General features: G+C 49.7%; 456 protein-coding genes, 6 tRNA genes, 3 pseudogenes, 1 riboswitch and 1 other annotated feature (2 of these 467 running past the window's edge). Of the genes and pseudogenes, 252 read left to right on the top strand and 213 right to left on the bottom strand.

Going from position 1 to position 453,794, the window contains the following annotated elements:
• Both AWQ23_RS06050 and AWQ23_RS06045 read right to left on the bottom strand, forming a co-directional pair.
• On the bottom strand, positions 1 to 142 hold the 5' end (the start) of the coding sequence (locus tag AWQ23_RS06050) for a type II toxin-antitoxin system PemK/MazF family toxin (protein ID WP_315862674.1). The gene continues 182 nt to the left of window position 1, outside the view; the window shows 142 of its 324 coding nt (coding positions 1-142); the start codon lies at positions 140 to 142; its stop codon lies beyond the left edge, outside the window.
• Complete coding sequence (locus tag AWQ23_RS06045; RefSeq protein ID WP_030006279.1) at positions 136 to 396, bottom strand: AbrB/MazE/SpoVT family DNA-binding domain-containing protein; 261 nt, start codon at positions 394 to 396, stop codon at positions 136 to 138. Before AWQ23_RS06045 ends, AWQ23_RS06050 begins: the two co-directional genes overlap by 7 nt.
• Before the next feature lie 139 nt (positions 397 to 535).
• Here AWQ23_RS06045 and AWQ23_RS06040 point away from each other — a divergent pair, with 139 nt between their 5' ends.
• Positions 536 to 1,726, top strand: coding sequence for a class I SAM-dependent rRNA methyltransferase (locus tag AWQ23_RS06040; protein ID WP_062433489.1), 1,191 nt, complete (start codon positions 536 to 538; stop codon positions 1,724 to 1,726).
• Positions 1,727 to 1,738: 12 nt separating this feature from the next.
• Here the strand turns inward: AWQ23_RS06040 and AWQ23_RS06035 are convergent, their stop codons facing one another.
• Positions 1,739 to 3,037, bottom strand: coding sequence for an FIST N-terminal domain-containing protein (locus AWQ23_RS06035; protein WP_012306805.1), 1,299 nt, complete (start codon positions 3,035 to 3,037; stop codon positions 1,739 to 1,741).
• Positions 3,038 to 3,285: 248 nt separating this feature from the next.
• Between AWQ23_RS06035 and AWQ23_RS06030 the strand changes: the two genes are divergently transcribed.
• The 4 genes from AWQ23_RS06030 (at position 3,286) to AWQ23_RS06015 (ending at position 6,609) form a co-directional block, all read left to right on the top strand.
• Positions 3,286 to 3,624 (top strand): hypothetical protein, encoded by a 339-nt coding sequence (locus AWQ23_RS06030; RefSeq protein WP_030006276.1) that lies wholly within the window; start codon positions 3,286 to 3,288, stop codon positions 3,622 to 3,624.
• Positions 3,625 to 3,727: 103 nt separating this feature from the next.
• The gene (locus tag AWQ23_RS06025) at positions 3,728 to 5,227 is read left to right on the top strand and encodes an AAA family ATPase (RefSeq protein WP_062433487.1); all 1,500 of its coding nucleotides are present in this window, start codon (positions 3,728 to 3,730) and stop codon (positions 5,225 to 5,227) included.
• 125 nt (positions 5,228 to 5,352) lie between these two features.
• Positions 5,353 to 5,706, top strand: coding sequence for a DUF1257 domain-containing protein (locus AWQ23_RS06020; protein WP_012306802.1), 354 nt, complete (start codon positions 5,353 to 5,355; stop codon positions 5,704 to 5,706).
• Positions 5,707 to 5,961: 255 nt separating this feature from the next.
• Complete coding sequence (locus tag AWQ23_RS06015; protein WP_062433484.1) at positions 5,962 to 6,609, top strand: hypothetical protein; 648 nt, start codon at positions 5,962 to 5,964, stop codon at positions 6,607 to 6,609.
• A 102-nt stretch (positions 6,610 to 6,711) separates the two neighbouring features.
• Here AWQ23_RS06015 and AWQ23_RS06010 read toward each other — a convergent pair whose 3' ends face one another.
• Together AWQ23_RS06010 and AWQ23_RS06005 are read right to left on the bottom strand one after the other, a co-directional pair.
• A complete protein-coding gene (locus AWQ23_RS06010; RefSeq protein ID WP_062433481.1) occupies positions 6,712 to 8,013 on the bottom strand; it encodes a DUF3747 domain-containing protein in 1,302 nt (433 codons plus the stop codon).
• Positions 8,014 to 8,096: 83 nt separating this feature from the next.
• Entirely contained in the window at positions 8,097 to 9,734 is a 1,638-nt protein-coding gene (locus AWQ23_RS06005) for a mechanosensitive ion channel family protein (RefSeq protein WP_062433478.1), read from the bottom strand.
• A gap of 557 nt (positions 9,735 to 10,291) precedes the next feature.
• Here AWQ23_RS06005 and ftsH point away from each other — a divergent pair.
• From ftsH to AWQ23_RS05975, 6 genes are all read left to right on the top strand, one after another.
• A complete protein-coding gene (gene ftsH / locus AWQ23_RS06000; protein ID WP_315862673.1) occupies positions 10,292 to 12,139 on the top strand; it encodes an ATP-dependent zinc metalloprotease FtsH in 1,848 nt (615 codons plus the stop codon).
• A gap of 5 nt (positions 12,140 to 12,144) precedes the next feature.
• Positions 12,145 to 12,387, top strand: coding sequence for a membrane protein insertion efficiency factor YidD (gene yidD / locus AWQ23_RS05995; RefSeq protein WP_062433472.1), 243 nt, complete (start codon positions 12,145 to 12,147; stop codon positions 12,385 to 12,387).
• Positions 12,388 to 12,426: 39 nt separating this feature from the next.
• On the top strand, positions 12,427 to 13,326 hold the full coding sequence (locus tag AWQ23_RS05990; RefSeq protein ID WP_062433470.1) for an alpha/beta fold hydrolase: 900 nt from the start codon (positions 12,427 to 12,429) through the stop codon (positions 13,324 to 13,326).
• 196 nt (positions 13,327 to 13,522) lie between these two features.
• Positions 13,523 to 21,688, top strand: a complete 8,166-nt coding sequence (gene ols / locus AWQ23_RS05985) for a fatty-acyl-[ACP] elongase/decarboxylase Ols (protein ID WP_062433466.1) — start codon at positions 13,523 to 13,525, stop codon at positions 21,686 to 21,688.
• Positions 21,689 to 21,875: 187 nt separating this feature from the next.
• Complete coding sequence (dxs, locus tag AWQ23_RS05980) at positions 21,876 to 23,792, top strand: 1-deoxy-D-xylulose-5-phosphate synthase (RefSeq protein ID WP_062433464.1); 1,917 nt, start codon at positions 21,876 to 21,878, stop codon at positions 23,790 to 23,792.
• 140 nt (positions 23,793 to 23,932) lie between these two features.
• Positions 23,933 to 25,264: a CmpA/NrtA family ABC transporter substrate-binding protein gene (locus AWQ23_RS05975; protein WP_198158698.1), complete on the top strand. Its 1,332-nt coding sequence runs from the start codon at positions 23,933 to 23,935 to the stop codon at positions 25,262 to 25,264.
• A gap of 2 nt (positions 25,265 to 25,266) precedes the next feature.
• Here the strand turns inward: AWQ23_RS05975 and mnmE are convergent, their stop codons facing one another.
• From mnmE to AWQ23_RS05955, 4 genes are all read right to left on the bottom strand, one after another.
• Entirely contained in the window at positions 25,267 to 26,649 is a 1,383-nt protein-coding gene (gene mnmE, locus AWQ23_RS05970; RefSeq protein ID WP_062433457.1) for a tRNA uridine-5-carboxymethylaminomethyl(34) synthesis GTPase MnmE, read from the bottom strand.
• A 3-nt stretch (positions 26,650 to 26,652) separates the two neighbouring features.
• Complete coding sequence (locus AWQ23_RS05965) at positions 26,653 to 27,117, bottom strand: single-stranded DNA-binding protein (RefSeq protein WP_062433455.1); 465 nt, start codon at positions 27,115 to 27,117, stop codon at positions 26,653 to 26,655.
• A 67-nt stretch (positions 27,118 to 27,184) separates the two neighbouring features.
• A complete protein-coding gene (locus tag AWQ23_RS05960; protein ID WP_062433452.1) occupies positions 27,185 to 27,718 on the bottom strand; it encodes a hypothetical protein in 534 nt (177 codons plus the stop codon).
• Between the two features lie 194 nt (positions 27,719 to 27,912).
• A complete protein-coding gene (locus tag AWQ23_RS05955; RefSeq protein ID WP_062433450.1) occupies positions 27,913 to 29,499 on the bottom strand; it encodes a hypothetical protein in 1,587 nt (528 codons plus the stop codon).
• Between the two features lie 191 nt (positions 29,500 to 29,690).
• On the opposite strand from AWQ23_RS05955, the gene ispF reads away from it, so the two are divergent.
• Genes ispF through AWQ23_RS16300 form a run of 3 tightly spaced genes read left to right on the top strand, consistent with a single transcriptional unit; the run spans position 29,691 to position 30,594 of the window.
• Positions 29,691 to 30,170, top strand: coding sequence for a 2-C-methyl-D-erythritol 2,4-cyclodiphosphate synthase (gene ispF / locus AWQ23_RS05950; protein WP_062433447.1), 480 nt, complete (start codon positions 29,691 to 29,693; stop codon positions 30,168 to 30,170).
• Positions 30,171 to 30,180: 10 nt separating this feature from the next.
• Positions 30,181 to 30,363 carry a type II toxin-antitoxin system HicA family toxin gene (locus AWQ23_RS16305; protein WP_232308975.1) on the top strand — a complete coding sequence of 61 codons (183 nt, stop codon included), beginning with the start codon at positions 30,181 to 30,183 and terminating at the stop codon, positions 30,361 to 30,363.
• Positions 30,364 to 30,378: 15 nt separating this feature from the next.
• On the top strand, positions 30,379 to 30,594 hold the full coding sequence (locus AWQ23_RS16300; protein WP_223209862.1) for a type II toxin-antitoxin system HicB family antitoxin: 216 nt from the start codon (positions 30,379 to 30,381) through the stop codon (positions 30,592 to 30,594).
• A gap of 77 nt (positions 30,595 to 30,671) precedes the next feature.
• On the opposite strand, the gene AWQ23_RS05940 is transcribed toward AWQ23_RS16300, so the two are convergent.
• From AWQ23_RS05940 to AWQ23_RS05930, 3 genes are all read right to left on the bottom strand, one after another.
• On the bottom strand, positions 30,672 to 31,271 hold the full coding sequence (locus tag AWQ23_RS05940) for a heme-copper oxidase subunit III (protein WP_012306786.1): 600 nt from the start codon (positions 31,269 to 31,271) through the stop codon (positions 30,672 to 30,674).
• A gap of 13 nt (positions 31,272 to 31,284) precedes the next feature.
• On the bottom strand, positions 31,285 to 32,931 hold the full coding sequence (gene ctaD / locus AWQ23_RS05935) for a cytochrome c oxidase subunit I (RefSeq protein ID WP_012306785.1): 1,647 nt from the start codon (positions 32,929 to 32,931) through the stop codon (positions 31,285 to 31,287).
• 94 nt (positions 32,932 to 33,025) lie between these two features.
• Positions 33,026 to 34,021: a cytochrome c oxidase subunit II gene (locus AWQ23_RS05930; RefSeq protein WP_062436555.1), complete on the bottom strand. Its 996-nt coding sequence runs from the start codon at positions 34,019 to 34,021 to the stop codon at positions 33,026 to 33,028.
• Between the two features lie 386 nt (positions 34,022 to 34,407).
• On the opposite strand from AWQ23_RS05930, the gene AWQ23_RS05925 reads away from it, so the two are divergent.
• Genes AWQ23_RS05925 through AWQ23_RS05915 form a run of 3 tightly spaced genes read left to right on the top strand, consistent with a single transcriptional unit; the run spans position 34,408 to position 37,779 of the window.
• On the top strand, positions 34,408 to 35,322 hold the full coding sequence (locus tag AWQ23_RS05925) for a heme A synthase (RefSeq protein ID WP_030006260.1): 915 nt from the start codon (positions 34,408 to 34,410) through the stop codon (positions 35,320 to 35,322).
• Positions 35,323 to 35,375: 53 nt separating this feature from the next.
• Positions 35,376 to 36,329: a heme o synthase gene (locus tag AWQ23_RS05920; protein ID WP_062433443.1), complete on the top strand. Its 954-nt coding sequence runs from the start codon at positions 35,376 to 35,378 to the stop codon at positions 36,327 to 36,329.
• 4 nt (positions 36,330 to 36,333) lie between these two features.
• On the top strand, positions 36,334 to 37,779 hold the full coding sequence (locus AWQ23_RS05915; RefSeq protein ID WP_062433440.1) for an aminotransferase class I/II-fold pyridoxal phosphate-dependent enzyme: 1,446 nt from the start codon (positions 36,334 to 36,336) through the stop codon (positions 37,777 to 37,779).
• A gap of 1 nt (position 37,780) precedes the next feature.
• On the opposite strand, the gene AWQ23_RS05910 is transcribed toward AWQ23_RS05915, so the two are convergent.
• On the bottom strand, positions 37,781 to 38,599 hold the full coding sequence (locus AWQ23_RS05910) for a Cof-type HAD-IIB family hydrolase (protein WP_062436553.1): 819 nt from the start codon (positions 38,597 to 38,599) through the stop codon (positions 37,781 to 37,783).
• 147 nt (positions 38,600 to 38,746) lie between these two features.
• On the opposite strand from AWQ23_RS05910, the gene AWQ23_RS05905 reads away from it, so the two are divergent.
• Positions 38,747 to 38,971 carry a hypothetical protein gene (locus AWQ23_RS05905; RefSeq protein WP_062433437.1) on the top strand — a complete coding sequence of 75 codons (225 nt, stop codon included), beginning with the start codon at positions 38,747 to 38,749 and terminating at the stop codon, positions 38,969 to 38,971.
• Between the two features lie 238 nt (positions 38,972 to 39,209).
• Here the strand turns inward: AWQ23_RS05905 and AWQ23_RS05900 are convergent.
• A tRNA-His gene (locus AWQ23_RS05900) sits at positions 39,210 to 39,282 on the bottom strand.
• Between the two features lie 54 nt (positions 39,283 to 39,336).
• On the opposite strand from AWQ23_RS05900, the gene AWQ23_RS05895 reads away from it, so the two are divergent.
• Entirely contained in the window at positions 39,337 to 39,741 is a 405-nt protein-coding gene (locus tag AWQ23_RS05895) for a DUF4359 domain-containing protein (protein WP_062433434.1), read from the top strand.
• Here the strand turns inward: AWQ23_RS05895 and AWQ23_RS05890 are convergent.
• The 3 genes from AWQ23_RS05890 to AWQ23_RS05880 form a co-directional block, all read right to left on the bottom strand.
• The gene (locus AWQ23_RS05890; protein WP_041443431.1) at positions 39,738 to 40,457 is read right to left on the bottom strand and encodes an LOG family protein; all 720 of its coding nucleotides are present in this window, start codon (positions 40,455 to 40,457) and stop codon (positions 39,738 to 39,740) included. The genes AWQ23_RS05895 and AWQ23_RS05890 overlap by 4 nt on opposite strands.
• Positions 40,458 to 40,537: 80 nt before the next feature.
• Positions 40,538 to 41,203, bottom strand: coding sequence for a histidine phosphatase family protein (locus AWQ23_RS05885; protein WP_062433432.1), 666 nt, complete (start codon positions 41,201 to 41,203; stop codon positions 40,538 to 40,540).
• Positions 41,204 to 41,205: 2 nt separating this feature from the next.
• A complete protein-coding gene (locus AWQ23_RS05880) occupies positions 41,206 to 41,553 on the bottom strand; it encodes a DUF86 domain-containing protein (RefSeq protein WP_012306775.1) in 348 nt (115 codons plus the stop codon).
• A 118-nt stretch (positions 41,554 to 41,671) separates the two neighbouring features.
• Here AWQ23_RS05880 and AWQ23_RS05875 point away from each other — a divergent pair, with 118 nt between their 5' ends.
• Together AWQ23_RS05875 and glmS are read left to right on the top strand one after the other, a co-directional pair.
• Positions 41,672 to 42,229 (top strand): DUF3172 domain-containing protein, encoded by a 558-nt coding sequence (locus AWQ23_RS05875; protein WP_012306774.1) that lies wholly within the window; start codon positions 41,672 to 41,674, stop codon positions 42,227 to 42,229.
• 77 nt (positions 42,230 to 42,306) lie between these two features.
• Positions 42,307 to 44,178, top strand: a complete 1,872-nt coding sequence (gene glmS, locus AWQ23_RS05870) for a glutamine--fructose-6-phosphate transaminase (isomerizing) (protein ID WP_062433429.1) — start codon at positions 42,307 to 42,309, stop codon at positions 44,176 to 44,178.
• A gap of 82 nt (positions 44,179 to 44,260) precedes the next feature.
• Here glmS and AWQ23_RS05865 read toward each other — a convergent pair whose 3' ends face one another.
• The gene (locus AWQ23_RS05865) at positions 44,261 to 44,551 is read right to left on the bottom strand and encodes a YiaA/YiaB family inner membrane protein (RefSeq protein ID WP_012306772.1); all 291 of its coding nucleotides are present in this window, start codon (positions 44,549 to 44,551) and stop codon (positions 44,261 to 44,263) included.
• 137 nt (positions 44,552 to 44,688) lie between these two features.
• Between AWQ23_RS05865 and AWQ23_RS05860 the strand changes: the two genes are divergently transcribed.
• Positions 44,689 to 45,711 (top strand): hypothetical protein, encoded by a 1,023-nt coding sequence (locus AWQ23_RS05860; RefSeq protein WP_083500695.1) that lies wholly within the window; start codon positions 44,689 to 44,691, stop codon positions 45,709 to 45,711.
• 75 nt (positions 45,712 to 45,786) lie between these two features.
• Positions 45,787 to 46,755, top strand: coding sequence for a glutathione synthase (gene gshB / locus AWQ23_RS05855; protein WP_062436549.1), 969 nt, complete (start codon positions 45,787 to 45,789; stop codon positions 46,753 to 46,755).
• A 4-nt stretch (positions 46,756 to 46,759) separates the two neighbouring features.
• Here gshB and aroB read toward each other — a convergent pair whose 3' ends face one another.
• Entirely contained in the window at positions 46,760 to 47,857 is a 1,098-nt protein-coding gene (aroB, locus tag AWQ23_RS05850; RefSeq protein WP_062433426.1) for a 3-dehydroquinate synthase, read from the bottom strand.
• Positions 47,858 to 47,959: 102 nt separating this feature from the next.
• Entirely contained in the window at positions 47,960 to 48,529 is a 570-nt protein-coding gene (locus AWQ23_RS05845) for a DUF4333 domain-containing protein (protein WP_062433423.1), read from the bottom strand.
• 301 nt (positions 48,530 to 48,830) lie between these two features.
• On the opposite strand from AWQ23_RS05845, the gene AWQ23_RS05840 reads away from it, so the two are divergent.
• A complete protein-coding gene (locus tag AWQ23_RS05840; protein WP_062433419.1) occupies positions 48,831 to 50,015 on the top strand; it encodes an MFS transporter in 1,185 nt (394 codons plus the stop codon).
• Here AWQ23_RS05840 and AWQ23_RS05835 read toward each other — a convergent pair whose 3' ends face one another.
• The 3 genes from AWQ23_RS05835 to AWQ23_RS05825 all read right to left on the bottom strand — a co-directional run bounded on the left by AWQ23_RS05835 (position 50,016) and on the right by AWQ23_RS05825 (position 53,181).
• Entirely contained in the window at positions 50,016 to 50,489 is a 474-nt protein-coding gene (locus AWQ23_RS05835; protein WP_012306766.1) for an NAD(P)H-quinone oxidoreductase subunit N, read from the bottom strand.
• A gap of 137 nt (positions 50,490 to 50,626) precedes the next feature.
• Entirely contained in the window at positions 50,627 to 52,168 is a 1,542-nt protein-coding gene (locus AWQ23_RS05830; protein ID WP_030006245.1) for a sodium:solute symporter, read from the bottom strand.
• Positions 52,169 to 52,281: 113 nt separating this feature from the next.
• The gene (locus AWQ23_RS05825) at positions 52,282 to 53,181 is read right to left on the bottom strand and encodes a bile acid:sodium symporter family protein (protein WP_062433416.1); all 900 of its coding nucleotides are present in this window, start codon (positions 53,179 to 53,181) and stop codon (positions 52,282 to 52,284) included.
• A 187-nt stretch (positions 53,182 to 53,368) separates the two neighbouring features.
• Here AWQ23_RS05825 and fni point away from each other — a divergent pair, with 187 nt between their 5' ends.
• Together fni and sppA are read left to right on the top strand one after the other, a co-directional pair.
• The gene (gene fni / locus AWQ23_RS05820) at positions 53,369 to 54,397 is read left to right on the top strand and encodes a type 2 isopentenyl-diphosphate Delta-isomerase (protein WP_062433413.1); all 1,029 of its coding nucleotides are present in this window, start codon (positions 53,369 to 53,371) and stop codon (positions 54,395 to 54,397) included.
• 37 nt (positions 54,398 to 54,434) lie between these two features.
• Entirely contained in the window at positions 54,435 to 56,219 is a 1,785-nt protein-coding gene (gene sppA, locus AWQ23_RS05815; RefSeq protein WP_062433411.1) for a signal peptide peptidase SppA, read from the top strand.
• On the opposite strand, the gene argJ is transcribed toward sppA, so the two are convergent.
• Entirely contained in the window at positions 56,216 to 57,460 is a 1,245-nt protein-coding gene (gene argJ / locus AWQ23_RS05810; RefSeq protein ID WP_062433409.1) for a bifunctional ornithine acetyltransferase/N-acetylglutamate synthase, read from the bottom strand. The genes sppA and argJ overlap by 4 nt on opposite strands.
• Before the next feature lie 112 nt (positions 57,461 to 57,572).
• Positions 57,573 to 58,739, bottom strand: a complete 1,167-nt coding sequence (locus tag AWQ23_RS05805) for a DUF58 domain-containing protein (RefSeq protein ID WP_062433406.1) — start codon at positions 58,737 to 58,739, stop codon at positions 57,573 to 57,575.
• A 24-nt stretch (positions 58,740 to 58,763) separates the two neighbouring features.
• Here AWQ23_RS05805 and AWQ23_RS05800 point away from each other — a divergent pair, with 24 nt between their 5' ends.
• Positions 58,764 to 59,372, top strand: coding sequence for a GIY-YIG nuclease family protein (locus AWQ23_RS05800; RefSeq protein WP_232308973.1), 609 nt, complete (start codon positions 58,764 to 58,766; stop codon positions 59,370 to 59,372).
• A 131-nt stretch (positions 59,373 to 59,503) separates the two neighbouring features.
• Here AWQ23_RS05800 and AWQ23_RS05795 read toward each other — a convergent pair whose 3' ends face one another.
• Complete coding sequence (locus tag AWQ23_RS05795) at positions 59,504 to 59,974, bottom strand: hypothetical protein (protein WP_062433402.1); 471 nt, start codon at positions 59,972 to 59,974, stop codon at positions 59,504 to 59,506.
• 166 nt (positions 59,975 to 60,140) lie between these two features.
• On the opposite strand from AWQ23_RS05795, the gene lpdA reads away from it, so the two are divergent.
• The 4 genes from lpdA to hslO all read left to right on the top strand — a co-directional run bounded on the left by lpdA (position 60,141) and on the right by hslO (position 64,344).
• On the top strand, positions 60,141 to 61,577 hold the full coding sequence (gene lpdA / locus AWQ23_RS05790; protein WP_030006237.1) for a dihydrolipoyl dehydrogenase: 1,437 nt from the start codon (positions 60,141 to 60,143) through the stop codon (positions 61,575 to 61,577).
• 134 nt (positions 61,578 to 61,711) lie between these two features.
• A complete protein-coding gene (locus AWQ23_RS05785; RefSeq protein WP_012306748.1) occupies positions 61,712 to 61,909 on the top strand; it encodes a hypothetical protein in 198 nt (65 codons plus the stop codon).
• 120 nt (positions 61,910 to 62,029) lie between these two features.
• Positions 62,030 to 63,346 carry a PrsW family glutamic-type intramembrane protease gene (locus AWQ23_RS05780; protein WP_012306747.1) on the top strand — a complete coding sequence of 439 codons (1,317 nt, stop codon included), beginning with the start codon at positions 62,030 to 62,032 and terminating at the stop codon, positions 63,344 to 63,346.
• Positions 63,347 to 63,447: 101 nt separating this feature from the next.
• Positions 63,448 to 64,344: an Hsp33 family molecular chaperone HslO gene (gene hslO / locus AWQ23_RS05775; protein ID WP_012306746.1), complete on the top strand. Its 897-nt coding sequence runs from the start codon at positions 63,448 to 63,450 to the stop codon at positions 64,342 to 64,344.
• Between the two features lie 49 nt (positions 64,345 to 64,393).
• On the opposite strand, the gene AWQ23_RS05770 is transcribed toward hslO, so the two are convergent.
• Positions 64,394 to 65,251 carry a Tab2/Atab2 family RNA-binding protein gene (locus AWQ23_RS05770; protein ID WP_030006234.1) on the bottom strand — a complete coding sequence of 286 codons (858 nt, stop codon included), beginning with the start codon at positions 65,249 to 65,251 and terminating at the stop codon, positions 64,394 to 64,396.
• A gap of 200 nt (positions 65,252 to 65,451) precedes the next feature.
• Between AWQ23_RS05770 and AWQ23_RS05765 the strand changes: the two genes are divergently transcribed.
• From AWQ23_RS05765 to AWQ23_RS05755, 3 genes are all read left to right on the top strand, one after another.
• Positions 65,452 to 65,889 carry a BLUF domain-containing protein gene (locus tag AWQ23_RS05765; RefSeq protein WP_012306744.1) on the top strand — a complete coding sequence of 146 codons (438 nt, stop codon included), beginning with the start codon at positions 65,452 to 65,454 and terminating at the stop codon, positions 65,887 to 65,889.
• A gap of 82 nt (positions 65,890 to 65,971) precedes the next feature.
• Positions 65,972 to 66,616, top strand: a complete 645-nt coding sequence (locus tag AWQ23_RS05760) for a class I SAM-dependent methyltransferase (RefSeq protein WP_062433400.1) — start codon at positions 65,972 to 65,974, stop codon at positions 66,614 to 66,616.
• Positions 66,617 to 66,647: 31 nt separating this feature from the next.
• On the top strand, positions 66,648 to 67,211 hold the full coding sequence (locus AWQ23_RS05755) for a YqeG family HAD IIIA-type phosphatase (protein ID WP_012306742.1): 564 nt from the start codon (positions 66,648 to 66,650) through the stop codon (positions 67,209 to 67,211).
• Between the two features lie 414 nt (positions 67,212 to 67,625).
• Here AWQ23_RS05755 and smc read toward each other — a convergent pair whose 3' ends face one another.
• Positions 67,626 to 71,255, bottom strand: coding sequence for a chromosome segregation protein SMC (gene smc, locus AWQ23_RS05750; RefSeq protein ID WP_062433397.1), 3,630 nt, complete (start codon positions 71,253 to 71,255; stop codon positions 67,626 to 67,628).
• 197 nt (positions 71,256 to 71,452) lie between these two features.
• Between smc and AWQ23_RS05745 the strand changes: the two genes are divergently transcribed.
• A complete protein-coding gene (locus AWQ23_RS05745) occupies positions 71,453 to 72,178 on the top strand; it encodes a WecB/TagA/CpsF family glycosyltransferase (RefSeq protein WP_062433395.1) in 726 nt (241 codons plus the stop codon).
• Positions 72,179 to 72,264: 86 nt separating this feature from the next.
• On the top strand, positions 72,265 to 72,825 hold the full coding sequence (locus tag AWQ23_RS05740) for a Uma2 family endonuclease (protein WP_062433393.1): 561 nt from the start codon (positions 72,265 to 72,267) through the stop codon (positions 72,823 to 72,825).
• A gap of 93 nt (positions 72,826 to 72,918) precedes the next feature.
• On the opposite strand, the gene AWQ23_RS05735 is transcribed toward AWQ23_RS05740, so the two are convergent.
• Positions 72,919 to 73,230 (bottom strand): DNA-binding transcriptional regulator, encoded by a 312-nt coding sequence (locus tag AWQ23_RS05735; protein ID WP_030006231.1) that lies wholly within the window; start codon positions 73,228 to 73,230, stop codon positions 72,919 to 72,921.
• Positions 73,217 to 73,597 (bottom strand): type II toxin-antitoxin system RelE/ParE family toxin, encoded by a 381-nt coding sequence (locus AWQ23_RS05730; RefSeq protein ID WP_030006230.1) that lies wholly within the window; start codon positions 73,595 to 73,597, stop codon positions 73,217 to 73,219. Before AWQ23_RS05730 ends, AWQ23_RS05735 begins: the two co-directional genes overlap by 14 nt.
• A 129-nt stretch (positions 73,598 to 73,726) precedes the next feature.
• Here AWQ23_RS05730 and AWQ23_RS05725 point away from each other — a divergent pair, with 129 nt between their 5' ends.
• Positions 73,727 to 75,232, top strand: a complete 1,506-nt coding sequence (locus AWQ23_RS05725; protein WP_062433390.1) for a UbiD family decarboxylase — start codon at positions 73,727 to 73,729, stop codon at positions 75,230 to 75,232.
• 138 nt (positions 75,233 to 75,370) lie between these two features.
• Positions 75,371 to 77,290 carry a tRNA uridine-5-carboxymethylaminomethyl(34) synthesis enzyme MnmG gene (gene mnmG, locus AWQ23_RS05720; RefSeq protein WP_062433388.1) on the top strand — a complete coding sequence of 640 codons (1,920 nt, stop codon included), beginning with the start codon at positions 75,371 to 75,373 and terminating at the stop codon, positions 77,288 to 77,290.
• On the opposite strand, the gene AWQ23_RS15745 is transcribed toward mnmG, so the two are convergent.
• Positions 77,287 to 77,646, bottom strand: coding sequence for a ferredoxin (locus AWQ23_RS15745; RefSeq protein ID WP_071884906.1), 360 nt, complete (start codon positions 77,644 to 77,646; stop codon positions 77,287 to 77,289). The genes mnmG and AWQ23_RS15745 overlap by 4 nt on opposite strands.
• An 89-nt stretch (positions 77,647 to 77,735) precedes the next feature.
• On the opposite strand from AWQ23_RS15745, the gene AWQ23_RS05715 reads away from it, so the two are divergent.
• The 4 genes from AWQ23_RS05715 (at position 77,736) to bcp (ending at position 82,601) form a co-directional block, all read left to right on the top strand.
• Complete coding sequence (locus AWQ23_RS05715; protein ID WP_062433386.1) at positions 77,736 to 80,333, top strand: ATP-binding protein; 2,598 nt, start codon at positions 77,736 to 77,738, stop codon at positions 80,331 to 80,333.
• A gap of 183 nt (positions 80,334 to 80,516) precedes the next feature.
• Positions 80,517 to 81,035, top strand: coding sequence for a response regulator (locus tag AWQ23_RS05710; protein ID WP_062433385.1), 519 nt, complete (start codon positions 80,517 to 80,519; stop codon positions 81,033 to 81,035).
• A gap of 59 nt (positions 81,036 to 81,094) precedes the next feature.
• Complete coding sequence (gene speB, locus AWQ23_RS05705) at positions 81,095 to 81,988, top strand: agmatinase (RefSeq protein WP_012306732.1); 894 nt, start codon at positions 81,095 to 81,097, stop codon at positions 81,986 to 81,988.
• Positions 81,989 to 82,121: 133 nt separating this feature from the next.
• A complete protein-coding gene (bcp, locus tag AWQ23_RS05700; RefSeq protein WP_062433383.1) occupies positions 82,122 to 82,601 on the top strand; it encodes a thioredoxin-dependent thiol peroxidase in 480 nt (159 codons plus the stop codon).
• Here the strand turns inward: bcp and AWQ23_RS05695 are convergent.
• Together AWQ23_RS05695 and AWQ23_RS05690 are read right to left on the bottom strand one after the other, a co-directional pair.
• Positions 82,598 to 83,386 (bottom strand): RNA methyltransferase, encoded by a 789-nt coding sequence (locus AWQ23_RS05695; protein ID WP_062433381.1) that lies wholly within the window; start codon positions 83,384 to 83,386, stop codon positions 82,598 to 82,600. The two genes, bcp and AWQ23_RS05695, sit on opposite strands and share 4 nt — an antisense overlap.
• A gap of 71 nt (positions 83,387 to 83,457) precedes the next feature.
• Positions 83,458 to 83,543 (bottom strand) — tRNA-Leu (locus tag AWQ23_RS05690).
• A gap of 217 nt (positions 83,544 to 83,760) precedes the next feature.
• On the opposite strand from AWQ23_RS05690, the gene murA reads away from it, so the two are divergent.
• On the top strand, positions 83,761 to 85,077 hold the full coding sequence (murA, locus tag AWQ23_RS05685) for a UDP-N-acetylglucosamine 1-carboxyvinyltransferase (RefSeq protein WP_062436545.1): 1,317 nt from the start codon (positions 83,761 to 83,763) through the stop codon (positions 85,075 to 85,077).
• Positions 85,078 to 85,270: 193 nt separating this feature from the next.
• On the opposite strand, the gene AWQ23_RS05680 is transcribed toward murA, so the two are convergent.
• The 5 genes from AWQ23_RS05680 to ubiE all read right to left on the bottom strand — a co-directional run bounded on the left by AWQ23_RS05680 (position 85,271) and on the right by ubiE (position 89,315).
• A complete protein-coding gene (locus AWQ23_RS05680) occupies positions 85,271 to 86,203 on the bottom strand; it encodes an Hpt domain-containing protein (protein ID WP_062433378.1) in 933 nt (310 codons plus the stop codon).
• A 142-nt stretch (positions 86,204 to 86,345) separates the two neighbouring features.
• A complete protein-coding gene (locus AWQ23_RS05675; protein WP_062433376.1) occupies positions 86,346 to 87,536 on the bottom strand; it encodes a 1-acyl-sn-glycerol-3-phosphate acyltransferase in 1,191 nt (396 codons plus the stop codon).
• A gap of 164 nt (positions 87,537 to 87,700) precedes the next feature.
• A tRNA-Ser gene (locus AWQ23_RS05670) sits at positions 87,701 to 87,787 on the bottom strand.
• 87 nt (positions 87,788 to 87,874) lie between these two features.
• Positions 87,875 to 88,594 carry a metallophosphoesterase gene (locus AWQ23_RS05665; protein WP_062433373.1) on the bottom strand — a complete coding sequence of 240 codons (720 nt, stop codon included), beginning with the start codon at positions 88,592 to 88,594 and terminating at the stop codon, positions 87,875 to 87,877.
• Positions 88,595 to 88,610: 16 nt separating this feature from the next.
• Entirely contained in the window at positions 88,611 to 89,315 is a 705-nt protein-coding gene (gene ubiE / locus AWQ23_RS05660; protein ID WP_062436543.1) for a bifunctional demethylmenaquinone methyltransferase/2-methoxy-6-polyprenyl-1,4-benzoquinol methylase UbiE, read from the bottom strand.
• A 128-nt stretch (positions 89,316 to 89,443) separates the two neighbouring features.
• Here ubiE and AWQ23_RS05655 point away from each other — a divergent pair, with 128 nt between their 5' ends.
• From AWQ23_RS05655 to AWQ23_RS05645, 3 genes are all read left to right on the top strand, one after another.
• Positions 89,444 to 89,917 carry a hypothetical protein gene (locus AWQ23_RS05655; protein ID WP_232308972.1) on the top strand — a complete coding sequence of 158 codons (474 nt, stop codon included), beginning with the start codon at positions 89,444 to 89,446 and terminating at the stop codon, positions 89,915 to 89,917.
• A 101-nt stretch (positions 89,918 to 90,018) separates the two neighbouring features.
• A complete protein-coding gene (locus tag AWQ23_RS05650) occupies positions 90,019 to 91,377 on the top strand; it encodes an anthranilate synthase component I (protein WP_062433370.1) in 1,359 nt (452 codons plus the stop codon).
• 137 nt (positions 91,378 to 91,514) lie between these two features.
• Complete coding sequence (locus tag AWQ23_RS05645; RefSeq protein ID WP_062433367.1) at positions 91,515 to 91,982, top strand: ubiquinol-cytochrome c reductase iron-sulfur subunit; 468 nt, start codon at positions 91,515 to 91,517, stop codon at positions 91,980 to 91,982.
• Here AWQ23_RS05645 and AWQ23_RS05640 read toward each other — a convergent pair.
• Positions 91,979 to 92,827: a carbonic anhydrase gene (locus AWQ23_RS05640; protein WP_198158696.1), complete on the bottom strand. Its 849-nt coding sequence runs from the start codon at positions 92,825 to 92,827 to the stop codon at positions 91,979 to 91,981. The genes AWQ23_RS05645 and AWQ23_RS05640 overlap by 4 nt on opposite strands.
• Before the next feature lie 241 nt (positions 92,828 to 93,068).
• A complete protein-coding gene (locus AWQ23_RS05635; protein ID WP_012306720.1) occupies positions 93,069 to 93,437 on the bottom strand; it encodes an AbrB family transcriptional regulator in 369 nt (122 codons plus the stop codon).
• A gap of 250 nt (positions 93,438 to 93,687) precedes the next feature.
• Between AWQ23_RS05635 and AWQ23_RS05630 the strand changes: the two genes are divergently transcribed.
• From AWQ23_RS05630 to AWQ23_RS05600, 7 genes are all read left to right on the top strand, one after another.
• Entirely contained in the window at positions 93,688 to 94,689 is a 1,002-nt protein-coding gene (locus tag AWQ23_RS05630) for a succinate dehydrogenase/fumarate reductase iron-sulfur subunit (protein WP_062433361.1), read from the top strand.
• Positions 94,690 to 94,728: 39 nt separating this feature from the next.
• The gene (locus AWQ23_RS05625) at positions 94,729 to 95,295 is read left to right on the top strand and encodes a photosystem I assembly protein Ycf4 (RefSeq protein WP_012306718.1); all 567 of its coding nucleotides are present in this window, start codon (positions 94,729 to 94,731) and stop codon (positions 95,293 to 95,295) included.
• Between the two features lie 106 nt (positions 95,296 to 95,401).
• Positions 95,402 to 96,172 carry a peptidylprolyl isomerase gene (locus AWQ23_RS05620; protein WP_062433358.1) on the top strand — a complete coding sequence of 257 codons (771 nt, stop codon included), beginning with the start codon at positions 95,402 to 95,404 and terminating at the stop codon, positions 96,170 to 96,172.
• A 181-nt stretch (positions 96,173 to 96,353) separates the two neighbouring features.
• Entirely contained in the window at positions 96,354 to 96,854 is a 501-nt protein-coding gene (locus AWQ23_RS05615; RefSeq protein ID WP_012306716.1) for a CGLD27 family protein, read from the top strand.
• A gap of 83 nt (positions 96,855 to 96,937) precedes the next feature.
• Positions 96,938 to 97,891, top strand: coding sequence for an asparaginase (locus AWQ23_RS05610; RefSeq protein ID WP_012306715.1), 954 nt, complete (start codon positions 96,938 to 96,940; stop codon positions 97,889 to 97,891).
• 70 nt (positions 97,892 to 97,961) lie between these two features.
• Positions 97,962 to 98,702: a cytochrome c biogenesis protein CcdA gene (locus AWQ23_RS05605; RefSeq protein ID WP_062433354.1), complete on the top strand. Its 741-nt coding sequence runs from the start codon at positions 97,962 to 97,964 to the stop codon at positions 98,700 to 98,702.
• Between the two features lie 62 nt (positions 98,703 to 98,764).
• Positions 98,765 to 100,153, top strand: coding sequence for a cytochrome c biogenesis protein (locus AWQ23_RS05600; protein WP_062433350.1), 1,389 nt, complete (start codon positions 98,765 to 98,767; stop codon positions 100,151 to 100,153).
• On the opposite strand, the gene AWQ23_RS05595 is transcribed toward AWQ23_RS05600, so the two are convergent.
• The gene (locus tag AWQ23_RS05595) at positions 100,139 to 101,359 is read right to left on the bottom strand and encodes a DUF445 domain-containing protein (protein ID WP_030006212.1); all 1,221 of its coding nucleotides are present in this window, start codon (positions 101,357 to 101,359) and stop codon (positions 100,139 to 100,141) included. The two genes, AWQ23_RS05600 and AWQ23_RS05595, sit on opposite strands and share 15 nt — an antisense overlap.
• 88 nt (positions 101,360 to 101,447) lie before the next feature.
• Positions 101,448 to 103,181, bottom strand: coding sequence for a TrkA family potassium uptake protein (locus AWQ23_RS05590; protein WP_062433348.1), 1,734 nt, complete (start codon positions 103,179 to 103,181; stop codon positions 101,448 to 101,450).
• A 231-nt stretch (positions 103,182 to 103,412) separates the two neighbouring features.
• On the opposite strand from AWQ23_RS05590, the gene crtE reads away from it, so the two are divergent.
• From crtE to AWQ23_RS16170, 3 genes are read left to right on the top strand one after another with little or no spacing between them, the layout of a single operon-like run.
• Positions 103,413 to 104,321: a geranylgeranyl pyrophosphate/diphosphate synthase/geranyltranstransferaseCrtE gene (gene crtE / locus AWQ23_RS05585; protein WP_062433345.1), complete on the top strand. Its 909-nt coding sequence runs from the start codon at positions 103,413 to 103,415 to the stop codon at positions 104,319 to 104,321.
• 21 nt (positions 104,322 to 104,342) lie between these two features.
• Positions 104,343 to 104,798: a divergent PAP2 family protein gene (locus tag AWQ23_RS05580; RefSeq protein WP_030006209.1), complete on the top strand. Its 456-nt coding sequence runs from the start codon at positions 104,343 to 104,345 to the stop codon at positions 104,796 to 104,798.
• A gap of 53 nt (positions 104,799 to 104,851) precedes the next feature.
• Positions 104,852 to 105,652, top strand: coding sequence for an LCCL domain-containing protein (locus tag AWQ23_RS16170; protein WP_083500693.1), 801 nt, complete (start codon positions 104,852 to 104,854; stop codon positions 105,650 to 105,652).
• Positions 105,653 to 105,671: 19 nt separating this feature from the next.
• On the opposite strand, the gene AWQ23_RS05570 is transcribed toward AWQ23_RS16170, so the two are convergent.
• Positions 105,672 to 106,730 (bottom strand): folate-binding protein YgfZ, encoded by a 1,059-nt coding sequence (locus AWQ23_RS05570; protein WP_083500692.1) that lies wholly within the window; start codon positions 106,728 to 106,730, stop codon positions 105,672 to 105,674.
• A gap of 91 nt (positions 106,731 to 106,821) precedes the next feature.
• Here AWQ23_RS05570 and AWQ23_RS16440 point away from each other — a divergent pair, with 91 nt between their 5' ends.
• The 3 genes from AWQ23_RS16440 to AWQ23_RS05560 are packed head-to-tail and all read left to right on the top strand — an operon-like array spanning position 106,822 to position 108,091.
• Positions 106,822 to 106,956, top strand: coding sequence for a hypothetical protein (locus AWQ23_RS16440; RefSeq protein WP_254903385.1), 135 nt, complete (start codon positions 106,822 to 106,824; stop codon positions 106,954 to 106,956).
• A 39-nt stretch (positions 106,957 to 106,995) separates the two neighbouring features.
• Positions 106,996 to 107,412, top strand: coding sequence for a GNAT family N-acetyltransferase (locus tag AWQ23_RS05565; RefSeq protein WP_232308971.1), 417 nt, complete (start codon positions 106,996 to 106,998; stop codon positions 107,410 to 107,412).
• A gap of 7 nt (positions 107,413 to 107,419) precedes the next feature.
• Positions 107,420 to 108,091, top strand: a complete 672-nt coding sequence (locus AWQ23_RS05560; protein ID WP_062433336.1) for a serine/threonine protein kinase — start codon at positions 107,420 to 107,422, stop codon at positions 108,089 to 108,091.
• 4 nt (positions 108,092 to 108,095) lie between these two features.
• Here AWQ23_RS05560 and AWQ23_RS05555 read toward each other — a convergent pair whose 3' ends face one another.
• A complete protein-coding gene (locus AWQ23_RS05555; protein WP_062433333.1) occupies positions 108,096 to 108,638 on the bottom strand; it encodes an NYN domain-containing protein in 543 nt (180 codons plus the stop codon).
• Positions 108,639 to 108,891: 253 nt separating this feature from the next.
• On the opposite strand from AWQ23_RS05555, the gene AWQ23_RS05550 reads away from it, so the two are divergent.
• Entirely contained in the window at positions 108,892 to 110,574 is a 1,683-nt protein-coding gene (locus AWQ23_RS05550; RefSeq protein ID WP_062433331.1) for a glycosyltransferase family 39 protein, read from the top strand.
• Positions 110,575 to 110,668: 94 nt separating this feature from the next.
• On the opposite strand, the gene AWQ23_RS05545 is transcribed toward AWQ23_RS05550, so the two are convergent.
• From AWQ23_RS05545 to AWQ23_RS16435, 8 genes are all read right to left on the bottom strand, one after another.
• A complete protein-coding gene (locus AWQ23_RS05545; RefSeq protein WP_062433327.1) occupies positions 110,669 to 111,043 on the bottom strand; it encodes a Crp/Fnr family transcriptional regulator in 375 nt (124 codons plus the stop codon).
• A 147-nt stretch (positions 111,044 to 111,190) separates the two neighbouring features.
• Positions 111,191 to 112,480: a DUF4335 domain-containing protein gene (locus AWQ23_RS05540; protein WP_062433325.1), complete on the bottom strand. Its 1,290-nt coding sequence runs from the start codon at positions 112,478 to 112,480 to the stop codon at positions 111,191 to 111,193.
• An 84-nt stretch (positions 112,481 to 112,564) separates the two neighbouring features.
• The gene (locus AWQ23_RS05535) at positions 112,565 to 113,155 is read right to left on the bottom strand and encodes a DUF3038 domain-containing protein (protein WP_012306700.1); all 591 of its coding nucleotides are present in this window, start codon (positions 113,153 to 113,155) and stop codon (positions 112,565 to 112,567) included.
• Between the two features lie 488 nt (positions 113,156 to 113,643).
• Positions 113,644 to 113,793 (bottom strand): hypothetical protein, encoded by a 150-nt coding sequence (locus AWQ23_RS15985; protein WP_232308970.1) that lies wholly within the window; start codon positions 113,791 to 113,793, stop codon positions 113,644 to 113,646.
• A gap of 49 nt (positions 113,794 to 113,842) precedes the next feature.
• On the bottom strand, positions 113,843 to 114,265 hold the full coding sequence (locus tag AWQ23_RS05530; protein ID WP_062433322.1) for a type II toxin-antitoxin system VapC family toxin: 423 nt from the start codon (positions 114,263 to 114,265) through the stop codon (positions 113,843 to 113,845).
• On the bottom strand, positions 114,265 to 114,510 hold the full coding sequence (locus tag AWQ23_RS05525) for a hypothetical protein (RefSeq protein WP_062433319.1): 246 nt from the start codon (positions 114,508 to 114,510) through the stop codon (positions 114,265 to 114,267). The genes AWQ23_RS05530 and AWQ23_RS05525 overlap by 1 nt, the downstream gene beginning before the upstream one ends.
• 19 nt (positions 114,511 to 114,529) lie before the next feature.
• Positions 114,530 to 115,639 (bottom strand): DUF29 family protein, encoded by a 1,110-nt coding sequence (locus tag AWQ23_RS05520; protein ID WP_062433316.1) that lies wholly within the window; start codon positions 115,637 to 115,639, stop codon positions 114,530 to 114,532.
• An 81-nt stretch (positions 115,640 to 115,720) separates the two neighbouring features.
• Complete coding sequence (locus AWQ23_RS16435; RefSeq protein ID WP_255356002.1) at positions 115,721 to 115,849, bottom strand: hypothetical protein; 129 nt, start codon at positions 115,847 to 115,849, stop codon at positions 115,721 to 115,723.
• 56 nt (positions 115,850 to 115,905) lie between these two features.
• Here AWQ23_RS16435 and AWQ23_RS05515 point away from each other — a divergent pair, with 56 nt between their 5' ends.
• The 4 genes and pseudogenes from AWQ23_RS05515 to AWQ23_RS05505 all read left to right on the top strand — a co-directional run bounded on the left by AWQ23_RS05515 (position 115,906) and on the right by AWQ23_RS05505 (position 117,899).
• Positions 115,906 to 116,295, top strand: a complete 390-nt coding sequence (locus tag AWQ23_RS05515; protein WP_062433314.1) for a hypothetical protein — start codon at positions 115,906 to 115,908, stop codon at positions 116,293 to 116,295.
• 170 nt (positions 116,296 to 116,465) lie between these two features.
• Entirely contained in the window at positions 116,466 to 117,566 is a 1,101-nt protein-coding gene (locus tag AWQ23_RS05510; RefSeq protein ID WP_062433311.1) for an IS4 family transposase, read from the top strand.
• 9 nt (positions 117,567 to 117,575) lie between these two features.
• Positions 117,576 to 117,671 (top strand): annotated as a pseudogene (locus AWQ23_RS16485) (HNH endonuclease); the annotation flags it as partial.
• Positions 117,672 to 117,674: 3 nt separating this feature from the next.
• Positions 117,675 to 117,899 (top strand): hypothetical protein, encoded by a 225-nt coding sequence (locus AWQ23_RS05505; protein WP_232308969.1) that lies wholly within the window; start codon positions 117,675 to 117,677, stop codon positions 117,897 to 117,899.
• A 32-nt stretch (positions 117,900 to 117,931) separates the two neighbouring features.
• Here AWQ23_RS05505 and pruA read toward each other — a convergent pair whose 3' ends face one another.
• The 6 genes from pruA to AWQ23_RS05475 form a co-directional block, all read right to left on the bottom strand.
• Complete coding sequence (gene pruA / locus AWQ23_RS05500; RefSeq protein ID WP_071884949.1) at positions 117,932 to 120,952, bottom strand: L-glutamate gamma-semialdehyde dehydrogenase; 3,021 nt, start codon at positions 120,950 to 120,952, stop codon at positions 117,932 to 117,934.
• Between the two features lie 105 nt (positions 120,953 to 121,057).
• Positions 121,058 to 122,788: an ammonium transporter gene (locus AWQ23_RS05495; RefSeq protein ID WP_062433302.1), complete on the bottom strand. Its 1,731-nt coding sequence runs from the start codon at positions 122,786 to 122,788 to the stop codon at positions 121,058 to 121,060.
• A gap of 68 nt (positions 122,789 to 122,856) precedes the next feature.
• On the bottom strand, positions 122,857 to 123,921 hold the full coding sequence (locus tag AWQ23_RS05490) for a TrkA family potassium uptake protein (protein ID WP_062433299.1): 1,065 nt from the start codon (positions 123,919 to 123,921) through the stop codon (positions 122,857 to 122,859).
• Positions 123,922 to 124,352: 431 nt separating this feature from the next.
• Positions 124,353 to 126,152 (bottom strand): hypothetical protein, encoded by a 1,800-nt coding sequence (locus AWQ23_RS05485; protein ID WP_232308968.1) that lies wholly within the window; start codon positions 126,150 to 126,152, stop codon positions 124,353 to 124,355.
• Positions 126,142 to 126,456, bottom strand: coding sequence for a potassium channel family protein (locus AWQ23_RS05480; RefSeq protein ID WP_062433296.1), 315 nt, complete (start codon positions 126,454 to 126,456; stop codon positions 126,142 to 126,144). The genes AWQ23_RS05485 and AWQ23_RS05480 overlap by 11 nt, the downstream gene beginning before the upstream one ends.
• Before the next feature lie 285 nt (positions 126,457 to 126,741).
• Entirely contained in the window at positions 126,742 to 128,886 is a 2,145-nt protein-coding gene (locus AWQ23_RS05475) for a polyribonucleotide nucleotidyltransferase (protein ID WP_062433293.1), read from the bottom strand.
• A gap of 592 nt (positions 128,887 to 129,478) precedes the next feature.
• Between AWQ23_RS05475 and rplC the strand changes: the two genes are divergently transcribed.
• From rplC to prfA, 31 genes are all read left to right on the top strand, one after another.
• A complete protein-coding gene (gene rplC / locus AWQ23_RS05470) occupies positions 129,479 to 130,120 on the top strand; it encodes a 50S ribosomal protein L3 (protein WP_012306690.1) in 642 nt (213 codons plus the stop codon).
• A 100-nt stretch (positions 130,121 to 130,220) separates the two neighbouring features.
• Positions 130,221 to 130,853 carry a 50S ribosomal protein L4 gene (gene rplD / locus AWQ23_RS05465; RefSeq protein WP_062433288.1) on the top strand — a complete coding sequence of 211 codons (633 nt, stop codon included), beginning with the start codon at positions 130,221 to 130,223 and terminating at the stop codon, positions 130,851 to 130,853.
• A gap of 4 nt (positions 130,854 to 130,857) precedes the next feature.
• Positions 130,858 to 131,169: a 50S ribosomal protein L23 gene (locus tag AWQ23_RS05460; RefSeq protein WP_030006191.1), complete on the top strand. Its 312-nt coding sequence runs from the start codon at positions 130,858 to 130,860 to the stop codon at positions 131,167 to 131,169.
• Positions 131,170 to 131,191: 22 nt separating this feature from the next.
• Positions 131,192 to 132,019, top strand: a complete 828-nt coding sequence (rplB, locus tag AWQ23_RS05455; protein WP_030006190.1) for a 50S ribosomal protein L2 — start codon at positions 131,192 to 131,194, stop codon at positions 132,017 to 132,019.
• A gap of 36 nt (positions 132,020 to 132,055) precedes the next feature.
• Positions 132,056 to 132,334: a 30S ribosomal protein S19 gene (gene rpsS / locus AWQ23_RS05450; protein ID WP_012306686.1), complete on the top strand. Its 279-nt coding sequence runs from the start codon at positions 132,056 to 132,058 to the stop codon at positions 132,332 to 132,334.
• A 15-nt stretch (positions 132,335 to 132,349) separates the two neighbouring features.
• The gene (rplV, locus tag AWQ23_RS05445; RefSeq protein ID WP_030006189.1) at positions 132,350 to 132,709 is read left to right on the top strand and encodes a 50S ribosomal protein L22; all 360 of its coding nucleotides are present in this window, start codon (positions 132,350 to 132,352) and stop codon (positions 132,707 to 132,709) included.
• 45 nt (positions 132,710 to 132,754) lie between these two features.
• Positions 132,755 to 133,477 (top strand): 30S ribosomal protein S3, encoded by a 723-nt coding sequence (gene rpsC, locus AWQ23_RS05440; RefSeq protein ID WP_012306684.1) that lies wholly within the window; start codon positions 132,755 to 132,757, stop codon positions 133,475 to 133,477.
• 58 nt (positions 133,478 to 133,535) lie between these two features.
• Positions 133,536 to 133,955, top strand: a complete 420-nt coding sequence (rplP, locus tag AWQ23_RS05435; protein ID WP_012306683.1) for a 50S ribosomal protein L16 — start codon at positions 133,536 to 133,538, stop codon at positions 133,953 to 133,955.
• A gap of 3 nt (positions 133,956 to 133,958) precedes the next feature.
• The gene (rpmC, locus tag AWQ23_RS05430) at positions 133,959 to 134,165 is read left to right on the top strand and encodes a 50S ribosomal protein L29 (protein ID WP_062433285.1); all 207 of its coding nucleotides are present in this window, start codon (positions 133,959 to 133,961) and stop codon (positions 134,163 to 134,165) included.
• 21 nt (positions 134,166 to 134,186) lie between these two features.
• On the top strand, positions 134,187 to 134,426 hold the full coding sequence (gene rpsQ / locus AWQ23_RS05425; protein ID WP_012306681.1) for a 30S ribosomal protein S17: 240 nt from the start codon (positions 134,187 to 134,189) through the stop codon (positions 134,424 to 134,426).
• Positions 134,427 to 134,478: 52 nt separating this feature from the next.
• Positions 134,479 to 134,847, top strand: coding sequence for a 50S ribosomal protein L14 (gene rplN / locus AWQ23_RS05420; RefSeq protein WP_012306680.1), 369 nt, complete (start codon positions 134,479 to 134,481; stop codon positions 134,845 to 134,847).
• Between the two features lie 2 nt (positions 134,848 to 134,849).
• Entirely contained in the window at positions 134,850 to 135,200 is a 351-nt protein-coding gene (gene rplX, locus AWQ23_RS05415) for a 50S ribosomal protein L24 (protein ID WP_012306679.1), read from the top strand.
• A 74-nt stretch (positions 135,201 to 135,274) separates the two neighbouring features.
• A complete protein-coding gene (gene rplE / locus AWQ23_RS05410) occupies positions 135,275 to 135,820 on the top strand; it encodes a 50S ribosomal protein L5 (protein ID WP_030006187.1) in 546 nt (181 codons plus the stop codon).
• 25 nt (positions 135,821 to 135,845) lie between these two features.
• Positions 135,846 to 136,247, top strand: coding sequence for a 30S ribosomal protein S8 (rpsH, locus tag AWQ23_RS05405; protein ID WP_030006186.1), 402 nt, complete (start codon positions 135,846 to 135,848; stop codon positions 136,245 to 136,247).
• 33 nt (positions 136,248 to 136,280) lie between these two features.
• Entirely contained in the window at positions 136,281 to 136,823 is a 543-nt protein-coding gene (gene rplF / locus AWQ23_RS05400) for a 50S ribosomal protein L6 (RefSeq protein WP_030006185.1), read from the top strand.
• Positions 136,824 to 136,825: 2 nt separating this feature from the next.
• Positions 136,826 to 137,188 (top strand): 50S ribosomal protein L18, encoded by a 363-nt coding sequence (gene rplR / locus AWQ23_RS05395; RefSeq protein ID WP_062433282.1) that lies wholly within the window; start codon positions 136,826 to 136,828, stop codon positions 137,186 to 137,188.
• A gap of 30 nt (positions 137,189 to 137,218) precedes the next feature.
• Positions 137,219 to 137,740 (top strand): 30S ribosomal protein S5, encoded by a 522-nt coding sequence (gene rpsE, locus AWQ23_RS05390; RefSeq protein WP_012306674.1) that lies wholly within the window; start codon positions 137,219 to 137,221, stop codon positions 137,738 to 137,740.
• Between the two features lie 51 nt (positions 137,741 to 137,791).
• Positions 137,792 to 138,232, top strand: coding sequence for a 50S ribosomal protein L15 (rplO, locus tag AWQ23_RS05385; RefSeq protein ID WP_030006184.1), 441 nt, complete (start codon positions 137,792 to 137,794; stop codon positions 138,230 to 138,232).
• Between the two features lie 97 nt (positions 138,233 to 138,329).
• A complete protein-coding gene (gene secY / locus AWQ23_RS05380; protein WP_012306672.1) occupies positions 138,330 to 139,649 on the top strand; it encodes a preprotein translocase subunit SecY in 1,320 nt (439 codons plus the stop codon).
• Between the two features lie 85 nt (positions 139,650 to 139,734).
• Positions 139,735 to 140,298: an adenylate kinase gene (locus tag AWQ23_RS05375; RefSeq protein WP_062433279.1), complete on the top strand. Its 564-nt coding sequence runs from the start codon at positions 139,735 to 139,737 to the stop codon at positions 140,296 to 140,298.
• Positions 140,299 to 140,353: 55 nt separating this feature from the next.
• Complete coding sequence (gene infA / locus AWQ23_RS05370) at positions 140,354 to 140,578, top strand: translation initiation factor IF-1 (RefSeq protein WP_006276978.1); 225 nt, start codon at positions 140,354 to 140,356, stop codon at positions 140,576 to 140,578.
• A 138-nt stretch (positions 140,579 to 140,716) separates the two neighbouring features.
• On the top strand, positions 140,717 to 140,830 hold the full coding sequence (gene rpmJ, locus AWQ23_RS15740) for a 50S ribosomal protein L36 (RefSeq protein ID WP_071819462.1): 114 nt from the start codon (positions 140,717 to 140,719) through the stop codon (positions 140,828 to 140,830).
• Between the two features lie 74 nt (positions 140,831 to 140,904).
• Positions 140,905 to 141,282 carry a 30S ribosomal protein S13 gene (rpsM, locus tag AWQ23_RS05365; protein WP_012306670.1) on the top strand — a complete coding sequence of 126 codons (378 nt, stop codon included), beginning with the start codon at positions 140,905 to 140,907 and terminating at the stop codon, positions 141,280 to 141,282.
• A gap of 59 nt (positions 141,283 to 141,341) precedes the next feature.
• Positions 141,342 to 141,731: a 30S ribosomal protein S11 gene (gene rpsK / locus AWQ23_RS05360; RefSeq protein ID WP_012306669.1), complete on the top strand. Its 390-nt coding sequence runs from the start codon at positions 141,342 to 141,344 to the stop codon at positions 141,729 to 141,731.
• A gap of 113 nt (positions 141,732 to 141,844) precedes the next feature.
• Positions 141,845 to 142,786, top strand: a complete 942-nt coding sequence (locus AWQ23_RS05355) for a DNA-directed RNA polymerase subunit alpha (RefSeq protein ID WP_012306668.1) — start codon at positions 141,845 to 141,847, stop codon at positions 142,784 to 142,786.
• Between the two features lie 59 nt (positions 142,787 to 142,845).
• Positions 142,846 to 143,196, top strand: a complete 351-nt coding sequence (rplQ, locus tag AWQ23_RS05350; protein WP_012306667.1) for a 50S ribosomal protein L17 — start codon at positions 142,846 to 142,848, stop codon at positions 143,194 to 143,196.
• A 24-nt stretch (positions 143,197 to 143,220) separates the two neighbouring features.
• Positions 143,221 to 144,045 carry a tRNA pseudouridine(38-40) synthase TruA gene (gene truA / locus AWQ23_RS05345; RefSeq protein ID WP_062433276.1) on the top strand — a complete coding sequence of 275 codons (825 nt, stop codon included), beginning with the start codon at positions 143,221 to 143,223 and terminating at the stop codon, positions 144,043 to 144,045.
• 36 nt (positions 144,046 to 144,081) lie between these two features.
• Complete coding sequence (gene rplM, locus AWQ23_RS05340; protein ID WP_012306665.1) at positions 144,082 to 144,537, top strand: 50S ribosomal protein L13; 456 nt, start codon at positions 144,082 to 144,084, stop codon at positions 144,535 to 144,537.
• Entirely contained in the window at positions 144,537 to 144,950 is a 414-nt protein-coding gene (gene rpsI / locus AWQ23_RS05335) for a 30S ribosomal protein S9 (protein ID WP_012306664.1), read from the top strand. The genes rplM and rpsI overlap by 1 nt, the downstream gene beginning before the upstream one ends.
• Positions 144,951 to 145,036: 86 nt before the next feature.
• Positions 145,037 to 145,267 carry a 50S ribosomal protein L31 gene (gene rpmE, locus AWQ23_RS05330; protein ID WP_062433273.1) on the top strand — a complete coding sequence of 77 codons (231 nt, stop codon included), beginning with the start codon at positions 145,037 to 145,039 and terminating at the stop codon, positions 145,265 to 145,267.
• Positions 145,268 to 145,367: 100 nt separating this feature from the next.
• On the top strand, positions 145,368 to 146,459 hold the full coding sequence (prfA, locus tag AWQ23_RS05325) for a peptide chain release factor 1 (RefSeq protein ID WP_062433271.1): 1,092 nt from the start codon (positions 145,368 to 145,370) through the stop codon (positions 146,457 to 146,459).
• A gap of 86 nt (positions 146,460 to 146,545) precedes the next feature.
• Here prfA and AWQ23_RS05320 read toward each other — a convergent pair whose 3' ends face one another.
• Entirely contained in the window at positions 146,546 to 146,869 is a 324-nt protein-coding gene (locus AWQ23_RS05320) for a hypothetical protein (RefSeq protein WP_030006180.1), read from the bottom strand.
• Between the two features lie 377 nt (positions 146,870 to 147,246).
• Here AWQ23_RS05320 and AWQ23_RS05315 point away from each other — a divergent pair, with 377 nt between their 5' ends.
• The 9 genes from AWQ23_RS05315 (at position 147,247) to rplL (ending at position 152,947) form a co-directional block, all read left to right on the top strand.
• Entirely contained in the window at positions 147,247 to 148,881 is a 1,635-nt protein-coding gene (locus AWQ23_RS05315; protein ID WP_232308967.1) for an iron uptake porin, read from the top strand.
• Between the two features lie 173 nt (positions 148,882 to 149,054).
• Positions 149,055 to 149,417, top strand: coding sequence for a 50S ribosomal protein L19 (rplS, locus tag AWQ23_RS05310; RefSeq protein WP_012306659.1), 363 nt, complete (start codon positions 149,055 to 149,057; stop codon positions 149,415 to 149,417).
• Between the two features lie 95 nt (positions 149,418 to 149,512).
• Positions 149,513 to 149,585, top strand: a tRNA-Trp gene (locus AWQ23_RS05305).
• A 61-nt stretch (positions 149,586 to 149,646) separates the two neighbouring features.
• Complete coding sequence (gene secE, locus AWQ23_RS05300) at positions 149,647 to 149,874, top strand: preprotein translocase subunit SecE (RefSeq protein WP_012306658.1); 228 nt, start codon at positions 149,647 to 149,649, stop codon at positions 149,872 to 149,874.
• 18 nt (positions 149,875 to 149,892) lie between these two features.
• A complete protein-coding gene (nusG, locus tag AWQ23_RS05295) occupies positions 149,893 to 150,495 on the top strand; it encodes a transcription termination/antitermination protein NusG (RefSeq protein WP_012306657.1) in 603 nt (200 codons plus the stop codon).
• Between the two features lie 2 nt (positions 150,496 to 150,497).
• Entirely contained in the window at positions 150,498 to 150,923 is a 426-nt protein-coding gene (gene rplK / locus AWQ23_RS05290; RefSeq protein WP_012306656.1) for a 50S ribosomal protein L11, read from the top strand.
• A 91-nt stretch (positions 150,924 to 151,014) separates the two neighbouring features.
• On the top strand, positions 151,015 to 151,731 hold the full coding sequence (gene rplA / locus AWQ23_RS05285; RefSeq protein WP_030007219.1) for a 50S ribosomal protein L1: 717 nt from the start codon (positions 151,015 to 151,017) through the stop codon (positions 151,729 to 151,731).
• Between the two features lie 22 nt (positions 151,732 to 151,753).
• Positions 151,754 to 151,906 (top strand) — a sequence feature (ribosomal protein L10 leader region).
• A 39-nt stretch (positions 151,907 to 151,945) separates the two neighbouring features.
• Complete coding sequence (gene rplJ, locus AWQ23_RS05280) at positions 151,946 to 152,473, top strand: 50S ribosomal protein L10 (RefSeq protein ID WP_012306654.1); 528 nt, start codon at positions 151,946 to 151,948, stop codon at positions 152,471 to 152,473.
• An 87-nt stretch (positions 152,474 to 152,560) separates the two neighbouring features.
• Positions 152,561 to 152,947: a 50S ribosomal protein L7/L12 gene (gene rplL / locus AWQ23_RS05275; protein ID WP_030007220.1), complete on the top strand. Its 387-nt coding sequence runs from the start codon at positions 152,561 to 152,563 to the stop codon at positions 152,945 to 152,947.
• Between the two features lie 195 nt (positions 152,948 to 153,142).
• On the opposite strand, the gene gatA is transcribed toward rplL, so the two are convergent.
• Positions 153,143 to 154,600: an Asp-tRNA(Asn)/Glu-tRNA(Gln) amidotransferase subunit GatA gene (gene gatA / locus AWQ23_RS05270; RefSeq protein WP_062433264.1), complete on the bottom strand. Its 1,458-nt coding sequence runs from the start codon at positions 154,598 to 154,600 to the stop codon at positions 153,143 to 153,145.
• Positions 154,601 to 154,848: 248 nt separating this feature from the next.
• On the opposite strand from gatA, the gene acpP reads away from it, so the two are divergent.
• From acpP to tkt, 3 genes are all read left to right on the top strand, one after another.
• Entirely contained in the window at positions 154,849 to 155,094 is a 246-nt protein-coding gene (acpP, locus tag AWQ23_RS05265) for an acyl carrier protein (RefSeq protein ID WP_012306651.1), read from the top strand.
• Between the two features lie 149 nt (positions 155,095 to 155,243).
• A complete protein-coding gene (gene fabF / locus AWQ23_RS05260) occupies positions 155,244 to 156,500 on the top strand; it encodes a beta-ketoacyl-ACP synthase II (protein WP_062433261.1) in 1,257 nt (418 codons plus the stop codon).
• Positions 156,501 to 156,667: 167 nt separating this feature from the next.
• Positions 156,668 to 158,674 (top strand): transketolase, encoded by a 2,007-nt coding sequence (tkt, locus tag AWQ23_RS05255; protein ID WP_062433258.1) that lies wholly within the window; start codon positions 156,668 to 156,670, stop codon positions 158,672 to 158,674.
• A 93-nt stretch (positions 158,675 to 158,767) separates the two neighbouring features.
• Here the strand turns inward: tkt and AWQ23_RS05250 are convergent, their stop codons facing one another.
• The gene (locus tag AWQ23_RS05250) at positions 158,768 to 159,859 is read right to left on the bottom strand and encodes an LptF/LptG family permease (protein WP_232308966.1); all 1,092 of its coding nucleotides are present in this window, start codon (positions 159,857 to 159,859) and stop codon (positions 158,768 to 158,770) included.
• A 256-nt stretch (positions 159,860 to 160,115) separates the two neighbouring features.
• Between AWQ23_RS05250 and AWQ23_RS05245 the strand changes: the two genes are divergently transcribed.
• On the top strand, positions 160,116 to 161,591 hold the full coding sequence (locus AWQ23_RS05245) for a DUF3370 domain-containing protein (RefSeq protein WP_062433252.1): 1,476 nt from the start codon (positions 160,116 to 160,118) through the stop codon (positions 161,589 to 161,591).
• Between the two features lie 38 nt (positions 161,592 to 161,629).
• On the opposite strand, the gene AWQ23_RS05240 is transcribed toward AWQ23_RS05245, so the two are convergent.
• Positions 161,630 to 162,214: a low-complexity tail membrane protein gene (locus tag AWQ23_RS05240; protein ID WP_012306646.1), complete on the bottom strand. Its 585-nt coding sequence runs from the start codon at positions 162,212 to 162,214 to the stop codon at positions 161,630 to 161,632.
• Positions 162,215 to 162,572: 358 nt separating this feature from the next.
• On the opposite strand from AWQ23_RS05240, the gene AWQ23_RS05235 reads away from it, so the two are divergent.
• From AWQ23_RS05235 to AWQ23_RS05225, 4 genes are all read left to right on the top strand, one after another.
• Positions 162,573 to 166,565, top strand: coding sequence for a magnesium chelatase subunit H (locus tag AWQ23_RS05235; protein WP_062433249.1), 3,993 nt, complete (start codon positions 162,573 to 162,575; stop codon positions 166,563 to 166,565).
• Between the two features lie 128 nt (positions 166,566 to 166,693).
• Positions 166,694 to 167,089, top strand: coding sequence for a hypothetical protein (locus AWQ23_RS15975; RefSeq protein WP_198158695.1), 396 nt, complete (start codon positions 166,694 to 166,696; stop codon positions 167,087 to 167,089).
• Positions 167,090 to 167,099: 10 nt separating this feature from the next.
• Positions 167,100 to 168,332 (top strand): DUF6575 domain-containing protein, encoded by a 1,233-nt coding sequence (locus tag AWQ23_RS05230; protein ID WP_062433246.1) that lies wholly within the window; start codon positions 167,100 to 167,102, stop codon positions 168,330 to 168,332.
• Positions 168,333 to 168,528: 196 nt separating this feature from the next.
• On the top strand, positions 168,529 to 169,827 hold the full coding sequence (locus AWQ23_RS05225) for an FHA domain-containing protein (protein ID WP_062433242.1): 1,299 nt from the start codon (positions 168,529 to 168,531) through the stop codon (positions 169,825 to 169,827).
• Between the two features lie 12 nt (positions 169,828 to 169,839).
• On the opposite strand, the gene AWQ23_RS05220 is transcribed toward AWQ23_RS05225, so the two are convergent.
• Both AWQ23_RS05220 and AWQ23_RS05215 read right to left on the bottom strand, forming a co-directional pair.
• A complete protein-coding gene (locus AWQ23_RS05220; RefSeq protein WP_062433239.1) occupies positions 169,840 to 170,475 on the bottom strand; it encodes a GerMN domain-containing protein in 636 nt (211 codons plus the stop codon).
• A gap of 22 nt (positions 170,476 to 170,497) precedes the next feature.
• On the bottom strand, positions 170,498 to 173,638 hold the full coding sequence (locus AWQ23_RS05215) for an efflux RND transporter permease subunit (protein WP_030007232.1): 3,141 nt from the start codon (positions 173,636 to 173,638) through the stop codon (positions 170,498 to 170,500).
• A gap of 181 nt (positions 173,639 to 173,819) precedes the next feature.
• Between AWQ23_RS05215 and AWQ23_RS05210 the strand changes: the two genes are divergently transcribed.
• From AWQ23_RS05210 to plsY, 3 genes are all read left to right on the top strand, one after another.
• Entirely contained in the window at positions 173,820 to 174,224 is a 405-nt protein-coding gene (locus AWQ23_RS05210; protein ID WP_030007233.1) for a DUF3119 family protein, read from the top strand.
• Positions 174,225 to 174,286: 62 nt separating this feature from the next.
• A complete protein-coding gene (locus tag AWQ23_RS05205) occupies positions 174,287 to 175,411 on the top strand; it encodes a DUF3086 domain-containing protein (protein ID WP_030007234.1) in 1,125 nt (374 codons plus the stop codon).
• Positions 175,412 to 175,448: 37 nt separating this feature from the next.
• Positions 175,449 to 176,096, top strand: a complete 648-nt coding sequence (gene plsY, locus AWQ23_RS05200) for a glycerol-3-phosphate 1-O-acyltransferase PlsY (RefSeq protein WP_012306637.1) — start codon at positions 175,449 to 175,451, stop codon at positions 176,094 to 176,096.
• Between the two features lie 360 nt (positions 176,097 to 176,456).
• Here the strand turns inward: plsY and psaJ are convergent, their stop codons facing one another.
• Together psaJ and AWQ23_RS05195 are read right to left on the bottom strand one after the other, a co-directional pair.
• The gene (gene psaJ, locus AWQ23_RS15735; RefSeq protein WP_012306636.1) at positions 176,457 to 176,570 is read right to left on the bottom strand and encodes a photosystem I reaction center subunit IX; all 114 of its coding nucleotides are present in this window, start codon (positions 176,568 to 176,570) and stop codon (positions 176,457 to 176,459) included.
• A 43-nt stretch (positions 176,571 to 176,613) separates the two neighbouring features.
• Positions 176,614 to 177,123: a photosystem I reaction center subunit III gene (locus tag AWQ23_RS05195; protein ID WP_030007236.1), complete on the bottom strand. Its 510-nt coding sequence runs from the start codon at positions 177,121 to 177,123 to the stop codon at positions 176,614 to 176,616.
• Between the two features lie 155 nt (positions 177,124 to 177,278).
• Between AWQ23_RS05195 and tsaD the strand changes: the two genes are divergently transcribed.
• Complete coding sequence (gene tsaD, locus AWQ23_RS05190) at positions 177,279 to 178,346, top strand: tRNA (adenosine(37)-N6)-threonylcarbamoyltransferase complex transferase subunit TsaD (RefSeq protein ID WP_062433236.1); 1,068 nt, start codon at positions 177,279 to 177,281, stop codon at positions 178,344 to 178,346.
• Between the two features lie 68 nt (positions 178,347 to 178,414).
• Here the strand turns inward: tsaD and purU are convergent, their stop codons facing one another.
• Positions 178,415 to 179,263: a formyltetrahydrofolate deformylase gene (gene purU, locus AWQ23_RS05185; RefSeq protein ID WP_062433232.1), complete on the bottom strand. Its 849-nt coding sequence runs from the start codon at positions 179,261 to 179,263 to the stop codon at positions 178,415 to 178,417.
• Between the two features lie 92 nt (positions 179,264 to 179,355).
• On the opposite strand from purU, the gene AWQ23_RS05180 reads away from it, so the two are divergent.
• Positions 179,356 to 180,801: an ATP-dependent DNA helicase RecQ gene (locus AWQ23_RS05180; RefSeq protein WP_062433228.1), complete on the top strand. Its 1,446-nt coding sequence runs from the start codon at positions 179,356 to 179,358 to the stop codon at positions 180,799 to 180,801.
• A gap of 49 nt (positions 180,802 to 180,850) precedes the next feature.
• Positions 180,851 to 181,531 carry a TrkA family potassium uptake protein gene (locus AWQ23_RS05175; RefSeq protein ID WP_062433224.1) on the top strand — a complete coding sequence of 227 codons (681 nt, stop codon included), beginning with the start codon at positions 180,851 to 180,853 and terminating at the stop codon, positions 181,529 to 181,531.
• Here the strand turns inward: AWQ23_RS05175 and AWQ23_RS05170 are convergent.
• Entirely contained in the window at positions 181,528 to 183,150 is a 1,623-nt protein-coding gene (locus tag AWQ23_RS05170) for a sodium:proton antiporter (protein WP_012306630.1), read from the bottom strand. The two genes, AWQ23_RS05175 and AWQ23_RS05170, sit on opposite strands and share 4 nt — an antisense overlap.
• A gap of 117 nt (positions 183,151 to 183,267) precedes the next feature.
• On the opposite strand from AWQ23_RS05170, the gene AWQ23_RS05165 reads away from it, so the two are divergent.
• The gene (locus tag AWQ23_RS05165; protein WP_062436523.1) at positions 183,268 to 184,401 is read left to right on the top strand and encodes a beta-ketoacyl-ACP synthase; all 1,134 of its coding nucleotides are present in this window, start codon (positions 183,268 to 183,270) and stop codon (positions 184,399 to 184,401) included.
• Between the two features lie 73 nt (positions 184,402 to 184,474).
• Here the strand turns inward: AWQ23_RS05165 and AWQ23_RS05160 are convergent, their stop codons facing one another.
• The 16 genes from AWQ23_RS05160 to AWQ23_RS05090 all read right to left on the bottom strand — a co-directional run bounded on the left by AWQ23_RS05160 (position 184,475) and on the right by AWQ23_RS05090 (position 203,461).
• The gene (locus AWQ23_RS05160; protein WP_062433222.1) at positions 184,475 to 185,440 is read right to left on the bottom strand and encodes a hypothetical protein; all 966 of its coding nucleotides are present in this window, start codon (positions 185,438 to 185,440) and stop codon (positions 184,475 to 184,477) included.
• Between the two features lie 249 nt (positions 185,441 to 185,689).
• Positions 185,690 to 189,406 carry a magnesium chelatase subunit H gene (gene bchH, locus AWQ23_RS05155; RefSeq protein ID WP_062433219.1) on the bottom strand — a complete coding sequence of 1,239 codons (3,717 nt, stop codon included), beginning with the start codon at positions 189,404 to 189,406 and terminating at the stop codon, positions 185,690 to 185,692.
• A gap of 59 nt (positions 189,407 to 189,465) precedes the next feature.
• Positions 189,466 to 190,905, bottom strand: coding sequence for an isochorismate synthase MenF (locus tag AWQ23_RS05150; RefSeq protein WP_232308965.1), 1,440 nt, complete (start codon positions 190,903 to 190,905; stop codon positions 189,466 to 189,468).
• Positions 190,906 to 191,139: 234 nt separating this feature from the next.
• The gene (locus tag AWQ23_RS16430) at positions 191,140 to 191,274 is read right to left on the bottom strand and encodes a hypothetical protein (protein WP_255356001.1); all 135 of its coding nucleotides are present in this window, start codon (positions 191,272 to 191,274) and stop codon (positions 191,140 to 191,142) included.
• A 19-nt stretch (positions 191,275 to 191,293) separates the two neighbouring features.
• Positions 191,294 to 192,385 (bottom strand): ArsA family ATPase, encoded by a 1,092-nt coding sequence (locus AWQ23_RS05145; RefSeq protein WP_062433216.1) that lies wholly within the window; start codon positions 192,383 to 192,385, stop codon positions 191,294 to 191,296.
• A 96-nt stretch (positions 192,386 to 192,481) separates the two neighbouring features.
• Positions 192,482 to 192,847, bottom strand: a complete 366-nt coding sequence (locus AWQ23_RS05140) for an Hpt domain-containing protein (RefSeq protein WP_062433212.1) — start codon at positions 192,845 to 192,847, stop codon at positions 192,482 to 192,484.
• 5 nt (positions 192,848 to 192,852) lie between these two features.
• Positions 192,853 to 196,695: a response regulator gene (locus tag AWQ23_RS05135; protein ID WP_062433210.1), complete on the bottom strand. Its 3,843-nt coding sequence runs from the start codon at positions 196,693 to 196,695 to the stop codon at positions 192,853 to 192,855.
• Positions 196,696 to 196,918: 223 nt separating this feature from the next.
• On the bottom strand, positions 196,919 to 197,422 hold the full coding sequence (locus tag AWQ23_RS05130) for an SH3 domain-containing protein (protein WP_062433207.1): 504 nt from the start codon (positions 197,420 to 197,422) through the stop codon (positions 196,919 to 196,921).
• Positions 197,423 to 197,504: 82 nt separating this feature from the next.
• Entirely contained in the window at positions 197,505 to 199,001 is a 1,497-nt protein-coding gene (locus AWQ23_RS05125; protein WP_062433204.1) for an AAA family ATPase, read from the bottom strand.
• Positions 199,002 to 199,103: 102 nt separating this feature from the next.
• On the bottom strand, positions 199,104 to 199,604 hold the full coding sequence (locus AWQ23_RS05120) for a DUF177 domain-containing protein (protein WP_062433202.1): 501 nt from the start codon (positions 199,602 to 199,604) through the stop codon (positions 199,104 to 199,106).
• A gap of 112 nt (positions 199,605 to 199,716) precedes the next feature.
• A complete protein-coding gene (locus AWQ23_RS05115; protein WP_062433199.1) occupies positions 199,717 to 200,208 on the bottom strand; it encodes a R3H domain-containing nucleic acid-binding protein in 492 nt (163 codons plus the stop codon).
• Positions 200,209 to 200,214: 6 nt separating this feature from the next.
• A complete protein-coding gene (gene yidC / locus AWQ23_RS05110) occupies positions 200,215 to 201,381 on the bottom strand; it encodes a membrane protein insertase YidC (protein ID WP_062433195.1) in 1,167 nt (388 codons plus the stop codon).
• 179 nt (positions 201,382 to 201,560) lie between these two features.
• The gene (locus AWQ23_RS05105; RefSeq protein ID WP_030007254.1) at positions 201,561 to 201,953 is read right to left on the bottom strand and encodes a PH domain-containing protein; all 393 of its coding nucleotides are present in this window, start codon (positions 201,951 to 201,953) and stop codon (positions 201,561 to 201,563) included.
• Entirely contained in the window at positions 201,943 to 202,293 is a 351-nt protein-coding gene (gene rnpA / locus AWQ23_RS05100; RefSeq protein WP_012306616.1) for a ribonuclease P protein component, read from the bottom strand. The genes AWQ23_RS05105 and rnpA overlap by 11 nt, the downstream gene beginning before the upstream one ends.
• A 63-nt stretch (positions 202,294 to 202,356) precedes the next feature.
• Positions 202,357 to 202,494 (bottom strand): 50S ribosomal protein L34, encoded by a 138-nt coding sequence (rpmH, locus tag AWQ23_RS15730; protein WP_012306615.1) that lies wholly within the window; start codon positions 202,492 to 202,494, stop codon positions 202,357 to 202,359.
• Between the two features lie 184 nt (positions 202,495 to 202,678).
• Positions 202,679 to 203,461 (bottom strand): DUF2808 domain-containing protein, encoded by a 783-nt coding sequence (locus AWQ23_RS05090; RefSeq protein WP_062433188.1) that lies wholly within the window; start codon positions 203,459 to 203,461, stop codon positions 202,679 to 202,681.
• 290 nt (positions 203,462 to 203,751) lie between these two features.
• On the opposite strand from AWQ23_RS05090, the gene AWQ23_RS05085 reads away from it, so the two are divergent.
• The 4 genes from AWQ23_RS05085 to AWQ23_RS16165 all read left to right on the top strand — a co-directional run bounded on the left by AWQ23_RS05085 (position 203,752) and on the right by AWQ23_RS16165 (position 207,142).
• On the top strand, positions 203,752 to 204,897 hold the full coding sequence (locus tag AWQ23_RS05085; RefSeq protein WP_062433186.1) for a Re/Si-specific NAD(P)(+) transhydrogenase subunit alpha: 1,146 nt from the start codon (positions 203,752 to 203,754) through the stop codon (positions 204,895 to 204,897).
• Positions 204,898 to 204,969: 72 nt separating this feature from the next.
• The gene (locus AWQ23_RS05080; protein ID WP_012306612.1) at positions 204,970 to 205,260 is read left to right on the top strand and encodes an NAD(P) transhydrogenase subunit alpha; all 291 of its coding nucleotides are present in this window, start codon (positions 204,970 to 204,972) and stop codon (positions 205,258 to 205,260) included.
• A gap of 3 nt (positions 205,261 to 205,263) precedes the next feature.
• A complete protein-coding gene (locus tag AWQ23_RS05075; protein WP_062433184.1) occupies positions 205,264 to 206,664 on the top strand; it encodes an NAD(P)(+) transhydrogenase (Re/Si-specific) subunit beta in 1,401 nt (466 codons plus the stop codon).
• Between the two features lie 337 nt (positions 206,665 to 207,001).
• Positions 207,002 to 207,142, top strand: a complete 141-nt coding sequence (locus AWQ23_RS16165) for a hypothetical protein (protein WP_168191139.1) — start codon at positions 207,002 to 207,004, stop codon at positions 207,140 to 207,142.
• Between the two features lie 172 nt (positions 207,143 to 207,314).
• Here the strand turns inward: AWQ23_RS16165 and AWQ23_RS05070 are convergent, their stop codons facing one another.
• Positions 207,315 to 207,674 (bottom strand): YkgJ family cysteine cluster protein, encoded by a 360-nt coding sequence (locus AWQ23_RS05070; RefSeq protein WP_062433181.1) that lies wholly within the window; start codon positions 207,672 to 207,674, stop codon positions 207,315 to 207,317.
• A gap of 150 nt (positions 207,675 to 207,824) precedes the next feature.
• Here AWQ23_RS05070 and psb30 point away from each other — a divergent pair, with 150 nt between their 5' ends.
• A complete protein-coding gene (psb30, locus tag AWQ23_RS05065; RefSeq protein ID WP_012306608.1) occupies positions 207,825 to 207,956 on the top strand; it encodes a photosystem II reaction center protein Ycf12/Psb30 in 132 nt (43 codons plus the stop codon).
• A gap of 70 nt (positions 207,957 to 208,026) precedes the next feature.
• Here the strand turns inward: psb30 and recJ are convergent, their stop codons facing one another.
• Together recJ and rpaB are read right to left on the bottom strand one after the other, a co-directional pair.
• Entirely contained in the window at positions 208,027 to 210,027 is a 2,001-nt protein-coding gene (gene recJ, locus AWQ23_RS05060) for a single-stranded-DNA-specific exonuclease RecJ (RefSeq protein WP_062433177.1), read from the bottom strand.
• A gap of 163 nt (positions 210,028 to 210,190) precedes the next feature.
• Positions 210,191 to 210,919 (bottom strand): response regulator transcription factor RpaB, encoded by a 729-nt coding sequence (gene rpaB / locus AWQ23_RS05055; RefSeq protein WP_012306606.1) that lies wholly within the window; start codon positions 210,917 to 210,919, stop codon positions 210,191 to 210,193.
• Between the two features lie 221 nt (positions 210,920 to 211,140).
• Between rpaB and radA the strand changes: the two genes are divergently transcribed.
• A complete protein-coding gene (radA, locus tag AWQ23_RS05050) occupies positions 211,141 to 212,562 on the top strand; it encodes a DNA repair protein RadA (protein ID WP_062433174.1) in 1,422 nt (473 codons plus the stop codon).
• Between the two features lie 190 nt (positions 212,563 to 212,752).
• On the opposite strand, the gene AWQ23_RS05045 is transcribed toward radA, so the two are convergent.
• The gene (locus AWQ23_RS05045) at positions 212,753 to 213,730 is read right to left on the bottom strand and encodes a cysteine synthase A (RefSeq protein WP_062433171.1); all 978 of its coding nucleotides are present in this window, start codon (positions 213,728 to 213,730) and stop codon (positions 212,753 to 212,755) included.
• A gap of 237 nt (positions 213,731 to 213,967) precedes the next feature.
• Between AWQ23_RS05045 and btpA the strand changes: the two genes are divergently transcribed.
• Complete coding sequence (gene btpA / locus AWQ23_RS05040; protein WP_012306602.1) at positions 213,968 to 214,801, top strand: photosystem I biogenesis protein BtpA; 834 nt, start codon at positions 213,968 to 213,970, stop codon at positions 214,799 to 214,801.
• Positions 214,802 to 214,919: 118 nt separating this feature from the next.
• Here btpA and AWQ23_RS05035 read toward each other — a convergent pair whose 3' ends face one another.
• Together AWQ23_RS05035 and AWQ23_RS05030 are read right to left on the bottom strand one after the other, a co-directional pair.
• Positions 214,920 to 215,882, bottom strand: a complete 963-nt coding sequence (locus tag AWQ23_RS05035) for a CAP domain-containing protein (RefSeq protein WP_083500688.1) — start codon at positions 215,880 to 215,882, stop codon at positions 214,920 to 214,922.
• 32 nt (positions 215,883 to 215,914) lie between these two features.
• Positions 215,915 to 216,388 carry a low molecular weight protein-tyrosine-phosphatase gene (locus tag AWQ23_RS05030; protein ID WP_062433167.1) on the bottom strand — a complete coding sequence of 158 codons (474 nt, stop codon included), beginning with the start codon at positions 216,386 to 216,388 and terminating at the stop codon, positions 215,915 to 215,917.
• A 142-nt stretch (positions 216,389 to 216,530) separates the two neighbouring features.
• Here AWQ23_RS05030 and AWQ23_RS05025 point away from each other — a divergent pair, with 142 nt between their 5' ends.
• Positions 216,531 to 217,904, top strand: a complete 1,374-nt coding sequence (locus AWQ23_RS05025; RefSeq protein ID WP_062433164.1) for a GDSL-type esterase/lipase family protein — start codon at positions 216,531 to 216,533, stop codon at positions 217,902 to 217,904.
• Here AWQ23_RS05025 and AWQ23_RS05020 read toward each other — a convergent pair.
• A complete protein-coding gene (locus tag AWQ23_RS05020) occupies positions 217,901 to 218,890 on the bottom strand; it encodes an NAD(P)-dependent oxidoreductase (protein ID WP_062433160.1) in 990 nt (329 codons plus the stop codon). The genes AWQ23_RS05025 and AWQ23_RS05020 overlap by 4 nt on opposite strands.
• Before the next feature lie 141 nt (positions 218,891 to 219,031).
• Between AWQ23_RS05020 and AWQ23_RS05015 the strand changes: the two genes are divergently transcribed.
• A complete protein-coding gene (locus AWQ23_RS05015; protein WP_062433158.1) occupies positions 219,032 to 219,496 on the top strand; it encodes a glutathione peroxidase in 465 nt (154 codons plus the stop codon).
• 145 nt (positions 219,497 to 219,641) lie between these two features.
• On the top strand, positions 219,642 to 220,694 hold the full coding sequence (locus AWQ23_RS05010) for a M42 family metallopeptidase (protein WP_062436516.1): 1,053 nt from the start codon (positions 219,642 to 219,644) through the stop codon (positions 220,692 to 220,694).
• A gap of 11 nt (positions 220,695 to 220,705) precedes the next feature.
• On the opposite strand, the gene AWQ23_RS05005 is transcribed toward AWQ23_RS05010, so the two are convergent.
• The 4 genes and pseudogenes from AWQ23_RS05005 to AWQ23_RS04995 all read right to left on the bottom strand — a co-directional run bounded on the left by AWQ23_RS05005 (position 220,706) and on the right by AWQ23_RS04995 (position 222,467).
• A complete protein-coding gene (locus tag AWQ23_RS05005; protein ID WP_062433155.1) occupies positions 220,706 to 221,266 on the bottom strand; it encodes a hypothetical protein in 561 nt (186 codons plus the stop codon).
• 87 nt (positions 221,267 to 221,353) lie between these two features.
• Complete coding sequence (locus AWQ23_RS16480) at positions 221,354 to 221,707, bottom strand: Uma2 family endonuclease (RefSeq protein WP_315862672.1); 354 nt, start codon at positions 221,705 to 221,707, stop codon at positions 221,354 to 221,356.
• 19 nt (positions 221,708 to 221,726) lie between these two features.
• Complete coding sequence (locus AWQ23_RS16475) at positions 221,727 to 222,008, bottom strand: hypothetical protein (protein ID WP_315862671.1); 282 nt, start codon at positions 222,006 to 222,008, stop codon at positions 221,727 to 221,729.
• Between the two features lie 3 nt (positions 222,009 to 222,011).
• Positions 222,012 to 222,467, bottom strand: a pseudogene (locus tag AWQ23_RS04995) (DUF29 domain-containing protein).
• A 117-nt stretch (positions 222,468 to 222,584) separates the two neighbouring features.
• On the opposite strand from AWQ23_RS04995, the gene AWQ23_RS15840 reads away from it, so the two are divergent.
• Both AWQ23_RS15840 and AWQ23_RS04980 read left to right on the top strand, forming a co-directional pair.
• A protein-coding gene (locus AWQ23_RS15840) for an IS5 family transposase (RefSeq protein WP_157072193.1) occupies positions 222,585 to 223,378 on the top strand; the annotation gives its coding sequence in 2 pieces (ribosomal slippage) (positions 222,585 to 222,921 and positions 222,921 to 223,378; 795 coding nt in all).
• Between the two features lie 211 nt (positions 223,379 to 223,589).
• Entirely contained in the window at positions 223,590 to 224,141 is a 552-nt protein-coding gene (locus tag AWQ23_RS04980) for a DUF4334 domain-containing protein (RefSeq protein ID WP_062433148.1), read from the top strand.
• 23 nt (positions 224,142 to 224,164) lie between these two features.
• Here the strand turns inward: AWQ23_RS04980 and AWQ23_RS04975 are convergent, their stop codons facing one another.
• Positions 224,165 to 225,751, bottom strand: a complete 1,587-nt coding sequence (locus AWQ23_RS04975; RefSeq protein ID WP_062433146.1) for a glucose-6-phosphate isomerase — start codon at positions 225,749 to 225,751, stop codon at positions 224,165 to 224,167.
• A 119-nt stretch (positions 225,752 to 225,870) separates the two neighbouring features.
• Between AWQ23_RS04975 and AWQ23_RS04970 the strand changes: the two genes are divergently transcribed.
• A complete protein-coding gene (locus tag AWQ23_RS04970) occupies positions 225,871 to 227,484 on the top strand; it encodes a S8 family serine peptidase (RefSeq protein ID WP_062433144.1) in 1,614 nt (537 codons plus the stop codon).
• Between the two features lie 88 nt (positions 227,485 to 227,572).
• Here the strand turns inward: AWQ23_RS04970 and AWQ23_RS04965 are convergent, their stop codons facing one another.
• The 3 genes from AWQ23_RS04965 to AWQ23_RS15720 all read right to left on the bottom strand — a co-directional run bounded on the left by AWQ23_RS04965 (position 227,573) and on the right by AWQ23_RS15720 (position 228,644).
• Complete coding sequence (locus AWQ23_RS04965) at positions 227,573 to 227,869, bottom strand: type II toxin-antitoxin system RelE/ParE family toxin (protein WP_062433141.1); 297 nt, start codon at positions 227,867 to 227,869, stop codon at positions 227,573 to 227,575.
• Positions 227,856 to 228,074 carry a TA system antitoxin ParD family protein gene (locus tag AWQ23_RS04960; RefSeq protein ID WP_062433137.1) on the bottom strand — a complete coding sequence of 73 codons (219 nt, stop codon included), beginning with the start codon at positions 228,072 to 228,074 and terminating at the stop codon, positions 227,856 to 227,858. Before AWQ23_RS04960 ends, AWQ23_RS04965 begins: the two co-directional genes overlap by 14 nt.
• A 168-nt stretch (positions 228,075 to 228,242) precedes the next feature.
• Positions 228,243 to 228,644, bottom strand: coding sequence for a GFA family protein (locus AWQ23_RS15720; protein WP_071884904.1), 402 nt, complete (start codon positions 228,642 to 228,644; stop codon positions 228,243 to 228,245).
• Between the two features lie 250 nt (positions 228,645 to 228,894).
• On the opposite strand from AWQ23_RS15720, the gene AWQ23_RS04955 reads away from it, so the two are divergent.
• Positions 228,895 to 230,307, top strand: a complete 1,413-nt coding sequence (locus AWQ23_RS04955) for a hypothetical protein (protein WP_062433135.1) — start codon at positions 228,895 to 228,897, stop codon at positions 230,305 to 230,307.
• Here AWQ23_RS04955 and AWQ23_RS04950 read toward each other — a convergent pair.
• Entirely contained in the window at positions 230,304 to 231,227 is a 924-nt protein-coding gene (locus AWQ23_RS04950; RefSeq protein ID WP_062433133.1) for an RluA family pseudouridine synthase, read from the bottom strand. The two genes, AWQ23_RS04955 and AWQ23_RS04950, sit on opposite strands and share 4 nt — an antisense overlap.
• Before the next feature lie 192 nt (positions 231,228 to 231,419).
• Between AWQ23_RS04950 and AWQ23_RS04945 the strand changes: the two genes are divergently transcribed.
• The 3 genes from AWQ23_RS04945 to AWQ23_RS04935 all read left to right on the top strand — a co-directional run bounded on the left by AWQ23_RS04945 (position 231,420) and on the right by AWQ23_RS04935 (position 233,657).
• Positions 231,420 to 231,515, top strand: a complete 96-nt coding sequence (locus AWQ23_RS04945) for a photosystem II reaction center protein T (RefSeq protein ID WP_012306584.1) — start codon at positions 231,420 to 231,422, stop codon at positions 231,513 to 231,515.
• A gap of 182 nt (positions 231,516 to 231,697) precedes the next feature.
• Positions 231,698 to 232,243, top strand: coding sequence for a transcriptional regulator NrdR (nrdR, locus tag AWQ23_RS04940; RefSeq protein WP_012306583.1), 546 nt, complete (start codon positions 231,698 to 231,700; stop codon positions 232,241 to 232,243).
• A 433-nt stretch (positions 232,244 to 232,676) separates the two neighbouring features.
• Positions 232,677 to 233,657, top strand: a complete 981-nt coding sequence (locus AWQ23_RS04935; RefSeq protein ID WP_012306582.1) for a 30S ribosomal protein S1 — start codon at positions 232,677 to 232,679, stop codon at positions 233,655 to 233,657.
• 141 nt (positions 233,658 to 233,798) lie between these two features.
• Here the strand turns inward: AWQ23_RS04935 and pgeF are convergent, their stop codons facing one another.
• Complete coding sequence (gene pgeF, locus AWQ23_RS04930; RefSeq protein WP_062433131.1) at positions 233,799 to 234,587, bottom strand: peptidoglycan editing factor PgeF; 789 nt, start codon at positions 234,585 to 234,587, stop codon at positions 233,799 to 233,801.
• Positions 234,588 to 234,760: 173 nt separating this feature from the next.
• On the opposite strand from pgeF, the gene pyrH reads away from it, so the two are divergent.
• From pyrH to AWQ23_RS04915, 3 genes are all read left to right on the top strand, one after another.
• Positions 234,761 to 235,483: a UMP kinase gene (gene pyrH / locus AWQ23_RS04925; protein WP_012306580.1), complete on the top strand. Its 723-nt coding sequence runs from the start codon at positions 234,761 to 234,763 to the stop codon at positions 235,481 to 235,483.
• On the top strand, positions 235,470 to 236,018 hold the full coding sequence (gene frr / locus AWQ23_RS04920; RefSeq protein WP_012306579.1) for a ribosome recycling factor: 549 nt from the start codon (positions 235,470 to 235,472) through the stop codon (positions 236,016 to 236,018). Before pyrH ends, frr begins: the two co-directional genes overlap by 14 nt.
• Positions 236,019 to 236,083: 65 nt before the next feature.
• Positions 236,084 to 236,359 (top strand): DUF6439 family protein, encoded by a 276-nt coding sequence (locus AWQ23_RS04915; protein ID WP_062433129.1) that lies wholly within the window; start codon positions 236,084 to 236,086, stop codon positions 236,357 to 236,359.
• Here the strand turns inward: AWQ23_RS04915 and AWQ23_RS04910 are convergent.
• Complete coding sequence (locus AWQ23_RS04910) at positions 236,356 to 238,884, bottom strand: mannose-1-phosphate guanyltransferase (protein ID WP_012306577.1); 2,529 nt, start codon at positions 238,882 to 238,884, stop codon at positions 236,356 to 236,358. The genes AWQ23_RS04915 and AWQ23_RS04910 overlap by 4 nt on opposite strands.
• A 253-nt stretch (positions 238,885 to 239,137) precedes the next feature.
• A tRNA-Met gene (locus tag AWQ23_RS04905) sits at positions 239,138 to 239,214 on the bottom strand.
• A gap of 200 nt (positions 239,215 to 239,414) precedes the next feature.
• On the opposite strand from AWQ23_RS04905, the gene AWQ23_RS04900 reads away from it, so the two are divergent.
• The 3 genes from AWQ23_RS04900 to ruvX all read left to right on the top strand — a co-directional run bounded on the left by AWQ23_RS04900 (position 239,415) and on the right by ruvX (position 241,991).
• A complete protein-coding gene (locus tag AWQ23_RS04900; RefSeq protein ID WP_062433126.1) occupies positions 239,415 to 240,275 on the top strand; it encodes a hypothetical protein in 861 nt (286 codons plus the stop codon).
• Positions 240,276 to 240,370: 95 nt separating this feature from the next.
• Complete coding sequence (locus AWQ23_RS04895) at positions 240,371 to 241,546, top strand: GNAT family N-acetyltransferase (protein WP_232308963.1); 1,176 nt, start codon at positions 240,371 to 240,373, stop codon at positions 241,544 to 241,546.
• A gap of 10 nt (positions 241,547 to 241,556) precedes the next feature.
• On the top strand, positions 241,557 to 241,991 hold the full coding sequence (ruvX, locus tag AWQ23_RS04890; protein WP_062433120.1) for a Holliday junction resolvase RuvX: 435 nt from the start codon (positions 241,557 to 241,559) through the stop codon (positions 241,989 to 241,991).
• Here the strand turns inward: ruvX and AWQ23_RS04885 are convergent.
• From AWQ23_RS04885 to AWQ23_RS04870, 4 genes are all read right to left on the bottom strand, one after another.
• Positions 241,988 to 242,428: a hypothetical protein gene (locus tag AWQ23_RS04885; protein WP_012306573.1), complete on the bottom strand. Its 441-nt coding sequence runs from the start codon at positions 242,426 to 242,428 to the stop codon at positions 241,988 to 241,990. The genes ruvX and AWQ23_RS04885 overlap by 4 nt on opposite strands.
• A gap of 119 nt (positions 242,429 to 242,547) precedes the next feature.
• Positions 242,548 to 244,236 carry a GTPase HflX gene (gene hflX / locus AWQ23_RS04880; RefSeq protein WP_315862682.1) on the bottom strand — a complete coding sequence of 563 codons (1,689 nt, stop codon included), beginning with the start codon at positions 244,234 to 244,236 and terminating at the stop codon, positions 242,548 to 242,550.
• Between the two features lie 57 nt (positions 244,237 to 244,293).
• Positions 244,294 to 244,839, bottom strand: coding sequence for a surface-adhesin E family protein (locus AWQ23_RS04875; protein ID WP_062433114.1), 546 nt, complete (start codon positions 244,837 to 244,839; stop codon positions 244,294 to 244,296).
• A gap of 53 nt (positions 244,840 to 244,892) precedes the next feature.
• Complete coding sequence (locus AWQ23_RS04870) at positions 244,893 to 245,468, bottom strand: TerD family protein (RefSeq protein WP_062433111.1); 576 nt, start codon at positions 245,466 to 245,468, stop codon at positions 244,893 to 244,895.
• Positions 245,469 to 245,487: 19 nt separating this feature from the next.
• On the opposite strand from AWQ23_RS04870, the gene lpxD reads away from it, so the two are divergent.
• Positions 245,488 to 246,513, top strand: a complete 1,026-nt coding sequence (lpxD, locus tag AWQ23_RS04865) for a UDP-3-O-(3-hydroxymyristoyl)glucosamine N-acyltransferase (RefSeq protein WP_062433108.1) — start codon at positions 245,488 to 245,490, stop codon at positions 246,511 to 246,513.
• Here lpxD and dusB read toward each other — a convergent pair.
• From dusB to AWQ23_RS04845, 4 genes are all read right to left on the bottom strand, one after another.
• A complete protein-coding gene (gene dusB / locus AWQ23_RS04860) occupies positions 246,510 to 247,610 on the bottom strand; it encodes a tRNA dihydrouridine synthase DusB (RefSeq protein ID WP_232308962.1) in 1,101 nt (366 codons plus the stop codon). The two genes, lpxD and dusB, sit on opposite strands and share 4 nt — an antisense overlap.
• Positions 247,594 to 249,348, bottom strand: a complete 1,755-nt coding sequence (locus AWQ23_RS04855; protein WP_062433106.1) for an EAL domain-containing protein — start codon at positions 249,346 to 249,348, stop codon at positions 247,594 to 247,596. Before AWQ23_RS04855 ends, dusB begins: the two co-directional genes overlap by 17 nt.
• Before the next feature lie 33 nt (positions 249,349 to 249,381).
• On the bottom strand, positions 249,382 to 250,389 hold the full coding sequence (locus tag AWQ23_RS04850) for a PhoH family protein (protein ID WP_012306566.1): 1,008 nt from the start codon (positions 250,387 to 250,389) through the stop codon (positions 249,382 to 249,384).
• A 131-nt stretch (positions 250,390 to 250,520) separates the two neighbouring features.
• A complete protein-coding gene (locus AWQ23_RS04845; RefSeq protein ID WP_030007285.1) occupies positions 250,521 to 251,240 on the bottom strand; it encodes a response regulator transcription factor in 720 nt (239 codons plus the stop codon).
• Between the two features lie 747 nt (positions 251,241 to 251,987).
• Here AWQ23_RS04845 and AWQ23_RS04840 point away from each other — a divergent pair.
• The gene (locus AWQ23_RS04840) at positions 251,988 to 252,380 is read left to right on the top strand and encodes a hypothetical protein (RefSeq protein WP_062433103.1); all 393 of its coding nucleotides are present in this window, start codon (positions 251,988 to 251,990) and stop codon (positions 252,378 to 252,380) included.
• Between the two features lie 351 nt (positions 252,381 to 252,731).
• Here AWQ23_RS04840 and AWQ23_RS04835 read toward each other — a convergent pair whose 3' ends face one another.
• The 3 genes from AWQ23_RS04835 to AWQ23_RS04825 form a co-directional block, all read right to left on the bottom strand.
• Positions 252,732 to 253,268 carry a hypothetical protein gene (locus tag AWQ23_RS04835; RefSeq protein ID WP_143589360.1) on the bottom strand — a complete coding sequence of 179 codons (537 nt, stop codon included), beginning with the start codon at positions 253,266 to 253,268 and terminating at the stop codon, positions 252,732 to 252,734.
• Between the two features lie 92 nt (positions 253,269 to 253,360).
• Complete coding sequence (locus AWQ23_RS04830; protein WP_143596760.1) at positions 253,361 to 253,816, bottom strand: hypothetical protein; 456 nt, start codon at positions 253,814 to 253,816, stop codon at positions 253,361 to 253,363.
• 53 nt (positions 253,817 to 253,869) lie between these two features.
• The gene (locus tag AWQ23_RS04825) at positions 253,870 to 254,280 is read right to left on the bottom strand and encodes a hypothetical protein (protein ID WP_030007845.1); all 411 of its coding nucleotides are present in this window, start codon (positions 254,278 to 254,280) and stop codon (positions 253,870 to 253,872) included.
• Between the two features lie 1,026 nt (positions 254,281 to 255,306).
• Here AWQ23_RS04825 and AWQ23_RS04820 point away from each other — a divergent pair.
• Positions 255,307 to 255,927, top strand: a complete 621-nt coding sequence (locus AWQ23_RS04820) for a CPP1-like family protein (RefSeq protein WP_062433099.1) — start codon at positions 255,307 to 255,309, stop codon at positions 255,925 to 255,927.
• Between the two features lie 24 nt (positions 255,928 to 255,951).
• Here AWQ23_RS04820 and nusB read toward each other — a convergent pair whose 3' ends face one another.
• From nusB to AWQ23_RS04805, 3 genes are all read right to left on the bottom strand, one after another.
• Positions 255,952 to 256,593 carry a transcription antitermination factor NusB gene (gene nusB / locus AWQ23_RS04815; RefSeq protein ID WP_012306559.1) on the bottom strand — a complete coding sequence of 214 codons (642 nt, stop codon included), beginning with the start codon at positions 256,591 to 256,593 and terminating at the stop codon, positions 255,952 to 255,954.
• Between the two features lie 57 nt (positions 256,594 to 256,650).
• A complete protein-coding gene (locus tag AWQ23_RS04810; RefSeq protein WP_012306558.1) occupies positions 256,651 to 257,415 on the bottom strand; it encodes a DUF502 domain-containing protein in 765 nt (254 codons plus the stop codon).
• Between the two features lie 258 nt (positions 257,416 to 257,673).
• The gene (locus AWQ23_RS04805; protein WP_062433096.1) at positions 257,674 to 258,513 is read right to left on the bottom strand and encodes an HpsJ family protein; all 840 of its coding nucleotides are present in this window, start codon (positions 258,511 to 258,513) and stop codon (positions 257,674 to 257,676) included.
• 95 nt (positions 258,514 to 258,608) lie between these two features.
• On the opposite strand from AWQ23_RS04805, the gene pgl reads away from it, so the two are divergent.
• The 10 genes from pgl to AWQ23_RS04755 all read left to right on the top strand — a co-directional run bounded on the left by pgl (position 258,609) and on the right by AWQ23_RS04755 (position 267,528).
• A complete protein-coding gene (pgl, locus tag AWQ23_RS04800; protein ID WP_030007841.1) occupies positions 258,609 to 259,367 on the top strand; it encodes a 6-phosphogluconolactonase in 759 nt (252 codons plus the stop codon).
• Positions 259,368 to 259,404: 37 nt separating this feature from the next.
• On the top strand, positions 259,405 to 260,214 hold the full coding sequence (locus tag AWQ23_RS04795; protein ID WP_062433092.1) for an FHA domain-containing protein: 810 nt from the start codon (positions 259,405 to 259,407) through the stop codon (positions 260,212 to 260,214).
• 210 nt (positions 260,215 to 260,424) lie between these two features.
• The gene (gene nuoH, locus AWQ23_RS04790) at positions 260,425 to 261,543 is read left to right on the top strand and encodes an NADH-quinone oxidoreductase subunit NuoH (protein WP_030007840.1); all 1,119 of its coding nucleotides are present in this window, start codon (positions 260,425 to 260,427) and stop codon (positions 261,541 to 261,543) included.
• Between the two features lie 51 nt (positions 261,544 to 261,594).
• Positions 261,595 to 262,206 carry an NAD(P)H-quinone oxidoreductase subunit I gene (gene ndhI / locus AWQ23_RS04785; RefSeq protein WP_062433090.1) on the top strand — a complete coding sequence of 204 codons (612 nt, stop codon included), beginning with the start codon at positions 261,595 to 261,597 and terminating at the stop codon, positions 262,204 to 262,206.
• A gap of 63 nt (positions 262,207 to 262,269) precedes the next feature.
• Positions 262,270 to 262,887 (top strand): NADH-quinone oxidoreductase subunit J, encoded by a 618-nt coding sequence (locus AWQ23_RS04780; protein WP_062433086.1) that lies wholly within the window; start codon positions 262,270 to 262,272, stop codon positions 262,885 to 262,887.
• Positions 262,888 to 262,909: 22 nt separating this feature from the next.
• Positions 262,910 to 263,215: an NADH-quinone oxidoreductase subunit NuoK gene (gene nuoK, locus AWQ23_RS04775; RefSeq protein WP_198158715.1), complete on the top strand. Its 306-nt coding sequence runs from the start codon at positions 262,910 to 262,912 to the stop codon at positions 263,213 to 263,215.
• A 250-nt stretch (positions 263,216 to 263,465) separates the two neighbouring features.
• A complete protein-coding gene (locus AWQ23_RS04770; protein ID WP_062433083.1) occupies positions 263,466 to 264,932 on the top strand; it encodes a hypothetical protein in 1,467 nt (488 codons plus the stop codon).
• A gap of 166 nt (positions 264,933 to 265,098) precedes the next feature.
• Positions 265,099 to 266,262 carry a cysteine desulfurase family protein gene (locus AWQ23_RS04765; RefSeq protein ID WP_062433081.1) on the top strand — a complete coding sequence of 388 codons (1,164 nt, stop codon included), beginning with the start codon at positions 265,099 to 265,101 and terminating at the stop codon, positions 266,260 to 266,262.
• Between the two features lie 14 nt (positions 266,263 to 266,276).
• On the top strand, positions 266,277 to 266,615 hold the full coding sequence (locus AWQ23_RS04760; protein ID WP_012306548.1) for a circadian clock KaiB family protein: 339 nt from the start codon (positions 266,277 to 266,279) through the stop codon (positions 266,613 to 266,615).
• Between the two features lie 52 nt (positions 266,616 to 266,667).
• Positions 266,668 to 267,528 (top strand): ABC transporter permease, encoded by an 861-nt coding sequence (locus AWQ23_RS04755; RefSeq protein WP_062433079.1) that lies wholly within the window; start codon positions 266,668 to 266,670, stop codon positions 267,526 to 267,528.
• Here AWQ23_RS04755 and AWQ23_RS04750 read toward each other — a convergent pair.
• Complete coding sequence (locus tag AWQ23_RS04750; protein ID WP_062433077.1) at positions 267,525 to 268,400, bottom strand: lysophospholipid acyltransferase family protein; 876 nt, start codon at positions 268,398 to 268,400, stop codon at positions 267,525 to 267,527. The genes AWQ23_RS04755 and AWQ23_RS04750 overlap by 4 nt on opposite strands.
• 69 nt (positions 268,401 to 268,469) lie before the next feature.
• On the opposite strand from AWQ23_RS04750, the gene AWQ23_RS04745 reads away from it, so the two are divergent.
• The 4 genes from AWQ23_RS04745 (at position 268,470) to AWQ23_RS04730 (ending at position 272,464) form a co-directional block, all read left to right on the top strand.
• Positions 268,470 to 269,297 (top strand): SDR family oxidoreductase, encoded by an 828-nt coding sequence (locus tag AWQ23_RS04745; protein ID WP_062433074.1) that lies wholly within the window; start codon positions 268,470 to 268,472, stop codon positions 269,295 to 269,297.
• A 48-nt stretch (positions 269,298 to 269,345) separates the two neighbouring features.
• On the top strand, positions 269,346 to 270,152 hold the full coding sequence (locus AWQ23_RS04740; RefSeq protein ID WP_062433071.1) for an EI24 domain-containing protein: 807 nt from the start codon (positions 269,346 to 269,348) through the stop codon (positions 270,150 to 270,152).
• 348 nt (positions 270,153 to 270,500) lie between these two features.
• Complete coding sequence (gene crtR / locus AWQ23_RS04735; protein WP_012306543.1) at positions 270,501 to 271,388, top strand: beta-carotene hydroxylase; 888 nt, start codon at positions 270,501 to 270,503, stop codon at positions 271,386 to 271,388.
• Between the two features lie 14 nt (positions 271,389 to 271,402).
• Positions 271,403 to 272,464, top strand: a complete 1,062-nt coding sequence (locus tag AWQ23_RS04730) for an Mrp/NBP35 family ATP-binding protein (RefSeq protein ID WP_062433068.1) — start codon at positions 271,403 to 271,405, stop codon at positions 272,462 to 272,464.
• A 112-nt stretch (positions 272,465 to 272,576) separates the two neighbouring features.
• Here the strand turns inward: AWQ23_RS04730 and AWQ23_RS04725 are convergent, their stop codons facing one another.
• The 4 genes from AWQ23_RS04725 to AWQ23_RS04710 all read right to left on the bottom strand — a co-directional run bounded on the left by AWQ23_RS04725 (position 272,577) and on the right by AWQ23_RS04710 (position 275,594).
• Complete coding sequence (locus AWQ23_RS04725) at positions 272,577 to 272,942, bottom strand: hypothetical protein (RefSeq protein WP_012306541.1); 366 nt, start codon at positions 272,940 to 272,942, stop codon at positions 272,577 to 272,579.
• Between the two features lie 67 nt (positions 272,943 to 273,009).
• On the bottom strand, positions 273,010 to 273,453 hold the full coding sequence (locus AWQ23_RS04720) for a SufE family protein (protein WP_012306540.1): 444 nt from the start codon (positions 273,451 to 273,453) through the stop codon (positions 273,010 to 273,012).
• A gap of 133 nt (positions 273,454 to 273,586) precedes the next feature.
• Positions 273,587 to 274,642: a hypothetical protein gene (locus AWQ23_RS04715; RefSeq protein WP_062433065.1), complete on the bottom strand. Its 1,056-nt coding sequence runs from the start codon at positions 274,640 to 274,642 to the stop codon at positions 273,587 to 273,589.
• A gap of 238 nt (positions 274,643 to 274,880) precedes the next feature.
• On the bottom strand, positions 274,881 to 275,594 hold the full coding sequence (locus AWQ23_RS04710; protein ID WP_062433062.1) for an ABC transporter ATP-binding protein: 714 nt from the start codon (positions 275,592 to 275,594) through the stop codon (positions 274,881 to 274,883).
• Between the two features lie 82 nt (positions 275,595 to 275,676).
• Between AWQ23_RS04710 and AWQ23_RS04705 the strand changes: the two genes are divergently transcribed.
• Positions 275,677 to 276,162, top strand: a complete 486-nt coding sequence (locus AWQ23_RS04705; RefSeq protein ID WP_012306537.1) for a CYTH domain-containing protein — start codon at positions 275,677 to 275,679, stop codon at positions 276,160 to 276,162.
• A 70-nt stretch (positions 276,163 to 276,232) separates the two neighbouring features.
• Positions 276,233 to 276,928, top strand: coding sequence for a magnesium protoporphyrin IX methyltransferase (gene bchM / locus AWQ23_RS04700; protein ID WP_012306536.1), 696 nt, complete (start codon positions 276,233 to 276,235; stop codon positions 276,926 to 276,928).
• A 20-nt stretch (positions 276,929 to 276,948) separates the two neighbouring features.
• Here the strand turns inward: bchM and AWQ23_RS04695 are convergent, their stop codons facing one another.
• Positions 276,949 to 277,797 (bottom strand): sulfurtransferase, encoded by an 849-nt coding sequence (locus AWQ23_RS04695; protein ID WP_062436512.1) that lies wholly within the window; start codon positions 277,795 to 277,797, stop codon positions 276,949 to 276,951.
• A gap of 42 nt (positions 277,798 to 277,839) precedes the next feature.
• Positions 277,840 to 278,226 (bottom strand): annotated as a pseudogene (locus AWQ23_RS16470) (ATP-binding protein); the annotation flags it as partial.
• Positions 278,227 to 278,275: 49 nt separating this feature from the next.
• On the opposite strand from AWQ23_RS16470, the gene AWQ23_RS04690 reads away from it, so the two are divergent.
• The gene (locus tag AWQ23_RS04690) at positions 278,276 to 279,406 is read left to right on the top strand and encodes a PP2C family protein-serine/threonine phosphatase (RefSeq protein ID WP_012306534.1); all 1,131 of its coding nucleotides are present in this window, start codon (positions 278,276 to 278,278) and stop codon (positions 279,404 to 279,406) included.
• Here AWQ23_RS04690 and larB read toward each other — a convergent pair.
• Together larB and AWQ23_RS04680 are read right to left on the bottom strand one after the other, a co-directional pair.
• On the bottom strand, positions 279,403 to 280,173 hold the full coding sequence (gene larB, locus AWQ23_RS04685) for a nickel pincer cofactor biosynthesis protein LarB (RefSeq protein WP_030007825.1): 771 nt from the start codon (positions 280,171 to 280,173) through the stop codon (positions 279,403 to 279,405). The two genes, AWQ23_RS04690 and larB, sit on opposite strands and share 4 nt — an antisense overlap.
• A 33-nt stretch (positions 280,174 to 280,206) precedes the next feature.
• Complete coding sequence (locus AWQ23_RS04680; RefSeq protein ID WP_030007824.1) at positions 280,207 to 280,644, bottom strand: DUF2996 domain-containing protein; 438 nt, start codon at positions 280,642 to 280,644, stop codon at positions 280,207 to 280,209.
• 141 nt (positions 280,645 to 280,785) lie between these two features.
• Between AWQ23_RS04680 and trmB the strand changes: the two genes are divergently transcribed.
• Complete coding sequence (gene trmB, locus AWQ23_RS04675; RefSeq protein WP_062433059.1) at positions 280,786 to 281,436, top strand: tRNA (guanosine(46)-N7)-methyltransferase TrmB; 651 nt, start codon at positions 280,786 to 280,788, stop codon at positions 281,434 to 281,436.
• A 175-nt stretch (positions 281,437 to 281,611) separates the two neighbouring features.
• Positions 281,612 to 283,489: an ATP-dependent zinc metalloprotease FtsH4 gene (ftsH4, locus tag AWQ23_RS04670; RefSeq protein ID WP_062433056.1), complete on the top strand. Its 1,878-nt coding sequence runs from the start codon at positions 281,612 to 281,614 to the stop codon at positions 283,487 to 283,489.
• A gap of 86 nt (positions 283,490 to 283,575) precedes the next feature.
• On the opposite strand, the gene AWQ23_RS04665 is transcribed toward ftsH4, so the two are convergent.
• Entirely contained in the window at positions 283,576 to 284,283 is a 708-nt protein-coding gene (locus AWQ23_RS04665; RefSeq protein WP_062433054.1) for a hypothetical protein, read from the bottom strand.
• A 263-nt stretch (positions 284,284 to 284,546) separates the two neighbouring features.
• On the opposite strand from AWQ23_RS04665, the gene AWQ23_RS04660 reads away from it, so the two are divergent.
• From AWQ23_RS04660 to rsmA, 4 genes are all read left to right on the top strand, one after another.
• Positions 284,547 to 286,829, top strand: a complete 2,283-nt coding sequence (locus AWQ23_RS04660) for an ATP-binding protein (protein WP_062433052.1) — start codon at positions 284,547 to 284,549, stop codon at positions 286,827 to 286,829.
• 72 nt (positions 286,830 to 286,901) lie between these two features.
• Complete coding sequence (pip, locus tag AWQ23_RS04655; RefSeq protein ID WP_062433049.1) at positions 286,902 to 287,849, top strand: prolyl aminopeptidase; 948 nt, start codon at positions 286,902 to 286,904, stop codon at positions 287,847 to 287,849.
• 22 nt (positions 287,850 to 287,871) lie between these two features.
• Positions 287,872 to 288,462, top strand: a complete 591-nt coding sequence (cbiT, locus tag AWQ23_RS04650; RefSeq protein WP_012306526.1) for a precorrin-6Y C5,15-methyltransferase subunit CbiT — start codon at positions 287,872 to 287,874, stop codon at positions 288,460 to 288,462.
• A gap of 56 nt (positions 288,463 to 288,518) precedes the next feature.
• A complete protein-coding gene (gene rsmA / locus AWQ23_RS04645; RefSeq protein ID WP_083500743.1) occupies positions 288,519 to 289,340 on the top strand; it encodes a 16S rRNA (adenine(1518)-N(6)/adenine(1519)-N(6))-dimethyltransferase RsmA in 822 nt (273 codons plus the stop codon).
• Here the strand turns inward: rsmA and AWQ23_RS04640 are convergent.
• The 3 genes from AWQ23_RS04640 to AWQ23_RS04630 all read right to left on the bottom strand — a co-directional run bounded on the left by AWQ23_RS04640 (position 289,325) and on the right by AWQ23_RS04630 (position 292,109).
• The gene (locus AWQ23_RS04640; protein ID WP_062433043.1) at positions 289,325 to 289,615 is read right to left on the bottom strand and encodes a cupin domain-containing protein; all 291 of its coding nucleotides are present in this window, start codon (positions 289,613 to 289,615) and stop codon (positions 289,325 to 289,327) included. The two genes, rsmA and AWQ23_RS04640, sit on opposite strands and share 16 nt — an antisense overlap.
• A 63-nt stretch (positions 289,616 to 289,678) precedes the next feature.
• A complete protein-coding gene (locus tag AWQ23_RS04635; protein WP_157072192.1) occupies positions 289,679 to 290,410 on the bottom strand; it encodes an SPOR domain-containing protein in 732 nt (243 codons plus the stop codon).
• 130 nt (positions 290,411 to 290,540) lie between these two features.
• Positions 290,541 to 292,109, bottom strand: coding sequence for a photosystem II high light acclimation radical SAM protein (locus tag AWQ23_RS04630; RefSeq protein ID WP_062433029.1), 1,569 nt, complete (start codon positions 292,107 to 292,109; stop codon positions 290,541 to 290,543).
• A gap of 528 nt (positions 292,110 to 292,637) precedes the next feature.
• Here AWQ23_RS04630 and AWQ23_RS04625 point away from each other — a divergent pair.
• The 9 genes from AWQ23_RS04625 to AWQ23_RS04585 all read left to right on the top strand — a co-directional run bounded on the left by AWQ23_RS04625 (position 292,638) and on the right by AWQ23_RS04585 (position 304,858).
• Positions 292,638 to 294,473, top strand: coding sequence for a PhoX family phosphatase (locus AWQ23_RS04625; protein ID WP_062433026.1), 1,836 nt, complete (start codon positions 292,638 to 292,640; stop codon positions 294,471 to 294,473).
• 133 nt (positions 294,474 to 294,606) lie between these two features.
• Complete coding sequence (locus tag AWQ23_RS04620; RefSeq protein ID WP_062433023.1) at positions 294,607 to 295,233, top strand: hypothetical protein; 627 nt, start codon at positions 294,607 to 294,609, stop codon at positions 295,231 to 295,233.
• A gap of 285 nt (positions 295,234 to 295,518) precedes the next feature.
• Positions 295,519 to 296,685: an ATP-grasp domain-containing protein gene (locus AWQ23_RS04615; protein ID WP_062433020.1), complete on the top strand. Its 1,167-nt coding sequence runs from the start codon at positions 295,519 to 295,521 to the stop codon at positions 296,683 to 296,685.
• A 46-nt stretch (positions 296,686 to 296,731) separates the two neighbouring features.
• Entirely contained in the window at positions 296,732 to 297,667 is a 936-nt protein-coding gene (locus AWQ23_RS04610) for a succinyl-CoA synthetase subunit alpha (RefSeq protein ID WP_062433018.1), read from the top strand.
• Positions 297,668 to 297,748: 81 nt separating this feature from the next.
• On the top strand, positions 297,749 to 298,615 hold the full coding sequence (gene folD / locus AWQ23_RS04605; RefSeq protein WP_012306517.1) for a bifunctional methylenetetrahydrofolate dehydrogenase/methenyltetrahydrofolate cyclohydrolase FolD: 867 nt from the start codon (positions 297,749 to 297,751) through the stop codon (positions 298,613 to 298,615).
• 271 nt (positions 298,616 to 298,886) lie between these two features.
• Positions 298,887 to 301,046: an HAD family hydrolase gene (locus tag AWQ23_RS04600; protein WP_062436510.1), complete on the top strand. Its 2,160-nt coding sequence runs from the start codon at positions 298,887 to 298,889 to the stop codon at positions 301,044 to 301,046.
• Positions 301,039 to 301,872 (top strand): HAD-IIB family hydrolase, encoded by an 834-nt coding sequence (locus tag AWQ23_RS04595; RefSeq protein WP_062433015.1) that lies wholly within the window; start codon positions 301,039 to 301,041, stop codon positions 301,870 to 301,872. The genes AWQ23_RS04600 and AWQ23_RS04595 overlap by 8 nt, the downstream gene beginning before the upstream one ends.
• A 14-nt stretch (positions 301,873 to 301,886) precedes the next feature.
• Positions 301,887 to 302,762: a carbohydrate kinase gene (locus tag AWQ23_RS04590; protein WP_062433012.1), complete on the top strand. Its 876-nt coding sequence runs from the start codon at positions 301,887 to 301,889 to the stop codon at positions 302,760 to 302,762.
• Positions 302,763 to 303,064: 302 nt separating this feature from the next.
• Entirely contained in the window at positions 303,065 to 304,858 is a 1,794-nt protein-coding gene (locus AWQ23_RS04585) for an alpha-amylase family glycosyl hydrolase (RefSeq protein WP_232308961.1), read from the top strand.
• Between the two features lie 16 nt (positions 304,859 to 304,874).
• Here AWQ23_RS04585 and AWQ23_RS04580 read toward each other — a convergent pair whose 3' ends face one another.
• The 3 genes from AWQ23_RS04580 to AWQ23_RS04570 form a co-directional block, all read right to left on the bottom strand.
• On the bottom strand, positions 304,875 to 305,885 hold the full coding sequence (locus AWQ23_RS04580; RefSeq protein ID WP_041443396.1) for an aspartate carbamoyltransferase catalytic subunit: 1,011 nt from the start codon (positions 305,883 to 305,885) through the stop codon (positions 304,875 to 304,877).
• Between the two features lie 87 nt (positions 305,886 to 305,972).
• Positions 305,973 to 306,266: a 50S ribosomal protein L25 gene (gene rplY / locus AWQ23_RS04575; RefSeq protein ID WP_012306511.1), complete on the bottom strand. Its 294-nt coding sequence runs from the start codon at positions 306,264 to 306,266 to the stop codon at positions 305,973 to 305,975.
• A gap of 55 nt (positions 306,267 to 306,321) precedes the next feature.
• Positions 306,322 to 307,653 carry an adenylosuccinate synthase gene (locus AWQ23_RS04570; RefSeq protein WP_012306510.1) on the bottom strand — a complete coding sequence of 444 codons (1,332 nt, stop codon included), beginning with the start codon at positions 307,651 to 307,653 and terminating at the stop codon, positions 306,322 to 306,324.
• A gap of 92 nt (positions 307,654 to 307,745) precedes the next feature.
• Between AWQ23_RS04570 and dapB the strand changes: the two genes are divergently transcribed.
• The 3 genes from dapB to AWQ23_RS04555 are packed head-to-tail and all read left to right on the top strand — an operon-like array spanning position 307,746 to position 310,126.
• On the top strand, positions 307,746 to 308,573 hold the full coding sequence (gene dapB / locus AWQ23_RS04565) for a 4-hydroxy-tetrahydrodipicolinate reductase (protein ID WP_030007534.1): 828 nt from the start codon (positions 307,746 to 307,748) through the stop codon (positions 308,571 to 308,573).
• A 14-nt stretch (positions 308,574 to 308,587) separates the two neighbouring features.
• The gene (locus AWQ23_RS04560) at positions 308,588 to 309,406 is read left to right on the top strand and encodes a hypothetical protein (protein WP_062433007.1); all 819 of its coding nucleotides are present in this window, start codon (positions 308,588 to 308,590) and stop codon (positions 309,404 to 309,406) included.
• 3 nt (positions 309,407 to 309,409) lie between these two features.
• The gene (locus AWQ23_RS04555; protein WP_012306507.1) at positions 309,410 to 310,126 is read left to right on the top strand and encodes a hypothetical protein; all 717 of its coding nucleotides are present in this window, start codon (positions 309,410 to 309,412) and stop codon (positions 310,124 to 310,126) included.
• 5 nt (positions 310,127 to 310,131) lie between these two features.
• Here the strand turns inward: AWQ23_RS04555 and AWQ23_RS04550 are convergent, their stop codons facing one another.
• On the bottom strand, positions 310,132 to 310,701 hold the full coding sequence (locus tag AWQ23_RS04550) for a nicotinate-nucleotide adenylyltransferase (RefSeq protein ID WP_062436508.1): 570 nt from the start codon (positions 310,699 to 310,701) through the stop codon (positions 310,132 to 310,134).
• Between the two features lie 55 nt (positions 310,702 to 310,756).
• Between AWQ23_RS04550 and pgsA the strand changes: the two genes are divergently transcribed.
• Positions 310,757 to 311,281: a CDP-diacylglycerol--glycerol-3-phosphate 3-phosphatidyltransferase gene (pgsA, locus tag AWQ23_RS04545; RefSeq protein ID WP_062433004.1), complete on the top strand. Its 525-nt coding sequence runs from the start codon at positions 310,757 to 310,759 to the stop codon at positions 311,279 to 311,281.
• On the opposite strand, the gene AWQ23_RS04540 is transcribed toward pgsA, so the two are convergent.
• The 5 genes from AWQ23_RS04540 to rsfS form a co-directional block, all read right to left on the bottom strand.
• Entirely contained in the window at positions 311,198 to 312,493 is a 1,296-nt protein-coding gene (locus AWQ23_RS04540; RefSeq protein ID WP_232308960.1) for an O-antigen ligase, read from the bottom strand. The genes pgsA and AWQ23_RS04540 overlap by 84 nt on opposite strands.
• Positions 312,494 to 312,564: 71 nt before the next feature.
• Positions 312,565 to 313,065, bottom strand: a complete 501-nt coding sequence (locus AWQ23_RS04535; RefSeq protein ID WP_062433001.1) for a hypothetical protein — start codon at positions 313,063 to 313,065, stop codon at positions 312,565 to 312,567.
• 45 nt (positions 313,066 to 313,110) lie between these two features.
• Entirely contained in the window at positions 313,111 to 314,436 is a 1,326-nt protein-coding gene (locus AWQ23_RS04530; RefSeq protein WP_062432998.1) for a Mur ligase family protein, read from the bottom strand.
• A 90-nt stretch (positions 314,437 to 314,526) separates the two neighbouring features.
• Positions 314,527 to 315,369, bottom strand: coding sequence for a pentapeptide repeat-containing protein (locus tag AWQ23_RS04525; RefSeq protein WP_232308959.1), 843 nt, complete (start codon positions 315,367 to 315,369; stop codon positions 314,527 to 314,529).
• A gap of 525 nt (positions 315,370 to 315,894) precedes the next feature.
• Positions 315,895 to 316,278 (bottom strand): ribosome silencing factor, encoded by a 384-nt coding sequence (gene rsfS, locus AWQ23_RS04520; protein WP_062432992.1) that lies wholly within the window; start codon positions 316,276 to 316,278, stop codon positions 315,895 to 315,897.
• Between the two features lie 251 nt (positions 316,279 to 316,529).
• On the opposite strand from rsfS, the gene AWQ23_RS04515 reads away from it, so the two are divergent.
• Entirely contained in the window at positions 316,530 to 317,594 is a 1,065-nt protein-coding gene (locus AWQ23_RS04515) for an ABC transporter ATP-binding protein (RefSeq protein WP_012306499.1), read from the top strand.
• Positions 317,595 to 317,603: 9 nt separating this feature from the next.
• On the opposite strand, the gene AWQ23_RS04510 is transcribed toward AWQ23_RS04515, so the two are convergent.
• The 4 genes from AWQ23_RS04510 to AWQ23_RS04495 form a co-directional block, all read right to left on the bottom strand.
• Positions 317,604 to 319,016 (bottom strand): serine/threonine-protein kinase, encoded by a 1,413-nt coding sequence (locus AWQ23_RS04510; RefSeq protein ID WP_062432990.1) that lies wholly within the window; start codon positions 319,014 to 319,016, stop codon positions 317,604 to 317,606.
• 68 nt (positions 319,017 to 319,084) lie between these two features.
• Entirely contained in the window at positions 319,085 to 319,930 is an 846-nt protein-coding gene (gene fghA, locus AWQ23_RS04505; protein WP_062436505.1) for an S-formylglutathione hydrolase, read from the bottom strand.
• A gap of 59 nt (positions 319,931 to 319,989) precedes the next feature.
• The gene (locus AWQ23_RS04500; protein ID WP_062432985.1) at positions 319,990 to 321,099 is read right to left on the bottom strand and encodes an S-(hydroxymethyl)glutathione dehydrogenase/class III alcohol dehydrogenase; all 1,110 of its coding nucleotides are present in this window, start codon (positions 321,097 to 321,099) and stop codon (positions 319,990 to 319,992) included.
• Between the two features lie 99 nt (positions 321,100 to 321,198).
• A complete protein-coding gene (locus AWQ23_RS04495) occupies positions 321,199 to 323,493 on the bottom strand; it encodes an MASE1 domain-containing protein (protein ID WP_062432981.1) in 2,295 nt (764 codons plus the stop codon).
• Positions 323,494 to 323,764: 271 nt separating this feature from the next.
• Here AWQ23_RS04495 and AWQ23_RS04490 point away from each other — a divergent pair, with 271 nt between their 5' ends.
• On the top strand, positions 323,765 to 324,676 hold the full coding sequence (locus AWQ23_RS04490) for an alpha/beta fold hydrolase (RefSeq protein ID WP_012306494.1): 912 nt from the start codon (positions 323,765 to 323,767) through the stop codon (positions 324,674 to 324,676).
• 73 nt (positions 324,677 to 324,749) lie between these two features.
• Here AWQ23_RS04490 and AWQ23_RS04485 read toward each other — a convergent pair whose 3' ends face one another.
• The 7 genes from AWQ23_RS04485 to AWQ23_RS04455 form a co-directional block, all read right to left on the bottom strand.
• Positions 324,750 to 325,967, bottom strand: coding sequence for a HAMP domain-containing sensor histidine kinase (locus AWQ23_RS04485; protein WP_062432978.1), 1,218 nt, complete (start codon positions 325,965 to 325,967; stop codon positions 324,750 to 324,752).
• A gap of 152 nt (positions 325,968 to 326,119) precedes the next feature.
• Positions 326,120 to 326,596 (bottom strand): nuclear transport factor 2 family protein, encoded by a 477-nt coding sequence (locus tag AWQ23_RS04480; RefSeq protein ID WP_062432975.1) that lies wholly within the window; start codon positions 326,594 to 326,596, stop codon positions 326,120 to 326,122.
• A 104-nt stretch (positions 326,597 to 326,700) separates the two neighbouring features.
• Positions 326,701 to 327,144: a cyanase gene (gene cynS / locus AWQ23_RS04475; RefSeq protein WP_062432972.1), complete on the bottom strand. Its 444-nt coding sequence runs from the start codon at positions 327,142 to 327,144 to the stop codon at positions 326,701 to 326,703.
• A gap of 57 nt (positions 327,145 to 327,201) precedes the next feature.
• On the bottom strand, positions 327,202 to 328,095 hold the full coding sequence (locus AWQ23_RS04470) for an ABC transporter ATP-binding protein (RefSeq protein ID WP_062432969.1): 894 nt from the start codon (positions 328,093 to 328,095) through the stop codon (positions 327,202 to 327,204).
• Positions 328,095 to 328,931 (bottom strand): nitrate ABC transporter permease, encoded by an 837-nt coding sequence (ntrB, locus tag AWQ23_RS04465; protein ID WP_012306489.1) that lies wholly within the window; start codon positions 328,929 to 328,931, stop codon positions 328,095 to 328,097. Before ntrB ends, AWQ23_RS04470 begins: the two co-directional genes overlap by 1 nt.
• Before the next feature lie 20 nt (positions 328,932 to 328,951).
• The gene (locus AWQ23_RS04460; protein ID WP_062432966.1) at positions 328,952 to 330,589 is read right to left on the bottom strand and encodes an ABC transporter substrate-binding protein; all 1,638 of its coding nucleotides are present in this window, start codon (positions 330,587 to 330,589) and stop codon (positions 328,952 to 328,954) included.
• Positions 330,590 to 330,886: 297 nt separating this feature from the next.
• Positions 330,887 to 331,687 carry a response regulator gene (locus tag AWQ23_RS04455; protein WP_012306487.1) on the bottom strand — a complete coding sequence of 267 codons (801 nt, stop codon included), beginning with the start codon at positions 331,685 to 331,687 and terminating at the stop codon, positions 330,887 to 330,889.
• 515 nt (positions 331,688 to 332,202) lie between these two features.
• On the opposite strand from AWQ23_RS04455, the gene AWQ23_RS16160 reads away from it, so the two are divergent.
• The 3 genes from AWQ23_RS16160 to AWQ23_RS04445 all read left to right on the top strand — a co-directional run bounded on the left by AWQ23_RS16160 (position 332,203) and on the right by AWQ23_RS04445 (position 334,578).
• Positions 332,203 to 332,373: a hypothetical protein gene (locus AWQ23_RS16160; protein ID WP_012306486.1), complete on the top strand. Its 171-nt coding sequence runs from the start codon at positions 332,203 to 332,205 to the stop codon at positions 332,371 to 332,373.
• Between the two features lie 130 nt (positions 332,374 to 332,503).
• The gene (locus AWQ23_RS04450) at positions 332,504 to 334,111 is read left to right on the top strand and encodes an NAD(P)/FAD-dependent oxidoreductase (RefSeq protein ID WP_062432963.1); all 1,608 of its coding nucleotides are present in this window, start codon (positions 332,504 to 332,506) and stop codon (positions 334,109 to 334,111) included.
• Between the two features lie 131 nt (positions 334,112 to 334,242).
• A complete protein-coding gene (locus tag AWQ23_RS04445; RefSeq protein ID WP_030007557.1) occupies positions 334,243 to 334,578 on the top strand; it encodes a hypothetical protein in 336 nt (111 codons plus the stop codon).
• Between the two features lie 2 nt (positions 334,579 to 334,580).
• Here AWQ23_RS04445 and sipA read toward each other — a convergent pair whose 3' ends face one another.
• From sipA to AWQ23_RS16425, 3 genes are all read right to left on the bottom strand, one after another.
• Positions 334,581 to 334,805, bottom strand: a complete 225-nt coding sequence (gene sipA / locus AWQ23_RS04440) for a regulatory protein SipA (RefSeq protein WP_062432960.1) — start codon at positions 334,803 to 334,805, stop codon at positions 334,581 to 334,583.
• A 118-nt stretch (positions 334,806 to 334,923) separates the two neighbouring features.
• A complete protein-coding gene (locus tag AWQ23_RS04435; protein WP_062432957.1) occupies positions 334,924 to 336,918 on the bottom strand; it encodes an NAD(P)H-quinone oxidoreductase subunit 5 in 1,995 nt (664 codons plus the stop codon).
• A 30-nt stretch (positions 336,919 to 336,948) separates the two neighbouring features.
• A complete protein-coding gene (locus tag AWQ23_RS16425) occupies positions 336,949 to 337,080 on the bottom strand; it encodes a hypothetical protein (protein WP_254903390.1) in 132 nt (43 codons plus the stop codon).
• Between the two features lie 518 nt (positions 337,081 to 337,598).
• On the opposite strand from AWQ23_RS16425, the gene petH reads away from it, so the two are divergent.
• The 7 genes from petH to AWQ23_RS04400 all read left to right on the top strand — a co-directional run bounded on the left by petH (position 337,599) and on the right by AWQ23_RS04400 (position 346,383).
• Positions 337,599 to 338,807 carry a ferredoxin--NADP reductase gene (gene petH / locus AWQ23_RS04430; protein ID WP_012306481.1) on the top strand — a complete coding sequence of 403 codons (1,209 nt, stop codon included), beginning with the start codon at positions 337,599 to 337,601 and terminating at the stop codon, positions 338,805 to 338,807.
• A 223-nt stretch (positions 338,808 to 339,030) separates the two neighbouring features.
• Positions 339,031 to 339,519 carry a GAF domain-containing protein gene (locus AWQ23_RS04425; protein ID WP_062432954.1) on the top strand — a complete coding sequence of 163 codons (489 nt, stop codon included), beginning with the start codon at positions 339,031 to 339,033 and terminating at the stop codon, positions 339,517 to 339,519.
• 114 nt (positions 339,520 to 339,633) lie between these two features.
• A complete protein-coding gene (locus AWQ23_RS04420; protein WP_012306479.1) occupies positions 339,634 to 340,389 on the top strand; it encodes a response regulator transcription factor in 756 nt (251 codons plus the stop codon).
• A gap of 57 nt (positions 340,390 to 340,446) precedes the next feature.
• The gene (murD, locus tag AWQ23_RS04415) at positions 340,447 to 341,793 is read left to right on the top strand and encodes a UDP-N-acetylmuramoyl-L-alanine--D-glutamate ligase (protein WP_062432951.1); all 1,347 of its coding nucleotides are present in this window, start codon (positions 340,447 to 340,449) and stop codon (positions 341,791 to 341,793) included.
• A 54-nt stretch (positions 341,794 to 341,847) separates the two neighbouring features.
• Entirely contained in the window at positions 341,848 to 343,089 is a 1,242-nt protein-coding gene (locus AWQ23_RS04410; protein WP_062432948.1) for a DNA cytosine methyltransferase, read from the top strand.
• 181 nt (positions 343,090 to 343,270) lie between these two features.
• The gene (locus AWQ23_RS04405; RefSeq protein ID WP_062432945.1) at positions 343,271 to 344,821 is read left to right on the top strand and encodes a diguanylate cyclase domain-containing protein; all 1,551 of its coding nucleotides are present in this window, start codon (positions 343,271 to 343,273) and stop codon (positions 344,819 to 344,821) included.
• 359 nt (positions 344,822 to 345,180) lie between these two features.
• A complete protein-coding gene (locus AWQ23_RS04400) occupies positions 345,181 to 346,383 on the top strand; it encodes an NAD-dependent epimerase/dehydratase family protein (protein ID WP_062432942.1) in 1,203 nt (400 codons plus the stop codon).
• A gap of 194 nt (positions 346,384 to 346,577) precedes the next feature.
• Here AWQ23_RS04400 and rpmB read toward each other — a convergent pair whose 3' ends face one another.
• Entirely contained in the window at positions 346,578 to 346,814 is a 237-nt protein-coding gene (gene rpmB, locus AWQ23_RS04395) for a 50S ribosomal protein L28 (RefSeq protein ID WP_012306474.1), read from the bottom strand.
• 79 nt (positions 346,815 to 346,893) lie between these two features.
• On the opposite strand from rpmB, the gene AWQ23_RS04390 reads away from it, so the two are divergent.
• Positions 346,894 to 347,082 (top strand): hypothetical protein, encoded by a 189-nt coding sequence (locus AWQ23_RS04390; protein ID WP_062432939.1) that lies wholly within the window; start codon positions 346,894 to 346,896, stop codon positions 347,080 to 347,082.
• A gap of 130 nt (positions 347,083 to 347,212) precedes the next feature.
• Positions 347,213 to 348,655, top strand: coding sequence for an MFS transporter (locus AWQ23_RS04385; protein WP_062432935.1), 1,443 nt, complete (start codon positions 347,213 to 347,215; stop codon positions 348,653 to 348,655).
• On the opposite strand, the gene ctpA is transcribed toward AWQ23_RS04385, so the two are convergent.
• A complete protein-coding gene (ctpA, locus tag AWQ23_RS04380) occupies positions 348,652 to 349,896 on the bottom strand; it encodes a carboxyl-terminal processing protease CtpA (protein WP_198158693.1) in 1,245 nt (414 codons plus the stop codon). The two genes, AWQ23_RS04385 and ctpA, sit on opposite strands and share 4 nt — an antisense overlap.
• Positions 349,897 to 350,126: 230 nt before the next feature.
• On the opposite strand from ctpA, the gene petB reads away from it, so the two are divergent.
• The 8 genes from petB to AWQ23_RS04345 all read left to right on the top strand — a co-directional run bounded on the left by petB (position 350,127) and on the right by AWQ23_RS04345 (position 355,765).
• On the top strand, positions 350,127 to 350,795 hold the full coding sequence (petB, locus tag AWQ23_RS04375; protein ID WP_012306470.1) for a cytochrome b6: 669 nt from the start codon (positions 350,127 to 350,129) through the stop codon (positions 350,793 to 350,795).
• Positions 350,796 to 350,851: 56 nt separating this feature from the next.
• Positions 350,852 to 351,334, top strand: a complete 483-nt coding sequence (gene petD, locus AWQ23_RS04370) for a cytochrome b6-f complex subunit IV (RefSeq protein ID WP_012306469.1) — start codon at positions 350,852 to 350,854, stop codon at positions 351,332 to 351,334.
• Positions 351,335 to 351,554: 220 nt separating this feature from the next.
• Entirely contained in the window at positions 351,555 to 351,962 is a 408-nt protein-coding gene (locus AWQ23_RS04365) for a RusA family crossover junction endodeoxyribonuclease (RefSeq protein ID WP_012306468.1), read from the top strand.
• A complete protein-coding gene (locus tag AWQ23_RS04360; RefSeq protein WP_012306467.1) occupies positions 351,959 to 352,651 on the top strand; it encodes a hypothetical protein in 693 nt (230 codons plus the stop codon). Before AWQ23_RS04365 ends, AWQ23_RS04360 begins: the two co-directional genes overlap by 4 nt.
• 10 nt (positions 352,652 to 352,661) lie before the next feature.
• Positions 352,662 to 352,841, top strand: a complete 180-nt coding sequence (locus AWQ23_RS16155; RefSeq protein WP_198158692.1) for a hypothetical protein — start codon at positions 352,662 to 352,664, stop codon at positions 352,839 to 352,841.
• A gap of 59 nt (positions 352,842 to 352,900) precedes the next feature.
• The gene (locus tag AWQ23_RS04355; protein ID WP_062432933.1) at positions 352,901 to 355,138 is read left to right on the top strand and encodes an NADP-dependent isocitrate dehydrogenase; all 2,238 of its coding nucleotides are present in this window, start codon (positions 352,901 to 352,903) and stop codon (positions 355,136 to 355,138) included.
• Between the two features lie 124 nt (positions 355,139 to 355,262).
• A complete protein-coding gene (locus AWQ23_RS04350; RefSeq protein WP_062432929.1) occupies positions 355,263 to 355,511 on the top strand; it encodes a type II toxin-antitoxin system Phd/YefM family antitoxin in 249 nt (82 codons plus the stop codon).
• On the top strand, positions 355,508 to 355,765 hold the full coding sequence (locus tag AWQ23_RS04345) for a Txe/YoeB family addiction module toxin (protein ID WP_062432926.1): 258 nt from the start codon (positions 355,508 to 355,510) through the stop codon (positions 355,763 to 355,765). The genes AWQ23_RS04350 and AWQ23_RS04345 overlap by 4 nt, the downstream gene beginning before the upstream one ends.
• Positions 355,766 to 355,780: 15 nt before the next feature.
• Here AWQ23_RS04345 and AWQ23_RS04340 read toward each other — a convergent pair whose 3' ends face one another.
• Positions 355,781 to 356,674, bottom strand: a complete 894-nt coding sequence (locus AWQ23_RS04340) for a CoB--CoM heterodisulfide reductase iron-sulfur subunit B family protein (protein WP_062436502.1) — start codon at positions 356,672 to 356,674, stop codon at positions 355,781 to 355,783.
• Between the two features lie 86 nt (positions 356,675 to 356,760).
• Here AWQ23_RS04340 and AWQ23_RS04335 point away from each other — a divergent pair, with 86 nt between their 5' ends.
• A complete protein-coding gene (locus AWQ23_RS04335; RefSeq protein ID WP_062432923.1) occupies positions 356,761 to 357,519 on the top strand; it encodes a sensor histidine kinase KdpD in 759 nt (252 codons plus the stop codon).
• Here AWQ23_RS04335 and AWQ23_RS04330 read toward each other — a convergent pair.
• On the bottom strand, positions 357,479 to 357,952 hold the full coding sequence (locus AWQ23_RS04330; RefSeq protein WP_315862041.1) for a GNAT family N-acetyltransferase: 474 nt from the start codon (positions 357,950 to 357,952) through the stop codon (positions 357,479 to 357,481). The genes AWQ23_RS04335 and AWQ23_RS04330 overlap by 41 nt on opposite strands.
• 362 nt (positions 357,953 to 358,314) lie before the next feature.
• Positions 358,315 to 358,414, top strand: a riboswitch (TPP riboswitch).
• 9 nt (positions 358,415 to 358,423) lie between these two features.
• Here AWQ23_RS04330 and thiC point away from each other — a divergent pair.
• The 7 genes from thiC to gyrA all read left to right on the top strand — a co-directional run bounded on the left by thiC (position 358,424) and on the right by gyrA (position 367,444).
• Positions 358,424 to 359,809 (top strand): phosphomethylpyrimidine synthase, encoded by a 1,386-nt coding sequence (gene thiC, locus AWQ23_RS04320; protein WP_012306459.1) that lies wholly within the window; start codon positions 358,424 to 358,426, stop codon positions 359,807 to 359,809.
• Positions 359,810 to 360,100: 291 nt separating this feature from the next.
• The gene (locus AWQ23_RS04310; RefSeq protein WP_030007574.1) at positions 360,101 to 360,316 is read left to right on the top strand and encodes a DUF2283 domain-containing protein; all 216 of its coding nucleotides are present in this window, start codon (positions 360,101 to 360,103) and stop codon (positions 360,314 to 360,316) included.
• A 195-nt stretch (positions 360,317 to 360,511) separates the two neighbouring features.
• On the top strand, positions 360,512 to 361,444 hold the full coding sequence (locus AWQ23_RS04305; protein WP_062432917.1) for a helix-turn-helix domain-containing protein: 933 nt from the start codon (positions 360,512 to 360,514) through the stop codon (positions 361,442 to 361,444).
• A gap of 253 nt (positions 361,445 to 361,697) precedes the next feature.
• Positions 361,698 to 361,901, top strand: coding sequence for a hypothetical protein (locus AWQ23_RS04300; protein WP_062432914.1), 204 nt, complete (start codon positions 361,698 to 361,700; stop codon positions 361,899 to 361,901).
• Positions 361,901 to 362,167, top strand: a complete 267-nt coding sequence (locus AWQ23_RS04295; protein WP_062432911.1) for a type II toxin-antitoxin system RelE/ParE family toxin — start codon at positions 361,901 to 361,903, stop codon at positions 362,165 to 362,167. Before AWQ23_RS04300 ends, AWQ23_RS04295 begins: the two co-directional genes overlap by 1 nt.
• A 348-nt stretch (positions 362,168 to 362,515) precedes the next feature.
• Positions 362,516 to 364,711, top strand: coding sequence for a ComEC/Rec2 family competence protein (locus AWQ23_RS04290; protein WP_062432908.1), 2,196 nt, complete (start codon positions 362,516 to 362,518; stop codon positions 364,709 to 364,711).
• Positions 364,712 to 364,870: 159 nt separating this feature from the next.
• Positions 364,871 to 367,444: a DNA gyrase subunit A gene (gene gyrA / locus AWQ23_RS04285; RefSeq protein WP_062432905.1), complete on the top strand. Its 2,574-nt coding sequence runs from the start codon at positions 364,871 to 364,873 to the stop codon at positions 367,442 to 367,444.
• Positions 367,445 to 367,609: 165 nt separating this feature from the next.
• Here the strand turns inward: gyrA and AWQ23_RS04280 are convergent, their stop codons facing one another.
• From AWQ23_RS04280 to hemE, 3 genes are all read right to left on the bottom strand, one after another.
• The gene (locus AWQ23_RS04280) at positions 367,610 to 368,563 is read right to left on the bottom strand and encodes an ABC transporter permease (RefSeq protein ID WP_062436500.1); all 954 of its coding nucleotides are present in this window, start codon (positions 368,561 to 368,563) and stop codon (positions 367,610 to 367,612) included.
• Between the two features lie 19 nt (positions 368,564 to 368,582).
• Positions 368,583 to 369,515 carry an isoaspartyl peptidase/L-asparaginase gene (locus AWQ23_RS04275; protein WP_062432902.1) on the bottom strand — a complete coding sequence of 311 codons (933 nt, stop codon included), beginning with the start codon at positions 369,513 to 369,515 and terminating at the stop codon, positions 368,583 to 368,585.
• Between the two features lie 162 nt (positions 369,516 to 369,677).
• Entirely contained in the window at positions 369,678 to 370,730 is a 1,053-nt protein-coding gene (gene hemE, locus AWQ23_RS04270; RefSeq protein WP_012306451.1) for a uroporphyrinogen decarboxylase, read from the bottom strand.
• A 103-nt stretch (positions 370,731 to 370,833) separates the two neighbouring features.
• On the opposite strand from hemE, the gene AWQ23_RS04265 reads away from it, so the two are divergent.
• The 4 genes from AWQ23_RS04265 (at position 370,834) to AWQ23_RS16525 (ending at position 373,617) form a co-directional block, all read left to right on the top strand.
• Complete coding sequence (locus tag AWQ23_RS04265; protein WP_062432899.1) at positions 370,834 to 371,265, top strand: FYDLN acid domain-containing protein; 432 nt, start codon at positions 370,834 to 370,836, stop codon at positions 371,263 to 371,265.
• Between the two features lie 48 nt (positions 371,266 to 371,313).
• Positions 371,314 to 373,083 (top strand): ABC transporter ATP-binding protein, encoded by a 1,770-nt coding sequence (locus tag AWQ23_RS04260; protein WP_062432896.1) that lies wholly within the window; start codon positions 371,314 to 371,316, stop codon positions 373,081 to 373,083.
• Between the two features lie 74 nt (positions 373,084 to 373,157).
• Positions 373,158 to 373,379 carry a hypothetical protein gene (locus AWQ23_RS04255; protein WP_062436498.1) on the top strand — a complete coding sequence of 74 codons (222 nt, stop codon included), beginning with the start codon at positions 373,158 to 373,160 and terminating at the stop codon, positions 373,377 to 373,379.
• The gene (locus AWQ23_RS16525) at positions 373,357 to 373,617 is read left to right on the top strand and encodes a hypothetical protein (protein ID WP_030007586.1); all 261 of its coding nucleotides are present in this window, start codon (positions 373,357 to 373,359) and stop codon (positions 373,615 to 373,617) included. Before AWQ23_RS04255 ends, AWQ23_RS16525 begins: the two co-directional genes overlap by 23 nt.
• Positions 373,618 to 373,627: 10 nt before the next feature.
• Here the strand turns inward: AWQ23_RS16525 and dxr are convergent, their stop codons facing one another.
• Both dxr and AWQ23_RS04240 read right to left on the bottom strand, forming a co-directional pair.
• Positions 373,628 to 374,806: a 1-deoxy-D-xylulose-5-phosphate reductoisomerase gene (gene dxr, locus AWQ23_RS04245; protein ID WP_012306446.1), complete on the bottom strand. Its 1,179-nt coding sequence runs from the start codon at positions 374,804 to 374,806 to the stop codon at positions 373,628 to 373,630.
• Positions 374,807 to 374,874: 68 nt separating this feature from the next.
• Positions 374,875 to 375,513 (bottom strand): class I SAM-dependent methyltransferase, encoded by a 639-nt coding sequence (locus AWQ23_RS04240; RefSeq protein WP_062432893.1) that lies wholly within the window; start codon positions 375,511 to 375,513, stop codon positions 374,875 to 374,877.
• A 111-nt stretch (positions 375,514 to 375,624) separates the two neighbouring features.
• On the opposite strand from AWQ23_RS04240, the gene dacB reads away from it, so the two are divergent.
• Both dacB and AWQ23_RS04230 read left to right on the top strand, forming a co-directional pair.
• Positions 375,625 to 377,097, top strand: a complete 1,473-nt coding sequence (dacB, locus tag AWQ23_RS04235; RefSeq protein WP_062432890.1) for a D-alanyl-D-alanine carboxypeptidase/D-alanyl-D-alanine-endopeptidase — start codon at positions 375,625 to 375,627, stop codon at positions 377,095 to 377,097.
• A gap of 59 nt (positions 377,098 to 377,156) precedes the next feature.
• A complete protein-coding gene (locus tag AWQ23_RS04230; protein ID WP_062432887.1) occupies positions 377,157 to 377,729 on the top strand; it encodes a hypothetical protein in 573 nt (190 codons plus the stop codon).
• An 84-nt stretch (positions 377,730 to 377,813) separates the two neighbouring features.
• Here AWQ23_RS04230 and ndk read toward each other — a convergent pair whose 3' ends face one another.
• From ndk to AWQ23_RS04215, 3 genes are all read right to left on the bottom strand, one after another.
• Entirely contained in the window at positions 377,814 to 378,263 is a 450-nt protein-coding gene (gene ndk / locus AWQ23_RS04225) for a nucleoside-diphosphate kinase (RefSeq protein WP_030007591.1), read from the bottom strand.
• 99 nt (positions 378,264 to 378,362) lie between these two features.
• Positions 378,363 to 378,971, bottom strand: a complete 609-nt coding sequence (locus AWQ23_RS04220; protein ID WP_062432884.1) for a PspA/IM30 family protein — start codon at positions 378,969 to 378,971, stop codon at positions 378,363 to 378,365.
• A gap of 67 nt (positions 378,972 to 379,038) precedes the next feature.
• The gene (locus AWQ23_RS04215; protein WP_062432882.1) at positions 379,039 to 380,040 is read right to left on the bottom strand and encodes a hypothetical protein; all 1,002 of its coding nucleotides are present in this window, start codon (positions 380,038 to 380,040) and stop codon (positions 379,039 to 379,041) included.
• Positions 380,041 to 380,439: 399 nt separating this feature from the next.
• Between AWQ23_RS04215 and AWQ23_RS04210 the strand changes: the two genes are divergently transcribed.
• Complete coding sequence (locus tag AWQ23_RS04210; protein ID WP_030007594.1) at positions 380,440 to 381,186, top strand: phycobilisome rod-core linker polypeptide; 747 nt, start codon at positions 380,440 to 380,442, stop codon at positions 381,184 to 381,186.
• 260 nt (positions 381,187 to 381,446) lie between these two features.
• Positions 381,447 to 382,190, top strand: a complete 744-nt coding sequence (locus tag AWQ23_RS04205; RefSeq protein WP_062432879.1) for a TIGR01548 family HAD-type hydrolase — start codon at positions 381,447 to 381,449, stop codon at positions 382,188 to 382,190.
• A 216-nt stretch (positions 382,191 to 382,406) separates the two neighbouring features.
• Here the strand turns inward: AWQ23_RS04205 and psbN are convergent, their stop codons facing one another.
• Positions 382,407 to 382,538, bottom strand: a complete 132-nt coding sequence (psbN, locus tag AWQ23_RS04200) for a photosystem II reaction center protein PsbN (protein WP_012306437.1) — start codon at positions 382,536 to 382,538, stop codon at positions 382,407 to 382,409.
• Positions 382,539 to 382,618: 80 nt separating this feature from the next.
• Between psbN and psbH the strand changes: the two genes are divergently transcribed.
• Positions 382,619 to 382,822: a photosystem II reaction center phosphoprotein PsbH gene (gene psbH / locus AWQ23_RS04195; protein ID WP_012306436.1), complete on the top strand. Its 204-nt coding sequence runs from the start codon at positions 382,619 to 382,621 to the stop codon at positions 382,820 to 382,822.
• 76 nt (positions 382,823 to 382,898) lie between these two features.
• Here psbH and AWQ23_RS04190 read toward each other — a convergent pair whose 3' ends face one another.
• The 4 genes from AWQ23_RS04190 to AWQ23_RS04180 form a co-directional block, all read right to left on the bottom strand.
• Positions 382,899 to 385,139, bottom strand: a complete 2,241-nt coding sequence (locus AWQ23_RS04190; RefSeq protein ID WP_232308956.1) for a serine/threonine-protein kinase — start codon at positions 385,137 to 385,139, stop codon at positions 382,899 to 382,901.
• Positions 385,140 to 385,262: 123 nt separating this feature from the next.
• A complete protein-coding gene (locus AWQ23_RS04185; protein WP_062432875.1) occupies positions 385,263 to 386,939 on the bottom strand; it encodes a DUF3352 domain-containing protein in 1,677 nt (558 codons plus the stop codon).
• A 75-nt stretch (positions 386,940 to 387,014) separates the two neighbouring features.
• The gene (locus tag AWQ23_RS15715; protein ID WP_065716088.1) at positions 387,015 to 387,194 is read right to left on the bottom strand and encodes a hypothetical protein; all 180 of its coding nucleotides are present in this window, start codon (positions 387,192 to 387,194) and stop codon (positions 387,015 to 387,017) included.
• A gap of 44 nt (positions 387,195 to 387,238) precedes the next feature.
• Entirely contained in the window at positions 387,239 to 387,907 is a 669-nt protein-coding gene (locus tag AWQ23_RS04180; RefSeq protein WP_062432872.1) for a class I SAM-dependent methyltransferase, read from the bottom strand.
• Positions 387,908 to 388,003: 96 nt separating this feature from the next.
• On the opposite strand from AWQ23_RS04180, the gene AWQ23_RS04175 reads away from it, so the two are divergent.
• On the top strand, positions 388,004 to 388,498 hold the full coding sequence (locus AWQ23_RS04175; protein WP_062432869.1) for a hypothetical protein: 495 nt from the start codon (positions 388,004 to 388,006) through the stop codon (positions 388,496 to 388,498).
• 21 nt (positions 388,499 to 388,519) lie between these two features.
• On the opposite strand, the gene AWQ23_RS04170 is transcribed toward AWQ23_RS04175, so the two are convergent.
• The 9 genes from AWQ23_RS04170 to AWQ23_RS04130 all read right to left on the bottom strand — a co-directional run bounded on the left by AWQ23_RS04170 (position 388,520) and on the right by AWQ23_RS04130 (position 394,995).
• Entirely contained in the window at positions 388,520 to 388,945 is a 426-nt protein-coding gene (locus tag AWQ23_RS04170; RefSeq protein WP_012306431.1) for a ferredoxin, read from the bottom strand.
• A 3-nt stretch (positions 388,946 to 388,948) separates the two neighbouring features.
• Positions 388,949 to 389,332, bottom strand: a complete 384-nt coding sequence (locus AWQ23_RS04165; protein ID WP_012306430.1) for a DUF1257 domain-containing protein — start codon at positions 389,330 to 389,332, stop codon at positions 388,949 to 388,951.
• Between the two features lie 39 nt (positions 389,333 to 389,371).
• A complete protein-coding gene (locus AWQ23_RS04160; protein WP_012306429.1) occupies positions 389,372 to 389,584 on the bottom strand; it encodes a DUF2997 domain-containing protein in 213 nt (70 codons plus the stop codon).
• A gap of 233 nt (positions 389,585 to 389,817) precedes the next feature.
• Complete coding sequence (locus tag AWQ23_RS04155) at positions 389,818 to 390,612, bottom strand: Crp/Fnr family transcriptional regulator (protein WP_062432867.1); 795 nt, start codon at positions 390,610 to 390,612, stop codon at positions 389,818 to 389,820.
• Between the two features lie 136 nt (positions 390,613 to 390,748).
• Positions 390,749 to 391,795 (bottom strand): sulfate/molybdate ABC transporter ATP-binding protein, encoded by a 1,047-nt coding sequence (locus AWQ23_RS04150; protein WP_062432864.1) that lies wholly within the window; start codon positions 391,793 to 391,795, stop codon positions 390,749 to 390,751.
• Between the two features lie 67 nt (positions 391,796 to 391,862).
• Positions 391,863 to 392,687: a sulfate ABC transporter permease subunit CysW gene (gene cysW, locus AWQ23_RS04145; RefSeq protein ID WP_062432861.1), complete on the bottom strand. Its 825-nt coding sequence runs from the start codon at positions 392,685 to 392,687 to the stop codon at positions 391,863 to 391,865.
• The gene (gene cysT, locus AWQ23_RS04140; RefSeq protein WP_062432858.1) at positions 392,677 to 393,534 is read right to left on the bottom strand and encodes a sulfate ABC transporter permease subunit CysT; all 858 of its coding nucleotides are present in this window, start codon (positions 393,532 to 393,534) and stop codon (positions 392,677 to 392,679) included. The genes cysW and cysT overlap by 11 nt, the downstream gene beginning before the upstream one ends.
• Positions 393,535 to 393,588: 54 nt before the next feature.
• The gene (locus AWQ23_RS04135) at positions 393,589 to 393,882 is read right to left on the bottom strand and encodes an NIL domain-containing protein (protein ID WP_062432855.1); all 294 of its coding nucleotides are present in this window, start codon (positions 393,880 to 393,882) and stop codon (positions 393,589 to 393,591) included.
• Positions 393,883 to 393,930: 48 nt separating this feature from the next.
• Positions 393,931 to 394,995: a sulfate ABC transporter substrate-binding protein gene (locus tag AWQ23_RS04130; RefSeq protein WP_062432853.1), complete on the bottom strand. Its 1,065-nt coding sequence runs from the start codon at positions 394,993 to 394,995 to the stop codon at positions 393,931 to 393,933.
• Positions 394,996 to 395,319: 324 nt separating this feature from the next.
• On the opposite strand from AWQ23_RS04130, the gene AWQ23_RS04125 reads away from it, so the two are divergent.
• The 4 genes from AWQ23_RS04125 to AWQ23_RS04110 all read left to right on the top strand — a co-directional run bounded on the left by AWQ23_RS04125 (position 395,320) and on the right by AWQ23_RS04110 (position 400,080).
• Positions 395,320 to 397,146, top strand: coding sequence for an SLC13 family permease (locus AWQ23_RS04125; protein ID WP_012306422.1), 1,827 nt, complete (start codon positions 395,320 to 395,322; stop codon positions 397,144 to 397,146).
• Positions 397,147 to 397,248: 102 nt separating this feature from the next.
• A complete protein-coding gene (locus tag AWQ23_RS04120; RefSeq protein WP_012306421.1) occupies positions 397,249 to 397,812 on the top strand; it encodes a peroxiredoxin in 564 nt (187 codons plus the stop codon).
• A gap of 117 nt (positions 397,813 to 397,929) precedes the next feature.
• Positions 397,930 to 398,943, top strand: coding sequence for an NAD(P)/FAD-dependent oxidoreductase (locus AWQ23_RS04115; RefSeq protein WP_062432850.1), 1,014 nt, complete (start codon positions 397,930 to 397,932; stop codon positions 398,941 to 398,943).
• 159 nt (positions 398,944 to 399,102) lie between these two features.
• Entirely contained in the window at positions 399,103 to 400,080 is a 978-nt protein-coding gene (locus AWQ23_RS04110; protein ID WP_062432848.1) for a GntR family transcriptional regulator, read from the top strand.
• A gap of 185 nt (positions 400,081 to 400,265) precedes the next feature.
• Here AWQ23_RS04110 and AWQ23_RS04105 read toward each other — a convergent pair whose 3' ends face one another.
• The 6 genes from AWQ23_RS04105 to lipA form a co-directional block, all read right to left on the bottom strand.
• On the bottom strand, positions 400,266 to 401,213 hold the full coding sequence (locus tag AWQ23_RS04105) for a hypothetical protein (protein ID WP_062432845.1): 948 nt from the start codon (positions 401,211 to 401,213) through the stop codon (positions 400,266 to 400,268).
• Positions 401,214 to 401,311: 98 nt separating this feature from the next.
• Positions 401,312 to 402,148, bottom strand: a complete 837-nt coding sequence (gene mazG, locus AWQ23_RS04100; RefSeq protein WP_062432843.1) for a nucleoside triphosphate pyrophosphohydrolase — start codon at positions 402,146 to 402,148, stop codon at positions 401,312 to 401,314.
• A 102-nt stretch (positions 402,149 to 402,250) separates the two neighbouring features.
• Positions 402,251 to 404,332 (bottom strand): Rne/Rng family ribonuclease, encoded by a 2,082-nt coding sequence (locus tag AWQ23_RS04095; protein ID WP_062432840.1) that lies wholly within the window; start codon positions 404,330 to 404,332, stop codon positions 402,251 to 402,253.
• Positions 404,333 to 404,688: 356 nt separating this feature from the next.
• Entirely contained in the window at positions 404,689 to 405,852 is a 1,164-nt protein-coding gene (locus AWQ23_RS04090; RefSeq protein WP_062432838.1) for a cysteine desulfurase family protein, read from the bottom strand.
• A 9-nt stretch (positions 405,853 to 405,861) separates the two neighbouring features.
• Positions 405,862 to 406,182: a hypothetical protein gene (locus tag AWQ23_RS04085; RefSeq protein ID WP_157072191.1), complete on the bottom strand. Its 321-nt coding sequence runs from the start codon at positions 406,180 to 406,182 to the stop codon at positions 405,862 to 405,864.
• Positions 406,183 to 406,480: 298 nt separating this feature from the next.
• Entirely contained in the window at positions 406,481 to 407,377 is an 897-nt protein-coding gene (lipA, locus tag AWQ23_RS04080; RefSeq protein ID WP_062432831.1) for a lipoyl synthase, read from the bottom strand.
• 93 nt (positions 407,378 to 407,470) lie between these two features.
• On the opposite strand from lipA, the gene AWQ23_RS04075 reads away from it, so the two are divergent.
• Positions 407,471 to 407,544, top strand: a tRNA-Pro gene (locus AWQ23_RS04075).
• A gap of 57 nt (positions 407,545 to 407,601) precedes the next feature.
• Here the strand turns inward: AWQ23_RS04075 and AWQ23_RS04070 are convergent.
• On the bottom strand, positions 407,602 to 408,111 hold the full coding sequence (locus AWQ23_RS04070) for a pentapeptide repeat-containing protein (RefSeq protein WP_062432827.1): 510 nt from the start codon (positions 408,109 to 408,111) through the stop codon (positions 407,602 to 407,604).
• Between the two features lie 246 nt (positions 408,112 to 408,357).
• On the opposite strand from AWQ23_RS04070, the gene AWQ23_RS04065 reads away from it, so the two are divergent.
• Positions 408,358 to 409,968: an iron uptake porin gene (locus AWQ23_RS04065; protein WP_062432824.1), complete on the top strand. Its 1,611-nt coding sequence runs from the start codon at positions 408,358 to 408,360 to the stop codon at positions 409,966 to 409,968.
• An 83-nt stretch (positions 409,969 to 410,051) separates the two neighbouring features.
• Here the strand turns inward: AWQ23_RS04065 and AWQ23_RS04060 are convergent, their stop codons facing one another.
• A complete protein-coding gene (locus tag AWQ23_RS04060) occupies positions 410,052 to 410,369 on the bottom strand; it encodes a DUF3082 domain-containing protein (protein ID WP_012306410.1) in 318 nt (105 codons plus the stop codon).
• 216 nt (positions 410,370 to 410,585) lie between these two features.
• On the opposite strand from AWQ23_RS04060, the gene AWQ23_RS04055 reads away from it, so the two are divergent.
• Complete coding sequence (locus AWQ23_RS04055; protein ID WP_062432821.1) at positions 410,586 to 410,828, top strand: hypothetical protein; 243 nt, start codon at positions 410,586 to 410,588, stop codon at positions 410,826 to 410,828.
• Here AWQ23_RS04055 and AWQ23_RS04050 read toward each other — a convergent pair.
• From AWQ23_RS04050 to AWQ23_RS15710, 4 genes are all read right to left on the bottom strand, one after another.
• A complete protein-coding gene (locus tag AWQ23_RS04050) occupies positions 410,825 to 411,208 on the bottom strand; it encodes a VOC family protein (RefSeq protein WP_083500684.1) in 384 nt (127 codons plus the stop codon). The two genes, AWQ23_RS04055 and AWQ23_RS04050, sit on opposite strands and share 4 nt — an antisense overlap.
• Before the next feature lie 3 nt (positions 411,209 to 411,211).
• The gene (locus AWQ23_RS04045; RefSeq protein WP_062432815.1) at positions 411,212 to 412,327 is read right to left on the bottom strand and encodes a DUF3747 domain-containing protein; all 1,116 of its coding nucleotides are present in this window, start codon (positions 412,325 to 412,327) and stop codon (positions 411,212 to 411,214) included.
• A gap of 153 nt (positions 412,328 to 412,480) precedes the next feature.
• On the bottom strand, positions 412,481 to 412,771 hold the full coding sequence (locus AWQ23_RS04040; protein WP_062432813.1) for a hypothetical protein: 291 nt from the start codon (positions 412,769 to 412,771) through the stop codon (positions 412,481 to 412,483).
• Positions 412,772 to 412,933: 162 nt separating this feature from the next.
• Positions 412,934 to 413,050, bottom strand: a complete 117-nt coding sequence (locus tag AWQ23_RS15710; RefSeq protein ID WP_015132356.1) for a photosystem II reaction center protein I — start codon at positions 413,048 to 413,050, stop codon at positions 412,934 to 412,936.
• 158 nt (positions 413,051 to 413,208) lie between these two features.
• Between AWQ23_RS15710 and AWQ23_RS04035 the strand changes: the two genes are divergently transcribed.
• Positions 413,209 to 414,171 carry a DUF6282 family protein gene (locus AWQ23_RS04035; RefSeq protein WP_157072190.1) on the top strand — a complete coding sequence of 321 codons (963 nt, stop codon included), beginning with the start codon at positions 413,209 to 413,211 and terminating at the stop codon, positions 414,169 to 414,171.
• Positions 414,172 to 414,204: 33 nt separating this feature from the next.
• Positions 414,205 to 414,990 (top strand): DUF1350 family protein, encoded by a 786-nt coding sequence (locus AWQ23_RS04030; protein ID WP_062432810.1) that lies wholly within the window; start codon positions 414,205 to 414,207, stop codon positions 414,988 to 414,990.
• 17 nt (positions 414,991 to 415,007) lie between these two features.
• Here AWQ23_RS04030 and AWQ23_RS04025 read toward each other — a convergent pair whose 3' ends face one another.
• Positions 415,008 to 416,303 carry a Glu/Leu/Phe/Val dehydrogenase gene (locus tag AWQ23_RS04025; protein ID WP_062432807.1) on the bottom strand — a complete coding sequence of 432 codons (1,296 nt, stop codon included), beginning with the start codon at positions 416,301 to 416,303 and terminating at the stop codon, positions 415,008 to 415,010.
• A gap of 208 nt (positions 416,304 to 416,511) precedes the next feature.
• On the opposite strand from AWQ23_RS04025, the gene AWQ23_RS04020 reads away from it, so the two are divergent.
• From AWQ23_RS04020 to AWQ23_RS03990, 7 genes are all read left to right on the top strand, one after another.
• Positions 416,512 to 417,093 (top strand): DUF4126 domain-containing protein, encoded by a 582-nt coding sequence (locus AWQ23_RS04020; protein WP_062432805.1) that lies wholly within the window; start codon positions 416,512 to 416,514, stop codon positions 417,091 to 417,093.
• A 52-nt stretch (positions 417,094 to 417,145) separates the two neighbouring features.
• Positions 417,146 to 418,357 carry a gephyrin-like molybdotransferase Glp gene (gene glp / locus AWQ23_RS04015; RefSeq protein ID WP_062432803.1) on the top strand — a complete coding sequence of 404 codons (1,212 nt, stop codon included), beginning with the start codon at positions 417,146 to 417,148 and terminating at the stop codon, positions 418,355 to 418,357.
• Positions 418,358 to 418,492: 135 nt separating this feature from the next.
• Positions 418,493 to 418,960: an LptA/OstA family protein gene (locus AWQ23_RS04010; RefSeq protein ID WP_012306399.1), complete on the top strand. Its 468-nt coding sequence runs from the start codon at positions 418,493 to 418,495 to the stop codon at positions 418,958 to 418,960.
• 3 nt (positions 418,961 to 418,963) lie between these two features.
• Positions 418,964 to 419,707 (top strand): LPS export ABC transporter ATP-binding protein, encoded by a 744-nt coding sequence (gene lptB, locus AWQ23_RS04005; protein WP_012306398.1) that lies wholly within the window; start codon positions 418,964 to 418,966, stop codon positions 419,705 to 419,707.
• A gap of 128 nt (positions 419,708 to 419,835) precedes the next feature.
• Complete coding sequence (locus tag AWQ23_RS04000; RefSeq protein ID WP_062432801.1) at positions 419,836 to 420,225, top strand: hypothetical protein; 390 nt, start codon at positions 419,836 to 419,838, stop codon at positions 420,223 to 420,225.
• A 29-nt stretch (positions 420,226 to 420,254) separates the two neighbouring features.
• Entirely contained in the window at positions 420,255 to 420,827 is a 573-nt protein-coding gene (lepB, locus tag AWQ23_RS03995) for a signal peptidase I (RefSeq protein ID WP_062432799.1), read from the top strand.
• Positions 420,828 to 420,861: 34 nt separating this feature from the next.
• A complete protein-coding gene (locus AWQ23_RS03990; RefSeq protein ID WP_062432796.1) occupies positions 420,862 to 421,803 on the top strand; it encodes a glycosyltransferase family 2 protein in 942 nt (313 codons plus the stop codon).
• 11 nt (positions 421,804 to 421,814) lie between these two features.
• On the opposite strand, the gene AWQ23_RS03985 is transcribed toward AWQ23_RS03990, so the two are convergent.
• On the bottom strand, positions 421,815 to 422,477 hold the full coding sequence (locus AWQ23_RS03985) for a class I SAM-dependent methyltransferase (RefSeq protein WP_062432793.1): 663 nt from the start codon (positions 422,475 to 422,477) through the stop codon (positions 421,815 to 421,817).
• 73 nt (positions 422,478 to 422,550) lie between these two features.
• Here AWQ23_RS03985 and AWQ23_RS03980 point away from each other — a divergent pair, with 73 nt between their 5' ends.
• A complete protein-coding gene (locus AWQ23_RS03980) occupies positions 422,551 to 424,251 on the top strand; it encodes an ABC-F family ATP-binding cassette domain-containing protein (protein WP_030005989.1) in 1,701 nt (566 codons plus the stop codon).
• Between the two features lie 17 nt (positions 424,252 to 424,268).
• The gene (locus AWQ23_RS03975; protein ID WP_062432790.1) at positions 424,269 to 425,351 is read left to right on the top strand and encodes a YheT family hydrolase; all 1,083 of its coding nucleotides are present in this window, start codon (positions 424,269 to 424,271) and stop codon (positions 425,349 to 425,351) included.
• Between the two features lie 28 nt (positions 425,352 to 425,379).
• Here the strand turns inward: AWQ23_RS03975 and AWQ23_RS03970 are convergent, their stop codons facing one another.
• From AWQ23_RS03970 to psbX, 5 genes are all read right to left on the bottom strand, one after another.
• Positions 425,380 to 425,595, bottom strand: coding sequence for a hypothetical protein (locus AWQ23_RS03970; protein WP_012306391.1), 216 nt, complete (start codon positions 425,593 to 425,595; stop codon positions 425,380 to 425,382).
• Positions 425,588 to 425,722, bottom strand: coding sequence for a hypothetical protein (locus AWQ23_RS16420; RefSeq protein ID WP_254903392.1), 135 nt, complete (start codon positions 425,720 to 425,722; stop codon positions 425,588 to 425,590). The genes AWQ23_RS03970 and AWQ23_RS16420 overlap by 8 nt, the downstream gene beginning before the upstream one ends.
• Before the next feature lie 130 nt (positions 425,723 to 425,852).
• Positions 425,853 to 426,389, bottom strand: coding sequence for a TolB family protein (locus AWQ23_RS03965; protein WP_062432787.1), 537 nt, complete (start codon positions 426,387 to 426,389; stop codon positions 425,853 to 425,855).
• Positions 426,390 to 426,418: 29 nt separating this feature from the next.
• Positions 426,419 to 427,288 (bottom strand): Ycf66 family protein, encoded by an 870-nt coding sequence (locus AWQ23_RS03960; RefSeq protein WP_062432784.1) that lies wholly within the window; start codon positions 427,286 to 427,288, stop codon positions 426,419 to 426,421.
• A 134-nt stretch (positions 427,289 to 427,422) separates the two neighbouring features.
• On the bottom strand, positions 427,423 to 427,539 hold the full coding sequence (psbX, locus tag AWQ23_RS03955; RefSeq protein WP_030005983.1) for a photosystem II reaction center X protein: 117 nt from the start codon (positions 427,537 to 427,539) through the stop codon (positions 427,423 to 427,425).
• A 76-nt stretch (positions 427,540 to 427,615) separates the two neighbouring features.
• On the opposite strand from psbX, the gene AWQ23_RS03950 reads away from it, so the two are divergent.
• Entirely contained in the window at positions 427,616 to 429,241 is a 1,626-nt protein-coding gene (locus AWQ23_RS03950; RefSeq protein WP_062432781.1) for an ABC transporter permease, read from the top strand.
• 100 nt (positions 429,242 to 429,341) lie between these two features.
• Positions 429,342 to 430,460 carry a hypothetical protein gene (locus AWQ23_RS03945; RefSeq protein WP_062432778.1) on the top strand — a complete coding sequence of 373 codons (1,119 nt, stop codon included), beginning with the start codon at positions 429,342 to 429,344 and terminating at the stop codon, positions 430,458 to 430,460.
• Positions 430,461 to 430,470: 10 nt separating this feature from the next.
• Here AWQ23_RS03945 and recO read toward each other — a convergent pair whose 3' ends face one another.
• The 7 genes from recO to rimP form a co-directional block, all read right to left on the bottom strand.
• Positions 430,471 to 431,283 carry a DNA repair protein RecO gene (gene recO, locus AWQ23_RS03940; protein ID WP_062432775.1) on the bottom strand — a complete coding sequence of 271 codons (813 nt, stop codon included), beginning with the start codon at positions 431,281 to 431,283 and terminating at the stop codon, positions 430,471 to 430,473.
• Positions 431,284 to 431,290: 7 nt separating this feature from the next.
• On the bottom strand, positions 431,291 to 431,977 hold the full coding sequence (deoC, locus tag AWQ23_RS03935) for a deoxyribose-phosphate aldolase (protein ID WP_062432772.1): 687 nt from the start codon (positions 431,975 to 431,977) through the stop codon (positions 431,291 to 431,293).
• A 315-nt stretch (positions 431,978 to 432,292) separates the two neighbouring features.
• Positions 432,293 to 432,382, bottom strand: a complete 90-nt coding sequence (petN, locus tag AWQ23_RS15705; protein ID WP_071819460.1) for a cytochrome b6-f complex subunit PetN — start codon at positions 432,380 to 432,382, stop codon at positions 432,293 to 432,295.
• A 193-nt stretch (positions 432,383 to 432,575) separates the two neighbouring features.
• Positions 432,576 to 435,515: a translation initiation factor IF-2 gene (gene infB, locus AWQ23_RS03930; protein ID WP_062432769.1), complete on the bottom strand. Its 2,940-nt coding sequence runs from the start codon at positions 435,513 to 435,515 to the stop codon at positions 432,576 to 432,578.
• Between the two features lie 237 nt (positions 435,516 to 435,752).
• Entirely contained in the window at positions 435,753 to 436,007 is a 255-nt protein-coding gene (locus tag AWQ23_RS03925) for a YlxR family protein (RefSeq protein WP_012306383.1), read from the bottom strand.
• 51 nt (positions 436,008 to 436,058) lie between these two features.
• Positions 436,059 to 437,321: a transcription termination factor NusA gene (gene nusA / locus AWQ23_RS03920; protein WP_062432766.1), complete on the bottom strand. Its 1,263-nt coding sequence runs from the start codon at positions 437,319 to 437,321 to the stop codon at positions 436,059 to 436,061.
• Between the two features lie 59 nt (positions 437,322 to 437,380).
• Entirely contained in the window at positions 437,381 to 437,842 is a 462-nt protein-coding gene (rimP, locus tag AWQ23_RS03915; RefSeq protein WP_062436492.1) for a ribosome maturation factor RimP, read from the bottom strand.
• A 290-nt stretch (positions 437,843 to 438,132) separates the two neighbouring features.
• Here rimP and AWQ23_RS03910 point away from each other — a divergent pair, with 290 nt between their 5' ends.
• On the top strand, positions 438,133 to 438,435 hold the full coding sequence (locus AWQ23_RS03910; protein WP_012306380.1) for a 30S ribosomal protein PSRP-3: 303 nt from the start codon (positions 438,133 to 438,135) through the stop codon (positions 438,433 to 438,435).
• Positions 438,436 to 438,586: 151 nt separating this feature from the next.
• On the opposite strand, the gene atpC is transcribed toward AWQ23_RS03910, so the two are convergent.
• The 5 genes from atpC to dusA all read right to left on the bottom strand — a co-directional run bounded on the left by atpC (position 438,587) and on the right by dusA (position 443,831).
• Positions 438,587 to 438,991, bottom strand: a complete 405-nt coding sequence (gene atpC / locus AWQ23_RS03905) for an ATP synthase F1 subunit epsilon (protein WP_012306379.1) — start codon at positions 438,989 to 438,991, stop codon at positions 438,587 to 438,589.
• Positions 438,992 to 439,091: 100 nt separating this feature from the next.
• Positions 439,092 to 440,543 carry a F0F1 ATP synthase subunit beta gene (gene atpD, locus AWQ23_RS03900; RefSeq protein WP_012306378.1) on the bottom strand — a complete coding sequence of 484 codons (1,452 nt, stop codon included), beginning with the start codon at positions 440,541 to 440,543 and terminating at the stop codon, positions 439,092 to 439,094.
• 156 nt (positions 440,544 to 440,699) lie between these two features.
• Positions 440,700 to 441,449, bottom strand: a complete 750-nt coding sequence (gene rsmG / locus AWQ23_RS03895) for a 16S rRNA (guanine(527)-N(7))-methyltransferase RsmG (RefSeq protein ID WP_062432763.1) — start codon at positions 441,447 to 441,449, stop codon at positions 440,700 to 440,702.
• Between the two features lie 32 nt (positions 441,450 to 441,481).
• Positions 441,482 to 442,795: a four-carbon acid sugar kinase family protein gene (locus AWQ23_RS03890; protein WP_062432761.1), complete on the bottom strand. Its 1,314-nt coding sequence runs from the start codon at positions 442,793 to 442,795 to the stop codon at positions 441,482 to 441,484.
• Between the two features lie 13 nt (positions 442,796 to 442,808).
• Positions 442,809 to 443,831, bottom strand: a complete 1,023-nt coding sequence (dusA, locus tag AWQ23_RS03885; protein WP_062432758.1) for a tRNA dihydrouridine(20/20a) synthase DusA — start codon at positions 443,829 to 443,831, stop codon at positions 442,809 to 442,811.
• A gap of 127 nt (positions 443,832 to 443,958) precedes the next feature.
• On the opposite strand from dusA, the gene ebsA reads away from it, so the two are divergent.
• From ebsA to ispG, 3 genes are all read left to right on the top strand, one after another.
• A complete protein-coding gene (gene ebsA / locus AWQ23_RS03880) occupies positions 443,959 to 444,339 on the top strand; it encodes a type IV pilus biogenesis protein EbsA (protein WP_012306374.1) in 381 nt (126 codons plus the stop codon).
• A 76-nt stretch (positions 444,340 to 444,415) separates the two neighbouring features.
• Complete coding sequence (locus AWQ23_RS03875) at positions 444,416 to 445,504, top strand: phosphotransacetylase family protein (protein ID WP_012306373.1); 1,089 nt, start codon at positions 444,416 to 444,418, stop codon at positions 445,502 to 445,504.
• A gap of 71 nt (positions 445,505 to 445,575) precedes the next feature.
• Positions 445,576 to 446,796, top strand: coding sequence for a (E)-4-hydroxy-3-methylbut-2-enyl-diphosphate synthase (gene ispG / locus AWQ23_RS03870; protein ID WP_062432755.1), 1,221 nt, complete (start codon positions 445,576 to 445,578; stop codon positions 446,794 to 446,796).
• A gap of 162 nt (positions 446,797 to 446,958) precedes the next feature.
• On the opposite strand, the gene AWQ23_RS03865 is transcribed toward ispG, so the two are convergent.
• The 3 genes from AWQ23_RS03865 to AWQ23_RS03855 all read right to left on the bottom strand — a co-directional run bounded on the left by AWQ23_RS03865 (position 446,959) and on the right by AWQ23_RS03855 (position 448,642).
• Entirely contained in the window at positions 446,959 to 447,225 is a 267-nt protein-coding gene (locus AWQ23_RS03865) for a hypothetical protein (protein ID WP_232308955.1), read from the bottom strand.
• A gap of 70 nt (positions 447,226 to 447,295) precedes the next feature.
• Positions 447,296 to 447,652, bottom strand: a complete 357-nt coding sequence (locus AWQ23_RS03860; protein ID WP_041443370.1) for a hypothetical protein — start codon at positions 447,650 to 447,652, stop codon at positions 447,296 to 447,298.
• 15 nt (positions 447,653 to 447,667) lie between these two features.
• Positions 447,668 to 448,642, bottom strand: coding sequence for an aldo/keto reductase (locus AWQ23_RS03855; protein ID WP_012306370.1), 975 nt, complete (start codon positions 448,640 to 448,642; stop codon positions 447,668 to 447,670).
• 499 nt (positions 448,643 to 449,141) lie between these two features.
• Here AWQ23_RS03855 and AWQ23_RS03850 point away from each other — a divergent pair, with 499 nt between their 5' ends.
• The 7 genes from AWQ23_RS03850 to atpA form a co-directional block, all read left to right on the top strand.
• Complete coding sequence (locus AWQ23_RS03850) at positions 449,142 to 449,501, top strand: ATP synthase subunit I (RefSeq protein ID WP_030005970.1); 360 nt, start codon at positions 449,142 to 449,144, stop codon at positions 449,499 to 449,501.
• A gap of 60 nt (positions 449,502 to 449,561) precedes the next feature.
• Positions 449,562 to 450,296 (top strand): F0F1 ATP synthase subunit A, encoded by a 735-nt coding sequence (gene atpB / locus AWQ23_RS03845; RefSeq protein ID WP_012306368.1) that lies wholly within the window; start codon positions 449,562 to 449,564, stop codon positions 450,294 to 450,296.
• A gap of 161 nt (positions 450,297 to 450,457) precedes the next feature.
• Positions 450,458 to 450,703 carry an ATP synthase F0 subunit C gene (gene atpE, locus AWQ23_RS03840; protein WP_012306367.1) on the top strand — a complete coding sequence of 82 codons (246 nt, stop codon included), beginning with the start codon at positions 450,458 to 450,460 and terminating at the stop codon, positions 450,701 to 450,703.
• 150 nt (positions 450,704 to 450,853) lie between these two features.
• Positions 450,854 to 451,339 carry a F0F1 ATP synthase subunit B' gene (locus AWQ23_RS03835; protein WP_062432751.1) on the top strand — a complete coding sequence of 162 codons (486 nt, stop codon included), beginning with the start codon at positions 450,854 to 450,856 and terminating at the stop codon, positions 451,337 to 451,339.
• 129 nt (positions 451,340 to 451,468) lie between these two features.
• A complete protein-coding gene (locus tag AWQ23_RS03830; RefSeq protein ID WP_012306365.1) occupies positions 451,469 to 451,996 on the top strand; it encodes a F0F1 ATP synthase subunit B in 528 nt (175 codons plus the stop codon).
• Positions 451,993 to 452,550 (top strand): ATP synthase F1 subunit delta, encoded by a 558-nt coding sequence (gene atpH / locus AWQ23_RS03825; RefSeq protein ID WP_062432749.1) that lies wholly within the window; start codon positions 451,993 to 451,995, stop codon positions 452,548 to 452,550. Before AWQ23_RS03830 ends, atpH begins: the two co-directional genes overlap by 4 nt.
• A gap of 101 nt (positions 452,551 to 452,651) precedes the next feature.
• A protein-coding gene (gene atpA / locus AWQ23_RS03820; protein WP_030005968.1) for a F0F1 ATP synthase subunit alpha crosses the window boundary here: on the top strand, positions 452,652 to 453,794 show its 5' portion. It continues 375 nt past the right edge of the window; 1,143 of the gene's 1,518 nt are visible here — the first part of the coding sequence; its start codon is at positions 452,652 to 452,654; the stop codon falls past the right edge of the window.

The following is a 453,794-nucleotide window of genomic DNA, read 5'->3' as shown; positions in this document are numbered from 1 at the left end:
TCATTGGCGCAACAATTACCGTCGCGATATGGCAGTTCATCTCATCTGGCGAAATGATCACACAGGGTCGTGTCTTTTGGATTTCACTACCGACGGTGGGATCGAGATTCACCAAAAAAACATCAAAACGTTTGGCTACCATTCCCATTCTGTTTGATCCCAATCGGTAGCATTAACTTCGTCCAACAAAATATCATCCTGTCGCTGAGCCATTGCCGAAAAAGCTTCATCCCAGCCTCGGCGTGAGCGGGGGGCCGTGCGAATGGTTAGATGGTCGCCTTGCACTTCAATTTCAACTTCTGTGTCAATGCCACTTTGTTCTAAAAGTAGCTTGGGAATACGAATGCCTTGGGAATTCCCAATTTTTACGATGCGGGTTCGAATGACTGCGCCCATGACTGACTGATTTTAGCGACAAAACGTAATTACATTGTAGCCACAAAACTATCTAATGAATTTTAAGGCAGTTAATCAGTGGTAGGCGATCGCCGACGGGAACGATCAATAATAGAAGGCTGCCCATTCTACGATTCCCATGGCAAAACTCCGCGAAATCACCATTTCCCCTCAACTGAAAAAGCATCTCGTGCAAGGCCATCCTTGGATCTATTGCGATAAATTGCCGAAGAGTCTCCGCTTTGAAACGGGGGAATGGTTGCGGGTTAAATGTGGCAACTGGACGGGATTCGGCCTTTGGGATAACAAAAGTCCCATTGCTGTCCGAATTTTTTCCCAACGGCATCTGCCTGATCGTCGCTGGTTACAACAGCAGGTACAAACGGCCTGGGATTTACGGGAACCCCTACGCCAAGGCAATTGCACCGCCTACCGTTGGCTCTTTGGGGAAGGCGATCGCCTGCCGGGAATTACGGTGGATCTCTATGGGGAATACGCCGTCGTGCAAACTTATATGGAAGCGGCCAATGTACTGCTCGATTGGCTCGTGCGATCGCTGCGGGAAGTCGCCCCACTACAGGGAATTTTATGGCGCACCAAACATTTAGAAAATTTAGAAGATCGCGATACAGACAGTAAAACCCAAGTGCTCTGGGGCAAGGAACCCAAGGGCGATATTACCGTGACCGAACATGGTCTGGTCTTTCAGGTAAACTTGCAAACGGGCCAAAAAACAGGCCTATTCCTTGATCATCGGGAAAATCGTAAATTTATTGGCGAAATTAGCCGCGATAAAACCGTTCTCAACTGTTTTTCTTACACTGGAGCTTTTTCTCTCTATGCCCTGCGCGGTGGTGCCAGCCAAGTGACCAATGTCGATGTGGGCAAGCAATTAGCGGAAGTCGCCAACACCAACGTGCGCCTCAATCATTTTGACCCAGGCAAACACACCTTTGTCACCGCTGACTGCTTTGATGTTCTCAACCGCTACGCCCAAGCAAAACAAACCTTCGATCTTGTAATCCTCGATCCACCCAGTTTCGCTAAAAGCAAAAAAAATCGGTTTGCCGCCATCCGTGCCTATACCAAACTCAATGCCCTCGCCCTCCAATGCGTCGCCCCTAATGGATTATTGGTTTCTGCCAGTTGCACCAGCCAAGTCAGCCCCGAAGCCTTCCGAGAAATGCTTGCCAGTGCCGCTGCCGCCGCCAATTATTACCTGCAAATTATCCATGAGGCCGGACAACCCTGCGATCATCCGGTGCCAGCCGCTTTTCCAGAGGGACGCTACTTAAAATTTGTTGTTGCGAAGGTCAGTCCCATTATTTAGCGATTATTTAACTCATGCCTTCGGGTGCAAAATCCCAAACACGGAGGTGTAGCCATGCAAAAAGGTGCGATCGCCGACGGGGCCAATTTCCCCATTGCAGAAAAATCCCCCTAAATTGGGTGTTGGCAAAGCCGTAGAAAAGAGGGTCGAATCAAAATTTGGCTCCCCATAGAGTCCCTTCCCGCGACCGAGACAGGCAAACATCAAGGCTCCAAAAGGAGGTTCCAGTGGATCATTTGCTTGGAACTGTTGTAACAGCACCGAGAGATCTTCCGCTGAAGTCTCTGCATCCCGCAGGTGAAACTGTACCCTTTGGCCCGCCCGAATGCGATCGCCCACGGCGATCGCCCCAGCCCTGGGATCCACCCCAAGTAAGTTGCGAATGAGAAAGTCCCCGTGGATAAGCTTTTGTTTAAAGGCATCCATCGCAATGCCAATAAAGAGAGAATCCTGGGCGAGGGCTTGATCTTCTTCATCCAACTCGGCGATCAACTCCTGCAAAAATCGTAGGGGAGAGCCATGGCGGAGCTGTTCACCCTCGGCCACCGATAATTCCGTGATGATATTGCGATCACATTGGGTAATTTGATACACCTCACCGATGGGCCGACATCCCTGGGCGACAACAGTCTCCATCTGGATATTTCCAGCCAAAGCCACCCCCACTGTGCCAGACCGCAACAGGGTTGGTTCTTGGTCTGCTTCGTAGTAAAACAAACCGCTGGCTGTTCTGCCGCCGGAGCTTGTTAGTCCCCCTACCTTTGCCGCATTTGGATAGGCAAAATCAAGGCCCGCCAACAGATCCGTAATACTCGACGAAAAGGGATCCGCCAGCAAAATAAAATTCGGTTCCGCCTCGGGACTAACCCCAAAAATGTCGATCCAAGGGTCTGGGGCGCTATCTAAATCGGGTAAATCTTTCTCGGTGACATGGAAAGGCACGACTTCCACATCCGGCAAATGGGCCACCGTTAAACTAAGGGCGGGTTGTCCTTCACATTCTTGGGTTTCTCCGGTTGCGTCGGTGCCAATAATACTCACGCCACCACAACCAATCACCACTTTGCAAGCTAATTTTTCAGTCAATAGCGGCAAGATCCGGGCATATTCGCTGGCAAACGCGGCTGAAATGAAGAGAATGGCCAGATCTGCACTACCAGAGAGATTTTCTTGGATTTGGGCAACGGCTTCATCAATGGCTCCTTCTAGGGACGCTTGGGTCGAGAGGGCATTTAGCCACTGAAAAGGATGGGTATCGACTGCGGGTTGTGCCCCAGTGATTCCTAATTTTTTCCACAATGCCTTAAGCATACTGACACATCTTGAATCGGTTGCGGTTTTTGAGATTCTCCCAAAGTCTTTAGCTTACAGGGAAAAGGCCAGAGAAAACCAGGGTCTACCCCCAGACAGATGGCAATTTCCTCACAGTGGCGATCGCCTGCATTATGTAACGGAATATTACAAAAAAGACGGCATAACGCTATGGCAGCTTGACGGTCTCCGGTGGGCTGGGTACAGTAGGGCGGTATACCCCATCGGGTAAAGCTTCCATTAGTTGTATGCAAGATAAGCAAAAAGTCACCCTCTATCTGCCTGCGGCGATCCATCGTCAGCTCAAAATCAAGGCAGCCCTCGATGCAGATTCCATGTCTGCTTTAGTGGAAAAAGCCGTGGCCTTCTATCTACAACACCCTGAAGTGGTAGAAGAAGTACAAGAAACCTATGGCCAGACCCACCGTGTCCACATTTGTCCTGATTGCGAAGGGGCGGTGGTACTCCGGGATGGACAACTGGTTTCCCTCAAGAGGCAGCCAACGGTACTCCTTGATGAAGAGATTGCACAGGATCTGCAAAGTGCAAAGGGTGCTGCGGATGGGGCAGAACTAGTCACTTGCTAGCTGTCCGATTGGCGATCGCCGTTTATTTTTCTCCCGATTTACCTCCACTCTGGTCGATGTGGTGCCGCCTAATTCCCCCTTTTAGAACGTCAGGACTAAACCCATGAAAGAAGAGCTCAATACCCTCATTCAAGCTCAATACCCCCTGATCTACCTCATCACCCCCGAGGAGGAACGGGCCGAGGCGGCGATCGCCCACATTGCGCAACTGTGCGAATACCAAAATGTTTTCGTCTGGACGATGACCCATGGCTTGGTGGAATACGGTTCCGACCGAAAGCCCCAAACTCGCACCCTCTCAGCAGAGGCAGCCATTCGTGAAGTCATTCACCACAACGACTCTGGCATTTTTATCTTTAAAGATCTGCATCCATTTTTAGACGATCCCAGCACCGTCCGTTGGTTACGGGATGCGATCGCCAGTTTCAAAGGCCAGCAGAAGCACATCATTTTAATGTCCCCCTACCAAAAGGTGCCCCTCGAACTCGAAAAAGACATTGTTGTCCTCGATTTTCCTTTCCCGACCCTTGACGAACTCGATCAAGTGCTCGCCCAGTACCTCAATCCCCGGCACCCCATCTCCCCCGTCGTGCGAGAAAAACTCCTCAAGGCAGCCCTGGGGTTGACCAAGGACGAAGCCGAGAAAGTCTATCGCAAGGCCCAGGTTAAGGCGAAGAAACTGACCGCCTCGGAAGTAGAAATTGTCCTCTCCGAGAAAAAACAACTGATTCGCCGTAACGGTATTCTCGAATTTATCGAAGAAGACGAAACCATTGACGCCATCGGCGGCTTAGAGGAACTCAAGCGCTGGCTTAAACAACGCTCCAATGCCTTTACCGAGGCCGCGCGGAAATATGGACTACCCCAACCCAAGGGAATGTTGATTCTTGGTGTACCGGGTTGTGGTAAATCACTCCTGGCTAAAACCACTTCTCGGTTATGGGGTCTTCCCCTCCTGCGTCTCGATATGGGGCGAGTATATGATGGCTCCACCGTAGGCAAATCCGAAGCAAACCTCCGCAGTGCCCTTAAAACCGCCGAGTCCATTTCTCCAGCGATTCTCTTTATCGACGAATTAGACAAAGCCTTTGCCGGTTCCTCTGGATCTGCGGATTCCGATGGAGGTACCTCCAGCCGCATCTTTGGCTCGTTTCTCACCTGGATGCAAGAAAAAGAATCCCCCGTCTTCGTGATGGCCACCGCGAACCGAGTGGATCGACTACCAGGGGAATTTCTTCGGAAAGGACGATTCGACGAAATCTTTTTCGTGGATCTCCCCAACCCCAGCGAACGGGAAGCGATCTTTAATATCCATCTCCACAAACGTCGGCCAGTCGGCGATCGCTTCGATACAGAACAACTGGCAAAGATTTCAGAAGGTTTTTCCGGTGCGGAAATCGAACAGGCGATCATTGCCGCCATGTACGAGGCCTTTGCCCAAGATCGCGAGTTTACCCAACTCGACATTATCGCCGCGATCAAGGCAACCTTGCCCCTTTCCCGCACCATGACTGAACAGGTCAATAGTCTCCGCGATTGGGCCAGACAGCGCGCCCGACCTGCTTCAGCCTCCGTCGCCGAATACCAGCGATTGGAGTTCTAACAGGCTTAATCTGTCCCGGATTAAGGTCAACAAGATTCCCAGCTTGTTGGCATTTAAAAAACCACTTTATTAGTGGTCTTTACACAAAAAAACTCAAATGTTGTTGTTTTTGGAGAATTATTCCAATGTCCCATTTTAGCACTCTCCGCACTAAAATCACCGATGCCGCAGTTCTCAAGACTTCCCTGCAAGACCTCGGAATTTCTGTGAATACCGATGCTGCAGTTCGTGGCTACAACGGCCAACAGATTCAAGCAGACATCGTGGCTACTCTCGAAGGCGATTATGACCTCGGCTGGACTCGCAATGCCGACGGCAGCTTTGACCTCATCGCCGACCTATGGGGTGTCGCGAAGAAGCATAACCAAACTGAACTGATCAATTCCATCAACCAGAAGTACGCCATCAACAAGACCCTCGCTGAAGTTAAGCAACGTGGTCTCAACAATGCGAACGTCAAACTGGTATTGCAAAAGTAACGACTAAATGCGTTCCCACGAAGAGCTAGGGTTGATCTCATCGCAGAGATCAGCCCTTTTTCATTGGGTCTTGTGCTAGGGTCTGAGGGTAGATCAATATTTCAGCAGCGAGACTCAATTAAGTAACATTAAAAGAAGTGCATCTCCTTAGTCTAAATGTTTAGGATTGCAGAAAGCGGCCCATCGTTTTGTGCCTCATTATTTTTGGCATGGAGAAGGTCACGGGCTCAATTTAAAATGTTGGTCTAAAATTTTATGAAATCTAAATTTTTACTTTTTTTGAGTGTAGCAACGCTTCAGACAGCACTTTTTGGTTGTGGCCTAATTAGTGTAAATGTCCCAGGAGGGGAAGACGCCACGAGTGGTGGAGAGACAACAACAAACACTGACACTTCAACAGGACAAGCACCTGCCGAAAATTTGACGGCGGATTGGGTTGATTTCCAAACGGAAAATGGCAAACTCGCAGTTAAATTTCCAGGTACGCCTCAAACGGAAAGTCAAACAACTCCCTCTGATCTGGGTGAACTACAGTTCACGATGACTTCCTACGCGGACGACGCCAACACGCAATTTTTTATGGTGAGTAGTGTTACGTATCCGGTTTCTCCTGATCAATATGATGCGGCCCAGGGACTTGAAGCGGCCAAGGAAGGGGCGGCCAGCAACTCAGGTTCAACGATTGTTTCCGATGAGCCGAGTGATAAGTTTGGGATTCCGGGGAAAAAACTGGTGATGAACGCCGCCCAGGATAATGGCGAAGTTTATACCACCCGCGCTGAAATCTACATCGATCCCAACGGTCCCACCCTCCACCAGATTTTGATGGTGACGGAAGGCGATCGCGTGGATAGTCCAGAAGCCAACGCATTTTTTGATTCTGTCAATATTACGCCTATCTAAACTTTTCGGTTGGTAAAAGCCTGATATAGCAATAGCCCCGATGGATAAACACCAGGGCTATTTTTTTATGGTCTTTTTATGGCCAAGATTTAAAGGGAAAATTTATCGCACGCTACATTGGAGTGTCCGGAGGGTGGCAGCGGCGGCATAGTTCCGTTGGGAGGCAGTATCGGGGAAAAAGCGATCGCCACTTTCATTCAAAGGAGAAGCGACGCGACAGTAAGTAGACATCTGGGCAGCCAAATCATTGGCCCAGTGACCCGCCGTATCACTAAAAGCAATGGGGCCATTGGTAGCCACGAGGGTCATTGGTTGACCTTGGGCGGCCTTGGCATATTCTGCGGTGCGACGGAGAACAGCTAACAGTTCGGCCCGGGTGACGGGTTGAGTGGGTTGGAAAGTCCCATCGGGATAGCCACTGACAATATTGTTCGCTTGGGCCCAGGTAATTTTCGCCGCACTCCAACGGTCGGCAGCCACATCAGGATAGGGGGCATTCGCAACTTGGGTGGGCACAGCCAGGGAAGCATTGGGAAGAGCTTGGAGACCTTCAATGGCCATGGAAACCAACTGTTCGCGGGTCAGGACATCGGTGGGGCGGAAGGTATTGTCGTTAAAACCAGCGATAAAACCGACATTCACCGCTTGGGCAATTTCGTTACGGTAAATATCACCACTAATATCAGTAAATTGGGCCACTGTACTGCCGGGATCAGGCGTTTCAGAGGGATTTGTAATTTCTGGTGGGGAGATTGCCAGACCGGGGAGACTATCGACCGTCACAATTGAACTCTGCGTGATGCCCGCAACTAAGTCATCAATGGTGGGTTTTTTAAGGATGGCGAACTGGCGGCCCTCGTTAGAAAAGTAAAAGTGGCCCAGGGGTCGCTCTTCAAAGGTACGGCGGGTAAATTCCCAACCGGGGAGGAGGTTGAACTTAAGGAAGCCTTCGGTGAGGCCATTACTGCGGCCAATGACAATTTCTTCTTGATCGTTATCTTTGGGAGTGGCGACCAACAAAATTTCATTTTCGAAGGGAGTGATGCGCAATAGGTGGCTCTGACCAAAATCTTGCCCATTGATCCGCATGGAGTAGCCATTACTATCGGTGCTGCGGCGACAATAGCCAGTAAAGTCAAAGTTCAGCAGCAGGGGATCAATGCTGGTCGGATTCGCGCCGCTTTCGGCCCAACATTCTTTGCGGTCTTCCCGTTCGAGCTGTTCGACCACGAGGAGGTTGTAGCCACCGTTACTGAGGGGGACGGCGATCGCCGCCATGGATTCGGGGTTGATCTCTGCTTCTCCAAAAACAGTTTGGGCTTGGGCGCGTCCCAAGGGTACAACACTACTGAGGGTTGCAAGGGCGATCGCCAACATTTTTCCGGATAAGGCAGCTTTAGACATGACAAATAATCTTGGATTTTAGACAACTACTGCTCCCATTAGACTGAATTTCGCCTATTTTGAGCCCAGCTATTACAAAAGTCTTACATATTTTCCGAATCTCGAAGTGAATCGAGGCCAGGGGCTTCATTCTTGAAGATGAGTACACGGCGGGCAAAGGGAATTTCAATTTGTTCGCGGTCGAAGGCTTCTTTAATTAACTTCCGCAGGAGACGCTGCACCGGTAGATGTTTTCCTGGTTTCACCTTGGTAACCGTGCGGATGGTGAGTTCAGATTCGGCAAAGTTATCGAGGCCATCAATGCGGGTCGGTTCGAGCACATCAGGGTGTAAGCCTTGAATTTGGTGGCCCACATCCCCTAGAACCTGATACACATGGTCTAAATCTGAGTCGTAAGCGACCCCAACATAAACCACCGAATACACATAATCTTTGGAGTAATTCACAATGGTCTTGATGTCGCCATTGCGGATGATATGTAGCCGTCCCCCTGTATCGCGGATGCGTGTGACCCGCAGATCCATTTCTTCGACAAGGCCTGTGGCATTATCCGTTTCGACAAAATCACCGACAAGGTAGTAATTTTGCAACAAAATGGAAAAGCCATTGACGAGGTCATTGATTAAATTTTGCGCCCCAAGCCCCACCGCCAAACCCAAGATCCCGGCCCCGGCGAGGATCGGTGTCGGGTCAATGTCAAAGACATAGAGAATTGAAACGCCACTCACAAAATAAATGCAGTAGCGTACGGTGTTTTGCACCAGGGGAATAAAGGTTAAACGACGGCGTTGTTGGACAGGACTAAGGTTTGGCGATCGCAGTAATAATTTTTCGACAATGATATTGCTTAGTTCGATCACCAGGGCCGCAATAAAAATAATCAGGATAATTTGATTCGCCGGGATCGCATAGGGGGCAATGTGATCGAGGAGGGGAAATTGGGCACAAATCACTCCGGCGATCGCCAGATAAATGCCCGTTTCTAAACAACGTTTTGTGAGGCCCAATAAATAACGAAACCGGGGGTAAAATCGCAGGGGAGACCGGGGATGTTTGGCAATAAATTCCGTTGATAAACCATCTAAAGTATCCAGCAAAGAAAACGATGCCCGCACAGCAATGATCCCAAAGCAAAGCAAAAAATAAACTTTGATCGCGAGATAAAAATATTGGGTAATGCTCGGAGGGACAAACAAAAAATTGAGGCACACCACCAGGGCCAAAATCCAAAGACCATTGGCGATCGCCAAATCAATGGCCTTAAAGAGCGTATCTAAGCTGTGGTTATTGCCTTCGATATTTTTCCAAGCTTTGAGGCGATCGCCAGCCCGTTTCAAGCGTGGCCGCAGAGAAGCGATCATTAAACTCACGAGCAACAGAAGTAAAACACTTTTTAATAAACCGAGGGCGAGCCTTTGCCACTGTTCCGGAGAGATGCCGTTAATTAAATCAAGGAGATAAAGGTAAGGGGATTTTTGTTGAAGGAATAAATAACCATTTAAGGCAGCAATGATTATGGCCCCGGTGATCTTAATGACGAAGAGGGATTTATTAAGGATTTTTTGGGTTAAATTTAGGGGATTTTGTCCTTGTTTTTCTGGCACCCATTGGGCTAGACGTTTCAGGGTCAAAATAATTAAAAATTGTCCCACAGTGATCGCGATTAAAAAGAGAATAATCTCGGCGATCACCACACCAAGATCGAGGAGGATCCCATTCATGTTTTCTGTCTTTGCACCGTTTTTGACTGAAATTCGAGATTGCGGTTAGTTCTTTTTTTTAACAATCTCGGCTTCAACTTAGCAAAAACACCATCCCATACCGCAGCCCAAAAATAAATTACAAAAAAAATTAACCTACTGTATTTACCAACGGGCAGCAACCATCATTTTTTTCCTTAACGCTCCAAAGATCAAGCTAAACCATCGCCTGGGATCGCAATGCGAGTCACGATCTAAACTTTTTTGGGGTGGTGAAAGTTCAGCCAAAAAATCACTGTGGATAGAGTCGGAGTTGTTTTCTGTGATCAAGATTCAATTTACTCCTTGCCATGGTGATTAAGCGGCTATTAGTAACGGCTTTTGGGTGAGGAAATTTGCGGGAAACAGAGGGAGATTTTGGCGTAAAACCAAGGGAAGCACCCCGATTAGGAAAGGAAAACTCTAGAATAAGAACAGTTTCTCTGTCGTTGTCCCTCCGAAATATGAAGCACTATCGTCACCTCCTTCCGAGCAAGCAGAAGCATCAGGCCAAACCTCGTTTTAAGTGGCGAGCTGGGATGGCTAATTTTCTTTTGAGCCAAGCCTTACTGTGGGGAGGGGGAACGGCGACGATCGCCCAGACAGAATCGACAGCACCAACGGAGTCAACAGAGACCTTAAACTACGGAGAGCTGCTCCAGGATATCCGGCAAGACCAGGTGGATCGCTTCGTCCTCGATCCAGAAACCAATACGGCCCAGGTCACGCTCCGGGGGCAAACTGAGGAAGAAGCTCAGACCATCCAGCTCCTCAACAATAACCAAGAACTCCTCGCCGCTCTCCGGGAAAATAACGTTGACTTTGAGGTGGTGCCTTCCCAGGATCATTCGGTGGCGATCGCCATTTTTACCAATCTCCTGCTTTTTGGGATTCTGATCGGGGGACTAGTACTGATTATTCGCCGCTCGGCCAGTATGCAGAATAACGCCATGAACTTTGGTCGCTCTAAGGCGCGTTTTCAGATGGAAGCGGAAACGGGGATCATGTTTAAGGATGTGGCTGGGGTCGAGGAAGCCAAGGAAGAACTCGCCGAAGTGGTCACTTTCTTAAAAGAACCGAATAAATTTACGGCAATTGGTGCGAAGATCCCCAGAGGAATGCTCCTCATTGGCCCACCGGGGACGGGTAAAACGCTCTTAGCAAAGGCGATCGCCGGGGAAGCTGGGGTGCCATTTTTTAGTATTTCCGGCTCTGAATTTGTGGAAATGTTCGTGGGGGTTGGCGCGTCACGGGTGCGAGATCTCTTCCGCAAGGCCCAGGAAAACGCTCCCTGTCTTGTTTTTATCGATGAAATTGATGCGGTCGGTCGCCAACGGGGCGCAGGCATTGGTGGGGGAAACGATGAGCGGGAGCAGACCCTAAACCAATTGCTCACAGAAATGGATGGTTTTGAAGGAAATTCCGGAATTATTGTGATCGCCGCCACCAACCGCCCTGATGTCTTAGATCAAGCCCTCCTGCGTCCCGGCCGCTTTGATCGCCAGGTGACTGTGGATTATCCAGACCGTTTGGGGCGTTTAGCGATCCTCGAAGTCCATGCCCAAGATAAAAAAGTCGCTGAGGATGTTGATCTAGAGGCGATCGCCCGGCGCACCCCTGGTTTTTCGGGGGCAGATCTAGCGAATTTACTTAACGAAGCCGCCATTTTCACCGCCCGCCGTCGCAAGGAAGCAATTACCACTAGCGAAATCAATGACGCCATTGATCGGGTCGTAGCAGGGATGGAGGGAACAGCCCTCACCGATGGCAAAAGTAAACGTCTCATTGCCTACCACGAAGTGGGCCATGCCATTGTTGGCACCATCCTCAAAGACCACGATCCCCTCCAGAAAGTCACCATTATTCCCCGGGGCCGCGCCCAAGGTTTAACCTGGTTTACCCCCAACGAAGAACAGGGTCTGACCACCAAAGCCCAATTCCGCGCCCAAATCGCTGTGGCCCTGGGGGGACGCGCCGCCGAGGATATTGTCTTTGGCTACGATGAAATCACCTCTGGAGCCTCCCAGGATATCCAAATGCTCACGAACATTGCCCGTCAAATGGTGACAAAGTTTGGGATGTCAGAACTGGGTCACTTTGCCCTAGAAACCAATCGGGGTGAAGTTTTCCTCAGAAATGATTGGTTTGGGGAGCGGCCTGAATATTCCGAGGCGATCGCCCAGCGCATTGACCTCAAGGTGCGCGAAATTATCAACGAGTGCTACGAAACTGCCAAGCAAATTATTCGGGACAATCGTCAACTTGTCGATCGTCTGGTGGATCGTCTCATCGAAGAAGAAACCATCGAAGGCGAAGACTTTAGTCGTCTCGTTAACGAAGCCCTTGGTCAAACCATCGACCTCCAAAAAACCGCTTCCGTTGCCTAAATGCCATGAAAAGCTTAATCCTCTGGAGCATCAAAGGCTACCGTCGCTGGATTTCCCCCCTATTCCCCCCTAGTTGTCGCTTTCAGCCCACCTGTTCCCAATATGCCCTCGAAGCCGTGGAACGCTTTGGTGTACTCCGGGGCAGTTGGCTCGCCCTGAAGCGCCTTGGCCGCTGTCACCCGTTTCACCCTGGGGGTTATGATCCGGTGCCCCATCTTTGCCATCACGATTTAGACAACATGCCCTAGGACATTTGTTCTCCATTTCGGTTTTATCCATCGCTCACTATGACCATTACTTCCCCCGCTCATCCCCATACCGATTACAGCTGGCAATGGCACGGCTTCAATATTAACTATCGTCAGTGGGGCACCCAGGGGCCGCCCGTTCTTTTCGTCCATGGCTTTGGGGCCTCGGCCGGTCATTGGCGCAAAAATCTTCCGGTTTTAGGGGAACATTACCGCTGCTATGCCATCGACTTACTGGGCTTTGGGAAATCGGCAAAACCCCAACCGGAAGTTGAAGCGGACTACACTTTTGAAACTTGGGCCACCCAGATTAAGGCGTTCTGTGCTGAAATCATTGGTGAACCGGCTTTTCTAGTTGGTAATTCCATTGGTTGTGTCGTTGTTATGCAAACGGCAGTGTCCTATCCCCACTGGGTGCGGGGGGTTGTGGCACTCAATTTTTCCCTACGGCTGTTCCATGAGCGCAATCTCTTAAAAGCACCTTTTTATCAACGCTGGGGTGTTCCCCTCTTCCAAAAACTCTTGACCCAAACCCCCCTCGGTTCCTTGTTCTTTAAGCAATTGGCCCAGCCGAAAACAATCCGCAAAATTTTAGCCCAGGCCTACCGGGATAAAACGGCGATTACCGACGAGTTGGTGAACCTGATCCTGACCCCCGCCCAAGACCCAGGAGCGGCAGCGGTTTTCCTGGCCTTTACAAGTTATTCCCAGGGGCCACTCCCGGACGACCTGCTGCCCCAGTTGCATTGTCCCACGGCAGTTTTATGGGGGACAGCCGATCCATGGGAACCAGTTGATCTGGGCCGTGCCCTTGTCGCCCAATATCCTCAGATTGAGTTTATTCCCCTCGATAATGTCGGCCATTGTCCCCAGGATGAAGCTCCGGCATTAGTCAACGGCTATTTACTCGATTGGTTAGGGCGACAACAGTCAGCGTAGCCTAGGGCTTTTACACTCAAATCAGTTGAAACCAGGCCCTCCATAACCGAAGGAACGGCGGATTTTGGGAGGATTTACCGTGGGGAGGGAACTCACGGTTTAATATGGTTAACTAGGCTATGGCCCGTGGGTATTCGTAAAAATTGCTAGGATACGGAGTCCAGAATTTCCATTCACAGGAGTTGCTAAGGCATACATGGTTGGTCAATTTGCAAATTTCGTCGATCTGCTCCAGTACAGAGCTAAACTTCAGGCACGGAAAACCGTGTTTAGTTTTCTGGCTGATGGCGAAACGGAATCTGCGGCCCTGACCTACGGAGAATTAGACCAAAAAGCCCAGGCGATCGCCGCTTTTTTGCAAGCTAACCAGGCCCAAGGGCAACGGGCATTATTACTTTATCCACCGGGTTTAGAGTTTATCGGTGCCTTTTTGGGATGTTTGTATGCTGGTGTTGTTGCGGTGCCAGCTTACCCACCACGGCCGAATAAATCCTTTGACCGCCTCCATAGCATTATCCAAGATGCCCAGGCAAAATTTGCCCTTACCACAACAGAACTTAAAGATAAAATTGCCGATCGCCTCGAAGCTTTAGAAGGTACGGATTTTCATTGTTTGGCTACAGATCAAGTTGAATTAATTTCAGGAAAAAATTGGCAAAAACCGAACATTTCCGGCACAGATCTCGCTTTTTTGCAATACACCAGTGGCTCCACGGGCGATCCTAAAGGAGTGATGGTTTCCCACCACAATTTGATCCACAACTCCGGCTTGATTAACCAAGGATTCCAGGATACAGAGGCGAGTATGGGCGTTTCCTGGTTGCCGCCCTACCATGATATGGGCTTGATCGGTGGGATTTTACAGCCCATCTATGTGGGAGCAACGCAAATTTTAATGCCTCCCGTGGCCTTTTTGCAGCGACCTTTTCGGTGGCTAAAGGCGATCAACGATTATCGGGTTTCCACCAGCGGTGCGCCGAATTTTGCCTATGATCTCTGTGCCAGCCAAATTACCCCGGAACAAATCAGAGAACTCGATTTGAGCTGTTGGCGACTGGCTTTTTCCGGGGCCGAACCGATCCGCGCTGTGACCCTCGAAAATTTTGCGAAAACCTTCGCTACAGCAGGCTTTCAAAAATCAGCATTTTATCCCTGTTATGGTATGGCTGAAACCACCCTGATCGTTTCCGGTGGTAATGGTCGTGCCCAGCTTCCCCAGGAAATTATCGTCAGCAAACAGGGCATCGAAGCAAACCAAGTTCGCCCTGCCCAAGGGACAGAAACAACGGTGACCTTGGTCGGCAGTGGTGAAGTGATTGGCGACCAAATTGTCAAAATTGTTGACCCCCAGGCTTTAACAGAATGTACCGTCGGTGAAATTGGCGAAGTATGGGTTAAGGGCGAAAGTGTTGCCCAGGGCTATTGGCAAAAGCCAGACCTCACCCAGCAACAATTCCAGGGAAACGTCGGTGCAGAAACGGGCTTTTTACGCACGGGCGATCTGGGTTTTTTGCAAGGTGGCGAACTGTATATTACGGGCCGTTTAAAGGATCTCCTGATTATCCGGGGGCGCAACCACTATCCCCAGGACATTGAATTAACCGTCGAAGTGGCCCATCCCGCTTTACGACAGGGGGCCGGAGCCGCTGTATCAGTAGACGTTAACGGGGAAGAACAGTTAGTCATTGTCCAGGAAGTTGAGCGTAAATATGCCCGCAAATTAAATGTCGCGGCAGTAGCCCAAGCTATTCGTGGGGCGATCGCCGCCGAACATCAACTGCAACCCCAGGCCATTTGTTTTATTAAACCCGGTAGCATTCCCAAGACATCGAGCGGGAAGATCCGTCGCCATGCCTGCAAAGCTGGTTTTCTAGACGGAAGCTTGGCTGTGGTTGGGGAGTGGCAACCCAGCCACCAAAAAGAAAGAGATGGAATTGGGACGCAAGCTGTTACCTCTTCTACGACAACATCAACGAATTTTCCCCTGCCCGACCAGCACCAACAGCAAATTGAAGCCTGGCTTAAGGATAATATTGCCCATCGCCTCGGCATTACGCCCCAACAATTAGACGAAACGGAACCCTTTGCAAGTTATGGGCTGGATTCAGTACAAGCAGTACAGGTCACAGCCGACTTAGAGGATTGGCTAGGTCGAAAATTAGACCCCACTCTAGCCTACGATTATCCGACCATTCGCACCCTGGCTCAGTTTTTGGTCCAGGGTAATCAAGCGCTAGAGAAAATACCACAGGTGCCGAAAATTCAGGGCAAAGAAATTGCCGTGGTGGGTCTCAGTTGTCGTTTTCCCCAAGCCGACAACCCCGAAGCTTTTTGGGAATTATTACGCCAGGGGAAAGATGGGGTTCGTCCCCTCAAAACCCGTTGGGCCACGGGAGAATGGGGTGGTTTTTTAGAACATATTGATCAGTTTGATCCACAATTTTTTGGCATTTCCCCCCGGGAAGCAGAACAAATGGATCCCCAGCAACGCTTACTTTTAGAAGTGACCTGGGAAGCCTTGGAACGGGCAAATATTCCAGCCGCAAGTTTACGCCATTCCCAAACGGGGGTTTTTGTCGGCATTAGTAACAGTGATTATGCTCAATTGCAGGTGCGGGAAAACAATCCCATTAACCCCTACATGGGCACGGGGAACGCCCACAGTATTGCCGCGAATCGTCTGTCTTACTTCCTTGATCTGCGGGGGGTTTCCCTCAGCATCGATACGGCCTGTTCCTCTTCTCTGGTGGCGGTACATCTGGCCTGTCAAAGTTTAATCAACGGCGAATCGGAGTTGGCGATCGCCGCTGGGGTGAATTTGATTTTGACTCCCGATGTGACCCAGACCTTTACCCAGGCGGGCATGATGAGTGAAACGGGCCGCTGCCAGACCTTTGATGCCGGGGCTGATGGCTATGTGCGGGGCGAAGGTTGTGGGGTCGTCCTCCTCAAACCCCTGGCCCAGGCAGAACGGGACGGAGATAATATTCTCGCGGTGATCCACGGTTCGGCGGTGAATCAAGATGGACGCAGTAACGGTTTGACGGCTCCCAACGGGCGATCGCAACAGGCCGTTATTCGCCAAGCCCTGGCCCAAGCCGGTATTACCGCCGCCGATTTAGCTTACCTAGAGGCCCACGGCACCGGCACGCCCCTGGGTGATCCCATTGAAATTAATTCTCTGAAGGCGGTTTTACAAACGGCGCAGCGGGAACAGCCCTGTGTGGTGGGTTCCGTGAAAACAAACATTGGTCACCTCGAGGCAGCGGCGGGCATCGCGGGCTTAATCAAGGTGATTTTGTCCCTAGAGCATGGGATGATTCCCCAACATTTGCATTTTAAGCAGCTTAATCCCCGCATTGATCTAGACGGTTTAGTGACCATTGCAAGCAAAGATCAGCCTTGGTCAGGCGGGTCACAAAAACGGTTTGCTGGGGTAAGTTCCTTTGGGTTTGGTGGCACCAATGCCCACGTGATTGTGGGGGACTATCCTCAACAAAAATCTCCCCTTGCTCCTCCGGCTACCCAAGACCGCCCTTGGCATCTGCTGACCCTGTCTGCAAAAAATTCCCAGGCCTTAAATGCCCTGCAAAAAAGCTATGGAGACTATCTGGCCCAACATCCCAGCGTTGACCCACGCGATCTCTGTTTGTCTGCCAATACCGGGCGATCGCCCCTCAAAGAACGTCGTTTTTTTGTCTTTAAACAAGTCGCCGATTTACAACAAACTCTCAATCAAGATTTTCTGGCCCAACCACGCCTCAGTTCCCCCGCAAAAATTGCCTTTTTGTTTACGGGGCAAGGTTCCCAATACTACGGCATGGGGCAACAACTGTACCAAACCAGTCCACGCTTTCGGCAAGTGCTGGATGAGTGCGATCGCCTCTGGCAGACCTATTCCCCCGAAGCCCCTGCCCTCACCGACCTGTTATACGGTGACCATAGTCCTGACCTCGTCCACGAAACCGTCTATACCCAGCCTCTCCTTTTTGCTGTTGAATATGCGATCGCCCAACTATGGTTAAGCTGGGGCGTGACGCCAGACTTTTGCATGGGCCATAGCGTCGGCGAATATGTCGCGGCCTGTCTGGCGGGGGTATTTTCCCTGGCAGACGGCATGAAATTAATTACGGCCCGGGGCAAACTGATGCACGCCCTCCCCAGCAATGGCAGTATGGCGGCGGTCTTTGCCGATAAAACCGTCATTAAACCCTACCTATCGGAGCATTTAACCGTCGGAGCCGAAAACGGTTCCCATTTGGTGCTATCAGGAAAGACCCCCTGCCTCGAAGCCAGTATTCACAAACTCCAAAGCCAAGGAATCAAAACCAAACCCCTTAAGGTGTCCCATGCTTTCCACTCCCCTTTGATGGCCCCCATGCTGGCAGAGTTTCGGGAAATTGCTGAACAAATTACCTTCCACCCGCCGCGTATCCCGCTCATTTCCAATGTCACGGGCGGCCAGATTGAAGCGGAAATTGCCCAGGCCGACTATTGGGTTAAGCACGTTTCGCAACCCGTCAAATTTGTCCAGAGCATCCAAACCCTGGCCCAAGCGGGTGTCAATGTTTATCTCGAAATCGGCGTAAAACCAGTGCTCCTGAGTATGGGACGCCATTGCTTAGCTGAACAAGAAGCGGTTTGGTTGCCCAGTTTACGTCCCCATAGTGAGCCTTGGCCGGAAATTTTGACCAGTCTCGGCAAACTGTATGAGCAAGGGCTAAACATTGACTGGCAGACCGTGGAAGCTGGCGATCGCCGCCGGAAACTGATTCTGCCCACCTATCCCTTCCAACGGCAACGATATTGGTTTAATCAAGGCTCTTGGCAAACTGTTGAGACCGAATCTGTGAACCCAGCCCCTGACGATCTCAATGATTGGTTGTATCAGGTGGCGTGGACGCCCCTGGACACTTTGCCCCCGGCCCCTGAACCGTCGGCTAAGCTGTGGTTAATCTTGGGCGATCGCCATCATTTTCACCAGCCCATTGAAGGCCAATTTAAAAACGCCCAGCGGGTGTATCTCGGCCAAAGCAATCATTTTCCGACGGCTGCTCCCTGGGAAGTATCTGCCGCTGCCTTGGATAATTTATTTACCCATGTCGGCTCCCAAAATTTAGCAGGCATCCTTTACCTGTGTCCCCCAGGGGAAGACCCAGAAAACCTAGATGAAATTCAAAAGCAAACCAGTGGCTTCGCCCTCCAACTGATCCAAACCCTGTATCAACAAAAGATTGCGGTTCCCTGCTGGTTCGTGACCCACCAGAGCCAACGGGTGCTTGAAACCGATGCGGTCGCCGGATTTGCCCAAGGGGGATTATGGGGACTCGCCCAGGCGATCTCCCTCGAACATCCCGAATTGTGGGGGGGAATTATTGACGTCGATGAAACTCTGCCAAATTTTGCCCAGATTTGCCAACAAAGACAGGTGCAGCAGTTGGCCGTGCGGCAGCAAAAACTCTACGGGGCACAACTCAAAAAGCAACCGCCACTGCCCCAGAAAAATCTCCAGATTCAACCCCAACAGACCTATCTAGTGACTGGGGGACTGGGGGCCATTGGCCGCAAAATTGCCCAATGGTTAGCCGCTGCGGGAGCAGAAAAAGTGATTCTCGTCGGTCGGCGCGCTCCGGCAGCGGATCAGCGGACGTTACCTGCTAATACGATGGTTTATCCTTGCGATTTGGCTGATGAAGCCCAGGTGGCAAAGCTGTTTCAAACTTACCCTCGCATCAAAGGCATTTTCCATGCGGCCGGGACTTTAGCCGATGGTTTGCTGCAACAACAAACTTGGCAAAAATTTCAGACCGTCGCCGCCGCCAAAATGAAAGGGACATGGCATCTGCACCGCCATAGTCAAAAGCTCGATCTGGATTTTTTTGTGCTGTTTTCCTCTGTGGCAGGGGTGCTCGGCTCACCCGGACAGGGAAATTATGCCGCCGCGAACCGGGGCATGACAGCGATCGCCCAATATCGACAAGCCCAAGGTTTGCCCGCTCTGGTGATCCATTGGGGGCCTTGGGCCGAAGGAGGGATGGCCAACTCCCTCAGCAACCAAAATTTAGCGTGGCTGCCGCCATCCCAGGGATTAACAATCCTCGAAAAAGTCTTAGGCGCCCAGGGTGAAATGGGTGTCTTTAAACCGGACTGGCAAAACCTGGCCAAGCAGTTTCCCGAATTTGCCAAAACCCATTATTTTGCAGCCGTTATTCCCTCTGCTGAGACTGCGCTCCCAAGGACCTCGATCTTTGACAAATTGATCAACCTAGAAGCTTCCCAACGGGCTGACTATCTGCTGGATTATCTGCGGCGGTCTGTGGCACAAATCCTCAAGTTAGAAATTGACCAAATTCAAAGCCACGATAGCCTGTTGGATCTGGGCATGGATTCGCTGATGATCATGGAGACGATCGCCAGCCTCAAGCAGGATTTACAACTGATGTTGTACCCCAGGGAAATCTATGAACGGCCCAGACTTGATGTGTTGACGGCCTATCTAGCGGCGGAATTCACCAAGGCCCACGATCCCGAAGCAGCAACGGCGGCAGCAGCGATTCCCTCCCAAAGCCTTTCGGTCAAAACGAAAAAACAGTGGCAAAAACCTGACCACAAAAACCCGAATCCCATTGCCTTTATCCTCTCTAGCCCCCGGTCGGGTTCGACGTTACTGCGGGTGATGTTGGCCGGACATCCGGGGCTATATTCGCCGCCAGAGCTGCATTTGCTCCCCTTTGAAACCATGGGCGATCGCCACCAGGAATTGGGTCTATCCCACCTTGGGGAAGGGTTACAACGGGCCTTAATGGATCTAGAAAACCTCACCCCAGAGGCAAGCCAGGCGAAGGTCAACCAGTGGGTCGAAGCGGATACACCCATTGCCGAAATCTATGCCTATCTCCAACGGCAAGCGGGACAGCGTGTGCTCATTGACAAATCTCCCAGCTACGGCAGCGATCGCCATATTCTAGACCACAGCGAAATCCTCTTTGACCAGGCCAAATATATCCATCTGGTACGCCATCCCTACGCGGTGATTGAATCCTTTACCCGATTGCGGATGGATAAACTGCTGGGGGCCGAGCAGCAAAATCCCTACGCCCTCGCGGAGTCCATTTGGCGCACCAGTAACCGCAATATTCTAGACCTGGGTCACATGGTCGCTGCGGATCGATATCTCCAGGTGATTTACGAAGATCTCGTTCGTGACCCCCGCAAAGTTTTGACAAATATTTGTGATTTCCTGGGGGTTGATTTTGACGAAGCGCTCCTTAATCCCTACAGCGGCGATCGCCTCACCGATGGCCTCCACCAACAATCCATGGGCGTCGGGGATCCCAATTTCCTCCAGCACAAAACCATTGATCCGGCCCTTGCCGACAAGTGGCGCTCAATTACCCTGCCCGCTGCTCTCCAGCCGGATACGATCCAGTTGGCCGAAACGTTTGTTTACGATCTCCCCCAGGAACCCCAGCTAACGACCCAGACCCAATCCCTGCCCCCCATGGCTGAGCGGTTCGTGACAGTGCGCGGTTTAGAAACCTGTCTCTGTGAGTGGGGCGATCGCCACCAACCATTAGTGCTACTTCTCCACGGCATCCTCGAACAGGGGGCCTCCTGGCAACTCATCGCCCCCCAGTTGGCGGCCCAGGGCTATTGGGTTGTGGCCCCAGACCTGCGTGGTCACGGCAAATCCGCCCATGCCCAGTCCTACAGCATGCTCGATTTTTTGGCTGACGTAGATGCCCTTGCCAAACAATTAGGCGATCGCCCCTTTACCTTGGTGGGCCACTCCATGGGTTCCATCATCGGTGCCATGTATGCAGGCATTCGCCAAACCCAGGTAGAAAAGTTGATCCTCGTTGAAACCATTGTTCCCAACGACATTGACGACGCTGAAACCGGTAATCACCTGACGACCCATCTCGATTACCTCGCCGCGCCCCCCCAGCACCCGACCTTCCCCAGCTTAGAAGTGGCCGCCCGCCGCCTCCGCCAAGCCACGCCCCAACTCCCCAAAGACCTCTCGGCGTTCCTCACCCAGCGCAGCACCAAACCCGTCGAAAAAGGGGTGCAATGGCGTTGGGATGCCTTCCTCCGTACCCGGGCGGGCATCGAATTTAATGGCATTAGCCGGCGACGTTATCTCGCCCTACTCAAAGATATCCAAGCGCCGATCACCCTCATCTATGGCGATCAGAGTGAATTTAACCGCCCCGCTGATCTCCAGGCGATCCAAGCGGCTCTCCCCCAGGCCCAACGCTTGACGGTTGCCGGCGGCCATAATCTCCATTTTGAGAATCCCCAGGCGATCACCCAAATTGTTTATCAACAACTCCAGACTCCTATACCCAAAACACAATAAAAAATATTGCAAAGTGCAGTCCGAAAACCCGTAAATATTAGATCCTAAACATCTGTGGAACCTTGACCGAGATTCCCACACAACCCCACGGGATCATCCGGACTAACCGGGATCTTCTGATTAAAATTGTTAGACCTGATATCCTGAGAACTAGACCCCTTTATAAGATCGCTCTCTAGAAACACCCATGCACCTGAGTGAAATTACCCATCCGAACCAACTCCACGGCTTGACCGTCCGTCAGTTGGAAGAGATTGCCCGGCAAATTCGCGAAAAACACCTCCAGACGATTGCCGCAAGTGGTGGCCACCTCGGCCCTGGTTTAGGGGTGGTTGAACTAACCCTCGCCCTCTACCAAACCCTTGATCTCGATCGCGACAAGGTGGTGTGGGATGTCGGTCATCAAGCTTATCCCCATAAGTTGATCACCGGACGCTACAACGAATTCCACACCCTCCGGCAAAAGGATGGGGTAGCTGGCTACCTTAAGCGCAGTGAAAACGTGTTTGATCATTTTGGTGCTGGCCATGCCTCGACCAGTATTTCCGCAGCGCTAGGGATGGCATTGGCACGGGATGCCAAGGGAGAAGATTTTAAATGTGTGGCAGTCATTGGTGATGGTGCCTTGACCGGCGGCATGGCCCTCGAAGCCATCAACCATGCAGGTCATTTACCCGATACGAATTTAATGGTGGTTCTCAATGACAATGAAATGTCTATTTCCCCGAATGTGGGAGCCATCTCACGATACCTCAATAAAGTTCGCCTCAGTGATCCCGTTCAGTTTTTAACCGATAACCTCGAAGAACAGGTTAAGCATCTCCCGTTCCTTGGGGACTCCCTCACCCCAGAGATGGAACGGCTCAAGGACAGCATGAAACGCTTGGCTGTCTCAAAAGTTGGCGCCGTCATCGAAGAATTAGGCTTTAAATATTTTGGCCCCGTGGATGGCCACAACCTCGAAGAGCTGATCCGCACCTTTAAACAGGCCCACAAGGCTAAAGGCCCGACCCTCGTCCACGTCGCCACAGTTAAAGGCAAAGGTTATGCGATCGCCGAAAAAGATCAAGTGGGCTACCATGCCCAGAAACCCTTTGACTTGGCCACAGGCAAGGCTTTCCCCTCGAAGAAACCAACCCCACCGAGCTATTCCAAGGTCTTTGCCCATGCTCTGACCACCCTCGCGGAAAACAACCCCAAAATTGTCGGGATTACAGCGGCAATGGCCACTGGTACCGGGTTAGATAAGCTCCAACAGAAATTACCAAAACAGTACATCGACGTCGGTATCGCCGAACAACACGCCGTTACCCTAGCAGCGGGCCTCGCCTGTGAAGGAATGCGGCCAGTGGTGGCGATTTATTCGACCTTCCTGCAGCGGGCCTACGACCAAATCATCCATGATGTTTGTATTCAAAAATTACCGGTCTTTTTCTGCCTTGACCGGGCGGGTATCGTCGGTGCCGACGGGCCGACCCACCAGGGGATGTATGACATTGCCTATCTCCGCCTGATTCCCAATATTGTGGTGATGGCACCCAAGGATGAAGCTGAACTGCAACGGATGCTCGTCACGGGGATTGAATACACAGACGGGGCGATCGCCATGCGTTATCCCAGGGGGAGTGGCATTGGCGCACCGTTAATGGAAGACGGCTGGGAACCCCTGCCCATCGGTAAAGGAGAAATCCTGCGCAATGGTGACGACATTCTCCTGATCGGCTATGGTGCCATGGTGCACTCGACCCTCCAGGTGGCCGAAATTCTCAGTGAACACGGCATTAGCGCCACGGTGATCAACGCCCGTTTTGTGAAACCCCTGGACTCTGAACTCATTGCGCCCCTCGCCAAGCAAATTGGTAAAGTGGCCACCTTTGAAGAGGGTTGCTTAATGGGTGGTTTTGGGTCTGCGGTCTGTGAAGCGCTCCAGGATCATGATGTGCTTGTTCCCGTAAAACGCTTTGGCATTGGGGATGTGCTTGTGGATCATGCAACTCCAGCGGAATCAAAAGCGGCCCATGGGTTGACCCCAGCCCAGATGGCCGAATCCATTCGGGCGGCATTTTTCCAGAAAGACGCCGCCAAGACAACCACCACCGTTTAAGCAAAATTGACTGTGCTTTGACTTTGATCCCCAGTGTGCCCTCGCTGCCCTGGGGATTTTTTGATGGTGGAACCGTCACAGAAAATTGCGATCGCCAAACCGAACCCGTAAAATTTGGGAGCCTCCCTGTATTTTTGCCTATGAAACGCCGCCACCTGCTCAAATACGGAACCTTTGCTGCCTGGGGTTATGGTCTCACTGCTTGCAATCGACTTCCAGATACCGTTCGTCTGCCAGGAAGATCTGCGAAGCAAGCTAACTTAGAATCAACTCCGCCGGTATTAGATCTGAGTGCCCCGGAAAAACAAACCCTCACCCTGGGTTATGTGCCGGACTTGGCGATCGCCCCCTGGCTGATGGCCCTCACCCAAGGCTTTTTTGAGCAGTATGGCCTGGAAGTTGAGCTGTATCCCCAGGTGGATCAACAGGCCGTGGAGCAGGGGCTACTAGAATCGCGTTTTGATGCGGCGATTACCTCTTTTTCGACACCACTGATTTATCAGCTCAAAAGTCCTAGGGTTGATCTGGTCGCGTTGATGCAGATCCATCGCCACGGCGGTGTTTTTTGTGGCCGCCAACAGACCTGGGCTGATAATATTCGTTCTGGCATCGACTATGCGAATTTTGCAGAATTTGCGGCGGCCTACCGGGACTATGTGCGGGCTTTACCGGAAAAAACCTTTGGGGTAGACCACGACTACAGCACAACGGCCTATCTTTACCGCTATTGGTGGGCGGCCCTGGGTTTCCATCCAGATCGAGATTTAGAATTAGTCACCTTTGCGCCCACGGAGCTGCGTCATAAATTGCAGGCAGGGTTGATCCAAGGCTACTGCAGCCAAGAACCTTGGGGACAAGAGGCGATCGCCAACGATTCTGGTTTTATCCAATATCTCTCAGGGGATATTTGGCAGGGCCACCCGGGGCCGGTGATGACCACCAGTGCGGGCTGGCTAGAAGAAAACCCAAATACAGCTAAGGCTCTCATTGCCGCCACCCTCCAGGGTTGCCAATATTGCCAAGATCCCACCAACGCGGCCACCATTGGCCCGCTCTTGGCCAGTAACCTTGACCTTGATCCCGCTGCCCTCACCGCCCTCTTTGGTGGCCAATATTTTTACGGGGGAGACGGCGATCGCCCCATTGCCCGACGGGATAGTCCCATTTGGTTTGACCAAGGGCGACGGATTACGGCCCCCGACCAGGCTAATTATTGCTGGCAATCCCATGGCCTGTGGCTTCTCACCCAGATGGTCCGCTGGCGGCATTTTGGGCTGCGGCAATATCCCCAAAATGCCCGTGAATTGGTGGCAGCAGCTTATCCCCCGGAACCCTACGGGGCGATCGCCCAGGGATTTGGGTTGCGTTTACCGCCTGAGCCTTTTAAGTCAGAGATTCACTTCATTGACCAACGGGCTTTTTTACCGAACCAAGGGGCCAGTTATCTTAACCAGTTTAAAATCCGCACCTGATGCTATTTCCCGATACAAAAACGGCTAAAGATCCGATCCAAAACCGATTCAGTCACCCCTTCGCCGGTAATTTCCCCTAGGGCCTGGATCGCACTGCGTAGATCGATTGTCCAAAAGTCCAGGGGCAATCCTTGGGCAATGGTGCTTTGCACTTGAATAAGGGCCTGTTGCGCCTGGGTTAAGGCTGCGGCTTGCCGTTGATTAATCGCAAAATCGAGATCGGCGGCTCCCACTTTTCCCGCTTGCACCAAATTGGCGATCGCCGTTTCCAATTCATCCACACCCTGGTGCTGGGCTGCCGCTGTTTTGACGACCCCTTGCACTTGGGGCGGAATTTCAATAGCCTCCGGTTGGCCGATGTCAATTTTATTAAGGATCAAAATTAAGGGTTGATTGGCTTTTGCCGCCACAATTCGCTGAAAAATTTCTTGATCTGCTGCTGTCCATCCCACCGCCGCATCGATGGTAAACAAAATCAAATCCGCCTGTTGGGAAGCGGCGAGAGAACGGGCAACACCAATTTTTTCCACGGCATCCTCTGTATCCCGGATGCCCGCCGTATCCAATACCTGTACCGGGATACCCTGCACCACAAGCTGGGACTCTACCACATCCCGCGTTGTCCCTGGTAAATCCGTGACGATGGCGCGATCGCTGCGACTCCAGGCATTTAACAGGCTCGATTTCCCCACATTGGGACGGCCCACAATCGCTACCTTTAACCCCGTGCGCAATAGTTCACCCCGGTCAGAAGTCTGGAGAATTTGTTCAACTTTTTCGAGCACCAGGGTGAGATCCTGTTGAATTTGCGGCTCATCCAGGGGAGGTAAATCGTCTTCAAAATCAATGCGGGCTTCCACTTCCGCCAAAATATCTAAACATTGACCCCGAAGCTGCTGGATTGGCTGGGCCAGCTTCCCCTGGATCCCTGCTAGGGCCACCTGGGCCGATTGGGGTGATTTTGCCCCCACCAGTTCCGCCACACTTTCAGCCTGGGTAAGATCGATGCGACCATTCAAAAAGGCACGGAGGGTAAATTCTCCTGGTGTCGCCAACCGCGCCCCAGCCCCTAAACAAAGCTGTAGCACCTGTTGCACGGGAATTATGCCCCCATGGCAGTGAAACTCCACCACATCTTCGGCAGTGAAGGAACGGGGGGCCAACATCAGCAGGAGCAGGGCTTCATCGACAATCGTTTGGGTTTGGGGATGACGTACATAGCCATACAGAATGCGATGACTCTCCCAGGTCTGCTGGCCAGGGGCTTGAAAGAGTTGACGGGCAATGGGAAGGGCCGCTGCACCGGATAGACGGACAATGCCAATGCTGCCTTGATTTGGGACGACGGCACTGGCGATCGCCACAATGGTATCGCCTAGGTTCACAGTCTAAAACGGGATGTCATCGAGGTTCGGTTCCGGTTCGCTGGGAGCCGGGGCAGGATTAGGAGCGGGAGCCATGGGGTTAATGGGCACCACATTACTGGGGGTGACGGGTGAAGTCGGCACAGAAGGGGCCATGGTCGTTCCAGGAGAGGTGGGGCCTAGACCAGCACCAATAGCTTGGATTTGCGAAATCACTAACTCTGCCTTCTTTTCCTTAAAGCCTTCGGGGCGTTCGATGGTGTTCATCGTCAGTCGTCCCGTCAAGATCACTTGATCACCGTCGTGGTAATTTTGCTGGATGTCTTGGCTGAGGTTATCGCCCCAACCCACGGCCTTGAGTCGGCAGGCGGGGTCTCCCTCCCGGAGCGCCGGAAATTCGATGGTGATCTGAGCCAGGGGGGTATTGTCGGGGGTATAGCGCAGTTCTGGTTCCCCTAGGATGCGCGCCATTAATACACAACTATTCATTTCGTCTCGGTTGGCGATCGCCTAACATACGGTTCAATTGTACTTTTTTAAAGCCACGGGTTGCCGTTTAGAAGCGGAGACCTAACCCTCCTTGGAGCGCAACGGCCTTTTCATTTTTACCTTCATAGGCATCAAAGGCAAATACCGCATTGGTAAAGAGCACCGTGTTGCCATTGGGCAGTGCATAATCAAGTCCCGGTTGAATCACCAAGGTGTTTCGATCGCCGACGGGGGAAGGGTTGTTTCCGGTTGCGAAGGAATAGCCAGCGCCCACATAGGCATCGAGTTGCCAGGTTAGGGGCACATCATAGGAAATGGTCGGCACAATGGCGGTACTGCCAGAACCGATAAAGGCTTGGGTCCGGAGGGAAATAGGTAATTTCAGAAACTTATAACGGGCAGCAAGCACGGCACTCAATTGCTGTCCCTCACCGTTCCAGTCGGAGGAAACGCCAACGCTCGCCCCAGCACCCACATAGCTACCATAGGCGGCCTGGGCCTGGGCTGTGGATTGGTAAATCGCGCCAGTGAGTCCTGTTAGTAAAGTCGTGGCGATCGCCACGTGACTTAAATGCTGTCGGCCGATGCAAGCAAGGCTCATGTTTATACTCCTCAAAACCATGGAACGGAAATTGTCCAGAATTGCTGCTATTTTAAGGTAAATTTTAGCTTTCTACCACAGAGTTTCGGGGGTGCAAAGGACTTATTTTTGAAGTTTTAGGGGCCGTTACTAGAACAATATTTTATTCTTTAAGTTGAGTAAATATTATTTGTCCAATTGATTTCGTCCAAAACTTAGGCTAGAGATTCAACGTTTTCTAAAACAACAATGCCCGGTTGAACCAATTCCCAAAGATTATCTTGATCTATGGCCGCAATGCGAGCGGGTTTGAGTAATTTAATTGTCTGTAAATCTGGCTTTTGGTTACCGTAGCAGATAAAAGTTTGCTGAAAAAAAGTGTAGTTATCGGGGGTGATTTTAAGCTGGGCGCGGGGCACAAGGTAATACTGATTTTGCACTTCGATGGCCCAATAGTCCCCTTGGTCATCGGTTTGGAATAATAACCCGCTCAGGAAATTTTCAGTTTCTCCGTCAGTTTCGGGGTCTTGGGTCACAGGCGGTTGGACAGCCAAGGCGATCGCCTCTGAGGCCAGGCCCATGGCATCGGCATTATAGGTTTCCACCAAGGCATCGTAGACATTGAGAAATTGCACCGGAAAATCAGCGTCTGTGTCTGTATCAATTTCTGTTTCTACGGGGTTCGGATCTGGGTGATCGAGCGTTTGTGAAGCTGGATTGAATGCCTCTGGGTCGTCTAGGGTGTTCGCGGCTAGGGGCTGTGAAGGCGGTGTTTCGCTGAAGGGAATAGTGGTGGGTTGGGTTGTTACTGGCGGCGGGGCGATCGCCGCAAAATTTTCCTTGGGCGAAAGATCGTAGGTGTTTTGGAGTCGCTTGATAAGCTTTGCTTCTAGCCGATCAAGATCAAAGGAATCCGGTTCCGCATCCGGGAAATAGCGATTTACAGGCGAAGCTGTTGGGGTCGGTTTCCGTAGATAAAACAGGGCGAGGGTCGCGGTGCCTAACAGAAGGAGCAGTCCCAGGAGAAAATTGGTGGTACGCAGGCGTTGTCGCAGGCGCTGATTATCCCGCTGGAGGGTTTGGATCATTGCCGAAAAAGTCGTGCCATCATCCACAACGGTATTTTCCAGACTTAGGCTCGTGTAGAGATAATCAATCGAGGTGACCAGATCCGGGGCAATCGCCCCTTGGGTTGCGGTTTCATTCAGGGTTTTGAGGGTTTCGCTGAGGTCACTTAACTGTTGTGCAAGATATTCTTCGAGTTCCGTTTGGGTAACGCTACCGTAGAAACCATAGTCTGCTTCACTGAGGTTGCGCCGTTCAAAAAAATCTAAAAATTCCTGGAGCCGCCGGATCGTTTCCGGATTAAAGCCATCTACAAAGGGTTCAAGCAGGTTGGTGAGATTATTGAGCTGCTGATCAAGGTTGGCGATCGCCGTTGCTAAAGCTTCCCGTTGGGCCGGGTCTTGAATCGTTGCCAGTTGCCCTTCCAGCAACCGGATCTGTTCTTGGAGTTGTTGCAGGCCAGCCCGATCATTCCGAAAAATTTCTGCATCGAAGGCCGCTGTTCCAGTGTTGAGCGCCGCCAAATTGTCAGGGAACTCTTCTAGTTCAGGCCGGAGACCAACAAAACCTTGGTTTAATAACCACAACTCCGCAAGGAATGAACGCCCTTGGGTAGTGGAGGTGGCTTCTTGGGCAAAGGTTGGAGGTATTAGGACAGGTGAGAGCAGTGCCGATCCGCCTGTGCCCAGCAGTAAACTCCCCAGGATTAAACTGTGCCAGCCTTGCCTCATTGCCATACTCTTTTCCTGCGATAGGATTCTTGAACAAAAAAAATTGTGCTCAGAATGTGTGAACTTACTTAAGGTGATTCTAAGGCAGCTTTCCCCCAGAAATTAGCTTAGCCCCAGAAATTTATCGCCGTCATACCCAGAAAATAAAAAGAGATATGCTACCCTAACCAGTGACTTTATGCCCGCCCCTAACTCCTATGAAAATCCGCATTGGTAACGGTTACGATGTCCACCGTCTCGTGCCTGGTCGTCCCCTCATTTTGGGAGGCATTCAGCTAGAACACCACCTCGGCTTAGATGGCCATAGCGACGCAGATGTTTTGACCCATGCGATTATGGATGCGATGTTGGGTGCTCTCAGTTTGGGGGATATTGGCCATTATTTTCCGCCTACAGATCCCCAGTGGAAAGGGGCCGATAGTATTGAATTGCTCAAGCAGGTACATCAACTTATCCAAGAACGGGGCTGGCAAATTGGCAATATTGACTCTGTAATTGTCGCTGAACGCCCAAAACTGAAACCGCACATCCAAGCCATGACTCAATGTCTTGCTGAAGCCCTGGGAGTTGATCCGGATCAGGTGGGTGTTAAGGCCACAACCAATGAAAAACTAGATGCCATGGGTGAGGAAAAGGGAATTTGTGTCCATGCTGTCGCCCTGTTAGTGCAAGTATGAGTCATGGATAATGAAAGTTAAAGAAATTATCAAACTCATAGAACAAGATGGTTGGATTCTCACTAGAACTCGCGGAAGTCACCGTCAGTACAGGCATCCAACTAAACTAGGATTAGTAACAGTTGCAGGAAAATTCAGTGACGAATTAGCTCCTGGAACCCAAAATAGTATTCTCAAACAAGCTGGTTTTTAAAGTAACAAAGTAGAAATGATGCGCTATCTAATCGTCATCGAAAAAACCGATACGGGTTATTCAGCTTATTCTCCAGATTTATCTGGTTGTGTCGCAACAGGGGCAACAGAAGTTGAAGTGACGCAAAATATGCAAGAGGCGATCGCCTTTCACCTTGAAGGATTGCAATTAGAAGGCTTAGAAATTCCACAGCCTTCTGTTTCTTCTGCCTATGTTGAAATTGCAGCGTGAAAAATAAATGCAGCAACAAAAAAGAGGAGACATTATTGGCCTCCTCTTTTTAAGGATTGATTTAAGAAATGAAGCTATTACAGCAGATAGACAAGGCCGAACAGGATAATCCAGACCACATCCACAAAGTGCCAGTAGAGTTCCGCTGCTTCGACACCAAAATGGGCCTGGCCACTGTAATGACCGGCTTCGCGCGATCGCCACAACACTGCCAAGGTAAATAACAGCCCTGCCGTCACGTGGAGACCGTGGAACCCCGTCAGCACATAGAAACAACTGCCAAACAGATGCTCCGTGAGGCCAAACTCCATGTGGGCATATTCATAGACCTGGCCACCAAGGAAGACTGCCCCCATCAGTGCCGTAATCCCGAACCATAGCTGGAGACCTTTGACGTCGTCGTTTTTGATCGCGCTTTGGCCCTTGTGCATCACAAAGCTACTGCTGACCAGGATGATCGTATTCACCGTGGGCACGAGCAATTCTAATTCCTTTGTGAAACCAGGCATCGTCGCCTTATAAATCAAAAAAGCGGCGAACAGCCCCAGGAAAATCATACTTTCTGCGACCAGAAACATCACGAGGCCAAACATCCGGTAGTCAGGATGGCCATGGTGTTCCGTCGGGGGCGTTTGATAATCGGTGGCGATCGCCGTATTGGTGGTTGAACTTTGCATTTTTGCGACTCCTCTAACTCATTTCTGCCACTTCAGCGAGCATCTCTTCAATGGAATCCTCATCTCTGGGTTCTCCATCAATGCCATACTCATAGGGGCCAGCCCAAAGGACGGGTGGCTCATCAAAGTTTTCGATACTCGGCGGTGAGGTCGTTTGCCATTCCAGGGTGAGAGCACGCCACGGATTCCGTCCGGCTGCTTTCCCATTGACTAACCCCAAGACGATTGAGACCAAAAACGGCAACGTTGATAACGCCAAAATGTAAGACCCTAAGGTACAAACTTGGTTTAGGGGCTGGAACTGGGGATCATAAAGGGCAATGCGGCGGTTCATCCCCTGGAGACCCAGATAGTGCATCGGCAAAAAGGTCATGTTAAAGCCGATAAAGGTCATCGCAAAGTGAATTTTGCCCCAGGTTTCGTTGTACATTTTGCCCGTCATTTTCGGGAACCAATGGTACACCGCCCCAAAGAGGGCAAAGACAGAGCCACCGAAGAGGACATAGTGGAAGTGACCCACGACGAAATAGGTGTCATGGACATGGATATCAAAGGGAGCTGCTGCCAACATCACCCCTGTTAAACCGCCAATCAGGAAGGACGAAAGAAATCCAATGGCGAAGAGTAACGCGGAATTGAGTTGTAACTTGCCACCCCAGAGGGTCGCACACCAGCTAAAGATCTTGATCCCCGTCGGTACTGCCACGAGCATGGTGGTTGCCATAAAGAACATCCGCAGCCAGCCAGGGGTGCCACTGGTAAACATGTGGTGCGCCCAGACGATTAAACCGAGAAAGCTAATTGCTAAACCGGAGTAGGCGATCGCCCGATAACCAAAGATTGGTTTGCGGGAGTGAACCGGGAGAATTTCCGAAATCACCCCAAAGAAGGGGAGCACCATGATGTACACCGCTGGGTGGGAATAAAACCAAAAGAGGTGCTGATAAACAATCGGATCGCCACCGCCCGTGGGGTTAAAAAAAGCTGTGCCTGCCATCAGGTCAAAGGACAGCAAGATCAAAGCTGCGGCCAAGACCGGAGTCGAGAGCAAAATTAACGCCGAAGTCGCCAACATCGCCCAACAAAACAGCGGCATACTGTGGATGTCCATATCCGGGGCACGCATTTTAAAAATCGTGGTGACAAAATTAATCGCCCCCAAAATCGAAGCCGTCCCCAAAATCAGCAGACATAAAATCCAGAGTTCTTCGCCCCACTTCCCAGAGATCAAACTCAAGGGCGGATAGGACGTCCAACCCGCCTGGGGGGCGCCCACAAAGAAACTCAGAATCAGAAGAATACCGCCGACAGGCTGCATCCAAAAGGCCACCGCATTTAACCGAGGGAAAGCCATATCATCCGCACCGATCATCAGCGGGATCAAGTAATTGGCAAAGGCGGCTCCGGCGGGCACAATCCACAAGAAGATCATGATCGTGCCGTGCATCGTAAACATTTGGTTATAGACTTCGGGGGAAACAAAGTCTGGGTCTGGGGTCGCAAGTTCTGTGCGGACAATCTCTGCTAATGCACCACCAATGAAGTAAAACAAGAAAGCCGTAACGAGATATTGAATCCCGATTACTTTGTGGTCAGTACAAAAGGTGAAGTAGTCCGTCCATTTGCGATCGCCCGCATGGTGTATTGTCGCGTCACTCATGGTTGATCGTTAATTAGTTATCGTGCGTTTACTAAAAAATTAGTTACAGGTTTAATTGGTTTTAGTTGGTTTAATTGTTTGAAAAAGCCTGACCTTACTGGGCCATCGACATCATTCCCAAAGGATTATGGGGAATCTGCTCTAGGGTATTTTCAATAATCCCCATCTCCTCGGCGTAGGCTTGGAGAAACTCTGCATCGGTTAAGGCCGTAGAATCGACGGGTAACGGTTGACCCTCGCCATCTTGCAGCGCCACTGTGCGCGACTGCACCCATTGGTCATAACCCTCTGCCGTTTCAACGGTCATCGTAGTTTTCATGCCGCCATGGTAAGAGCCGCACAATTCTGCACAAATCACCGGGTAGGTGCCTTCTCGGTTGGCCACAAAGCTCAGTTGTGAAACCTGGCCGGGCATCACATCTTGTTTAATGCGAAATTCTGGGAGCCAGAAAGCATGGATCACGTCTGCTGCTTTCATGTTGAGTTGAATTGGGCGATCCACAGGCACATGGAGATCCCCGGAGACAATGCCCGTATCGGGGTAGGTGAAAATCCAGGCATATTGCAGGCCATTCACGTCAACCACTAAAGGATCTTCATCGTTGGCCGACATGGATTTACCAATGCCAATGGCAATTTTAGAATCTGGTTCCATTGCCACCATGTTGTCCATGGTATTGGGGTTGTGTTGATGATGGTGGGCCATGGTCATACCGCCCCCAGAAACCATCGGGTCGAGGCCGCCCATTTTGTTATAGATTTCAAAGCTATAGATCGCCAAAATAAAGACGATGACGGTGGGGATCGCTGTCCAGACAATCTCTAGGGGAACATTGCCTTCGATCGCCGGGCCGTCGGTCAAATCCCCCTGTTTGCGGCGAAATCGAATTAGACAAATCACCAAAACCCCTTCAATCAAGATAAAAAGACCAGTGGCAATGGTCATCATCAGATTAAACAATTCATCGACATCATTGGCGTCGGCGGAGGCGGCAACGGGTAGTAAACCATGGTTTTGACCGTACCAGAGACTGATGAGGGTAATGGCAATTCCAGCGATCAAGGTCGTGATGCTATTGGGAATATTCACGGGAAATTTTGGAGCTTTTTTGGAATAACTGCTGGTTACCACGTTAAAACAAACTGTTTGGAAATGCCTTTGGTTTGTCACAATCTTCATGGTTGACTGATGACAAATCTTGATGATTTTGTATCAAGGTTATTTAAAACTCAATTATGTAATCTATCTGGCCAAAAACTTAAGATTATATTTAGATTTCCTCGGTTATTCGTTGCTTAAATGTAAAGAATTTGTACAGGATAGGTCGCTGAACAGCAGCGTCTAAATGGGTTCACTACAGTGTTAATTAATGAGATTTAGCTATTTTTCTTAGCCTAAAATCTAATTTGTGTAGCTATTTACATCTGTGGCAGTTCTGACTCCGTAGATTGTTAAGCGTTTTGTGAGGAGGCTTCATGGCTCATTCCATTTCATCTCCAAATTCTTTTTCGCCAGCGAGTGATCAGGTGAAAACATGGGTTCGTCGTTTGGTTTGGAAAATGGCGATCGCCACCTTGTTGTTAATGGCGATTGGCAGTGCAACACGGGTGATGAATGCGGGACTGGCTTGTCCGGATTGGCCCCTGTGCTACGGGCAACTGGTGCCGACCCAACAGATGAATTTACAGGTTTTCTTGGAGTGGTTCCACCGTTTAGACGCGATGTTGATCGGTCTCTCGGCGATCGCCTTGGTGGGACTCACTCTCTGGTTCCGGACGGCACTACCCCGTTGGCTGCCATGGGCTGCGAGCTTTGCCCTGTTTTTGATTGTGTTTCAAGGGATCCTAGGGGGATTAACCGTCACCGAACTGCTACGCTTTGATATCGTCACAGCCCACCTGGGGACGGCTCTCTTTTTCTTTGTTACCCTGCTCACCATTGGCAGTTGTTTGAGTGACTATCGCGGCAACGGCACCGCCGGAAAATTACCTTGGTTTGGTTTGACGGCAGCCATTTTTATTTATCTCCAAAGCCTGTCCGGAGGTTTAGTCGCCTCCCAGTGGGCCTTGCACCAGTGCTTTTTCCAAGGGGATATGTGTGTGGTAATGGACAGTCACATCGTCGGTGTTGTCCCTGCTACCCTCGCAACGCTCGTCACTGTGATCATGGCTTGGCGGACGCCAGCGCTCCACCCTACTCTCCGCAGCCTGGCCAATGTCGCCATGTTACTGGTGTGCTTACAAATTTTGATTGGGGTGGCCACCTTTAAACTGCATCTGCAAGTGGAACCCCTCACCGTGACCCACCAGGCCGTTGGGGCGAGCCTCCTTGGGACTTTGGCGATGTTTTCTGTCTTTGCGTTCCGCGATCGCCAGCCCCACACCAGTTAAGTCAAACCCTATCTCTCCATTCCTCTGCGTCTTTATTAAATTCAGGTATTTTTATGCTCGGCACCAGCCTTTCTCCGCACCATGAAAACTTTTGGGCGGTTATCAAAAGCTATTACCAACTCACCAAACCCCGCATTATTCCCCTACTGCTGATTACCACCGCTGCTTCGATGTGGATTGCCTCCCATGGTCACATTGACCCGGTAAAGTTACTGATTACGTTGCTGGGGGGGACCCTCGCCGCCGCCTCTGCCCAAACCCTCAACTGCATCTATGACCAGGACATCGATTTTTCGATGCAGCGCACCCGTAAGCGGCCCATTCCTTCTGGTCGCGTCCAGCCACGCCATGCCTTGATTTTTGCGCTGATTTTGGGGAGTTTGTCTTTTTCCCTGTTAACGGTATTTGTGAACCTGCTTAGCGCCTGTTTAGCGTTATCGGGCATTGTGTTTTATATGCTGGTCTATACCCACTGGCTGAAACGGCACCACGTACAAAATATTGTGATCGGTGGGGCCGCAGGCTCGATTCCGCCCCTGGTGGGTTGGGCGGCGGTTACGGGTCAGTTGGATTGGTCAGCCTGGATTTTGTTTGCGCTGATTTTCCTCTGGACGCCGCCCCATTTCTGGGCCTTGGCCTTGATGATCAAAGAGGATTATGCAGAAGTTGAGGTGCCGATGCTGCCCGTGGTCAAGGGAGAAAAAATAACCGTCGATCAAATTTGGATTTATACATTAATCGTTGTGCCCTTTAGTCTGTTGCTGGTGTTCCCGTTCCAAGCGTCTGGGCTGTTTTATGCGATCGCCGCCTTAGTGCTGGGAGCCATTTTTATCCAAAAAGCCTGGGAATTGAAGCAAAATCCCTTTGATCAGCCCCTAGCGAAGTCAATGTTTAAATATTCGATTCTTTATATGATGTTGCTTTGTACGGCGATGGTGGTGGATAGTTTACCTGCGGTGCATGATGTCACTGCCCTGGTGACCACAACCTTAGCTTCCCTGACTTAAATTAATGACGCCCTTGTTTTCGCGCCTGCTCGCCCTCGCCCACAACAACCATGCAGCCTTCTATGCCCCCGGTCACAAAGGTGGTCAGGGGATTTTTTCTGGGTTGGCACAAGCCTGGGGTAAGGAAATTTTTCGGGCAGATTTACCGGAGCTCCCCGATCTCGATAATCTATTTGCGCCAGAAGGGGTGATTTTAGAGGCTCAAACCCTAGCTGCCGAAACCTTTGGAGCTGATCAAACCTGGTTTTTGATCAATGGTTCCACCTGTGGGATTATCGCTGTCATTTTAGCGATGGTAGGGGAAGGGGAAAAAATTCTCTTACCCCGCAATGTCCATCAATCGGCAATTTCTGGCTTGATTTTGTCTGGGGCGATACCAGTTTTTGTGAATTCGCCCTACGATCCCCAATGGGATTTGAGTTATGGTTTAACGCCAGAATCTGTTGAGCAAGCCTTGCAAATTCATCCCGATATTAAAGCGGTTTTTGTTCTTTCTCCCACCTATCAAGGGGTTTGTCCAGATTTAAAGGCGATCGCCGCCATTACTCAGCGCCACAATATTCCCCTCATCGTTGACGAAGCCCACGGGAGCCACTTTAAATTTCATCCTAATTTCCCGCCCCCGGCCCTCGAACTCGGTGCCGATCTGGTGATCCAATCAACCCACAAAACCCTAGGGGCGATGACCCAAGCCTCGATGCTCCATCTGCGAGGAACCAGGGTTGATCCCCAGAAAATTAACCGCGCTTTACAACTCGTCGAATCCACCAGTCCCAGCTATTTACTTTTGGCTTCCCTGGATGCGGCCCGTGCCCAAATGGCAACACGGGGCGAAACCCTTTGGTCAGAAACACTCACTTTGGCGCAACGAGCACGGCAGGCTTTGATCCCGATTCCAGGATTAAAAATTTTTGATCCCCAACCCCAGGCGGGCATCGAATATTTTGATCCCACCCGCCTCACAGTTGATGTTTCTGGCTTGGGGTTAACGGGTTATGCCGCAGATGAAATCTTAACGGAAACTCTGGGGGTGATTGCAGAACTCCCCCTAGGGCGATCGCTCACTTTTATTCTCACCTTTGGCAATACAAACCAGGATATTCAGCGGCTAATCGATGCGTTTCAAACCCTCAGCGAAAACAATCAAGCACAACAGCCTTTAAACAAGCCAAACATTTCAACCCATCAGCCTGAAACCTGCTATGGACTGCCACAACTCTCGCCACGCCAAGCTTTCTTTGCCACCAGTAGAACCGTTGCCCTTGAAGCCAGTCTCAATCAAATTTGCGCGGAGTTGATCTGTCCTTATCCCCCTGGGATTCCGGCGATTATGCCCGGTGAAAAAATTACGGCAGCCACCCTCGCCAGCTTGCGCCAGACGTTACAACTGGGAGGGGTGATCACAGGGGCCAATGATCCGAGTCTAAAAACGATTCGTGTGATTGATTAACCTAAAGCAAAAATTTGGCGATCGCCTCGGCGACCCCATCCTCTTCGACAGAAGTTGTCACAGCGTCCGCAACGGTTTTGAGGGCAACAGGAGCATCCCCCATGGCTACGCCAAGCCCCGCATATTCGAGCATTTCCCGGTCGTTAAAATTGTCGCCAATGGCCATTACATTAGTAGCCTGCAACCCTAGAATTTCTTCGGTGAGGAATTTCACCGCTTGGCCTTTCGTCGCCGTCGGTGAGGTGAATTCTACATACACAGCCGTGGACTGGGTACAGTAAATTTGCTGCTGGGTGTAGCGTTTTTGCACGAGGGGCAAGAGGGTTTTCGGTACCGTTTCCGTGTGGCAAACCGCAAGAATTTTTGTGGGAGCCTGGGTAACAATATCCCGCAAATCGGTGAGCAAATTTGCCTTGCAACCCGTTCTCTCTTGGTAGGCTGCAGTCCGCTCATTAAAGTCATCGACATATAACTCGTCGTTGTGATAGACGTGCAAATGGAGCTGCGATCGCCAAGCCTGGGTACTGAGAAAATCCAGAATATCAAGGGCAATGTCTGCTGGCACCGAAAGCTGTTGGTGGGGAAGCGTCTGCAAGGGATCTTGAATCCAAGCGCCGTTATAGGCAATCAAAGGAACATCGGAGGCAATGGCTTCGTAAAATCGCTTGGCCGAACAAAACATACGCCCGGTGGCGATCGCCACTTTGATCCCTTTCCGTTGGGCCGCTTGGATCGCCTCTAAAACCTGGGGACTCACTTGGTTTATTTTCCCGGAAATCGTGCCGTCAATATCCAACACCAGTAGGCGAATGTCCTGCATTGTTTCGGTCAAAATGGTTGCCCCTAAAGCATAGAAGAGTTCCCCTATCCCAGCAACGACCCAAACCCCAAGGCCGGATTGCCACTTTGTATAATAAAAAACACAAGTACAAATTATTGCTGCATTCAAGTTTTAGAGAATTTCACCATGACCACCGAGCGGGAATTTGCCGAATGGCCCGAAAAAATTAGACGGGTTCGTGGCCAAGCGCCCCAACGCAAAACCCAGCGTTCAACCCAAGCGCCCCGTTGGTTACCGATTCTGCTGTTCTTTTCGAGTTTGGCGATCGCCCTTTGGTTCAACCAACAACTCCAGCAACGTCCGGTACAGTCCGGTGGGGAATCGTCCGCAGTAAGACAATATCGACTCTAGGGAATCAATTTTCTGGTCGTTTTCCCTGGATTTAATGCAGGTGCAAGCTTGTTGCTAAGGTTTTTTACGCCAAGGCTCTCAACGAAGGTTTACTTTTTGCAAGCTTAAGTCACTACCTGAATGACCCTGTGCTTGGTCTACGAGAGGATAAAAATCCGGTATTGACTGAAAAAATATCCCCTGGGACAGGCTGTGAGGGAACCCTGACTTCGGTTATAAAATTGTTTAGATTTGAGAGGGCGAACGAGGGGACTCGAACCCCCGAATGGCGGAACCACAATCCGCTGCCTTAACCACTTGGCTACGCTCGCCATAATCACGATTAATAATGTTATCGAATTGATTTTATTTTGTCCAGGTTTTTTATGAAATTTTCTCAAATTAGCGGTGTGGTCAGCGGCTTCGGCGTTGTTGCCCTTGGGGCGATCGCCTACTTAACCAATCCTCCCCTAAGCCAGTATCGCAATTATGCGGGTGAACAGATTGCCATCTATCTCAAGGATAATGTCTGTCAAAATTCGGGCGAGGATCTGCCCCTCGGTTTAGGCAATCTCCAAAGCGATTTGCTGCGCAACTACTGCAAAACCCTGGTGGATGCGAGCCAGGCCCAATTGGGCGAAATCGTCAGTCGGCAAACCAGCGTCAATAATTATTTTTTCTTTAGCATCTACCAAACGGATATTGTTTTACCGGAGCCCTTTCCACGGTATTCCTTTGAGACGGTGGGGATTTTTCAGCAGTTCTACACCTACCGGGCGGAAAAAAGCTAGGGGGAGCATTGCGCCCAGGCCTGATGGGAGAGTTTCAAACGGGCGATCGCCTCATCCACCGACCCAACACACACAGGAATTTCAAAATCCACCGCATCGGCCATCTGGGGCACCATGGTTTGTTCGGCCCACTGAACCAATTCTGTCCACATGTCGCCCACCAAAATAAACGGCATATTATGGATCGAACGCACTTGGAGCAACTGCCAAATCATCAACGCTTCGAGGGTTGTCCCGATCCCCCCCGGCATCACCACAAACGCATCGGAGACCAAAACGAAATGGTGCAGGCGTGAGAAAAAAGTCTGGTGCTGAAACACCTCCTCGACAAAGGGATTAACCTCCTGTTCAAACCCCAAATCCACGCGAATACCAATGGATTTTGTCCGGTCATGGGGATCTGCTAAAACACTGCCTTCGTTCGCTGCTTCCATCAAACCAGGGCCACCCCCCGTCACAATGTCACAGCCGAGGGTCGTCAACTCACTGGCTAAGCGGCGCACGTCTTGGTAGAGGGGCGAGTCACGGGTAATCCGGGCTGAACCAAAAATTGTCACGCGATAGCGATCGCGGCGGGGCGGCTGAATACTACTCAGGCCATTGACCACTTGCCAGAGAGATAACACGGCTTCTTGCACAATGTCATAGCTCATGGTCTGTTCGCTGAGGCTGACAGGAAAGCAAGGGGAAGGTTGGCCGTTCGCTTCGTTTTTCATGGTGATTTTTGCCCGGTAATGGGAGCAATCTTACAATATTTCCGGGAATTTCCTCGATGGCGACTGGGCGGATTGGTGGTTTAGGGGGCCACCTTGATGCCTGGGTCTGTCAAGAAATCGGTCTCATTTTGCCGTTGCCAGAGCCAGCGATCGCCAAGGTTAACCAGTTGATTGATGGCACACACATCGGGGCTAATGGTTTGATCTGTTCCCAGTAGATAATTCAGACAAATGCCCAGAGGAATTTTGTGGCCAATCAAAAGCAAGTTGCCGGAATAAGATTTTAGTAACTGCTTGAGGGTCTTAATCGTCCGTCGCTGCACCTGGGCGGCATTTTCGGGGTAGTCGGGGAAACATTTTTCCTGGTAGCGCCAGTCGATATGGATAAAGTTTTGGCGTAAAAAAGCTTTGGGGTGGGTCAGCGACGGGCGAGTCATCCAATGGGGATTTTGCCATTCCCCCAGGCCCGGTTCTGGCTTCAGAGGGAGGTTTAAACGTTGGGCGCAATAGTGACCCGTTTGGATCGTGCGCAGGAAAGGAGAAGTGAAAATATGGTGAATCGTTTCTGGGGCGAGGCGATCGCCCAACTCCTGGGCTTGGCGGTGGCCAGCGGGACAAAGGGGCGGATCATAGGGATAGAGGGCCGTGGTAAACCAAGCCGGTTGCACAAAATCCAAGCGATTTCCGTGGCGCACAAACCACAACTGTCGGCCCCAGGCGCTATGGGAAACGGGCTTAAACAGCATCTCTAGACGTGGAGATTTTCCGGCAAGATCACTTCCAAAGCCTCTGCCCAAACCGGGAGATCATTACGCACCAGATCCCAGACAAAGGCAATATTGACCGCCTCGTAATCTTCACTCATGGTTTTGGCGATCGCCTCTAGTTCAAACCAAGGCACTTGGGGGAGTTCTGGGTGCATCACCTTGGGAATATTTCGCGCCGCCAGACCCATAATTTCGATCCGCCGAATCACCGCATCCTGAACCACAATATTGCCGAGGAATTCCGTCCAACTCAGATCCGCTAGATAATTAATCGCGAGCCGCGCCGAAATGAGAATATCCAATAAAACTAATGTGTGCCGATCCGCCATGGAAAACCTCGAGATAAGCTCCGGGTGGAGTAGTAAATCGCTATAGTGGATAGAATGATCACTTAACAAAGTATCGTATCGACTTGATGGAGCCGCTGTTCCCCATAGATATCCGCTGATGAAACGTCAAACTCGTTCACGTTACGATCGCCCTCCCTACGACCGTCCGAGGTATCCCGAACGGGAACCCAAAAAGTCCCTCTTTAACTTCAACTATGCAACTCTGGCACTGTTTGGGGGAATTTTTGTCCTAGGGGTGACGGTGGGCATCGGCTTTAGCTCCAGTACCAATCTTAACCCGACAAGCATTGATTCTCGCCTGGAAATTGACCGTCAAGCTCCGGATGCTGAACTTTGCCAACAATTTGGTGCGAGTGCCATTGTGACGGACATGAAAATCTTTGTGACCCTCAACCCCTTCAACGTTTTTGTCACTCAGCCGCAGATGGAACCAGGCTGTGTGATTCGGCAAAATAACTGGGCAATCCTCGAACGGCAGAACCTGGTCACCTCAGAACAAGTCAACGACTGCAAACGGCGCATGAATACCTTTGGCTATACCGGTAGTCTGCAAGGGTCACCGAGTATTAACTGTATCTATCAAAATGATGCGGCAGGGAATCTCTTCCTCAATCAACCTGGAACGACCTCAGTCCCAGAATCTGACCGCTTCTAGGGAACAAAAACAAAAATTCAAGGTTAAAGACTATAGGATAGTAACGGCTCATTTTTCGTGTAGGGAGACCTGATTTTATGTGTGGCATTGTGGGATATTTAGGCACGCAAGCGGCAACAGATATTCTGGTCTCAGGCTTAGAACGGCTAGAGTACCGGGGTTATGATTCGGCGGGCATTGCGACGATCTGGCAAGAAAAACTCCACTCGGTACGGGCCAAGGGCAAACTATATCGTCTCCGAGAAAAATTAGAAGGAAACAGTACCCCCGCCACCATTGGCATTGGTCACACCCGCTGGGCAACCCATGGGAAACCAGAGGAACACAATGCCCATCCCCATTTGGACATGGCGCAACGGGTGGCCGTGGTTCAAAATGGCATCGTGGAAAATTACCGGGAGTTGCGGGAAGAACTCCAGGGCAAAGGCTATACTTTCCTGTCGGAAACGGATACGGAAGTCATCCCCCATCTGATTGCGGATCTGCTCCAAACGACGAAATCTGAACCGGAACCCCTCCTCGCTGCGGTACAAAAGGCTGTGCAACGGTTAGAAGGAGCTTTTGCGATCGCCGTTATTTGTGTGGACTATCCCGATGAATTGATCGTTGCCCGGCAGCAAGCGCCCTTGACCCTGGGGTTTGGCCAGGGGGAATTTTTCTGTGCCTCGGATATTACGGCATTAATTCCCCACACCCGGGCAGTTCTAACCCTCGAAAATGGCGAAATGGCCCGAATGACGCCCCTGGGGATGGAAATTTATAATTTTGCGGGCGATCGCCTCAAAAAAGCCCCCCGCACCCTCGACTGGAACCCCGGTCAAGTGGAAAAACAAGGCTTCCGGCACTACATGCTCAAGGAAATCTATGAGCAGCCGGCGGTGGTGCGCACCAACCTCGAAGTCTATCTCAATCCAGAAGCAGCCCAGCCGATCAACCTCGGTATTAATGACCCCACATTTCTCGACAACATCGACCATATCCAAATCGTGGCCTGCGGTACCAGTTGGCACGCCAGCCTCGTGGGGAAATATTTACTCGAACAACTCGCCGGCATTCCCACCTTTGTGCACTATGCCTCGGAGTTTCGCTATTCTCCTTCACCGATCATGCCCAATACCCTGACCATTGGCGTGACCCAGTCCGGTGAGACCGCCGATACGATCGCCGCCCTAGAAATGGAAAAAGAGCGTCGCCTCCACCACAACGACCACCTCAAGGCCCGCCTTCTAGGTATTACCAATCGTTCAGAAAGCACGATCACCCACATCGTTGACCAAGTGCTCTATACCCATGCCGGCATTGAAATCGGTGTTGCGGCCACCAAAACCTTTACGGCGCAACTGATGAGCTTTTATTGCCTGGCCCTGGAGTTGGCGGCCCGACGTCAAACCCTCGCCCCTGAAAAACTCCAGCACATTGTCACCGGATTACAGCAGATTCCGACCCAAATTGAGTCGATCCTGGCGGATCAAGAAAAGAGCATCGAAGAATTGGCCCACAATTTCACTGATACCCAGGACTTTATCTTTATTGGTCGGGGGATTAATTTTCCCATTGCCCTAGAAGGTGCCCTCAAACTCAAGGAAATCAGCTACATCCACGCCGAGGGTTATCCTGCCGGGGAGATGAAACATGGCCCCATTGCCCTCCTGGATGCGAAGGTGCCCGTGGTGGCGATCGCCATGCCAGGGGACATTTACGAAAAAGTCATTTCCAATGCCCAGGAAGCGAAGGCGCGGGATGCCCTTTTGATCGGTGTGACGGCCTTAGATGATACGGAAGCGACCCAAACCTTTGATGAAGTGTTACCTGTAGCGGCGGTGGACGAAATTTTGTCACCCCTATTGGCGGTGATTCCCCTCCAGCTCCTTTCCTATCACATCGCTGCACGACGGGGCTTAGATGTGGATCAACCACGCAACCTCGCCAAATCTGTCACGGTGGAATAAAGGAAAAAATAAAGGCGATCGCCCCATATCTTCAGTCCGGGGAGAGCAATAATGTTCTCCCCAATTTTTTGGGAACCAAGGCCTATTTATTAAACGGATCATATTCTGCCAATAGTTTTTCGAGTTTGGCCTCGTCAACCCGATTGAAGATTCGTTTTGATTCTTCTAAGTCCCTAGTCGTCTTCGCCAGGCTAATGGTAGAGCTAATCGAAAACACAAACCCCATGCCCAGGTAGCTTTTCATCCAACCGTTGAGGGGCAACAGATAAATGCCGATCCCCATGGCACTGAGGGACAGAATAAACGCTAACCAGGTTTGAAAAATCCAAGCATTGGTGTGGGTGGCTGGGGCATCAAATTTAGGAGTGGCCATGATCTGGAACCTCAATGAAGACTTGTCGTTGCTTACTTTCATTGTCGGGAAAGATTTTCTGTAGTCGCAATGAGTAAACCCAAGTCCGCAGAATTAAGGTGAAGTAGGATGAAGTAATTAGACTTCCAGAGAAAGCCATGATCACTCTCCAGGAGCTTGAGCACTGGTTCCCTGCTACCCAAAAAAAAGCCTTGCTGACCCAGTTAAAGCAGGTGGTGGGCCTCACGCGGGTGCGGGCTGAATATTTTTTGCGTCTTTGGATCTATCTCCTGGTGAAGGCGAAACTAACGCAACAGCCTCAACTACGGCCCCCCTTAACGGAATTGCAAACTCAATTTGGGGCGATTATTTGTACCCACCGGGAGGCGGCAGAATTGTTCTATGGCGATCAAGAAAAAGGGGGCGATCGCGCCGCAGGAATGATGTTAGATAAGCTGGCAGCCTTGGGGTTAATTCGCAAATATTTCGACGGCAACACCACCTGCATTGAAATTTTGCCGTTACCGCAACAGGTTTTGAGTGCTGAAACCGACGAGGTTGTTTCCCTGACCTTGGGGGAGTTTAATCCCCGTTGTGATGCGATTCCCGTAGCGAATTTGCTCGCGGTAAATTACAACTGGATGAACAAAAATAACGATGCCGTGCCCCACCGGATTGCTAGACTGTTGCGCCAGTGGGGACAACAATATCCCAGGGGAATGCGCGTGTTAAGGCGTGTGGATAATCAAAATCCAGTGGGCTTTTATCTGCTCTATCCGACCGCCGCCCGCTCCGATGTGAATTTTTTTCGGCCTGCAAAAAAGGCATTGCACCTCAGTACGATGGCCGCCGTCGATCCGTTTACCCTGGCCACTGTGGGTGACGAAACCTGTGTGTCGGTGTTTATTCGTAGTTGGGTGATTGATCCAACATATTTAACGGCCTATCGACTCACTTTCCTGGTAGATGCCCAGCAAACCTTACGGAAAATGCAAGGGGATTTTCCCAATCTGTGTGATCTGCATACTCTAATCATCCATCCGAGCTATGCTCAACTCGCGGCAACCCTGGGTTTTCAGCCGACCCAGCAAGGAGATTTAGGTTCGATCCACTGGATGTATCAAGCCCTGGATCGGTTTTTAGCTTTGGATATTGCCACGGCGATCGCCTCCCTTGGGTAAAACTAATCTTTTGCCTTTTCAATTGGCGATTGATTATGATCAGTGGGTTCCATTGTGTTTAGGAAGCAACCCCCTGTGAAACTGGCTTTTATCCTCGATCCCATTGCCAACCTTGACCCCTGCCATGATACGACGGTGGCTTTTATGGAAGCGGCCCAACTCCTCGGCCATGAGGTTTGGATTACGACCATGGAGCAGTTGAGTGTGGTTGACCACCAGGCCTGGGCAACGCTGCAGGCAGTGCAATTAGAGCCAGTGCGTTTGGAAAATGGTCTCTGGGTTGCTGAGGAACATTGGTTTCGCCTCGGAGAACGGAAATTGTTGCCCCTCACGGAGATGAATGCGGTCTTTATGCGCACCGATCCGCCTGTGACTTCGGCCTATCTCTATGCCACGTACATTTTGGATTTGCTCACCCCCACCAGAACCCTGGTGTTGAATAATCCCCAGGGGATCCGCGCCGCCAACGAAAAACTCTACGCCCTCCGGTTTCCCACGGTGATTCCCGCCAGCATTATCACCACGGAAAAGGCAGTAGCGCGACAATTTATCGAAGCCAAAGGAAAAGCCGTTTTAAAGCCCCTCGGTGGGAAAGCAGGGGAAGGAATTTTGTTAATCGAAAAAGGCGATCGCAATTTTAATTCCCTCGTAGAAATCAGCACCAAACAGGGGAAAGAGCCGGTGATGGTGCAGGAATTTTTGCCCGCTGCCCAGGCAGGCGATAAGCGTTTAATCGTCCTAGATGGAGACCCCATTGGGGCCGTAAACCGGATTCCGACGGGGGACGATTTTCGGGGGAATATGGCCGTTGGTGGTCGCATCGCCCAGGTGGATATTACGGAGCGCGACCGAGAAATTGCCGCAACCTTAGCTCCCCAACTCAGGGCCAATGGGTTATATTTTGTCGGCCTCGATATTATCGGTGGCTATGTGACGGAGGTGAATGTCACCAGTCCCACAGGCGTCCGGGAAGCCGATCGCCTCGATGGGGTCTCCATCGGTAAACAGGTGATCGAATGGGTGGCAGAGCAGACATCCCCCTAAATTTCTAGCAAAGGGCGGGTGCTAAAACGTCGGTGATCAGGTCGGCGCTGACTTGATCGGTGATTAAGACCTCCCCAATTTTGGTCGGGAGGACAAACCGGACTTTCCCCGACTTCACCTTTTTATCGCTCTGGAGGGTCTCCAGAATCGCTTCAATCGCTAAATGATTGGGGCATTCGGTGGGAAGACCTGCTTTTTTAATCAAGGCATCTTGGCGTTGGGTCTCAGCCGTCGTCCAGAGGTTCATCCGGGTGGCGATCGCCCCCGCTAGGGCCATCCCAATGGCGACCCCTTCCCCATGGACAAAGGTTTCGTAGTGGGTCAAACTTTCGACGGCGTGACCGAGGGTGTGGCCGTAGTTTAAGATTGCCCGCAAACCCGATTCCCGTTCATCTTGGCTCACGACTTCCGCCTTTGCTCGACAGGAACGTTCGAGGATGAGATCCAGCAAATCGGAATCAATGGTTTCGTAGCTATCAATCTGCTCAGCGGTTTCGAGTTTCGTAAATAAATCAGCATCCCAAATCACACCATATTTAATCACCTCGGCCATGCCCGCCCGGAATTCCCGCACCGGCAAAGTCTTGAGTACCGTCGGGTCGATGAGGACAAATTTCGGCTGGTAGAATGCCCCGATTAAATTCTTGCCTTGGGGATGATTCACCCCTGTTTTACCGCCGACGGACGCATCGACCATTGCAAGCAGAGTCGTGGGCACCTGCACAAAGTTAATGCCCCGGAGCCAGGTGGCCGCCGCAAACCCAGTCATGTCACCGATCACACCACCCCCAAGGGCAAGCAGCGTCGAGGAGCGTTCAAGGCGATTTTTAAAGGCTGTGTCGTAAATTTTTTCGATGGAGGCCAGATTTTTAGACTGTTCTCCAGCAGGGATTAGGTGGGTATCAACGCTAAAGCCAGCGGCCTGGAGAGAATTCACCACCGTTTCGCCGTAGTGACCGTAGATTTCCGGGTTGGAGATGATTAAGACCTTCTGACCCAAGTCGAGGGGACGGAGAAACGTCCCGATTTGTTGGAGGCTTCCTTTGGCGATCGCAATATCGTAGCTATTTTCTCCCAGTTCTACCCGCGTTGTTGCGTCCATAATGCTTTGAGGTGCTTGCTGCTAAAAAACTCAATGGTTAAGTGGGTATTTTACAAGGTGGCGATCGCCTTTTGGGGCACTCCGGGAATCCCGAAGCCCAATTTATTGCAGTCGCCACACCACATTGCCCGCATCATCCTCAGCGGTTACTGCCACAGAAGCCGAATTACCAGAATTATCCGTCGCCGTGCAGTTAAAACTTTCGCCGGTGAGCAAGATCCGATAGGGAGCACCGCAATCGATGGTCGCTTCGACGTTCAGTTGTTCAGCGATACCTTGGGCGATTTGTGTTTCTAAAGTCTCACTGGAGATTAATCCCCGGAGATTTGCGAGGCCCTCATCGGCACTCCAGTTAACATTGCCCTCGTCATCATTTTGGGTGACTTGAATGGCGAGGGTCTGACCTCCTTCCAAAGCGGCCTCACAGCTAAACACATTGCCCGCTTCGATGGCTTGATCTTCAGGGCAAGTCACTGCTGTCGTCGCCAATCCCGTTTGGGTGGTAAGTCCTTGGGAGATTTCTGTTTCGAGTTTTTCAGCATCGAGGGTTCTGTTGCCGAAACCAAAGGATAAGCCCTCGACGGAAAAAGAACAGCCAGCGAGGGTCAGCACCGTGAGGGGAGCAACGGCCCGTAGCATCGGTTGTAAAAAAGAATTTGTGAAACGAACCATGATCAATCAGTTAAAAAATCGACAATAAAGAAGGGCGAAGCTTAAAGCAACCTCAAATAAACTGCCTTTTTTGGGGCGGTCTCAACCGATCGAAAAACGTTTGCTTAGGGTAAGATTTGAATTTTTTGAGGTCTTTTGCAGCACCTTGAAATATTTGTCATTGTAGTGACGATTTATGCTTGACAGTCGTTGCTTATTGTTTCTTAATCGCCAGTGGATACAAGGGCTGGGCGATTCAGGCGAGCAATGAAAATCAGAGTTTCGCAACACCCGGTAAAACCAGTGGTGTATTTGACAAAACATGGCGTATTTAAGACCAGCAGAACTAACCGCTAAAAATTTAACAACCCTCTGGCTGCTTAAGGGCCTTGAATCTGCCTGGTTTCCCATTCCGGTAATTGTGCTGTTTTACGAATCCCAGGGATTGTCCATTGCCCAGGCGATACTCCTCAAGGCGATTTTGTCGGCGGCGATCTTTGTGGGGGAAATTCCTTCGGGTTATTTTGCCGATCAATTTGGCCGCAAAAATAGTTTGGTACTGGGGGCGAGTTTGTGGTTGGTGGGTTGGCTGATTTATTGTACCCAGGGTAGTTTTAGCTGGTTTGCCTGGGCTGAAATTTTAGCGGGGCTTGGTGGCAGTTTAATCTCTGGGGCCGATAGTGCGATCGCCTACGATAGTTTGCTGTCCCTCGGTCGCACCGAAAAATATGCCGCCTGGGAAGGAAAAGGGGTAGCAATCATGGGCATCACAGAAGCGATCTGTGGTCTCGGTGGTGCTTGGGTCGCCCAGTGGGATCTGCGCTATCCATTTTATTTACAAACCCTCTGCATTGGCGCTTATCTAGCCTTGGCATTGACACTCCGAGAACCGCCCCAACAGCACTCTGAGAAAACACCGGGCTGGCGTACTTTGTTGCCGCAGATTCGGGCAATTTTTCAGGAAAGGCGATCGCTCCGGTGGCTCCTGCTCTTTTCGGCGTCCTTGAGTTGTGGTTCTTTTTTGGTGGTGTGGGTTTCCCAAGAATATCTCGTAGAACGGGGTCTGGATGTGACCCAACTGGGCTGGGCTTGGCTACTGTTTCACGGGGCAATGGCCCTTATTTCTTGGCGCATTCACACCCTTGTCCGCTGGTTTTCCTATCGACGTCTATTTGCGCTCCTGCCGGGATGTATGGCGATCGCCTACATTGCGATGGGCCTGATTGAAAACCTCTGGGGGATTTTATTAATTGTCGTTATTTATCTTGTGCGGGGCTGTAACACTCCGTTGGTCTTGAGCTATCTCAATGAACGAATTCCCTCGAACCTACGGGCGACCCTGATTTCCCTGAATAGCTTTGCGTTTCGGTTGCTGTTTATCGGGCTGGCGGCGATCGCCAATGGCGCAACGTGGCTGTGGGGTCTTAATGGTAGCTTGATCGTCGTCGGCATTGTGGTGGGCGTAACTTCTTTGTACGGTTACTTAAAATTACGCCCGGCTCTCTAATTAAACCAAGAGGTCAGCCAGGGGCTTAAAGGAAAATTGGCGATCGCCACCCATTTCCACAACCACTTTAATCTGAGGATTGTCTTGGGTCAGGCTCACAAGGTATTCCTGTTCCTGGCGAGAAAGCACAAACCCTTCAATGATCCAGAGAATAATCCCTTTGCTCTTTTGGGGGAGATTTTCCAATTGGTAGCTCGCAATTCCCGGCACATAATACCGGAGACCCACCGCCGCGCCACTGCCAGCAATATCTTTTTTACCCAGGTGGGGGGGGCGAATCCCGTGGTATTGCGTTAAATAGGCCGCCACATCTCCCAAACCCCGCGCCGTCAAATTGACCACTGAATAACCAGAGCAACGTAAACGACGCACATAGCGGCCTTCAAAACCACCCTCAAGGGGAGCATAGACTGCAACTGCGCCAGACTTTTCTACGGTGCGAATGAAGCTTTTGCCGGTGGTCAGAAGTGCCATGGTTTTACGATCTTGAGATGGATTGAACTTGCCAAAAAATTATATCGGATTCCCCTGGCCCCTGTCGTTAAACTTTTAAGCGGAGCCGTGGTGCAACGCGCCATTTGACCCTACTCTCAGCCTATCGATACAAATGCCTAATAATCCTCATAGCGAGAAACATCTTCCTCTAAACCCGGTCTTCCTAGGGGTTTAGTCCCTTGGGTTTGGCTCCAGAGGGTGAGCCCCTGTAGCGATCGCCGGGGCGGAATTTGACCCAACAGGGAGATCCCGTAGCCCAATAAAATCCCCAGGGGAGCCGTGATCGCCGACCGCCAAATACCAGGAAAAGTCAGCCACCCCGCATTTGAGCCAATAATCACCAAAATGACTGCGGCCACCGTCCCATAAAAAGCGCCCGTACCGTTGACCCGAGGACACAAAACCCCCATCAAGAAAATACCGAGCAATGGCCCCAAAAACATGGTGGTATAGCTCACCAGAAATTCCAGTAAATCTTTCCCCGTTGAGGCCACATAAAACGCTGCCCCAATGCCCACTAAGCCCCAAATCACGATCAGAATTTGCGCAATGCGTAGAGATTGTTTTTCGCTGGCTTTAGGTTGACGGTAGCGGTCATAGAAATCCACGGTAATGCAAGTCGCGAGGGAATGGAGGGCCGAGTCAATGGAAGACATCGCTGCTGCAAAAATCGCGGCTACCAAAAAGCCAGAAGCCCCTGGGGGGACTTGATTGATAATGAAGTGGGACAAAATACCGTCGGCGGGCACCTCAGCGGGCAAACCCCCATTAATGCTGTAAAACCCAAATAGCAGCACCCCTAGTAAAAGCGTCGCCGCTACCCCCACAAGCCCCGAAAACCAACCGAGTAAGATTGCTTTGCGGGCTGAAGTTTCGTCGGCGCAGGAAACATAGCGCTGTACGGATTGCTGATTAGTGCCAGCTACGGCAAAAGCAAGGATCCCGTAGGCAAAGAGGGCTGTCGGTAAAGACCGGATCGAGCCTGGATCCCAGGAAAAATTAAAAACTGCAAGCTTATCATTGGCTGCCGCCACTTGCCATAGTTCCCCAAAGCCGCCAGGAACCCCGGTCACAGCCGTCCAGATTCCCGCACCAATCCCGACAAAAATCATTGCAAACTGCAACACATCTGTCCAAACGACGGCGGTAATTCCCCCAGCGACGGTGTAGGCAATTGAGATGAGTCCCACCAAGAGAATGGCGATGCCGGTGGGCATACCTGTCACCGTGGCGACCACGAGGGAAGCGGCATAGAGCAATCCCCCTAGCCGGGCAATGACAAACAGCAAGAAGCAGAGGGAGCCGAGGGAACGGGTTTTAGCATCGAAGCGTTTTTCGAGATACTCGTAAGCGGTAGTGAGGTTCAGCCGCACAAAAAATGGGAGGAGCAGGGCGATCACGAGGCCATAGCCAAGGAGATCGCCCAGTTGGAGCTGGAGGTATAGAAAGCCATTGGTATATCCTTCCCCTGGCCCCCCCAAGAGTGAGGCAGCAGAAAAGGAGGTGGCGATGATCGAAAAGGCGATCGCCCACCAGGGGATTTGCCGAGCGCCCCGAAAATATTCGTCCGTATTGGTTTGTTTGCGGCTGGCGATGACGCCGATGGCAATGACAATCAAGCCATAGATCGCCACAATCGCCCAGTCAATTACACCCATTATTGTTACACCTCACAATTCGTTAGTCAGCCCCATGACGAGGGAGCCAAGCAGACTTGAACCATTGTATTGATTGGTTGCCTTGGCTCTATGTTCTTGTAACAAAATATTTTTTAGGGACGAGAATCTCCCCCCGTTGGCCTTGGCGACCGGGTTTGGGAATGCATAAACCAACCAAAGGCCGCACTGGTAATAAACATCAGCAAAGAATAAATCGCGGCCGGGATCGCCATCGTTGGCGCATTTAAAAGGGTCGGGGTACTGGCAATGGCGATCGCCAAGGTGCCGTTTTGAATCCCCACTTCTACACTAATAGACTTCGCACTGGGGCCATCCAGCTTCGTGCCGAGGGCGATCGCATAACCCAGAAACATCATGGTCACATTGAGCGCCAACATTACCCAGCCCACCTGGAGGAAGAAACTCACCACATTGGCCCGTTCTGCCAACAGCAAACCCGCAACGACCAAACCCAAGAAAAAGAGCGATAACCATTTCACATAGCCCTCGACCGTGGCCGCAAATTTCGGGGCGTAACGATGGAGCGTCATGCCAATCCCAATGGGAATCAGGGTAATCACCGCAATTTGGATCACCGTTTTGAGGAATGGCAATTGGAGGGTGGCGCTGGCCCCCAGAAAATATTGCATTGCCCCATTAATCACCAGGGGAATGGTAAAAACTGTGATCAAGCTGCTGACCGCCGTGAGGGTAATCGAAAGGGCCACATTCCCCCGCACGAGATAGGTAATTAGATTAGACGTTGATCCTCCAGGACAGGCCGCTAGTACCATTACCCCCACGGCCAATTCCGGGGTGAGGGGAAACAAATTTGCGAGGCCAAAGCCCACCAAGGGCAGCAGTAGCAATTGGGCGATCGCCCCGACAATCACCCCCCTAGGTTCAACTAAGACCCGTTTAAAATCAGTGGGGGTCAAACCTAGGCCCATGCCCAGCATAATCACGAAAAGAGCCAGGGGAAGTAGCACCGCAGTCAGAAAATTGGCATTCATCAGGAATAATCGTTGGTCTCTGGCGAAGGAATACGCGAAAGTTTAGGCTGATTTTACCTTTGTTTTTAGATATAAATGAGCCGGACACAACCGCTCTGGAGGCTTAAAATATTGCAATCCATTGCCTAACGCCGAGAACCCAGAGGGGATTCTGTACAATTTGGGGAGCTTAAACCTTGCCTAACCCATGACTGACAGTACCCAAGTTCGTAAAGCCGACCATATCCGCATTTGTCTCGAAGAAGATGTCCAATTTCACCACAATCGCGCCGGTTTTGAACGGTACCGTTTTGAGCACTGCTGTCTGCCTGAATTGGACTGCGCCGATATTGATTTGAGTACCTCCTTTTTAGGGAAAATCCTTGGTGCACCGATTCTGATTTCTTCGATGACCGGAGGGACAGCCCAGGCCCAGCAGATTAACTTTCGCTTGGCAGAAGTTGCCCAAACCCATCGCCTCGCCATGGGGGTTGGTTCTCAACGGGTCGCCCTCGAAAAACCAGAGGTGGCGGCTACTTTTGCAGTCCGTCAAAAAGCCCCCGATGCTCTCCTGTTTGCAAATATTGGCGCAGTGCAGCTCAATTATGGCTATGGCGTAGAAGAATGCCGCAGAATTGTTGATTTGCTCAAAGCCGATGCGTTAATTCTCCATCTCAACCCCCTCCAGGAATGCATCCAACCCCAGGGGGACACAAATTTTAAGGGGCTATTGGGCAAAATTGAACAGGTCTGTCACCAACTGCCCGTACCTGTAATCGCGAAGGAGGTGGGCAATGGCATTTCCGTCAAAATGGTGCAACGCCTCCGGGAAGTAGGCGTGCAGGTCATTGATGTGGCTGGGGCGGGCGGCACCTCCTGGGCGAAGGTAGAAGCGGCGCGATCGCCAAACCAACTCTTGCGCAATCTGGGGCAGACCTTCGGGGATTGGGGAATTCCCACGGCGGACTGTCTCGCGGCGATCGCCCATTACGATCCTGAAATTCCCCTCATTGCTTCTGGGGGTCTGCGGAACGGTTTAGATGGGGCCAAGGCGATCGCCCTGGGGGCTGATCTTGTTGGCTATGCCCAACCCTTTCTCAAGGCGGCGAGTGAATCCCCAGAGGCTTTGGCCGAGTGGGTCGAACTGCTGCTACTGGAATTGCGGACGGTGCTGTTTTGTACGGGCAATGCTAATTTTCAGCAACTGCAACGGGCGAATTGCCTGCACAAGTTCTAAGGTAAAAACTAAGACCTCTCTCCCGAATGCTCCAACCATGAAAGATTTTTTTAAACAGGTTTTTAGCAGTTGCCTCGGTACCCTGATTGCCCTCAGCCTTTTATCGACCCTCTCTTTATCGGCGTTTATTGCCCTGATTGCCCTCTTTTCTGCCCAAGAAGGTGGCGGCAGGCCCAAGGAAAACAGTATTTTGATCTTCAACATGGGCACGATCATCCAAGACCGGGATCCCTCTAGTTCCATTGGGAATGTCATTGCCGGAGATTTTCCCGAAACCCTCAGTTTGCGGGATGTCACTGAAAGTATCCGCGCCGCTGCTGAAGATGACAAGATTACGGGCCTCTTCCTCGATGGTCGCCAAAATAGCTTGAATGGTTATGCCACACTGCGGGAAGTGCGCCAAGCTCTCCAGGACTTTAAAGCTGCTGGCAAAAAAATCTATGCCTACGATGTGGAAATGACGGAGCGGGAATATTACCTGAGTTCCTTGGCCGATGAAATTTGGCTCAATCCCCTGGGGGTTGTGGAAATGAACGGTTTGGGTAGTGAGCAGCTTTTCTTTAAGGGAGCCCTGGATCAATATGGGATCGGGGTGCAGGTGGTGCGGGTCGGTGATTATAAAAGTGCGGTAGAACCCTTTACCCAAGAAGAATTCAGTCCAGAAAATCGTCAACAAACCGAGGCCCTGCTCAGTGATCTCTGGACAGATTTTAAAGATATGGTGGCTGGCGATCGCCCCTTTGCTGCAACCCTACCCCAGAGCCTGGCTGACACCCAAGGGATTCTTTTGCCAGAGGTGGCCCAACGGGAGCAATTGGTGACGCGCCTGGCCTATTTCGATGAAATTCTGGCGGAACTTAAAACCTTTACGGGCACAGAACTCGATGAAGATTTACCCCAGGTGGATCTGGCCGATTACAGCCTGGAACAGGATTTAGCCCAGATCGGGGTCACCTCGGAAAATGCCGTGGCGGTGGTCTATGCCGAGGGCAATATCGTCGGCGGGGAAGGGACGCCGGACACCATTGGCGGGGATTCCCTCTCACGACAACTGCGGGAGTTGCGCCAGGATCCTGAGGTCAAAGCCGTTGTGCTGCGCATCAATAGTCCTGGGGGTAGTGCGATCGCCTCAGAAATTATCCTGCGGGAGTTGAAACTGATCCGTGAGGCGGACAAGCCCGTGATTGTCTCCATGGGAGATCTGGCGGCCTCCGGGGGCTATTGGATTGCCACCGAAAGCGATCGCATTTTTGCCCAGCCCAATACCATTACTGGCTCGATTGGGGTGTTTGGCATTTTGCCCAATATCCAAACCATTGGTAATAATAATGGCCTCACCTGGGATAGCGTCCAAACGGGGGAATTGGCGAATTTAGGCACGGCGTCTCGCCCGAAAACCGAAGCAGAAATGGCGATTTTTCAGAACTTTGTCAATGATATTTACGGCAAATTTTTAGACCGGGTCAGTATGGCGCGGGGTCTTACGGAAGCTGAGGTGCGCCAAATTGCCCAGGGACGGGTCTGGTCTGGGGAAGATGCCCAGGCGATTCGGCTCGTGGATGAGTTGGGGGGGCTATCGGCGGCGATCGCCTATGCTGTGGACACCGCAGAATTAGGGGAAGATTTTACCGTTAAGGAATATCCCCGGCCCCAAACCTGGGAAGAGGAAATTTTTAGTAATCTATTTGGGGCTGAGATCGAAGCAACTGATCCCCTTTCCCAAGAATGGCTCCGGCTCCAGGCCAGCATCAAACTGTGGCGATCGCTCAATGATCCCAAACAAGTCTATGCCCTCATGCCCTGGCAACCCCAGATCGATTAGGTCGTATATTCGGCGTTAATGCGCACATAGTCATAACTGAGGTCACAGCCCCAGGCCGTACCTTTACCTGAGCCATTGCCCACACAAACAGCAATCAACACCGTATCGTCTGTGAGATAGGCCCCGGCAGCACGATCCGCGAGGTATTGACTGGCTGCTGCCCGATCAAAAGAAAGAGGTTGCCCCTGGTCCATAAGCTGAAAATCCCCCAGGGAAATTTGCAGATCTTCCTGGTTAAAGGTCACCCCAGCCCGGCCAGCGGCGGCGGCGATGCGGCCCCAGTTAGGATCTCGCCCAAAAATCGCTGATTTCACCAAAGACGATCCGGCAATGGTGCGAGCAATTTTCCGGGCCGCTTGATCATCTACGGTGCCAGACACTTGAATTTCCATTAAACAGGTGGCCCCTTCCCCATCCCTGGCGATGCACTTGGCGAGATACTGGCACACTTCCGTGAGCATGGCTTCTAGTTGTTGGGCACTTTTGGACTGGGGATCGGTGATCGCCGTGGTGCGGGACTGACCGTTGGCCAGGGCAATGACGCAATCGTTGGTGCTGGTGTCGCCATCGACGGTGATTTGATTAAAACTTTTGGCCACAGCCCGGCTCAACATCCCTTGCCACAGTGGTGTCGAAACCGCCGCATCACAGGTGATAAAGCCCAGCATTGTTGCCATGTCGGGGTGGATCATCCCGGAGCCTTTACAAATGCCGCCGATCCGCACAGGCCGCCCTTCAATTTCTGTTTCTAGGGCGATCGCCTTTGACACAAGATCCGTGGTCATAATCGCCTGGGCCGCTGCATCGCCTCCCTCTGGGGAAAGGGCAAATACCACCTGGGGGATTCCCGTTTCTAGGGCAGCCATTTTGATCCGTTGGCCGATCACCCCTGTGGAGGCCAGCAAAATACTTTCTGGAGGGACATTGAGGGCTTTGCCTAACCACTGGGCCGACTGGAGCGCATCTTGCCAACCGGCTTCTCCAGTGGCGGCATTGGCTTGACCAGAGTTACACAAAATCGCCCGACTGCTGGGTTTTTCCTGGAGGCGTTGACGGCAATAATCGACACAGGCGGCGCGCACTTCTGACTGGGTAAACACCCCGGCGGTAATCGCTTCGGTGTCAGAAACAATCAGCGCCAGGTCTGGTGCCCCCGAAGGTTTGAGTCCGGCGGTGATCCCTGCGGCCCGGAAGCCCTTGGGAGCCGTCACACTGCCAGAAATTTTGTGCCAATTTGCCATGGTTTTCGTCAACGCTAGATGGGTTGCAAGCCATTATACAGGGGGGCTTGGGGATTTTTTTGCGGTAATTGTGGAGAATTGCTCACGCTGCCCTGGTTTGCTTGGGATTACCCTAGGATAAAAGGCGATCGCTTTGCCGTTGTAACTGTTGGGGTAGGGGATCGATGGGATTAATGATGAGACCCGGACAATGGCCCCCGGTCACCGTTTGTTCAGGCGCTCCTTGGAAAAAGAGCCAGCGGTTGCCGGGGTTTAGCTCCAGGAGCGTTTGGGGGTTTTGGGTTAACCATAACAATGAACCTTCCGGGCGGGATAGAGACGTATTTTCTCCTAATGGCTCAGGATTAATCCGGGCCAGGGCTTCGAGGATCGTCGCGCGGCTGTTGAGCAGACCACTCTGGGCTGTCCAAAATTTCACATTCAGTTGCGATCGCCGGGCATAAAAATAAAGAGACGCCGCCGCACTGGCCGCCTGTTCAAAACTATCGGCCTCCCAAGCAAAATGATGATCCAAACAAATAATCAGTTCTTCGCCGCCCGTGGTGATTTCTAGCTCCCGTACCTTAAATTCCCCAAAGCGGGCACTACTGCGCCAGTGGATCAACCGCATTGGGTCGCCCATCCGGTAGTTCCGAATCGCCTTCGTCATCCCTTCGGTGGCGTTTTGATAGAGATTTTCACTCTGAAATTTGGTGCTGTCTTCGCTGCCGATGTGGTCAATGATCGGGCAACTACTGAGGGGGAAAATTTGCGGATAAACGACGACACGGCCCGGCACAGGACGCTGCCGCCGACACCAAAACAAGCCCAAAGGATTTGCGGTGCGCAACTCGACCCCTTCCCACTGAAATACACCACGTTTTTGGGCATCTAGCTCGTAGACCCAATCTAAACTTTCCTGGGGCAAGAGAGTTTCTAGCACTGTCCGCCGGGGTGCCCCCAAGCCAGACGAAATTTGATCTGTGACAGCAATGAGGGTTTTGGCGTTTTTACTGTCATTGGTCAAGGTTAGATGGAGGCTTAAAACTTCCCCAACGCTAACCGGGGCCGTGGGCGATCGCCAGATCTCAAGTTGCCTCAAGGCTCGCACTGGCAGGATTGCCCCTAAACATAAAATGGCGAGGATCGTACCGCTGAGGACATATAACCAGCCCGCCATCGTATTTGTGGCGGCCCCAAAAAAACAGAGGGCAATGACAAATAAAATGCCACCCCCATAGGCGGGAGCGACCCAACGTCGTTCGAGGCTGAGGTGAAAATTATGCTGCGGTTGTGCCATAGGTTGAAGAGAAAACCATTAAGGATGTTTACGATCGCCGCTCTCCAGGGGACGGCCTTACCTAGGATCAATAGTAATGCCCCTTTCCATTGTTCCCAATTGTCTATGTCTTTGCCCAAACTCGCTGAGTTAGACTTTTTGCCCTATATCGATGCTGATGGGGCGATCGCCCCGACCCTGGGGGGCAAAATTGGCCTCTATGGAATCTTCGATGGAAGTCAGACCCTCTGCTATGTCGGTTATTCCCGTGATGTGTCCAAAAGCTTGCAGCAGCACCTTATTCGTTGTCCGGAACAATGCCATTGGGTGAAAATTTTTCAATGCGATCGCCCCAGCCGGACTCTCCTAGAGGAAATGCGGGCTGCTTGGTTAACAGAAAATGGCACTGTCCCCCCCGGCAACGGCGAGGCAGAATCCCTCTGGACGCAACCCATCGACATTAAAGAAGATTTGCCCCCAGCAGCACGGGAAGCCCTCCAGCAGAGCACCGAATTAGAAATGGTCAAACACCTGAAAAACTATGCTCGCCAGCGGGAAGCAACTATCAAAGAATACCTAATCGGGCGGGGCCTCAAAATTGACCTCCGCTTTCAGCCCAAGCTCAAGGAACAGGGGCTCCTAGACCTGAAATAATGACGGCTACAACTGCGGAAGAATATAGCGATCAAGAATTGTGGGTAGTGCTGTTGAAGTATTCAATGTATTCAATATTGACATCACACCGGAAGCAATAGATCCCACAAGTTAAATACTCACTTTTGGATTTATTGCGTCAAGGGACAACCCTGATCACGGGTGAGAGAAACAACACTATGGCGAGAATAGGGTTCTTCCCCAGAACTTTTGGCAATGTCTAACTTGACTTTCAGGGCACTCATCTGAGGATGGTCTGCAAAAATAGATTCGGCTAAATTCCGGTTCATAATTTCCCAGTAATCTGTTTCGTTGGGGTATTCCCGTAGAAAACGTTCGATTTCAGCGGCAAGGGGCACAAAATTAATGTAGTTTGACCGCTGGGCCGTGGGTTGGTCAACGTAGCGAAAATCGACAGCAATATTGAGAATTGCCCAATCTTGGTGCTCAATGGCATAGTCATCGATGGTGAAGCCAAAACTTTCTTCCCGCAGCAGGCAAGGATCAAGGGGTGTGGCGATCGCCGCTGACATCGGTGAAGTAAACAGCAGTAGGGCCACGCTGAGGGCCAGTAACTTCTGGGGTGTGAAATGCAACATCATGGTTCAACCTGATTGACCGAATAACCCCACTGCTTTTTTCCCTTAGAGATCGACAAATACAACAGGCGATCGCCCATTGCGGTTTTGCGGGGGAGATGACTGTGGGGGACGGCAATTAGGATAAGCTAACAAAAGGAAATTGGCTGAGTGAGAGCATTAAAACTTCATGAGTGAAACACAGTTTGATTATGATTTGGTGATTATCGGCGCGGGGGTCGGTGGCCACGGTGCCGCGCTCCATGCCGTGAAATGTGGTCTAAAAACGGCCATCGTTGAAGCCGCAGACATGGGCGGGACTTGCGTCAATCGTGGTTGCATTCCGTCTAAAGCGCTGTTGGCTGCCTCCGGAAAAGTCCGGGAAATGCGCGACCAGAAGCACCTCAGCGAGATGGGCATTAATGTTGGTGCGGTTGATTTTAGTCGTGAGGCGATCGCCGCCCATGCTACCGATTTGGTAAACAAAATCCAAAGCGATCTCACCAATAGCCTCAAGCGTTTGAATGTCGATATTATTCGCGGTTGGGGAAAAATTGACGGCGTCCAGAAAGTCTGTGTCATAGGCGAAGATGGTGTGAAAAACATCACCGCCAAAGAAATTATGATTTGCACTGGCTCGAAACCCTTTGTCCCCCCCGGCATCCAAGTCGATGGCAAAACCGTTTTCACTAGCGACGATGCAGTCCGTTTAGAAACCCTGCCCCAGTGGGTCGCAATTATTGGAAGCGGTTATATCGGCCTCGAATTTTCCGATGTTTACACCGCTCTCGGTTGCGAAATTACGATGATCGAAGCCCTCGATGATCTGATGCCTGGCTTTGACCCAGAGATTGCGAAACTAGCAAAACGCGCTTTAATTGATAGCCGCGACATCGAAACCTATACTGGCGTCTTTGCCACGAAAGTTATTCCTGGCTCTCCGGTCAAGATCGAACTCACCGACGCAAAAACTAAAGAAGTCGTCGAAAATCTTGAAGTAGATGCTTGTCTGGTCGCCACCGGGCGCGTCCCCGCCACAAAAAACCTCGGTTTAGATGCCGTTGGTGTAGAAACAGACCGCCGGGGTTTCATTGAAGTCAATGACAAAATGCAGGTGATCAAAGACGGTCAACCTGTACCCCACCTCTGGGCTGTGGGCGATGCCACCGGAAAAATGATGCTGGCCCATGCTGCCTCTGGCCAGGGGGTTGTGGCCGTCGAAAATATGATCGGCAATGCCATGACCGTTGACTATGCCGCGATTCCGGCAGCAGCGTTTACCCACCCAGAAATTAGCTATGTGGGGATGAGCGAACCCCAAGCGAAGGAAGCCGCCGCTGCTGGTGGTTTTGAAATTGCCACGGCTAAAACCTATTTCAAGGGAAATTCTAAAGCCCTCGCTGAAAAAGAAACCGACGGCATCGCCAAGATTATCTACCGTAAGGACACCGGAGAATTGTTGGGCGTTCACATTATGGGGATCCATGCTTCGGATCTGATCCAAGAGGCTGCCAATGCGATCGCCGAGAAAAAACCCGTCCAAGAATTGGCGTTTAACGTCCACGCCCACCCGACCCTCTCGGAAGTTCTCGACGAAGCCTACAAGCGAGCGAAAGTCACCGCGTAAATTACGTTAGAATTTGGCATCAAAACAGGGGTTGTTCGCTGAATAGATTCAAAGGAAACCTCTGTTTTGCCCTTATCTCACTCTTTTTTATAATCCCCTAAACCAAATCTTTGAGGCATAAAACTATGGTTTCGATGACCCCCAAAAGTGGTGTTTTATTATTACTATGCTGCGTCTTTGCAATCGCCGCTGTGGGTTGCGTGTTTGAACTCAGTTCCGGCGAACCCGATCTCGGTGCGACCAATACCACCATTATCCTGGCCCTCAGTATTCCCCTGACCATTGCTTCTTTTTTGTGGGCCGTCCAAGACACCCGTGCCAACCAAGACTAGGCGTTCAACAGCCCGTATCAATTTACAAAAATATCTTTAAGATCCGGCAATCTATCGTTATAACTAAAGTTGAGGCGGGGCGCTCCTCCGTCTTTTGCGTTTTAGAAAAAAATTATTACGATGCAAGCTTCTGGTATTTTGCGCCAAATTTCCACTGGCGGTGTTCAAGCCCCACTGCTGCCCGATTTTTCCCTTGATCATCGTCAAGAAATTCTCATTGGCCGCGAACCCAGTTGCCAGATTGCCCTCAACCCCAATCTTTACACCGTTGTCTCCCGTCGCCACGTTCTGATTCGTCCCCAGGGTCAAGGTTGGGAAGCCGTTGATCTCGGCAGTGCGAATGGCACCTTTATCAATGGTCAACGGTTACAAGGTTCACGAATCCTGCAAGCAGGCGATCGCCTCACCCTCGGAGACAATGGCCCCAGCTTTAGTTTTGAGCTCCAGAGCCAAGGCCACAATCCCCAGGCTCCCCTCGATCCCGGTTCCCACATCCCTGTCCCCGGCCCCATTGTCAGTCCCAACTCCAACCTCACCCTGACCCAACTTTTTCCCATCGCCGCCACCGGGAAAGACCTCTCCAGCAAAGCCTATCTCGTGCCGGGGATCCTCACCGTTATTTTTGTCGTCCTCATGTTCGCCACCATTGGCGCACCTGGACTCTTTAATTTTTTACTGGGAACCTATATTGCTGGGGCCGCTTTCTACTACATTTACCAACTCTGTGGTAAGCGTAAAGCTTGGATCGTTATACTTGGTTCCGGCTTCCTTACAGCCCTCATGTTAGTTACCCCGGTTGTTGACTTATTCATTTTTGTATTTCGAGTCATTCTGCCGGGCAATATCAGTGACGCTGATGGCGTGGGTCGGCTCTTCGTCGGCATGTTTTTTGGTGCTGGCCTGATGGAAGAAATTTTGAAGGCAATTCCTATTTTTGTCGCCATGGGCATTGGCAACCTATTTGGCCCGAAACGTCGCGAAAAAATTGGCGTCACCGAACCCCTCGATGGTATTTTGCTTGGAGCGGCCTCCGCCGTCGGTTTTACCCTGATTGAAACCCTCGGTCAGTACGTCCCCAACATCATTAACGAAGTTTCCCTTCAAGTCGATCCCGGCACAGGGGAATTACTCGGTTTACAACTGCTCATTCCCAGAATCCTCGGCTCCGTAGCTGGGCACATGGCCTATAGCGGTTATTTTGGTTATTTCATCGGCCTCAGTGTCCTCAAGCCCTCAAAGTCTGTGCAGATCCTGATTATTGGTTGCCTTACCTCCTCGTTACTCCATGCCCTTTGGAATACTGTCGGCTCCTTCAGTAGTATCCTGTTGGCGGTGGTGGGGGTTTTCTCCTATGCTTTTCTTGCTGCGGCAATCCTCAAGGCCCGCGCCCTTTCCCCTACCCGCGCAGAAAATTTTGCCACCCGCATTGCGAAATAATCTGGCCTAAATCTAAAACGAGAATCTCCGACCCCCACCACGATTTTGTGACGGAGAAGTTGCCATAATAGAATTTACAAAAATTCACTTTTCCTAGACCTATGGCAGATCAACTCATTCGCGGTACCGCAGCAGACAATGGCATTCGGGTAGTGGGCGTTATTTCCACGAACCTCACTGAGGAAGCCCGACAACGCCATAAATTATCCTATGTGGCGACGGCTGCCCTAGGTCGCACCATGGCTTCGGCCCTGTTGATTTCTTCAAGTATGAAAAAACAGGAAGCGCGCCTCAATCTGCGCATCAAAGGCGATGGCCCCCTGGGGGGATTATTGGTGGATGCTGGCCCAGATGGCACCGTGCGGGGCTATGTGCAAAATCCAGGCGTGGAGTTACCCCCAAATGCAAAGGGAAAGTTAGACGTGGGCGGCGCTGTGGGCAAAGGATTTCTTTATGCGGTAAAAGATTTTGGCCGGGGCTACCCTTACTCCAGTACGGTAGAGCTGGTTTCTGGGGAGATTGGCGATGATGTTACCCATTATTTAGCAACCTCGGAACAAACCCCTTCGGCGTTGTTAGTGGGGGTCTTTGTTGGCGCAGAAGGAGTCACTGCCGCTGGGGGAATTTTGCTGCAGATCTTACCGAAAGCAGCCCGTGATGAAAGCTTAGTGGCCAAACTAGAAAGTCGGCTGGGGCAATTATCGGGCTTTACGCCGTTATTGCAGCAGGGCAAGTCTCTCCATGATATTTTCCAGGATCTCCTCGGTGATGAAGACCTCAACATTTTTCCAGAGACACAAATGGTGCGCTTTGACTGCGGCTGTACCTTTGAGCGGATGATGGGTGCCCTGAAGATGTTGGGCCAGGATGAGTTGCTGGATATGATCGAAAAAGATGGCGGGGCAGAGGCCACCTGCAATTTCTGCAACGAGGTGTACCATGCGGATGTGGATCACCTGAGTCGCTTGGTTGAGGAATTAAAGGCTGATGCCCATTAGAGAGCGCTTTCTAGGTAAAGTTTGTTTTTCTAAGGAAGAATTTTAAGGATTATGCCTGGAGCATCCAAAACCCGGCAAATTGTTCTTCGTCGGGGCTTTTTTGGATAGCAAGGAAATGAATTCCTGCTGCGGCTTTTTTGGCGGCTTCAAATGATTCTGCTTCTTTGAGGGTTTGGGCGTTGGGTAGGTCGGCGACGATCCAACTGTCGCTCACCCCTGTTTCGAGGACGAGGCTACTGCGGGGGTTTTTTTGGAGATGGAGAAATCCGAGTTCGAGGCCAGACATCCAACCAGCGAGGGGGACAGCCCTGGGGGAAAAAATCAAAAGACCGGGGATCTTTGTCGTGGGGTCGAGGTGGGTCAGGGGAAAGGGTTCGCCAAAGGCAATGTCCCATTCGTCAAAATCACTGAAGGCACTAGCTTCGAGGGAAACGATCGCCCATTTGTCTCCTTTATCCCCTCGGACGGCATCGGGGAGGGCGATCGCATTAAGGGCGGGATATTGGACGGAGCTAGATTTGGCGGATTTCTCGTCGTAGTTGGCTTCCTGGGGATAGACTTCCTGTTCCCGCTGGGTGATCCAGGTCATGAGGGTATAGGTGCGACGGGAGGGGGCGGCGGGAATGCCTGCATCTTCGCAACCTTTGGTGATCATGTTATTCATCTGGCGGCGAAAGAAGCGGATCTTGGTGGGGCTTTGGCCGGAGGTGGCGATCGCCTTTTCGATGGCCGTCTTGAGGGTGATCGAATTTACATCGGTGTTGCTGCAAAATTCACTGTAACGGAAAAGGGTCGTCGGATCCTGCTGGATGCGGGTGGGGGTTTCGCAGATGAGGATTTCCCACAGTTTTTTGTCGTTGTCATCCAAAAGCGGGCGCGAATAAAAATCAAGTTCCCAAATAGTCACGGTAAATCTCAACTACACAACTAAACCATTACTGATTTTGCCCCATTGACCTTGCTTTATTCAATTCCAGGGGTTGCAATTTCCCCAAGAGCCGTCCTTGAGCCTGAAGGCACTAAGGCGATCGCCTTCTTGATCACCGCCGGAGATGAATTTTTTTTGGTAGTCTTATACACGTTATTTCGGGGTGGAAACACAAAACCATGGCGCTTTATCGACTTATCTACGTTAGCCAGGCGATCGCCGAGCTAGAGTACCGCGATCTCATCGAAATTTTGCAAAAATCGGAGTTTAACAATCGTCGAGCTGGAATTACGGGGATGCTAGCCTTTGGCGATTTGATGTTTTTACAAATTTTGGAAGGGAGTCGGCGGGCCATTAGTGAAACTTACAATCGCATTTTGCTAGATTCGCGCCACACCAACGCCGAATTAATCGAGTTTTCAGAAATTGACCAGCGCGACTTTGGGATCTGGTCGATGAAGGTTTTGCAACTGAATAATCAGGACGAAGTGCGGCAGATTATCCTGAAATATTCCCATTCAGAGACCTTTTCGCCCGTTTCGATGACCGGCCCCCAGAGCCTTAATTTTTTGCGAGAAATCACAGCCCTCTATCACCAGGGAGGCATCCAGCAATAGCGCGGCAGCGGCGGGGATTCTTTGTTAGCTTATGTTCTGGACTCTGTGCATTTTTTGACGATATTTTTCCGAGGCGATCGCCATGGCTACCTTTCTCCGGACTCTCAGCTACCGTTATCAATGGCTTTACGACACCATTTCCCGCCTCGCGGCCCTAACCGTCGGTGGTGAGACCCGTTTTCGGAACCTTGCTCTCCAGGGCTTAACCGGAGACAAAACCCTAAAAATCCTCGATTTATGTTGCGGTGCTGGCCAAACCACCCAATTTCTCACCCAATATAGCGACGACGTCACCGGGCTTGATATTTCCCCCCTCGCCATTGAACGGGCGAAAAAAAACGTCCCCCAGGCGAATTATGTCGTTGCCCCTGCCGAAAAAATGCCCCTGCCGGATCAGCAGTTTGACTTAGTCCATACCAGTGCTGCCCTCCATGAAATGACCCCGACGCAACTGAGCCAAATTTTCCAAGAAGTGTACCGTGTCCTTAAGCCTGGCGGTATCTTTACCTTTATCGATTTGCACCAGCCGACCAATCCTTTTTTCGTTCCCAGTCTCTATACGTTCATGTTTCTCTTTGAGACCGAGACCGCCTGGCAGCTGATCAAAACTGATTTAGCCGAAAAACTCACCACCACAGGCTTTGAAATCCATAAACAGGAACAGTATGCAGGCGGAAGTTTGCAGATGATCCAGAGCCGAAAACCGGGAAGTGAGCCGCTAAAATAAAAGCTTGGAAATCAACAGCAACTGAGGTGTTATGGCGCTATTTAATTCCAATCTACTGGAGCCAAACTTAATTTTAGGGAAAACCATTTTGCATCTCAGTCCAGAGATTATCCGTCATCATCGTTTAAAGGGTTTGATCCTCGATGTGGATGACACGTTGGTCTCGATGCGCCAGAGCTATGCCTCAGATGATGTGCTGGAGTGGGTGACCCAAGTCAGACGGGTGGCGGATATTTGGCTCGTGAGTAATAACCTCAGCCAAAAACGCATTGGGCGGATTGCTGAATCCCTGGAGTTACCTTATTTGTTCGGGGCGAAAAAACCATCTCGGAAAAAGCTCCGTAAAGCGATGGATGCCATGGATCTGCGTCCCCAAGAAGTGGCGATGGTTGGCGATCGCCTTTTTACAGATGTCCTCGCTGGCAATCGCTTGGGTTTATTTACGATTTTGGTGGAGCCGATGATTGACCCCCTCGTGGCGACACGCCAAAACCCAGTGCGGAATATCGAAGTCTGGATTTCAAAATTCCTTGGGGCCTCCTTTGATGACATGAAACAAACCTTTACAAAAGGCCACAAAAGTAAACCTCGATAAATATAAAAAAAATGTTACGAATCTGTTGAGATTGGCAATCATCAGGCATAATCTTTTACAGAAAATATAACAAGGGATCACCTGATATATATAGATCCCAACATAATAAACTACTAAAATTCTTTTCAACTTGTTTCGTTCGGGTCGATTCCTCAGGGGATCGATTTTTTGTCTGTTTTGGGTAAAATAACAGCGTTTCTTCTGGTTTTCAGCGAAAATTGTTACAGACCGAAACCAAAGAAAACATTTATCAATATTCCAAAAAGCGCAACTAGCTAAAGATAGACTTATTTTGTCAGCTAAGTTTAAATACCTATTCCGCAATCCAGATTTCTTAATTTTTACCTTCTAGTGATAGGTGATTGTCTATTAAATGGGCACTAAAAATAGCTCTGACAAAGTTCTCAAAAAGCATCACAATTGAATCCCTAAAACCTGGGTATAGGCACCCCGGGCCTGGGTGACACCAATGGTGCGCTGGGAAGCTTCGATCATCGGCCGCCGTAGACTGACCACCAAAAATTGCGCCTGGGCCGCCTGCTGCTTAATCATTTTAGAAAGACGCTCCACATTCGCCCCGTCTAAAAACATATCCACCTCATCGAAGGCATAGAAGGGGGAGGGACGATAACGCTGGAGCGAAAAAATAAATGACAGGGCCGTGAGGGATTTTTCCCCCCCGGACATGGAACTGAGCCGCTGTACCGGTTTGCCTTTGGGGTGAGCCACCAAATTCAAGCCCCCCGCAAAGGGATCCGTTGGGTCATCCAATTGGAGATAGCCATCACCGTCAGAGAGGGTAGCAAAGATTTTTTGGAAATTTTCGTTGACGGCATCAAAAGCTTTTTTAAATTCCTGGAAGCGGCGCGTGGTAAAGCGTTCAATGCGGGCCAAGACTTCGAGGCGTTCCTGTTCGAGGGTGGATAATTTTTCAGATAGCTCCCCAAGGCGAATTTGAGTTTGTTCATATTCCTTGAGGGCGAGCATATTCACGGGTTCGAGATCTTCGATTTTCTTTTGGGTGCGACGGCTGGCCCGCTGCAGTTTCTCAATCTGTTCTGTGATCTCCTGGAGGGCTTGGTCGAGTTTTTCGGGTACTACTTCCAGGATCAGATGGGCGGGATCAAGATCCGGCGGCAGTTCGGCCTCTTGGGCTTGGAGGTGCTGTTGCAGTTTTTCGAGCTGTTGCGCCCGTTCCTGTCGCTGGGTTTGGAGTTTTTCCAGACGCCATTGACTGTCTTGGTGCTGTTTTTGGAGATTTTTGAGCTGAATTTCCGCCTGATCCCGTTGTTTTTTTACATCGCCCATCTGGGCAGAGAGTTCCGCCAGCAGGGTTTCAGTGGTTTGGATTTCCGTATCAATTTGATCGAGTTGGGTTTGGATAACAGCGATTTGGCCTTGGAGATCTTCTAGTTGGGTTTGGGTTTCCTGGAGTCGTTGTTCGTCGTTGGTTAATTTTTCACTGAGACGAATTAGCTGGGCGTCGCGGTCTTGGATCGTTCGTTGGGTGCTGTTGAGGGTCTGGGCAGCCGCTTGGAGGGTGACTTCCTGGGCTTTGATTTCCTGTTGAATTTCTTGCCACTCCCGGTGAGTTTGCTGGGCTTCGAGCTGGGCTAGATGTTGTTGTTGGATTACTAATTGTTGTTCGAGTTGCGGAATTGTCTGGGTGAGATCTTCGAGGTGGGTTTCGGCGATCGCCAATTCGTTTTGAGACTGCTGTTGCTGTTGTTGGGTTTGGGCAAGTTGGGGGCGCAATTTTTCGAGGGATTTCGTGAGTTGCGCCTGGTGCAGTTGGGCTTCCCGTTCCCGTTGGCGGGCTTGGGTCAGTTGTTGACTGAGATCCTGGAGGCGATCGCCTTTGTCGAGGAGAGCATTTTCGGTGTAGCGCAGCAGGTGCTCAATTTCTTCGAGTCGTTCCCGCAGAGCAATAATTTCCGCCGAATCCCCCGTGGCCATGCTGCCAAAATGGAGGGTCAATTTTTGGGAGAGGCTGCCCCCGGTCATCGCCCCCGTAGTTTCGAGGAGTTCGCCATCGAGGGTGACAATGCGGGTTTGCCCCATAAAATTCCGGGCGAGATCGAGGCTTTCAAAGACAGCAGTGCTGCCGAAGACATAGCGAAAAATATCCAGATAACGGCGATCGCATTGAATCAGGTTAACGGCAAAATCAACAAAGCCCTGGGCGTAGCGGGGAATGGTGTTCGTGGGCAATTTCGGGGCGCGAATTTTATTCAAGGGCAAGAAAGTCGCCCGGCCTGCCCGTTGATTTTTCAGAAGTTTGATCCCCGTCGCCGCCGTTTCGTCATCTTCAACGACGAGATAACCGAGCCGACCCCCAGCGGCAATTTCTAAGGCCCGTTGGTAATTTTTTTCCACTTGGCCCAATTGAGCCACTAAACCATGGACACCGGGTAAATTGGCGTTCAAAATCACCTTCGTCGCGTAGGTGCCCTGGGCTTCCTGTTGAGCCTGGGAACGGGCTTCGAGTTGATCGAGTTGCCGTTGTTTGTCCCGCTGTTCCCGTTGGAGGCGATCGCCGGTTGCTTGGTCGAGTTTGTGACTTTCTTCCAGTTGGGCGAATTGTGTCGCAAGGGTTTGGATGGTTTCCTGCTGACGGGTAATCTCCGTTTGGGTCGTGGCTAATTCCGTTTCCTGTTGGCTGATATCGGCGCTGAGTTGGGTAATTTGCTCAGTTTGGCTGGTGATATTGTGCTGGAGCTGGCTAAGGCGTTCCTGGAGGAGGGCTTGTTCGGTGCGTTGGGGATTGAGTTGATCTTGGATGCCTTGAATTTCTTTGGCGATCGCGGCTTGTTCTTGTACCCAAGCTTCCGAAGAACTGGCTAACTCATCGGCCCGGTGGCGACTGTCTTGGAGGATCTTTGCGGCGGCGGCTTGGGCGGCCTGGTGCTGGGGGAGGGTTTCTTCCTGGAGGGTGAGTTTTTCTTCTTCGAGGCGTAGGAGTTGTTGTTGGTTGACCTGCACCGTTGCTAAAAGTTGGCGGTGGAGCTGGAGCGATCGCCGTTGGTCTTCCTCTAATTCCGTTTGCCGTTGGCCCCATTGGTGCCGTTTTGCCTTTTGGGTGGCGAGTTTGGACGCAACCGAAAGTTGTTCATCTTCCCCAAGGGCTTTTACTTTCGCGTTTAAACTTTCTAGGGTTTGGCCAGTCTGAAAAATTTCCCCATCCAAAGCGTTCAAATTTTGAGTTAACTGGGTGCGTTCCTGGGCGCTGCTGGCGAGATCCCGTTGCAGTTTTTCCTCCTGGAGTTGGAGCGATCGCCACGTTAAAAGAACTTCTTCCTGCTGCTGGCGGGCCAGGTCAATTTTAAGCCGTTGGTATTGTTCGGCCTTGAGGCGATCGTCGGCCAGCTTTTCTAAATTGCGTTCTAGCTCCTGGCGAATGATGTGGCACTTTTCTTCCCGTTCTTTGACTGCATTGAGGGTTTCCCGGGTCTGGGTAATTTTGCGGTCAAATTCTGCCACGCCCGCCAGTTCATCGATGATTTCCCGCCGCTCCCGCCCGTTCATCGTAATGATCCGGGTCACGTCCCCCTGGAGCACGACGTTATAGCCTTCGGGGTAAATGCGTAGGCGATTCAGTTGTTCGTGGAGTTCCGTAGCAGTGCAGGGCTGGTCATTAATGTAATAGGTCGAGGCATAACTGCCGCTTTTGGTAACCCGGAGTTTGCGCGTCACCGTCCAATCGTGGCTCTGGAATTGCGCTAAAAATTCTTTTAATTCCGAGGCTTCTGTGGCTTCCGTTTGATATTGCTGGGCGAGATCACTGAGATCAAAGGTGACCGACACCACCGTTTCGGCAGCACCTTTCCCTTGGCTGTGTTTGTGATTGATTAAGTCTGGTAATCGTTCGGCTCGCATCCCCTTGGAACTGGCGAGGCCCAAGCAAAACAAAATGCCGTCGAGGATATTCGATTTTCCCGAACCATTTGGCCCAGAAACCACCGTAAAACCAGGACGTAGGGGCACGGCGACGGTACCACCGAAGGATTTGAAGTGGGAAAGCTCGATTTGCTTGATGTGTACCATCAGCGCCGGACGGGGGACAAAACAGAGGTTGAGTTAGAATTTTAGCGTCTAACTGCCCAGGCAAAGTGTTTTATCAGTGGCGATCGCCAAATCTTCCTGAGAACTTTAGACAAGCGCGATCAATAGCCTGCTAGAGTGGATGCTATATCTTGACGCCTAACTTTTTGTCTATTTCACTAAGGTGTTGACGTTCGTCTATGTTGACTGCTGAATCTTTTCTGCCGAGTGTCCCTGTATTTCAGGTGTTGGTACATCTACACCCCAACTATTGCCAATGGCTGACTGAGCGGATCCAGCACCATCAGGGAACGCACGTGGTCACCCTCAACGCCGAAATTGCGATGATGACTGAAAAAAGCAAGGCGATCGCCAAGGTGATCAAGCAGGCAGATTTGATTATTCCCGACGGCGCAGGGATTGTCCTCTACCTCAAGCTCAAGGGCAAAAAACAGCACCGGGTACCCGGCATCGAACTCGCAGAACAACTGTTGGCCCAGGCCGCGGCCCATGATTGGCGGGTGGTCTTTTTCGGCGGCTCCCCTGGGATTGCTGACCAAGCAAAAGAAAATTGGCTCAAACGTTATCCTGATTTAGATATCACGACCCAGCACGGCTATCTCACCCCAGAAATGGCAGCGGACTGGCAAGGTCAACTTAAACAGTTACAACCCCAACTCATTTTCACTTGCCTTGGTGTCCCGAAACAGGAATTTTGGATCGAGGAACATCGCCATCTTTGCCCCCACAGCACTTGGATTGGTCTAGGGGGAAGTTTTGATGTGTGGGCTGGGGTAAAACAGCGGGCACCAAAACTTTGGCAAAAACTCCATTTAGAGTGGCTTTATCGTCTTTATCAGGAACCTTGGCGCTGGCGACGGATGTTAGCGTTACCGCAATTTGTTTGGCGTGCTTTGTGGTCTTAGTCAATTCAAATGCTTGAAGTCAAAAGCAACATCTGCAGAATTGAGTAGGATTAAAGAAACATCATCAACGAATCAAGGTGCTTGGTATGGTAGACACCCTCGCCCAAAGACTAACCCTCCAAGCTTTTTTACAGCAACCAGAAACAACACCTGCCAGCGAATATATTGATGGAGAAGTCATTCAGAAGCCGATGCCAAAAGGAAGGCATAGCCGTTTACAAGGAAAGCTTTGTGCTGTGATTAATCAGGTTGCAGAAGACCAAAAAATTGCCTATGCTTTTCCTGAATTAAGATGTAGCTTTGGTACACGCTCCATCGTGCCTGATATTGCAGTTTTTCGGTGGGATCGAATTCCCTTTACCGCAACTGGCAGCGTTCCCGATAATTTTGATCTCGCACCAGATTGGACGATCGAAATTCTTTCCCCAGACCAAAGAGCGAATAAGGTTCTTGGTAATATTCTCTATTGCCTGGAACATGGCAGTCGTTTGGGATGGTTTATTGACCCAGATGATCTTAGTATTTTGTTTTTAGAACCCCAGCAACAACCCATCTTATTCCAAGGGGATCAAGAGGTTCCTGTCTTACCAGAGTTAGATATCAAGCTCAGTGTCGATCAGATTTTTCATTGGCTAAAAATGATCTAATTTAGAATCCTCTTTTTAGAGGCGATCGCCCCTAGTTTCTAAAGGTACTATCTGTACAAAATAGACTGAGGAATTGTCTTCAAAAAACCCACATCAAAATAGAACAACTTCCAAGCCATTCTTCTTGACCAAATGGAGTAGCTTTAATGCCATTCCACTCGGTTTTTTTTTGCCAATTTCCCACTTTTGTACAGTAGAAACACTAATATTTAGCAGCGCAGCGAATACAGCTTGACTGACTTGACAAGTTTCTCGGATTTCTTTGATTTCTTCGGGATTTAATGACGGCACTGGAGGCAAACAAAGCTGTTCAAATTCTCGTAACGTCATTTGATCCATCACTCCTGCTTGATGCAAACCATCAACGGTTTCATGGATCGCTTCAAGAAGTTTAGATTGTTTCATTACAAATTACCTCAACTAATTCACCTGCATCCTGGGCTATTTTTAAATCTTGTTTAGGCAGTGATAGATAGAACCGAGCCAATTTTTTTAAAGCTTCTTTCTCTCGCTCATCGATATTACTCCGTTCACTTTTAGAAAAACCATAGATAAAGAAACAGCGATCGCCTTGATTAATGGCCAGCAATGTGCGAAAACCACCGCGTTTGCCCTGGCCTGGACGAGCCACCCTTTTCTTGATTAAGCCACTGCCTAAATCTCCATCATGCAGACCCGATAAAATTTCTTGTACCGCCCGACAAAGATTTTGATCCGCGATATTTTGCTTTTTTGCCCAACGCCAAAATGTACGTGTTTGATAAATAATCATAGCGTTCCTCTTGGCTAAGTATAGCACCAAGTACTAGCTTTTATAGAGGCTTTAATCGTTGATGTCTGATTCCTGTTTCCCGAATAAACCCGTTAAGCTATATTACGTACTCATTTTCAGACGGCAGACATGGCACGGGATTTACGCGCATTTATCAAATTGGTAGAAGAACGGGGGCAACTGCGCCGCATTAAGGCTCTGGTGGATTCGGATCTAGAGATTGCCGAGATTGCAAACCGGATGCTCCAGGTGGGTGGCCCGGCGTTGTTATTTGAGAATGTGCGGGGGACTTCCGTTCCGGTGGTGGTGAATCTTTTGGGCACAGTGGAGCGCATCTGTTGGGCGATGAAAATGGAAAAGCCCGAAGAATTAGAAGATTTAGGCCGAAAATTGGCGATGCTCCAGCAGCCGAAGCCCCCGAAAAAGATTTCCCAGGCGATTGATTTTGGTAAGGTGCTGTTTGATGTCCTGAAGGCGAAACCCGGTGGGAGTTTTTTCCCTCCTTGTCAACAGGTGGTGATTGAGCAGGAAGAACTAGATCTGGGTTTGATCCCGATGTTGCGTCCCTACCCGAAGGACGCGGGGAAAAATATTACCCTCGGCTTAGTGATTACGAAAGATTGTGAAACGGGGGTGCCCAATGTGGGGGTTTATCGCCTGCAATTGCAATCGAAAAATACGATGACGGTGCATTGGCTCTCGGTGCGGGGTGGGGCACGTCACCTGCGGAAGGCAGCAGAAAATGGCAAAAAATTAGAGGTGGCGATCGCCATTGGTATCGATCCGATCCTGATCATGGCGGCGGCAACACCGATCCCCGTGGACTTGTCAGAGTGGCTGTTTGCAGGGCTATATGGCGGTTCTGGGGTGGCATTGACCAAATGTAAAACCGTCGATCTCGAAGTCCCTGCTGATGCCGAATTTATCCTCGAAGGGACAATTACCCCCGGCGAAATGCTCCCCGATGGGCCATTTGGCGATCACATGGGCTACTACGGCGGTGTGGAGGATTCCCCCTTAGTGCGCTTCCATTGTCTGACCCACCGCAAAGATCCGATTTATCTGGCCACCTTTAGCGGTCGCCCTCCCAAGGAAGAAGCGATGATGGCGATCGCCTTGAATCGGATTTATACGCCGATCCTGCGGCAACAGGTTTCCGAGATTGTCGATTTTTTCCTGCCGATGGAGGCCCTCAGTTACAAGGCCGCGATTATTTCCATCGATAAAGCCTATCCTGGCCAAGCTCGTCGCGCTGCCCTTGCCTTTTGGAGTGCCCTGCCCCAATTTACCTATACGAAATTTGTGATTGTGGTGGATAAAGATGTGAATATCCGCGATCCACGCCAGGTGGTTTGGGCGATCAGTTCTAAAGTTGATCCCGTGCGGGATGTGTTTATTTTGCCGGATACCCCCTTTGATACCCTCGATTTTGCCAGCGAAAAAATTGGCATGGGCGGCCGCATGGGCATTGACGCAACGACAAAAATTCCCCCCGAAACTGACCACGAGTGGGGTGAAGTCCTTGAGTCCGATCCTAAGATTGCCGAAAGATGCGATCGCCGTTGGGCAGAATATGGCCTCGCTGATATTGATTTAACCGCCGTTGATCCCAACAAATTTGGCTACGAAATGTAGAAAACAATCCCGATCAAACCCAAAAATATCCTCAAAATTGCAGGAGCTAAACTCACATTTTGCCCAGCGAACAATCTGCCTCGCCTTGATAGAATATTGAATCCCTAGTCCTAACCCATCATTCCCCAAAACAAAACAATGCTGCGAACCCCCGTTGATTTTCAAGATGAGTTTGATGTCATTGTCATTGGTGCTGGCCATTCCGGTTGTGAAGCGGCCTTGGCCTCGGCTCGTTTAGGTTGCCGCACGCTGATGTTGACCCTCAACCTCGACAAAATTGCCTGGCAACCTTGTAACCCGGCTGTCGGTGGCCCCGCAAAATCCCAGTTAACCCACGAAGTGGATGCCCTAGGAGGGGAAATCGGTAAGATGGCAGACCGCACCTATCTCCAAAAGCGGGTGCTCAATGCGTCCCGGGGGCCAGCCGTCTGGGCCTTACGCGCCCAAACCGACAAACGCGAGTATGCCGCGGTAATGAAAAATATCGTTGAAAACCAAGATAATCTTGTGATTCGCGAGGGGATGGCGACGGATCTTGTGCTAGGCGACAACGATGAAATTTGTGGGATTCAAACCTATTTTGGGACTTGTTTTGGGGCCAAGGCTGTTGTCCTAACAACGGGGACTTTCCTTGGGGGCACGATCTGGATTGGGAACAAATCGATGCCTGCGGGCCGGGCCGGAGAATTTGCCGCAGTGGGCATGACGGAAACCTTGAACGAGTTAGGGTTTGAGACGGGGCGCTTAAAAACAGGCACCCCCGCCCGGGTGGATCGCCGTTCGGTCGATTACAGCAAAATGGAAATTCAACCGGCGGACGAAGAGGTACGGTGGTTCAGCTTTGATCCTGAAGCCTGGGTAGAGCGTGAACAAATGCCCTGTTACCTGACTCGAACAACCCCAAAGACCCATCAATTGATTAAAGATAATCTGCACCTGTCTCCCATCTATGGTGGCTTTATTGATTCCAAAGGCCCCCGTTATTGTCCGAGCATTGAAGACAAAATTGTCCGGTTTGCCGATAAAGACTCCCACCAAATTTTTATTGAACCGGAAGGGCGCACGATTCCAGAGCTTTATATCCAAGGTTTTTCGACGGGACTGCCCGAAAGTCTCCAGTTACAAATGCTCCAAAGTCTGCCGGGGATGGAAGATTGTGTGATGCTCCGCCCAGCCTATGCGGTGGAATATGACTACTTACCCGCAACCCAGTGTTACCCCACCCTGATGACCAAGCGGGTCGAAGGTTTATTTTCAGCGGGACAAATCAATGGCACCACGGGCTACGAAGAAGCAGCAGCCCAAGGAATCGTGGCAGGCATCAACGCGGCGAAATTTGCCCAGGGTCAGGACATGGTTGTTTTCCCCCGGGAACAAAGCTATCTAGGCACTTTGATTGATGATCTGTGTACAAAGGATTTGCGGGAACCCTACCGGATGTTGACTTCCCGTTCGGAATATCGCTTGATTCTCCGTTCTGATAATGCCGATCAGCGGTTAACACCCCTGGGCCGGGAAATTGGTTTAATTGGCGATCGCCGTTGGGCCTTGTACCAAACGAAGCAGGAAAATATTGCGGCCGAAAAAGAACGACTCCACACGGAGCGGGTTAAAGAATTGGATCCCTTGGGTCAGAAAATTGCGGCGGATACGGGCCAAAAAATCAAAAGTTCTGTGACCTTAGCGGATTTATTGCGGCGACCCAAGTTCCACTATGCCGATCTCGCCAGTTATGGCTTGGGGAATGAGGCGCTCACCCAGGCAGAGCAAGCAGGGGCAGAAATTGATATTAAATATTCTGGTTATATCAAGCGGCAACAAAACCAAATTGACCAAATTAGCCGCCATGCGAATCGGAAATTGCCGGAAGGTTTGGATTACTTGACGGTGGAAACCCTGTCGATGGAAGCCCGGGAAAAATTAAATAAGGTGCGCCCCCTCACCATTGGTCAGGCCACACGCATTGGCGGCGTCAACCCGGCAGATATTAATGCCTTGCTGGTTTATTTGGAGGTGCAACATCGTCAAAAAAACGCCCAGGAAGCCGTTACCTCCTAAATCAACGACCCTGGGGGATGAATTCTGGGGTTAAGTTTTGCTCGCACGGAGTTAGCGATGTCTCGATGCCCTAGGGGATCGCCTTGGTGGAGTGCGGCACAAATATGGGGCACATCGGCAGGAGTTACCTGGCAGTACCATACCTCTGTGGGTACCAGGCGCACGGTCACACCCAAGTGGCATTGGCCTTGGCAGGGACTGGCGATCGCCAAGACCCGTGGCGGTAGGGATGCCCGCTGAAAAGCCTGAAGAATTAACGCACTTCCCCGCTCACGACAGCTCCGGTGCTGGCAAACCAAAAGATGGCGATCGCCGGGCTGACCGGGCGGAATAATGCTCAAACTTGTTTGGGACATGGCGAAACAGGGCACAGCAGGGGGCAGCGGGCAATTTTTAAATTAGGCGCGACAATGGGGATGAGCACTGATCTATCGCAACCGGGCCAATGACCTATCTTCCGCTGGCACAAGCATCAACCCTGACAAAGTCATTACTCCATATTTTGATTGTAGGGGAAGATTTAGGGCGATCGCCCCTGGAGGATTGCCTAGAGCAAATTTCTCGGTGGGATCTGAGTTGGCGATCGCAACCCTTTGTGACCCCCCTAGAACCCGCCGATTTGATCATTCTCTTTTGTCCTGAGGCACTAACCGAAATATGGCTTGATCAAAGCTTGGCCCTGGCACTCCCGGTGGTGGTGATTACTGCCGCCCCGCTCCCCAAGCAACCTGGCTTGATCGCAATTCCCCCCGGAGAGCTATCGCCGTTGACCCTAGAACTCGGTTTTCGGGCTGTGCTCCAGGAAAAAGCCTCCGACTTGGTGCGTCAGCCAGCGCCCCGTCCCCTAGAAACCCATCTCCAGCTCACCACCATTCTGGTCAAATTTTCCCAGGCCCTTTTCCGTCCTGAAGCCACCCTAGATAAGGCCTTGGGAATTCTGGGACGCCACCTCCAGATGGAGCGGATCACTATTTTTCAATGGCATTGGGATGGGGCAGGTCAGATTAATTCGCCCCCCAACATTGTTGAACAATGGTCCTATGACGGTTCTCCCCCTTGCCAAAAAAAGGTCGCAGAATTTCCCCTCCACTGGTGGCAACAACTCCTAGAGCTTGGTGATGTCGTGGCGATCGCCCACCAGCACCAAGACCCAAAATTAGTTCCCCTGTTGGAGTTCTTAGATGTCAAGGCATTTTTGGGACTACCGATTTTTGACCACCAAGGCCACCACTGGGGTCATTTAATTTTTACCAGCGAAGTAGCCCGCGCCCATTCCTGGTCAGCCCTAGAGATTCAAGCCCTAAAGATGGCGGCGGAACTGCTCCACCACAACTTGATCCGCACCGCTACCCAACGGGAACTAGAAGCCTCCGAAGCACTCTACGCCGGGATTGTGACCCATTCTGCGGAGGCTATTTTTTTGATCCGTGTCCACCGGGCGATCGCCATTACTGCTGCGGCTCCCGTTGACCTGACCGAGTTGGTGACTGAGTTTACCTTTGAAATGGTCAACCCCACCTACTGCGAAAAAATGGGGGTTTATCCCCGGCAAATCATTGGGAAATCGCCCCAAGCCGTCTTTCCCGAAAAGCTGGCGCAACAACTGTGTGATTCTTTCCAGGGTTGCCTCGAAATTGGTGAAACGCTGTTGTTTGAAGAAGTGATCGAACTTCCCGACTGCACCCAAATTTGGCGGACTTGTCTGATCCCGATCCGCGATCGCCAGGGCACCATCCAACAGATCCAAGGCAGCGCCCGGGACGTCACCGAAGAGCGTCAACTGGAACTGACCAAAATGCGCTACAGTCGCCATCAACATATGTTGGCTTCCTTGACGGTTAAAATTTTGCGCTCCTGGGATATGGACAAAATGTTAACTACGACGGTGCAGGAACTCCGCAAAACCCTCCAAGCCGACCGGGTGATTTTTTGGGAGATCTTGAATGAAACTGAAGGTAAAGTGACGGCGGAGGCGACTCACCCCAATGTCCGCTCGATGCTCCACCATCGGTTTCCCCTGGCGGCTTTTAACCGGGGTGATTTTGATCTATTTCGCCAGGGGGAACTCCAGACCTGCATCGACGTAGAAGCCGCGAAGTTTCCCCCGGCCCACGATGCTATGCTCCGGGAATATGGCGTTGTCGCCTACGCTGTTTTACCTGTCCTCGTGAGTGCTATGGATGATCCCGAAGGAGAACCGCGGCTAAAGGGTTTGATTTGTGTCCAGCAGTGCCATTTTCCTCAAATTTGGAATGCCGATGAATTGCATCTCCTGCGCCAGCTCATCAATCAAATTTGCATTGCCCTCAACCAGGCGGAACTACTGCAACGCCAACGCCATTACACCAATGAACTGGCCCGTTCTAACCAAGAACTCGAACAGTTTGCCTATGTGGCGTCCCATGACCTCCAGGAACCGCTGCAACTGGTGGCTAATTATGCCCAACTGCTAGCCCGTCGCAACGGCGATCGCCTGGATGAGCGTTCTCAACGTTATCTCCAGCACATCACTGCGGGCACCCGCACGATGCAAACGCAAATTCAAGACTTGCTGCGTTATTCCCGCCTGAATACCCGTCAAAGTAAACCGGAACTGGTGTCTATGGAGGATTGTCTCCAACGGGCGATCACCAACCTCAAGCTCAAACTCAAGCGGACCCACACCCAACTCCACTGCCCCAAAATCCTCCCAGAAGTCCTGGGTGATGGGAGTCAACTCCAGAGCCTCTGGCAAAATCTCCTCAGCAATGCGATTAAATACCGGGGCGATCGCCAACCCAAAATCACGATCAACGTCACCGAGACCGAACACCACTGGCAGTTTATGGTCGCAGATAACGGCATTGGGATCGATCCCAAACATCAGCAGCGCATTTTTCAAATTTTTCAGCGGCTCCACACCCAAGAAGAATATCCTGGCACTGGAATTGGTCTCGCCATTTGTCACCGCATTGTCAAAATCCATGGGGGCGATATTTGGGTCACCTCCCAACCCCAGGCAGGGGCAACTTTTTACTTCACGCTGCCCATTTATCACCATTGAGTAATAAACCAATGGCAAGTTGAGGGGCGATCGCCTTTAGCCGCAAAATAACAGAAAAATTTAAGGCATCCGCAGGGTCATGCCCCTAGGTAGGTTCGATACCATTGAGATCGGTAGTATATTTTGAAAAATTTAGAGTCATCGTAGCCTAGACCCTTTCTTTGGCTTCTAACCCCAACGCCCTTGACCCAAACGCCCAACGCCCCCATTTATTCTGCTTGTTCCTTGACCGCCATCCAACGCTCCATTCTGATGGTGGATGATCAACCTGGCTATCTGGAGTTGATGGCAGAAGTCGTCGAAGAATACTTTCCAGCATTGCACCTCCAAACAGCCCCCAATGGTGAACAGGCCTGGCAGTTTCTCAATCAAGGACAAGCCCTCGCGCCGTCGGCAGCCGAGAGCCAGAGCCATTGGATTTATCCCTCCCTAATCATTTCAGACTTAAATTTACCCAAAATATCCGGCGTGGATCTCCTCCATCGCATCAAACAAGATCCCTATCTCCAGGCGATCCCGGTGATTATTTTTAGCACCTCCCAGGCCGAACAAGATATCCTCCGTTGCTACCAGGCCCAGGCCAATTGCTTTATCACCAAACCTAGTAATGTGGATGATTTTTTTACCGTGGTGCAGCAAATCATTGCTTTTTGGTTGAATTTGGTGACTTTACCCCATTTTCCCCCGCAAGAGATCCCTTGAGACCGTTTTGACGTATAGTTTTAGGTCTATTTTTCGGTTATCGCGGTTAGGGAATATCTATGTCTCAATTTGTCTTACAAGATTTCATTGGTTCTGAAGTGGAACGGAGCTATGCAGAATCTCCGGTAGTGATTTTGCCCATTCCCTACGAAGCGACAACCACCTATCGCAAAGGTTGTGAATGGGGGCCGGATGCACTCTTAGAAGCGTCCCACCAGCTGGAATGTTATGACGATGAGTTGCGCCGGGAAACTTGTTTTGATGTGGGGATTTTTACCCATGGGGCGATCGCCGATACGCGCCAGAATCCTGGACTGTCCGCCGAGGAAATGCTAGCGGTCACCAGCGAAACTACCCAAAATCTCTTGCAAGATGGCAAATTTGTGATTGCCCTGGGGGGAGAACACGCCATTACTACAGGGGTCGTGAAAGGTCATCTGGAGTTTTACCAAGAACCCTTTACGGTGGTACAAATTGATGCCCATGCGGATCTGCGCCAGAGCTACGAAGGTTCTGAACATAACCATGCTTGCATTATGCGACGGGTAATGGATTTGGGGTTGCCGAGTTTGCCTGTGGCGATCCGGAGCCTCTGTCGGGAAGAAGCGGATTTATTGGCAGCGAAGGAAATTCCGGTGATTTGGGCGTGGGAGATGCAAAATGACCCCAACTGGATCGAAACGGCGATCGCTAATATTAAAACAGAAAAAGTTTTCCTCACCATTGATCTAGACGGCATTGACCCGACCCTGATCGCTGGCGTCGGCACCCCTGAACCCGGTGGCATGGACTGGTACAGCACCCTGCGCTTTTTGCGTCGCCTGTTCCGGGAAAAACAAGTGATCGGCTGCGACATTATGGAACTGGCCCCCTTAGATGACTCTGTGGTTTCTGAGTACACCGCCGCCAAGCTGGTGTATAAACTCATCGGCTACTGGTACGAAAATCGCTAGACTTTTCCCAAGGATTGGGTCGTCTGGAAAAATCTTGGGGCAATGTAGGGCTTCGCTCAAAGCTCACTCTAGAGATCTGCTTTGGCCTAAGGAATAATTACAGTTATAAATTTCCAAGTGAACGCCTAATTCCATGACGACCCTGACGATTGGCCAAGCAGCCCCTGATTTTGCCCTCACCAACGCCCAAGGTGAAGCCCGTACCCTGGCGGACTACGGCGGCAAATGGCTTGTTTTTTATTTTTACCCCAAGGACAATACCCCCGGTTGCACCACCGAAGCCCTAGACTTTACGGCCCTTGTCCCCGAATTTACCGCCTTAGATGCCGTGATCGTGGGCGTGAGTCCCGATTCGGAAAAATCCCATGGCCGCTTCATTGAAAAAAAAGAGTTAGCCATCGAACTGTTGAGCGATCCCGACCATCAAACCGCCGAGGCCTATGGGGTCTGGCAACTAAAAAAATTTATGGGCAAAGAATATATGGGGATTGTTCGGAGCACGTTTTTAATTGATCCCCAGGGTCAAGTGGCGGCAATTTGGTCAAAGGTGAAGGTTAAAGGCCACGCTCAATCGGTTCTGGAGACGCTCAAAGCGCAACTGTCGGGAAATTAGGGAAGAGTTTGGTGATCTCGCTGGCGACGGGCTTCGTAAAGCATTAAGGCACAGGCGATCGCCACATTGAGAGATTCTACCCCCGGCCCCATGGGAATCTGTACCGTTTCGTTGGCGAGGCTGGCGATCGCTGGGGACAAACCAGCCCCTTCATTGCCTAATAAAATCAAACTCGGTTGCCGCCAATCCACATCCCAGTAGGTTTTAGTTGCCTGGGGGAGCGTTGCCACAATCTGTACTCCCTGGGCGCGGTACCGTTGTAGTTGTTCAGCAAAGGTGGGGATAACCACAGGCGTCGTCTGGAACCAAGCCCCCACCGAGGCCCGCAGCACCTTCGGGTTACTGGGATTGACGCTGTCATGACTCAACAACAGACCATCGACCCCTGTCGCCGTTGCCGTGCGAATAATGGTTCCCAGGTTGCCCGGATCTTGGAGTCGTTCCACGGCTACCCCCAATTGGAGGGTTTGGGGTGGGGTCTGGGAAATGAGCGCCTGGTCGAGGGTGGCCACAATGCCATCAGGATTCACCGTGGTTGCCACCTTTTGCAGCACCTCTTCTGAAACTAAGGTTTGGCGATCGCCTTTGAGTTGATTAGCCAGTGCCGGATATTTTGTCTGCCAAGCTGCCGTAAACAGTATCGTCTGAAAAGAAAATCCCTTGGCGATCGCCGCCTCGATTAGATTGGTTCCCTCCAATAACAAACGACCCTGTTTCTGCCGCTCCCGCCCTTGGTGCAGCTTGCGAATCTCCTTGACCAGTGGATTTTGTAAACTTGTGAGCATCTTTGCCCCCATCGACCTTACCGTTGTCGTCAAAAGGCTTCAGGCAAGGCAAATAATTTTTGCCGGGTAGATGCGGAACGCGAGACTTGAACTCGCAAGGGATAAAACTCCCACTAGAACCTGAATCTAGCGCGTCTACCAATTCCGCCAGTTCCGCAGGTAAATATGTAATTACACAATCAACAATTATTACTTGAAGAACGAAAAGCGTCAAGCCAATTGCCAAAAGATTATCTATTACCAAGAAACCTATTCTAAACCGTGAACAAAAAAGTGTAATTCTGAGCAACATAGGCCAAGACTTTCCGGTAGAATCAAGACGAAAATTTGACAAAATTTCCCCCATCTTCTTTCCATTTGTGGAGGATCGACCCATTAAAACTTCTGCCCCCCTCACCCCCACCCGTGCGACCGCTGAAACCATCCTCAAAATTGAAGGGCGACATCCCCTCAGTGGCGAAGTTAAAATCAGTGGCGCGAAAAATTCTGCCCTGGCGATCATGGCGGGAACCCTACTCTGTAGCGATCAATGCCGTCTGACAAATATCCCGGATTTAGCGGACATTAAACGGATGGCCGAAGTCATTGCCGCCCTTGGGGTGCAAATCGTTGCTACCCCTGGCAGCCTTGATTTCGATGCTCGCCACCTTAGGACAGCAGAAGCGCCCTACGAATTGGTTTCCAAGCTGCGGGCGAGCTTTTTTGTCATTGGCCCACTCCTGGCCCGCCTTGGGGAAGCAAAAGTGCCGATGCCGGGGGGCTGTGCCATTGGTGCTAGGCCCGTAGATCTCCATGTGCGAGGTCTCCAGGCGATGGGGGCCGAGGTAATTATTGAACATGGGGTTGTCCAAGCGACAGTCAAGGGAAATCGACGACGGCTCCAGGGGGCCAAAATCTACTTAGATTATCCGAGCGTTGGGGCGACCGAAACCCTGATGATGGCGGCAACCCTCGCTGAAGGGGAAACAATTATTGAAAATGCCGCCCAGGAACCAGAAATCGTTGATCTGGCGAACTTCTGTCGGTCTATGGGGGCACACATTAGCGGAGATGGCAGCAACAAAATTGTGATTCAAGGGTGCGATCGCCTCCACGCTACCGACTACCCGATTATTCCCGACCGCATTGAAGCCGGGACTTTTCTCGTGGCCGGGGCCATTACCCAGTCAGAATTTAGCGTCTTTCCCGTCGTCCCAGACCATCTTTTACCGGTGATTGCCAAACTCGAAGCAACGGGGACAAAGGTGATTGCCGAAGGGCCGAACCGTCTGCGGATCAAACCTCAAGGGATTCTCCGGGCGACGGATATCGAAACTCTGCCCTATCCTGGTTTCCCCACGGATATGCAAGCCCAGTTCATGGCGTTGCTCACCCTCTGTGAAGGGAGCAGTGTCGTCACGGAAACGGTTTTTGAAAACCGGATGCACCACGTCGCAGAATTTAAGCGCATGGGGGCAGATGTCAAAGTTAAGGGCAATAACGCCATTATCAAAGGAGTACCTTTCTTATCTGGGGCTCCCGTAATGGCGACCGATCTCCGGGCTTCGGCAGCTTTGGTTCTGGTTGGTTTGGCGGCTGAGGGCACAACGATCATGCGCGAGGTACACCACATGGATCGGGGCTATGATGACCTTGAAGGGAAGTTTAAGGCTCTAGGGGCAAGGATTGAGCGTCTGACCGCGCCCCTCTAACCAATCTTTCAATTTCACTCAGTTTAGAAAAAGCAAGGAGGTTCAGCCCCAGGGTTGGGCCTCTTTTGTTGTGATTATCTCAAACATTGATACAGGCATTTCAAGCATTAAGAGACTGACCATTCACTACCCAGGGGGCGATCGCCATAGTGATTTTCGTGATTCGGGTGCAGTTCGGAAACTTTGCAGAATACTAAGCGCGATGTTTCAGGGCCTGGACTAATTGGGCCAGTTGGGCTTCGCTAAAGGCACTGTTCAAGATTTGGGCGGCCTCCTTGGGTTCTGTGGGAATCAGAATGTAGGGGAGTTGGGCGATCGCCAAATTTTTTAAATCCGTTGGCAGGCTAATGCGCTCTGGTTCGTTACGTTCTAAATGGTCGGCGGCTTCTTTAATGCTTTTAAGCACAATGGGGGCAAGGGTCGAAAAGCGATGGGCGGGATTGGCGATCGCCTTGTGACTTGCCTTGAGCAACTGCTGCCAAGATTTCACCTTTTTATTGAGTTTGGCCAGCTCAATACAGAGCTTTTGGAGTTGCTGGCGACATTCTGGGGTGGCGTCCTGGCGGAATAGTCCTAGCATTTGCTGCAACAACTCACGAACTTGCTGTCCAAAGGGAAGACCCATCGCCGCGGGTGATCTTGAAGGAGCCGGCGTTGCCGGAGGCGGTGAAACCTCTGGAGAAACGACAGGATCACGATTATCGCTGACGGCTAGACGATCCAAATACTTTTGTAATTCGCTGAATTGGGGATCCGCTTCCCCCATGATTTTCTCAATTTCTTCTTCCTGGAGGCCAAAGGGACTTTGGAGCTTTTCGAGGAGCTCTTGGAGCACATCGTAGGCATTGAGAAAAAGAGACTTTAGGGTTTCATCGACGGTAATCGTATTGTCCTTAAAGACCTTGAACGCATCTTCGAGGCGGTGGGCCGTTTTTTGGATGCTCGTGTAGCCCAACATCGCTGCCCCCCCTTTTACTGAGTGGGCGGCCCGGAAAAGTTCATTAACCCGTTCGGTATCATCCACCACCTCCGACAGCTCCAGGATGCCCTGTTCTAAGGTTTCAAGGTGTTCTTTGGCTTCTTCAATGAAATAGCCGAGAATTTTTTGTTGACTGGCGGCATCCACAGTAGATTCTCCTCACACTTTAGGGCTGGGGTAGAAGGGATTGAGAGGCGTCTTAATCACCCTGTTTTAACGTTATCAAGGAACGGTGATTTCAGCTTAGATCGATGGTTGGTTTGGGGGAATTTTTATTTTTGCCAATATTCTAAGGATGATAAATCATATCGAGGAGGTTGTTCTGCACTTCGTACTGCATTGCATCTGTGAGTTGCTGAAGAGTGCCCTGGCGATCGCCTTTATATTGGGCCACATAATCCTGGAGATTAATCGGTGTGCCTACCCGGAGCCAGCCCTCGTGGAGTCCCTTGGGCGCGGGAATTTCCACCCGAAACACCTCCCGTTCTAGGCGAGTGAGGGTATCGATAAACCGTTCAGGGCTTGGATGATCCCCCACATAGCCATCGTAGATCGCATCGAAGTTCAGTAAGCGCACCGTTGTTTGGTAGAGGCTTTCGTAGGTGTCGAGGTCGAGGGCCATCTCTCCATCGGCTTTTTCAATGAGGAGCGCCTGCATTTTATAAACCCGTTCCCGGAGCGGGAAATCCTCTGGAAAATTTAGGCCCAATTCCGTTTCACAGAGGCTGAGGGCCCGGTTCCGAATGCGCTCAATTCGGTCATTCCAGTCATCATCGGCCGCCGGAGTGAGGTTATATTCTGCTTCTAGTTGCTGCATCACCACCTGGGCGACCCCCCGCAGACGGCCATAGGGTTCCGGGTCCCTAGGAGTAATCTCTAGTTTCTGCTCTAGGGTTTTGAGGCTTTGCTGAATGATCAGTTCAGGGGCTTTGAGGTAGCGATATTTAATGCTAATGGGCACCAGATAACAGGGGGGAAATTGACTCTCTTGTTTGGCGATCGCCAACATCGCTTGCATGGGCAACTGAATCGCCCCCGTGCGAAAGGGCATGATTGCATCATTCTGAAAGGAACAGCCCCCCTCCGGAAAAATCACCATCCGGGAGCGCTCCTGTTTCAGCAGATCTAATGTGTGGGCAATACTACGGCGATCGCCAAGGCCCCGACGAATGGAATAACAGCCCATCTTTTGCAAAAACCCGGCGAGTTGCGCCGTAAAATTTTCGTAGGCCACCAGGTAATGGAAGATTTCTCCCAACTGGGCCGAGAGCAAAAACAGCACCAAGCCATCGTCAAAGGTGGGGTGATTGGGCATAAAGATCACGCGCGCATCTCCCAAATCCCGAATTTTACCGAGATCTGCCTCGCTCACCCGCAATTTCAGTTGATATTTAAAACGCCCCACCCAATAGGCAATACTTTGCACTAAACGCACGAGCATCGGCTCAGTTTGGGTCGGGAAAAAATCAGGTTTAGACATGGAGACAGAATTATTTTCAGGCAAGCGCTTCCCATTATTTTGCCTAAATCCATCGCCCCGGCGCAGGAAAATATCCCAAAAATTTTATTTATTCACAAATGGGGGAACTGAAAATTGGGCCGACGACAGTTCGTTATTTGAAAAAATGAATTAAAAAATCTGTACGGAGAGGGGGGGATTCGAACCCCCGTCCGAGTTGCCCCGAAACCTGATTTCAAGTCAGGCGCATTCAACCGCTCTGCCACCTCTCCAAAAGTGATGAGCAGGAATATCATAGCGTGAATCTCGACTGCTGATCGGAAAAATTCTAAGAAAACCTGTGCGGCCAAGACTGGCGACTAGAACGATAAAAAGGGTGTAACGGCGATCGCATCTAGGGGGAGTTGGCGTTTTTCGGCGGTGTGGCTATTCACTTGATAAATTTGGCGCTGGTCAATATCAAAGGCCGTTAACCAGCCGCTTTTAGTGTGGTAGACCCCGGTGTCAATGTCCAACCAGCCCGGCCCCTGCACCACCTGTCCCGGTTGTACCCCCGGAAAGGTGAAGGTGATCGTATGGCCGACAATAATCAGCTTATTGGCAAAGTAGGGCTGGGTCATGGAATGGAACTCACTGCGCACCCAACAGAATTGTTCCGCCCCCTGTTGCTCGATGGGTAGGTGGGGGGAAAGGCCCGCATGGACTAACCAAACATCCCCTAGATCGAGGTGGGTGGGCCGCTGGCGCAACCATTGTAAATGTTCGGCCGGGATGCGGTGGTTATAGCTTTGGAGGGTATTCGCACCGCCGCTATGGTACCAGGCGATAAAGGTTTCTTGCTGGACGCTGCCATCGTTGGCGATCGCCTCTAGCATCATCATTTCATGGTTGCCGAGGAGAGACTGATAGGAACTACGGCGCACAAACTCAATAATGTCCGCACTTTTGGGGCCTCGGTCAATCAAATCACCGAGAAAGTAAACCGCATCTCCTGTTCCGGGCGCAACCAGCTCCAGCAGGGCCATCAACGTATCGTAATGACCATGCACATCTCCTATACAGATTCGTCGCTGACCCATGTGTCCCCTATCCCCGTCACTTGGTAGCCACTAGTACACCCATCATATCGCCGACGATGCCGTAGTGAATTGCGTTCCGAAAGCCCGCTTCTTTAGCCAGTTTTTCTTGGGTTTTTCCGGTGGGAAACCGTTCGATACTGGGTTGAATGTAGGCGTATTCGGGGGTGAGCTGAAATCGTTCTGCGAGGGGCACCACAAAGCGATCCAGATACCATTGTTGAAACACTTGTTTCCCAGGATTATCCGGACGGTGAAAATCTAAAATAGCCACTTTTTTGCCTGGTTTTAACACCCGCTGTAATTCCCGGAGTGCCTGGGGAATATCGGTAACGTTTCGCAGCCCGTAGCCCATAGTCGCCCCATCAAAATGATTGTCAGGGTAGGGTAAAGCCAGAGCATCTCCTTCCTGCCAATGGATATCGAGGTGAGGACAAAAACGGTTTTGTTTTTGGGCGGCGATCGCCAATTGTTGGCTCGCAAAATCAATGCCAACGGTTTTGCCGTAAACGCCGACGGTTTTCGCTAGCAGTAAAGTTAAATCGCCACTGCCGCAACACACATCCAGGGCAAGATCGCCTCCGGTAACGCCACTCCATTTCACCGCCATTTTTTTCCAAATGCGATGCTGACCGAGGCTAATCCATTCATTGAGCGCGTCATACTGGGGCGCAATGCGATTAAAAATTCCTCGGATTTCAGTGGCAGCGTTCGGTTTGGACATGGTTTGGGGGGCGATGGCTCTCCCTGGGAGCAACAATGGGGGATGTTCAGGGGATTCAGTTGAAAATTTTTAAGCTAATGTAGCAGGCGTTAAAGACATTCAGCCATTGTAAAGAAAGACGGGTAGAGATGTCTTGTTCTAGCGCTGGGATTTGCGAAAAAAATGAGGCGATCGCCTTAAACTGGGGAACTAGATTATCAATTTTTCCCACCCTGATTATTCAATCATTGAACTTGCCCCTGGAACTACCAATGTCCCAAACCACGACAGAACCCTTTAAACCCCAGCAGATTGTTTGCTTAGTCGCCGGCGATCGCCGCTTATATGGTGCTGTTATTCAATTTATTGAAGCCCAGGCTAGCTATTGGCTACGGCCGCTGTGTTTGTTGAGTGCAACCGCCGAGGCCCCGACCCCCCTCCACCGCAGCGCCGATATCATTATTGCCGCCCCAAAAATTCGTGCCGCCTTGGATACTGAAATTCTCGATTGCTGGTCAGTGCTCTATGATGACTCCGGGGACTATGGCGACAATGTGGCTGGTCGCAAACTGGTGCAAGATTTTCTGCGTAGTCTGGATTGGGGGACGGCCACCCAAGGATAGCTGGCTCAAAAAATTAATCCGCTTTTGCAGTGTTGACGACAGTACCATCGCACCAAAAAAGTATGTCAAAATCCTAGGGAGTTTTCCTTGGGGTTGAATGTATGTGGCATTGGCGATCGCAACCATTAGCACAACGCACTGGTGCAGAAATTTTCACGCGACTATACGGCCAAGCCAAGATTGCCACCCTCCTCGAAAGCCCCTACCCAACCCCCAAGGATTATCCCCAGCTTTCCCGTTACTCCATCTGTGCCGGGGCACCGAGGGCCAAACAGCTATTTACGCCCGCCCTAGGGGAAATTACTGCTTGTTTAAAGCAGCTCCTCGCCACAAAAATAGATCCCCCGGCGGCGATCGCTCATTTGCCCTTTACGGGGGGATATCTAGGCTGGCTCGGCTATGACTTTGCCTGGGAGATTGAAACGCTCCCCTACGAAAATTCAGATCCCCTGCCTTTTCCTGTGGCCTATTGGTACCAGCCCGATTCCTTTGCGGTGCTTGACCACCACCAACAGGTGCTTTGGCTGGCGGCGGCCACCGTTGCGGATCTTGATCGTTTAACAACTCAACTCAGTCAACCGTGTGCATCCTCCGACCTTGATCAATCCCAAGTCAGCTCTGAAGCTCCTTCCCTTGAATTCCTCAGCGATCGCCAAGCCTACACCGACGCTGTACGCCAGGCGAAACAGTACATCCAAGCGGGCGATATTTTTCAGACTAATCTTTCCCTGCGCTTCCGTACCCAAACGTCCCATAGCAGTTGGGCCATTTATCAGCACCTCCAGCAGATCAATCCGTCCCCCTTTGCCAGCTATTGGCGATCGCCCTGGGGGGAGATGATCAGTTGCTCACCAGAACGTCTGATCCAAAAACAGGGACGCTTTGCCCAGACCCGTCCCATCGGTGGCACCAGACCCAGGGGACAAACCCCCAGCGAAGACCAAGCCCTCGGCGAAGAACTGTTGCGGAACACCAAGGAACGGGCCGAACACACCATGTTGGTGGACTTAGAGCGGAATGATCTTGGTCGGGCCTGTACCTGGGGTAGTGTGGCGGTGGATGAGCAATTTGTCCTAGAACGCTATAGCCATGTTATTCACCTCGTTAGTAATGTGGTGGGGGAACTGGCCGCCGATAAGGATGCAGTGGATCTAATTCGGGGAATGTTTCCGGGGGGGACGATCACTGGTTGCCCGAAGGTTCGTTGTATGGAAATTATCGAAGCCCTAGAACCGGTGCGGCGCAGTTTATTTTATGGTTCCTGTGGTTACCTAGATCAACGGGGAAATTTAGATCTCAATATTTTGATTCGCACCTTACTTTATGTGCCGAATGCCCAGGGGCCAGCCACCGTCTACGGGCAGGTGGGGGCCGGCATTGTTGCAGACAGTGATCCAGAGCAAGAATGGGCCGAGTCGTTACAGAAAGCGAAAGCCCAACGCCAAGCCCTCAATTGCTAAGGGGTTTTTCCGGGGCGATCGCCAACCGAAATTCCACTCTCCGCCATTTTCACGAAATCTCCATTAATCCGAAAAACGCCTTTCAAATTCGTTATAACAGTCAAGACATCATTTTCGACATCCCTTGAGAAACAATTATGGAACGCCGTCAATTTGTAGGTTTATTCGGTTTAGGTTTACTTGCGAGTTCTTTCCCGACGATTTTAGCCGCCTGTTCTGGTGGCTCGGAGTCAACGGCAGTCAACGAGGCAGAAGAAGCTGCGGCCAATGATGGGGCGATCGCCGAAGCAGAAGATGCCGCGAGCCTTGTGGCTGATTTCACCGCCGTGGGGAGTCTCGATGCCAATGGTGAACTTTCCACAGAGGTCAATGGACAGAAAGTCTATGTTTTCCGTAATCCTAATGACCAGAGCCTTGTGGCCGTTGACCCCACCTGTAACCATCGGGGCTGTCCCGTAAAACTCGCCGATGCTGACCTGGTTTGCGATTGCCATGGTTCGCGGTTTGCCTTAGATGGAGAACTGCTCCAGGGGCCAGCCACCGCCGGGTTACCCCGCTACGAAGTCCGCGAAGAAGGCGAGAATATTTTCGTGAAAGTGGCCTAAATTTCCATTTTCTGACCCGGCACATAATACTGCACTTGATGGGTTGTCATTGTTTGGAGGGGGCGGGCGTTCGGTGCATACAAGTTCTGGTAATGTTCGATTTGCGCTGCCCCCAGGAAAATAGGTTGGGCCACAACCAACCAAGCAATCCCTTCCGTGCAAGGGGGAGTCGTCAAGGAGCCAACATAGCGAAAATAAGGGCGATCGCCTTGGGGGAGTAACGCTGCCGGGTCGAAATGAATCACCTGACTAGGATGGGCTTGGGTTGGCCACCGTTGCAAAATGTGGGTGAACGTTGGATTAATTGTTCCGGATTCAACCAGCACCGCCAAAACCGCGACTTCTTGGGGGGCGCGCCGATGGACAAAGTGAACTTCCATGGCATATTGTTTTCCCTGGACATGGTGCTCACTGGGATAATGAAAATGAATTTGCTCAAGCTTGTAGCGGTCAGCGCCGAGCTGTAGGGTATTATTCCCCGTCACTTGGATTTGTAGAGTGGTACGGGTCGCCTGGATAAGCCCGAGACTTGGTTGATACTGCCAAGACACTGACGCCCCCGAAACTGGAGTAGACGATTCAGGAAAAAGCGCCAAGGGTGATTGGGTTTCGCCAACGGCACAGGTCTGAAACTCTGGTTGCAACTCGCCCCACCGCTGGGGGCCAAGATCTGCGTAGTTCCAAGGGGTTGCGATGGTTTTAGCGGTTGTCAAAAACTGCGATTGAGGCGCCGCCCAAACAACCCATAGGCCCCACCATAAAGCAATGGCGATCGCCAAAATCACTCGCCCTAACATGATTCCAAATCCTTTCCCTGAAACCTCTAAACAATAAAAAAGAGCCATGGTGACCACAGCTCCCATTAAAATTAGCCGAAAATAGCTTTAAAAAATAAGCAACAGATCACTCGGACTCTCTATCCTTAACTTGATGCCTCACCCATAGAATTTTGTCGGAAGGAATCCATTAAGGCAGTTGATTTTTTCTAAATATCAACCCATAAATTTAGCAACCCCCAGGGACAAAATCAGGGGGGTCAAGGGGTTGCGCTAAAAATTGCCAAAAAACTTGACTATTGTTGCCTTTTTAGCCTTCGTTGATCTGTTTTAGGTGAATGTGCTTGTAGCCAATCTTAATTTCAAATTCATCCCCTGGTTTCAGGTTCATTTGATTCGTGTAAGTTGAACCAATGACAATTTGGCCATTTTTGTGAACACTCACCCGATAGGTCGGTTCTCTACCACGGCCATCTTGACTGCCACCGGGGTCTAGGGGAAGTCCTTTTGCTTCAAGGACAGCATCATAAAAACCCGTCAAATTGACACGAGTCGAGCCATTTTTCGTACTGCTATATCCACAAAGCTTTGCTGTTTCTCGCCGGGGCAAATGGGATAATTCCTTTACTTTACTCAGCAGAGCCTTTCCTTTCAAAGGAGTTGTCGGGATGTCACTCATATTTCTAAAATGCTTGTTTTTTGAGTCTAAATTTTTGTCGGCAATAAACTTACCACATTTGTAAATATAACTGCAAAAATTCTGTTTTGTGCAGTTTTTTTAAAAAGTTTTTTAAAAGAGGCCCTGGGATTTTTAAAAGTTTTCGGAGTGGCGCTGATTATTTGTTAACTTTATCGACAATGGTTTTAACTGCCGAATTCATCCCGATAGACTAGGAATGGAAGAAATTTGTGGCAAAAAGAGGTTGGCCATGGACATCGCCTTCAATATTTTGCGCCAACGGCAACGAAACGTCGCACCAGAATTTTTCACTTATCAGCTTTCTGTGCCAGAAAGTACAACAATTTTAGATTGTCTAAATCAGATCAAATGGCAGCAGGATGGCAGTTTAGCTTTTCGCAAAAATTGTCGCAATACCATCTGTGGGAGTTGTGCCATGGGGATTAATGGCCGGGCGGCCTTGGCCTGTAAAGAAAATGTGCGCCAAGAAATTACCCGTCTACAAGGCACCGATTCTGATCCTGGAGCCATTCCCAAAATTACGATTACTCCCCTGAATAATTTTCCGGTGATTAAGGATTTGGTGGTGGATATGACTGCCTTTTGGCAACAGCTAGAAGCGGTAGTTCCCTATGTCCAAAGGCGATCGCCCCAGGTTCCCGAAAAAGAATTTCGTCAGTCTCCCCAGGAGCGAGAAGCCCTAAACCAAGCCGGCAACTGCATCCTGTGTGGCGCTTGCTACGCCGAATGTAATGCCGTCACTGTCAACCCCAAATTTTTAGGCCCCCACGCCCTCGCTAAAGGGGAACGACTGCTCAAGGATTCCCGGGATGATACAACCACCACTAGGCTGGATCATTACCACCAACCCGAAGCCGGTGCCTGGGCCTGTACCCGCTGTTATCAATGCAACTATGTCTGTCCCCAAGAGGTTGACCCCCTCGACCGCATTACCCAAATTAAAAGTACGCTCCTCCAGCAAAAAGACCCCGCTAAAAGTCGCGCGGTACGCCACCGGAAAACCCTCCTTCACCTGGTGCAAGCTGGGGGGTGGATCGATGAACGGCGTTTTGCTTTGATGGTGATCGGCCTCCAGAGCGTTGGTGAGATTTTTCCGTTGGGTTGGCGGATGCTGTGGCATGGCAAATTTCCCGTGACCTTCGAAGCTTCAGAAGGCACCGCCGCCGTGGCAGATCTGATGGCCCAGGTAATGGCTTCCAAGCAGGGAAGTCAAGATTATCCAGTAAAATGAGGGGGCTTAAATTAAATAAATTTTCTACAAGAAACGTTTATGGCAGCACAGGTGACAACTTCAACGGATAAAGTTTTACGGCAGCCGATCCTCGGCTCCCGTCGTTTTAGTAATATGCTTTGGGCCAGTGTTTCTGCCATTGGTGGCATTGGTTTTCTGTTAGCTGGTCTTTCGAGTTATTTTCACAAAAATCTGCTGGGGGTGAGTGACCCCAGTAATATCCAATTCATTCCCCAAGGGGCTGCCTTAACGTTCTATGGCGTTGCCGGAACGCTATTGTCTGCCTATCTCTGGTTTGTATTTTTCCTTGATGTGGGCGGTGGTTACAACGAATTTAATAAAGAAACGGGCAAGGTGACTATTTTCCGGAATGGCTTTGTGGGCAAAAACCGGATTATTAATTTCCAGTATCCCCTCAAGGATATTTTGTCGATTCGAGCAGAGATCAAAGAGGGTCTAAACCCCCGGCGAGTGCTTTATCTCCGGGTAAAAAATCGGGGTGATATTCCCCTCAACCGAGTCGGAGAGCCGATTCCCCTCGCGGAACTGGAGAATCAAGGGGCTGAGTTGGCCCGCTTTTTAACCATTCCCCTGGAAGGTCTCTAGATCTTTCTAAGCACCTGAGACGAAAAAAAGACAGTGGGCGATCGCCTTCGCTGCTTCCTATAATTTTTCCAGGTTTTATCTAAAACAAAAGTACGACTAAATTTCTATGGAACGACCTTGGCAGCTATTATGTCTCGCACTCTTGGTGGGCAGCCTCAGTTTGAGTGGCTGTGCGCCGACAACGGAAACATCTTCCAATAATCCAACGGCCACCCCACCCAGTGCCGAAAATTATAAGCCCCGTTTAAATTGCCCGGATCCAGCTTCTACCGAGACCACCCCAGAAGATAGCTGTACAGCGGTGGTCGAAATGGTACTCCAGAGCCAATCTGAAGCAGTGGATGGCCAAACGATCCGCATTGAACTCAATGGTGCAGATGCGCCAGTGACGGCGGGAAATTTTGTGGATTTAGTCAGCCGTGGCGTCTATGATGGCACCGCTTTCCACCGGGTAATTCGGACGCCGGAACCCTTTGTTGTCCAAGGGGGAGATCCCCTCAGTAAGGACAGCCAAGTGCCCCTCAATGCCCTCGGTCGGGGGGGATTTGTCGATCCAGAGACCGGGATTCGTCGGGATGTCCCCCTAGAAATTAAGCTCCAGGGTGAAGAGCAGCCCGTGTATGGCAAGGCAGAACTTGATCCGAATCAGGTGGTGCTTAAGCATGACAAAGGGGCGATCGCCATGGCCCGTTCCCAACTGCCGAACTCCGCCTCGTCTCAATTTTATTTTTCTTTGGGGCCGAATGATTTCCTCAATGGGAACTATGCAGTGTTTGGCCAAATTACCGAGGGTCTTGCGGTGATCGACAAAATTGAAATGGGCGATCGCATTCAATCGGCGCGGGTTGTCGAAGGAGAAGATCTCCTCGTGAAATAAAAAGGGACTAGGTCGCGTTTGAGCATTACCACGTCCCGTAACAGTTCAAAACATTGCCAGTGATCCAAATCTATCTGGGTCACTTTTTTGTTGGCAAATACAAAGGCGATCGCCCCCTGCGCCCCCCCAGAAAAAAACGATACACTGTTGGGCATAGGTTTTCTCTGTCCCGTCGCCATCCATGAACAATTCTCCCACTACCTTTTGTCCCGTCCCGGAAGAGCAACAGCCCCTCAACGAATATGACCAACTCAAGGAATCCTGGTTTTTTAGTTGGGGCAACATGGAAATGGTCTGCTACATCCGCAAGGTAGCCTGGGTCTGGTTTTGGGCGACCCTCATCTTTACCCCTATTGCTTGGGCGAGTTTTCCCTTCGACCGCTATCCGATTAAATTGGTCTTGAGTGCCAATCTCGGCGGGATGTTTTTATTGAGTTTGGTTTTACTGCGCCTTTACTTGGGGTGGCGCTACATCCGCGATCGCCTCCAAACCGAGAAACTCACCTACGAAGAATCTGGCTGGTACGATGGCCAAATTTGGCGTAAACCCGAAGCCGTCCTCCAACGCGATCGCCTGATTGTGTCCTACCAAATTGCGCCGATCCTCGCCCGTATCCAACAAACCAGCTTGATTGTTGTGGCGATCGCCATCGGTTTGATCAGCGGTCTGTGGCTGCTATAAACCCTTAAATCTTCACAATCATTCCCGCCACCCCCGTACTTTTCCCCTATCCTTTTACTGCTGAACTTTTACCCCCAATCGTTATGTCCAGAGGCAAACGCGTCCAAGCTCCCCCCCTTGAAATTAACCTCCTCCGGGAAGGTCTCAAAGAATCCACCCACATTGCCGAAGCCGTGGTGTGTGACACCAAAGGCCGTGTCCTGTCCATGGCTGGGGATGCCGAAAGCTCTGCCTTTATCCGGTCAGCCCTTAAACCCTTCCAAGCCCTTGCCGTGATTGGCACCGGGGCCTTAGATCATTACAAACTTTCCGATAAAGATTTAGCCGTCATTTGTAGTTCCCACCAAGGCACTAAGGAACACGCCCGTCAGGTGTTTCGCATCCTCTGGCAGGCAGATCTAGAATCTGACGTTTTGCAATGTCCGATTCCCCACGGCAAAGACAGCGCCCTCGAGCACAATTGTTCCGGAAAACACGCAGGGATGCTGTTGACCTGTAAGCATTGCAACTGGGGCCTCGGTAGCTATATGGAAAAGTCCCACCCCGTCCAGGCTCTGATCCTCAATAAAATTGCCGAATTACTCCAGATGCCCGCCCAGGAATTTATCGGCGCGCGGGATGATTGCGGTGTCCCCACCTATTTGATGCAGCTTAGCCAAATGGCTACCCTTTATGCCCACCTCGCGTCTGGCGATCGCCTAGATGTTGAGCGAGTTGTGCGGGCGATGACCTACCACCCCACCATGGTGTCTGGCCGGGGCGGCTTCGACACAGAATTAATGCGCCTCTCCGAGGGAGAAATTGTCAGTAAATCGGGTGCCGAGGGAATTCAATGCATTGGTCGCGTCGGTGAAGGGCTAGGTTTGGCAATCAAGGTCAAAGACGGCGCGAAACGGGCTAAATATGCCGTCGCCCTCTATCTTTTGACCCGTTTGGGCTGGATCACCCCGGCGGTCTCCGATACTTTGGCAGAACAATTTTTATCCCTCAGTCCCTATAAGCGTTTAGATGTGGTAGGCGAATTGTCACTGGTCTAAGCTGGAGATGCCTTTGCCGTTGCCCCCAGGAAACCCGATACAATAGCAAACAGTCTTTGGGCACGGCACCATGTGGGAAAATTTCAGTCTGCAACTGTATCACCTCCAGCAATTTAGTGACAGCCTAGTCAATGAGCAGCTGAGCCATTGGAGTTTGTTGAGTATCTTTTTGGTGTTTGGGGCGGGCCTCCTCACCAGCTTGACCCCCTGCACCCTCTCCATGTTGCCCATCACCATTGGTTACATCGGCGGCACCCAGGATAACGATCGCCTCCAAGCCTTTTTCCAATCCCTGTGGTTTTGTTTGGGGCTCGCGACGACCCTGGCGGGCCTGGGAATCGTGGCGGCGGGCTTTGGCCAGATCTACGGCCAGGTTGGTATTGGCTTACCAATCATCGTCAGTGCGATCGCCATTTTAATGGGTTTAAATTTGCTCGAAATTGTCCCCCTGCGTTTTCCTTCCCTGGGGGCGACCGACTGGATCAAGCCGGATTTCCCAAAAGCTGTGCGGGCTTATCTCGTGGGTTTAACCTTTGGTTTGGTGGCTTCCCCCTGTAGTACCCCGGTGCTGGCGACCCTTTTAGCCTGGGTTAGTACCACCCAAAACCTCGCGTTGGGGGCGGTATTGCTCCTTGCTTATACCCTTGGTTATGTGGTGCCTGTCTTGATTGCCGGAATTTTTACCGCTTCCCTCAAACGCTTGCTGTCCCTGCGGCAGTGGTCGGGCTGGATTAACCCCGTGAGTGGTGCTTTGCTCCTGGGATTTGGGCTGTTTTCGCTCCTCATTCGCCTGCCCATTGGCCTCGCCTAGATTTTCCCTAACCCTGAACGGGCTTTTTTCTTGTTAATTTGTCTTTTCTCATCCCTTAAACCATGACAGTTTCTGATTCTTCTCCTAATTCTCCGTGGCACAGTTTTCCCCGCAAGGTCTGGCGCACGGGTTTAAAGTGGATTGCGGATCTCCGGGTGGCGATCGCCCTGCTGTTGCTCATTGCGGTATTTAGCATTTTAGGAACCGTCATCGAACAGGGCAGTACCATCCAGTTTTACCAAGAGAACTACCCTGAAGATCCGGCATTGTTGGGTTTTTTGTCTTGGAAAGTTCTATTAGGGTTGGGACTGGATCATGTTTATACAACTTGGTGGTACTTAGTTTTACTCCTCGCCTTTGGGGTGAGTTTGATCGCCTGTACCTTTCGGCGGCAACTGCCTGCCCTGAAAACAGCCCGAAATTGGAATTACTACAGCCAAGCCCGGCAATTTAATAAATTAGCCCTGAGTACGGAATTGGATCATGGTTCGCTCCAGAGCCTAAAACCCCAACTCGAAAAAAAGCGCTACAAAATTTTCCAGGACGGCGAAAAGCTCTATGCCCGGAAAGGAATTGTGGGGCGCATTGGGCCGATTATTGTCCACATCGGCATGATCGTCACCTTGGTGGGTTCTATTTGGGGAGCCTTTGGGGGGTTCATGGCCCAGGAGATGATTCCTAGCGGCGTGAATTTTAAGGTCAATAATGTGTTTAAGGCGGGGATTTTTTCCGAGAGCGATCGCCCTTGGTCGGTAAATGTGAATCGTTTTTGGATCGACTACACCCCCACGGGTGACATTGATCAATTCTATTCAGATCTATCGGTGGTCGATGACCAGGGTCAGGAGCTTGAGCGCAAAACGATCTCGGTAAATCACCCCCTCCGCTACGATGGCATCACCTTTTATCAAACCAGTTGGTCCATTGGTGGTGTCCAAGTTCAACTGAATAATAGCCCGATTTTTCAATTACCCGCCGCCCAAATCCCCACGGAGAATGGGGCGAAACTCTGGGGCAGTTGGGTACCCATTAAGCCAGATATGAGTGCTGGGGTCTCGATTTTGATGCAGGATCTCCAGGGCAGTGCCATTGTCTATAACGAGCAGGGAGAATTGGTCGGAGCGGTACGGGTTGGCGATCGCCTAGATGTGGGGGACATTAGCTTGAAACTAGTTGATCTCGTTGGTAGCACTGGCCTCCAGATTAAGGCGGATCCCGGTGTTCCCGTGGTATACACAGGCTTTTTGTTGGTGATGGTTGGGGTGGTGATGAGCTACGTTTCCTATTCCCAAGTGTGGGCCCTCGCCGCTGGCGATCGCTTTTATCTGGGAGGGAAAACCAATCGCGCCCAGGTGGCCTTTGAGCGGGAACTTCTGGAGATTATCAATACCCTTGAAACATCGTCTGCCCAAGCAACCCCAGAAAACACCTTGACATCAATTGAGCAATAAAATAACCGATTGGGCTACACCAACGAGGAAGCCCAGTACTCCCCCCAAATTAACGATGGCTTGGAGTTCATTTTTGACAATGCCCTGGATGGCGCGTTCTAGTTCCCTGGGGCTGGTATTGTTCACCCGCTCAATGATTACTTGATCAATGGCGAGGATTGGGATCACCTGACTGATAATTTTTTCGAGGTCTTTTTCTAAATAGCGATCCAAAAGCAAAGATAATTCTTGGCTAACGACACCCAGGGAACTATCTAAGACTTGAGACGCTTGGAGTCGCCGTAAAATCACCACCGACAAATTATCCCAATCCACCGACTCACCAATATATTCCATCAAGCCCGCCCCTTTATCCTGGAAATACTGGCGGATTGTTTGGTGAAAACTTTTACGGAGTTGCCGCACCGTAGACACAGGCAAATTTTGGAGGGACAAACCCTGGAGCCAGAGGCGCAATTTAAGGCGAATTTCGAGGGTGAGGATTAACTCCTGGAGACGGGCATTGGCAATTTCTCGCTCCTCTAAACAGAAGGCCCGGAGGCGGGTCAGGCTATTTTTAACGCCAAATAGGTTCGCAACGACCCAATAGGTACCGCTGGTTTTTTCCCGGAGGCTGGTGTCGATAATTTCAATATTTTTGTCGGTAAGAAAATCAATGGTTGCCTGACGGAGAATATCGGGGGTTAGAACGGTACGCAACAGCCAATCGGTAAGCTGGCGGGCTTGGGCCTCCGTAAGTTTAAAGTCCAGCAGCAGTTGATCAAACAGTTGGTAAACCTGGGCTTCTAAGAAGGTATCTTCCCGAGACCAAACTTTAATGAGGCGGGGCAAAGATTCGCTGGCTAAGTCTCGTAGAATTGCCGCCAGAATCCCAGCGGTTTTTTGTTCTTGTTCCCCTTGGATTTGTGCAAAGGCCAATTGCAGTAGCCACCGGATCGCGGCTTCGATGCGTTCGGTTTGGAGCAGTTTTTGGGCGAGCTTTTGGATTTCTTCGGGGGTGAGCAGCGACCCCATAATAATCCGGGAAATGTTGCGGGCGAGGCGGTCTTGATTAGCGGGGATCAGGCCTGGGGTGAAGGGTAAACGGCGATCGCCAAGGTAGATGGCCTTGTAGGGACGAAACAGCATATTGATCGCAATGTCATTGGTGAAATACCCAATCACAGTGCCAGCAACAGGGGGTAACAGTAACGTCCAAAAATTCAAAGCTGTGGGTCATTTTGTACTCAACATCTCTGATTTTAGGGCTTTTAGTTGGGCGATCACCTGGATTGAGATGTAACTTTATTGATTGCTAGGGCACAAAGGCTTCGCTTCCTTGGACTGACGGAAAGGGGTTAAAGGTCACTTCTGAATTGCTGGGTTCCTTACGCCATAGCTTTTGGAGACCATTAGCGGCGATGGTGATATACAGGACATCCTGGGGTTGCAGTTGCCGTTGCAGGAGGGGCCAACCGTGCACAGCTTCCCCCTGGGATTCGAGGTAGAGGGGGACAAAATTTTGGGCGATCGCCGCATCTTGAACCCGCTGTCCACAGAAAGGATGGTTTGGGGTAATCAAGGTTGCCAGGGCAATCCACAGCAGATCGTCAGTCATGCCGTTGCCAAGAATGCGTCCCCCTAGGGCGGCGGCAGCAAAAGAATGGGTTGCGAGTTCCGTCGGGGAAAGCACCAGATCAAAGGAAAAGACTTCCTGGGCCGACTGGGCAAAATTCGTATCTTGGATGCGGACAATCACATTGACCTTGGGGGCGATCGCCTTGGCACTCAGGGCAATTTCGACGTTGGTCATGTCCTGGCTGGTGGCGGCAATCAGGGCCGTTGCTTTGGCAATCCGTGCATCCCGTAAACTGCTGGTCACGCTGGCATCGGCAAGAATGACCGGAATCCCCAAGGTTCTGGCGGTGCGTAAAAAGCGGTTGTTGTGGTCGGTTTCAAGAACAACAACGTCATAGCCCTGGTGGTGCAGCTGGCGGGCGATCGCCATGCCCATCCCTCCCAAGCCACAGATCACGTAATGGTTTTGGTGGGGAATTTTTGTCGCATCCCAAAACTGGCGAATTCGACTTCCCAAAATGAAATCATTGATCAACGCATAGCAGATCCCCACGACCCCTGCGCCGACCACCATCATCACCGCCGTGAAAACCTTGACCCAATCGGGGGCGAGTTCCGCGACTTCTTCTTTTCCTCCGGCCCCAGTGATCATCCCCACTGAAAAATAAAGGGCATCCACCAAGGACAAATTAAAATTCACACAAACATAGGTAAAGGTGGCAATGCAGATGGTCACCAACAACGCCACCGTCACCAGGGTCATCGGCCGCACGTGGTGTTGGTACTGCCGTAGATTGGCGATCGCCTTCCGAAATTTTTGCCAGAGGGAATAACGTTGACTTTTAACCTGGGGCGGCGTTCCCAAGATTAAATGATCCCCCACCTGGAGGGTTTGGTCGGCCACCACCGCCGACACCAAATCCATTTCCCCTTGGGCTGGTAGGTAGTGGATAAACATCCGCTCCGGATTTTCCCAAAGCTCACTGAGGGGTTGGCCTAACCAGGGATGATCCGTGGTGATCACTTCCTCATAGATCGGCCAGGTTTTTTCGTAGAGACGCAGTTGGCCGATGGCTTTATTACCCAGGGCGGCAAAGGCAAAAATGGGGGCGGCCAGGGCCGAAACACTCATGGTCACATGATCCGGCAGGGTTTGATCGAGGCGATCGCCCAGGGCTTGGTTATAGATACGATTGACAATGCGAATATTCGGATTTAGCACCCGCGCTTGGGTCAGCACCGCAAGATTGAGAGCATCATCATTACTAGCGAGGACGAGGGTTTGGGCAGAGTGTATTCCCGCCCGCACGAGGAGTTGTCCCTGCCTGGGGTCGCCCACAATAATGCCCGCTGCCCGCTGATGACTGGGGCGATCGCTAATGCCGATCACCTCAGCCCCTTGATTTTGTAGTAGACGAAAAATTTTATATCCCGTTCGTCCTAAACCACAGACAATAATTTTTGGTTGCATGGAAACTGGGCCTGGGTTGATCAGGACTTATTTCAACAGATCAATTACCCTTCCTGTTTTAAACCCAAACGTTCCCGGCGAGTGTAATGAACCACACAGAGCAAAACAACTTCACATTTAGAGGCCAGAATTAGCACCCCTCTGCAAGCAACCCAGGATGATTCCCCCAGACTTGCCCCCAAAGCCCTGTAGAATATTCTTGAAAAAATCAACAGTTTTCCAAACGTAGCTATGGTAGTTGCAGACGCTCACACCCAGGGCTTTTCCCTCGCGCAATATCTCCAAGAACAAAAGACCATCGTCGAAACCGCCCTTGACCAATCCTTAGTTATCACTGAGCCTGTCACCATCTACGAAGCCATGCGCTATTCCCTCCTGGCTGGGGGGAAACGGCTACGCCCGATTCTTTGTCTTGCCGCCTGTGAAATGTTGGGGGGCACCGCCGCCATGGCGATGAATACCGCCTGCGCCCTGGAGATGATCCACACCATGTCTTTAATCCATGATGATCTGCCCGCCATGGACAATGACGATCTCCGTCGAGGCAAACCCACGAACCATAAAGTTTATGGGGAAGATATTGCCATTTTGGCAGGGGATGCCCTGCTCTCCTACGCCTTTGAATATGTGGCCCGCACCCCGGATGTTCCGGCAGAACGTCTGTTGCAAGTGATCGTACGCCTCGGTCAAGCAGTGGGGGCTGAAGGCCTCGTCGGTGGCCAAGTGGTGGATCTCGAATCAGAAGGGAAAACCGATGTTGCCGTAGAAACTTTGAACTTTATCCATACCCATAAAACAGGGGCATTGCTGGAAGTTTGCGTTACGGCGGGGGCAATTTTAGCCGGAGCGAAATCCGAAGAGGTGCAATTACTCTCCCGTTATGCCCAAAATATTGGTCTGGCTTTTCAGATTGTCGATGATATTCTCGATATCACTGCCACCGCGGAGGAACTAGGTAAAACGGCAGGCAAAGACCTCGAAGCCCAGAAGGTCACTTATCCGAGCCTATGGGGTATTGAAAAATCCCAGGCTGAGGCCCGCAAGCTGGTGGCAGAGGCGATCGCCTCCCTCGAACCCTATGGTGAAAGGGCCAATCCCCTTAAAGCCCTGGCGGAATACATCGTTAACCGTAAAAACTAACCCGCGTCACGGCCAAGCACCATGGATAATTTCAGCGCAGTTTTCCAAAATCACATCCTGATTGTGGCATTAGTGGCCTGCATTACGGCACAGTTGCTCAAAATTCCCATTGATTTGATTCGTTATCAAAAAACCAGCCTCCGTTCCCTCTTTAGTGCTGGGGGGATGCCCAGTGCTCACTCTGCTCTAGTGGGGGCCTTGGCCACGGGGGTTGGTCAGGCGAAAGGGTGGGATAGCTCCGAGTTTGCGATCGCCTGTTTGTTTGCGGTGATTGTGATGTACGATGCGGCCGGAGTGCGCCAAGCTGCGGGTAAGCAAGCGCGTATTCTCAACCAGATCATTGATGATATGTTCCAGGAAAAAGAATTTAGCGAAGAACGGCTCAAGGAATTACTCGGTCACACACCAGTACAGGTATTTGTGGGGCTTTCCTTGGGCATTGCGATCGCCTTTTTTGCCAATAGCCAACTGGCCTAGACCCAGATCCTGACCTTCATCCCTAAACGAATTTCTTCTTATTTCTAAGCTTCATGATGCAATCTACGACTTATTTTTTCGGGGCGATCGCCCTGGCTTTTTCCCTGGGCGCCTGTACCCAAAACAGCACCACCCCAGAATCTAACGCCACTGGGGGCGGAACTGTTGCGACCCCAGAAGCAGCACCAGAAACCCCAGCGTCGCCCCCAACCCTCCAATTCACCGCCCTGGAATGGGAAGCAAGCCCCGTTAGCCTCGAAATCCAAGACCAGGTGGGACAGACCTTCGAGTTTTCCTGTCCGCCGGGGGATCCCAGCCAAAGGATTTGGGGCACGGGTGTTTACACCAGCGATTCGTCCATTTGTGCCGCCGCCGTCCATGCAGGTCTATTCGCCGCAGAGACCGGGGGGAATTTAACTTTAGAAATCCTCGCGGGCCAAGACCTCTACACCGGTAGTCAACAAAATGCAGTGACCAGTCGTGATTACGGCGCTTGGGGTGGGAGCTTCCGTTTTCCGGAGGCCAGTGGTAACGCTGCAACAACGCCGAATATCCAGTGGGATTCGACCCCAGGCTCCTTCGGGATTGCCGAAAATGTTGGCGATCGCTACAGTTTCAATTGCCCACCCAACGGTGAACTAGGAGCCTCGGTCTGGGGGACGGATATTTACACTAACGATTCCGCAATCTGTGTGGCGGCAGTCCATGCCGGAGAAATTGACCTAGCTACGGGCGGCCCGATCACCATCGAAATTGCCCCCGGTCAGGACAGCTACACCGGCGGCGATCGCAATGGCGTAGTTACTGCCGACTATGGCTCTTGGGGCGGTAGCTTCATTTTTTTAGACGAATAAAGCAACCAAAGACAGTTCCCTAGGGTTCGGGGTAAGCATGGGTTACATAGGGAACCGCGACAACTTTTCCAGTCACTTCTCCTGCTGTCACTTCTAACCCTTCTCCACCCACTTTCGTACGGATATAACCAAGGGCAAAGGTGTTATCCGGGTCAATACTGGTGATGACGCCAGCCCGTTCTTCACCCACAAAAATTTTGCAAGGGACTGCTACGGGGGCAGAAAGTTGAATTCCAAAAAGCCGCTGTTTAACGCCTTTGTAGGTATTGAGGCGGGCAATGGTTTCCTGGCCAATGTAGCAGCCTTTATCAAAGGAAATGCAATCCCAAAGCCCTGCTTCCAGGGGATTATAATCTTCGGTAAGTTCTTGGTCGGGGGCGGGTCTGCCTTGGTGAATGCGCAGTTTCTCCCAGGCTGCTTCGCCACAGGGGATCGTTCCTAAATTCATCAGAGCTTGCCAAATTTCGACACCAGCCTCGGCGGGAATATACAGGGTATAGCCCGGTAATTTCAAACTGTTCCCCGTCGCACAGAGAATGTTTTGTCCCTGGATTTCTAGAAATTGATGACCACCAGCCGGAAAGTCAGCTAAGGTTACGCCAGTGAGTTTTTCGAGAATTTCTTTGGCCTGAACACCCATCAAAGACAGGATATTGAACTGCCCAGAAAGATCACTAATTTCTACTTTGTCCATCGGAAAGAGAAACCGATCAAACCACTCCAGGAGAAAGGTCTTTTTCTGGGGTGAGACCTGCACCCAGAGGGCATCATCCAGAATATGCACCGTGGCGAGATCGATGGTGCGGGCCGTGGAATTAACGAGGACAGTGTCACAGCTTTGGCCCGGTTGAAGCTGCTGGATTTGATTAGTGCTTTGGTTGTGGAGGTAGCGTTGACGGTCAGCGCCCGTAAAGTTGAGGAGACCCCAATGGCTTTGGTCGTAGAGCAGACAGCCATTGCTGAAATCTTGGGAAATGTCGGCGTCGTTCCCAAAGGTTACAACGGCCTCACCGGAAGCTGTTAAAGGAAAGCCTTGGTGCTGGTGGTATTGCAAAAGGGGGGTCATGGCAATGGTCATGGATACTCAATTTGGCACAGATTCCATTATGCCAAGGGGAGAGGTTACACTGACAGAGATATTTTCTATGTGTTGTTTGGGATCGCCACCTATGGACTTATTTCGTCAACAGATTCTGCCGTTTTTAATTTTGCTGGTCTTCCTCTTGGCTTTAGGGATTGTCAGCGCCCGGATTTTTCTCCCCACCGATATGCTCGCCCCAGCACCCATTGGTTTTTTGGGCTAGGTCATGCTACCAGCGGGCTTTTCTCTGAGACGGGGTGCGATGATCGACCGACCGTTATTGTTAAAGTTTTTGCACCGCAGTTACCAGGAACTTTATCCGGAAACGGGCTTCGATCACCTTCGTACAACCTTGAACCATTACTTCACAGTGGATACGCCCCTCTGGTGGGTACGGACAGAAACGGAGCAAGTGGTGGGTTGTCTCTGGCTGGGCAATAGTGTTGATCAAATTAGCGGCGATCGCCACAGTCATATTTTTCTGTTGTATGTGATGCCGGAGTATCGCCGTCAGGGGCTGGGTTCGGCGCTTATGGCCACAGCGGAACGGTACGCGAAAACCAAAGGCGATCGCCAAATTACCCTCCAAGTTTTCACAAATAATCAGACGGCCCAGAGCTTTTACCAAAGCCTCACCTACCAGCCCCATGCAATCTTGATGCGAAAAATCCTCCCCTAAAGGATCTATGGCTCAATCTCGACTCCAAGTTTTTTGCGATCGCCTCGAACAGGATCTCCGACCCCACCTCGATCTCACCAGCGAGCATCCCCACCATCCTGTGATCGTGCGCCATTGTCCCAGCCCTTGGTATTGCGTGGGCACCGGGAACTATGCTGCGGTTGTCGCCCACCCTGATTTTCCGGCGTGGGTAGTAAAGGTCTATGCCCCCCACCGGGAGGGATTTGCCGCAGAAGTGGAAGTTTATCGTCGCCTAGGGACCCACGCTGCGTTTTCGGAATGTTACTACGCCAAGGATGGCATTTTAGTGCTGCGGCGTTTGCATGGCACGACCCTCTACGACTGTGCCCACCGGGGGATTCCGATTCCGAGAAAAGTTATTGAAGATATTGATCAAGCCTTGGATTATGTCTATGCCCAGGGCCTTAATCCCCATGATGTCCACGGGAAAAATGTGATGCTGGGGGTCGATGGTCGGGGACTTGTGGTGGATATTTCCGACTTCCTCAAACCAGAGCCCTGTTATGCCTGGAAAGATCTTAAACGGGCTTATTATTGCCTTTATCGACCCCTGATTGCTGGTCTCAAATTAAAAATACCCTATGCTTTTTTAGACCAAGTACGCACGGTCTATCGCGTTTATCGTCGGCTTGGCGATCGCCTTTTTTTGAAACCTTGAAACCCTAGAGGCCGTGGCGTAACTGACGTAAAATCTGTTGGGTTTTCGGATCAAGACTATTTAAGAGTTGCCCCCGTCGCTGCTGGCGTTGACGTTTGCGATGATCCCGAGAACGTCGATTGGCGGCGGCCACATCCGATTGCAACTTTAAAGAAGACATCCATTCCGCCCCATAACCCACCACCGTATGCCGTTGGGCCTGATCGGAGGTCACCACAATTACCCGTCGGGGCGTATTATAGTCGTGCCGAAAAGCGGCGCAGGCTTTTTCGATGTAAGTATCGGCAGTTTCCGAGAAAGCGGTGTAGTAAGCGGAAACAAATTGCGTATGTTCTTCTTCTTGGCTAGGGGTCTGCTGGTAATGGGCGTCAAAAACGACTTTTGTCCGGTAGCAGTTGTGGGAGGCGTAGTTAATTAAAACTTCGATCAATTCGTCCCGTGCCATCTCAAGGCCGTGGCGATCGCGGGTTGCCTTAAGCTCCTGCCAAGCACCAATGACGTTATAACCATCCACTAATAGTAACGCTTCGGGGGATTGGGACTTCATGACTCACTCGTAACCTCCATGGTAAAAAAACAAAAGGATTTTAATGGATAAAAACCACATCCTAACAAGTTTTGTCACGCTTCTGCCATCGTCGAAATTATCGCTGCGGTCTGTTAATATCGTTCACCATTGCGAGAAGACAAAGACTTCCCTGGGGTTGCATCCCCTTGCCGTTCATTTTAGTTAAGGCTTTATTTTTAAGTTGCAATTCTTTTTAAATACCTCCCCAAAAAATATTATTTCAAGCAAAACATTGCCCGTTTTTTTATTATGGTTTTGGGTAATTTTAGGCGGGATTATTCGCCTGACAAACCTTGGTGCAAAACCCCCTTGGACCGATGAATTTGCGACCCTCCTCTACAGTCGCGCCGAAAATTATAATCAACTGCCCTACGACGAAATTCTCACGGGGAAAGAGCTTTTAGCGCCACTACTCGGCTACCCAGACCAAGGCATCACTGAAGCGGCCCATTTTTTGATCCATTACGATAACCACCCGCCGTTGTATTTCATGGTGGTTAACCTCTGGCAGCGCCTATTTCCCCTAGAGATGGGGGGTTACATTTCCATTGATGGGGTGCGTCTCCTCTCGGTGCTGCTTAGTTTGTTAGGCATTGGAGCGCTTTATGGTTTGGCAAAGTGGCTCTTTCAGTCAGAAAAAATTGCCCAACTTACGGCGGCTTTGATGGCTTTTTCGCCCTTTGATATTTACCTGGCCCAGGAAGCTCGTCACTATACATTAATTGGTCTGTTTGTGATCGCTTCCTTGGGATCTGGTTTCCTAGTGCTGCGCCAAATTAAGACCCGGCAGGCGTTGTCCTGGGGGCAAGTTTTTGTGGGGATTGTCCTCTGTGGGGCGGGGCTGTTAGTGCATTACTTTTTTGTTCTGACGCTTCTGGCCGAGGCGATCGCCCTGGGGTGGTGGATGGTGACCTACCGCAAATATCCGATTCCGAAGCAATGGTGGCGTTTAGGAACGATCATCCTGACAGTGGGGCTTTTGGGGCTGATCTGGAAAACCCAGGTACTCCCCGACAGCTATGGCACCAGTATGACTAGCTGGATTCGCCTTGATCGCAGTGATTGGTTAGCATGGCTCAGTCCGGTCTTTCAGTTGTTGGCTACCGTTGTCACGATGGTGATGCTTTTGCCCATTGAGGTGGATTTTTTGCCGACGGTGATTGTCTGTGGTGCGGTGATGATCGTGGTGGGTATTCGTTTTTTAACCCTGTGGCGACAAGGCATCAAGGTCCAGAGCACAGTGCCTCAGTTTCAGGATGAGTTATTTTTTCTCTGCCGTTTTGTGGGGGCTGCCTGGGGACTTTTTGGGGGGCTCAGTTTTGGCCTCGGCATCGATATTACCCGTGGTGCCCGTTACAGTTTTGTGTATTTTCCGGCGGTAATTCTCTTGGGGACCGTTGGCCTGAGCTATTTTTGGCAGCGGGAGAATATTCGCTGTCTAGGGATTGAAACGATGGGGACTCGGTTTCCCCAGGTGAAATCTGGGACAAAGGCGATCGCCTTTATGGTGCTGATTAGTTTTTGTAGTGCCTTAACTGTCGTCCATGATTGGGGCTACCAAAAGTACTACCACCCCGACAAAATCGTTGACCGACTCGCGACAGCAACCCAACCTGTACTGATGGTGCTCCCCAGGGAAAGCACCGTGCAAATTGGCGAAATGATGGGGATCGCCTGGGAACAGCAACGACGTGCCCTAGAACGTCCTGTATTTTTTGCTTTTATACCGAAACAAGATGCGCCAGCAGCTTACACTGACGATCTAGACAGAATCAGCGCTCAATTTCCCCAAACGCCCTTTGAATTATGGTCGATCAACCTCTTTGAACCGATTCCTCTGTCAAACTGCCGCGCTTCTGAACAAGTTTGGGTTTCTGGCTACTACAGCGATGTTTACCAATGTGGTGCCCCCTGATCTGCCATTTCCCAGGGGATAAATTTAAGCGGCTTTTCTCAGTGAATCTTCTCAGCGGGATTCAACCGCAAGGCACTGTTGTTAACGACCGTCCCTAACCCTGGGCCTCTAGCTTTTGGTTCGTGCGACTTAAACGCTCGGCTAAGGTTTTCATGATTTCGATGGCAAAGTAGGGATTTTGCTGGATGAGAAACGTAAATCGCTTTTGGTCAATCACCACGAGGCGACAATCCGTTTTGGCGATCGCCGTCGCACTGCGGGGGGAACCCGGCTCAATGACGGCCATTTCTCCTAGAGCTTCCCCTTCACCGAGGATACTCAAGGGTTGCCCTTGAAACTGAATTTCCACTTCCCCGGTTTGGATAATGTAGAGCAGATCGCCCGGGGTGCCTGCGCTAAAAATTACAGTGCCCACCGCGAAATCCTGGGTGTCGTGGTCATGTCTAAATAAGTCAAAATGCGCCATCATGATTTAGTTCCTTCTGAACTCTCGAAATAAATTTCTAAAAACGAGCCAATGCCCGCCTATTCACGATCATAGTGGAGCTAAGGCCGCTTTTTTGCGTATTTCTTTGGGCTTATCGCGAATTTAACTTCCCCTTTACCAAGGCTGTTTTTAGCGGGGCGCTTCGGTAAAAGCTTGGACACGACCATCGGGATTTAACACTAGGCGAAATGTCCGACTTTCAGCAGGAAAAGAAGCGCCAACATTGCGACCCACAGAGAGAAAAGAAAGTTGGGGTTGATACAGTTCGGCGGCTTTACCAATGGGAAAGACCGTTTCAATGGCCCCTTGTTCACTGAGCTTTAAACGATATTCCAACACTTCACCGAGGTCGGCGGGACTCTGCCACTGGGTTTGAAAATGACGTTCAACTCGCTGTTCGGGGTTTAGCCTTGGGGCATTGGCGGGAGACAGGGCGATCGCCTCTTGCTGGGGCGCATCGGCAAATTGTTCTGCTTGATCGGCAGCGGTGGTTCTGGCCATTTGTCCCCCAAAGCTGGGAGCGACGCTCAGACTGGTATTCTCCCTGGGGGCAGTAGCCGTGATCGGGGCCGGATCATTACTAGGGGGACTGGGGGGGGATGCGGTTGGGGGAGCCGGATTCGCAGTCGTGGTTTCCCCTGGCGTCGGTTGAGTCAGATCAACGGTTTGGGGGGCAACCCGTGGGTCATCTAGGGGCGCATCGGCTGCGGATGGTACTGGCGAGAAGGTATAGGAAGCGTGGGGATCCGGAGGGATAAGCTCTACTTGGTTGCCCGCTTCATCCGTAGCTTCAAGGTTTAGGGCACTACTGGTTTCCGGGATTTGTTGCTGTTGCCAAACGGCGTTACTAATCCCCACCACGAGGAGAAAAGACGCGGCGATCGCCCCCCAGCGAGTGACAGTCCGGCGTTGTTGGCTAGCAGTGAGGCTGGGTAAAGCCACCATGTCCGTCTGGTAGGTTTCGAGGGCCTCCGCCAGGTCATGGAGTTGGGTGGCGTTGAGTTGGAGGGTCGGGCCAGATTCCTTGGTTGCTAGACGACCCAGGTGGAGGGTATGGGACAAAAGCCCCTGGGTGACAAGCTGAGGCTGGGTCAGGGTGGCGACAGTCTGACCAGGGGTGTTGTGGTAGCCATAGACAGAGGTAGCTTGGGGCAGCCATTCTAAGTCGGGACTGAGGTCTTGGAGAAACCCTTGGACATAGTCATTGACGGCGGTGGCGAGGGCATCCAATTGGGGGCGATCGCCTTTGATGACGATGCGCTGGTCGGGGCCAAGGCGCGGATCATCAAAACTCAACTCAAAATTCAATTCTTTAATCAGCGGCTTCCCTGTCCACTGGGAGAGGGCCGAGGTTTTCGCTGCCACTTCCAGGCTACAGGTGGGGGGAGTATAGCGACGGGTGAGGGTGGGAGAGAGCATAGGAACCATCTAAGAACGAAAACAAACTACGGGGGAATTGAGTAAAAAAGAAAGGAAATCAAGGGTGGAGTTTAGGTCAAGTCTCTAGGTTTTGCCTTGATCGATTAATGCTAACCAGAGGCGTCGATGTCCATTTTTGGCCCCATAGAACAGCAAATCAATCAGTAATTTCAGGGCGAGTCCCACTAAAGAGGCCGAGGCGATCGCCTCCCCTTCCTCCATGCGTTCTTGGTAGGTATTGCTAAAGTTATCGAGGTAATCCCCTAAAAGGGCGGCTCGGTGGGGTTCCTGGCCTTGTTCGGTCATCTGTTCCAGGAGAGCGCAGGCGCGGCGAATGTCATCCTGCTGTTGGCGGGCTAAATGGCAGATGATCAACACCAAAGAGCGGGCTTCTTCGACGTCTAATTTTTTGCGGCCCCCACTACTTTTCCGGAGGGGGTTGGACTGTCGCAGTCGCCATAAGGTAACGCGATCGCCGATGACTGCCTCTAAATTTAGCTCTTTGGCCGCCTGTAACATCGCCTCTGAACTCAGGCCCGCTAAGGACTCCAACGCCAATAAGACCAAGTCCAGATGACTTTTAATATTCTCTAGCTGCTGACCATCGGGGGGCTGGGCCAGGGGCAAATCCGCAAAAGACGCAGGGGTAGGAACGGCTTGGAGACTAGGGCGCATAGTTACAGCTTAGGTGAGAAAAATAGAGACCAGCGTTGGGTTACAGATTTTGCAACTCCCTTGTGGCAACCCCGTGATGGGCAACATATCCCCAATATTATGCCCCACCCCTAGGACACGACTCGGTCGTGCTCAAGATGTAATGGTGAGAAAGTGGAGTTTTTGGGTCGCCAAACCCCATGCCTGTCGGTCTTAACGGCGCATTTTCCCACATGGTCAAAAATGGTCATATTCACAAGGGAAAACAACGCTCAAATGTTGCCGATATGGATGACCTTCCATTGAACACTCCAGTAAAAAGTTGACATACTTTCCCGCCGTAAACAGTCGAAGATTTCTTGATACTTAGCTGGGTTGCGACACAATTGGCCTTGCCATCTCTCCATGTCCGTTTAGGGTCTCCCGATGCTCTTTATCAGAAAGCTGTCCTAGAAGGTGACTGAACTTACTGAAGTTAAGACGGGGTTTTAGCTCCATTCTTCCGGTCATTAATCAACGCCTTCAATGGGAGCAAAGCCTTGACGCTGAACATTTTCCGTCACATGATGCGGCTCTAGGAATTGCAAGAGATAGTCAGGGCCTCCCGCCTTCAAACCTACACCGGACATCTTAAAGCCCCCAAACGGTTGACAGGCCACGATCATCCCCTTCTCTTTCTTCACAACTGAACGGCGATCGCCAAACCCACTATTTATCTTCTGGAGTGATCAAATCAATTATTTGATTTCTGTTTTTTCGGTAAATTCTAAAATCGCTATCGAGGGTGAAAACGGAACTGTTGGGATTCTGTTCTGCCATCCGGACTAAGCAGGCATCCGCCAACGAAACAGGCACAGATTTGTAGCGAGTCAATAAATCTTTGATAGACTCGATTTCGCTTTCTAAGTCAAAGGCAATGGTGATGACTCCTTTCTCAAGTAAGCGAATAACTGCGGTGTCGCCTCCATAAATATTTCGCAGCAGGAAAAAGCTTTCTGTGATGACGGATTCACAGGTGAGCAAAGGAGGTTTAATTTGTGACCATTGCTGTTTTGTCCACTCATGGGTGTTGTCTTTTTTGTTGATTAGGGCGACGAGTGGACTGGTATCGAGAATGACATCTCTGCGCATTATTCCCCAAAACCCTGAAAGTAATCTTTGTTTGTTGCTAAGTCTTCGGGACCTTCAACATATCCGACAATATCCCCCGCAAGATCAAGGGCACTAATTTCTTCATCTTTACTAGATACAGTGTTAGATTCCAAAGTCGATTTTTGCAGCAAATAAGACAAAAAATCATTTACAAACTGAAGACTTTCTAATGGAAGCTGATCTATATACTGTTTCGCTTGATCTCTGATTTGAGTTGGATTCATCGTCTAACCCTCCTTGGATTTAAGTATGTTTTGATGATAGCCATTCTTTTCGAAGAATATCTTCTAAGCTATATGGCATTACTTCTGGCAGCTCATCTACAATATGATGTTCGTAAATTAATGCAGGGATTGTGCGCAAATAAAATTCTTGAGCCATCGCTTTTAAATATTCTTTTGATTTTTCGGTGTCAAGATAACTGGTGAGTTTTTCTCGTACACTTCTTATCTTGGTGAATATCTCATTATGATTAGAGTTAGGGCTGAATTGATAAAGTATTAAGCTTGTAATTAGATCTTTAAAGTAGTATTCAATAGCACTTTCATATTCAGGATATGGATCAATATTTTTCTCCCGTGATTTTTCCTCAAAACCTTTAATGCATTGATTGAAAGTAGACAGCATAAACTGAGGAGAAAATCCTAAACTTAAGGAAGAAGAATAGATATTGCTGCAATATGTAGGTCGCTGTTCATATCCAGACATTTCATATCCATGACTTCGATTCCCTGACTTTCCGTAATGAATATATGCTGAACGCATTTCTTTGTATGCAATATAGCCATATCTGGAGTTTCTAAGCCAATATTTAATCCTAAGCTCATTCTCTTTAAGATCGGGAAAATTATTCAATAGTTGAACTAATAAGTCTCCAAGATTAATATCATCAGTAGTTTGGCGATTAAATCGCTGCCACGGAAACTCTAAGTCTTTTAGCTTGGCATAATCTAGTTCAGGTCTAGCAAAATACTTTAAAAATTCACATACTTCTAGTGGAAGTTTAATCTCTGGTCTGTTGCATTTTTTTTCTTGAATTGCGGTCGCTCCTATTTCCACTCTATACCAAACATCAGGCAGAGAGATTAATTGAAAGGTATCCCCTCCATAATTGGCAAGAAAAGCGTCAAAATATACTCTTCCCCCTAAGCTTTTATTACCCAACTCTCTTTTTCCAAGTTCACTTTCTGCCCATAAGTTAGAAAGTGCATCAAGTGCAGCCCAAATCAAAACTTCTACTTCATGCCGATTTTCTCTAGGATTTTGTTCTATCAACTGTTGTATGAATTGAGCACGCTTTCTCCAGTAGTCGAAAAAAGAACTTATTTGATCTTCAATATATTTATCTAACATTATTTTCGATATGTGTATTGATATTTTTAGTGATCGCCCTCCCGTATTTTTACAGAAAGGCGATCGCCACTACTTCATCGATTAATCAACGCCTTCGATGGGTGCAAACCCTTGACGCTGGACATTCTCAGTTACATGGCGCGGCTCTAGGAATTGCAGGAGATAATCAGGGCCACCCGCCTTAGACTCGACACCAGACAGCTTGAACACTAAAACCTCACGATATAATTTTAGCCAGAGTTCAACTCATTAAGTAGTCAGAATTTATGAGCACTCGCATTACGATTGAGTTACCAGATGACGTTTACCAGAGAGTTGAGCAATTTGCCCATCTCGCCAATCGTGACTTGTCCAGTGTTGTGGCGGAGAGTATTCAGCTTCTCATTCCTGCTTCCCATCCCAATAGCACAGCAACTCCTGCGATTACAGCTTTAGATGATGAAGAGATTTTAGGTCTAACCGAGCTACAGATGGAGCCAGAACAAGATGCCCGCCTTAGCCAGCTACTGGATTTACAACAAGCAGGGCAACTGTCCAATCCCGACTCCTCCGAACTTCAGACCTTGATGCAAATTTATCAAGAGGGACTTCTGCGTAAAGCGACAGCATTAAACGAAGCCGTCAAACGTGGATTAATTCAGCCCCTCAGCGAATGAGCTACATCCCAGAAGAGCTGCGCCAACGGGTGAGAGAAGCCGCCAACAATCAGTGCGGTTACTGTAAAAGTCTTCAGAAATATGTTTTAGGCCTCAGTACAGGACAAAAACTTGAAAAGGATAGAGGGAGAGGGTTTGATAGGAATTAGAAGATAACCAAGCAAACCCTCATGAGTCAGATTAGCGAAATTCGCGACCAATTGCGACCCCATATTGGATGGCATGGAGCCAGACTCTCCTTCGTTGCGATGTTCCTGATAGCATTATTCCGGGCGAAAACCGTCAATCTCGCCGAACTCGCCACAGTCTGGGGAGGTGACGCCACTGAGGAGTCCAATTACAAGCGCATGCAGCGATTCTTCAAGTCCTTTGAGGTCAACCTGGATAAAATCGCCCAGATGGTGATGAATATCGCGGCTATCCCGCAACCTTGGGTCCTGAGTATTGACCGCACCAACTGGTCATTCGGAACAACGGATTTCAATATCTTGATGCTGGGTGTTGTCCATGAAGGCATCGGTTATCCACTGATGTGGACAATGCTGGAGAAGAAGAAGGGCAACAGCAACAGTACAGAGCGCATGGATTTGTTCGAGCGTTTTGAAATCTTATTCCCCGATGCGGAAATTGCCTATCTTACAGGGGACCGAGAGTTTATTGGTAAGCCCTGGCTGTCATACCTGATGCTGGATAAGCCCATTCCCTTTCGTCTGCGCATCCGTCAGACCGACAAGATTAGCAAAGGTAAAGGACAACCAGCGATTGCGGGAGCTCACTTATTTCGGTCATTGGCCATGGGTGAGACAAGAATCCTGCCGGGAAAACGGTGGGTCTGGGGTCGTCTGGTCTATGTCATCGCTACTCGTCTTGACTCGAAACAAAAATCGAAGCAAACGGATGATGATTTTCTGATTATCATCACGGCCCATGAGCCTCAAAATGCTTTAACAGATTACCGTCGGCGTTGGGGGATTGAGACTCTGTTTGGAGCCCTCAAAACCCGTGGCTTTTGCTTGGAATCGACTCATTTTATCGATAAGAGACGTTTGTCGAAGCTGCTGGCTCTGTTGGCCATTGCGTTTGTCTGGGCGATGAAAGCGGGTTTATGGCGACATAGTCAGAGGCCGATTCGCATTATCAAGGCCCATGGCCGTCGAGCGCGGAGTTTGTTTCGCTATGGTTTTGACTTATTACGTCGCTTTTTTACCGTTTCTACCCAACCTCTACTTGGGTCAGGGTTTCACCCCATACAATTTTTGTCCTGTACTTAGGTTTTAGGCATCTTAGAAATCGATCACATTATCCCAAAAGCAGCAGGCGGTTCGGACGAAGAAAATAATTTATGGCTAGCTTGCCGTCTCTGTAATTCCTACAAAGGCATGAAAACCCACGGCATCGATCCAGTGACGAATACCACCGTTACTTTGTTTAATCCCCGTACTCAAAAGTGGTCAGAGCATTTCATCTGGGAAAGAGAAGGTGCTTTGATTCGTGGTTTAACTGCTTGTGGTCGTGCGACTGTCCTTGCCCTTCAACTGAATAATCCCTATGCAGTCATGGTACGACAAGCTTGGATTTCGGCAGGATGGCATCCACCCGATTAAAGTAATTGAGACGATCGCCATTATTTCATCAATTAATCAACACCTTCGATGGGAGCAAACCCTTGACGCTGGACATTTTCAGTCACATGACGTGGCTCTAGGAATTGCAGAAGATAGTCAGGGCCTCCCGCCTTAGAACCTACACCGGACATCTTAAAGCCCCCAAACGGTTGACGGGCCACGATCGCCCCCGTAATCCCCCGGTTGATATAGAGATTGCCCACTTCAAATTCCTCCGTTGCTCGCTCGATGTGTTGCGGTGTCCGGGAATAAAGGCCCCCGGTTAATGCGTAGTCCGTACCGTTGGCAACTGCTAAGGCTTCATCGAAAGAACTGACTTTAATCACCGCTAATACTGGCCCAAAAATCTCCTCCTGGGCGATCGCCTGATCCGCTTGCACATCAGTGAAAATAGTTGGGGACACATAAAAACCATTGTTGGGAACTGCCGTTTCAAAGGCGACTTTTGATTGTTCCTTGCCCTTCAAGATGTAGTCCTTGATCTTCGCTTGGGCTGCCCCGTCAATCACCGGCCCCATCTTGACGCTCGGATTATCCGTTTCGCCGACCTGGATTGATTTCACCGCCTCCACCAAACGTTCCACAAAAATATCGTGGATCGATTCCATCACAATCGCGCGCGAACAAGCCGAACATTTCTGACCGCTATAGCCAAAGGCCGAATGAAGCACACCCGCCACCGCTTGGTCGAGGTCGGCACTGTCATCGACGATAATCGCATTCTTGCCGCCCATCTCGGCAATGACCCGCTTCAAGTGCTTTTGACCGGGTTGGACGATCGCCGCATTGGCATAAATATTACAACCCACTTCCCGGGAACCCGTAAAGGCAATCAGATGCACATCGGGGTGTTTAACCATCGCTGCGCCTACGGTGGATCCACGTCCTGGTACAAACTGAAAGACACCTTTAGGAATCCCGGCTTCAATGAGGATTTCCGCGATTTTTGCACCGATCACGCTGGAGGTTTCAGCGGGTTTTAGGAGGGTACAGTTGCCCGTCACCAAGGCCGCAACAGTCATCCCCGTGGCGATCGCAAAGGGGAAATTCCACGGAGAAATCACCACCGCAAGGCCGCGCGGTTGGTAATGGTAGCGGTTAGTTTCGCCACAAACATCGTATTTTTTGAAGCCCTGTACCTGGGATAAATCATCGGGTTTAACGGTATAACCCTGGTGCAAACGCTCCATTTCGTCGGCGTAGTAGCGACAAAAATCAATGGCTTCGGAGACTTCTGGATCTGCTTCCTTGAGGATTTTGCCCGTTTCTAGACAAATCAACGCATTCAACTCGTGGCGACGGGCTTCCATGATGTCGGCAGCTTTACGGAGAATGTTGGCCCGTTCCGAGACGGGGGTTTTCTTCCAGGCGGGAAAAGCGGCTTTGGCGGCGGCGATCGCCTCCGTTGCTTGTTCTAGGGAAATTTGACCAACTTTACCAATGAGTTCTGTGGAACGGGAGGGATTCACCGAGTCCACAAAATTTTCGGTTTGTACATATTCACCGTTGATGTAGGGCAGATAACGTTTGCCAAGCTGTTTTTTTACCTCGGCGATCGCAAATTGGGACTTATCCCGCAGTTCTGGCTCGGCATAATCAACGTTGGCGGCCCCGGCAAATTGCAGATGACTACTATCAAGATCATGAATGGTTGCGTTGAGATCCCCCGTCGGTGGCGCGATTAATTCTTCAACGGGACGCTCTTCTAGGTTCTGGCGGAGGAAAGAACTATTAGCGGTATTCTCCAACAAGCGCCGGATTAGGTAGGCCATGCCCGGCAAAATTTTGCCATAGGGACAATACACCCGCACCCGATAACCTTCTTTTCCCAACGCCTTCGCAATTTGATCCCCCATGCCGTACAGCACTTGACATTCAAAATTACGCCGGGGAATATTGAGTTCTTTTGCGATCGCACAGGCAACCGCCTGGGAACGCACATTATGGCTGGCGATCGCCCCGTAGAGATACTGATGGTTTTCCAGCAGCAGCCGGGTCATGCGTTCGTAATTAATATCCGTCGCGCCCTTTTCGTTGAAAACCGGCTGTTCCCAGTGGCTTTGCAGCGCCGTAATCGTTTCTTGATCCCAGTAAGCGCCTTTCACTAAACGGACAGTGACAGGGGTACCCCGTTCCTTGGCCCACTCAATTAAGCTCTCTAAATCGGCGTAAGAATCCCGCAAATAGCCCTGTAAAGTCACGCCAATATCACTACGGTGCCGAAACTCCTCTTCCAGCAACACGTCTTTCAAAATCTGGAGGGTGAGGGTTTTATATTCGTAATGCTCCATGTCAAAGTGCACCGCAACCCCCAATTCCTGGGCATGGCGCAACAATAGGCGCACCCGTTCCGCAACATTTTCTTTGCTGCCCGCCGGATCGAGGGGGTCAAATTGGGAATAAAACGCTGTCAATTTTACAGATACTTGCACCTTGGCGAGATCTTCCCTGTCCGCCGCATCAATGGCATCGACCTTAGGCCAATGTTTTGCCGCTGTCGCCAAATCCGCCATTAAATCGAGGTAAGTTTGCTGATATTTCTGGGCTTCTGATTCGGTGATCACTGCCTCGCCCAAGAGATCAATGGTGAACGCCATTTTGTCTCGACGCAGACGTTCAACGGTTTTTAGCACCTGTTTGACGTTTTCCCCCGAAATATATTTAAACGCGAGGGTTTCCACTGATTTACTAATGGTTGCGGCCGCAATCTGTGCCGGAGGAGAATGGGGTTCAGTAAAATTGAGGATTTTTTTTAAGGCTCCAGGCAACTCCACCGACTCATCCCCTAGATACTGTTGGAGATGCTGGGCGATCGCCGTATTATCCTTGAGGGCTGGCAACACATCAATGAAGCGAAACAGTTGCACCCGCAAATGGGGATTTTCCATGGCCCAGCCTAGCAATTTATCATCTAGGCGCATCTGGTCTTGGATTTTCGAGAAAAATGACCGTTTTTCCCTGGTGGCAGCGATTAACTCCCTAGCAATTTGTTGGGTACGCGCTTCGTAACGATCCTGAGCATCGATGACCACAGCTAACAATTCTCCGAAAAGACCTATGGTTTAATTTTCCCGGAAAAAGGCAGGCCCAGGGGTAGAGGCTTTGTCAGTGTTTCAGGACTTGGTGAATTTATATTGTCAATCACTCCAATCTGCGGCAACTGGCTGATTTTCATTGGGGGCAATGTTGGTAGCCTGCACTTGTGTTAAAAATTGCCCAAAGCTGGTGGTGGCGATCGCCATGTGGGTAATTTCGGCCATGGTCAGCGCCGGGGGCAAATCGGGTAATTGTCCTTGATAGGTGAGACTCGGCTCCCCAAACCGCTGCTGAAAAATTTCTCCGAGCACAGCCTTTAGGGTCGTTTGTTGTTGCTGCTGTAGTTGTTCGAGGGCCGCTGTTTGCTGGTTAATGGTCTGGAGTAACTGTTGAAGGGAGCGGCCTAAAATGCCCAATTCATCGGGGCGATCGCCAAAACTGGCAAACAAATCTGGGTCAAAATTTTGGTGCTCAATGGCGGCCACGGCCATTGCGGTGATTGTATAAAGTTCCTCTAGGGATTCGGCATTTTCCCGGTGATTTTGTTCGAGGGCGTCGATCACTTGGTTGTAACGGGTGGCAATGTGGCCAATTTCCGTAAAGGGTTCTACGGGTACCCGCAGGGTCAAGTCTTGGGTCGCGGCCTGGTGATCCATCACCTGAAACAGTTCGTAGGCATCGGTTTTGGCTCCATGTTCAGAAATATTCAAACCCAGGGCTTCGGCTTCCGGGGAAACCCGCAAGGGATACCACCGCTGCAACAGTTGCAAAATTAGCCAAGTCAGCCCCGTCCCCCAGGCAAGGGCGATCGCCACCCCCAAAAGTTGTACCAACAGTTGACTATGGCGCGCTTCGACATTGCCAAATAACCCGACACAGAGGGTTCCCCACAGTCCCGCACCTCCATGGACGGCGATCGCATCCACTGCATCATCAATTTTGTAACGCTTTAAAAGACTCGACACCCATCGGGCTACCCCCGCCGCCGTTATCCCCACCACCACCGCTAAGGGACTCGACACCAGATCGCAACAAGCCGTAATCGCCACCAGTCCCGCCAGGGAACCATTGATAATTTCCTCGACCTCTGAGCGCTTGAGATACCATTGGCTAAGGAGCATCGCCGTCACCATCCCCGCAGTTCCTGCCAGCACTGTATTGGTAATAATTTGGGGCACCTGGTCATTAAAAACGAAGGTACTTCCCCCGTTAAATCCCAGCCAGCCCACCCACAACAGCAACGCCCCCAAAACGGCAAAGGGCAAGTTCGATCCTTGGATTTTTTGGGTTCCTGTGGGGGTAAATCGCCCTTCCCTGGCCCCGACTAAAAGCAAGGTGCCCAGGCTCACCCAAGCCCCCATGCTATGCACCACCGTACTGCCCGCAAAATCCAGAAACCCCAGTTGTCGCAACCAACCTGCTTCGTTCCAGGCCCAATGTCCAAAAACCGGATAGATAAACCCCGACACCAGGATCACAATGATGATGTAGGCTTCAAACTTGAGGCGTTCGGCGATCGCCCCCGAAATAATCGTTGTGGCCGTACCGCAAAACATCGCCTGGAACAAGAAAAAAGCCGCTTCTTCGGGGTTCCCAGTCGTGCCCAAAAAGAAATTGCTCCCACCGATCCCCCCCCACTGAGATAACCCAAACATCAGACCATAGCCAATTCCCCAGAACAGCATCACCGACAGACCAAAATCGGAGAGATTTTTAACGGCCACATTAATGTTATTTTTTGTGCGGGTCAGGCCAGATTCGAGGCACATAAAGCCAGCTTGCATCAACAGTACCAAACCAGCACAAATTAGCAACCACAATTGATCAATCATAAAGTAATGGGTTTCCTTAGGAACGGATAATTCATCGGGATTAAATTAATTTTGCTGAGGAAAAAAGCTTATTTAGGTTGAAATAATTGATAAAACCGGGCAAATTTAGGAATGTCTTCTTCGTGACCCAAAACCACTAAAATATCCCCAGAAGTCAACATTAAAGTTGGACTTGGATGGGTGATAAAATCGCCTTGAAATCGTCGTAAAGCCACCACAATAAAAGCCCCTTTGCCGCGAATTTCTAGTTCCCGGACTGTTTTCCCCACGAGGGATGATTGGGGGGCGATCGCCAACTCGATCATCTGCACATTAATTTGTTGCAAAAGATCATTCAGTTGTTCCTGTTGAGAAGACTGACTAAAAAAATCCGTCGCGGGAGGTGTCGTAATCAAATTAGCCATCCGCGCCCCGCTGACACTGGCAGGTAAAATGACGTGGTTTGCCCCTGCTAACCGGAGCTTTTTTTCGGTACTGGGCACTTCCCCCCGCGCCAAAATCATTAAGTCTGGGTTCAATTCCCGGGCAGTCAAAGTAATAAACACATTGCTGGCATCGCTATCAAGCACCGTCGCTAAAGCCTTGGCCCGCCGAATGCCTAACCCCTGCAGAATCAGCTCATCTGCCGGATCTCCCTCCTTGGTTAGATAACCCCGCTGTTCAGCGATCGCCAATTGTTCTGGATCAATGCTGAGCACCACAAAAGCTTGTCCCGAATCTTCGAGTTTTTGGGCTAAAATTTGGCCAATATAGCCAAAGCCACAAATAACAATGTGATTTTCTAAATTGGAAATGCTTTTACGTTGTCTTTCTGCCTCAAACGCCCGATTAATCTCTCCCTCCGTCACCATTTGCACAAATCCTCCTACCCCGTAGATGGCTGCTGATGTCCCCGCTAAGATGACAAAAATCGTAAACAGTTTTTCCGGCGTCGTCTCCAGGGGTTTGACTTCTCCATATCCCACCCCAAACACCGTGATCACGACCATATAAAACGATTCTAGGGCCGTCCAACCAAACAGCATGTAGCCGCAGATCGCAATCACAATAGTGATTAAAAAAAAGATCGACCCAGTTGTTACCCGTTGAAAAGGGGTTTGGGAAAATTGAGGTGCAGCGTGGGGACGATCCATACTCTGAATAACTTTAAAGCGATCGCGATGGTTACCCTAGAGTATGACAGTTTCCCTCAATGTAGCTTGTATCTAATTTAGCTTCCCTGAAAATCGTAGTTTTCTGGAATTTAGCCTTAACCTTTTGCTTAAAATTTCTTACTCCGGAGAAAATTGATTAATTTATTCTTCTGGTGATTTTACAGGGATAGATAATGGTATTAAATAAAAAAAGTCCCCAGGCCGCTTGAGGATTTTATGTTAAGTAAAAACCCTGAAAAATAACGATGTTACTCCTAAATTCTGAAGCTAAACTGAGGGGATAAAATGTAGAAAATTAGCATTAATCTTGATGGTGAGTAGACGAGGCTGCCAGAAACAATTCCTTTAACTCAAAATGAATGACATCAGTCATTTTTTTAGAAGTATAGAGACGATTTCATCAGACCTGTTTAATCACTTCTACCACCACCTAATAACCACATTAAATTAAAACCAACGCTCACATCATCATCAGATTGACGAATTAGGCTACCAATATTTCCTTTGCCTGAGGTGTTGGTACCATAAACTCCTAAACCAAAATTGGATTTGGGGAATAAATAACGCGCACCAGCTGCCCAAACAAAGGGATCATCACTAAGCATAGGAGTTACTTCCCCAATTAACTGTAGTCCGGGAGACAGCTGTAAATTAACACCTAAACCTGCACCAACAATGCTCTCGTCAGAAAATAACGCTACTTTCGGATTTAACGTAAAACTAATCGTATCATTGGGAGAATAAGCAAAAGATAAATCTCCTAAAAAGGAATCGGTACCATCTTGAAATACAAGTGCAATTCTCGAACCTAAGGAAAAGGGATCACCTTGGGCCTGATTCAAAAAATTAAGTTTAGTCGCAACACCAGCTTTAAAATTATTTTGTAATGGTTGATCATTATCTGCTAATTGCGAAGCTAGAAATTCTATTTGAGCAGTATCACTGAGACCAAAACTAAGCTGTGCGCTACCACTGTCTCCATCAGTAGTAATTCCACCATCCAAAAGAATCATTCCTTTACGAACAGTGGTGGGACTACTAAGGAGAATGCCATCAAATAGTAATTGCTTCTCTCGATACGTCATAGGAGGAAAAGGGTTATCTCCAAAATTCCCCCGATAGGTTTGAGCAAGATCAGGTGTATATCTAAGCTTAAATAAAGCTCCTACTTCATCACCATTGGGCAGAAAAGTTAGTAACTTAGTTGCTGGCGTAGTGCCTAGCCGGTTGGTCACTGAAAAATCCAAGGCGAGGTTCGGACTATGCAAATAACTAAAACCAGCATTCCAAACCACTTTTTCGCTAATACTACCGTCTGTATTGACGCTATTGCCGCCAGAAGAGCCAATCGGAAAATTAATGTCCGCTAGCAAACCAAATCTTTCGCTTAGTTGAAGAGTTATCCCTGTACCAACATTAAAGAAAGTACCGTAGAAATCTCCCCCATTAACGGTCTCAGGGAAAATCGTCGCTCCAGCCACTGCATGCCACTGAGCATTTTCGGAGATATTATATGTCACTGGTAATTGAATAGTACCAGCCAGAACATTATCTTTTTGGCGGGCAGAAGTACCTTGTTCACTGAATAAACCATTTTCGGAACGGACTTGTATCCATTCAAGTGAACCAACAATTCCAAGACTATAGGAAGGTTCTTCGATCAGTTTGTATTTAACATTTGGTGCTACAGATGAAAAAGTTAGATTAGTTCTTTCTCCATTAAATCTATCACCTAAAACATCATCAAAAAATGAGACATCCGCACCTATTTGTAATCTGTCCGTAACACCATATTCAATAGAACCATAATATACTTGTAACCCCACACCAGTGGATTCTGAATTAGTAGGATAGACAATAAATCCAGAACTAAGATCAAGAACGCCTGAAGGCAATGTAGTTGCTGATTCTATAGTTGCAGACTCTAAAAAATTAGCCTCGAAAGGACTAGTCGAATATTCAATGACTCGATTCCCTGTGACTATTGCTTCTTGAGTATCGGCATCTTCCTGCTCAACAATATCTGAAATCAGCATCTGAGCACTATTTTCTAAATCGAAAGCATTGGTATCTGCAGAATTTCCTATCAGAGATTCGTTGACTTCATCTGCTGCAGCCACAGCAAAAAAACTAGTCACTAAATTGATAGAGAAAAGATATAGGCTTAGTTTTTTTACATTCATGGCAACAGCTAATTGATTAATCCACACAATGATAACGCCTTAAATCATATCCAGATCTTTTTTTGAAGTCAATGATGGCCGCTGATGTCCCCGCTAAGATGACAAAAATCGTAAATAGTTTTTCCGGTGTCGTCTCCAGGTGTTTTACTTCTCCATATCCCACTCCAAACACCGTGATCACGACCATATAAAACGATTCTAGGGCCGTCCAACCAAACAACATATAGCCACAGATCGCAATCACAATGGTGATTAAAAAAAAGATCGACCCAGTTGTCACTCGTTGAAAAGGGGTTTGAGAAAATTGAGGTGCAGCGTGGGGACGATCCATACCCTGAATAACTTTAAAGCGATCGCGATGGTTACCCTAGAGTATGGCAGTTTCTAGCAAACCAGCTTGTATCTAATTTAGCTTCCCTGAAAATTACACTTTCTTAAAGTCTAATCTTAACCTTTTGTTGAAAATTTCTTACCTTGAAACAATTTGATTGGTTAGTCTATTCTTCCGACCATTTGACAACGATAAATTCTGGTGCCAAACAAAAAAAATCCCCCAAGTCACTTGAGGGAAATTACATTAAATTACAACACCGAAAAATAGTGATGTTTTATATTTTTATTGAGCAGCAACCCGAGCGGCGGCCGCTTCATCAGGATGGATCCCTAGGCGGGTGAGATTAATGCGTCCTTTGTTATCAATTTCGCGCACTTTAACCACCACTTCATCACCGACAGCAACTTCATCTTCGACTTTGCCCACGCGACCTTCTGCCAGTTGCGAAATGTGGATCATGCCCTCTTTCCCCGGCATAATTTCCACAAAGGCACCAATTTGAATAATGCGGGTGACTTTACCGAAATACACATCCCCTTCGTTGAGCTTGCGAGTCATGTTTACGATTAGGCGCTTGGCTTTCTCGGCATTTTCCGATTCAGAGGAGGCGATCGTTACGGTACCGTCATCGGCAATATCCACCTTAGCGCGGGTTTGCTCGGTAATCCCTTTAATGGTTTTGCCACCAGGGCCAATGACCATCCCAATTAAATCGGGATCAATCTTGATGGTGAGTAGACGGGGAGCGGCTGGGGACAATTCCTTCGGCTCGGCAATGACATCGGTCATTTTTTCAAGGATATGGAGACGAGCGGGCAAAGCTTGCTTAATGGCTTCTGCGACCACTTCAACAGCTAAGCCAGTGATCTTCATGTCCATCTGGAGGGCCGTAATCCCGTCCGCTGTCCCGGCAACCTTAAAGTCCATGTCGCCGAGGAAGTCTTCAATCCCTTGGATATCGGTGAGGATACGGACTTCTTTTCCTTCTTTGATCAGCCCCATCGCGGCACCACTCACGGGCTTTGCAATGGGCACCCCAGCATCCATCAATGCGAGGGTAGAGCCACAAACAGAACCCATGGAGGTGGATCCGTTGGAAGATAAGACTTCAGAAACGACCCGAATGACATAGGGAAATTCATCCTTCGGCGGCAATACGGGTAAAAGGGCGCGTTCGGCCAAGGCCCCGTGACCAATCTCTCGACGGCCCGGCGATCGCATTGGGCGAGTTTCACCCACGGAGTAGGGGGGGAAATTGTAATGGTGCAAGTAGCGCTTTTCGTCGGAGGGATGTAAATCGTCCATCTCTTGGGCATCACCGGGCGTTCCAAGGGTAGCAATGGATAAAACTTGGGTCAGACCTCGGTTAAATAAACCGCTACCATGGACGGCTCTCGGTAATACAGCAGTGCGACAGGAAATGGGGCGCACTTGATCCAATTTACGACCATCAACCCGAACCCCATCTTCGACGATTTGGCTCCGCATCAGCTTTTTCGTCAGCGCCTTGAAGGTGTTATCAATGAGCTTGGGTTCTTCTGTGGTTTTCAGCCGCAGTGGTGCATCTTCCGGCAGAGCTTCGATGGCCTCAATGATTTCTGTTGCTTTGATTTCATCGAGGGCGGCATCGCGACCATTTTTATCGAGGTCAAATTGACTCAGGACTTTTTTGATCTTGTCCGTGGCGCGATCGCCAATGAATTTTTCGAGCTCCTCATCCTTAGCGGGTGGCTCAGCGCTGACCATCTCAACGCCAAGTTCCTTCATCAACGCGCGTTGGGCTTCGATCAACTCTTGGATCGCCTCGTAGGCGAAATCAATCGCCTCGATCATGTCCGCTTCTGGCAACTGATTGGCTCCGGCCTCAACCATGATCACACCGTCGGGGGTGCCAGCAACTACGAGGTCTAAATCCCCATTCATCATTTCTCGGTAGGTGGGATTGAGGATAAAATCATCCCCCACCAGACCAACTCGGACGGCGGCCATCGGCCCGTAGAAAGGTAAACCCGCGAGCAATGTGGCCACAGAAGCCCCCGTCACAGCGAGGACATCCGGCGGCACCTCTTCATCGAGGGAGAGCGTTGTGGCGACAATCTGAATATCGTCCCGCAACCACTGGGGAAATAGCGGGCGCATCGGTCGGTCAATGAGGCGCGAAATGAGCGTTGCCCGTTCTGGGGGGCGGCCTTCTCTTCTTAGATAACCACCGGGAATTCGTCCTGCTGCGTATAACCGTTCTTCGTAATCTACCAACAAAGGTAGAAAGTCAATTCCTTGTCTGCCAGGGGCTGTCGTTGCACTGACTAAAACCGCTGTATCTCCTGATTCAATTAAAACTGACCCGCCGGCCTGAGGCGCAAACAAACCTGTTTTTAGTCGAATTTCTCGCCCATCGAAAGAAATCGACTGAATATGTTCTTGCATTATTGCGTGTTGTCCTTTTGTTTATGATCACTTTTCTTCGTTCTGTGGCAATCGTAACACTTTATGCTGGCCCCGATCCTAGACAGCATTGGCGATCGCCCCTGGTTCCTTGAACTCCCAAAAATCTCCTTCAAAGCGTCAATCTCTGTCTCAAGAATTAAGAACTGTCATGTTTTTCTGATACGCCCCTTGCCAAGGCTCACTTTCTCCGCTTATAATGCTCGCTTGTGGCTAAATGTAACCAGTTATACGAAGTTTCCTGACGAAGCATAGAACCCCTGCCCCCTTGTTCGTCGCATCGGTTCAACCCAGAAACAGGCTTCCCTCAGGCTGCATTTTCCGGTCACAATTTTTAGGCGATCGCCCCAAGCGACAGCCCCCCTCCTGCAGTTACAGCAAGATACTGAAGCAAGCGCTTTAAGTCTTGGGTAAAACGTAGTACACCTACCTGTAGGCAAAAACCTTTCAGAGCCATAAAACACTCTGAATATCCAAGAGTAGAAGACAAGAACCACAACTCCTTCGGGAGCGGTTCATATTATTTCTACTCACCTTTTAATGTTGTCTATTAGTAGATAGAGGTCTCTGTTCCGTGTCACTCGGTATCCTCGGTACTAAACTCGGTATGACCCAAATCTTTGATAACGAAACTGGAACTGCGATTCCTGTTACCGTTGTCCAAGCAGGGCCCTGTACCGTCACCCAAATCAAAACCTCCGAAACAGATGGCTACACCTCCGTGCAAATCGGCTACGGAGACGTTAAGGAAAAGAACTTAACGAAGCCTCAACTGGGGCATCTCAAAAAAGCAGATGCTGCCCCCCTCCGCCACCTCAAGGAATATCGCCTCGATGACGTTTCTGGCTATGAACTTGGCCAAGCGATCACCGCAAATATTTTTGAGGCCGGCCAAGTTGTCGATGTTTCTGGAAATACCATTGGTCGTGGTTTCGCTGGTTATCAAAAACGCCATAACTTTAAGCGAGGCAACATGACCCACGGTTCTAAGAACCACCGTCTCCCCGGTTCTACCGGTGCAGGGACGACTCCCGGTCGTGTTTATCCCGGTAAGCGCATGGCGGGTCGTTATGGTGGAACCAAGATCACCGTCCGTAAACTCGAAGTGGTTCGCGTTGACGAAGAAAAGAATTTATTGCTGATCAAAGGTGCAATTCCTGGCAAAGCCGGCAATTTATTAAGTATTGCTCCGAGCAATATTGTGGGCCAAAAGTAATTAGGTTTGCGTGGCGATCGCCATTTGCAACCCCTTTACGAAAAACCACAGCTTTATTTATTTCATTAGCTGATAACCGATAATCCGATACTTCATCACTATGGTTAACTGCGCAGTAAAAAATTGGCAAGGAGAAGAAGTTGGCCAGGCCAACCTCGACTTCAAAGTTGCCAAAGAAGAAAATGCCGCACATATTGTCCACCGCGCCCTTGTACGTCAGCTAAATAACGCACGTCAGGGAACTTCTTCCACGAAAACCCGTGCAGAAGTCCGTGGGGGTGGACGCAAACCTTGGCGTCAAAAAGGAACTGGCCGGGCAAGAGCTGGTTCAATCCGTTCCCCATTATGGAAAGGTGGCGGTGTCATCTTTGGCCCCAAACCCAAAGAGTACAACCTTAAAATGAACCGCAAAGAGCGTCGTTTAGCACTTCGTACCGCTTTCCACAGCCGGAACGGAGATCTCATCGTCGTTGAAAACTTTGCCGAGCAATTTGCCGCTCCCAAAACTAAAGAGTTGGTCAATGCCATGACCCGCTGGGGCGTCGCATCCGGAGAAAAAGTACTCCTTGTACTTGCTGAGATGACTGACAACGTATATCTCTCTGCCCGCAACATTGCTTCTGTGAAAATGGTTCCTGCCGATGGTTTGAATATTTTTGATATTCTTAACGCTGGCAAAATCGTAGTCACCTCCGAAGCACTGGCTAAAATCCAGGAGGTTTACAATGACTAGTAGAATGCCTACCGCGAGCCGGGTGCCAACCCGTGACCTCGCTGATCTAATTCTCAAGCCCATTGTTAGTGAAAAGGCGACAATTCTGCTTGAAGACAACAAATATGTGTTTGATGTTGCCCTCAAAGCAACAAAAACCGACATCAAAGCAGCCATTGAAACTCTGTTTGAAGTCAAAGTTGTTAAGGTCAACACCAGTCGGCCACCCCGCAAGAAAAAGCGCGTCGGTCGCTTTATGGGCTTCAAACCCCAGTACAAGCGGGCAGTCATCACCTTGGCAGAAGGGGATACAATCACATTGTTCCCAGAAGTATAGTCGTCATTCACTTGAATAAATCATGGGTATTCGTTCATTTAGACCATATACTCCGGGAACTCGTCAGGCTACGGTCTCTGACTTTTCGGAGATTACCAAATCCAAACCGGAAAAATCTCTTACCAAATACAAACACCGCAAAAAAGGCCGTAACAACCGTGGTGTGATCACTTGTCGTCACCGGGGTGGTGGCCACAAGCGCCTTTATCGTCTGATCGATTTTCGCCGCGACAAGCGGGATATGACCGCCCAGGTGATTGCGATTGAGTACGATCCAAACCGGAATGCTCGCATCGCCCTGGTGCAGTACGAAGATGGCGAAAAACGCTATATCCTGCAACCAGCTGGCCTTGGCGTCGGTGACACGATTATCGCTGGGGAAGAAGCGCCCTACGAAATCGGCAATGCTTTACCGCTCTACAAAATCCCCCTTGGTACTGAAATCCACAATATCGAGCTTTATGCTGGTCGTGGTGGCCAGATGGTTCGTTCTGCGGGTGCTTTTGCCCAATTGGTCGCTAAAGAAGGTGATTATGTCACCATCAAGCTGCCTTCCAAGGAAGTCCGGATGGTTCGCAAAGAGTGCTACGCCACCATTGGCAAAGTGGGCAACGCTGAAGCTCGGAACTTAAAGCTTGGGAAAGCGGGGAGAACCCGTCACCTGGGACGTCGGCCCCAAGTCCGCGGTAGTGTTATGAACCCGGTAGATCACCCCCATGGTGGTGGTGAGGGTAGAGCACCCATTGGTCGCAGTGGTCCTGTGACGCCTTGGGGTAAACCTGCCCTCGGTAAGAAGACTCGCAAGAAGAAGAAGCAAAGTAGCTCTTTGATTGTGCGCCGTCGCCGTTAATTATCTATTTTTGTTCATTACACGCTGTAAGAAACTATGGGTCGTTCACTGAAAAAGGGTCCGTTCATCGCGGACAGCCTCCTAAAAAAAATTGAGAAGCTCAATGCTTCCGGTGATAAACAAGTGATTAAAACTTGGTCACGGGCATCGACAATTTTGCCTCAGATGGTGGGTCACACGATCGCCGTTCATAACGGTCGTCAACATGTGCCTGTTTTTGTGTCTGAGCAAATGGTAGGTCACAAGCTGGGAGAATTTGCCCCCACACGGACCTTCAAGGGCCATGCCAAGAGTGATAAGAAAGCACGTCGATAAGGGTTAAAGAAAACAATGACTATCGATACTCAAACTGAAGTCAAGGCGATCGCCCGCTATATTCGGATGTCTCCGATCAAGGTCAGACGAGTCCTCGATCAGATTCGTGGCCGTAGCTACCGCGAAGCCTTGATCATTCTCGAATTTATGCCCTATCGCGCTTGTGAACCTGTACTGAAGGTTTTACGATCTGCCGTTGCTAATGCGGAACATAACGAAGGGTTAGACCCCGCCGATCTCGTTGTTAGTGCAGCCTTTGCTGATGCTGGCCCCGTGTTGAAGCGGTTCCGCCCCCGGGCCCAAGGACGTGCTTATCAAATTCGTAAGCCCACCTGTCACATCACCGTTGCTGTGGCCCCTGGTGCTGCCGAATAGTACTCCTAACCTGTCGTAGATCGTAAACATCAAAAGGAACAAACCGTGGGACAGAAAATTCATCCAGTTGGTTTCCGTTTGGGGATTACAAAAGAGCACCTCTCCCGTTGGTACGCCGACCCCAAACAATACCCTGCCCTCGTGCAGGAAGACTACAAAATCCGCCAGCACATTGATGCAAACCTCAATAACGCTGGTATCTCCAAAGTTTTGATCGAGCGTAAAGCCGATCAAGTTGACCTAGAGATTCACACTGCCCGGCCCGGTGTTGTCGTTGGCCGTGGTGGTTCTGGCATCGAAGCCCTCAGAACGGGGCTCCAGGATGTCCTTGGCGATCAGCGCCAAATCCGCATCAACGTTGTCGAAGTTAACCGCGTTGACGCCGATGCTGCCCTCATCGCTGAATATATTGTTCAGCAACTTGAGCGACGGGTATCCTTCCGTCGGGTTGTTCGCCAAGCCGTTCAACGGGCCCAAAGAGCGGAAGTTCAAGGGATCAAAATCCAAGTAAGTGGTCGCTTAAACGGTGCAGAAATTGCCCGGACAGAGTGGGTACGTGAAGGACGTGTTCCCCTACACACACTCCGCGCTGACATCGACTACTCTTACAAAACTGCCCAAACCATTTACGGAATTCTTGGGATTAAAGTTTGGATCTTCAAAGGCGAAATTATTCCGGGTCAAGAAGAAACTTCTGCCGCTAATGCTGCCCCTCTGCCCCGTCGCAAATCTCGACGTCAGCAGTTTGAAGACCGTAGCGAACAATAAATTGCCCAACTACTGGCAATTTAATTTTCTACCCTCACTGTTTACCCTTTAGGAAACAATGCTAAGTCCAAAACGTACAAAATTCCGGAAGCAGCATCGCGGTCGCATGCGGGGAATGGCGTATCGCGGCAACAACATTCAATTTGGTGACTACGCGCTCCAAGCCGTTGAACCCAGTTGGATTACCGCCCGTCAAATTGAAGCCGCCCGTCGTGCGATGACCCGTTACATCAAGCGGGGTGGTAAGATTTGGATCCGAATTTTCCCCGATAAGCCCATCACCATGCGTCCGGCGGAAACCCGTATGGGTTCTGGTAAAGGTAACCCTGAATTCTGGGTTGCTGTGGTTAAGCCCGGCCGGATCATGTTTGAGATGAATGGTGTCGCTGAGCCGATCGCCCGTGAAGCCATGCGCCTTGCGGCCCAAAAGCTGCCGATTAAAACCAAGTTCATCACCCGCAACGAGGAGTATATCTAGATCATGCCTTTACCCAAGATTGAAGATGCTCGCAAACTCAATGACCAAGAGCTTGCTGACGAAATCGTTGCCGTCAAGAAACAATTGTTTGACCTCCGTCTCCAAAAAGGTACTGGTCGCCTGGAGAAAACCCATGAGATCAAGCATGCTCGTCACCGTCTCGCCCAGTTGATGACGGTTGAGCGCCAAAGACAACTCCAAGCTCAGTAAAAGTAGGAGACAGAATCTCGTATGGCTACGAAAGAAAGAGTGGGAATGGTCGTCAGCGACAAGATGGATAAAACCGTAATTGTGGCTGTGGAAAACCGCTCTCCCCACCCGAAATACAAAAAAATCGTGGTTAAGACCAAGCGTTTTAAAGCCCACGACGAGGAAAATAAGTGCAAAGTTGGTGATCGCGTTCGTATTCGCGAAACCCCTCCCACCAGCAAAACCAAGCGCTGGACTATTGCCGAAATCCTCAACCAATAGTTTTTACTAACTGTTGACCCTAATCTATTTTCTTTACCCTTACCGTAAAGCCGTGATTCAACAACAAACCTATCTTAATGTTGCCGATAATAGCGGTGCTCGTAAACTGATGTGCTTACGGGTTCTGAGTACAGGGAATTGTCGTTATGGTGGCATCGGCGATCAGATTATCGCTGTTGTTAAAGAAGCAATTCCCAACATGGGTGTCAAAAAGTCTGATGTCGTTCGAGCCGTTATCGTGCGGACGCGTCAACCACTCCGCCGTGCTAGCGGTATGAGTATTCGTTTCGATGACAATGCCGCTGTCATTATCAATGCAGAAGGCAATCCGAAAGGCACCCGTGTTTTTGGTCCCGTCGCCCGTGAGTTACGGGATAAAAACTTCACCAAAATTGTTTCCCTTGCACCGGAGGTCATCTAACCATGGCAGGACGCAAAAGTTCCACCCCCACACGTCACAAAATGCATGTGAAAACGGGTGATACGGTTCAAGTCATTTCTGGTCGCGACAAAGGCAAAGTAGGCGAAGTCATTAAGACTCTGCCCAAATCCAGCAAAGTCGTAGTCAAGGATGTCAATATCCGCACCAAGCATGTCAAGCCTCAACAGGAAGGTGAGTCGGGTCAGATTCAAACCTTTGAAGCACCGATCCACAGCTCCAATGTGATGCACTATTCCGAAAAGGAAAAAGTTGCTAGTCGCATTGGCTACCAGCTGACTGAAGATGGCCGTAAAGTGCGTGTATTAAAGAAAACCGGTGAAGTGATCGACTAATCGGCTTTTCTTGAAATTTTTATCTACATTTAGTTTTTCCCTGACCAAGCCCAGGGAGGTTAAACGTAAAATCTATGTCTCAAAGACTCAAAACCCTTTATCAAGACAATATTGTTCCTAAATTAACGGAGCAGTTTGGGTACAGCAATGTCCATGAAGTGCCCAAGCTTGTCAAAATTTCAGTGAACCGGGGTCTCGGGGAAGCTTCTTCTAATGCCAAGGCAATGGAGTCTTCCATTAAGGAACTGTCAACCATCACTGGTCAACGCCCCGTAATCACCCGTGCGAAAAAGGCGATCGCCGGCTTCAAGATTCGGGAAGGGATGCCCGTCGGCGTGATGGTGACGCTGCGCTCCGAAAAAATGTATTCCTTTTTGGATCGTCTCATCAGCTTAGCCCTGCCCCGCATCCGCGACTTCCGTGGCATCAGCCCTAAAAGTTTCGATGGACGTGGCAACTACAGCTTAGGGATTCGTGAGCAACTGATTTTCCCTGAAATTGACTACGATTCCATTGATCAAATCCGAGGAATGGACATTTCCATCATCACCACCGCGAGAACCGATGAAGAAGGTCGTGCGCTGCTGAGAGAAATGGGTATGCCCTTCCGTGAAAGCTAAATCTTAGGAGAGATTAAAGGTAATAATGGCGGCTAACGATACCATTTCCGATATGCTCACCCGCATCCGTAATGCGTGCATGGTGCAGCATGACAACACAAAAGTCCCGATGACTCGCATGACCCGGAGCATTGCTGAAGTGCTGAAGGACGAAGGTTTCATTGACAACTACACCGAAGCAGGTGAAGGGATTGAAAAACACCTTGTTATTTCCCTGAAGTACAAAGGTCGTAATCGTCAACCGATTATCCAAAAACTTCAACGGGTAAGTAAGCCGGGGCTTCGGGTATACAGTAACCACAAAGACTTGCCTCGCGTGCTCGGTGGGATTGGAATTGCGATTATTTCAACTTCCAAAGGCGTGATGACAGATCGCCAAGCCCGTAAAGAAGGTATTGGTGGTGAAATTCTTTGCTACGTCTGGTAATCGTGGCTGAAGTTGATATCAGGAGAAAAACGAATGTCTCGTATTGGTAAAAAACCAATTCCCATCCCCGACAAAGTGACCGTTACCCTCAATGGTGCCAATGTTGCGGTTAAGGGCCCGAAAGGTTCCCTTGAACGGACATTACCCGAAAAAGTAACTGTCACCCAAGAAGACAACACCGTTGTTGTCTCCCCCGTGGATAACTCTCGGACGGCCCGTGAACGTCATGGCTTGTGCCGCACCCTTGTGGCTAACATGATTGAAGGCGTTTCCCAGGGTTACTCAAAACAACTCGAAATTATCGGTGTTGGTTATCGGGCCCAGGTACAGGGAAATAAGCTCACCCTTAATGTGGGCTACAGTAAGCCTGTAGAAATGCAAATGCCTGAAGGCGTGACTGCGGCTATGGGTGAAAAAAATACTCAAGTGATCATCTCTGGTATTGATAAAGAGGTTGTGGGTAACACGGCTGCTAAAGTTCGTGCTGTCAGACCTCCTGAACCCTACAAAGGTAAAGGGATCCGTTACCAAGGTGAATACATCAGACGTAAAGCTGGTAAGGCAGGTAAGAAGTAGAGATGAAAGCAACTCGCAAACAACTCACGCAGCGTCGTCATTTCCGTATTCGCCGTCGTGTCGAAGGGACTGGCGATCGCCCCCGTTTAGCAGTATTCCGCTCCCACAAGCATATCTATGCCCAGGTGATTGACGATGAGAAGCAACATACCCTAGCGGCTGCTTCTACCCTAGACAAAGATCTCAAGGGCGAACTCGCATCCGGTGGTAACATCTCAGCTTCCACTGCAGTCGGTAATCTCATTGCCAAGCGCGCCCTCGAAAAAGGCATTACCAAAGTCGTCTTTGATCGCGGCGGTAACCTTTATCATGGTCGTGTCAAAGCCTTAGCAGATGCCGCTAGAGAAGCCGGTCTGGACTTTTAAGCTGTTGATGAAATCATTAGGAAAATAATTATGGCAAAGCGTCGTAAATCATCAAAGAACAAAGAAAAAGAAACAAACTGGCAAGAGCGTGTGATCCAAATCCGTCGCGTCAGCAAAGTTGTCAAGGGTGGTAAGAAACTCAGTTTTCGCGCCATTGTTGTCATTGGCAATGAGACCGGAAAGGTCGGCGTTGGCGTCGGTAAAGCAGGAGATGTCATTGGTGCTGTTCGCAAAGGTGTCTCCGATGCGAAAAAACACGTTGTCGATGTTCCTTTAACAAAAACCAACACCATTACCCACCGGATCAATGGCGTTGCTGGTGGCGCAAAAGTAATGATGCGTCCCGCTGCTCCCGGTACCGGTGTAATTGCTGGTGGTGCTGTGCGGACTGTACTCGAACTCGCTGGTGTGAAAAATATTCTCGCCAAACAATTGGGTTCTAGTAGCCCCCTGAACAATGCTCGGGCGACCGTTGATGCATTGGGTAACCTCCGGAGTTTCTCTTCCGTTGCCCAAGAGCGTGGCGTTTCTATCGAACGGATCTATGCCTAACCCTAATTTGGCGGGCTAAGGACATTAGTAAAACGTTTACTCAAAAAAACCATGAAGTTATCCAATCTATCCCCTAAAGCGGGGTCAAAGAAGCGTCGTCGCCGTGTCGGCCGTGGCATTGCTGCTGGTCAAGGCGCAAGCTGTGGCTTCGGCATGCGGGGTCAAAAATCCCGTTCTGGTACTGGTACAAAGGCTGGATTTGAAGGGGGACAAATGCCCCTTTACCGTCGTGTACCGAAGCTAAAGCACTTCACCATCGTGAATCCCAAAAACTTCACCATTGTGAATGTTGGCCAATTAGCTGACCTGCCAGCCAACACAGAAGTTACCCTTGAAAGCTTAATGGCAGCAGGCATTGTCACCACCAACGATGGCCCCCTAAAGGTTCTTGGTGATGGTGAACTGTCCGTTGCTCTCAAAGTAACTGCAGCGGCGTTTTCTAACGGCGCTAAAGCAAAAATCGAGGCGGCTGGCGGCAGTTGTGAAGCCTAGAAAAATTCGGGAACAAAGCACTAAGTTAGAATTTATCAAGGTTGCTTAATACTTCTTAGAACTGTTCATTACGTAAACTCCCGAAGAGAACATCACTATGGTTGTCAGTCGCGAAAAAACACCAACCGCCCAAGAAACCTTTATGCAAATGGCACAAGCCGCTGGCCTTCGGGGTCGTCTGCTTGTTACCCTTGGTCTTTTGGTTCTTGTTCGGTTTGGCGTTTTTATTCCAATCCCCGGCATTGACCGGGTCGCCCTAAGTGAGGGGATCCAAAATTCTCCTCTCTTGGGCTTTCTAGATGTATTTGCCGGTGGTGGTCTTTCCGCTGTCGGCATTTTTGCCCTAGGGATCCTTCCCTACATCAATGCCTCAATTATTATGCAGCTCATGACGGCAGCAATTCCTGCCCTTGAGGATATGCAAAAGAATGATGGTGAGGCTGGGCGTCGTAAAATTTCCCAGATTATCCGTTATGTGACGGTGGGCTGGGCGGCTTTACAAAGTTTTGGGATCACGCTGCAAATTCTGCGCCCCTATGCTTTAGATCCTGGTTTTACTTTCGTGTTGGAAACCACATTAGCACTGACGGCAGGTTCTGTCTTTGTGATGTGGATTTCTGAGTTGATTACCGAAAAAGGTTTAGGCAATGGGGCTTCTCTGTTGATTTTCGTCAACATTGTGGCCGTATTACCAAGAACTTTAGGCAATACTATTGAATTTGCCCAGACTGGTGGTCGAGCAGTGATTGCTAAAGTCATTTTGCTGCTGGTCGTTTTTCTGATCATGATTGTCGGGATTGTGTTTGTACAGGAAGGAACACGCCGGATTCCGATTGTTTCTGCCCGTCGTCAGGTGGGTCGTAAGCTCTATCGGGAACGCACAAGCTACTTGCCCCTACGACTGAATCAGGGTGGGGTAATGCCGATTATTTTCGCCTCGGCTGTTCTGGTGCTGCCTTCTTCTTTGGCGGGTCTGGCTGGCTCAGGGGAAGGGTTCTTTGGTCAAGCGATCGCCACAATTTCGACACTGCTACAACCGGGCAGAATTCCCTATGTGTTGGTCTATCTCGCTTTGATTCTCTTTTTCAGCTATTTCTACGCGTCTTTGATCGTGAATCCGGTAGATATGGCCCAGAACTTGAAGAAGATGGGGTCTAGTATTCCTGGCATTCGTCCTGGTCGGGCCACGAGTGAATACCTCGAAAAAGTGATCAATCGTTTGACCCTATTGGGGGCAATTTTCCTTGGCTTAGTCGCAACGGTTCCTACTTTTGTAGAAGGGGCGACAGGGGTCACGACTCTACGGGGTTTTGGGGCCACTTCCCTACTCATCTTGGTGGGGGTTGCGATTGACACAGCCAAGCAAATTCAAACCTATGTTATTTCCCAGCGTTATGAAGGCATGGTTAAACAATAGTGTTTTTAGCAGGGTTTAGATATTAGCTGGAATATCTAAACTCTTTGTTGATTTAGTAAGCAATTTGGATGGGAATAGAGGCGTTATGGCTCAGGGAGTAAGGTTGATTTTTTTGGGGCCCCCAGGGGCTGGAAAGGGCACTCAAGCTCAGGTTTTGGCAGAATCTTGTGGAATCCCCCACATTTCTACTGGCGAAATTCTCCGGGCGGCGATCGCCAACCAAACAGAACTTGGCCAACAGGCCCAGGGGTTTGTGGATCGTGGTGAATTAGTGCCCGATAGTCTGATTCTGAATTTAATTCGCGAAAGACTACAGGAGCAAGATGCCCAGCAAGGCTGGATTTTGGATGGTTTTCCGCGCAATGTGAACCAAGCCGAGTTCCTCAACACCTTACTCACTGAGCTGAAGCAGCAATGTGATGTTGCCCTTAACTTGGAAGTTCCCGATGCCACATTGGTAGAACGCTTACTAAGTCGTGGCAGAAAAGATGACAACCAGGAGACCATTCGGCGTCGTTTAGAAGTTTACCGGGAGCAAACAGCCCCAGTTATTGACTTCTACCAAAAACAGGGTTCTCTGAAATCCGTCGATGGCGATCGCTCCCTCGAAGAAGTTACCGCCGCCCTGGAGCAGGCGATCGCTTCATAACTCCTGGTTAGAATTCGATGCCGATTGATGAAATTTATTAGGAGATCTATTTGTTTTGTCTAAACAAGATCTAATTGAAATGGAAGGTACCGTCACCGAGTCCCTTCCCAACGCTATGTTCCGGGTTGACTTGGACAATGGCTTTAATGTGCTTGCCCACATCTCTGGCAAAATTCGCCGGAATTACATCAAAATTTTACCGGGCGATCGCGTCAAAGTAGAACTGACCCCCTACGACTTAACCAAAGGGCGGATCACCTACCGACTCCGAAAAAAATAAGCCAATCCTATCCGTTTCTTATATTCAATAGCAAAAAAACTTGCTATGATGATAAGCTTGCGGAGTTTTGTGCTAATCGCCAATCGGTTCATAGCAGAATCAATATATAGAAAATTGCTAAATCTAACCTGAAAACCTATGAAAGTTCGAGCATCCGTCAAAAAAATGTGTGATAAATGTCGTGTGATACGCCGTCGCGGTCGTGTCATGGTGATCTGCGCCAATCCCAAGCACAAGCAACGTCAAGGGTAAACCGTAGAAGTCGCTGAGGCATTTATTCCGTAACTTATAAATTATTGAAATTGTTCATTTAGGGAGAAAAAATCGTGGCACGAATTGCAGGTGTTGATCTTCCCCGCGATAAACGCATTGAAATTGCCCTGACCTATGTGTATGGCATTGGTTTATCAAGAGCCCAGGAGATCATCGCAAACACTGGGGTAAACCCCGACACCAGAGTAAGGGATCTATCTGACGAAGATGCTCTTAAGCTCCGGTCTTACGTTACCGACAACTACCAAGTTGAAGGGGATCTCAGACGTCTAGAGTCCATGAACATCAAGCGTCTGGTGGACATCGGCACCTACCGGGGCCGTCGTCATCGCCAAGGTTTGCCCGTACGTGGTCAAAGAACCCGGACCAATGCCCGCACCCGCCGTGGTCGTCGCGTCACTGTTGCCGGTAAGAAGAAAGCACCGCGTTAATCCCTTGAGTTTTACCTCACAAAGCTACGCATTTATCCTATCTTCTACAGATTAAAATTATGGCACGACAAAAGAAAGGCAGCCCTAAGAAGGTTAAAAAGAATATCCCCAACGGTGTTGCCCACATTCAATCCACCTTTAACAACACAATCGTCACCATCTCCGATACCAAAGGCGATGCCGTGTCTTGGTCTTCTGCCGGTGCAAGTGGTTTTAAAGGGGCAAAAAAAGGGACTCCCTTTGCTGCCCAAACTGCCGCTGATAACGCAGCTCGCCGCGCAATGGAACAAGGAATGCGCCAAATCGAAGTGATGGTGAGTGGCCCCGGTGCGGGTCGTGAAACTGCGATTCGTGCTCTACAAGCCGCTGGTTTGGAGATTACCTTGATTCGCGATGTTACCCCCATTCCCCACAATGGTTGTCGTCCGCCCAAGCGTAGACGGGTATAAATCCTCTGCGACTGAATTCTTGACAACAAGAAAATCAGTCTAAGTAAATATCCATCTTGTCTGAAGGCTTGGTGCCTGGCTCAGATCGCGAAAAACGGGAGATCAGAAAAAGCGTGACACAGTTTCAAATCGAGTGTGTAGAAAGCAAAACACACAAAAATCAAAGTCAATATAGCAAGTTTGTCTTTGAACCCCTAGAGCGGGGTCAAGGAACAACCCTCGGCAATTCCCTCAGACGAATTCTACTGTCTAACTTAGAAGGAACCGCCGTAACAGCGCTGCGGATTGGTGGCGTGAACCATGAGTTCGCGACAATCCCTGGTGTGCGGGAAGATGCCCTTGAGATTATCCTCAATATGAAGGAAATTATTCTCAAGAGCTACACCCATCAGCCCCAGATTGGCCGCTTAACAGCCACTGGCCCTGGTCAGGTGACGGCGGCTCAGTTTGATCTGCCTTCTGAGGTGGAGGTCGTAGATCCGACCCAGTATATTGCGACCCTCGCTGATGGTGCAAAGCTGGAAATGGAGTTTCGGATCGAGAAGGGGAAAAGCTATCGCGCCGTTCAGCGGAATCGGGACGAGGCCACTGCTTTAGATTTTCTACAGATTGATGCGGTGTTCATGCCAGTCACTAAGGTGAACTATAGCGTCGATAGTATCCATAGTGAGGGAGACGCGGTTCGCGATCGCCTAACTCTCGAAATCTGGACAAACGGCAGTATTAAGCCAGAGGAAGCATTATCCCAGGCAGCGGCGATCGCCGTTGAACTGTTTAATCCCCTCAAGGATCTCACCCTCGAAGCCATCCAAGATGAGTTGCAAGAGGACGAAGACCCAACTAGCCAAATTCCCATCGAAGAATTACAGCTATCGGTACGGGCTTACAACTGTCTCAAGCGGGCGCAAATCAACTCTGTTGCTGATCTTTTAGACTATAGCCAAGAAGATTTGCTAGAAATCAAAAACTTTGGTCAAAAATCAGCCGAAGAAGTGATCGACGCCCTCAAAACCCGTTTAGGTATTACTTTACCGGAAGAAAAAACGGCGAAGTAAGTTTAAATTTATTTGATTTTTCATTGACTGTACTGTTTACATCCTAGGGAGGAAAAAAAATGCGTCACGGTTGTCGCGTTCCCGAATTGGGGAGACCAGCGGATCAACGGAAGGCCCTCTTACGTGCCCTCACCACTCAACTGATTCGCCATGGCCAAGTAAAAACCACCAAAGCGCGGGCTAAAGCGGTTCGTTCTGAAGTGGATCGCATGATCACCTTGGCAAAAGATGGTTCCTTGGCTGCCCGTCGTCGGGCTTTGGGCTATATGTATGACAAAGATCTTGTCCATGCCCTGTTCGCCCAAGCAAAAGATCGCTATGGCGATCGCCAAGGGGGTTATAGCCGCGTTGTGCGCACCGTTCGTCGTCGCGGTGACAACGCAGAAATGGCAATTATCGAATTAGTCTAACCCAGACTAATCTGCCAACTGTCCATGCCCATGTCCCAAGCCAACCCCAGAAAGCGCATCGCGTTGGTCATCCAATATATCGGCACTCACTTTTGTGGTTGGCAACGGCAAACAGCAGAAAGAACAGTGCAAGCCGTCATTGAAGAGACGATCTCCACCGTTGTTGGCCAAAAAATCACAATTCACGGTGCCGGTCGAACCGATAGCGGTGTCCATGCCGCCGGACAATTCGCCCACTTTGAATGTGAAAGCCTAATCCCTGGTTATAAATGGGCTAAAATCCTCAACGATCGCCTCCCACCCGATATCAATATCCGTGGTGCTTGCGAAGTTCCCCAGGATTGGCACGCACAGTTTTCTGCCCAATGGCGACGGTATCGATACACCATCTATACCCACCCAACCCCAAACCTGTTCATTCAGCCCTATGCTTGGCATTATTACCAAGCCCCCCTCGATGAGACTCTCATCCAAGCAGCCCTGACGCCCCTATTGGGTGAACATCACCTCGCTGCTTTTCAACGGACTGGTTCCAAGCGATCCCATGCATGGGTCAATGTACAGGCAGCAGAATGTTCCCGTCGAGGCTCCTTTATTCATATAGAAATTCAAGCCAATGGGTTTTTGTATGGGATGGTTCGCCTACTGGTCGGGATGCTAGTGGACATTGGACAAGGTAAACTTTCTTTAGCGCAATTCCAAGATATTTGGAAAAATGAGAAGCGACACCTTGTAAAATATTCAGCCCCAGCAAAAGGCTTATGTTTACTTAGGGTTGGTTATCCTGAGCCTTTGTTTCCACCCCATATTTGGTTTGATACCCAGCCAACTTTTCTACTAACTCATTAGTTGAATTCCTTATGCGTCATCTAGCGCAAAAATTTTATGATTAAGACACCTTTACCGAAACAAGAAACCCTCGACCAGAAATGGTACGTGGTCGATGCTGCTGACCAACGCTTGGGTCGTTTAGCCAGCGAAGTTGCCAAAGTACTCCGGGGCAAGAACAAAGCGGAATACACTCCCCACATGGATACTGGGGATTTTGTGATTGTCGTGAATGCCGAAAAAGTGGTTGTGACGGGTCGCAAACCTGAGCAAAAGCTTTACCGTCGTCACTCCGGTCGTCCTGGTGGGATGAAAGTTGAAACCTTTAATCAGCTGCAAGACCGGATTCCTGAGCGCATTATCGAAAAAGCAGTGAAAGGAATGCTGCCGAAAAATGCCCTCGGTCGTCGTTTGTTCACCAAGCTAAAGGTCTATGCTGGGACTGAACATCCCCATGCCGCCCAACAACCCGAAGTTCTGACCATCAATACTATTCCCGGAGGAGATAACTAATGAACGCAACCGCTACTCAAGATCGCCCTATTTACTGGGGAACAGGTCGCCGTAAGGCATCCATTGCCCGGGTACGCCTTGTACCTGGTTCTGGCAAAGTTGTTGTTAACAACCGCTCCGGGGAAGATTATTTCAACCGGATTCCTGGTTACCTTGCGGTGCTGAAGTCTCCCCTGGAAACCCTGGGCCTAGAAAGCGAGTATGACATTCTTGTGAATGCCCATGGTGGTGGCTTGACTGGTCAAGCAGATGCCGTGAAGCTAGGTGTTGCTCGTGCGCTGTGTGAATTGGATCCAGACAACCGCCAGCCTTTAAAAATTGAAGGCTATTTGACCCGTGACCCCCGCTGTAAGGAACGGAAAAAGTACGGTTTACACAAGGCCCGCAAAGCGCCTCAGTTCTCCAAACGTTAATTTATTTGGTCTGGCGTTCGTTATGGCTATTGTGGCGATCGCCTTTATGCATTTTATTAAACTAAATTGATTAGAGAATAATTCCCATGCCCAAAGCTGATATTCATCCCGAATGGTACCCAGAGGCCAAAGTCATCTGTAACGGTGAAGTTGTGATGACGATTGGTTCTACCCAACCTGAAATCAACGTTGAAATTTGGTCTGGTAACCACCCCTTCTACACCGGAACTCAGAAGATTATCGATACCGAAGGTCGTGTAGACCGTTTCCTCCGGAAGTACGGTATGCTCAGCAACAATTCCGACGACCAGAAATAGGTATTTCCTTGAGTTTTCCCAACCCGGCAGCCCCCTGCTGGGTTCCTTTGTTTTTTAGGGATCTCTTTCCTTCCCCTAGCGTAAAAACGTTCTGTGCATTATGGCTGAAGCATACTTACTCGATAAACTAAAGTCCGTCGAACAAACCTTCCAGGAAATGACCCGACGCCTGGCCGATCCCGACATCGCGACGAACCCCGATGAGCTACAACGGGTGGCAAAAATTCGCTCCTCCCTCGAAGAAACAGTAAATACCTTCAATCAGTGGAAAGAAGCACAAGAAGAACTCCGGGGTGCCAAAGAAATTCTCAAAGAATCCGCCGGAGATCCCGAAATGAAGGAAATGGCGGCTTTAGAAGTCGAGGAACTCGAAAATACCATTGATGTCCTCGAAAATCGCCTGAAGATTCTGCTGTTACCCAAGGATCCTAACGACGAAAAGAACATCATGTTAGAAATTCGCGCCGGAACAGGGGGCGACGAAGCGAGCATTTGGGCTGGCGATCTGCTCCGCATGTATTCTCGCTATGCCGAAGGCCAAAACTGGCGGGTGAAACTCCTGAGTGAATCGGCCGCCGACATGGGGGGCTTCAAGGCCGTCATCCTGGAAATTCAAGGGGAACAGGTTTACAGCAAATTAAAGTATGAAGCTGGCGTCCACCGAGTCCAGCGGGTACCTGTTACCGAAGCTGGGGGGCGGGTTCACACCTCCACAGCAACCATTGCCGTGATGCCAGAAGTTGATGATGTTGAAGTCGAAATTGATCCCAAAGATATTGAAATGACCACCGCCCGTTCTGGTGGGGCCGGGGGACAAAACGTCAACAAAGTAGAAACAGCGGTTGATCTGTTTCACAAACCGACGGGAATCCGCGTCTTTTGTACAGAAGAGCGATCGCAATTACAGAACCGAGAGCGGGCAATGCAAATTCTCCGGGCAAAGCTCTATGAAATGGAACTCCAGCGACAGCAAGAGGAAGTCAGTTCCATGCGTAAATCCCAGGTGGGTACCGGCGCTCGTTCCGAAAAAATTCGCACCTACAATTACAAAGATAATCGCGTCACAGATCACCGCCTAGGCCAAAACTTTTCCTTAGCCCCGGCCCTAGAAGGAGATATTGAGGATATGCTCCAGGCTTGCATTTCCCAAGACCAACAGGCTCAACTCGAACAACTCGCCGCCGAAAGCTAATACATCCTTCCCTGGGGAAGGTGGCCGCAGGCCGGAAGGGGTTCTTCCCTGGGAAAGGCGATCGCCGCTCGGCAGAAGTTCCTTTCCTATGGTTGAACCTCACTGCAAACCTGGTAAAAATCTGTTTCTGGCGGTTCTGCAAAGAGAGGATTCATTTCCGCCATAATTTTTTGACTGAGCTCCGTCTGATTTTTATCCATATCTTCAATATTGTCCCAAAGGATCATCGCAATGCCTTGATCACTGTTTGGCCCCATTTTTTGTAGCAAAAAAGCCCCTTGGAATCCCTCTGAATAGCTGGACACAATTTTTTCATAAAGGGTTTGGGCCTGGGCAAACCGTCCAGGTTTAAATTCACCGATCGCCACATACGCAACCTTATGGCGGAGACAGTCGTTAAGTCCTTGCATAGTTGAATTTTCCATTGTCTAAAATTACATGGCCTGGGGCGATCGCCTGTCGCCTCTGCCAATAATTTCACTGTAGCGAGAGAATCCCCCTAGAAAGCCTCTTTACGCATTTTCTTAACCGCTTTCGTGTTTATGTCAACTTTTTTGTCACATTTCCAACACATCACCGTCCGTCTATTTTTGAATCTTTAACCTGCCATTAATCCAACATCAAGGCGATATTAATCCTCCTTTGGTTCACTAGAGGTGCATCAAACCATAAACTAGCCCGTATCCAACTTTACAGATATTGAAAGTTGTGAATTTCTGGTGCTATACTGCTAAGCGGCGTTTTGAAAATGATTTGCAGTAATAAAACATGCTTATCAATAACATAAATGCCCAAGCTCAAAGTCAAAAAATATCTCAGGTGTGAGGTTCAATCGAATATGTCTAAAACAGTGAGAAATTTTCTCAGTGGTGCTTCCGTTGCCTTAGGCGCAACCGTAGCTTTTTCTGGTACTGCCCAAGCCAACACTGAACTTCTCGATCAAATCAACAGCTATAGCCAAGACGACATCGCTCAGGTTAATAGCGTTTTCCAACTCAGCGATGTTTCTCCCTCTGACTGGGCCTTTGACGCACTGCGCAACCTAGTCGAAAACTACAACTGTATCGTTGGTTATCCCGATGGCACTTTCCGTGGTAGCCGTCCCCTCAGCCGTTATGAATTTGCTGCTGGTCTAAACGCTTGTTTACAGCAGATCGAGCGGATGATTCAAAGTGGTACTTCTGAAGTAACCCCCGAAGATCTCGCTGCACTCCGTCGTCTCGTGAACGAATTTGAGGCCGAACTTGCGACCCTCGGCGCTCGTGTTGATGACCTTGAAGGCCGCGTTGAATTCCTCGAAGACAACCAATTCTCCACTACCACCAAACTCGGCGGGGAAGTGCTCTTTAACCTTGTTGGTGCCTTCGGTGAAGAGAAAGCTGACAGTGATGGCGAAGACATTGATGATCAAATTACTTTCAGCAACCGTGTTCGTCTAAATCTCGACACTAGCTTTACTGGCAGAGACCGCCTCCGTACTCGTTTGGAAGCTGGCAATGTTGCTGAGTTAGATGATGCGACTGGAACTCGTACTGCTCGTCTTGGTTTTGACGGTGATAACGGGAATGATGTCGAAATTTCTAAGTTGTATTATCGGTTCCCTGTCGGTTCCAGAGCCCGTGGTTACGTAGGTGCCATTGGCATGGGTATCGATGATGTCTTTACTGCGACTAACCCTTATTTTGAAAGCAGTGGTGATGGTGCTTTGTCTCGTTTTGGCCGCCGTAACCCGCTCACTTTACGTGGTTCTGACGGTGCTGGTGTCGGTTTCAACTACAATCTCAGTGATAGATTTACTCTCTCCGGTATTTATTTGACTGACGATGGCGACGTCAATAATCCAGAAGAAAAGAATGGTCTCTTTAATGGTAGCTATGTCACTGGGGCTCAGCTAGCATTCTCTCCCACCGACAAGATTGATCTGGCGTTTACCTATACCAACACATACCAGAAATCTGATGCGGTTAACCTCAGCGCTAGTACTATCGATGGCCTGCCCAGACGTCCTTTTGGGAATTTAGCGACGACTGCTAACAATTTCGGCATTGAAGGTAGTTGGATGGTTGGTTCTCGTTTTAATCTTGCTGGTTGGGTTGGCTACACCAAAGCCGACTTTGAATTAGGAGATGGCGAGGCAGACATCTGGAACTGGGCTGTTAATGCGGCTCTCCTCGATGTCGGTGGCGATGGCAACGTTCTTGGCTTCATCTTCGGTCAACCGCCTAAGGTAACTAGCGCTAGTGGCGTTGATGCACTTGGTGAAAATGATGACACTTCTTACCTCGCCGAGCTCCAGTATCGTTATAAGTTGAACGACAATATTACTATTACTCCTGGTGCTTATGTCATTTTCAACCCCAACAATAACGATAATAATGACACCATTGTGGTGGGTGCAATTCGGACTAGATTTAGTTTCTAAATTGAGATTTCCGAGAATTGTTGTTCTTCACAACTAAGAGTATTTAGAGTGGGTCGATTTCGGCTCACTTTTTTTTGAAGTTATTAAGCTTTTAAATTTAGGGAACTGAGTTTTATTTTGACTTTAAGTTGTATTGTACATATACTGATAAATTGTGAGTTTTTTGAAAAACCATGAACGCTGAAGCAATCATTCGCTCCATCGAAGCGGAACAGCTCAAGGATGATCTCCCGACCATCCACGTGGGCGACACCGTTCGAGTCGGAGTCAAAATCAAGGAAGGTACCAAAGAACGGGTTCAGCCCTACGAAGGTACCGTTATTGCCATGCGCAATGGTGGGATTAACGAAACCATCACTGTGCGTAAAATCTTCCAAGGGATTGGTGTTGAACGGGTCTTCCTGTTGCACTCTCCCCTCGTTGATAACATCAAAGTTATCCGTCGTGGTAAAGTCCGCCGGGCTAAACTGTATTACTTGCGCGATCGCGTTGGTAAGGCAACTCGGATCAAGCAACGTTTCGATCGCCCGATCTAGGCTTTTTGTAATCCATTTGATTCGCTCAAAATGTTTTGCACAAAGCCTGCCACCTGTGCTAAGATTGCCAAGGCTTGTTAAGAGCAAGTACCCAAGCGTCCTTAGTTCAGTTGGTAGAACGCAGGTCTCCAAAACCTGATGTCGGGGGTTCGAGTCCTCCAGGGCGCGTTTCAATTTACATTAAACTTTAGTTGAAGTATTGCAGTGGCTCTGGGAGGAGTTTCTGATTGTGGCCAAAACAAAGAAGACCGTCGAGACTGAAGCCAATAAGCCCGAAGGTTTCGATGTTACGAAATACGCCAATGAAACAAAAGAAGAACTAGCTAAGGTTGTTTGGCCCTCTCGCCAGCAGCTCATTAGTGAATCTGCCGCTGTCATTTTGATGGTGATTCTTGTTGCGACTGTTATCTACGTCGTAGACAATCTCTTCATTTTCGTTTCAGGTGCTGTATTTTAAAAGACTCTTTAACTTTCTATGGAACATTCAGAAGAATACACAGGAACGCAAGCTGGACCCAAACCGCGTTGGTATGCCGTCCAAGTTGCATCTGGGTGCGAACAAAGAGTCAAAGCAAACCTTGAACAACGGATTCATACTCTCGATGTGGCGGATCGGATCTTTCAGGTTCAGATTCCCCAAACCCCAACCGTCAAAATCCGTAAGGATGGCAGTCGGCAACATGGAGAAGAAAAGGTTTTTCCTGGTTATGTCTTGATTCAGATGACCCTAGATGATGAAGCTTGGCAGGTTATCAAAAATACGCCCCATGTGATTAATTTTGTTGGGGCCGAACAGAAGCGTAGCTACGGTCGGGGACGGGGCCATGTTAAACCCGTGCCTCTCAGTAAGTCTGAAGTAGAGCGCATCTTTAAACAAGCTCAGGTTGTTGAACCGACTGTCAAAGTCGATATGGCCATTGGCGACAAAATTCTTGTGCTTTCTGGTCCTTTTAAGGATTTTGAAGGCGAGATCATTGAAGTCAGCCCTGAGCGCAGCAAACTGAAAGCTCTATTGTCGATCTTTGGTCGAGATACGCCAGTAGAACTTGAATTTACTCAAGTGGAAAAACAGAGCTAGCGATGGCAAAAAAAGTTGTTACGGTAATTAAATTAGCCTTGCCTGCGGGTAAGGCCAACCCTGCACCTCCTGTTGGGCCAGCCCTGGGTCAGCATGGGGTCAACATCATGGCCTTCTGTAAGGAGTACAACGCAAAGACTTCTGACCAGGCAGGCATGATTATTCCTGTAGAAATTTCGGTATATGAAGACCGGAGTTTCACCTTTATCCTGAAAACGCCCCCCGCTTCTGTCTTGATTCGTAAGGCAGCCGGGGTTGAGAAAGGTTCTGCCCAGCCTAATAAGCAGAAGGCGGGTTCTATCTCCCGGGCACAACTCCAGGAAATCGCCCAAACTAAAATGCCTGATTTGAATGCGAACGATATCGAAGCAGCAATGAACATTGTTGCCGGTACAGCGCGGAATATGGGCATTACAGTTACGGATTAGTAACTGCTTGGAAACTGGATACAACAGTTAAGTTTTTAATCTTTATGTTTGGGGAGAGGCGTGTGTCTCGTTATGTACCCAAGGAGTAAGTATGGCAAAAAAATTATCTCGTCGGCTTCGTGAGGCGCTTGAAAAGGTTGAAGATAGAGCCTATGAGCCTCTGGAAGCTTTGACCCTTTTGAAAGAAACTGCCACAGCTAAGTTTGATGAAACGGCTGAGGCCCACATCCGTTTAGGGATTGATCCGAAGTACACGGATCAGCAGTTGAGAACGACTGTTGCTTTTCCGAAAGGTACTGGCCAGTCTGTACGGGTCGCCGTCATTACTAGCGGTGAACAGGTAAAGGTTGCAGAGGAGTCCGGTGCAGACCTCGTTGGTTCTGAGGAACTCATCGAAGATATCCAGAAGGGCATGATGGACTTTGAAGTCTTGATCGCAACGCCGGATATGATGCCGAAGGTGGCTCGTTTGGGTCGTCAGCTTGGCCCCCGTGGTTTGATGCCTTCGCCCAAAGGTGGCACTGTGACTACGGATGTCGCTACAGCGATCGCCGCTTTTAAAGCAGGGAAACAAGAGTTCCGGGCTGACCGTGCAGGGATTGTCCACGTGCTTTTTGGTAAATCCTCTTTCGCTGCGGAAGATCTTCTGGTAAACTTAAAGGCTCTTCAGGAAACCATCGACCGGAATCGTCCTTCTGGGGCCAAAGGTCGTTACTGGCGGAGCATTTATGTCTCTGCTTCCATGGGACCTTCGATCCAGGTGGATATCAACGCCCTCCGGGATCTTTCCATTGAAGAAAAAGCCTAGGCCCTCTTAGGTAAAACAATTAAATAGATTTGTATTCATGCCAGAGACAGCAGGGGCGATCGCTTAATATCCTGCCGAGGTGAAACGCTACAAGACTAAACAAGTTTTTTTCCAAGTTTGCTTGGAAGAAGAGCGTGACCCTGGCATTGTCGCTGGGGTCTATTTTTTTGTCCCTACTTTAATAACCTTTCCCCAAAAAGGAGGTGAGAACAGAATGGGAAAATCGCTAGCAGATAAGCAAGAATTGGTTGCTGAGATCAAGGATCTGCTCAAGGATGCACAACTTACTTTTGTGATTGATTACAAAGGTTTAACCGTTGCGGAAATCACTGATTTACGTAACCGCCTTCGTCCTGCCGGGGCATATTGCAAAATTGCGAAAAACACGCTGATGCATATTGCCGTTGATGGTGACGAAACGTGGCAACCCGTGCAATCTCTTTTAAAAGATTCCTCCGCATTTTTAATTGCTGGAGAAGATGTTGCTTCCGCCGTTAAAGCTTACAAAGAATTCCGCAAAGCAACGAAGAAAACCGAACTTCGTGGCGGCGTTATGGAAGGTCAAGCTTTAACCAGTGACCAAATCGAAGCCCTCGGTGATCTGCCCACCAAAGACCAACTTTACGGTCAGATTGCAGGTGCGATCAATGCAGTTACTGCAAAAATCGCCATCGGCATCAACGAAGTACCGGGTTCTTTGGCCAGAGCCATCAAAGCTGTTTCCGAAAAAGAAGCAGCCTAACTCTCAACGTCGCGTGATCTATGTCATGGCGGCTTAATTTTCTCGTTGTTCTAAACGTAATTTTTATTCACTAAGGAGATAGATTAAATGTCTGCTACTACCGATGAAATTTTGGAGAAGTTGCAATCTCTAACCCTGCTTGAAGCAGCTGAATTAGTTAAGCAAATCGAAGAAACCTTTGGCGTTAGCGCTGCTGCTCCCGTTGGTGGCATGGTAATGGCTGCCCCTGGTGCTGCTGCTGCTGAGGAAGTTGAAGAGAAGACTGAATTTGACGTTATTCTCGACGAAGTTCCCGCTGACAAGAAAATCGCTGTTCTTAAGGTTGTTCGTGGCATCACTGGCCTCGGTCTTAAGGAAGCCAAAGAAATGGTTGAATCTGCGCCCAAGCCCATCAAAGAAGGTACTGGCAAAGAAGATGCTGAAGCCATCAAGAAGCAGCTTGAAGATGCCGGTGCAAAAGCAAGCGTTAAGTAATTTATATCAACTTGCCTATTGCTAGATAGGTATAGCTTCAACTGATATTTGATTAATTGATTAGCGAACAGGTCATCTGTTCGCTTTTTTTCGATCTGGATGATTAGGTCTTTGCTATGTCACTTACGGCATAAAAAAATCCCCCTGCAGTGATTGAGGGGGAATTATAAGTTGAATTTGTCTTGCAAGAGTTTTTTAGAGTTGGGGTTCTTTCTGGTGCCAAGCCGTTGCCTGTTCATAGACATGGGCTACTTGAAGTAAGAGATCCTCTCGGAGAACATTGCTGATCAGTTGCATCCCGATGGGGAGTCCTTGGGCATCAAAACCACAGGGCAGACTCAGGGCGGGCAGACCGGCCAAATTGACGGGAATGGTCATCAAGTCAGAAAGATACATGCTGAGGGGATCGTCGGTTTTTTCGCCAGCTTTGAAAGCGGTGCTGGGAGAAGTGGGACAAATGAGCACGTCCACTTTGGCAAAGGCTTGATCGAAGTCTTCTTTGATTAAAGTGCGTACTTTCTGGGCTTTGAGGTAGTAGGCATCATAGTAACCAGCGGAGAGGGTATAGGTGCCGAGCATAATCCGGCGCTTTACCTCGGGGCCAAAACCAGCGGCCCGGGTTTGGGTGTACATATCAACAAGGTTATCGGCTGCAGCATTACGGGTGCCATATTTGACGGCATCGTAACGGGCCAAATTTGCAGAGGCTTCGGACGGGGCAATGATGTAGTAGGCGGGTAAGCCGTAACGGAAGCGGGGACAGGAAATGGTTTCGACTTCGGCACCAAGCTCTTGGAGTTGGGCGATCGCCTTTTGAACCGCTTCAGCCACTTCTGGATCGAGCCCTTCCCCAAAAGTTTCTTGGATGATGCCAATCTTGAGGGGCTTATCCTTGGGGAGTTCCGGCTGGAGTAACTGACTATATTGGGGAATATCCACATCTAAACTGGTGGAATCTTTGGGATCGTGGCCGGCGATCGCCTCTAAAAGAATTGCTGTATCTTCCACCGTCCGCGCAAAGGGGCCAATTTGATCCAGAGAAGACGCATAGGCCACCAAGCCAAAACGAGACACCAGGCCGTAGGTCGGTTTAAGGCCCACAACCCCGCATAGAGACGCCGGTTGTCGAATTGAGCCACCAGTATCTGAACCCAGGGCGATCGGCGCTTCTCCCGCTGCCACTGCCGCCGCTGACCCCCCGGAGGATCCCCCCGGTACCCGCGTCACATCCCAAGGGTTGCCCGTCACTTGATAGCCAGAATTTTCCGTCGAACTCCCCATGGCAAACTCATCCAAATTGGTTTTGCCCACCATGATCGCTCCAGCTTCCTGCAACTTCTGGGTGACTGTAGATTCGTAGGTCGGCACAAAGCCTTCGAGGATGCGCGAAGCACAGGTCGTCTGAATACCTTTCGTACAGAGATTGTCCTTAATCGCAATGGGAATGCCTTCTAGGAGGCCAATGGTTTCCCCCGCTGCAATTTTTGCATCCACTTGTGTCGCCTGGGCCAAGGCCTGCTCCTTAGTCAGGGTCAAAAACGCTTTAACCTTGGGTTCCACCGCTTCGATATGGGCAAACGTTTCCGTCAAAATTTCGACAGCAGAACGTTCCTTTGAAATGAGTTGTTGGTGTAGCGTGCGGATGGCTGACATGCTTTATATATTCTCTGAAATACCCCAATCAGTTTATCCACTTGCCTTCCTCCCTGACAATCATCTCTAAAAAATTATTTTTGCGGCGATCGCCTCGGAAGGGAACCAGCATCCGATACAATAAACTCCAGCTTATGTTAATTTAATAAGTCTATTTTTAGTCAGCACAACAAAATGCTAAATTTATGAGCGCTCATATTCTTTAACAAAGTATGGGAACCGCTCAGGTAGATTTTTAGGAATCATCAATGAACCAGGAAATTTTTGACAAAATTAAAAATATTATCGTTGATCAGCTGGATGTCGATGCTGACTCCGTAAGCCCCGAATCAAACTTCATCAGTGACCTTGATGCAGACTCCCTCGACACAGTCGAGCTGGTCATGGCCTTCGAAGAAGAATTTGATATCGATATTCCCGACGATGTTGCTGAAAAAATCACTACGGTGGGAGAAGCAGTTAACATCATCGCTGAAAAAACTGGCGCCAACTAAGCCATTTAGTCTAGTCAGTTTAACCTCAACTTCCAGAGCTGCGAACTTCCAAAAGTTATCGCGGCTTTCTCGCTAGTTTTTATGATTGATTGTCGCTTCCTTTGGATGCACAAGCCTTTTTTCCCACTGCAAAACCACTCAAATCAGCCATGGCACACTCATCTCCGTATCGCGTTGTAATCACCGGTTTAGGTGCGATCACCCCGATTGGTAATACCCTAGAGGAGTATTGGGAAGGACTCATGACCGGTCGCAATGGCATTGACCTCGTGACCGCATTTGACGCTTCCCAACATGCCTGTCGCATTGCAGGTGAAGTAAAAGGCTTTGATCCCCTCGCATTCATCCCGAAAAAAGAAGCGAAACGCATGGATCGGTTCTCCCAGTTCGCCGTGGCTGCCAGTAAACAAGCCCTCGCCGATGCTGGCCTAGAGATCAATGCTGACAATGCCCCTGATATCGGCGTAATGATCGGCACTGGCGTCGGCGGGATTAAGGTGATGGAAGACCAGCAGGAAATTTACCTGGAGAAAGGCCCCAGCCGCTGTAGCCCTTTCATGATTCCGATGATGATTGCTAATATGGCGGCGGGATTGACGGCGATCCATACCGGTGCCCAAGGCCCCAATAGCTGTACTGTGACGGCCTGTGCCGCAGGTTCCAATGCGGTTGGGGAAGCTTTCCGACTCGTTCAACAGGGTTACGCGAAAGCGATGATTTCTGGGGGCACCGAGGCAGCTGTAACCCCCCTCAGTTTTGCGGGATTTGCCTCGGCCCGGGCGTTATCGACCCGTAATGATGATCCGAAACACGCTTGTCGTCCCTTTGATCAAGATCGTGATGGCTTTGTGATGGGTGAAGGGGCTGGCATTTTAATCCTGGAAGAGCTAGAGCATGCCCTGGCACGGGGGGCAAAAATCTACGGGGAAATCGTTGGTTATGGCATGACCTGCGATGCTTACCACATGACGGCACCGACCCCCGACGGCGCTGGGGCAACCCGGGCGATTGAATTGGCGCTCAAGGATGGCGGCTTGGCTCCGAACCAAGTGAACTACGTGAATGCCCACGGCACCAGCACTCCAGCCAATGACATCACAGAAACGAAAGCCATTAAAAAAGCCCTCGGTGACCAGGCTTACAAAATTTTAGTGAGTTCGACAAAATCTATGACCGGTCACCTTTTGGGTGGCTCTGGGGGCATTGAGGCGGTGGCCACAGTGATGGCGATCGCCAATGATCGCGTTCCGCCGACGATCAACCTCGAAAATCCCCAGGAAGGCTGTGATTTGGACTACGTTCCTAACGAAAGCCGCGAACATCTAGTTGAAGTTGCCCTTTCTAACTCCTTCGGCTTTGGTGGCCATAACGTCACCCTTGCGTTTAAGAAATATCGCCCGGAATAAATTTAGTCCGAGTAAATGTTAGCGATTTGACAGAATCATTCTTGCCCAGTGATCCTAACAGTGGGATGATGGGGGGGATTTTGAGGAGGGCAATTTGCGCTTCTTGATGGTCTAACAACTCCCTATAGTTTTTCTTTATTTGTCGTTTACTGTCAGAAATTTTCACTATGACCGTTGCAACCCAATCTATAGATCAGCTTTGTATTAATGCAATTCGCTTTTTAGCAATTGATGGCGTCGAGAAGGCAAAATCTGGTCACCCCGGTTTACCGATGGGCGCCGCTCCCATGGCCTACACCCTCTGGGACAAATTTATGCGGTTCAACCCCAAAAATCCGAAATGGGTTAACCGCGATCGCTTTGTTTTGTCAGCGGGTCACGGTTCGATGCTGCAGTATGCCTTGATGTACTTGGCTGGCTATGACAGTGTTTCCCTCGAAGACATCAAGCAATTTCGTCAATGGAAATCGAAGACCCCTGGTCACCCTGAAAACTTCGAGACCCCTGGTGTAGAAGTTACGACTGGCCCCCTCGGCCAAGGGATCGCCAATGCCGTCGGCCTCGCCCTCGCGGAAGCACACCTCGCAGCCCGCTACAACAAGCCCGATGCCAAAATTTTTGACCATTACACCTATGTGATTATGGGTGATGGTTGCAACATGGAAGGAATCTCCGGGGAAGCGGCATCCATTGCGGGTCACTGGGGTCTGGGCAAATTAATTGCCCTCTACGACGATAACCATATTTCCATCGACGGCTCCACGGACATTGCTTTCACTGAAGATGTGTGTAAGCGCTATGAGTCCTACGGTTGGCACGTGCTCCATGTCGAAGATGGCAACAATGACATTGAGGCGATCGCCAAAGCCATTGAAGCGGCTAAGGCAGTGACTGACAAGCCCTCTTTGATCAAAATCACAACGACCATTGGTTACGGTTCCCCCAACAAAGCAGATACCGCTGGGGTACACGGGGCAGCCCTTGGTGCCGACGAAATTGAACTGACCCGTAAATCCCTCGAATGGAACTATGGGCCTTTTGAAGTGCCTGAAGATGCCCTCAACCATTTCCGGAAAGCCGTTGAACGGGGTGCCAGCGCCGAAGCAGAGTGGGACCAAGTATGGGCCACCTACAAAACAAAATATGCCGAGGAGGCTGCAGAATTAGAGCGGATTCTTTCTGGGAAGCCCCCCGCAAACTGGGCTGACGCTTTACCCACCGCAACGCCCGCCGATAAAGGTCTTGCGACCCGTAAGCACTCCGAAGCAACCCTGAATGCGATCGCCCCGGTATTACCAGAATTGATCGGTGGTTCCGCGGACTTGACTCACTCTAACCTGACAGAAATCCACGTTTCTGGCGATTTCCAAAAAGGTGCCTACGAAAACCGCAACGTCCACTTCGGCGTCCGGGAACACGCCATGGGCGCGATCTGTAATGGCATCGCCCTCCACGGTACAGGTTTAATCCCCTACGGAGCCACCTTCCTTGTGTTCTCCGACTACATGCGGAATTCCATCCGTTTATCGGCCCTGTCCGAAGCACGGGTCATTTGGGTAATGACCCACGACTCCATTGCCCTTGGAGAAGACGGCCCCACCCACCAACCGATCGAGCATGTTGCTTCGCTGCGGGCGATGCCGAACCTCTATGTTTATCGTCCGGCAGATACCAACGAAACCTCCGGTGCCTATAAAGTTGCTGTGGAAAGTGCGACAACGCCGACCCTCTTAGCCCTCACCCGCCAAGGCCTCCCCAACCTCGAAGGCAGTTCCATCGAAAATGCGGAAAAAGGTGGCTACATCCTTTCCGATAGCGAAGGCACCCCTGATCTGATTTTGATTGGTACAGGGAGTGAAGTGCAGCTTTGTGTCGAAGCAGCAAAAGCACTCCGGGCAAACGGCAAAAATGTCCGTGTTGTTTCCATGCCCTGTGTGGAACGCTTTGAAGAGCAAGATGCCGCCTACCAAGAGTCCGTCCTGCCGAAAGCTGTAACCAAACGGGTTGCCGTGGAGGCTGGTGCCACCATAAGCTGGTACAAGTACGTTGGCTTTGAAGGCGCTGTCATCGGTATTGACACCTACGGTGCTTCCGCCCCTGGTGGTGTGGTCATGGAGAAATTTGGTTTCACCGTGGACAACGTTGTTAAAACCGCTGAGACAGTACTAGGTTAAAACCCTGGGTCTGGTCATAGACTGATTCTTTTCAGTAAAACGTTTTGGAGGTAGGTTTATCCCCTACCTCTTTTTTGTTTGTGACAATATTGCCTAGCCTGTCCGCCAGAGAATTGTCCCTGCAGCCACTAACCCCAGGAGATTGGGAAACCACGTCCCCATAAACGGCGTAATCGTTCCCCAGACTCCCATGGAGCTGGAAATCACAGAAATGAGATAGTAGGCAAAAACGATGGCCACCGATAGGCCAACACTGGTCGCTCGGCTTGAGTTTTGCGGGCGCAGGCCAATGGCCGAGCCGACCATCGCAAAAACAATACAGACGAAGGGGACGGAAAATTTTTCTTGTTTTCTCACCTGGAGCGTCCGGATCCGCCTTTCATTGCGACTTAACTTGAGGCTTTCTAAACAAACATCAATCACCTGGAGGGTCATTTCACTGGGACGTTGACAGCGGGTGGCGAGGATCAAAGGGGCATCAGACAGATTTAAAAAGTTGGTTTCAAACTGCTCGATGTCACTGAAGGAACCATTGGCCCCAATTTGATAAATACTGCCATCCTGCACCAGCCAACCCTGTTCATTGGCATTCCACTGGGCAGCGGCAGCCGTGATAATTCTTTGGGTATCGACGGCGGCTCGATCGAGGATGGTGAGATTGTTCATTTGGGTGCCATCGAAGGTCTCGGCATAAAAGAGGGTTTTGAGGATTTCGCGGCTACCAGTGGCCGTTTTTACCCGTTGATATTCGGGGTAGATAATATTTTTTTCTTGGTAGTCAATGGTTGCTTCGCCCTGAGCAATGTTAGCGATGCTGCTGGCCTGTTTCGTGGTCTGGGGGACAATCCAATCGTTGAGGCCAAAGGTGATGCCCGTAATCAGTAACCCCAAAAGCAGACCGGGCAACATCAGCCGCAAGGGGGGCAAACCAACACTCCGTAAGGCGATAATTTCACTAAAGGAAGATAGGCTGCTGTAGGCGGTGAGGGTGCCCAGTAGGGTTGCCATAGGGAGGCCGAGGACGAGAAATTCTGGGAGACGGAGAGCGAGAATTTGGAAGGCGATCGCCCAGGTGATTTCATTGGCGACCACGTTGCGCATTACCTCAAAGAGAACGCCGATGGTGAGGCCCAAACTCGTGAAAATTCCTAACCCAAACAGGAAAGGTCCCACAAGTTGCGCCATAATGTAGCGATCTAATAGTGAAAATACCCTTAAAATTCTCAACATTGTGGTCTAGTCTGATTAGAGTGGAGAGTTTTAGCAACTGTTTAGCAATTAAAATTCCTAGCCCATCATGCCAAAGAAGTTACGGTTTTGTCTGAAATTGTGCCCCTTGACCACTGATTGATCACCGCGCATCGGGAACTTAGAGCCGCGATAATGATTCAGTGCCACTGCACTTTGGTTTATTCTAAATTTACTTTTTTTGATAGAGTCCATGTTTGACCTGTTTGCTTCTTTGCTCATTGCCCAGGAATCTGCCCCCTTATTGGTGGCCCAAGAGAACAGGTCGAAGGAAGAGTTACTCCCCCACCAAGTACCACAACCAGGGGAGGATCAGGGGTCTTCTGTGGGGCGATCGCCGGCGGCCATCGTGACGGAAACCCAAGAGGTGCGCCCTTTGCCGGGGAGTCTCAATGAAATTCCGGTCTTTAACAGCAACAGCCCTGAAGTCATTGCCCAGGAAGGCATTTTATTATCGACCTTCCCAAAAGCAGGAAAAAGCCAGGCGAACGCCCACCTCGAAACCCCCCTCGAAGGACGCTTTGATATTTTTACCCACCACATTTCCCGTCCCGCCACGGAGCAGCGCACCCTGTACCAAGGCTTGTTGGTTAACAATCCGACCGGAAGCCCCCGCACCCTCAAAATTCTCCAAGGCATTAGTTACCTCAATAGTAAAGATGCCCCCTTCCGCGAACTATTGCCCTTCGTTGAAGATCCCCAGGGTCATGTCTATTCCGGCCCAGGCTCCCGACTGGTGAGCGATACCCTCCGGGGCAAAAGCCAAACGCAATTCCCAGAGATTCTACGCATTCCCCCCTACAGCACCGTGGTTTTGGCGAATCTCCCGATCCCGGTTAGCGGTGCTCGCTCTACCTACTTACAAGTAGAAACGGATGGTAGTGTTTACTTGGCAAATTTAGCGAAATATGAAGTCCGTGAAGAAATTACCACCAGCAGTATTAGCAATAATGGCAGTATTGTCGAAGGGAAAGCTGTCCGCTCTCGTCCCCCCAGCCTTAATGAATGGCGATCGCTCCTCACCCAAGGTCAGCTTGTAGAACCCCGGGATTTGCCCCCAGTTCCCAGTAAAGATCCCGGTCGCATCATTTATGGCCGGGTTGCAGGTATTTCCGTCGGTAGTCAGTGGGAAGCCACCGTCACCGATCCAGACGCAGAGAGTTTAGCAATCCCCGCCCCCGGCGAAGCAATTTCTTTCCCCATTAGCACCACCAGCACTGGCACCTTTGGCACCGACCAAGTCCAAAGCGCCCCCATGCTCACCCGTTACCCTGATACCGCACTCCAGGGCCATGGCAACTATTTGGTGCATTACAAGCTAACTTTTCCCCTCGAAAATCTCACCGATGAATACCAGTGGACATCCTTAACTTTCCAGACGCCGATTAAGGATGATCTCCATAGCGATCGCCTTTCCTTTTTTGAATCGCCCCCCAACCGTGTTTTCTATCGAGGCACTGTCCGCATCAACTATCCCAACGAATACCGACGCCAGATTACCCGCTATGTCCACCTAGTACAACATCGGGGCCAACGCTCAGAACCCCTTGCCACCCTGGAAATTCCCCCTGGCACAAGTCGCACCGCCGAAATTGACTTTTTTTATCCCCCCGACGCAACGCCTCCCCAGGTGATTACCGTGAGAACCCTCGCCCCAGAGGAGCGTTAAATATTGTTGAATATTCTCAAAAAAATGTAGAGATCGCCCTAGGCACGTTTCGGGGGAAACAGTTGCCCCAACGGTAAGCCCCAACAGGCAAAATCGCGCCGGATACTCACGGTGGGGTGGGGATCAATGGCCTGGGCCGTTGTTTCAGAAATAAAGAGTGTCGGCAAAAGGGTCAAGGGAATTTGTAACAGAATATTCCCCAAGAAGAACAGCAGGATTGCGGCGAATAAGCCCAGAATATGCCATTGGGGGAGACCCGCCGTCAGTCCCACCGCAAGGGGCGCATAGTGGGCCACCTGCCATAACAAAATCACCATGGCGATCGCCCCCAGGACATTTAAAATCGGCTGCCGAGTTCCCTGCACGAGTCGTAAAATTTGTCGTTGCCGTTCATCGAGGCGTTCTGGCGGAATTTGAAACACAAAGAGACTGAAGGGTTGCCAAGGCCGGAGGATTTGCAGGAGCCACACCGGGACTCCCCCCAGAAGCACAATTAAGCCCAATTCAATATTGGCCACGGGAAACGGGATGCCAATCGCCAAGGCGATCGCCAACAAAGACCAGATCAAAGGCAGCAAAGCCAAGCCCGCAACATGCAACCAAAAATAAGGCTCAAACAACATTTTTCCGTCGCTCCAAGACTTAAACGAACAACAGCATAATGCCCTGAATATCCCACGGTGCCCCCTGAAAGTAAAGTGGCCCGAAGCGTCAGGTAGACGACAAATCAGCTTTCCTCCAATGGCCACTACAAATGTCAAGGAATATGACAAAAAATTAAGTTTGGTTTATCAAATTGTGTCAGAATGGCCAGCCTTTCCTAGGCCAACCAGCATTTTTTGCTAAAACTCTTTAAGTGCCTTCAGCTTGCTCACTATCAGAACAGCAGCTTCTGCTCTATATAATGTGATGATGAGCAGGGGAATAGTTATAAATTTTTAATATCCATCTACTTGTCCAAGTAAAGGAGACTCACCATTTATGTTCACTAACGTCAAGTCCGCCATTCGCCACATCAAACCAGATGACATCAATAATCGCACGTTAGTGAAGGTGGTCTATGTCGTGTTGGAGTCCCAGTACCAGAGTGCCCTCTCTGCTGCGGTAAAAGCGATTAACGCGAACCACCCAAAGATTGCGGTTGAAATTAGTGGTTATCTGATTGAAGAACTGCGTGACCCCGATAACTACGAAGAGTTCAAACGGGAAGTCGCCCAAGCCAACTTATTTATTGCCTCCTTGATCTTCATTGAAGACCTCGCCCAAAAGGTGGTCGAAGCTGTGACGCCCCACCGGGATAACCTTGATGCGGCGATTGTTTTCCCTTCCATGCCGGAAGTGATGCGCCTCAACAAAATGGGCACCTTTTCCATGGCACAGTTGGGACAATCCAAGAGTGCTATTGGCGAATTTATGAAAAAGCGGAAGGAAAAATCCGGTGCTTCCTTCCAAGATGCCATGCTCAAGCTGCTCCGGACATTGCCGAAGGTTTTAAAATATTTGCCCGTTGAAAAAGCCCAGGATGCCCGCAACTTCATGCTGTCTTTCCAATACTGGTTGGGTGGTTCCCCCGATAACTTGGAAAACTTCCTGTTGATGATGACCGACAAGTACATCCTCAAGGGGGCTGAGAAGCTCGATAAAGCCGATTATGCCGAGCCGGTAGTCTACCCAGACATGGGTATTTGGCATCCCCTCGCCCCGAAAATGTTTGAAGACACTAAAGAATATCTCCAGTGGTACAACAGCCGCGATGATATTAGTGACGAACTGAAAGATCCCCTCGCCCCTTGTATTGGCCTCGTGCTGCAACGGACACACCTCGTAACCGGAGATGATGCCCACTATGTCGCCATGCTCCAGGAGTTGGAATATCGCGGCGCAAAGGTGATCCCCATCTTTGCCGGGGGCCTTGATTTCTCGAAGCCTGTGGATGAATTTTTCTGGGATAACACGGTCGCCGGGGTCGAAAAATTACCTCTGGTGGATACGGTGGTTTCCCTAACTGGTTTTGCCCTCGTCGGTGGCCCGGCGCGTCAGGATCACCCCAAAGCCATTGATTCCCTCAAGCGGTTGAACCGTCCCTACATGGTGGCGCTGCCGTTGGTCTTCCAAACCACAGAGGAGTGGGAAGAAAGTGATCTCGGTCTGCACCCAATCCAAGTGGCGCTCCAAATTGCGATTCCAGAACTGGATGGGGCAATTGAACCAATTATTCTTTCTGGTCGTGACGGGGCTACAGGTCGGGCGATTACGTTGCAGGATCGGGTTGAGGCGATCGCCACCCGTGCTTTGAAATGGACGAATCTCCGGAAGAAGCCCAAGCTAGAGAAAAAACTCGCCATTACAATTTTTAGCTTCCCCCCCGACAAAGGCAATATCGGCACCGCCGCTTACCTCGATGTCTTTGGCTCGATCCATGAAGTAATGAAGGGTCTACGGGACAACGGCTACGACATTCAAGATATTCCTGAAACTCCCAAAGAGCTGTTAGAGCTAATCATCCATGATGCCCAGGCGCAATACGCTTCCCCTGAGTTAAACATCGCCTATCGCATGGGTGTGCCGGAATATGAAGAACTGACCCCCTATTCCAAACGCCTGGAAGAAAATTGGGGTACGCCTCCCGGTGAACTCAACAGCGACGGTCAAAACCTGCTGATCTATGGGAAGCATTTCGGCAATCTGTTTATTGGTGTACAGCCCACCTTTGGCTATGAAGGCGACCCGATGCGCTTGCTGTTCTCCCGTTCCGCTAGTCCTCACCATGGCTTTGCTGCCTACTACACTTACCTTGAGCGGGTTTGGGGCGCGGATGCGGTGCTGCACTTCGGTACCCACGGTTCGCTGGAATTTATGCCGGGTAAACAAATGGGGATGTCTGGCGATTGCTATCCCGACAATTTGATCGGTAATATTCCCAACATCTACTACTACGCCGCCAATAACCCTTCGGAAGCAACGATCGCCAAACGGCGGAGTTATGCGAATACAATTTCCTATCTGACTCCCCCGGCAGAAAATGCGGGTCTGTACAAGGGCTTGAAAGAACTTAGCGAATTGATCGGCTCCTACCAAACCCTGAAGGATGGGGCGCGGGGTGTACAGATCGTGAATACGATCATGGATCAAGCCCGGATCTGCAACCTCGATAAGGATATCGAGATTCCCGAAACAGATGCGGCCCAAATGTCTCAGGATGAGCGAGACAACATGGTGGGCATTGTCTACCGAAAGTTGATGGAGATTGAATCCCGTCTGTTACCCTGTGGTCTCCATGTCATCGGTAAACCTCCTACGGCTGAAGAGGCGATCGCCACCCTGGTGAACATTGCCAGCCTCGACCGCGAAGAAGAAGGTATTTGGAGCCTCCCCACGATCATCGCCAAGAGCATCGGGCGCAACATGGAAGAAATCTACCGCAACAGTGATCAGGGCATCCTTGAAGATGTGAACTTGCTTCAAGACATCACCGAAGCGACCCGTGCTGCCGTTCGTGCGCTGGTGATGGAGCAAGTGAACGCCGAAGGTCGTGTGTCTCTAGTTTCCAAGCTCAACTTCTTCAACATGGGCAAAAAAGCCCCTTGGGTGGAAGCTCTCCACGAAGCAGGTTACAAAAACGTTGATCAGGAACTCCTAAAACCCCTCTTCGATTACCTTGAATTCTGTCTCGAACAGGTTTGTGCCGACAAAGAACTTGGCGGTTTACTCAAAGCCCTCGAAGGTGAGTATGTCCTTCCCGGCCCCGGTGGCGACCCGATCCGCAACCCCAATGTCCTCCCCACGGGCAAAAATATTCACGCCCTCGATCCCCAATCAATCCCGACCCTTGCGGCAGTCCAATCCGCAAAAGTTGTGGTGGATCGCCTGATTGAGCGACAAAAGCTCGATAATGGCGGCGAATATCCCGAAACGATCGCCTGCGTCCTCTGGGGAACCGACAACATCAAAACCTACGGTGAATCCTTGGCGCAAATCATGTGGATGGTCGGTGCGAGACCCGTCCCCGATGCCCTTGGTCGTGTTAACAAGTTGGAATTAATTCCCCTCGAAGAACTCGGTCGTCCCCGCATCGATGTCGTGGTCAACTGTTCCGGCGTCTTCCGTGACCTGTTCATCAACCAAATGAACCTCTTGGATCAAGCCGTGAAAATGGCCGCCGAAGCCAATGAACCCCTCGAAATGAACTACGTGCGCAAACACGCCCTAGAACAAGCCGAGGAAATGGGCATTAACATTCGCCAAGCCGCGACCCGGATTTTCTCCAACGCATCTGGTTCCTATTCTTCTAACGTGAACCTCGCCGTTGAAAATAGCTCTTGGGAAGAGGAAAAAGAGCTCCAGGATATGTACCTGAACCGGAAATCCTTCGCCTTCAACTCCGATAATCCGGGGGTAATGGACGAAAACCGTAAGGTGTTTGAATCTTCCCTGAAGAAAGCGGATGTCACTTTCCAAAACCTGGATTCTTCGGAAATCAGTTTGACGGACGTTTCCCACTATTTCGACTCTGATCCGACCAAGGTTGTTGCTTCTCTGCGGGATGATGGCAAGAAACCCTCTGCTTACATTGCCGATACCACCACTGCCAACGCTCAGGTACGGACTCTCTCTGAAACGGTGCGTCTCGATGCGCGGACAAAACTGCTTAATCCCAAGTGGTACGAGGGCATGCTCTCCCACGGTTATGAAGGGGTGCGGGAACTGTCTAAGCGCCTGGTGAATACAATGGGTTGGTCGGCAACGGCGGATGCGGTAGATAACTGGGTCTATGAAGATACCAATGAAACTTTCATTAAAGACGAGGAAATGTGTAAGCGTCTGATGGATTTGAACCCCAATTCCTTCCGCCGGATGGTCAGCACGTTACTGGAAGTGAATGGACGTGGGTACTGGGAGACCAGCGATGAAAACCTTGAGCGTCTCCAACAGCTTTATCAAGAGGTTGAAGATCGTATCGAAGGGATTGATTAAGTTTTTCGACATGTCAACCGCCAATAGATAAACGATAAGATAGAGAGGCAAGTTTGAAATTTGCCTCTCTATAGTCTATTAAGAAAGCCATTATAAACAAAGTTACAAAATCAAAATTTATTTTGCCTATGCAATTTCATGATCATCTTCCAGAAAAAAATTGTCCACCAGTGGAAGCTGATATTCCCAAAAAGATGAAAGTTTATTGTTTAATCAAAAATGACACACCTTCTCTGGAAGACTTTAAATCACTAAAAGAAAGGAGGCCAGAAAGATTTTTCGATGATCCAGATAAAGATTGTCAATCATGTGGATTGTCTGTATTTACTGATCTAGAAGGAATTGAGTTAGCAAAACAAATATCGAGAAGTTTACGAAAAAGAAAAACAGCAGAAGGTTTACTTACAGAAAATACAGGAGAAATTCAAAACACTCCGTCAAATAGAACAGGCAATACCCATCACACTTGGTGGCCACTCAAAAATATTAATCCTTGCGAAATTTTCAATGTAGTAAATCCTTAAATTCACTTATATGAGTTTTCTTCCAACTACAACACAATTAGGAGAACTTGAAATACTTGAGGTCTATGTTGATTATAATGGACCTAGACTTTTGTCGTGTCAAAATCAAGCTCATAAGCTGTTTTTAGGATTATGGGTTGATGAAGAAGATGATTATGATTTTTGGTTGTTCATGCCAGTTTCCGTTGCGAGACTGAGAGAAATTCACACGGGAGAAATACTTTTACGAGAATCCTTTTTAAATGCTGAAACATTGCATATATATGGACTCACTTATGTAAGTGAAGATGATGAATGGGAATGTAAAACAATAAAAACTCATGAGTTAGATACTGAGTGCTTACCTTTAGAGGATGCAAAGCTAAATTTTTCTGATACCTCATTTTCTATTATCCTACCCAAGATAAAAACTTCCAAAAATTCTATAGAAGCTCTTAAACATCAACGAGAGTTCTTAACTCTAACTTTCAATCAGATAAGTTCTAGATTTACTCATGAATTTCCCATGAAAGACTTGGGCGATATTCTCAGTAATTTCCAAATTCTTTTAGAAGAGTTGGGGGTTTTGCAAAATACTGATCCAAGATTTACAAATCAAGATATTCGCAGAAGAACTAAATTAAATACTAGAATTTTTTCACCTGGTTCTTTTCAAGTAGAAGTAGCATCAACAACATCAGAATTAGATCTACTTGGAAATTCGACGGCGGGCAATTCCATAGATTCTTTTTTGTGTTTAGCATCTTATTTGGACAATAAAGAAAAATTACTTAATAGTGATTATGCAACCAAAAAAGTAATTTTAAAATACAAAAAATTTCTCAGCTCTCTTCGTGATGCTGAGACGGGTATTGAAATTGATTGGTGTTCTCCAACCTTAAATCGTGGGAGAAAGCACCAGATGAGTTTTGAGATGGCATCGAGAATTATAGAATCTATCCAAGATGTTGAAATTTTAGATGAGAAAGAATATGTTATCGTCGGTCAGCTATTTAAGATTGACACGGAACATTGGAAGTTTGGAATACGAAATATCGAAACAAATCAGGATATCAAGGGTAAAATCATGCAGTCTGCTTACTCAGATGCTTCTTCTGCGACAATCAGTGAATACTACACAGCAACAATTTTAGAACTTCCAAAGCTTAATGCTTCTACAAATGAAATCAAGAAGTACTATCAACTATTAGAATTAGAATTATATTCTTCACCTAGTGAGCAATTGAACCTTATAGAATCCTGAATCCCGTGAATTCGGAAGATATTTGAATTTTAATTGAGTAGAGTCGTCAGTTTATTGCGATCGCCGAAAAATTATTACTGGAATGAGAGATAGGCGATCGCCTTAATAATCTTTTATTCACCACTGTGAACCGTCGCCAAATAGGGTGCTACGATGGGCAACAAAACCCTCTGCCATCCTGGAGAAGCTGAGCGTCATGGCCAAATCCATTGTCACCCTTGTTGATAATCTGCCGGAAAACAACATCACCACAAAAGTTTTGACGGCTCTCGATACCCTATTTCCAGGGGAATGGATAAATTTTCGGGGATTTGACGATGCAATCCGCCAAATTACCCAAGAGACCAATCCAGAGGTGTTGCAACGAATTCGAGACACGGCGATCGCCCTCTATGATGACCCCAAAAACGGTTACCAGAGTGCGATTTTTCTATACCAAACCGTCGATCGAGCTGACACGGCCCTGGGGACTGCCGCCCTCGCCGACAAAATTGGCGAAAAAATTGGTCTTTTGGGCTTTCTCAGTAAATTGACCCCCAAGGCCGACACCAGCCAAACCATCGATCTCGTGCTGAAAATTTCCGTCGAGGCGATCGCCTACTGCAAACTAAACGGTCTCCCCCAGGCAAACCCCCAGGTTCTCGCCCAGGCCCTCCAAGAAAACTATCGGGGTGCCGCCCTGGTGCGCATGGGAACCCTCGTTTGTGTTGATGGCCTTTTACCCCTGGGGCCGGATTTCCTCGAAAAAGTCCACAGCATCATTGGCCAGGTCGATCAAACCGAAGTGCAAAATAATAGCGGTTATACGGTACTTGGTTCGGCTCTGCCAGGGGAAGATACCGCTTCCAAGCTGGGCTTTTTAAGCGAAAATTTCGAGGCTGTGCGGGGCTGGATGCAAAACTGGATCGCGAAAACCGGTGTGTCCCGTAGCTCTGTATTTAGTCAGTTGGGGCGATTTATTGAATTTGCCGACGACAATCTCGATTTAGTGGCTGCTTTTTTGGATCAAACCACCAATTACTTTACCCATACCGGCATTCAAACGGTGGCGACCCATCTCATTAAACGGGCTTACCAGGACGTACAAACAGAAATGGGTTTACTCCCTGGGACGGTCGCACCACCAGAGCCAGTCCCTACCGACGCCGGGGCGACGACCCTACAGCTACCCCAACCCCAATTTCGCCATGTGCAAACGGATACGGTGCTGGCGATCCCGAAGGTTTCCATTGTCCACATTGGTAAACCGAATCCCCAATATCCGCCGGAAGTTGATTTATCGCCGTTGCCCAATAGCGATGTTGTCTCCCGACTCCACGCAAATTTGTGGAGTGATAATGGTTTTGAGTATTACATCCTGGATGTGGGGAGTTCCAACGGCACTTACCTCAATGGCGTTTTGTTGGAACCCAAGGAAAAACATCTGCTGCAAAACGGCGATCGCCTCGATTTTGGCCGGGGCGAAAAGGTCAGCCTCATCTTTGAAATGGGCTAATTGAGAGGCTAATTAAAGATCAAAGTCCGTTGTGAAACTGTCGCGGGTCATGGGCTGGGCAATTTCTAGCCCCTCGCCCCCCAGCACTTCCAAAGGTTCCCCTTCGATTTGGAACCACACCCCGGCGGTGGGATCAAGGCTGGTGGCCGTGTAGAGCACCTGGGCAACGCGACCAATCATCGAGGCACTGCCGCCGCCAAACTGAAACTCTTCGGACAGATTCACCACGATACCATCCCCTTGGATAATCAGGCTCAACAGTTCGGTACCGGGGGGAATTGTGCTACTGAGGCCATCCTCTGGGGTTTCTGTGAGCAATTGGGTAAACAGATTTTCCAGTTGGCCTGTGGGGGTTTCTGCGGTGGGGGTCACTTCGACGGGAGCCAAAGCCAGGCGATCGCCTTCATCTTTAAGCCAATAAACCGTCGGCTGGGGCGTCGTTTCCCCAGGATTTGAATCTGGATTATTGTCGGTGGGATCTTCGCCGTCTGGGGGCTGATTATTCTCAGTGGGAGGCTGTTCATTCACCACCGGGGGCTGATTATCTCCATTGGGAACCTCGGTGCAAGCGGTCGTGAAGGCGATCGCCAAGGCCACTGTACCCAACCCTTGCCAAACGCGTCGTGTCCAGATCATTTGTTTTACCATTGCAAACTTACAGAGCAAAATCCTATACCTCATCCTTTGACAGTCGGTGACCCAATAAAGATTCACTCAGGTAAGTCACCAAAATATACAAAATCGGCACCACAAACAAACTCAACAAAGTCGCCACTAGCATTCCCCCAAAGACCGTCGTCCCCAAAGACTGACGACTGGCGGCCCCGGCCCCCGTTGCCAATGTTAAGGGAAAGATCCCCGATAAGGTCGAGATCGCTGTCATCAAAATTGGTCGGAGTCGTTCCCGCGCGGCCTCAATGGCGGCTTTGGTAATCGATAACCCTTCGCCACGCAAATGGTTTGCAAATTCCACAATTAAGATCGCATTTTTACTGGCCAAACCAATCAACATCACCAGCCCCACCTGGCAATACACATCATTAGGGAAGCCCCTAAGCACCAATGCCGTCAAAGCACCACAGATCGCTAACGGTACTGAAAGTAAAATAATCGCCGGATCCAAGAAATTTTCGTATTGCGCGGCTAGAACCAAAAAGACAAAGACCAGCCCCAAACCAAAGATAATCGGTGCTTGGCCACCAGACTCAATTTCCTCTAAGGCTGTACCCGCCCACTCATAACCAAAACTGCGGGGTAACGTTTGCTGGGCGATGCGTTCCATCGTTTGTAAAGCTTCACCAGAACTGACCCCCGGAGCCGCAGAACCATTAATTTCAATGGAACGCAACAGATTGTAGTGGTTAATGGTTTGCGCCCCAGAGCCGGGTGTGACGGTGAATAACTGCCCTAGGGAAACCATTTCGCCTGTGTCGGAGCGGGTATAAACCTGACCAATATCCGCTGGATTATCCCGAAACAGGCCATCCATCTGAACATAGACCCGATAATTATCCTGACCCAAATCAAAGTCATTGACATAGGTAGACCCAAAGGCCGTTTGTAAGGTGCCATAGACCTGGGCAATATTGATATTTTTCGCCTTTGCAAAATCCCGTTTAATCTCAAGGTCATACTTGGGATTATTGGCGGCATAGGTACTAAATACTCCTTGGAGGGCAGGATCTTGGTTCGCAGCACCTAGCAGTTGTCCCATGGCTCCCACCAAATCCTGGATGGCAGCACGTCCACTGCGGTCTTGGAGTTGGAACTGGAAACCACCAAAGTTACTGAGGCCCTGAATCGGCGGCGGATTCACAGGAAAGACGCGGGCTTCAGTAATTTGCGCAAAGGTCGGAAATAGGCGACCGATGATCCCTTGGGCTGTTTGTTCGGGTCGAGTCCGCTCTGACCAGGGTTTCAGGGGACAAAAAATAACACCAGAATTGGCTTGACTACCGCCCCCAAAACTAAAGCCGCTAATGGCAAAGGTGCCATCAATTTCGGGGATTTTGAGGAGTTCTGCTTCGACCTGCGCCATCACAGCATCGGTGAACTGCATTGAAACCCCCTGGGGGGCCTGGACAAGGGTGATGATGTAGCCCTGGTCTTCTTCGGGCACAAAGGCGCCGGGGACAATTTGGTAAAGCCAGGCGGTTATCACCAGCAGGACAGTAAAAAGACTCACCACGGCATATTTCATGCGGGTCAGTTGGAAAAGAATTTTTTGGTAGCGGCGACGGAGCCAATTTTGAAAGCGATTGAATTGGTTAAAGACTTTTCCCAAAGCATTGGTGGGTTCGGGGCGATCGCGCAACAAAACCCCAGCAAGGGAAGGCGTTAGGCTCAGGGCAATAAAGGTCGAAATCGCGATAGAGAAGGCAATGGTGAGGGCAAACTGCTGATACAAAGCCCCCGTCGTCCCTGGGAAAAAAGCTACCGGAATAAACACAGCCATCAACACCAAGGAGGTAGCAATGACGGCTCCGGTCAACTCTTGCATCGCGGCGATCGCCGCCTGTTTTGGGGCCATGCCTTTCTCGTGGATGAGCCGGGCAATGTCTTCGACGACCACAATCGCATCATCGACCACTAGACCCGTCGCGAGGGTCAAACCAAAGAGGGTCAGACTGTTAATCGAAAAATTGAAGAGTTTAATGAAAATAAACGTCCCAATCAAGGCAATGGGAATCGTCAAGGTCGGCACGAGGGTTGTGCGCCAATCTTGGAGAAAAAGGAAAATCACAAAAATCACTAAGGCGATCGCCGTGATGAGGGTGATCACCACTTCCCGCATCGATGCCGCCACATAATCGGTCGTATTAAAAGCAATCCGATAATCCAACCCAGGCGGAAACTGTTCCGAAAGGACTTCCATCTCCGCAATGACGCGATTTGCCACATCCAGGGCATTACTCCCCGGCCGCTGGAAGATCCCAATCCCGACGGCCTGGTTGCCCCGGTAGCGGACAGTGGTGTTGTAGCTCTCCGCTCCCAGCTCAACGCGGCCCACATCCCGCAGTTTAATAATCTGACCCTGCTCATCAACCTTGAGAACCAGTTCTTCAAACTCTGGTACTGTTCCCAGGCGTCCCCCTTGAATTTCTAAGTCAAACTGATACTGTTGTCCGGCGGGGGCAGGGGATTGGCCCAACTGTCCAGCCCCCACCAGGCGATTTTGTTCTTGGATTGCGGCGACTACGTCCTGGGGGATGAGGCGACGGGCCGCCAGACGATTGGGATCAAGCCAGACCCGCATCGCATAGCGACGTTCCCCAAAAATTTGGACATTACCGACCCCCTCTAATTTGCGGAGGGCATCGAGTAGATAATTATCGGCATAGTTACTGAGAAAGACATCGTCATATTCGCCCGCCTCGGAGTACAAACCGACCCCAAGGACAATGTTATTGCTGCTTTTCGCCACCCTGACTCCGTTTCGCTGGACTTCTGCGGGCAGTTGTGAGGTGACGGCGGCAAGTCGGTTTTGGATATCAACGGCGGCCAGGTCTTCATTACGGCTCGCATCAAAGGTGGCCACAATGGTGCTCAGACCGTCGTTACTACTGGTGGAGGAAAGATATCTGAGACCTTCGATCCCGTTGAGTTCTGCTTCAAGGATATTGGTAACGGTTTGCTCTACCACTTCAGCACTGGCCCCGGTGTAGCTAGCGGTGATGCTGATTTGGGTGGGACTAATTTGGGGAAACTGGGCAACTGGGAGGCTGGGAATCGTAATGAGACCGACCAGTAAAATGATCACACCACAAACCAGGGCAAAAATAGGCTTCTTGATGAAGAGCTTAGAAAACATTGGGAGAATCTGAGAAAAGCATCTCCCTATCGTAAGAGTTTTTTTCCAGAAAGGCCGGTAATTTTCTGGGTTTCGCGTCAAATTCTTTGTTTTTGTGCTTCAAATCAGAAAATCTTTAATGGGGAAAGGCTTGGCGTTAAAATTGGAATTCCCCCCTGCTCACCCTAAAGCCCCCACAGCAATGACTTCTGCTTCTCCGTCACCTCAGCTCAGCGATCAACTGCCGCCAACGGTGGAATTACGGCCTAGCTATAACATTCCCCTGGTGCTGATTATTAGTGGGATTCCCCTGGCCCTCTGGCAAATTTGGGTGGGGGCGATCGCCTCTTTATTTGGTCTATTTTTACTTTTTCAAGCAGTAACCCTGCGACTAGAATTCACCGCCACGGATTTAGATGTTTATCGCAGCGGCGATCGCATTCGGCGTTTCCCCTATCGCGAATGGCAAAATTGGCGCATCTTTTGGACAAGGGTTCCCATCCTGTTTTACTTTAAAGAAATCAATAGCATTCATTTTTTACCGATTATTTTTGACCCCCGCACTCTCCAGCAGGTTCTCGAAGCGCGCTGCCCCCGCCAAGACTAACACCCTTCATTAATGACGCTTTCCCCTGCGTTGTCACCCGTTGCCCCTAAGGACAAACTTTTATGAGTTCAGACCCCCAACAAGACCGACCCAAATTAGATCTGCAACCCACTCCCAAAGAACCATTAAATTTGCCCTCTGAAGCGAGTGGTACCGAGACTGATGCCAGTGCTTCAACTCCTGCGCCAGACCAGACCCCAGAGACCACGACAGACAACACCGACTTAGAAAAATTACAGGCAGAAAAAGAGACTCTTCTGGCAGAGATTGCCGCACTGAAGGCAGAAAAAGCGGCCCTCTTACAAACGGAAACGGGAGATCTCCAAGCTCAACTAGAACGGTTGATGGCCACAGGACTCCAAACCCTCGAAGACAGACAGGCAAGTCTGCAAAAATCTGTTGCCCAATTGGAACGACGCCGGGACAAAATCCGTGAGGAAATGCGCACCACCTTTGCGGGTACGTCCCAAGAAATTGCCGTGCGGGTACAAGGGTTTAAGGACTATCTCATCGGGAGCTTGCAGGATTTGGCGATCGCCGCCGAGCAGTTAGATTTACCCAGCTTTGATCAAGATTGGTCTGCGGCACCGTCACCAGTACCGACCCCGGAGCCTCCTCCTCAAAAATTAACCCCGCCCCAGTTTTCGGAGCAAAGTTTTGCCGCCAAGGCGCGTCGAATCCAGGAAATGCTGGATCAATACCAGATGTCGCCGGACTACTATGGCCCCCCTTGGCAACTGCGCCGCACCTTCGAGCCGATCCATAGCGAACGGGTAAAGAAATGGTTCTTTGACCAAGGTGGACGGGGCGCGATCCGGAGTATGGGTAGCCGTCTGCAAAATATTCTTGTGGCTTCGGCCAGTTTATCGGTGCTCTACAGTCTCTATGGCGATCGCCTCCGGGCCTTGATTTTGGCTAATACCCCAGAACGACTCGGCGAATGGCGGCGGGGCTTACAGGACTGTTTAGGCATCTCCCGCAGTGACTTTGGGCCAAACTCTGGGGTCATTTTATTTGAAAGTCCCGATGCCCTCGTCCAAAAGGCGGATCGACTCGTAGAAGATGATAGACTACCGCTAATCATTATTGATGAGGCTGAGGACAATATTAATCTGTCGTTGCTGCAATACCCGTTGTGGCTTGCATTTGCGCCAGAACCCCAGTCCGATTCTTCTTACTTTTTCTAAGTTTTCGCACGTGTTTTCTGCATCGGAGTAATGGGTTATGAATCTTTCGTTGGCGATCGCCCCCTTTTGCATCGGAGTGGCCTATTTATTGGGCGCTATTCCCACGGGCTACCTAGCTGGCAAGTGGCTCAAGGGAATTGATATCCGCGATTATGGTTCCCGTTCCACAGGGGCGACCAACGTCCTCAGAACCCTCGGTAAAAAAGCGGGGATCACGGTGTTGCTTTTCGATGCGCTCAAGGGCGTTGCGGCGATCTTATTTTTTAAGCTGCTTTATACCCACCCCGAATGGATTGCCTTTCCTGCCAACTATGACCAATATTGGCTCACCATGGCCGTGGCGATCGCCGCTGTCTTGGGCCACAGCAAATCTATTTTCATTGGCTTTAACGGCGGCAAATCCGTTGCCACCAGCATCGGTGTTCTGTTGATTATGGCTCCTTGGGTGGCCCTGGGCACTATCGTCACCTTTGCAGCGGCAATTACTTTAACCCAAATCGTTTCCCTGAGTTCGATCAGTGGGGCGATCGCCGTGATGCTTTTGATGATTGTTTTACAGCAGCCCCTCCCCTACATCCTCTTTGGGGCGATCGCTGGTATTTATGTCATTGTGCGCCATCGCAGTAATATCCAAAGAATCATCGCTGGTACCGAACCTAAAATCGGGGCTAAAGCGACAAACTAAATTTTGAAATTAATGCCCAAAAAATCAAACTCTGTTTGCGGAGATCGGGAAAAGGTTGTCTGCGTTTTTGATTAACTTTTTCGGTCTAATTTGTGAAGGTGTTGCTTTATTGAAAAGGCAAAATATTTGATGATTTCAAGGTTTTGTAGTCTTTGTTTATGGGCATGATCTTTTCACAAAAGAGTCAAAATGACGGCTTTCTTCTAATTCGATTCGGGTCAATTTCCTTGATTGCCTTTCTGCCGCTACAAAGTCAAAAAAAATCAAGTCGAACCAATTAAAAAAGCACTGAGACTATTCCCAGTGCTGTTGTTTTATTAGATTATTAAAACCAAAATCCCAGTGATGTTTTATTTAAACCTACGGGTGGAATAAAAGATCAGGGAAGAAACGGTTGAACTCAATTAGTAGTCCGGCCGTAAAAACCATCATTGCGGTCAACAACACCGGCGCAGAAGATAAGAACTTATCCATTTATTTACTCCAAAAAGAATGATAAATACTTAAAAATGAAAACCTAGCGAGGAGAGATGGGGACATCCGCATCCTTCACGACTAGCTCACCGGAAGTAAATTCTTTCAGAGCAGCCAAAGGCCAAGCAAAACCAGCCAACATCAAGCTAAACGCCCGGGGGACATTGATGATGACTTCTTGCATTGCCGCATCTTTTTCATCACGGACTGCGATCAGATAAGCGCGACCAGCCCAGCCGATCCAACCAGCAATGTAGAGAAAGAGAATACTTGGAATTAAAAATTCACCGGCATGATCAAGACGGCCGTCCACGATGAGGTGGGGCAAACCTTCGGGGCCACAGAGGGCTTCAGAGTAAGCAGCGGCACGGTTTTGACCGGAGTTCGGGTCTGCGGTGGTGTTGCGGAAGTTCTTTGCTCTTTGTTTATAAGCGGCGGACTCACTACAGGGGGTTAAGTGAGACAAAGAATCTGCTTTCACGGGGGAAGCAAAACCCAGCCACAAAGTTAAAGAGAGAGCAAAGGCGCAAACAACAGCTACGAAACGTTGCATAAGTTTGTTTCCTTTTGTTACAAAATAATTAAGTTTTTTGTACAAAAGATACGCCAATCCATTTGTACTTTGGAAGCAATATTACTGTGACCAGCGTATCGAGTAAAGGCAAAAAAGGTTAAAGTTGTTAACTTAAATCTAAGTTATACCGATATATGAGCATTGTTTTAGCAATCGAAACAAGTTGTGATGAAACTGCCGTTGCAATTGTTAATAATCGTAAAGTTCTTGGCAATGTGGTTGCTTCACAAATCGACATTCATCGGGAATTTGGCGGCGTTGTGCCAGAAGTAGCATCACGGCACCATTTAGAAAGTATCAATGCTTGTATTGACACGGCCTTTGAGCAGTCGGGGTTGAGCTGGTCTGAAATTGAGGCGATCGCCACGACCTGTGCGCCGGGCTTAGTGGGGGCTTTGTTGGTGGGAGCGGCCGCCGGAAAAACGTTAGCAATGGTGCATAACAAGCCTTTTATTGGCGTTCATCACCTAGAGGGACACATTTATGCCAGCTACCTCAGTCAACCGGAGTTAAAACCGCCTTTTCTCTGTCTCTTGGTTTCTGGGGGGCACACGAGCTTCATTGAGGTGCGCGGTTGTGGGGAATATGAACTGTTGGGGGAAACCCGCGATGATGCGGCTGGAGAAGCCTTTGATAAGGTGGCACGGTTGCTGAAGGTGGGTTATCCGGGGGGGCCAGTGATTGATCGTCTGGCCAAAACAGGAGATCCCCAAGCCTTTAAGTTGCCAGAGGGGAGAATTTCCTTACCGGGCGGGGGTTACCATCCCTACGATTGCAGTTTTAGTGGTCTAAAAACGGCGGTGCTGCGTTTGGTGCAGCAGTTTGAAGCGGCGGGTAAGGACATCCCAGTAGAAGATATTGCCGCAAGTTTCCAGTACACTGTCGCCCAAGCTCTGACAAAACGGGCGGTGCGGTGTGCAGGCGATCGCCAACTGCAAACCATTGTGGTCGGTGGTGGTGTGGCAGCAAACAGTGGTTTACGAGAAATTTTGACGGCAGCGGCAGCGGAAGCAGGAATTCAGGTTTATTTCCCGCCCCTCAAGTTCTGTACGGATAATGCGGCGATGATCGCCTGTGCAGCGGCAGAACATTTTCAAAAAGGCGATCGCTCCCCGCTAGATTTGCCTGTGGCCTCCCGTTTGCCGATTACCCAGGTGCAAACCCTATACACCCCTTTAGTTCCCCTAAAGGGGAAATCTTAAGCTGCGCCACCTCCCTTAAGGGACACACACCCTCCGGCCTATCGGCCACCTCCCTCAAGGGAGGATTTTTAGGCGAAGACGGCGGTGCGGTTGCCGTAAACTAAAACGCGATTTTGCAGATGGAGGCGGACGGCTCGAGATAAAACAATACGTTCTAAATCTTTGCCTTTGCGAATTAGATCTTTCACGTCATCCCGGTGGCTGACCCGCACCACATCCTGTTCGATAATCGGCCCTTCGTCGAGATCCTGGGTGACGTAGTGGGCCGTGGCACCAATGATTTTTACACCTCGGTCGTAGGCGCGGTGGTAGGGTTTCGCCCCCGCAAAGGCTGGTAAAAAGGAATGGTGGATATTGATCACCTGGTTAAACTTGCCGAGAAAATCAGGACTAAGCACCTGCATATATTTGGCGAGGATCACCAGATCGATGTTGTATTCCTGCAACAGGGCCAATTGTTTCGCTTCTTGCTCCGCCTTGGTAGCTTTGGTGATCGGGATATGGTGAAAATCAATCTTAAATTGTTGGGCGATCGCCTCTAGTTCCTGGTGATTGCTAATAATGAGGGGAATTTCTGCCTTGAGTTCTTTAGCTTGTTGTCGCCAGAGGAGATCCAGCAAACAGTGATCCTGTTTTGTGACCCAAATGGCCAGCCGGGGAACCTGGTCAGAAAGATGTAAGCTGTAGGTCGCCCCCAACGGTTTGGCGATCGCCCCGAAAGCAGGTTCAATGACCTCCCGTGGCAGGTTGAATCCGTCTAGCTCCCACTCGATGCGCGTCAGAAATAAACCAACGCTAAGATCCGTATGTTGATCGGCGTGGATAATATTGCCGCCGTTGGCGTAGATAAAGTTGGCAATTTTCGCAACCAGACCTTGTTGATCCGGACAAGACACTAGCAAAGTAGCAGTGGGCATTGCTTTTTTAGATTCTTAAAGGTTCGCAAAACTCCATTATTGTACGGGTTTCGCCTTGAAAATGAACGGTGTAGCGAGAAACTCACGAAAAAATGACACAGACTTGGGCGCAGGTACAGCACACCTTCCAACAAATTTGGGGCTACGATGACTTTCGGCCACCCCAGGATCAGATTATCCACAGTTTACTCGCCGGACAGGATGCTTTGATTATCATGCCCACCGGTGGCGGCAAATCCATTTGTTTTCAACTGCCAGCTATTTTACAAACGGGTCTGACCCTGGTGGTTTCTCCCTTGGTCGCTCTCATGGAAAATCAAGTGCAAACTCTCCAGGCAAAACGCCTCCCGGCCCGACTCCTCCACAGTCAGTTGTCAAAATTAGAGCGGTGGCAAACCCTGCAGGCAGTAGCCAAAAACCAGTTGCGCTTGCTGTATCTATCGCCAGAAACCCTTTTAAGTCCCCCGGTTTGGGAAATACTGATTCAACCCCAGCTCAAGGTGAATGGTTTAATCCTCGATGAAGCCCATTGTTTGGTGCAGTGGGGGGATACCTTTCGTCCGGCCTACCGACGCTTAGGGGCTGTGCGTCCCGCCTTACTACGCCACAAACCCAAGGGCACAAAAATGGCGATCGCCGCTTTTACGGCCACCGCTGATCCCCAAGCTCGAAAGAGTATCAGCCAAACCCTCCAGCTCAAGAGTCCAAAAAAATTTGTCGAGAGTCCCTATCGCCCCAATTTACAGTTAGCGAGCCGCACCGTTTGGAGTCCCAAGGGCAAACGAGACCAGTTGCACCGATTGCTACAAACCAATGCCAAGGCGTCGGGGTTGATTTATGTCCGGTCGCGGCGGGAGGCGGAAGCCCTAGCCATGACCCTGGGGCAACAAAATTATCAGACAGCGGCCTACCATGCGGGTCTTAGTCCAGGCGATCGCCGCCAACAGGAAAAAGATTGGCAAACGGGGCGCTTACAATTTGTCGTTTGTACTAATGCCTTTGGGATGGGCATTGATAAAGCTGATGTGCGCTGGATTCTTCACTACCATCCCCCTAGTCTGCTGGCGGAGTATCTCCAGGAAATTGGTCGCGCCGGCCGCGATGGAAAAAAAAGCACAGCCCTAAGTTTGGTCAGTGAACCCACAGGCCTTTTAAACCCGGAGGATAAAAATCGCACGCGCTTTTTCCAACAAAATCTCCAAAAGCAGATCCGCCACGCCGCAAAATTGGCCCAGACCCTTCCTCTCCAGGGCAGCATTTTAGAACTCGATCACCAGGCAGAATTAAGCCTAGGGATTTTACACAGCACCGGACAACTCCGCTGGCGGGATCCGTTTACCTACGAACGTCAGCCAACCTTAGACCCGAAAGCCTTCACACTTCTGAAACAGCAACAAATCCACGCTGTTCGCCAGCTACAAACCTTTTGGCGACAAAAAACCTGCCGCTGGCAATTTTTAATCGACAGTTTTGGTTTCCATGACCAGGCCAAAGACTTCCGCTGTGGCCATTGCGATCGCTGTCAGAACTCTTCATGATCAAGGCAAAAGGCGATCGCCTTTTTTCCAGTTACCAAGGAGAAACCCCATGTACGTTTTAATCGGTGGTGCCGGGATGATGGGACGAGATCTCGCCAAAACCCTCCAACGAATGAACCACACCGTTGCGATCATTGATACCGATCCGGCCGCTTGTCAGGATGCCCGCGAAAAAATTGGTGTCATGGCCTTTGAAGGAAGTGCCGTTAAAACCAGTGTCCTCATCGAAGCTGGCATCCGCAAAGCCAACGCCGTCATTGCCACGCTCCGGGACGATGCCCTCAATCTCGCTTTGGTGACTCTCTGCAAACACTATGGTGTCCCGCAAATCATTGTTCGGATGCGCGATCGCGACTTTATCGAGCCCTACAAACTCGCGGGGGCAACCCACATTATCAGCACCACAGAACTGGCCCTCAATCGCGTGGTCAATGCCATCGAATATCCCGAAGTCGATGCGATGATGCATTTTGAACAGGGACAAATCGAAGTTTTAAAGCTCTCGATTCCTGAAAATTGCGCCATTGTTGGCCGGAGCGTCGCAGAACTGGCCCAGGATCATCGGTTTCCTGCCGGGACATTAGTAATCGGCTACCAAGCGCACCCCCACGAAGAATTACAAATCCCCAATGGCAGCACCCTCCTAGAGAGCGGTTCGACAATCCTCGCTGTCACCAAACCAGAACTGGTACACCAGTTGGTGGACTTTATGGGGTTGTGTGTCGTTTAGGGATCCCGCAAGGCGAGAATTTTTTGGTTCAACTCCTGTAAATAGGGCCGGGCCGTCTCATCACTGATTAAACCCTTGAGAATCGCTTCGTTGATGGCACTTTTTTCCGCGAGAAAGAGGCGATGGCGCAACCCTTCTAAATAAGCTTGGTTTTCAAACTGGCTCAGTTTTTGGGTGAGGCGCTGATTATAAAGTCCCCGCAGCTCTTCCTCGGCGTTGGCAATGCGGGCCTGGTAGCTGGCAAAGAGTTCTTCGTAGAGGAATTTTGGCAAACTGCCACTCTGCAACAGTTCCTTCAGTTCCTCCTGGGCAGATTTGGCGGCGATTAGATTAAGTTGCAAATTTTCGAGATGTTGGCGGACGGGGGAAGGCTTGGCGAGTTGGAGCTTTTTCACGAACCAAGGCAAGCTCAAACCTTGACCAATCAGGGAAACTAGGACGGTACTAAACACGAGGGTAATCACCTGCGATCGCCCTTGGAGGGTTAAAGGCAAACCGAGGGCGAGGGCCATGGACAAAGAGCCTTTCACATTACCGAAAATGAGTACGTGCTGCCAGCGGAGGGGCAAGGGGCGGTCAAAAAATTTCAGCACCGATAGCAGAGGATAAATCGAACAAATTCGCCCCACTTGATAGGCCACCACCGCCAGTAAAGCTGCCGGAATTGTCTGTAACAACGATAAAGGTGCGACCTCAATCCCCACAAACAAAAAAATGAAGGTATTCACCCCAAATCCCGCATATTCCCAGAAATTCAGGAGCGTAATTGTTACGGAGCCGGAGCATTCTCGCAGCGCCACGTTGCCGATCAAAAGTCCCGCGATCAACACGGCGATCGCACTAGAAACCCCCAAGGCTTGACCAATTTGAAAGGTGCCCAGAGAAACCGCCACCGTCAACAAAATATTACTGAGGGGGTCATCCAACTGCCGGAACAAGCCAATGCACAAATAACCCAGACCCAGGCCCAGCAAGCCACCCCCCACAAAGGCAATTAAAATTTGTTCAACCCCTTCCCCGACGCTAAACGAACCTTGCAGATGAATGGTGGTCACGATATTTAGCAGAACAAGGGCAATCCCATCGTTAAACAAACTTTCTCCTTCCACAATGGTCGCCAGTCGCCCTGGTACTGGCACCGTCCGAAACGCCGCAATCACCGACACCGTATCTGTAATCGTGAGAATAACGCCCACCGCACAGGCCGTTAGCCAAGCTAAATCTAAGCTGACCTTCAGGAAAAAAGCGGTGATTGTCGCCGCCAAAAGCACCCCAGGCCCCGCTAAAAGGGCAATCGGTTTAATGGTGCTCCGCAAACGACTGATATCGGTATTGATCGCCGCCTCAAAAATTAGAATCGGCAAGAATAAATTGAGAATAACCTCAGGATTCAAGCCAATGGCATCGGAGAGAATTTGTTTGGGGATCAACAACCCTGCCAGCACCAGACCAATCACGTAGGGAATCCTCAGCCAGCGGGTCACCAGTGCCACGACCGTCGCCACCAACAGCAACAAAATTAAAGTATTCACCAATCCGGTAAAGGCATTGGCCGGCAAAGAAACCGCTTGTCCGAACAGGAAGATGTGGCGCACAATGATCAGGGGAGGATTGGGCACGGTGGTAAGTTTCCTTGGTGAGAATAATCGGTTGCAACATCCTACGGTAACGGCGATCGCCAGAAATCGACAGGCTGACGCAAAATTTTTGATGCTTAGTGACGGGATATTGATATGGTGCGGGTAATGATAACGGGCCTGGGTTTACGCTGTGCCCTGGGCGATCGCCACCAGGCTTGGCAAAAATTACAACGGGGAGAAAGCGCGATCCAATTGCGGCAACCGTTTCGGGATTTATCTGTTATTCCGGTGGCGATGTTGGGAAAAGCGCCTGTAGATTTAGAAATTTTGCGGCGATCGCTCGTTGAGGCGACCCTCGTAGATGCTGGCCTAGAACCGCCTTTAGAACATTGCGGGATTGTGATCGGCTCCAGTCGGGGCTTTCAGGGGCAGTGGGAAAAGCTGCGGTACGACGACCAACAAGGACATCAGAGGGGATTAGAGAATTGGTTAACTTATTTACCCAACCAATTGGCGATCGCCACGGCCCAGCAAGTTGGCTCCCAAGGGCCAGTTTTAGCACCGATGGGGGCTTGTACCACCGGATTATGGGCGATCGCCCAGGGCTTTGAACTTTTGCAACGGGGCGATCGCCCACAGGTGTTAGCCGGAGCAGTGGAATCTCCCGTCACACCTTTAAGCATTACGGGGTTCCAGAAAATGGGGGCTTTGGCGACGACGGGCTGTTTTCCCTTTGACCAGCGGCGGGAAGGCTTGGTTTTAGGGGAAGGGGGGGCGATCTTTCTGCTCGAAACCCTAGAATCAGCCCAGCAACGAAACGCCAAAATTTACGGGGAAATCCTCGGCTGGAGTTTTACCTGTGATGCCCACCACATGAGCGCGCCCCAAGGTAATTATCAGGTCGCAATGAAGGCGATCGCCCAATGTTTAGAGCGGGCTGGCCTGGAACCCGAAAATATAGATCACATTCATCCCCACGGCACCAGTACCCGTTTAAATGATCAAGCCGAAGCAACGATGATCGAAACGTTGTTTCCCCAGCGTCCCTTTGTCAGTGGCAGTAAAGGGGCAACGGGGCATACTCTCGGCGCATCGGGGGCTTTGGGGGTTGCGTTCTCGCTCTTGATGCTGCGGGAACAACGGCTATTTCCCTGTGTGGGCCTAGAACAGCCGGAATTTGATCTCAATTTCGTCCCAAAAGCCCAGCACCATCTCCTCCGCAATGCCCTTTGTTTCAGCTTTGGGTTTGGTGGTCAAAATGGGGCGATCGCTATCCGAAACTATCCATAGAAATCAATCATTTATTTTAACTTTATTGCTGAAATATTTAGACGGCTTGCCAGAAATCCACACTAATGATTTTTTACCATAATGCTGCAATTTCTTCATGAACTTTTTTGCTGTCCCAATAAAGATTATGAACAGTAGAAATATGATCTCCTATATCTACATATATATCTTTAATGGCACTAGATTCTTGCATCAAACCCTCGACTGGCCAAGCAATAATATCGTCCTTATCCCAAAAATTAATCCATCGTGCTCCATTCAAAGATTGGCCAAATACTTCCGGATTGTCTGCCAAACCATAATCATGGAAATTTAACGCATTTCCTTGAGCAAGAATATCTAGAAAGGCATTACTGCGAAAAGCCAGCATTGAAATAGGAGAACCAAAAGTAAATAAGCGACGCACTCGGAGTCTTTTATTGTCTGCTAATTTTCGTAGCTTTTCAAAATCTTGCAGGATATGATTGACTTCTGAACTATCCTCATTGCCAACCTCGATAAAATCATGGTCTTTATTACTCAGAATAGACTGGGACGCAAAAAGATAAAAAAGGAAATCAAAGGCAATTACTGAACCAGCACTATGTCCTAAAAAAGTTAACGATATAGGCTCTTTTTTTTCTAAAGGCTCTTGAATACATTGAATAATCTGAGATGAAACACTTCTCCGAATACTTCTTTTCCCATCTTGGGAAACATAATAAAACATATCTGAAAAGCCCCGAATCATCAGTTCTCTCAATGTGGAGAGAAGTAACCGAGCAGGATTGATTGTCCAGTCCGAAGTCTGTTGTATGTGACCGAGTAACTTCTTTGCTAATTCATCCTGCGCCTTTGCCAACAAATGGTCGCCTTCTAGAACAGGATTTTGCTCTGATCCCCATTTTATGTCACAACGTTTTGCTTTTTCCCAGTCTGAACGATTGGGGAAATTTGTGCTGACTTTCCCAACACCTTTATGGAGCTGATCGTAAGTTTCAGTTTGATCTGGATTATTTTCTGGTGAAACGCCGTGGATATAAATTAAATATTCATGCATAGATCTTACCCATACAATAATGAGCTGCCATCAAGTCACCGAAGATGTTAATTATTAATGGTAGTAGCGAAAATTGTCTTATGATGAAAATCTTTTGTTTTTTTTATAAAAGACTCAGCTAAAAGTGCAATCATGGCATATCTATGCTTATCTGGTATGGTCATATATTTTTTAACAAATTAAAAATACCGAAGGGTGTGTTTTTTTTTGAAATTAGTGCCTTGCCGATATTTGGTGAAGGGAAATAATTTAGACTGTAATTCCCTCCAAAACATCGTCTGTAAGGTCATAAAGATCACTTAGTTTTTGTAATTTTTCGTCGGAAGCTTCCCAGAAACCGCGCCCATGGGCTTCCAGCATCCGCCCGACAATGTTACGAAAGGCTTCGGGGTTGGCCTCTCGCAATTTTTGCGCCATCGTTGTATCGAGGGCATAGGTCTCTGCGGCTTGGTCATAGACCCATTGATCCTGGAAATCGACTGTACCGCCCCAACCGATTAAAGCTGTCATTCGCTGGGAAATTTCATAGGCTCCCCCAGACCCCTGATCAGCCATCGCCTCAGCCCACTTGGGGTTGAGCAGTTTAGATCGGTATTCCATGCGCAGCACCGATTCTAATTTTCGGGGCGTTGTGTCCTTCGAGAAACTTTCCACAAAGCTAGCTGTAACGGTTTTACCGCTGGCATTTTCCGCCGCTTTTTTTAGGCCACCAGTATTGGCGTAGTATTCCTGGATATCTGTGAGGCCATATTCCACGGAGTCAATTTCTTGCACGAGGCGATCGCCTGTTTGGAGTAATTTTTTCAAGACCTCTGGGCGTGCCTGACCCTTATCATTGCGACCATAACTGTATTGATTGCGGCCTTCCCAGGTTTTCGCCAGTTCGTCGCTGTTGTCCCAGTTGCCTTCGACGATTTGATCATTAACTAGAGAGCCAAAATCCCCAGCAGGATTGGAGAAGAGGCGGGCGGTGGTATTTTCGACTCCTTCGGCCTGGAGTTCGAGACTGTGCTTGCGGATAAAATTTTGCGCAGGATCTTCGTCTACGGTGGCGGCCCGGTGGAATAGATCGTCCAGTAGTTCAATGATGTTGACAAAGCTATCCCGGAAAATGCCCGACAGATTCGCCAAAATATCGATGCGGGGATGGCCGACGACTGCCAGGGGCAATAATTCATAGCGGACGATGCGCCCCGTCCCTTCCTTGATGGGTTTTGCCCCCACCAATTCCAGCAGAATCCCCAAGGATTCTCCCTTTGTTTTAATGGCATCCAAACCCCAGAGCATCACCGCCACCGTTTCTGGATAATTGCCCGTTTCCTCAAGGTGTTGCTGGATAATTTTTTTGCCAATTTCCCGACCGCGAGCATAGGCCGCCGGGGAAGGCATCCGGTAGGGATCGAGGGCATGGATATTGCGTCCGGTGGGCAAAACTCCCAGGCCATCCCGCAGCAGATCGCCCCCAGGGGCCGGGGGAAGATATTCGCCGTTTAAACCCTTGAGCAAGTTCGTGATTTCGTCGTCCGTTTGTAAAAGGCGATCGCCAATTTCCCGTGCTTCTGCCAGGAGTTCCGGTTGATCGCAGGTAATTTCAGGCTCTCCCTGGGCCACCTTGGTAAGAATATTTGCCGAAAGGCGATCGCCAAAATAGGCTGCGAGGTAACTTTGGATAATTGCGGGGCTAGGTTTTTCCCCCAGGACATGGAGACCAGAGGAAAAGAGACGTTGCTCTAGGGTTTGTAGGTATTCATAAATTTGGACGAAATAATTTTGGAGGGCGGTTTTGCTGAATAAGGGGGCATTTGCAACAGTAAATGCGATCCCCTGCTCCTGGCCTACTGTAAATGGGCAATCTTCCGGCAGGCCCAGATCAATAATTTTTTGAATAATGTCCGGGCGAAGGGCGTCATTTTTCTCTGGATCTTCGCGGTATTCCCCAATCAAATCCCGCAGCACCAACAGTTCTTTGTATAAACCGGCCCGACCATAGGGAGGTACATTGTGGGAAATCAGGGTGCCGTAGCCGCGTCGTTTCGCCAAAATTGATTCTGAAGGATTATTCGCCGCGTAAATATATAAATTCGGCAAATTTCCCAACAAAATATCCGACCACGAATAGCTGGTATTTCCCAGGGGCGAACCAGGTAACCATTCCACCGTCCCATGCATCCCAAAGTGAATCAGGGCATCGGCGCGGAACTCATTTTGGAGCCATTTATAAAAAGCAGCATATTGGGGATGGGGCGTTAAATCTTTCTCGAACATCAACCGCATCGGGTCACCAGAAATGCCTAGGGGCGGCTGCACGCCGATCCACACCTTCCCAAACTGGACACCGCCCACCTGACATTTGCCCCCAAAGGTTTTCAGACCCGTATTCGTTAAACTTTGCCATTGTTTTTCAATTTTCTGGGTCAGAAGATAACCCAACCAACGATCCATGGTTTTGAGATCGATATTTTCCAGGGTCTGCTGGGGCACCAAGGCGGGATCAAGGCGGTAGGCTTCGTCGGCAGCTTTCACCAAACGAATAATTTCCTCCCCATCCTCCGGAAAATCTCCCACATCGTAACCCTGAGCCTGGAGCGTTTTGAGAAGATTGACCAAACTTTTAGGGACATTTAACAACGCTGCCGTTCCCGTTGCCCCATAGCCCGGTGGAAACCCATAGAGCAAAATGGCTAATTGGCGATCGCCTGGGGCGGTATTTTTCAGGCGAATCCAATTTTTTAGTCGTCCTGTGAGCCGTTTCACCCGTTCGGGGATCAAGTAAATATCTTCCCCGACGAGACCACCGAGAGGAATCGTATCAATCGCCCCATCCAGTTCCGGCAGGGCATAGAGCACCACACTTTGGAGGCCGCCAATCCCTTGCCTTGTCCAAGAATGGAGGTCTTGGATTAACAAGGGAGCTGCAACGAGATAGGGAATATTTTTCGCGCTGAGGATACTTTTGGCCACCTCCACCTGCCGCCCCGCTTCCATAGAACCGGCCGGGCCACCTACCAGGGGAAAACCAATCGTCGAAACAATACCCTCAACCTTGACTGCATCGGCTTTTAGAGATTTAATCTCCACCTGGCCATGGAGCCTTTGGTGCTGTTCGTAGTCGGTAGTGAGCCAATCCCGGACGATTACATGGGCTTCGACACCATTGATAAAAATCGGCAGGGGCACCAACCCATCGGCTTCAAATTTGCGGATCAGTTGGGGAATGTAGGGCTGCTTGGTGACAACGTGTTTGCGGTAGAGGAGGACGGCAACGATGGGGTTTAATTTTTGCTCCGGAAAGGTGTGGCGATGCCAGTCGAGATAAGCCTGGGGACTGAGGAAATAGCCATCATGGTCGGGATGGAGCAGGCCCAAATTCGGTGTTTCCACCACAGCGGGCAATTCCCCAATATTTAAACCCAAGTAATTTTCGGCGATCGCCCAACACATGGCCGCCACATTGTCCGTTCCGCCCGCATTCCAATAGCCATAGATAATCAGCCAATTGCGCAGATCCTGAACTTTTTTCGCGGGAATATATTTCAGCAGCTTCGGCCCGGTCTTGAGGAAACTTAGGTAGCCAGCGAGCTTATCTTCTTCTTTGCTGTTGGTGAATTTGCTGAGGATAAATTTAATCGGCTTCGGCATCCCCTTGGGTTGCTCGCCGATGACAAACTTGCCTAATCGGGTCAAGGCCATGAGTTCCAGGGCCGACTCAAACACAAGGCGCACCGGAATATTTTCGACCCGTTCCCGCAGCCAAATCACCTGGTCATAGTCAAAAATCAGACTGGCGAAAAAAACATCGGCCCCCTGTAAAGCTTGGGCCACGGCCTCTGGTTGGCTAGCCAAATCCCGGTCATTAAAGGTCAAGACTTCTAGGTTAGGACAACGGGCGATCGCCTTTTGGGCAGCATTCCGATACAAGCTGGCATTAAACGCTTCAAACCCGGTGATGATCACAATGCGCTTCATGGGAGCGGCCTTTACTTTCCGTTACACTGCGATCTTAGCAACTTTTTCTGGGGGAAAGTTCAGGTCAGGGCTTCCAAAAGGGAGGTCAATTTTAACTGGACTTCGGCATATTCCCGTTCCGGCTGGGAACCGGCGACAATCCCCGCCCCACCGTAGAGTCGCGCATGGTTACCCCGAATCAAGGCCGACCGAATCGCCACGATAAATTCACTATTGCCCTGATTATCCAGCCAACCGATAGGAGCGGCATAAAGGGTACGGTCAAAGGTTTCTGCTTGGCGAATTTCCGCACAGGCGATCGCCCTGGGGACGCCGGCCACCGCTGGTGTTGGATGTAAGTGGGCCACTACCTCTAGGGGATGAATTTGCGGCGGTAGGATTGCATGAATCGGTGTCCAGAGGTGCTGAATATTAGAAAGTTTAAGGAGCTTACGGGGAGCCGCCTGGGGATCGAGACCAAGGCTCTGGAGTTGTCCTAATAGAAAATCTGCCACGGCCTGGTGTTCTCGTTGTTCTTTTTCACTGTGGAGTAGGCTTTTGGCGAGACGCTGATCTGTGAGCAAAGATTCCCCCCGGGGCGCAGATCCGGCGAGGGCATCGGTCACCAATTGTCCCTGTTGTACTGCTAGCAACCGTTCTGGACTTGCGCCGATAAATGTGTCACCCCGCTGATTTCGCAGCGAAAAAACACAACAGTCCGGGTGGCGATCGCGCAGATTATCCAGGGCATGCACCACATCAAAAGCTTGATTAGCCGTGACATCCAGAGCATGGGCCAGGACAATTTTACTGAGTTTGCCTTGGTCAATGAGCCGGAGGGCTCGCCGGACAGCCTGGGTAAATCCCGTTGAGGCGGTGCAAACGGTTCCCCGAATCCCTAGGGAAGGGACGAGTTCCTGGGGCAAAGTCGCGAGGAACTGTCGAAATTGCTGGGCCAGTTGACGTAAAAGAGTACGTTGTTGGCGATCGCCATTGAGCACTAAAAAATAATCCCGTTGGTGTTGCACCAGTTGCAGTCTAGGAATGGTGACTAAGCCAGCCGGAAAAGGCGCTTCGGGGGTTTGGGCACTAAAAAAAGTGAACCCACAGGAAAAGTAGGGAATCGGAACGTTGATATTGCGCTGAATTCTCGGTTGCCAATGGGTGATAAATTGCCGGGCTTGGCGAAAACGATCCTCTCCTTGGGGCACTAATTCGCTTAGGGTGCCAAAGTTGAGGATCGCCCGTTGCTGTTGGTGATTTTCCCAATAGAAGTGATTGAGGGGACTGGGCAGAATTTGTTCAATGGCCCGGAGCACCACCAGGTTATCTACCGCTGGAATTTTAGTGATTTCGCTGACAATCTCCCCAGATGGTGCGGGGGTTCTTTGGGTGAGCCATTGTTGCCAGGTTGATGGGGACAGTTGACGCCGTTGGCAGGAAGTTCCCATTCCCTCCCCCAATGCCGAACCGTGACTTTGATCCGGCTCTAGGCGATCGCGCCAAAGCGTTTTTCCCACAATTCAGATCCCTCTAGGACGATGGACAACGAAAAACAAAGATGTGCAATCAGTCGATGGTGCAGTCACTCAGGCCAGCAATGATGTCTTCCCAGTGACCATTCGGCTGTAGCGGGCTACCACTCCAGAATTTTACAATCAAGACCTCAAGCTTATTTTATGTATGGTAACGAAACGCAGACTAACTTCATAGGTTCCGGGCTTGATTTGGCCGTGCTTTCCGGAAAAAGTCCCCTATTTTAGACATTTTTTACTTTTTCTTAAGTTTTTTCTTGATTTATTGGGCATTCTTTCATTTTGTGCTTTCCAAAAGATTGCTCCAGTATGGTTTCTGGAGCGGTTGTTTTCGCCATCAGCAATTTCTTGCAAGGGACTCTCTCCCAAGCAGTTACAGAGAAATAATTAGATATTGATTTTGGAATTTTGCCCCTTTTACAGGAGCACCTTTGAGGGGAGGCGGCAGCAGAATATTACGCCGTTGATCCCCTGCTTCGATGGTGATTTCGGGGCCATATTGGGTGAGCTTAACCTGTTTTTTGTCAAAGGTGGGGAGGAATACTTTCACCTGACGGGCAGCGGTATCGATGATCAGGGGCCGAGGAGCCTGGGCCGCTTGGCTAAAGTCAGGCAGATGGGAAATGAGGTCGTCCCAATGATCAGCCTCTACTGTGGGTAGGGCGGTATTCATCAGGGGTTCAAATTCAGGGCCGATGTCTGCATCGCTACGATTGACGATGACACCACCAACGGTCACATTCACCTGCTGGGCACTGCCCCAGAGATATTTCGCTTTGGCGATCGCCCCAGCACTGGCATCGGTGACGAGGTATGCGGCGAAACGGTTGGGGTCAGCCATCGCTTTTTTGCCTTCATCGAGGACTTGGTTTGCCTCTTGGGTGGGTTCAGCGGCAAAGTTATCAAACGTCCAGGACACATTTAAAATGGCGCTGGTCACGGGCTGAATAAAGGGGGAAATGGCACGACCCAGGTCAGAGGCTTGGAACACTTCCCGGAAGCGGCGGATGTACCAGCTTAAAATTTCGGGAGTGCCTAACAGTCGTAGGGTATTGAGGTCGCCATCACCGTCAAAGATAATCACATCGTACTGGCCGCTTTTGTCGTAGTCCCAAATTTCCTTGAGGATTACAGCGCTATCCATCCCCGGCAAAATCCCTAATTCCTGGCCATAGACGTTCTTTAGGGTGGGCGATCGCAAATATTTTGCTTCTAATGCTTTGGCCTGCTCCCAACTGGATTCGAGGGCAGCAGTGGCCATGATCTGCACGGCATCGAGGTTATTTTCAAGGTTAACGGGACTAAAACTCGGTGACATCCCCAGGGCGATCCCCCAAGCGGGGCTTGGATCTTGGCCGATGAGTAAAACCCGCTTACCTGCTTGGGCATATTTTTTTGCGGCGGCGATCGCCACAGTGGAACGACCGACCCCACCTTTACCAAGGAATGTCAAAATAAAAGCCATAGTTCTCCATTGCACAAAACGATGATCTAACAGAAATTGTAGCGATTCTGCTGGATTATCTTGCGAGGCTATTTTGAATTAGTGCTAGGACTCCACCTAAGCCATTAATTGGGTGAGTTTAAGGGTTAGGGCAGCGGCGATCGCCTGATAATCTTGCCCTAGCTGCTGTAAGAGAGTTGCCACGAGAGGCCAATCTTGGGCATGGGCTGCCCCCTCTAGGGCCTGGCATTGGCGAGCAAATTGCTCCATTTGAAATAGCCGACTGCTGGATTTGAGGGTGTGGGCATTGCGCACAAGCTCCGCCTGATTGTGTTGTTCGTAACCCGTCTGCATCGCCGCAATCAGTAGGGGCGTATCTCCTAAAAAAGTTTCAACGAGGTCTTGTAATGTTGCTAAATCATAGCTGACCATCTCAGCTAATTGTTCTAAATTGACTTCGTCGGCAGCGGATGAAGAGGCCATAGACTTTAATCAGAAGAAGACTGGGTAGTGGAGAGGGACTGGTGGTAATGGTAGGCGACCTTTAGGGCATGGAGGAGCTTTTTTACTTGAATCGGTTTACTCAGGTAATCGTCCATCCCCGCATCTAGACAAACTTGGCGATCGCCTTGCATCGCATTGGCGGTCATGGCAATAATCCAGGGACGCTTCCCCTGGGACTGGGGCGACCGGGCATCACGCTGGCGAATTTGTCTGGTGGCTTCGAGGCCATCCATCGCAGGCATTTGTACATCCATCAAAATGACATCATAGTTATCGCTTTGTAAACGGCTCAGGACTTCGAGGCCATTGGTCGCCACCTCTACACCATAGCCGAGGCGGGCCAAAATATTGAGGGCAACTTTTTGGTTCACAATATTATCTTCCGCCAACAGAATCCTGAGGGGGTAGGCTTGCCCCAAGGTCGCATCAAAGGGAGAGGCAGGCTCCCTGGCCGTTGTGGGTAGGGCCTCGGCGATCGCCAAGGATAGACAATGGTAAAGGGCTTCCTGCTTGATGGGCTGACGTAATTGGAGCTGCTGGGAGATGGCTGGATAATGAGTCGATTCGGCAGTACTGAGGGGCGGGGCGATCGCCACAATTGCCAGGTCAGGATTTTGACTAGATTGCTTAATTTGTCGGAAAAAATCTGCGGAAACAAGATCCGTTTTCATCTCCATCATCAACAGATCAATGGGACGTTGATGCAAGATATCCAAAGCACCGGAGGCCATGGTTGTATGGGAAACCGCTGCTCCAGTTGCTGTCAATAAATGGGAAATGCTGCGGGCAAATAAAGGACTTGGATGCAGGATCAGGAAGTTTTTCTCCTGGAGTTGAGGCGGGAGTTCATGAAGGGTGATTTCTTTTGCGGAAATCGGGGCAATGGTAAAGGGAATTTGCGCATAAAATACCGTTTGCCGCGCCACGGATTGGAAGATTTTCGGCGGATCGGGGGACATTTCCTGGGGAAATTGACCAGCCATGATTCCGCCACTTTCGACCCAAAGTTGCCCCCCCATCAACTCCACCAGTCGTTTGCTAATCACGAGACCCAACCCCGTCCCACCATAGCGGCGCGAAGTGGAAGCATCCCCCTGGCTAAAGGGTTGGAACAACCGGGTCATCTGCTGTGCCGGAATGCCGATGCCTGTATCTAGGATCGCAAATCGCAGGCAGACTTGATCCCCGGCACCCGTCGCTGTGGGGACTTTTTGTACCCAGAGGGAAACATCACCGCGATTGGTAAATTTGACGGCATTGCCCAAGAGATTGAGCATGATTTGTTGAAAGCGCGTCACATCTCCCATTAAGTAGTGGGGCACATCGGGATCAAGGATATAGCTCAGGTAAATGGGCTTGGCGATCGCCCGGGTCGACATCAAATCTAAACAGTTTTCTAAACAGGTTTGCAGGTTAAAGGGCTGCAACTCTAACTCAAATTTTCCCGATTCAATTTTCGAAAAATCCAGAATATCGTTAATGATCGCGAGGAGGTTACTGCCACTATTACGAATAATGTCGATAAATTCCTGTTGTTGGGCTGTGAGGTCTGTATCCCTGAGAAGTTCCGCCATCCCAATCACGGCATTCATCGGCGTCCGGATCTCGTGGCTCATGGTCGCCAGAAACTCGCTTTTGGCACGGTTGGCTTGTTCTGCGTCTTCCTTGGCAAGCTTCAGTTGGATTTCGGCTTCCACTTTGTCTGTAATGTCGGTGATTGTGCCGACAATGCGGTAAGGGTTGCCCTGTTCATCTTTGAGGCACTTCGCTTTACTCAAAATCCACCGGTATTGGCCATCACAATGGCGTAGACGATGGACGTTTTGATAACTTGCGGTCAATCCCTGGAGATGGTTTGTCATGGCGGCCTGGGCTTGAGCTAGATCATCGGGATGAACGAGATCGGCCCACATTTGGCGACCTGTAATCCGAGGCCGTAGGTTGGATTCTTTGTAGCCCAGAAGACGAAACCAAGACCGGGAGCGATAAACCTGATCTGAACGGAGATCCCAATCCCAGATACCGTCATTGGTGGCGGCGATCGCCAACTCGTAGCGTTCTTCACTCTGCCGTAATTGCTGTTCAATCAGTTCTCGCTGTCGTACTTCTTCTGAGAGGGCTTTGGTTCTTGTTTCTACCTGTTCTTCGAGGTTGAGGGTTGTCGCCTGGATCGCCTGGAATTGTTGTCGTAGGGTATTGAGCATCACCTCAAAGTTTTGGCTCAGACGATTAAATTCACTGATATAGCTCTTGAGAGGAAGAATCGGTTCCTGCTGCTGCAGCTCCTCTTGAATATCGGCGGTCATCGCACTCAGTTGATTCAGCGGTGCTGTCAGCCAACGACTCATTTTTTCCGCCGTCACCACTGCCAACAACAGCAAAATCAGGACGATCATCAGACTGCGAATGTAGTAACTTTCCAGGGCATCCATATCCTCCGCCAGTCCCATGGTCAGCCATAACTGAGCCGGAAATACAGTGCCTTCTAGGGGTTGAACAATAACTCCAAAGGCTTCTTGCCAGCGGGCGATCGCCGATTTACCGATGACAGTCTCCGGTAAGGAAATAAACGTTTGACTAAGTAAGGGTTGGTTGTCCCGTGCGTCATACCAAGTCCAGGGCTCCCCCGCAGCGATCTGTTTGGCAGAATCTGCAATCACGAAATCATTTGTCTGGGTTGTGGCGATCGCCCGGAGCGGATATTGTCGTACCGCTTGTAGTTTTCGTTGCAAAAAATCCGCTAAAAAATCAACGTTTACATCAAGATAAAACGAACCTAAATTATCCGGAATTTCTAAAAGATAATCGATATGTAAGTGATCTTTTTGTTGATTTATGGCAACAACAATCCCATCTTGTAAAAACGGCTTACTTTGTCGATAATTTTGCAGTGCTTGATTTGTCTCTTCTGTTGCTATATGTTGGATAGAGTCAGCTTGATTATCCAAGGCAATAATTGGATTTCCCGTTGCATCAAATACTTCTATATAAGCGAGTTCTGGATAAACTCTTTGCAGCCCTCTGAGAACATTATCAAGCCTGCCCAACGGAAAATCATCCTGGGCAATACTATTAATAGCGTATTGGCTTGCCTCTAAATAAGCAGCTTCCCAAAGTTTTAATTCTGTCGTCAAAGACTGGTTAGATGTGACTAAAACATCATGAATATCCCGTTCAATTGTTTCGAATCTTTCCTGGGCAGTTAAAATCATCAACGTCAAAATAGGAAAAATCACAAAGGCCAGGAGGACGTCAAAGGCAATCTTTTGGAGTGAATTTTCTCGCCGATAACGCCGGGGGAAGACTCGCAGTAGAAAAGGAAAATAATTAATAATTAAACTAGCAATTTCGGCATTGAAGATCCCATTTACAAATTGTTTTAAAGCAATAGTTATTACGGCTTGGGCATCCATTTTTAAAATCAAAAAATAAATGCCGAAAATCAGAACAGCACCAACTGTCAACCAATAAATCGCGTCATAAAAAGGAATATTGATATTGCGGCGTTTTTTTTGCCAAAAGAAGCTCACAAAAAGAACTTCTCCAATAAAAATAACCATGGCATAGGGATGGTGCCAGATAAAAAATGTATGCACACTGGCGATCGCCCCAGCGATGATCGCCCAAAAAGGCCCATAGAAAAATAAAATTATCCAAACTGCAATAGAACCAAATAAAAAGTCAATACCAAAAAATAAGCTTAATTTAAAGTAATTACCCAGGTAGCTAACGACGATCAAAGTTAACAATAACCAAGGGTACTCCACCTGTAAATTAAGGAGCTTGGATACAACTTTATTGAGTGTTTTTTGGAACTGAAACAGCATCACACTCAGGAAATTTTGTTAAAAACTCTATACTCATTAATCGTAATAACACTTGCCATCTAATATCAATCAAACGATATGATTCTTGACTAAGACAACGAAGGCATCCGGATTCTTTTTTACTTTTTGACTAATTTGTCCGGCGATCGCCCTATCTACCTTAAAGGCCGTTTCTCCTAAACTGGCGACTAAGGGAGGCTTGTCAGATATCCTGTTTGCCTAATTAATTAACCTTTTGGAGATTGCCCGCTTTTACCCAAGCTTCTGTACCGTTCGCTAGACGAATTTGCTGCCACACTTGATCGTCGCTCATGCCGAGCACCGTTACCTCGGCGTTATAATCAACACCCCCCAAGCGAGCGGAGTCTTGGGAAGGCTCTGCCCGTAAACTTAAGCCACTCGACCAAGTGACCGTCGCTTTATAGCTATCCGTCGATGTTTCAGAAGCCTCTGGTTCTGGGGCTTCCTCTTCCTCTGCTTCGGCCTCAGTTGCCTCTGGAGCATTATTGGCAGCGGTGGCAGTGGGTTCAGGCTCGGTCTCCTGGGATTGAGGCGATGTCGGGGTGGTTTCTGGGGGATCAGCGACGTTCTCAGAAAACACCGGTTTAGGCGGGGCAGCGGCCATGCGGTTAAAGAAATAATAAGCGGCCCCAACACTGCCTACCGCCAACAGAAATACCCCAAGGATAAAACCAAGAATAAATTGAAAAAGATTAGAAATATTCATAAAATCTGCTCTCTGACCGGGACACCAACAACATCAAAGGAACGGCCCATAGAAAGCATTATAGTTGACCGCTCCCTGGGTCTTAGGGGTTCAAAAAATTTTGTTGTCGTGAGGCGAGGCGGGCCTTTCCAGAGGTCGCCCAATGTTGCAAAAACTCGATTTGTTCTTTCGCGGTACGCGCCAGGGGAATGATTTGGCTCGCGGCTTCTAAAATGTCGTCAGTGGTGAAGTCTCGATTTTGGCTAAAGCCCAGGTGCATGGCCTCGATCAAGGTTTGTTCAATTTCAGCCCCAGAAAAATCAGGCGTCTCGTAGGCCAAACGCTTTACATCGTAGTTTTTGAGGTTATGGGGTCGCAGGCGGGAAAGATGGACATTGAAAATTGCTTCCCGTTCGGCCTGGCTGGGTAAGCCTACAAAAAAGATTTCATCAAAACGGCCCTTCCGGAGCATTTCGGGGGGCAGGGTGTGAATTTTATTGGCCGTAGCGACCACAAAAACAGGGCTTTGTTTTTCCGCCAACCAGGTGATGAAAGTGCCAAAGACGCGACTGGTTGTCCCCCCATCGCCTCCCCCATCAGCCCCAGCAAAAGCCTTGTCAATTTCATCAATCCACAGAATGCAAGGGGCAAGGGCTTCTGCGAGCTGGATCATTTGCCGGGTGCGGGATTCGGATTCACCAACCAATCCGGCAAAGAGACGTCCTACATCAAGGCGCAGCAGGGGTAAATGCCAGTGGTGGGCGATCGCCTTAGCGGTGAGGGATTTACCTGTGCCTTGAATGCCGACGAGCAACAGTCCCCGTGGGTGGGGCAGACCATATTCCCGTGCTTTTTCACTGAAAGCTCCCCCCCGACGCAGGAGCCATTCTTTTAATCGGTCGAGGCCGCCAATGTCAGAAATTTGCTCCGTGGCCGGATAGAAGTCCAAAATTTGGGTTTGGCGAATAGACTGGCGCTTTTCAGCGAGGATAAGTTCTACGTCTTCTGCTTGGATTTGGCCATGGTTCGCCAGGCTCAGGGTAAGCACACGGCGAATCCGTTCTAGGGAAAGTCCCTGGGCGGCCCGGACTAATTCATTCAGTAGTTGGGCTTCGGGGGTTTGGCCGACGCCCTGGAGGAGGCGTTCAATTTCGGTGCGGATTTCATTCGCGGTGGGCAGAGGAAATTTCACGATGGTGAGTACCTCCGCTAGATCTGCCGGAATTTTTACCTCTGGGGCGACAATCACAATATTTTTCGGTTCTGCTTTGAGACGACGGGCAAGGTTGCGTAATTTCCGGGCGATCGCAATGTCTTCGAGGAATCGCTGAAAATCTCGCAGGATAAAAATGCCACCGATATTGGGGGGGAGTTTTTCGATAAATTCGAGGGCTTGGAGTGGATTCCGTTTCCCAAAGCCGGTGTTATTGGGGTTGTCCTGGTAGCCATCGACAAAATCCCAGGTGTAGACCGTCCGCTGTCCTAGGGTCGCGGCACATTGGGCGATCGCCCCTTCGACCCGCTCTTCTTCGAGGGTGGGGATATAGAGCAGCGGATAACAGGCACGGAGAAGGAGGCTAAATTCTTCGCGGAAGGTCATAAGTAAAGCGCTTTCAGCACAGGGCAATTCATTAATATTTAAGCTTAGGGGGAAATTTCTTAAATACCAAGGGTGATCAACCTTACGCGACGTCTTCCGTGCCTAGGAAGAGAGCTGCTGCTTGAGGTCAGCCAACTTAGCCCAACGGGCATCAATTTGGGGAGCAGCGTCGTCTTGGCTGGTTTCTGCCCCAGGACAACGTTGGGGATCGCAGACCTTCCGCAGGGGCATTTCTAAACAGAATTGTTCATAAAGCCAGGTTTCGGGTTCAAAGTAGCTGTGGGGATCTAAGGATTCATCCAAATCTTCGAGGCTGACTTCCCGTTCTGCGGGGAGATCTTCGCCAGGGTTGTTCTGGAGCCAAATCAGTTCGGTGCGGTCGATGGTGAGGCGAGTATTGTAATGCTGGAGGCAGCGATCGCAGGTGAGGGTCACAATCGTTTCGGCCTGGGCCGTGACTTCGAGGTAAGTTTGACGGTGGGCGATCGCCATTTCACCCCGCACCGGGGTCAAGGTCTCCAAATCCGCGAGGGTTTCCGCAAAAGCAAATTGCTCCTGTTGCTGGGGGGCCTTTAATAGTCGGGGAATAAAAATCCGATCCATCACCTCAAACCTCCGATGACGCGGCATTTATCAGCCCCATCCTACCGTAAAACTCCCACAAAAAAGACGGGACAAAGCCCGCCTCTTGGGAAATATTCAGGGTGAAGCCCCGTTATTGAGCCAATTGCACAATGAGTTGGCGGTGGGGTTCTTGACCTTGGCTTTCGGTTTTTAGGAGCGGAAATTCCTTAAAAAAGCCGTGCATTTGCCGCCGTTCCGCCGAGGATAAATCGCCAATCGCTTCTGCCTCCCCAGTGGCTTGCACCCGGAGGGCAATTTCAGTGGCGATCGCCTTGAGTTCATTGAGGCGGTTTTCGCGGTAGCCCCCTAGATCAACTGTGAGGGGATATTGCTCCTCCTTCGGCAGATCATGGTTTAGGGTGATGTTGGCTAAATATTGCATCGCATCGATTAAGTGACCGCGATCGCCAATTAATTTTTCCCGCTGGGCCTCAGATAGTGCTTGGTGATCAATGGTCAACCAGAGAGAATCTTCCCCATCAAGGCCTTGTTTCACCGCCGCAGTGACCGGAGCCGGAAGCGCCATCAACTCAAGCAGTGTCGCCAGCCAGGTTTCACCCCGTTGGATTTTGGTCTCGTTCATCTGCTCTTAACCTGAAGTTTTCTCTTTTTTCTTGCTACCTTTGCGCTCAAAGGGAAGCTTGTCGCGCCCTTTCTCCGACTTCTCCTGTTCATCCACCAGTTTCTGGAGATTTTCCGGTAAAGGTTCCTTCGTAAGGATGAATGTCTGTACCGTCTGGAACGCGTTGGCGATCGTCATATACATCAACACCCCAGCCGGTAACGGGAAAAACAAAAACATCCCTGAAAAAATCAACGGCGTAATTTTGTTCACCGTCTGTTGGGCCTGCTGCTGTTGATCGCCACCGCTGTTGTTATTGCTGCTAGGAGCGCCCCCAGAAATAGTCTGGTTAATGTAAAGGCTCACCCCAAAGAACAGCACCATGCCGAGAATATCCCAGTGGATACCATCGTCACCATTAACCCCAATGCGGCCTAGGGCTTCAATGAAGAGAAATCCTTTATCAGCGGCGATCCCCGGCACAGTTACCTGGATGCTGACATCCCCAGGCGCAAGGGCCACGAGGGAACCATCGGGTTGCATCTCTACCCGTTCTTGACCTTTGGTAACTTCAAAGCTGGGCTTGATGTTACTGTCTGGATATTCGGCAGCCAGGGCCGCAAAGTCCTTCCCGGAGTCACTCTGGAGAACAAATTGGGTAGTTTCTCCAACACCGACTTTATTCCCAGCGGGTAAAGACAAGGTGATCGGGTAATGGATGCCACTATCAAAATAAACATTTTGGGTTTTAACATCGACCGCCTGGGGCTGTACCTGCTCCATTTTCTCGCTGGGGAGAATTTGCAGATTAGCGGTGTAGTTGATGTTGGCAAATGGCGATCCCCGCAGGGTGGCAAAGAGGGCAAAGAGGATGGGCATCTGCAACAGAATCGGTAAACAACCGGCGAGGGGATTCCCAAATTCTTTGTAAACCTCTGACATCGCGGCTTGTTGCTTTGCCGGGTCATTTTTGTAGCGCTCTTGGATTTCCTTGACCCGTTTTTGCATTAGGGGCTGGGTAATCTTCGTGCGTCTCATGCTGCGGATCGATTTGGCGCTTAGGGGATAAACGGCAAATCGAATCACAAGGGTCAGGGCGATGATTGCAAAACCGTAGCTCGGCACAATGCCATAGAAAAAATCTAGGATTGGCAACATCACGTTGTTTGATAAAAATCCGATCCCAAAATCCATGCGTCTGAAGTTCGTCTAGCTATGAGTTGTTTAAGGGTTAGTTTATCGGGTTTAGTTCTTATTTTTAATGGTTTCTTTTAAAAAAGCGATGGGAGAAATGGGATTAGGGGTCGCGTTTCTCCCGACTAACCACTGGGATTTCACCCAGAAAATAATCGATAAATAATTTTTATTGGCGCTTAGGCGGCGATCGCCTCTAGGGGAACCCCGGTGCGGTCGGCTGCCTTTTCGGCAATGTGACTGTAGATCTCACGGAAGTTGGGCATGGAGCGCAACTCTAGACGGCTACCATCCTGGAGGGTCACAACCAGATCCCCCCAAAGGCCAAATCCCCGGGGAATCTTGACGATTTTTCTAACTTCGCTGTAAATAATATCGGTGCGATCGCGCCCCTGCCAGCCCCCAGTAATCGAGATACGCCGACTGGTAATACGATAGCGGAGCCACAACGCTCGGACAATCGCCCCGACGGTCAGCGGCAGACAGATCACCGTGAACCCCAGCAAGATATTGAGGATCAGATCCCCAATGTGGGGGCCGCCCTCATAAATCACGTCTTCTTTAATGCCCATGGAATACCTCGGCTTGTATGAGTAATCTTTTTAATTCTTGCAAAAAATGCTCATATTCGCATTCTCTGGCGTTGTACCGCACAGCAATGACGATGTGCCAACCGGGTTGAATCTGGGGCAGTAGCGTGCGACAGGCGTGGCGAATACGGCGTTTGATTAAGTTCCGAACCACTGCTTTTTTACTGACTTTGCGGCTGATGCTGATGCCAATTTTGGTTGGGGCCGCTGGCTGAGGTAAGAGAATGATTGCTAGGGCATCTCCCCGGAAGCGTTTCCCTTGACTGTAGATCGTTTTAAAATCGCGCCAGTGTTTTAGACGGTGTTCTTTTGGCAGTCCCACAAAGAAAATGAGAGTGAGGTAGACGGCAAGTCCCCTCACCAAAATAATGGTTTGCGCGCTGGGTTAGACAGTAAGGCGATGACGGCCTTTTTTTCTGCGGGCGCGGATAACATTCTGGCCGGTGTGGCTGCGCATACGAGCCCGAAAACCAGAAGTGCGTTTTTGCTTGCGGACGGTGCCGCCTAGGGTCCGTTTAGTCATGGAAGTCCTCCTTATATTCCTTTGAAAATAGGTGCTCTCTCCGGAGGCGATCGCCGCCTTGCCGAAAAAATTAGAAAATGACAGTCTCTAATTATACCGTGTCCGTCAAGTTAACCAAGGACTCCGGCGAAATTGATCGCATTTACCCCGGTCAGTACCCAGGAAGTAAAGAAACTGGCAATCCCTAAAAATCCACATCCAATAACCAAGAGCCCAAACGGCTGGGGAGAGGCGCCCCTTGGCTACGGGCAAAGGCCGTTATCAAGTACATGCCCCCACGGGAAGGATTGTTGACACTATCGAGGATAATCTCGACGTCGCTTTCGGGACTGAGGGGTTCAGCAAGGGTAATCACCAGGGAACGACTACGGGGGCCTTCATCTTCTGGCTCTTCGGCAATCTCTGGTTCCGGAGCAGGATTATTATTGTTGTTGGTGTTGTTACTTTGGCTGGCCTGTTGGGCGGCGAGGGTTTCTGAATCGAGGAACACCAATTCGCCGTTGACCAGGACTAATTCACCCCCACGATCCGGTGTGGTTGTACTGGCGGCAATGTTACCGAGGATGGTTTGGCTCTGTTGGGCTGGATCGGTGGGTAAGCTATCGGGATCCCAGGCGGTAGCGGCTTCGTTGAGGGCAACTTCTCGGCCATTGACTCGGACCCGAATTTTTGCGTCATCGACCCGACCGTCAAAGTCTTCCGGGAAGCTCAGTTCAAAGGTCTGGAAGCGGTCAACAATTTTACTTTTTTTGATTTCTAAGTAGTAGCGATCACGGCGGCGGGCACCGGAATTATATTCAACGGCACACTTGAGAATGTCCCCTTGGGGAATCGTTCCCCCCCAGTTGATCGTAAAAGACCCACAGGGTTGGCGGGCTTCAGCCATTTGGGGCATGAAAGTCAGGCTACTGCTTAACAGGGTGGTGGCGATCGCCAAACGGGAAAGGGGAGAACGGAAGAGTTGCATATTCACAGGCGCCTTCAAAGTCTGTAACCGATTGTGACTAAAGTTTGCGTTTTCAGCAACTCCCCTGACGAAATCCTGACGAAGAAGTGCCAACGCAACAGAGATTTACAAAAACTGATAAGACACATTACAGAGGGTGTCCGCCAAGGAAAAGATAGCACTACACTGCGAAAAGACGCCGTAACAGCCTTATGGGGATGGCCGACGGCCCTGGGTTCTCAAGGTTTTGCCACTGAATTGCTCTACATCTACCGTTCAGTCTGTTGCTATTGTTTCGTTAAGGAGTTTCTATGAAAATTGCTGTTGCTCGGGAAACCGTTGCCGGAGAACGTCGGGTAGCCCTGACACCGGATCAGGTTTCTCGTCTTGTTAAAAAAGGCTGGGAAATCCATGTGGAGGCCGGGGCTGGTGAGGCATCTCTCCTTCCCGATGCTGCCTACGAGGAAGCTGGGGCAAAAGTCATTGGCGATCGCCAATCCCTCTGGCAAGAGGCTGATCTCCTCGTCAAGGTGGCTGTACCCACAGAAGAAGAGGTTGCTCTCCTGCCGGAAGGGTCAATGGTGGCGAGTTTGCTCAATCCCCTGGGACAACCAGAGATCATCCAAAAATTAGCAGATAAAAAGATCACCGCCTTGGGCATGGAGTTGATCCCCCGCACCAGTCGCGCCCAAAGTATGGATGTGTTGTCTTCCCAGGCTGGGGTGGCTGGCTACAAAGCGGTTTTACTTGCCGCCGCTGCCTTACCCAAGTTTTTCCCAATGTTAACCACAGCCGCTGGCACCATTCGTCCAGCTAAGGTGTTTGTAATTGGGGCTGGGGTAGCGGGTCTCCAGGCGATCGCCACAGCCAGAAGACTCGGCGCGGTGGTTGAGGCCTTTGACATCCGGCCCGCCGTCAAAGAAGAAGTCCAAAGCCTTGGGGCTAAATTTGTCGAAGTGCAACTAGAAGAAGAAACTGCCACGGCCGGTGGGTATGCCAAGGAAGTTTCCGAAGACTCGAAAAAGAAAAGCCAAGCCCTCATTTCAGACCATGTGGCCACCGCCGATGTGGTGATCACCACCGCCCAAGTTCCTGGTCGCCGTGCGCCCGTGCTTGTAACCGATGACATGATTGCCCGGATGCAAACCGGATCGGTTTTGATCGATCTCGCTGGCGAACAAGGGGGTAACTGTGAAGGCTGTGAGGCAGGCCGCGAAGTCCAAGTCCACGGGGCCACGATCATTGCTCCCATTAATCTTCCTTCCACGGTGCCTGTCCATGCGAGCCAAATGTTTGCCAAGAATATGGCGACCTTGCTACAACTGCTCATTCCCGAAGGCACAATTAATCTCGATTTTGCCGACGACATCCTGGATTCTGTTTGTGTGACCCACCAAGGGGAAATTCGCAATCAACGGGTCAAAGACGCCCTGCAACAAATGGCTGTCACTGCCTAAGAAACAGACATTTTCTCAGTTTTGAACCTAACCTAAATTTATTCATCTTATCTAAAGGAGTTTTGACTGTTCATGACAACAGCAACACTGCTCAGTAGCCTATTCGTATTTGTATTGGCTTCCTTTGTGGGCTTTGAAGTAATTAATAAAGTCCCACCCACGCTACACACACCACTCATGTCCGGTGCCAACGCCATCTCTGGTATTGCCTTAATTGGTGCCCTTTTAGTTTCTGGCGAAGAACACTGGAATTTAACGGTCATCCTCGGTCTCATCGCGGTGGTCTGCGCCACGATCAATGTTGTCGGCGGTTTTTTGGTCACAGACCGGATGCTGCAAATGTTTAAGAAGAAGGAGGCCTAAGTGATGGATAGCTTACTTACCAATGGCATCGAACTGAGTTATCTCGTGGCGGCCTGTCTGTTTATTCTGGGCTTAAAGAAATTGGGTTCCCCTGCAACAGCCCGTCAAGGCAACTCCATTGCAGCGGTGGGCATGTTACTGGCAGTGGTGGCGACCCTGCTCAATCAACAGGTTTTAAACTATGGTCTGATCGCTGGGGGGATCGTCATCGGCAGTATCATCGGTGTGATCACCGCGAAAAAAGTCGAAATGACCGATATGCCCCAATTGGTCGGCCTCTTTAATGGTCTGGGGGGGGCGGCTTCGGCTCTGGTGGCGATCGCCGAATTTTGGCGACTCCTATCCCTCGGAGAAACCCTCTCCATCACCACTAGCCTCACGATTATTTTGGGGGTACTGATTGGCGGTGTCACCCTAACAGGGAGCCTCATTGCCTTTGGGAAATTACAAGGGATCATGCCCGGTCGCCCGGTAATTTTCCCGGCCCAACAGATCATTAATTTCGCCATTCTGGCAGGATTCCTCAGCGGCAGTATCTATCTGTTCGTGAATCCTGATCCGAATATTTTTCTCGGCTTAGTGGGGATCTCCCTTGTGCTGGGCGTTCTCTTTGTGATCCCCATCGGCGGCGGCGATATGCCCGTGGTGATCTCTCTTCTCAATTCCTACTCTGGTCTAGCTGCCAGTGCCGCCGGGTTCGTGGTGGGCAACAATATGCTCATTATTGCCGGGGCTTTGGTGGGCGCATCGGGGATTATCCTCACCCAGATCATGTGTAAAGCCATGAACCGCTCCATTACTAACGTCTTGTTTGCGGGCTTTGGCAGTGATGGCGGTGCCCCAGAAGGAGACGGTAGTGCGGCCATTGATGGCGCCATTAAAAGCGTAGATCCTGAAGAAAGCGCCATGATGCTTGGCTATGCCCGCAGTGTTGTCATTATTCCGGGTTATGGGATGGCTGTAGCCCAGGCGCAACATTCCGTCAAAGAGCTGGCCGATATGCTGGAGAAAAAAGGCGTAGAAGTCAAATATGCGATTCACCCTGTGGCTGGTCGGATGCCGGGGCATATGAATGTACTCCTCGCGGAGGCCAATGTCCCTTACACCCAGCTTTATGACATGGACGATATCAATCCCCAGTTTGATAATACGGATGTGGCCCTAGTGATTGGTGCCAACGATGTGGTTAATCCGGCGGCGCGCCACGACAAAGGTAGCCCCATTTATGGGATGCCGATTTTGGAAGTAGATAAAGCCAAAACCACCATTGTGATCAAACGGAGTATGAGTACAGGCTTTTCTGGGGTACAAAATGAGCTGTTCTTCAAAGACAAAACAATGATGCTGTTTGGTAGTGCCAAAGACATGGTGGAAAAAATTTCTTCTGAAGTAAAAGAGCTTTAGGAAACTAACAGTATTTTTATAAGTTGTTAGTGAATTAAAGATTGTATTTATGATTAGGCCCTAATTGTTAAGCGATTAGGGCTTTTGATTGATTTGGCTTTGTCTTTTTTTACATATATAGGAGTATTTACCTTTTTCGACTTTCAGAACCCTAACGCAATTTCAAGAATCACAACTAAGCGATCCCCTAAGGGGACTAACCCCTAATAATAGTCATATAGAGCTGAATGACAAATCTCAGCGATAGACAAGCTTAAAGTGCAGTGGCAAACCCGGTTTGTTTCGTGGTTCTAACCATTGTATTTCGAGTGATTAGACGTGACGAGGCACAGCAACCATGAAAACGTTAGAAAAGCTTTTTCAGTATGTTTTACAGGGCATCAATCGGATTTTTTCACCGAATGAAGAACCTGTGCCAGAGGTAGGGGTACAACCCTTCGATGGGGACCCCTATGATGGATCATCGGATTTAGATTAGTTAGTTGGCAACTTGGTTTTAGGTTGTGGGCATCAACAACTAAACAGTATTGCAAGTATCGATGGGTACCAGAGTCCTTGGGCTGGTACTCTTTCTTTTTGGGCAAGTCTTGTTTCGTCCTTGAGAAACTTGCTTCAAGGATGGGGATCAACGATCTTTTTCGGGAAAACCGTTACAATCCAACATTCACGACCTTGGCAACATAGCGCTCCATTTCTGGGCTCTCGTCGCCATAGATACTATCGATGTGTTCCAGGCAGCAATCAATGGCAAATTGTTGCAAGTCTTCGGTGGGCACATCAAACATTTCGGTAAACGTTTCTGGGAGGACACGGCAAAAGCGGGGACGTTCGGTGTAGATCGTGCATTTGCGATGGGCTTGGTCATAGTTGATGCACCAGCCGTCGGGGCCAACCATAGCGAGATATTGCTCCAGTTGAGCGGGGGTAAGGTAGTCCTCAAGGTCGGGGCGATCGCCGGGTTCGAGGTGGCAGCAGGCACCACAATTTTCAATGCATTGCCAAGTGGGCATCGGGATCCGTCTCCGGGGCGTTACAAAACTTCATTGATTTTTGCCTATTCTCAGCAAAGCAAGGCAGGCTTGACGGGGTATGATAGACATTGATTTTTAGGAAAAAAAAATTTACCCTGTTTTTTGCATTAACTCAGGAATAGGAGAAATATGGATTTTATCACAGGTTTTTTTGGTAGCCTCAACTTTGAAGTGATTTTTCAGTTGACTTTTGTCTCTTTGATCCTCATTTCGGGGCCTGTTGTTATCTTTTTGTTGGCCATTCGTGGCGGCGATATGTAATTTTTTCTCAAAAACAAATTGTGCGCAGGGGCAACAAACCGACGGGGGAGTTGTCCTTTTTTGTGCTGATTTAGTTGGCTTGTTCGAGGGTGGCGATCGCCGTTTTGATCATCTGAAAAAAAGGGGGTTGGGTAACATCAACGGTTTGCTCACCGAGTTGGCCCTGCCGTTGGCCTTTTTTGATCGCCAATAACTTACCTTGATCATTGCGAATTCTGAGGGTCAATCCCTGATCCACAAGGGTACAGAAATATGTCCGGTCATTAAACAGAAAAGTCTTTTCTGAGTGCTGAGGTTGAGCTTGGGGAGACATTTCCCGGTCTGGAACCGCAGGACGCGGGGCTTCACTGGGACGCGCCCCGACCAATTCTAGCTCTAGGTTCACCTCACCATTCCAACGATTTTCTTTGAGTTTGTAGGCAATGTCCAGGGTTGAGGGGAGTGGCAGATAGTCTCCCCATTGCCAGGCGATCGCCTTAATGGTGAATGTTTGACCGGCGATGGTTTGGCCGAGGCTGAATTTTAGGTGATTTTTGCCAATGGTGCGTTGCTCTAGAATTTGTACATTTTTTGTCCAGAAAATCGGTTCTGGATTGCCGATGCCCCAGGGATGGAGTTGATCAATCTGTTGGTAAAACTCTGGGGTTAAATCCGTGAAATTTACCGCCCCGTCAATTTTCACCAAGGGTTTTAGATGTTCGGGTTCGAGCAATTGGTGGGCAAATTCACTGAGCTTTTCGGTAAACGCGGTCAGGTTATCTCTGGCAAGGGAAAATCCCCCTGCCGCTTTGTGGCCCCCAAATTTACCCAGGAGATCTTGGCAATAGTTCAGCGCCTCAAACACATTAAATTCTTCGATGCCCCGGGCGGAGCCGCGAATGTTACCGTCCTCCTCAGCGGTGCAGATAAAGACGGGCACACCATAGCGTTCGACCAACCGGGAAGCGACAATGCCGATCACGCCATGGTGCCATTCTTCTTTGCAAACCACCAACACTCGCTGTCCTTGGTAATCGATGGGGGTTTCTTCTACTAGGGCGATCGCCTCTGCTTCGATCTGGGTGCACATTTCCTGGCGCTGCTTATTGATCTGCTCACATTGCATCGCCCGCTCTAGGGCCAAACCCGGTTCGTCGGTAGTTAGCAATTCAATTACTTTTTGGGGATCATCAATGCGACCAACGGCGTTAATGCGGGGGCCGAGGCGAAAGCCAATATCATCGGGCTTGAGTTGTTTCTTTTGGTCATCGACCCCGGCAATTTGCATGAGGGCCTGCACCCCTGCCAACTCCGACTGGGGTAAAAGCTTGAGGCCGCGCTTTAACCAGCGACGATTCACCCCGGTTAAGGGCGCCAGATCAGCGATGGTCCCCAGGGTAAATAATTCTAAAATTTGGCTGGTGAGCCCTTCTAGCTTGTCTACAGCCTGAGCCAAGGACACCGCCAGCACATAGGCCACGCCAACTCCGGCTAAACCAGCATAAGGAGACATGGTCGGCAATAACTTTGGATTCAGAATCGCATTGGCGGGCGGCAATTGATCCGGCAAGTCATGGTGGTCAGTGATGATCACATCTAGACCCAGATCCCGTGCCAAATTGATCGGCTCGTAGGCGGAAATGCCGTTGTCTACCGTGAGAATTAAGCCTACCCCTTCCTCGGCGAGCTCGGTGACGATGCGCTCATTGATCCCGTAGCCATCTTTCATGCGGCTGGGGATCGCGTAGGTTACCTTGGCTCCCACATGGCCCAAGGCCCGCAACAACAGAGCAGTGCTGGTCATCCCATCGGCGTCATAATCGCCACAAATGGCAATGAGAGTTTCTTCGGCGATCGCCTCCTGGAGAAGTTCCACACTGAGGGCCAGATCCTCAAATTCCACCAAGGGCGCAGGTAATCGCTGGGATTCCGGCTGGATGTAGATCTTCGCCTGCTCTGGCGTGCGAATATTGCGATTCACTAAAACCTGGGCCACAAGCGGATTAAGGCCCATCGCCTCAACCAATGATTGGGTGATGTCCGGTTGGCGATCGGCAATGTGCCAGCGCTGTTGGGGGAGGCGAAAATTCATGGCAAAGGAGATAGTTTGCAGCAAAAAAGTTAGTAGGTACAGAAGACGGTTCGTCGTTTAGAGACCTTGCGTCAGATCTAGCATCCCCAGTCAAAATTTAAGACCACGGTCAAACATTCATCCCAACCATGATCTTAAAAGTTTATCCGTACAATTCTTGGGGTTATTCATCACCCGGTTCGAGGATCCGCTGAAACAGATAACCTGTACCTCTGGCTGTCAAAATAAGTTCGGGATTGCTGGGGTCATCTTCTAGTTTGGCGCGCAACCGGGAAATATGCACATCCACAACGCGGGTATCCACATGGCGCTCTGGGGTGTAGCCCCAAACTTCTTGGAGGATTTCTGAGCGAGAAAAAGGTTCCCCAGAACGGCTGACCAGTAATTCCAACAGGCTAAACTCCATCCCTGTGAGTCGAATACGTTCATCGCCTTTGTAGACCTGGCGCTTATTGGTATCAATGCGGATCGAACCCACATGGATAACCCCAGAGCTAGGAATGCCCGTACCACCATTTTTTTCAACACGCCGCAGGACAGAACGGATGCGCGCTTCTAGTTCTTTGGGGGAGAATGGTTTTACGACGTAATCATCGGCCCCAAGCTCCAAACCTGTGATGCGGTCCGCCACATCCCCAAGGGCTGTGAGCATAATAATCGGCACATCGGATTCTTTGCGGAGTTCTTGGCAGACGCCATAGCCATCGAGCTTGGGCATCATCACATCGAGAACCACAAGATCGGGGTCTGCTTCATCAAATGTGGCGAGGGCTTCTTCACCATCAGCGGCGGTCACAACCTCGTAACCAATCATGGAAAGGCGGGTTTCGAGGATGCGGCGGATGCTGGCTTCGTCGTCAACGACAAGAATTCTTTCTTTATGATTTTCCAAGTTCCTTCACGCTCCTGTTGACTTTCGGTAAGTGTTGTTGAAGTTTATTAAGTAGGGTTATCTAGATATAAGAATATCGCTTTCCTGAAATCTGATGGGAGTCTGAGGTCGGGTTTTCGGGAAAATGAGAAGTTTTTTAAGATTTATTTTGGAAAGTGTGCGGTTTTTCGGGGTGATGCTGCCACCGAGGGAAATTCATTGTGATGGGGAGATGACAAGTCATGGCTAAGGCAAAAACGGTTTATGTGTGTCGTGAATGTGGGGCAGAGGCGCGGCAATGGCTCGGTAAATGCCCAGATTGTGGGGTCTATGGGTCGCTGCAAGAAGAGATCCGCGAAAAGGAAAGCAGTACTGGTGTGAGTCGTACCTGGCACCATAAGCCGAAAACAACCAGAAAAGCCGCCAGCCCAGTCTCTCGCACTGCGGTGAAATTTACAGATATTGATACCCGCCAACGGATGCGCTTTGGGTCTGGGTTTGGGGAGCTAGACCGGGTGCTTGGCGGAGGGTTAGTCCCAGGTTCCTTGGTGCTAATTGGGGGCGATCCGGGCATTGGGAAATCAACTTTGTTACTCCAGGTGGCCTATCAACTCAGCACAAGTTTACCAAGAATTTTGTATGTGTCGGCGGAGGAATCGGGCCAGCAAATCAAGCTCCGGGGCGATCGCCTCCGGGATGCAGCCCACCCCCCAGAAGAAAATTTATATGTACTAACGGAAACGGGCCTCGAAACGATTTTGGCCGAACTAGAAACTCTCCAGCCCCAGGTGGCAGTGATCGATAGTATTCAGACCTTGTACTATTCCGCCTTGGGTTCGGCCCCCGGTTCGGTGTCCCAGGTGCGGGAATGTACCTCGGCTTTGATGCAAGTAGCGAAGCGGGAAAACATTACGCTGTTTATCGTCGGTCATGTCACCAAGGAAGGGGCGATCGCCGGGCCACGGGTTTTGGAACACCTCGTTGATACGGTGCTGTATTTCGAGGGAGATAGATATGCCTCCCATCGGTTGTTGCGGTCGGTGAAAAATCGCTTTGGGGCCACCCATGAAGTCGGCATTTTTGAGATGGGTGAACAGGGTTTAGAGGAAGTGCTCAATCCTTCAGAACTTTTCCTCGGTAACCGCGAAGAGGCCACCCCCGGTACCGCCACCGTTGTCGCTTGTGAAGGCACCCGACCCCTTTTAGTAGAATTGCAAGCCCTAGTCAGTCCCACCAGTTATTCTTCCCCTCGGCGTTCCACCACAGGCGTTGATTATTCCCGTCTCCAGCAAATTTTGGCGGTGTTAGAAAAGCGAGTGGGCATTCCCCTTTCTAAGTTAGATGCCTATGTGGCTTCGGCGGGCGGTCTGACAGTTTCTGAACCAGCGGTTGACCTGGGGATTGCCATTGCTTTGGTCGCTAGTTTCCGCGATCGCCTTGTTTCACCCCAGACTGTGCTGATCGGAGAAGTAGGCTTAGGAGGACAAATTCGACCTGTTTCTCACTTGGAAACCCGTCTCAAGGAAGCAATGAAATTAGGCTTTACCCGTGCCATTGTGCCCAAAGGTCAAAAGTTACCAGACGGTTTAGACCTCGATATTATTCCCGTGGCTCGCGTGCTGGATGCTATCGTCGCCGCCCTGCCTGCCGATGGCAAAGAATAGACCCCGTTAAGGCAATTGGAGTTTGAGCAATTTAACGGACTTATTCTTTATCGTTCATCGCTGTGGTGCCTTTGATCAGCATGAATAAACCGCTGGCGACGATCAAAAACGCCAAGACGCCCATCACAATATCTAAAGTTTGGGTTTCCATAATTTAAAAAAAGTAGGCGATCGCCTTCAAAATTTATCGCTAATCTGGCACTGACAAGCCCTTGCTGGCAAGCCATTCTGGGTTAAAGAGGCGAGATTGATAACGGGCGCCACTGTCACACAACACCGTCACAATCGTATGACCCGGCCCCATTTCCTTCGCGAGGGCATAGGCCGCACCGACATTAATTCCTACGGAGCCCCCCATAAACAGGCCATCTTTTTTGAGAAGTTGATACACAACCCGTACCGCTTCCTGGTCATCAACCCGAATGGCGTCGTCCATGGGCACCCCTTCCATATTGGCGGTAATGCGTCCTTGACCAATGCCTTCCGTAATCGACCCCCCTTCTCGGTCGAGTTTGCCCGTTTTCACATAGCTGTAGAGCACACTGCCCATGGGATCGGCCACGACACATTTAACGTTAGGATTTTTTTCCTTGAGGTAGAGGGCAGTGCCAGCATAGGTTCCCCCAGTGCCCGTAGCAGCCGTCCAAGCATCAATTTTGCCGTCGGTTTGAGCCCAAATTTCCGGGCCAGTGGTTTCGTAGTGGGCGCGGCGGTTGGCCAAATTATCAAACTGATTGGCCCAGATCGCATTTTCTGTCTCTGCGGCGAGCCGTTGGGAATATTTCACGTAATTGTTAGGGTCGGCATAGGGCACCGCCGGAACCGTAATCACTTCGGCCCCCAGAGTGCGGAGCAGATCAATTTTTTCTTGGGACTGGGTTTCGGGGATCACAATGATGCATTTGTAACCCTTGGCATTGCAGATATGAACCAGACCAATGCCTGTGTTGCCTGCGGTGCCTTCAACAACGGTGCCACCAGGTTTGAGCAGGCCCCGTTCTTCGGCGTCTTTGATGATGTAGAGGGCGGCCCGGTCTTTGACGGAACCACCGGGATTGAGAAATTCTGCTTTGCCTAAAATTTCACAGCCCGTTGCTTCACTAAAACTGTTTAGGCGAATGAGGGGGGTGTTGCCAACTGCACCAACAAAACCGTCTTTGATATCCATAGGTTGATTCTGTTTCTTCTGTCTTTTGCACTGTGGGTTGCAATCCCCCTATTGTGACATGGGCTGGTTCGATTCCTGTGGTGAATTATGGAGGCGATCGCCTTTTCTTCGGGGAAACAAAATTTTGGGGAGGCCTGCCCCTGATATACTAATTTACGCCCTATCCCAAGCCTGCAAAGGTGACGAGGCATCGCTCCTGTGGGAGTGACCCTGTACAAACGAACGTAAAGAAAATCAGTGGATCTCAAACATCTTTTCCAGACCGAAAATCCCATCCTTGGCGTTGTTCACCTGTTGCCTTTGCCCACCTCTGCCCGTTGGGGAGGTGACTTTCGTCAGGTGATGGACCGCGCGGAACAGGAAGCAACGGCCCTCGCTGCGGGGGGGATTGACGGCATTATTATCGAAAACTTCTTTGATGCCCCCTTCACAAAAGACCGGGTTGATCCTGCCACGATCAGTGCCATGACCCTAATCATGGATCGTCTTGCGGGGTTGGTGACTGTCCCCCTGGGGCTTAATGTCCTCCGCAATGATGCTAAAAGTGCGATGGCGATCGCCGCCTGTACTGGCGCCCAGTTTATTCGTGTGAATGTGCTCACCGGGGTAATGGCCACCGATCAAGGCTTAATTGAAGGCAATGCCTACGAACTGCTGAAATACCGCCGCGAACTCGATGCAGACGTAGCAATCTTGGCAGATGTCTTAGTAAAACACGCCCACCCCATTAGTACGCCTAACCTCACCGCCGCCATCCACGACACCGTGGAACGGGGTTTAGCCGATGCGGTAATTCTCTCTGGTTGGGCGACGGGTCAAGTGCCGAAAATGGACGACTTGAAAGATGCCCGTGCCAATGCAGGGGATACGCCGATTTTGATTGGTAGTGGTGCCACCTGGGAGAATATCGGCAACCTCCTCCAGGTGGCCGATGGGGCCATTGTCGCCAGTTCCCTCAAACGTCATGGCAAGCTCAGTGAGCCGATTGATCCGTTGCGGGTGTCGCAGTTTATGGAATCGGCCCAACAGGGGATTAAAATTCGCCAGATGCGCCAGAAACAATTTGCCTAATCCTGTGTGCGGGCATGGGTGCTGTATTTTTTAAAAGTTCTGGCTTGATGCTGGTGCTTTGCGGACAGTGCGGTGCTTGCTATTTTTGACCTGAAAAATATTGTCCAATCCCCAGGGCTTAGTAGGGTCGCTGACCCCGGTAATTACCGGGGGGATCATAGTTGCAGACCCAAACTTCCCAACCATTATCCTTACGCACCATGCCACAACCGACGTTCTCCGTATCACGCCACACGATTTGGGTATAGTGGCCACACACTTTACCTGGTTGGCAGCGGTTAGTGCCGTAGTCATAGTCTTGAATTTCGTTGCCCCAGAGATTGACCACCGCCGTTGGCGAGAGCACTAAATTATTAGACTTTGCGATATTTTCACCGTAGTCATCGCTGGTATTGTGTTCTACCCTTTCCTGGGCGGCTAAACGTTCGGCCCAAGTTTGGGCATGGTTGGCGAGGGTTTCTGACCAAACTAAATCTGGCAAATTGTGGGGCGATCGCCACTCATTATGGGCCGCTAACATCTGTTCAATGCCAGCCTGGGTGGAGAGATCAAATTCACTCACTGCAATCCCGGCGGCTTTTGCCTCTGCCACTGAACGCACCCGTTGGGCCACAACATCTGTTTCAAGGCGGCCATTGTCGCGATATTGCACCGTAAAGCGATTTCCCGTGCGGGAGCTGTAGCTATAACTCCGAATACTGGCTTCGACCCAAACGCCATCCCGTTCGACATAAATGGGTTCACTGACGCTATTGATTTGGGGTAAGCGGCCTGCTACAGGTTGAGTAGCGACGGTTGGCCGTAATCTTTCTGGGCTGACATTGTCCTCCACGAATCCCACATCCAAATACCGCACTTGATAACGCACGGTTGCTTCGGGAGCACTTTGGATAGCAAGGATTTCACCGGGCCGCCAACTCCCTTGCCGCTCGATGTCAACTTTATCGCCCACCTCAAAGATAGTCGCCTGGGCCAGGAGAATTGGGGTTGCCCCCTGGGGAACTGGATGACTGTGACTAGCTGCCCCCTGGAACCAAAAGAGGCCCAACAAGGCGATCGCCGTTGCATTGCGGATAAACATGGTGTGACCGAGGAAATAAACTGCCTACACCATCACATTTCCTGTCTAATCTCCTGGAGGAGTCCTTGGCAGGCATCGAGGAGCAAATCAATCACATAGTCAAAACCCGATTGGCCGCCGTAGTAGGGATCTGGCACTTCGCTATCGGGAAAATTCGTGGCGTAGTCACACATCATTTTAACTTTTTCGCCATAGATATCTGCCCGGTCTAGGGACAAAATGTCACGATAATTAGCGCGATCCATTGCCAGGATCAGGTCAAATGCTTCAAAATCAGCGCGGGAAAATTGCCGGGCGCTACCCACCAGACGAATATCGCGCTTTTGGGCCGCTGCCTGCATCCGTCGGTCTGGGGCGGCTCCTATGTGATAGCTAGAAGTCCCGGCCGAGTCGCAGAGAATTTTATTGCTTAAACCTTCTTGTTCCAGGAGATGCCGCATAATATTTTCGGCGGAGGGGGAACGGCAGATGTTACCGAGGCAAACGAATAATAATTTATAGGCCATTGTCAATTTTTTTCAGCTAAGGGGCGATCGCAATTTTGCAGTGTACCCCAAATTCCTCCCCGGAAAAGCACAAATTCCCCATGACAAATGGGCCATCTCCCTTGAAAATAGTTGGAAATTCTCTCGTAAAAGGAAAGCGTACATGTTTAGTCGCGGTCGCCGTCGTTACTCGTCCCTCGGTCGAAGAAAAAAGAAAAAATCCGTTTCTCCCTGGACGATCCTGGTGGCTGTACCGGTGGTACTGCTCGGCCTCGAAGTGGTGGCTCGGCTTGGGTCTGGCTATTTTGAAGGGCAGGATGATCAGCTCTCCCAGGAGGCGATCGCCTACAGCCTAAAATTTGTCGATGACGATCAAAACGTCTACCAAGGCTTAGACAATCGCGGTGAACTCCTTGCCCAGAAAGCCATTGCCACGGGCTACGAACTGGTCGGCAGCCAAGAGAGCGAATTTTTTAGCCTCAACGAACAAGGTTTCCGGGACGAAGAACCGCTGCCTGTCGCCAAACCCCAAGATGAAATTCGTGTGTTTATCCTTGGCAATTCCACCGCCTTTGGTCGGGGTGCCCAGACAAACCAAGAGACGATCGCCGCTTTCCTCGAACAACGTCTCCAAAACCGTGTCCAAGACCAACGACAATCCCCCGGCACCTATCGCCCGGACGTTTTCCCTTTCTTTCCGCCGACCCGCAATCGCTTGGCCCAACTGCCCGCCAAAATTCGAGAGGGAAACTACCGTGTGGTGAATGTGGCCGTACCTGGCTATAGCTCTGGCAATGAGTTGGCCCAGCTTGCCCTGAAGATTTTGCCCTACCAGCCGGATTTAATTGTTCTTCTCAACGGCTATGAAGATCTTCTCCTCCCCAGTGACCAAGCGGCGACGGAGATTCCAAAATTAGCAGAATTTGCCAAAAATCCCGATGCCTACTTCCACCAATACCTCAAGGAATCCTTCCGAAACAAGGCCGAACAAAGTGCTTTAATGCGGGCCGTTTTTGCCTTGACTTCCCCCCGCAAAGCGAACCAGGGGGGCGAAGTGTTTAGCATTCGTGAACGCAACACAACGGGCTTGGCACAACAACTCCCTAACTCCGATGCAGAATTTCAGGAACGTCTAGGGCGCTACCAGGACAATCTGGCGCAGATGGTGGGGCTGTGTGGTGCGGCTCAAATTCCGTTGTTGGTGGCCCTCCAACCAGAAATCACTGGACGCCCTGAAGCTCAACTTGATCCGACGGAAGCAGCGATTCGCCAGCAGCTTGGGGATAACTACACAGAAAGAATGACCACCTATTACCCCCAGTTTGCTGAGACACTGCAACAACTGGCCCAGGACTTTCCGAATAATCTGGAGTTTATTGATTTTTATCGCCTCGATAATCAGTTCCCCACACCGACTTTTATCGACCCGATCCACATTAATGCTGCTGCGAATGAGGTGATGGCTGAGCAACTTTACGGGGCGATCGCCAATTTACCAAAGATGCAGATTATCCCGGAAAATTTCTTCCTCGATTAAGGACGACGTCGGGGAGGAATGCCAGCGCTGGTGAGGACATCACTCAGTTTTGGGCAAGCGGATTCTAAACCGAAGCTGCGGGGATTGTAGGTTTTGCCGTAGGTGAAATGGCGGTAGTCGATACAAAAGCGATCCCAGGCCGCCAACTGAATCCGAAAAACTTTGATAATGAAATTCGCCAACCACAGGGACAGAGGAATTTTAAAGTAAATTTTTTGGCCCATGTGCTCACACAATTCGGCGATCGCCGCGTCGGCAGTTAACGGTTCATTGCCCAGTACAAATTGGCGATCGGGATCCAATGCTCCGGGGGGCAAATCAAAGCGGATGATCGGCGGATTTTCTGCCAGATGGCGCACGACCCGCGCAATATCTTCACCATGGATAAAGTGGAAACTGCCGTCAGCACTGAGAAACTTGGCGATGGATAGCCATTTAATGTGATCCCGCAGGCCCCCCGATAGATGGGAAAAGGGTTTATTTTCACTGCCCCCCGCCACCAGGGTGGGGAAAACCACGGAAATTTTCGGTGCTAATTTCAACGTGCCGAGCTTTTGGTAACACTCGTATTTCGTGCGGATGTAGTCGGTGCCAAAGTCCCGGGCCTCCGTGAGCACTTCATTGTTGCGCCCCAGAATACTCGCTGTGGAAAAATAAATCACCTGTTCACAAATTTCTGGATCGAGTAGATCAATAAGCTGGGCGGTTTTTACCACGTTGGTCTCAAAGGATTCCTGGGCACCACCCCAGGCTGTGGCCGCTAAGATCGCCACGTTAATCGTTTTCAGGAGGTCTGCCTGCTGCTCAATATCTAATAAATCCCCCTGCACCACATGAATGCCGCCCCGGGCTTCGGTGTTGAAGCGTAATTTTTCGGGCGATCGCACCAACAGATAAAGCTCGTAATCGGTGTGGTAAATAAACGTTTCAGCAAGGTAATGGCCAATGCAGCCACTAGCGCCAGTGATAAAGACCTTTTTCGTCATGGGTGGGCGGGATGCGCGATGGAAAGTTGCCCCTTAGTTTAGTATGTGGGGGCCTGTCCCGAAAAATTTTGACCGAGCCTACCCCTGCTCCCCGTCGATCCCCGATAATGGGAACTGTCGTAATAATTCGTAATCATCACCATGGCTTTACCCACAGCGTTAAAAACCCTAGACGGCGCGCCCCTCAGCCCAGAAACCCTCGAAAATAAAGTCGTTTTATTCGTGAATGTAGCGAGCAAATGCGGCTTGACCCCCCAGTACAGTGGCCTGGTTGCCCTCGATCAAGAATATGGTGATCGCGGTTTGGTGATTGTCGGCGTTCCTTGTAATCAGTTCGGCGCCCAGGAACCCGGCCCCCCTGACGAAATCAAAGATTTCACCAAGACCAAATATGACGTAGATTTTACGCTCCTTGAAAAGCAGGATGTCAACGGCGCCAACCGCAGCCCTCTGTACCAGTTCCTCGTGGGAAATGGCCCCGACATCGCCTGGAACTTCGGCAAATTCCTCGTCGGCCGTGACGGTGAAGTCATCGAACGCTTTGAGCCCCAGACGGCCCCCGATGATGCAAACCTGAAAGCGGCCATTGAAAAAGCTTTGGGTTAATACATCCCCCTAAATCCCCCTTCAGAAGGGGGATTTAAAGGCGATCGCCCCTTCCCGCACTTCTGTTTTTCTTCAGATAAAGTTGCGAGAATTCTGGGGGCGATTTTCCTTATTTTTCCTCCATTCTCTACAACTTTTTTTGACCATGAGCCACGATTTTGACCTGCTTTTTGAGCAAATTTCTACCTTAGTCATGCACCATTCCCCCAGTGGCCAAGAAACAGAAATTGACCATTATCTCCTCGCTCTATTCGCCAAACTTGGAGTGAACCATTGGCAAGACCGGGCGGGCAATATCATTGTCAAAATTCCTGGTCAGAATCCGGAAGCAGGGGCGATCGCCATCACCGCCCACAAAGATGAAATCGGGGCGATCGTTAAACAGGTGGATGAACGCACGGGTCGCGTGGAAATTCGGGCCTTGGGTGGGGTTTATCCCTGGATCTACGGCGAAGGGGTTATGGATATCCTCGGTGATAACACAACGATTTCCGGGATTTTGAGCTTTGGGTCGCGTCACGTTTCCCATGAGTCCCCCCAAAAACTGCTGCAAACGGAAAAACCTGTCCAGTGGCACCAAGCTTGGTTGGAAACGAAGTGTCATAGTAGTGAACTGCTTGCCGCTGGGGTGCGTCCGGGGAGTCGGGTCGTGGTCGGGAAACACCGCAAAAAACCGTTCCGCCTGAAAAATTACATCGCCAGCTATACCCTCGACAACAAAGCTTCCCTGGTCATTCTGATTGAACTGGCCCAACGGCTCAAAAATCCCCCCCAAGATGTTTATCTGGTCGCCTCAGCAAAGGAGGAAGTGGGGGCTGTGGGAGCGCTCTACTTCAGTCAAAATACTCAACTGGATGCTTTGGTTGCCCTAGAAATTTGTCCCCTGGCGCGGGAATATGCGATCGCCGCTGGGGATCGGCCCGTGTTACTGTCCCAGGATGGTTACGGGATCTACGATGAAGGCTTGAATCAAGAAATTATCACTGCCGCCGCTGGCATTCACCGACCGCTCCAACAGGCGATTATCCAAGGATTCGGTAGTGATGCTTCCATTGCGATGAAATTTGGCCATGTGTGCCGGGGCGCTTGCCTTAGTTTCCCCACGGAAAATACCCATGGTTACGAGATTGCTCACCTTGGGGCGATCACCCACTGTATTGATATTTTGTTTGCCTATTGTCAACACCCCAAAATTTAATAGCTGACAAATCAAGGTATAAAACCTTCCGTCACATTAGGAGAATCACTATCCATAGATGCTAAGGTTCGTCTTTGAAAATTATTATAGTTAGTAATGCAGGTATTGAGTTTATTTAAAATCTCTTGACGGATTCCATACTCAATTGAATATTTTCTTTCTTTGTGTTTAAAGTGAGAAATTTCATTTAAAAATAGAGTTATGGCCTTATAAATTAGTTTCAAATCAGCTAAATAATTCGCTTCAGTAAGTTGTATCGCCATTAGCCGAAATTGAAAACTTAATTGATTCGCTTGTTCTTCATTTAAGCCATGATCAGCATAATAATATCCAAGCACTTCTGCCATATATTGAGCATACTTTGCAGCCTCTTGGATTTGAAACTGTGACTCTTCAATAGAAGAAAGAATTTTATCCATGAGTAACTCCATCGCGAGTTGGCTCCGAAGATTAGAATCACTAATGATGGAAAGCTCTTTTAACTTTTGCTCGTGTCTTCTTTGATCTTGCTCTTGGATTTGGTCGAGAATTTTATCAAAAAGATTCACCCCAACAAAAAGACTTTCAATCATGATTTTATAAAACCTCAGCTAAATGCTGCATATTTTGATGACAGTGTTTAAATTCTTTGTCACTAATTTCAATGGATATAGTTGAGATTAACGAAAAACTTGATCAATGGCGATCGCAAAATCGGGTAATAAAGGTGAAGTGAGAGCATCATCACCCAGTAAAGTGCAGACCAACTCCAACTGCGCCTGATTTCGCCGATAGACCTCAATGGTTTTCAGTCGCCAATCCACCACCCAATATTCCTGCACCCCATAGAGCGAATATAATTTACGCTTTGCCTCTTTATCCCACTGCTCATTTAATTTGCCCGCCGAGAGAATTTCGATCATTAGTTCCGGCGCAACGGTAAAGTGGCCCGACTCATCCACACCCGTTTCGAGACGGGCATTGCTCACCCACACCACATCGGGAATCACCCCATCATTCGGAGAGAAGACCACCCCTGGAGCCTCAAAAACACTACCAAGACCTGGATTGGTCTGACCAATTACCTAGGGCGATGTGAAGCCGACTGGCAGCACTTTGATGAAAAATATGGGGCGCGCGGGTCACGATTAATTCTCCATCAATAATTTTATAGCGTTTCCAGCCGCCATCGTCGGGCATGGCTTCGAGATCCTGTACTGTCCAGCGAACTGCATTGGCAACCATGGTTTTCCTGGGAGTATTGATATTTTTAGTGTAGTCGATGTCTTCTGGAGCGATCGCCCACTGCTCAGCGCCGAGAATGTGGCAACTCAAAAATCAGGGCAAATAATCTAAATCAAGACTTTCTGGGATTGTAAAGGGTGAGATCTTGGGAAAATTGCCAATAGAAATTCCTGTTTCATCAGCAGCTAAACGGCGGGCATTTTGATAACAGCGTTCAAATTCTTGTTCAAAAAATCCTTTTCAACTCGGACTAATTTCTAAACTGTCTAAAATTCTTTGGCGGTGTTTCGTAATCGTGTAACGCCAACTATTGGTTCTTTTTTTGGGCTGAAACTGATATTTGAGAAGATGCATCAGGAGTATTTTTAGATTGCTTTTAAGGGCATTTTTCTCGCTCCGGCCCATGGTTTCTAGTTCCTCAATCAAATTTCCATAGTCAATCTCCGACAATTTTTCTTCCTTGAGAGAACGCACTGTTTCCGCAAGCCAAAGATTAAAATCTTGGTCATATAAAACTTGCATGGATATTTGAGATTGTGCATTCACCATTATTTAAACCACGATGCTTAGAGGGTGTTTATAAAGTAAAGATAAAGAGAACAGGATTGTTGCCCGTGAAGTCGTTAAGGTCAAGCATAAGCGTAACGACACAGGAGAATAGCACCAATGTCTCAAGCTTCTTACCCCAGTGACCTGACCGATGCAGAATGGGCTTTACTAGAACCCTTGATTCCTGCTCCAAAGTCCGGCGGTCATCCACGTACTACTGATATGCGACAGGTCTGCAATGGGATTTTCTATCTCCTCAAAACCGGTTGTCAATGGGCCTATCTGCCCAAGGACTTTCCTCCCTCCTCCACGGTGTACTACTACTATCGCAAATGGCAGAGGCAGGGAGTTTGGGAAAACATCAACCATGCTTTGCGGACTCGCTGCCGTCAAGCAGTGGGGAAAACCCCAGAACCTAGCGTCCTGATTGCCGATAGCCAATCGGTCAAGACAACAGAAAAAAGGGCGATGTCTATGGCTTCGATGGCGGGAAACAGGTCAAAGGAAGACGGAGAAACTTGCTAGTCGATAGTTTAGGGTTACTTTACAAAGTGATGGTCTCCGAGGGAAATAGCTCAGAACGAACCTTTGCCCTTGCTGCAGTGATGGAGCTAAGGGAGCAGCAACAGCAGATGTTGAAGCGATTGCGGTTGATGTGGGTAGATGCTGGATATCGAGGAGGACGCTTTGCCTTAAGTCTTTGGTTAATGGTGCAAGCAAAGGTGGAAGTGATTAGCAGAAACAGTAAAGAATTCATGGTACTCCCGAAGCGTTGGATTGTTGAACGTACATTTGGTTGGTTGAATTATTATCGTCGCCTTAGTAAAGACTATGAGCAATTATCAGAAGTGTCGGAGGCAGGGATTTATGCTTCCATGAGTCGTCTGATGTTACGTCGGCTAACATCCTAAAGATTTACTTTATAAATGGCCTCTTAATCAAAGAATAATATTTGATATTTATCAAAAACGTAGCGCCATAGGAACTCTAATCTAGCTTTGATTTTTTATTGTCGCCAGCCTCCTATCTAAAAAACTCGCTTTTCTCAAGATCTATCTCACTGCCTGAATTTCTTGTTAGCCTATGGAAATGACCCCAAACATTGATGGAAAGCGATCGCCGATGACGACCACAGCTGAGTTACCAAGCATTTTGCAAACAGGCCAAGGTACGACCCAGGAAGCCCTTGAACTCTTTGACCGCCTCGAAACCGTTGATCTGGACTTTATGTGGGGACGGTGGCGAGGCCGGGGAATTTATACAGGGCACCCGATGGATGGTCTGCTGGAGTTAAGTAACTGGTACGGCAAAGAATTTATCGACCCGGAAACTGTACATCCCCTACTTTTTTCTGGTCGTCAGGGAGAAATTTTTAAAGTAGCTCCCAACCTCAAAACCATGGAGATGGTCTTGAAATTGCCCATGCCTCAAAACCCGGCCTTTAAACCGTTTCTGGGGTTGCTCAATGGCCTATTTAAAACCGAAAAAAGCCAAGCCAGACTCCGAATGATGGAATATCGCGGCAAAGTCAGCGCCACCATGATCTATGACTGCCTGCCCATCAACGATTCCTTTAGGAAAATCAACGAAAATCAGGTGTTTGGTGTGATGGATTTCAAGCAATCTACCCAGCCATTTTTCTTTATCCTGGAGCGCGTGACAGGTCAGCCATAGCTTGAATGTGAGACATTCTGAACTTAGAGACGACTAATCTTTAGCGCACTAGGTTGAGCCGGATTGCCCTCTAATTTCAAGGCGCGACCATTGGCAGCCAGATGACGGACAATTTTGTAAATCACCTCAATTTGTTCAACCGCCCCGACTTTAATCGCTAGGCTATCGAGGGTCAGAGGGGACTCACTCGTCGTTACCGCATCCACCACTTTTTTCTGGAGGTCGAGCACTGATGCGGCTGCTTTTTTCCCAGCTTCGACGCCAGGTTGGTGGTAAGCGTTGATATTGACCAAAGACGCATAGATCGTGACAGCCCGTTCATAGAGGGCAATCAGGGCACCGACAGTACGGGCATCGACATCGGGAACGGTAATGGTAATCGAGTCCCTGCCATTGTCATAGAGGGCTTCGCGGGTGCCGAGCAAAAAGCCGGAGAGAAAATCACCGCTAGTTGCGCCATTTTCGATATCGATAGAGTCACCTTGGCGATCGCCTAACACTTCGATAAAGGTCGCGAAGAAATTGGGAACCCCTTCCCGCAGTTGTTGCACATAGGCGTGCTGATCAGTGGAGCCTTTATTCCCGTAGACAGCGATCCCTTGGTAGACCTTATTGCCGTCGAGATCCTCCTCTTTACCGAGGGATTCCATGATCAGTTGCTGCAAATAGCGGCTAAAGAGCAATAAACGGTCTTTATAGGGCAAAATCACCATATCCTTCTCGCCCCTGCCATTGCCGGAGTAATACCAAGCCAGAGCCAATAATGCCGCCGGATTTTGTTTCAGTTCAGGAATGCGGGTGGCATCATCCATCACTTTTGCGCCGTCGAGCATTGCCCGAATATCAATGCCCTGTAACGCGGCGGCAACTAAACCCACGGCTGATAATTCGGAAGTCCGACCGCCCACCCAGTCATGCATCGGGAAGGTGGTGAGCCAATGCTCGGATTTCGCGACATTTTCGAGTTTGGAGCCAATTCCGGTAATCGCTACTGCATGGGAAGAGAAATCAATTTTGTGGGCTTTGTAGAAATTTTTCACCTCAACCATGCCGTTCCGGGTTTCGGGGGTGCCGCCGGATTTGGAAATGACGATCGCCAAGGTGGTATTCAGCCGATCTTTGACTTGGGCGAGGGTGCGGTCAATGCCGTCGGGATCGGTGTTATCGATGAAATGAATCTTTAACGGCGCATCCACATCGGCGAGGGCTTCGGCGACAAATTGGGGGCCGAGGGCAGACCCGCCAATGCCAATGGAGAGAATATCTGTAAACGGCACACCACCGGGAGCCGTAATTTCTCCCGCATGCACTGCCTTGGCAAATTTTTCGACTTTTTCGAGGGTGTCAACAATATCTGCTTTTAGTTCCGCATTGGGGGCGAGATCAGGGTTACGCAACCAATAGTGACCCACCATTCTGCCTTCATCGGGGTTGGCGATCGCCCCGGCTTCGATCGCTTTTAAATCTTGAAATGCCTTTGCAAACTTCGGTTGTAAACTTTGTACAAACGCCTCATCAAAGCCCATCCGACTGATATCGACGTAAAATTCGAGTTCCGGATGGTAGTAGAGCCAAGCTTGGTAACGTTGCCAGAGTGCGGCGGTATCCATATATAAACTTCTCAACCTGTTTTTTGATGATTTACGTTAAGTTTAACTAGAGGCTGGCGCCGATTTATGTAGCAATTCACATTGTTTAGTATTCAGTTTTGGGTTAATAGCGGAAGATCATGGGAAAATTTAGGCAAAAACGGTCACTTTTTGGGATATTCACCCTCGGTTTGACGGTTTTTGGGGGATTTGAAGGGGCGATCGCCCAGGACTTTAATACCTCTATCGGCGACAACGGGATCCAAGCTACCATCCTCCACCGTGAACCCTACGATCTACTGGGCCGCAAAATTGCTATTGGCCAGGTAGAAATTGGTCGCCCCGGCAAATTTGGCCTCGATAAACGGGCCGTCTGGCAACCCCAACTGGGACTCTCCCAACTGTTTTTCCTCAACGAAAAGGCAACCCCCGATGATCACGTCGATGACCACGCGGGCATGGTAGCGGGAATTATGGTCGGACAAGACAAACGTCAACTGGGAGTCGCCCCGGAAGCCCGTCTGTTTTCCTCGGCGATCGGTTCCACTGACGATTCGGCCCAACCAGAGGAATGTCTCGCGACCCAACACATTGCCCGACAAAATGGCGGCGACGTGCGGGCGATCAATTTCAGTTTTGGGGAATCCCTCAGTCGCGATCCCAGGCCGAATCCAGCCTTAGATGGCAATGCCCTTTTGACCCAATGTTTAGACTGGACAGCGCGGGTTTATGATGTCCTCCATGTGGTAGCCGGAAACCAAGGCACTGGTGGTATCCCGATTCCGACGGATCATTACAACGGCATTACTACCGCCTACACCACCCGGTTTCAAGGGGATACGTTTAATAAAATTGATTTTGCTAATCTCAGTTCCCTGCCTGTGGGCAGTGGCAGTCGTTTGATTCGCCAGGAAATTAATACGGGTTCCCGCCGGGCCATTAGCCTCAGTGCTCCCGGTAGTCAGCTCAATCTGATCACCACCTTTAATAAAATCGACCGGGTGAGCGGTACGAGTTTCGCTGCCCCCCACATCACTGGCACCGTTGCCTTGTTACAAGAATTTAGCGATCGCCAACTGAAAACCCAGGCCGACCCATGGAGCCTCGCTGCCCGTCGCCATGAAGTGATGAAAGCGGTATTGCTCAACAGTGCCGATAAAATTGCCGATACCGGGGACGGGAAGTCTCTGGAAATGACCCGCACGATTCTCAGTAAACAAAATCGTACCTGGCTCGAAGGGGATGCTTACAAAAATCCCGACATTCCCCTGGATATCGAAATGGGTACCGGTCAACTCAACGCCCAACGCGCTTACCAACAATTGGCCGCCGGACAATGGTCAACAACAGCGCCTGTGCCAAGTCGGGGTTGGAATTACGACAAAATTAGCGCCCAAGAGTTTCAGGACTATCATTTCGCCATGCCCCTACAACGGGATTCTTTTGTAGCCCTGACCCTCACTTGGGATCGTTGGGTGGACTTGAATGACCAGAACAATAATGGTCTGTATGATGTGGGAGAAAGTTTTACGGATCGCGGCTTGAATGATCTCAATCTCTATCTCTTGCCAGCGGATGCTGACAATTTAGGCGATGCGGTATGTCGCTCTACCAGTCCCGTTGATAGCGTTGAACATATTTTTTGCCCCGTATCACAAACGGGAAAGTATAAAGTGCGGGTTGTCTATGCCGAGCAAGCCAATCAAGCTAGCCAAGATTATGCGATCGCCTGGTGGACAGCGACAACGCCCTAATTTTTTCTCATGTGGCGATCGCCCAATCAAATTTTCAACATCGACGTTGAGCAGAGAGAGCTTTGGAATTTTGCGCTCGAACTCGTTGTTAGAAGTTTGATTTTTTCAGATCACGATAAAAATTTTCGTGGACGCCAAGTGCAATAAGAATTCTTTTTTCCGCATCCCACTTATAAGCAAGCAGATTTTCCTGTTTTGCCATTTTAAATTTGTAGACCCACACATCAGCTAAATCGCCTTTTTTTTGAACACCAATTTCTGGATTTTCAATAATCGCTTTAACAGCATTATCTAGGTCTGCAATTTCAGTTTTACGAAGCTTCTTTTTTTTCTTGGTAAAGGAGGGAGTTTGATATACTTCGATTTTCTTTTTATTGGAACTCATAAGGTGTTAACTCAGAGTTCTCAGCCTCTTCTTTACCGATGAGGATTTCTTGTACAAAAGCAAAAGACAAATCAGGGTTATCTTCGAGAATTTCACCCATTTTCGCCCAATACTCGATTTGACCAGCAACTGAACGATGCATGGCTTTTGAACGAATTTTAGCCTTTGTCGCCAAAGAGTTAGAGATACGAACGGCAACAGACATACTATTTTTCTAACTAGATGATTGCATTATGCATCATAAGGTTGCGTTTTGCAACAAAAATTCCAATGGGCGCCTGGTGGACAGCGACAACGCCCTAATTTTTTTCGTCAAATACTGTATTTCAGGATGGTGAAGTTAGCGTGCTTTGACTTGTGATGTGATGGTCGCTTAACTTGGCAACCCTTTGAATTTTGGCAGTTCCCCTAACGCTCTATCCCAAGCAGCTTTGCTCGATGTAAAGATGTGGGCAGTTGGCGACATAGAAACTTCTGTGTCCAAACACCCTGCGGGAATGACCAGAAAATCAGCGATCTGAGTGCTTGGCAACGCTGAACCACACAACTTACAAAAGCTTTTGTTGTGGCGAGTACCTGGAAGCGTAAATGTAGTCACTGCATCCACACCAGCCAGCCAAATCAATTTAGCAGACCGCGAAAATAAATTTGCCGAGTGAGCTGACCCTGTATCTTTTTGGCAATGCTGACAATGACACAGGTAAAAGCTGTCGAACTCCCCTTGTACTTTAAATTTCGTGGTTCCACACAGACAAGAACCAAAGTAATCAGTCATCTTTTTTTTCCTATGACCTCTAGGTGACACACACATAGACTATGTATGCTGCGAATAATTTCTGTATAGTGTCCTCTCTGTTATTTTTACATAGAAACTTTTTCCTCCGCTAAATATGGGGTGTTATGCAAAAAAAATCCGTCCAAAATTCGCCTTTTGCCTGGTGGGCTGCTGGGTACACTAGAAACTAAAGAGGTTTCTAGCCCGTCACGGAGTAATATCCGGGCGGATAAATCAGGGGTCAAACGCGATGAAGTGGCACCATTGGGTGGGAATTGGCAGCGTTGTGGTCGGGGTAATTATGGTCGGGGCGATCGCCCCTGGGGTTTCCCAGCATTATCCCTATTACAATAACTCCTTCTCGTGGGGACAGACGGGGCGCGATGGTCGCCCTGGTCGCGATGGTCGCTCCGGCAGCAGTGTCCAAGATCAAACAATCATTATCGATGGCACCGCCCGCACGTTTGACCTAAAGGGTGGCGACGGCGAACCAGGCACTGACGGCGAATATGGCGAAGCGGCCCGCTGTTCTAGCTATTGGCGACGACCAGAACACAATATTCGGGGCGCTGATGGGGGCGATGGCGGTCGAGGCGGCAACGGTGGTAATGGGGGCGATGGCGCGGATGTGACAATTTTCTATCAACAGCCCCAGGATCTCCGCCTAATTTTCATTGACAATCGCGGTGGCGAAGGTGGACTAGAAGGACGAGGCGGTTACGGGGGTCGCGGCTGTGGTTGTCCCTATTCCTCTTGGGTCGTCGAAACTTGCCATCTGGAGGAAGTGGCCAGCAACAATCCCGAAGAAAAACCTAGAAAAGAAGAGCGATGTACTCAACAACGCTATTACTGTACCCCCGGTCGCAATGGTCGTAACGCTCCCGATGGTAACCCTGGCAGAGATGGAACTCCTGGCACCGTGACCCTCATTCAAAATTTAACCACCATCCCTACTGACAATCCCAATACCACCATTTCTCTCGCCGCATTGGAACGATCGGGGACGACCCTCAGCAAAAATATTTGGCGATCGCCTACAGGATTACGCAGCAAATTAGCCAGCGGTTCCCAAGTCCCCGATACCTATCGCGAATATGTCGAACTTTTCACTACGCCGATCCAACTGGTTTGGGCCGCTGATCAACCCCAAACCGCCTTTACCGAAGCACAATTTAGCCTCAGCTTGGGAGACAGTCAGCAGTTAGCAGTACAACAATCGGGGGCAGCTTGGTTAGATTACACCGTTCAACCCCAGGGTAACGGTTTCCAAATCCAAGTTAACCGGGCGATGCAAGCAGATGAGGCCACCCAATTGATCCGCCAGGGTTTGCGGGGAACTGGCCGCGATCTAACTTTCAGCATCCTCGATCTCGGGCCTCGGAGCGATTGGTTAGACACACAATTTATTGTCACCTACCGCACCCGTAATCCCACACCCCAATTTCGGGAGGGCTACACCTACGAAACCCGTTATAGTGGACGCCTTTCCCCAGGAGCAGTGCAGCAAATTGGTTCAGAATATCAACTACGCCTGGGAGATCTCCCCTTGGCTCAAGAGTATTTCCAGAGCGGAATGGTGGTGGATTTAGAAATTACGGCGGAGCGGCGTTTCGGTGAACATCAGACTCAGCAGGTAATCCAGTGGCGGGGGGCGCTGCCCTAGGCCCGCTGCCGCAAAAATCGCAGTAACTTTTCAAATTCTGGAGGTAAAGGGGCGATCGCCTCGATCGTTTCTCCGGTCACTGGATGTTCGACCATGAGCTTGCGGGCATGGAGTGCTTGGCCCGTGAGTTTGACCTTATCAAATTTATTGCTGGTATAGAGGGGATCCCCGATGATTGGATTGCCCATGTGGGCACTGTGAACGCGGATTTGGTGAGTGCGCCCCGTCTCTAGTTTGTAATAGAGCAGGGAATAATTGCCCAGACGTTCCATGATCTCCCAGTGGGTCACCGCCGGACGCCCCGTTTCATCGACGGCCATTTTTTTGCGATCGCCTTTGTGCCGCGCAATCGGTGCCTCAATTGTCCCAGCATCGTTCCGGGGGCAACCGTAGACAATGCCCATGTATTCACGCCTCGCTGTTTTAGCCTTGATTTGCGCCTGTAGATGTTGGTGGGCTTGGTCTGTTTTTGCAATGGCGATCGCCCCGGTCGTGTCCTTATCCAAGCGGTGCACAATGCCAGGCCGCTGTACCCCACCAATGCCTGCTAAATTTTCACCGCAGTGGGCCAACAAACCATGGACAAGGGTGCCTGTATAGTTTCCCGGTGCCGGATGTACCACCATCCCAGCGGGTTTATTAACGATTAAAAAATGCTCATCTTCAAACAAAATATCCAGATCCATTGCCTCCGGTGCGAGGGCCATAGTTGCTGGGGCGGGAATCTTGAGTATTAGGCGATCGCCCACCTTTAATTTTGTCTTTTTCGATTGGCAAAGGGCTTCATTGAGCTGCACTTGACCCTGCTCAATCAATCGCTGCAAACGAGAGCGTGACAACTCTGGGAGCTGCTGGGCCAACCATTGATCCAGGCGTTCCCCTGCTCCTTCAACTTTTAATTCTAAAATTTGTTCCGTCATCCCCTAGCTGTGCCTCGAATAGTCTGCAAAAATCTTTTCCCCAAGCCCCCAAGACCTCATATTTTTCCCAAACGGGGCAGAAAACGTTAAAAAACTTAAAATCTCAATTATCAATAAAACCCCAACTGAGGATCCGAACAAAAAAATGTTAAAGTGAAGCAAAAGTTCAAAACCCAAGGATTTTTTAAAAACATGGATAGTGTTGCTTACATTATTGTGCTAGCGATGGCGTTATCGGTTCTCTTTTTCGCGATCGCCTTCCGCGAACCCCCCCGTATCGAAAAATAAACTTTGATTTTCTCATACCAACCTTTGAAGATCATCCCTGAACTAAAGCGAAAAGTTTGTCTTTTGGGGCAGATTTTTTCTTGGTTCAGGCTTTCTCCGTTTTCCCCCAATCATTAGGATGCACCGATCAGCGGCTGCCATATTTCGCTCAGATCGGCCAACTTTTTTCTGTTCCAATCGTTATGCAATGCCCCTATTGTCAACATACTGATAGTCGCGTTTTAGAGTCAAGATCCACCGGCGCTGGACGGAGTATTCGTCGTCGTCGGGAATGCCTCAGTTGCAAACACCGTTTCACCACCTACGAGCGGATCGAATTTGTGCCCATCTCTGTGATCAAGCGCAATGGTCAAAGTGAAGCCTTTGATCGCTCTAAAATTTTGCGGGGTATGGTGCGGGCTTGTGAAAAAACAACCGTTTTACCCTCGACCCTAGAGGCGATCGCCGAAGAAATTGAAGCCCAACTCCAACAGAAACCCAAGCGCAGCATTACCACAGCCCAAATTGGGGATTTGGTATTGCATCGGCTCCGCCAAGAAAGTGAAGTCGCTTACGTGCGTTTTGCTTCTGTGTACCGGCAGTTTCAAGGGGTTGATGACTTTATCGAAACCCTCAGTCATCTCCAGGACAATGCCGAGCAGGCCAACCTCTGGATTCAGACCCTCAATGAAGACGAAGAATCAGAAGATCTGACTTCTCCCTCAGTCCTAACGCCCTCTGCAAACTAGATTAAACGAGATTTATTTTGTTGATCCCGTTCCCCTGCAGTGACAGCCGAAAAAATAAGCCTGGGAACTTATGGATCTGCGCCATTTTTTGAGATACTATTGATATCCTGTATCTTAATATATTTAACTTTTACATTTTAAGATATGTACCCTGCCATACTGCCTTGATCGTAGTACGGTTTTTCTTGCTGCTGTAAATTACTTATCAAGATGTCATCAAGCATTCAAATTTGAAGACATCCAAGGCTCCCGTAATTTACCCAAAGCTAGTCGAGGCGATGCTTTCCCATCCCTAGACTATTTCTCCCACCAAACATATGTTATGAAAAAGCCATTTTGGGTTGTGCCTTAAATCCCAAAGGTCGGTCGCGTATCGAGGTTGGAGGTCAGCAACAAAAGTTCAGGAGATTAAACACTAGGAATAGAAACACACATGGTCAGTCAGAACACAGCTACAGTAGATATTGGTTTTACCCATGACGATTTTGCCGCTCTCTTAGACAAATACGATTATCACTTCAGCCCTGGAGATATCGTTCCCGGCACCGTATTTAGTATGGAGCCAAGAGGTGCATTGATCGACATCGGCGCGAAAACCGCAGCATATATTCCCATCCAGGAGATGTCCATTAACCGTGTGGATACTCCCGATGAGGTTCTTCAATCTGACGAAACCCGTGAGTTTTTCATTCTCACCGATGAGAACGAAGATGGTCAGCTTACCCTCTCCATCCGCCGTATTGAATACATGAGAGCGTGGGAACGTGTCCGTCAACTCCAAGCAGAAGATGCGACGGTTCGCTCTTTGGTGTTTGCCACCAACCGTGGTGGTGCTTTGGTGCGTATTGAAGGGTTGCGCGGTTTTATTCCCGGTTCTCACATCAGCACTCGCCAAGCGAAAGAAGATCTCGTCGGCCAGGAACTGCCCCTCAAATTCCTCGAAGTCGATGAAGACCGCAATCGCCTCGTCCTCAGCCACCGTCGGGCACTGGTTGAGCGGAAGATGAATGGCTTAGAAGTCGGCGAAGTCGTTGTGGGTTCTGTCCGTGGGATCAAGCCCTATGGTGCGTTTATTGATATCGGCGGTGTCAGCGGCCTGCTCCACATTTCTGAAATCTCCCACGACCACATTGATACCCCCCACAGCGTCTTCCAGGTGAACGACGAACTGAAGGTAATGATCATTGATCTCGATGCGGAACGGGGTCGGATCTCCTTGTCGACGAAGCAGCTTGAACCCGAACCGGGCGATATGCTCAAGAACCGTGACCTTGTGTTTGAAAAGGCCGAGGAAATGGCAGAGAAGTACCGCGAAAAGCTCCGGGCTGAAGCGGCTGGTCTGACCGTTGAAGATCAAGTGGACGAGAGCGAAGATCTCGATACTGATGATGAATACATGAGTGCAACAGAGTAGGGTGAAGTAGTTGCGGAAACCAGGTATTTTCCTCTGGGTTCCACAAGCTTTTTCTATAAACTGCACAACTGATTGCAAATTTTAGCGATGAAGGGAGGTACTGCAAAGGCCTCTCTTTTTTATCGAAACTTTCGCCTGGGGTTAGCGGGAAACAATTCCTGACCATTGCACGTTTTTTTGGTTACTGCGGCGATAGGAAAAGAAATGTTCAGGCTGTTGGTAGGTGCAGTGGGGGGCGATCGCCATTTGCCCAAGATCTAGACCCAACTGCTCAAGCTGTAATTGATTGACGCGACGGACATCAAGGCGCACTTTTTCATGCTCATCATCGGGCAAGATCGGTGAATCCAGGAGATTTTCCAAGGCGAGGAGCATCCCATCGAGATCATCTACAAGATCCTGCAAGCCTAAACTGACTCCCATCTCGACGGCAACATCGGTGGAGACTTGGTAAACTTCGCCACTGATGGCCGGGCCAAGGGCAACTAGCAAATCTTTTATTTCAGAACCCGCATCGAGAAACTTTTGAATCGCTTCGGGGATAATCCGTTTTGCTGTGCCCCGCCAGCCCGCATGGATGGCCGCCACTTGTCCGGTGCGGCGATCGCCAATGAGTGCTGGCGTACAATCTGCTGTGGCGACAAAAACAGCCTGTTGGGAAGCCGTTGAAACAATCCCATCCGCTGGCGAAAAATGCTCCCCTTCCCAATTAATTTCGTGGGGCGTGAGGACGGTATTCCCATGCACCTGTTTGACACGGTAGGTTGGGATTTCCGGATGGAAAATTTTCACAAGATTTTCTGGCAGTTCCGGGGCAAAAGCTTGGGTGAAAAAGCCATGGTGCCAAGGCTCTAGCAGTGCACAGGTTAAATAGGGCCGCCCTTCCCATTCTTGCCAATGCCATTGATCTGCGGCGGTGACTGCGCCCATTGCCGTTGCTCCAGTGATAATTTTTGATTTAGATTCACTTTAATAATCTAAATGGTAATAAAAAATAAAATACTTTTTCAGGGCGCAAAGTTTTCTTGGGTCGGGCCGCAATTTCCGAAAAGCTGCTATTTTAATGGAGGCAAAACGCGAGTTAGATAGGAACGGGACAACCGATGGCGTACCAACGTGTTCTTTTAAAGCTGAGTGGTGAGGCTCTGATGGGGGATCTCGGTTACGGGATTGACCCGCAAATCGTATCAGACATCGCCAAAGAAATTGCGGAAGTTGTCTCCAGCGGTGTGCAAATTGTGATCGTGGTTGGCGGTGGCAATATTTTCCGTGGGGTACAGGCTTCGGCTAAAGGGATGGATCGGGCCACGGCGGATTATATTGGCATGATCGCGACGGTGATGAATGCGATGACCCTCCAGGATGCCCTCGAACAAATCGATATTCCGACCCGAGTCCAAACGGCGATCGCCATGCAAGAGGTCGCAGAACCCTATATCCGGCGACGGGCTATCCGGCATTTAGAAAAAGGCCGGGTAGTAATTTTTGGCGCAGGCTCCGGGAATCCATTCTTTACCACCGATACCACCGCTGCCCTGAGGGCCGCCGAAATTGACGCCGAAGTGATCTTCAAAGCCACCAAAGTTGATGGGGTTTACGATAGCGATCCAGCGAAAAATCCCGCAGCAAAACGCTATGAAAGCTTGACCTATGCCCACGTTCTCGCCAATGATTTAAGGGTAATGGATGGGACGGCGATCGCCCTTTGCAAAGAAAACGACATCCCAATTATGGTGTTTAATCTATTTGAGAAAGGCAACATTGTCCGTGCCGTTAAAGGTGAACCAGTTGGAACAATCGTGGGAGGTTCCTGTGCAGTTAAGTGAACTTAGAGAAAATATGCAAAAGACCATTGAGGCAACCCAGCGGTCTTTTAACACCCTCCGGACAGGGAGAGCCAGCGCCTCCCTCCTCGACCGGATTACGGTGGAATATTACGGTGCAGAAACTCCCCTAAAATCGTTGGCGAGTATTTCGACACCCGACTCCAGCACCATTATGATCCAACCCTTTGATCGGGGTAGTTTGAGTGATGTGGAGCGGGCCATTTCCATGTCCGATTTGGGTCTGACCCCCAACAATGATGGGACAAATATCCGCTTAAATATTCCGCCGCTAACGAAGGAGCGCCGTCAAGAATTGGTCAAAACGGCTGGAAAATTAGCTGAAGAAGGAAAAGTGGCCCTCCGCAATATTCGCCGTGATGCCATTGATGATGTGCGCAAACAGGAGAAAAATAGCGACATTTCCGAGGATGAATCCCGTAGCTTGCAGGACGATATCCAGAAGGTGACGGACGAGTTTACGACAAAAATCGATGACCTGCTCAAGATCAAAGAAAAAGACATTATGACGGTCTAGGGTATCGGGGTTTACCATGGTAAACCCCGACATTTTTATATATTCGCAATCAATGGGTTTTTGTGATGGGTAATGTTTTAACGTCTGATTTAACTCAAATCGATAGCCTTGAATTGGCACAGGCATTGGCGGCAAAGTTGGCGATCGCCCCCAATGATTGGCACAGATTAAAAGGCAACCGCAAAATCCAAGCCCAACAACATTTATCTGCGGCTCTGGTTTTTTTGTTGAATGACAATCCCGCCGCCGCCCTGCAACATCTAGAACAGGCCCAAGGATGGTTAGACCGGACAATCTCCGCGCCCCCTTGTCCCGACCACGGCCGTAAAACCGCGTCCTAAAATTCTGGCATATCGCCGTTTTGTTCCCGTTCGATGAAACTCTGCACCTTGTGGCGATAATCCCGCAAGGATTCTTCGACCCATTCCCGGCTTTCACTGTTGACGTAAATATGTACTAATGGTTCCCCAGCGTCGGGCAGCACCAGCACCCAGTTATCCGAAACCGGATCAATAATTTTGACGCCATCGATCAACACCAGGCGATCGCTCTCATGGATTTCGACCAAGTGCCGCATTAAAGCTCCCTTCACCCGCCAGGGACAACGCATCGTGTAAGACTTGTGGAAAACGATTGGTAATTCTGCCCGAATTTGACCGAGCGATCGCTCTTGGATGGTCAACATCTCAATTAATTTGGCGATCGTGAACATCGCATCAAAGCCAGGGTGCAGCTCCGGGAAAATAAAACCCATGTCTCCACTTCCCCCTAACACCACATGGGGATTATTCCGGCAGGCTTCCATGAGGGCTGTGGGGTTGGCCTTGGTGCGGATCACATGGCCATCATGGCGGCGGGCAATTTGTTCTACAGCACTCGACGCATAGATGGGCACCACGACGGAACTGCGTGGACTGGCCGTGAAGAGAATGCTCGTCAGCAAGGCCGTGAGGCGTTCCCCATAGATAGATAGTCCCGATTCATCGACGAGGGTGAGTTGTTCTCCGTTGGCGGCAACCTGTACTCCCATGCTGGCGCGTAGGGCTTCTACCACATGGCCCAACTGCAACAGTAGGGATTCTTTCTCTTGGCCCACAGGGGAATTTTGCTTAAGGCTAGCGTTTAGGACAACGGCATCACAGCTAAATTTATTCAAAATAGTCGGCAAAACAGCACCAGATACGGCATAGGCGTAGTCAATGACCACCTTTGAGCCACTATTCATCAAGGCACCAATATTGAGGTGATCTTCAAAGCGCTGACTATATTGCTCAATAATTTGCGCCGGACAGGACATTTCACCAATTTCGGCGATCGCCACCCGCCTGAGATCTTCTTTAAAATAAACCCCCTCAATTTTCTTTTCCTTCGCCTTAGAAATATTGATTCCTTGGCTGTCGAGAAATTCAATTAGCAGATGATCCGACCGTTCCGGGTGGAGCCGCACATGAATTCCCCCTTCCACATCTAGAATATTCGCCATGGTTCGAGCGATGGGAATTGCTGTGGCCTGGAGATTTTGCACGCCAATCCCCGCCGACATTAACCCCGCAATCAAGGAACGACTCACCATCCGCGAGACACTGCGCTGATCCCGTGAAACTAGCACCATCGAGCCAATTTTTAAAGTCGAACCGTAGGCCGCCCCCAGTTTGACGGCAAATTCGGGGGTGATATCAATATTGGCGAGGCCAGAAACCCCGCGCTGACCAAACAGATTCCGCTGGGCTGTGCTGCCCCAGATGAGGTTGATATTCACAATCGCCCCCGCCTCAATCCGTTTATTGGGCCAGATTCGCACGCCAGTACCAATGTGGGCTTCTTCTTCCACGGTGGATAATGCCCCCACCACGGCTCCTTCTAAAATATGGGCGCGGCGATCAACCCGGCTTCCCCGCACCACCGTACAGGCCCGCAACTGCACTTCATCGCCCAAGACCACGCCGTTCCAGAGAATAGGACGTTTGAGGTCAGAGTCGGCACCGACGGTCACGTTATCGCCAATGACCGTACCGGGTTCAATGTGAACTCTAGCCCCAATGCGGCAGTTATCACCAATCATCGCTGGGGGGGAAATCGTCGCACTGTCGTCAATAAAGGTATTGTGGCCAATCCAAATCCCTGGCGATCGCTCTTCATAGGAATATTCCACATGGACTTTCCGGGCGAGGGCATCGTACTGGGCTTTACGGTAGGCATCAAGGTGTCCGACATCACACCAGTAGCCATCGGCAATGTAGCCATACATCGGTTCTCCCCGGTCGAGGAGCAGGGGAAAGAGATCCTTCGAGAAGTCGCATTCTTCGTTTTCCGGGAGATATTTCAGCACCTCCGGTTCAAGGATGTAAGTGCCTGTGTTGACGGTATCGGAAAAAATTTCACTGGTGGAGGGTTTTTCGAGGAAGCGACTAATTTGTCCGTTTTCTTCGGTGATGACGACACCAAACTCAACGGGATTGGGAACACGGGTAAGAACCAGGGTCGCCTTGGAACCTTTTTCACGGTGGAAGGCGATCGCCGCCGCGAGATCAAAATCCGTAATGCTATCCCCACTAATCACCACAAAGGTTTCGGTAAGCAGTTCTTCGACATTTTTGACGCAGCCCGCCGTCCCTAAAGGTTGCTCTTCTTCCACGGCATAATGCATTTTGACACCAAACTCGTGGCCATCCTGAAAATAGTCCCGCATGATGTCCGGCACATAGTGGAGCGTGGCAATCACTTCGGTAATGCGGTGGCGTTTGAGCAGATTGATGATGTGTTCAGCAATGGGGCGATTGAGCACTGGCACCATCGGCTTCGGTAAATCACAAGTCAGGGGACGCAACCTTGTCCCAGCACCACCTGCCATTAAAACTGCACGCATAAAAAATCTCCGCTGTACCGCAATATCAAAATACGCGGCGGACTCAGCCAAAAAAATTCCCTGGGCGATGTCGCGATCAAAGAAGTTCTCTGGTTGTCCCGCTGCCTCTCTTACTTTGGCATTGTATTGTGGAGTTCTCGGTTTGACGGCAATGGTTCGCTAACAAGAGACAATCTTTAAAATTAGAATGCTCAATACTGCCTAAAACAACAAAACCCCACCCAGAGGTGAGGCATTGCTTTCTGATTCGATTTGGTGGCGGGAGGCGGATTTGAACCACCGACCTTCGGGTTATGAGCCCGACGAGCTACCAGACTGCTCTATCCCGCGGCGCTTTTACTAGCATAAACCCCCTCAAGAAAAATGGCAACCCCCCAGGAAAGATTCTTGGGGATCTGAAGAAATCTTCACCAGTTAAACAAGCAAGAACCAGCTTTTGGCAAAACAATCAACGGGGGAAGGCGATCGCCTAAAATGAGAACGCAGATTTTCTGCTGCTGTGTGATGTTTTGTAATTTTTGGCGTAACCCATGAGCCAAGCTGATCCCCAAGCTTCCCTGAGCCGTCTCAAACAAACCCTAGCCCAACTGCAACAAGTGGTCGCCGACCTGGAAACAGGAACCAGCCAGATTCCAACGGCGGCCCTCGATACCCTGAGCACCGATACAGAAAATTTGATTCGGCAACTACAGCAGCAACCGGAAGCGGCGATTAATCCTGTGGTAGAAGTCCCTGCGAATACTCCTGGGGTTGAAGTACCGACCGCCCCAGTGCCCAAGGTCAAACCCCGGCGTGTTGAACCCGTACCTCGTCGGCCCCGACGGCAACCCTGGTGGCAGCAACAAAAACTTTGGCTGGGTGCGGCAACGGCGGCGATCGCCTTTATTTTTCTCTGGAAATTCACGACCCAAACGCCCCAACTCAGCGAAGATATTGCCCAATCCCCAGTGACGGAGCCGACAGAAGAAGTTTCCCCCGTTACCCCCAAGCCAGAAACCCCCGCACCGCAAGTGGCCCCCAAAGTTTCAGAACCAGCTCCAGCCGCCAGCGTAGAACCCCCCAAACCCCTGACCCCGGAACAACGTTTAATTGCGGCAATTCAAGCCCAGTTAGATGAAGTTACCCAACCCTATGGGGACAACATTGTGCGCATGATCCAGGCGGATTTTGACACCAATACCCTGCGGATTACGGTAGGTGATGCTTGGTATCTCTTGCGAGAGGGGTTGCAAGATCGCCTCGGCATGGAGGTTTTAGAATTAGCCCAGTTGCTCGATTTTAAAAAGATGGTTGTGGAAGATTTAGCCGGAAATTTCGTGGCGCGGAATCCGGTTGTGGGCGATCGCCTTGTGATTGTGCGGCGCTATCAAGATTTCCAGGGGGAAAGCTGAAGCTAAGTCTGAGTCGGTGCATTCAGCCCATAAACCCGTTAAGATAGGGGCAACAGCGGACTGAATTGGGGACAATACTGACCATGACAGCGGGAATGAGCAAACAAAGCAAAGTATCCATCCGGCCAGTACAGTATCGAGATCTCACGGCGATCGCCAATTTTGCCAGCGAAGCGGATCTAGATGGGCCTTCTCCCCTCGATATGCCCCTTGAGGATCACCTCGAAAATATCAAGAATTTCTACGGCCTCGTTAAGTTACTGAGTTTTTTTCCAAATCCTAATCAGTACAGCTTCCACGGCTATGTGATTGAAGTCGATGGCCAGCTCGTGGGCTTTGTGAAGATTTCCCCCTTCAACTCCTCCCAAAGTACCTGGCGCGTTGAACAGGTAATCATTGATCCCCATTTTCCCAAATTGCAATACCACGGCTCCGCCAGAGACCCAGGTTCAGCCCTGCTCCGTTATTGCTTTGACCATGTTGTCGAAGCCCGCAACTGGGTCTTAGAGGTGAATGTTAACGCCCAACAGACCCTCAGCCTTTACCGTCAAAATGGGTTCCAGCCCCTCGCAAAACTGACCTACTGGGCGATCGCCCCGGAAATTCTCAGTGAATTGGCCCTCCAGGAACCCGCCCTACCCAATTTGATGCCCGTGGGTAATGCTGATGCTCGCTTGCTCTACCAACTCGATACCGCTTCCATGCCGCCAATGCTCAGGCAGGTCTTTGATCGCCACGTTCAAGACTTTAAGAGTGCGCCCCTCAGCAATTTAATCTGCCGCGTTAAAAATTGGACGCAGCACGTGGATGTGGTCGAAGGATACGTTTTCGAGCCCCAACGGAAAGCCGCCATCGGTTATTTCGCCGTGCAATTAGCCCACCAAGACCACAAACCCCACCATGGCCGCCTCACGGTACACCCGGCCTACACCTGGCTCTATCCGGAACTGATGATCAAAATGGCCCAGATTGCCCAGATCCGACCAGAACAACCGCTTTTGACCACCTCTACGGATTACCAGCCGGAACGGGAAGAATTTTTTGAAACGGTGGGCGCAACCCCCAGGGAGCATACACTCCTCATGTCTCGCTCGGTGTGGCACAAAGTGCGGGAATCCCAGCCCCTCGAAGCGTTGCAATTATCAGGAGTCCTCCAGGGTTTGCAGCCGATGCGATCGCCAATCCCCAGCCGCATCCATTGGTTTAAAAATCATCCCAGCCTAAAATTGCCAAAGGAATCACCGCAGCGGGATTTTTTCCCGGAAAATTGAGAAACGGTAGATGAAACCAGTGGCAGCATTGGGCCTTGATATTGGCCGTAAACGTATTGGGGTGGCTGGCTGTGATAGTCTGGGGCTGTTGGCGACGGCTTTGACCACTATTCAGCGCACCACTTTAGAGGCAGATTTAGCGGCGATCGCCCATTGGATCGAACAGCGCCACATTCAAGTTTTGGTGGTGGGTCTGCCCTATGCCATGGATGGTACCTTGGGAAAACAGGCCAAACACACCCAAAAATTTGCCCGTAAATTGGCAGAAGCCTTTGGACTCCCTATTGAATATGTGGACGAACGCTTAACCTCCGTCGAAGCCGAAAACCAACTCAAGGCTGAAAAACAATATGACCGTCAACAAAAGGGCCTCGTCGATCAGCGGGCGGCCCAGATTATTCTGCAACAGTGGCTAGAAACAAGACAGTGTACCCCGACTTCCTAGGTGACAGCATCAGAATTTCCTGAAGCAAACAGTTCAAAGGCTTTTTGGGAAAATCGTTGGAGGCGATCGCAGACATCTTTAGCGGGTTGATAGTCGCCGACCAGTTGCCACTGGGCAATGGTTGAGAGCCGCCAAGCTTCCCCCTGGTGATTAAAACCCGCCGTTTCAATGCCGATAAAGGTTTGCACTTGATCCAGGGGGTCTGTAAAAAAGCGAATTTGCACCAGCATACTCCGACTTTGGAAACGGGGACTCCAGCCCGGCAAGTGAAAGCCAATGTCAATGGAATCTGGGTCCATCCATTCACGGGTTTCGGGGTCATTGCGCCAGGGTTTGAGGTCGGCCCTTGCATCGGGGAATTCGGCCCGGAATAAATTCACCACCGAGGCAATTTTCGTCGCCAGCTCAACGCCTAAGGCCCGTTCTGATGCATTCACGTTTAACCTCCTCGGAATCTAGTAGACATATCTCAAGCTTAACGAGTCATGTTCTACGCTAAGGGAGAAATTCGCAGTTTTTTGACAATTGGTTTACAATCTCGCGAAAATTTGTCTCTTTATAGTTGTTTTAGCATCTGGGCAAGCCGTTGCCGCAGCGTTTCAAAACCGAGGCGATCGCTGGCAGAAATATAAACAGCGTGTGGATGGCGCAACTTCGCCTCCTGGAGTGCTTCACTAGAAACTTGATCCAGCTTATTAAAAACCAACAAGGCTTGGGCTGGCATAATCGGCATTTCCCCCAGGATTTTCTCGACGGATTCTAACTGATGTTGCCAGGCAGGATGGGACAGATCCACCACATGGATCAATGCATCGGCTTCGGTGACTTCTTCGAGGGTCGCCCGAAACGCATCCACCAGGGCCGGAGGCAACTCATGGATAAAACCAACAGTATCCGTTAGTAGGATTGTCTGGGTTTGAAAGGCTTCATCGCTGAGAGTCAATCGCCGAGTCGTGGGATCGAGGGTGGCGAACAGTTGATCCGCCGCATACACTTCAGCATTAGTGAGGGCGTTAATTAATGTCGATTTGCCCGCATTGGTATAACCGACGATCGCAAAGGTGGGCACATCCTGCCGTTGCCGCTGGCTCCGCATCCGGGAACGGTGGGCTTGCAGTTGATCGACTTCCTTTTGCAAACGACTGAGGCGACTTTGGATCGTGCGCCGCTCCGTTTCTAGTTTCGTTTCCCCAGGGCCACGGGTGCCGATACCACCCCCCAAACGGGACATGGCTTGACCCTGACCCACGAGGCGCGGCAACAAATATTCCAATTGCGCCAATTCCACCTGGAGTTTCCCGGCGCGGGACTGGGCCCGCTGGGCAAAAATATCAAGAATCACTTCCGTGCGATCGCAAACCTTCACCCCCAGTTGTCGTTCCAGGTTGCGCCCCTGGGCAGGGGACAGATCCCGGTCAAAGACGACTAAATTCGCGCCGAGGGTTTGCACCTGGAGGGCAATTTCTTCTACTTTCCCGGTACCGACAACGGTTTGGGGATGGGGCGTACTGCGTTTTTGCTCCAGGGTCAGCAGCACTTCCCCCCCAGCGGTATCCACCAAGCGGGCCAGTTCCGTCAGTCGATCCTGGAAAGGGCGATCGCCAATATCTGATGTTTGTAAGCCGACGAGAATCACCCGGTCATGGCTTTGATCAACTTGTTGGGCGGTAAATTCCCGGCGAAACTCCGCCTCTAGTCCTTCAACGAGATCCAGAAAATCCTGTTGGGAAACCTCTTCTAGGGCTTGGGCCGCCGATACCAGCCAATAGGCATGGCTCGGATGGGTCTGGGGGAGCAGATGGGCCACATAGACATTTTTCACATAGCCAGCGGCGCCCCGGCCCCGTTTGGTCGTCCCCGTCCCCGTTAACGTAAAGCTTACGAGGGCGTCTAACCGTTGCAGCACCATCGCCGTTAAACTCGATTCCTTGGGCAGTTCATCCTTCGGGCTGGCGGTCAAGCAGCGGATACCCGATAAACGCTCGGCACCATAACGGGGCAATTCTAAGGGGGGAATTTGGGTTTGTCGGGGCGAACCAACCCCCACCCGGATCACCTTGCCCCGGCGATTTAGATAAACACAAACCGCTTGGTTTAGCTCTGTGCTTAGGGCCGCGATCCGTTGGGCTAATTCTGGAGTCATGAGGCGATCGCCAGGCACAGCCTGTTGATACAGTCGTTGCAACTGCTTGAGTTGACTACTTTTAAGACCTTTGAGATTACCGTGAATAGTATCGATGGGCAGCTTCCTAGAACGAAATGAATGCTAAACGATCATTAGAATATCGTGTCGAAATGTTTTCTATTCGTCAAGGCGAGGAGCCGTTGCTGTATCGGTGCGACCATTGCCGCAAACAAAGTCTAGGAGGCTGGCTCCCGTCGAACCGGGGGAGACCGTATTCACTTCCCCTTGATCGCCGTAGTTTTTGTAAAAATCAGTGTTTTCGCCGTTGAGGATAAACACCGAAATTTCCCGTAGACGGGTGATCCGCCGGGAGCAGTCCCCAGAATAATAGGCCCGGGCATGGTAGCGCAATTCCTTCGATGTGCTATCTCGGTTGACCGCTTCTACTTCCCACCAAGCAAACGGCCCCTGCCGTCTGATGGTTGTGGGGTTGACGTATAGCTCTTTTTCCATGTACTGGCCGTAGTCTTCGTCGTAGCTGCGACTGGCTACCACCTGTACCAGTTCTGCCTGGGCGACTAGGGGAACCGTTAAAATCCCCGTGGCGATCGCCAACGTGCGCCAAAATTTTGAAAAATTACCCATTGCCCGTCCTCCGCAAGGCATCAAAATCAAAAACTGGGGAAGGGTTTTGAGGCGATTAAAAAAATATGCGATCGCCATCTATTCTACTAGCTGGGAACTTCCCCGAATTCCTCAACCAGCAAGCCAAAACACTATTGATAGCGGTCGAGCAGCGTTTGCAAGCCCCCTTGGTAACCATCACCCACTGCATTGAGACGCCATTCGCCCCCTTCGTTAACGACCTCTGCCATAATCAGGGCCGTCTCACTGGAGAAATGTTCCTGGAGAGAATAGCGTAATACCTCTGCTTTCGTTTCCACGTTCACCAAGCGCACATAGGCATTTTGCACCTGACCAAAGTTCTGCCGCCGCGCCTCCCCGTCATAGATCGAAATCGCGACCACAATTGTGGCGACATTTTCCGGCACTTTCCGAAAATCAATGATCATCACTTCATCGTCACCTTCACCAGCCCCCGTGCGATTGTCTCCCATTAATTTGACGGCTTGTTCAGGATCGGGACTCGTCAAGTTATTGTAAAAAATGAAGTGCTGGTCTGAAATGAGCTTGCCATTATTCCCTAGCATAAAAATAGAAGCATCAAGGTCAAAGTCTGCCCCTGTGCCCTGTTGCTTTATATCCCAACCTAAACCAATAAAAGCGGCGGTGAGGCTTGGTGCAGCTTTCTTGAGGGAAATGCCTTGGCCCTTGTTTAGATTAATCGTCATTTTCTATAGATAAAATTCGATGAACGTTTCTGAATTAATTCAAGTTTTAAAGTCTGATCTCATTATCGATCATTCCCTCGGAAGTGACCCGGAGATTACGAGGGTCGCCGCCATTGATGCCGCAAAATCCCAGGAAATCAGCTACATCGAAGGGGGGAAATTTGCCGCAAGGGTCGATACAACGGCAGCTTCGGCGTTAATCTTGCCAGCGGATGAAGATTTGCAACAACGGGCGACGGCTCGCGGTTTGGCTTGGCTTAGTACCAAGGAACCGCGTTTATTGTTCGCGGCGGCAATCAAGGTCTTTTATCAACCGTTTCGTCCGGCACCGGGGATTCATCCCACCGCCGTTATTGATCCGTCGGTGCAGCTGGGTGAAGATGTCTCGGTGGGTGCCCATGTGGTGCTTTATCCGGGGGTAAAAATTGGCGATCGCACTTGCATTATGGCCAATGCGGTGATTTATCCCGATGTGGAAATTGGTGCGGATACCTTACTCCATGCCAATTGCACGATCCACGAGCGGGTCAAGATTGGTAATCATTGTGTGATCCATAGCGGCGCGGTGATCGGGGCGGAAGGATTCGGCTTTGTGCCCACGGCCCAGGGCTGGTTCAAGATGGAACAGTCGGGAATTGTTGTCCTCGAAGATGGCGTTGAAATTGGCTGTAACAGTGCGGTGGATCGGCCCGCCGTCGGGGAAACGCGCATTAAAACCCAAACCAAACTGGATAATCTCGTCCATGTAGCCCATGGGGGAACCATCGGCTCGAACTGTGCTCTTGCTGCCCAGGTGGGTTTAGCAGGGGGCGTCACCGTCGGGAATAATGTGCTCCTTGGGGGTCAGGTGGGCGTCGCGAACCAAGCAGTGATCGGTGATGGGGCGATCGCCACCGCCCAAACCGGGATTAATAATCGGGTCGCCCCTGGGGAAATTGTCTCTGGTAGTCCGGCAGTACCCAATGCGGTTTACCGGAAAGTTTCGGCTATCTACAAGCGTTTACCGGAAATGTACGAGGTGTTTCGTAAACTCAAAAAGGGTTAAATCACCGCCAGTTGGGGTGTTTTGACGACGGGAATGCTGGCTTGGTTTTGTATCTGCTCAATGGCTTCATCCAGGAGGGCCTGACCCTCGGCGACAGTGTTAATTTTATTAAGGCGATCGCGAAAATCTGCGGCTCCGGGAAAATCGCGACAATACCAGGTCAAATGTTTGCGGGATTGGTAAATGCCCTTTTGTCCTTTGTAGGCCCAGAGCCCGTCCAAATGTTCCTTGGCGCACTGGAGCAATTCCACCACGGTCGGTTGGGGCCGCCGCTGTCCCGTTTTGAGGAAATGATCAATTTCGCCGACTAAAAACGGATAACCAAGGGTTCCCCGGGAACACATCACCCCATCGGCCCCGGTTTCTTCCAGGCAGGCGATCGCCGCATCCACTGAAAAAATATCGCCGTTGGCAATCACCGGAATCGAGAGGACTTCTTTGACTTTTTTAATCCACTGCCACTGGGCTTTCCCGGTATAACCCTGGGCCCGGGTGCGACCGTGCACCGTCAGCATTTGCGCTCCGGCATCTTCTAACCGGCGGGCAAAGTCAACAATCACGATTTCAGCATCCGCCCAACCAATGCGGGTTTTAACGGTCACAGGCACATCGACGGCTTCCACCACTGCTTTAACGATCGCCACCGCCACCTCTGGTTGCCGCAGGAGGGAGCTACCACCTCCTTTGCGGGTAATTTTATTCACCGGACAACCCATGTTGATGTCGATGGTTTGGGCGCCCTCGGCCACGGCTTTTTTTGCCGCTTCCCCCATAAAATCAGGGCGACAGTCAAACAGTTGAATGCTGATCGGCTGCTCCCCTGGGTCAATCTCCATGAGCCTCGGTAAGGTCTGGAGGTGGTGGACTTCCTGGGCCCGTACCATTTCGGTGTACATCATTGAACTGGGGGCGTAGCGACGTACCAGGCGACGAAATACTAAATCTGTGACCCCCGATAGGGGCGCTTGGAGGACACGGCTCTGGAGGGCAACGTTACCGATTTTTAAGGGGCTATCCGGCAGGGAGATTGGCGGCGATCGCCTTGGGTCAAAATTCACTGAATTCACTGGGGCCGTGGTGTTAGGGGTCAGGGGCATCAAAGATTACCGAATCATGGGGAAATATTGTCTTGGACAAGAGTAACTGCTCTAGTTCTGGGGCGCTCATCGGATAGCCCAATAAAAAACCCTGGGCGCGATCGCAGTTGAGTTGCTGCAAACACTCTAATTCTGTCTCGTTTTCAACCCCCTCCGCAATCACTAGGCGTTTCTGTTGGTGGGCCGTGTTAATTAGCGATCGCACTACTGTCTGTTGTGCCGATTTTTGGTGGATATTACGGATTAAGCTAGGGTCTAGTTTGAGGAAATCAAAGGGAAATTTTTTGAGGTAAGCCAAAGAGCTATAACCCAGACCAAAATCATCCAGAACAATTTTGACCCCGAGGGTTTTGATTGCCTTGAGGCGGCGAATGGTTAACGGGGCATTGTCTAAGAGGGTTGACTCCGTGAGTTCTAACACGAGGTTTGCCGGGTTTAAGCCATTTTCAATCAGTAAGTGGCTGAGATCTTGGTGGAAGTGGGGTTGATTAAATTGAGTCACCGAGAGGTTGACCGCCATTTGGAACGTTTGATGGTCTTGGTTTGCCCAGCGGCGGAGCTGACGACAGGCTTGGGTCAGCACAAATTGATCGAGAAGTTCGAGTAAACCGATGGGGTTGGCGATCGCCAAAATTTCCTCAGTCAGAATAGAACCCCTCAGGGGATGTTCCCACCGCAGCAGGGCCTCCGCCCCCACCATCTCTTTTCCTGGCAGTTGGCATTGGGGCTGATAATGAACCGTTAACTGATGCTGGTGATAGGCGTCCCGCAGATCATCGGCTAGATCAAGGCCCTTGGGGTAACTTTGCGGCGTCATTGCGTTGGCAAATTGATAGCGCGGCTCCCCTAAATTTTGGGCCTGGCGCTGGGCGGCCTGGGCCTGGGCGACTAAATCCCTGAGATTGTCGGCATCCTGGGGATACTCAGCAATCCCTAGGCTCACGGACAGGAAAAACTCCTCGGTGGCAGTGGTTAAAAATTGCTCGAAAGCAGCAAGGATTTCCTGGGCGATCGCCCCGGTATCGGCCTGGACATAGGCGCGATTTAAAACGAGGCAAAATTCCCCAGCCGCCAAACAAATGACTCTTCCTCGCCCTTGGATCCCTTGATTTAGACGATTGATGATCGCCTGGTTGAGCATGTCAATTTCCTGGGGTTCGAGGTCAGCACAGATCTGGGCAAACCGTTCAAAGCCAACGACAAATAGCGGTAAAAATGCAGCATCGTCCTGCTGGAGGGTCAGGGCGATTGCCTCGAAGGTTTCCTGGAGACTAAAGCGATCGCCGCAATCATTTCTCAGTGCTGGGGGCGTTGTCTGGGGCGCTGCTTTTGGCGATGCATCTGGGGGGCTATAATGCTGTTGCAAAGAAGATAACTTACTCAACCGGATGGCGATCGCCGACAGTAACTCTTCTTTTGTAAATGGTTTTGTTAAATAATCATCCGCCCCCAAACGCATTCCCTGGCGAATGTCCTGTTTTTCCGCCCGGGCCGTTAAAAACACAAAGGGAATCATTGCCGTTGCCGCTTCGGCCTGGAGCTTTTGCAAGACCCCATAACCATCTATTCCCGGCATCATCACATCACAAACAATCAAATCCGGTTGGTGCGCCAAGGCTAACTGCACACCCTGATGTCCCCCGGCGGCTTCTAGGACTGCATATTGCTGCTGCGTTAGGATTTTGCGGATTAGCTTCCGCACAATATCATCATCTTCAATGACTAGAATTGTCGTCATAACAAAATAGGTGATTAGGGTATGGCCCCCTTGCTACCCTCCTTTCGTTTGTCCCAAAGGCCGCCGTTTTTGGCTGGTCGTACCATGGCTCTCAAATCGATCATAGGCGCTAACGATTCTCTGGACGAGGGGGTGACGCACAACATCAGCATCTGTCAGATAACAAAAGCCAATCCCTTCTACAGACTGGAGAATCTTACTCGCCATAATCAATCCCGAAGACTGATGACTCGGCAAATCCGTTTGGGTGATGTCCCCGGTGATCACCATCTTAGAACCGAAACCCAACCGTGTCAGCACCATTTTGAGCTGGGCTGGGGTCGTATTTTGGGCCTCATCGACGATCACAAAGGAATTGCTGAGGGTGCGTCCCCGCATATAGGCTAATGGTGCGATTTCAATGCGCCCTTTTTCCATTAGTTCCGGCAGTTTCAGCGGATCGATAAATTGGTAGAGGGCGTCGTATAGAGGACGCAGGAAAGGATCAACTTTTTGTTGCAAGTCCCCCGGCAAAAAGCCTAGTTTTTCCCCAGCTTCCACCGCTGGCCGGGTTAAAATCAAGCGTTCGACTTCATCCCGGAGTAGGGCTTGGACGGCTAAGACTGAAGCGAGAAAGGTTTTCCCGGTACCCGCCGGCCCAATGCCAAAGGTGATGTCATGTTTTTGAATGAGTTGGATATATTGGCGCTGTCGAAATGTTTTGGCGCGGATATATTCGCCACGTCTGGTTTTTCCTAGGGTCTGCTTTTGGAGATCTTGGTATTCTTCGACTTGGTGGGTATCGATGGCATGGAAGGCCGTCAGTAGATCTGGTTGGGAGATGTGTTGGGCTGTTTCCCAAAAAGGTTGCAAGAAATAGAGCGCTTTAATGCAACGATTAACGGCCTTTTCGCGACCTCGCACCAGTAGCTCTTGTCCCCGTAAGACCACAGTTGTGCCGGTGTGCTGGGATAGAAATTTGAGGTTTTCTTCCTTGACGCCAGAGAGGGCGATCGCACTTTCTAGGCTGGGGAGTTGAATGGTTTGCGAGGTTTCACTCATGGGCAAAGCAAAAAAATAGATCAGCCTTAATTATAGGCAGCAGAGGGAAGAGAAAAGACCAAGATAGGGTTTCAGACCCTCACTTTTGGGGGGTCTTTTCCTGTCAGATGACGCTACAGACTGGGAACTGATCAGCGGGTTTCGCTAAAGGAGTTTAATGTTGTTTCAAACATATAGCCCACACCCCGCACGGTTTTGATCGGGTTTTCTTGCTGCATGAGGTTGTCAAGTTTGCGACGAATTTGTCCGATATGGACATCCACGACCCGTTGATCGCCTAGGTAATCGTAGCCCCACACTGCTTGAATCAGTTCTGAGCGCCGCCAAACTTTGTTCGCATTTTTCGCGAGGAAGTGGAGCAGGTTAAATTCTAGGGCCGTTAGGTTGACGGGTTCTCCCTTGACAGCGACCACATGGCGCATCGGGTCAATGTTTAAATCGGCAAAATCGAGGCTTTGGTCTTGGGCTGGGGGGGCAACGGGCGATCGCTGACGGCGGAGGATCGCATGGACACGATGTTCAAGTTCAATAATGTCAAAGGGTTTGGTCAGATAATCATCTGCCCCTTGGGTAAAGCCTCGTACTTTATCGGTCGCATCAGTGCGACTGGTCAGGATCAACACGTAAGTATCCTTCGACTCCTGCATTTGCTCACAGAGGGCATAGCCGAGGGTATCTGGCAGATTAATGTCGAGGATCACCAGGTCAGGACTAAAGGATTGAAATGTTTCTTTAGCGGATTGTCCATCCGTCGCTGCTGCCACTGCATAGCCTTTCTGCCCGAGAAATCGAACAATTAGTGTGCGAATTGCTGGATCATCATCAACAACTAAAATTTTGGCACCGGCCATAGACTCTTCAAGATACTTTCGGCGAATAGTAAATCAAGGCTTCAAACTAAAGCTTGTTTGATTAGTGTGCGATCATATTCCTCCCTAACACATTATTTTAGTGTAATTCTGCGAAAAGTCTATGGCGATCGCCCTGAGCCGCCCCAGAGTTTTTAAAAATTCAATTTGACCAGTGGGCAAGCCCTAAAAACGGCCTGAAGGGAGCCAGAACATAAAAAGCAACTTTTGCTGCTTCCCCAATCCCCACGATGACTTTCCGAAGTAGAAAATTTTTCCTTCTTCTTTTTTTGATAATTTTAGACAACCTTTGCCTATCAAATTAATTGTGTTAGAAAAAAGATGCATCACTAAGCTTTCAAAATTGAGACTTCAATTTATCCCAAGAAGTTAGAGGCAGACTAGATTCAGACTACTAAACGAAGGTCGTCAATACCCCTTTTGCTTATGCAATACTTATTCACTATTTTTGAGTATTGAAACATATCTTGAATTTTTATTTAAACTACGTAGTCATGCTTTCTCAAATATTGTTATCATTTAGGGGGAGAGCATCAATATTTCAATCACTCAACCTCGAATTTTTCTCATCGTAAACATAAATAATTCATAGCCGAAAGCACTGAGTACAACATTAAGCACCAACAAACCCAAGAGATGTGCTTTCAGCAAAAGTTCTTTTACAAAAAATTTTACTCAAACTGATCGCTCCAATATTGATCAATTAAGTCAAGGGATGGAGAAAGCAAAATGAATAAACTGTTTACAGCAGCCCTTAGTGGTCTATCATTTATCGTTGTTCAACAGGCAAAAAGTGAACCTGTATTCATTGATTTTGATTACCAGTATCGGTATGGTTATGAATATAATTACGACTATGATGACTATACCTATTACTACCACGCCAATGTCTACACCTATAGCGATGATTCGGTTGTATTCCCAGTCAAAGTACTCGTTAATGCTGCATGTCAACAACCACAATACCCCATTGTATTAGGCTCTGAAGCAGATATAAGCAACGGTACAGATGTCTTGATCGAAGAATCTAATGTCATTATTGATAATGATTTCAGTACAAATTGCTCTGCTTTTACAGAAAAAAATGTCCTGCTATTCTGGGAAGAAAACGAGATAAAATAGGCGTCCCTTCTGGTTTTTCTTTCTGTAAAGCTGTACTGTTTAAAAATAGATCTTAAATTATAGAAGCACTTTGACTTTATTTTCTTAAGTTATTGATACAAAATCAACTCAAGAAAAATAGTGTGAACTAAAAGATACAGTAGGATATTTTAATACAGCAATTTCATGCCTATTTGACGAATTTCTAAGTATAGTAATAAAAACACTTGGAGTCAGTAAAAAAACGACTGTGTTTTAGTGCTTTAGAATGCAAAGACAGGCGTCACTGTAAGCTGAAGATTTTTTAGCCGCTCTTTTTTTATTTTCATATAGCCTTTGAGATATTTTTCCTCACTATTCAAAATATTATATTTACTCAGTTTTTAAGTAATTAGCAGACAATTCTACATCATCATCTAGCTTATTGTGAGTCGATTCATTTTGTCGGGCTTCATTTGTGCTAGAAGCCCGTCCTTGTGAAACTAACCGAACCGCAGAACATTGCCGCGCCAGTACTGGATAAACCTCTGGATCTACTTGAATGCCTGAAGAAATCATGTCAGCACAAAGTTTGACTGTTTCCGCTGAAGATTGGATTTGAAACTTTGCTAATTCGGCTTGCTCTCTTTCCAGTAGGGTAGTGCTGAAATCTCTACAGTTGCTGCCCACTTGACCACCGAGGGGCACAATAATGGCACCGGAAAGAGCGTAGGAATTTGAACTCTCCCCATCAAATGTATTGCCATTTGCAGAGCCACTGAGCACAAAGGAAGGGCGGGGACAAACGATCCCTCTAAAACCGTAGGTGGCACTTTGACCTAAGTTGTACACAGCGGTTTGGTTGACTACCCCAGTCGCACTATTCCCCAATGAATTTTCATTATTCATCGTATTACTTTGATCTTGCATCGTTTGAGCCGCTCCGTAAATAGGAGTCAGGAACACTGTGGAGACAGCCGTTAAAAGTGTGAAGAATTTTCGACCAAACATAAATGAAACCTTTAGAAATCAACGGAGAGATTGCTTTCAAAAATAAAGGTGGTGCCATAGGTCTCTGCTGAGCCTTTGACCGTTGTAGAGGAACCTCGTGTTGTAAATTCTGATGCGTACGAATATTGACTTTCGACTGTGTAATTTTCGAATTCGACACCACCATTGATGGGGTTCATCGATCCAGAAACTACATTTTGAGAGAATTCTGTTTCGAAAATGCTGGATTGCCCACGAGATTCTTCTGTAATATCAATTTCTGTGGAGCCGCCGTAGAATGGCTCAATGGAATGAAAAAAATTAGCCCGGATTGTGGGTACAGATGCAAAAGGATCTGGCTCTATATCCAAAGATAAAGGAGCGCCTGTGTATAAACCATCATAATAAGGCTCTCCCTGGAGCAGATTACCCGCAGATGCCGGGCTGGCGATGAACAATGCCATCGCCAAACCTAGCATTCTTTTCATGATTCTATCTGTAATAGTTAGAAACTTAGCTACGTGATAAATTACCGATGAGATTATCGGTTGCCGGCAGCAGTTTCATGCTCTGTAGTGTCAGATCCAGATTGCGTGAAAATGCTACCATCAAGTTTCGTTGTACTGCCGAAAGTTTCATAACCAGTTTCACCAGCAGAGGCAGTATGGAAAGTAAAGTCCTTAAAAGTTGTCGTAACGTCATAGCCACCACAGTAGCAGTCGATTTCCTGTGTTACAGACCCATCTTGATATGTTTTGTAAGCGTAGCTGCCCCAATCACGGCGACCATTAGACCATTCATCACTGTCTAAGGTAAGGTTAGTAGTCGTTCGAGACCAGCTAGTGATGTCTCTGTTAGTAACGTAGCTTTCGCCAGCCTGTGCGGCTTGACCGATGGCACCAAAAGCGATGATGGTTGCGAATGCGATTGTAGAAGAATTGAATTTAGCCATTGTAAGGAATCCTCAATAGAATTCAGTTTGATTTCAACAAATGCGTAACTAATTAATTTAGTCTTGCTGCTAGGCAAAGGTAAGACCCAAACCATCAAGTCTAAATTTCCCGTATAAACCAAGCCTCAGAACACTTGATTTCCTTGAAATCTCGGTAGAAGAACTACTCCCTACTTCTAGGATTTTTTTGGGAAAACACGTACGTATATCGCTTGAATCCTTGCAAGCAGAGGCTTCAAGTGCCCCAGAAGGATCTCCATGAACCTTCTCACAAAGGAGAAAGATGAATAAAATACTTTTTTTGGGGTAAAAATACGTGGTTCTACTGAGGCAGATTTCGGCTTACTCCTTTTTGTTACTTACGTATTTGTTTGTACTTCAGTTTTATTACCTTTCAAAAGGAAGGTCAACCCTTTAAAGCTTGATTTTTAGAAATTCTATATAATGAAGCTTTTTTCTATAAAATTAGTGCCTAATTAATCTGAGGTTAAAAGAAGCTTCATGAAACTGACAAAATTCAGGGCATCTTTAACTAATTAACATAAACTTATGTTTACAAAGCCAGATCGAAAGAAAGACGATCCATAAAAGATCAAGCTTGAGTTTTTAAGGTAGGGTCAATCGACGAAATGGACTTATTTTCATGCCGAGTGCGATCAATGGGCACAAACCGTAGTCTGGGAGGATTGTATTTTCGTGCTTGTCTGTTCATTGGCCTCTACACGATCGCTTAGTGGAGGGTCTTTGGGATGGTCTTTAAGATTTTGTACATTGCAGCGGGTTAGGGAGCCTGAGTGGTTCGAGTACCTACTCCGTTGATCAGCTAGCGTTAGGTATGGGGATGTATGCTCTCTGGTCTGGGCAAGTCTTGAGGCGATCGCCCCGGCTATCATCACCAGAAAAAATTTTGCTCTATGGAAAGCGCACCGGAAAACGCTCATAATAATAAACTGTATGATGATTGGGTTAGATTAAGAATCTAAGGATGTTCCAATAACCCAGTGGCATGCTCACAGGAGGAGGAGAATGAGCGAACAAAATCCCTACGAAACCCTTGGGCTTGCAAAAACGGCTTCATTTGAAGAGATCCAAGCAGCCAAACAAAAACTAAGCGCCCAATACGAAGGCGATCGCGCCGTAGTGGACAAACTCGAAGCGGCCTACGATGCGATTATTATGGATCGCCTTAGACAACGACAACAGGGCACCCTAGATGTTCCGGATAAAATTCGCTTTGCAGAAACTTCTCAGAAGAAGGCGCAGGCGTCTCAACCGTTGGTGAAGTCTCCCGAACTGCCCCAGTGGTTGGTCAATTTACGGGATACACCAGAAACCAACACTCTATATACTGCCCTCGGTGTCAATGGGGCGATCGCCATTGCCGGAATATTCCTCGCAACGGATCTCACCTCAACTCTTTTGACTGTGGCATTGATCGCGAATATTTATTTGCTTTACCGTAAAGAACAGCGCTTTGAACGGGCTGCCCCCATTGGGTTTGTCGCCCTGGTCGCAGGCATTGCCCTCGGTAGTGGTGTGAATGCCATCCTCAGTAGCGCTGGCGTCACTGTGGCGATCGCCCCCGAACATCTCCTATTAGTGCTCACCAGTATTGTTTTTGGCTTAGGGACGAGTTTCTTAAGATAATGATAATAACGACCTGAAGGGCATCTATTTGAGGCTGTCCTCAGCCCGGAGGCGATCGCTAACCCGGCGCAGAACACCATTAATAAAACGATGGCCGTCTTCGTCAGAATAGCGTTTTGCCAGTTCTACGGCTTCATTGATGGCCACTTTATAGGGCGTTTCTAAAAACAAAATTTCAGCCACAGCGATGCGCAAAATATCCCGATCTAAACGGGGCAGACGATGGTATTGCCAATCCACTAAAGACCCGTCAATGACCTCTTTGATTTGATCATTGCGACGGCGGAGGGTTGTGAGAATCTCTAGCGCAAAATTGCGCACCTCATGTTGGCGGGTCAACTGCAAAAATTCTGGCAATTCCACCACATGACCCAAACGATTAATTGCCGCACGGGTCAATTCCAGGGCATCTGCGGCCATTGTGCGCGCACTCTTGACATTAACCGCTAACGTTTCACTTCTGAGTAATTGCTCCTCCGCCCGGGAAACCTCACTCGCCGCATCCTCTAAAATGTCATGGATTTCGCTACTCAGGGTCCGAACCGCTGCCAACATCAATTCATCAAGCTCTACGGCTTCTAACTTATCGGGCTTGCCTTTGATCTGGCTCAAACTCAGTAGAGCAATTTCACGGGCAACACTACGGGGCTGTTTACGGGCGGGCATAGTCTAACTAGGGATAAACAATAAGGAAAATCAACGTCACTCAGAGGCACCATTAAACTACACTTCTTCCTCTAGAGAAAGCATATCCGCCTGGGGACTGTTTAATTCTTCAAGGGGACGCTCCAATTCACGGGATTTTTTACGGCGGGTGAGATTGAGGGGAATTGTGCCCCGCACTGATTTTCGTTCAGTTTCTGCCTCCGGGCTGACAATGCCCCCAGAAATTAAAACTTTAAAGGCATCCTCAATGGACATTGAGAGGTTGATCACATCATCTTCTGGCACCATTGCGTACCAGCCAGAGGTGGGGTTCGGAGTCGTCGGAATAAACACACTCAAGAGAGGATCGGCCACCTGGGCCTGTAATTGGGGACTGACTGTTCCTGTGACAAAGCCTAGCGTCCAAACACCAGGTCGCGGATATTCCACCATCACTACCCGTCGGAAGCGACTCTGGGAATCCCGCAAGAGAGTTTCTAATAGTTGCTTGAGGGTTTTATAAATTGCGCCTGCTAGGGGAATTCCCTGGAGAATTTGTTCCCCCACATCCAACAGCCAACGTCCGACAAAATTTCGTGCCATCAGACCGATCACCAGAATAAATGTCAGGGGAACGGTGATCCCAACGCCAATATTTAAGGCATTGGTCAAGATTGGGTCCAGGCCATCGAACGGATTAATCTGCTTAGGGATTTGCGTCAAAAAATTAATCACCCAAGTCGCAATTGTGATCGTCAACCAAATGGTGGTCGCTAGGGGGATAACAACGAGCAACCCGGCAATCAGATCGTTTTTTAAATCTTGTTTCAGACGTTCTAACACGGTAGGGCGAGGTTTCCTGGTAGGGAGATGGTGGACGAAATGACGGGAACGGACGTAGTGGGAAGTCGTTTTTGTGTGTCTAGGGGATCAATGAAATTCTGGGGGACTGGGGCGGCAAAATCAGTGAAATGTTAAGAAAAAAGACGACGTAATCTATTTTACTGAATTCTTTGGGCTTGCCAATGTGTTTAGGTGCTCCTGTGCTGGGAAAAATGGGGTGACAAGTACCCGTCGAGGTCACCCCAAATAGGAAAAATATTATTCAGAATCAGCAGGTGTGTCAGGTTGAGGGGTTTGAGTCGTGCCTTGGGATGGGCTTGTTTTGTTAGACCAAGCATTGCGGACGCCGAGCCAGCCCACAATCAAATAAGCAATCCCTAACAAAAGACTCCGGATAGTGGTTGGGATAATTTCCTGGAGGACATTCCGGTTGGCTTGTTGTCGCTGTTGTGTCTGGAGTTCAACAACGCTTTGTTGTAATTCCTCCAGTCGCGCATTTAGGGCTTCGGGGTCATTGACGAATTTTTGGTAGTTGAGGAATTCTTGTCTTTGGGCTTCGACTTCAGCGATCTGCTGGGGAGGAATTTGACCAGAGTTGAGGGCTGTTTCTATTTCTTGGATTTGTTGCTCTAGTTGTTGTTTTGCTTCGGGATTTTGGGCAAGGGCCTGGAGTTGGCTGTATTGCTGCTGGACTTGTTGTTCCCGTTGTTGGGTTTCTTGTTCAATTTGGGCGATCGCCTGTTCCCGAATGCCCTGCATATTGTCGAGGTGGATAGGGATGAGGATCAAGAAAATCACCCCAAGGACGAGGGAAAAAAGAAAACTTAAAAAGCGACCATCTGTAATGGAGGCGCGCAGTTTTGCTGATTTTCCGGCATTGTCATCTAGCCAACTGCCCAGAAGCAGAGCCACAATCCCAATCAAAGGGTTAAGCCCTCTACCGACTACCTGATTTGTGAAATTAATTTGCCAAGCATTGTCCAGGGGCAGCCACGGGAAGGCGGCAATGACGTAATCAACGAAAGAAGAAATTAACAGTACGCCCCCCAAAATCTTGAGGCTCAGGGACGTAAAAGAAGCAAGGCGAACATTATTCATACTTTATGTATCAGTCAATGGGCGTTTATGGGTGTCACCACTAGAATGACGAGTAACGCTATTTTAGGGGGCATGGTTCGTCCTCTGTAAAGTTTATGACAAAATACCTGGAAATCCTGGATGATAAACCGGAACTCATTAAACGGGCGCTGCGTATTGTCATGGGCCGGATTGAGGAGGCGATCGCCCGTCGTGGTGTTTGTACCATTGCCCTTGCCGGCGGCAGTACCCCCAAACCTTTATACGAAAAATTAGCAGAGCAATCCCTCCCCTGGGCGCAACTCCACATTTTTTGGGGAGATGAACGCTATGTACCGGCCGATCACCCCGATAGTAATCAACGGATGGCCCGGCTCGCCTGGCTGGATCAGGTGCCGATTCCGGAGGGCAATATTCACCCGATGCCAACCGCAGCCGCAGACCCCCAGCAAGATGCAGCGGCCTATGATGCAACGTTGAGAAATTTTTTTGGCGATCGCCCCTGGCCCAGTTTCGATATTGTGCTGTTGGGCATGGGGGATGATGGCCATACTGCTTCGCTCTTTCCCCAAACGGCGGCCCTAACCGTTGGCGATCGCCTCATCACCGTCGGCGAGAAACAGGGAGAACCCAGGCTGACCTTTACCGTGCCCCTGATTAATGCTGCCCAGAACATTCTTTTCTTAGTCGCTGGGGAAAATAAACAGGAGGCGCTCCAGAAAATTTTCCATAGCGATGCCGATGGGTTTGCCTATCCCAGTAAACTGATCAACCCAGACCACGGTGTCCTCTGGTGGCTCCTGGATGCTGCTGCTGGCGATCGCCTCGCCCCCGATCAAGCAATCTATCAAACGAAATCTCGCCCAGAGCCTTAAAATAAAACCATTCTTTTCCCTTTGACCACCCACTGTCATGATTAGTTGTCCCAACTGTAACCACCAAAATCCTGACGGCGCTGTCCAATGCGAAGCCTGTTATACCCCTCTCCCCCAAGCATCGGCTTGTCCCCAATGTGGCGCTAGCGTCCAAAGTAATGCCGCCTTCTGTGGTCAATGTGGCTTTAACCTGCAACAGGCCGCTCCCATGGCAGTAACAGAGGAGTTACCCAAAACTGTGGTTCCCAATGCGCCCAGTGCCAGCGCCCCCCCCACAGCTCCCCCTGAGCCCACCCTAGATTTCCCAGAGATTCCCGAAGCAGATTTCCCTGATTTTCCTGATTTTTTCGAGGAAGAAGAAGCCGCTGCCCCTGCCGTTGCCGAATCTCCAGAATTGCCTGATCCTTTCACATTGGATTTTGAAGAACCAAGCCCTGCCCCAGAGGTGCCGCCAACGCCCGCTCCTGCTCCTGCCCCAACCACTGTCCAGGGATCAATGCAGGCAACCCAAATTCAAGTGCAGACCGCCAGCTTGCTCCATGTGCAAACCCAGGTGGCCTTAGAAATTCCTGAACACCTCGATGTGATTCACATCGGCAAACCGAATGAGACCGTCCCACCAGATATTGATGTTTCTGGTTTTCCGAGTTCTGAAGTGGTATCACGGGTACACGCTGACCTGCGCCAAGAAGCGGGCCTCTACTATATCGAAGACACCGGTAGTTCCAATGGCACCTATATCAACCATGTGCCCCTCCCCGTCGGTAATCGACATCGACTCCGGGCCGGCGATCGCATTGGTCTAGGCAAAGGCGATAAGGTGACGTTTATTTTCCAAATCAGTTAAGGGCGATTTTCCAATCCTGGCGTTTTGCCGTGGCCATTGACGTACCTTGGTTTAGAAAAACTTATCAATAGCCCCTAAAATTCCCTAAGAGGTTCTGATAACGGAGTTTCCCGGAACAACGATATACTAATTCAGTGATGTCACTTTTGTTGGAAATCCCTGCCTCGATACATTCCCTTAACAATCCATCGTGCAGGCCAAAGAACCCCTATGAACTCAGGAATCGATCTTCAAGGTAGTTTTATCGAAACCCTCCAATCCTTTGGGTTGTCCCATGAAATTGCCAAGACTATTTGGCTACCCCTACCGTTGTTACTGATGATTATTGGCGCGACAGTGGGTGTTTTAGTCGTGGTGTGGTTAGAGCGAAAAATTTCAGCGGCAGCCCAACAACGGGTTGGCCCGGAATATGCAGGCCCCCTAGGGGTTTTACAGCCGGTGGCCGATGGTTTAAAGCTGGTTTTTAAAGAAGATGTGGTCCCCGCTAAAACAGATCCCTGGCTCTTTACCCTCGGGCCTGCTCTTGTGGTCATTCCAGTCTTTTTGTCCTATCTCATCGTTCCCTTCGGACAAAACCTGGTGATTACGGATTTGAACGTGGGGATTTTTCTGTGGATTTCCCTCTCAAGCATCGCTCCCATTGGCCTTTTGATGTCAGGCTACTCTTCTAATAACAAATATGCGTTACTGGGGGGACTGCGTGCTGCCGCCCAATCAATCAGCTACGAAATTCCCCTGGCCCTGGCTGTATTGGCGATCGCCATGATGTCCAATAGCCTGAGCACCATTGACATTGTTGAACAACAATCCGGTTACGGCATTTTAGGCTGGAATATTTGGCGACAACCCATTGGCTTCCTCATTTTCTGGATTGCTGCCCTTGCCGAATGTGAACGACTCCCCTTTGATCTACCCGAAGCAGAAGAAGAACTCGTCGCTGGCTACCAAACCGAATATGCCGGGATGAAATTTGGTCTGTTCTACGTTGGCTCCTATGTCAACCTCGTGCTTTCGGCGCTGATTGTTTCGATTCTCTACCTAGGCGGTTGGGAGTTCCCGATTCCCCTCGATAAGCTTGCCGGTTGGTTAAACGTTGCCCCCAGCACCCCTTGGCTCCAGGTGATCACCGCCTCCTTGGGGATTATTATGACCCTCGTGAAAACCTATGCCCTGGTCTTTATCGCTGTCCTCCTACGCTGGACTTTACCGCGAGTACGCATTGACCAACTCTTGAACTTTGGCTGGAAGTTTCTCCTCCCCGTTGCCCTCGTTAATCTATTGCTCACGGCGGCCCTAAAACTTGCTTTCCCCATTGCCTTTGGGGGCTAAAGCTTCGCCGTTTCTTTCTTCTTCTTTGTTGATCTTCCCACCCTATGTCCTATGTTTAAAATCCTCAAACAAGTCGGTGACTATGCCAAGGATGCAGCCCAGGCAGCGAAGTATATTGGCCAGGGTCTCTCGGTAACTTTTGATCACATGCGGCGACGCCCCGTGACAGTGCAATATCCTTACGAGAAGCTGATTCCCTCAGAACGGTTTCGCGGCAGAATTCACTTTGAATTCGATAAATGTATTGCCTGTGAAGTCTGTGTAAGAGTTTGTCCGATCAACCTCCCCGTCGTGGATTGGGAATTTGATAAAAGTATCAAAAAGAAAACCCTCAAGCATTACAGCATCGACTTTGGGGTTTGTATCTTCTGCGGTAACTGTGTCGAATACTGCCCCACCAATTGTCTATCGATGACAGAAGAATATGAGCTGGCCACTTATGATCGCCATGAATTGAACTACGATAATGTGGCCCTGGGTCGTCTGCCCTACAAAGTCACCCAAGATCCAATGGTGACCCCCCTCCGGGAGTTGGCCTACTTGCCCCAAGGTGTCATTGACCCCCATGATCTCCCCCAAGGCAGTCAGCGGGCTGGCGAGCATCCAGAGGATATTCTCGAACGCTTACAGGCAAAAAAGCAACAAGAAACGGCAGATCAATAAAGCCACGATAGACTAAGCAAGATTTAGTGCAGGTGTGAATTTAGCAGGAGTTTTAAAAAAACTGTGAATTTAGCAGAAGGTGTTCAAATTGTTTCGTTCGTCATCCTCACGGTGATGATGTTGGGGTCAGCCCTTGGGGTTGTGCTCTTTGAAAATATTGTCTACTCAGCGTTCCTGCTGGGGGGTGTGTTTATCAGTATTTCTGGGTTCTATATTCTGTTAAATGCGGATTTCGTCGCGGCAGCCCAGGTCTTGATTTATGTAGGGGCGATTAATGTTTTGATCTTATTCGCCATCATGTTGGTGAATAAAAAAGAAGACTTCAGTCAGATGCCTGGTCGTCTCCTTCGTCAGGGGGCAACGGCTCTAGTCTGCTTGGGTCTTTTCGCTCTCCTTGGAACAATGGTTTTGGTAACCCCTTGGGAATTGTCAGCAATTTCTCCGGCAGCAGTGGGCAATTCTGTGGTGGCGATCGCCAAACATTTCTTTAGCGATTTCCTCCTGCCTTTTGAACTAGCTTCAGTGCTCCTCCTCATTGCTATGGTGGGCGCGATTATCCTGGCCCGTCGCGATATTATTCCTGAGATTACAACCACAGAAGAAGGGAGTACCGGCCTCCAACTACCAGAGCGTCCCCGGGAGCTCGCTGGCGCAAATAGCCCCAAATCCAAACAAAACTAAGCTTTTCTTGACACCCATGCAAATTCAACTCGAATACATCCTGGTTCTCGCTGCCGCCCTATTTTGCATCGGCATTTACGGTTTAGTGACCAGTCGCAATGCCGTCCGCGTGTTGATGTCCATTGAGCTATTGCTAAACTCCGTCAATCTCAACTTTATGGGCTTCTCTAACTTCCTCGATCCCGGCGAAATCAAAGGACAAGTTTTTACCGTCTTTGTTCTGACTGTTGCTGCTGCCGAAGCCGCTGTGGGTTTAGCGATCATCCTTGCCATTTACCGCAACCGCAACACCATCGATATGGAACAGTTTAATTTGTTGAAATGGTAGCCCTTTAAAAACCAAGCAAAGTTAATAAACTTCATCTTTTTGAGAGGGATCAGTCCACTGGTCTCTCTTTTTTTCTTCACAAAGCATAAGGTTATCAAATAATAACAAGATAAACTAAAACTTAAACTTAACTCCCAAGGGATTGAGATAACATTAAGACCACGACAGCACAAACGACCTTGTGGGATTGACCGTAGCGATCTTCAAGCATCGTCCCGTGATTGCGATAAAGATATATAAGGAAAAATACATGGTTTCGACACTTTCTCCTCAAGCAACCCAATTACCCAATATTTGCGGTCAGGAGCAGGAAATTTCAGAGATTGTCAATCATCACGAAAAAATCTTTCTCGATCGGAGTGATCTCAATCTTGATCAAGTCAAGGCTGGGTTTGCCTGCGCCCTTCATATGCACCAACCCACCATTCCCGCCGGAACCGATGGCGCACTCATTTGCAACTTGCAGCACATGATGGAAAATCCCCATGATGGTGATAACCACAATGCCACAGTGTTTGCTTGGTGCTACAGCCGCATGGGAGAGTTTATCCCTGAGCTAGTAGCTGCAGGCTGTAGCCCTCGGATTATGTTGGATTATTCTGGCAACCTGCTCTGGGGTCTACGGCAAATGGGCCGGGAAGATGTCCTCGATAACCTTAAGAAAATCACCACAGATGCCCGTTATCAGCCCTATGTGGAATGGCTAGGGACTATGTGGAGCCATGCGGTGGCCCCTTCGACGCCTATCCCTGATTTAAAATTGCAAATTCAAGCCTGGCAGCATTATTTTGCAGAAATTTTTGGGGTCGAAGCCCTGAAGCGGGTTAAGGGATTTTCGCCCCCAGAAATGCACCTCCCCAATCATCCAGATACGCTATTTGAATACATTAAAGCCCTCAAGGAATGTGGTTACCGTTGGCTCTTGGTGCAAGAACATTCCGTAGAGCGTTTGGACGGTTCTGGTTTACACCATGATGATAAATATCTCCCCAATCGCCTGGTGGTGAAAAATTCCCGGGGCGAGGAAATCAGCATTACGGCACTGATTAAAACCCAGGGGTCTGATACGAAACTGGTGGCCCAGATGCAACCTTATTACGAAGCGAAGAGTCGCGATCGCCAAGAATTAGCAGGTCAATCAGTGCCCTGTTTAGTTTCCCAGATCGCCGATGGGGAAAATGGCGGCGTGATGATGAATGAGTTTCCTGGAGGTTATCTCCCGGCTTGGCATGACATTAAAAATGACGGTAGTGTTGTCGGCTTTAACGGCACGGAATATCTTGAACTCCTAGAAGCGAAGGGTATTACCGAAGCCGATTATCCAGTGTGTCAGGCGGTGGGCCAGGCGAAGATTTGGGCAAGACTAGAGGCGGAAAATCAAGGTGTTACGCCGGAAACTGTCAATCAGGCGATCGCCTATTTAAATGAACATGACCACCAATTCCATGTGGATGGCGCTTCCTGGACAAATGATCTCAGTTGGGTCAAGGGTTATGAAAATGTCCTGGAGCCGATGAACGAACTGAGCGCTAAATTCCACGAAAAATATGACCGCCTCGTGGCCGAAGATCCCAGCGTAACGAAAACAGAAGCTTATCAACGATCTCTGTTGTATTTGCTGTTGGTAGAAACCAGTTGTTTCCGCTATTGGGGCCAGGGCACTTGGACGGACTACGCCCGGAAGCTCTACAGTGATGGGCTTGCAAGTTTGGCTTAGGGTTTGTACTAGAGTGATGTGATGGCGAAACTCTTCTGGTCTTGGACTGGGGGAGTTTTTTCTTGTTGCGACTTTGGCTTATCCTGGGATACTCCCTTGGTCGCACGGGCTGACGGGTTGACCCGAATTTACGTATGCTAAGGAAACCATTGAGCGATCGCCCACCATGCAAATTTACCTTGATTACAGCGCAACAACGCCCCCCCATCCTTTGGTGATCCAGCGGGTGCAAGAAGTCTGTAGCCAAACCTGGGGCAATCCCTCAAGCTTACATGGTTGGGGCAATCGGGCTGCTACTCTCCTAGAAATGGCGCGGATGCAAGTGGCGAGCCTCATTGGTGCAGCGAACCCCGATGAAATTATTTTTACGGCAGGGGGTACCGAAGCCGATAACCTGGCGATTTTTGGCATTACCGATCAGTACCGAGAGCCGCAACATTTGATTATTTCCCAGGTGGAACATCCGGCGATCGCCAAGGCCGCAGATTTCCTCGCAACCCAAGGCTGGCAAGTGACACGCCTCGGAGTTAATCGTCGTGGCCAAGTAGATCCTCAGGATCTAGAAAAGGCGATTCAAGCCAACACGGTTTTAATTTCGGTGATCTATGGCCAGAGCGAAGTGGGCACCATTCAACCCATTGCGGAACTGGGGGCGATCGCCAAAAAACATCACATCACCTTTCACACCGACGCAGTTCAGGCCGTGGGACGCATTCCCATTGATCTCCGCCAGCTTCCCGTGGATTTGCTTTCCCTGTCTGGGCACAAAATCTATGGCCTCCAGGGGGCTGGTGCATTGTATGTGCGCGACGGTATTAAACTTCAGCCCCGACTCTACGGCGGCGGCCAAGAACACAATTTGCGTTCCGGCACCCAAAATTTACCCGGCATCGTTGCTTTGGGGATGGCCGCTGAACTCGCCGAGGAAACCATGGCCCAAGAAATTGAGCGCTTGAGTCACCTCCGCAATTTTCTGTTAAACCGAGGGAGCAGTAGCCCACATCTACAAATTACAGGCGATCGCCATGCCCGCTTGCCCCACCATGTCAGTTTTGCCTTGCGCCAAGATTCGTCCCTCCTGGGCCTAACCGGGAAAACCCTCGTGCGCCAAATGAACCTCGCTGGCATCGGTATTAGTGCGGGGTCTGCTTGCCATAGCGGTAAACTCAATCCCAGCATAACCCTGAAGGCGATGGGCTATAGCGATCAAGAGGCTCTCTCCGGGATTCGCTTAACCCTAGGTGCACAAACTCAAATGGAAGATATAGAATGGACGGCGATCGCCCTCGAACAAATTTTGCAGCGACAACCTACCGTGCTTCTGGCATAACCTGACCCAAATACATGGCTTCTGACTTCTCTAAGGATCCCTCCCCGCGGCTAGATCCAAGCCCTCCCATCCACCACAAACAAAATGAATTCTATGTGCTTTATCTCTACGTTGCTGGCAGTAATAGCCATTCCCGCTGGGCGATCAACGAACTAGAAAGCATTTGCAGCGAATATCTGCCCGGACGCCACGAAATCCGGATCATTGATATTTATGAGCACCCCGATCTCGCTGAGTCAGAACGGATTGTTGCGACCCCGACTTTGATCAAGAAATTGCCGCCCCCCTTGCGAAAGTTTATCGGCGATTTATCCGATCGAGAAAGTATTCTGATTGGTTTAGATATTTGGTAAAAGCCATGGGGAGAGACCGCCCAACCGCTATACTGACAGACGTTCTGTTTTAATGTGGGCTATTATGGCAGGGGAAAATCCTGAGGCAAAACTTTCGCGTCGCCTGGCCCTGGTGGGGGTGACGCTTACCGGGCTATTTGTGGCGATCGCCCTCGGCGCACCCTTATTAGAAAATGCCGGCTGGCTGAAAGATCCCCTCGATTCCCTCAGTTTCCCGATCCATAGTCCCCCCAGTTGGCGCCATTGGTTTGGCACCAGTCGCCAGGGTTACGATGTTTTGTCCCGCACCCTCTTTGGCACCCAAGCAGCCCTCAAGGTAGTGCTGCTAGCCACGAGTCTCAGTTTAATGATCGGCGTTCCCCTGGGGATGGTGAGTGGATATTTTGGTGGCAAGGTAGACCGGGTGCTGCTGTTTTTAATGGATACGATCTATACCCTACCGGGATTGCTGTTGTCCGTTACCCTCGCCTTTGTGGTGGGCAAAGGAGTGATTAACGCGGCGATCGCCTTGAGTATTTCCTATGTGCCCCAATATTTTCGCCTTGTCCGCAACCGCACTACCAGCGCCAAAACAGAACTGTTTATCGAAGCAGCCCAGGCCATGGGCGCAACGCCGAGGCGAATTTTGTCGAAATATTTGTTTCTCAATGTAATCCAGAGTGTACCGGTACTGTTTACCCTCAATGCTGCTGATGCGATTTTAATCCTGGGGGGATTGGGCTTTTTGGGTTTAGGTTTGCCCGATGGCACGCCGGAATGGGGCCATGATTTGCGCCTCGCCCTCGATGCTTTGCCGACGGGGATGTGGTGGACGGCGCTGTTTCCGGGGCTGACCATGACCCTGATGGTGATGGGTTTATCTTTGCTGGGGGAAGGCTTAAACACCTGGCTAAATCCTGCGAACCGCCGCTAGGGACAACTTTTAGGGCGAGAGTCTACCTCAGCGATTAATTGGTCTAATTCCCGTTGCATTTCCCCTAAAACCCGCTGATAGCAGGCTTCAACATAGGGGCGATCGCCCGCCGCGGCCCGGCCATATTTTTCAAAGCGAATTGGTGGACAGACCCGTGTGTACATTTTTGTGGGTAAGGGAAAGTTGGGTAGGGGGCCAAAGGCGACACCCCAGGGTAAACCGAGATAAATAGGAAAAACTTCTGGGTCGATGTTAAATAGCCACGGCAGGTTAAACGCTTTTAAAAATCCTTGGAGGGGTTCGTAGATATCTTCAATGACAAAAATACTGTCGTGGGCTCCCCAGGAAATCAGTGGCACAATGGGCACCCCCTGGCGCAGGGCCAGTTTAATAAATCCCCGTCGCTCGGCAAAATAAATCTGATTTCTTTGGGCATGGGGCCGGAAGACATCTTGGCCGCCCCCCGGATAGACAAGGACATTGGCCCCGGATTTCAAAGCGGCGATCGCCATTTTCGGGTGGGCCTGCACTGCTCCTGTTTTGACCGCAATTTTTGCTAATTCTGGGAAAGCGAGCCAAATATTGCGGTGCATCAGGCCATAGGTGGGCCTTTCAACTCCATACCGCCGAAACCAGTCATACATCATCATCCACATATCCGGTGCCGCAAGGCCGCCATTGTGGGAACCAACCCCTAACACCGGCTCAGCCGTCGGCAAATTTTCCCAGCCACTGGTCTCTACCCGAAAATAAAATTTGTAGAGCCACTCCCAGAGGGGCAGCAAACGCCGGATAGTTTCTGGGTCACGCCCTTCTAAAGACCAGCCATCCAAGGGCGGATCCAGGGGCGGAAATGGCGGAAAAAGGGGCATAATAGCGATAAAACAAGACTTTACAATGCTTAAAATTATGGCACGGTTTGTTAAGGAGGAATTCCCTTGGTGAAAATTGCAATTATTGGCTGTGGCTATGTGGGCCAGGCGATCGCCAAGCAGTGGACAACGGCGGGTCATCAAGTGACCGTGACAACAACGACCCCCGAAAAAGTCTCCCAGTTACAAGGGATTGCTCACCAGGTGAAAGTCCTCAGCGGCGATCAACCAGAAGCCCTCCAGGAGCTTTGTGAAGGCCAAGATGTCATTCTTTTGGCGGTGGGTTCAAAGGGGCGCACCGAAGCAAATTATCGGCAGGCTTATCTGAAAACGGCCCAAAACCTCGCCCAGGCCCTCACCCATAACGACACCGTTAAACAGGTGATTTATACCAGCAGCTACGCCATCGTCGGCAATCACCACGGTGCTTGGGTTGATGAAAAGACCTCCGACAAACCACCCCATGTTTTTGCAGAAATTCTTTTGGCAACGGAACAAACCCTAAAGGCGATCGCCACCGATGCACGTCAGGTTTGCATTCTCCGTTTGGGGGGAATCTATGGTGAAGGGCGGGAAATTAAAAAAATCTTCCAACGGGCCATGGGCCAGGTTCGACCTGGTGACGGCAGCGAATATGGTAACTGGATTCATTTAGCAGACATTGTGGCAGCGATCGAGTTTGCCCAGATCCATAATCTGAGCGGTTTATTCAATCTGGTTTGTGATGAACCACTGCCCCGGCGAGAATTACTCTCTCGTTTGGCCGAAAAATATGCCCTGGCCCCAGTACGTTGGGATGCGAGCCAACCCTCTGATCGCCCCTTAAATGTGCGTGTATCTAACCAAAAATTAAAAAATTTAGGGTTTACATTCCGCCATCCGACCATTGAAGTTTAGATTGAAAGACAGAGAATTACGACTCAAGGTAGAGTTGACCCGAAAAATATGCCCATTGACTTCATTCGGGGGGCCAGTTACCCATTCCGCGCCGCGAGATTTTTTTCCCGTCACCCGAAGCTTCTCCAATATTTAGCGATTCCCCTTGGCGTCAATGTTGTGCTGGGGGGATTGCTCTATACTTTTTCTCTGCGCTGGGCGTGGCGGACGGCGGGGGCTGGCTACACTTGGATTAGCACCAGTCTGATTGGTTTAATTGATCGCTTGCCTGCCTGGTTGCAGTGGTTAGATTACGGCGCAAATTTTCTGGGGGGATTGTTAGGCCTGATTTTCATTGCGGCAGTGTTTATTGCTGTAGGACTACTGCTGGTGCAGTTTGGCGTTATTCTTGGTGCCCCTTGGTATGGCCAACTCTCAGAACAGATTGAAAAACTCCGCACCAGTCGCCTGGAAATCATTGAAGTGGGTATTTTCCGCGACATTGGCCGCGCCATTCTCTTTGAACTAAAAAAATTAGCCTTGGTTTTGGCGATCGCCCCTTTGTTGTTTGGGATCAACTTTTTGCCGGGGATTGGTAGCGTACTGTCCTCCCTGGGAGGCTTGGCGGTGACTTTAACGATCATTTGCCTTGATTTTTTCGATGCCACCCTTGAGAGAAGGCGCTTTACATTTCGTCAAAAGTTACGGCAAGTTTACTGGGCTTTGCCGGGGAGTGCGGGGTTTGGGCTGGTTTGTCTGGGGTTGATCAGTTTGCCTTTTCTCAATCTTGTGACAATTCCCCTCTGCGTTGCCTCTGGCACTTTGTTTGTGTGCGATCGCCTGTTGCCAAAGCTAAATCCCCCAGCCAGTGACTAGGAACCGAGGACAGGACACTCTCTTAAATTCTTCCCAATGCAGGAAAACCGATTGTTTATCAATCACGCCACGGAACATTAATCCTCTTAATTGTCAAACTCCACGAGGCGATCGCCACGGAAGAAGACGATAAACTTCAGAAAGTAACCGTGGACTTGGTATTTTACAAACGCAGCGAAGCAGCAAATGGTTAGCTTGAAATTAGCCCAGAAACGTTGAATTACAAGCGTTTTTTGTTTTTTTCTAAACAGTGTTTATGGCACATCAAGGTTTATGAATTAGCCTTAAGTATTGTAAACTACCCAAGGATTAACCAAATTTCACAGACATCGAGGAGAACAGGAGCTTATGACGGCGGCGGCAGCGTCATCATTGGTAATGTCAAGGGAGTATTTGCGTCCCCCTGGTGGGATGAACCCCAATGTGTGGATGGTCATCATCGCAGTAGGATTGATCGCCACCTCCGTGGGAGGCTATTGGTTTTGGGGTTGGTATGACTGGATTTGCTTCCTAGAAAATGTTTTAGCGCTGCACCTTGCGGGAACGGTGATTCACGATGCGTCCCACCGTGCCGCCCATAGCAACCGTGCGGTCAATACCATTCTGGGCCATGCCAGTGCCCTAATGCTGGGATTTGCTTTTCCGGTTTTTACCCGGGTCCATCTGCAGCACCACGCCCATGTCAATGATCCTGAAAATGATCCGGATCATTTCGTTTCGACTGGCGGCCCCCTCTGGATGATTGCAGCCCGTTTTTTCTACCACGAAATCTTTTTCTTTAAGCGTCGTCTGTGGAAAAATTACGAATTACTGGAGTGGTTCCTTAGCCGTGCCTTCTTAGGAGTCATCGTCTACCTGGGCATCCAGTATGGTTTTATTGGCTACATCATGAACTTTTGGTTTGTCCCGGCCCTGGTGGTTGGTATTGCCCTGGGTCTGTTCTTTGATTATTTGCCCCATCGTCCCTTTGAAGAACGCGATCGCTGGAAAAATGCCAGGGTTTACCCAAGCAAGCTTCTCAATCTTTTGATCCTTGGGCAAAATTACCACCTGGTTCATCACCTGTGGCCCTCAATTCCTTGGTATAAGTATCAACCCGCCTATTACTACATCAAGCCCCTGTTAGATCAAAAAGGTTCTCCCCAATCATTAGGGCTGCTCCAGGGAAAAGATTTTCTCAGTTTCCTCTACGATATTTTTGTGGGCATTCGCCTGCACCACAAACCCAAATCCTAAATTTTCCTGAAGTTATGGCTGATACCCAAGCAATTCTGGCTGCCCTCCGTCCCGTTCAAGATCCTGAGCTTCAAAAAAGCCTGGTGGATCTCAATATGATCCGCAATGTTTCTGTGGAGAATGGTACGGTGAAATTCACCCTGGTGCTCACAACGCCCGCTTGTCCCCTCAAGGAATTTATCGTCGAGGAGTGCAAAAATGCTGTGCTGCCTTTACCTGGGGTAAACGCTGTGGATGTGGAAGTCACCGCCGAAACGCCTCAACAGAAAGCACTGCCTAACCAACAGGGCATTGATAACGTCAAAAATATCATTGCTATCTCCAGCGGCAAAGGGGGCGTTGGTAAAAGTAGCGTTGCGGTGAATGTGGCGATCGCCCTGGCCCAAACTGGCGCAAAAGTCGGCCTCTTGGATGCAGATATCTACGGGCCAAATGTGCCGAACATGATGGGCATTGGCGAAGTCGAAATCAAGGTCGATAAAACAGGCGGCCAAGATATTCTCCAGCCAGAATTTAACCATGGGGTCAAACTCGTTTCCATGGCGTTCCTGATTGACCCAGACCAACCAGTGATTTGGCGAGGGCCGATGCTCAACGGCATCATTCGTCAGTTTCTCTACCAGGTGAACTGGGGCGAACTGGACTATCTCATCGTTGATATGCCCCCTGGTACGGGTGATGCCCAACTAACGATGGCCCAGGCGGTGCCCATGGCCGGTGCTGTCATTGTCACCACCCCCCAAACCGTTTCTCTCCTAGACTCGCGCCGGGGCCTCAAGATGTTCCAGCAAATGGGAGTGAATGTGCTGGGAATTGTTGAAAATATGAGCTACTTTATACCGCCGGATCTGCCAGATCGCCAATATGACCTGTTTGGCTCTGGGGGCGGCGAAAAAACCGCGAACGAATTGGATGTGCCTCTCCTCGGCTGCATTCCCCTAGAAATTGCGCTCCGGGAAGGGGGCGACACTGGTACACCGATTGTGGTCGCCCAACCAAAATCTGCTTCGGCTAAGGCTCTGGTCTCCATCGCTAAGGCGATCGCCGCGAAAGTTTCTGTGGCGGCCCTCGCTTAAATTGAAGCCCTAAATCATCCAACTAATTGGCATAAAAAAGGGGGCGTTAGCCCCCAGCTCTTTAGTGAATATTCTGAAAATCACCGTCGAAAATCGCAATAGTTCTTAACCCTTAGCGATTCATTTTCTTCGCCATGTTACGGAACATGTCCATGCTGCTATCGACCTTCAGGTTAGGACGAGGCGCTGCCGGGGTGATGGGAGTGCTGGCGGTTTCAGAAGAAGCCTTGGTTGCTTCCGTTGCCTGGGATGTGGCTTGTTGATTTTTGTTCAATTTACGGGCGATCTCCGAGGAGACTTGGGTGACAACGGTCGCGCCCTCTTGACCCTTCAGTTTCGGGAAAGTCCGCTTAATAGTTACGGATTTCTTCATCAATTCAGTATCACCAAGGGTCTGGGCTTCTTCAAAGTCGAGGAAGTAATCACTCTTAGGAGCTTCGTTCTTTTTCTTGCCGCCAAATAAGCCAAAAAGTGCCATAGGATTTAAATTTTCTTTTTTTAACAAACAACATTACTTGTTGTAAATGATATCAAAATTTTCTCATTTATGAGTTGGAACTCGCTTCTAACCCCACTTCAAAGCCCCTTGCTTTTTTTTGCATCATTTTAAAAATGTTGTAAAAACCGTTAGCCCTAGACGGCGTTAGGCTCACATTCAATCCCGTTTCTGCGATGAAGTCTGGGGTGACCGCCAGGATCTCGGCAGGCGATAAACCATTTAACCCTGTAATCAGTAGGCCCACCAATCCTTTCACGAGCTGGGCGTCAGAATCCCCATGGTAAGTCACTTTGCCCGCTTCGTAGTCTGCTGTGATAAAGACCTGGGAAACGCAACCATGGACTTTATTGTTGGCGTTTTTCTCACTGTCGGCCATGGGCTCGAGCTTGTTGGCGTACCACAAAAGCTGTTGATATTTTTGTTTGGGATCTGTTTTTCGCTTAAACCGACTGACGATCTTTTCGAGGTTTGCAGGTAACGTTCTAGGCATAATCACTTAAAAATAAACGTCGATAAAATTTGCAACTTCTATTGTTAAATATTGTGACAAAAAAAGATTGGCGATCGCCACTGGGTCAATCACCAACGGGGTCTTAGGGAGACCCAATATTTTAGGACAGCAATTAGTTCCGTAAAAAGGCTGGTAGATCCACCACTGCCGCAGACATCGGCCGCTTCTGGCTCCGGGGACTGTTGAGGGTCGGCGCTGGCCAGTTGTGGTTGGTTTCTGCTTTGGCCGGGGTGCCCATGGGCGCACTGACCCGTCGTTTGGTCACCGGGGGGGTAATCCGTAGGGCGGCCTTTAGGCTCATGGTGGGCTTCAGGATTGAAGCGGCCCCGGCGGATTCTTCCATTTCTTCAATTTCTTCTTCGAGGGCCGCTAACTGACGATCTAGGTCAGCTTCGGTATTCGGATCTGCTTTGGCGATCGCCGGCATTGTTGGCTCGGTTGCCGCTGTTTCCGGCTCAGACCAGGGTTGAATATTCGACGCCTTGGGCATGGAGGCTTCCCCGGTCGCCAAATCGTTTTCGACGGGAATATCCGCGCATTCATCTAGGGCTGATTTGTACTGCAGAGTGTAGCGTTGTTGCCGCTGGAGTCGCACCTGGAGATCCTTAATTTCCTGTTCGGCGGCGAATAGTTTTTGCTGCTGCTCGTTATAGGCTTCCTGGAGGAGGGCACATTCGCGTTCGATTTTCGCCAACTGTGTTTGGCTAGTTTGGAATTTGTATTCTAGTTCTGCGAGCATCTCTTGGTATTGGCGGGCATTTTGTTTGGCTTGTTCGAGTTCTTGCCCCAACTGACTGAGCTGTTGCTGGCTCGTATTCAGTTCGTCACTTTGCTGGGTAATGAGGCTGTCGGCGCTGCGGGAACGGATAATGTGTGCCTGGAGTTTTTCTTGGGATTCGGCCAAGGCTTCTTCGAGTTGAACAACGGTTTTGACCAGTTCGCGGTTGTGCTGCCTTAGTTTATGGGCGATGACATAGCCATCGGCGTTGGGACTCGGTTTCGGAATCGTCGGGCTAGGACTCGCAGACTCTGGTTGTTGTTTTTCAGAATGACCCGGATCTACGGCACTGGTCGCTTCGGTCTCGGGGGCCTGGGGCGGAGACTGATTGAGGTTCGCTTCGGTCTCGGGGGGCGTGGGCTCTGGCGAGGGGAAGTTAAAGTTGCTCATAGTTGTGCTGATGTAGACGGGACGCGAAAGGAAAACAGGAGAGGCAATGGGGTTTTGCTCTGCAGTGTAACAAGGGATTTGGCCGACTTTGACAAAATTTGCGAATTTTATCGTTTTTTTAATGGACTTGTCCCCAAGGAATCATGGTGGTGGAATAGGGTTCCCCAAAGTCTTGTCCCAAGTGTATCTGAATTGAACCATGGCGATCGCCAAATTGCATACCACTCCCGTAGGATTCTTAGGGGCTTGGGGCCAGGGCCACTTGGATCATTTCCGCAGGACTGAGGTTTGGGTGGGTAATACTGCCATCCCGGAGCCAGATAATCCGCTTGGTTTGCCGGGCCACTTCCGTTTCGTGGGTGACCATCACCACGCTCATGCCGTCGTCGTGGAGGGTCTGAAATAACGCTAAGATTTCTTGGGTGGTTCGGGAATCTAAAGCCCCGGTGGGTTCGTCCGCCAGCAGTAGTAAGGGTTTATTTACAATCGCCCTGGCGATCGCCACCCGTTGTTGTTGTCCCCCAGAGAGTTGGTTCGGACGATTATAGAGACGACTGCCCAAACCGACTTTGGTTAAAGCGGCGACGGCCCGGTCCCGCCGTTCGTGGGGAGGAACATTGCCATAGACCATCGGCAAAATAACATTTTCAAGGGCGCTCATCTGGGGCAAGAGATGAAATTGCTGGAAAACAAAGCCAATATTGCGATTCCGAATGGTGGCCAGTTGGCGATCGCTGAGGGTGGCGACATTTTGGCCATCGAGGAAATAATCGCCACTGGTGGGCTGATCGAGGCAACCAATGATGTTCATCAGGGTTGATTTGCCGGAACCCGACGCCCCCATAATGGCGCAATATTCTCCCGCTTGAATGCTGAGTTCTACCTGTTTGAGGGCATAGATTTGGGTGTCCCCTTGGCCGTAAATCTTGGAGAGATTATGAATTTCGATCATTGATTTTTGTTGGCGATCGCACAGTTGATCTTCATTCTAGGCCACAATCTTTGGGGTCTGCCGCTGTGGAGGTTTTCACGCTATGCCCCAAGAAATTGAACGGAAATTTCTCGTCATCGGCGATCGCTGGCGGGATCTGGCCCCAGGGATTCCCTATCGCCAAGGCTATCTCCAACGGACGCCCGAAAAAACGGTTCGGGTGCGCATTGCCGGGGAGCAGGCTTTTTTGACCATTAAAGGTAAAACCGAGGGGATTGGGCGCTTGGAATTTGAATACCCAATTCCCTTGATCGAAGCCCTAGAAATGCTAGAACATCTTGGCGATCGCCCCCAGATCGAAAAAATCCGCTACCGCATTCCCCTCGATAATTTCCTCTGGGAAGTCGATGAATTTCTCGGTGAGAACCAAGGCTTAATCCTGGCAGAAATTGAACTCACAGATGCTGATCAACCTTTCCCAAAACCCAATTGGATTGGCCCTGAAGTGAGCCACGAGCCCCGCTATTACAACGCCAACCTCGTTAGCTATCCCTACTGTCAATGGTCCCCCACAGAACAATCACCCTAGGGTTTCCCAAAGCTGCTACATTATTGGATCGATAACAAAATCCTTTAATTTTTTTTGAATCCAAAGCGCCATGACCTCCTCCCTCAATGACAAAACCATCGTCAAAGATTATTTCAATGCCAAGGGCTTTGACCGTTGGCGACGCATTTATGGTGACGGGGATGTCAACAAAGTCCAGGCTGATATCCGCGTCGGGCACCAACAGACCATTGATAAGGTGGTGGCTTGGCTTAAGGCCGATCAAAATCTCAACCTCAGAAGCATTTGTGACGCTGGCTGTGGGGTCGGTAGCCTCAGTATTCCCCTCATGGAGGCCGGTGCTCGCTCAATTTACGCCAGCGATATTTCTGAAAAAATGGTCGGTGAAGCCCAGGAACGGGCCGCAAAAATCTTTGGCAACACCCCTAATCTAAAGTTTGAAACCAAAGATCTCGAAAGCATCAGCGGCAAATACAATACGGTGATTTGCTTGGATGTGCTGATCCATTACCCCACCGAGGATGCGGCAAAAATGATTGCCCACTTGGCATCCCTCAGTGAAGATCGCTTGATCTTGAGCTTTGCGCCGAAAACGTTTTGGCTGACGATCCTCAAGAAAATCGGTGAATTCTTCCCTGGCCCTAGCAAGACTACCCGCGCCTACCAACACAAGGAACAGGATATCCGCCAAATTTTAATTGATAACGGTTTTGCGATCGCCCGCACCGAAATGACCAGTACCCGTTTTTACTATTCCCGTTTGTTGGAAGCGGTTCGCCTCCGGTAATAAATATTGCCTGAAATTTCCTAAGGAGACTTTGCATCGAACGAGGGGGCTAAATAGGAACACCAATCACTCCAGCCCCCAGGGTACAGTTTCAAATTATGGTGGCCCGTCAGCTCCAAAGACAGCCAATTGACACAGGCCGTGACTCCGGAGCCACAATACAGCACGATCTCTTGCTCAGGGGATAGGTTTTCCCAGAGGGTTTGTTGTACTTCCGGCGGTTGGGCGAACCCTTTGGCATCGGTAACTTGTTTCCAGGGGACATTGAGCGCCCCAGGAATATGGCCAGCAATTGGATCAATGGGTTCAACTTTTCCCAAATAGCGATCGCCATCCCGGGCATCGATCACCAGCCGTTGATTGTCCGTCGCGATTAACAAGTCCTGGCGATTAACCACCAATTGGGGTTGGGGATTTGGCTCAAATTGGCTGGGTTTAAACCCAGGAATATCAGTGGCGATCGGCGCTTGGGCAGTCTGCCAGGCCGGAAACCCGCCATCTAACAGGCGGGCTTTGTCGTGGCCATAGTATTTGAGCAACCACCAAAACCGCGCCCCAAAAGCACAGTGAAAGTCGTCATAGATAATCACTTCGGTGCGATTGCGCTCAATGCCGAGGCGAGAAAGTAACGAAACAAAAGCTTCTGGGTCAGGCAAAGGATGACGCCCCCCATGTTGTTGCACAGGGCCAGAGAGGTCTCGATCCAGATGCAGGTAATAGGCCCCAGGAATATGGCCTTGTTGGTATTGCGTTTCCCCCCAGGTCGGATCATTGAGCCGAAAGCGACAATCGACAATGACAAGGTTGGGATCAGCTAGGCGATCGCCCAATTGATCAACGGTGATGAAATGGGAAGATAAACGGGGCATCAGATGTTTAACGATATGTAAATAATTCTGTTGCCGCTGGGGATCACGGCGGTAGGTGAGATGATTGGCCACTTTCTGCAAAATCATCATGCCACGCCCCCCCGCATCTTCTAGGGTGGTTTGTTGGTGTTGTTGGGTAGCGTAATATTGCTCTAGGTCAAAGACAGTGGGGCTATGGTCCCAAATGCGAATTTCGAGGCTATGGTGACTGAGGCAGAGTTCAACGGTGATCTGGTACTGCTTGAGATCTTCGCCGTGGGCATGGCGAACAGCATTAGTAAATCCCTCAGCGATCACGATTTTACACTGGAGCCAATCTTGGCTGGCCAGGTGATGACGCAGTTGAAAAGCCTCACAGTGCTGGAGGACTTGGTCTAACTGAGCCGTATCACTGGGAATTTGGAATTGAAATTGGTCTAAGATAGCCAAAGTACAGCCATAAAAAGGGATAGTCTCCCTTGGTAGTTTAGCTTAAGTAATGCCTCAGATTCTTGTCATTGATGATGACCTTGCCATGCGGGTTCTCTTGGAACGGACCCTCAAACGTAAGGGTTATCAAGTCACCACCGCGAGTGATGGCAAAACGGGATTGGACTTGGCGATCGCCACCCGGCCCGATCTCATCATTTCCGATTGGATGATGCCGGAAATGAATGGCATTGAAGTCTGTCAAGCAGTGAAACAACACCCCGATCTCTCGACTACCTTTTTTATTTTGTTGAGTGCCCTAGATGCCGTCGAAGATAAGGTAATGGGTTTAGATGCGGGAGCCGATGATTTTCTCTGTAAACCCATTAGCAGCCACGAACTAGAAGCCAGGGTTAGATCTGGCCTGCGAATCTGTCGTCTCACCCAGGATCTGACTGCCCAGAAACGCGCTTTAGAGTCGGAACTGACCGAAGCCGCCCAATACGTTAAATCCCTTTTACCAGACCCCCTCTATCAAGATCATTTACAGATCGATAGCTGCTTTATTCCGTCTTCCCAATTGGGGGGCGATGGCTTTGATTATTTTTGGCTCAGTCCCCAGGAACTGGTGTTTTATCTTTTGGATGTGTCGGGCCACGGCCTCAAAGCCGCACTTCCTTCCATTAGTATTTTGAACCTCCTGCGATCGCGGAACAAAACTAAAGGTCTTGACTACCGCAGCCCCCAGGCTGTTCTGAATCACCTCAACCGCACTTGCCAATTTCTCGAACAGCAAGGGCAATACTTCACCATGTGGTATGGGATTTATGACGTGGATGACCGGATTGTTACCTATGCCTGTGCGGGCCATCCCCCGGCGGTTCTGGTGAAGCCCAATACTGGTGAACCGCCGCAATTATTAAAGGCCCAGGGGTTCCCGATTGGGATGTTGCCACCCGACCTCAGCATCTACGAAGAACATAGCCTTTATCTGCCGTTTAATTCCCGCTTGTATTTGTTTAGTGATGGGGTCTATGAAAATACGGCGGCCCTAAACCACAAACAGCAATGGAATCTGTTTTTGAACTTTCTACAGCGGTTCCAAGGCACTTCTCTCCAGCCTCTGGTCAAAAGCATTGGCGATCGCCTGCACCAAAATCACCTCGAAGACGATTTTTCACTGTTGCGTTTGACCCTCTAGCGTAACTTTGCCGCCGTCCGCAAAATTTGTCCCGCCAAGATCGCCGCCCCAAAGCCATTATCAATATTCATCACACCGATGCCCGCCGCACAGGAATTAAGCATGGTCAGCAGAGCAGAAACGCCCCCAAAACTCACTCCATAGCCAACACTGGTGGGCACCGCAATCACAGGGCAATCGGCCAAACCTGCCACCACGCTAGGCAAAGCCCCCTCCATGCCCGCCACCGTAATCAGAACGTCTGCTTGCTCGATTACATGGCGATGACTTAAAAGACGATGAATTCCGGCCACCCCCACATCCCAAAGGCGATTTACCACAAAACCCGATAACTCTGCGGTGACAGCCGCTTCTTCGGCTACGGGGAGATCGGCAGTGCCAGCGGTCAAGATCGAAATCGTCCCCCGATGGCGTACCTGGGGCGGTGCCTGGATGAGGGCACAAATGCGGGCTTCGGGGAAATAGGTGAGGTTATGTACCTTGGGCTGCAGTTGGTGGTAGGTCTCCACATCAATGCGGGTAGCCATGACAACCGGGTGGCGATCGCCCATCGTTTGCATAATTTGGGCAATATGATCCGGCGTTTTCCCTGGCCCCCAGATCACTTCCGGAAAGCCCGTGCGCAGTTGGCGGTGGTGGTCAATTTTGGCAAAGTCACCCACAGCTTCAAAGGTCAAATGCTTCAGCTCTGTCAGCGCATTTTGGGGACTAACTACCCCCTGGGCCACCGCTTCGAGTAACTGTTTGAGGGCCTCAGGATCGCTCATGGATAACCTTGTCGGTACAGATTGCGCCGCGCCTTAATTGAGAACTAACCATTTTTGGCCATTGAGGCGCTGGAGCACATAGCCGACCATCAAGGGAAGATTCACCCGACGTTCATCGATCATGAAAGACTCTAGGGTGCTGTGGGGGGAGCCATCCGTCGCAAAAGACCAAGCTTTCTGGCCTTTGATATCTGCATCAATGAAATAAAGGATAAATTGCCGCTTGTTATTGAGCCAACTGCCTTGAACCTGCCAGCAGACTTGGGATTCTAAACCTTTAATGGGAATATTCGTTTCGATAAATTTGAGACCCATGTCCCCAATGCCATTTTCCTTGAGGGCAGTTTGTAGATCCGGGAGGAAGTGATTCTCAATAAACTCCGCAAAGGGTTTGTCTTCTACTGCGGGGGGCTTTTCCTTTTTTTTCGCGGCGGGGGCTGCTTTGGATTTGGGATCGGTGGTTTCTGCCATAGTCTGCCGAAAAGTTGAGGGGTTCACGAAGGGCAAAGGGTTTTTGCTCTTTTTCATTTAAGCATATCCAAGTTTAGCGTGGGGGACGTGGCACAATGGGATGGCAAATTTTTTCGTTGGACATTTTTAAGGAGTGAGTTCGTGGGGCGATCGCGCGTTCGACAGCATGTCAATCCCTTAACCGATAAGTATCAACAGGTGTTTCAGATGCCAGATTGGTCAGAGCTTTTTGCTGATCTAACGGCCCCTTTGCACCTTGATATTGGCTGTGCGCGGGGGCGGTTTATTTTAGAGATGGCCCAACGGTTTCCAGAGCGTAATTTTGTTGGGGTAGAAATTCGCGAACCCCTCGTGGACGATGCCAACGAAATCCGGGATCAACTGGGGCTAAACAATCTTCACTACGTTTTTGCGAATATTAATACTTCTCTCCGGGTGCTGTTGGACTCCTTGCCGACGGAAACTTTGACTTGGATCACGATTCAATTTCCTGATCCTTGGTTTAAGAAAAAGCACCACAAACGCCGGGTTGTGCAACCAGATTTAGTTGACATTCTGGCGAAACATACACCCCAAAAGCTGGTTTTGTTTTGTCAATCGGATGTTGAAGAAGTTGCTTTAGAAATGAGAGAAAAATTTCTGGAGCATGAAAAATTTGTCCTCACCCATGATTCGTTTTGGCTGAAGGAGAATATTTTTCCAGTGCCGACGGAGCGGGAAGTCGCCACGGCTAACAAAGGCGAACCGGTCTACCGTTTTCTTTTGCATAAAAAAGAAGAAAGTAGCGCGTAACAGATGCCTTGGCGATCGCCCCTAAAGCGACTAAATACCTTGGCCAAGCCCTAGCCCACTAACACAAATGATCCCGTCTGAAGCCGAACCGTTGATTTCGGTTAACCGCGTTGTATCAAAAATGTGACGATCTTTACAATGGGGGAATACAAAGCTTTCTGCGGAAAACATTGCTATGAGCATCAAAGATAAACCCCCCTCTCGGACGAGGCAAATTGGCTCCATTTTGTTGTGGCTGACGGGACTTTTTTTCCTGGTGAATGCCTTTTTCCCCAATTTGTTTGGTAATCCGACCCCCCAGGTGCCCTACAGTCTCTTCATCAATCAGGTAGAAGATGGTCAGGTGGCCCGCGCTTCCGTTGGCGATCGCGAAATCCGTTACCAACTCAAAGCCGAAGGCGAAGAACAACAGGGCACAATCCTCCGCACCACCCCCATTTTTGACCTAGATTTGCCCAAGCGTCTCGAAGCCAGTGGCGTTGAATTTGCCGCACCTCCCCCAAAAAATAATTTCTTTGGCAATATCTTGGGTTGGGTGATCCCGCCGATTATTTTTGTCTTAATCTGGCAATTTTTCATTGGGCGCAGTGCTGGTGGTGCCGGTGGGGCAGGGGGAGCACTCTTCTTTACCCGTAGCAAAGCAAAAGTCTACGTTGAGGAAGAAGCCACAAAAATCACCTTTGATGACGTAGCTGGTGTCGAGGAAGCCAAAACCGAACTCACAGAAATTGTTGAATTTCTAAAAACCCCCCAACGCTACACGGCGATCGGTGCCAAAATTCCCAAAGGGGTATTACTGGTTGGCCCTCCGGGAACCGGAAAAACCCTCATGGCGAAGGCCGTTGCTGGCGAAGCTGGCGTGCCTTTCTTTAGTATTTCGGGTTCGGAATTTGTTGAACTCTTTGTCGGTGCCGGTGCCGCCCGGGTACGGGATCTCTTTGAACAAGCCAAGAAAAAAGCCCCTTGTATTATCTTTATCGATGAATTAGATGCCATCGGCAAATCCCGGGCCAGTGGCGGCATGATGGGGGGCAATGACGAACGGGAGCAAACCCTCAACCAGCTTTTAACCGAAATGGACGGTTTTTCGGCGGGCGATGCCACCGTGATTGTCCTAGCTGCAACGAACCGCCCCGAAACCCTTGATCCTGCCCTGCTCCGCCCAGGACGGTTTGACCGTCAAGTCTTAGTGGATCGCCCGGATCTTGGCGGACGTCTAAAGATCCTCGAAATCTACGCCAATAAAGTTCAACTCGACAACGAAGTCAATTTAAAAGAAATTGCGACTCGCACCCCTGGATTTGCGGGGGCTGACTTGGCGAACCTTGTTAACGAAGCAGCTTTGCTAGCGGCTCGTAATAAGCGCGATAAGGTGACTCAAGCGGATTTTTCGGAAGCAATTGAGCGGGTTGTCGCTGGCCTGGAGAAAAAAAGCCGGGTTTTGTCGGACAAAGAAAAGAAAATTGTCGCCTATCATGAAGTCGGTCATGCCCTTGTTGGTGCTTTGTTGCCTGGGGGAGGCCGAGTTGCCAAGATTTCCATTGTGCCGCGTGGAATGGCAGCCTTAGGTTATACCCTACAAATGCCTACAGAAGACCGTTTCTTGATGGATGAGCGGGAAATGCGTGACCAGATTGCCACCCTACTCGGAGGCCGTTCCGCAGAAGAAATTGTTTTTGGTTCGATCACCACAGGTGCCGCCAACGATCTGCAACGGGCCACGGATCTCGCCGAACGGATGGTCACCACCTACGGCATGAGCAAAGTCCTCGGCCCCCTTGCCTATGAACGGGGTTCTCAAAATAATTTCCTCGGTGAAAGTATGATGAATCCCCGGCGCATGGTCAGCGATGAGACAGCCCAGGCCATCGATGCAGAAGTGAAAGAAATTGTCGAGACTGCCCATGATCAGGCGATCGCCATTTTGCGGGCCAACCGAAATTTACTCGAAACCATCTCCCAAAAAATCCTCGATACAGAGGTCATTGAAGGCGATGAACTCCAGGAACTTTTGAACCAAGCCGTTAAGCCAGAAGTTTCAGCTTCAGCCTAGGCCCCAAACCTTGAATGTTGCCTGATTAGTAACTTAGAAATAAAAAATAGTTTCCTATGGCTTTTCCAAGGGTCATGGGAACTTTTTTATGGTGCTGTGGTTGCTGGGGGGCTCACATTTTCCACGTCTGGTAGGGTAGGAATGCTAGGTAAAGCAGGAATCCCCGCATCGGGAACTAACCCTTCGCTTGGGGTTGGGGTCGTATCTAGGCTTGGGGGTGGCGTGATTGTCTCTGGGGTTGGCGATGCTGGCGATGTTGTAGCTTCGTTACTCGCCACAGGCTGACTGAGGTTCAGGAGGACATCTACTTCGGGATAATAACTGGCCCACTGTTTGATATTGGGGTTCCGTTGCCAATCCTGTTGGGAAATACGCAGATTAAATAGAGGAGCCACCGCCACATCATTTTGACCAAGTACCAAAAGATCCAAAGTGCTGGGGGTGGGACTTTGCCTAAATAACAAAGGAATTAGCAATTCGGTGCGATCTTCGGCCTGGCGCATAAACCAGGAATAGCGGCTGGGGGGTTGACCGGAACTTAAGGGTTCTAGACCATTAATTTCAATGGCATCAAAACGGAGCATACAAGACATTTCTGGGGTGATCGCTGGGTCTTGGGGAGGCTCGGCATAATCACAGGTCAGTTGGGGCGGTGCTTGGGCGATCGCCTGGGGGAGCGTCAAGCTTAATAGTCCAACTAAGCCCACCAGACCCAAACAAGATCTAGAGGCGAAACCCAGGGCCAATGGGGGAATCCCTGGGACAGAGATGCGGTTTTGAAAACTATAGAACATCGGCGAAACCTACAATAGGAGCGCGAAAGGAAGGCAAAAGCCTTGTATGATATCATCCTACCGAAAAAATACCTGTCGCCAAGTCAGGCTTGATCATCCTCTGCCCTTGACACGTTTCGTTTCAAGACAAGAAGATTCTTTCAGCAACCCCTCAGCTTGCCATAAACTTTCTTTAGAAAAGCTTAGATCTAAAGCTCCCGCCAAAAATTAGGGCCATGCTAGACAGCAACGAGGTCTGTCTGATTGGTCTCTTGACGTAATTCATGATTCTTAACGCCATTACCCCCGATATTGCTTGGACTGCCCCCTGGAATGTGCTGCAACAGTTGTGTCATCTTTGGCGGCGGTTTGGCATTGGCATCGACCCCCAGGATCGCCTATACATCAGTGGTGCCCAGTTACAAGAGGCAGGGTTGGCCCTCGACTACGACGTTTTTCACCTCCTCATCGAAACGGATTTTACGGCTCTGCTGTGGGCGAAGGCTATTGATCCCGCCGCAGTTACTCCGGATACGCCGTCAGCCCCAGGGGAACAGTATGAAATTTCTATGGTGTTCGATCCCCAGGCGATCGCCCCCCTGATTGCGACCCTCCTCGGTAGTCATGTGGACTTTCCCCAATTGAAGGCCCTGCGAAAAAAGATTTTGCCCCAACGCTCTGCGATTCCGCCGGATCTGATGGTGGGCCTCTTGGAGATTGTGCGATCGCCGTCCATTCAAGAAACTGCATCTGACGAGGCAGTGGTGCCAAACCAACCCCTGAATATGTTGCTGAGCCAGCGCCTAGAGCAGGAAAAGATCCTCAATAATGTCACCCACCGCATCTACCAAAACCAAGACCTGATGGTGACGGTACGCATGGCCCTCGAACAAGCCCAGCGCCTCTTACGGGTTGATCGGCTGCTGGTTTATCAGCTCGATTTACCGACGGCGAAGCCAGAGAAATTCGTCAATCGGGTCACCTTTGAAGTGGTGTCCTCAGACAAAGTTACTTCCCTCCTGCATTTTGACCAAGATGAATGCCTGACGAATAATCAACTGATCAAAGATGCCTATCTGAATGGGAAGCACTTGGCGGTAAATGACATCGAGACCCAACCAAACCTCAGTCCCTGTTTTAAACAACAACTCCAAGGGATGCAGGTCAAGGCGAAGTTGGTAGTGCCCCTCATCGTCGAGCAGCGCCTCTGGGGTTTACTCATCGCCCACCAATGCCATGGCCCCCGCCGTTGGCGCAAAAATGAAATTACTTTCCTGACCCACGTGGCGGAATATTTGGCGATCGCCATCCTCCAAGCCCGTTCTTACCAGCAATTGCAAGAACAAAAAACCAGCCTTGAAACCCTCGCCCAACGCCGCGCCCGGGAACTAGAAGATGCCCTCCTTTCTGCCCAAGTGGCCAGCCAATCGAAAAAAGAATTTATCCACATCATGAGCCACGAGCTTTTGACCCCGCTCACGTCGATCATTGGCCTCTCGAATACCCTCAGCTATTGGACAGCCGACGACAATCCGAAAAAGCTCTCCCCCGAAAAACAGCGCGTCTATCTCCAAACCATCCATGAAAGCGGCACTCGCCTGCGCAATTTGCTCCAGGATATTCTTGATTTTTCCCAAACAGAAGCGGCCCGTTCCGTGTTGGATTTACAGAAATTTTCCCTCAAACAATTGTGTTATCGCGTCCTCAATGGGTTCCAAGAATTAGGCGATCGCCAGGGGATCAACCTTAAATTCATCAATCAACTAGAACCAGAACAAGATTCCTTTTACGCCGACCCAATTCGCCTGGAAAAAATCCTCAGTCACCTCCTGTCCAATGCGATTAAATTTACCTCCCACGGTGGCGAAGTCACCTTCAGCATTTGGCGCGAAAAACAAAAAGATGTCAGCTTCCAGGTCAAAGACACGGGCATTGGCATCCCTCCCCAGCAAATTCCCCTCCTGTTTGAGCAGTTCCAGCAACTCGAACCTTCCATGAGTCGTCGCTACGATGGGGCAGGGTTTGGTTTAGCCCTCGTCAAACAGCTCGTCGAAATTCACCAGGGACAAATCCACGTCACCTCCACCCCAAAAAAAGGCTCCATCTTCACCGTCCGCATCCCCAACCAAGTGCCCCGCAATCTTCACCCCGTGGGTAAGGGGAGTGTGGGCGGTAACCAAGGCGGCACCATTGTGCTGGTTTCCCAGGATGAAGAAATGGCGACCCTGATTTGTGAGTTGTTAACGGCGACGAACTACCAAGTGATTTGGCTGATCGATAGCGAAATTGCCAGCCGTCAGATTAGTGCTCTCCAGCCGATTTTAGTGATTCTCGATGCCCACCAACATAAAATTCAAATTGAAGACATTATCGATAGCCTCAAAATGGCCCCCCAAACCCAACAAATTCCCACCCTCTTGACGGGCGATCGCCTCAGCGATGACCAGTGGCAAAAACTTCAAAAACATGGTTTCCAAGATTACCTCCCCAAGCCGATCCACAGTGAAAAACTGATTGATATGGTGAACCATTACGTCACCCGTCACTATCTCGCCAGCACCCTCTAGGACAGCCAACCCATTGGCGATCGCCCGCTGTTTCTGGCACGATTCAACTACGCCCACCCCTTCACTTCGGCCATGCGCAACCTCTATCCCCCTCTCCAGCCCTACCACAGCGACAAACTCCCTGTTTCTGAGCTCCACACCCTCTATTACGAAGAATCCGGCAATCCAGATGGCAAGCCCGTCGTCTTCATTCACGGTGGCCCTGGGGGGGGCTGTCCCCCGATCTATCGCCAATTTTTTGATCCGCAACAATGGCGCATTATCCTGTTTGACCAGCGGGGCGCAGGCCAGAGTACCCCCAGGGCAGAATTACGGGAAAATACCACCTGGGATCTCGTTGCAGATATCGAAAAAATCCGCGACCATCTCGCCATTGACCAATGGTTTATCTTTGGCGGCAGTTGGGGCAGTACCCTCGCCCTTGCCTATAGCCAAACCCACCCAGACCGTTGCCTTGGTCTGATCCTGCGGGGAATTTTTATGCTCCGTCAAAAAGAAATCCAGTGGTTCTATCAGTACGGGGCCAGCGAAATTTTCCCCGATGCCTGGGAAAGTTACCTCAAACCGATTCCCCCTGACGAACGTCACGATCTCGTCAGTGCCTATTACAAACGTTTAACCAGTCCCGATCCTCACATTCGCCTAGAAGCAGCTCAAGCCTGGTCTGTGTGGGAAGGTAGCACCAGTCGGTTAATTCCTTCGGCGGCCAGTAAAGTGAGTTTTGCACGCCCAGAATTTGCCGAAGCCTTTGCCCGGATTGAATGCCATTACTTCGTGAATAAAGGTTTTTTTACCACGGAAAATCAACTCCTCGAAAACATTGATCGCATCCGTCATTTACCGGCAGTCATTGTCCAGGGTCGCTATGATGTGGTTTGTCCGATGACCAGTGCCTGGGAACTCCATCAAGCCTGGCCAGAGGCAAAGTTTGTCCTTGTCCCGGAGGCAGGTCACTCGGCCTTTGAACCGGGGATTCAAACGGAATTATTGAACGCAACGGATGCGTTTGCAACCCTATAGTTTTTATTTTTTAGCAGCACTTATGGCTTGGCATTACCAGACCCCTGGCATTCCGGATCACCTATTTAAACGTTTACCGGGCATTCCCCTGACGAAACGAGAAGCGCGGCTTTTGATTATCTCAGCCCTACGGATGGAGGCGGATTCTGTACTCTGGGATATTGGGGCCGGGACGGGGACAATTTCCGTTGAGATCGCCCTTTTATGCCCCCAAGCCCAGGTGATCGCCGTTGAACGGGATGAGGAGGTCGCGGATTTAGTGCGTCGCAATTGTGCACATTTTCAAACCGACAATATTACGGTGATTGAGGGGAATGCACCGGAATGTTTTGCCCAGATTGCCACGAAGCCGGATCGGATTTGTCTTGGGGGTGGCAAACCGATCAAAGTTCTGTTGAGTGAGGCTTGGCAATGCTTACGGCAAGGGGGCCGAGCGGTGGCGATGGCGACTAACTTGGAGCAGCTTTATCAGCTTTCGGAAGGTTTTTCGGAATTGCAGGCCCGGAATGTGGAAGTGGTCCAGGCGGCAATTAACCGTTTAGAAACCCAGGGAATGCGCCAGGTGTTTGCGGCGGTAGACCCGATGTTTATCTTGAGTGGGGAAAAAATTTAGGGGTAGAAAATGCTTGTAAAATAAACCCCTGCCCCTGGATGGAGAGAGACAAAACGATGCGCCCCCGAAAACGGTTTGGTCAACATTGGCTGACGGATCAACGGATTTTAGATGAGATTGTTGCGGCGGCAAACCTGCAACCGACAGACCGGGTCTTGGAAATTGGCCCAGGGAAAGGGGCGTTAACCAGCCGTTTATTGCCTCAAGTAGAAGCCTTGCTCTCGGTAGAAATTGACCGGGATCTATGCAAGTACATGGTCAAAAATTATGGCGATCGCCCGAACTTTTTACTCCTCGAAGCGGACTATCTCCAGGCAGATATTAATGAATTTTTAGGGGATTTTCCCCAATTTCAGAACCCCCGCAAGGTGGTGGCAAATATTCCCTACAACATCACCGGGCCGATTTTGGAGAAGCTCCTGGGCACCATTGACCGACCGAACTCGAATCCCTTTGAGTCGATTGTGCTGCTGATTCAAAAGGAAGTAGGCGATCGCCTGGTGGCTCATCCTTGTACTAAAGCCTTTGGGGCCTTGACTCTGCGGGTGCAATATCTCGCCGATTGTGAAACGGTTTGTGTCGTCCCGCCGAAGGCCTTTTACCCGAAACCAAAGGTCGAATCCGTGGTGGTGCGCCTACGGCCCCGGCCCCTCGCCCAGCCAGCCCAGAACCCCAAACTACTCGCAACCCTGATTAAGGTGGGCTTTGCCAGCAAGCGCAAAATGCTGCGCAATAACCTTAAAAGCCTTTATAACCCAGAAATTCTCGACCCCATTTTTGCAGATCTCGACATTAGTCCCCAGGCGAGGGGGGAAGAAGTGGATCTTTTACAATGGATTGCCCTGAGCGATCGCCTCAATGATTACCCAAAGGAATAGCGCTTTTTCACAGGTTGGGTAATCTCCCAGGTACAGGTCAGGCCCGCCGCAAAGGTCACTAAATCTCCTTTACCCATGGTGACCGGGGTGCCTCCCTCTGGGGTTACAGTTACTTCCCCCTCAAGGAAATAGCAGGTTTCCGCTTCGTCGTAAGACCAGGGAAAGGTGGAGACTTCCTTCGTCCAAATGCCCCAAGTTTTGACCCCCAGTGCCGCTAACCGTTCCGGGCTGGGTTGACGTTCAATCTGAATCGCTTGCTGGTTTGTTGTGACCATGGTTTTTCTGAAAAAAAACGACAAATCAAGTGCGTTTCGATTGTAAGGGAAAGCCGATGAAAGCTAGTTGCGGAAATACAGGCGACCATCGAGATCCATGAGGCGTACCCGCACATTCATCAACTCTGCCTCTTCCCGTTGAGCAAAAGGACCGATGGCGATGTGAGGCCCCCGGGGAGCGCTTTTTGCTTCGATCAGATCCTGTTGAATGCCCATGCGCCGCAGTTGGTCTTGAATGTCTTGGCCCTGGCCACGGCTGGGAATCGCCACAAAATAACCCCCATGGCTGTTGGCTGCTGTGGTGCTATTGGCAGCGAATGAATCCCCGGAACCCATGTCTGTAATCTGGGCAGCAATGCCACTGGCTTGGAGGTTGGCCCGCAGCGTTTCTGCATTTTCGCGCTCAGAAAATAAACCAGCCTGGATGCGATCGCCTTTCACAAAAGCAGTTGGTTCCACCTGGCGCACCGTTGCCAACATCAAGGGACTAGACCCGACTACTTCAACCCGGTAGCGGGCACTTGACCGCGGCGCTGGGGGAACGAATGCCGGAGGGGACGCGGTGGGAGCCGGAGCCTCAAAAATATATTCTTGACCAGGGGCCACCGTCGTTGCAGGGCCATCGTAAAACACAGGTTCCGAGGCGGGGGCTTCTTCCCAGAGGGGAATCACTGGGGGGACAGGGGGTAACGGCTCAAAGGTGAAAACTTCTTGGGCGATCGCCCCAGGCGAAAGCAGCACAAATCCCCCAAGAACAGCCAATAGGGGACACAGATTAGGGCAAGACTTCAACACCGATCTTTTCCTCCGTAAACAGACGGGGTAAATAGGCTTTTTCGACAATCTTATTAAAGATTTGGCCAAACGCAAATGCTGACCCCCAGTCCTGAAGATTCCGAACCCATGACCCACCGAGATTAAACATTTAAGCAGGGATCAGGGTCGGCTTTTGGGACACAATTTTCGCCGTTAGGGCTTCTTCCAAAGGCGATCGCCCCAAACGAGCCTCTAGAATGGCCATCACTTCCCGACCAAAATCATTGGGGTTTTGTCGCCACGCCTGGAGACACACTTCCCCAAAGAAAGAACCGAGAGGTTCCGGGTTCCACAAAAGTTTTTTCGCCGTCCAGGGCATCAAACTCATCGGGTTATAGTCCGGCTTTAGCACCTCTTGATCAAAGGCATATTGTTCGAGGTGGGTATGGGGTTGGAGACCAATAAAGAAAATGGCGGGTTCTACCTTATCGACCCCGAAGATTTTTTCGAGTTCCCGGTGGTAGGCGATGGTTTGGCGGATCGTATCAAAGGTCTCATCAATAACGTTAAACGAATAATTCACCGAGACCACATCATTAAAGCCCGCCGCTTTGAGATCCCGGCAGTTTTGTAATACCCGCCGCAGGTTGTAACCCATGCGCATTTTCCGCACGAGTTCCTGGGAGCCGCTGGTGATGCCAATTTCAAAATAATTCATCCCCGTTTCTACCATCAGATCGCAGATCTCTGGGGTCAAATTATCAGCGCGGATATAGGAAGCCCAGTGAATATCGTCCATGCCCGAATCGCGGATCGCCTGGAGCAACTCCACCACATCATCCATGTACTTTTTCGCCGGAATAAACTGGGCATCGGTAAACCAAAAATTACGAATCCCTCGATCATAGAGTTGACGCATTTCTGCGACTACTTCCGCCGCCGGATTGACCCGGACTTGCTTGCCTTCGACGACGGTGTAGATGCAATAGCAACAGTTGTGGGGGCAGCCCCGTTTCGTCTGGACACCGATGTAAAAATCATTTTCCTGGAGATAATAATCAAACTCCGGCCAAATTTCAGCAATGTACTGGTAATTGCAAGCGGTTTTTTCAATGGGGGTGGGTTCTTCGTGGATCATGCCGGGGCGTAACTCTGCTTGGCCCACAACATAGCAACGTTGATCGCTAAAGTCTTGGCCCCGGAGTAGGCGTTCTAGTAGGGTCTCTCCTTCGCCGATGGAGACGATCGCCCCTTGGGGCAACGCAGTTTTCAGTTGTTCGTAGAAGACGCTGACTGCTCCGCCGCCAACGACTATCTGGGCTTCAGGATTATACTGTTGGGCTTTTTTGAGGCCGCGCTTAATGAGTCCCAGGTTGCGCCACAGTTCACCATAATAGGCCGCCATCACCTTAAGACCCCCGAAAGCTCCCCTTAGTTTGATGAAGGGATTCTTCGCGTAGAAAATCTCAAAGGAGTTTTGTAGAGGGTTGCCGCCCCGGCCGCCCACGGGGGCATAGATTTGGATATCGCGCCAGGAAAAGACCAGCAACGTCGGCTTAAAAGCGGCGATACAGTCATCAAGGGCTTTCTTGTAATCCAGAGGCGGTACTGCCCCTAGGTCGAAAATCTTTTGTTCGAGGTTTGGGAAGAGCTTATGGACATGATCTGCTAGGTACACCACGCCAATGGGAAAGATGGGATTGCAAGGGAGGCGGACGTAGAGGAGGCGCTGAGTCATGGTGGAAATGAGCAGGCGTTGTTACATAAGTTAACTCTCATTATAGGGAAAATCCGCAGCGGGGCGATCGCCTTGGGGTAGTGACGGGTGCCTGTTTGCAAAACGAGCAACCCCTGAATGCACCATAATTATCGATTTTAAATTCAATAGATCGGCTTCTTTCTTAAACGGATTGAAAGAAAATTTAAAGTTTTAACTGGTCACTCTTAATTTCTACTTAATTCCCATGGCGATAATTGTAATCGGCATCCTCTATGTCTGCCCATTTAACTGATTAGATGTTTTCTAACCACGGCTAAAGCCTTTGTTTAAAAAAATATTAAAAGGCTCTAACCACTTTCTGTTTAAGGAAATTCATTTGGATATTTGGATAAAAAAAGTGTATTTAAGGAATTGATTCGCCATAAAAAATAATGGCATAATTCTCTATGATAAACACTCAATATTCAAAACCAAAATCAGGGGCAAATTAAAATATTTCTTCCTTAAAACATCTTTGAGACGCTGTAAACTAAGCACCCTATAATCATGATTCACGACGACGGCAGAAGTAATTATTCAAATAATCGTCCTTTCCAAGATATTTTCAAGGCGCGATTCTCCCGCCGGAGTATGCTCCAAAAAAGCATGATGCTCTCCGCCGCTGGTTTTATCGGAGCGATCGCCGGCAATAGCGTCCTCAAACCCAGCACCGCCGCCACCCAAGTTGCCCAACGGCGCACCAGTCCCCTGTTGGGATTCAATGCTGTAACCCTAGCCCAAGGCAATGGCCCCGTCCCCAGTATTTCCAGTGACTACCAATACCAAGTGTTGATCCCCTGGGGCACTCCCATCCAACCCGGTGGCCCCGAATACAATGGCGACCCCAACACCCGACCCACCGCCGACGAACAGGCCCAGCAGATCGGCATCGGCCACGATGGGATGTGGTTTTTCCCCCTCGGCAACAACAATGACCATGGTTTGTTGGCGATTAACCATGAATTTGGCATCAACGAACACGTCCTGGGGAAAGCAGATCCCGCCAGCCTTGAGGATGTGCGATTGTCTCAACATGCCCATGGTGCCTCCGTCGTTGAAATTAAGAAAAATAATCGTGGCGTTTGGGAAGTGGTGCGCAGTAACTATGCCCGCCGGATTCATGCCAATACCCCCATGGCCTTCAGTGGCCCTGCAGCAAATCATCCCCTCCTAAAAACGGCAGCGGGCAATGCGCCGAAAGGGACGATCAATAACTGTTCTAATGGTCACACTCCCTGGGGCACTTACCTCACCTGTGAGGAAAACTTCAACACCTACTTCGGGGCCACCGGAGAATGGACGCCCACTGAAGCCCAGGCCCGCTATGGACTCGCCAGCAGTTCTCGCTATGGTTGGGCAAGCTATGACGAGCGGTTTGACCTATCCAAGGCGGCCTACAAAAATGAAGAAAACCGCTTCGGTTGGGTCGTCGAAATTGACCCGATGGATCCCAACCAGACCCCTGTGAAGCGGACAGCCCTCGGTCGCTTTAAGCATGAAGGGGCAGAAATTGTCGTTGGTCGTGGCGGTCGTGTGGTCTGCTACATGGGTGACGATGAACGCTTTGACTACATTTACAAGTTCGTTTCGGCAAACAATTGGCAGTCAATGCGGGCGCGGGGGATCAGTCCCTTCGATGAAGGCCAGTTGTATGTTGCCAAGTTCAACGATGATGGCTCTGGGGAATGGCTTCCCCTCAGTATGGATAACCCAGCCTTACAAGGAAAATTCCAAGACCAGGCTGAAATCCTTGTGTATACTCGCTTAGCGGCAGATGCGGCTGGGGCAACGCCGATGGATCGTCCGGAATGGATCACTGTCGGCACCGAGGAAAACGTTTACTGTGCCCTCACTAACAATAGCCGTCGCACGGAAGCTGATGCGGCGAACCCCCTGGCACCGAATCCCGACGGTCACATTATTCGCTGGCAGGATAGCGATCGCCACGTGGGGACAACCTTCACCTGGGATATTTTTGCGATCGCCCAAGATACCCATGGCACCGAAGAATCTTTTGCCTCTCCCGATGGACTATGGGCTGACCCCGATGGCCGTCTCTTTATCCAAACCGATGGTGCCCAGAAGGACGGCTTGAATGACCAACTGCTCGTAGCGGATACCAATACCAAGGAAATTCGGCGTCTCTTTACTGGGGTGACTGATTGCGAAGTAACGGGGATTACGGTGACCCCAGAGCGTCGCACGATGTTTATTAACGTGCAGCACCCAGGCGATGGCAACCCAGCCACCACCAATTTCCCGGCTCCCCAGGGGAGTGGGATGGTGCCCCGGGATAGCACTGTGGTCATCACCCGTAAAGATGGCGGCATCGTTGGCTCATAGCACTTTGATGATTTAGTTAGGATTTGGCGTTACAGTTCGGTCACCCCAACGGTTCAACTCTGGGGTGACTTTTCTCTTTTATCGGCCTAGGGGTTAAGCTAGATTTCGCTCTGTCACCACCCAATTTTTGTCCATGTCCCCAACGACCCACGCCACGGGCCAAGATCCTGAAGTCCAGCTCCAACGGGTTTGTACCCAAGCCTACGGCGAGCCTCTGCAACTACTTTGGTGGGAAATTGCGGATGCCCAGGGGAGCCTCAAGGTCATTTGTCGAGAACAGCGCCGGGGGTATTACATTGAGGCGTTACTGCACCGTACCGCCGCTGGCTATCAACCGAGTCATGGTTTGGTGGCAGCCTTTGCGACCTTGTTAAAACCTGACCCCAGTCGCTGGGAAAATTTGACCAAACGGGCTACGGCAACGGACTGGCAAGCCCTCGATCGCCTGTGGTTTTATGCTTTGACGATTCCCGATAGTGAGATTTTCTGGGGCGATGAAACGATCATTGGGGTTACGGTGGCAGAAAAGGCGATCGCCCGGTTTGGTTATGCCGTGCCCGACCCATCCTTGCTCCCGGTCTTGATCTTTGAAAATCGAGCTTTGGGGTTAAATCTAATCAGCTATGTTTGCGATCCAGATCATTTTGCGGGCGAGAATCTCCTTTATGATCACCGTACCCACCGGGGGGAAGCTTACCCAAATCTGTTTGAAGCCCAAATCCGCCTAAAACAAAAGCTAGATGCGTATTTTCCCGGCTAGACCGCCGCGATCTATTGTTTGTCCTGGGGGCGAATGGCTCAGAATTTATTGGGTGCAAACAACCCTAAATAATCCGTTGAGATCCCAGATAAAACTTAATCTAAAAAACACCATTTCTTTAACTGCAATTAACTTTTTTCCCTTGTTCGCCTAATTACCCAAATACGTGAAAAAAGATAAAGCCTAATCGTTGCGCCTCGGCACTGGAACCTCTGGCCTTGATGACTAGGGTTCAGGTTTTAAGTTAGGCTTGAGTTGAGAAATATAGAGGTTGCCTCTGCGCTAATGGAATTGCTCGAATACCAAGCAAAACAACTTTTTGAACAGGTGGGGATACCCACGTTGCCGTCCCAGATTATTGCGGATCCCCGGGAACTGAAACAGTTGCAAATTCCCTATCCCATTGTGCTGAAGTCCCAGGTGCGGGCTGGGGGACGGGGTAAAGCTGGGGGCATTAAACGGGTGCAGAATACCATCGATGCGATCGCCGCCGCGCGGAATATTTTTAATTTGGCGATCGCCGGACAATACCCTGATGTTTTATTGGCCGAGGCCCACTACGAACGCAAGCAGGAAATTTTCTTGGCGGTGGTTTTAGACTACGAATTGCAGCGGCCTGTGCTTTTGGGGTCGGCCCACGGCGGCATGGAAATCGATCAGCTTTTGGCGAACCTCCATCAAGTGGTGATCAAAGACTTTTTCTCCCCGTTCCAAGCGCGCCATCTCCTCAACAAAATGGGCATCCGGGGCGCATTGGTCCCTGCCTTGAGCGACATCATCAAAAAAATGTACGATCTGCTCCTTGCCAAGGACTTGGAATTGGTGGAAATCAATCCCCTGGGCATTAACCAAGCAGGGGAATTAATGGCCCTTGATGGTAAGGTCACGGTTCACGATACGGCCCTCCGTAAGCACCCTGAAATTGCCCTATTTTACGAGCACCAAAATCAACTCAGCTTTACCCCAGAGGCGGCCCCCCTCTCTTGGCAACATGATGTCCAGGGGGGCGCGGTGGGCATTGTTTGCTATGGGGTGGGGGCAGCGGCGGTGATTTGGGATATGCTCCATGATCTCAAGGGTCATCCAGCCTGCTGTTGGCTCCTTGGCCCCCGCGCCCAGGGTCGAGTGTTTTCACCCTATGACCTAGATGAGCAGATCGAGATCATTCTTGAACAATTGGCCGCACTACCGCAGATCAAGGTGGTTTTGTTGAACTTGGTGGCAGAGGCAGAAATTAACCAACGCATTTTGGCAACTTTAACGGCACGTTTACCCCAATTGGCGATCGCCCCGGATGCCGACCCCGATCCAGAGCTGCCTGAGTTGTCCCAACACATTATTGTGCGCTGTTTACCTTCCCTTGACCCGGCGATCGCGCCTGGTTGCCATTGGGAAGAAGATTTAGAGGCCGCCGTCAAACAGGCGATCGCCCTCAGTAAACCCGGAACCTAAAACGCCTTTCAACTTTTCTCACACACAGGACTTAGACACAACGGCAATGGCTTGGCACACAAATCACAATATTCTAATTCAAGGGATCCATACGCCCCTCGCCCAATATTATCTCCCCCGGATGGTCGCCTATGGCACCGAGATTATTGGGGGCGTCAGTGCTGGGGGCGGTGGCGAGACCCTTGATGGCATTCCCATTTTTGATTTGGTCATGGAAGCCAAGGCCCAGGTCGGCGAGATTACCACCAGTTTGATCTTTGTCGAACCCTTTGAGGTTTTGGATGCGGCCTTTGAGGCGATCGCCGCCGGGATTAAACAACTAATCATCGTTTCTGCGGGAGTGCCGCCCCTGGATATGGTGCGCCTGCTCTGCCAAGCCCAACAAGAAGAGGTGCAGATCCTAGGGCCAGGGAGCAGTGGACTCGTGATTCCGGGGCAACTGTGGCTAGGGACAAGCTTCGTTAATCATTTCCAACCCGGTGAGGTTGCGCTTCTCAGTCGGTTTAGTAGCCTCTCCCAGGAAGTGGCAATTTTGCTCAATCAAGCGGGTTTAGGCCAATCCTATGTGGTGGATGTGGGCAACGCCGATCTGCCGGGTTCCCATTTTGCCCAGTGGCTCCACTACCTCGATCAAGATCCCCAAACCAAGGCGATCGCCCTTTTAGGTCGTTATGGTTCCCAAGAAGAAATCGATCTGATTCCTCTGATCCGCGACCAGATCCAAACCCCCGTCGTTACCTATCTCTGTGGCAGTCACGCGCCTATCCAGCGCAGTTGCTACGATGCCGGAACCATTATTGCTAACCAACTTTCCTACTGCATTAGCGACACCTACACCCCTGCGGAAATGCACAGCGCCTTTAAACGGGAAAAACTCGCCTTTGGCCGCAATCTTAAAGAAATTCCGACCCTGATCAAAAAAGCCCTCCAACCCCCACGCAGTCGCAGCCGTCGCCCTAAAAATGCTCCCACGACCCCTTAAATTTGCACCGCTTAGATCCTATCCTCAGCATCAGATCTAAGATAAACTTGGCAACCGAAATGCTCAGCATCCCCGACATCCATGGCACAAATCCTTGACGGCAAAAGCTTTGCCCAAAAAATCCAAGCAAACCTCAAAACCCAAATCGCGGCCCTCACCCCAAAAATGGGTCGTCCCCCCGGTCTCGCAGTGCTGATGGTTGGGGATAATCCTGCTAGCGCTGCCTATGTCCGTAACAAAGAACGCGCCTGTGAACGGATTGGCATGGCCTCCTTTGGTAAGCATTTTCCCGCCGATACCACCCAAAGCGAACTCGAAGCTGTGATCCAAGACCTGAATCAAGATGAGCGAGTTGACGGGATTTTGGTGCAATTACCATTACCGCCCCACCTAGATGCTGTGGGTTTGCTGTTGACCATTGCTCCGGAAAAGGATGCCGATGGGCTGCACCCCTTGAACCTAGGCCATCTTGTGCGCTCCGAACCGGGCCTGCGCAGTTGTACCCCCTACGGTGTGATGGAATTGCTCAAGGAATATCACATCCCCCTCGAAGGGAAAAAAGCCGTGGTGGTGGGCCGGAGTATTTTGGTGGGAAAACCGATTGCCCTGATGCTTTTAGAAGCAAATGCCACGGTGGCGATCGCCCATTCTCGCACCCAAGACCTCGCTGCGGTGACCAGGGAAGCAGATATTCTCGTAGCCGCCATTGGCAGACCCGAATTTATTACCGCTGACATGATCAAGCCCGGTGCCGTGGTGATCGATGTAGGCATCAATCGTATCGTCGATACGGCAACGGGGAAATCGCGCCTGGTGGGAGATGTCGCCTACACAGAGGCCGCCCAAGTCGCCGCCCAGATTACGCCCGTCCCCGGTGGCATTGGCCCCATGACCGTGGCGATGCTCCTACAAAATACCTTCAACAGTTACCAAGCTAAGGCGAAATAAGCATCTATTTTTAGGTACAGATTTGTATGAAATTCTCTCTCCTTTCGGGGGGAGTTTTTTATGGTCTTCAGCCAGGGAAATTGCCCAGAGAAATTGACCTACTTTGGCCAATTTTTGATTAATGAAGATATTTTTCAAGGATCCTTACTGGGCTAAAGGGTACGCTAACATCACAACAGCAGTTACCTTTTGGTTGCGTTTTGCGATTCATTTTTCAACGAGAATCAAACCCCTTGCGACGGTTGATATTGGGTATGCCCCCAGAGCAACGATGATGCGTCCCCAATCTCCTCGATACATCGTTTTAATCAGTATTCACGGTCTTATCCGCAGTCAAAATTTAGAATTGGGTCGTGATGCTGATACGGGTGGTCAAACGAAATATGTGATCGAACTTGCGGCTGCCCTGGCCCAGCACCCAGACATTGAACAGGTCGATTTGATTACCAAGCAGATCATTGACCCAAAAGTGAGTGCCGATTACGGTCAGTCTTGCGAACCCATTAGCGAAAAAGCCAATATTATTCGCATCTCGGCCGGGATCGATGACTATATTCCCAAAGAAGAACTGTGGGATTACCTCGATAATTTCGCAGACAATACTTTAACCTATCTCAACCATCAACCCAGACTCCCGGATCTGATCCACAGCCATTACGCCGATGCCGGTTATGTGGGCATCCGTCTAGCGAATCATCTGGGGATTCCTTTATTTCATACAGGCCATTCCCTCGGTCGCAGCAAACGCAAGCGCTTGCTTGCCAGTGGGGTTAAAGGGGAACTGATCGAGAGTCGTTACCGTTTAACCCGGCGAATTAATGCGGAGGAAGAAACCCTTGCCTCGGCGACCAGGGTGATTACCAGTACCCAACAGGAAATCCAGGGTCAGTATGCCCAGTACGATTTTTACCATCCGGAAAATATGCGGGTGATTCCACCGGGGACGGATCTGCAATGTTTTTATCCCCCCACGGGTGATGAATGGCAGGGCTCAGTTTGGCAGAAATTGGCGATGTTTTTGCAGGAACCCCGTAAGCCGATGATTTTAGCCTTGTCTCGTTTGGATCAGCGCAAAAATATTCTGGGCCTAATCCGAGCTTTTGGGACATCACCATCGTTGCAACAGCAGGCTAATTTGATTGTTTTTTCAGGTACGCGAGACGATCCACGGGATTTAAGCAGCAATGCCCAGGCGATCTTTACGGAATTGTTGTGGGCGATTGATCGGTATAACCTATATGGCAAAGTGGCCTATCCTAAATTTTTGTCTGCCCAGGAAATTGGGGAACTGTATCGGCTGGCTAGTCTTTCCCAAGGGGTATTTGTAAATCCAGCGTTAACGGAGCCCTTTGGTTTAACGTTGATCGAGGCGGCGGCCAGCGGTTTACCCATTGTGGCCACTGAGGATGGGGGGCCAGTGGATATTTTGAAAAATTGTCAAAATGGTTACTTGGTCAATCCCCTTGAACCCCAGGATATTGCGGCGAAGATTAGCAAAATTTTAGGGGACGCCCAACGGTGGCAAACGTTTTCGCAACAGGGGATTCGCAATGTGCGCCGGGTATATACTTGGCAGTCCCATGTGGAGCGGTATATGGAAGTGGTGCAGTCGATTTTGAACCGCACGGAGTCCCGACAGGAATTGGCGATCGCCCGTCGCCCGGCCCTATATCACCAGGGAGCGATTGTTTCGACCATTGATCAGAATTTGGTGGGGGATCCGCTTGCCCTACAAGCATTGGTAGATTTGCTCAATCAGCACCGTAAGGAAATTGCCTTTTGTATTGCGACGGGAAGGCGTTTGGATGCGGCCCTCAAGGTTTTGCGGGAACACAATATTCCCCAACCCGATGTGTTGATGACGAGCCTCGGCACAGAAATTTACTATGCTCCCCAATTGACGCCAGATCGAGCTTGGTCGAATCACATTAATTATCTTTGGAATCGTCAACGGGTGGTGGATCTTTTAGGGGATTTACCTGGGTTAGAGCTTCAACCCAAATTATTCCAAAGCACCTTTAAAATTAGCTATTTTTACGATCCGGCGATCGCCCCTAGTGTTGAAGAATTAAAACGCATTTTATTTAAAAATGATCAGACCGTAAATGTCATGTTTTCCTTTGGTCAATACCTCGACGTTGTGCCAATTCGTGCCTCAAAAGGTTACGGGTTACGCTGGTTTGCAGAACAATGGGAAATTCCCCTCAATCGTATTCTAACGGTGGGTGGTTCCGGGGCCGATGAAGACATGATGTTAGGCAATAGTTTGTCTGTGGTGGTTAAAAATCGCCACCGGGAAGAGCTTTCAGATTTAAACAATATTCAACCAATTTATTTTTCTGAAAAAGAATTTGCGGCTGGCATTTTAGATGGTTTAGCCCACTACAATTTCTTAGAATTGTGTCGTGCGACGGGACAAAATCATGACTGATCGCTTGCTGTTATGTACTGATCTAGATCGCACTTTGATTCCCAATGGTGCCGCCCCAGAATCTCCCCAGGCAAGGGCTTATTTCCGTCAATTTGTTGCCCAGCCCCAGGTAACTTTAGCCTATGTCACGGGACGCCATCTAGCTTTAATTGATCAAGCGATTTTAGACTATCAACTGCCTCACCCCCAATTTGCGATCGCCGATGTGGGTAGCAGTATTTATACTTGGCAAAATTCCCAATGGCACCGCTGGCAAACCTGGGATGATCACCTTGCGACGGACTGGCCAAAACAGGGGGCGATCGCCATCTATCACCGCCTTGCCAATCACCCTGCTCTCCAACCCCAGGAATCAGCCAAACAAAGCCACTATAAACTGAGTTATTACGTCGATCTTCAAGCAGATACTCAACAATTATTAATTGAAATCAAAACACTTTTAAAAAAACATGATTTTTCCACCCATTTAATCTGGAGCGTTGATGAAGAAAAAAACATTGGCCTCCTGGATATTTTGCCTTCCCAAGCCAACAAATATCAAGCTATTTCTTTTTTGATGGCTACCCAAAAATTTTCTTTAGCACAAACGATTTTTGCTGGGGATAGCGGCAATGATGAGGCAGTTTTAAGCAGTCCCATTCCTGCGGTGCTTGTGGCCAATGCTCCCCAAGAATTAAGAAAAAAACTTCAAGATGCCCATGATCAAGCCTCACTTTATTTTGCTCAGGGTAATTGTTTAGGTATGAATGGCAATTATAGTGCTGGAATTTTAGAGGGCATTTTTTACTATTTTCCTGAATATCAACAATGGCTTAATTCCACCTAAGGAAACGTTTGACTATGGCAAAAAATATTGTAATTTTTGGTGAAGTATTATGGGATATTTTTCCCGACAATGATAAAAAGCTGGGGGGCGCTCCCTTCAATGTGGCCTGGCATCTACAGGCGTTTGGGGCCAATCCTTTGTTAATTTCTCGGATTGGAACCGATGATCTTGGGGCGGCAATTCAAACCAAAATGCAGGCTTGGCAGATGACCCTTGCTGGTCTTCAAATAGATAAAATTCACCCCACCGGAACCGTTAAAGTCATTCTGGAAAAGGGTCAACCCCAATATGAAATCACCGCCGACTGCGCCTATGATTTTGTTGATAGTCAACAGTTTCCCATATTAGAAGATGAATTTTGGCTTTACCATGGCAGTCTTGCCCTCAGAAATGCTGTTTCTCAAGCCAGTTTTAGGGCACTACAGCAACGAGCAGACCAGATTTTTTTTGATGTGAATTTACGTCAACCCTGGTGGACATTAGAAACTATTGCTTCTGCCCTAGCTGCTAGTCAATATGTGAAATTAAATACCGAAGAATTAACGTTATTAACACCTGAGTTTTCCTCAACTAACCTTACCATCGATCATTTATTGAATCAGAATTCGCTACGGCATATTATCCTAACAGCGGGAGAAGCCGGTGCGAGTCTCTATACCCAAGGCGATCGCCAACAGATTTCTCCTCCTAAAAATACTCTTGTTGTTGATACGGTTGGAGCTGGGGATGCTTTTTGTAGTGTTTGCTTATTGGGGCTTATGAATGATTGGCCATCTGCCCAAACCATAGAACGGGCGCAAGCCTTTGCCAGCGCTATTGTGGGGATTCGTGGTGCGGTAAGTGAAGATCCCCGATTTTATCAACCTTTTATTCAGGCCTGGCGGTTATAATTGCTTGGAGTTAACCCAGTACTCATTTAATTTTCTGCAAACGGTTTTTTGCAAGCACCTTTGCTTTACTATAAATACGGTTCAATTTTCTAAACTTTAGGTTTCGGGCTATGTACGAACAGTTTTCTCACTCGATTTTAAATGAGATTTTAGATCAATTAAGGCCCGAACTTAAAGAACAAGAATTAAGTCATTTTTATACTCGTTTAGGAGCAAACTTTTACAGTCTTTTTTCCCTCTTTTATAAACTCTATGGTCGCCGCTCAGACTTTAAGGCCCAACTGCTGAGACTGGTTGAAGTAATGGCCTATCAATATATTGGGCGATCGCCAGAATTTAAGCAGACCGATTTAGTACGGGAAAAAAACTTTAACTGGTTTCTCGAATCCCAATGGGTCGGTATGACTTTGTATGCCGATGGCTTTGCCGACGATCTCCAAGACCTAGGCGATCGCGTTGCCTATTTCAGCGAATTAGGGGTTAATTTCATCCACATTATGCCGATTTTAGAATGTCCCCGCCATGCCAGTGACGGCGGCTATGCTATCAGTAATTATCGACAAATTAACCCCAAAATTGGCACCCTCCAGGATCTCCAACACCTCGTAGAAATCTTTCGCCAAAAAGAAATTTTGTTGGCCCTCGATATTGTAATTAATCACACTTCAAACGAACACGAATGGGCACAAAAAGCACGTAAAGGGGACAAAAAATATCAAAAATATTATTATATGTTCGACACGCGGGATATTCCCGACATGTTTGAAAAAAATCTTCCAGAAATTTTTCCAGAAACGGCTCCGGGTAATTTTACCTGGGATGAAGAATTACAAAAATGGGTGATGACTGTTTTTAATAACTACCAATGGGATCTTAATTATCAAAACCCGGCGGTGCTCATTGAAATGGTCGATATTATTCTTTTTTGGGCCAACCAAGGCGTTGATGTGCTGCGGCTCGATGCGGTCGCTTTTCTATGGAAAAAGATCGGCAGCCAGAGTCAAAACGAAAAAGAAGCCCACATGATTTTGCAGATCTTCAAAGACTGCTGCCAAATTACCGCCCCAGGGGTCATTTTCATTGCCGAGGCGATCGTTGCCCCCGTAGAAATTGTGCGGTATTTCGGGGAAGATGCGATCAACGCCAAGGAATGTGAAATTGCCTACAATGCCACGCTCATGGCCCTCCTGTGGGATGCCGCCGCCACCAAGAATGCCAAACTTTTAATCCAAGGACTCAAAAATATTCCGGCAAAGCTGGACCGCGCCACCTGGCTCAATTATATCCGCTGCCATGATGACATTGGCCTGGGGTTTACCGATGCAGATATTGCCCAGGCGGGCTATGACCCAAAATCCCACCGACGGTTTCTCATTGACTATTTTTGTGGCCAATTTGAAGGCACCGACGCGAGGGGTTTACTGTTTGGTCAAAATTCTAAAAATGACGATGCCCGTATTTCAGGTACTCTGACGTCTTTAATGGGCTTAGAAACGGCTATTGAGGCCAATGATCATCAAAAAATAGCAATTATTATTAAACATATTTTATTGCTCTACAGTATTATTTTTTCCTTTGGGGGCATTCCGCTGATTTATTATGGCGATGAAATCGGCACTTTAAATGATTATTCCTACGTGGGAAATTTGAGTAAAGCTAATGATACCCGCTGGGCCCATCGACCGAAAATTAATTGGAAAAAAGCAGAACTACGACACATTGAAGGCACCATTGAACACCGTATTTTTTCTGCTTTACAACACATGATCGCGGTACGTAAAGCAATTCCTGCCTTTGCTGATTTCAATAATCGTCAACTGTTATCCATTGATAATCCGCACCTATTTGGTTTTGTGCGCATTAGTCCCAATAAACGGGATCATATTTTAGTCATTGGAAATTTTTCACCGGACTATCAAAATTTAGATCTCAGTCACTTAGCCTGTCATCCTTTTGATTGCCATGACCAGGATTTATTGATTGATTTATACAGTCAAAATGCACCGGAAATTTTTGAAAAACAACTTGTGCTGGCACCGTTCCAGTTTTATTGGTTGAGTAAAATGCAGCCGAGTCTGACCACAACTTTGCTATAGGTTATTGCGCCAATGCTTAATTGAGAGAACCATTGGCCTTGCTGCTACCGATGAGATAAAGCAACGCCATCCGTACAGCGACGCCATTGGTCACCTGCTCAGAAACAAGACTGAGGGCAGGATGATCCATCACATCGGAGGCGAGTTCTACCCCACGATTCACAGGCCCCGGATGGAGCACTTTAACATCTGGTTGACAAAATTTAAGGCGATCGCCTGTAATGCCAAACCGTTGATGATATTCCCGCAAACTGGGGAGGAGATGGGCGGTCATCCGCTCATGTTGCAGGCGGAGGGTCATCACAAAATCGGCGTCTTTGAGAGCAGGTTCAATGTCCCAGTGGAGCTTGAGGCTTCCCGCGGCGTCCGTGGCAAATTCCCGAAATCCTTCTGGGAGCAAAGTGGGCGGCGCGGCTAAGTGGACATCGGCCCCAGCGGTGGTCAAACTCCAAATATTCGAGCGGGCCACCCGAGAGTGCATAATATCCCCGACAATGGCAATTTTTTTGCCCCGCAAAAGTTCACACCGGGGATTTTCGGGATCGAGTACCCGGCAAATGGTAAACAGATCCAATAGGGCTTGGGACGGGTGGGCGTGGAGGCCATCCCCCGCATTGAGAATACTGACGCCTGAATTTATCCGATCCATCTCGGCGGCGATCGCCTGGGGAACACCCGATTGCTGGTGGCGAATCACCATAATGTCTGCCCCCATGGCCAGATAAGTCTTCGCTGTATCCAAAATCGTTTCCCCCTTACTCAGGGACGAAGATCCCGGCGCAAAATTCATCACATCCGCCGAAAGCCGTTTCGCCGCCAACTCAAAACTACTCCGGGTACGGGTCGATGGCTCAAAAAACATATTTGTGACCACCTGCCCTTGCAGCGCGGGCACCTTCTTCATGCGACGAAATAAGACATCCCGTAAGCTAGTAGTCGTCTGCAGTACCGCATCCAGTTCCGCCACCGAAAAATCCATCAGTGACAGAATATGTCGCCTTGTCCAGGTGGCCGTTGCCGTTGTCATAACTGTTCCCATTCACTATCAAGCCACAAAAAAAGAGGGCACTTTCTGTGACGCCCTCCCCATCTTAACCAATCAAATTAGGTGTCCTTACGCAGCATCCGTGTGGAAAAAGCTGAGGTGTAGTAAATTCCGCTTCCAGGGGTGGGACTGGATTTCTCGCACAACCGCAGTGCCAGACCAATCGGGGGTTTTGACTTCAACTACGGTTTCGTTGGGGGTTACTTTTTTCAGCAACGTTAGGGCATCTTTGTAGTTCACCACAAAAACATCAGAATCAGCACCCTTATGGCCATAGAGGTTGACGGGTAGGAGGCCGTCACGGCGGAGTGCACGGGGGTTAACCCCTTCAGGGCGAGCTTGACATTCAATCGTTAAAGACATGGGAAATAACCTAAATAAATAGCGTTAGAAAATAAAAAGTTAAAAAATAGCAGGCTTAGCCGATGGGTTCACCGTTACGATCCAACAAAGCCCGTTTGGGGCCATGGATTGGGTCTTCGACGATGATCGTTTGTTCTCGACCTGCCCCTAGAGAAACAATGGCGATCGGCACGTCCATTAATTCTGCTAGGAATTTCAAGTAGGCAAGCGCTTCCTTGGGCAACTCATCGAGGGAACGACAATCACTCGTGGGCTGTTTCCAGCCGGGCATTGTCTTGTAAATCGGCTGGCAACGAGCAAACAGATTAGCATTACTCGGGAAGTGTTCACAAGCTTCCCCGTCGATTTCGTAGGCCACACAGACCTTGATTTCGTCGAGGGAATCGAGCACATCTAATTTAGTAATCGCTAGACAATCTAGGCCATTGATCCGTGCCGCGTAACGTCCGATAACGGCATCAAACCAGCCGCAGCGCCGCCGCCGCCCCGTGGTTGTCCCAAATTCTGCACCCACATGGCCAAGGAGTTCGCCGATCTCGTCGTCGAGTTCTGTGGGGAACGGCCCTTCACCGACCCGCGTGGTGTAGGCTTTAGCGACGCCAATCACGCGATCAATGATGGTGGGGCCAATGCCAGCACCCACACAAGCCCCCCCAGCAATGGGGTTAGAGGAAGTGACGTAAGGATAGGTTCCGTGGTCAATATCGAGAAGCGTGCCCTGGGCGCCTTCAAAGAGAATATTTTTCTTCGCGTTGACGCCTTCAAAAACCTTCAGGGAACTGTCTACGACGTGGGGACGTAGCGCATCGGCATAGGCGCGATATTCTTCGATGACTTCCTGGGGATCTAGGGGAGGCAGATCGTAGAGTTTTTCGAGAATGACGTTTTTGTATTTGATCGCCCAAACGAATTTGTCTTGGGAGTTATCAAGATCCATGAGGTCTAGAACTCGTACTCCCGTCCGTTCGGACTTATCGGCATAGGTCGGGCCGATTCCCCGTCCGGTGGTGCCAATTTTGCGATCGCCGCGCATTTCTTCGGAGGCCCCATCGATTAAACGGTGGTAGGGCATCGTCACGTGGGCGGTTTGGGAGATAAACAGATTTTCCGTCGAAACATTCAGACGGTGGAGCTGATCAATTTCTTCGAGGAGGACTTTCGGGTCAATGACCGTCCCTGAGCCGATGATACATTCGGTATCGGGATATAAAATGCCGGAAGGGATTAGATGAAGCTTAAAAGTTTGTCCCTGCACAACGACGGTGTGTCCTGCATTCACGCCCCCTTGGGAGCGCACGACAACATCGGCGGATTTGCTCAGTAAATCCGTGATCTTTCCTTTTCCTTCGTCACCCCATTGGGCACCAATGACAACTACGTTAGCCAAGGGTTTGTCTACTCTAATTCACACAAACTTCAATTATTGTGACTTTGGCGATCTTGTGTCAAGCTTTTTAAAAAAGTTTTCTAAGGGAAGTCATGGAAAATATCAACAAAATCCCAGTCGTGATCAACGGTGCCGGTGGCAAAATGGGCCGGGAAGTGGTCAAAGCAGTGGCTGGGGCAGCGGATCTAGAAATTGTCGCTGCTGTGGATAAAAATCCGGCGCTCCTCGGTCAGGATGCAGGGGAAGTTGCGGGCTGTGGTGCGATTGAAGTGCCCATTGTGAATGATTTAGAGGCTTCCCTGGTCATGGCGACCCAGAGCAAAATCCAAGGGGTGATGGTGGACTTTACCCATCCCAGTGGGGTTTATGCGAATACGCGCGCGGCGATCGCCTACGGGGTGCGTCCTGTTGTGGGAACCACAGGATTAAGCGCAGAACAAATCAATGACCTCAAGGAATTTGCCGAAAAAGCCAGCACTGGAGCATTGATTATTCCCAACTTTTCCATTGGCGTCGTCCTCATGCAACAGGCTTCATTACAGGCCGCTAAATATTTTGATCACGTCGAAATCATCGAGCTACACCACAACCAAAAAGCCGATGCCCCCAGCGGCACTGCGATTAAAACGGCGCAGATGTTGGCGGAACTCGGCAAGCAATTCAATCCCGCTGAAGTAGAGGAAAAAGAAGAAATGCCCGGTGCAAAGGGAGCTGTCACCGAAGATAATATCCGCATTCACAGCGTTCGGTTGCCTGGTCTAATCGCCCACCAAGAAATGATTTTCGGTGCCCCTGGTCAAATCTATACCCTACGCCACGACACCAGCGATCGCTCCTGTTATATGCCCGGTGTACTGCTCTCGATTCGTAAAGTGACCGAGTTGAATACCCTTGTTTACGGCTTAGAAAATATCCTGTAGTTCTTGCCAAAATTATGGCTAAATCCGCCGATATTGGCAGTAAACGTCTCATTAGTCTTAACCCCGATGCCTGGGTGCAGTGGGTCATGGGGGATCAAACGCTCCAGGCCCAGGAATTTATCGATCCCCAATTCCAGTGGGTCAGCCGGGATAGCGATGTGCTGTTGCGCGTGACCTGTCCCCAAGATGGCGATTTTCTGCTGCTCAACGAATTGCAGTTGCGTTATACCGCCCAGATGCCCCGGCGGATGACGGCCTATGCAGCCCTAGCGCGGGAAAAATTCAACTTGCCCGTTTACCCAGTGCTAATCAATATTCTGCCCCCGGCAAGCAAACCCCAGATTCCGACTTCCTACCAAGCGGTGTTTAAAGGGTTACAAACGAGGCAGGATTATCAGGTGATTAACCTTTGGGAGGTGGAAGCTAATTTGGTTTTGGCCCAATCCCTAACCTCGTTGTTGCCCTTTGTCCCGATTCTCGCCGGGGGCAATGATGAAACCTTAATTCGAGAGGCGGTTCACCAACTCCGTCAAGAAGAACGACTCGATGAATTGGAGCCGCTGTTGGCCTTTTTTGCTAGCTTTGTATTGGAGCTGCCCCTTGTTCAACAAATTATGAGGTGGGATATGACTGTACTTCGGGAATCGCCTTGGTATAACGAAATTCTTAGTCGAGGTCAGCGGGAAAAAGAAATTTCAGTTGTACTTCGTCTTTTACAAAGGAATTTTTCGGTGGAGGAAATTGCCGAGATTGTCGATGATTCTGTTGAAGCAGTGACCAAAATCATTCAGGATCATCAAGGGCGATCGCCACAAGAGGGCACCCAAGATTAACCAATGCTCATTCCCATTACCCAAGAGAAATTTGAACAACTAATTCCCCTGGTCGCCAGCGCCGAGCAATACCAATATTACTGGGGGAAAACCGAAGATTTTTTACGACGCGCCCTAATCTCCTTTATTTTGGTGGTCTTGTTTTATTTACTGGGCCTCTTGCTGCGAGAAACTGATTCTCTGCGGCTCCTGACCCAAATCATTGGTGGTTTGTATTGGTTTTGGTCGCCCATCTACTCAGCCAGTCTAAAAAACGCAGAATATCGACGGCAAGCCTACTGCTTTTTTTGGCGGGGCAAGATTCTCGATGTTTACCTCACCGAAGAAATTGTCCGTACCCAGGAAGAAGTCGATAAACTTGGTCGTTTGTTGCGGGTCGAAAATCGAGAACGCCGCATTAACTTAGAAGTCGGCGACAAAGAAGGCTATTTGGCCCGCATTCAAGCCCCAGTCGCCCCCATCCATCGCAACCTCAAGCCAGGCCAAGCCGTTGAATTGTTGGTGTTATCGAATCAGCGCAATCTCGGCCCCAAACTAAAAGTGACGGATGCCTATGTACCTCGACTGAATCTTTGGGTAGGGCTATATCCCTATTTGCGACGGGATGTGTTTTGGGATGTGCGGGAACAACTGCGGGTACGCTACAGCAAAAATCCCAATAATCCTCCCCCAAGACCCTATCCAAAACGGCGATCGCCCCGACTGATGCGTAATTTTTAAACGACTCAAGAAAGCTCTTGGTATAGATTGTGAGTCTGGATATATTCAGTAACAGCGGGAATAACTGTCTTTTGTTTGCCTTCACTGCGATATTCACTGGAAGAAACCGAGGGTGGCACATAGGTAGCTGTTTCCCAGGAACCCTTGAGGGCTTCTAGTTGTTGGAGTGCTTCTGGTTGGAGAGGGTAGCCCCGGCGGGGAAAAATGAGGAGAGTAACTTGTCGGAGGAGATCCTTGGCCCGGTACCAACGGGGAATTTGACTGACCAGATCAGAGCCAATTACCAGAAAAAATGCTGTTTCTTGACCCCAAATAGTCTGGGCGCGCTGGAGAGTATGTAAACTGCGGCGATCGCTGAGACGTTCATCCACCAGAACATTGTCACAACCTAAATCCTCGATTACCAACTGCAACATCGCCGACCGTTGAGCCAAGGATGCCCCATGTTTTTTAAAGGGATTATCGGCAGCCCAAACCGCCACTTGATCGTAATGTTCACTGAGCCAGTGGAGGATTGCTTGGTGGCCCACCGTAGGCGGATCAGCACTGGTACCAAAGAGGGCAACGCGTGTCATGGAAACAGACATTGGTGTGACATGATGGGAGGTTAGGTTGTTCTGAGAAGTTTATATGAATTTACCCACTTGGATCACGGTTTCTCGATTGGCGGGTGTGCCTTTCCTCTTGTTTCTGTTAGAAAATCCGACGCCGAGACTACGTCTCATTGCCCTAATTATTTTTCTCGTCGTGGCCCTGACCGATTGGCTGGATGGCTATTTAGCCCGCAAACTGGATCAGGTGACAGATTTAGGCAAATTTCTCGATCCCCTCGTGGATAAACTGCTGGTCACAGCGCCGCTATTATCTTTGGTTCATCTACAACAAATTCCTGCTTGGGGCGTTTTCCTGATTTTGGCGCGGGAACTGACCATTGCTGGCTGGCGCGTCACCGGAGAAAAGAAAATTCAGGGGGCAAATCTCTGGGGAAAGGCAAAGACAGTGACCCAAATTGCGGCGATCGCCTTGTTAATTTACCCAATTACCGCCCAAGGGGAAATATTGGCTTTCGGTTTATTCTGGCTGGCTGTCGCTTTGACTTTGATTTCTGGCCTGATTTATCTGCTGCCCCAAACCCCAGATCGCGCTCAGGAGTAACCAAGTAAATAAATTTAAACGCAAATCGAGCACCGTCACATCAAGGGTATTAAACAAAACATAACCGCCAAAAGCCATCAGATAACTAAACAACAACAGGCGATCGCCCCGGTCAGACAACCTGCGCCAGGCCAGCACCCCTTGGGCATAGAGCCAGCCAATAGTACCGATCAACAAGGTCGCAAAGGGAATGCCAATTTCAGAAGTGAGCATCAAGTAAAAATTGTGGGGGTGGCCCAGCCAACGGTTCATCGCCACTTCATAACTGGGGGTAAAACTGCGGATGCCCCACCCCGTCAAAGGCCGCTGACGAATCATGTCCAGGACAAACTGCCACTGGGTAATGCGGAGATCTTCGATGGCACGGCCACGGTGCATTTGATCCGATAAACGTCCCCAAAAATAGTAAGGCACAATCTGACGCAGGGGATCCCGCCAGGGGGTTTGGCCAAAAGATGCGCCGAGAATGGCGGTACCGAAGCCCGTTGCAAAGCCACAAATCCACCACCAGCCCACATAAATGGCATAGATAAACAGTCCTAAAAAGGCGATCGCCCAGACATTCCGGGAATTTGTCAAAATCAGGGCAATGCCATCCAGGAGTAGGGTCACAGTGAGATAGAGAAAAATTCGGGACTGCCGTAACTTCCCCCAAGCGAAATCCCGCAACCACAGCCCCACCCCCAATAAAAAAGCCATCAGCAGATAGGCGGCGCAAATGTTGGCATACATAAACGTGGAGGACAACCGTGTGGGGGGATTTCCTTCCCCTGTCAAACCCCAGCCAAACAGTTGCCAAATCAGAGGGGGCGTCCGCCAGCCAAACCAAAGCTCCCCTAAACCTAAAACGGCGATCGCCAAAGAAGGGGCCACAATCAGCCACGCCAAGCGCTCCAAACGTTCCAAGGTATTAAAGAGGGTCGAGAAAGCGAGAAAAACTAGGAAAAACGGGACAAAGTTAGCAACCCCCAACAACGATTCCAAAGGATAGGGGGCGCTCGCCGTTACTCCAAATAGCCAAATTGAAATGGCCCCAAAAATCCAAGTTAACGGTTGCTGCCATAGCTGTCGTCCAGCCTGTTTTAACAACATAATCATTTGAATCCCCAGACAAGCAACCCCCCAGCCAGGGGCGATCGGCAGGAGAATCATCCCCAGTTCTGTTAGGGGTGGTAAATATTCTAAAGTTGAGGCTGACGAATGTTTGATCATACCGAGGGGAAGGGAGCCACAGCTTTCAAATCCTACCGCACCACCCCACCCTTCTTGGATTGCTGGAGATTCTAACCGCCCCAAATGCCCCAACTGGTCAAGCCCACGAGACCCAAGCCCAAAGCCCACCAGAGAAACTGATTATCCTGGGTTTCGATTTGGGATAGATCTTCCAAATCCTCGATGGCAAGTTCTTTGGTTTCCACTTTTTTCTTGCCTTCGACGTAGAGCGATTTTGCCGGATCAAGGTTATCCAAGCTGGGGATTTCCGTGAGCCACTCTTTGGGCCGTTCAAGTTTGGGAGCTTCGAGGATGTACAGTTGTCGCTGGGCCCGTTGACTGGTGCTGGCAAAGGGATGGGTCATTAGTTCACGGCAGAGGGCGATCGCCTTTTCCCCTTGATTGTTCGCCTGGTACGCACTGACAAGCCAAAGTTGCACTTCCCCAGATTCGCGGGAATAGGGAGGTAGATTTGCAACGGTGCGCTGGAAATAGTCGATGCTTTGGCGATATTCCCCCTGGAGAAAAGCATCCTTGCCAGTTTCAAACAAAATTTGCGTCGTGGTATCCATCAAAAAAAACGGTGGCGCTGGAGAGCAGAATTTATTTTTGCTAGCCTACAAAATTTTGCGGCCCGTCAACATTTGGCGCACCTCTAACATCGCTGAATAGGTAGGCAGAATATGGAGGGTTTGCTCGGCTGGACTAAGGGCGATCGCCTGGTCGAGGGCTTTTGTTAAATCCGGTTCCACAATTAATTCGGCAGCCCCTTCGCAATAGCGCAGCCGCAGGGCCATGTCGTAGGTGCGATCGCCGCTGATGATAATTTTGCCGAGGGATTGGGTGAGCTTTTCGAGATCCACATCCCAAATCCAGGACACATCGGTGCCGTCGGGGGTGCGGTCATTGAGTACGACGAGGACGGTGCTCGTTTTCCCTTGCTGCTGTAAATCAGTGACGGCGCGGACTGTTTCGTTCATGCCCACGGGATTTTTTGACAACAGAATCCGCACCGGTTTTCCTTGGACGGTTAATTCTTCCGCCCGACCAAAGGCTGCTTTAAACGACTGAATCTGCTCGTTGATGATGTCCCGGTGAATGCCCAGGGTTTCCGCCAAGAGAGCGGCAGCAAGGGTATTGTATTTGTTGTAAACGCCGATGAGGATTTGACCCCAGTCTGGACTATGGATATCTAAGGGATTTTTGGCAAAGCCGCAACTATCACAGTGGTAATCGCCGAGGTGAGAGAGGTAAACGCCTTTGTAGGTGAGAGGTGCACCGCAGCGGGGACAATAAATGGAATCGACAGCGTGGGGGATGGCCTCTAGGTATAGGTCTGGTTCATTAAGGCCAAAAAATTTCACCGTTTGGCTGAGGTTTTGCCCCAGATCATTGAGGGTCGGGTCGTCGCCATTGACGATAATCGTGGTTTCCGGCGGGAGGGGGGCGATCGCCTGTTGCCAACGCTGACTAATGGTATCGACTTCGCCGTAACGGTCGAGTTGGTCACGGAATAAATTGAGGGCGAGGATATGGGTCGGGGAGCAGGTTTTGAGGAGGATCGGAATAATATTTTCATCCACTTCTAGGATCGCGTAGTCAATGTCGAGCTGGCCAAAAAGATTCGCGTGTTCCAGGAGGGCCGTCGTTAAACCATTGATCAAATTTGCCCCGGTAGCATTGTGGGCGAGCTTATAGCCCTGGGCTGTGAGGATTGCTTTGATTAAGAGTGAAGTCGTGGTTTTGCCATTTGTGCCCACCACCAAAATGACGCCTTTTTTCGCCTGTTGGAACAGATCCGGCAGAATCTCTGGAAAAATGCGTCGGGCGATCGCCCCCGGTAAGACACTGCCCGCACTGAGCTTGAGGCCCCGTACCATCGCTGTAATTGTTTTGCCTAAACCACAGGCGATCGCCAACCGTACACTGCGCAAAATAGCCATTCCCTTCGGCTGTCTCCCAGACTGTCTAAGTCCTTAAACATAACAGAACTTGCAGTCCCTGCCTATCTCTGGGCGAGGTCTGACTGACAACTAACCAACGGCTTGGGGTAACCCTTGCCAGCCCCCATGGGCATCCGGTGAGTGATAGGTCAAATTAGCCAGCACCGGACGATCGATTCCCGGTAAATACGCTAAATTTTCTGGCTCGAGCAACACATTCCGCAGGTCTGCCCCTTCTAATTTTGCCCCGACGAGCTTTGCTCCCCGTAGATCTGCCTCGACTAAACAGGCGAGCTTTAGATTGGCTTCGACGAGATTACTCCCCTGGAGATTCGCCTGCCGGAGATTAGCGCCATAAAGTTTCGCCCCTGAAAAATTTAGCCCTGCTAAATCCATGCCCAGCAAATTTACATCCCGTAAAAAAGCGCGGCTAAAATTGCCATGGTGTAAATTAGCGTGCTGGAGATCCGCATGGCCTAGGCGTGCTTCCTGGGCATTGACCCAAGCTAAATTTGCCTGATTTAAGTTTGCCTGGCGTAGGTTCACCCGGGCGAGATTCGCGCCACACAAATTAGCCCGCCGGAGATTCCCGCCCCGTAGATTGGTATGGTCTAGGCTGGCCCCACACAAACGCGCTTCGATCAGTTGAGCATTGACCATAAAGGCCCCGTCTAAGGTCGCTTTCGTTAAATCTGTACCAACAAGCTGGGCATCGTTTAGTTTGGCATGGGCGAGGTTTGCCCAATTTAATGCCGCCCCAGACAAATCGGCTTTCAGTAAAAATGTTCGACTCAGATTCGCACCCATGAGGTTGGCCCCCTGGAAGTTGACGCCAATTAATGCCTCACCCCGGAGATCGGCCCCTTGCAGGTTAATCCCGGCAAAGTTTCGTTCCCCATGTTCGTAGGCGCGTAGTAATTGTTGAACATTCATGGATTTCGACCCACAAAACAAAAAAATAGCGCTAATTCCATGCCATGACTGGACAGAATCACGGTGACGGGCTGCTATTTCAATTCACGTTTATTCTATATCTTAAAAAATTCTTAAAAGGGAATCTCCGGGGCGATCGCCAAAAAAATTCACGAAGATTTTGGGAAACTTAATAACTTTCTCTGGGGTTGGAAATGCCTTAAAAACTGAGATCTACTGTTACATTTCTTCTTAAAGAAATATTGATTTTTCACTAAGCAAAAGTCATCAACAAGCCTTGAAAAATCGTTTTTTAGCTGGGTTTAACTGTAAAGAGATAAAGCCTTTTGTGATTTCTGGGAGGAGAATTAATCACCCTTCATCGGAACGTCACGCAGCATTTTTCTGAGAAAATAAATGGCAAGCGTAATATATCGCAACGGCGACTAACGCACCATTGCGATCCTGATCAGAACTAATTTAATTAATTACGAGAAAGAGTCCAGGCTTTTAAAAAGATACCCTTGACGCTTCATCTCAAAAAATCTAAGGAAGGGTAGGCTCAAATTCAATGCGTTCGGCATGGCCCCAGAAGGCTTCGAGGTTATAAAACTCCCGTTCCTGGGGTAAGAAGATGTGTACAATCACTTCGCCATAATCTTGGAGAATCCACATCCCTTCGCTTTTGCCCTCCATCCGTAGGGGCACTTTGCCATATTTTGTTTCTAATCTTTCTTCGATGGCATCGGCGATCGCCCGCACCTGAGTCCGCGAGAATCCTGTCACCACAACAAAAAAATTCGCCAGATAGGAAATTTGATCTACCTTCAAAATCGTAATATCTTCGGCTTTCCGGTCATCGGCCGCAGCCGCGATATCCCAGACTAAACGTCCATTTTCATGGGCTTCAAGGGTTTTCGGTAGAGTCATTAACGGTTCTGTTGTGAATATCAATAGAGCAAAAATAATTGTTCTTCTAGCTTACCGTGGAATCTCCCCCACAGCACCCCAGGGAGAACAAAGGCACTTTTCCCCGATTGTGCAAAATATCTTGCCGTTGATCGATCAAACTAAATATTCCTATGTTATGATGCAGCAGTTGAGAATAGTTCTTAATTGATTGGCGATCGCCTCTGGGAATTGTCTCAAGGCCCTGCCATTAGAGTCACCGTTAAACCCCCATGAATGATTCCCCCATCCTACGTGTCGAAAGTCTTTGTAAACGTTTCAGTGCCCAAGATCTACCAGCGGTCAAAGATATTCAGTTTCAACTCAAACAGGGGGAAATTCTCGGACTTTTAGGGCCTTCCGGTTGCGGTAAAACGACGTTACTGCGCTTAATCGCCGGGTTTGAGCAGCCCAGCGCAGGACAAATTATTCTCAACGGCGTACCCGTTAGTACCCCAGAAAATTGCCTTCCCCCAGAGCGGCGGAATACCGGGATGGTTTTCCAAGACTACGCCCTGTTCCCCCACCTCACCATCGCCGATAACATTGCCTTTGGGTTGCGCCACCGTGAACGCAAATTTTCCCGCCAGGAAATTCGCCAACGAATTCAGGAAATTTTGCATTTAGTGGGACTTGCGGGCCTAGAAAAGCGCTATCCCCACGAGCTATCTGGGGGACAACAGCAACGGATCGCCCTTGCCCGCGCCCTAGCACCCCGTCCTTCGTTAATTTTGTTAGATGAACCCCTGAGTAATTTGGATGTGCAGGTGCGCCATCACCTCCGCCATGAGATTCGCCAAATTATTAAAGCGGCGGGCATTTCGGCGATTTTTGTCACCCACGACCAAGAAGAAGCCCTCGCCATTTCGGATCGGATTGCGGTGATGCGCCAGGGGAATTTGGAGCAGTTGGGCACACCAGAGGAAATTTATACCCGCCCGGCCTCTCGGTTTGTGGCGGAATTTGTCACCCATGCAAATTTTTTACCGGCCCAGTGGATCGGTGGGGTTTGGCGCACGGAGATCGGTGAATTTAAAGTGGCGATCGCCCCCCCAGAACAGGCCGCCGAGGGAGAATTAATGGTGCGGGAGGAGGAATTGGAATTGATTCCCCAGCCAGAATCCCCGGTCATTGTGAAGGAGCGGCAATTTTTGGGCCGGGAATACCGCTATTGTCTCCAGACAGATTCGGGGAAATGTCTCCATGCCCGCATGGGAGTCAACCAATTGGTTCCCGTCGGGTCGCGGGTCGAAATTAAGATCCAATCGGCAACCCCCCAAGTATTTGCTGCGTCCTAAAAATTTGGGCTAGAGCTTAAAAGAATAAAGAATTTCCCCGTCAGGCGATCGCCGGGTCGTGCCATTAAATTCCTTGGCCCTGGCGTCGAGATATTTTTGTGCTTCTTTGCCGGAAAGTTGGGTACTTTGGGCGAAACGAAGTATCGTCACTTCGCCATTGGTTTCACTGAGGGTTTGGTAGAAATTTTGCCGCAGCCAGTCGGAGTCAAATTTTTCCTTCCGCACTTGACGATTTAACCGCCACAGCATGAATGAGCCTGTTCCAGTAAAGGGAACCCCGAAAATAATAAAGGCGGCGATCGCCCCTTCGCGGTCCTCCTGGGAGACATTTTCATTGACCCCTTCCACAAGACCATAGATCGCAATCGGCAGCCCCATAATTAGCAAAGACACCCCGATAAACCGTTGCACGGCACGGAATAGAAACTTCGCCCAGTGGGTTTTTGGGGGAGCGGCGAGGGGCGCTTGTCCTTGAATGTTTTGACCCAAGCCACCACTCACCACCGTTGCGGGCACTGCTGCTTCCTGCAAATTCGTTTTTTGGAGATTAATGGCTGGCTTGGCGATGGGTTGGGCGGGCCCCGTCAGGGATTGGAGAGCGGCTTTTACGGCCATGGCCGATGGGTAACGACTGCGGAAATCGAAACAAATCATTTGATCTAGGATCGCCGCAAATTCTGAACTCACCTGGGCATCCTGACGCCAAAGAATCTCTGCAGTTTGGGGATCTTCGTAGAGCTCGTCGCCACTACGATAACCCATGGGAGGGAGCTTCCCGGTCAGGGCCTGGATAATAATCAAGCCTGTGGCGTAAAAAATATCACTACTGAGTTTAGGTTTGCCCCGGCCTTGCTCGTTGGCCATATAGCCAGGGGTGCCAATGATGGTGCCGACACGGGTTTGACCCTGGGCATTAATTTGGGTGCATGCCAGTTCTTTCACGGCGCCGAAGTCGATCAGAATAATTTTGCCGTCCTGTTTCCGCCGAATCAGGTTTGCAGGTTTAATATCCCGGTGAATCACGTTCTGGCTATGAATAAAACTGAGGGGTTCGAGGATACTTTTTAACAGGGCGATCGCATAGGCTTCACTAAGTTTTTTGCCGACGGTGATTTCCCGCTCGAGACTATGGCCTTCAACAAAATCCTGAACCAGGAAAAATTCTTGATTGATTTCAAAATAGGCGAGCAAGTGGGGAATTTGATCATGGTCTCCCAGGCGATTGAGCAGTTGGGCTTCCGCTTCAAAAAGCCGCCGCGCCACCTTCAGGGCTTCGGGATCAGAAAAACTGGGTTTAAACTGCTTAACGACACAGGGCTTGTTGAACTGTTTGATGTCCTCGGCGATAAAGGTTTGCCCAAAGCCTCCCGCCGCCAAGGATTTGACGATGCGATAGCGGCCATCGAGTAACTGCCCAATCATAATCTCTGTAACGCTTGGCTCACACCTAAACTGATGTTCCCATTATGGAACAGGTTCGGCGAAAACATTTAGCCAATCAGGAATTGGGCGTGGTGCCGGATATGGTCAAGCATAAAAGTGGCGATGAAAAAATAGCTGTGGTCATAGCCGTCTTGGTAGCGGAGGGTGAGGGGTTGACCGACTTTTTCACAGGCGATCGCCAATTTTTCTGTCAGTAATTGTTTCTCCAAAAAACCATCGGCGCTGCCTTGATCCACCAGGATTGGGTACTTTAAAGGGCCATTTTTTTGTAAGAGAGCCGTCGCATCATAATTTTCCCAGAGGGTTTTATCCGTGCCCAGATAAGCAGTAAACGCTTTTTCTCCCCAGGGGCACTGGCTCGGCGCAACAATCGGCGCAAAGGCAGACACCGACTGGTAGAAATCAGTCTGCCGGAGGGCACAAATGAGCGCCCCGTGACCTCCCATGGAATGGCCAAAAATCCCCCGTTTCGCCGTCACGGAAAAGTTCGCTTCGATGAGTTTGGGCAGTTCCTCGATGATGTAACTGTACATTTGGTAATGGTTTGCCCAGGGCTGTTGGGTTGCATCCACATAGAAACCGGCACCACTGCCAAGATCCCAATCTTTATCCTCGTCGGCAATGCCCGTATTGCGAGGGCTAGTATCGGGGGCCACGAGCATTAAGCCATAGTCTGCGGCATATTTTTGGGCGCCTGCCTTCGTGGTGAAATTTTCCTCAGTACAGGTCAAACCTGATAAATAATAAAGCGTTGGTACGGGTCGAGTTTCGGCTTGGGGCGGCACAAATACCGCAAAATTCATCGGCACACCGCACGCCTCAGAATCGTGCTGGTAATACTGCACTTTGCCGCCAAAACAGAGGGTTTCTTTCGTTAAAACAAGGTTTGTCATCGTTAATTTGATCGTGCTATGGGGGCTTACCATGGTAAACCCCTACCAATTTTGATGACCTAAAAGGTGACCACGCTGCGGATAGATTCTCCGGCGTGCATCAAATCGAAGGCTTCGTTAATCCTTTCAAGGGGCATGGTGTGGGTAATCAGATCGTCGATGTTGATCTTGCCTTCCATGTACCAATCGACAATTTTCGGCACATCGGTGCGGCCCCTCGCGCCCCCGAAGGCGGTTCCTTTCCAGACGCGCCCCGTCACCAACTGGAATGGCCGGGTACTAATTTCTTGGCCTGCGCCCGCTACCCCAACGATGGTGGAAACGCCCCAACCTTTGTGACAGCTTTCTAGTGCTTGGCGCATTACGTTGACATTCCCAATACACTCAAAGGTGTAGTCCGCACCGCCTTTTGTTAAATCCACCAGGTAGGGCACGAGATCACCCTCGACTTCCTTGGGATTGACGAAATGGGTCATGCCAAATTTCTCGGCGATCGCCTTTTTGTCGTCATTGGTATCGACGCCGACAATCATATCTGCCCCCACCATACGGCAGCCTTGGATCACGTTCAGGCCAATGCCCCCCAAGCCGAAGACAATCACTTTAGAACCTACTTCAACTTTCGCCGTATTGATCACCGCCCCGATCCCCGTGGTGACACCGCAGCCAATGTAGCAAACCTTATCAAAGGGGGCGTCTTCGCGGATTTTTGCCAGGGAAATTTCTGGCACCACGGTGTAGTTAGCAAAGGTGGAGGTGCCCATGTAGTGAAACAGCGACTCACCATTAATCGAAAAACGTCCGGTACCATCGGGCATCACACCCCGGCCTTGGGTGAGTCGGATCGCCTGACAGAGATTTGTTTTAAAACTGAGGCAATATTCGCACTCGCGGCATTCTGGCACATAGAGGGGAATGACATGATCGCCCGGTTTCAGACTTTTAACATCCGGCCCCACTTCAACCACAACCCCAGCCCCCTCATGGCCCAGGATCGCCGGGAATAGCCCCTCTGGATCGGCCCCAGATAGAGTGTAGGCATCGGTATGACAAACCCCCGTCGCCTTGATTTCTACCAGCACTTCTCCAGCTTTGGGGGGTTCGAGTTGGACGGTTTCTACCTTGAGGGGTTCTTTTGCTGCATAGGCGATCGCCGCTTTCACATCCATGGGGTCAATCCTTAAATTTTGGTTTTAGTCGTTACTATTCTAAAGACAAATACCGGGGGCACAGATTTTTGCTAAATCTAGGGTTCATCGGCAAACACATTAAAATACGAGGCGACAACATTGCGATCGCCACAGGGCCTGCACCAACAAATCCAACCGCACAGGCTTGGTAATGTAATCATCCATCCCAACCTCCAAACAAGCCAACCGATCATGCTGCATAGCATTGGCCGTCAGCGCAATAACATAGGGATGTGGCTCCAAATTTAGTTTAAGTAATGCTTTGGTGGCGTCTAAGCCGTCCATTTCAGGCATCTGAATATCCATCAAAATCACATCATAAATTTGCTGTTCAACTGCCTCTAGGACTTCCAAACCATTACTCACGATGTCCACCTGATAACCTAAATTCTTTAGGATCTTTGCGACAACCTTTTGATTCGTTAAATTATCTTCCGCTAAGAGGATCTTCAGGGGCAGTTTCGTCGCCAACTCTCGATCAAAAACAAACAAAGGATTTTGCTTTTTTTCAAGGGAGTCACTAGGTTTATTGACAATTTGAGTACAGATCATAAACTCGAATTTACTGCCGACGCCCGGCTGACTCGTCACTGAAATTTTGCCGCCCATCATCCGGACAATTTCTTGACTAATGGCGAGACCTAAACCAGTTCCTTGGGTTTTAAATTTGGCTTTACCAGTTTGTTCAAAAGGCAGAAAAATTAAGTTGAGTTTATCAGGCTCGATACCAATCCCAGAGTCTTCAACTTCAAAATTGAGCAATGTATAGGTCTCACTCAAATCGGGAAAAGAATGAAGTTTTAAACGAAAAATAATCTGGCCTTTTTCTGTAAATTTCGCTGCATTATGCAAGAGATTTAACAATACTTGCTTAAGCTTTTTTTCATCAATGCTCACCACTGCTGGCAACTTGGGAGGGAATTCACAAATAAATTCAATGGCATCGGTATTGATTTGCGCTTGAATAATGCCCTTAATCCCTTGGAGAAATTTGGAAAAATCTACTTCTTGAAAATGAAGCTCGACTCTTCCCGCTTCAATGCGAGAAATATCTAAAATATCTTCAATGAGATGGAGTAGGTGAATCCCTGAGTCACTGATGGTTTGTAAATCTCCCCGTTCGTATTCGTCTAAATTATCAGAATCTTTGAGCAGTTCCACTAACCCTAAAATGGCGTTTAAAGGGGTGCGCAACTCATGGCTCATACTAGACAGAAACCGTGTTTTGGTGCGATTCGCATTTTCTGCTGCTTGTTTGGCTTCGATGAGTTCTAAGTTTTGTTGCTCTAATAAAAAGGCATTTTCTTTCAGGATTATTTTGCTTTGTTCAAGTTGTGATGATTTTTCTTGGAGGTGGAGTTTAGATTGGCGCAAATTGTTAAAGGCTTCTTTTTTTTCTCTTAAAGTCGCCATTAAGCTCAAATTAGTCACCACGATGACCACTGTGAATAACTGCAAGCGTAGTAAAGATTCGTTGATATCTTCACTGGCAAAGGAACCCAGTCCCCGCACAGTGCCGAGTGCCGCTAACATTGTCACGAGGGAAATAAGATTTGTCGCGCCAAATTGACCAAAACGAATCACGGCCCACACCAGACAGGGAATGAGCATATATTCCAAATGGAGATCTTGAGAAAAGGAAATATAACTAATCAACAAAATAATTGTGAGTAGGCTCAGGGCCTCAACAAATTTTGTTTCAAGCAATAATTTCCAGGCAAGTTTAGCGGGCTTTTTAGAATGTTTGTTAAAAGTGAAAATTGCTTTTTGAATGAGACGATTTAAGGTTTGTGGTTGAAATAGCTCATACCAACTAATTAGGGCCGGGGTAAAAATGTAGATTCCAGAAACGTTAGAAATCCACCAAGTTAACCAAGATTCTCCAAAGTTTGCCCAAGTGACTGTATTGCCGATGGCAAGGGCAAAAACTCCGGCTGTGGCATTGATTGCCGGGGTTAAAATACCGATCAATAAAAGAAACTTGCAGAGATCGTCAAGCTTTTTGAGGGGATTTTTGCGCTGAATTTTGGTATCTAGTAAGTATTTACCCAAGCCCATACCACTTGTAGTGCCTAGGGCGATCGCCAATACCTGCACAATTGAAGTAAGGGCTTGATTGAGATTTCCCCCCTGAAAAAAAGCCCAAATATTCGCCAAAAAAGAGCCAAGAAATACCCCTGGCAATACTTGATAGCCATAGATGAATGTTGCTGCCAGGGCGATGCCATCGGGGGGCCATATAGGGGTAACGGATTGAGGGGTCGAAGCAACCTGGCGAGAAATTTCTGCGGTCCCGTAATAGGCTAAGGCAAGCACAATAATGAGGATAAACCGTCGGGATAGTTTCAAGGGCGGTTGCGGGAAATGGAACATGACGATCCTGATGGAGCTTGGACAGATTTTGGCAGGTGAATCACAATGGGTAGCTGTAACTTAAATTGGGAAATGTCAACTGGCACAAAGAGCTCTAAGGAACTAATTCCTACTATTCTATTATTGTCGAAAAACCACAACTACCCAAGCATACAATTTTGCTTGAGCGTGCCCTAGCTCCCTAAATTTTCTCGGACACCGTTTGCTTGTAGGCCAGGGGCAAACCTGTAACAATAAGTAGGCAATTTGGCTGCATTTGTTGAAATCCCCTATGTATCCTTCCTTTTTACCGCCTCTGGTTAACCAGCTTACGGAACTTGATGCGATTCGCCTCGCCCAGCAGCTCCAACAGGTGGCGATCGCCACTCCGCTTCAGACAAATCCCATCTTGACGAACTTTGTCCAACAGGGCAGCGGCGACCAAGACATTCTCCTCATCCATGGCTTTGATAGCTCAGTTTTAGAATACCGCTATCTTTTGCCCAAATTAGCCCAGCAGCATCCTGTTTGGGCCGTGGATTTGCTCAGTTTCGGTTTTACGGAGCGACCAGAACAGCTTCCCTTTACCCCAGAAACCATCAAAACCCACCTCTGCCAGTTTTGGCAACAGCAAATTAATCGCCCGGTAGTGATTGTTGGTGCCTCTATGGGTGGGGCGGTGGCCCTCGAATTTGCCCTGAGCTACCCCGACGCGGTCAAGCAAATTGTCCTCTTAGATAGTGCTGGTCTGGCCCCAAAACCCCTCAGCCGCTTTGCGATGGTACCGCCTTTGGATCGGTGGGCTACACAATTTTTAGGGAGTATGAATATCCGCCGAAAGATTTGCCAGAGTGCCTATTTCGATAAAACAAAAGTCACAACAGATGCGGTACTCTGTGGCGCGATGCATGTCCAGTGCGATCGCTGGCAGGAAGCCTTGATTCAATTTACAAAAGGCGGTGGCTATGGCTCTTTTTATCCCAAATTGAAGCAGATCCAGCAACCCACCTTAATTCTCTGGGGTGAACAAGACCGAATCCTTGGCACAAAAGCAGCCCATCGCTTTCAACAGGGCTTACCCAATAGCACCCTCCACTGGATTCCCAATTGTGGCCACCTCCCCCATGTGGAGCAAACAACCCTCGTCGCCGAACACATTCTTCGCTTTTGCCAAACTTTAATCCCAATCACATCTAATCATTAGTTTGAATCCTTGAGTTGACAGGATTTTTTTTTCATAGACTCAAGATGATTAAGATGATATTTTTTGATTTTAATTAATTGGTGGAAGTCGAAATATTGTTTTTACTGTTATTGAACATTGGTAATCTCACAGTAAAAGTCGTTCCTTTATTGATTCGGCTGGACACATGAATATTGCCTCCAAGGAGATCCACAAACTGTTTAACGATACTTAGCCCTAGTCCTGTACCAGGAATATTACTGGTATTACAACCCCGATGAAACGGTTCGAAAAGATATTTTCGATCTTTTAAGGCAATGCCAATCCCTTCATCTTGGACTTTGATAATTAGTATTTGTTTCCACTTTCTTAAGCTCAAAGTGATTGCGCCACTCGCGTGGGTGTAACGAATCGCATTGGCAAGTAAATTTCCTAAAATTGAGTAGAGTAAGCGTTCGTCAAGCTCAGTGATAATCGAATGGCTGGGGCAAATCAATTTAATGGGATCAGACTGACGAATAAATTCTCCTTCCTCTAATAACCGACGGCAAAATGCCACTACATCAACTTTTGTTCGGTTAACTTCTAAAACTTTGGCTTCAATCCTACCAATCACTAAAATATCGTCAATGATTTGAGTCATGCGCTCAACATTCGCATTAATACTAGAAAGATAACCTGCTTTTTCTGCTAAGGAAAGATGGGTGTCATAACGTTTCAGGGAAGAAACAGACAGGGTGATGTTATTAAGGGGATTACGAAATTCATGACAAACCATGGTGATGAAGCGTGAACGCATTTCGCTAAGTTCCCTTAGCTGTTGATTGGCTCGTTGCAACTTTTGGGTCCGCTCTTGAATTTTTTGCTCTAAATCTTCATTGGCCTGTTCAAGAATTTTTTCTGCCCAACGCCGCTGACTAATATCTTGAAATGTGACAACAGCCCCAATTAAAGTGCCGTCTTCATCTTTCATGGGGGTGCTGATATATTCCACCGGAAAACTGGTGCCATCTTTGCGCCAAAATACATCGGAAATCACGCGATGGGTACTACCATCTTTGAGGGCGGCATAAATTGGGCAATCTTCACGGGGATAGGGCGAACCATCCACATGGGAATGGTGCAATACCGTATGCATTGACTTGCCGACCAACTCTGTCACTGGCCAGTCAATCATCTTAGCGGCAGCGGGATTAATAAAGGTCACATTGCCATCTAAATCAAGGCCATAAACCCCTTCGCCAACGGCATTTAAAATGAGTTGGTGCTGGCGACGGAGCTGTTTTAATTCTTGGGCAAATGGTTTAGACAAGAAACGTTATTATCCTCGACATCAGTACAGTAGAGAGTATTATGACTGACTCTATCACTCGGCTGCCGTTACCCATTGAGTCAACTCAGACTGATGTGAATCAATGGGCTGATTACCGCTTGCAGATGATGGGAACGCTGAAAATTTTGTATTTATTCAGGGGAATTAATCAATCCGGGATGATCGAGGGGGCGATCGCCAGGGGCATCCCAAAAAAAGCGGCGCTCAGATTCGGCAATGGGTTTGTCGTTAATACTGGCTTCTCGGCGACGCATTAAACCATTTTCGTCAAACTCCCAATTTTCGTTGCCATAGGCGCGATACCATTGCCCTGCATCATCTTGCCATTCGTATTGAAAGCGTACCGCAATCCGGTTTTCGTCGAAGGCCCACATTTCTTTGACGAGACGATAATTTAGCTCTTTATCCCACTTGCGGCGCAGAAATTCACGGATATTTTCCCGACCTTGAAAAATTTCAGCACGGTTGCGCCAAAAACTATCTTCTGTATAGGCCATGCACACTTTATCCGGATCGCGACCATTCCACGCATTTTCTGCCATCCGCACTTTGGCGATCGCCGTTTCTCGATCAAAAGGAGGGATTAACTTTTTTGGAGTCGATGTCATATTTCAAAGCCTCAACACAAATTCTGTTTAAAAAAGAGGCTGCCAGCCAATCACTAACAGCCCCGATCCATGCAAACGCCATTAATTCATAGCAGGAGCTCCACTTACCATTTCTTGTAGGGCAAGAACTTACCGCACATGATCACCTTAACGCGATCGCCTTTGGGATCTTCTTCGCACTCAACATCAATGGAAAAATCAATCGCACTCATGATGCCATCGCCGAATTTCTCATGGACAATCGCTTTAATGGGCATACCGTAAACCTGCATGATTTCGTAGAAACGATAGATGAGAGGATCAGTCGGAATAACAGGCTCAAGCGAACCCTTCAAAGGACATTCGGTCAACGGCTCAATTAGAGACTCATCCGCCCCAATCGCTTGCACAATCTTGGTTGCTTCTTCTAAAGAGGCACTGGCCTGACGGTAGACCACGGAAGCAATCCAAACCTCATCACAACCGACTTTCGCTTCCAAATCTGCAAAGGAAATACCAGCAGCCTTTTTCGCAGCTAAAAGCTTCTCTGTAACCTCAGAAATTGCCATTCTTTAAATCCTCTAAAAAATCAAAATTTACAACGTAACCAAATCGAATCATGTCGCTTAACGACTAATTCTTGCCGCCTCAACCGCGCGGGTTTCGCGAGAAAGATGACTCTCCATTTCAACCTTCAGATCGTGATATTCCGGATACTGATCCAGCTCCTCACGATTACGAGGACGAGGGAAAGGCACATCCAAGATTTCGTCCACACCAGCAGCCGGGCCACGGGTCATCATAATGATCCGATCAGAAAGCAATAAAGCCTCATCAATACTGTGGGTAATCATAATTACCGTTTTCCGTTCCCGCTCCCAGATGCGTTCAATCTCATCCTGCAAGAACCCACGCGTTAGCGCATCCAATGCTCCGAACGGCTCATCCATCAATAAAATTTGGGGATTAATCGCCAGAGCACGGGCAATACCGACCCGCTGTTTCATACCACCAGAAATCTGATGGGGATGCTTTTTCTCCGCACCCGTTAAACCCACAAGCTGAATATGCTCTTTAATCGTGCGCTTAATTTGCTTTTTCGGCATATCCGGATAAACCGTTTCCACCGCAAAGTAGAGATTTTCCTCCACTGTCATCCAAGGCATCAGTGCATAACTTTGAAACACCATGCCGCGATCAGGCCCTGGCCCAGTAATCGGTACGCCATTAAGACGAATCTCACCAGAAGTGACAGGCGACAAACCCGCGATCATATCCAGCAACGTGGACTTACCACAGCCCGAAGGCCCAATAATTGACACAAAAGTGTTCGGTTCAATATCGAGGCTAATATCCTCGATCGCCACATAATCTCTCGATTTTTTACCAGTAACCTTACCCAATAAACTTTGTTTACCGTGGAAGACTTTGGTTAAATTACGAATTGAAAGTTGAGCCGTATCCGAAAAAGTATCTTCCGGCGTTAGGGGAGTTGCGTAATGCACAGGAGTAACACTCATTATTTTCGACCAAATGCAACAAATTTTTCGACAGCCGCAAAGCAACTATCCAGAATGAGACCAACTAAACCGATGATCAGAATCGCCACCAAAATGTTCGGAATATAAAGGTTATTCCACTCATTCCAGATGAAGTAGCCTAAACCTGTACCCAGCAACATTTCTGCTGCCACAATGACCAGCCAAGCAATCCCCATACTGATCCTTAAACCCGACAAGATGTTGGGCAGAGCAGCAGGAATAATCACTTTAAAAATAGTGCGGAAACTCGAAGCCCCCAGGGTTTTTGCCACATCCAAATATTCTTTACTAACATTTGCCACACCGAAAGACGTGTTGATCAAAGTCGGCCAAATACTGGAAATGAAGATGATAAAAACACCTGTTTGCTCAGAATCGCGCAAGACATATAAACCAAGAGGTAACCACGCTAGGGGAGATACGGGTTTTAACAACTGAATGAATGGGTTAAAACCTTTTCTGGCGATCGGTGAAATACCAATCAAGATTCCGAGGGGAACAGCGACACAAGAAGCCGCAAGGTAGCCGATCGCCACCCGTCGCAAACTGATTAACAAATTCCAGCCAATGCCCAGGTCGTTAGGCCCATTGTCGAAAAAAGGATTGGTTGTCCACCACCACAACTCCTTGAGAGTCAAAGAAGCAGTAGGCATATTCGCAAGGATTCCTATGCGAGCACTGATTTCCCATCCTCCTAAAAAGACAATAAGGGAAGCAACAAATAGTGCAAATGCGAGAAAATTCTCATTTTGCCAAAGGGACTCTTTCGGCCTAGCGTAAGCTGATGTTGGTAGTCGTTTACTTGTGACTGCCATAATAAAAAACCTCCTAAAAATTACACGCCATATTCATCGATTTGCTGTTGCACATAAGCCGCAGGATCAGCGGGATCGAAGGTGTCAAATTTGAGGGTCTCCTCGCGATAGATCTCAGTGGGCGGTGTCTGACCAAGCTCAGTTGCCAGTTCTCTTGCTAAATCGGTGAGGAAGACATCTGTACCAACAGTGTCATAGCCAGTCTCAGGAATAATTGTGGGAGCCAATCCGTCACCCTGAAGATCCCAACGCACAAGCTGGGAAGAAATCCAGTTTGCAAAACTCTGCCAAGGATAGGGATCAAAGCCGATTCGGTCAGGAATATCAAGGCTATTGCCATTACCATCGTCAAACTTGCCAGTGAGAACTGCTTCGACAACTTCCACAGGCTGGTTAAGGAAGGCCCGCTCGGAAATCGCTCTGGCAATTTCTGGACGATTTTCAGGGACTTGAGCGTAAGCAGCCGCTTCGATAATGGACTTGTTAAGGGCACGGAAGGTATTGGGGTTGGCGTCAATCCACTGATCACTCGCGGCAAAAGCGCAACAAGGATGACCTGGCCAAATTTCTTTAGTCAACATGTGGATAAAGCCTGCACCTTCGTACACGGCCCGCTGGTTAAACGGATCAGGCATCAAGTATGCGTCGATATCACCCGCTACCAACTGAGCAATACTATCTGGCGGGGGAACAGGACGAATTTGAACATCCACATCAGGATCAATGCCGCCCGTCGCCAGGTAGTAACGCAACAGGAGATTGTGCATCGAGTAGGGGAATGGAACCCCGATAGTGAAGCCTTTGAAGTCCGCGGGACCATTCACTTGACCCTTATATTTTTCGGCGACTGTGATCGCTTGACCATTAATATTTTCAATACTGGCAAGTTTCACGCCAAAGGCTTCGGAACCAAGACCTAAAGTCATGGCAATCGGCATTGGGGCAAGCATATGATATGCATCTAATTCGCCGGCGATCGCCGAATCTCTGACGGCCCCCCAGCTCGGCATTTTGACGACCTTGGCATTAAAACCATACTTTTCGTAAAAGCCCAAAGGCTCAGACATAATAATGGGCGTCGCACAGGTAATGGGAATAAAACCAATCTGTAAATCAGTTTTCTCCAAATTACCCACTGGCGCATCTGCCGGAGTGTCTGCCGCAGGGGGCGTTGTATCCTGACCACAACTTGCTAAACTCACAAGGGCAGCACCAACGGCCATATTCCGCAGAAATTCTCGACGGGTCTGTTGACTACTACGAATTGAGTCCGCAAAAAATAGACCAGCTTGGGGCCCAAAGGCCGCCGCAAAAGCATTTTCCATCCCGCCAGCCTGCTTACAGAGGGCCAAGATCAGCTTCTCTCGCTTTGGATCACTGCGACCAATGCGCTTCAAAAATAAAGTTTTTCTCAGTTCGTAGGCATTTACTCCTTCTGCAGCCCGCAACTGATTCTCTTTATAAATCCCCATTTTTACGAGGTCATCAACCATTTCTACAGGATCTTGGGGCATCGTCTGCATAAACTGCCAGTGATCACTCGCGCCATGGTATTTTCCACAAACATGACACAAAGACTGTAAGTTCGAGCGCCTGCCACCGAAAGAGTCGGAACCCCCTAGTCCCTGTAAAGCCTGCTGTGCTGAAATCAGAGTCATAATTTATATCTACCCAAAAATAACAACTTAAACTTTCAAAACCGCAGAATTTTGAAAGAGCCCTAAAACTCAGAAAAGTACTTTTATTTATTAAGAGTTGCGGTCTATAGTAGCAGCCACTTTCGTAATAAACATTAGATTTTTTTTTGAAAAAATGTCATTTTTTTAGGCTGTTTTTTCAACTCCCTTGATATCCTGCTTTTTTTGTTAAATCAATTACAGAAAAGTCTTTTCCGAAGATGTTATTCTCAGTTGGTTTTTGTGAAAAACTGTCCTGGCAGCCCACAAGAAGACAGGCTATATTTGCTCAGAACGCCAATTTAATGGTGTTTTTCCATGGAATCGCCGGAATTGGTTGGTAAAGTAGCCAGCATCATGGTAGCCACATAATTCTGCAATTTTATGGATTGGCTTGTTTGTATTTTTCAATAGTTTGCGAGCCTGCAGCATGCGCCTTGCGATAATCCATTGTTTGACTGTGTAGCCAGTTTCCTTCTGGACTAAGTTACTCAGGTAAGACGTAGAATAGCCAACTTCCTCGGCGATCGCCTTGATTTTAATGGGTTGATGGTAATGATCTTCAATAAAATCAAACGCTCGATTTAAATTGCTGGAGTAGGGAAAAGAAAAATCGCGATCAATATCTGTTAATGGAAAGTCGATTTCGGCACCAGAAGAAACAACTGTTTTATTTTTTGTCGAATCTAGATGGTGATTTTCAATCGTGTCTTGTTGTCGCTTTAGTCGGACATTAATCGCGCCTAGAAATTGTTCAACCGTGCAAGGCTTGGTCAGGTAATCGTCTGCTCCGAGCTGCATACCATAGCGAAGCTCGGCCATAGTAACTTTGGCAGTGAGAAAGATAAAAGGAATCGCGGTTGTTTTAGGTGAGCGGCGTATTTTTGACAACACGAAGTAGCCATCCATGTCGGGCATGAGAATGTCACACACAATCAAATTTGGTTGTTCGTTTAATGCCAGTTCGATACCATCTAAAGCATTACTTGCAGCACAGGTTTTAAAGCCTTCAAATTCTAGGCACTTAAGGAAAACATTACGGGTTTCTGCTTCATCCTCAATAATCAAAATTTTCGTCATTGCCTTCTTGTTTCCAAAAATTGATCATTTATGCTGCCAAGTAGAGCACCCCATACCCTAGGGCTTAAAGAGCAAATTGATATTGTGTTCTTGCTTAGATGTAATCACTGCACTCAACTTAAGCTTTATTAGCCTTTAATTATGGTCAGCCTGATGTATCCCGCTATACAAAATAGGGGCGATCGCAATGATCAACTTGGAAAAATATTGTCGAATTAAGCACCAAGGTGTTGTGTGACCGTTCGCCCTTCGCTCCTCTGATCAGCAGGCGATCGCAAGTTTGGTCGTGTAACAATTAGAGTAAAGATGCCCTAGCATTTTGGATAACCTCAATGGCGATCGCCATCTATTTCTAAGGCGAATAAACTTGGTAACAACTAAGTGTAAAAGTCTATGACAATAGACGAATAAAACGATTGAGCCATGAAATAGCGAAATGTACGACCGTGGCTTTTGTGCGCTACACTACACATTAAGAATTATTACATTAATTTCGATAAGACGAGGTTTTTACCATGGCAGCTCCAGAACCCACCGTTAAGCCCAATCTTGAAGATCCGAAGTTTGGCTTCAATCTCTATTCCGAGAAGCTCAATGGCCGGGCGGCGATGATCGGGATCATCATTGCGATCGCCATCGAATTATTCACCAAAGAAGGCGTCCTGAGCTGGTTGGGGTTGATCTAAGGCCGCTGACTAAATCTTCTGTTTATTGAGTCCGGGTCTTCCTCGCCATTGTGGGGAAGATTTTTTTCGTTTTTAATAAGAATCCCCGGCCCCAGGGATCATCACCGCTATTTTTTTTTCAGTAACTGCCATGCTTCGTCTTACGGAAATCAAACTGCCCCTCGACCACAGCCCGGAGGCGATCGCCCAGGCCATTTGCCAGAAGTTGAAAATTCAGCCGGATGACTTGCTGGAATATCAGATTTTCAAACGCAGCTACGATGCCCGTAAAAAGAGCAATATTTACCTCGTCTACATCTTTGATGTGCACACCACGAAGGATCAAGCTTTGCTAAAACGCTTCAAAAAAGATCCCCACGTGCTCCCCACCCCAGACATGAGTTACAAAATGGTGGCCCAAGCACCGGCAAATTGTGCGACGCGGCCCATCGTCATTGGCATGGGGCCTTGTGGGATGTTTGCGGGATTAATGCTAGCCAAAATGGGCTTTCGGCCGATTGTGCTAGAACGGGGAAAAACCGTCAATGAGCGCACCAAAGACACCTTTAATTTCTGGAAAAAGAAGGGAGAATTTAACCCCGAATCTAATGCCCAATTTGGGGAAGGAGGCGCAGGGACGTTTTCCGATGGGAAACTCTACAGCCAGGTGCGCGATCGCCACCATTACAAACGCAAAGTCCTCGAAGAATTCGTCGCCGCCGGGGCCAATCCCGAAATCCTCTACATCGCCAAACCCCACATTGGCACCTTTAAGCTCGTCGGCATCGTCCAAAGCATCCGCAAAACCATCGAATCCCTGGGTGGCGAAATTCGCTTCCAAAGCAAGGTCAAAACCCTCGAACTAGAAAACCATCAGGTCAAAGGCGTCACCCTCGAAAATGGCGAATTTATCCCCAGTTCCCACGTGGTGCTGGCTATGGGCCACAGTGCGCGGGATACCTTCCAGATGCTCCATGACCAGGGCGTTTACATTGAGCCCAAGCCCTTTTCCATTGGCTTTCGGATCGAACACCCTCAACCCCTGATCGATGAATGTCGCTACGGGGAATTTGCTGGCAATAAGATTCTCGGTGCCGCCGATTATAAGCTCGTCCACCACTGTCAAAATGGGCGCTCGGTCTATAGCTTTTGTATGTGTCCGGGGGGTTTGGTGATTGGAGCCACCTCCGAGGCAGGCAAAGTCGTCACCAACGGCATGAGCCAATATTCCCGCAACGAACGTAACGCCAATGCAGGGATTGTTGTTGGCATTACTCCAGAAGAGGATTTTCCAGGTCATCCCCTCGCAGGCATTGATCTCCAACGAAAATTAGAAGCCAGAGCCTTTGAACTGGGTGGCGGCGATTACAGTGCGCCGGGTCAATTGGTGGGAGATTTTCTCGTGGGTTGTTCTTCTGAGTCGTTGGGTAAAGTTAAGCCTTCCTACGCACCGGGAGTTAAGCTAACGGATCTCAGCAGTGCGCTCCCAGACTACGCCATCGAAGCAATTCGGGAAGCTCTACCTGCCTTTGACAAACAAATTAAGGGATTTGCCATGGCTGAGGCGATGTTAACGGGGGTGGAAACGCGCACCTCTTCGCCAATTCGCATTAAACGGGGCAAAGATTACCAAAGTATTAATACCCAGGGCCTCTATCCTGCGGGGGAGGGAGCTGGTTATGCAGGGGGCATTCTCTCGGCAGCCATTGATGGGGTCAAAGTGGCGGAGGCGATCGCCTTAGATATTGTCAATGAGTAACAATTCAGCCAAATCGCGCTTTTTTTTCTAAAACATTTTCACTACACTGACACTACAACTTTTGATATTTTGCCTCATTCCGAGGACAGATATTTAGTAAAGTCTTAAATGTAAGGGGATCAGCGAAAATTATGACTCGGGCAACTAGCACGACAGAAATGGAAGTCACCAGTATTCGCCTAGAGCGCAAACTGAAAGATAAACTCAAGGAACTCGCTGGAAACCAAGGATACCAGGCTCTAATCCGCGATATTCTCTGGAACTACGTCAATCACAACTCAGGGGATTATCGACCCCAGTTTAGCGAAGCAGATATTCGGGCGACCCTTGAGGCGATCGCCCAAAAGGATGAAACCTGCGCCCTTACGGGGAAACGCATCCAAACTGGCGAAACCATGTGCCTCGGCCTCACTATTCACGGCGATTTTGTCCCCCTGAGTCCGGCTGTCGATCTGCCCAATTCCTAGGTTTAGGCCGTCCCAGTGGCGACTGCCAGATAGGTTTCTTCAAGCAAAAAAGAGCCCCGCTCGAACTTAACCGCCCAATAACCACCAGGGCGGCGATCGCCTAGGGTGCCAACCGCCCCCACCACCAACAAATCCGCCGGACGCAACATCGGCATCGGGTCTGCGGTCTTGAGATAGGGAGGTAACTGTGTCAGCTTCACCTGGGTTCCTTGTTTAAATCCAGCCATAATTTTTCTGCTAACCCCTGTAACAACGCCACTGCAAATCTTATCAGGAAAAACAAAACCCCTCACCACTCAGGCAAGGGGGAATTTTATTTTCTCAACTTTCGGAATATAGTGACGGCTAGGCCACACTAAAGAAAATGACGAAACCTAGTACCGCCCCAAACACAATGAGCGCATAGAACTGGACGCGTCCATTTTCAATGTATTTCAAGCCCTCACCACTCAGGAGGGTGGCGATCCCCGTGAGGTTTACGGCCCCATCGACGACGCGATAGTCCACCTCAAGGATTTGTCGGGCTAAGCGCCGGGTACCCATCACAAAAACATTGTTGTAGATATCGTCGAAGTACCATTTGTTCAAAGACAACTGATACAACACCGGGAATTTTTCGGCCAAACGAGCCGGATCAATTCTCTGCTGGAGATACATCAGCGAGGCGATGGTAATCCCAATGAGGGCGATCCCCACAGAATTACCACCCATGATCAAAAATTCTGTCAATTCAAAACCATGCTCAGCGGCCTCTGCTGCTTCGTTGGGAGAAAAGACAAAAGCTTCAAACCGATTACCCCAGGGAACCCCCAGCAAACCAATCAATACCGACGGAACCGCCAAAGCCATCAAAGGGAAAGTCATCGTCAAAGGAGACTCGTGGGGCTTAGAGCCATGGTGGCCTTCTTCGGGGGCTTGACCTGCCGCTGTCAGGAGCTTTTCTTGCAGTTGCTGATCCGTGCCGCGAAACTCCCCTTCAAAGGTCAGGAAGTACATCCGGAACATATAAAAAGCGGTCATGCCAGCGGTGGCCCAACCAATGAACCAGAGCACTGGATTAGCCTCAAATGCCAGGCCCAAAATTTCGTCCTTCGACCAGAAACCAGCAAAAGGCGGGATCCCACAGATAGCGAGGGTGCCAATGAGAAACGTTGTGGCAGTGATAGGCATATATTTTCGCAGGCCACCCATCAGCCGCATATCCTGGGCCAGCACAGCATTATGACCGACCACCTCTTCCATGCCATGGATGACAGAACCGGAACCCAAGAAGAGCATCGCTTTGAAGTAGGCATGGGTCATCAGGTGAAACAACCCAGCGGTGTAGCCACCGATTCCCATGGCCATCACCATGTAGCCCAACTGGGACATGGTGGAATAAGCAAGACCTTTTTTGATGTCGTTTTGGGTTAAGGCAATGGTTGCCCCCAGGAAAGCGGTGGTCGCTCCTGTCCAGGCAATGACATTCATCGCCTCTGGGATCGGCTCAAACACGGGATACATCCGCGCCACGAGGAACACTCCAGCGGCAACCATGGTCGCCGCGTGGATCAAAGCGGAAATAGGGGTTGGCCCTTCCATGGCATCGGGGAGCCACACATGGAGCGGAAATTGGGCGGATTTAGCCACAGGGCCAAGGAAGACCAGTACAGCAAAGACAATGGCCAGGAGGGAGCTGATTTGCCCCGTCGAGACGAGATCCACCAGGCGATCGCCCATCAGATCAAACTCAAAACTGCCCGTGGCCCAATAGAGACCGAGCATCCCTAGCAAGAGACCAAAATCGCCGACACGGTTTGTGACAAAAGCCTTTTGGCAAGCATCGGCCGCCGCCTTGCGGTCATACCAGAAGCCAATCAGGAGGTAGGAACACATCCCCACCAATTCCCAGAAAATGTAAACCTGCACAAGGTTTGGGCTAAACACCAAGCCCAACATCGACGAGCTAAAAATGCTCAAATAAGCATAAAAACGGACATAACCCGGATCGTGGGCCATGTAACCATCGGTGTAAATCATCACCAGTAAGGCCACCGTGGTTACGATCACCGACATCAAGGCACTCAGGTGATCCACGGTATAGCCCATCTGCAGATGAAAATCGCCTGCCGCCGCCCATTCTAGGGTGTAGGTAAAGGCTTCATGACCCTGAATTTGACTCCAGAGTAGCCCAAAAGAGAGGGCCATCGAAGTGCCGATGAGCGACAGAACAAATACCGCATTGAGTTGCCGTAGCTTGTTCGTGAATTTGTTTAAGGAGATTAAGCCGATCCCGATAACCATTGCCCCCAACAGAGGCAGCACCGGAATCAACCATGCATATTGATAAAGCGGTTCCATTACGAATGCCTAGGATTCTTGCTTTCTAAGTTACACATCCATTGATGTCAAATTTCCCAACAAATTTTGGGTGACAGCGCACAGTTGACCAAGGGCATTTTTCGGAATTGCTTGGGGCGAGTTGCTCTGTTTGGGCTGTTCTAAATAGACACCAATGGTCAAAGAGTTTCGCCCCTCATTGTGACATATCCCCCTAAATCTTCAACGGATTACCGCCGTTTGATTATATTTTGCTATCACAATTCCCCAGCAAAGGCGATCGCCCTGTTCTAATCCACTTCAAAAAAATCTAAAGAAAATCTAAAAAGATTACCTCTATGAAGATCCCCTTACAAAGCCCCAAGAAGAATGCAACAGCCATCACAAAACCCCTAGAGAAACATCCCTAAAATGCTTTTCTAAACTTCCTTGACTCACAATCTTGCACTAACTAACTCCAAGGAACCGAGCCCGGCTAAGATCGTGTTTCCAGTGACCTTGCCATCCCAATTCTGATACATCAAAATCAGTCGCACTTCCCGCCCCATTCAGTAAAGCATGGGCAGCACAATGATAGTCTAAATGGAGTAAAGCCCTTATAATCTTGACTCTAAAGCGGGAAAAAGCGGTTTGTACCGACGATCCACCCCCTTTAAGATCAAAAAAACTGATAAATCAAAATAATTGGGAAACTGCACATAATGTACGGTATCACTAGCACAGCAAACTCTACTGGAAATCAATCCTACGCCAATCGTCTGTTTATCTACGAAGTTGTTGGTCTGGGTGGCGACGGTCGTAACGAAAACTCCCTCGTTCGTAAAAGTGGCACCACATTTATTACTGTGCCCTATGCCAGAATGAACCAGGAAATGCAACGCATTACCAAACTGGGAGGCAAAATCGTTAGTATCCGTCCCGCAGAAGATGCAGCCCAGATTGTGAGTGAAGGCCAGTCCTCCGCCCAAGCATCTGCACAATCTCCTATGGCTTCTTCAACAAAAATCGTTCACCCCAAAACCACTGACACCTCAGTTCCAGTTAATATCTATCGCCCGAAGACTCCCTTCCTCGGCAAATGTATCGAAAACTACGAGCTTGTTGACGAAGGCGGCAGCGGCACCGTGCGTCACGTAACCTTCGATATTTCCGAAGGCGATCTGCGCTACCTAGAAGGTCAAAGTATTGGGATTATTCCTCCCGGTGAAGACAAAAACGGGAAACCCCACAAGCTCAGACTCTATTCCATCGCCTCTACCCGTCATGGCGATATGGAAGACAACAAGACCGTCTCCCTCTGTGTTCGTCAACTCGAATACCAAGATCCCGAATCTGGCGAAACAGTTTATGGTGTGTGCTCCACCTATCTCTGTAATCTTCCTGTCGGCACAGATGACGTCAAGATCACTGGCCCTGTTGGCAAAGAAATGCTGCTACCCGATGACGAAGACGCAACTGTCGTCATGCTCGCTACCGGCACTGGGATTGCACCTTTCCGGGCTTTCCTCTGGCGGATGTTCAAAGAGCAGCACGAAGACTACAAATTTAAAGGCAAGGCATGGCTCATCTTCGGTGTCCCCTACACTGCCAATATCCTTTATAAAGACGACTTCGAAAAAATGGCCGCGGAAAATCCTGACAACTTCCGCCTAACCTACGCCATTAGCCGCGAACAAAAGACCGCCGATGGTGGCAAGGTTTACGTTCAAAGCCGCGTTAGCGAATATGCTGATGAACTCTTTGAGATGATTCAAAAACCCAATACCCATGTTTATATGTGTGGTCTCAAGGGCATGCAACCCCCCATTGACGAAACCTTTACCGCCGAAGCAGAGAAGCGTGGTCTCAATTGGGAAGAAATGCGCCGCTCCATGAAAAAAGAACACCGTTGGCATGTGGAAGTTTACTAAAAACGTTGCTGTGAGCTTCTGCTAGTCACACTATCGTGCAATTTCAGCAAGTTGTTAATCTCTGCCCTGGGAGCCACTACGGTTTGTCAGGGCTTTTTTGTTCAAGACAGATCCCTTGCCAAAGCAGGTTAAAACTGGAGCGCCCTCCGAGGAAATTCATCATTAATTCCCAAAGTGAAAGAGATCTTTATAAAATCGAAGGTAATAAAACTAGCAGCCGAATATGTTTGATCGAAGTCTTAATCGAGTGAACGAGCGATTAAATCGCACCCTGACTCGTAATCAATTGCTACAACAGGCCACTGATCAAACACGCTGGCAACTCCGGGTGAGTCGGGTTGTCATTTATTATTTCTACCGGGAATGGAAAGGGCAGGTGATCATTGAATCCCTGAGCCAGAGTGAATTTTCGATTTTAGGCTCGACGGGGGCCGATGATTGTTTTAATGGTGATTATGCCCAACGGTATCTCCAAGGCAGAATCCTACAAATTACAGATATTGAGACAAGTGATTTTGACCCTTGTCACCTGGACTTTTTACGATCAATTCGGGTGCGGGCAGATCTGGTTGCGCCAATCATCGTCGATCAACGTTTGTGGGGATTATTAGCGGCTCATCACCATGAAGTCCGGACTTGGCTAGCGGAGGAGGTAGAGTTTGTGCGACAACAGGCACAAACCCTAGCTGGTGATTTACAACTCATGGACTAAATCTTGACCCTGGCTAAACTTGGCAGTGTGAATGTATAGGAAATCACAATGTACTAGCCAAATCTCTGCCTTTTGATGTATATGTTGGCGTAACCCTGTAAATAATTTATTTTTATGCTCTCCCTTGATTTGATGTCACATACCCTAGATGCTGAGCTATCGACGAAAGCACGGATCCTAGTAGTGGAGGACGAGGCAGTCATTCGTGACATGATTGTGATGGGTTTAGAGGAAGAAGGCTATGAGGTCTTTTTTGCGGATAATGGCCGCACAGGCTTGAATATGCTGCAAAATCCAGAATTCAATGCCCCAGATATGCCTCTGGATTTGGTGATCCTAGATATTATGCTGCCGGAAGTGAATGGCTTAGATCTATGTCGTTTTTTGAGATATCAGGGAAACACAATTCCGATTTTAGTTCTAAGTGCCAAGGCGAGTGAAACAGACCGGGTATTGGGCCTAGAGGTGGGCGCAGATGATTATTTAACCAAACCGTTTAGTCTGCGGGAGTTGGTGGCCCGGTGCCGTGCGCTGTTGCGGCGTCAGCAGTTTATCCGGAGCACGCCTAAAAATTCGGTACGTCAGTTTAAGGATATTTCTTTGTTCCCGGAGGAGTGTCGGGTGACGGTGCGGGGTGAGGAAGTGAGTTTATCGCCCAAGGAATATCGTTTATTGGAATTGTTTATGAGCTATCCGCGCCGGGTCTGGTCACGGGATCAGTTAATTGAACAGGTTTGGGGTGCTGATTTTCTAGGGGATACAAAAACGGTAGATGTGCATATCCGCTGGTTACGGGAAAAGTTAGAGTTAGATCCGAGTCAGCCGGAATATTTGATCACAGTGCGGGGCTTTGGCTATCGATTTGGTTAGGGGAAAGCGGTCATAATTCGGTACAATCAGCGATCACATTATTTCGACAGAGATGGTATGGCTCAGGCGCTCGTCATTGGCATTGGTCGTTCAGGAATTGCGGCAGCACGGCTTTTAAAGCGACAGGGTTGGGAGGTGGTCTTAGGCGATCGCCAAACGGATGAATCCCTCGTGGCAGTGCAACAGGAGCTGTCGGCCCAAGGAATTACGGTCAAACTCGGCCATACCCCCAGTTTGGAAGAAGGCGATCGCCCGGATTTAATCGTCGTCAGTCCGGGGGTGCCCTGGGATATTCCTTTTCTGAAAGAGGCGCGGGATCAAGGCATTGACACCATCGGCGAGATGGAACTGGCCTGGCGCAATTTAGACCAAAAACCCTGGGTCGGCATTACAGGCACCAATGGTAAAACCACCACTACGGCCCTGGTCGAAGCAATTTTTCAGGTAGCAGGTCGTGGTGGCCCTGCCTGCGGGAATATTGGCCATGCCGCCTGTGAACTTGTGTTGGGAGAAGCCACCCCGGAGTGGATTGTGGCCGAAATTAGTAGCTATCAGATCGAATCTGCGCCGACCCTCTGTCCTCAAATTGGCGTGTGGACGACCTTCACACCAGACCACCTCGCCCGCCACTATACCCTCGACAATTATCACAGCATTAAAGCGTCCCTCATTGAGCGCAGTCGTCGCCAAGTCTTAAATGGGGATGATCCGTTTTTGCGATCGCAGGCGGAGCAATGGCCCGACGCCTACTGGACAAGCATCAAGGGAGCAGAGCATTTACCGTGCGACCCTAAACGGGGGGTATTTATCCAGGATGCTTGGGTGAAAGCCTTTGGGGAATTGGTGATTCCGGTTTCTCTACTCAAAATGGTCGGCGATCATAATCTCCAGAATTTACTCTTGGCGATCGCCGCTGCCCGGTTAGCAAATATTGACAAAGGGGCGATCGCCAAAGCCATTGCTACCTTTCCGGGTGTGCCCCATCGTCTTGAGTTCATTCGCCAGCACCAGGGGGTTGATTTTATCAACGACAGTAAAGCAACCAACTATGATGCTGCCGAGGTGGGCTTAAATGCGGCCCCTGGCCCGGTAATTCTCATTGCTGGAGGCGAGCCCAAAGCAGGGAATGCCGAGGCCTGGATCAAAAAAATCAAAGAAAAGGCAGCGACGGTGCTTTTAATTGGTGAGGCGGCCCCCCAATTTGCCCAGTTACTCCAGAACAGCGATTACACCCAGTACGAAATCGTTGAAACTTTAGAAAAGGCGATCGCCCGCAGTGTTGCCTTAATTCCGACCTATCAACCGAAAACAGTGCTCCTCTCTCCCGCCTGTGCCAGCTTCGATCAATACCGCAGTTTCGAGCACCGGGGCGATCATTTTCGTCATCTTTGCCAAGCTCTATAGAGCCAAAACCCTTTAGCATTAAAGAGAATTGCAAACACTTACTGGGAGCGCACCGTGAACCAAAGGCCCCTAGCCATTGATTTGTTTGCCGGATGCGGCGGAATGTCCCTGGGGCTAGAAGCGGCGGGCTTTGATGTGGTCGCAGCGGTAGAGATTGATCCCGTCCATGCCCTCGTTCACGAAGTCAATTTTCCCTATGGCGTCACTTTTTGCCGGGATATTCGTCACCTGCAATGGCCAGAAATGCGCCAAGCCATCGAACGGCGCGGCTATCCAACGGTAGACATTGATTTACTCACGGGTGGCCCTCCCTGCCAGGGATTTTCGGTGATGGGCAAACGACAATTGGGTGACCCGCGCAATCAATTGATCTTTGAATATGTCCGTCTGTTGCGAGACATTCAACCCAAATATTTCATTTTTGAAAATGTCCAGGGCCTCACTGGGCAACGCCACCAAGGGATGCTAAAACAGCTTTGCCAATCTTTAGGGGAGGCTGGTTACCATGTTTTGCCCCCCCAGGTGCTCAATGGTGCTGACTACGGCGCTCCCCAACGACGTAAACGCTTAATTCTCTTGGGATATCGCCGGGATGTTCCCCCAGTGGCCTATCCAACGCCGAGCCATGGCCCCGGCCTAACACCCTATGTCACTGTCCACGAGGCGATCACCGATTTAGAAACTATCCCCGTTTTTACGGACGTTGACCGGGGCATTATCCCCCCCGAACCTTTGGGAACCTTTGGGCGATCGCTCCATGAGCAGTTTCGCCATTGTCATTCCCGCCACCTAGAACCTAATTTTCTTTGGGGCCATCTTGGTTCTCAGCATCAACCCGAAATCCAAGCCCGTTTCCAAGCCACTCCCCCCGGCAAAAAAGAAGCCATTAGTCGCCTCTTTAAGCTGGATGCCCAGGGTCTCAGTAATACTCTGCGGGCCGGTACCCCCACCGAAAAAGGCTCCTTTACGGCTCCTAGACCGATTCATTACCAACTTCCCCGCTGCATTTCGATTCGCGAAGCCGCCCGCCTACATACCTTCCCCGATTGGTTTCAGTTTCATCGCAAGGTTTGGCATGGCTTCCGGGAAATTGGTAATGCCGTGCTGCCGCTCTTGGCCCAAAAAATTGCCCAAGAAATTATTCACACCTTAGACATTCAGCCGGATTTGCTCCCCCAAAAAACAATTTGTATTACCCAAACTGATGCTTTATGGTATCCCCTTGGGCAAGCTAGTCAATATTGGGAAATTCCGCGACATTTAGTGCCACGCCGTCGCCGTCTTTCTCCACCTTAAAAATTCATAAAAATCATATTTTTTGAAACCCAATTTCTCACTTATGATAACTATATTGCTATTTGACAGACTATCTTTTTAAGCCCCGATAACCTATTAGAAGACCGATTTTGAGCTGGTAGAAACCAGTCTCTTTTTGCTGTTTAATTCTTGTTAACGCTTCTCCCCAATTACTGGTACTATGGATTTTCTCCGACTGCTACACAGTCGATGGCTGCGATGGTTCGGCCTCAATATCTGCTTGGCGATCGCCTATGCCTGGACCGCGGAAATCAGTCTAGTTTTCACCACCCTGCCGGGAACCGTCGCTTCAGTATGGCTTCCTTCGGGATTAACATTGGGTTTAATTCTTCTTTTTGGCAATAAAATCTTACCGAGCATTGCCCTAGGTTCCCTTTGGGTTATTTCTTTTGATTTGATCGAACGGGATCCAAATATTAGTATTCAGGCTTTCTTTTGGGTCAACTTTGGTTGCATTGCTGGCAATTTAGTACAACCTCTGTTAGCCCGTTTTATCCTGAAAAAATATTCCCAGAGCCGACATTTTTTTAATCAAGTTCGGGGCGTTTTAACCTACATCACGGCTGCAACCCTTTCGCCAATGGCCTCTGCATTTATTGGTGTCACCAGTATTGTGTTTGCAGAACGTATGGAATGGGGACAGTATGGCTTAAATTGGTTTACTTGGTGGCTGGCGAGCACTTTAGCTCACTTGATTTTCACTCCGGTAATTCTCCTGGGGAAGGACTTTTTTAGCCGAAAAATCCCCTATCATGTCATCGAGATGTTGCTGATTTTAGCTGTTTTCATCAGTGTGAGCTGGAGTATTTTTATTCAAAGTTATCCCGTTGCTTACCTATTGCTGCTGATTTTAAATTGGACAGTGTTTCGCTACGGTGCTTTTGTGTCAAGCCTATTGGTCAGCATTGTTTCTATCTTGGCTATTTATACAACTGCCCATGGTTTGGGTGTCTTTGTTTTAGAGTCCCAAAATCAATCTTTATTGTTTTTACAGTCCTTTATGGGGGTATTTGCCCTCAGTTCTCTGCTCCTCTCAGCGGTCGTGGAAGAACGGAGCCGCGCCCAAGCTTCCCTAAAGAAAGCTCTGGATAATTCCACAAAGCTCATTTTAGAAAGAACAAAAGAATTACGTCGCAGTGAAGCACTCCTCCGGCAAACCAACCAAGAATTACAAAAATTAGTCCATTTAGACGGTTTAACTCAAATTGCCAACCGACGTTGTTTTAATCAACGGCTCACGGCGGAGTGGCATCGTCTCTACCGCGAGCAAAAACCCCTCGCTTTAATTCTTTTTGATGTGGACTACTTCAAGCGCTACAACGATTCCTATGGTCACCAACAGGGAGATGAATGTCTGATTCAAATTGCCCAAGCAGTGAAACACCTCCTCAAACGACCGGCAGATTTGGTGGCCCGCTATGGGGGAGAGGAGTTTGTGGTTGTCTTACCGAACACGACTCAGGAAGGTGCAACCATTGTCGCCAAGCGGATTCGACGAACTGTTTTAGAGCTTCAGATTGCCCACAATGCAACGGAGATAAATGAGGCAATTGTTACCGTCAGCCTTGGTGTTGTTAGTGGTATTCCCCAGAGCCAGGAAAAACCCCTAACGTTTGTGAAAAAAGCTGACCAAGCTCTCTATTTAGCCAAACAACAGGGGCGCAATCGCATTGTTGTCGCCGGGGAGTCTGAGTTTCCCCATTTGCTCTAGGCCAAGGGCATTAGGTGGCGATCGCCTTGCCTATAATTTGTCAGCCCCTAGGTTTTAAGCCCAGATTAACAGCGATTTATCCTTACGCTAGCCTGGATTAAAAGTCCATTAACCCCGTCCAAGATGATCTCAGGGAACGACCCAACCGTCTATAATGTGGGATGATTTCAACGATTTGCTTTAATTTCGAGCATTTTGTTTTGATCCAAATACCCGACATCCCCTTTGAAGTCATCCTTTTCTACAAACTCGGGAATATATGTATGGCGTACCATGAACCCCAAAAAATTTTCCGGGAGTACACACCATGCACATTACTTTTTAAAGCACCAAAATAAAAAACCTAAGGAGTTGAATCCATGAAAATTATTGTTCTGGGTGGAGATGGGTTTTGCGGCTGGCCCACAGCATTGCATCTGTCGAAAACAGGTCATGATGTTGTTATTGTTGATAACCTTTCCAGAAGAAACATTGATAACGAACTGGAAGTGACATCACTGACGCCGATTAGCCCAATGTCGGTCAGGCTCAGAGCATGGAAAGAACTCACTGGCAAAACAATTCAGTTCTTCAACTTCGATATTGCCCACGAATATGACCAGCTTCTCAAGCTATTCGTTGACTATCAACCGGATGTAGTCGTTCACTTCGCCGAACAGCGGGCCGCCCCTTACTCCATGAAGTCTCCTAAGCACAAGCGTTATACCGTCGATAACAATCTAAACGGAACCAATAACGTACTTTGCGCCATTGTGGAATCCGGCCTTGATATCCACGTGGTACACCTCGGCACCATGGGGGTTTATGGTTACGGTACCGCTGGGATGAAGATCCCCGAAGGCTACCTCGATGTTCAAGTGGTCACCGAAGAAGGCAAAGTGATCGAGAAGCAAATTCTGCACCCGGCAAATCCTGGCAGCATCTATCACATGACCAAAACCCAGGATCAACTATTTTTTGCCTACTACAACAAAAACGACCAAGTCCGCGTCACTGACTTGCACCAAGGGATTGTTTGGGGTACCAACACTGCAGAAACAGCAATGGACGAGCGGCTCATCAACCGCTTTGATTATGATGGTGACTATGGCACCGTGCTGAATCGCTTTTTGATGCAGGCAGCCGTAGGCCATCCGCTGACTGTCCATGGTACTGGCGGCCAAACCCGTGCTTTTATTCATATTCAAGATACGGTGCGTTGTGTTGAGCTGGCGATTAGTAATCCTCCAACGAAAGGGGAACGGGTCAAAATTCTCAACCAAATGACGGAAACCCACCGCGTCCGGGATCTGGCGCAGATGGTGGCGAATATCGCTGGGGCGGAAATTCAATATTTAGAAAATCCCCGGAATGAAGCAGCAGAGAACGAACTGTATGTGGATAATCAGTGTTTCCTCGATATGGGCCTAGAACCGACCAAGCTCGATAAGGGATTGATGTTAGAGGTCACAGAAATCGCGAAGAAATATGTGGATCGCTGCGATCGCTCCCGAATCCTCTGTACTTCTAAGTGGAACCAAAGTGCGACCGCAGAACCGCTGAAAGTTCATGCAAAGGTCTAGATTGGTTTAATTAAATATTTGGCGTAATGGGGGGCGATCGCCCCTCTTTTTTTGTGGCTTGAGCTTTTGATGCGTGGGCTGACGAGGCGAAAAAAAGATCTGAATTTTATAAAATTTTAGGAATAAATAAAGAAGACCTCCATAGCAACCCATGGAAGTCTGGTGAAAGTAATAAAGAACTGGCGTTTTTGACCTTAGAGTTTGTTAAGGTTGATACCAGCTTCTCTAGCCATGGCATCGATGCCTTTCTTTTCAAGGGTTTTGATGGCTTTGGTGGAAAGACGTAGGCGGACAAAGCGATTGCCTTCGGGCCACCAGACTCTTTTCCACTGCAAATTAACTTCTTGTAGCTTTTTCGTCCGACGGTGGGAGTGGGACACCGCCATCGCATTATTGGCTTTCTTGCCGGTAATCTGGCACTTACGGGACATACGAAAGATCTCCTAGCAATTTTTATAATAAGTAATCCAATCTACAATCATAATGCATTAACGAAGCGAGGCCAAATTCATGCAACGCGGAAAACTGACCGCTATTATTACCGGAGCGATTTCTCTTTTGTTGGCGATCGCCTATTTACTGCTCGTCCAAATTCTAGATTTTCGCGGCGAAATGAAACCCGCGCCGATGGTGGAGATGCTCCCGACAACGATCAGCGTTTTCGCTCAGCCCCATATTGATCAAGCATTTCACTCCTAAGCATTAAAGCGATTTCCCTGGGGCGACCAAGTTGGGCCGCTAGAATGAAACTATGACAACCAATGGGCGATAGTCCTCTAGTCCTCAACTTCATCCATAGGGCGATCGCTCGGCAACTGGAGAATTTTATATGGCTTTTACTGGGGAAGAAAAATCTTCCCAAAATCCAACCATCGCAACCCCCTCAACGGACAATTCCCCGCAACAAAAACAAGAGTTTAATGCCTGGCAACTGTGGAACATGAGCATTGGCTTCCTGGGGATTCAGTTTGGTTGGGGCTTGCAGATGGCCAATATGAGCTCTATTTTTGAACATCTCGGCGCTAGTGCCCACAGTATTCCGATTCTTTGGTTGGCGGCTCCCCTAACGGGTCTTTTGGTACAACCGGTCATTGGCAATTTAAGTGATTACACTTGGACTCCCCTGGGACGCCGTCGCCCTTACATTCTCGTAGGGGCCATCTTAGCGTCCATGGCGTTAGTCCTTATGCCCCAGTGTGGCAGCCTTTGGATGGCGGCGGGACTCCTGTGGATCTTAGATACCAGTGCCAATACAAGTATGGTGCCGTTTCGGGCTTTCGTTGGCGATTTACTGCCCCAGCAGCAACGGACAAAAGGGTTTGCCATGCAGAGCGTGATGGTTGGGCTAGGGGCGATCGCCGCTTCGATGTTGCCTTGGCTCCTGAGTCACTTATTTGCTGTTAATTCCACCACTGGCCCAGATCAGCAAATTCCCCAATCTGTCACCTGGTCTTTTTATATTGGTGCCGGGCTTTTTCTCACCACTGTACTGTGGACGGTGTTGACCACCTCAGAATCTCCCCCTCCGGATTTAGACCGCTTCGACCAACTCAAGGAAAAACGGGGTGGTATCCGCCAGAGCTTCAGTGAAACCTGGCAAGTGTTGGGACAAATGCCACCGACGATGTATCGACTTGCTTGGGTGCAAATTTTTACCTGGTTAGGAATTTTTTGTTTTTTTATTTACTTTCCGCCAGCGGTGGCCCGGAATATTTTTGGGGCTGTGGATATTCAATCAACCCTCTATAACCAAGGCATTGAATGGGCGGGACTTTGTTTTGCGGTGTTTAATGCCGTCTGTATTCCTTTCTCGTTCCTGTTACCCTGGTTAACCCGTCGCGTTGGTCGCAAGGTAATCCACATCATTTGTCTTTTGTGTGGCGGCTTTAGTCTGATTGCCCTCTTAAAAATTCAGCAACCCTGGCTGCTTTTGCCTTCGATGGTTGGTTTTGGCTTGGCCTGGGCCAGTGCCCAAGCGATCCCCTATGCCATTTTGACCTACGCTTTACCGACCCAAAGACGGGGCATTTACCAGGGCATTTTTAACTTTTTTATTGTGTTACCAGAAATTGCTGTTTCCCTGGGCTTTGGCTGGATCATGGAACATTGGCTCCAGGATAATCGACTGACTGCTGTGGTCTTGGGGGGAAGTTTTCTCATGATTGCAGCGGCTTTGATGTTATTTGTGCCGACGGAGGCAAAACAATTAGCGGGTCTACAAACATCACCACAGCAAATGGCAGAGCCTTCGGTTGTCGATTCAACGGTTTAGGAAGCTTGGGAAATTTGGGCGATCGCCTGGTCTTGGGTCAATAGATCGAGGGCGGCTTGATATTGCAGATCCGTCTCACTCCCCATCATTGCATAGCCGATCGGCTCCTGGGGCACCACCTCATCGGGCATAATCCCCAACTTGTTAATGTCATGGTGGAGGGGAGTTTCATATTTCGCGACGGTGACGGCCATGCCTGCCCCATCCGGCAATTCAAACAGCGATTGAATCAGCCCTTTCCCAAAGGTTTTTTCCCCCACGAGCACGGCCCGGCCATTGTCCTGGAGTGCTCCGGCTAAAATTTCACTGGCGCTCGCCGTTGCTTGATTCACGAGGACAACCAGGGGCGCATCAGTAAAGGGTTGGCCCACAGCACTGTAGCTTTCAAAAATCCCCTGGCGATTGACCGTGTACACAATGGTTTCTTGATCAAGCCAGAGGCGTGCAATTTCGATGCCGGCCTGGAGTAAGCCACCGGGATTATTGCGCAGGTCGAGGACATAGCGGTCAGCCCCCTGTTTTTGCAACTGATTCAGGGATTTGATGATTTCTGTTTTGGCGTTGGCACTGAATTGATTGAGGCGAATGTAACCCACTTTTTCGCCATTTTTTTCATCTAATTTGTCATAGACAGGATTTAAGGCAATGGTGTCGCGGGTCACTTTGACGGTGCGTACCGTGTCTGTTTTCGGAGATTTTACGGTGAGGGAAACGGTGCTGCCTTTTTTGCCACGCATTCTTGCCGCCGCCTCCTCAAGGCCAATATTGCGGGTGTCAATGCCATCAATGGCTAAGATTTGATCCTTGGCTTCAATGCCAGCCGCTTCTGCCGGGGAGCCAGGCAGAGGCAAAATCACTTCTAAAACATCGACTTCTGGATTGACATTGATCTGTAAACCGACCCCCGACAGTTCACCAGAGGTACTGACTTTTAGGCTGCGGTACTGCTCTGGGCGCAATAGACGCGTGTAGGGATCATCGAGGAGGGCCAACATTTCACCCACAGCTTCATAGGCTTCGTCGCGGGTTTTGAGGGGCCGCTTCAGGAATTTTTGCCGGATGAGCCACCAATTTTGGTGGTTAAAGGTTTCATCGACGTAGGCTTGACTGACGTAACGCCAGGCCTGGAGCAGTAAATCTTGTTCGTCGGTAAAGGCGATCGCCCGCTCCATAGGCCCAAAGACCAATACCAACACCAGCAAAAGACTGCAAAGACCAGCCTGTAAACGTTTTCTCAGCATCCGTCGAGTTTTATGAAAAATACTTGATTATTTTTAACACTATAGCGAAATTAACAGCCCTTTGACGGTTTTTGAGGTTATCCTGGGGCGATCGCCGTCCATAAAAATTTGCCCTGACGCCATTAGCGTCATATCCGCCAAAAAGCCCGATAATCCTGTTACTTCACCACTTGACAGAGCAAGCTGTGTTACATTTTTGTAAAGAGATTTTTCGTTTCTAATCAGGCTTCATGTTTACAAAAGAAGTTACCGACTCCAAATTATATAAGTGGTTTAACGAACGACTAGAAATCCAAGCGATCTCTGACGACATTTCTAGTAAATACGTTCCCCCCCACGTCAATATCTTCTATTGTCTGGGTGGTATTACCCTTACCTGTTTCATTATCCAGTTCGCCACTGGATTCGCAATGACCTTCTACTACAAGCCCACCGTAGCAGAGGCATTTACTTCCGTTCAATACATCATGAATGAAGTGAACTTCGGGTGGTTGATCCGTTCGATCCACCGTTGGTCTGCCAGCATGATGGTCTTAATGATGATTCTCCACATTTTCCGGGTGTACCTCACCGGTGGCTTTAAGCGTCCCCGTGAGCTGACTTGGATTACTGGGGTCATCATGGCGACGATCACCGTTTCCTTCGGTGTAACTGGTTACTCCTTGCCTTGGGACCAAGTTGGTTACTGGGCAGTCAAGATTGTGTCTGGTGTACCTGCGGCGATTCCTGTCGTGGGCGACCAAATGGTTGAGTTGCTCCGGGGTGGCGCAAGCGTTGGCCAAGCAACCCTAACCCGTTTCTACAGTCTTCATACTTTTGTTTTACCTTGGTTGATTGCGGTCTTCATGTTGGCCCACTTCCTCATGATCCGTAAGCAAGGTATTTCTGGTCCTTTGTAAGGATCAGGTTTTCCGTTTGCTCAAAACAACGTTCTTGTTGAGGAGAACTTTTACTCATGTCTATCATGAAAAAGCCGGATCTTAGCGATCCAAAACTCCGGGCAAAACTGGCTCAAAACATGGGACACAATTACTATGGTGAGCCGGCTTGGCCCAATGACATTCTCTTTACCTTCCCCATCTGTATTGCGGGAACCATCGGTTTAATTACCGGCTTGGCGATTCTCGATCCAGCGATGATCGGTGAACCGGGTAATCCTTTCGCAACACCTCTGGAAATTTTGCCGGAGTGGTACCTCTACCCCGTCTTCCAGATCCTCCGGGTACTGCCCAACAAACTGCTGGGTATTGCTTGTCAAGGGGCGATTCCGTTGGGTTTGATGATGGTGCCTTTCATTGAAAGCGTCAACAAATTCCAAAACCCCTTCCGTCGTCCGGTGGCGATGGCTGTTTTCCTCTTTGGGACTGCGGTCACCCTCTGGCTCGGTGCAGGTGCTTGTTTCCCCATTGATGAGTCTTTGACTTTGGGCCTGTTCTAAAACCCACGCCTAATTTTTTAGACTAATTTTATTTTTCATTTATTTCTAAACAGATTGGCGATCGCCCCCTTTGGCTCCGGCTAAACGATGGCGATCGCCTTTTTTGTTAGGATGGTGAACACCTGACTTCTAAAGGAAGTCAAGATCTAGTCGCTTATTATATTGTGTTACTCACAGACATATAGGAGTATAAAATAACTAACCCTTTCTAGTTGAAGGCATGTTCTCAAGACTTGAGTTTATAGTGGATGGACCACCTGTATCACAACAGACCCGTAGACGTGAGCGTCTTAGAGATTGGAAAAGAGTGGTACGACAAGAGGCAGAGAAATATTGGTCATCTGGACAAAAAGCAACTACTGGTCTAATCATGCTACAAATAACCTATTTCTATGATTCTGTTGCTATCGATGTAGATAATATTGTTAAGCCGATTCAGGATGCCATAATCGGATTAGTTTATATTGACGATGATCAAGTCACTGATGTTCTTGTCAGGAAACGAGATTTATCAGGTAACTTTAAGGTAGAACATATGACCTTAACATTGGCGGAAGGTTTTTCTCGTGGAAATGAATTTTTGCATATTGTCGTAAATGAGGCTCCTGATCAAGAGGTACTTACATGATGACAACCCAAACAGCCAATCTAGAAAGAGAGCGATTACTACAGCTAGCTGAAGAATATCGTGAAAAGGGATATGAAATTTCTTTTGAGCCTAACCCTGAAGACCTGCCTGATTTTCTGAAAAATTATCGCCCTGACATGATTGTAAGGCGGGGAGATGAAGCGGTTATCGTTGAAGTAAAATCACGTCGCTCACTGAATGCTTCCTCTAGACAATATTTACAGACTTTAGTCCAATCTGTAGAACAGCATCCTGGTTGGCGATTTGAATTAGTGATGACTAATCCAGAAGATGTTGTGTTTTCTCTACAAGCGGAAAGCCCTCTTCAAAAACCCGAAATAGAAACAAGACTACAAGTAGCCAGGAAACTTGCAATGCAACATCCAGAGTCAGCTATTCTCTATGCCTGGTCTCTTGTTGAGGCAACTTTAAGGCTTGTTGCAGAGCATGAGAGAATGAGTTTACAAAGACTTGATCCACTTTATTTAGTCAAACAATTAATGACTGAGGGAGTGATTTCACGTCCTGAGTATCAGTTACTCATAGATGGACTTTCTTTGCGTAATGCGATTGCCCACGGCTTCAAAGCAAACCAAGTTACAAAAGGGTCTGTGTATCAGCTAATTGATCTTACAGAGCTGCTATTGAAAACGTTGCAGATGAGTACCGAAGCAGATCAATTGTGTTGAGTTAGTGCTTTTGATACTGCACATCCTCCAATTTAAGGATGTCATCGATAGGGATACCTTTTGTTATGGAAACAAATCCCTTCAGAGTTTTGCAAAAGGCGATCGCCCCCTTTGGCTCCGGCTAAACGATGGCGATCGCCTTTTGCGTAACCCCTATCAGCATTTCCAGACGGAGAAGCGTCAAGGCTAGACCCTGTGCCATGTATCATTTAGGCTGAGAAACATTCCGTGACACGACGCCTAAGCGATATGAGCAACCAGACCTCGAAAATTACCTACACTTTTACCGACGAAGCCCCCGCACTGGCGACCTACTCCCTTCTCCCCATTGTGGAAGCCTTTACAACTGCGGCCAATATTGAGGTGGAAACCAAGGATATTTCCCTCGCTGGGCGGATCATTGCGAATTTTCCGGAATATCTCACCGCCGACCAACGCCGCCCCGATGCCCTCTCCGAATTAGGGGCCTTGGCGAAAACCCCTGATGCCTACATCATCAAGCTGCCCAATATTAGCGCCTCCATTCCCCAATTGACAGCGGCGATCAAAGAATTACAGACTAAGGGTTACAACGTGCCGGATTATCCCGCTGACCCTAAGACTGAGGCAGAAAAGGATATTAGAGCGAAATATGCGAAAGTTCTCGGTAGTGCCGTAAACCCAGTGCTGCGGGAAGGCAATAGCGATCGCCGAGTTGCTGCTGCCGTCAAAGAATATGCCCGGCACAATCCCCACAAGGTCGGGGAATGGACAAAAGACTCCAAATCCCACGTCGCCCACATGGATGAAGGAGATTTCTATGGCAGTGAACAATCGGTCGTCATTGAACAAGCGGGCACCCTGAAAATTGAACATCAAGGCACCGATGGCACCGTGACCATTCTCAAAGAAGCCATTCCCGTGCTTGCGGGTGAGGTGGTCGATGCTGCGGTGATGAGCGTCAAGGCTCTGCGTGCTTTCTATGAAAAAGAAATTGCCGCCGCTAAAGCCGAGGATATTTTATTGTCCCTGCACGTCAAAGCGACGATGATGAAGGTGTCTGACCCGATTCTTTTCGGTCACGCCGTCACCGTTTACTACAAGGACGTTTTTGCGAAATATGCCGATACTTTCCAAGCCTTAGGTGTTAGCCCCAATAACGGTTTAGGGGATGTTTACGCCAAAATTGCCAATCTTCCAACCGCAGAGAAAGCGGCGATCGCCGCGGATCTCCAAGCGGTTTATGACAAGCAACCCCGGTTGGCAATGGTTAATTCTGACAAGGGCATTACCAACCTCCATGTGCCCAGTGATGTGATCATTGATGCGTCGATGGCGGCAGCGATTCGCACCTCCGGGAAAATGTGGGGAGCCGATGGGAAACCCCACGATACAAAAGCGATGATTCCCGACCGTTGTTACGCCACCATGTACCAGGCCTGCATTGAATTCTGTCAAGAAAATGGCGCTTTTGACGTCAAAACCATGGGCAGTGTCGCCAACGTGGGACTAATGGCGAAAAAAGCCGAAGAATACGGCTCCCACGATAAAACCTTTGAAATTGCCGCCGCTGGTCAAGTGCGCGTCATTGATGGGCAGGGCAATGTGTTAATGGCGCATCCCGTGGCAAAAGGCGATATCTGGCGGATGTGTCAGACCAAGGATGTGGCGATCCAAGATTGGGTGAAATTGGCCGTTAATCGCGCCCGCCTCACAGGGAATCCCACCGTATTTTGGTTAGATGAAAACCGTGCCCACGATGCCAAAATTATCGCCAAGGTTAAAGAGTATTTACCCCAGCATGATCTGAGTGGTTTGGATATTCACATTCTCCCGCCAGTAGACGCGATGAAATTTACCTGCGCCCAAATTAAAACTGGTCAGGACGTCATTTCGGTTACGGGAAATGTGCTGCGGGACTATCTAACGGATTTATTCCCCATTCTCGAACTGGGTACGAGCGCTAAAATGCTCTCGATTGTGCCGTTGCTGGCTGGGGGTGGTTTGTTTGAAACGGGCGCAGGCGGTTCTGCACCGAAGCACGTCCAACAGTTCCTCGAAGAAGGCCACTTACGGTGGGATTCCCTAGGGGAATTTTTGGCGATCGCCGTTGCCCTCGAAGACCTCGCCCAGAAAACGGGCAATGACAATGCCCTTGTTTTGGCAGAGGCCCTAAACAAAGCCAACAGCCAGTACCTCAACAATGACAAATCTCCTTCCCGCAAGGTGGGTGAAATTGATAACCGGGGCAGCCATTTTTATCTGGCGATGTATTGGGCCCAAGCCTTGGCAGAACAGGATAAAAACCCAGCGCTTAAGGCGACATTTGCGCCCTTAGCCCAAGCCTTAACAGAAAATCAAGACAAAATCGTGGCGGAGTTAAATGCGGCTCAAGGTCAAGCGGTTGATATTGATGGCTACTATTTTGCTAATTCTGCAAAAGCAAGTCAGGCGATGCGTCCTAGCGAAACCTTGAATCAGGCGATCGCCACCTTAATTACTGCTTAAAAACCCAATTTTTCGAGGATCGGCTTCGTGGAAACAATATGTTTACCGAGGCCGATTTTTTGATCACTGGTTTATCTAGCAAAAAAGATATACTAGAAACAATTTTAAGCCCACAAAAAAAGCGATGGATTTGCTCACGGTTCAGGAAGCGCAAAACAAACTCCAGCGACTCATTGATGAAATTACCGATAGCCATCAACCTGTTGTGATTTCCAGTGAACACAATAAAGTCGTGATGATTTCACAGGCAGATTGGGACGCGATCCAAGAAACCCTTTATTTAGTCAATATTCCAGGCATGAAAGCATCCATTCAAGAAGCAGCCATAGAACCCCTAGAAGAGTGCATTGCTTTGGAAAATTTAGACTGGTGAGTTGGAAAATAGTCCTGTCAAAGCAAGCAGCTAAAGATGCCAGAAAGATTGCGTCTGCTGGTTTGAAACCAAAAGTTCAAAAACTTTTAGGGATACTCCAAGACAATCCATACCAGCCTCCCTACGAAAAATTAGTGGGAGATTTAAAAGATTATTATTCACGCCGCATCAACATTCAACATCGTCTGGTTTACCAAGTTTTAGAATCTGAGAAAATAGTTAAGATTTTACGAATGTGGAGTCACTACGAATAAGCATTTGACCGTTTCTTAAAAACCCAATTTTTCGAGGATCGGCTTCGTAGAAACAATGTGTTTACCGAGGCCGAGTTCCTTGGGGGGAATGCCCAATGCGAGGGCCACCAATTGGGGCAAATGGAGCACGGGAATCCCTAATTTCTGGCCAATGACTTTTTCGACTTCCGGTTGGCGCGAGTCTAAATTGAGATGACAGAGGGGACAGGGAGTCACCAGGCAATCAGCTCCGGCGGCGATCGCCGCTTGTAAATGTTTTCCAGCGAGACGAAACGCCTGTTCTGTGGCATAACTAGAGAGGGGCCAGCCACAGCATTGGGTGCGACCATCATAGATAATTGGCGTTGCCCCAACTGCCGAAAAAACAGACTCCAGAGAATGAGGCTGGACAGGGTCGTCGAAGGGAAGACTATTTTGAACCCGGAGAAGATAACATCCATAAAAGGCGGCACATTTAAGTCCTTGGAGGGGCTTAATCACTTTTTGCGTGAGCTTGTCGAGACCATAGTCTCCCACTAGCGCCCAGAGTAAATGTTTAACTTCGCTGGTGCCTCTATAGGGGGAACAGTGGGACTCGCTAAGGAGGTGATTTACCTGGGAAAAATAATCTGGATTATTGTCTTTGGCTGCTTTGAGTCGTTCATCGACATGGCCGATCACCCCTTGGCAAGTGCTGCAATGGGTGAGTAAGGGTAAATTCAGCGATTCAGCCAACGCGATATTGCGGGCATTGACGCTATCTTCTAGGAGTTGAGATTCTTCTTTGTAGGTGCCAGAGCCACAACAGGCAGCTTGTTTGAGTTCGATTAGTTCAATGTCGAGGGCTTGGGTGAGGGCCGCCGTGGAGAGGTACAGTTCCCGACAGGCTCCCTGGGCGACGCAACCGGGAAAATAAGCATAGCGCAACATTTCAGCCAAACCTTAGAATCTTGGAGGATGTAGGTTGATCTTATCGTTGGTCGTTTCGTAGTCTGTGGAAATAGTTATGTTTTGTTATGTCTAATGGTTTTTCTGCTTTGAATATTGATTTGGCGATCGCCCTCCAGTGGGGGCAATTTCAAGCGCGGTTTTTTGGTCAAGTGGCCCATGAACTGCGATCGCCCTTGAGTACGATCATGGGGCTGCAGCAGTTGATTTTGACAGATTTGTGCGAAAGTCCTGCCGAAGAACGGGCGTTCATTGCGGAGAGTTATGCGGCCAGCCAAAAGTTATTGGGGTTACTCGATTTGGCGATCGCCGTGTCGAAGTTAGATTATGGCCAAAGTTCTAAACAGGCTGAGTGGTTCGATCTCGAAACGCTCCTCAGGGAACTAGAGAGTCTACTCAAGGTGAAGGCCCAGAATAATAATTTGCGGTTGATCATTGCGCATCCGGTTGGTGCAACCCTGGATATTTTTGGCGATCGCCACCACCTCCACCAGTTTTTTCTCACTCTGATCGACACGACCTTACAACGGGCACCGCAAGGGACGATCCACCTCAGCTATGGATCACAACAAAATAAAATCACGTTTCAATTAACCTCAACCCAAACCACAGACTTTTGGCGTGAAACCCATGTGCCGAATCTAACCCTAGGCGATCGCCCAAGCCTCGAAGAAGTCCAACAACTAGCCCAAGCCCTTGAATTTTCTCCGGCTCTGAAGTGGCAACTGTGCAAAAAGCTGTTGGCGAGCTACGGGGGTACCCTGACCCGCCACTACCAAGACCAAACTATGCAGGTAATGGGGCAGTTTCCTCAACCGCACAGGTAATCACGCTGATCGGATGCTCGTGGTTATGGAGCACCATGGTAGTCGTCGCATTTTCTTTAAAACCGATGCGCTCATAAAACGTCTGTTGGTGGGTGGTCATCAAATAAACCCGCTCGACTCGGCACATCCGTGGGTGGCTAATCAGGGTTTCCACTAACTTACGGCCTAGGCCCAACCCTTGATAATCTGGGTGGATCACCACATCCCACACCGTCGCCCGAAAGACGCCGTCTGAGGTTCCCCTCGTAAAGCCAATGAGGCGATCGCCATCCCACACCGTCACCACCGGATCACTGTAGGCGATCGCCGTTTCTAGATCCGCCAAAGAGCGTTCCCTCGCCCAAAAGGCCGTCGCATTAAACAACGCCTGCAATTGCACCAGATCAACCCTGGCCTTATCCACAGAAAATAAAATATTGCTGCAATCCGAAATTTTATTCATAGCCTTTTAGACGCAGAGGGAATAAAACAAAAACACCCAGGGCAACCCTTTCCTTGTCCCATGGGAATGTTCTAGGACAGGCGGATCGCGAGTGCAAAAGAACAATAGCTAAAAAAGCCACCCATTCTAATTAACCCATTAGCAATCTTAACCTGAAAAATTTGTCCATCATTGTAACCAGTTCCGCCATACATCCGGTGATGAATTGTTGATTTTTAGCTTTTTCCCCAGAAAATAGCGATTTTCCAGACTGCTGTCCAAAAATCCTTAAATCTGCCCAAATCCCGTCAGACTCTGATCCCAGCCCCGCCATACTTCCCAAGACTTTGCTAAGGAGTGATGTTAGAATTTATTGCCATAGCTAGGGGTGTCTGTCATAGGAATCAGACTGAGATAGTCCCTTAGAACCTGAGACTGGGTAATACCAGCGTAGGGAAGCTGTTAATAGAGGATTAAAACAATATGAGAGCTGATTGGGTCGCCAAACGGCAAGGTCAAAGTAACGTCTCCCAGATGCACTACGCACGCCAAGGCGTTATCACCGAAGAAATGGACTACGTGGCAAAGCGTGAGAATCTGCCCGTTGACTTGATTCGCGACGAAGTAGCCCGGGGCCGCATGATTATCCCGGCTAATATCAATCACACCAACCTCGAACCGATGTGTATCGGCATTGCTTCGAAATGCAAAGTCAATGCAAATATCGGTGCGTCCCCCAACTCCTCCGAAATTAATGAGGAATTAGCCAAGCTACAACAGGCCGTTAAATATGGTGCGGATACTGTGATGGATCTCTCCACTGGGGGCGGCAACCTGGACGAAATTCGTACCGCCATTATCAAAGCCTCACCGGTGCCCATCGGGACTGTGCCCATTTACCAAGCCCTAGAAAGTGTCCATGGCAACATGGAAAACCTCACGGCCAATGATTTCTTGCACATCATCGAGAAGCACGCCCAGCAAGGGGTGGACTACATGACCATCCACGCCGGGATCTTGATCGAGCATCTGCCCCTCGTGAAAAACCGGATTACGGGGATTGTGTCCCGTGGTGGTGGGATTCTTGCCCGTTGGATGTTGCATCACCATAAGCAAAATCCCCTCTATACCCACTTTGACGACATTATCGAAATCTTTAAGCGTTACGATGTGTCCTTCAGCCTTGGGGATTCTCTGCGCCCTGGCTGTACCCACGATGCTTCTGATGAGGCGCAACTCGCTGAACTGAAAACCCTCGGTCAACTGACCCGTCGCGCTTGGGAACACGATGTCCAAGTGATGGTCGAAGGCCCTGGCCACGTCCCCATGGATCAGATTGAGTTCAACGTGAAGAAGCAGATGGAAGAGTGCTCTGAAGCGCCTTTCTATGTGCTCGGCCCATTGGTGACTGATATTGCTCCCGGTTACGACCACATCACCTCGGCGATCGGCGCAGCAATGGCTGGCTGGTATGGCACGGCGATGCTCTGCTATGTCACCCCCAAAGAGCACCTCGGCTTGCCTGATGCGGAGGATGTGCGGAATGGTCTCATCGCCTATAAGATTGCAGCCCATGCGGCAGATATTGCCCGTCATCGTCCTGGGGCACGCGATCGCGATGATGAGTTGTCCCATGCTCGTTACAACTTCGATTGGGAGAAACAGTTTGAACTGTCCCTCGATCCGGAACGCGCCCGTGAGTACCACGATGAAACTCTTCCCGCAGATATCTATAAAACTGCGGAATTCTGTTCCATGTGTGGGCCAAAGTTCTGCCCGATGCAGACCAAAGTTGATGCGGATGCGTTAACGGAACTGGAAAAGTATTTAGCTAGTACTGCCGCCAAGGAAGAACTCGCCAAAGCTTAAGCCTTATTTATGGGGTGTGTTATTGCAAAATAATGCACCCTATACTCACATTTCCTGCATGAAATTCACACAATATTTTTTAACAACGAGACAACGTTCGGATCGAAGCTTAATAAAATTAGAATGGATTGAGTTCGTGATCCTAAATCCCGAAAAAGAGCAAATCCAGGAAGATGGACGTATCAAGAGATGGGCAAGAATTCATGAAATGGATAACCGGGTATTGAGGGTTGTTTTGCTTCAGGATGGAGAAACTATTCACAATGCCTTTTTTGATCGGAGTTTTAAAAAATGAAGATTCAATATTTTCAAGATACAGATACTCTATATTTAGAATTCAATCAAAATCCGATTGTAGAAACGAAAGATATTAACGAAAATACCCTCGTCGATTTAGATCAAGATGGCAAAGTTTGCGCAATCACTATCGAGCATGCTCAAAGCTTAACAAATTTAAATGCTTTTTCTTTTGAAACTATTATCCCAGATATGCTCCTCGCCTCTTAAAAAATTATGGAATTTATAATGATTGCAACATTTTTTAGGATGTATCATAGGAGGAGAATTGATCGATGTAAAGTATTTATCTAACAGTTCTGCAAAAGAAGAATTAGCTAAAGCTTAAATTCAAGCCACCTCAAATTCCCGTGAGGAGTGAATGGCTAAATTGACTTCTTGTTATCATGTTAGAAAAGCAAAAATATGAAATTTAATACTAAAAATTTTGATCTAACGCAACTTCCAAATTCAGAAAATGAGAAGTTCGAGTTTAAATCAAGCCGCACCGATGATAATGAGCTTAGGAAGAAAATAGGTTGCGCGGCTTCAGGTTTTGCTAATTCTGGAGGGGGTTATTTCATTGCTGGCATTGATAAAGATGGCAATGCTGATGGTGGTATTTCTCTTAAAGTCGGAAAAAAAAATAGACAACAAGATCGACGTGATTGGGTCGATCAGATTATCAATAGTTTAGATCCAAGACCTGAGTATGAAATCCACTTTATGACTGATTGTATGGATAGAGGAAATATTGATGAAGGTAAGGCTGTTTTATTAATCTGTATAGATAGTAGTAATATTGCTCCGCATATGGCTCCTGATCATTGCTACTATATTCGCGCAGGTGCTCACACAGTCAAAGCTAGTCATTTTATTCTTGAAGCAATTCGGGCAAAAAGATACTTTACCAAACCAAAGCTACAACATTTATTAAGACTTCATCCAAATAAGCCGGGCACTATTCAATTAGGGGTAATTTCAGTTACAGGCTCAGTCGCACTTAATGTTCAAATTTCAATTCAGCCCGTACCAAAACTTTGTGAGGAAAAACTATTTCCTATTCAAATTGCTTTAATTGATCAAGACAATCCATGTTTTCTAGATCTCGCTTTGTATAGTAATATTGATATAGTATCTGATCTTAATACATCTATTAAAATAACTTACTGCGATTTGTCTGGAAATAACTACGAATATGAAGCAACAGAGATTTTCAAGAATTCACTACCACCTATGATACTTGGCAAAGAAAATCTTGAAGAAATTGCAAAGTCCCTCAAATCGATTGATAAGAAATTGGAAAGTTTAAAACTAATCGAGAAAAAACTCGAAAGGTTCTTGCCTCAAAAAAACTAGAATTTGCAGTCATTGTTTGACAGATCCTTTATGGTTAAAATGTAACGCGCCTTTTTTGATTATCTGTTTAGTTGAATGTGCATTACGCTTCGTTAACACACTCTACGGTTTGTTTTTTATTCATTTCAGATGCTTTCGGATTTTTCGATAGTTTCGATGTTGCCCCAATCGGGTAGATAAATGTCTTCTGCGATGAAGCAATAAACTCCAAAAGTAGTTATGATATTTTATATATTCTCTGTATGAAAACACAATGTTGATCCAAATTGATGACAGTAAAACAAAAGAGCTATTAACAGAAATCATGATTGATCTGATTCAAAATCGTCAGGAAGTCATTCGAGAAATTCTCCTTGATGCCCTTGAAGAAGTGGGACTCGGAAAAGCAATCATTGAAGGTAGACAAAATGATTTTGTGAGCGAGGAAGAGATCTTTACTTTGTTAGATGAAGAATAATGGAAATACTGTTTGAATCTCGCTTTCAAAAAGATCTCAAAAAAATTAAAGATAAAAAAATTCGCCAAAAAGCCAAAGAAGTTATTTTACAGTGTAAACAGGCCGGACAATTAAACGAAATTAATAATCTCAAAAAAATGCAAGGCTATCAGACTTTTTATCGCATCCGGCTAAGTGATTATCGTATGGGTATCGAACTTTCAGAGAATACATTGATTTTTACCCGCTTCTTGCATAGGAAAGAGATTTATCGATTTTTCCCATAGGCCACGAAAATGGAGTGGTATTTTTTGCCACCTTAGCGATCGCCTTTTTAGGGAGTCAACGGACAACCCTGGTCACGAGTGAAGGAAACAATACTATGGCGCGCATAGGGTTCTGCCTTGGAGGTCTTTAGCAATGTCAATGCGGATTTTTATGGCGCTCATTTGGGGATGGCTCGCGAAAATCGACGGCAATGTAGAGGATGGCCCATTCTTGGTGCTCAACGGCATAGTCATTGATTCACGCAAATTTTCTACTCTGAGTCCTTCTACCGTTTTCTCACTAATATCCCATGGATAAAGTCGAGCTAAGCTTGTGGGCAAGTTTTTGTACCTTTGCTTTCTTTGCCTATGGTTTTTCAGCGTGGTATCGTCCTCTGTCTTGGATATCTAATTGGTCTTGGTTTAACGGGATTTTGGGGGCCACTGAACCCGCAACCTTCTTTGCTGCAGTGGGGGTTATTGGTTGGGGCGATCGCCTTGGGGACAATCCTCGCAACAATTTTTCTTCCCCGTTATCTCTGGCAAGTACCGCGCCGCTTCTGGCCAATGCTGGGATTGGTGATGCTGCTGGCTGTAGTTTATAGTCAAGGGCGTCTACCCCGTCCGGCGACCAATGGTCTTTACAGTCTCACCCAAAGTCAGCCCAGTTTATTACAAAGTCCCGTAGAAATCCAAGGGCAAATTTACCGCTCCATCACCACACAAGAACCAGATAAACAACGGTTTTGGTTTCGGGTGCAAAATGTAAAGTTAGGGCAAAATGTTGCTCCTCAAAAAGAAAATTTATATGTTACGTTAAGCAGAGATTTTTCTCAATTTAAGCGTGGCGATCGCCTCCAGTTGACAGGGCGTTTATACAAACCCCGACCGCCTCAAAATAAATTTGCCTTCAGTTTTCCGGATTACCTACGCCAAAACAATACTTTTCTGGGTTTTAGTGCTTGGGAAGCGGCATTAATTCGGCGAGAAGAGTCGCTCACAGAAATACTGCGCCAACGGATTCAACGGAGCCATCGGGAATTTTTACCAGACAAACCTGCTAGCTTACTCAGTTCTATGGTGTTGGGACGTCAGACCACCAATTTAGACCCCGAAATTTATGATTTGTGGGTCAAAGCGGGCTTGGCCTACACCGTCGCTGCGTCTGGGTTCCATGTGTCGCTGTTGTTGGGGGTCGTGCTGTGGCTCCTACGAAATCAAGAAGAGAAAACACAATTCTATGGCGCGGCAGGAACTTTACTTGGTTACGTGCTGCTGACGGGTTTCCAGGCTTCGATTCTCCGGGCGGCCTTAATGGGGATGGGTAGTTTAGTGGCCCTAGTGCTTGATCGCAAGGTCAAGCCCATTGGTCTTTTGCTAGTGACGGCAACAATGTTACTCCTGATTAAACCGCTATGGCTTTGGGACTTGGGCTTTCAACTCAGTTTTCTGGCAACCTTTGGCCTGTTTACGACCCTAGAGCCAATTCAAAAAAAGCTAGATTTTCTTCCCCCAACGGTGGCAACGGCGATCGCCATTCCCATGGCCGCCAGCCTTTGGACATTACCCTTACTGGCCTACAAATTTAACGTGATCGCCACCTACTCGATCCCCACCAGCATTGTGCTATCGCCCATTATTGGCCTGGTCAGTTTGGGCGGTATGGTCAGCGGTGCTGTCGGTCTATTCAGCCCAGAACTCGGTGGGGCGATCGCCTATGGACTGGGTTGGCCTTTGCGAGGGATGATTTGGCTCGTGGAACAGGTTGTGGCGTTGCCTGGGAGCCAAGCGAGTGTGGCCGCGCTACCTTTGCCGCAACTGCTTGTTTTCTATGGAGTGATGCTGTTGATTTGGCGCTCTCCCTGGGCCGAAAAACAGGCCAGGCCCCTTATCGGCGGTTTACTAATCTTTTTTATTACGGTGCTGGTTTATCGTCACTTCAATACCACTCAAGTAACAATTTTTGGCGATCGCCAAACCCCTGTAATTGTCGCTCAAGCGGGCGGTAAAACCCTGGTAATTAATGTCGGTTCCCCTGGATTTTGGGAATATACCCTCGAACCTTTTTTACGTCGCAGCGGCCTCAATCAAATTGATGGCTTGCTTTCCCTGACGCCCCCCGACCCCGCCGCCCAAACCGTTGATTTTTCCGGTGAACTGCCTATCAAACAGCGTTTTTCACTCCCCCAATCTCCAACCGATAAGGTTACAATCCTCCGCCCCCTCGAACCGAAACGCCTCGGTCCGATCCGCTTGCAACTCCTCCAGGAAGATTTGCATATTTTAGAAATTCGTCTCCAGGGCCAAGCCTTTTATTTGCTCAGTAAACAAACCGCCGACGCCGACTTTATCGCCCAGTGGAATCCGGCCATTCTCATTGCAAAGGCCGCTGATCTCGATTTCAAAATCTGGCAGACCCTCAAACCCCAAAAGGCGATCGCCATTGGTTCTCCCCAGGGTCATTTTTTAGCGCCCAACCGCATCGTTTACTGGAGCGAAACCGACGGCACGATTCAATGGACGCCCCGCCAGGGTCTCAGCAGCCTTGCGCCCAATCTCCCCTAGGCCCAAAGCCTTTTCCTGAGCCAGTTTATGCCCCAAAGACTGTGGTAAAATAGGAGTCTATTTGACCGAAAAAATCCAGTTAAAAAACGCAAAATAATCTTCCTTAACGTCTTTTTCTCTGGTTTTTAACCTTTTTTGACCTAGCGGAGCCGAAATCCTATGACCTCCCCCCAGGAGCGCATTATTCCCACCGATTTAAGCAATGAAATGTCACGCTCGTACCTAGAGTACGCTATGAGTGTGATTGTGGGGCGGGCGTTACCCGATGCACGGGATGGCTTAAAACCCGTACACCGTCGTATTTTGTATGCGATGTATGAATTGGGTTTGACCCCAGATCGCCCTTTCCGGAAATGTGCCCGGGTCGTGGGGGAAGTCCTCGGTAAATATCACCCCCACGGGGATACGGCAGTCTATGATGCCCTGGTGCGCATGGCCCAGGATTTCTCCATGCGAGACCCGCTGATCAATGGCCACGGTAATTTTGGCTCCATTGATAACGACCCAGCGGCGGCCATGCGTTACACCGAATGTCGGCTCCAGTCTTTAGCGACCAACGCCCTGCTGCGGGATATCGAATCAGAAACCGTTGACTTTGCGGATAACTTCGATGGCTCCCAACAGGAACCCGTTGTTCTCCCTTCTCGGATTCCCCAGCTTTTGGTGAATGGTTCTTCGGGGATTGCGGTGGGGATGGCGACCAATATCCCGCCCCATAATCTTGGGGAAATTATTGATGGGGTGACGGCGCTGATCCACAATCCTGAGATCACAATCAAAGAATTAATGCAATTTGTCCCGGCCCCTGATTTTCCGACGGGGGCACAAATTCTCGGTCGTTCGGGGATTAAAGATGCTTACATGACAGGTCGGGGTTCGATCACGATGCGGGGAGTCGCAGAAATTGAAACGCTCCGCCAAAATGGCCGGGAAAAAGAAGCAATTATCGTCACCCAACTGCCCTACCAGACCAACAAAGCGGCGTTGATCGAACGTATTGCCGATATGGTCAACGATAAGAAAATTGATGGCATCTCTGATATCCGCGATGAAAGCGATCGCCAAGGGATGCGGATCGTCATCGAACTCAAGCGCGATGCTTATCCCCGTGTTGTTTTAAATAATCTGTATAAACATACGCCCCTCCAGGCCAATTTTGGCGCGAATATGCTGGCCCTGGTGAACGGCGAACCCCAACTGCTCAACCTGAAGCAATTCCTCCAGGTGTTCCTGGATTTCCGGGTGGAAGTAATTACCCGGCGCACCCGCTACGAACTGCGCAAGGCCCAGGAACGGGATCACATTCTCCAGGGATTACTCATTGCCCTCGATAATCTCGATGCGGTGATTCACTTGATTCGCCAGGCAGCGGATACGGCGATCGCCCGTCAGGGGTTGATGGACGGCTACAACCTCAGCCAAGCCCAGGCCGATGCCATTTTACAGATGCAATTGCGTCGCCTCACGGCCCTAGAAGCGGACAAAATCGACGCAGAACACCAGGATCTGTTGCTGAAGATTACGGATCTCGAAGATATCCTGGCGCGTCGGGAACGGGTTTACGCCATTATCGAAGCAGAGCTCACCGAAATTAAGACCATCCACCAGAGCGATCGCCGCACAGAATTGGTCTTGGATGACGGCGATCTCCAGGATATTGACCTAATTGCCAATGAGCAAGCGGCTATTTTGCTCACCGAACAAGGCTATATCAAACGCATGCCCGTAGCCACCTTTGACGCCCAAAACCGCGCCACTCGCGGCAAAGCCGCCACCAAAATGAAGGAAGACGATGGCGTCGATCACTTCCTCACCTGCTGCGATCACGACCATGTGCTGTTCTTTACGGAGCGCGGCGTCGTTTATTCTCTAAACGCTTACCAAATCCCCCAGAGTTCCCGCACGGCCAGAGGTTTACCGGCGATTCAACTGCTCCCCATCCCGAAGGATGAAAAAATTACAGCGATGCTGGCAGTGAGTGAGTTTACCGAGGATGAATACCTCGTCATGCTCACTCAAAACGGCTACATCAAAAAAACCGCCCTGTCTGCCTTTGCGAAGATTCGCTCGAACGGTCTAATTGCCATTTCCCTCGAAGATGGCGATGAACTCCGTTGGGTACGCCTCGCGCGACAGGAGGACAGCATCATCGTGGCCAGTAGTGAAGGAATGGCGATCCACTTCCAGGCTGACCATAATCAGTTACGTCCCTTGGGCCGCTCTACGAGAGGCGTGCGGGCGATGAAACTCAAATCCGATGATGACAAATTGGTAAGTATGGATATTGTGTCGTCTCAAATTACGGCGGCGATCGCCGCTGCGGATACAGCAGAAGACGAAGACGATAACGAAGAAGTCACCGAAAATGTTGACCAGGGGCCTTGGGTGATTGCCGTAACCACAAAAGGCTTCGGTAAGCGGGTGCCCGTGGGACGATTCCGCCTGCAAAACCGCGCTGGGGTGGGCCTCCGGGCGATCAAATTCAAGTCTAAGGCAGATCGGTTGGCTTCCCTGAGAATTGTCAATCCCGAAGATGAACTGATGCTCGTCACGGGGCGCGGCATTATGATCCGCCAAGCAGTGGAATCCATCTCACTCCAATCCCGCAGCGCCACCGGGGTCAGGGTGCAGCGCCTGGATGGGGATGATGCGATTGTGGCAGTGGCCCTAGTACCGCCCCCAGCAGAAGAAGATGGTTTAGAAACTGTGGATATGACTGCTGAAGAAGAATAAACTCCCCTTTAGTAACACTTCTCTAGCTTCCCTAGAGGAAAGAATTTTGTGGAGCTCGCCAGCACACCGGCAACTGTTTCTCCTCTTGAGAGGCGTCAGGGGAGTGTTAACTCAAGGAATAACACCCTCCGCCTACGGCACCTCCCTTAAGGGAGGATTTTTTTGTTACTTAATGCGAGGATCGAGGAAACGGTAACTTAGATCGGCGATCGCATTAAAGATCACCACCAAGGCCGCATAGATAATCGTGATGCCCATGATCACGGGGGTATCGTTGCGGTTAATGGATTCAATAAGCAGCGCACCGATCCCTGGCACCCGAAAAATTTGTTCTGTCACCAAGGCCCCCGTCACAATGCTCGGCACATCAATGGCAATCAGGGTGACAACGGGAATCAAAGCATTGCGCAAAATATGTTTGCGGAGCACGGCAAATTCCCCCAAGCCCTTGGCATAGGCCGTCCGCACATAATCCTGGGGCAACTCTTCGAGGATTGCATTGCGCACAAACCGGGTCAAAGTTGCCGTTTGGTACAACGCGAGGACGGTGATCGGCAGGATCGATTGCTGGATCTGCTGCCAAAAACTCTGAAAATCATTAACCACCAGGGTGCTGTTGTATAGCGAGGGGAGCCACTGCAATTTCACGCTAAAGACAATGATCGCTAGCAAACCTGTGAAAAAAGTCGGTAGGGAATACCCCAAGAAAGCAAAGGTGGTGGCCAGTTGATCCAAAAGAGAGTTGCGGCGCAGGGCAGAGATAATCCCCAGGGGTAAGGCGATCGCCACACTCAAACCGTAGGCAAGACCCACCACCCAGAGAGTCGTCGGCAGGCGTTGCCAAATCAGACCCAGCACAGGACTTTTACTGGTGAAAGAATAGCCCAAATTCCCCTGGCACAGCGCCCAGAGCCATTTGACATAACGAAGATAAAAGGGCTGATCCAGACCCAGCGATCGCCGGATATTTTCCCGCACCTCGGCCGTAATTGCCGGGTTATTTGCAAATTCACTGAGGGGGTCCCCTGGTGCCAAGGCCAAAATCGTGAAAATCACAAAACTAATGGCAAGCAATGTCCCCAGGGCGATCGCCAAACGTTTTAGAAGAGCACGTATCACCATCGGTCTCCCCTCTTCCCTAGAGACAACCGACCCCCGGTTCTAATTGCCATTCCAGAGTATCCCCCACAGCGGTGCCGTCGTGGTAGGCCGCCAAGAGCACTTCGCTGGTTTTTCCCCAGACAATATTCCCCTGGGCATCCAAGGCGATCGCCCCCAGATCCCGTTTATTTACCGTTGCTTCCTGGATTGATTTTTCCATGGCGGTTGGCAAACTTAAACCATCCGTGACTCGAATAACCACCTTCGCCGCAAGGCATTCGTCAATAATGTCTTCCCCAATGCCCGTGCAACTAACCCCAGCCACCTGGGTCGCATAATTTCCCGCAGGCATCGCCGAATCACTCACCCGACCAATCCGCTCTAAACCTTTCCCGCCCGTAGAGGTAGCCGCTGCAACCCGACCATTTTGGTCCAAAGCCACCACCCCAATGGTGCCGCGCCGCGCCATTTCATCCTCCGCAACAACCCCAGCCATACTACTGCGAAAATTTCCCTTACGTTCTTCCAGCCATTCTTCGAGGCGCAAATCGGTCAGAGGATCATGAATGGGGAGCTGTAGTACCCGCACCATCTCTGCCGCACCGACATCGGACAACACTCGATCATCTTCCGTTTGCAACGCCTGGGCCACTTCGATGGGATTTTTAATGCGGCCCACATTAATCACGCCGCTAAACCGTTGGGCCGTACCATCCATCAGGGAAGCGCTCATGCGAATTTGACCATCGGACTGGAGCACTGACCCTGTACCTGCATTAAACCGTGGTTCATCTTCTAAAAGTTTTGCCCCTAGGATAACGGCTTCCACAGCACTGCCGCCCTGTTCTAAGAAGTCATAAACCTCTTGAACAATCCTGTGGAGCGACTCCCGTACGGCGATTAAGCCTCCTTTTCCCTTGAGGGAACTGCCGGCCCCACCGTGAATAATGAGTTTTGGTTGCACTGTCATCCCGCTTGTTTCCCCAGAATTTTTAACTAAAAGCAAACGCTAGGAAATTCTATCGAGAAATGTCGGCCCTGCCTACGGTGTCAGCCCAATTCCCCAAAAAAAGCGCCCTAGGATTTGACTCTCCTAAAACGCTTTTTCTGAATGAAGGAATGGTTTTAAAACCTAGAGGAAACTCTGGACGTTCTTACAGGTTTCAAAGAAGAAGCGGACATTATCTTCAGGGGTGCCAACGAGAACACCGTGGCCGAGATTGAGAATATGTCCCCAATTGCCGGCTTTACGCACGGTGTCAATGATCCGCGCTTTGATGAAGTCCTGGGAACCAAACAGCACACCAGGATCGATATTGCCTTGGACTTTCATGTCTTTACCAAGGCGCTGGCGAGCATCGGCCATATCCACCGTCCAATCGACGCTGACGATATCGACACCAGATTTACCCATGCGTTCTAGGACACCGGCACTGCCACTGATGTACAGAATCAGCGGGAAGTCTGGGTATTTTGCTTTGACTTTGTCCACGACCCGTTTTTGATACGGCAGGGCAAACATATCGTAGTCTTGGGGACTGAGTTGGCCCGCCCAAGAGTCAAACATTTGGATCACCTGGGCTCCACATTCGATCTGGTAGCAAACATAATCGGCGATCGCATCGGCAATTTTTCCAAGGAAACTGTGCAACACAGCCGGCTCAGAAAAGGCCATATTTTTGATGATGGCGTAGTTCTTTGAACTCTTACCTTCAATGGCATAGGCCGCTAGCGTCCAGGGGGCACCGACAAATCCCAGTACCGTCGAGGCATTGCCCACTTCCTGGCGGAGGGTGCCAAGGATTGTTTTGATAAAAGGCAAGGATTCTGCCGGATCAAAGGGGGTCATGGCATCGACCTGGGCCTGGGTGCGGATCGGGTTTTCAATGATTGGCCCTTTGCTTTCGATGATGTCGAAGGGAATCCCCATCCCTGGTAGGGGAGTGAGAATATCCGAAAACATAATTACACCGTCAGGCTGGAATGCATGCCAAGGTTGGAGCGAAATTTCGATGGCGAGATCAGGATTTTCAGAACGTTCCCGGAAGCTCGGGTACTTCTCCCGCAGGTCGCGATAAATTTTCATGTAACGTCCGGCTTGACGCATCATCCAAACCGGTGTCCGCTCAACTTTTTCCCCCCGTGCAGCCCTCAATAAAAGAGGTGTATTATTGCTTTCCGACATGATTTATTAAAATAATTTTTGTGCATTTGTAAGCTTATCATCTCGGTTTGTGAAATAAACTTGAGGCACTATCGTAAGCAGTTAACAATTATTAAGAAATATTGTGAACGATCCTTTCTCTCGTAATATTCAATTCTCTTCTTCGGGCCTCGGCTGTTTTTTGACCTTTATCCTGATTGCGGCGTTACTGACTTCGGTGGGCCTCGGCTGGGTTGTCAACGGGTTTATTATTCTCATTCTGCTCATTCCCGTGGCGATCGCCTTGGGGGTGGTGGGCTTCCAGTGGTGGCTCAAGCGCAATTTGGTAGAGGCAGATTGTCCGGTTTGTGGCTATGAATTTACGGGTTTAAACAATTCCATGGCCCGCTGTCCTAGTTGCGGTGAAGTGGTGCAAATTACAGAAAAGAAATTCCAGCGCCAGACCCCAGAGGGGACGGTGGAGGTGGCCGCCGTGGAAGTGGACGGGCCGCAAGGGACGGATAACGCCGACGCTAAAACGGTAGATGTGCAGGTGCTAGAGCCGGGCGAAGATTAAACAGAACAGGTTATGATCTTTTGGGTATTGGCTTGATTTTCTTTGAGTATGTCCCATCCGCTAACCCGTTTATTCCGCTATGGTAGTCGCTACCGCAAACAGATCAATTTGGCGATCGCCTGTTCCGTTCTGAATAAACTCTTTGATCTGGCGCCTCCGGTGCTGATCGGGGTGGCAGTGGATACCGTGGTACAGCGGGACAACTCCTTTGTGGCCCAGTTTGGCGTCACCAGCATCATCGGTCAATTGGTCGTCATCGGCATTTTGTCTTTCCTAATCTGGAGTGCCGAGTCCATTTTTGAATATTTTTACCAACGTCTGTGGCGCAATTTAGCCCAAAAAATGCAACACAACCTCCGTCTCGATGGTTACGGCCATTTGCAGGAACTGGAGTTGGGCTACTTTGAAGAACGCAGCACCGGGGAACTATTGGCCCTGCTCAATGACGATGTGAACCAGTTGGAACGCTTTCTCGATGTGGGCGCCAACGAAATCTTGCAGGTGATCACGACGGTGATTTTGATTGGGGGCTTATTTTTCTACGCGACCCCCTCGGCGGCCTGGATGGCGATGGCGCCGATTCCGATCATCATCTGGGGTTCGGTGGCATTTCAGAAAAAATTGGCTCCCCGCTATGCCGATGTGCGCGAAAAGGTAGGGGTACTCAGCTCGCGCCTATCCAATAACCTCAGCGGCATCACGACCATTAAAAGCTTTACGACGGAGCATTACGAGCTAGAACGGCTCCGCTTTGACAGTGATGCTTATCTTCAAAGTAATGAGCGGGCGATCGCCTTAAGTGCCGCCTTTATCCCCTTAATCCGGATTGCGATTTTGGCTGGGTTTACGGCGATTCTCTTTTTCGGTGGATTGCAGGTGGAACAAGGAGCTTTGGCTGTGGGCACCTACAGTGTTTTGGTATTTATGACCCAGCGGTTGCTGTGGCCCCTAACCCGCCTGGGGCAAACGATGGATCTTTATCAACGGGCGATGGCTTCGAGTAACCGGGTCTTTAATCTCCTCGACACAGAAGTGCAAATTCGTTCTGGGGAGGTAGCCCTGCCCACCCATACGGTCAAAGGAGAGATCAAACTCAACAATATTTCCTTTGCCTACTTTGAGCGAGCGCCGGTTTTGCAAGATTTTTCCCTCCACATTCCTGCGGGGCAAACCATTGCGATTGTGGGGGCGACGGGTTCTGGGAAAAGTACGATTGTGAAATTGCTCCTGCGTTTCTACGAAATTAACCAGGGACAAATTACTGTCGATGGCCTTGATATTCGCGATATCTATCTCAAGGATTTGCGGCGCGCCATTGGTCTAGTGAGTCAGGATGTGTTTCTGTTCCATGGCACCGTGGCGGAAAATATTGCCTACGGGAACCCCGATGCAACTCTCCCGGAAATTATCCAGGCCGCAAAACTTGCGGAAGCCCACGATTTTATCGAAACTCTGCCCCAACGGTACGACACCATCGTCGGGGAACGGGGGCAAAAACTCTCCGGTGGTCAGCGGCAACGCTTGGCGATCGCCCGCGCCATTTTAAAAGATCCGCCCATCTTGATTTTGGACGAGGCTACCTCTGCTGTGGACAATGAAACCGAAGCGGCGATCGCCAAATCTCTCGAAAAAATCACCCAGCATCGCACCACCATTGCGATCGCCCACCGCCTTTCCACGATCCGCCATTCCGACTGCATTTATGTGATGGATCAAGGCAAAATTGTTGAACAAGGCACCCATGAACAACTCCTTGATCGGCAGGGTTTATACTACAGCCTCTGGCAAGTCCAAACCGGAGCACGTCTAGCAGTTTAACTTCCTTGGGTTTGGGTTTTAGTCGTTCTTTTTGACTTTTATATATTTAAAAAAATATGGAGATGTTGCCCAAAATGACTTCCCTAGTAGAAATTGAAGCCGCCATCAAAAATCTGTCTGAAAATGAAATTCGCCATCTCTCGGAATGGATTCAAGCTTATCTTGCTGAGCAGTGGGATCAGCAGCTTGAGATGGATTTCAATACAGGCAAGCTAGATCAACTGATTGCCAAAGCAGAGGCAGACATTACGAACAATCAGGTCAAAGATTTACATGCAGTCCTTCGCAACCTCTGAGTTCTGGAAAGCCTATAAAAAACTGCCACCAGAACTTCAGGAGAAGGCAAACAATACCTATCATTTGTGGCAAGCCAACCAAGATTATCCCTCCCTTCACTTTAAGAAAGTAGGCAAAAACCTATGGTCAATTCGGATTACCAATAATTATCGAGCTTTAGCCCTAAAAAAAGGGGATGATTACTATTGGTTTTGGATTGGCAACCATGCTGAGTACGAGCGTCTTATTAATTCGTGACAACGGTTAGCTAGGCCAATTGTGGCTGTAATTCAAGAACAGCTTGTCTGGCCCATTGATCTGCCTGCAAAATGTCGTCTAGGGTCGGGTTTGTCTTGTTGTCGTTTTGGTGGCGATCGCAAACCTTTTCGATGAGACGAGGGATATCGAGGAATTCAATTTTTTCTTCGAGGAAAAGGGCCACAGCTTGCTCATTCGCTGCATTTAAAACTGCTGGCATCGATCCCCCGGCCCGTCCCGCAGCATAGGCCAAATTCATGCAGGGATATTTATGGTGATCCGGTTCCCGGAAGGTAAGATCGCCGGCCTTCACGAGGTCAAATTGCTCCCAATCGGTGTGAATGCGTTCGGGGTAGGAGAGGGCATAGAGCAGGGGTAAGCGCATATCAGGCCAACCCAACTGGGCTAAAACCGAGGTATCTTGCAGCTCGATTAGGGAGTGGATGATGCTCTGGGGATGCACCACAATGTCGATGTCGTCGTAATCTTTACCAAAGAGATAATGGGCTTCGATCACCTCTAGACCCTTGTTCATCAGGGTAGCGGAGTCGATGGTAATTTTTTGCCCCATGGACCAGTTGGGATGTTTCAGGGCATCTTTGACAGTGACGGTGGCCAATTTTTCCACAGGCAGATCCCGGAAAGCGCCCCCGGAGGCCGTGAGAATAATCCGCTTTAAACCTCCTTCAGGCACCCCCTGGAGACATTGGAAGATCGCGGAATGTTCGGAGTCAGCGGGCAGTAGTTTCACGCCATATTTTTCGATTAAGGGTAAAACCACTGGCCCCCCAGCGATCAGGGTTTCTTTGTTAGCAAGAGCAATGTCTTTGCCGGCTTCGATCGCCGCAATGGTCGGTAAAAGTCCAGCACAGCCCACAATCCCCGTTACCACGCTTTCGGCATCACCATAACGGGCCACTTCGGCGATCGCCGCTTTGCCAGCGATGATTTGGGGTTGGTGTTCTAAATCTTGAAGGAGAGATTTTAGTTCGGGTAAAAGGCTTTCCTGGCTGGTGGCAACAATCTCTGGGTGGAACTCCCGCACCTGTTCGGCCAGCAGTTGAATGTTACGCCCAGCGGCCATCCCCACCACGCGGAATTTATCGGGGTGCGATCGCACAATATCGAGGGTTTGCGTCCCGATTGATCCGGTGGAACCAAGGATAGAGATGGCTTTAGCGTTGGTCATGATACTTGTTTGCGTGAACCCGTTTGTTGCAGACAATCATCTCATAATCGGGGCTTCGTGGGGACGACTTAAGGGGCGATCGCCGCTGGGATTTCCTCGCTTTTCTGGAAAATTGTGAGTAAAACGCCGAACATCAGATAATGGTGCGCCACGGTTTCCAGGCCAACCTGTTCCCCCATCGCTGTCCGTTCCGTCCGGGAATAGAAACGCAATCCCCCAGGCGAAAAGGGAAAACCATCCCCTTGGCACAATTCTCCTTTGCCATAATCCGCTAGATAAAATTGGCCACCCGGCTTGAGCACCCGCTGCACTTCCCCTAAAACCGTTTCGGGGTTCAGGTAATGTAAAAAACTAATGGTATTAAACGCTGCGTCAAAGGTATTCTCCGGAAAAGGTTGCGCCTCGGCATTCCCCTGGACAAAAGAAAGGCGATCGCCATGGATATTTTTCCGTTGGGCCTGAGTTAACATTTCTGGAGACAGATCCAACCCCACCCCCGTTAATTCTGGATAAAGCTTACCGAGTCGTTTAAATAATTTGCCCGTCCCACAACCTAGGTCGAGCACATGGCCATCTCTGGGGAAATCAGCATAGGTGAGTAACCGCCTATGGACGGCCTGGTAAAAGGGCGTGGTCAATAAAATGTCGTAATTTCTCGCCCAGCGGTCAAAAAAAGTCTGCTTCCGTTGAAAAAATTGTTCGCTCATGGAGATTTAGCCCAAGAAAACCACAAAGATCCTTTTCGCAGTGTACCGAAGCCCACCAAAAACGGCAGTATAGTAGGACAAATGCGCCCTGACCGTTGACGAGGAGAAAAAATGGGGAAAACACAATTTCAACCAGTAAGCCAGATCCTCGCCCTGGTAAGTTTAGCGACCCTGGCTTTTAGCCCCCAAAGTCTGGCCCAATCCCAAAAGACCTGCGATCTCTCTGGCACTATTTCTCAGATCCTCCAGCGTCCAGAACAGCAACAAACCCAGTGGGGCATTGCGATCCAAGATCCCCAGACTGATAGTTTCTTATTTGAGCACCAAGTCGACACTTTTTTTGTGCCAGCTTCTAACCAAAAACTCCTCACCACTGCCGCTGCCCTCACCGACTTAGGCGCAGACTACCAATTCCAGACGCCCATTTCCCTCGTTCGGCATATCCACGGAGAAGTTCGTTATTTGGTGATTGAAGGTCAAGGAGACCCGACCCTAACCACGACAAAGCTCCGCACCGCCCTCGAAGAACTTAAAAACCAAGGGATTACGGATGTGGGGGAGGTCATTATTATTGATAGTCCACCATCCCAAACGCCCCATCCCACTTGGGAATGGTCTGATTTACCCTGGTATTATGCAACGGCTGTAAATCAGCTTATTCTCAATGACAATGTTGTCACTGCCACTGTGACGCCCGGAGCCGTGGGGAGTCGCGCCCGTGTCACTTGGTCGGATGCGATCGCCGCCCGTCAATGGCAACTCGATCACCAACTTTTTACAACCCCAGAAGGCGCAACTATTCCCCCAGAACCTCGCCAAACCTATGGGACAAATAGCCTCACCCTCCGGGGAGAACTGGCTCCCGATGCACCACCCAGGCAATGGTTTTTATCGATTCCAAATCCTGGCCGCTATGCCCTCGAAACGGTGCAAACTATCCTGCGCAGTCAAAACATTAGCTTCAAAGGGGGACGGGTCATCAATACCGATATCCAGTCCCTACTCCCTGATCCACTCAACAAAGAAAGCCTCCTCTACAAAATTGAACCACTCACGGCGATCGCCTCTGATCCCCTGGCTGAAATCCTCAAAACCACCAACCAAGACAGCAATAACCTTTTTGCCGAAAGTCTCCTAAAAACCCTTACTGCCGCTGACCGAAACCCAGAAACAATCCTAGAATCTATTGGGGTCAATCCTGCCACCTACCGATTGCGGGACGGCTCTGGTCTTTCTCGCCATAACCTTGTCACTCCCATGGCCTTAATCCAGACCTTGGACGGTATGCTGACCCATCCCCAGGGGGAAACTTACCGGAATTCTTTGGCGATCGCCGGTCGCACAGGCACTCTCCAAAACCGCTTTCAAGATACCCCTATTGAAAACCAATTCTTTGGGAAAACAGGCACCATGACCCACGTTTCTGGCCTCTCTGGCTACCTCGATCTACCCGATGACAGCACCTTATTGGTCAGTATTTTGGCGAACCAAACCGGCCAATCGGCCCGAATTACCCGTCAAGCCATTGATGATGTTGTCGTCGCTGTCCATGATTGGCACTCCTGTTCCACGGCTCAGCCATAACCTCCGCTGTTGATCGAGTACAAGGCGAATATTCAATTTTTCCGATTCAAGTTGCAACAATGACCCCAGACGCCATCTCCGCTACCCTCACTGAATTTTTTCCCAACGCCAAAATTAACCACACAGACAACAAAACTTGGAAAGTACACAAATCCCAAGCTCGGTTTCACCTACTGGTGAGCCTGTCTAGTGATGGTCAAATGCTGCGGATCTTTGTACCTGTCGCGTCCCAGGACGACGCAGAACCCTATTATGGCCAGTTGCTCGAAAGTAACTTTAATGAAAATAAACTCGTCCGCTACGCCCTCAACCAGGGTTTACTTTGGGGCGTATTTAAATATCCCTTAGAACAACTTGACACCGCCATTTTCCAACAGGTGTTAACGGAAATGGTGGCCTTACACCAACAAAATCTCAGTCCCTTTTTTAATCAACTGGCCGAAGATAAAGTGCGAGAAATTATCCGTGCTGCCAAGTCCCAGGGGCAAAGTATCGAAAAGACGATGCAAACGATTACCCGGTTTTACCAAGAAGGAATTATGGGTGGTCTTGACCAAGAACCCAGGGAACAACAGCGGGCTTTATTGGCTTGGCAGCACCAATTAGAACGGCTCTGGGATGAAGAGGAATAGCCACGAAAAAACCCCGTTAGGGTTGAACGAGGTCTTGAAAAAATTAAATTGCCAAAATTTGCTTGGAAACCAAACAGATTGGGTTTATTCGTAGAGCCAAGCTTTGGTGGCGGGTTCCCAGTTGGCCAATTCAGATTCGGAGAACCAGAGGGCAATTTCACTGGCAGCGGTGTCGGGGCCATCGGAACCGTGGATCAGGTTACGGCCAATGTCCACACCAAAATCACCCCGGATCGTGCCGGGTTCTGCTTCGAGGGGGTTGGTGGCACCGATGATTTTCCGGGCGGCAGCGATCGCCCCTTTCCCTTCCCAGACCATGGCGACGACGGGGGCAGAAATAATGAATTCTACGAGGCTACCGAAGAACGGTCTTTCTCTGTGAACGCCGTAGTGCTGCTCTGCTAATTCGCGGGAAACAGAAACCAATTTTAGACCGACGAGCTTAAAGCCTTTTGCTTCAAAACGACGGATAACATCGCCGACCAAACCGCGCTGAACACCGTCCGGTTTAACCATTACAAATGTGCGTTCCACAGAATTCTCCTTTGGACATATACAAAACCACAGGTCAGCGTAACATAAGTTTTACCCTTCGTTGCGCCTAAAATGGAGTGGGCGATCGCCTTTATTTTTCTAAGAATTTTTTGGGTGATGCCGCTGACTTTTTTCTAGCTGACGGAATTGTGCTTCGAGGGGATCGATGAGATCGGTTTCTGCTTCCACTTGCCACAGGGACAATTCTAAATCGGCGATCGCCGCATCCAAGCTCCCCCCCATTAATTCTTGCTGGAGGGTTTGTAACTGCTGTTGGGCGATCGCCGTCCGTAACCGCGTCACATACCAATCTTTTTGGAGTTTAATGTGATTGATTTTGTCTTCGAGGGCCTCAAGATCGTGACGTACACCTCGGATAAAGGCTTGTTGTTCTTCCCGTTGCGCCTCCAGTTTCGTCAACATTTCCCCATAGGTTTGTCGTCGGGCGATCGCCGCTTTTGCTAAGGTTTCATCGCCACAATCCAGGGCCAATTTTACCCACTGCTGCCATCGCTGTACCATTGCCGCCATGGTTTTTCGGTGTCGTTCCCCCCGTTTAGCACTTGCCACCGCCTGGGCCACGGCCCGCCGCATTTGGATCATTTTTTTTTCCATGTCCCAGAGGGTCTGCTCCAGGATGTGCTCTGGATCAGCGGCAGGTTGCCACCATTGTTGAATGCCATCCCAGGTGCGCCGGAAAAAATTCATCGTGCCCAGTGTCCCGCTTACTGACGCGTTTCAACTACTAATCTAGCCCAGGGGGCGATCGCCTCGTTTAGGAAGCTGGCGACAGTTGATGGTAATAAACCTCCGCTGCAATTTTCTGGGCCTTAAATTGACGCATCAGATCATCGGCTTTGGCGGCTGAATCGACTTCTGCCATCTGAATAGCTTGGCCCACGGGGAACTGTCGCACAAAAGCTCCATCAACCACTGCTTTAGCACGCTCCAGGGCGCTAGGACTCGTATTTCGGAAAATCACGTAGTAATATCCCAATTTCAAACCATCGGGGGTGGCCAAAGGTGTCCCCGGAAAGCCCGGTACTGGCGCAAGGGGAGTTGCTGTCCCTTGATCTGGAGTCGGGGGGGGCGTTGTGGCACTGGTAGAAGCAGTGGCATCGGCTTCGGTATTTTCGGTGTCCGTGGGTACGCTGGGATCAATGATGCTGAGATTGTCTAGGCGCAATTCGATAAATTCTTGGGAGGCTAGATTAACGGTGCTAGAGGCCGCCGGTGTAGTGGTCTCTGGCGTTGTTGCCGTGGTCTGGGCAGGGGAGGATTCTGCGGCTGTTTCCGGGGCTGGGGTCGGGGTAAATAAATCGGGAACGGCGATCGCCAAAGCCACCAATCCACCCCCTAAAATGGCTGCTCCCAAAAAAGCAAGACCTAATTTCCAACGTGGCGTAGGCGGGGGAACAGGTTGGCTGCTGGCATCTAAACTTTTGAGGAGTTCCTCCGACGATTGCAGGTAATCTTCCGGGGGGGACGTGGGCTGCTCCCAGGGGGAAAGGGGGCCAGCAACGGCAGTAATTGTCTCGGTAGTGTCTGTTTCAGAAGCCTGTGCTGGTTGTTGGGCCATTAATTCGCCATCATCACCCTGATCAAGAGCTGCAGATCCCCCATCGAGGGGCGGTTCTGGACTCGGAGGCGGTGTGAATCGCTCGGATGGTGGCCGCTGTTGTCGATAACGTTGCAATTCTCGGTCTAGATCTAGGTCTAAATTGTCTAAAGCAGCCTGAAAGCTAGCATTTGCGGCGTTAGGGGGGGCTTGATTCATCCGAAAACTCCTACACTCTCAACGGAGGACAATCAATGGGATGGGGAAGGCGATCGCGGCTCAGTAACCCCACTGTCAAACTAAGGGGTTGGGAGACTCAACTTTCTCTAAAATACTGCATTTTTTTCGGCCGCCGTCAATTGTTCTAAATTGACCTTTTAGGGCCGGATCTTTTTTCCTTTTATCTTAAGGAAATGGCCTAGGCGATCGCCCCAGAATAGACCCTTGTTTAATCAAGTTTTGCCGAAAAAGCAAGCTACTGCGGCCCTAGGGCGCGGGAAATAAACGTTAACTTCTGTAATATTTTTTAATCTTTCCGAGGGATAGCCCCTGACTCCCTTATGCTAATCAGTAAGAAATTTTATTTTTTAAAGTCTTCTGATATAACGGAGGTCTGGTTTGACAATTCCTTTATTACAATACGCCCCCTCGAGCCAAAACACTCGGGTAGCAGGGTATACCGTCGGTGGCGACGAGCAGCCTTTTGTGTTTACAACCGATAACGTCATTAGCGATTCTGACTTTGACGTTCTCATCAACGCTGCCTATCGTCAAATTTTCTTCCACGCTTTTAAGTGCGATCGCCAACAGCTACTCGAATCCCAGTTGCGCAACGGTCAAATCACTGTCCGTGACTTCATTCGGGGTCTGTTGCTGTCGGAAACCTTCATCGATAGCTTCTATAACAAAAACAGTAACTATCGCTTTGTTGAGCAGTGTATCCAACGGGTACTCGGTCGCGATCCCTTCAGCGAACAGGAAAAAATTGCCTGGTCGATCGTGATCTGCACCAAGGGTCTAGCGGCCTTTGTTGACCAACTCCTCAACACTGATGAGTATATGGAAAACTTCGGCTATGACACGGTGCCCTACCAGCGCCGCCGTAGCCTCGCTAGCCGTGAGCAAGGTGAGACACCCTTTAACATCAAGTCTCCCCGTTACGATGCTTACTACCGCTCCCAGTTGGGCTTCCCCCAAGTGGTTTGGCAAAATGCAGTCCGTCGTTTCCGGACTCCCGACCGGGTGCCCCAAGCTGGCGATCCCGCTCTCTTCCTCAACATGGCGCGTTCTGCCCAGATTCCCAAAGTCAACGTTCGGGTTTCCGCCGCAGACATCAGCCTTGCCGCAGTGCCTTACCGCAACTAAGACGGACAACTTTTAGCACCCCATGGGGTGTTATTGTTTTGTTCTAAAAAATTGAATTACCGTCTTTAATCTTAGTTTGAGCAACTCCGTTTTGTTTGGACTGATATTAAGGGGCGGTAATTTTGTTGTGGGGTATTGAGCCTTTGCCCAAGCCCCAAAGAGAACAGAAAAAATCTGATTTTGTTTTCAGTCAAAGACTTGGGAAAATAGCAAACGAGACGATAAGTATAGCGATAGGTTTTGCAACAGAGGTGGTGACCATGGCGAAGGGGATTGTGATTTTTGATATCGACGGGGTGATTCGCGATGTGAGTCAGTCCTACCGGCGGGCGATCGCCGATACCGTTGAACATTACACCCAGGGGGAATATCGCCCCAGCAATAGTGAAATCGATAGTCTCAAGGCCGAGGCCATTTGGAATAACGATTGGAAAGCCTCCCAGGAACTGATCCGCCGTTGGGATGAGACGATTCCTGTCAATTTTAAAGAGCTCGTCGCTTTTTTCCAGCGCAAATACCGGGGTCACAATTTTGATGGGTATATCAACGATGAACCGTTGCTCGTCACCAAAGCCTATTTTGATGCCCTCACCGCTGCCGATATTGCCTGGGGCTTTTTTAGTGGTGCCATGCGGGGTTCTGCTGAACACGTACTACAAGGTCGTTTGGGCTTAGAAAATCCTGTGCTTATTGCCATGGAAGATGCCCCCGAAAAACCCGATCCCAAGGGATTACTCGCGGCGATCGCCCAACTCGAAGCCGCATCAGCTAAGACCCCCGTCGCCTACGTGGGAGATACCGCTGCTGATATGCGCACCATTACCAATGCCATCAGCCAGCAGCCCCAACGACGATGGCGAGCCATTGGGGTGATTCCGCCCCATGCCCAGACTGGTGACGACAAGGAGTATATGTATGCCTCTAACTTGCAGGATGTCGGGGCCAATATTGTTCTCCCAGGAGTGCAAGAGCTCTTACCTGAGGTTTTGTTACAACTATTTTGACGTTTTTAAAACCCAGAATTTCGAGCAATCCCCCAAGAAAAAACAGCCCGGAGGCTGCCTGATCAACTTATTTCAAGTGAGCTAGTTGAAGTGCGTCAGATTGTGACGGTATAAAAAGACATCTCAAAAAGGGTTTTATGATGACAGCGAGACTGGGGAGAAAGACAACCCAGGCAGAAGAACCATGGGGCTTGATGTTAAAGGGTAGCTGCCCGCTTAATCTTCATGATCTTCAAAGGGATCCTCAAGTTCTACCGAAGGAGGCCCGAAGGCTGTGTAAATCGAAAACCCTGTTACGGCGATCACAACCACCGCAATGCCGATGCTAAGAACTGTTGCAGAATCCATAGGTGTATCTCAGTTTATGATGACTCTTCCTCTATAATATTACGGAACATTACAAAAATCCTTTACGATACACGAATCCTATGGCACAGCGTACTCGGTTGGGAGATATTCTCAAGCCTTTGAATTCTGAATACGGTAAAGTCGCTCCCGGTTGGGGCACCACACCGCTCATGGGCGTCTTCATGGCGTTGTTTTTAGTATTCCTGCTTATTATTCTCCAGATCTACAATTCTTCTCTGATTCTCGAAGGTTTTGAAGTGGATTGGACTGCCCTTGGTTTCTAAGGATTTGCCAATCACCATTTTTGAAGCCATTTTTCTGCTGAGATCCGGGTCTACCCGGATTTTTTGTGGTCGGTCGCTATAACCAGGGCACAATTTCCCGCAGGGTATCCCGGAGCACTTCTTTCAGGCTATCGGCTCCTTCTTTCAAATCATCTTGGGCTTGTTCCCACTGGAGACGCTCCTGGGCATCCTGGCGATCGCCTAAAATATCTGGGTCATTGGGTTTGTACTGGAGTGCTTCGTCGTAGGCATTAATTGCGGCTTGGTACTGACCCGTCGCTTTGTAGGCATTCCCCAAACGCGCCCAAATATCTCCATCGGCATCGTCTAGGCGGAGGGTATTTTCGTAGGCGGTGATCGCCTCGGTGTAATTTTCAGAGTCATAGAGTAAATTTCCTAGACTGCGCCAACTGGGACGATCATCGCTATTTAGGGCAACGACACGTTGGTAGGCATCGATGGCCGTGGGGCGATCGCCATTTTGTTCTGCGTTCCAGGCGAGGTGATACCAGGCCCGGTCATTGTTAGGTTCGAGGCGAGTGACATTGGCAAAGGCATCCTGGGCTTCGGTGTAATTGCGGAGATTTTCCTGGGCCATGCCGAGGCTATACCAGGCGGGAGCGCGGTCTGGCTCCAGTTCTACCACCCGGATATAGGCATCTTTGGCGTCCCGGTACCGTTGCAGTTTGCTATAGCTGTTGCCCTGCTGGTACCAAATATCGGCGTTCCGGTCGTCAAGTTTGAGGGCCTGCTGGTAGGCGGCGATCGCCGCATTATATTCGGCACGGTTGTGGTGGATCCAGCCCTTCTCAAACCAGGCCCAGACCTGCTGGGAATCCAACCTGAGAAACGCATCGAGACTACTAAGGGCGGCATCGGTTTCTTCGCGACGGAGATGAAGTCGCGCCTTTGCTTCCCAAACCACCGCTTGCCGGGCATCTTCTTGAATAGCGCGGTCGAGAAAGGTTAGGGCTTGGTCGTCCTGTTGGCGATCGCTGGCGATTTTACCTTTGCCCCACCAAGCTTCCCAACGGCGGGGATTGACCTCTAATAGCTGATCATAGGCCCCTAAAGCCGCGTCAAATCGTTCGAGGGATTGGAGGACTTGGGCCTTTCCCAAAAGCGCTCCTTCATGGTCTGGGACAGTCTGCAAAATTTCTTGGTATTGGGCGAGGGCCTGCTCCAGTTGATTTTGAGATTGGGATAGTTGGGCCTGTTCGTATTGGGCCATCAAAGCTTGGCGCTCTGACCACCACCGCCATCCTGCATGAACGCCCAGGCCAGTGCCCACCAACGCCGCTAAGCCAACACCGAGGAGGGCGGCCTTGATCGCCTGGTGATTAACGCTCAAACGCTGGTATTGCTGGGAAACGACCGTTGAGAGGTAGTTGAGGGGGGCGATCGCCGTTTGTTTAATGTGTTGAATGCTGCCCGTTACGGGTGACAAAACATGGGTGCTCGTTTGCGGTTTCTGCGTCTCCTGGGCCGCCAATGGCTGCAAGGCTTGTTGGGCTTCTGTGGCTGTCCCAAAGCGATCGCGCCAATTATGGTGCACCATCTTAGAGAGAAAGTGCCTGACCTCTGCTGGGATTTCCACTTGATCCTGCCATTGCACTTCCCCGGTTTGGGCATCGAGGGGAATTTTGTCGGGGGCGGTACCCGTCAGAGCCGTAATCGCAATCATCCCCGCCGCATAGAGGTCGCTACAGTAACGGGGATAGCCCTGAATCTGCTCTAGGGGCATATAGCCTTGGGTGCCGATGGCGATGGTGGGGCGACCGGAAGTAGTCGCAAATTGATGGGTGACTTGTTTAACCGCACCAAAATCAATGAGGCAGAGTTTTTGATCGGCTTGGCGGCGAATAAGGTTACTGGGGTTGAGATCCCGGTGAATTACCTGGTGCTCGTGGACAAAAACCAACAATTCCAGGATTTCTTGGACAAGGGCGATCGCCCCTGCCGGAGGACAAGGAGAGAGCTGCTGTAGTTCTTCCCAGAGACTTTGTCCTTCGATATATTCTTCGACTAAATAAAACTCTTGGCCTTCCTCAAAATAAGCCAGTAACTGGGGAATTTGCGGATGCTGACCCAATTCATCGAGAATTTTTGCCTCGGTTTCAAACAAACGCCGGGCCGTTGCTAAGGTTTCTGCGTCGGTGGTTTGGGGCTTGAGGAGCTTCACCACACAGATGGGCCGCTTTGGGCGATCGCGGTCTTCTGCTAAAAAAGTCGCCCCAAATCCTCCCTGGGCCAGAGACCGGAGAATATGGTAACGTCCGCGCAGGGTGTGTCCGGGGGCCAATAGGGAAGCAGTCATCGGCAGCGGGGAAATAAAAGCAACAGATTAAAATCGCAGGGGCAAAGGTTACCGGAGGACAAAATTTTCAAAAAGATCACCTTGTTCCATAGTAATCGGGACTTTCACAAATCGGGGGCCGTCTCAATTTTGTAAACGATTGGGGGAGAGGTTGAAAAATAGGGTTGATCGCCGAATATCTTGGGTACTGCCGGCACTGGTGAGGGTAAAGGCGCGGAGATGGTTAAAGAAGGGTTTGGCCACATAATCGACCACCCGCAGGATCGGCACTTGGGTTTTGAACAGTTGGGAACCTTGACGCCAATCGGCAAAAAGATAGCCGCTGTTTTCGGGAGGCAGTTGGGCAATGCTGGTCTGGAAATCTTTGTTTTTCAGGAGCGATCGCCCGGTATTAGCTTGGATCGCCCGGCTGAGGGTTTTTACAGAAGTGGCAAAGAGTTCGTACTCGTCAACGCTGAGGTGCGCCCCCCGGACATCGGCATTGAGTTGTACCAGTTCATCTTGGTCTTGGGTATCGATGGCTGTCCAGGCAGTGACGCGGCGATCGCCCAAGGGTAAACGCCCCACACTCAAGCCTTTTTCCTGGGCCAAGCTATCAAAATGTTCAATGACAGGATCGAGGTTGACCTCCGGTTGTCGTTCCGCCACAAAGAGCCATTCCACATCATTGCGTTCGGCATCGGGGACGAGGGCCAGGGCATATTCCCCAGAAATCCACGCAAAAATATCTTCGGGGAGGTCAATGCCCAGGGGATCTTGGATTGCGGCGACCGCCTGTTGCAAGATCTGGGATAAGGGACTTTTCGGATTTAACCCCGTGGTCGCTTCTCCCCAGAGGGCCTTTAAATCTCGCCCAGCCACGGCAAGCATCGCTTCCTGGGGAATGTAGTTAAGGACATGGGTCGGTGCAGTGGTCGCCCCTGGCATCAGGCTAGGTTCCGTGTCCCCAATCAAAGCCGTTTCCGCTACTAACCCCTCTGGATGAAGACCGATGGCGATCGCCAAACGTTGTTCGAGGGTCGGTTCCTCTGGGGTCGGATCGTTGGCAATCCAAGCGCTGAGGGCGGGTAAATTTGCCACCATCACGCCGATATGCTTCCGGTCAATGGTTTCTAGGGCTTCTGTATATTGCGGGTCGTGGCTCAAATTCAAATCTGGCACCTGCACCGTATTAATCGCACTGCGCAGCACCTTTGCTTCGTTGGCAAACAGTACATAATTACCCACAATCGCACTGGCAAACCGATGGCTGTCCGCCTGGGGAATGACTAAATTGACCCCCTTGTATTGATCAAACGTCAAACCCGCTTCCGGGGCGATCGCCTGTTCCGTATAAGAAAGCTGTAAAAATTCCTTGGCTAAGGCCTGATCCCGTGCTTCCACCACCAATAAATAACCCGGTTGCACCCCATTACTCGGATCGCGATCCACATCTAAGGTAGTCACTGCCAAGCTCAACTCGTCCCCCAGCCACGGTTCAATTTGCTTGCTGTAATCTAGCCCCGTCGCACTGAGCAAACTTGTTTTCACCTGTTGTAATTCCGTGAGCGTCGCCCGCCGTTTACCCCAAGGGGTTTGCACGAGGCCCAGGGCGGCTAATTTCTCTGGATTCACCACTAGCGAAAGCATCAATGGCGCTTGCCGGGGAACAAACAAGGCTGCTGCCGGATTGCGCGCCACCCCACCTTGCAACCAAGGTAAGGGACTCTGTTTAAAAATAGCGAACCAACTGCCTAGCCCCACCGAGAGCAGAAGCACCACCAGAAGACCGAGATACACAAAAAAGGAACGAGATTTCATGGGCTGCCTAGAAACGCACGGCATTCATTATCCCATTGTGCTGGGAGGATCGAAAATTCCCGACCGCGAAAAGGTTTATTTACGTTTCTTCGCCTTCCAGGTGCCGCCGTAGCGATAGTTAGGATTATTGGTTGCTAACTCGCGCCGACAATCAGGGCAAACCAACACCCACTGCTCACTCGCATCATATTGAATTCGGTAACGAACTGCCGCAATGGTTTGGCAATAATCACAGTTTTTCTCTCGAATACGCATGACTCAGAACTGAGGCTAAAAAATTTATTCCTTGTTGCATGGCGTTAAGGCTGGGGAAAAATCAGCGTCCAATGACGTTCTGAAGATTGATAAACTTGGGCCTTGGTTAAGCCCGCTTCAGTGGCGATCGCCTCAATTTCAGGCACCGTAAACGCCGCATGGAGCGAATCCCAGAATAATTGACGTTGACGCGCATCAAAACCTGGCCCCTCGGCAGCAGCAACGATCTGGTCAATGGCGGCGGTGCTATCGGGACGAAATAAATCCCGCACGATAATGTTTCCCTGGGGTTTGAGGAGACGGCGCATTTCCTGAAAACAGGGCAACGGATCAGGTAAATGGTGAATCAGGCTATTGGAAATAATCACATCAAAGCTTTGGCCGGGCCAGGGCAAATTTTTCACATCGGCATAAACCAACTCGATTTGTGCTGTTAAACCTGCGGCCACAACGTTTTTTTGTCCTAGGGCGAGCATCGACTGCGCTAAATCGGTGCCTTTAATCTGCCATTGGGGGCGCTGTTGCCCTAACAAAATCGGAATTTGTGCTGTCCCTGTGCCTAAATCTAAAACCAAAGCGGTTTCTTGGGGGTAAGTCGTAACCACGAGATCCGCAAAATCTTGATTCACCGCCCGAAAGTCCATCGCATCGTAGGCGATCGCCTCGGCGGGATCGTCCATCACTTCCGGTTCTAAAATTCTTGTTAGCGCCATCTTTCGTTTATTCCTGAAAAAATATCTCCGGATTGATCTGATTGTCTAATGTCCTAAAAAATTCGCTACACTGCCGATGTTGAGTGTTCGTCTGTAATGTCCTTGTTCTCGCCCTTTCGTCTGATTTCTCTCATCGGTTGCACCAGTCTTTTGAGCCTTGGCGCTTGCCAAAGGATTGACCCGGCTCTCTACGACTGTCAAAAACTTTTGGCGCAAATTCAAAGCACTGTCACGGAAGCCCAGACCCTTGTCCAGAACGAACCAACGGCAGAAGCTCCCCAAACTTTTAATTTTGAGCGTTGGCTCCAGGCGGCCGATTCCCTAAAGATGGGGGCCGAGGCGATCGCCCAACTGCGCTTACGGGATAGCCAGATGAAAACCTACCAAACGCAAATTAGCGACATTTATCAACGTCAGGCCGAAGCCACCTATGCCATGGTAAAAGCGCGCCAGGACAAAGACCTAGAAGCTGCCCAAACAGCCCAGTCCCTGAGCCAGACCGCAGGCACCGAAGAACAAACCATCGGCCAAGCCCTTAATGATTATTGCCAAGCCAAATATCAAGCTGTCACTGCTACAGAAGACCCATAAGCCAAGCAAAATTTAAAATGCTTAGGGTTTCCGGGAGGGTTTAGGTTTGCGGGCGATCGCCTGACCTGCCCCATCCTGGGGAAAACCGAGGGGCCGAATCACCTGGTTTTTCCTGGCTGCTTCTTTGGCCTTTAGTTCCGTGTAATCTAGCCAATGAATGCAGTCCACCGGACAGGTATCAATCGCCTCTTGGACAATTTCCTCCGCATCTCCATCCTGGCGATAGGCCCGGGCGCGGCCATGTTCTTCTTCGATATAAAAGGTATTCGGTGCTGTATGGGCGCAATGCTTGCAACCAATGCAGGTGGTTTCATCCACATACACCCCTTTTTGGCGCAGCAGGCCACCTAGTTCCGGTTCAAACCCAGATCGTTCTGTGTCATTTCTTAAAAAGCCCCCCAACTCCGGCTCAAAACCAGACCGCTGGGGGGAATTTTCAAAAGTCATACCTTAGCTCCAGCGCTGGACGACGAGGCGAATCGAGCCATCTTCGTTTTTCTGCTGTTCACTGACTTGAAAGCCTTGTTTGTTGGTTTCGTTGAGGATGGTGTGGTAGGCATAGCCCTGGGTGAGACGTTGGAGGAAGCCATCAACGGTTAGGGGTTGCTGCCAGTATTGCAAATCCGCGACGAGTTCATATTCATGGCCATTCCAGCTAAAGCCGATGTCGTAGTCATTGTTCTGTTGGATGACAACTTCAGCGGTGCGGCGATCGCCTTTATAACCCCGCACAGCACTGGGGCCTTCTTTCCACTCAATGTCCATGTCCTTGAGGGCAGACTTGAGGGAAGTCAAATTACGGATTTTGGTTTTGATATTGCTGAAATGAGACATAGGATTTAACGGGGCTATTTATAGAGGTTTGCAAAAAAATCACCAATTGCTTTGGACGGGGTTCGTCGTCGTTGCAGTTTGGCTTACCGGTTGGGCAAAATATTCTGAGGTTTGTTCCTGGGAGAGAACAACACCCAGTTGCTCTTCGATCGCAGCGGTCACTTCTTGGCATGAAGACCCGACAATGCCTGTGACCTTTTCTTGGACACGGCCATCAGGGTAAATGATGAATTCTAATGTCTCCATGTTCATGGGTGCGCTTCCTCATTGGCATGGTGGGAAAGTTGACCAATTTGGCGGGGGACAATATACGGAATTTTGCCCTTAACTTTCCAGCACATTTGTGTTTACAGCAGTTTAACAAATCTCGACAATGGGGGGGTAGCTTGCCGCCGCAAATCGTAAGATTCCTTTCATTTTTAGGTGGCTAAATAGATGATTTTCAATGGTGATTAGGCGATCGCCCCAATGGTTGACTCCCTCGCCTAGCGCAATGGCCACCAAGCCACTTTATCGCGGGTCGCACTATAAACTTCCTTGAGGCCTTCTGGATTCAACACATGGATCAGATCCCCTTGTCCCTCAGCGGATTTTTCTGTCTTGATCAGTTCCACCTTCGTCATGCCTTTCAACACCTGTTCCACGGTGCGGTGATTTAACTGGCAGGCATGGGCAATGATATCTACGGGGAGATCAAAGCTAAAAACGCCATCACGCTGGGGTTGATTGGCCAGCGATCGCTCTTGGTAAATCAAAGCTCGCAGCAGGGAAGCGACGGCCTGGGGCGGGTAGGTACTACAGTTCAGCAGATGGTACTGGAATTTTTCCCGTAACTCGAAACTCAGGTTATAGCGATCGCGAAAATCAGCACTCTGGTCATAGATCCGTTGTACCGTTGCTACCGGAATTTTCAGCACATCGGTAGTTTTGTAGGCTTCCACCAAACTAGGAAAACTCCGACTCACCTGTCCAAACCCAACGGGAAGATTGCGCGTCCCAAAACAACTGCCCATGTAGGTAATCGCTAAGATGCGGTCGAGGGGCGTACTCCGCACAATCACTGGCCCCCCCGCAAGTAACACATAAAGAAATTCCAAATTATGGTTCGGGCGAAAAGCTGTATAGATCGGCCGACTGGAATAGAGTTTCTCAGTGATTAATTCTGCTGGATCAAGCCAATTTTGCAGTGCATCTGGATCCATTCCCCGAAAGAAAAAATTGTTTTCGGTTAACTCAGTGATGATTTCTGGCACTTTGGGAGCTTGGACAGATTTTGCCATGGAAATTACAAACGTATTAGATTCAGAAGCTACAGGCGTTTCTTTCTGATTCTAGTCGAAAAGCTCGATGTAACCGAGTCATCAATCGCCCCTGGGTGAGGTTTTGCCATGGCCCAAGTTTTCTCAAACCGGGACATTAAGATTGTCTCGGCACGGGTTGGGACTCCGTATTGACCGCAAAGACTTTTGCCTGTTTCGGCCTGAGATAAACGGTTTGGCCAACTTCAACGTGTAATTGGGCAAGTTTTTCTCGACTAAGGTGGGCCATGATAATTTCTTGATCTGCCGTTAGTACCTCCACTTGAACATCGGAGCCTCGGTAAATGATTCGCTTGACTATACCGGGCAAAGCAGTCGGATCACCATCGATTTGTAAATCTAGATCATGAGGACGAACAAATACAGCATGGGTCGCGTGATGGGGGCTTGTGTCCGGGTGATTACGAATCAAGGAGTGATGACTGGGTAAAACATTCACTTCCCCGATGAAGTTCATCACAAACGGAGTCGCAGGGTGGTCATAAATTTCCGCAGGACTGCCGACCTGTTCAATGCGCCCGTGGTTCATCACAACAATTTCATCGGCAACTTCCATCGCTTCTTCTTGATCATGGGTGACAAAAATACTTGTGACATGAACTTCTTCATGGAGACGACGCAGCCAAGCTCGGAGTTCTTTTCTGACTTTTGCGTCTAGGGCACCGAAGGGTTCATCAAGCAGTAAAACCTGGGGCTGTACCGCTAGGGCACGGGCTAAGGCGACCCGTTGACGTTGACCGCCGGATAATTGGGAAGGGTAGCGATCGCCTAAACCCTGTAGTTGAACCAGCTCTAATAGCTCTTCGACCCGCTGGCGGATCAGATGCTTGGGTTTTTTGCGGATCTCAAGCCCAAAGGCAACATTTTGGCGGATGGTTAGGTGTTTAAACAGGGCATAGTGCTGAAATACAAAGCCAATATTCCGCCGCCGAATATCTACATGGGTCGCATCTTGACCGTTGATAATCACTTGTCCATGATCAGGGGTTTCTAGTCCGGCGATCGCCCGGAGGAGGGTTGATTTTCCAGAACCAGATGGCCCTAATAAGGCAACCAATGTCCCTTCTTTGACTTCTAAATTGATATTTTCTAAAGCCTGAAACGTACCAAAGTTTTTATAAACCGAATCAACAAAAATACTCATTTTTTTCTACAGTAATAAGGGGAATTTTTATCAAGTTAAGCGAAATAAATCATGGCCTAAATTGTCATTAAGCGGAGTGGGTATTCCGTTCTAAGATCTCTTTCAGCACCAGCGTCACACAGGCAAGTAAAGCTAAAACAACCGCCGCAGCAAAAGCTGATTCTGTTGCGTAATTCATATGTTCTTGTTCTACAAAAATTGGTAGTGTTGCTGTTTTGCCGAGGATACTCCCAGAAACGACAGAAACAGCCCCAAACTCTCCCATCGCCCGGGCATTTGTCAGCAAAACGCCATAGAGTAATCCCCAACGAATATTTGGTAGTGTCACCCGCCAAAAAATTTGCCAATCACTAGCGCCAAGAGTACGAGCTGATTCTTCTTGATCTGATCCCATTTCTTCTAAAACAGGAATAACTTCTCTGGCGACAAATGGCAACGTTACAAAAAGTGTGGCAATCACCATGCCTGGTAAAGCAAAAAGAATCTTGATATTTGCCTGTTCAAAAAGAGAACCTAGCCAACCATTTTGCCCATAAAGTAAAACAATCATCAAGCCAGCAACGACGGGGGAAATTGAAAAAGGAAGATCGATCACACTGAGACATAGAGTTCGCCCCCAAAATTGTTTTCTTGCCAATACCCAAGCGGCACAAAGACCAAATATTGTATTCAATGGCACGCTAATTAAAGCAATGATCACCGTTAATTTGACTGCCTGAATAAAAGCGCGGGCTTGGATTGATTCAAAGAAAACTGAAACCCCTTGGTGAAAGGCTTCATAAAAAATGGCAAGAATGGGAATTAAAAGAATTAAAGCGAGATAAGTAATCGTAATCCCAATTAGCCATTGGGGAGAAAGTTTAAATTCAAAGGATTTAAGTTTAGTTTGCATAACGCCTTCCCCATTGTTGTAGAAAATTGATAATGAATAGAAGCAGCAAAGAAACAATTAACAGCACTGAACCAATCACCGTCGCCCCTTCATAATCAAAAGCTTCTAGGCGTTGGAAAATTAACACTGGGGCAATTAGATCTTTGAAAGGAATCCCCGATGAAACAAGCACAATAGAGCCATATTCACCCACTGCCCGGGAAAAACCGAGGGCTACTCCCGTTAAGATTGGTGGGATTAGGGGTGGAAAAATAACGCGCCAAAAAGTCTGGCTTTCTGTCGCCCCTAAAGACCAAGCAGCGTGTTCTGTTTCTTCTTCGAGTTCGCGTAATACTGGCTGGAGAGTGCGCACCACAAAGGGGAGAGAAATAAATAACATCGCAATAAAAACGCCGATGCGGGTGTAGGCAATCTTGATCCCTAAGGGGGCAAAAAGTTGTCCAATCCAACCTTGATCGTTGTAGAGCGTCGCTAAAACGAGACCTGCAACGGCTGTCGGTACAGCAAAAGGAATATCAATGGCTGCGTCAACAATTCGTTTGAGGGGGAATTCATAGCGGACTAAGACCCAAGCAACGATCGTGCCTAATATGCCATTAATTGCCCCAGCGGTGATCGCCGTAATAAAAGTCACACCATAGGCAGACAAAGCCACCGGAGATAAAGCAATTTCTAGGTATTCTGAGGTGCTTAAGCTCAGGGATTTTTGGATCAAAGCGAAGGTCGGCAAAATCAGAATCAACGCTAGGTAAGTAATTGTTACTGACCAAGGGATCGTATTTTTTGGAAATTGGATTGACCTTGCCGAAAATAATTTACGCGGCAGTGCTAAAGATAAAATTTTCATCGTTTACATAACAGAAATGACTGGTAGATTACTGAAAAATTAAAGATATTTATTTCACCACCCGTCAGTTTTCGGAGACTCTTTATGGTAAACCCCAACATTATGATCCTCTAGGTAGAAGAGTGCGTCTTTTACTGCCTGATTAAGACCAGAAATCTGTAAATCAAACCAACCACTAACGGTATTATCTCGGCCTAAAGTTGCTGCCAAAATATTGACTTGAACATTATATTTAACAGCTAACTGGGTGATGATTGGATCCTGTTGATACTGCTTCGGGATTTGTACCAGAATATTAACTTGGGTGTGGCGATCGCCTAGATTTTTTTCTGCTGATTCATGAGACATAATTGCTGTACCTCTCCTATTCAAGAATTTAGCTTGATTTCTAATTCTTTACTGTTGAAAAATTTGATCAAAGATGCCACCATCACCAAAGAATTTAGGTTGTGCTTCGCGCCAGCCACCAAAGTCTTCAATGGTCGCTAGGTTTTCAATCTCTGGGTATTGATCCGCGACTTGAGCCGCAACATCAGGATCTGTCGGTCGGAAACCAACTTCTGCAAAAATCCCTTGGGCTTCAGGTGTAAAAAGAAATTCCACAAAGGCTTCGGAAACTTCCCGTGTATTGCGTTTATCGACGGTCTTATCCACAACGGCAACGGGACTATCGATCGCGATATTAAAATCCGTCAGGACAGTGTAGGGTTGCTCTTCCCCTTGTAGGTTGGCGAGATACACTTCATTCTCGTAGTTCAGCAGAATATCTCCCTGTCCCTGTTGGTAGAAGACATCGGTGGATTCGCGCGCATTTTTTGGCAAAATTGGCGCATTTTTATAGATTTTGCTGACAAATTCCCGCGCTTCGGCTTCTGTGCCACCGTTCTGGGTAATTGCTCCCCAGAGACCCAGAAAGTTCCACCGAGCGCCACCGGATGTTTTCGGGTTTGCCGTAATAATTTCTAAGTCGTTTTTAGCAAGATCTGTCCACTGTGTAATTTTCAAATTGGGGTCACGGGGCACGATCGCAATCACAGAGGAAGTAATCACACTGTCCCGGGGGGCTTCTGCTTCCCAGCCGGGGTCAATTAGACCAGCCTCTTCAATTTGGTTGATATCAGACCCCAGGGCGAGGGCGACAATATCTGCTTCCAAGCCATCGATGACGGCACGGGTTTGGGAACCAGATCCGCCATAGCTTTGCTCAATGGTTACGGTTTGTCCGGTTTCTGTTTTCCACTGCTCAACGAAGAGCGGGATGATTTTTTCGTAGGCGCTCCGGGTAACGGCATAGGTAACCAGGGTTATGGTAACTGGCTCTTGGGATTGAGTCTGAGCCGTTGTGGTTTCAGACTCGGGGGTAGTGCTCTGGTTTTGGTTGGGGTTACCGCAAGCGAAAAGACTACTACTTAATAGGGTGGCGATCGCCAAAGTTTTTAGGGACAAATTAGACTTTCTCATTTTTGATTCAATTTCTTTTGAATTGATAGCCAATCATAATCTAGTCCTGTTTGAATTGCAATTCATTTCAAATTCAATCTTGAATCATTCTCTGCTGTGCCATGATGAGAGTTGAAAAAAATTGACCCTGCCAAGGGTGCATGGCAATCCGTTCTAAGCTGTCAACCCTTCTCTATGCCTTTGTTTCAGATTTCTAAATCTTTTTTTCAGTCCTGGCGATCGCCCCGAACTTGGAACGCGATTCTGCCCTTTAATGTCATAAAAACGACTAAATTCTTTTCAACGGCGCCCATGCTAGGCGTTCTATGTGCTGGAGGATTTTCGATGGCAATGTTTGCGCAGTTGCCTTCTTTGGGGGAGGCGGCTTTCTTCGGTTTGGGTTGGCAAGGTTGGTTGACCCTCGGTCTGACCCTGGTGGCCTTTCTTTTAAATGCCCTGACGCCTCTCCCTGCCGAGGTGATTTTCCTTGGTGCCTTGGGGGCCTTGCTGCTGACGGGGGTGCTTGATACGAGTACTACCCTCGCCGGGTTTAGTAACGAAGGTTTGGCGACCATTGCGGTGCTTTATCTCGTGGTGACTGGCTTGCAACAAACCGGCTCCCTCAGTTGGATTTCCCAGCGGGTTTTAGGACTGCCGAAAGGGGAGTCTGCGGCCTTGATGCGGTTGATGGTGCCGGTGATGGGCCTGAGTGCTTTTCTAAACAACACTCCCGTAGTGGCGATGTTTATCCCGGTAGTGAACGAGTGGTGCCGCAAGCTGCGCATTAGCCCCTCAAAATTGATGTTGCCCCTGAGTTATTCCGCTTCCTTTGGGGGCGTCTGTACGTTAATTGGTACCAGTACAAACCTGGTGGTCAATGGCCTCTTGATTGCCGAAACAGACCATGCCGGTCTTGGCCTCTTTGATATTGCCTTGGTGGGATTACCCTGTGCGATCGCCGGTGTGACCTTTCTAATGCTGAGTCACAGTTGGCTACTACCAGAGCGCAAACCGGCCATTAGTGACCAAGACGATCTGCGGCAATACACCGTGGAAATGGTTGTCCACGAAAACAGTCCCCTCATTGGCAAAAGTATTGAAGAAGCTGGGCTACGAAATTTGCCAAACCTGTACCTGATTGAAGTGGTGCGGGATTCCTTAGTGTTGCCAGCGGTCAGCCCGCGCGAAGTTTTGCAGGAAAAGGATCAGTTAGTTTTTGTCGGGGCAGTGGATTCGATCCTCGACCTCAATCGACTCCGGGGGTTACAGCCAGCCACGGATCAAGTTTTTAAATTAGATACTCCCCGCTCTGAACGTTGCCTAATTGAGGCGGTTGTTTCCAATACCTGTCCGCTAATCCGGCAAACGATCCGGGAAGGAAAGTTTCGCAGTCGCTATAATGCCGTCGTTTTAGCCGTGGCCCGGAATGGGGAGCGCCTCAAGGGAAAAATCGGGGAAATGCGCCTGTTGGCAGGGGATACCTTATTACTCGAAACCCACCCCACTTTTTTGGAGCAGCAACGGGGTTCCCGGGACTTCTACTTAGTCAGTGAAATTCCTGATTCGGAGCCGATGCGCCATGACCGTGCTCCCCTGGCCCTGGGAATCCTGCTCGTGATGGTGGTTTGTGTGGTGTTCGGTTGGCTCTCGATGTTAAAGGCGGCAACCCTAGCGGCGATCGCCATGATTGTTTTCGGTTGCTGTTCCCCCAGTCGTTCCCTCAAAAGTATTGAATGGTCTGTGTTGCTCGTGATTGGGGCCGCCTTTGGTCTGGGGAAAGCCTTAGAAACGACCGGGGCTGCTGGGGCGATCGCCGCCAATCTCCTGCAACTGGCCGGAGACAATCCCTGGCCCACCCTGGTCGTCGTCTACGGCATTACGACCCTCCTCACAGAATTAATTACCAACAATGCCGCAGCAGCGTTAATGTTCCCCATTTCAGTATCTTTAGCCAATACCCTCGGTGTGGATGTGATGCCTTTTGTGATTGCGATCATGATCGGCGCTTCGGCGAGTTTTTCGACTCCCATCGGCTACCAAACTAATTTGATGGTCTACGGGCCAGGGGGCTATAAATTCACCGATTATTTTCGGGTGGGGATTCCGTTAAATCTCCTGTTTTGGGCCGTGTCCTGTGTTCTGATTCCCTTTGCCTTTCCCTTTTACCCCTAAAAGAATCTTGACTTATTCCTAAATAAGAATTATTCTGGCTTATTAAGAAAGGTTGAGACCTTTCCTAAAATTTTCTGTTATCACACTATCCAAGAGGTCCACATGGCTAGAGTACCTGACGTTGTCTTCAAAACCCGCGTCCGCGATGAATCCGTAGAAGGCCCCAACCCCTACCGTTGGGAAGACAAAACCACCGCTGACATCTTCGGTGGCAAGAAAGTTGTTCTTTTCTCCCTGCCTGGTGCTTTCACGCCCACCTGTTCCTCCAACCACTTACCCCGTTACGAAGAGCTTTACAGCGAATTCCAAGCCCAGGGCGTTGATGAAATCATCTGTCTGTCCGTAAACGATGCTTTCGTAATGTTCAAGTGGGGTAAGGAAATCGGTGCTGACAAAGTCTTCCTCCTTCCCGATGGTAACGGTGAATTTACCCGCAAAATGGGGATGCTCGTTGAGAAGTCTAACCTCGGTTTTGGGATGCGTTCTTGGCGCTACTCCATGCTCGTCGAAGATGGCGAAATCAAGAAGATGTTTGTAGAGCCTGACTTCTCTGATAACTGCCCCACTGATCCTTTTGAAGTATCTGATGCAGATACCATGCTGGCTTACATCAAGGGCGAATCTGCTCCTGGTGTCTCTGAACCCCGCAAAGAATTTGTTGGTTAAGTTCTTGTACTGACGCTCACCAAATAATTTTTTTAGACTAAGGCAAGGGGGGCGGCGATCGCCTTCTTTGCCTTTTTGATTTCTCGTACCACCGCCAAACCATTGGGGGACCCTGCCATGAAGCTTTCTAGTAAAAACCTCGAAACCCGTTTAGATACCGTCTATGATGCCATTATTGTGGGGGGCGGCATGGGTGGTTTATCCGCTGCAATTTACCTCGCCCGCTATGGCCTGAAGTGCCTCATCGTCGAAAAAGGCAGGGGCCGCTCCTTCTGGATGCAAGATCTCCGCAACTATGTTGGCTTAGACCCAGAAACTCCTGGGCGAGATATTATCCTCCAGAGCACCAAGCAGGCCATTGATTGGGGTGCGGATCACCTGCGGGGTTATGTCGAAGAAGTTACTGATGAAGGTGAAACCTTCGCCGTCAAAGTCAAAGTTGGCAGAAAAAATAGTAGCTACCCTGTTTTCCGCAGTAAATATGTAATCGCCGCCTCTGGCATCATCGACAATCTTCCTGAAACCGATGATATGCAAAATGTCTATGATTATGCTGGCTATACGCTCCATGTCTGCATGATCTGCGATGGCTTCGATATGTGGGATCAAAAGGCGGTCGTCATTGCGGGCACCGAAGGACAGATCAACGCGGCTTTTGTCTTAAATTGGTTCACCCCCTACATCTCCGTGCTGACCCATGGCCTCGTGGAAGTGAGCGATGAAATGAAAGAAAAGCTTGCTGAACACGGCTATCCCCTCTACGAACAAAAAATTGTGAAATTCCACGGCGAAAATCACAAGATGAGCGGTGTTGAACTCGAAGATGGCACCATCGTCGAAGCCACCACGGGCTTGGTGAATATGGGTTCGACCTACTACAACGACTATTTGAAAGGGATCGACGGTTTGGAGTGGGACGGTGAAAACCTCGTGACCAACAATATGTGTCAAACGACCCATGAGCGAATTTTTGCCCTGGGGGATCTCAAGAAAGGCCTCAATCAAGTCTCCGTGGCGGTGGCGGATGGCACCTTGGCCGCAACGCAGATTTGGCGCAATATTCGTCGGGCGGCTCCACCCCGCAAGTGGGTTGAAAATGTCAGCGAACCCCATCCTTTCTTAAATGTCTAATTTTAGATAGGGCCTTGGTATTTTGCTCGGCCAGATAAATTGGTTATTTTATTCCTCAACTGTTGGGGAATTTTTTTGTGCCAATATTCAGCTATCTAGGCGATCGCCCAGGCATTTTTTCGATTTGATGGAGGAGATCCTTTACGTGTGAATTCCCCCATGTTTTCTTTCCACATTCAGCCCGATAGCGAAATCCCTGCGTCCCAACAGCTCCTGGATCAATTGCAATTTGCGATCGCCTCCCATCAGTTTAGGCACGATCAACGGCTGCCGAGCTTGCGGCAATTGGAAATGATTACCGGACTCCATCGCAATACCATCAGCAAAATCTATCACAAACTAGAATTACTCGGTCTGGTCAAATCAGTTCCCGGTTCAGGGATTTATGTCCAAGATAATCTCCAGTTACCGGCCCCCTGTTCTCAGCCAAACCACCAATCTTCTCAACCACAAATCATCTTCGACCAAGCCATTAACCAATTACTGGAACAGGGCTATAGTCTGCCTCAAATTCGTCATCTGTTTAGTCGGGCCATTGATTGGCGCGTAGAATGTGCCGCCCAGGTGATTATTACGGTTCCCCAACGGGAATTAGGTGCTGGTCAATGGATGCTCCAAGAAATCGAACAGGTGATCGCCATTCCTATCCGTTTAGTACCCCTCGAAACCTTAGCGGAAACTTTAACCCAAGTAACTGCTGCTACCATCGTCACAACTACCTATTTTGTCCAGGCCGTGACGGCAGTTGTTTCGCCCCAAAATTTCCAGATCATGCCTGTCACTCTCCATGATTACGGCCCCGAACTTGCCCAAATCAAAGCTTTGCTTCCGAACCATCATCTTGGTTTGGTGAGCTTCAGTCCTGGGGTACTTCATGCAGCCTCTACAATTATCCAAAGCCTTAGAGGTAGCGATATTCACCTGACTATAAGCACCCCTGATGATTTGCCACGGTTACGCTACTTAATTCACCGTAGCGAGACCATTTTATGTGACAGTCTTAGCTATGAAATTATTAAAAAGCAATTAGATAAACTTCATTCTATATTGATCCATCAACCTAAAGTTATTCTCTGTAAAAACTATATTAGTCAAACTTCTCTAGAATTACTTGAACAAACCTTCGGAATTCATTGAACCGAGAAGCGACACCTTATAGAAAAACAAAAATAGATTGATAGCTTAACACTCAATAAACACCATGAAAGTTTTCATGATGCATGATTACTCACCTTCAGGAAAAAAATCCTATAGGTCTTAGCGAAATGAGAATTGTGGCTTTTATGTCTAAACGATTTGAACTAAAAATTAAACAAACTCAATCACAAATGCTTTTTATATTTTTTGTAAATCTCAGAAGCCGGTATAGGTTCTTTAAAGTCGGAAGGAAGCTTGTACTCATAGGGACTGAATTTATCCTGAGTAAATTTAATTTTTTTGTAAATTCTTTGCCAATCTTTTAGATACTTGAGTAGATCTTCAAACTCTTTTGCTTCTTTTTGGTATCTATTTTTTAAGCCAATATATTGCAATATGCGAGCATAAGAAGAAATATTTCGATGCTCTTTTGGAACGTTCAAAAGACCATTGAGTTTCGTGAAAACCTCTATGTTTTCTTGGACAGCAAACTCAATTTGTTGAATAGATTGAACTTCAGATTTTTTGAATGTTCTCGCTAAATCATAAATTGTGCGCAGAATGCCATATAATTCGGTGGTATCGTGGATTGTCCGGAATGTTCTCAAAAGATCAAAACCAAGAGGATACTGAGCAACAGTATCAATTGCATCTAGATAGTCTGTTAAAACAAGACGGCCATGATCAGTCTTGATTTTGCCTGTGAGAGGTCGAATTTTGCTATCAATTACTTTTAAGGCTTTTTCGTTATTTTCTTTATTTAGCGTCTCTGTAATAAACCGATAGATTGTTTTTTGCATGGGACTGCGAAAACGAACTTCAGTATCGGAAATCAAAAGATAACTCTCTGTAGCATCAAAACAGACTTCTAAGAGTTCAATGATTTTTGCAAGGCCTTGGTATTTGCCGAGATTACGGTCAACTGACAATTTTATCTGAGTATACTGAATGAACTCTTCATTACTAAATTTATCTAAATCTATACGATAAAGATGCCAGGCTTTTGATCTAATCTCTCTAAGATCTCGACGATAAGCACGAAGAATATTATCTGGGATTTTTTTGGGAAACAAAAAATAGAGGATTTTCTTCCAGAAAACTTTGGTTTTTTGTTTTAAAGGGGTAATTTCCATGTCTTGAACGCACTTCTTAGCAGAAAGAAGTACTGAAGAGTTGTTGTTAAATAAACAAGCTTTATTTGCGTAAAAATGCTGAATATATTAGATAATACCTAATTTTGGAATAAATTCTTCTCACTGAGAACAGTTTTAGCTTTTTGCCATAAGGTTTCAAGCTCTGCGAGGGAGTAATCTGTCAGGGACTTATCTGCAAACTTTTCCATCAAAGAAATGCGTTGCACCATACGGTCGTTGGTGCCGTGGAGCGCCCCACTAGGATCAAGATCATACCACCGGGCTAAATTGACAATGGTGAATAGTAGATCGCCGAGTTCAGCCTGTTGATGGGCCTTGTCCTCAGTTTGGAGTGCCTCGCGAAATTCCTGGAGTTCTTCCTCAAATTTTGCCCACACTTCTCCAATATTTTCCCATTCAAATCCGGCGGCGGCAGCTTTTTCGGACATTTTTAGGCTCGCCATCAATGGGGGGAGGGTGCTGTTATAGCGGTCTAATTTACGGCTGAGCTGGGGCACAGTTTGCGGGGATTCGCCTTTTTCCTCGGCCTTAATGGCTTCCCAATTTTGACGGACTTCAGCGACGGTGCTGGCACTGGTTTCACCGAACACATGGGGGTGACGGCGAATCAATTTTTCGCTAATGCCCTCGGCGACTTCCTGGAGGCTGAAGTGGCCGTATTCCTGGGCAATTTGGGCTTGTAAAACGACTTGCAGTAAGAGATCCCCTAATTCTTCGGCGATCGCCTGTTGGTCATCCTGGCGGAGGGCATGGACAACTTCATAGGCTTCTTCGATCACGTAGGGAATCAAAGTTTGGGGCGTCTGTTCTAAATCCCAGGGACAACCACCAGCGGGCGATCGCAATTGGGCGACAACCTCAATTAAATGTTGTAGAGCCGTTAGGATTGCGTCGGTCGTTTGTTTCGGTGCCATAGCTTTTTAAGGGGGAATTTTTGGGTCAGAGTGAGGGCGCGACAACACCCCCAAAAGAAAAAAGCAGTGTTGCCACTGCCTTAGGTTAACGGTAATTGGGTTTTAACTACTGGCGGAAGAACGGCGACGGCGACGGCGACGGCCATTGGTCTTTTCTTCAGCGTCTTTTTCTGTTGCTTCCGGTTCCGCCTGGGGTAAAACTTTTGTTTCTACGGGTTGAGCAGTTTGGGGAGCTGTGTCGTCTGCTTCGGGGGCGACCTCTCCAGTTTCAGGGGTCTCAATCTGGAGTTGTTGCGGCTCTAAATTTTCGACTGGTGTTACTTTTTCCGAAGTGGCATCGGTTTCTTTGGCGGTTCCCGGTCGCACAATTTCGATAATCGTTGAGCGGGGGTCTTTTTTCCCAGCAGCGTCTAAACGCACCAGGGGTGATACCCCAATCAGGGCATAGACATTTTTTTCCTGCTCCGTCATTTCCACCTGGACGGTTTCTTTGGGCTCGTCACGGCGGTAACGACTCCGTTCGCGACGGTCATAGCGGGAAGACGTATTGCTGTTGTCTTGGGACGAAGACGTTTTTGTTTCTTTTTTTTCTTTTGTCGGAGTCTCAGCAGAGGGGCGATCGCCACCATTATCTTGGGTCTCTTTTTCGTCCCGGAGCACTGGCTTACTCGAAACCTCCGGCGATCGCCGGCGACGACGACGATTATTATTATTACTGCTTTGTTCCTGATAATCGGGATGATGCACCAGATTTAACGGCTCTGCCGCAGGCGTATTCCCTGCATTAATCAGCTTGCTCCGAGCAACCCGTGATGTAATCCGTCGTCCGTGGCTGGTGGTGCCGCGCCGTCCCCCAGACAGTACAGGCCGACTTTCTCCCGGTGTCCGCGCCCCGCCCTGGAGCGAGAGAGAAGACAGAATATTGAGCTGGAGTGGTACAGGTTCCTCTTCACCGGGTAAATGTACCAAGTGACCCAGGCCATTACAGTGGGCGCAGGGCTTACCGAACAGTTCATAAATATTTTGACCCTGTCGTTTGCGAGTCAGTTCTACCAAACCGAGTTCAGACAACTGGGCGATCTGGGGCCGGGCCTTATCCGCCTTGAGAATACTTGTAAAATGCTCCAGCAACTTCAACTGATCATGGCGAGAATCCATGTCGATGAAATCCACCACGATTACCCCACCAATGTTGCGTAACCGCAGTTGCCGCGCAATTTCTGTGGCCGCCTCATAGTTCGTCCAGAGCACCGTTTCCCGTGCGGTGGCGGATTTAGTAAAAGAACCAGAGTTTACATCAATAACAGTTAAAGCTTCGGTGGGTTCAATGATGATGTAGCCCCCAGAAGGCAACTCAACCCTGGGCTTGAGGGCTTCACGAATGGCCGCATTCACCCGGAAATAGTCCAGAATCGATTGCTTTTCGCGGTGATGATCAATTAACAAACCGTCGGGCGCTTTCCCCCCTTCCCAGTTCATGAGCTGGCTTTTCACCCGTTTCATGCCGCTGGCAGAATCCACCACGATGCGGTTCACTTCATCGCTGTACATGTCCCGCAGCACCCGCTGAATAAAGTCGTCATCGCGGTTGATCAGGGTCGGAGGACGGCCGTAGTTTGCCTGCTGCTGGATCGCTTCCCACTGTTTTTGGAGCAGTTCTAAATCTTCGATGATCGCTTCTTCGTCGGTACCTTCGGCCTCAGTCCGCACCAAAAGTCCCATGCCGGGGGGTTTCATCAGCACGGCGAGGGCCCGCAGACGGTTACGTTCGCTATCACTACTAATGCGGCGGGAAAGGTTAACTCCTTTGCTGTAGGGCATCAGGACGACGTAGCGACCGGGAAGGGTAATATTGCCTGTGAGCCGTGGCCCTTTGTTTCCCGTGGGTTCTTTCATCACCTGAACCAGGGCTTTTTGTTGGGGTTCGAGGAGTTCGGTGATTGAGCTGGAATTTTTCCTGAGTCGAATGGGGCCGAGATCGCTGACGTGGATGAAACCGTTTTTTTCGGTGTCACCGATGTTAACAAAGGCCGCGTCAATACCGGGAATGACGTTTTCGACGATACCGAGATAGATGTCACCGACCTGTTGGGCACCGGTGGATACGACAATTTCTTGGATTTGGTCTTCCCAAAAAACGGCAGCAATCTGATGCTGCTCTGCAATAATAATTTGCTTAGGCATTCAAATTCCTCGATTTTTTTCGCTTAATGCTGAAAAAACTGTTCTATGCAAGTTCTGTTGTCTGAAATAAATGCTTTGAAACTAGGCTGGATATTTCTTGTTTCGTGCAGACTTCACCGCAGACATGAGTCTATGTATGGCTGGGTGAGATGAAATGGTAGGCGATCGCCGGATCTTGTGTCGTTGAGGAAAAGGTTAGGATTACCGCAACAACAAACAAAGACCGGAGCAAATTCTTTCTTCACACGCTGTGTAAAGGGAGAAGACGGTTACGGCTAAATACAGGAAGGTTTAGCGGCATATTTGCAATCGCCTCAGATCCCATTCTAAAGCCAAGTGTTCACTTTGGATCACTTTCATGGGGTCTTGGTGGGCATTTTTCGGAGGCTGTGGAGGGTGTGCTGTAGGGTGTGGGCGACGTGATCGATATCGGTAGCGGTGGTGAAACGGCCTAAACCAAAGCGCAGGGAGGCGCGACAAAGGGCTGGCGATCGCCCCAGGGCCGTGAGGACATGGGAGGGTTTACCGGAACTACAGGCGGAACCAGCGGAAAGGGCGACGGTATTGCGCAGTGCCAAAAGGAGGGCGGTGCCGTCAATATTTTCGATGCTGACATTGAGATTATGGGGGAGGCGTTGGTCGAGGTCACCGTTGAGATAAATGCCTTCTAGGGGTTGGAGTTGTTGCCAAAGGCGATCGCGTAATAGTTTAAGCCTGGTATTTTCTTCGTCCATCTGGGCCAGACCGATTGCGATGGCCTTACCAAAGCCAACAATCTGCGGTGTGTAGAGGGTGCCCGATCGTCGGCCCCGTTCTTGGCCACCGCCATGGAGTTGGGGCGCGAGGTTGACCCGGGGGTTTTTTCGGCGCACATACAACGCACCGATTCCCTTGGGGCCATAGATTTTATGGGCTGTCAGGGACAGCAGGTCAATGTTTTGGGTTTGGACATTTAGGGGGATTTTGGCGATCGCCTGGGCCGCGTCACAGTGAAATAAAATGCCTTGGTCATGACAGAGGGCACCAATTTCTGTGACAGGTTGGAGTACGCCAATCTCGTTATTGGCCGCCATTACCGAGACCAGCACCGTATCTTTACGGAGTGCTTTTTCCAACAAGGATAAATCCAATAAACCATTGGCTTGCACGGGCAGATGAGTCACCTCAAACCCCAGAGTTTCTAAATAGGCACAGGGGTCAAGCACCGCTCGATGTTCTGTTTGCACCGTAACAATATGCCTGCCCTTGTCAAAATAAGCCTCAGCTAATCCTTTAATCGCTAGATTATTTGCCTCCGTCGCCCCGCTAGTAAACACAATTTCCTCTGGCTCTGCCCCAATGCTGCTGGCGATTATTTCTCTGGATTGTTCCACTGCTGCCGCAGCTTCCCAGCCGTAGACATGACCAGCACTCGCAGGATTACCAAATTGCTCCGTAAAGTAAGGCAACATTGCTTCCAATACCAGTGGATCAACAGGGGTCGTCGCATGGTAATCCAAATAAATTGAAGGATCTTGCATAGTGATTGGCTAATTCATCAACAATTTCAACTCTTTAGAATAATCAGAGTTATAGGTTGAAAAGTATAAATTTTGGGGTGTGTTTGGGGCGTCAAAGGTAGAGCAATAAGTAAAGTTCTCCTGAGGTTGAATAATTGCATCTATATCTACATCCTTACATTCAAAACCAAGAAAGGGATCCTCATTGTATTCATTGCCAGATAAGTCTTGCAGAAAAAATGATTGATATAAATCACTGGCTCTGACAGGTTGTGATTTTAAATTTTTTACCTCAATAAAGATTCCTACCCACTCGTTAATCGCTTCTTTCTCCTCACCAAAATCCATCATCTTTTTCCCCAGACTTTTAAAGTCTCGAATTGTGATCATCACATCATTTGATTGATAAGATTGACCCCTGGGAATTTCGACAATAGGGGTACTGTCTGTATTGAGTAAATCACTAGTAGTGTCGGTGGGCGAGTCTACGTAAACAGTCTTCGTTGAGCGATTACAAGAACTTAACGAAATTCCAATTAAAGAACTGATTAGTAGAATCTGACTAATTGAGCGAACCATAGCAGCAAAGAAAGTGTTCTTTTAGGACTATATCTTTTTCCTCAGACTTCTGTTCTTAATTAACAAAAATTTATTTAGACACTACATAGAGATTTTTATCTCTGGGGTGGGTTTCCATTAAGCGCCGCACCTGTTCGGCATGGTAGGAACTGCGGGTGAGGGGGCTAGATACTACTTGCAAAAAGCCGAGGGATTCACCATATTCCCGCCAAGCGTCAAATTGTGCTGGGGTAATAAAATCTTGCACCCCTAAATGTTTTTGGGTGGGCTGGAGGTATTGACCAATGGTGAGAATGTCACAGTCTACGGCTCGCAGATCACGCATGACTTCACGCACTTCGGCATCGGTTTCCCCAAGGCCAACCATAATCCCCGATTTGGTGTAAACCCAGGGGGTTAGCTCGCGGGTGCGCTGGAGTAACTCCAGGGAACGTTGGTAATCACCCTGGGGACGCGTTTTTTTATAAAGACGGGGGACGGTCTCGGTGTTGTGGTTCAACACTTCGGGGGCCGCATCAAGGATCGTTTTGAGGGCGTCCCAATTACCGCAGAGGTCAGGAATCAAGACTTCAATGGTGGTTTTGGGTGACAGTTCGCGGGTGCGTTCGATACATTTCACGAATTGGCTTGCGCCACCATCGGGGAGATCATCACGGTTGACGGAAGTGATTACGACATGATTGAGATTCAGACGGCGGACGGCTTCGGCGAGATTGTCGGGTTCTGTGGGATCTAAACCCCGGGGCACTTTGTCAAAGTCAATGTCGCAGTAGGGGCAAGCACGGGTACAGGCTGGCCCCATAATCAAAAAGGTGGCGGTGCCTGCATTGAAACATTCGCCAATGTTGGGACAGGAGGCTTCTTCGCAGACGGTGTTGAGGCTGAGGTCCCGTAAAATTTCTTTGACGCTGCCAACCCGTTGCCATTGGGGGGCCTTTACTCTGAGCCAATCTGGTTTTACCGCCACGGCGATCGCTCCTTATCTTTTGAGAATTTTGGACTTAACGGACAAGTTTTTATCGTAGCAAGGTTTACCTGTGTTAGTATAGGTTCTGTTTTTCGGGATGTAGCGCAGCTTGGTAGCGCACCTCGTTCGGGACGAGGGGGTCGTAGGTTCAAATCCTATCATCCCGATTTTTTGAAAAATCGCGACCAAAGATCTCCTGGATATTTTGCTAATTCCCAGGGGGACTAATTTTTACAGTTGAGACTGTAGCGGGTGTCGGTGCCGGTAATGGTATTGGTGCCGCTGGCTCGTTTGCAGAGCTCGGACAGTTGATAGCGGTCGAGGAGCGCACCAGAAAAATCAGCCCCGTCGATAATCGCTTCGGCAAAATTTGTCCCCGGTGCAACGGCATCGACAAAAAGGGCGTTGGTGAGGTTCGCACCTTCCATGTTGACTTGATCCATAAAGGCTTCGGAAAGGTTGGCTTCAGTGAGATTGGCCTCCATAAATTTGCCTTCGGTGAGGATGGCTCGGCTTAGGTCACTGCCAGTAAAGTCACTCCCCCGCACATCGGCCCGGGCAAAGCTCGCTGCCTGGAGATTTTCGTGGGCAAAGTCATGGTTTGGCAGTTCCGAATAGGTATAGTTCAGTTTACTGGCGGCGATCGCCTCTGGGGTCATCAAAATTATCATGGCGATCGCCAACAGAAAAACCATTCCCACACGTCGAACAAATTGCGCGGCTACAGAAACCATAATTTCACTAACCTCAAAAAATATTTTTCTTTTTCTAGGATACAAGCCTTCCCCAAGGGGGTTACATCCAGAACTTCCATGTAGTACCCGCTAAATTTGCATCACCGCCACAATTTCGTAGGAAATACTACAAAACTTCCACCATAAGTCATGGCAAAACTAAGCCATTCATTTTTTAACCCCGACTTCAACTTTGATTAACCTTGCCAAAATCAAAGCTTCGGGTGTGAGGACAAACACCAAACTATGACTTCTTTGAAAACTGTATCCTTAGCTGCAACCGCTTTTGTGACGATGACCGGCCAGGCGATCGCCGCAGATAATCAAGCATTGCTCGAACAAATTAATCAGTACAGTGCGAACAGTTCTACCGCTCAAGTCAATAGCATTTTCCAGCTCAGCGATGTTTCTCCCTCTGACTGGGCCTTTGATGCGCTGCGAAATTTAGTCGAAAACTACAACTGTATTGTTGGCTATCCCGATGGTACCTATCGTGGCAACCGTCCCCTCAGTCGTTATGAATTTGCTGCTGGTTTAAATGCGTGCTTACAGCAAATTGAGCGGCTGATTACCAGTGGTAGTTCTGAAGTTACGGCAGAAGATCTCGCTGCCCTACGTCGCCTCGTGAATGAATTTGAAGCAGAACTCGCAACTCTCGGTGCCCGCGTTGATGACCTCGAAGGCCGCGTCGAATTCCTCGAAGATCATCAGTTTTCAACGACGACCAAGCTAGTGGGGGAAGTTTCTTTTAATGTTTCTGATGCTTTTGGCGATGGTGTCGATGATGCCCAAACCGTTTTTCAAGACAAAGTTCGCTTAATGCTAGTCACCAGCTTTACTGGCAAAGATCGGCTCTATACACGTTTAAGTGCCGGAAATTCTGGCCCTTCATTTACAGGGCAATACGATACCTTGGGATCTGGATTTGTCCCTAGAACTCAAGAAGGACGTTTTTCCTATGATGGTGAACGTGACAATGATGTCACGATTGATCGACTGCACTATGCCTTTCCAGTTGGTGATAGCACAACTGTCACGGCGATGGCGATTCTCGGTGCTCACCACTTCTATGCAGATACCTTCAATACAGGTCTAGAAGCTGGTGGTGGTTCAAATGGTGCCCTCTCTCGTTTCGGTGAGCGCAACCCAATTTATCGTCTGGGGATTGGTACTTCCACTACCGGGATTGGGATTAAACATGACTTTAATGATGTCTTCCAGCTTTCGGCGGGATATCTTGCAACAAATGGCAGTGATCCGAGCGAAGGAGAAGGACTATTTAACGGCACCTACTCCGCAATGGCGCAATTGGCAATCAAGCCCAGTGACAAGTTTAAATTTGGGGTGAACTATGTCCGCGGCTATGCTACTGATAGTAGTGATTTTGCCTATGGTGGTACGGGAACTGGCTGGGCTAATAATCTGAATAACTCCGGCATGGGCATGGCTGTAAACAATGTGGAAACGAATTCGTTTGGTGGCCAGGTTCAATGGGATGTTACCGATAAAATCAGTCTTCGCGGTTGGGTCGGCTATACTGATGCCAAGTTCGATGAAGGTGAAGCGGATATCTGGACTTGGGCTGGTATTTTGGCATTGCCTGACCTTGGTAAGCCTGGCAATATGGGGGCAATCATCGTTGGTTCTGAGCCCTACGCCACAAACCTAGAAATTGGTGGCAGTACACCCCGAGGCTTTACGGATGATATGCCTTTGCACATTGAAGGGCTTTATAAGTATCAGTTGAGCAAGAATATTTCCATTACCCCTGGTGTAATTTGGTTGATTAACCCAAATCAAAATGAGGATAACGAAGACATTATTATTGGCACGATTCGGACAACCTTCTCTTTTTAGGGAAGCTGGCGGCGAGTGAAGCTGCTTAACTGAAAATGCTGAAAAATAATGACCTGACCCTGGAAGCAATTCTAGGGTTTTTCTTATGAATCACCAGGAGAAGTTGTTTGCTTACCGCTCAAGAGAGACTGGAGACCCAAAATAAATAGACCTACAGCAATGAGGCCAAATACCCCGGTCGCCATGGTAAATAAACCCATAATGAGGGTGCGTACTGTAATCCCGATTTGGATAGCCAGACCATTTCCCGTGGGCGGTTTACTAGCAAAGCCCGCAATGACTTTATTTGTTAAAAGGTAGGCTGCAAAGGACATGGAACCAGCAACGGCAGTACCGTACCAACACCGCAAAGGACTGGGTAAGGTTTCGTCTGGTTTTAGGTCGGGGGTTTCTTCGCTCATCGTCTCGATTTGCTAAATAGTAAAAACTACAAATTACAGGCCAGGGGACATGGTTGATATTTTACGCCTTTGGGGTTTGGGCAAGGAAATTTTCCAGGAGTGCCAAGATCAAGATTTAAGCCAATATTGGGTGATGATGCCACTGGGCCAGGTGTTGCCATAGTATAAAAATTGAGAGAAATATTTCCGTGGCCGTTTACGAGGAAGGATAGATCCATGAAAGTTAAGTTCATGAGTGCAGGCAATTCGGTGAAGTTAGTTATTTTTCTGTTGCTGGCATTTGTGGCGGTGGGAGATGTCTTTTTACCGGAACCTCTCAAGGGGGCGAGTAAACAAATAAAGGCAACCGTAAACAATCTTGTCCTGGGTATTTTGCCACGGGAGGGATTTCAAGATCCCCATGAGCGGACGGAAAAGGCCGTAGAAGAAATGGAACAGGAAGCAGGGAGTCAACCCTAGGGATTGGCTTGAATAGCATTACTTTGGTGCAGAATCAAGCGGTTTTGGGCAGGATCGTAGGCGTAACATTCGCGTCCATGGGAGGCTGTGCTGATTTCACCATTTATCGCTCCCCCTAAGGCCTGCACAGTGGCGATCGCCTCTTCGAGATCATCAACTTCTAGGCAAAAACTTAAAGCGCCTGAGGTTCCGGTAAATTCTGCTTGGTGTTGGGGACTGGGTTTAAAAATGCCCAATTTCAGACCCTTGATCTGAAACTCCGCATAGCGATCTTGACTGTAGCTTAAGGGTTCGTCATTCAGGAGACCACGGTAAAAGTCAACCACCTCCTGCCAAGGGTCAGCGGCGATCGCCACAAAGATTTCTGAAAAATTTGCCATCACTTACTGCACAGGGACAATTTGCACGGCTAGACCCGTTTCTCGCAAACGCATTTGCAGATCTTGGGCTTCAAATTCTGCGGCGAAGGCTCCGGCTTGCATCATCCGGCGATCGCCAACCCAAGTATGAAACGCATCCGGAATCACGGCCTTTAACCGTTCTTTTTGTTCTGGGGTTTGGGCATCAACCACCACCCGGTACCGCAAACCTAAGCTCTGAGCTAGGGAAGCACTATTGGGCGGCGGCGGCGGTTGTTGACCGGGTTCTTCAAGGCGAATGACCCCGGTGTTACTGGAACTATAGGTGGGGATAGAGCGTTGGGGGACAGGGAGAACGTTGGGATTGCTCGGTAGACTCACGATGGGTTCAGGGGCCGCAGGAACTGTAATTGCTGCCACGAGGGTTTCGTTCGGGCGACTGGTGGTTTCTTGGTAGGGAGGCACAAAAATTTGAATTGTTTCGCTGCCAGAGACCGATTTTTCGGTGATTTTGCTACTGGTATAGGTGGTGGGCGCAGTTGCAACCCATTCCTGTCGGGGAGCGGCAGCAACCAGTTGATCACGGGGCCGTTCATTGGCGAGGTAAATGTGACCCAGGGTTTTTCCTTCATAGGTGCGTTTCGCCATGCGCCAACCCGGATTGAGATTAATCTTCAGCATCCCCTGGGCCAGCCCTCCCGTATCTCCCACTTCGATGGGCGATCGCCCCGGATTTTCCACATCAAAAGCCTTGAGGACAACGGCTCCCCTTTCCGGAACCAACTGGAGGCGATAGCGCCAAGCCATATCTTGCTCCCCTAGGCGCAGGGAATAGCCGTTGGAATCGGTGCTGCGGCCACAAATCCCCGTAAAGTCAAATTGCAACAGTAGCGGATCAATGACCGTGGGAGAGCCTCCCTGTTCTCGCCAACAGGCCCGGTTTTGGTCGAGTTGTTCAAGGATCACAAGATTATAGGCTTCACCACCAGCAAGGGGGACGGCGATCGCCACCACATCTCCAGGGGTCAAATCCTGGGTGCCAAACAAACCGCTATTAGCTTGGGCTATGGGTGCAAAGCTAATGGGCCCTAGGGTAGCCATACTCACCCCCAACGCCGTGAGACCTACGCGAATATTCATCTGATCCTCATCACCAAAACGAACAATGGGCCTGGGTTTTCCCCTGGGGGAAAGCTCAGAATTGCCAGCATTTTAGCACCGGACTTTTGCCTCTCCCATCCCCTATCCGGCCATCAGTCAACAAAAATTTATAGTTCCGTGTGCCGACACAGTTTAAAAGGGAGAAATTGTTTGCAGCAGTTTCCGCAACCGGAGAAGAAAAATGGTGTGCTGGATGTCTGCATTGACGGTGGGAGGAAGATTTCGTTCCGCCTGTTCCTGTTGAATTTCGGCGTATTCTTTGGCAGTGACGGGTTCTCCATCAATGGGCGATCGCCCTTCGGTAATCATTTCTGTGCGCAACACTTCCTCCGGTAAATCCTCTGGGGGCGGCAAGGCGATCGAGAGGGGCGTTGTCAGGAGCAAAACAACGGCGGTTATGGGAAAAGCAGGTCGTCTTAGCATGGTGACACTTAGGGGACAGTTGCGGGGGACTCAATGGCCTTTCTTCCCAATGTAGCGAATCCAAAACCCATCCCCATGAAAAAGTGGGGTTGCCCTAGGACAGATCCCCACCATTTTTGATGCTGTAAATCAAGTTTGCTGCGATAAACAGCCCAGAATACTTTATTCGAAATCCTTTCTACCGGGGTTGCGGGTTGGGTCGCTAGATAGAAAACCGAAGATAAACAGAGATACAAAGAAAATGACTGTGATGTAAACAGCAATCTTAAGGGTAAGCATATTTATAGGTCTCCTGTGAACACAAAACCAACGGATGCAATTGGTTTTATGAGGATATTTTAATTAACGTAACATATCATACGTTGATATCCTCGCTTCCGTAAACGAAAGGAATCCTTAAACCGTATTCGCTAGCGCAAAAGCTATCATTCTCTGCCATGGAACGTCCCCTTTATTTCCTTAAAAATCCTTTCCTGTTGCGGCTGTTAGTCGGGATCGGTTTGGGCCTCTGGATTTGGGGGGTTGGGATGCTGGGGGCGATCGCCACGGATTTTAAAGGCAGCATCGATTTCCATGTCCATTCTGCTCCGGATGTCACGGCTAGGTTATACGACGACCTCGAATTAGTTGAAAACGCAGCCCAGGCAGGGATGCAAGCCCTCGTGCTCAAAAACCACGTCACCCCAACGGCGGATCGGGCAGTGTTGGCCCATAAAGTTGTGCCGGACATGGAAGTATATGGGGGCGTTGTGCTCAATGAAACGGTGGGCGGTTTAAATCTCCGGGCCGTGGAAACCATGGATCGCCTGGGGGAAGGGCGGGGAAAAGTCGTTTGGCTACCCACCATTGATGCGGCCCACCATCGTCAGACCCTAAACCACCGCTTTGGGGGATTGCGGGTTGCCCGTTATGGCCATCTGGTGCCAGAAATGCCGGACATTTTGCAGTACATTGCTGCCCATAATCTGGTTTTAGGTACGGGCCACATTTCCCCAGCAGAAATTCTCACCGTTGTCCCTGCGGCGAAACAATTGGGCGTTGAAAAAATCCTCATAACCCATGCCATGGCCACCGTACCAGGATTAAACCTCGCACAAATGCAGGCGATCGCCGACCAAGGGGCCTTTTTAGAATTAACCTATGTAAATACATTGATGGGGGAAAATGCCACCGAAGCCGACCACCAAGCCTGGGAGAATGTGAGTATTGAAACAATGGCGAAGGCGATCCAAACCATCGGTGCAACCCACTTTGTCCTGAGCACCGACCTCGGACGAGCCCTTGATCCATCGCCCATTGACGGCTACCAGCGATTTTTAGAACAGTTGGCGGCGGCGGGCATTTCTAAAGCCGACCTGTACCTGATGAGCCACACCAACCCCGAAAAACTTTTACAATAAAAGCCACTTTTAGTAAGTAACAAACGGCAAATAATGATTTGGCAAGAGTCTGGTGGCAGTTGGATTTTAATCCCAGTACAACCGGTGGGGGTGATTCATTTTTTGGGGGGTGCTTTTGTGGGCACTGCGCCGCAACTCACCTACAAATGGCTCCTAGAACAGCTTGCCGCCGAAGGGTATGCGATTATCACCACTCCTTTTGTGAATGGTTTTGATCATTTGGCGATCGCCCGGCAGGTACTCAACCGCTTTGAAAATATCCTCGAACGCCTGCAAAACTCAAACCAACTGGGCTACCGTTACCTCCCTGTCTATGGTGTGGGCCACAGCATGGGCTGCAAAATTCACCTGTTGATTGGCAGCTTATTTAATGTGCAACGGGCGGGCAATGTTTTGATGTCCTACAACAACTTTCCCGTGAAAAAATCTATTCCTTTCTTCGAGCAGTTTGACCCGGATAACACGATTAATTTTGAATTTACCCCTTCTCCTCTTGAGACCAATGAAATCATCCAAACCAGCTACCAGATCCGACGCAATCTCCTAATTCAGTTCAACAACGACACCATTGACCAAACCCCAGATCTAACCCCCATCCTCATCGAGCGCTTTCCGAATATGGTGGCCACCCTCAACCTCACGGGGAATCACCTCACCCCCTTAGGCCAAGATCTAGACTGGCAATTTACCGAAGGCTTTTCTCCCCTCGATACCTTTGGCCAATGGTTAAAACAAGGCCTATCAAAGGATCTAAAGGGACTGAAAACAGAGATCTGCCGTTGGCTGAATCCTGCTGATTTTGCCGTCTCTAGGGCGTAAATCGAAAGAATTCTCCCCTAGGCCGAACTGCCTGAAAAATAAGTGCGTGTCCCCTTCGCATCTAGGGCCTCACCGAGGCGCATCAAGGCCTGGACATAGGCTGCAGTCCGCATCGAAATCTGTCGCGTTTGGGCAATGTGCCACACCTGGTTTGTGGCTGTAACCATACGTGTCTTCAGCTGATCGCGAATGTCCGTCGCTGGCCAATAAAAGCCACTGCGATTTTGCACCCATTCAAAATAACTCACCGTGACCCCCCCAGCATTGGTGAGAATATCCGGCACCACCATAATTCCCTTTTCTTCTAGGATGACATCCGCAGCCGAGCTAATGGGGCCGTTGGCCACTTCAAAAATTAATTTGGCTCGCACTTGATGGGCATTGTCCGCCGTAATTTGATTTTCAAGGGCTGCCGGAATCAAAATATCAACATCTAAGGTCAGGAGTTGTTCATTGGTGATTGTTTGGTGTTCAACAATATTACAAACGGATTTTTCACAATAAACAGCAGCCATATTCCGACTTTCTGACTTGTACTGGCGGATGCTCGGAATATCTAAGCCCTGTTCTGCATAGATCCCCCCACGGGAATCACTAACGGCGACAACACGGTAGCCAGCGCAGGCTAGTTGTTGGGCCAGTTCTGCTCCGGCATTGCCAAACCCTTGCACCGCAACGGTGGTTTTTTCGGGGACATATTCTAGTTTTTTGCAGATGGTTTTAATTACATCAAAGGTACCACTGGCTGTCGCGGTATTGCGTCCTTGACTTCCCCCCATGCCCAAGGGCTTGCCCGTTACGACCCCCGGCAGAATTTTTCGTTGAATAATGCTGTAATGATCCATCATCCAACCCATCACCATGGCATTGGTATAGGCATCTGGTGCCAAAATGTCCGTGTCGGGGCCAATGGCATCGGCGATCGCCTCGATGTAACCCCGGCTCAAACGTTCTAGTTCGGCTTTAGAAAGGCTTTTGGCATCAACAGTAATGCCCCCCTTGGCTCCCCCAAAGGGCAGATCTAGCAAGGCACATTTGAAGGTCATCCAAAAGGCCAGGGATTGTACTTCGTCTAGGGAAACGTTGGGATGATACCGCACGCCCCCTTTACCCGGCCCCCTAGTGTCGTCATACCGCACCCGATACCCCCGGAAGATTCTCAAAGAACCATCATCGAGGCGCACGGGAATAGAAACGCTCAGGCTCATTTTGGGATATTTCAAGCGTTCGCTGGCATCTTCAGAGATGTTGACGTGGTGGAGCGCTTTTTCGAGGCGTAGGCTAGCATCGCTCAGGAGAGAATTTACCGTCATGGTTCATGGTTTAAGCCGAATAAGGGGTATTAAATCACGGTGACTTTGGCTTGTGAGGTCGGGAACATGAATCACGGGGAAATCGTTACATCTGCTGGTGCGAAATCATTCGGGATTGGAAAAAAGGCCATCCCTAAAAATGGAACGATACACTGAAGGGTAAGGTCTTCTGTCCACGGGATTGTGGCACAGAATTTTTTATGCAGACATGATCATCGGATTTTTGGCGGTATTGTCAGCGGCGGCGGCGGCGGGAATGCGCATCGGTTTACCGTTGCTGATTATTTTGCTGCTCCACAGTGATGAATTGGTGGCAAATTTGCCTGGGATCGGTTGGTTGCCGCCCCGGGTTTTGATCGCTATTTTTACGATGTGGGCCGTGTTTGAGCTGTTTGGCTCGAAACAACTCCTGGGTCAACGCATTCTCCAGGCGATCGCCCTCTTATTTAGCCCGATTGTGGGGGCCATTTTAAGCCTGACCGTGGCCCAGGTGATCCGCCTAGAATTTGAACCGCTCTGGCTGGTGGGAGTAATGGGGGGACTGGTCGCTTTTGTGCTTAAACTGACTTTGACGGGGTGGTTTTTCCGGTTGCGGGGTCTGCCCCTGTGGTGGTCTTTTACGGAAGATTTTTTATGTGTGGTGCTGGTGTTGTTTGCCTTTCAATCGCCGGAGCAGGGCGGGATTATTGCGATGATTTTGCTGTGGTTAGCGGTGCGCAGTTCCACAGAATGGAAACGCTATTACGAAGAGAATCGCCAGCCCCAAGGTGATGCTTCAGGGCCAGACTAACTTGTTTGGCAAACTGACCTACTATATTGGGTGTCAAAATGCGTGACAAAGTATGATTTCCGTTGATCAAGCCCAAGCTTTAATTCTCCAGGCGATCGCCCCCCTGGAAGAGACTGAACCCAGTACCCTGGAAACGTCCCTGGGACGAATTTTGGCGACGACGGCGACCGGAAAATTAGATATTCCCCATTGGGATAACTCCGCCATGGATGGCTATGCGATCCGGTTTGCAGACCTGACAAATCAGCCCGTTGAACTGGAGATTATTGAAACGATTCCGGCGGGTCAAGCGCCCCAAAAATCCTTAGCGCCTGGCCAAGCTGCCCGCATTTTCACCGGGGCAATGTTACCAACCGGAGCGGATACGGTGGTGATGCAGGAGCACACAGAGCAACGGGGCGCTCGGGTCAGAATTTTACAGAATCCCTCTTTGCGGCAGTTTGTGCGCCAGCGGGGTGACTATTATCGCGCCGGGGAACCCCTTCTACAACCAGGGCAACGGTTGGGCGCAGCGGATTTAGCTGTGCTCGCGGCCTGCCAATGTTTGAAATTTCCAGTCTATCGGCAACCGAGGGTCGCAATTTTTTCCACGGGGGATGAGCTGCGATCGCCCCAGGAAAAGTTAGAAATCGGCCAAATTGTTGATTCGAATCGCTATGGTTTGACAGCCTTTGTCCAGGGGCAACGGGCGATTCCGAAAAATTTTGGCATTGTCCCCGATGATCCGGCCCAACTGAAAGCAACCATGGAAAAGGCGATCGCCGCCGGAGATCTGATCCTCTCGACGGGGGGCGTTTCCGTGGGCGAGTTTGATTATGTTGAAAAACTCCTCGAAGAATTAGGGGGCGAAATTTTCATCCGTAGTGTGGCCATCCGTCCCGGTAAACCCCTGACAGTGGCGAAATTTCCTGGAAATAAACTCTATTTTGGGTTGCCCGGCAATCCGGTATCGGCCCTGGTGGGTTGTTGGCGGTTCGTGCAACCTGCGTTGAAAAAGTTGTCCGGCGATGCTGGGCCTTGGGCACCAGAATTTGTCTGGGCCACCTGTGATCAGCCCCTCAAGGGCGCTGGAAAGCGGGATACTTACCTGTGGGGAACCTTGGTAGCCACGGCGACAGATTATCTTTTTCATTTGGCTGGGGGCGGCCACAGTTCTGCGAATTTAGTGAATCTTGCCCAAACCAATGCCCTCGCCATTGTGCCCCAGGGCACTGGTGAAATCCCAGCAGGCGATCGCCTCCGGGTGATGCGTCTCCAAACCTAGGAGAATTTTTGTTGAAAAGGGAAATCCCAGGCTTACTATAGGAAGATAATTCCGCAACTCAATCGGCCATCGTTGCGTCTTTAGGGTAAATAGCCGCACCCAGCGCGCATAGTCTTTTTAGCAGGTACAACAATTATGACGGTCAAGGGCTTTGGTAATCGAATGATTTATGGATTTGGGGGACTCTCCTTGGCGATCGCCGCCACGGTCAGTCAGCTTCCCCCCCAGCAGGCCGCCCAAGCCCAAAATGCCAATGCCCTCACGGTGCGTTCTGATATCCAAGAGGCGAATACCGAAACGGGGATTATCACTGCCCGGGGCAATGTGCGGATCAATTATCCCGCCCGCAATCTCCAGGCTACTGCTGCCCAGGCCCAATATTTTTCAGAAGAACGTACACTAGTGCTCAGCGGCAACGTCTATGTCCTCCAGGATGGCAATAGTCTCCGGGCAGAACAAATGACCTATTCTATTGACGAAGGACGTTTTGTCGCCACCCCAGGCCGCAGCGAACAAGTAGAAGCCAGCTATCTCATTCCCGAACAGCCCCCGACAAGTCAGTCCCGCACCCCTGCCCCCATTACCCTCCCCGAAGACGAATAAACCGTGACCATCGTTCTCGAAAACATCCGTAAAACCTATGGCAAACGCGTCATTGTTAACCGTGTCAATTTAAAAGTAAATCAAGGGGAAATTGTCGGCCTCCTGGGGCCAAATGGTGCTGGGAAAACCACCACCTTCTACATTACAACGGGTCTGATTAAACCCAATGAAGGGCGCGTCTGGCTCCAACGGCAAAACATTACGCCCCTGAGTCTAGATGAGCGGGCCAAACTCGGCATTGGTTATCTCACCCAGCAACCCAGCATTTTTCGGAATTTGACGGTCAAGGAAAATATTCAACTGGTTCTCGAACAGTCCCCTTTGTCTCACCGCCAACAGCAACATCGCCTCAAGGAACTGGTGAGCGAATTTCGGCTGCACCGCATTGTGAATACCCGTGGTCGTCTGGTGTCAGGGGGCGAACGACGGCGTACCGAACTAGCCCGCGCCTTAGCCGTCGGCGGTCAGGGGCCGAAGTTTCTCCTACTTGATGAACCCTTTGCTGGGGTTGATCCCATTGCCGTCGCTGAAATTCAACAAATTGTGGCCCAACTGCGGGAACGGGGCATGGGGATTTTGATCACTGACCACAACGTCCGCGAAACCCTTGCGATTACTGACCGTGCCTACATCATGCGGGACGGGGAAATTCTTGCGGCGGGAACCACGGAAGAGCTTTATAGCAACCCCCTTGTGCGGCAGTATTACCTTGGGGAAAATTTTGAGCGCAATGTGAAATATTTCTAGGGCTGGGGTTGCGGGGCGATCGCCAATGGGTAAGGTTTTTACAGGCTGAGACTTCATAAAACGTTAGGTAAAAGTTCCTAAGAATTCGTTAGGCTCAGAGCAATGACATCATCCTTTTTTAAGAGCCTTTGAATATTGCCGTGTCCGTACTGAGTAGCGTTTTTGAGCAGTTGTGTGAATTTTCCCGGTGCCATTGTATTGCCATCTGTGGCGGTTTGGTTCCCTTTAACCTGATTTTGAGTTTTTTGACCTTGGTTTATGTGGTGCGCCAGGCTTCCCCCAGTTTGATCCAAAGAAATGCGATCGCCGTTTATGGGGGCGTAACCCTGATGGTGCTCCATGTCAGCACGTGGTTCCTGGTCGGCGTTGTAATGGTGCCCACCTTCCTCCTCCCTGCTTTTGGGGCAGTTTGTGTCGCGATTAATCTCTGGGGAACCCAAGCGCCCGCATCCCTGCGCCGTTTCCTGTTTTGGCTGTGGGGAACTGTACTGAAACGAAGCGAACGTGCCACAATATAGAGCCGTCGTATCAAATTTCACGGAGACCCATGGGCGATCAGGGCGAACACCTCAGCACAAATCAACAACCGAAACCATGGGCTGCCCTCTGGGAAAATATTCGCATTCTAGTCATTGCCCTGGCGATCGCCTTGGTGGTGCGCTGGTTTATCGCGGAACCCCGGTATATCCCCTCCGGTTCGATGCTGCCGACCCTCGATTTAGGCGATCGCATTGTTGTCGAAAAACTATCCTATCGATTCCAGCCCGTGCATCGGGGTGATGTGGTGGTTTTCCGGACGCCCCCCCAACTAGAACTCCTCGGTTACGATCCCCAACAAGCGTTTATCAAAAGAATTATTGCCACCCCCGGTGAAACTGTATCCGTTCACAATGGCACCGTGTATGTTGACCAAGCGCCCTTAACGGAACCCTTCATTGCTGCGTCGCCTGACTATGAATTGCCGACCCTAACGGTGCCGCCCCACAGTTTTTTTGTCCTTGGTGATAATCGCAACAACAGCAATGATTCCCATATCTGGGGCTTTGTCCCTGCCGATAATGTTATTGGCCATGCCATTTTTAAATTTTGGCCCCTGAACCACCTCGGCAAAATTCTCTAGAACTATTTTCTCAACCTGCCCCCTCCTTCTTTCGATGATTACTTACTCCATCATCATCCCGGTGTACAACGAAGAAGCGAATCTTCTGGAAATGTATCGGCGTGTTGTCCAGGTTATTGAAGGGTTAGATGGCCCCGCAGAGTTGGTTTTAATCGACGATGGCAGCCAGGATCGTTCCCTCGCCATTTTGGACGAATTACACCAAAGGGATCCCAGGGTCCACTACTTAAGTTTGGCGAGAAATTTCGGCCATCAAATCGCGGTTACAGCTGGTTTGCAATATGCCCAAGGGGAGGCGGTCATTATCATGGACGCCGATCTCCAGGATCCCCCCGAATTGCTTCCTCAATTAATTGAAAAATGGCGGGCGGGCTACCATGTGGTCTATGCCCAGCGGGTGAATCGAGCCAGAGAAAGCTGGTTTAAGAAGCTCATGGCCTATGGCTTTTACCGGATTTTAAATCAATTTACCGATGTTTCCATTCCCACGGATACGGGGGATTTCTGTTTGATGTCCCGTCAAGTAGTGGATATTCTCAACAGCATGCCCGAAAAACACCGCTACATTCGCGGCCTCCGGGCCTGGGTGGGGTTTCCGCAAACGGCGGTGCAGTTCAACCGGGAGCCACGTTTTGCCGGGGAAGTAAAGTACACCTTTCGTAAATCCCTGAAGCTCGCCATTGATGGGATTATTTCCCTGTCCCGTAAACCCTTAAAGATTGCCACTTATTTGGGTTTGGTGACAGCCCTGGTGGCGATCGCCATGATGATTTTGGTGCTGTTTTGGCGGATCTACAATGCCCCGGCCCAATTAATTGGCTATACCCTGATCACCATTGCCATTTTCTTTTTGGGAGCTGTGCAACTCATTTGTCTCGGCATTCTCGGTGAATACATTGGCCGCATTTACGACGAGGTGAAACAGCGCCCCCTCTACACCGTTAAAAAAGCGGCGGGCTTTGACGAAGTACTTTAAGCCAGATTTTTCTAAAGTTTGCAGGCGAGGGTCAGACCATCAGCCACAGGCAATACCGTCAAACTAATGCGTGGGTCGTTGTACAAAGCTTCATTGAAAGCGCGAATTTTTTCTGTACGTTTGTCTTGATCCGCTGGATCTGCCACGCGTCCCGACCACAACACATTATCAACGGCAATGACACCGCCGACCCGCAGTAATTTGAGAGACCGCTCAAAATAATTCAGATAATTTCCTTTATCTGCGTCAATGAAGGCAAAATCAAAGGTGCCCGCTTGCCCCTCCGCTAGCAGAAAATCTAACGTTTCAAGGGCTGGGGCAAGGTGGAGTTCAATTTTTTCAGCGACCCCTGCTTTTTCCCAATAGGTTTGGGCGATCGCCGTTGGCCTTGGGTCGCGATCGCAAGCAATGACTTTTCCGTTTTTCGGCAGCGCTAAGGCGACAACCAGAGCACTGTAACCCGTAAAAACGCCGATATCTAGAGTTTTCTGTGCCCCCAGCAGTTGCACGAGCCAGGCCATCAACTGACCCTGTTCCGGGGCGATCTGCATCCGGGCTGCTGGGTGTTGGGCCGTGATTTCCCGTAATTCTGTGAGAACGGGATGCTCTTTGAGGGAAATGCGGAGGAGGTAATCATATAAAGGGGCGTCCAGGGAGAGGCTACTACGGGTCATGGCAAAGGAGTGAACGAAAAAAGTTTACAATTTGTTATAGACTGATGCTGATCCCAACCAGGAGTTTTTCCCGATGTTAAGACTTGAGCACATCCGCAAAATTTATCCCACCGGCGAAGTTCTCAAGGATATTAACTGGGAAGTGAAAACGGGTGAACGGGTTGGCCTTGTGGGGGTCAATGGTGCGGGAAAATCCACCCAGATGAAGATCATTATGGGGGAAGTGGAGCCGACGGATGGTGAAATTATTCGTCCGGCTGATCTGCGCATTGCCCATTTAACCCAAGAATTTGACGTGGTGCCGACGCGCACTGTCCGAGAAGAACTATGGACAGTCTTCACAGAAGCCAATGCTGTGCAGGATGAAATTCACCGCATTCAGCATGAAATGGCCGAGCCGGATGCCGATTTAGATGATCTGATCCACCAACTTGACCGGGCCCAACGAAAATTTGAAGCCCTTGATGGTTATCGTTTAGAGTCCCAAATTGAAAAAATTCTCCCGGAAGTGGGCTTTGAGATCGAAGATGGCGATCGCCTGGTGAGTTCCTTTAGTGGCGGCTGGCAGATGCGGATCAGTTTGGGCAAAATTCTCCTCCAGGAACCAGATATTCTCCTTCTAGACGAGCCGACCAACCATCTAGATCTAGAAACCATTGAATGGTTGGAAAATTATCTCCGGGGTTTAAAGACGCCGATGGTGATTATTTCCCATGACCGAGAATTTCTTGATCGCCTTTGTACGAAAATTGTTGAAACGGAGCGGGGAATTTCGACCACCTATCTCGGTAACTATTCTCAGTATTTGCAGCAAAAAGCAGAAAATAAAGACGCCCAGCAATCCGCCTTTGAGCGCCAACAAAAAGACTTGGCCAAGCAACAGGAATTCATTGAAAAATTCCGGGCGAGTGCCACCCGCAGCACCCAGGCAAAAAGTCGCGAAAAACTATTAGATAAGGTCGAACGCATCGAAGCACCCATTAGTGATGTGCGCACCCTCAAGTTCCAGTTTCCCCCAGCGCCCCGGGGTGGCCAGGAGGTGGTGACGATTCAGGATTTGACCCACACCTACGACGACAAAATTCTGTTTCTCGGTGCGAATCTGGCCATCGAACGCGGCGATCGCATTGCTTTTTTAGGGCCAAATGGCTGCGGCAAGTCCACAACTCTACGCATGATCATGGGCATGGAAAGCTACGACGAAGGCAACGTTAAAATTGGCACCCACAACATCATTCCCGGTTATTTTGAGCAGAACCAAGCTGAAGCTCTCGACCTTGAAAAAACGGTAATGGATACGATTCACGATGAAGTACCCGATTGGAAAAATGGCGAAGTCCGGACGCTCCTAGGGCAATTCCTCTTTAGTGGTGACACCGTTTTCAAAAAAGTAGGTGCCCTTAGTGGTGGTGAGAAAGCCCGGTTAGCCCTGGCAAAAATGTTGCTGCGGCCCGCAAATTTTCTAATCCTCGATGAGCCGACCAATCACCTTGATATTCCAGCGAAGGAAATGTTGGAAAATGCCCTCAAGGAATATGACGGCACCGTGGCGATTGTCTCCCACGACCGTTTCTTTATTTCCCAAGTCGCCAATAAAATTGTCGAAATTCGCGACGGAGAATTTATTGTTTACAACGGCGATTATCATTACTATCTTGAAAAAATTGAACAGGAAAAAGAAGCAGCACGACGGCGTCTAAAAGCAGAGCAAGAAGCGGCGAAAAAAGCAGCAAAAAAAGCCAAGCAATTGGCCAAGAAAGCGACTAAAAAATAATAGCAAGATGTAGTTTTATGTTTTATCAACCGCCCCTCTGGTTACGGTCTGGCATTGCCATGACAATCTATGCGGCCTTTGGTGCTGCGAAACAGTGGCACAGTCAACCAAAAACATCTCCTTTAAAGTATCGGGAGGTGATCCTGACGGGGGCGAATCAAACACCTATTTTTTGCCAATATGCGCAACCCAGTGATTCAAAAGGGACAATCGTTGCTACCTATGGCATTACCGGTAGTTTAGAAGACCAATGGTTTCTAGAAATCCTCGCCCACAAGGCTTTTCAGGCAGGCTATGGTGTTTTGTTGTTCGATTGGCGTGCCCATGGCAAAACAGCAGCCCTCTCCCCTGATTTGACTAGCGATGGTCTCCTCGAAGGCGAAGATTTTGTGCGTCTAGCGGCCCAGGGCAAACAACAACTGGGGTTAAAGCCGCCTTTTTTCTTTGCTGGTTATTCTCTGGGGGGACAATTAGCTTTGTGGGGATTAAAAAAAGCCCAGGAATTGGATTTAAAGGCTTTAGGGTTGCAACCAGAAGATATTCTTGCGGGCGCTGTCATTTGCCCCAGTTTAGAATCCCACCGTTCCCTCAGTTATCTCGAAAAACATCCGTTCAAATGCTATTTTGAGCAGGCGATCGCCAAAAATTTACAGAAATTGGCTTGGCAACTTCAAAGCTACCATCCCCACGCTTTCCAGACTGAAACCATTGAAAAGGCGACGACGATTCGAGAATTTGATCAATATCTCGTGATTCCAAAGTTAGGTTTCACCACAACCCAAGCCTATTATGAAGCCAGTAGTCCCCTTTATTTTCTCCAGGATTTGCACAGGCCGACTTTTATTCTGTATGCAGCGGATGATCCTCTATTTGCGCCGGATCTTGTTGAAGATCTCCGCTATGTCGATCAACGGAATACTCACCTCAATACCCAAATTACAAAGTTTGGGGGCCATGTGGGTTACATTAGCGATCACCACTGCCAAAACCATTGGGGAGACAGTGATCCCTGGTGGGCATGGCAAAGAATTCTTTCTTGGTTTGACCAACAGTTAAGTCAGCACCACCGGACTCGTTCTGTCACGACAGCGCAACAATAGAACAATAGTCAGAAAGTCGCACAGAAATTCAAAGATCAGAAGAACGGGCTTTGAGGCGCTCGATGATGATCGGCGTTGCAATAACGAGTACCTTAACGACCCAGGGGGCGTAACACAAAGCGAGAAACCCGGCGAGAATAGCCACGCATCCCGTGGCAACTTTGACAATTTCTTCCTTTGTGGTGACACTCAAACAAGTTGCGCAGGCAGCAACTCCGAGACTCAAAATTGATGGGTTAATCATATTCAATACTATTTCTGCAGCAAAAGGCGATCGCCCGAATGGCGTTGGTGCGGATTTTTACTTCCCTAGCTGTCATGGTGGGGCGGTTAGGGAGCGCACAGTCAATAAAAGTTAAGATATATGACATAATACTCCGATCTACTCATCTGTCAAGGTGGAGCAAGACGACTTTTTCTCATATTGTTAACAATTGCCCACAGCAATGGGGCTCAACATTTTCCGCTGAAGCAATCGCCAATTTACCTACAGCGGCGCAGTTAACCCGACGGATTGACAATCACTTCCTGGGGTAAATCAAATTCAATATTCGGGCCACGGTCTAAGACCTCAATATCCCACTGGCCCCGCCGAGCTGATTCAAACACTACATAGCGGCCATCGGGGCTAATTTGGGGGTTGCGCACCCAATGACGGTAGCCCTGGGTCAAAATATCAGACTGCTTGGTTGCTCGGTCATAGAGAATAATATCCGGCTTCCCCAGGGGACTCGACAGGTAAACGAGGTAACGCCCGGTACGGCTCAGGCTTGGACTTTCATAGATCGCATTTTTTTGATTGAGATTCGGCAATTCCACAAACTGCTTTTGGTTTAAGTCGTAAAAAAGCAGTTCACTGGTGCCATGGCGATTGGAAATGAAGGCTAACCAGCGACCGTCCCCACTCAACGCAGGCTGTTCATCGTGGAAGCGGCTATTGAGGGAAACGGGGGTTAAGGGGGTGTTGCCGAAGGAGCAGCCTCCTAGTCCCAGGAGTATTGTCAACAACCAGAGAAAGCGAGGGGTTTGCCTAAACACGTTCGTTAATGGGCAGAAAATTCGGGCAATTAGTAGTCGAAATTGACGGGATTGTTGGGGCGATCGCCTTCTGGCATTTCTGGATTATCGGGGGTCGGATCATCCCAATCTTGATCCTCCCCAAAGGAAGCGCCATCAATGGGTTGATAGTCAACGGTGGCCACTTCTTCGTCGGGGGCACCATAATCATCGGGGCGAGGGCGACGGGGACGACGGGGGGCTGGCGGCTCATCATCGGGCCGGGGGCGGCGGGGACGACGGGGCGCTTCATCGACGGGGCGATCGCCTTGCTCCCAGGCATCTTCTGACCAGACATCAGTGACATTACCGCTGGGGCCATAGGCATCGTAGCCGCCATTGTCATAGCGATCCGGACGGGGGCGGCGGCTAGGGGGTGTGGGGCGACTGGGGCGACGACTGGTGGGGCGACCACTGGGTCGGGTACTCGTTCCCCGGGGGGCTTCATCTTCGTAACCCCGGCTCCGATTCGAACGGGGTTCAGGGTAGCCCCGCAACCGACGTTCATAGCGTTCTTCCCCCTGGTAAGGCTCAATCTGATCCAGCTCCGCCCGATAAACCCGACTGACGGGCCGTTCATCGTCCACAATGGGCGTATTGCGGCGGGCCTGCTCCGTGGCCAAACCCCGGAGGCGAATTGATTCAATGGCGAAAAATACCGCTGAGCCAGACAGGAGAAATTGACCAAATTGCAAAATCGGGTCTAAACGCCACCCTTGGAACAGGAGAATGAAGCCGCACAATAGCCCAACCGCCGCAAAGAAAATATCGTGGTCGCGGGAAAGTTCTGGGCGTACCGACCGTAAAAAATAGAGGGATGCACCCGCTGCGGCCAGCGCAATCCCCAAGATACTGGCGGAATTTAGCCCAAAATTAACCATGGTTGATCTCCCTTGACTCTACCTTCTATACTAACGGCTTCCGTTTCCAGACTATAAGATATCTCAGATGAAAACAGAGGTGGACAATGTTACAAAATGCCCACCTCGCAGTTTCGTGTTTTGGAAGGGAATATCTAGCGCTTAATTTTGTCCTGCTGACTGATGAAAATCAAAAATGCGGTGGCAGGAATGACCACAACTAAGGTGCCAGCCAAGAGGCTGTAGAAAAAGTTTGCCAAAGAGGGAGTCATAATGAGGGTTTCCTTAATGTGTTTAATAATTATTTGTTGATAATTTTGCCATACTCTCCGCCGAATCTTGCCATTGATGTTTAGAATCTCCCTGCCGCTGCCCCGAAATGTTCAGCCCAAGGCTTGGGGGTTTAGTCTTTTTGGCCTGGCGATCGCCTGCAGTTTGATCGACGTTAACGTTCGGGGTGGAGCCCTATTTAATGGCCAGGGTTTAGGCACCCTTGGGCGATTTGTGGGGGCCGCTTTTCAGCCAAATTTAACAATGGACTTTCTCCTCCTGACCTGCCAGGCAACCTTGACCACCTTTGCCTATGCGATCTGCGGCACCTTTTTGAGTTTGGTGGTGGGTACTATCGGCGGGCTACTCAGTGCCAAGTTACTCTGGGAGACGATATTTCCCCAAGGCAAGCAGTTGGGGGGGAGCATCCGGTTGCTCTTGGCTGTGCCCCGTTCGATCCATGAGGTGGTGTGGGGTCTGATTTTGATTAATATTTGGGGCCTAGATCCGGTGGTGGCCTTGGGGGCGATCGCCATTCCCTTTGGGGCGATTGTGGCGAAAATTTTTGCTGAAATCATTGATGAGACTCCCCGGGCCGCCTTTGAAGCCTTAATTTATAGCGGTGTCCCCACGGCTCAAGCCTTTCTCTATGGGATTTTGCCCCAGGCTTTGTTTAATTTGTTGTCCTACAGTTTTTATCGCTTTGAATGTTCCCTGCGTTCGGCGGCTGTGTTGGGCATTATTGGTGCTGGGGGCCTGGGCTATGAGATTTATTTAAGCCTACAATCCCTCCGCTACGAACAGCTTTGGACGTTGTTTTATGCCCTGATTGCGTTGAATGGGATGGTGGATTGGGGGAGTCATTTTTTGCGGCAACGGCTGGATTGTACCAGTCGGTTTGACCTCAACAGTCACCGTTACAAATTGGGGGGACAGCGGCGGGATTGGCTCCTCGGTACGATGCTTTTCGGTAGTGGTTTAGTGGCTTGGGGATTTTGGTATATTCAGCCCGATTGGTCGCGACTCTGGTCTGGCCGGGGCCAAGACTTTTTGGGGGAAGTTATGACTCAACTCCAGACCGTCAGTTTCGATTTCGCCCAGGGAAAACAGTTAGCGATCCTGGGTCTACAGACTCTGGAGATGTCTATTTTGGCGATCGCCTTAGCTGGGGTGGGCGGATTCTTTCTGGCCTTTTTGGCAGCGAAAAATCAGCGGCCCATTTTCTGGGGACAACGGCTCCTGAGCCATCTAATACTCTTGGTTTGTCGGAGTATCCCAGCTCCCATCTGGGCGTTGGTGGTGGTATTTGTGATGTTTCCGGGGATTTTGCCGGGGGCGATCGCCCTGGGGATTCATAACCTGGGCATTTTAAGCAGATTAATGGGCGAAGTGATTGAGAATGTTCCCCTTGCGCCCCTCAATGCTCTCCGGAACTTAGGCAGTAGCGAAGGCAATGTTTGGCTCTACGGTACGGTGCCTTTAACGCTGCCTAATTTTATTGCCTACAGTTTTTATCGTTGGGAAGTCTGTCTACGGGAAACAGTTATTGTCGGCCTCGTGGGGGCGGGCGGCCTCGGACGGCTTTTGATGGAACAATTGAGCAGTTTTAATTATGGTGGCGTCAGTCTGACCTTGCTTTGTTTCCTCTTGCTTACTTGGGGAGTTGATAGTTTTAGTGGATTTTTACGACAACAGCCCCGCTAAATAAACTGAGCTTTGGCGATCGCCGGGGTCTTTTGACAAGACTTTTTTTTTGAGCTTTACTTACAATGACATTTCAAGTCCATAGGCTGTTCTTGCGGTTATGTCCGATGTTGCCCCGTTAAACCTCCAGGATCTGCAAGCGGATCTCCAAACTCAACTTGAAGCAGAATATTTCCCCACAGACCCGATTCAGGTGCGTTGTCTCTTTAAGGAAGGTCTGTTGCTTGTCCTGGTGCAACATCAAGCTCCGGCCCCGGCAGAGCTCCCGCCCCTTTTCCGGCTAATCCGCGATCGCCTCCAGGGTGATCCCCGCGTCCAAGGGCATCAAACCCTCATTTATTTGCGAATCACCGGGGCCAACGAACCCTATGCTTTCCACGCCCTCACCCAGTCTGAAGTCGAGCCTGTTTCCGATGGAGAACCTCCAGAAAATGAACCGGACTCCCCTGAACAATCTGAATTTCCGGAAGATATTGACCTCGAAGCCACGGATGACCCCTTTCCGCCCGTGGGCAATGAGTTAGAAGAAGACTCGTTTGACACCGCTGCCCCAGAAGAAGAGCCGACGGATTCCAGCGGCGATTTTGAAGGGTTTACCACTGCTGACGGGGGGCTAGAAGAGTTTACCGAATCCTCTGATCGCCCTCGCAAAAAAGGCCCCCTAATCCTCGGTGCGGGTTTGTTGTTAGTCCTTGTGGGGGTAGCGGGCTATGGTTTGAGTCGTCCCTGTGTGATTGGTGCCTGTGCGCCCCTGACCACCGCCACACAACTGGCTGATCCAGCCCGATCGCTGTTTGCTGCTGGCGAAAATCCCTCTGGCCAAGCGATTCTCCAGGCCCAGGCCAATTTAGAAGAGGCGATCGCCACCCTAGAAACCGTGCCCCGTTGGTCGCCTCGGTACGGAGAAGTGCAGATCCAAATCGCCGATTACCAATCCCTCAATGGCAGTCTTGGCAATCTAATCACAGGCTTATCCCAGGGAGCAACGGCTGCCCAAATGGCTGAAAATCCGCCCTCTTCTGTGGCCCAATGGCAAGAGATTATCGAACAGTGGCAAACGGCGATCGCCACCTTAGACGCAATTCCAGCAGAGGATTTTTATTACGATTTTGCCCAGGCGAAACGGGCCAGTTATCAACAAAATTTAGAAGCTGTGGAACAACGGGTACAACAACTCCAGGCCCAAGAATCCCCAACCCCGGCTGCAGCCAGCAATTAGCGATCGCCCCTTAAAAAGCTAAGGGGGCAAGGGTATCGATGAGCGGGGCCGCCTTGAGGGTTTTGCCAATGTGATGCTCAAGGTACTGCCGTAACAGATGTTCAACCCGGAGCCAAGCCGTTTCTAAGGAAAATACCATTTGTTCTGCTTGGGACCACCGTTGCAGCTCCGGCAAATTACGGTTGGGCAGCATTTGTAAAATATCTAGTTCCAAAGCCGTCAGCCGTTGATCGGGACGAATGTTTCCCTGGCTCAGCACCATAATCCCCCCCAGATCGTGACTAAAGCCAATGCGCCACCGGGGATCAACAAAGTTGGGAGAAATAAGGGTTTGACTGCCCTGGCAATGTTGAACTTGGGGCGCAAAACCGGCGATCGCCAACAGATGAAATAGAGCTTGGGTTAGGTGGGCGATGATCTGGGTCACCCTGGCGCTGGGCTGAAATTCTAAAGCTTCGATGCGGCGCAGATGTTCCCGAAGCAATTCATATAATTCTGGCTGAGGGGTGTGGCTCACTGCGAGGTAATGGGTTACTTCCGCCAGGTATTGACCCACGGCTAATTTGGCAAAATCATGTCTGAGGCCAGAATAGGAGGTGAGCATATCCGCCTGTTGGATCCGGTCTAGCGATCGCCCCCTGGTCAAAACAAATTCATTGACCACCAGTAATTCGGTGCGTCCCCGCAGGGCAGAACGGTGTTGACGCGCCCCTGGGGCTACGGCTTTTACCAACCCTTGTTCCGGCGATAGGATCGTTACCAGCCGATCCGCTTCACCGAGGGGGCTGCCTTTGAGAATGATGCCTGTGACTTTAAAAGACATACCGTATTTACCAAGTTGGATTGTCGCTCGCTTGTTCCCTTTCCTGCATAATCTTGATACTCCGGGACGTGCCAAGGCGAGTCGCACCAGCCTGGATTAAGGCGATCGCCTGGTCAACCGTTTTGATCCCTCCTGCTGCCTTGATCCCAATGCGCCCTTTGGTGATCCCATGGAGCAACTTTACATCAGCCACCGTTGCCCCCCCGAACCAGCCCGTTGAGGTTTTCAGGTAGCTCACCCCTGCATCAAGGCAAATTTCTGCGGCAAGCCGTTTTTCGGTATCCGTTAAGAGAGCCGTTTCTAAAATGCCTTTGATGGGAATCTTAGTTAGTTCGACGATTTGCGCCACTTCCTGATAGAGCTTCTCCGATTCCCCCATTTTCACCAAGGCCAAATTAAGCATCACATCTAATTCCGTGGCACCATTTTCTACCGCTTCCTGGGCTTCGTAGAGTTTGGTTGCGGTCGTATGGGCCCCGGCCGGAAAACCGACGACAGAACAAATCTGAATCGGTCGCTGGTGTAAGTAATCCCGGGCTGTTTTTATCGCCGTTGGGTAGAGACAGACCGCCGGAAAATCAAATTGGACTGCCGCCTCACAGCATTCTTTGACCTGGGCTGCGGTGGCGGCTGGGTGCAACAGGGAATGTTCGAGATACCGGGCTAAATCAATTTCGTTTGCGGGAATCGCCATGGTTTTTGGAAATGGTACTTCCTTTGATTGTGGCAGAAATTGTTCGGCTTCTGGGGCGTCTGTAGAAATTGTCTAGGCACAACATCCACAAAAAAATCCCCTGCCATCACAGGAGATTAATCAAGCAAGATAGTTCGGGAAAGGCACCAAGGCCGCGCAAGTTCGTTTGAGGGTTACTTGCCCCGTTTATCTCGGTCTTGACGACGGCGATCGCGCCATTCCACAAAGGTGAGGTAGGAGATCCCACCGCTGACCAATAGCAGCAAGGCAAGGGCTCCCAAAAAAAGAGAATTTAAAAAAATTGTTTCCACAATCCTAGAAACCGTTACGTGCCCAAACAACCATGGCGATCGACCAAGTGAACAGGGCCAATAGCGCGCCCCAACCTAGAGAAAGAACATCCATTTTTAATAACGCCTTGAAATTACTAAAGAGTGATCATCCCATATCTTATCCTGTCTTGAAACCTACCGAAACGTGACTCCCTGAATCCTCAGGGCGAAATTGAAGGTGAAATTGGCGATCGCCAAAAAAACCTCCCAGTTGCCCAGGAGGTTTTGGATTAAAGGATTATCGCCAGTTAAACAACGTGCGTCACTTAACTGGTACGGCCCGCCAAGGTGCGGCGTTTGAAGACCATTTCGTAGGCTTCAATGATGTCCCCTTCTTTCCAGGTGCTAAATTTATCGACGCCAATCCCGCATTCATAGCCAGAATTGACTTCCCGGACATCCTCGCGGACACGCTTAAGGGAATCGAGGGAACCGTCATAGACGACGACATCACCCCGACGCACGCGGATCATCCGGTTACGAACGACCTTACCCGACTGGACATAACAGCCCGCAACGGAGCCACGACCGACGGGGAAGACGGCCCGCACTTCGGCCCGACCTAGGGGTTCTTCGACTTCCTCTGGATCCAGGAGACCTTCCATCGCCCCTTGGATTTCTTCGAGGAAACGGTAGATCACGTTATATTCGCGGATGTCAACCCCTTCCTGTTCGGCGGCCTGTCGCGCACCGGGAGCCAAGGTCGTGTTAAAGCCGATAATGATCGCCCCACTGGCAGCGGCAAGATCGACATCTGTTTCGCTGATTTCACCGGGAGCAGACAGCAAGACACGAATTTGGACTTCGTCCTGGGGCAGTTGTTGGAGGGAGCCGAGAATCGCCTCGACGGAACCCTGGACATCAGCCTTGAGTACCAAATTAAGTTCCTTGAGTTCCCCTTCTTGGGCTTGGGCCGAGAGACTGCTAAGGCTGACCCGTCGGGAAGACATGGCCTGTTGGAGCCGAGATTGACGCTTCCCTTCGGCCCGTTCGTCGGCGATCGCCCGGGCTTCTTTTTCACTGGAGTAGACTTCAAATTCATCCCCAGCCGCTGGTACCTCACTTAAACCAAGGATTTCCACTGCAAAAGACGGTGTTGCATCTGTGACTTTTTCCCCGCGATCGCTAATCATGGCCCGGATTTTACCCATCACCGATCCCGCCACAATGATGTCACCAACCCGTAGGGTTCCGTTCTGTACTAACAGAGTCGCTACTGGGCCGCGAGCACGATCCAAGTGGGCTTCAATGATTGTGCCTCTCGCCAGACGATCTGGGTTCGCCGAGAGTTCTTCAATCTCAGAGACGAGCAGAATCATTTCCAGGAGAGTATCTAGATTCTCTCCCTTCAGGGCACTGACGGGCACCATAATGGTTTCGCCGCCCCACTCCTCAGGCACTAAGCCCTGTTCTGAGAGTTCCTGCTTGACGCGATCCGGTTCTGCGCCGAGTTTATCCATTTTGTTGATCGCCACAACGATGGGCACTTTGGCCGCTTGGGCGTGGCGGATTGCCTCTAGGGTCTGGGGACGGACACCGTCATCGGCGGCGACAACAAGAATGGCAATATCTGTCACCTTTGCGCCCCGGGCCCGCATGGCCGTAAAGGCTTCGTGACCAGGAGTATCGAGGAAAACAATTTGACCAGGTTTCCCGTTGTGTTCGATGTCCACGTGGTAAGCACCGATGTGCTGGGTAATTCCCCCGGCTTCCCCTTGGGCCACCTTAGTCTCGCGGATGGAGTCCAGGAGGGTGGTTTTACCGTGGTCAACGTGACCCATGATGGTGACAACCGGAGGACGATGTTGGAGGTGTTCGAGGTCGGCCACATCCAGCATTTCTGTGGATTTTTCAGCCGCTGATTTCACCTCTGGGGCAATGACTTTCACGTCAAATTCCTCGGCCACCATCTGGGCGGTGTCGTAGTCTAGGGTTTGGGTGATGTTGATCGCGATCCCCTTACTAAAGAGGCGACGGATAATGTCTGTTTCAGCGATACAGAGGATATCAGCCATTTCCCGGAGGGTCATGGTTTCTGTGAGGGTGATCTCCGCTGGTGGTGTTTTCACATCAGGGCGATCGCGCCGTTGTTCTTTCTGAGATTGACCACTGCCACCACTGCCAGATCGTTTCGCCGCTGGTTTCTTCGGTTTTGAAGGTGATGGCTTGCTTGGGGAAGGAGACGATGAAGCACTCTTCGGTTTGGGGGGACGGGCAATGGACAAGCTGACAGAAGGCACTTCGGCATTGTTGTTTGTGGTTGTGCCAAAGTCGTCATCATCGTCATCAATGACAACGGGGCGACGCTTGAGTTTGCTGGTTTTTGTCTTCTTGCTTTCGGATTCGTCCTCTTCCTCATCTTCCCAGACTTTACGTTTGCTGGGTTTCGGGCCAATGGCTTTTTTGGGTTTTGCGGCGGGGCGCTTAGGAGGAGCAAGAAGGACTTCTGGGGTTGCGTCATCGTCCCCTTCGACATTGTTGGTATCGGGTTCTTCGTCAAGCTCGGGTTCAATCGCTTGAACGGGGGCGGGCTTTTTACTGACGGTGCCAACAATTTGCGGTTTTGGCCGTAATTTTGGTGCTTTGGCCGGGGCTTCGGCGGTATTTTTCGAGAGGGATTTGGCCCTCACATCGGCTTGGGTTGCTCCACTGCTTGTTTCTGCCGTTGCAGGACTGGCATCGGGTGTCTTGGGAGCAGATGATTTGGGGGTTGGCCGAGGCGGCGGCCCCATGAGCTTGGGTTTCGGGGCAGCGGGGGCTGCTGGTTCCGCTTTGGGGGAAGTTGTCTTGGCCACTGGCTCGGCTTTGGCTCCATTGTTGGCCGGAGACTCTTCTGGTTGTGCAGGTGTCTCTTTTCCTCGACTCGGAGGAGACTGCAATTTCGGACGTTCAAGTTTTTTGGCTGTTGGGGTTGGTTGATTTGCGTCGGCTGATTCTGATTTACTAGCCTGGGGTTTTGCGCCCTGGGGCTGGTGCTGGACGGAGAGAATTTCTTGTTTTTTCTTTCTCTGGGGCCGCTGGGCCTTGGGGGCTTGGGGGCGCTTTTGTGTGGCGATCGCCCGGATTTTATCAGCTTCTTCTGTCGTGATGGTGCTACTGTGACTCTTCACATCAATGGAGAGCTGGCCACAGAATTCTAAAATGTCTTTGTTTTCGAGATCTAGTTCCTTTGAAAGTTCGTAAATTCTAACTTTTTCGTTATTCATCCAATAATGTCCTTAACTACTAGTCGTACAAATTTAGGGTTGGTTGGGGATAGGTGGGTTTAATGTGGATTGTGGGATCTAAATCCAACGGGGATTAGCGGCAATGATGAATGGAAAGGCCTCCGGGCTTGCTAGAGTTCAACAATAAAAAGAAGGTTTAATCTGAGTAATTTCAGGGATGATTTTAAATAGCATCGCGCGTCCATAATGGCTTGAGGAGTGGCGATTGTCAGAGCTTTAATTGAGAGAATTTAAGCGTTCTTTTAGGGTTTGATAAATCTCAGGGGAGACGTTCTTTTTGAGCGATCGCCCGAGCCGATCTTTGCGCTGGGCCATTTCTAGACAATGGTGACATTGACAGAGATAGGCGGAACGCCCCATGCCCCGATCTAATTGTACCTGCTGGGATGGATAGACTCGAACCACCCGCCAAAGAGATTGTTTTGGGGCAAGTTTGCGGCAGGCAACACAGCGGCGTAGATTTGGCTCCATGGCAATGGTTGAAATGGCGATCGCCTTTTACATCAAAATTCCCCCCGGAATCTAAGCGTCCGTTGGCGTGGCCTCTTCTTCTAAAGGGTCCGTTTCAGCTTGATCCGGCAGCACAGCAGTTTCCGATGTCATTTCACTGGGGGGGGCTGTCTCTTGTTCAGCGAGGGCAGCCTGTTCTGCCTCGTACTTAGCACTATCTTTAATATCAATTTTCCAGCCCGTCAAGCGTGCGGCCAAACGCACATTTTGTCCCTCCTTACCAATGGCAAGGCTCAGTTGGTTTTCGGGGACTAATACCGTGGCCTGTCGCTCTTCCGCATCAACCAAGATTACCCCATCGACCCGTGCTGGGCTCAGGGCATTGGCAATGTAAGTCGCTGGATCCGGGGACCAACGGATCACATCAATTTTTTCGCCCCGCAGTTCATTCACCACGGCTTGGATCCGTGATCCCCGCGCCCCGATACAAGCACCGACAGGATCCACATCCCGCTCTAGGGTATCCACCGCAATTTTTGTGCGGGGGCCAACATAACGGCCGGGGGGATTCGCTTCCCGGGCAACGGCCACAATCCGCACGATTTCTTCTTCGATTTCTGGGACTTCGTTGGCAAACAGGTAAACGACTAAATCTGCGGCGGCGCGGGAAACGACCAACTGGGGGCCACGGTGGGAGCCTTCTTTAACGTGTTTTAAATAAACTTTGTAGGTGGTATTGGCGCGGTAATTGTCGTTGGGGAGCTGCTCCCGTCTGGGTAATTCGGCTTCGGTTTCTGGTTGACCAAAGGCGCTGGTAACCGCCATCACCACAAAGTTCCGCTCAAAACGGAGGACACGGGCCTGGAGGACTTCCCCTTCTAGTTCTTGGAATTCTTCTTGGACGAGTTTGCGTTGCTGATCCCGTAATTTCTGAAGCAGCACTTGCTTGGTTTGAATCGCGGCCATCCGCCCAAAATCACTCTGTTCGGGGGTGACGTCTAGGATTACGGAATCACCGAGCTGGGCTTCATTGGCGACTTCTTGGACTTCTTGTAGGGCAATTTGATGATCGGAGTTTTCCACTTCTTCGACAATCACCTTGGTGGCCAATACCCGAAAGCCTTCGTCTTCGAGGTCTAGTTCGACTTCAAAGTTATCGAAGTAGTCTTCAGCGAAGGGGGTGGCTTGGTTGAGCGTTAGGGAACGGCGATAGCGCTCATAACCTTTGAGCAGGGCTTCCCGGAGGGCTTCATGGACGGCACTTTGGGGTAAATTGTGGCGATCGCTGATTTCTTCAACGAGGGCGCTTAAACCAGTGAGACTAACAAGGGACATAGAAATTTACGGATAGAAAAAATCGATAAATGAACAAAGCTTGGGGCAGTTTGGGGCAACTAGGGTTGGTCATCTAGTTGTACTTTGGCGACCAGTTCCCGGGGAATGGCGATCGTCTTGCCCTTGAGATTGAGATGGATTGCCGCTTCATCCCGTTCCCGGAGGGTGCCACACCACTCTTTTTGATCTTTGTAGGGAGCATAGGTTTTCACCCGGACAGGAAAGCCCCGGAAGGCGATAAACTCTCGATCCGTGGTGAGGTTGCGGTCGGTGCCAGGGCTAGAGACTTCCAGCACATAGGCCCCAGGAATAATCTCTTGGGCTTCCAGTTGGGGATCGAGTAGGCGACTGAAGCGCTCGCAATCTTCCAGGCCAGTGTCTTGGGAGAGATTCCGGACATCAATTCTGAGGACTGGTGGTTTTTTATTCGTCTGGAACACCACGTCCACCACTTCTAAACCCAACTCTGCAGCAATGGGTTCGGCACAGGTTACGATTCGGGGGATGAGGGGATGAGCCATGGGGAAATCTAGACAACAAAAAAAGCGGGTCAGGCCCACTTCAGGATTTCTTGATCGGGGTGGTATAGATAAAAAATATTTTATCTATCTGCAAATAGTCTAACATTCGCCCGTCACAATGACATAGCTTGGGGCGATCGCCCCCGGTAACAAGTGTTTATTTCTCTGGATTTGTTGCCCCAATCCGTCAGGAGATTTTCTAGGGGGCATCCAAATCTCCCGCTTCAATGTAAAATAATAGACTGTAAATTTTTGAAACCACTTGTGTAAATTTGGGTTTGGAGGCTTCTTTGGTAGAAAGATTTCTTTTAAAGGTACTTTGGTTAGATAAAGACGTGGCGATCGCCGTGGATCAAGTTGTTGGGAAAGGCACCAGTCCTTTGACCGCCTATTTCTTTTGGCCCCGTAACGACGCTTGGCAACAATTAAAAGACGAACTAGAAGCGAAGCACTGGATTTCTGAGGCAGAGCGCATCGAAGTGCTCAACCAAGCCACAGAAGTTATCAACTACTGGCAAGAACATGGCAAAAAGACCAGTATGGCTGAAGCCCAGGCAAAATTCCCTGAAGTGGCCTTTAGCGGCAGTAACTAAAGTCAATTGCCCCTGTGCTTGTCTTAAATGTAATCACTATCTAAGTTTTTACGATTGTTATTTTGTAATTAATTTCTATAAAAAAATGGGCAGCCCTAGAGCTGCCTTTTTATTGCAAAATTTTTCTTTTGGCTCTAGGGCGACACATTGCCTATGCCATGCCACCAGCCGCCATGTAGCGGGCCCGGGTCCGCTTGAGTTCTTTGCGGGCATCAAGGATTGCTTTACGATCTGCCGCATTGACTTGATCAAGTTGTGCCTTTGCACTTTCAAAAGCCTTGCGGGCTTCCTCAAGATCGATGTCTTGACCCTTGGCTGCAGTGTTAACCAGCACCTTTACTTCATTGGCTTCTACCTCAGCAAAGCCATCGGTAATTGCGATGTTCTCCCAACCACTGGTCCGGACGCGAATGACGCCGGATTCGAGGGCTGTGAGGAGGGGCGCGTGGCCCGACAAAATACCGATTTGACCAGAACTACTGGGGAGGATGACTTCTTCGACACTGTCATCCAGTACCGTCCGGTCTGGGGTGATCACTCGTACTTTTAAAGCCATTTGCTTAAATCTAATTCAAAAAATAAGGAAAATTCTGACGTTCAAGGTCAGCACCCCGCAGAACGGTAGCACTGACCTGATGTCTTAGGCGAAGCAGGGTTTAGCCTTGCTCTTTGAGCTTCTTGCCTTTGGCGATCGCCTCTTCGATGTTGCCAACGAGGTAGAACGCCTGCTCAGGTAGATCATCTAATTCACCAGAGAGGATGCGCTTGAAGCCTTCAATGGTTTCTTCAAGGGTCACATACTTACCAGGAGAACCGGTAAATACTTCTGCCACAAAGAAAGGCTGAGACAAGAAACGCTCAATCTTCCGGGCCCGGTCTACGGTCAGACGGTCTTCTTCAGAAAGTTCGTCCAAACCAAGAATTGCGATGATGTCCTGGAGTTCCTTATAGCGCTGGAGGGTAGACTGTACCGCACGCGCCGTGTTGTAGTGGTCTTCACCCACGATGCTGGGCTGAAGCATTGTACTGGTGGAATCGAGGGGATCCACAGCAGGATAAATCCCTTTAGACGCCAAAGCACGGGAAAGTACCGTAGTACCGTCGAGGTGAGCGAAGGTGGTTGCCGGAGCAGGGTCAGTCAAGTCATCCGCAGGGACATAAACTGCCTGGATCGAGGTGATAGAACCTTCCTTGGTAGAGGTAATGCGCTCTTGGAGATCCCCAACGTCAGTACCGAGGGTGGGCTGATAACCTACCGCAGAAGGCATCCGACCGAGCAGTGCCGATACCTCAGAACCAGCCTGGACAAAGCGGAAAATGTTGTCAACGAAAAGCAGTACGTCCTGCTTGTTTACATCACGGAAATATTCCGCCATGGTCAAACCAGACAGACCAACCCGCATCCGGGCTCCGGGGGGCTCGTTCATCTGACCGTACACAAGGGCGATCTTGGAATCGTTGAGGTTATCGGGGTTGATAACGCCAGATTCGATCATTTCGTTGTAGAGGTCATTCCCTTCACGGGTCCGTTCCCCTACACCGGCGAATACAGACACACCACCGTGGTTGGTGGCGATGTTGTTGATCAGCTCCATCATGATGACGGTTTTACCAACACCAGCACCACCAAAGAGACCAATTTTCCCACCACGACGGTAGGGAGTAAGAAGGTCAACAACTTTAATGCCCGTTTCAAACACAGAAGGAGCCGTGTCGAGTTCGGTCAGCTTAGGAGCAGGGCGGTGGATTGGGGAGGTTTCTTCTGCACCAACTTCGCCTTTTTCGTCTACGGGTTCACCGAGGACGTTGAAAATCCGACCGAGGGTTTTCTTCCCTACAGGAACGCTGATGGGAGCACCAGTGTCGAGGATATCCATGCCGCGAACGAGACCGTCGGTGGAGCTCATGGCAACGGCCCGGACTTGGTTGTCGCCGAGCAACTGTTGAACTTCACAGGTGAGGTTGATTTCTTGACCGTAGGGGTTTTTTCCTTGGATTTTTAGAGCGTTATAAATCCGAGGCATTTTGCCACTGGGGAACTCTGCGTCAATGACAGGGCCAATGATCTGAGTGATTTTACCTAAAGTTTTTTCTTGTGTAGCTACCATGCTTCTCTATTATCGATTGGTTTCGCTCTAGGCCAAATGCTGGCTTTGTTCCTAAAGTTTTAACCAAATGTAAAAATTTGCCATACTCAGGGTACCATCTCTTGGGATCAAGTAAACAAGATTCGACAGAGGGCCAGGGAGCTTGATCTATAAGGCTTAAACCGGGGCGAGGGGGGATTGTTTCGGGAGGCCGATCGCCCTGGGGAATTGGGGGGCTGTGGTCTGGTTTTTCTCGATGTAGAGACAAGTACGCTGGCCCTGGGTGATTGGGGTTGTAAATTGCTGTACGGCTAGGAGTTGACCACCACATTGGGCGATCGCCCCTTGGAGTTGTTCCGTTTCGGCCTCAGACCATTGGCCCCGATAGAGAACCGCGAGGCCGCCAATTTTGAGTAAGGGTAAGAGATACTCTACACAGAGGGAGGCTTTACCCACGGCGCGGATCGTCGCGATGTCATAGCTTTCCCGGTATTTTGGGTCTTGACCCAGGGTTTCGGCTCGGTCAGCGATGCCAAGGGTATTCAGTTGGAGGGTTTGGCTCAGTTCAACGAGGAAATTAATTTTTTTGCGGGTGGCATCGAGCAGGGTGATTTGCCACTCAGGAAAGGCGATCGCCAAAGGAATCCCAGGAAAGCCGCCCCCAGTGCCCACATCGATTACTTTTTGGGGCTGGGTTAAACGCTCCGCCAACACGTCTAGTTTCAAAGCGGCGTAGGAATCCCACAAATGTTTTTCCCAAAAGTCTTCTGGAGACGTGATTCGGGTCAGATTCAGCCGCTGGTTGCCGTCGCAAATGCCGTGGTAAAGGGCAGCAAGGGCCGGATAGTGGGAGGAATCGGGTTGCCAAAGGTGAGGATCGGCATAGCGCTGGCATAGGTCGCGAAATAGGGCTTCGATGTCGTTCATGGTTTCAAGAAAAAATAAAGCCTAGATTGGGATCAACGGGGAATTTGGAGGCGTTGGTAAGCGGTGACGAGACTGTGGCGATCGCCCACATTGCCAGGAAACAGTACCACGGGCAACTGGGGAAATTGCGGGTGATCATGCTCCGTTTGCACGAGGCAACAACCAGGAATAATTTGGCCGAGCAACTGAATCGCCGGAACCCGCAAACCTTTTTGGAGCAGCGCATTGGTGGTGTTACCGCCTTTACTAATCACAAAGCCGAGATCTGCGGGCAACTGGGCAAGAATTTTAAGGAATAGAGCCGTGATATTTTTACCAAATTCAAGGTTATGTTGGGCTTGGTCGCTGGCTGGCACTTGCCGACTGGTAAAGAGTACGGGGGTTTGTCCGGCCTGACGAATTTTTTGGATCTGCTCTAGCATCGCTACTGCTAGTTGATCACGACTTGGGGATGTTTGGCACAGCTCTACATCGATCTCAAGACCGACAACGCCTGCTAATTGCAGTAATTCCGTGAGTTGGACGGTTGTTTTTTGCGTGTGGGAACCGACAATAATCAGGCCTGGTTGGGGCGATCGCCGCACGGTAAAACTTTCTTCTGGGGGAATCGGCTGGGGGCCGAGAGCCGCGAGGGAAGTCAGCAAACTGGCGGCACTACGAAAGAGAAACTTTTTACCCTGGTGAATCGCTCGGAAGAGGTCAGGGACTAAACGATCAAAATCAGCTTGTTTTTCACCGTCGAGGACAACGCATTTGCCATTCTGCAGACGACAAAAATAATCTTGAAGATTTTCGGGTAAATTCCCTGGATTCAGGCAAGCCACTTGATTCGCTGTCACTACGCCCTTCGTTTTTGTCGCAATAAAATCAGGTAAAAAACTGTCCTGAAAACCAAAGAGGCGATCGCCCGCAAATTCTGTCTCAGCCACGGGGATCAAGCGTTCATTTTCCTGGACATAGTGAATGCCGTTGCGGGTAATGCGGCCCCCCTCAAAAAATGCTGGGGCAAAAAAACAAGCATCAAACGGCCCTAATACGTTGGCGATCGCCTCGGTTTCTGCCGGGAAATGGCCCCTCAAGGTGGAATCCGAACGACTGACGATCAGATATTCCTGGATATTTTCCTGGGTCAGGGCAATTTTGAGATTCCGACAAACTGCTGTGGTGGTGGCGATCGCCTCTGGTTCCGTCAAAGCGCGGGTATTCGCCAAGATAAACAGAATGGGCGCAGCATCCCGTAAACCCAACCGCAGCGTGTCCACATCCCAACGCAATAGTAATGGACAACTATGCACCGTTTGGGAGCCTGTCGGGTCATCATCAAGCACAATGATTTTTGCTGTCATGGTCACTTTCTTCCTAAACCAGGGAGACCGGATTGGCGATCTCGTTTGTCTGGGGCACCAGGGCCAAGGCTTGCTCAATAATTTCTCGCCCCACCGTCGTTCCTCGACCCTCCTCCGTGATAAACCGTTTCCAGGCTTTGGTACCGGGTTGGCCTAAAAACAGCGACAACATGTGACGGCTAATGCTGTGGAGTTTTACCCCGGCTTTTGTGGCACGTTCAATGTAGGGCAACATCTCCTCAACAATTTCATGGCGACTTTTGGGCTGTACCGCTTCCCCATAGATATCGCGGTCCACCGTCGCAAACAGATAGGGGTTGTCATAGGCTGCCCGCCCCACCATTACTGCATCCACTTGGGTTAAATGGGTTTGAATTTGTTCTAGCGTCGTAATGCCGCCATTGATCTCGATCCAGAGGTGAGGAAAGTCTTGTTTTAACCGATAAACATCTGCATAACGTAAAGGTGGGACCGTGCGGTTTTCTTTTGGGCTTAAACCCTGTAGCCAGGCTTTGCGGGCGTGGACAGAAAAGCGATCGCATCCGGTTGCCGAGACAATCTCGATAAAGCGGCAGAGGTCTGCGTAACTATCTTGTTCATCGACGCCAATGCGATGTTTTACCGTAACGGGAATATTGACTGCCTCCTGCATCGCCGCTACACAATCGGCCACCAACTCCGACTGGGTCATCAAACAAGCCCCAAAATTGCCCTGTTGTACCCTTGGACTGGGACAGCCCACATTGAGATTAATTTCGTCGTAACCCCAGTCTTCGCCCACTTTGGCACATTCGGCCAATTCCTTGGGATTATCGCCTCCCAATTGGAGGGAAATGGGATGTTCTGCGGCATCGAAGTCTAAAAGCTTGGGGCGATCGCCATGGATAATCGCCTGGGTGGTAATCATCTCCGTGTAGAGTAATGTCCGTCGGCTGATTTGGCGCATCAAGTAACGAAAATGGCGATCGGTACGATCCATCATCGGCGCTACACTTAACAAATGGGGACAAACCACGGCATTGATCCTCTGCGACATAAACCAAAACGGATGAAGAAATATTCAACGGAAATTTCAGCCAATCCTAGAACAAAACAGAAACCAGCCAACAGGCTACAATGCGATGTATTCTCAACGCTAACTGATTTCTTTAGAGCAATGCCCCATGGCTGTTTTTGACGATATCCAATCTGCAGGAAAGGGAGAAGTGATGGTTTATGCTCCCTACTATCCAAAAAATAAACAAAAAACACTGCCCAAAGCCCTCGGACTATACCAGATCGGCTCCGTTGAGGGGAAACGGGTAATCGAAAAAGGAGAAAGTATCCCCTTTGTGGCCAGTTGGTATGTCTCTAAATTACCGTCGGAAATGACCAGTTGTCGCCTTCAATTTGCGGCCCAGGCGGATCTCAGTTACAGCGTGACATTACCAAACCACCAGTTTGTAGATTACCTCATTGATCTCTTAATTGGCTTCGGCCGTGACGGGGCCATTGACTTTCCTAAGGATTTTTATCGGGAGCTTCTGGGCCTAAAAAAAGAATAGCGTCCTGGTTTGCTCAGTCGCGAAATTCCGTTATTGTGGAGGCTAAAGAATGTGAGCTTCTAAAGGAGTAGTGGGTGTGACCAATTCAACCCAACATATCGTCGTTGCTTCTACCGAACCCTACAGTGGGAAATCTGCTGTGCTACTTGGGTTGGTACAGAGCCTTAAGCAAAAAGGCATTTCTGTGGCCTACAGTAAGCCCATCGGTACAGTTTGGCATGACGAGCAGAATGGGCGTTTCACCCGCATCGAAGATGATCTCCGGTTCCTTGGGGAAGCCTTTGGTCTTAAGGAAACGGAGGTGCGATCGCCGGTACTTTTTCTGGATGAGGCAACGGTGGCCCAGCGACTCACGGGTCAAGACCAAACCGATTATCCCCAAAAATTAAAGGATGATCTAGGGGCGATCGCCAGTGACATTACCTTTATCGAAGCCCCCAAAAGTCTCTGGGAAGGGAGTTTATTTAACCTCTCTGCCGGGGAAATTGCAGCGACCCTAGGGGCCAAAATCCTCTTGGTCATCCCCTACCACCACAAGCTTTTAGTTGATAGTTTGTTGACAATTTATCGGTTTCTGGGCGATCGCCTCATGGGAGTGGTGATTAACAAAATTCCCCCCGAAGCCCTCGAAACCGCCGAAACCCAAATTAAGCCCTTCTTGGCCCAGCGGGGCATTGATGTCTATGGCCTCGTCCCCGCCGACCGCATCCTCCGGAGTGTAACGGTGCGGGAATTGGTGAAGCGCCTCAATGCGGAAGTTCTTTGTCGGGCTAATCGTCTGGATCTGATGGTCGAAAGTCTCACCATTGGCGCGATGAACGTTAACTCTGCCTTGAAATATTTCCGGCAACGGCAAAATATGGCGGTGGTCACTGGGGGCGATCGCACTGATCTGCAACTGGCAGCCCTAGAAACCTCAACCCAATGTCTGATCCTGACAGGCCATGTCGCCCCCCAAGAAATTATTCTCAACCGCGCCGAAGACCTAGAAATCCCAATTCTGTCGGTGGACTATGACACCCTGACCACCGTCGAAATCATCGACCAAGCCTTTAACCATGTGCGCCTCCAGGAACCGATTAAAGTAGAAGTGGCCCAGACCCTCTTCCAAAAGCATTTTGACTTCGAGCGTTTCTTGGCCCAGATGCCCTTTCCCGTTGCCTAGAACCTTTGCCAACGCTTATGCTTAGATCCTAGATACCAGCGACTTTTTGTAATTTCCTATCCTCAAGTTCCATGCAAGCTGTAGAGCGTCCTGTGCAAACGACCGATTCCCTTGTGGATACCACTATCCATCGCCGGAAAACCAGAGCTGTCAAAGTGGGCAATGTCACCATCGGCAGTGATTATCCCGTGGTTGTCCAGTCGATGATCAACGAAGATACCCTTGACGTGGAGGGCTCCGTCGCGGCAATCCGCCGACTTCATGAAATTGGCTGTGAAATCGTCCGGGTAACTGTTCCGAGTATGGCCCACGCCCGTTCCCTGGCCCAAATCAAAGCTAAGCTCGCCGAAACCTACCAGGCAGTGCCAATTGTGGCGGATGTCCACCATAACGGCATGAAAATTGCCCTAGAGGTGGCAAAACACGTGGATAAAGTGCGCATCAATCCCGGTCTTTATGTTTTTGAACAGGCCAGTGGCGATCGCACCGGTTATACCGAAGCAGAATTTGCGGCCATTGGTGAAAAGATTCGTGAAACCCTCGAACCCTTGGTGGTTTCTCTGCGGGATCAAGGCAAAGCCATGCGCATTGGCGTCAACCATGGTTCCCTTGCCGAGCGGATGCTCTTCACCTACGGGGATACTCCCGAAGGCATGGTCGAATCAGCCCTAGAATTTATTCGGATTTGTCAGTCCCTCGATTTCCATAACCTGATCATTTCCATGAAGGCATCCCGTGTCCCGGTGATGTTGGCCACCTATCGCCTCATGGCTAAACGGATGGATGAACTCGGCATGGACTATCCCCTCCACCTGGGTGTGACCGAAGCTGGAGATGGAGAATATGGCCGGATTAAATCTACCGCAGGCATTGGGACGCTCCTGGCTGAAGGCATTGGCGACACAATCCGTGTTTCCCTCACGGAAGCACCTGAAAAGGAAATCCCCGTCTGCTATAGCATCCTCCAAGCCCTAGGCCTACGGAAAACCATGGTGGAATACGTCGCCTGCCCTTCCTGTGGCCGGACGCTCTTTAACCTCGAAGAAGTGCTCCACAAGGTGCGCGAAGCGACAAATCACCTCACGGGTCTAGATATTGCCGTAATGGGTTGTATCGTGAATGGCCCCGGTGAAATGGCCGATGCGGATTATGGCTATGTGGGGAAAACGCCCGGTGTAATTTCCCTATACCGTGGTCGGGAAGAAATCCGCAAAGTCCCGGAAGCCCAAGGGGTTGAAGAACTGATTAACCTTATTAAAGCTGATGGTCGCTGGGTTGATCCGCCTCAATAGTTTTTGATAGAAATTTTCTCAATCATTTGTCACCCAGGCGATATCAATTCATCCCCTGGGTTTTTTCTCGTATCAAAGCAATGAACCGATTGATGCAGAGCCGAATCCTTGATATTCAGACTGTCAATCATAGGAACGTTCTACGGTTTGTTTTTGTTCCTGCTAATCTTCCGCGTCTTCGGGGTAACGGGCATCGTAAGCGGGGCGTTCTGCTTCACTGACGAGGTGCTTAAGGGCATCCAGGCGGGAATTCAGCAGCAGTTGGGCAACGGTGGCTGCATCCCCTTCTTTGATCTGCATGGTAGCGAGGGAATCAAAGAGCTTTTGGTAACACTGGTTAAGCTCGTGGTGCAGCTGAAAACGAATTTCGGAGGTATCACGCATGGGCCAAAGGTTGATCAAGTCTGAAAAGAGCATGTACTTTTTCATAACACGCTCCCTTTCACAAGTTAAAGCGCGGCAATATATATTGATTTTCTCAAGAGCAGCGCCTACCGTTTTAATCGAGTCGTTCGAGCATGGAACCGGGGCACCAATCGGTAAAGCCATCAACGGTAAACACGACGTAATCAACCCCGTAGGCGTCCCAATAATCCACTACTTTGCCCTGTTTTTGCTCTGGATCTGCCCGGCGTTGCACAAGGCAACCAAGGGGGAACTCCTGGGCGATCGCCTTATCTTTCAAATCCCTGAGCTTAAGAATGCGGCCTTGCTGATCTGCCGATAATTGTTTCCAGGCGATCGCCTTAAAGTCGGGGTAGGCTTGAGTGAGCAGTTCAATTTCTGCCCAAGTTTGGGCTTGGGTGAGACATTCCGACAACTGTTCGGGGGATTCAATTACAGGGACAGGGGTCATAGCAAGCTTCAAAATTTAACGGGATTGGAACGGATTTTGCACCATGGTTTTTGTGACTTGGGCTGCCGCTTGATCGAGGGCTTCTACTTCAGCGGCGCTTAGGTGCCAACCCAATGCCCCAGCATTTTCCTGGGCTTGGGTGAGATTTTTTGCCCCCGGAATCGGCATTGTCCCTTTACAAATACACCAGTTTAAAGCGACCTGGGCCATGGTTTTTTGGTGCAGCGCCATCAGCTCCTGTAAACAGCTCTGCAACGGGGCCATGTTCGGCAAAACTTGCTTGAAAACTCGCCGTCGTAAACCTTTGGGTAGCGGTTTATCTAAGCTGTATTTTCCCGTCAACAGACCAAGGGCCAGGGGACTATAGGCGATTAACTGAATCCCCAATTCGTCGCATACGGCTTTGACGTCATATTTCAGTACCGGATCCGTTGAAAGCAAAGAATACTGCACCTGCAATGTCCGAATCGGTACGCCCCAATCCTGAAACCAACGGTGCACTTCCCGGAGTCGCTTGCCACCATAGTTGGATAACCCTACGCCTTTCACCTGACCCGTTTCGTACAGTTTTGCCAAACCCCGCAATAATCGTTTTTCTTGCCAAGGGGCATAATTTGCCGTTGACCAATGCATTTGCACTAGATCAATTGGCCGCTGGAGGCGTTTTGCGGAGGCGGCCCCAGCCCGCTTCATGGAGCCAGCGGTGAGCCGCCAAGGATAAGGAGCCAGTTTAGTCGCCAGAATGATTTCCTGTTGGTGACGGCCAGTGTAGGCTTGGGAAAATTGCCCCAAAAGGCTTTCACTACGACCGCTTAAACGCCCGGTTCCATAGGAATCCCCCGTATCAAAGAGGGTAATGCCGCTGGTCACACAGAAATTAAACACCTGTTGTAGTTCTTGATCCATGCTGGGTTGGTACCCCCACAGCAGGCGATTGCCCCAGGCCCAGGTGCCACAGCCCATGGCGGGGAGAATAAGTTGCTCGCGCATAACATCAGTTTGAATGGAGTGAAATACTGAGAAAAAGTCAGGAAAAGCTGATTAGCGCCGACTGAAAATTTGCCAGCAAACCAGTAGGGTAACGCCAAAATAACCGGCGATCGCCACCCAATCTAACACCGCAGTCTCCATCGCCATAATCCTCCTAGAACGATTCATTCTCCCACCAAAGCAGGTTTGCGCCCTATAAAAATAACTTGAATCTCCCCAGACACAACCCACAAATCCCCATCTTTAGCCCTTTTACAGCCTTCGCCCTGGGTCATGGGGAACTTTTTAAGGATTGTGACAATGGCGTGATATGATTGCACGTGGTTTGTACTGTTTCCCTTGTACAAAGCAATATAGACAGTCAAATAAACTGATCAAAACCCTTGATCTTCTAAACCTGCTGAGCGTGAATTCATCTGAGTCTCAAAGCCAATCAGACATTCCCAACTCTTCTAACTCAACCTTAGAAAACAATGGGGATTCGGCAAGTAACACCCCAATGGACGAGTACTATCAGCTCAAACAGTCCATTTTTTTTGTGACTCTTGCCATCAGTGGGGCGATCGCCCTGTTGGTCTGGTACTTTTATTCTGCCCAAACAGCAGTGAGTTATCTCATTGGTGCTGGCGTTGGAATAATTTATTTGAGACAGTTGGCAAAAAGCGTAGAAAAAATCAGTAGCACTAATCCCAGAACCGGTTCCGGTCGCCTAGCCCTTTTTATCGGCTTGATCGTCATCGCAACCCAACTGGAGCAACTGGAAATTCTCCCCGCTTTTTTAGGGTTCATTACCTATAAACTTGCCATCATTGTTTATGTGCTGCCGAATAGTTTACTTACCGCAGACAAAACAAATTAGAATTCCGCCCTAGCCCTTGATTGTCGAGAGAAAGAACCGGGGAAAGATCATCAAATGGAAATGCTTAATAGTTTAACTACATTTAGTTTATTTCCCCTTGCTGAACTCGAAGTCGGCAAACATTTTTATTGGGAACTCGGTGGCTTAAAAGTTCACGGACAGGTACTAATGACCTCTTGGTTCGTTATTGCTGTACTCGTGCTTGCTTCGATCCTAGCAACCCGTAATGTTCAGCGTGTCCCTGGTGGTTTCCAAAACTTCATGGAATACGCCCTCGAATTTATTCGGGATCTGGCTAAAAACCAGCTAGGCGAAAAAGAATATCGTCCTTGGGTGCCCTTCATTGGAACATTGTTCCTCTTCATCTTCATTGCCAACTGGTCCGGTGCCCTTGTGCCTTGGAAAATCATTGGTTTACCCGAAGGTGAATTGGCCGCTCCCACTAACGACATTAACACCACCGTAGCCCTAGCTCTGTTGACTTCCTTGGCATACTTTTATGCTGGGTTCAAAAAGCGTGGAATTGGTTACCTGAAAAAATATTTGGAACCAACCCCTATCCTGCTTCCAATTAACATTCTGGAAGATTTCACCAAGCCCCTCTCCCTGAGCTTCCGTCTTTTCGGAAACATCCTCGCGGACGAACTGGTGGTTGGTGTACTGGTTTTCTTGGTTCCCCTGATTATTCCTTTACCCTTGATGGCACTTGGTTTATTCGCCAGTGCGATCCAAGCGTTGATTTTTGCGACCCTCGCCGCAGCCTACATTGCTGAAGCGATGGAAGGTCATCACTAAGGGAAGGTTTGACTTCAGGATTATTGATAAAAGCCCGAAGGCTAGCTAGAAATTTCAACTTGATTTGTGTTTCTGGTCACTTTTTCTGTTAATTTTTTTGACGGGGATCTGTTTTAGAGACCTGTTTATACCCACTTCAATAACATCGAAAGGAAAAAATTATGGATTCTTTAACTGCTGCTGCTTCTGTTATTGCTGCTGCTCTTGCTGTTGGTCTTGCGGCGATCGGCCCTGGTATTGGTCAAGGTAATGCTGCGGGTAGTGCAGCCGAAGGGATTGCCCGTCAACCCGAAGCGGAAGGCAAAATCCGCGGTACTCTCCTCCTCAGCTTGGCTTTTATGGAAGCTTTAACCATCTACGGTCTTGTTGTTGCCCTCGTTCTTTTGTTTGCAAACCCCTTTGCATAAAAAGACACTGGACTGGGTTTAGGTCATTCGAGGCTGATTTAAAGGCAGCTTACCTGGATGACCTAAGCCCCGTTTTTCCATGGGACAATGGGGTAACCCCCTAGATGTATAAACTCTATAAGACCCAAACACGGTGGGGTCAATTGATAAATGACACACTGGACAATTGTTTTAGCAACTGAAGCAGTCGAGAAAACCGCTGAGGGTGGTCTTTTTGATTTTGACGCAACGCTCCCCGTGATGGCCATTCAGTTTTTGGTCTTGGCGGCGTTGTTAAATAAGCTTTTTTATAAGCCTATTGGTCAAGCAATTGACGACCGTTCCGATTACATTCGCACCAACTTAGTGGACGCGAAAGAACGTCAGCAAAAGGCGGAGGACTTAGCCGCTCAATATGAGCAAGAACTCCGTGATGTGCGTCGTGAAGCCCAGGATGTAATTGCAAAAGCTCAGACTGAAGCTCAAAAGGTCGTAGCAGATGAAGTGAAGTCTGCCCAGGCTGAGGCTTTGGCGGAGCGGGAAAAAGCAGCTCTGGAAATCGAGGCACAACGGGAATCTGCGTTCAAATCCCTTGAACAACAAGTTGATTCTCTAAGCCAGGCGATCGCCTCTAAATTAGTTGGGGCAAAGCTTTAGGGTAGTGCGGTTTTCGCTGCCTAGATGGGAACTCTTGAAGATTTCAAGCTTTTATATCTTTAAGAAAAAGAGTTATCCATTTTTAGATGTATACACCATAAGCAAATAGCGCTGGGGTAGATCGATATCATGGGAATTATTTCCTACCTTGCCACCGCATCGGAGGGTGGTTTTCATTTAAACTTCGACATTTTAGAAACAAACATTATCAACCTTGCGATCATCATTGGGGTTCTGTACGTCTATGGGAGCAAGTTTATTGGCAATATTTTAGAGACGCGCAAAAGCAAAATTGTCGCCGATCTAGAAGACGCTGAAAACCGCGCGAAAAAAGCCCAAGAAGCACTGACAAAAGCCCAGAAAGATCTCGAACAGGCCCAGGCCCAGGCTGCCAAGATTCGGGAAGACGCTAAGGTTGCCGCAGAAAAAACCAAACAAGACATCTTGGCCAAAGGTCGCGATGAAGTTGAAAAACTCAAGGCCTCTGCGGTTAAAGAATTAAGCACAGAACAAGCGAAAGTAATCACCGAGCTGAAGCGACGGGTTGCAGAACTTGCTCTGGCAAAAGTGGAAGCTCAATTGCGGTCTGATTTGGATGAGTCTGCTCAAGCCAAGTTAGTTGATCGCAGCATTGCACAACTGGGAGGTGGCGCATGAAAGGCAACACGATGATTGCTCAGGTCGTTGAGCCCTATGCTGGTGCCCTGATGACCCTTGCGCAAGAGACCAATAAAGTCGAGGCATTTGCAGAAAATTGTTGGGCTTTACTGTCACTCTTCCAAGAGTCTGCGGAGTTCCGGTCTTTTGTGATGAATCCTTTGGTCAAAGCAGAGGATAAAAAAGGTGTTCTGCAAGGGGTTTGTGGCCAGGATGTAGATGCCTACTTCCTCAACTTTTTGTTTTTGCTTGTGGATCGTCGGCGTATTGTTTTCCTCGAAGGCATTTGCCAGGAATTCGTCGCCCTCCAGCGAAAACTGAACAATATTGTTCTCGCTGATGTCACGAGTGCGCAACCGTTGACCACTGACCAAGAAGCGGCGATCGCCGATCAAGTCAAACAAATGACCGGGGCCAATGCCGTCGAATTGAACATTAGCACCGATGCCGATTTGATTGGTGGTGTCGTGATCAAAGTCGGTTCCAAGGTCTTTGACGCTAGCTTGCGGGGCCAACTCCGGCGGATCAGCATGGATCTATTAGGCTCAAACTAAGCTGGTGCCAATTTTTTGGACCTGTTTTAACACCGGCCACTTAACTTTAAAAGTGTCTCAATAGACTGTCCCTAGAATTAACCTTATTTAACAGTACAGACATGATTAGTATCAGACCCGACGAAATTAGTAGCATTATTCGTCAACAAATTGAGTCCTACGACCAAAAAGTTCAAGTCGATAACGTCGGCACCGTACTTCAAGTCGGTGATGGGATTGCTCGGATCTATGGTCTTGAGCAGGCCATGGCCGGTGAATTGCTTGAGTTTGAAGATGGCACCGTAGGGATTGCCCTCAACCTTGAAGAAGACAACGTCGGTGCCGTATTGATGGGCGACGGTCGTGACATCCAAGAAGGCAGTAGTGTGAAGTCCACTGGCCGGATTGCAGAAATCCCCGTTGGCGACGCGACCGTTGGCCGTGTTGTTGATGCCCTTGCCCGTCCCATCGATGGGAAAGGCGACATTGACGCTACCGATACCCGCCTCATCGAATTCATGGCCCCTGGGATTATTGCCCGTCGCTCTGTCCATGAACCGATGCAGACTGGGATTACCGCAATTGACGCGATGATTCCCGTCGGTCGGGGTCAGCGGGAATTGATCATTGGTGACCGTCAAACTGGTAAAACTGCCGTTGCGGTTGACACAATCATCAACCAGAAGGGTGAAGATGTAATTTGTGTGTACGTGGCCGTTGGTCAAAAGGCGTCCACCGTTGCTCAAGTTGTTTCGACCCTCGAATCTAAAGGCGCGCTAGATTACACTGTCGTTGTTGCTGCGAATGCTAACGATCCGGCAACTCTCCAGTACCTTGCTCCCTACACTGGTGCGGCGATCGCCGAGCACTTCATGTACCAAGGTAAGGCGACCCTCGTTGTCTACGATGACCTTTCCAAGCAAGCCCAGGCCTACCGCCAAATGTCCTTGCTGCTCCGTCGTCCCCCCGGACGTGAAGCTTATCCCGGTGACGTTTTCTACTTGCACTCTCGTCTTTTAGAACGGGCAGCGAAACTCAGTGATGAACTCGGCGGCGGTAGTATGACCGCTCTACCGATCATTGAAACCCAAGCCGGTGACGTTTCTGCTTACATTCCCACCAACGTTATTTCCATTACCGACGGTCAGATCTTCTTGTCCTCTGACCTATTCAACGCAGGTTTCCGTCCGGCGATCAACGCGGGTATTTCCGTATCCCGGGTTGGTTCTGCGGCTCAAACCAAAGCAATGAAAAAAGTTGCCGGT

It is taken from the genome of Picosynechococcus sp. PCC 73109, from assembly GCF_001521855.1.
In the GTDB taxonomy this organism is placed as follows: Bacteria; Cyanobacteriota; Cyanobacteriia; order Cyanobacteriales; family MRBY01; genus MRBY01.
Note: the sequence above shows the minus strand (reverse complement) of the source record. Positions and strands in the feature narration are given on the sequence as shown.

Bases quoted from the DNA above. Each gene is read 5' to 3' on its own strand.
- AWQ23_RS04150 (WP_062432864.1), bottom strand. From the start codon at position 391,795: ATGAGTATTTTTGTTGATTCGGTTTATAAAAACTTTGGTACGTTTCAG.
- AWQ23_RS05045 (WP_062433171.1), bottom strand. From the start codon at position 213,730: ATGGATATCAAAGACGGTTTTGTTGGTGCAGTTGGCAACACCCCCCTC.
- AWQ23_RS04935 (WP_012306582.1), top strand. From the start codon at position 232,677: ATGGTCAGTCAGAACACAGCTACAGTAGATATTGGTTTTACCCATGAC.
- AWQ23_RS16300 (WP_223209862.1), top strand. From the start codon at position 30,379: ATGATGCGCTATCTAATCGTCATCGAAAAAACCGATACGGGTTATTCA.
- rpsQ (WP_012306681.1), top strand. From the start codon at position 134,187: ATGGCTACGAAAGAAAGAGTGGGAATGGTCGTCAGCGACAAGATGGAT.
- infB (WP_062432769.1), bottom strand. From the start codon at position 435,515: ATGAATAACGAAAAAGTTAGAATTTACGAACTTTCAAAGGAACTAGAT.
- purU (WP_062433232.1), bottom strand. From the start codon at position 179,263: ATGCCCACTGCTACTTTGCTAGTGTCTTGTCCGGATCAACAAGGTCTG.
- ruvX (WP_062433120.1), top strand. From the start codon at position 241,557: ATGAAACCAGTGGCAGCATTGGGCCTTGATATTGGCCGTAAACGTATT.
- AWQ23_RS04695 (WP_062436512.1), bottom strand. From the start codon at position 277,797: ATGCCCCGTTTATCTTCCCATTTCATCACCGTTGATCAATTGGGCGAT.
- AWQ23_RS04070 (WP_062432827.1), bottom strand. From the start codon at position 408,111: ATGGTTTCTGTAGCCGCGCAATTTGTTCGACGTGTGGGAATGGTTTTT.
- radA (WP_062433174.1), top strand. From the start codon at position 211,141: ATGGCTAAGGCAAAAACGGTTTATGTGTGTCGTGAATGTGGGGCAGAG.
- AWQ23_RS04765 (WP_062433081.1), top strand. From the start codon at position 265,099: ATGCAAATTTACCTTGATTACAGCGCAACAACGCCCCCCCATCCTTTG.
- nrdR (WP_012306583.1), top strand. From the start codon at position 231,698: ATGCAATGCCCCTATTGTCAACATACTGATAGTCGCGTTTTAGAGTCA.
- AWQ23_RS04105 (WP_062432845.1), bottom strand. From the start codon at position 401,213: ATGGAAATTACCCCTTTAAAACAAAAAACCAAAGTTTTCTGGAAGAAA.
- AWQ23_RS04900 (WP_062433126.1), top strand. From the start codon at position 239,415: ATGAGCCAAGCTGATCCCCAAGCTTCCCTGAGCCGTCTCAAACAAACC.
- AWQ23_RS04495 (WP_062432981.1), bottom strand. From the start codon at position 323,493: ATGTTCCATTTCCCGCAACCGCCCTTGAAACTATCCCGACGGTTTATC.
- cynS (WP_062432972.1), bottom strand. From the start codon at position 327,144: ATGGCAATTTCTGAGGTTACAGAGAAGCTTTTAGCTGCGAAAAAGGCT.
- AWQ23_RS05220 (WP_062433239.1), bottom strand. From the start codon at position 170,475: ATGGTAAAACAAATGATCTGGACACGACGCGTTTGGCAAGGGTTGGGT.
- rplP (WP_012306683.1), top strand. From the start codon at position 133,536: ATGCTAAGTCCAAAACGTACAAAATTCCGGAAGCAGCATCGCGGTCGC.
- AWQ23_RS05600 (WP_062433350.1), top strand. From the start codon at position 98,765: ATGACAGTTTCTGATTCTTCTCCTAATTCTCCGTGGCACAGTTTTCCC.
- AWQ23_RS05250 (WP_232308966.1), bottom strand. From the start codon at position 159,859: ATGGCGCAACTTGTGGGACCTTTCCTGTTTGGGTTAGGAATTTTCACG.
- rsmA (WP_083500743.1), top strand. From the start codon at position 288,519: ATGCGCCCCCGAAAACGGTTTGGTCAACATTGGCTGACGGATCAACGG.
- AWQ23_RS04945 (WP_012306584.1), top strand. From the start codon at position 231,420: ATGGATAGTGTTGCTTACATTATTGTGCTAGCGATGGCGTTATCGGTT.
- psaJ (WP_012306636.1), bottom strand. From the start codon at position 176,570: ATGGATAAGTTCTTATCTTCTGCGCCGGTGTTGTTGACCGCAATGATG.
- AWQ23_RS05825 (WP_062433416.1), bottom strand. From the start codon at position 53,181: ATGAATGCCAATTTTCTGACTGCGGTGCTACTTCCCCTGGCTCTTTTC.
- glp (WP_062432803.1), top strand. From the start codon at position 417,146: ATGATTTCCGTTGATCAAGCCCAAGCTTTAATTCTCCAGGCGATCGCC.
- AWQ23_RS05210 (WP_030007233.1), top strand. From the start codon at position 173,820: ATGACTTCTGCTTCTCCGTCACCTCAGCTCAGCGATCAACTGCCGCCA.
- AWQ23_RS05130 (WP_062433207.1), bottom strand. From the start codon at position 197,422: ATGAATATTTCTAATCTTTTTCAATTTATTCTTGGTTTTATCCTTGGG.
- rpmH (WP_012306615.1), bottom strand. From the start codon at position 202,494: ATGACTAAACGGACCCTAGGCGGCACCGTCCGCAAGCAAAAACGCACT.
- AWQ23_RS04165 (WP_012306430.1), bottom strand. From the start codon at position 389,332: ATGTCTCATTTCAGCAATATCAAAACCAAAATCCGTAATTTGACTTCC.
- AWQ23_RS03960 (WP_062432784.1), bottom strand. From the start codon at position 427,288: ATGGTTAATTTTGGGCTAAATTCCGCCAGTATCTTGGGGATTGCGCTG.
- AWQ23_RS04910 (WP_012306577.1), bottom strand. From the start codon at position 238,884: ATGCGTGCAGTTTTAATGGCAGGTGGTGCTGGGACAAGGTTGCGTCCC.
- AWQ23_RS05460 (WP_030006191.1), top strand. From the start codon at position 130,858: ATGCCTACCGCGAGCCGGGTGCCAACCCGTGACCTCGCTGATCTAATT.
- AWQ23_RS04845 (WP_030007285.1), bottom strand. From the start codon at position 251,240: ATGGCCGGTGCCAAAATTTTAGTTGTTGATGATGATCCAGCAATTCGC.
- AWQ23_RS04435 (WP_062432957.1), bottom strand. From the start codon at position 336,918: ATGGAACCGCTTTATCAATATGCATGGTTGATTCCGGTGCTGCCTCTG.
- rplD (WP_062433288.1), top strand. From the start codon at position 130,221: ATGGTTAACTGCGCAGTAAAAAATTGGCAAGGAGAAGAAGTTGGCCAG.
- rplV (WP_030006189.1), top strand. From the start codon at position 132,350: ATGACTATCGATACTCAAACTGAAGTCAAGGCGATCGCCCGCTATATT.
- AWQ23_RS04310 (WP_030007574.1), top strand. From the start codon at position 360,101: ATGAAGATTCAATATTTTCAAGATACAGATACTCTATATTTAGAATTC.
- AWQ23_RS05860 (WP_083500695.1), top strand. From the start codon at position 44,689: ATGATCACTCTCCAGGAGCTTGAGCACTGGTTCCCTGCTACCCAAAAA.
- rplK (WP_012306656.1), top strand. From the start codon at position 150,498: ATGGCAAAAAAAGTTGTTACGGTAATTAAATTAGCCTTGCCTGCGGGT.
- AWQ23_RS05655 (WP_232308972.1), top strand. From the start codon at position 89,444: ATGTCTTGTTCTAGCGCTGGGATTTGCGAAAAAAATGAGGCGATCGCC.
- AWQ23_RS04175 (WP_062432869.1), top strand. From the start codon at position 388,004: ATGTCCTTGTTCTCGCCCTTTCGTCTGATTTCTCTCATCGGTTGCACC.
- AWQ23_RS05845 (WP_062433423.1), bottom strand. From the start codon at position 48,529: ATGGTTCGTTTCACAAATTCTTTTTTACAACCGATGCTACGGGCCGTT.
- AWQ23_RS04230 (WP_062432887.1), top strand. From the start codon at position 377,157: ATGACCCCAGACGCCATCTCCGCTACCCTCACTGAATTTTTTCCCAAC.
- AWQ23_RS15720 (WP_071884904.1), bottom strand. From the start codon at position 228,644: ATGACTGATTACTTTGGTTCTTGTCTGTGTGGAACCACGAAATTTAAA.
- atpC (WP_012306379.1), bottom strand. From the start codon at position 438,991: ATGGCTTTAAAAGTACGAGTGATCACCCCAGACCGGACGGTACTGGAT.
- AWQ23_RS04525 (WP_232308959.1), bottom strand. From the start codon at position 315,369: ATGAATGTTCAACAATTACTACGCGCCTACGAACATGGGGAACGAAAC.
- AWQ23_RS05940 (WP_012306786.1), bottom strand. From the start codon at position 31,271: ATGCAAAGTTCAACCACCAATACGGCGATCGCCACCGATTATCAAACG.
- AWQ23_RS05375 (WP_062433279.1), top strand. From the start codon at position 139,735: ATGGCTCAGGGAGTAAGGTTGATTTTTTTGGGGCCCCCAGGGGCTGGA.
- AWQ23_RS04535 (WP_062433001.1), bottom strand. From the start codon at position 313,065: ATGGATACCACGACGCAAATTTTGTTTGAAACTGGCAAGGATGCTTTT.
- AWQ23_RS04170 (WP_012306431.1), bottom strand. From the start codon at position 388,945: ATGACTTTTGAAAATTCCCCCCAGCGGTCTGGTTTTGAGCCGGAGTTG.
- AWQ23_RS05990 (WP_062433470.1), top strand. From the start codon at position 12,427: ATGACCATTACTTCCCCCGCTCATCCCCATACCGATTACAGCTGGCAA.
- sipA (WP_062432960.1), bottom strand. From the start codon at position 334,805: ATGGCTGGATTTAAACAAGGAACCCAGGTGAAGCTGACACAGTTACCT.
- AWQ23_RS16420 (WP_254903392.1), bottom strand. From the start codon at position 425,722: ATGTCATATATCTTAACTTTTATTGACTGTGCGCTCCCTAACCGCCCC.
- hemE (WP_012306451.1), bottom strand. From the start codon at position 370,730: ATGTCGGAAAGCAATAATACACCTCTTTTATTGAGGGCTGCACGGGGG.
- AWQ23_RS04205 (WP_062432879.1), top strand. From the start codon at position 381,447: ATGGCGAAGGGGATTGTGATTTTTGATATCGACGGGGTGATTCGCGAT.
- AWQ23_RS16160 (WP_012306486.1), top strand. From the start codon at position 332,203: ATGGCAGCTCCAGAACCCACCGTTAAGCCCAATCTTGAAGATCCGAAG.
- pip (WP_062433049.1), top strand. From the start codon at position 286,902: ATGCGCAACCTCTATCCCCCTCTCCAGCCCTACCACAGCGACAAACTC.
- rimP (WP_062436492.1), bottom strand. From the start codon at position 437,842: ATGGCTCATCCCCTCATCCCCCGAATCGTAACCTGTGCCGAACCCATT.
- AWQ23_RS04855 (WP_062433106.1), bottom strand. From the start codon at position 249,348: ATGACGACAATTCTAGTCATTGAAGATGATGATATTGTGCGGAAGCTA.
- yidC (WP_062433195.1), bottom strand. From the start codon at position 201,381: ATGGATTTTGGGATCGGATTTTTATCAAACAACGTGATGTTGCCAATC.
- AWQ23_RS15975 (WP_198158695.1), top strand. From the start codon at position 166,694: ATGCAATTTCATGATCATCTTCCAGAAAAAAATTGTCCACCAGTGGAA.
- psb30 (WP_012306608.1), top strand. From the start codon at position 207,825: ATGGATTTTATCACAGGTTTTTTTGGTAGCCTCAACTTTGAAGTGATT.
- fghA (WP_062436505.1), bottom strand. From the start codon at position 319,930: ATGACAAACCTTGTTTTAACGAAAGAAACCCTCTGTTTTGGCGGCAAA.
- AWQ23_RS04090 (WP_062432838.1), bottom strand. From the start codon at position 405,852: ATGCAAGATCCTTCAATTTATTTGGATTACCATGCGACGACCCCTGTT.
- AWQ23_RS04625 (WP_062433026.1), top strand. From the start codon at position 292,638: ATGATTCACGACGACGGCAGAAGTAATTATTCAAATAATCGTCCTTTC.
- AWQ23_RS06025 (WP_062433487.1), top strand. From the start codon at position 3,728: ATGAAAGAAGAGCTCAATACCCTCATTCAAGCTCAATACCCCCTGATC.
- rplF (WP_030006185.1), top strand. From the start codon at position 136,281: ATGTCTCGTATTGGTAAAAAACCAATTCCCATCCCCGACAAAGTGACC.
- AWQ23_RS04750 (WP_062433077.1), bottom strand. From the start codon at position 268,400: ATGCCCCTTTTTCCGCCATTTCCGCCCCTGGATCCGCCCTTGGATGGC.
- AWQ23_RS05105 (WP_030007254.1), bottom strand. From the start codon at position 201,953: ATGGGCATTAAAGAAGACGTGATTTATGAGGGCGGCCCCCACATTGGG.
- AWQ23_RS05215 (WP_030007232.1), bottom strand. From the start codon at position 173,638: ATGTTTTCTAAGCTCTTCATCAAGAAGCCTATTTTTGCCCTGGTTTGT.
- AWQ23_RS04185 (WP_062432875.1), bottom strand. From the start codon at position 386,939: ATGAAATCTCGTTCCTTTTTTGTGTATCTCGGTCTTCTGGTGGTGCTT.
- AWQ23_RS03980 (WP_030005989.1), top strand. From the start codon at position 422,551: ATGTTAAGACTTGAGCACATCCGCAAAATTTATCCCACCGGCGAAGTT.
- sppA (WP_062433411.1), top strand. From the start codon at position 54,435: ATGAAAGATTTTTTTAAACAGGTTTTTAGCAGTTGCCTCGGTACCCTG.
- AWQ23_RS04755 (WP_062433079.1), top strand. From the start codon at position 266,668: ATGTGGGCTATTATGGCAGGGGAAAATCCTGAGGCAAAACTTTCGCGT.
- AWQ23_RS04360 (WP_012306467.1), top strand. From the start codon at position 351,959: ATGATGACAACCCAAACAGCCAATCTAGAAAGAGAGCGATTACTACAG.
- dusA (WP_062432758.1), bottom strand. From the start codon at position 443,831: ATGTCGCAGAGGATCAATGCCGTGGTTTGTCCCCATTTGTTAAGTGTA.
- AWQ23_RS05755 (WP_012306742.1), top strand. From the start codon at position 66,648: ATGGCGCTATTTAATTCCAATCTACTGGAGCCAAACTTAATTTTAGGG.
- ols (WP_062433466.1), top strand. From the start codon at position 13,523: ATGGTTGGTCAATTTGCAAATTTCGTCGATCTGCTCCAGTACAGAGCT.
- lpxD (WP_062433108.1), top strand. From the start codon at position 245,488: ATGAACGTTTCTGAATTAATTCAAGTTTTAAAGTCTGATCTCATTATC.
- cysW (WP_062432861.1), bottom strand. From the start codon at position 392,687: ATGCAAACTAAACTTAAATCCTTTGAATTTAAACTTTCTCCCCAATGG.
- fabF (WP_062433261.1), top strand. From the start codon at position 155,244: ATGGCACACTCATCTCCGTATCGCGTTGTAATCACCGGTTTAGGTGCG.
- AWQ23_RS04470 (WP_062432969.1), bottom strand. From the start codon at position 328,095: ATGAGTGTTACTCCTGTGCATTACGCAACTCCCCTAACGCCGGAAGAT.
- AWQ23_RS16305 (WP_232308975.1), top strand. From the start codon at position 30,181: ATGAAAGTTAAAGAAATTATCAAACTCATAGAACAAGATGGTTGGATT.
- AWQ23_RS04420 (WP_012306479.1), top strand. From the start codon at position 339,634: ATGCTCTCCCTTGATTTGATGTCACATACCCTAGATGCTGAGCTATCG.
- atpD (WP_012306378.1), bottom strand. From the start codon at position 440,543: ATGGTAGCTACACAAGAAAAAACTTTAGGTAAAATCACTCAGATCATT.
- AWQ23_RS16165 (WP_168191139.1), top strand. From the start codon at position 207,002: ATGAAAACGTTAGAAAAGCTTTTTCAGTATGTTTTACAGGGCATCAAT.
- AWQ23_RS04620 (WP_062433023.1), top strand. From the start codon at position 294,607: ATGTCCCCAACGACCCACGCCACGGGCCAAGATCCTGAAGTCCAGCTC.
- AWQ23_RS05785 (WP_012306748.1), top strand. From the start codon at position 61,712: ATGACCCCCAAAAGTGGTGTTTTATTATTACTATGCTGCGTCTTTGCA.
- AWQ23_RS04600 (WP_062436510.1), top strand. From the start codon at position 298,887: ATGATGCGTCCCCAATCTCCTCGATACATCGTTTTAATCAGTATTCAC.
- AWQ23_RS04595 (WP_062433015.1), top strand. From the start codon at position 301,039: ATGACTGATCGCTTGCTGTTATGTACTGATCTAGATCGCACTTTGATT.
- rplL (WP_030007220.1), top strand. From the start codon at position 152,561: ATGTCTGCTACTACCGATGAAATTTTGGAGAAGTTGCAATCTCTAACC.
- AWQ23_RS04120 (WP_012306421.1), top strand. From the start codon at position 397,249: ATGGCTAGAGTACCTGACGTTGTCTTCAAAACCCGCGTCCGCGATGAA.
- AWQ23_RS04580 (WP_041443396.1), bottom strand. From the start codon at position 305,885: ATGACAACGGCAACGGCCACCTGGACAAGGCGACATATTCTGTCACTG.
- AWQ23_RS05245 (WP_062433252.1), top strand. From the start codon at position 160,116: ATGTTTGACCTGTTTGCTTCTTTGCTCATTGCCCAGGAATCTGCCCCC.
- dacB (WP_062432890.1), top strand. From the start codon at position 375,625: ATGGGGAAAACACAATTTCAACCAGTAAGCCAGATCCTCGCCCTGGTA.
- rpsK (WP_012306669.1), top strand. From the start codon at position 141,342: ATGGCACGACAAAAGAAAGGCAGCCCTAAGAAGGTTAAAAAGAATATC.
- AWQ23_RS05570 (WP_083500692.1), bottom strand. From the start codon at position 106,730: ATGACCATTGCCATGACCCCCCTTTTGCAATACCACCAGCACCAAGGC.
- AWQ23_RS05205 (WP_030007234.1), top strand. From the start codon at position 174,287: ATGAGTTCAGACCCCCAACAAGACCGACCCAAATTAGATCTGCAACCC.
- AWQ23_RS05535 (WP_012306700.1), bottom strand. From the start codon at position 113,155: ATGCGCCCTAGTCTCCAAGCCGTTCCTACCCCTGCGTCTTTTGCGGAT.
- AWQ23_RS16170 (WP_083500693.1), top strand. From the start codon at position 104,852: ATGATGCAATCTACGACTTATTTTTTCGGGGCGATCGCCCTGGCTTTT.
- AWQ23_RS04255 (WP_062436498.1), top strand. From the start codon at position 373,158: ATGACTTCCCTAGTAGAAATTGAAGCCGCCATCAAAAATCTGTCTGAA.
- AWQ23_RS03975 (WP_062432790.1), top strand. From the start codon at position 424,269: ATGTTTTATCAACCGCCCCTCTGGTTACGGTCTGGCATTGCCATGACA.
- AWQ23_RS04385 (WP_062432935.1), top strand. From the start codon at position 347,213: ATGGCTTTTACTGGGGAAGAAAAATCTTCCCAAAATCCAACCATCGCA.
- AWQ23_RS05895 (WP_062433434.1), top strand. From the start codon at position 39,337: ATGAAATTTTCTCAAATTAGCGGTGTGGTCAGCGGCTTCGGCGTTGTT.
- AWQ23_RS04450 (WP_062432963.1), top strand. From the start codon at position 332,504: ATGCTTCGTCTTACGGAAATCAAACTGCCCCTCGACCACAGCCCGGAG.
- AWQ23_RS04290 (WP_062432908.1), top strand. From the start codon at position 362,516: ATGGTTTTTCAGCGTGGTATCGTCCTCTGTCTTGGATATCTAATTGGT.
- AWQ23_RS04060 (WP_012306410.1), bottom strand. From the start codon at position 410,369: ATGAGCGAAGAAACCCCCGACCTAAAACCAGACGAAACCTTACCCAGT.
- AWQ23_RS04760 (WP_012306548.1), top strand. From the start codon at position 266,277: ATGGCTTCTGACTTCTCTAAGGATCCCTCCCCGCGGCTAGATCCAAGC.
- AWQ23_RS05765 (WP_012306744.1), top strand. From the start codon at position 65,452: ATGGCGCTTTATCGACTTATCTACGTTAGCCAGGCGATCGCCGAGCTA.
- AWQ23_RS04025 (WP_062432807.1), bottom strand. From the start codon at position 416,303: ATGACGGTAAATTCTCTCCTGAGCGATGCTAGCCTACGCCTCGAAAAA.
- AWQ23_RS05160 (WP_062433222.1), bottom strand. From the start codon at position 185,440: ATGCATGAATATTTAATTTATATCCACGGCGTTTCACCAGAAAATAAT.
- AWQ23_RS05240 (WP_012306646.1), bottom strand. From the start codon at position 162,214: ATGTTGTTTGAGCCTTATTTTTGGTTGCATGTTGCGGGCTTGGCTTTG.
- ctaD (WP_012306785.1), bottom strand. From the start codon at position 32,931: ATGAGTGACGCGACAATACACCATGCGGGCGATCGCAAATGGACGGAC.
- AWQ23_RS03945 (WP_062432778.1), top strand. From the start codon at position 429,342: ATGTCCGATGTTGCCCCGTTAAACCTCCAGGATCTGCAAGCGGATCTC.
- AWQ23_RS04035 (WP_157072190.1), top strand. From the start codon at position 413,209: ATGGAACGTCCCCTTTATTTCCTTAAAAATCCTTTCCTGTTGCGGCTG.
- AWQ23_RS04560 (WP_062433007.1), top strand. From the start codon at position 308,588: ATGGCTAAATCCGCCGATATTGGCAGTAAACGTCTCATTAGTCTTAAC.
- rplQ (WP_012306667.1), top strand. From the start codon at position 142,846: ATGCGTCACGGTTGTCGCGTTCCCGAATTGGGGAGACCAGCGGATCAA.
- AWQ23_RS03970 (WP_012306391.1), bottom strand. From the start codon at position 425,595: ATGATTAACCCATCAATTTTGAGTCTCGGAGTTGCTGCCTGCGCAACT.
- AWQ23_RS05480 (WP_062433296.1), bottom strand. From the start codon at position 126,456: ATGGATCGTCCCCACGCTGCACCTCAATTTTCTCAAACCCCTTTTCAA.
- AWQ23_RS04010 (WP_012306399.1), top strand. From the start codon at position 418,493: ATGACGGTCAAGGGCTTTGGTAATCGAATGATTTATGGATTTGGGGGA.
- AWQ23_RS05800 (WP_232308973.1), top strand. From the start codon at position 58,764: ATGTTTACGATCGCCGCTCTCCAGGGGACGGCCTTACCTAGGATCAAT.
- pgsA (WP_062433004.1), top strand. From the start codon at position 310,757: ATGAATTTACCCACTTGGATCACGGTTTCTCGATTGGCGGGTGTGCCT.
- AWQ23_RS04540 (WP_232308960.1), bottom strand. From the start codon at position 312,493: ATGATCAAACATTCGTCAGCCTCAACTTTAGAATATTTACCACCCCTA.
- AWQ23_RS05495 (WP_062433302.1), bottom strand. From the start codon at position 122,788: ATGATTGATCAATTGTGGTTGCTAATTTGTGCTGGTTTGGTACTGTTG.
- truA (WP_062433276.1), top strand. From the start codon at position 143,221: ATGCCCATGTCCCAAGCCAACCCCAGAAAGCGCATCGCGTTGGTCATC.
- ftsH (WP_315862673.1), top strand. From the start codon at position 10,292: ATGGCTAATTTTCTTTTGAGCCAAGCCTTACTGTGGGGAGGGGGAACG.
- ctpA (WP_198158693.1), bottom strand. From the start codon at position 349,896: ATGCTGAGAAAACGTTTACAGGCTGGTCTTTGCAGTCTTTTGCTGGTG.
- AWQ23_RS04030 (WP_062432810.1), top strand. From the start codon at position 414,205: ATGATTTGGCAAGAGTCTGGTGGCAGTTGGATTTTAATCCCAGTACAA.
- AWQ23_RS05725 (WP_062433390.1), top strand. From the start codon at position 73,727: ATGGCACGGGATTTACGCGCATTTATCAAATTGGTAGAAGAACGGGGG.
- AWQ23_RS04355 (WP_062432933.1), top strand. From the start codon at position 352,901: ATGAGCAACCAGACCTCGAAAATTACCTACACTTTTACCGACGAAGCC.
- AWQ23_RS04975 (WP_062433146.1), bottom strand. From the start codon at position 225,751: ATGGATACCGCCGCACTCTGGCAACGTTACCAAGCTTGGCTCTACTAC.
- AWQ23_RS05620 (WP_062433358.1), top strand. From the start codon at position 95,402: ATGGAACGACCTTGGCAGCTATTATGTCTCGCACTCTTGGTGGGCAGC.
- psbN (WP_012306437.1), bottom strand. From the start codon at position 382,538: ATGGATTCTGCAACAGTTCTTAGCATCGGCATTGCGGTGGTTGTGATC.
- AWQ23_RS04275 (WP_062432902.1), bottom strand. From the start codon at position 369,515: ATGACAGTGCAACCAAAACTCATTATTCACGGTGGGGCCGGCAGTTCC.
- AWQ23_RS04295 (WP_062432911.1), top strand. From the start codon at position 361,901: ATGGAAATACTGTTTGAATCTCGCTTTCAAAAAGATCTCAAAAAAATT.
- AWQ23_RS05505 (WP_232308969.1), top strand. From the start codon at position 117,675: ATGAAAACCCACGGCATCGATCCAGTGACGAATACCACCGTTACTTTG.
- AWQ23_RS06030 (WP_030006276.1), top strand. From the start codon at position 3,286: ATGCAAGATAAGCAAAAAGTCACCCTCTATCTGCCTGCGGCGATCCAT.
- AWQ23_RS04615 (WP_062433020.1), top strand. From the start codon at position 295,519: ATGGAATTGCTCGAATACCAAGCAAAACAACTTTTTGAACAGGTGGGG.
- AWQ23_RS04350 (WP_062432929.1), top strand. From the start codon at position 355,263: ATGGATTTGCTCACGGTTCAGGAAGCGCAAAACAAACTCCAGCGACTC.
- nusG (WP_012306657.1), top strand. From the start codon at position 149,893: ATGGAACATTCAGAAGAATACACAGGAACGCAAGCTGGACCCAAACCG.
- pyrH (WP_012306580.1), top strand. From the start codon at position 234,761: ATGGCGTACCAACGTGTTCTTTTAAAGCTGAGTGGTGAGGCTCTGATG.
- dapB (WP_030007534.1), top strand. From the start codon at position 307,746: ATGGAAAATATCAACAAAATCCCAGTCGTGATCAACGGTGCCGGTGGC.
- psbH (WP_012306436.1), top strand. From the start codon at position 382,619: ATGGCACAGCGTACTCGGTTGGGAGATATTCTCAAGCCTTTGAATTCT.
- AWQ23_RS05195 (WP_030007236.1), bottom strand. From the start codon at position 177,123: ATGCAACGTTTCGTAGCTGTTGTTTGCGCCTTTGCTCTCTCTTTAACT.
- AWQ23_RS06005 (WP_062433478.1), bottom strand. From the start codon at position 9,734: ATGAATGGGATCCTCCTCGATCTTGGTGTGGTGATCGCCGAGATTATT.
- rpmC (WP_062433285.1), top strand. From the start codon at position 133,959: ATGCCTTTACCCAAGATTGAAGATGCTCGCAAACTCAATGACCAAGAG.
- AWQ23_RS04305 (WP_062432917.1), top strand. From the start codon at position 360,512: ATGAAATTTAATACTAAAAATTTTGATCTAACGCAACTTCCAAATTCA.
- fni (WP_062433413.1), top strand. From the start codon at position 53,369: ATGACTGACAGTACCCAAGTTCGTAAAGCCGACCATATCCGCATTTGT.
- AWQ23_RS04590 (WP_062433012.1), top strand. From the start codon at position 301,887: ATGGCAAAAAATATTGTAATTTTTGGTGAAGTATTATGGGATATTTTT.
- AWQ23_RS05230 (WP_062433246.1), top strand. From the start codon at position 167,100: ATGAGTTTTCTTCCAACTACAACACAATTAGGAGAACTTGAAATACTT.
- atpH (WP_062432749.1), top strand. From the start codon at position 451,993: ATGAAAGGCAACACGATGATTGCTCAGGTCGTTGAGCCCTATGCTGGT.
- AWQ23_RS04665 (WP_062433054.1), bottom strand. From the start codon at position 284,283: ATGTTCTATAGTTTTCAAAACCGCATCTCTGTCCCAGGGATTCCCCCA.
- AWQ23_RS04530 (WP_062432998.1), bottom strand. From the start codon at position 314,436: ATGGCTATTTTGCGCAGTGTACGGTTGGCGATCGCCTGTGGTTTAGGC.
- recJ (WP_062433177.1), bottom strand. From the start codon at position 210,027: ATGAATTTTCGCCTCCCCCAACAGCGCTGGCACATTGCCGATCGCCAA.
- AWQ23_RS05760 (WP_062433400.1), top strand. From the start codon at position 65,972: ATGGCTACCTTTCTCCGGACTCTCAGCTACCGTTATCAATGGCTTTAC.
- AWQ23_RS04875 (WP_062433114.1), bottom strand. From the start codon at position 244,839: ATGGCGATCGCATATTTTTTTAATCGCCTCAAAACCCTTCCCCAGTTT.
- petN (WP_071819460.1), bottom strand. From the start codon at position 432,382: ATGGATGTTCTTTCTCTAGGTTGGGGCGCGCTATTGGCCCTGTTCACT.
- AWQ23_RS05875 (WP_012306774.1), top strand. From the start codon at position 41,672: ATGAAACGTCAAACTCGTTCACGTTACGATCGCCCTCCCTACGACCGT.
- AWQ23_RS03830 (WP_012306365.1), top strand. From the start codon at position 451,469: ATGGGAATTATTTCCTACCTTGCCACCGCATCGGAGGGTGGTTTTCAT.
- AWQ23_RS03950 (WP_062432781.1), top strand. From the start codon at position 427,616: ATGTTTAGAATCTCCCTGCCGCTGCCCCGAAATGTTCAGCCCAAGGCT.
- AWQ23_RS04445 (WP_030007557.1), top strand. From the start codon at position 334,243: ATGACTCGGGCAACTAGCACGACAGAAATGGAAGTCACCAGTATTCGC.
- thiC (WP_012306459.1), top strand. From the start codon at position 358,424: ATGAGAGCTGATTGGGTCGCCAAACGGCAAGGTCAAAGTAACGTCTCC.
- AWQ23_RS05175 (WP_062433224.1), top strand. From the start codon at position 180,851: ATGTACGTTTTAATCGGTGGTGCCGGGATGATGGGACGAGATCTCGCC.
- aroB (WP_062433426.1), bottom strand. From the start codon at position 47,857: ATGGACGCAACAACGCGGGTAGAACTGGGAGAAAATAGCTACGATATT.
- AWQ23_RS04870 (WP_062433111.1), bottom strand. From the start codon at position 245,468: ATGACGATTAATCTAAACAAGGGCCAAGGCATTTCCCTCAAGAAAGCT.
- AWQ23_RS05640 (WP_198158696.1), bottom strand. From the start codon at position 92,827: ATGGCTCTTTTTTATTGTTTAGAGGTTTCAGGGAAAGGATTTGGAATC.
- rpmE (WP_062433273.1), top strand. From the start codon at position 145,037: ATGCCCAAAGCTGATATTCATCCCGAATGGTACCCAGAGGCCAAAGTC.
- AWQ23_RS03835 (WP_062432751.1), top strand. From the start codon at position 450,854: ATGACACACTGGACAATTGTTTTAGCAACTGAAGCAGTCGAGAAAACC.
- rpmB (WP_012306474.1), bottom strand. From the start codon at position 346,814: ATGTCCCGTAAGTGCCAGATTACCGGCAAGAAAGCCAATAATGCGATG.
- AWQ23_RS05865 (WP_012306772.1), bottom strand. From the start codon at position 44,551: ATGGCCACTCCTAAATTTGATGCCCCAGCCACCCACACCAATGCTTGG.
- AWQ23_RS04055 (WP_062432821.1), top strand. From the start codon at position 410,586: ATGAAAGTTAAGTTCATGAGTGCAGGCAATTCGGTGAAGTTAGTTATT.
- rplJ (WP_012306654.1), top strand. From the start codon at position 151,946: ATGGGAAAATCGCTAGCAGATAAGCAAGAATTGGTTGCTGAGATCAAG.
- AWQ23_RS04460 (WP_062432966.1), bottom strand. From the start codon at position 330,589: ATGACTCTGATTTCAGCACAGCAGGCTTTACAGGGACTAGGGGGTTCC.
- AWQ23_RS05515 (WP_062433314.1), top strand. From the start codon at position 115,906: ATGAGCACTCGCATTACGATTGAGTTACCAGATGACGTTTACCAGAGA.
- AWQ23_RS04125 (WP_012306422.1), top strand. From the start codon at position 395,320: ATGGCAATGTTTGCGCAGTTGCCTTCTTTGGGGGAGGCGGCTTTCTTC.
- hslO (WP_012306746.1), top strand. From the start codon at position 63,448: ATGGCAGATCAACTCATTCGCGGTACCGCAGCAGACAATGGCATTCGG.
- AWQ23_RS04555 (WP_012306507.1), top strand. From the start codon at position 309,410: ATGCTCATTCCCATTACCCAAGAGAAATTTGAACAACTAATTCCCCTG.
- AWQ23_RS05780 (WP_012306747.1), top strand. From the start codon at position 62,030: ATGCAAGCTTCTGGTATTTTGCGCCAAATTTCCACTGGCGGTGTTCAA.
- AWQ23_RS05070 (WP_062433181.1), bottom strand. From the start codon at position 207,674: ATGCCCACTTGGCAATGCATTGAAAATTGTGGTGCCTGCTGCCACCTC.
- AWQ23_RS15745 (WP_071884906.1), bottom strand. From the start codon at position 77,646: ATGTCCCAAACAAGTTTGAGCATTATTCCGCCCGGTCAGCCCGGCGAT.
- rplE (WP_030006187.1), top strand. From the start codon at position 135,275: ATGTCTCAAAGACTCAAAACCCTTTATCAAGACAATATTGTTCCTAAA.
- ubiE (WP_062436543.1), bottom strand. From the start codon at position 89,315: ATGTCCAAACCGAACGCTGCCACTGAAATCCGAGGAATTTTTAATCGC.
- AWQ23_RS05975 (WP_198158698.1), top strand. From the start codon at position 23,933: ATGAAACGCCGCCACCTGCTCAAATACGGAACCTTTGCTGCCTGGGGT.
- AWQ23_RS03985 (WP_062432793.1), bottom strand. From the start codon at position 422,477: ATGACCCGTAGTAGCCTCTCCCTGGACGCCCCTTTATATGATTACCTC.
- AWQ23_RS04220 (WP_062432884.1), bottom strand. From the start codon at position 378,971: ATGAATTTTTTCCGGCGCACCTGGGATGGCATTCAACAATGGTGGCAA.
- AWQ23_RS16525 (WP_030007586.1), top strand. From the start codon at position 373,357: ATGCAGTCCTTCGCAACCTCTGAGTTCTGGAAAGCCTATAAAAAACTG.
- AWQ23_RS04960 (WP_062433137.1), bottom strand. From the start codon at position 228,074: ATGTCTGTTGCCGTTCGTATCTCTAACTCTTTGGCGACAAAGGCTAAA.
- AWQ23_RS15715 (WP_065716088.1), bottom strand. From the start codon at position 387,194: ATGCGTATTCGAGAGAAAAACTGTGATTATTGCCAAACCATTGCGGCA.
- AWQ23_RS05805 (WP_062433406.1), bottom strand. From the start codon at position 58,739: ATGGCACAACCGCAGCATAATTTTCACCTCAGCCTCGAACGACGTTGG.
- petH (WP_012306481.1), top strand. From the start codon at position 337,599: ATGTACGGTATCACTAGCACAGCAAACTCTACTGGAAATCAATCCTAC.
- AWQ23_RS04795 (WP_062433092.1), top strand. From the start codon at position 259,405: ATGATTAGTTGTCCCAACTGTAACCACCAAAATCCTGACGGCGCTGTC.
- plsY (WP_012306637.1), top strand. From the start codon at position 175,449: ATGAATCTTTCGTTGGCGATCGCCCCCTTTTGCATCGGAGTGGCCTAT.
- AWQ23_RS04160 (WP_012306429.1), bottom strand. From the start codon at position 389,584: ATGAACATGGAGACATTAGAATTCATCATTTACCCTGATGGCCGTGTC.
- AWQ23_RS04095 (WP_062432840.1), bottom strand. From the start codon at position 404,332: ATGCCTAAGCAAATTATTATTGCAGAGCAGCATCAGATTGCTGCCGTT.
- AWQ23_RS05840 (WP_062433419.1), top strand. From the start codon at position 48,831: ATGGCGTATTTAAGACCAGCAGAACTAACCGCTAAAAATTTAACAACC.
- ftsH4 (WP_062433056.1), top strand. From the start codon at position 281,612: ATGAGCATCAAAGATAAACCCCCCTCTCGGACGAGGCAAATTGGCTCC.
- prfA (WP_062433271.1), top strand. From the start codon at position 145,368: ATGGCTGAAGCATACTTACTCGATAAACTAAAGTCCGTCGAACAAACC.
- AWQ23_RS05115 (WP_062433199.1), bottom strand. From the start codon at position 200,208: ATGAACGAGACCAAAATCCAACGGGGTGAAACCTGGCTGGCGACACTG.
- AWQ23_RS05490 (WP_062433299.1), bottom strand. From the start codon at position 123,921: ATGGATCGTCCCCACGCTGCACCTCAATTTTCCCAAACCCCTTTTCAA.
- pgeF (WP_062433131.1), bottom strand. From the start codon at position 234,587: ATGGGCGCAGTCACCGCCGCAGATCAATGGCATTGGCAAGAATGGGAA.
- AWQ23_RS05180 (WP_062433228.1), top strand. From the start codon at position 179,356: ATGACACAGACTTGGGCGCAGGTACAGCACACCTTCCAACAAATTTGG.
- AWQ23_RS05135 (WP_062433210.1), bottom strand. From the start codon at position 196,695: ATGCTGTTTCAGTTCCAAAAAACACTCAATAAAGTTGTATCCAAGCTC.
- recO (WP_062432775.1), bottom strand. From the start codon at position 431,283: ATGTCTTTTAAAGTCACAGGCATCATTCTCAAAGGCAGCCCCCTCGGT.
- atpE (WP_012306367.1), top strand. From the start codon at position 450,458: ATGGATTCTTTAACTGCTGCTGCTTCTGTTATTGCTGCTGCTCTTGCT.
- bcp (WP_062433383.1), top strand. From the start codon at position 82,122: ATGACGACCCTGACGATTGGCCAAGCAGCCCCTGATTTTGCCCTCACC.
- ebsA (WP_012306374.1), top strand. From the start codon at position 443,959: ATGGCTGTTTTTGACGATATCCAATCTGCAGGAAAGGGAGAAGTGATG.
- AWQ23_RS04850 (WP_012306566.1), bottom strand. From the start codon at position 250,389: ATGAGTGAAACCTCGCAAACCATTCAACTCCCCAGCCTAGAAAGTGCG.
- AWQ23_RS04805 (WP_062433096.1), bottom strand. From the start codon at position 258,513: ATGAATAATGTTCGCCTTGCTTCTTTTACGTCCCTGAGCCTCAAGATT.
- AWQ23_RS05665 (WP_062433373.1), bottom strand. From the start codon at position 88,594: ATGGGTCAGCGACGAATCTGTATAGGAGATGTGCATGGTCATTACGAT.
- rplM (WP_012306665.1), top strand. From the start codon at position 144,082: ATGATTAAGACACCTTTACCGAAACAAGAAACCCTCGACCAGAAATGG.
- AWQ23_RS05540 (WP_062433325.1), bottom strand. From the start codon at position 112,480: ATGCTCTCTCCCACCCTCACCCGTCGCTATACTCCCCCCACCTGTAGC.
- AWQ23_RS04660 (WP_062433052.1), top strand. From the start codon at position 284,547: ATGATTCTTAACGCCATTACCCCCGATATTGCTTGGACTGCCCCCTGG.
- rplR (WP_062433282.1), top strand. From the start codon at position 136,826: ATGAAAGCAACTCGCAAACAACTCACGCAGCGTCGTCATTTCCGTATT.
- AWQ23_RS04425 (WP_062432954.1), top strand. From the start codon at position 339,031: ATGTTTGATCGAAGTCTTAATCGAGTGAACGAGCGATTAAATCGCACC.
- rpsH (WP_030006186.1), top strand. From the start codon at position 135,846: ATGGCGGCTAACGATACCATTTCCGATATGCTCACCCGCATCCGTAAT.
- deoC (WP_062432772.1), bottom strand. From the start codon at position 431,977: ATGGCGATTCCCGCAAACGAAATTGATTTAGCCCGGTATCTCGAACAT.
- AWQ23_RS05630 (WP_062433361.1), top strand. From the start codon at position 93,688: ATGGACATCGCCTTCAATATTTTGCGCCAACGGCAACGAAACGTCGCA.
- rplY (WP_012306511.1), bottom strand. From the start codon at position 306,266: ATGTCTTTAACGATTGAATGTCAAGCTCGCCCTGAAGGGGTTAACCCC.
- atpB (WP_012306368.1), top strand. From the start codon at position 449,562: ATGCTTAATAGTTTAACTACATTTAGTTTATTTCCCCTTGCTGAACTC.
- rplA (WP_030007219.1), top strand. From the start codon at position 151,015: ATGGCAAAAAAATTATCTCGTCGGCTTCGTGAGGCGCTTGAAAAGGTT.
- AWQ23_RS15710 (WP_015132356.1), bottom strand. From the start codon at position 413,050: ATGCTTACCCTTAAGATTGCTGTTTACATCACAGTCATTTTCTTTGTA.
- acpP (WP_012306651.1), top strand. From the start codon at position 154,849: ATGAACCAGGAAATTTTTGACAAAATTAAAAATATTATCGTTGATCAG.
- AWQ23_RS05735 (WP_030006231.1), bottom strand. From the start codon at position 73,230: ATGAAACAATCTAAACTTCTTGAAGCGATCCATGAAACCGTTGATGGT.
- AWQ23_RS04135 (WP_062432855.1), bottom strand. From the start codon at position 393,882: ATGTCTCATGAATCAGCAGAAAAAAATCTAGGCGATCGCCACACCCAA.
- AWQ23_RS04730 (WP_062433068.1), top strand. From the start codon at position 271,403: ATGGCTGATACCCAAGCAATTCTGGCTGCCCTCCGTCCCGTTCAAGAT.
- larB (WP_030007825.1), bottom strand. From the start codon at position 280,173: ATGAGCGATCCTGAGGCCCTCAAACAGTTACTCGAAGCGGTGGCCCAG.
- AWQ23_RS05605 (WP_062433354.1), top strand. From the start codon at position 97,962: ATGTGGGAAAATTTCAGTCTGCAACTGTATCACCTCCAGCAATTTAGT.
- AWQ23_RS04340 (WP_062436502.1), bottom strand. From the start codon at position 356,674: ATGTTGCGCTATGCTTATTTTCCCGGTTGCGTCGCCCAGGGAGCCTGT.
- AWQ23_RS05650 (WP_062433370.1), top strand. From the start codon at position 90,019: ATGTGGCATTGGCGATCGCAACCATTAGCACAACGCACTGGTGCAGAA.
- AWQ23_RS05615 (WP_012306716.1), top strand. From the start codon at position 96,354: ATGAACAATTCTCCCACTACCTTTTGTCCCGTCCCGGAAGAGCAACAG.
- cysT (WP_062432858.1), bottom strand. From the start codon at position 393,534: ATGAAAATTTTATCTTTAGCACTGCCGCGTAAATTATTTTCGGCAAGG.
- AWQ23_RS04715 (WP_062433065.1), bottom strand. From the start codon at position 274,642: ATGAGCAACTTTAACTTCCCCTCGCCAGAGCCCACGCCCCCCGAGACC.
- AWQ23_RS03925 (WP_012306383.1), bottom strand. From the start codon at position 436,007: ATGGAGCCAAATCTACGCCGCTGTGTTGCCTGCCGCAAACTTGCCCCA.
- AWQ23_RS03990 (WP_062432796.1), top strand. From the start codon at position 420,862: ATGATTACTTACTCCATCATCATCCCGGTGTACAACGAAGAAGCGAAT.
- ntrB (WP_012306489.1), bottom strand. From the start codon at position 328,931: ATGGCAGTCACAAGTAAACGACTACCAACATCAGCTTACGCTAGGCCG.
- AWQ23_RS06035 (WP_012306805.1), bottom strand. From the start codon at position 3,037: ATGCTTAAGGCATTGTGGAAAAAATTAGGAATCACTGGGGCACAACCC.
- dusB (WP_232308962.1), bottom strand. From the start codon at position 247,610: ATGCCCCTGACCCCTAACACCACGGCCCCAGTGAATTCAGTGAATTTT.
- nusA (WP_062432766.1), bottom strand. From the start codon at position 437,321: ATGTCCCTTGTTAGTCTCACTGGTTTAAGCGCCCTCGTTGAAGAAATC.
- AWQ23_RS05125 (WP_062433204.1), bottom strand. From the start codon at position 199,001: ATGACCTTCCGCGAAGAATTTAGCCTCCTTCTCCGTGCCTGTTATCCG.
- AWQ23_RS04640 (WP_062433043.1), bottom strand. From the start codon at position 289,615: ATGGTCACAACAAACCAGCAAGCGATTCAGATTGAACGTCAACCCAGC.
- AWQ23_RS05740 (WP_062433393.1), top strand. From the start codon at position 72,265: ATGGTAGACACCCTCGCCCAAAGACTAACCCTCCAAGCTTTTTTACAG.
- AWQ23_RS05625 (WP_012306718.1), top strand. From the start codon at position 94,729: ATGGCAGCACAGGTGACAACTTCAACGGATAAAGTTTTACGGCAGCCG.
- AWQ23_RS05145 (WP_062433216.1), bottom strand. From the start codon at position 192,385: ATGGCTTTTATTTTGACATTCCTTGGTAAAGGTGGGGTCGGTCGTTCC.
- AWQ23_RS05025 (WP_062433164.1), top strand. From the start codon at position 216,531: ATGTTTAGTCGCGGTCGCCGTCGTTACTCGTCCCTCGGTCGAAGAAAA.
- psbX (WP_030005983.1), bottom strand. From the start codon at position 427,539: ATGACTCCCTCTTTGGCAAACTTTTTCTACAGCCTCTTGGCTGGCACC.
- AWQ23_RS05905 (WP_062433437.1), top strand. From the start codon at position 38,747: ATGACCACCGAGCGGGAATTTGCCGAATGGCCCGAAAAAATTAGACGG.
- AWQ23_RS04110 (WP_062432848.1), top strand. From the start codon at position 399,103: ATGTTTTCTTTCCACATTCAGCCCGATAGCGAAATCCCTGCGTCCCAA.
- AWQ23_RS05010 (WP_062436516.1), top strand. From the start codon at position 219,642: ATGAGCCACGATTTTGACCTGCTTTTTGAGCAAATTTCTACCTTAGTC.
- rpmJ (WP_071819462.1), top strand. From the start codon at position 140,717: ATGAAAGTTCGAGCATCCGTCAAAAAAATGTGTGATAAATGTCGTGTG.
- AWQ23_RS05925 (WP_030006260.1), top strand. From the start codon at position 34,408: ATGGCTCATTCCATTTCATCTCCAAATTCTTTTTCGCCAGCGAGTGAT.
- AWQ23_RS05320 (WP_030006180.1), bottom strand. From the start codon at position 146,869: ATGCAAGGACTTAACGACTGTCTCCGCCATAAGGTTGCGTATGTGGCG.
- AWQ23_RS04770 (WP_062433083.1), top strand. From the start codon at position 263,466: ATGGTTTCGACACTTTCTCCTCAAGCAACCCAATTACCCAATATTTGC.
- AWQ23_RS04710 (WP_062433062.1), bottom strand. From the start codon at position 275,594: ATGATCGAAATTCATAATCTCTCCAAGATTTACGGCCAAGGGGACACC.
- ispG (WP_062432755.1), top strand. From the start codon at position 445,576: ATGCAAGCTGTAGAGCGTCCTGTGCAAACGACCGATTCCCTTGTGGAT.
- AWQ23_RS04155 (WP_062432867.1), bottom strand. From the start codon at position 390,612: ATGGCAAAATCTGTCCAAGCTCCCAAAGTGCCAGAAATCATCACTGAG.
- AWQ23_RS04130 (WP_062432853.1), bottom strand. From the start codon at position 394,995: ATGAGAAAGTCTAATTTGTCCCTAAAAACTTTGGCGATCGCCACCCTA.
- AWQ23_RS04085 (WP_157072191.1), bottom strand. From the start codon at position 406,182: ATGATGGATTTTGGTGAGGAGAAAGAAGCGATTAACGAGTGGGTAGGA.
- rpsI (WP_012306664.1), top strand. From the start codon at position 144,537: ATGAACGCAACCGCTACTCAAGATCGCCCTATTTACTGGGGAACAGGT.
- AWQ23_RS04825 (WP_030007845.1), bottom strand. From the start codon at position 254,280: ATGGCTAAATTCAATTCTTCTACAATCGCATTCGCAACCATCATCGCT.
- AWQ23_RS06015 (WP_062433484.1), top strand. From the start codon at position 5,962: ATGAAATCTAAATTTTTACTTTTTTTGAGTGTAGCAACGCTTCAGACA.
- AWQ23_RS04835 (WP_143589360.1), bottom strand. From the start codon at position 253,268: ATGCAAGATCAAAGTAATACGATGAATAATGAAAATTCATTGGGGAAT.
- AWQ23_RS06040 (WP_062433489.1), top strand. From the start codon at position 536: ATGGCAAAACTCCGCGAAATCACCATTTCCCCTCAACTGAAAAAGCAT.
- rplO (WP_030006184.1), top strand. From the start codon at position 137,792: ATGAAGTTATCCAATCTATCCCCTAAAGCGGGGTCAAAGAAGCGTCGT.
- mnmG (WP_062433388.1), top strand. From the start codon at position 75,371: ATGCTGCGAACCCCCGTTGATTTTCAAGATGAGTTTGATGTCATTGTC.
- petD (WP_012306469.1), top strand. From the start codon at position 350,852: ATGTCTATCATGAAAAAGCCGGATCTTAGCGATCCAAAACTCCGGGCA.
- AWQ23_RS04515 (WP_012306499.1), top strand. From the start codon at position 316,530: ATGAATGATTCCCCCATCCTACGTGTCGAAAGTCTTTGTAAACGTTTC.
- AWQ23_RS05885 (WP_062433432.1), bottom strand. From the start codon at position 41,203: ATGCTGTTTAAGCCCGTTTCCCATAGCGCCTGGGGCCGACAGTTGTGG.
- AWQ23_RS05695 (WP_062433381.1), bottom strand. From the start codon at position 83,386: ATGCTCACAAGTTTACAAAATCCACTGGTCAAGGAGATTCGCAAGCTG.
- crtE (WP_062433345.1), top strand. From the start codon at position 103,413: ATGGTAGTTGCAGACGCTCACACCCAGGGCTTTTCCCTCGCGCAATAT.
- AWQ23_RS04040 (WP_062432813.1), bottom strand. From the start codon at position 412,771: ATGCTAAGACGACCTGCTTTTCCCATAACCGCCGTTGTTTTGCTCCTG.
- AWQ23_RS05835 (WP_012306766.1), bottom strand. From the start codon at position 50,489: ATGGCACTTCTGACCACCGGCAAAAGCTTCATTCGCACCGTAGAAAAG.
- AWQ23_RS05530 (WP_062433322.1), bottom strand. From the start codon at position 114,265: ATGCGCAGAGATGTCATTCTCGATACCAGTCCACTCGTCGCCCTAATC.
- AWQ23_RS05645 (WP_062433367.1), top strand. From the start codon at position 91,515: ATGGAACGCCGTCAATTTGTAGGTTTATTCGGTTTAGGTTTACTTGCG.
- AWQ23_RS03890 (WP_062432761.1), bottom strand. From the start codon at position 442,795: ATGACAGCAAAAATCATTGTGCTTGATGATGACCCGACAGGCTCCCAA.
- AWQ23_RS04980 (WP_062433148.1), top strand. From the start codon at position 223,590: ATGACGACCACAGCTGAGTTACCAAGCATTTTGCAAACAGGCCAAGGT.
- AWQ23_RS05090 (WP_062433188.1), bottom strand. From the start codon at position 203,461: ATGCAACTCTTCCGTTCTCCCCTTTCCCGTTTGGCGATCGCCACCACC.
- rpsS (WP_012306686.1), top strand. From the start codon at position 132,056: ATGGGTCGTTCACTGAAAAAGGGTCCGTTCATCGCGGACAGCCTCCTA.
- AWQ23_RS04840 (WP_062433103.1), top strand. From the start codon at position 251,988: ATGAATAAACTGTTTACAGCAGCCCTTAGTGGTCTATCATTTATCGTT.
- AWQ23_RS05235 (WP_062433249.1), top strand. From the start codon at position 162,573: ATGTTCACTAACGTCAAGTCCGCCATTCGCCACATCAAACCAGATGAC.
- AWQ23_RS05730 (WP_030006230.1), bottom strand. From the start codon at position 73,597: ATGATTATTTATCAAACACGTACATTTTGGCGTTGGGCAAAAAAGCAA.
- AWQ23_RS04335 (WP_062432923.1), top strand. From the start codon at position 356,761: ATGTCTAATGGTTTTTCTGCTTTGAATATTGATTTGGCGATCGCCCTC.
- AWQ23_RS04365 (WP_012306468.1), top strand. From the start codon at position 351,555: ATGTTCTCAAGACTTGAGTTTATAGTGGATGGACCACCTGTATCACAA.
- rplS (WP_012306659.1), top strand. From the start codon at position 149,055: ATGAACGCTGAAGCAATCATTCGCTCCATCGAAGCGGAACAGCTCAAG.
- AWQ23_RS04740 (WP_062433071.1), top strand. From the start codon at position 269,346: ATGCCCATTGACTTCATTCGGGGGGCCAGTTACCCATTCCGCGCCGCG.
- petB (WP_012306470.1), top strand. From the start codon at position 350,127: ATGTTTACAAAAGAAGTTACCGACTCCAAATTATATAAGTGGTTTAAC.
- AWQ23_RS04720 (WP_012306540.1), bottom strand. From the start codon at position 273,453: ATGCCTAGAACGTTACCTGCAAACCTCGAAAAGATCGTCAGTCGGTTT.
- rsfS (WP_062432992.1), bottom strand. From the start codon at position 316,278: ATGACTCTACCGAAAACCCTTGAAGCCCATGAAAATGGACGTTTAGTC.
- gatA (WP_062433264.1), bottom strand. From the start codon at position 154,600: ATGTCAGCCATCCGCACGCTACACCAACAACTCATTTCAAAGGAACGT.
- AWQ23_RS05520 (WP_062433316.1), bottom strand. From the start codon at position 115,639: ATGTTAGATAAATATATTGAAGATCAAATAAGTTCTTTTTTCGACTAC.
- mazG (WP_062432843.1), bottom strand. From the start codon at position 402,148: ATGGCACCGAAACAAACGACCGACGCAATCCTAACGGCTCTACAACAT.
- AWQ23_RS05510 (WP_062433311.1), top strand. From the start codon at position 116,466: ATGAGTCAGATTAGCGAAATTCGCGACCAATTGCGACCCCATATTGGA.
- tsaD (WP_062433236.1), top strand. From the start codon at position 177,279: ATGAGCATTGTTTTAGCAATCGAAACAAGTTGTGATGAAACTGCCGTT.
- AWQ23_RS16440 (WP_254903385.1), top strand. From the start codon at position 106,822: ATGGACTTATTTCGTCAACAGATTCTGCCGTTTTTAATTTTGCTGGTC.
- bchH (WP_062433219.1), bottom strand. From the start codon at position 189,406: ATGAAGCGCATTGTGATCATCACCGGGTTTGAAGCGTTTAATGCCAGC.
- ndhI (WP_062433090.1), top strand. From the start codon at position 261,595: ATGTTTAAAATCCTCAAACAAGTCGGTGACTATGCCAAGGATGCAGCC.
- AWQ23_RS05015 (WP_062433158.1), top strand. From the start codon at position 219,032: ATGGCTTTACCCACAGCGTTAAAAACCCTAGACGGCGCGCCCCTCAGC.
- AWQ23_RS03855 (WP_012306370.1), bottom strand. From the start codon at position 448,642: ATGCGCGAGCAACTTATTCTCCCCGCCATGGGCTGTGGCACCTGGGCC.
- AWQ23_RS04390 (WP_062432939.1), top strand. From the start codon at position 346,894: ATGCAACGCGGAAAACTGACCGCTATTATTACCGGAGCGATTTCTCTT.
- AWQ23_RS04705 (WP_012306537.1), top strand. From the start codon at position 275,677: ATGCCCCAAGAAATTGAACGGAAATTTCTCGTCATCGGCGATCGCTGG.
- AWQ23_RS05005 (WP_062433155.1), bottom strand. From the start codon at position 221,266: ATGATTGAAAGTCTTTTTGTTGGGGTGAATCTTTTTGATAAAATTCTC.
- nuoH (WP_030007840.1), top strand. From the start codon at position 260,425: ATGAACTCAGGAATCGATCTTCAAGGTAGTTTTATCGAAACCCTCCAA.
- crtR (WP_012306543.1), top strand. From the start codon at position 270,501: ATGACGGCGGCGGCAGCGTCATCATTGGTAATGTCAAGGGAGTATTTG.
- AWQ23_RS04480 (WP_062432975.1), bottom strand. From the start codon at position 326,596: ATGACATCGACTCCAAAAAAGTTAATCCCTCCTTTTGATCGAGAAACG.
- AWQ23_RS05910 (WP_062436553.1), bottom strand. From the start codon at position 38,599: ATGCAGGACATTCGCCTACTGGTGTTGGATATTGACGGCACGATTTCC.
- AWQ23_RS05610 (WP_012306715.1), top strand. From the start codon at position 96,938: ATGTCCAGAGGCAAACGCGTCCAAGCTCCCCCCCTTGAAATTAACCTC.
- AWQ23_RS05075 (WP_062433184.1), top strand. From the start codon at position 205,264: ATGGATAGCTTACTTACCAATGGCATCGAACTGAGTTATCTCGTGGCG.
- AWQ23_RS04215 (WP_062432882.1), bottom strand. From the start codon at position 380,040: ATGAATCAAGCCCCCCCTAACGCCGCAAATGCTAGCTTTCAGGCTGCT.
- AWQ23_RS05960 (WP_062433452.1), bottom strand. From the start codon at position 27,718: ATGAGCCTTGCTTGCATCGGCCGACAGCATTTAAGTCACGTGGCGATC.
- AWQ23_RS05590 (WP_062433348.1), bottom strand. From the start codon at position 103,181: ATGCAACCAAAAATTATTGTCTGTGGTTTAGGACGAACGGGATATAAA.
- secY (WP_012306672.1), top strand. From the start codon at position 138,330: ATGGTTGTCAGTCGCGAAAAAACACCAACCGCCCAAGAAACCTTTATG.
- AWQ23_RS04190 (WP_232308956.1), bottom strand. From the start codon at position 385,139: ATGACTGCTTCCCTATTGGCCCCCGGACACACCCTGCGCGGACGTTAC.
- glmS (WP_062433429.1), top strand. From the start codon at position 42,307: ATGTGTGGCATTGTGGGATATTTAGGCACGCAAGCGGCAACAGATATT.
- AWQ23_RS05035 (WP_083500688.1), bottom strand. From the start codon at position 215,882: ATGTTTATCCGCAATGCAACGGCGATCGCCTTGTTGGGCCTCTTTTGG.
- AWQ23_RS04820 (WP_062433099.1), top strand. From the start codon at position 255,307: ATGAGCGAACAAAATCCCTACGAAACCCTTGGGCTTGCAAAAACGGCT.
- AWQ23_RS05745 (WP_062433395.1), top strand. From the start codon at position 71,453: ATGTTGACTGCTGAATCTTTTCTGCCGAGTGTCCCTGTATTTCAGGTG.
- AWQ23_RS05890 (WP_041443431.1), bottom strand. From the start codon at position 40,457: ATGAAAAACGAAGCGAACGGCCAACCTTCCCCTTGCTTTCCTGTCAGC.
- AWQ23_RS05560 (WP_062433336.1), top strand. From the start codon at position 107,420: ATGGCTCAATCTCGACTCCAAGTTTTTTGCGATCGCCTCGAACAGGAT.
- AWQ23_RS05315 (WP_232308967.1), top strand. From the start codon at position 147,247: ATGCCCAAGCTCAAAGTCAAAAAATATCTCAGGTGTGAGGTTCAATCG.
- AWQ23_RS05080 (WP_012306612.1), top strand. From the start codon at position 204,970: ATGACAACAGCAACACTGCTCAGTAGCCTATTCGTATTTGTATTGGCT.
- pgl (WP_030007841.1), top strand. From the start codon at position 258,609: ATGACAAAATACCTGGAAATCCTGGATGATAAACCGGAACTCATTAAA.
- yidD (WP_062433472.1), top strand. From the start codon at position 12,145: ATGAAAAGCTTAATCCTCTGGAGCATCAAAGGCTACCGTCGCTGGATT.
- AWQ23_RS04965 (WP_062433141.1), bottom strand. From the start codon at position 227,869: ATGAGTTCCAATAAAAAGAAAATCGAAGTATATCAAACTCCCTCCTTT.
- AWQ23_RS04585 (WP_232308961.1), top strand. From the start codon at position 303,065: ATGGCCTATCAATATATTGGGCGATCGCCAGAATTTAAGCAGACCGAT.
- AWQ23_RS04180 (WP_062432872.1), bottom strand. From the start codon at position 387,907: ATGGCGCTAACAAGAATTTTAGAACCGGAAGTGATGGACGATCCCGCC.
- AWQ23_RS04725 (WP_012306541.1), bottom strand. From the start codon at position 272,942: ATGGCACTTTTTGGCTTATTTGGCGGCAAGAAAAAGAACGAAGCTCCT.
- AWQ23_RS05120 (WP_062433202.1), bottom strand. From the start codon at position 199,604: ATGGATCGGATTTTTATTCCCCGACTATTAAAGGCCCCCCAGCAACAG.
- AWQ23_RS04610 (WP_062433018.1), top strand. From the start codon at position 296,732: ATGGCTTGGCACACAAATCACAATATTCTAATTCAAGGGATCCATACG.
- AWQ23_RS03860 (WP_041443370.1), bottom strand. From the start codon at position 447,652: ATGACCCCTGTCCCTGTAATTGAATCCCCCGAACAGTTGTCGGAATGT.
- AWQ23_RS05715 (WP_062433386.1), top strand. From the start codon at position 77,736: ATGACCTATCTTCCGCTGGCACAAGCATCAACCCTGACAAAGTCATTA.
- AWQ23_RS03865 (WP_232308955.1), bottom strand. From the start codon at position 447,225: ATGAAAAAGTACATGCTCTTTTCAGACTTGATCAACCTTTGGCCCATG.
- AWQ23_RS04400 (WP_062432942.1), top strand. From the start codon at position 345,181: ATGAAAATTATTGTTCTGGGTGGAGATGGGTTTTGCGGCTGGCCCACA.
- lepB (WP_062432799.1), top strand. From the start codon at position 420,255: ATGGGCGATCAGGGCGAACACCTCAGCACAAATCAACAACCGAAACCA.
- AWQ23_RS04690 (WP_012306534.1), top strand. From the start codon at position 278,276: ATGCCTCAGATTCTTGTCATTGATGATGACCTTGCCATGCGGGTTCTC.
- AWQ23_RS05920 (WP_062433443.1), top strand. From the start codon at position 35,376: ATGCTCGGCACCAGCCTTTCTCCGCACCATGAAAACTTTTGGGCGGTT.
- AWQ23_RS04500 (WP_062432985.1), bottom strand. From the start codon at position 321,099: ATGGATGTGAAAGCGGCGATCGCCTATGCAGCAAAAGAACCCCTCAAG.
- AWQ23_RS04020 (WP_062432805.1), top strand. From the start codon at position 416,512: ATGATCATCGGATTTTTGGCGGTATTGTCAGCGGCGGCGGCGGCGGGA.
- AWQ23_RS04830 (WP_143596760.1), bottom strand. From the start codon at position 253,816: ATGAAAAGAATGCTAGGTTTGGCGATGGCATTGTTCATCGCCAGCCCG.
- rsmG (WP_062432763.1), bottom strand. From the start codon at position 441,449: ATGAACGACATCGAAGCCCTATTTCGCGACCTATGCCAGCGCTATGCC.
- AWQ23_RS06045 (WP_030006279.1), bottom strand. From the start codon at position 396: ATGGGCGCAGTCATTCGAACCCGCATCGTAAAAATTGGGAATTCCCAA.
- AWQ23_RS04260 (WP_062432896.1), top strand. From the start codon at position 371,314: ATGTCCCATCCGCTAACCCGTTTATTCCGCTATGGTAGTCGCTACCGC.
- rplB (WP_030006190.1), top strand. From the start codon at position 131,192: ATGGGTATTCGTTCATTTAGACCATATACTCCGGGAACTCGTCAGGCT.
- AWQ23_RS04630 (WP_062433029.1), bottom strand. From the start codon at position 292,109: ATGACTCAGCGCCTCCTCTACGTCCGCCTCCCTTGCAATCCCATCTTT.
- AWQ23_RS05635 (WP_012306720.1), bottom strand. From the start codon at position 93,437: ATGAGTGACATCCCGACAACTCCTTTGAAAGGAAAGGCTCTGCTGAGT.
- rpsE (WP_012306674.1), top strand. From the start codon at position 137,219: ATGGCAAAGCGTCGTAAATCATCAAAGAACAAAGAAAAAGAAACAAAC.
- AWQ23_RS05555 (WP_062433333.1), bottom strand. From the start codon at position 108,638: ATGAAGTCCCAATCCCCCGAAGCGTTACTATTAGTGGATGGTTATAAC.
- bchM (WP_012306536.1), top strand. From the start codon at position 276,233: ATGACCTCCTCCCTCAATGACAAAACCATCGTCAAAGATTATTTCAAT.
- AWQ23_RS06020 (WP_012306802.1), top strand. From the start codon at position 5,353: ATGTCCCATTTTAGCACTCTCCGCACTAAAATCACCGATGCCGCAGTT.
- AWQ23_RS04490 (WP_012306494.1), top strand. From the start codon at position 323,765: ATGTATCCTTCCTTTTTACCGCCTCTGGTTAACCAGCTTACGGAACTT.
- dxr (WP_012306446.1), bottom strand. From the start codon at position 374,806: ATGACCAACGCTAAAGCCATCTCTATCCTTGGTTCCACCGGATCAATC.
- AWQ23_RS04970 (WP_062433144.1), top strand. From the start codon at position 225,871: ATGGGAAAATTTAGGCAAAAACGGTCACTTTTTGGGATATTCACCCTC.
- AWQ23_RS04915 (WP_062433129.1), top strand. From the start codon at position 236,084: ATGGGTAATGTTTTAACGTCTGATTTAACTCAAATCGATAGCCTTGAA.
- smc (WP_062433397.1), bottom strand. From the start codon at position 71,255: ATGGTACACATCAAGCAAATCGAGCTTTCCCACTTCAAATCCTTCGGT.
- AWQ23_RS04300 (WP_062432914.1), top strand. From the start codon at position 361,698: ATGTTGATCCAAATTGATGACAGTAAAACAAAAGAGCTATTAACAGAA.
- AWQ23_RS05085 (WP_062433186.1), top strand. From the start codon at position 203,752: ATGAAAATTGCTGTTGCTCGGGAAACCGTTGCCGGAGAACGTCGGGTA.
- AWQ23_RS05580 (WP_030006209.1), top strand. From the start codon at position 104,343: ATGGATAATTTCAGCGCAGTTTTCCAAAATCACATCCTGATTGTGGCA.
- gyrA (WP_062432905.1), top strand. From the start codon at position 364,871: ATGACCTCCCCCCAGGAGCGCATTATTCCCACCGATTTAAGCAATGAA.
- tkt (WP_062433258.1), top strand. From the start codon at position 156,668: ATGACCGTTGCAACCCAATCTATAGATCAGCTTTGTATTAATGCAATT.
- rplX (WP_012306679.1), top strand. From the start codon at position 134,850: ATGGCAGGACGCAAAAGTTCCACCCCCACACGTCACAAAATGCATGTG.
- AWQ23_RS05030 (WP_062433167.1), bottom strand. From the start codon at position 216,388: ATGGCCTATAAATTATTATTCGTTTGCCTCGGTAACATCTGCCGTTCC.
- AWQ23_RS04045 (WP_062432815.1), bottom strand. From the start codon at position 412,327: ATGAATATTCGCGTAGGTCTCACGGCGTTGGGGGTGAGTATGGCTACC.
- AWQ23_RS04115 (WP_062432850.1), top strand. From the start codon at position 397,930: ATGAAGCTTTCTAGTAAAAACCTCGAAACCCGTTTAGATACCGTCTAT.
- AWQ23_RS05795 (WP_062433402.1), bottom strand. From the start codon at position 59,974: ATGATGTTGCATTTCACACCCCAGAAGTTACTGGCCCTCAGCGTGGCC.
- AWQ23_RS05915 (WP_062433440.1), top strand. From the start codon at position 36,334: ATGACGCCCTTGTTTTCGCGCCTGCTCGCCCTCGCCCACAACAACCAT.
- AWQ23_RS05965 (WP_062433455.1), bottom strand. From the start codon at position 27,117: ATGAATAGTTGTGTATTAATGGCGCGCATCCTAGGGGAACCAGAACTG.
- AWQ23_RS05955 (WP_062433450.1), bottom strand. From the start codon at position 29,499: ATGGCAATGAGGCAAGGCTGGCACAGTTTAATCCTGGGGAGTTTACTG.
- AWQ23_RS04405 (WP_062432945.1), top strand. From the start codon at position 343,271: ATGGATTTTCTCCGACTGCTACACAGTCGATGGCTGCGATGGTTCGGC.
- cbiT (WP_012306526.1), top strand. From the start codon at position 287,872: ATGGCTTGGCATTACCAGACCCCTGGCATTCCGGATCACCTATTTAAA.
- nusB (WP_012306559.1), bottom strand. From the start codon at position 256,593: ATGCCCGCCCGTAAACAGCCCCGTAGTGTTGCCCGTGAAATTGCTCTA.
- AWQ23_RS05830 (WP_030006245.1), bottom strand. From the start codon at position 52,168: ATGGGTGTAATTGACTGGGCGATTGTGGCGATCTATGGCTTGATTGTC.
- AWQ23_RS05880 (WP_012306775.1), bottom strand. From the start codon at position 41,553: ATGGCGGATCGGCACACATTAGTTTTATTGGATATTCTCATTTCGGCG.
- AWQ23_RS04680 (WP_030007824.1), bottom strand. From the start codon at position 280,644: ATGGCAGAAACCACCGATCCCAAATCCAAAGCAGCCCCCGCCGCGAAA.
- AWQ23_RS04510 (WP_062432990.1), bottom strand. From the start codon at position 319,016: ATGATTGGGCAGTTACTCGATGGCCGCTATCGCATCGTCAAATCCTTG.
- AWQ23_RS04895 (WP_232308963.1), top strand. From the start codon at position 240,371: ATGAGCAAACAAAGCAAAGTATCCATCCGGCCAGTACAGTATCGAGAT.
- lpdA (WP_030006237.1), top strand. From the start codon at position 60,141: ATGAGTGAAACACAGTTTGATTATGATTTGGTGATTATCGGCGCGGGG.
- folD (WP_012306517.1), top strand. From the start codon at position 297,749: ATGGCACAAATCCTTGACGGCAAAAGCTTTGCCCAAAAAATCCAAGCA.
- ispF (WP_062433447.1), top strand. From the start codon at position 29,691: ATGAAAATCCGCATTGGTAACGGTTACGATGTCCACCGTCTCGTGCCT.
- AWQ23_RS04065 (WP_062432824.1), top strand. From the start codon at position 408,358: ATGACTTCTTTGAAAACTGTATCCTTAGCTGCAACCGCTTTTGTGACG.
- AWQ23_RS05565 (WP_232308971.1), top strand. From the start codon at position 106,996: ATGATCGACCGACCGTTATTGTTAAAGTTTTTGCACCGCAGTTACCAG.
- AWQ23_RS04950 (WP_062433133.1), bottom strand. From the start codon at position 231,227: ATGACGGAACAAATTTTAGAATTAAAAGTTGAAGGAGCAGGGGAACGC.
- AWQ23_RS06010 (WP_062433481.1), bottom strand. From the start codon at position 8,013: ATGTCTAAAGCTGCCTTATCCGGAAAAATGTTGGCGATCGCCCTTGCA.
- AWQ23_RS05140 (WP_062433212.1), bottom strand. From the start codon at position 192,847: ATGGCCTCTTCATCCGCTGCCGACGAAGTCAATTTAGAACAATTAGCT.
- dxs (WP_062433464.1), top strand. From the start codon at position 21,876: ATGCACCTGAGTGAAATTACCCATCCGAACCAACTCCACGGCTTGACC.
- AWQ23_RS04455 (WP_012306487.1), bottom strand. From the start codon at position 331,687: ATGACGAAAATTTTGATTATTGAGGATGAAGCAGAAACCCGTAATGTT.
- speB (WP_012306732.1), top strand. From the start codon at position 81,095: ATGTCTCAATTTGTCTTACAAGATTTCATTGGTTCTGAAGTGGAACGG.
- murD (WP_062432951.1), top strand. From the start codon at position 340,447: ATGGCTCAGGCGCTCGTCATTGGCATTGGTCGTTCAGGAATTGCGGCA.
- AWQ23_RS04550 (WP_062436508.1), bottom strand. From the start codon at position 310,701: ATGACACGCGTTGCCCTCTTTGGTACCAGTGCTGATCCGCCTACGGTG.
- argJ (WP_062433409.1), bottom strand. From the start codon at position 57,460: ATGGCAAATTGGCACAAAATTTCTGGCAGTGTGACGGCTCCCAAGGGC.
- AWQ23_RS05225 (WP_062433242.1), top strand. From the start codon at position 168,529: ATGGCCAAATCCATTGTCACCCTTGTTGATAATCTGCCGGAAAACAAC.
- AWQ23_RS04050 (WP_083500684.1), bottom strand. From the start codon at position 411,208: ATGGCAAATTTTTCAGAAATCTTTGTGGCGATCGCCGCTGACCCTTGG.
- AWQ23_RS05475 (WP_062433293.1), bottom strand. From the start codon at position 128,886: ATGCAAGAACATATTCAGTCGATTTCTTTCGATGGGCGAGAAATTCGA.
- AWQ23_RS05675 (WP_062433376.1), bottom strand. From the start codon at position 87,536: ATGTCTAAACCTGATTTTTTCCCGACCCAAACTGAGCCGATGCTCGTG.
- AWQ23_RS03850 (WP_030005970.1), top strand. From the start codon at position 449,142: ATGGACGAGTACTATCAGCTCAAACAGTCCATTTTTTTTGTGACTCTT.
- AWQ23_RS04955 (WP_062433135.1), top strand. From the start codon at position 228,895: ATGAAGTGGCACCATTGGGTGGGAATTGGCAGCGTTGTGGTCGGGGTA.
- AWQ23_RS05525 (WP_062433319.1), bottom strand. From the start codon at position 114,510: ATGAATCCAACTCAAATCAGAGATCAAGCGAAACAGTATATAGATCAG.
- AWQ23_RS04240 (WP_062432893.1), bottom strand. From the start codon at position 375,513: ATGAGCGAACAATTTTTTCAACGGAAGCAGACTTTTTTTGACCGCTGG.
- AWQ23_RS05545 (WP_062433327.1), bottom strand. From the start codon at position 111,043: ATGATGGCGCATTTTGACTTATTTAGACATGACCACGACACCCAGGAT.
- AWQ23_RS05020 (WP_062433160.1), bottom strand. From the start codon at position 218,890: ATGACGAAAAAGGTCTTTATCACTGGCGCTAGTGGCTGCATTGGCCAT.